Here is a 461,373-nt window from a genome sequence, read left to right as displayed (position 1 = left end):
GCGTCGTCCCGAAACACCTGTCGCGGAGATTTCGGCACGGACAGTGATTGAGCCGCCGAGATTGGCTGTTGAAACGGATTGGCGCGGACTTCGACAACTGGGGGAGTAACCTGCGCCGCGATAAACGGAGCCGGTATCGCGGTCGCACGGCCCAGCATGAATCCGGCCAGGAGCAAAAATACGCCGGAGAGAATCGGAACCTGTCTCATCGGATCTGCCCTCCCTGTCAGAACGTGAACGGTCGCATTGTGGCAGACAGTCTGCCCAAATGTACGGAGGTGTTCAAGAGAAATCGTTGATGGTTGATCGTTGATCGTCGATGGCCGGAGCGAAGAGGAAGAGTTGGACCACAGGCTTCGGCTCGATGGTTGAGAGTCGAGCATCGCCGTGGCACGATGCAGTTTCCTAAAAACCATCAACGATCAACCATCAACCATGCTTCCCGACCATCCCTTTCGTGACTACCGCGGCCGGCGCGTCACCGTGCTGGGGCTCGGTTCGTTTGGCGGCGGCGTGGGGGCAGTGCGGTTTCTGGTCGACCGCGGGGCGCAGGTCACGATTTCCGACGCCCGGCCCGCGGAGCAGCTCGCCGAATCATTGGCCGAACTGGAGGGGCTGCCGGTCGAACGGCATCTGGGGGGAAACGATCCGGCGGATGTCACCGGGGCCGAGTTGGTCGTCGTGAACCCGGCCATCAAGCGGGACCATCCGCTGCTGAAGGCCGCGGCAGCCGCCGGGGTGCCGCTGACCAGCGAGATGAACCTCTTCTGGCAGCACAACCGCGGACGGGTGGCGGCCGTGACGGGCAGCAACGGCAAATCGACCACCACGGCCCTGCTGCACAATATCCTGCGGCAGGGACCGGGGAAGTCCTGGCTGGGAGGGAACATCGGCCGCAGCCTGTTGCCGGACGTCGATCAGATTTCGCCCGACGACTGGGTGGTTCTCGAACTAAGCAGTTTTCAGCTCACCGACCTCGACCGGTTGCAGGTCAGCCCGGAGGTCTCGGTGGTCACGAATTTCAGCCCGAACCACCTCGACTGGCATCCCTCGCTCGACCATTACCGCTGGGCCAAGCAGTCGCTGCTCCGCTGGCAGACTGCGAAATCGACCGCCGTGCTGAACGCTGACGATCCGGATGTCGCCGACTGGCCGTCCCCCGGCCGACGGGCCTGGTTTGGACTGACAGACGCGGGCCGGTCTGGTGCGTTTGCGACGGTCGGCGGCTGCATCGTGCGCGACAATGCGGGCGAAGTGACTTGGCCGTTGGGGGACTGGCTGACACTCCCCGGCCGACACAATTTGGCCAACGCTCTGGGAGCGATCGCCGCGGCGCGGGCCTGCGGAGCGACGCGTGAAATGGTGGAAGCCGGGATCCGCACCTACCAGCCGCTGCCGCATCGGCTGCAGTTCGTCGGCGAAGTCCGCGGGGTGAAGTTCTACAACGATTCGCTGGCGACGACGCCGGAGTCGGCCGAGGTTGCTCTGGAGGCCTTCGACCGGCCGATCGTGCTGCTCGCGGGGGGCTACGACAAACACGTTGACCTGAGCGGGATGGCCCGGGCGATCGCCCGAAAGGCCAAGGCGGTCGTACTGCTGGGGCAGACCGGCCCCCTGATCGGCGAGCTGGTGCGGCAGACGGAGCGAAATCGTTGCCTGGTTTCGCCCTCCCAGCCCGACTTCCCGACGGCGTTCGCCTGGGCCGTCGCAGCGGCCGAATCGGGGGATGTGGTGGTACTGTCGCCGGGCTGCGCCAGCTACGACTGGTTCCGGAACTTTGCCGATCGGGGAAGACGGTTCGAAGAGCTGGTCCGTGGTCAGTTGTCAGTGGTCAGTGGCGAAGAGGGAAAATCGGGAGTCTCCGGCGGAATCCGTGCCCCAACTGCTGGGGACAATTGAGGTTTGGGCGGCTCCGGGAGTAGAATTGGGCCGGGTTCCAAACGCGAGTGGGGCTTTGACGCTGCATTCCCAGGTGCGGTCAAAAACCAAACGTGTTTTGAGTTTGAGATTTCGTGCTTCGAATTTCGAATTTCTTGCCGGCAGCAGAGTTTGCGGCAAGAACAGACGAGATATGACGCAGAACAAAGGCGGCTCTGCCGCCTTGCCACCTGAGACGATTGAAGAAGGACAGACAACCGTGAAAGTGCTGGTGTGCGTGGATCATTCGGACTCGTCCCGCCGGGCCGTGGCGTTCGTCGGCAAGGTCTTTGGCCAGGGCGTGGCGAGCGATCTGAAGATCACTCTGTTTCACGTCGCCGAATTCCTGCCCGAGTTCGTGCTGACGGACCATGCCGAACCGGGTCTGACGCCTCGATCGCTGGCCGCCATGTGGGCCACGCGGGCGAAAGAAGACGGCGAGAAACTGCTGGAAGAACAGCGTGGAACGCTGGCCGCCGCCGGAGTTCCAGCCGGAGCGCTCGAATCCAGACTGATCGCCACCGACTGCCTGCCTGAGGCCCGCAAGGTGGCGGCCGCGCTCACGATTATCGAAGAAATGCAATCCGGCAACTACGATGTCGTCTGCATCGGTCGTCGCGGGGCCAGTCAGATTTCGTCGTCATTCATCGGCGGCGTGGCGGAAAAGATCCTGCGGGAAGCAGCGGGACGGACTGTCTGGGTGGTTGACGAACCGCATGTCTGAACGTTTGATGAATTGAGGGGGAGCTGATCGCCGGGCGATTCCGTCCGGCGACAACTCCGCATCGGTTCTCGTTCAAATGAGGCGGGCTGGAAGGTTGCAAAAGCCGGGAACCCTTCGGATCACAATTTCGTCTCAAATGCGGGGCACATCTGAGTCGAGCGGCCCCGGCGAAGCCAGCCGCTTCCCCTGAGTTTCTCACGGCCGTCTCCCGCAATCCCATCAAGTCATTCGCCGCCCCCCATCCGAATTCTCTCCGAACGGAAGGACTCCAGAGCATGGACTTCGCGATTTGTCCGAGTTGCGGCCAGTCGGTGCTGGACGACGATGCCGAAGACTGTCCGTTCTGCGGTTCTTCGATGAAGGCCAAGCCCGGTCAGGCCAAACCGGCGCCAAAACCCTCGGGCAAGGCGCCCGCTCCCGCCGCCGCACCGGCCGCCGGTAAGCCTGCGTCAGCGAAATCACCAGCCGTACGACCGCCCGGCAAACCGGCCGTGGATGACGATTCGCCGTTCAGCGCCGCCGAAGAAGCCGAACGGCTTGTTCCCGTGGCCCAGGCCAGCCCGACGCCGACGAAGGGAAAATCGCACGAAGTCCGCTGCCCGATGTGCGAAACGGTGGGTTATGTGTCGAAGGGTGCGATCGGCAAACCGGTCAAATGCGCCAATCCCAAGTGCCTGGTTCCCGTCTTCGAGGTGCCGCCGGAGCCGGAAGCTCCTCCACCTCCCCCCCCGCCGAAGCGGAACAACCTGATTCCAATCGCCATTGCCACGGTGCTCGTCGTGGGCGTCCTTGGTGGCGCGGCGTACTTCCTGGCGATGCAGCCATCGACGACCGCTCCCGTTGTGACGCAGATTGATCCGGACATTCTGAAAAGCATGAATGGCGATACGGATCGCCCGAAGAACACCGAAACGCCCAAACCAGCCGTGGAACCGGTGAAGCCCGATCAGTCGGTAGAAACCGTGAAGGTGACGCCGGCCAAGGAGTGGATCGAAAAGGCTCTGCAACAGATGGTCGACTCGTCGACGGCCCTGCGGTCGCAGAATCGGAGTAAGCCATTCTGCAGGCAGCAGGCGGCGATCGGCTACGCGCTTGTGGGTGATATTGCCGCCGCACAGGGCCAGGTCGAACAACTGCTGAAGGTCGGACCGGAAGTCCCTTACTACCGCATTCCCTGCCTGACCGCGATTGCCTGGCAGGAACTGTCAAAGGGAGCGAGCGATGCGGCGGTCAAGTCGGTGGCGACGGCGTTCCAGGACGTCGCGAGACTGCCGAAAGTGGGTCGATCCCAATTGGAGGATGCATCCGGTCTCGCCGCGGTGCTCGTTGCCACCGGGCGGGCGGACGACGCACTGAAGCTGCTCAATCAACGGCAGAAGTCCACGCTGGAAGCGGAAACGGCCGCGGCCCTGCAGATCGTCCGGGCGGCGCGAACCTTCGATCTCGATGAATGGTATGCGAAGCGGCCGCTGTCGACCTGGGTGGCGCCGCAATCGGCGGCGGCAGTCGCCTCGCTGGTGGCTCACGGCAAAGACGACGAAGCCTGGAAGTTCGCCGAGCAGCAAACCAGTGCGGATGCCAGGGCCGATTGCCTTGTGGAGTTGTGCCGTCAACTGGCGCTGCAAGGGCGTTCTCAATCCCCGGAGGGACTGATCAAGAAGCTCGAATCGCACGGTCCCGCGATCACCATCCACGGAATGGCCATGCACGCCCTGGGATTGCGAGTCCGGGCGCCGGATGCGGACATCGCCAGCTTCGTTCAGAAAGCATCCGAGATTGCAGAATCGCTGACGCCTCCTGCCGAACCCAGACTGCCCGACACCAAGGGAGTCATTGACTTGAAGTTGTCTGCTCCAGCTCCTCTCGTTCAATCTGCAGTGGCTCTTGGACAGTTGTGCCAGCTTCAGGCGGCGGCTGGACAGCCAGCACCCGCCGCAGCGACGCTCGAACGTTCTCTACAGTTTGCCCGAGGCATGGCCCCGGCGCTGGACGGCGTCGTCGAACTCGCACGGCAGACGCAGCAGACCAGCGCCGGCATTCTGCAAATCCAGCTCCGCCAGGAGCTGAAGCTCAAGACCGATGACGACGCCCGTCTCACGACGAATGCCTATCGCCGGAATGTCGATCAGCTCGACGCGGCAGCACGGCAATCCACACTGCTCCAGGGAGAGATTCTGAAACGGGCCGTCGGGTGGGGACTGGCCGAACCGGTCTGGGACATCGTCAGCCTGAGGACGACGGACGACGATGTTGCGAATCGAGTGAACTTTATGACGACGGAAGTTCCCGCAGTTCTGATTGAGGCATTTCGCCGCGGAAATCAGTCCGAGAAGCTGAACGCCGTCCTGGCTCTCTGGAAGCAGTTGCAGCAGACCGACGCGCCGCCGCGTCCGGAGCTTGTGCAGTTTGAAGAGCTGCTGGCGGCCGGTGAGGCGACGCGCGGTGCACGGCAGCTCTCGGAACTGGACAGCGTCGACACGCGACGGGACGAGTGGGCGCATGTACTTGCCGCGCAGCAGGTGAAGAGTCATGGCGGGGCGGCGGCCTTCGGATTCATCTCGCAATTGAGCGACATCGTCCTTCGGGAAGAATGTTACGAGCTGGCCGCCAGCCTGGCCGCACTGCGCGGACAGGCGCCGGATGTCTGGAAGCAGGTGCAGGCGGTCAATTCGGCGACTGAAAAGGTGGCGCTTTGCCGCGGCCTGATCGCCGGATTGACGAGCCCTTCCGCAACGCCTTGAGGGGGCTGCGATCCGATTCCGGCCGGCACGCTCATGTCGTCCGACATGGCGGCCCGATTTGCGGAAGACCGCAAATTGCGCCGCCGCTGAGCCCAGCCTTCAGAGCTTACGATGTCCGATGGTTTCGTCGCGAATGATGAGGAAGTCCGCGGGAGTCGTAGCGGTTTGTCGAAGTTTTCGGGGCGTCGTGCCGACTCTGTGTATACATTGGCGGTTCGGATTGCAGTCGGGAAATCCCTCAGTTTGTGACTTCCCCCTGCGGCAGATCGAATTTAAAATCCTGCGCCGTAAGGATTAAGCAGCGCGCCCGCCCGAGGCAGGCGGACGTTGACCGCATAAAGGAGTCGACTGTGATGGTGCGGAAGGCAGGGATGTGGGCGTTGGCTGCGGCGGTTTGGGCCTCTGCGCCACTGCCGATTCAGGCCCAGGATCAAGTCCGGCTCACGATTGTGCAGCCTGGTCACGACGGGTTGGATGCAGATCTGATCGATCTCGTCAAGCAGGCCCTGACGCCGGCACTCCAGAAGCAGGCCGGCACCCTGCAGGACGTCCTGGACGAATTCGAAGTGGGTGTGGATGGCGCCAAGCCAATCGTCGTGGATCTGGTGTTCACGAAAACAGGGATCGAGTATCAGGGAGCGATCCCCTATCTGCCGCCCATCGACAACAAGCGCCAGGGACTTTTTGCGAACCTGTCGGGCTTCGGCTTCAAGATTTCACCCGTTAAGAATGATCCGACACTCCATGAAGTGCGCGATCCGAGCTTGCCGAAGCCCTTCTACCTGCGCGATCTGACCGGGCCGCAATATGCCATCATGGCCAACGATCCGGCCTCCATCCCCAACACGCTGCCGAATCCCCAATCGCGCGTCGCCGCCTGGCTGGGGAACGGCCGGGACATCGTGGTCCATCTGGAACAGAAGCCGGAAGGGGCCGACGCCCGTAAAGCTGCAATGTCCGCCGCTCGCGAGCAGCTCGAATCGGTGCTGAAATTCAATCGCGACGAGTCGAAAGAAGACTTCGCGTTTCGCAAAGCCACGGCGACGCTGAATCTGGCCGAGATGGAGCGGTTCCTGCTCGACGCCCAGAAGTTCACAGCCGCATGGACGACCGACGTCCCGGCCGGCAAAGGGCACGGCGAACTGGAGCTGATTGCTTTTCCCGGGAGCTCGCTGGCGAACAGCATCGAACTCGCCGCCAGCAAGCCGAGCTATTTTGCCAATATCGCACTGAAGCCGGACGCCGTTTTCTACGGTCGCATGAGGTTTCCGCTCGACTCGTTCCGCAAGGAGCAGTTGAAGCTGTATTACCCGACACTGCGGCCTGTCCTGAAGAGTCAAATCGACACGCGAGAGCGACTGACGGCCGACGGCAAGGTCGCGGCCAAGCAGGCGGCGGATCTTTTCGTCGATCTGTTCGAAGCGGGTCTGGCCGACGACGCTGTCGACAGCTTTGTTCAGATCGAAACTGCCAAGAATGGTCATTCAATGATCGGCGGCATCCGGGTGGCGGATGGCGCCAAGGCCCCCGAAATCCTCAAACTGCTCCCGAAAATCCAGAGCGAATGGAAGGTCAAACTTGACGCGGAGAAGCACGGCGAAGTCACGATCCACCAGGTGACGCTGCCCGAGCGGTGGCACGACGAGTTCAAGACCATGTTCGGCGGCGAACCGGTCCTCTACGTCGGAACCTCAAAGGACGCCGTCTGGGGCGCTGCCGGAGACGGATCCCTCGAACTGCTGAAAGCGGCGATTGACGCGGCGGCCAAGCCCGCTCCGGAAAAGGTCGATCCGAAGTTCGTTGAAGCGGGCGGACAGTTCGGCCCCGGCGCTCGGCTGATTGACAAAATGGTGACGAAGCAGCACTCGGACAATCCCACAAAGGATAAAAAGATCCTGGCCCAGCGAAAGGAACGCGAACGGATCATCAAGCTCGCCGTCGACTCCTTTAAGGACGGAACCGATCGCTCGACGATGGAACTCTCCCGCGAAGGCGACACGATCCGCGGCTCCGCAACAATCAATCCGCCGGTCTTCCGATTCCTCGGCAGCGCGATCGCCGACTTCGCCAAGGAAAACCTCAACTGACGCCGGAATGTCCCGGTCACCGTCTCGTGCATGCTGCAGAGAGCCGGCTGAAGTCCCTCAACGGACTTCAGTCGGCTCTTTTTGTTTGGAAGGCGGAAGTTGCCACGCCACCACATTCCACCGGCAGAATGACCAATGCCGGCCGATCCGCCGCGTATTCCCCTCCGGCATCAATCGGCTTATGATACCCCTTCGACCACGGAAGCGAGCGCGGTGTGCGGTGCTGCGCGAACGACGCCGCTCCGGTCGACAGGGACCCACGACCATGGATTTGGCGCGACGAGTCTGGCTGATCCTGCTGCTCGCCAGCGGCAACGGCCTGCTGGCTGCCGACGAAGCAGCGAAGCCACCGGCCCATGCGAAATCGGCCCCGGAGTTTCGTCTGCCGGCTCCCGATGGGGGGACCTTCGAACTCTCGCCACAGTCGACCGCCCCCTTCACGGTCATCTGCTTTCTGGGAACGGAATGTCCGCTCGCGCGGCTCTACGGACCGCGGCTCGCCGAACTCCACAGAGCGTTCGGGCCGCGCGGCGTCCGGTTCGTCGGCATCAACAGCAATTCGCAGGACTCCCCTGACGAAGTCGCCGCCTACGTTCGCGAATATGCAATTCCCTTTCCCGTCGTCAAAGACCCCGGCCAAAAAGTGGCCGACCTGTTCGGCGCCCGTCGATCCCCGGAGGTCTACGTCGTCGACCGGCAATTAACAGTCCGTTACCACGGCCGCGTGGATGACCAGTACCAGCCTGGAGTCGCGCGCAGCCAGCCCGGCCGCGAGGATTTGCGGCTGGCTCTTGAGGATCTGCTGGCGGGGCGCCCGATCCAGGTCGCCAGCACCGACTTCACTGGCTGCCTGATCGGCCGGAGCCGTCAGGCGGTCGCAGGCCAGCACGTCACCTTCTGCAAACAGGTCTCGCGAATCCTGAACCAGCATTGCGTCGAATGTCATCGTCCCGGCGAGATCGGACCGTTTTCGCTGACCCAGTACGACGACGTGACCGGCTGGGGCGAGACGCTGCTCGAAAGCATCGACGCCGGCCGCATGCCCCCCTGGCACGCCAGCCCCGACCACGGACATTTCGCCAACGCCCGGCATATGCCGGAGGCCGACAAGCAAGTTTTGCGCGACTGGGTCGCCGGCGGCATGCCGCTGGGAGACGAATCGGAACTGCCGTCGTCTGCAGAGTCCCTGGCCGGATCTCAGCTTATGCGCACTCCCGATCTCGTTGTCGACATGCGTGACCGGCCGTTTCGAGTTCCGGCAACCGGGACCGTCGAGTACCAGTATTTCGTCGTTGACCCCGGCTTCACCGAGGACCGCTGGATCTCGGCCGCCCAGGTGCTCCCGGGGAACCGGGCCGTCGTCCATCACTGCATCGTCTTCATTCGGCCGCCCGACGGAACAGGGCTCCGCGGCGTGGGCCTCCTGACGGGCTACGTTCCCGGCCAGCGCAATGCGGAATTGAAGCCCGGCCGCGCACGCCGGGTTCCCGCCGGCTCGAAACTTGTCTTTCAGATGCATTATACGCCGAACGGAACCGAACAGTCCGACCTGACTCGGATCGCACTGAATTGGATGCCTGCCAAAGAGGTCACGCATCAGGTCTACTCGCTGGTGGCGATCGAGCAGGAGTTCGAGATCCCCCCGCAGACTGCGGGGTTCCCGGTCCACGCTCGAGTTCGACGTCTTCCTCCCCAGGGCGAACTCCTGGCCATCACGCCTCATATGCACGTACGGGGCCAGTCGTTCCAGGCCTTCAGCCGCCGCAGCGGAAAGGAAGAGGTGCTGCTCGATGTGCCGCGCTATGACTTCAACTGGCAGCACGCCTACCAACTGACCACGCCGCTCGACCTTTCGACGATTGATTCGCTGGAGTTCACGGCAAAGTTTGACAACTCGTCACGCAATCCCGCGAACCCGGATCCCGCGGAGTTCGTGACGTGGGGAGACCAGACCTGGGAAGAGATGGCGCTGGCCTTCTTCGAAGTGAGCGAGCCCTTGTCTCGAGACGGGGTGGGGCAGCCGTCCCCCAGACCGGTCGCTGCAACGGTCGCGAAACCCGCTCCCGAGCAGGACCGGGCTGCGGAGATCAATGCGTTCGCGGCCGATTTTCTCGACCGCTTTGATCGCGATCGAAATGGGATCGTGGAACGGACCGAAACGCCGCTGGTGTTTCGAACCTACGGGTTCCGCGAAATCGATGCGAACGGAGACGGCGGGCTCACGCGAGACGAGGTCGAGGCGGCCGCCCGGCAACGGAAGCCGCGTTAGACGTCTCGGACGTCATTCGCTCCGGCTGAACCCTCCCCGACTCCGATTCCTCCCTTCAGCGTGCGAGGCCCGTGTTGACGATCTCCCGCAAGTTTGGCCGCGCGACCGCCTGGATCGTCGACCATTCCTGGCTCGCCGGGTTGTTCATCGCCGCCATGAGCGGCCTGGCCATCGTCGGATACATCAATCCGCATCTGCTGACCGAGTTGTTCAAACAACCGCCGCTGGCGACGGCGACTCCCGTCGCCGCTCCTCCCCCTGCCGCCACACCCCGACGCCCGCCGGACGTCCAAGCGGTCGACCTGACCCGGGCGCACGCGACGCTGGTCGTTCAGTCGGACGACGTCTTCACACCCGCCGGCGCCAAAGCGCTGCGGCATATGGTCGAGGAGTTGGAAGCTCTCCCCTATGTTTCCGACGTCCTCTGGATCGACCGGGTCCCGTTGCTCAACATCTTCGGTTTGCCGGAACCGGTGCTCCCCAAGTCCACGGCCTCCGACAACCGGTTTGCGGCTGCGAAGGAACGGGCGCTGAAACATCCGCTGATCGCGGGACAACTGATGTCCCGCGACGGTCGCACACTGCTGATGATGGTCAATTTCGACTGGTTGTTCGTCGAACGCGACGAAGACTGCACGGAACGCCTGCGGGAAGTCGCAGTGGCTGCAGCAGCCGAATCCCCGGAAGTCAAGTTTTCGGTGCTCGTGACGGGGCGCGTCCCCATCCATTTGACGATGCTCAAAACTCACGAAGCCAACGAAACCAAGTACCAGGTCATCGGCTATGGAGTCGTGCTCCTGATGGCCGTCGTCCTGTTCCGCGGATTCGGTTCCGTATTGATCGTGGCCCTCGGCCCAGCATTGGGAGTCTTCTGGACGCTCGGAATTCTGAGGTTCTTCGACCTGCAGGACAACCCGTTCAATGACGTCGTGCTGCCGGTGATGCTCAGCCTGGTCGGCCTGACCGACGGCGTCCACCTGATGGTGCAGATTCGCCGGAAGCGAGCCCACGGCATGAACGCGCATGAGGCGACGCGAGCCGCGCTCGAAGAAGTCGGACTGGCCTGCTTCCTGACCTCTCTGACCACGGCCATCGGTTTCTGGTCGCTGACGCTGGCCCGGCACGAAATCGTACAGACGTTCGGCTGGAGCTGCGTCCTGGGAGTGACCCTGACCTTCTTCGCCGTGCTGACCGTGATTCCGCTGGCCTGCATTTCCTGGATCGGTCGCTGGGTCCCTCCCAGCGATGAGGAGGGCTTCATCGAGCGCCATCTCCATCGTGTCAGCGGACTGATTGACGTCGTGTTGAAGCGTCCGAAACTCGTCAGCGGGCTGGGCATTGCCATCACGGCCGTCTGCTTTCTGATTTCCCTCACGTTGCGCCCGGACGAGCGGAGATCCAGCTACCTGCCGGCGGGAAGCGAGTCCGTCAAAGCGATGCAGGTGATGGATCGCGCCCTCGGCGGCCTGGAGTTTTCCGAGGTGAGCGTCCGCTGGACCGACGAAGTGCAGGAAGATTCGCCCGAAGTGCTGGAAGTCATCACGCAAGTCGATGATCTGCTGAAGGCGGAGCCGCTGCTGGGGAGCCCGATCTCAATCCGCAGTCTCGTTGACGCTCTGCCCGGCGACGGACCGCCTGCGGAGCGGATGTCGATGCTGGAGCTGCTCCCCGCACCGCTGAAGCGGGCCTTCTATACGCCGGAGTCGCGCCGGGCGTCCGTCGACTTCCGCGTCCAGGATTTGGGAATTGCGCAGTACGGCGACGTCTTTACGCGCGTCGAAGGGAAACTCGCCGCACTCAGCCGGGCCCATCCGGAATTCACGCTGGTGCTTGACGGCTCCGCGGTCGGGCGCTGGCGCAATCTGTACCAGATCGTCGTCGACCTCGCCTCCAGTCTCGGCAGTGCGGCGATCATCATCTTTGTCGTCCTGGGCCTGGTCTATCGCTCGGTGCGAATCGGGCTGATCGCCGTGATCCCCAATGTCTTTCCGCTGGCGGTGACGGGCGCCTACCTGGTCTTTACCGGTCAGTCGCTGGAAGTTGTCAGCGTGTGCGCGTTTACGGTCTGCCTGGGAATCGCCGTCGACGACACAATCCACTTCCTGACCCGCTACCAGGAGGAAGTCGGCCGGAGCGTGACTCGCGACGATGCCATCCGAAAGGCGTTCACCGGCGTGGGGACGTCGATGATCATGACCACTCTCGTGCTGGTCGTCGGATTCTCAACCGTGATCTTCAGCGACATGCGCGACCAGCGGATTTTTGCCACGATGGGCGTGGTGACGCTGGCGGCGGCCCTGCTCGGCGACCTGATCATTCTGCCCGCAATGCTGTCGTGCTTTGCCAGAGAACAGGTCGGAGGCGCGACGAGCGATCCCGCGAACGAGCCACAAATTTCGTAATGGCGATCTGCGTTCACAGGGGCGCAACCGGGCCGCGCGCCCCTTGAACCCAGCGAACTCAAAGAGTCGGCAGTTCGAAACCCTTTCGCCGCGGGCGATCGAGCAGGGCATTGGCCTGCTCGTCCCCGGCGAACTGTTCGCCGGCCGGATCCCATCGCAGCTCGCGTCCGACGGCGCGCGTAATATTCGCCAGGTGGCAGACCGAGACCGACCGGTGGCCGATTTCCACGTCCGCCACCGGACGATTCCGGCTGCGGATGCAGTCGAGCCAGTCCTGCATATGCCAGCGCGCCTGCCAGAGCGCAAGCTGGTCGCTCCACTTCCGTTCCTCTTCCTGGAGATCGATCTTCTTTTTCAGCTCTTCGGCGATCTCCGGCGGATTCGAGGCAAACTTGTTCCGGTTGATTTCGAGCTTCCCCTTCTCGCACACGAAGATCGCCCCGCCCATCGGACCGCGGCCGGGTTCGATGACGAAATTCACGTTGACGCCATTCGCATAACGCATGGCTACTTGCCCGTTCGGCCCATCCGTCAGCGGACGCATCGAGACCGGCCCGGTTTCGTCGGCCCCCAGCGCCCATTGAATCTGATCGACGCCGTGGGCGCCCCAGTTCGTCATCTCCCCGCCGGCGAAGTCCCGCCAGCGCATCCAGCCCATCCAATCGGGGTGAAACGGTCGCTCGGCGGACTGATTGAGCCACATGTTCCAGTCAAGCCCCTCGGGGACCGCGGCTCCGGGAGGGAACGGAATCGGCGAAGCCTCGGCGCCGCCGTAATTGATCGCTCGGACTTCGAGAATCTTTCCCAGTCCGCCGCTGCGAACCAGTTCGCAGGCCACGCGATTGACCGCCATCGAACGCTGCTGTGAGCCGACCTGCAACACGCGATCGTAGCGACGAACGGCGTTGACCAGCGCCCGACCTTCGTTGATGTAAAGGGTCAGCGGCTTTTCGGCATACACATCCTTGCCAGCCTGACAGGCATGAATACACGGGACGACCCGCTGGAATTCGCCCGTCGCGACGATCACGGCGTCGATATCCGGTCGGTCGAGAAGTTTGCGGTAGTCCTGATAGACCGGCCAGTCCCCCTGGGCCTTGGCCTTGAATGCCTCGGCCCGTGGCAGATTGCAGTCGCTGAGCGCCACAATCTGAGCCGACTCAGGAAGTTGCTGCAGTAACAGGCTCGCGCGTCCGCCGACGCCGATGGCCCCGACTCGAATTCGGTCGTTCGCTCCTGGCCGTCCAGGCGCCGCCAGCACGTGCCTGGGAATCAGCATTGGAGCCGCAGCCGCTCCCGCGGCAATCGCCGCCCCGGTCGACAGAAAATCGCGGCGACTGTGACGACGCGGCAAGTCAGGATGATGCTGGTCCATGAGGGCGGTCTCACTGAGCGGGGGAGTGTCGTGATGACAGACAACGGGGCCTGATCAGTACCGTTGTAGCCGCCCACGACCGCATCTGCCAAGGTTCATCCCCTCGGGCGATTCCGAATCCGGACGGAGACCGCCTGGCCGCGCATGGTTCCCTCGGGGCGTGGCCGACTTCTGCGCGAGACCTCTGCGTTTCCAGCAGCCTCGATCGACTTCGGCAACGCAATTGCGACGCTTCTCGGCGGAGCGCAGTCGCCTCCGTCGGATCGAATCCCTCGCCGAGCCTTTCGGCTCAGTTGCCGGTCCGGCCGATTTCCGTGACGTCTTCGATGACAATTCCTTCACTCGTCCGCGACCAGCGCACGCGCAGCGAAGCGTCGTCGCCGAGGTCAAGGCGACCGGTCTGCGACGCGCCATTCACGACCGCGTCGCCGCGCGCCGTCAGGTTCCGGAGCCCGTCGTTCAATGCCGCCTCGGAGATCGCCCGCTGCGGACGCGACAGCAGCGATTGCAGTCGAGTTGCGGCATTCGGACTGACAAGGATGGATGGCCCCGCGTCGCCAATTGCGATCGACGGCTTCGAACCGGAAACCAGTTCGAGGGGCGTCGCGGACCTCTCACCCACCCAGGCGTCCGGCATCGCGGCGGCGCGGGCGGGAGCTATGGGAGATTCCTCCTGCCGTCCGGCGTCCGCCACATTGCGGGAGAACTCGGCGGATGTGATGCTGTTGTTGACAGCGGGCCGCCGCGAACTTGAGCCGACGTGAATGTTCCAGCTTCGACCGGCGACGACGTCGGAGCGCCAGACGCCCGAAGCGAACAGCAAAATGATGCCGGTCGCAATAATCGCCAGCATCAATGGAAGCGTATTGCGGTGGCCCAGATAGTGATACAGCAGTTGGCGCCGGTGTCGACGGATCAACTGCCGCTTCTGATAAGCAATCTGATCGACTGCGGGTGACCAGTCACGCCGCTGAAGTCCGACGAGAGCGTGCGCGGCTTCCTGCTTCACATAGCAGATGCGGACCGGGACGGTCTCACCGTCCAGTTCCAGTTCTGCGTCGTCCGACTTGAACGACGCCGGCGCCCCTTCGACTTCGACGCCGAATCCTCCCGCCGACACATCCTGCACCCGGACGGTAAACGTCCCCTGCCGGGTCGTCAGGCGGCCCTGCTGCTGCAGAAAGTCGACCGGCATGCGCAGGTTATGCCGACCATCCGCGGCAGGCCCGTCGGTCAATGTCGCCGCCTGCGTCAGGCCGCCGGTCACCATCCCCTGCACTCCCTCGGAATCTCACGCATGAAGCCAAGTCGCAGACAGTCGCCGGGAAACGCAGTGGCATGTAACGCCTCACCCTCCCGGACTCTGCAATTCAACTCTGCGGAATCTTTCGAAGTCGTGGCGACCGAGAATCGGGACCGTCTCCGGAATTCTCCGAGGAAGTCAGGATAAGCCTGCCGTTCCGGTCGTGCCGACGAATCTCCTCCGACCGGCCGTATACGCGTGTCGGGGCTTTGTGACGGTAACCGAGCGAAGCAGTCCCCCGCCCGGGCCTGCCGACCGCAACGACGTGCCCCCATCGCCGCCAGGGTTTCACCGTTTCAACTGGCGATCGAAGAATTCGAACATCGCCCCCTCGGCCCGCTCGGCGTCGGCGCCGCGGAATCCGTGCCCTGCCCCGTCCAGCTTCAGAATCTCGACCTCGACTTCTGCAGCCTTCAACCGGTCGTGAATCCATTCCGCCTGCTCGAATGCCACATACTTGTCTTCCGTGCCATGCAGGAGCAGCGTCGGAGCCGCCTCAGGTGTGACCCAGTAAAGGGGGCTCGCCAGGATATGCCGCCGCCGTTCCTGCGTCGCGTCGCCTCCCAGCCACAGCGGCAGGACTTCCGCGGCGTCGACGCTCTTCCCGTACGACCGAGTCAGATCGCTCGGACCGTAGTAGTTCACCACGCAATTTACGCGGCTCGAGAATTCCGGATTTCCGCCTTCCCCTTCGAACTGCGCAACGCCCCCGGTCACCCCCAGAAACTGTACTAGATGTCCCCCCGCCGAATCTCCGACCACGCCGATCCGTTCGGGATCGATCCGGTACTTGTCGGCGTTGGCGCGGAGCCAGCGGACGGCCGCCTTTACGTCGTAAATCGCGGCCGGGAACTGATATTTGGGGGCCAGCCGATAGGTCACCGTCGCCGCGACATAGCCTCGCTCCGCGAGTTTCCGGCAGCGCTCGTCCCAGCCCTCACGTTTGCCGGCGCGGAAGCCGCCGCCGTGAATGCACAGGATAGCCGGCGCCCGCCCTTCGATTTGCGCCGGACGCGCCAGATTGAGTTGCAGATGCTGACCGTCGGGATTGGCGTATTCGATGTCCTTCTCGAAGATCAGCTCTTCGGCGCCGGAGACCGGCGCCACGATGACCAGAAACAGCAGTGTGAAAAAAGTCCCGAAGCACTTCATGAAAAGATTCCGGTCTGCGAGGGTGGATTTTCTCAGGGAGCTGCTGGCATTATGCCGCCGGGGCGCCGGCAGAGCGACCCGACGACGATCTGTTCCGACCCGGTCTCATGGGGATGCATTGCATGTTCGATCTGCTGATTCGCAATGGTCGCGTCATCGATCCCGCCCAGAATCTCGACGCACGACGCGACGTCGCCGTGCGCGGCGGACGGATTGCAGCCCTGCTCGAACCCGGATCGCCGGCCGAAGCCCCCCATTCGGTCGACGCTGATGGCCGGTTCGTCGTCCCGGGCCTGATGGACTTCCACGTTCACGTATTCCCCGGCGTGAGTCACTTCGGGACGGAAGCCGACCCGATCTGCCTGGCGCGCGGCGTCACCAGCGTCGTCGATTTCGGCACGGCCGGCAGCCTGATTTTTGACGGCTTCCGCCAGTATGTCATCGACAAGGTTCAGACCCGCGTCTTTGCCCTGCTCCACATCGCCGGACAGGGACTCATCAGCAGCCGCCCCCTGCCGACGGGAATCGGCGAGCTTCACGATCTGCGTTATTGCAGCGTCGAGAACGCCGTGCGGATGGTTGACCGGCATCGCGACGTCATCTGCGGCATCAAAATCCGCCTGACGGACAATCTCGCCGAAGAAGGTCGCAACGAGGCCGAGGCGCTGCGACTGGCCCGGGAAGCCGCCGACCAGGTCAGGTTGCCGCTGGTCGTCCACAGCCCGAACTCATCGCTGCCAATCGGGCATATTCTTTCCCAGATGCGGTCCGGGGACGTTTTGACCCATTGCTATCACGGACATCGATGCGGCCTGGCGGATGAGACGTTGCAGGTGCTGCCCGTCGTCCGCGACGCCCTCCAGCGGGGCGTGCTGCTCGACGTCGGCCACGGCATGGGAGCCTTCGACTTCCGCGTCGCACGCAGTCTGCTCGAACAGGGCGTCTTGCCCGAATTCATCAGCAGCGATTTGCATCACTACAACGTCGACGGCCCGGTCTACGACCAGGTGACGACGCTCGACAAATTCCTCCATCTCGGCATGGAACTTCCGGAAGTGATCCGGCGGACAACCGCGACGGTGGCCCGTTTCCTGGGACGTCAGGATGAGCTCGGCACGCTCAAGCCCGGCGCCTTCGCGGATATCACCATCCTCGAACTCCTGGAGGGCGAGTTTCCGCTGACGGACTCAATGGGCCGTACGGAAACCGGACGCCGGCGCCTGGAGCCAACCCATGTCTTCCGGGAGGGCCGACAGTTCGGCATCCTGCCCCGCGCCGGCGGTTCAAACTGAAACTACTTGGCAGCCGCCTTCGCTTCGATCGCCTTCCAGAGGGCGTCCGCGATCGCCTGCATCCCCTTGTCCCCCGGATGCGCCGCCACTCCCGCATGCGCGATCTTCCGTTCCGAGCGGGCGTAGTTGGCTTCGTCCCGGCCGAGCGCTCCGATCTCCACAAACACCCCGCCGACGCTCTCGGACGCCTCCTTGAGCGCCTCGTCTTTCGCAGCATCCGCCCAGAAACTGCTCCGCACGATCACCGTCGGCTGCCGCGCTCCCTTCAGCTTCGACAACAGCCCCGAGACCGCCGTCTTGAACGCGACCTTTTCATCGTCGCTCTTCAACGCCGGAACATTCTCGCCAATCGCCAGCACGATCAGATCGGCCTCGAAGTCGATCGCCGGCTTGATCCCCGCAGCCACGTCGTAGGTCGAATATTGCCGTTCGAAATCGGCGATGTTCCGGACCAGGGACTGCGGCTGCCCGCCGGCGGCCTTCGCCACCCGGCCCAGCAGCAGATGGACAAAGTCCTTGTCCGCAGCACTCGCTGCCATCCCCCAGTTCCCGGTCCAACCGATGTTCTCCGCCGGACCGTGCAGCGTGATGCTGTTCCCAAGGATCAGCACCCGGCCGACCGGCAGCGCGCCGATCTGCAACTTCGGACGCCCGGCAGCGTCCGACTCCGGGGCCTTCGGCTCCGCAGCATGCCCGAAACCCGAAACCAGTGCCGCCGCAACACCTGCCAGCGTGCATGCCGTAAACACAGTGAGAGAAATCCGCATCTGTTCGTCTCGCTTCCACCAGTTGCAATTCGCGACTTCGTACGCAGCGACACTCTATCAGAACACGCCAACGAGGCGCAACGCCGCGACGGCTGCAAAGACCAGCAGAAAGCCATCGAAGATTTTCTGCGGAATGCGAGTCACCAGCCAGCGCCCTGCCAACAGCCCCGCGGCGATGAACGGGACCAGCACGACGTTCAGAGCCAGCGTGTCCGCATGAATCAGCCCCAGCCCCGCGCTGAACGGAACCTTGAAGACATTGATCGCCAGAAAGAACCAGGCGCTCGTCCCGACAAGCTCGAACTTCGGCAGCGCAACCGCCACCAGGTACAGCGCCATGATCGGCCCGGCGGCGTTCGCCAGCATCGTCGTGATACCGGCCACGAGGCCGATCATCCAGACAAACCACGTCTGATGCGGCACATGCTCATACAGGTTCGGCCGCCAGAGCCTGACGAGTTGCAGAACCGTCAGTAGCAGAATCACGATCCCGACCAGCGGCTTGAACTGCGATTCCGAAAGTTGCCCGATCAGCAGCGAACCGGCGACAACCCCTGCCGCGGCGGGAGGCAGCAGGCGGCGGATATAGTCCCAGCGGGCGTGCTGACGGAACGTCGCCACCGCCAGCACATCCCCGACGATCAGCATCGGCAATACGACGCCGGTCGAATCGCGAGCCCCGAACAGAAACGCGAAGATCAGTACGTGCAGCAGGCTGACACCCGACAGCCCGCTCTTGGAAATCCCGATCCCGGCCGCCGCCAGCACGGCCAGACACCATTGCGCGGACGTCAGATCGGGCATCGTAGCAGGACGAACTCGTAGGGAGGCGGCGCAGACGACACGGAATACCGATCAACAGACTTCGACACGTCCCTGGAGTCAACGGCCCCAAGTCCGGGGCTACTGTCGCGCGGCCCGACGACGAATGCCCGGCTGAGCGATGTGCGGCGCCGGCATCCGGTGAATCTCAGGCTCCGGGTCCGGCGTCGGAGTGGGTGTGGTCGGGGGAGGTGACGCCGCAGCGGCGGACAGCGAACGCCGTTCCGGACGGAGGCAGAGCAGCGCCGGCAGCAGCAGCAATTCGCCGAGCAGCGAGGCCAGCATCTGAGTCGTCATCAGCCAGCCGAACCGGGCCGTCGGGCTGAAACTGCTCAGACAAAGAGCCATCATACCGACGCTGCAGATCAGCGTGGAATCGAGCATCGGCTCGCCCGAATGCTGCAACGCTCGACGACACGCCTCAACCGACGAGTGTCCCTGCCGGTACGCCTGCTGGTAGTGCACCAGAAAGTGGAAGGTGCAGTCGACCGAGATCCCCAGCGAAATACTGCCGGTCATCATCATGCCGATATCGACCGGCAGTCCCCAGAAGCCGACGCCGCCGAATACGAGCCAGATCGGCAGAATATTCGGCACCATCGCGATCACCGCCGAGACGAACGATCTGAGAGCCAGAATCATCACCAGGAAGATCGTCAGACACGCGGCCGTAAAGCTCTGCCAGAAGCCGTCAAAAATCTCGAGCTGCGCACTCTTCAGAAGCGGTGTGATCCCCGTCAACGTGACAGGTTCGCCTTCCAGCTCGCTGGTCAACTGTTCCAGCACCGCCACTGCGGAGAGTCCCGGCAGGTTCTGAATCCGGGCGGAGATTCGCCACAGGTTGTGATCGTTGGCGGTCAGGCCGTCGTCCCCGCTGTAGGACTGCGCCGCCGACAGCATTCGCGCCGCCGCGAAGGCCCCCTCCGGGCCGTGCGTCGGAAAAAACGTCGCCGCGGAAAGCGTGTGCCGCACGCCCGGGTGCGCCGCAATGCGTGCCTCAATCCCGCGCACGCGTTCGAGCTGATCGCCGAACGGCAGCTTCCGGCCCTGGAAATCGACGACGATCTCAATCGAATCGACATTGGTCAGGTCGCGTTCGATCGTCCGCAAGTCCGTCAGAATGCGACTGTTTTTCGGCAGGAATTCCACCGGATTGATATCCGACCGGAGCTGAACGATTCCCAGCCCGGTCACCGCCATCACAACCACCGCAGCTCCCAGGATGCGGAGCCGATGCACTCCGATCCAGCTTCCCCAGTCGTAGAAGTTGACGCGGAACTGATTGGATGTGACGGTCGCTTGCGGCCAGACGACCAGCAGCGCCGGAACGATCCCCATGCCGACCACCAGCGCAACCACCGATCCCATCGCCGCGGCGTAACCGAACTGCGCGACCGGAAGGATGTTGCTGACGTTCAGCGAAATCAGCCCCAGCAGCGTCGTCAACGTCGACAGCGCACACGGCCACGCGGATTCGCGCAGCGCCTGCTGCAGCGGGTCCGCAATATTGTCACGGACCGCTTCGCTGTAGTAACTGATGAGGTGGACCGCGATCGAGAGGGTGAAAATCATCACCATCACCGACAACGATCCGAGAATGAAGTTCATCTCGCCGCCGCACCAGGCCAGCACGGTCTGATTGGCAAAGATGCCCCAGACCGTGACCCCCAGGACAGCGAGACTCATTCCGATATGACGCAAGGAGAAGTAGAGCAGTCCCAGGCTGACCGCCAGCGTGATCATGAAGAAGCCCTTGCTCGACTTGCTGCTTCCCAGCCGGTCGAGTTCGGTGACGATCACGGGGGCCCCGGTCAGAGCGACTTCGGCGCCACTGAGCTGGCAGTATTCCAGAATCTCTCGAACGACGGCGACCGTGCCCGCCCGGTCGGCGAGTCCTGCGTCGGAGAGCAGGACCATGACGCCGGAGGTCGCACCGTCGGCCGACTGCAGCAACCCCGTCAATCGCCCCCGGGCTTCCTCGGCGGAAACTGAGAGCTGCTCCATCCGCGCCACCATCCGGTCGGGCGTCCAGACCTGACGCACCTGCGGCGCTCGTTCAAGTCGTCCAGCCAGCGCCTCGAGCTCGACCGGCGTTGCCGACGATTCGGGGACTCCGACGAGAATCACCTCTTCGGCGCCAAAATCGAGCTTGAAGTCCTCGTAAACCTGACGGACCTCCGTGTTCCGCGGCAGCCAGGTTTCAATGTCGTTATTCGACGGAATCTGCTCTGCCTGGTAGGCAAAGAAGGGGAACGACAAGGCCACGCCCCAGAGAATCGCCTTGCTGTACTTGCGGTAGAACTGAGAGATCATAAAGCAGTCGGTCCTTGCGCGGCGTCAGGAGCTGTGCGGGCGAACGGAGCAAAGTTCGGCAAAGGACTCGGAAAAATCGGGATTCGACTGAGATTGACGGCGGCGTCTGCCGACGGCCATCGAGTCGGGCCGCCGTCGAACGCTGTGCCGGCGATCCGCAGTTCGCCGAGAGCGGCGGACACGGATATGCGCAGGGGACAATTCTCAGCCCCATTACTTTCGACGAACGGGCGGCAACACGAATTGTGAATCACGAGAGGAAGTCGTTGCGTCGGGAGACCCGGCGCGGTCATCCCGCGCACGTAGACTTTGCGGGGAAACCCTGACGGCTTAGTCAGGATCGCGATCGGGTAAACGGCGACGGCCTGGAAAATTCTGCCGGCCGCGCAACACCTTCCCGTCCTTAAAACGGAAAGACGAACGGAGCCACCAGAACGGCGATCACCATCATGATCAGATCCAGAGGGATGCCGATCCGCAGATAGTCGCTGAACTTGTAGCCACCCGGACCATAGACCATCAAATTGGTCTGGTATCCAAAGGGTGTGGCAAAGCCGCACGACGCGGATATCATCACCACGATCAGGAACGGCAGCGGGCTGACTCCCACGGCTCCGCCCCAGGTGGCGACCGCCGCGGTCTTGATGGCAATCGGGATCATCAGAGCCGCCGCCGCGTTGTTGGTGACAAGCTCGGTCAGCACCAGCGAGACAAAATAGATGACGGCGAGCTGCACCCAGGCGTTGTTGCCGACGAGGCTCATCAGCCCGTTGGCGATCAGCGTCGCCGCGCCGCTGGCTTCCATGGCGGCGCCGAGCCCAAGGGCGGCGCCGATGACAATCAGCACGGACAAATCGATGCTGGATCGAGCTTCGCCGATCGTGCAGCAGCCGGTCGCGACCATGAAAATCGCCGCGACCATCGCCGCGGTCAGCATGCTCAATCCTCGACGGCTGGTTTGCGCCACTGTTCCAATGGCCGCGGTGACCCGAGGCTCCCCGTCCGCAAATGTCAACTCGCTTGTTCGAATCGGGACTTGCTGCAGTGCCTCGCCCGTCTCGACGTGCTGGCGATCTTTGACCATCTCGACGGAGACCCATGCCCCGCCACGGGTCTTCCACGCAGAGTAGTCCGGCACGACGGGCAGGGAAGCCGCCAAGATCATGGCGAGCATGGTCGCCAGGGCGATCCAGGCCTGGTTGTGGCGGACCGGCGCAGAGTTTTCGACGTGGCTGACCAGAAAGAAGTCCGCGGAGTTCCTCTGATCGCGGGCGAAATCCGCATGCGCCTCCAGCAGCAGGACATCGCCCGGCTGCAGGACGATGTCGCCGATCTTGCCGGGAATTCGAGCCCCGCCGCGAGCCACCGCCAGCACCGCGGCGTTGTACCGGGTGCGAAATCGCCCCTCACGGATGTTCTTCCCCACCAGGGGGCAGCGATTCGAGACGACGGCCTCGATCATCGCCCGCTCGATCACCGGAGTGTCGAGCTTGAAGACCTGATTCGTGGCCGGCAGCAGGCCTCGCGTCTTGCGCAGATCCACCACCGACTCAACCACGCCGACGAACACCAGGCGGTCGTTTGCGTGCAGTCGTTCCCGCGGACTGACCGCCGGCACAACCTCGCCAGCCCGCTCGATCTCCACCAGATACAGACCCGGCAGATGCCGCAGCCCCGCCTGCTCGACGGTCTGACCGACCAGCGGCCCCCCCGGCTGGACCAGCATCTCGACCGTATATTGCCGAGGATCGTCGCTCAGGCTGATTGCCGGCTTGCGATCGGGCAGCAGGGAGCTGCTGAACACCATCAGGAAGATGACGCCGCCGATCGCACAGGGCAGGCCGACCCACGTCAGGTCGAACAGGCCGAACTCTTTCAGTCCGTACGCCGGCAGTTTTCCGTTGACGACCAGATTCGTACTGGTGCCGATCATCGTGCAGACGCCGCCGAACGTCGCCGAATAGGCCATCGGCAGAAACAACTTGGACGGACTGATTCTCGCCCGCTTGCAGATGTCATCGACCACCGGCATGAACATGGCGACGACCGGAGTATTGTTGAGGAAGGCGCTGAGCGTCGTGACCGGCAGTAACAGCCGGGCCTGAGCGGAGCGCAGCGATCTGGGACGTCCCAGCAGCGGGGCGGTAATCAGCGACATGGCGCCGGTCTGGACCAGCCCCGCCACGACCACGAACAACAGCGCAACCGTCAACAGACCCGAATCGCCAAATTGTGTCGCCGCGGTCTTCACATCCAGCAGCCGCGCCGTCCCGGTCAGTTCGCCGACGATCACAATTGCAGCCAGCGCCGCCATGACGATCAGGTCGGCCGACGCCACTTCCAGCGCCAATCCCACCAGCATCAGGCCGACGACGGCCATGACCAGAACGGCTTCCCAACCCATCTTCGTCTCCGGAGCGCGGCCTCGGTCGGCCCGCGTAGTTCGGCGTCTTCCTGCGACCTGTCGCCGCGACTGTTTTTGAGCAAAGAACTTATTCGGACCGCTGGGGGCGATGCATCAGACTGTTCGTGGCCTCAGCCGGAGACTTGTTCTCGAACAGCACTCGGTAGACTTCGCCCGTGATGGGCATATCGATCCCTTCCTGTTCGGCAATGTCGAACACGCTGCGGGCCGTCGCCACCCCTTCAGCCACGGAGTCCATACTCGCGAGGATTTCCTGCAAGGTCTCTCCGTTTCCCAGCCGCTGTCCCACCCGGCGATTCCGTCCGAAGGGACTGACGCACGTGGTGATCAGGTCCCCAAAACCGGCAAGGCCGTGAAACGTCGCGGCGTCCGCTCCGAACCGCATCCCGAACCGGGTCATTTCCACCAGCCCGCGCGTCAGCAACGCCGACTTGGCATTGTCCCCGTAGCCCAGACCGTCCGAAATGCCGGCGGCGATCGCCACCACATTCTTCAGCGCCGCCGCCAGCTCAACCCCCACCAGGTCGAGATTCGTATACACGCGAAACCGGTCGGTCCCGAAGATTTTCTGAACCTGCCGGGCCAGCCCCAGATCGGCGCTGGCCGCAACGACCGTCGTCGGCAACCGTCGGGCAATCTCTTCCGCGTGCGATGGACCGCTCAGCGCAACGACATCCCGGTTGCCGAGGACGCTCGAAATGATTTCACTCGGCCGGAGAAAGGTTCCGTTCTCGATTCCCTTGATCACGCTGATCACCGGTCGGCCCTGCGTCAGCAGAGGACGCAATTCCAGCAACGACGACCGGAGGAACTGCGTCGGCACCGCTGCCAGCAGATACTCCGCCCCGGTCAATGCATGTTCGATATCCGACGTCACCTGCACCCGGTCCGGAATCCGAATCCCAGGCAGCAGCCGCCGGTTCTCCCGGTCCCGCCGGATCTGCTCGGCATGAGCCGGGTTGCGCGCCCAGATCGACACCTCCTGATGGGGATGTTCCGCCAGCACGACGGCGCAGGCGGTCGCCATCGCGCCGCTCCCGAGAATTGTCACCTTGGTGTGCATCGGTGGAGTCCCTGTCGCTCCGTCGTTTAGCGCAAGCTCTTTCCCGAAAAAGAGTTATCCACGAACTCGGATCTTGCGGGAATTCCCCGCCAGAATTTGCCGCAACGGGGAATGTGACCTAGACTTGTCAATATTGCGGACTTCCGCGGAGGTATGGTAATGCAGATGGTCACAGAACAGAACCCTCGCCCCTTTGTCGATCGGCGCAGCGCCGCATCCGGCGCCCGTGACGGCGGCCCCGAACGCCGACAGTTTGTCGCGACGGCCAGCAGCCGGCCGGAAGTCGCCGAGCTCGCCGCCGCAATCGACAAATACAAACTCGATCACCGGCGGCGATTCGTCACCTACGAAGAGCTCTACGACGTGATGGTTTCGCTCGGTTATCACCGATAGCAAACCGTCACCTCCACATTCTGCAGATCCGCCAGCGTCGCGTTCCGTGGCGGGAGCGACTGCATTGAGTTGTTCGGGCCAATGCCTGTCGGCAGGGGCGCATTCCCCCACGGGATTGCGCCCCTGCTGCCATTTTCAGACGTCGCAACGTCAGACGGAAGTCCGGACCCAGCGTCCGGAGCGGTAGCGCCACCAGAGCAGGCCGGCCCGGACGATGTTGTCGACTCCCATGCCGATCCAGGCGCCAAGCAGCCCCCACTGCAGAACGACTCCGAACAGGTAACCCAGCGGCACCCGCAGTCCGATGGTGCCGATCAGCACGCACAGCAGCGGAAACCGCGTATCCCCCGCCCCGCGCAGGCAGCAGGCCAGCACGATCAGAATGGCCGTGGGAACCTGATAGCTGGCCATCAGTCGAAACGCCGGCACCCCCTGCACCGCGACGTTGGGATCCGAATGCATGGCGGCATAAATCTGCGGCGCCCCGAGGCCGAAGATCAGACCGATCACAAACGCGTACGCGACGATCTGCCGAATCGCTACCCGGCCGACCAGTTGCGCCCGCTCCGGCTGCCGCGCCCCCAGCGACTGCCCGACGAGGCTGCTGCAGGCAATTCCCCACGCAAGTGCGGGCAGATACGAGAGCGACTCCACCCGCACTCCGACAATATGAGCCGCAAACGCCGCTCCATCGAAGCCTCCGGGCGAAAGCCGGGCGATGATCATCAGGAACAGGAAATGCCCGGTAAACGTAACAGCCCCTTCCAGACCAGCCGGTCCGCCGATCCGGAGAATCCGGGCCGCCGTGGCGGGAACAATCCGGAACTCGCTGCGGATCAGCGACAGATGCGACCAGCGGGAGCTCAGCGCGGTCGTCATCAGCACAGCGCCGCAGAACTGGGCCGCGACCGTACCGGTCACAATTCCGTAGACGCCCATCGGTCGCAACGGGCCGAATCCATACACGCACCCCGTCGAAACCAGGATGTTGACGACGTTGGTGACTCCCAGCACCAGCAGCGGAGTCCGCATGTCTCCACTCCCGCGCAGCGACGCGGCTCCGATCAGCATCCAGCATGCAAAAAACTGGCCGAACGCGTCGACCCGCAGATAATGCACCGCGATTCGATACGTCTCTCCCTCCATCCCCAGCAGCATCGGCGTCCAGGGGGCGAGCCCCTGCAGCAACGCGAAGACAGCAACCCCCAGACCGATCGCCAGCACTTGCGCGTGTGTGGCGATGCGGCGGGCGTCTTCGTGCTGTCCGGCGCCCCAGCAGCGGGCGACGATCGCCGTCGCCCCGGTCCCGATCAGGCCGAAGATCATCGACGCCAGCCAGCCGACGTAAGCCGCCAGACCGATCGCCGCGGTTGCCTCCTTGCTGATCTGTCCGGAGAGAAAGACGTCGAAGAAGCCGACGCACAGATACAGCATCTGCTCGGCCAGCACCGGCAAAGCCAGACGCAGAATCTCCCGACCGATCGGCCGAACGGACGGCTCGTTCCGGACAATCGCCGGGCTGCTCATCGCACCATCCGCCCCGGACGGCCTGCCTCACAGCTCCCGCGACGCCCTGAGCTCACGAAATCCGGCCGCCTTCCCGCAGCAGATCGATCGCCTGCGAGAAAGCCTCCACCGTGATCTCCACATCCGCCTCGGTATGGGCCGCCGAAGTCATCGCTCCTGAGCCGAACCAGTCGACGCCCCCGACGAACAGCGCCCGCCGCAACGCAAAACCCAACTGGCGGTCGGACTTGCCATCCAGCTTGCGATAGTCGCCGCCGCACGGAATGAAATCGTCCCGATCCGGCCGCGGGCCGTCGTAGCCCATCAGCAGATGGATCATCGAGAATTCGCCGTACGCGATCCAGTCGACCGACTTCTCCGCAAACAGTGCGTTCAGACGACCGCGCAGCACCGCGGCCATCCGATTCGAGTGCCGTCCCGGCTCCCCCGTCGCGACCACGTCCAGAGCCGCGACGCCGGCCGCCGCGGAAAGCGGATTGCCGTTGTACGTGCCAGGGTGCTTCATTTTCTTGCCGAAACGGTTCTCGAACGCCAGCCCTTCCAGCAGATCCGCCCGTCCGACGAGGGCGCCCCCCGGCAGACCGCCCGCCAGAATCTTGGCCAGCGTCGTCATATCCGGGGCGATTCCATAGTGCCCCTGAGATCCGCCCGGATGCACCCGGAATCCGCTGATGACTTCATCGAAGATCAGCGGCACGCCGCGGGCCGCTGTCAGACGGCGCAGCTCCCGCAGGTATTCTCCCTGCACGGGCACCATGCCCCAGTGACCGCCCGTGGCTTCGACAATCACGCAGGCCGGCCGATGCTCATCAAGGGCCTGCTCCAGCGCCGCGAGATCGTTCGGCGGAATCGGAATCGTCTCCGACAACACCCCCTCGGAGACCCCGGGCAGAGACCAGTCCTCCGGGGTATACGGCGCATAGGCGGCCGGCACCAGCGAATCGTGCCAGCCGTGGAAGTGCCCGATAAACTTGACCACCTTCCGCCGACCGGTCGCCAGGCGGGCGATGCGGATCGCCATCAGCGTGGCTTCCGTCCCGCTGTTCGTAAAACGAATCCGCTCCGCGGCGGGAAGCAGCCCCAGCACCCGCTCCGCCCAGTCCATCTCCAGTTCGTGGCAGGCCGAAAAGTGCGTTCCGAGGGCCATCTGCCGCTGCACCGCTTCAACCACCGCCGGGTGACCGTGGCCCAGAATCAGCGACCCGTGGCCCACCCAGTAGTCGACCAGCGAATGCCCCTCGACGGTCGTCTTTCGCGATCCGTGAGCCTCGCGCACGTAGACCGGAAACGGTTCGAGGTAGCGTCCGTCATGGGTCACGCCGCTCGGAAACAGCGACTTGCCCCGCTCGGCGAGCCGGGCCGACTCGGGAAATCGCTCCGCATACAAAGCATCGAGACGGGACACCACAGCCGTCGTCATCTTCGCATTTCCCCATCGGCCGCAAGGCCGCCTACTTCGACCGGGCGACGTTCAAATCGCCATCCAGACTTCGCCACATCGAGTGCACGTGATTGGCGTTGTTCTGCGTGTTGTTGTACTCGATCACAAACGTCGGCCCCTGCACCCGGTAGTGATGCCGCTCGTGCAGATCGGGTTCGCCCCACCACGCGAACTTGATGACATCCATCCCCGCCGCGTTGATCTTTGCCCGTCGCTCGGCCTCGACGTCCCCGGTCAGGTTCTTCAGGTATTCGCCCAGCAGGTCCTGCAGCAGCTTCTGCTGATCGGCCGACATCTCCTGGAACGACAGTCCCACCGCCGGGCCGACGTCCGCCTGTGGAGCGCCGGGTCCGGGAACCTCGTCGGGAGCGGTCTTGCTGATCCAGCAGGCTTTCTGCTGCTCCGGCGTGCAGAGTTTCAGAATCTGGCGCGCAATGTCTTCCTCGGGCCCCAGCACCCGAATCTGCCGCCCCTTCCCCGCTTCAATCGTCCCCGGATTCGCTCCGAAAAACTCCGGCGTGCTGGCGACGACTCGACCGTCTTTGACGCTGAAATTCAGCGAGATGTGGTGTCCTTCCACTCGCCAGCCCCACACCCCTTTGTCCGAGGGGGTTCCGAAAATGCTGAGATAGTATTTCTGAGGATCGCGTCGTTCGCGACGAACCTGACGCTCTCCCCCTTCGAGGAGATACAGCACCTCTTCGAGACTCATGATATTCAGCGTCTGGTCGTAACCGGCCTCCGACAGCCCGGAGTGAATCAGCGCCAGCGCGGCCTTATGAGCCGCCCCTTCCAGCGCCTTCAGCGGCAATCCCTTCCGCTCCCGCGGAATGAAGTGCCAGTTCAGCCGCTCCGCGTCGTCATACGCGAACGACGTCTGAGCCAGTTGCGCCGGAGTCAGGGTCCCCTGGAACGCCTTAGCCGCCTCAGTCATCGCCAGCCCCGTCGCCGGCGCCTGTGGCGCCTGAGCGACCAGCAGCGCCGCCATCGTCACCACCACCAATCCCGCTACCAGCAGTTGTCGCGACGCCATTGTGAGCTCTCTTCCTGTGATTCGCGGCCGTTGAGGATTCGTGGTCGCGTTGACTTAACCGGGAGGCCACCCCAGCGGACGTCCGCCCAGCAGATGCACGTGCAGATGATCGACCGACTGCCCGCCGTCGGGACCGCAGTTGATCACAGTGCGATAACCATTCTCAAGGCCAAGCTGGCTGGCAATCGTGCGGGCCGACAGCAGCAGATGCCCCAGCAGCGACTCGTCCGCCTCCGCAGCTTCCGCCAGACTGGCAATCTCCTGTTTGGGAATCACCAGCACATGCACCGGCGCCTGCGGGTTGACGTCGCGAAACGCCAGGCAGCGGTCGGTTTCGTAGACGATCTGCGCCGGGATCTCGCCGTCGATGATCCGCTTGAAGATAGTCTTGCCCGCCGCCATGCCCGAACTCCTCCGCACGCTGCCGCCTGAGCTGCAGCGCGAAACGTAGCACAACCGGCCGCAGAACTCAAATCTGCTCCGATTGCAGCAACGTCAGGCGACCTTGCTGTAGATCAACCATCCCCCGGCCAGCAGCATTCCGAGCGACGAAATGATCAACAGCACGTCCCACCACCACGGCCCCCGCAGTCGCCGATCAGTCTTCGTGTAGCGGAAATACAGCGCCGCCCCGGCCAGCATCGGCAACATCACCGCCTGCATCACGCCCGACCAGAGTATCAGCTTGACCGGGTTCTCCCCCAGCCCGAGCAGCATCAGCAGACAGACCAGCGGGAAGGCAAAGCTGACCCAGTTGAGCGCCCGACGATGCACATCCTCGCTGTGCCGGTCGATCACGCCCGTCAGCTTCAGCGCGTCGACCACAGTCCGCGCATGCCCCGCATTCGCCACCAGAAACGTCGAATACAGCACCGCGAACGCCCCGCCCAAGAACAGCCACCGTGCATATTCCCCGAAGATCGGCACGTACGCCGTCGCCAGCGTGCTCACCATCCGCATCCCGTCCGGATCGCGCCCCTCGTTGAAGAGCACGGCGACGCCCATCAGAAAGAACGCCAGCGTCGCCACCGTGTAGACGATAAGCGACGCAAAGGCATCCACATGCATCACCCGGATCCAACCCCGCGCCCGCTGCAGCCACGCCTCGCTGCCGTCGTCGCGCCCGGCATAGCGGGCATACCCCTTCTCCAGACACCAGTACGGATACGCAATCAGCTCCGTCGCCCCGACGCCGATGATCCCGAACGTCGCCAGCGCGGTCACCACCGGATCGATCCCCGACTCCCGAGACGGCAGGCTGAACGACAAGCCATGCCAGAAATCCTGCAGCGAGATCGAAAACTCCCGCGTCATCTGCAGCGCAACCACGTTCCCCAGCGTGATGAACGTGAACGCCACCACCAGCACCGTCGAGAGATTCTGGATCAGGTTGTAGCGTCCCCAGTAGAGCATGAACGCCGTCGCGACCGCGATCATCGCGGCGTAAATCCGATCGTCGCTGGTGACCGGATCTTCAATCTTCTCCTGCTTCCGGACACGCTCCAGCAGAACCTCTCCCTCCTCCCCCAGATCCGCGATCGCCTGGCCGACGATCGCGTGACCCCGCTGGATGCGCTTCTGCTCCGCAGGCGACAGCTTCGCCAGTTCCACTCCGCCGTTCTTCGCGTCGTCGTCCCACCGCACGAACCGCTTCAGCTCGCTGTTCGAAGGGGTCCGGATCGCGGCCGCATAGTCCCCCGTGATCGGGTACGAGATCGCCAGCGCCTGCCCCACGCCCCCGGCGATCCCTCCAAGCTGCCCCATGCTGGCGATCATCATCGCCAGCCAGTACCAGACCAGCCAGTTCACGACCAGCCGCGGTCCGGGGACCTGGTCCATCGCCGCCAGCGTCGATTCCCCCTTGCTGATCGTAAACCGACCCAGCTCGATCTGCACAAAGACCTTGATCACGCAGCCGATGATGATCAGCCACAGCAGCGCGATCCCCGCCTGAGCGCCGGTCTTCGTCGTCGCAATCAGCTCGCCGGAACCGACGATGCTCCCCGCAATGATCAGCCCCGGACCGAGATTTCGCAGGACATCCCATGCCCGCCGCGGCGGCAAACGCTGCCCTTCGTCCGGTTCCGGATCCTGGGAAGGCGGCAGCGTGTTGAAATCTTCCTCCGGGCGCAACGTCATGGCGGCCTGTTCCTCAACAGCAGTCAAATCGAGTATTTCGGATGTGTGTATAGCCGCCTGCCCGACCGGTTCGCAACAACGCACTGCGATTTCAACCCTATAAGCCGCAGAATTCCTCCAGCCGCACCGGCTCGGCGCCCCTCTGCCGCGCCATCCTGCCCGCGGCTTGCCCGCGCCCGGTCAAGATCGCCATCCTGAGTGGAACGACGGCCCTCCGCCGGTCACAATTCCGTCCGGTTCTCCCGGCCGCGGATCGCCGCCGGAGCATCTCCTCGAACTCTGGGAATCGCCGTATGTCGCCGGTTGCTCTGACGGTCGCCGAAGCTCTCCCCCTGATCGCATCGGCCGTCGAGTCGGGCCGATTGACAGCGCCGGCTGCCGAAAATCTCCGGATCTGGCTCGCCGAGCCGCAGTATGGCCAGTATCAGCCGCAGCTCCTCCAGCTCGTCGCCGCAGCAGATTTCACGCAACTGGACTCCCTGTTCTGGGAACGCATTCCCTTCGGGACCGGCGGACGTCGCGGCGGCATGAGCGAGTTCGGTTCCGCCACCATCAACGCCCGCACCATCGGCGAGTCAGCCAACGGCCTGGCCGCCTACGTCCAGCAGGTCTGCGGCGCCGACGACCGTAAAGCGGTGATCGCCCACGACACACGCCATCGCTCGCCGGAATTCGCCCGTCTGACTGCCGAAGTTCTCGCCGCCCACGGCTTCCAGGTCTTCTTCTTCGACGGCGCTCGCGCCACCCCGGAACTCTCCTTCGCAGTCCGCAAGCTGCAGTGCGACTGCGGCCTCATGATCTCCGCATCGCACAATCCCCCGTCAGACAACGGGTTTAAAGCTTATTGGTCCAACGGCGGCCAGGTCCTGGCGCCGCATGACAAAGGAATCATCGAGTGCGTCAACGCGACGCGCGAGATCCCGCGCGTCCCCTTTGAGGAGGCCGTGCGCGACGGACGGATCGTGGTCGTCGGCGCAGCGCTCGACGAAGACTACCTCCAGACCGTCGCGGCGCTCAGTCTGACGACCGAGCGGGACGTCACCATCGTCTTCTCCCCGCTGCACGGAGTCGGTTCGACGTCCGCGTACCCAGTTCTCGTTCGAGCCGGCTTCCCGCAGGTCCTCCAGTTCGAACCACACTGGGCTCAGGACGGCGGCTTCCCCAACGTTCCGAAGCACCTCCCCAACCCCGAGCTGACATCGGTTTTTGAACCGATTCTCCCGTTCGCCCGCGAGAATGCCGCCGATGTGATTCTGGCCACCGATCCCGATGCCGACCGCCTGGGGGTCGCCGCCCGGACCCCGACCGGCGAATACCTGCCCCTCACCGGCAATCAGGTCGGCGCCCTGATCATCGACTACCTCTGCCGCAAACGTGCCGCGCAGGGGACGTTGACTCCTTCGCACTACGTCGTCGAGACGCTGGTCACGTCTGGTCTGATCGCCCGGATCGCCGACTCGCGCGGCCTGCGCGTCATTCGCGATCTGCTCGTCGGATTCAAGTACATCGGCGAGACGATTGACCGCGAAGGAGCGGCCGACTTCGTCTTCGGCGCCGAGGAATCGCTGGGCTACCTCGCCGGCGACTACGCCCGCGACAAAGACGCCTCAATTGCCGCTCTCTATGTGGCGGAACTGGCGGCGGAACTGAAGGCCGAGGGCCGTTCGCTGCTGGATCAGCTCGACGCGATCTACATCCGCTACGGCTATTTCCTCGAAACGCAGCGTTCCAAGACCTGCGTCGGCTCGCAGGGAAATGAGCAGATCCGTCGGATCATGCAGGAATTTCGCATTCGACCGCCCGCGGCGCTCGGCGGCCTGACACTGTCCGGCGTCCTCGACTACAAGCAGCACGAGATCCGCTCACTGCCTGCAAATGTCAAAACGCAGGAGCTGCCGGCTCCGTCCGGAGACCTGCTGTTTGTCGAAGCCACCTCGCCCGACGGCACGCTCCGGGTCGCCCTGCGACCTTCCGGCACGGAACCCAAGATCAAGTTTTACTTTTTCGCAGAAATGTCCCCGTCGCTCACCCTCGACGCCGCAAAGTCGCGGGCTCGGGAGCAGCTCGCCGGCATGGCGGATGGGCTCGAGACCTGGATGACCGCGGTCCTGCAGTCCCCGTCACACTGAACTGAAAGTCAACAAACGGAACAGGCCGGTCTCGCAGAGAGACCGGCCTGTTCCGTTTGGGAGAAGACCAGGCATCCGCCCTTATTTCTTGTGGGCCTTGTGGCATTCGCCGCACGACGCCGTCACCCCTTTGAATTCCGCCTGAGCCCCGGCGTAATCCTTGGCCTCGATCTTTGCGAGCACCGCGGCACTGGCTGTTTGCAGATTCTTGCAGGCGCTGGCCCACACGCCGTCCGGACAGCGCCCGTCGTCCATCAGACTATAGCCCGATTCGTTGAGCAGCGCTGCTTTCGTCGCCAGCTCCTCCCAGGCCTTGTCGTCGGACGGAGCGGCTTTGAGCGCTTCTCCGAGCCCCGCGCACTGCGGCTTCACCAGCCCCGCCATCATTTGCTTCGTCGTCAGGGGCCGGGTCTTGCCCTTCTTGACCTGCGCCTGAGTCGCCAGCGACAGACCGACCAGCGCCACAATCATCACCCCTGCGAATCCCAGTTTCTTCATCGTCATCGTCCGCGCATCCTCAATTGACCCCGAAAACGTGGCCGACCGCGTCGACCCGCTCCGGCCCACAATAGCCGGACCGCTGCGGCCCTCAAGCGGATTCCCGCCAAAGTCCGTCTCCATCACGTAAAAACAATTTCCGGATCGCATTGTGGCAGAAAGGCAATTCCATCTCCGTCGCGCCACCGTTGCGACTCCAGAGGATTGAGTATTCCAAAGCGAGCGAATAGCGAGTAGCCAGTAGCCAGTAGCCAGACAGAGGAGTTACTGAGCGTCTTCTTCTGGCTACTCGCTATTCCCTATTCGCGACTCGCTCTCCTCCATTCCGCCCCAGCCAGCGCCGAACCCCCAGCAGGCTCGCCACATTGGCAAAGTGCATGGCCCCCAGCGTCATCAGCACCACGCCCACCTGGAACGCCAGACTCACAAGGGCGGCATCCCAGCTCGCCGGAGGTCGGCGGACGGTCAGAAACATCAGCACCAGTGCCGAATTCGTCAAATAGAAGCCGGTCAGCAGAACATGATTGGTCGCGTCAGCCAGCCAGGTCCGCCCCGCAAAAACCTCGACCAGAAACGGTCGACCGTGACGATGCAGCGTCCGCCCCACGCACACCGTGACTCCCAGGCTGAGCGCCAGATAAACAAGATACGCCCCGACCGCCGGAGTCATGGCCTGCTTCCCTGCGGCGAATCGTCGACCGGACCGTCGAACTGCAGTTCGGAGGGGGAGGCGTGATCCCGAAATGCCTGCCGCCGGGCGGTCAGCTCGCTGACAGAGTGCCGGCGCAGCGGAGGGCGATCGTCGACCGTCGCGTGGTTTCGGACCGCGGCAAAAACCGCCAGGACGGCAAAGTGCATGGCCCCCAGCACCACCAGAATCATCCCCACCTTGCTGCTGAGCAGTTCAATCGACTCCTGCGCATCGACAACTCGCTGCTCCGACCGCATCAGAAAGCTGATGACTCCCAGGTTGACCAGGTAGAAGCCGACGATCAGCAGGTGCGACAGCGCATCGGCCAGGACGGCATCGGGCTCGGCGTCGTTCCCGACCCGCGTCAGAAATGTCACGCCGTTACGCCGCAGGGTACGCGCCACCCAGATGGTGATCGCGACGCACAGCCCCAGATAAATCAGATAGGTCCACGCCATGCCGTTCACGATCAGATCCCGCGTGCCAGTTGAGCTGTTGCCGGTTCCTCTCGATGGGAAACCGGCGGTGGCGCGCGGGATTAACCGGAATTCTGCGAGGCGTCAGTCCGCGACGTTCAGCGGCGCCAGACGACGAGCTGGCCGACCGGCTCCTTCCGACCGCCGCGGCTGACCTTGAGCAGCACGCTCGCGCTGGAACTCGATTGCTCCAGAGCAAACTGCAGATCGGCGACGTTCTTGACCGGCATCTGCCCGATGTTCTCGATCAGGTCGTACAACTTGAGGTCGGACGCCAGCGGGCTGTCCTGATCGATCTTGAGCACCAGCAACCCCTGCGTGTCGCGCTCGAATCCCAGTTGCTCGGCCAGGTCCCCGTCCAGCGGATGAACGGTCAGCCCCATCTGCCGGATCGGGACTCCCATCCCCGGCTCAGAAGGCGCCTCGCTCGTCTGCTGCGGCATCTCTTTCCGGTCGGTCAGTACGATTTTGAGCGTCAGCTTCCGGCCGCCGCGCCAGACCGTCAGTCGAATCTCTTTGCCGATCGCAGTCAGGCTGACCAGGTTAATCAGATGGTTCTCGTCCTGAATCTCGATGCCGTCAAAGGTCAGGATGACATCGTCGAACTGCAAGTTCGTCCGCGATGCCGGCGAATTGGGATAGACCTCGGTGACGCGGGACCCCTGGACGCGATCGAGCCGCAGGCGCGCCGCCGTCTTGCTGTCGAACGCAGGATCGAGCCTGACCCCCAGATAGGCCCGCTGGACGGCGCCATGTTCGAGGAGCTGCTCCATCACGCGCTGCGCGAGATTGCAGGGGATGCTGAAGCCAATCCCCTCGTTCCCGCCGCCGCTGCTAGCGATCGCGGTGTTGATCCCGATCACCCGCCCCTGCAGATCGATCAGCGGTCCCCCGCTGTTGCCCGGATTGATCGCCGCGTCGGTCTGCAGGAAGTCCTGATTCAGAACTTCCGCCGCCCCCAGTCGCAGGCTCCGACGCCCTTTGGCGCTGATGATGCCGAAAGTGACCGATCGGCTCAGCCCGAACGGGCTTCCCAGCGCCAGCACCATATTTCCGATTTCGATCTGGTTGCTGTCGCCCCATTTGGCCGCGACCACGCCGCTGGCGGAGATTTTCATCACGGCCACGTCGGTGGCGGCATCCTGCCAGACCCGATCCGGGTGAATCTCGCGACCGTCGTTGAGAGAAATCGTGATATTCGGGAGTGTTGCGCCGTCGATCACGTGCCGGTTGGTGACGACGTAAAAGCCTTCCGCCTTGGTGCTCGCCAGGATCACGCCGGAGCCGGTCTCTTCGATCTTCCCCCGGGACTGCGACTGGCGTTCGCTCTGGATGTGCACGACGCTGGGCGTCGTCAGGGCGGCAATCTTCGCCAGATGCTGGCTCCCGAGTTGCAGCGGCCCCATCTCACCGGCCAGATCCTGGTAAGCGCGTTCGGCGGCATCCCTGTCGAGGGCGTCGGCCTGCAACCGGCTCTCCCCCCACAGGCACATCAGCCCGGCTCCCAGCAGCGTGCCGGCGGCCAGGGCTCCACTCGCGATCCAGATCAGCGATCGCTGTCTCATGGCAACTCCCTCAAACCCGCTCCGGACGTCCGGGATTCTATCATGTGATGTCTCGTCCAATTTCCTGTCTTCGACGACCGACGCCGACGTGCTCCAGTCGAAGCAGGATTCTGGCGATCGCAGGGAATTCCGGGTCCGATTCGATCCGAACGATATTCCCGAATGCGCCGCCAGAAATAGCGCACCGCGCAAGCAACGAGCGGAATGCCCACCGCTTGAGGTAAGCATCCCGCTCGTCTGCTGAGAACGCAATCCGGAGTTGTCCGTTCCGGTCAGGATTCGATTTCTTCGAACTCCAGCAGTTCCGGTTCTTCGTCCATTCCCCGGCGTTCATACTCCATGGCGCCCGCCCAGTTCTCTTCGACCCCTTCAGCGCCACCGGATTCTTCCGACCGCCGCTGACACTCGACGCAGGTCGTGGCGGACGGCAGAGCCTGCAGCCGCGCTACCGGTATAGGCTTCTGGCAGCGCTGGCAGGTTCCGTAACGGCCTTCACGGATCATTGTGATGGCAAAATCAATCTCTTCCAGCTCGCGACTCTCCAGAGCGGCGAGTTGCGTGTGAAGTTCCGCCCGTTCCACCTGGCTGGCGGTTTCGCCAATATCGTTAATTCCGTCGTCGTCCAGAAACGCCAATCCCATCTCATCCGAGATCTTTTCTCGCAGCGCATTCCGCTGTGCGACAAGACGAGCGTGGAGTCGAACCAGAGCATCTTTTCGCGGCATGATGACACCTCCTGCTTTGCGACTCTCGAGCAGCCCGCATGGGAGCGGCCCCTGTCCCTTGAGAACGCAATTCGCACTACTCAGGATGAATCAATTGCCGAAATCGGGGACAATTCCCATCGACGTCAGTATGTTCACCAAGGGCACCTGCCTGCGTTCCCAGTTTTGGGAGGCTCCACTGACAGATTAATACGCAGATGGGTCTCTGGACGCCGATTAAAAAGGACGTCGCTCACCAGAATTTCGCAAAATCCCGCTGTTACAGGACTTGCGACAATTGGCCGATTGCCCCGTTCCAGTCGCTGCAACATCTGGCCGTCAGATGGCTTAGGCGAAAAGCGGCAAAATCGGCTGACCCGGGCAGACAACCTGCGGCCGCCCCTGCGAGTCGCTCAGCTCCAAGTGCGGCGGCACCCCCAGCAGGTGGTAGACCGTCGCCACCACATCCACCGGCCTGACCGGATGCGTCGCCGGGTAGGCCGCGTATCGATCCGAAGAACCGAACGCCTGTCCCCCCTGAATCCCTCCCCCGGCCAAAACCGTTGTAAAGCATCCGGGCCAGTGATCCCGCCCGTCCGCCCCCGCCCCCGCATCGCTGTTCCGCTGGCCGATTCGAGGCGTCCGTCCAAACTCCCCCGTCCAGACGACGAGCGTTTCGTCAAGCAGCCCACGCTCGTAAAGGTCATCCAGCAATGCAGAAAACGCCTGATCCGCCACCGGCATCAGTCGCTCGCGGAGATCGATGAAGTTTCGGGAGTGCGTGTCCCAATAGACGCTGACGTTCTTGATCCCGTCGTTGGGCCAGAAAACCGTCACTAGAGGGACGCCTCGCTCGATCAGGCGCCGGGCCTGCAGAACCGACTGACCGTGCGGGTTCTGTCCGTAGCGCTCCCGGACCTCGGTCGTTTCCCGCGTCAGATCGAACGCCGCCTGTGATGCCGGGGAGGCCAACAGGTCGAAGGCCCGGTGATAGTGGTCCTCAACCGCCCGCGGCCCCGTCTGCGTCTGCCAGGACGCCCGAGGATTCCGCATCGCTTCGAGCAGGCTCTGCCGCGAATTCAACCGGTCGGTCGAAAGCCCCGGCTGCGGCGCAAAATCGCCGACCCGGTAGTCCGGGAGCGACGGATCGGCGTCGATGGTCAACGGATCGAACGTCGGTCCTAACCAGCCGGCAAATTGCCCATGGCTCTCTTCCACGAACCTGGGCACGTCGTTCGGAAGCTTGGGCCGCATCGAGACGAACGGCGGCAACGGCGGCCGACCGAGGCCCGCTCGCGACACCACCGAACCGATACTCGGCCAGTCTTTACGCAGGTCGCTGACGGGCGGTGGCGGTTGCCCGGTCAGCAGGTAGTGCGTCGCCGTCGTGTGATCGACATTGTCATGCGTCACCGACCGCACGATCGCCAGCTTGTCGGTTCTCCGGGCAAGCAGCGGAAAGTGCTCGCAGATCTGAATGTTCGGCACGACCGTGCTGATCGGAGCAAACGGCCCGCGCACTTCGGCCGGAGCATCCGGTTTGAGATCCCACGTGTCCTGATGAGCCGGTCCGCCCCACATGAACAGCAGAATGCAGGCCTTCGCCTGCCCGTAACGCGGCAGCAGGCTCGCCGATTCGGCCGCCAGGGCTCGGCCGGCCAGCAACTCTGGATACTGCAGACCGAACAGCCCCAGGCTCCCCGCCTGCAATGCGCTGCGCCGCGTCAGGCGGTCCGGACGGAATGGCTTCATGGGGCGACTCAAAAGAAGACTGCGGAGCAGCACCGCGCAGGGCGCTGCTCCGCAGAATCGCATCAGTCATCCGTGATGTCAACGGGATTCCGTATCGTTCGCCCGTCGCGACCAGCCTTCAGATCGGCTGCATATGGCTCTGCAGGACCTCCTTCAGGCGGTTCCGTGCCGTGTGCAGCCGACGCTTGATGGTTCCCACCGGGCTGGAGAACCGATCGCTCATCTCAATCAGCGACTGACCTTCAAAATAGAAGGCCAGCAACGTCGTCCGATCGAGCTCCCGCAGTTCGTTCAGTCCGCTCCAGACCTGCGTCGCATTCTCGTTGCTCAGCACGTTCTCCAGCGGAGTCGTCGCGGCCCCGTTGATTCCTCCCAGGAAGTCCGGATCCTGAGCGATTTCCGGCGGCCGACGAACCGCCCGGTTGATCGCCATCCGGACAGTAATCCGTCGCAACCAGCCGGCGAACCGCTCGGGCTCCCGCAACTGAGGCAGCTTCCGCATCGCCTGGATGAAGACATCCTGCGTCAATTCCGCAGCTTCGGACCGGTTCCGCAACCGGCGGAGGCCGATCGCGAACACGGTGTTCTCGAACTGTCGCGCCAGTTCCCCGAACGCTTCCCGGCTTCCCCCCTGGGCTTCCTGCACCAGAGCGGCAATCTGATTCTGTTCCAAAGGTTCCATAGCGATGCGTATCCCCATGCAATCCCGGCGGCGCAGACGTCCTGGTTGACGCCGACGGTCTGGTCGCCTGTTCAGGCACATCGAATCGCTGACACACCGGCCGCGAACGCCCGAGCATCCCGGAAATCTCCGAGAGGCGGAGGCGTGGCTGAATCGGGACTGGACCGCGACTCGATCGCGGGACCCGAACCAGGCGGCGGGGCGTCATGACGACCCGAACGACGAAAAATTCCGAAGACTCTGCGAACTAGCCGCACATGCTGCGGCTGAGTACCAGTGCTGCCCATGCTGGCGCCGGTAGGCGCTGGCCTACAGGTACCACTGGCACTGTGACGGGCGGGGTGGTGGGTTGGGTCTGCGTACCCTGCCAACCTGACCAGCCCGTACGGAGTCTGCCGCGTTCAAGAGAGGACTCGCGCTGACTGCGCATAGAGTCCGCGGCGTCGGAACATTTCGAACTGACGTCCGAGAAGGATCCCGCACACCGATAGGCATTCGCGGCAAACCCAGCAACCAGACCGGCCTGATGGCCAGCGACGGTGGGAATAACAGCGGAATGAATGCCGTGAGTGTGATTCATCGGGACACCTCCTGCGTATTGGACGCAGTCCTGCGGGGAGAGAGAGAAACCGAGTGGAAGCTCTAAACCTTTCCTGATGCCTTCCAAGGTCGGTAACTTTGGTCACGCTGTTCCACACAACAGGCGGAACATGGTGCAATGACCTGTACCCCTAAGACGACGCACCGGTGGAAAAGGTTCACCCATTTTTTCCGGGAATCCGGATTTTTGAAGCCCGGTTCGCCACCGCCTGCCAGCAAATTCGTAAGAATCCCATGCCGCAATCGGATTAACTGTCTTCCCAGAAGCAACTTACGCCGAAAACAAGACTGTCGGCAAGAAAATCGGAAAAGTCGGCGTAATCGTTAAACTTTACCACGCGGAACGCCGATCTCTGAGAGTGACCAGTCTTTTTTGCGCCTCCACGGACGAGGTGCAATCCGTCGCCCGAAGGGATTCTCATGAACTTCCGCCTGTCGCTGTGCTCAGCCGCCGTGCTTCTGTTCTCTTCAGTGGGCTGCTGCCATCTGCACAGTTGCGTGGACCCCTGCGACCCCTGCTCCCGCCCCCTCGCCGGTTGCGGCCTCTCCAACTGGATGCACGGCGAAATCGACGCCTGGCGATCCCGCAACCAGTGCCGGAACTCCGGCTGGAGCGACGGCGGCTGCGGATGTTCGAGTTGCGGCGGATCTGTTGTCAGCTATGACGGCGTTGGCAACTGCGCTGGCGGCAACTGCGGCACTCCGGCGGCCGGGGGCTGCAGTGGCTGCGCTGGCGGATCAAGCTACCCCGGCGGCGGCAACTACGCTCCCGGATCCGCGCCGACGCCGATTCCCGCCGACACCGCCCCGGCGCCGCCGGTTCCTGTGCCAGCCAGCGAAGCCGCGGCGCGGCAGATGATGATGCAGGGCCGTCAGGTTGTCATGCTGCCGCAGCCAGTGGTCCCAGGACAGTCGGTCCAGGTCTCGTGGGAAGAATTCCAGAAGCTCCCCGGAACAATCGTCTCCGGCCCCGGCGCCGCCGCCCCGGCCCCCGCCATGGTCGCGGCTCCCGGCGCCAGCCCGGCGTCGACTGCCCAGGTTCCGCAAAGCACTGTGCCGCCGCAGAGTTTTGCGGTTCCGGCACCTGCTCAGGGTGCGGCTCCGTCGATGATCGTGCCGGCGGCGGCATCTGCCATGCCGCAGCAGCCGGTGATTTACGCACCGGCCCCGGGCACGGCGGCCCCTGTCGCACGGCCGGTGCAGCAGGCCGCGTGGACTCCGATCAAGCAGTAGTCGTCCGCTGCTTCCGTCGAAAATTCAACAGGTCGGCGCGTTCCAGACGCGCCGACCTGTTTTTGTTTTTTCCCAGATCTCCGGCGGGGCGCGGGGGAACTTCGAGTTCGCGTGCGATGGCCGCCAAACTTGCTTGACCGCTCCGGAAGGCGGGTTCTAGCATGGACGCAAGTCTTTGTCGCAGTTCTTTCTAGCGACGCACCTCCACCATTTCGACGTCTTGCCCCCGAAAGAAAATCAACGTGTCAGACGACGCACAGCCCGGCGGGGTCGATGATCCGCATCCGGCAGACCACCCTCCTGCGGATGCTCCGCCCGACGAAGCCGAATCCGCCGCGTTGCCTGCCGTCGAGTCCGACCTTCCCGAATGGGAGCCGCTGACCCCCGAGCTGGTCGAGGACGAGGCAATCCGGGGCGATTTCGTCCTCCGCTGGACCGTCGTCGGCCTTGCGTTGCTGCTCGGAGTGTCGCAGATCCGAGAAACGCCGGTGCTGGTCCAGATTCGCTCCGGCGAGCAGTTGGCGTCGCAGGGTTTCTGGCCCCCGTCGACCGACTCGCTTTCCTATACGGCGACGGATCGCCCCTGGATGCATCTCTCGTGGTTGTGGGATCTGGCGACGGCGGGCGTCTACGGATTGACGGGCAGCGTCGGGCTGTCCGTTTGGCAGGGATTGCTCGCGGCCACGGCGACTGTTTTACTCGTCCATGCGTGCCGTCCGGATGTTCGAACCTGGTGGGGCTCGATTTGCGCGGTGCTGGCGCTGCTGGCCTGTTACAACCAGTTCACGCTGCAGCCGGAGATCGTCACGCTGCTGGGAACCGCGGCTTTGTGCTGGTGGCTGGTGCGCTGGCAGGAGCGGCCCGAAGACCAGGCGATCTGGCCGATGGTCGGAATTCTCTGGCTGTGGGCGCAGCTCGATGTCCGGGTCTGCCTGGGCTGGGGACTGCTGCTTTCGTTTGGGGCCGGGCTGTGGCTGTCACGGTTGCTGCAGCCCTCCGGCGCTGCGGGGGCAGGGCTGTCGCGATACTGGAAGGGGACCGTCCTCGGAATTCTGATCTCGGCGCTCCACCCGAAACTGTGGTCCGTGTGGACGGCCCCGTGGCGGCTGTATGCGCTGGAATATCCCGGCTGGCGGGCGGTGGCGCCCGGCCGGCTCGGCCCTGACGATCTCTGGGCATTTCCCCTGACCGCCCCGGAATTCTGGCAACAGCTCAACCACTCCACCGTCGCCGCGCTGGCATTGGCGGTGCTGACGGCGGCCTCCATGATTCTGAATCGAGCCCGCCTGCCACTCGCACATGTCGCGGCCTTCGCGTTTGCGAATGCCGTCGCCGTCGCGGCGGCTCACGAGCTGGCGCTGGCCAGTATTGTCAATGCGATGATCTGCACCGTGAACGCTCAGACGTGGTATCTGGTGCGATTCGGCCAGGTCTACTCGATCCGCACGAGCGAGCTGCTGTTTTCGCGTGGCGGACGGGCGGTGACCGTGCTGACACTCTTCGGTCTCGCGTGGCTGACTGTCAGCGGGCGGATCGACGGTCCGGACGGCACGCGGACCGGGGTCGGATTCGCCGCCGAGCTGCAGGATCTGATGGATGGCTACGAGATTGCGGCCGAGTCCGAGTATGACGACCGCCCCTTTCACACACAGTTTCGACAGGGGGATCTGCTGATCTGGGCGGGGCGCAAGTCCTTCATCGACAGCCGCGTGTCGCTCTTTTACGACCCTGCCGACGGGGGGATTCTGAATCTTCACGACCAGACGCGCCGGGCGATCCGCGAACTGGCGAATCCGCAGGCCCGCGAAGCGGCCGAAGCCGTTCGCGAAGTCTTCGAAAAATACCAGATCACGCACGTCATGCCTCGACTGAATCAGCGTCCCGGGGTTTTGCCGGACTACGTTTCGTTCCGGGATCTGCTCAGCTCCAACGGGTGGGAACTGTCGTTCCTGGGCGGCGCCACGGCCGTCTTCCACCGGACTTCCGGCGGGTCCGCCGAGTATCAGGAGTTTCTGGGTGGGCATCGATTCAATCCACGGAAGCAGGCCTTTCAGGACGCGGAGCCGGATCTGGAGGCGATGCCGCGACCGTGGCCCATGGCGCCCAATCGCTATCAGTTGCTGTTTTCGGCGCCGGAATCGCGGTTCCCGGAACCGATGCAGGCGGCGGCCCACTATCTGCAGATGGCGAGCATTCAGCAGATGGCGCTGGAGGTTCGCGTGGGATGCGTGCTGATTGCGATTCGGCGCCTCCAGGAGGGTCTGCAGGCCGCTCCGAATTCCGGGATGGGGTTTCAATTGCTCGGACAGGCCTATCTGACACTGGAGCAGATCGAACGGATGATTCTTGCTCAGTCGAACACGCAACTGGCGCCGACCGGACTCCGGTATTACCAGGCGATCGGGGCGTTGACTCAGGCGTCGGAGTTGCGGCCGGACGAGCCGGGAATTCGATCGGAACTGTTCGAACTCTTTCAACGGGCCGGTCGACTGGACCTGGCGCTCCGCCAGATTCGTGAAGTGCAGCGGTTGACTCCGCTGTCCGAGAACCCCAGCGAAGACGAGCTGGTGCGGCGCGATCAGATCAACGGGCTGGAATCTCAACTGGCGGATGCCGTCCTCCGGCTGGAAGACCGCGCCCGCGAACAGGAGGCGGACACTGCCGACAAACTCCGCGTTGCGTCGTCGTTGGCGGATTCCGGACTGTTTCTCAGCGGTCTGCAGATCCTTGAAGACGATCCTGTTTTACGGAGCCAGAATCCGGCAGCGATGATGCTGTTCGGATCCTGGTTGTATGAAGCGGGCCGGCTGGTGGAAGCCGAGGAGGTGTTTGACGCTCTGGAACAGACTCCCGGGGCCGGGCAGCAGGGGGACTGGCGGATCGCAGCGTCGATGGTGGCGCAGACCCGCGGCGACTACCTGCGCGCCACGCGCTGGATGCAGCAGGAGGTGCTGCAGGGAGACCGGCTCCGGCTGGAGGGAATTTTGGCGACGCTGCCGTTCTCGCAATCGTCGATGGTCTATCTCGGCAAGGATGCATTCCCGCTGATGCAGATTGCGTCGCTGACGGAGGCGTTTCAGCAGTACGCCGCCCTGGCGTCACAGACGACGTTGAACAGCGCTCTGCTCCGTCTCGAGCAGGGGGATGTGGGGGGCGCGAAGGCGGATTTCCGGTCGGTGCTCGACCGGGCGCCCGACTCGCCGGCGCGACCGCTGCTGCGGTTTTACTGGTACTGCCTGACGGATGAGATTCTGGATGTCGAGCCGCCGCACGACTGGATTCCGATCACCCGCGACACGTTCGCGGCTGAATCCGGACCACAGGCGGGGCCGCAGTGACGGTGCGAGGGCTGGTGAGGAACAGGCCAGTTTTGAGTCGGGCAGGTGGCCGGCGGGCGGTTGGGGGCGGGGCTTCGAGTCCGCAGGATTGAAACCCGTTTGCATTCGCTGGGGGCGGTCGCAGTCGCCCGTCCCCAGCCACCCGCCGCACTCGATGAGATACCGCCGGGATCGATCGGGCTTCGGGGAGGGTGGGAAGAGGAGTGGCTGGTGGTGAGTGAGAAGAGGACGCGGAGCGTCCGAAGAGGGCGTTCCCAGGCGGAGCCTGGGAACGAGGGGAAAACAGGGTCGTGAGAAACGTTGGGGCTGCGGGTTGAACCGCGGGGAGTTATTCGATGCGAATTGACAGCCAGCCGGCGTCGGTCTGCACGGCGGCCAGGTCGGGCGGCGTGTCGCCGGGCTTCCAGCCGGCCTGAGGAACCTGCTTCGGGAAGCGGACTTTGGGGAGGCTGGCTTCGATGGCGTTCTGCGTCAGCGACCCCAGCACGGCCGGAAGTTCGGCGCCGTTCTCGGCTTCGACGGTCACTGCGGCGTGCGTCAGTTCGTAGGAGTCGCCGTGCAGGACCAGTCGGAAGGGAATCCGAATGAGGAGCGGGGGGAGCAGCGACTGCCCCGCCGGCTTGAAGGTGGCGCGGATCAGGACGGTCATCTGGTCGTCGCGGGCTTCGAACTCCAGCGGTCGCTTCGCGTCGAATTCGATCATCGTTTCGACCTGGCCGAGAGCTCCTGCGGAGGTTCTCTCGGAGACTTCGCTGCCGGGAACGAGGCGGAGGAGCCGGTCCGCGACGTCTTTGAGCTGGCGATCGGTGGTCTGCAGGCCCCCGAGCCCGGCCCGGCCGCCGATCTGATTCAACAGCGACTCATGGACGCACAGATTCAGACCGGCGTCAGAAATCAGCTCCGCAGGGGGACCGCCGACTTCGTCGGCCGAGGGGGCACCGGGGAAGCGGACGGCCCAGTGAAGAACCGTCTCGCCCGTCACCAGCCGCTGCGATTCCGGCCGGAATGCAGCGGATTCCAGGCGGGTGCGAACCTGCTCGGTGAGGGCCGAGTTGGCGTTGGCGAGCTGCTTGTCGACTTCGCCGTTGAAGCTCGGGTAGACCTTGTCGGCGACCTTCTGGCGGGCGATGGCTTCGGCCGCGGGACGGCGTCGTTCCGCGACGCGCATCGCGATGCTGTCGGCAATCCCGCCGATAAAGCTGCCCGTCAACGCGGTCTGGGCGTTGAGGGTCTGATTGTGGGCCCGAACGGCGACGACCGCCCGGCGGGTTGAGAACTGCTCGCCGTCGAAGAGGACCTCTTTGACGGCGTGGAACTGCTGTTGAACGGCGGTATTGACCATCGCCTGCTCTGTCGTGCCGGTGGTCATGCCGTCGATCTGGCCGTCGAGCACGAATTCGCCACGGGCCTGTTCGCGCGAGGGGCGCAGGTCGATCCGCAACCGGGTTTCGGTGACCTGTTGTCCGGTGACCTGGGCGCCCAGAATGAAGTCCTGAATCTCGCCGGGCTGAACATCGCGCCGGGAGATCAGCCGGTTGATGAACTTCTCCGACATGAGAATCTGCAGCGGATATCCTCGGGAATCGGCAATCAGCTCCGCCGGGGGTTCCGGGAGCGGCGTCGGGCTGGCGGCGTCGAGCGCCGGAAAGGGACCTCCATTGCCCGGCGCAGGGACGCGTTCCAGGCGCGGGCCGCCCTGCGACTGAGCCGTGAATTCGGTGGGGGCGCGAAAGGCGGTCGGCGGCAGATAATAGTAAGGTCGGGGGGGGCCGACCGTGCCGATCGGCAGCGGCGCGCCTTCGGGGAGCGGCTGAACGGGGATGAAGGGAGCGGGACTGAACGGGCCGGGTCCGAAAGCCGGGTCCGTCTCAGGAATGGGCATTGGGGACTGCGAGCCTCTCGGGGGGCGGCGCTGCGCCTCCGCAACGTCACAGGTTGCGAGCCCGAATCCGCACGCCAGAACCGCGGGGCCACAGAGCCAACGGCGTTGAAAGTCGAACATGACTCCGAACCTCCTCAGGAGTCCACCACATCTCGATCACAGTCTGCCGATGTCGGTCTCGGGGCAGATGCCCGATTCCAGGAAACCGGCGAACATTACCACTCAGATTCCCAGCCGCCGCGAAGAGGCCCGATACGACGCGGACGAATTCCTCGATCCTTCGAACTGATTCAGGAGTTCGGCGAAGAGCGCGGGCGGTCAAAAGTACAAACGCCTGCAATCCCCCGAACTCCGACGATCTCCGGCGAACGCTCCTATTGTATGCAGCATTCTGCCACAGTGCACCGAGGATCCGGGCGTTCCCGTGCAAACTTCCGGGGAGCGACCTCCCGCACGGAAGATCCGCAACTTTCAGGCCAATCGTCCGGGTTTAGCGGGTCGCCGATGCGAATCGCCGGTAGGCATGGGCGTAGAGTCCCCCCTGCCGGCACAGACTGGCATGGTTTCCGCGTTCAACGATCCGGCCGTGTTCGAGGACGAGGATCAGATCCGCGCTGCGGATCGTGCTCAGCCGGTGGGCGACGATGAAACTCGTCCGGCCGGCGAGCAGGACGGCCAGGGCCCGCTGCAGGCGCTGTTCGGTGGCGACATCGATGCTGCTCGTCGCTTCGTCCAGGATTAAAACCGCGGGGTCCGCCAGCAGGGCCCGCGCGAAACAGACCATTTGCCGCTGGCCCAGGGAGAGCCGACTGCCCCGCTCTCCCACCGATGTTTCCAGGCCGGCCGGGAGCGCCTCGAGGAGATCGAGGCAATCCAGACGTCGACAGACCTCCCGAACGTCGTCGAGAGTGGCTTCCGGTCGGGCGAAGCGGATGTTCTCGGTGACTGTCCCGTGGAACAGAAAGTTCTGCTGCAGGACGAGTCCGAACTGCCGGTGGAGCGAGTCGCCGCGGAGTTCGAGCAGGTCCATTCCGTCGACAAGAATCTGGCCCGACTGCGGCAGATAGAATTTGGCGAGCAGATTGATGATGGTGGTTTTTCCGCTGCCGGTCTGCCCGACGAGTGCCACGCTCTGCCCCGGCGTGACTGAGAACGAGACATCGTGCAGGACGGGACGGTCGGGGTCGTAGCCGAACGTCACCTGCTGAAACTCCACGGCGCCGCTCAGAGGGGGCGCCGGTCGAGCCGACGGGGCGTCGCTCCAGGCCGGTTCCTGGTCGAGCAGTTTGAAGATTCGTTCGGCCCCGGCCATCGCGGTCAGCGCCTGGTTGTACTGATTGCCGAGGACGGTGACGGGAGCGAAGAAGAGATGGGCCACGAAGAAGAAGGCGACCAGTTCGCCGATCGTCAGCCCGGAATCTGGCTGGAGGACCCGCCAGCCCCCCACCACCAGCAACACGGCCATGAAGATCTGGCTGTTGAGCTCCAGCAGCGGCAGGAACAGGCCCTGCGTGTGCGCCACCTGGCGATTGTAGCGGGAGTGATCGCCGACCAGATCCCCGAACAGGCGGGCGTTGGTATCCTGCCGCACAAAGCCCTGCGTGACGCGGATGCCGAGGACCGATTCCGCCAGCGTCGCCGTGACCCGACTGAAGGAATCCCGCATGGCGCGGAGGGTCCGGCTGAGCCGCCGGTGAAAAATGCGGTTGATCGTCCACAGGACGGGGGCCAGTCCCAGCACGATGAGAAAGAGCTGCCAGTCGTACCAAACCATGCACGCTGCGGCGACCGCCATCTGGCCGACCTGGACCAGGCTGACGAACAGGACTTCCTGCACGCCAACTCGGACGTCTTCGATGTCGGAGATCATCCGGCTGATGATCCGTCCGACGCGCGTCCGTTGGAAATCGGCCAGGGTCATCTTCATCAGGTGCGCGAAGATCGCGTTCCGGAGGTCCCCGACGACACTTTCGCCCAGTTCCAGGGCGAGCCGCTGGCGGAAGTGCATGACGATCTGGGTGAAGACAGCCAGCAGAAAGAAGGCCAGAGCGCCGAGCCAGACGCCTGCAGAGTCGCCCTGCTGCACCGGTCCGTTGATGACTGCCGCGACGACCCACGTCAGGCCCGGCAGTTGCACCGATCGCAGCAGCACGCAGAGGAACAGCCAGTTCCGCTGAGCGGCGTAAGGGGCGGTGTAGCCCAGCACGCGGGCGATCAGCCGGAAGTCGAGCGGCCGCTGGTCCGCTTCGGCTTCATCGCGACTGGAGACGCGCGTCAGCGCCGCCCGGGAGGAGACTGTCGTCATGCGGGTCCTTCCGCGGCACCGCAGGGTTCGTCCTCGACGACCTGCATTCTGGCGAGCCGGGCGTAGGCGCCATCGCGGGCCATGAGCTCGCCGTGCGACCCGAGTTCGACGATCCGGCCCCGCTCGAGGACGAGAATCCGGTCGGCGTGCTTCAGCACGCTGACCCGGCCCGACACCAGGAGAGTCGTCCGTCCGCCGAGCGACGTCTCCAGAGCCTGCTGGATCTCGTGTTCGGTTTCGGCGTCGACGGCGGCCGTGGCGTCGTCGAACAGCAGAATGGGGGGGTCGAGCAGGAGCGCTCGCGCGATGGCCAGACGCTGCCGCTGCCCTCCCGAGAGGTTGGAGCCATGCTCTCCGACGAGACTTTCGTAGTTTTCCGGGAGATCCTGAATGAAATCGTGGGCCGAGGCGAGCCGGGCCGCCCGTTCGATCCGTTCGCGGTCGGAGTCGGGCAGTCCGAAGGCGATGTTTGCAGCGACGGTGTTGCTGAACAGGAAGCTCTCCTGAAAGACGAGGCCAATGTTCCGCCGCAGGTCCTGCAGATCGAGTTCGCGGAGGTCGACGCCGTCGATCAGCACCCGGCCGGCGTCCGGATCGTAGAAGCGGGCGATGAGCGACAGGAGGGTCGTCTTGCCGGCGCCGGTTTCGCCGACAATTCCCAGGCATTCCCCGGCGCGGATCTCGAACGACACATCCAGCAGCACCGGTTCTCCCGGAACGTACGCGAACGAGACGTGTTCGAAGGCAATTTCCCCCTGCGACCGCTCCAGCCGCCGGGCCTGCGGAAGGCTGGCGATCTCGACCGGGGCGTCGAGGACTTCGAAGACCCGCTGAGCGCCGGTCAGGCTCGTCTGCACGCTGTTGGCGATATTGATCATCTGGCCGACCTGAGCGGCGAATTCCTGCAGCAGGTTGGCGAAGACGAACAGCCCGGCGCCGAGCGGAAGTTGTCCTTGAACGACCAACCAGCCGCCGTAGCCGATCAGGACGAGCAGGTTGATCTGCGTCAGGAAGCCCATCAGGGGCTGGTAGACGCTGAGCCGGCGGAAGATGTCGTACTTCTGATCGCGGAGGGCCCGGTTGGCGGCTTCGAAGCGCGCCTGTTCGGCAGGCTCCCGGGCGAAGCCCTTGATGACCTGGATCCCCTGCACGCTCTCGGAGAGGGTCAGAATCAGGTTGTCGCCGAGTTCGCTGCTCCGTCTGTAGAGGGGGCGGACCGTGCGTGCGAACCCGATCGCCCCCCACCAGAGGAGGGGAGAGCAGCAGAGGCAGGCCACGGTCAGCGGGACGTGCACCGACAGCATGTAGGCCAGGTAGACCGCCAGCGAGATGCCGACCGTGAGGGTTTTGATCAGCACGCCGTCTATGAAGCTGCGGACGGCCTGCACGTCGCCGGCGACGCGATTGATGATCGAGCTGCTGTCGCGGTCGTCGAAGAAGCGAAAACTGAGTCGCTGGAGTTTGTCGTACACGTCGGTTCGCAGCCGGACGACGATCCGCTGGGCGAGGTCGGCGGTGGCGACTGCGGCGACGAATTTCAACAGGGCATTGAAACACGCCAGCGCCAGGACGGTGCCGGCGACGACTGAAATTGTGGCGAACGCAGACCACTCGGGCGGAGGCGACCAGCCGAGCGGACCGGTCGGAACGGCGTCGCCGGGGGTGAGCCGGTGCCTCAGGACGTCGATTCCGTAGCCGGTGAGGCTCAGTCCGGCGAGGGCCAGCAGGACCAGCAGGCTCTGCAGGACGATGACGCGGAGGCAGGCGACGCGATAGATCCAGCCCAGGCCGATCATCCGGCGGATGAGTGCCCAGTTCGACGGCAGTTGAGAAGACTCGTCAGCGGCGCTGGGCACGGCGGGGGGACTTCTGGAGCTCGCAGTCTGCAGCCGCCCGACTCCGTCGGGGGCCCGCAACTTGGGGAATTGTAGCTCTAGCGGTCGTTTTCCCCAGTGTCAACCGCTGGAGGGGGCTTCTTGAAGGTTTCACGGAACTGGTGGAGAAGGGAGGATTCGGGGGTTGTTCCGCTGCCTTGCGCGAAGTAGCGTGGATGTTGCTGTCGAGAGGCAATTATGGAGAATTGCTTTGGTGACGAGGCATGTTCGTCGAGAGCCCTGTGAGACCGGGCCGGCTGGAACAGCAAATGTGGCCCCGGATGTCTCCCGGCTTGGCCTGCGGAGGAGCGGACTGTGGCATCTTTTCGGTCGGAATGTGTTGCCGAGATTCTGTGGGAATTGAAAAAGATCGACAAGCTGGCGACGTTTTCGGAAATTGCCGGGCGTGCGGGCTTCAAAGCTGGCGTCGACGGCAAGACTCTGGCGACCTGCATCGAGACCATCAAGAAAGACTGGCCGCACCTGCAATGGTGGCGGGCGGTTCCCGACGACTGCGACTTCAAGCGGGAAAGCGATCACGTCCGCACGCTGGAAGAGGCGGGGATCGAGTTTGCGGCGTCGCGCGGTCGGAAGACTGTGGTGACATTTGCGAATCCGGAGTCGGTGCTTTACACGTGGGAGACGCTTGGCGTCGAAGCGGCGTCCTGAGCGGAAAACCGCCCGCGGCAGGTCATGTGCGGAATAATTCATTGCGGAGTGCGCGTCCCGTGGGACTGTCAGGCTGGTGAGCCACGTCCCACGGGGAGCCGACCGCGACGATGGTTCCGCCGCGACTGCCGGAGCCCGGCCCGAGATCGATGACGGTCTGCGCGCGGCGGATCAGTTCCAGGCTGTGTTCGATCGCGACGACTGAATGTCCCGACTGGACGAGTCGGTTGAGGACGTCGACGAGTCGATCGACGTCGAGGGCGTGCAGGCCGGCGGTGGGTTCGTCGAGGACGAACAGCGTGGTTGCGGCGCTGGCTCGCGTGGCGAGTTCGGTCACGAGTTTGACGCGTTGGGCTTCGCCGCCGGAGAGGGTTGCCGCGGATTGGCCGAGGATCAGATAGCCCAGTCCGAGATTGCAGAACATCTGCAGGGGTCGGGAGAGGCGTTCGAAGCTGGCGAAGAAGTCGGCGGCTTCGCGCATGGTCATTTCGAGCACGTCGGCGACCGATTTGCCTTTGAACAGGACGCTGAGCGTTTGGGGGTGGAATCTTCGGCCGCGACAGGCGGGGCAGGGGGTTGACCAGTCGTGGGCGAGTGCGGCGTCAAGTTCGACGACGCCCTGGCCGCGGCACTCCGGGCAGCGTCCGTCCGGATGCAGGAAGCTGAACCGTTGCGGCCCGAAGCCGCGGAGTCGGGCTTCGCGGGTGCGGCTGTAGAGTCGGCGGATCGGTTCCCAGAGGCCGGCGGCGGTGGCGGGGGTTGATCGGGACGTTCGTCCCAGCGGCGACTGATCGACGCAGATGACGCGTTGTAGGGTTTCCCAGCCCTCGAGTTCGCAGAGTGGCGCTGCGGCGGAGCTGCGTGCGCCTAGTTTCTGCTGGAGGGTTGGGACCAGGAGGTCGCGGATCAGGGTGGATTTTCCTGAACCGCTTGGTCCGGTGGTGCAGACGAGCTGGCCGAGCGGGAGGTCGACATTGACTTGTTGCAGGTTGTGACGGGTGGCGTTGCGGATTTTCAGAGCTGGGCTTGGCGGCCGTGGCTCCGGGGGGGCGAGGTGGAGTTGCTGTCGGCGGGCCAGCGCCTGTCCGGTTGGGGAGGCGGGGTTGGCGGATAGTTCGGCGGGCGTGCCGGCGGCGACGACGTGGCCCCCTTCGCGTCCGGCGCCGGGGCCCAGGTCGATCACGTGATCCGCTGCGGCTGTCAGGGAGAGTACGTGCTCCACCAGGACGACGGTGTTTCCCTGCTCCCGGAGCCGGTTGAGCGATTCCGAGAGGCGATGGAGATCAAGCGGATGCAGGCCGGAGGTTGGTTCGTCGAGGACGTAGCAGACGTCGGCGAGGTCCGTCGCCAGACAGCCGGCGAGGCGGACGCGCTGGAGTTCTCCCCGCGACAGCGTGTCCGCTGCGCGGTGCAGCGTCACGTAGTCGAGTCCCAGATGGATCAGCTCGCCGAGACGTCGCGTGACTTCAGGGAGGAGTTGCGCGGCCGCGGTCGTCCAGCCGGGAGCGTCGATCCCCTCCGGGGCAGATGAGGCCTGCCACGTTGCGAGCAGCTCGTGGGCTTCGGACAGCGGCAGCAGGCACAATTCCGGCAGCGATCGCCCGCCAATCCGCACTGCGGTTCCCAGGACTCCGAGCCGGCCGCCTCGGCAGGTTGGACACAGCGTCGGGAGTTCGCCGTCCTCGGAAGACTGTTCGCCGAGTCCGTGGCAGTCGGGACAGGCTCCGTAGGCCGAGCGGAAGCTGAAGAGCCGCGACTCCAGCGGGGGATAGCTTTGCTCGCAGGTTGCGCAGTGGAGCTGGCTGCTGATCAGGCGGTCTTGCCAGCCGTCGGCGGTTTCGACGCTGACCAGGCAGGTTTGCCGGCCGAGCTGCAGCGCGACGTCGAGCGATTCCTCCAGTCGCGGGCGGAGCCCCTCCTTGAGCATCAGCCGATCGACCACGATTTCGATGTCGTGCGTCCGTTGGGCATCGAGCTCCGGGGGAACAGAAACATCAACGATCTCGCCATCGATTCTTGCCCGCACATAGCCTTCGCGGGCGATGCGCTGCAGCGTTTCCAGATGCGAGCCGCGCTGTTTGCGAGCGATCGGCGCGAGGATGAGCAGCTTCGTGCGGTCGGGGAGCTGCAGCAGCCGCTCGACGATCGCCCCCTGCGACTGCGAAGTCACCGGAGTCTGGCATTTCGGGCAATACAACGTTCCGAACCGGGCGAACAGAATCCGGAGCGGGTCGTAGACATCCAGGACCGTGCCGGCCGTGCTCCGTCGACCGGCCTTGCCGAGGTGCTGTCCGAGCCCCAGGACGGGGGGGAGGCCGTCGATCTGATCGACGTCGGGGGCGGGAAGTTCCTGCAGCAGTCCGCCGGCGCTGCTCGACAGACAGGCCAGATACCGCCGGCGGCCTTCGGCGAGGAGCGTCTCCATGACCAGCGAGCTTTTCCCGCTGCCGCTGACGCCCGAAACGACGATCAGTTTTCCCCGCGGGAGATCGACGTCGATGTTCTGCAGATTGTGCATTCGCGCGCCGCGGATGCGAATGGCGTCGACGAACGGTTCGGGCGAAGTCACAGTGTGTCGGAATCCACGAGGAACGGGCGTCAGTCGGAGGGTGGGGTGAGTCTCGCAGCTTGGCCCGGTTTCAGGCAAGCGAGTCGGGGTCCTGCGGGCGCGCGGCAGAACTCGGCAGAAAACTGGAAGCCGGCCGAATTGCGATTGCCTTAGCGAAAGCTTTCGCTAGACTGAGCGTAGCGAAAACCTTCGCTAGATCGCTGACTACGGATGTGAGGCGTGTCGTCATTACTCCGTGGGGGACACTCCGACATCTTCGAAGACCCTCACCCTGGCCCTCTCCCACTGAAGACAGCGGGAGAGGGGACAAGACTCAAAGGCGGACTGCTTCAGAACTGTTGGCAGTAATTTCGCACGTTTTTCCCGCTGCAGGAGGTCAGGTCATGCGCGAACTCGGGTCGACTCAGCCGACGGCGGTCGAGCTGGAAATCCTGCGAATTCTGTGGGAGCTGGAGCCCTGCCCCGTCCGCGAGATTCACACGCGGCTCGCCGAGGCCAAGGGAACGAACTATTCCACCACCGTCAAGATGCTGTCGGTGATGTTGCAGAAGGGGCTGGTGGCCCGGAACGAAAAAGTCACGCCGCACCTTTACCGGTCGGTGCTGACCCGGCAGAAGGCGGCGAAGACGTTTCTGCGCGAGCTGATCGACAAAGTCTACGACGGCTCGTCGATGAGCCTGGTGCTGCAGGCCCTCGCTGGCGGGAAAGCTTCGAAAGAAGAGATCGCCGAAGTCCGCAAGCTGCTCGATGAGATGGAGGGCCAGGTATGAACCCGCTTCTATCGATTCGAGAACTGGCTTCCGATGTCCTCGTCGAACGTCTCGGCTGGGTGCTGGTTCACTCACTGTGGCAGTTCACGCTGATTGCTTTCGTCGCCGCGATTGTCGTGCGTCTGCTCGGTCGCAGTCGGGCTGCGGCCCGCTATACGGTTCTGGTCGGGGCGATGGCGGCCATCGTCGTCGGCCCGGTGGTCACGTGGTTTTTGCAGCCGGAGGGAGTGGCGATCGCGGAGGTTGCGCCGGACGTGGCCGAAGCTCCAATCGCGACCGACGCTGCTCCTGTGGCAGCTCGGATGAATGCTCTCGGCGGCGAGCCCGCCGACGCTGCACTGGCCGTCAATCTCCCGGCCGAGGAACTTCCTGCGACACCGGCGTCGCGAGCAATTCCTGAAGTCCCGGTTGCGGCTCCGCCCCCGCTGACCTGGGCGGAATCGGTTGAGCTGACGCTCCGGCCGTGGCTGGCGTGGATTGTGGTGGGGTGGAGCCTGGGGGTCGTCCTCTGCTCCCTTCGGCCGCTCATGGGCTGGCATGCGCTGTGTCGATTGCGGCGTGTGGGAGTCTCGCCGGTCGGCGAAGAAATCTCCGCGGCGCTGCGGCGCGTCGCCGGGCAGCTTGGCCTGCGGCGAGTCGTGCAGGTTCTGCAATCGAAGCTGGTGCAGACGCCGGTGCTGGTCGGCTATTTCCGCCCGGCGATTCTGCTGCCGGTCGGGCTGGCGACCGGCCTGCCGATTGCACAACTGGAGGCGATCCTGGCGCATGAGCTGGCGCATGTCCGTCGACACGATTTCGTGGTGAATCTGCTGCAGACGCTGGTGGAGACGCTCTGCTTTTATCATCCCGCGGTCTGGTGGCTGTCGCGGCAGATCCGGGTCGAGCGCGAGCACTGCTGCGACGACCTGGTGGTGGGGCTGCTGGGGAACCGCGTCGAGTACGGCCGGGCGCTGCTGGCGGTGGAAGAACTGCGCGGGACGAGCTCGGTGCTGGCGCTCGGGATGGCGGATGGGGTGCTGTTGTCGCGCGTGCGGCGGTTGTTTGGGGGCGACCGGGCTGCGGCCCGCTTTACGGATCGCTGGCCGGCGGCGCTGGTGAGTCTGGCGGGTGTCGGTTTCGCGCTGGTTCTGGGGCTGGTCTGGCATCGGGCGGCGGTGGATGACGGCGAACGACCATCGACACCAGTGATTGCCATGCTTCCGGGCGACATTACGGTCGAACTGGTGGGCGTCAGCTTTCATCCATCGAAGGACAAGACCTGGTGGAAAGCGGATGGCAGTCCGATCGAGAGGCCACGGGGTCTTCGGAGAGGCGGCGGCGAAATGATCCCTGCCTCGGACCGGTATCGCGGGTTCCTGATCGAGGTTCGTGGACTGACGCCAGAGCAGTCTCTAGCGACTGAGTTTTTGGCATCGGGAGGAGGAGCGACGTTTGATTTTGAGGGGCTGCGACGGCACGAGCATGCCGCAGGGCCTTTCCAGTCACAGACGACGACAGTGAAAGTTCGAGTGGCCACGGACCCATTCGGCCCCACGCTGACGATTGACAAGAACGGGATTCCGGTCGGCGGCGCTGAGATTCCGAACGAATTGAAGGCAATCTATGCCCGGTTCGTACCAAAGCAAGTGGCGACCTTCGGGGGATCAACTGACTTGGTCGTGCAAAACAACGGCGAGAAGGATCAGCAGATCAGCGACGTTGCTCGAGTCGATCTCGTGGCCATTGATCTGGACGGCCAGAGACACCAGCCCAACTCGTACGGAGTCCGCGTCGGGGAGTGGAGGTGGGGATTTACGGGGCTGTTGCCTGATCGGATTGACCATTTTGAATACCGCCTGCAGCCATACCGGCACTTTGTGACGTTCGAGAACATCTCGCTGGAGCCGGGACGGAAGACTGAGGTGAAGGTCTCAGTCGAGTCGTTGCCGGAACCGGTGATCGCCAAACTCCCCGGCGACATTGCCGTCGAACTGGTTGGCGTCAGTTCTCATCCGTCCAAGGACAAACCGTGGTGGAAGCCGGATGGCCGTCCGCTGGAGCCGCGGCCGACGCTGGAGGGTGGCTTTTCAGTCATGTCCGGCAGTCCCGAGCAGCCGCGGTGCCGGGAGTTTCTGATTCACATTCGCGGCCTGCCGCGCGAGCACGCCGTCACCACCGACTACGGCCCTGTGTCGGCCGCGACCGGATCGTCGTATTCGAACGGATTGTGGGTTGGCGAGCATGGGGCCGGTCCGTTCAAGTCCGACACGACCTCCGTCCGCGTGGGCCTGACGACCGAACCGTATGGTCCGACGGTGGAGATCGATATCACCGGAACCCGACAGCCAGCGGAACTTCCCGCCGATCTGCAGCCGTTCTATGACCGGATCGTTCCGTTGCGCGTCGAAGAGGTCGACGGCCAGACCGAGCTGATCCTGGACGGCAAGGCGTCCAACAACCTGTTTAAGGAGGCCGCGTGGGAGTTGCACGCCGTGGATGTCGACGGCGAGAAGCATCGCCGTTCGTCGGAGTCCGTTACCCGGTCCGGAGAGCGGCACTTCACGTTCAGGCTTCCGCGGAACCGGATTGCCCGCTTCGAATCCCGTGTCAAGCCGTATCGGCACTGGGCGACGTTCGAGAATGTTTCGCTGGAGCCGGGGCAAAAGACGGAGGTGAAGGTTTCGACGGAATCGCTGCCGGCGCCGAAGCCGGGGCGCTACTCCGCGACGCTGCCGGACGGGGTGAAGGTGTCGTTCGTGGGAATTACGAAGAACACGGCTCCGGCGAAAGAGGGCTGGAGGCCGGATGGATTGCCCCTCGAGGATGTGCCGGAGTGGCCGACGGGGATGGTCCTGTACAGCCGCGGTCCGGGCAATTCGGTGGACGGGAGGTCAAAACCCGCCGATGTCCCGGTGGATGCGAATGCCCGTGATTTTATGTTTGAGTTTCAAGGATTGAAGACTCTGCCGTCGTTCAGTTACGCGCTTCCCACCAACGGAGCCAGCTATTCGCACGATCCGGTCAGGGAACCGTATCGTGTGCGGATCTCGGGACGACTTCGCGATGAGTCGAAGTTCCCTGGCGCCAAGTTTGATCCGCCGGCGGACGAAGTCCGGGTCGGGTTGACCACGGAACCGTGGGGGAAGTGGCTGCAGGTGAGCCCGACGGGGGAGGTGCTCAATCCTCTGACGCCGGGAGATCTGTATCCGGCGAGCTACGCACGAGTTCAACTGCAGCGCGTAGGACCGAGCGAGAAGGATTCACAAAGACTGGCGTTAGTCCTCAGTCAGCCCGTCCGGCGCGATCGCCTGTATGCGTTCGAGATTCGCGGGATCGACACCGAAGGCGGAGAGCACTGGGTCACGAACTGGATCAGCCAGGGCAGCGTCGACGACAGCCCGGTTGAAACGGAATGGGGTCTGGCCCAACCTCTCCCCGCCGGCAAACAACTCGCCCGCTTCGAATACCGGCTGCGGCCGTATCGGCACTGGGTGACGTTCCAGGGGGTGAGTCTGGAACCCGGGACTGAAAGTGACGTGAAGGTGTCGGTGGAGACAGTCCAGGCAACGGCCGACTTCCCTCGCCCCCGACCGGAAGACGTGCGCGGGCTCGATCTTTCCCGGGCGGCCGTGCGGCACTATTCGGAGGCGACGCGGCTGTCGCCCGAGCAGCAGACGCCCGAGCTGCTGGTTCCCGGCTCGGACCCTGCCGAGCCCTGGCGGCGGCCGAAGAACGTGTTCCTGATGCCCCTGGCTGAGAACATCTGGCTGAAATATCCGGCCGGGAGCGGCCACTTCTACATCAACCACCGGCCCGATGGAACCTGGCAGCACGAGCGGATGTACGGGCCGATCGAGGGGGATCCGTTCGAGCTGTTGAATCTGGAGGAGCTGTTCCGCGAGCAGTTGAAACCGGGAGCGACCGGCGGCGATCCGCGCTACCGGCTGACGTTGATGTTCCGTACGGGCGAACCGGAACTGATCCGCCGGGCGTGGCGATTGATCGAACCGGAACTGATTGTCGAGACCACCGGCCCCGACGCGGGAGATCCCGTCGCCGGGTCGGCGGTCCGGTACACGGAGCAAGATCCACGGCGGTTCGAGCGCATCGAGTCGCTGGGGAGAGTTCGCGAGGCGCTGCGCGATGAGGCCGAAGCGTTTCGCAGGCCCGAATTGACCGATGTCGCCGCCAGGATGCGTGAGATTGTCGCCGCGGCCGAAGCGGCAATTGACGCGACCAACGACGCCGTGGCCGACTCGGCGTACGAGTCGGTTACGTATCTGCAGCCGGGGTTGAAGGCGAAGATTCCCGAGGCCTTGTGGGGTCCGCCGCTCGACGGTCTGCGGCTGGGGCTGGTGCCGAGTGACGGTATTGACTGGAGCAAGTGGCAGCAATTGCCGACCGACAAGCCATTGCCAACGCACATCACGGCGCTGTCGGGGGACGAATTGCAGTATCTGGTGGTGGTGGAGAATGTCAGCGACCGCGAGATCAAGCTCAGCGGATATGTCGTCGGGCAGGAGATGGCCCGCGGCCTGGAAATGCTCGACCAGCATGGACGACCGGTCGACATTGAAAACTTGCACGCTTCGACTCTGCACATTCGCAGCTACTGGCGGCTGAAGCCGGGCGAGCGTCAGCTTCTGACGATGCCCGCGGTGAATCTGACTTCCGCCCCGGTTGACCCGGCGAAACGGCGACTCGGATATTCGGTCAAGGCGGTCCCGGGGCATCACACGATGCGGTGCACAATTCGCTTCGGAAACCTCGACAACGAACGTCATCGCTACGTGCCGGGGAAAAGCGAGTGGATTGGCGAGTTGTCGACGGGGGAGCAGAAAATTACGGTTGTCGAACGGGTGCTCGACGCCGGAGAAAAACCCGCTGCCGATCAAAGCGTTTCGCTGGTCGACGCCGTGCGCGACTTCAATGTGGAAAACAAGCAGCGAGGTCGCGGCCAGGAGCAGCCGCCGCTGACCGAAGAGGAAGTCGTCGCGGCGATTCAGCGGAGCGACTGGAAGCGGGACGCAAAGGACGTCAGCGAGCGGGAGTTCGCGGCCTTCAAGGCCGTCGCGAAGTCTCGCCGGCTGCCTGAGGGGGCGAAACTCGAAGTGCTGACCGGCGTCCAGTCGGACGCTTTCACGACGAGCCGGCTGTGGTCGATCCGGCTGATCATGCCGGCGCTGGAGCGGGCCGGGACGGTCGGTTTTTCGATCCGTCACACGGTGCTCGGCGAGGAAAAGATCGATCCGGAGCAGGTGGCGTGGGGCAAGCCAGATGCCGATGGCTTGTCGCTGGGCCTGTTTCTGTCGCCGCGGAAGGCGCAGTACCAGATTGGCGATCGCGTGCAATTACGGCTGTTCGTCCGGAACGAGGGGCGGAAGGCGATTGACGACCTGACGTTCATGAACATCACGTGGCCGGTGATTGAAGATTTCACGGTGATCGATCAGACGGGAGCCAGGGTTGCCGTGCGGAACGGGCATGAAGAGTGGTCGGGGCCGCAATGGATTGCCGGCGCCATCAAAAGTGGGCTTGAGGCGGGGGAAGCGTACGCGCTGCGCGTGCCGTTTGAGATCGGGATTGGGGGGGAAGTCGACAAACCGGTCGGCCGGATTCTCGATGCGAAACCGGGGCAGACGTTGCGATTGCGAGTTCGCGCGGCGAATGGTTCGGAGCGGATCCGAGCGGCCGATGAGCCAAAGCCGGAATCGGGGGAGGTGACGTTGACGGTGCAGACTCAAACGGCTGCCATCGACGACGCGAAGAATCCGTCAGACCGCCCGGCCGCCCCGCCTCGGGCGACCCTCACCGGTCGGTTTGTCTACGAGGGCGAAGCTCCGCCTCGCAAGGACGCGTGGCCGCAGTTCGCGGAGATCGACGTCACTCAGCGGCAGCCGCTTGGGCCGGATGGTCGGTTTTCCGGCGTCGAAGCGACCTATCGGAACTTTCTGAAGCACAACATCCGGCCGAGCACGCTGGATTCGTCGCTGCTGGTCGACAAATCGGGCGGCGTCGCCAACGTCGTGGTCTGGGTCACGAGCAAAGACGTTCCCTGGACGCCGCCAGCGGATCTGGCGCAGCGGCCGGTGACGATCCGGCTGCAGGACGGCCACTTCTCGCCGCGGATGACTGTCGCGACGGTCGGGCAGCCGGTGGTCGTCGAGAACCTCGATCCGGTGCCGTTCAACTTTCATGCGGAGTTCTCGCGGGCGCTCAACAGCCCGGTGAACATGCTGTTGCCGGCCAAGTCGGACGAGCAACCGCCGCCGATCAGCTTCCGGGCGGCAGAGCCGTACCCGAGTCGTTTTCGCTCGGACCTGGGTCCCTGGGCCGGCGGCTTACTGATGATTCACGGCAATCCGTACGTGGCGGTGAGTCAGGCGGACGGCTCGTTCACGCTGCCGGAGCTGCCGCCGGGCGAATGGGAGTTCCGTGTCTGGCACGAGCGGGCGGGTTACGTGCGGCACTGGCCGCAGGGGCAGTTCAAGCGAGTGATCGCCCCTGGCGGGAATGACCTGGGGACAATCGTGCTCATGCCGGAGGTTTTCGGGGTGAAAGTCGCGGTGACCGGGCCGCCGCCGATCAAGCGAGAACAGATTGGCGAAGTCGGCGGCAAGCCGGTCTTTCGCGATGAAGTCACCGACGCGACGCTGCACAACGTCTTTCTGGGGGCGGCTCTGGAGCGGTATCGCGAGACGCACCAGGCCGAGATTGCGCCGACGGAGGCGGAAATCCAGGTGGCCGGGGAGTACTTCGACCGCAAGCATCGCGAGCGCCTTGAGGCGGCCGGGGGCGAGGCGAAGCTCCGCGAGCAGATGCGGACGATCGAGACGCAGCTTGCGACTCCTGGACTGCCAGAGGAAGACCAGCAAAAGCTGGAAATGGATCACCGCCGCCTGAGAAGCCAGCTCCGGCTCCCTTCCGACGACGGTTTCGCCCGGTTCGCGCTCAACAACTGGAAGTTGCAGAAGCACTTGTACGAGAACTACGGCGAAGGTCGAATTCTTTGGCAGCAGGCAGGCCTGGAAGCGTTTGACGCCATGCGACGCTGGATGGAAGCGCAGGAGAAAGCGGGCGTTTTTAAGATCACGGATGCCGCCTTGCGGGCCAGGCTCTACGAGTACTGGACTCGGGACCACGGCCCGTTTCTAACGGCGGACAAGGAGCGAATCCGGAAGGAGTTTCTGGAACCGGAATGGCTCGCGCCGACACCGGCCAAGGAATCTCCGTCAGCCGACTGAGCGGGAAGGCGCGAGGGGGTGGGTTGCGTCGTCAGGGCGATGAATCGCTGGCCGAAGCGTTGCGAATGCTCCATACTGCGCCGCAATGGTCGGTCTCGTGGCGCGATGCGCTGGGGCGACTCCTGTTTTTCGCTCGCGCTCTGAGGAGTTTTCATGCGTCTCGGAACGGTGTTGACGCCGGTCACCGATGAGAATCTGCAACTGGCGGCGCAATGCGGCGTGACCGATCTGGTCGCGCGGTATACCGATCTGAGGGCGCGCGGGTTGCGGACGATTCAGCGACAGGCCGAGGCGTTTGGACTGACCGTGCCGGTGGTCGAAGGGTACCTGCCGATCGAGCGACTGAAGGTGGGGACCGACGACGGGACCGACCTGGCCGCGATGAAAGACCTTCTCAAGGAGATGGGTGACGCGGGGGTCAACCTGCTCTGCTACAACTTCATGGCGGGGACTGACTGGGTCCGCACGCAGATGGATGCGCCGGAGCGGGGGGGCGCGCGGGTCACGGCCTTCCGGCTGAAGGAGGTCGAGCAGGCGGTCTCACTCAATTCGTCGACGACTGTCACTGCGGCCGGTCGGGTGACGGCGGAGCAGCTCTGGGGGAACCTGGAACGTTTTCTGAACGAGCTGCTGCCAGTGGCGGAGCGGGCGGGGGTGGATCTGGCGATGCATCCCGATGATCCCCCGCTGCCGGAACTGCTGGGTCGGGCGCGGATCATGAACTCGGTCGAGAGTTTCGAGCGGCTGATCGGTCTTGCGCCGAGCCCGCGAAACGGGATCTGTTTCTGTCAGGGCTCGTTTGCGACGATGAACGTCGACATTCCGGCGGCGATCCGGCGCTTGGGGCCGCACATCAAGTACGTTCACTTCCGCGACGTGGCGGGGACGCCCGAAGACTTCCGCGAGACCTTTCACGACAATGGCCCGACCGACATGGCTGCGGCGATGCGGGCGTATCGCGAAATCGGCTTCGCCGGGACGCTGCGGCCCGATCATGTGCCGCAATATGTCGGCGAAGAGGGAGAACCGGGCTACACCATGCTGGGCCGGCTGTTCGCGTGGGGGTATATTCGGGGCCTCATGCAGGCGACCGAGGCCCGTTGAGCCTGGGTAGGTCCGCACTCCCCCTCTGAATGACCTCCAGCGAAGTGACAACCTGATGACGGACTCTTCCGCCGGTGCTCCCGGGGCCGATCACGGCTGCCTTCCTCCGTGGCGCGTCGCCGACCTGCCGGAGCCGCTGCCTCTGACGTTTCGAAACACGCTGAAAACGATCGGCCCGGGGGCGATCCTGTTGGCCGGTTCGATCGGAGGCGGGGAGTGGATTGTGGGACCGCTGATGGCGGTCAATTACGGGCCGGGGATTCTGTGGATTGCGACGATCGCGATCATTCTGCAATCGCTGTTTAATCTCGAAGCGGTGCGGTACACGCTCTACACGGGCGAGCCGATCCTGACCGGCGTCATGCGGCTCAAGCCCGGCCCCGCGCTCTGGGCGCCGTTCTACCTGGCGATCGGGGCGGCCCAGCTTGCAACGCCGGCCATTGCGGCGGGCTGCGCCACGGTGCTGTTCTCGGCCTATGCGCGGCGGATGCCTGCCAATGCCTCCACCGTTCAGGGAGCGCTGGATACGCAGGCGATGAACTGGATCGGCATTGGCGTCATCCTCGTCTGCGTGGCCATTCTGCTCTCGGGCAAGAGCATCGAACGGGTGCTGGAGCGGCTGTCGTGGATGATGATCGGGTTTATCTTTGTCTTCCTGCTGATCGCCAACCTCCTCGTGGTTCCTGCGGAGATCTGGTGGAGCACGATTCGGGGGTTCTTTGAGTTCCGCGCGCTGCCGGCGGGGATGAACATTGTGCTGCTGGGGTTGTTCGCGGCGACGGCGGGGTCGGGCGGGCTGGGGAATCTCGCCATTTCCAACTGGTTTCGCGACAAAGGCTTCGGCATGGGCGCCCTTTCCGGAGGGATCGGCAGCGCCCTGGCGCACGGGCACCAGGAGCTGCAGCCCACAGGCGCCGTCTTTCCGCCCACTCCTGAGAACATGCAACGCTGGCGCATCTGGTGGGCGTATTCGCGGATCGACCAGCAGCTTCTGTGGGGCATTGGTTGCGCGGTCGGCATGTTTCTCAACGTGAACCTGGCCCGGGCCATAGTCGGCAGCAATCAGATTCAGAAGGAGGAACTGGGGGTGTTCCAGGCTCAATACCTGTCCGACCATGTCTGGCAGGGGTTGTGGCTGCTGACGCTGCTGAACGGATTCTGGATTCTGTTCTCGACGCACCTGGGCAACACCGACTGTTTGATTCGCACTTCCGCCGACATTCTGTGGGGGGCATCACCGCGGTTTCAGAGGTGGCCGGCGAGTCGAATTTATGCCGTGCTGCTCCTGCTCGTGACGGCCTGGGCGGTGTTTGCGATCCACCTGGGGAGCGTTCTGCAGCTATTCGCCGTGCTGGGAATCGTTGCCAGTCCGATCATGGCCGTGGCGGCGATCCAGATCCTGCGGGTGAATACCCGCTTCCTGCCTCCCGAATGCCGGCCTGCCTGGTGGCGGCGCTGCGCTTTGGTGCTGGCGGCGATCGGCTACGGCGGCATCAGCCTGGCCCTGATCGCCAACGCGGCGGGGTACAAGTTCTAGAGCGTGCGACATCAGAAATGCTGTCTGGGGACAAACTCCCCGCCAGACATGGCATCTGCTAGAATCTTCGATCTCGCAACTAACGTCTCATCAGAGACTTACACTGTCACGAAACGGGTTTGCCGCGGCCTTGCGGAACCACTCCGCGCGATTTCGGTTCCTGTGCCATACTTCATGTGACCAAATCCGTCACGTGAATTGAGATCTGGAATGACCAGCGACCCCCTCCCTCGCCCTCGGACGCCCGAACTGCCGTCGGCTGAGGAAAACAGCCGGACGTTGATTGCGCCCGGATTGAACACGTCGACGGCTGGGGCAGGGGCGGGGCAGCCGACGTCGGCTTCTGCGCCAGCAACTCTCAAGAGTCGGCTGGGGAGGTACGAGATCCGGCAGTTTCTCGGATCGGGGGGGATGGGGGTCGTCTGCCTCGGACATGACACGGTCATCGAACGCGATGTCGCGATCAAGATCCTGCCCGATGCAATTGCCAATGATCCGGAAATCAAGGCTCGCTTTGTCGCTGAGGCCCGCGCCGCCGGGAAGCTGACGCACCCGCATACGGTCGGCATCTACGAAATCGGCGAGGACGAGGGGACGAACTACCTGGTGATGGAATACGTCGGCGGCGGGAACCTCGCCGACGAGATCTCGAAGCGCGGCGCGCTGCCCGTGCTGGAAGCGACGCAACTGATGGCAGATGCGACGCGCGGAGTGGCGGCGGCTCATGCCGCGGGATTGATTCACCGGGACATCAAGCCGGCCAATCTGCTGCGGTCGACGGACGGCGTGGTCAAAGTGGCCGATTTCGGGTTGGCCAAGGGAGGCGTCCACGACCTGCAGCTCACGCAGGCCGGACGGGTCGTCGGCACTCCCTACTACATGAGTCCTGAGCAGTGCCAGTCACGGCCGGTCGATGCGCGCAGCGACGTCTATTCGCTGGGAGCGACTTACTTCAGCCTGCTGACCGGACAGAGTCCGTATCAGTCGGCGGGGAGTTCGATGCAGGTCATGTACGCGCACTGCCATTCGGCGCCTCCGAATCCGCGGTCGATCAATCCGTCGGTGCCCGACGCATGCGCCGCCATCGTGCAGAAGGCGACGGCGAAGCTGCCCGAAGATCGCTACCAGTCCGCCGATGAGCTTCTGGCCGATCTGGAAGCGGTGATCGCGACCCTGTCGGGAGCCGGGCAGATCTTCCTGCCGAGCGGGGCCGGAAGTCGGCTGGGCCTGCCGGCGACGCCGGTCGCGTCGCCCGCTCGCAGCGTCCCCACCGCCTGGCTGCTCACGGCGTCGGCCTGCGTCGTGCTGCTGGCGGGGGGACTCTGGCTGCACCGCATGCGGGGCGACGGAGCCGCGGCAGGTGTGAATGGAGCTGCAGGCGCAGGCGCCGCGGTCGTTGCTCCGACGGGACTGCCACTGCGAGTCGGGGTGCTGCACTCGCTCAGCGGGACGATGGCGACGAGCGAATCCCCGGTCGTCGACGCCGTGCAACTGGCGATCGGAGAGATCAATGCCGCCGGCGGTCTGCTGGGGCGTCCGGTGGAAGCGGTGGTGGCCGATGGCCAGTCGGACGAAGAAGTCTTCGCCCGCGAGGCCCGCCGGCTGATTGAAAACGAGGGGCTGGGGACGATTTTCGGCTGCTGGACGTCTGCGAGCCGCAAGCGAGTGGTGCCGCTGATCGAAGAAGCCGGTCATCTGCTGATTTATCCGCTGCAGTACGAGGGTCTGGAGGAATCTCCGCAGGTCTTCTACACGGGGGCCGCTCCGAATCAGCAGATCCTCCCCGCAGTGACCTGGGCCGCTCGGGATCTGAAGAAGACGCGGTTCTTTCACGTCGGATCCGACTACGTGTTTCCGCGGGCCGCCGGCGAGATCATCAAGGATCATCTGAAGGGGCTCGGCGGCGAGCTGGTCGGCGAGGCCTGGCTGCCGCTCGGAACGGCAGAGGTTCAGGAGGTCGTGGCACAGATCGTCGCGTCGAAGCCGGACGTACTGCTCAACACGATCAACGGGGACACCAATGTGGCGTTCTTCCGGGCGCTGCGCAAGGCGGGTGTGACGTCGGAGATGATGCCGACAATCTCGTTTAGCGTGGGTGAAGAAGAACTGCGGCACCTGCGCGTCGGGGACATGGTCGGCGATTACGCCGCGTGGGACTATTTTCAGTCGATCGACACGCCAGAGAACGCGGCGTTTCTTGAGGCGTTCCGGGGGCGATTCGGAGCTCAGCGACTGGTGACCGATCCGATGGAAGCTGCGTACATCGGCGTCAAACTCTGGGCGCAGGCGGTCCGGGAGGCGGGCAGCGACGCGCCGAATGAAATTCGCAGGACACTCAAGAATCAGCGGCTGTCGGCGCCGGAGGGGCCGGTTCGCGTCGATCCGGCGACGCAACATCTGATCCGCTCGGCACGGATCGGCCGGATTCAAGCCGACGGCCAGTTCGGGATTGTCTGGACGTCTCCCGAACCAGTGATCCCCCAGCCCTTTCCCGCCACGCGGACGACCGTGGAATGGCGCGGATTCCTCACCGATCTGCAGAACGGCTGGGACGGGAAGTGGAGTGCACCGTCGGAACGCTGAGATGTGATTGCGACCGTCAACGACGGGGCGATTCGGGGGACTTGGGAATGACTCGCTGATCGTTCAGCAGGATGATTTTGGCGCGGTACTTGTCCGCCGGGTCGTCTTCCAACGGTCGTTGGGGTGATGGTTGTCGGGGAACAAGCCCCGGGGCCGGAAGGTATCCACCCGCTGGAAAAACGGCTCCGTCAGCCAGCAGGCGCATCTGGTTTTCGAGTTTCGCCAGACGCTTTTCCAGCGATCGAACCCGCTCTTTCAAGTAGAGATTCTCGGCATTTTCGGCATCAGCCGGATCGGTGCCGAACAGGGGGAGCGCTGTCGTTCCGACGAGCGCAACCACCAGCAGAGCGGCCATGGATGTTCGGCTCGGCAACATCGGTCGATTCCTGTTGGCGATGGATGGCAGACAACCTGTCGCGGGCGACAGCGACAGTGGATCGATGTTTCCCATGCTTGAAATTTTTCGTCAAGGTCAACCCGGGCGCCCCGGCGCGAACCGGGGAACCTTCGTCGGACCAAGGCCGGCTTGTCCGGAGTCATTTTTTGCGATAAGGTCTCCGGCATTCCGGAATTGCGCTGCGGGCACGAGGCTCGGCGTCCGGATGTGGACGATTGCCGAAGGAGACGGCTCGATGCGGACAGGGATGTCGTGGTGCGCCGCCGTATTGATGATCGCGGCGCTGGTCGCTGGACATCGTCAATGGGGACGTTCCGCCTCTGCCGGTCCTCCCGGCGCACTCCCCAAGGGGGAGTTCTCGGTTCCGTTACGAGCGGTTCCCCTTCGCGACCGCGCCCTGAAGGGGATAGCGGCGGACGACGACGTTTCACCGCAGGAGCTGCGGCCGCAGCGTCTAGCCCCCCGATCGAGTCCTGCTGACGAGGCTCAGATTCGCGCAATCATCGAGCAAGAATTGAGCGACGCTCCCCAGGAAGAGCGAGACATCTTCTTCGACCAGCTCAAGGCGCTGCCCGCAGTGATGGTGCGGGATATGCTGAACGTCAGACGCCAGGTCGGATCCGCGCAGGAGAACTCGCCACTGTTCGCGCCTGCGCCCGAACTGGCAATGCCGTCTCCGCTCGCGCCGGGACCGCCGTCCTACCTCACAGAGCCTGCGCCGGTCCGGCCGGGTCGTCAGGTGGCCTCACTCGACAGTTCGGCGGAGACATTGCGAGAAGCGATTCAGTGGCACCGGCACAACTTACTCAACAGTATGACGCCGGGGTTCCGCCGGGTGCGTGTGCTGCTGGTCGATCGGACGAGCTCCGGAGAATCGATCCAGCCGGGAATTGAGCTGGCGCCGCCGGTGCTGGACGTTTCGCCGGGAGACGTCGAAGAAACCGGGCGTCCGCTCGACATCGCTCTGGCGGAATCCGCCTGGCTGGCCGTTCGAATCGATGGAGCGGAGCGATTTACCCGGTGCGGCGCGCTGCTGATCAATGGCGACCGGCGCCTGGCGACGGTGGCTTCTGCGGGGCGAGCCACGCTGCAGCCCGAGATTCTCATCCCCGAAGGAGTCGAGCAGGTGCTGATTGAACCTGACGGCCGGATCAGGGGATCGATGGCCGGCGCCAAACCGCAGGTGCTGGGACGGCTGCCGCTAGTAACATTCGTCGCTCCGGAACTGCTGCAGCCCGTCGGCGGGACGCTCGTGGCGGCAACGGCCCGGTCGGGAACGCCCAGCCCGGCGGCGAGCGCGGATGGCGGAGATTGCGAACTGGTCGTTCCGCTGTGCCTGGAGCTGTCGAATGTCGACGTGGACCTGGAGCGGAATAACATTCGCGTGCTGACGGAGCAACTCGAAGCGCTCGCCGGGCCGACGCATCCGCTGGCGGCCGGCAACTCGAATCGCACTCAACAATAGGGTCTTGGCGCGGGATGGCCAGCCGGCGTTCAATCTGGAAGAAATGATCGCTGCCGTCGCAGCGGTTCGGGACCGAGCCAGGTCGGGCACAGAGCAGAAAACGGAGCAGAACCATGGGGATGATCTCGGAGTTTCGCCAGTTCATTCAACGCGGAAACGTCATGGACATGGCGGTCGGCGTGATCATGGGGGCCGCCTTCGGCAAGATCGTTAACTCGGTTGTCGCCGACGTGATCATGCCGCCGATCGGCTATCTGATTGGCGGCGTCAACTTTCGGGATCTGAAGTACACGTTGCCGAAGATCGGCGTTCCCGTGCCGAACCCGGAGAAACCGGGGGAAATGATGACCGCCACGCTGCCGGAGACGGCCATCACGTACGGCAACTTTCTGCAGACGACATTCGATTTTCTGATCATCGCGTTCTGCATTTTCCTGCTGATCAAAGGGATGAACCGACTGAATGCGAAGAAGGCCGAAGAGCCTCCCAAGCCGGCCGAAATGCCGCCGCAGGAAAAGTTGCTGATGGAAATCCGCGACCTGCTGAAGGCTCAGTCGGAGTGAGAGTTGAGAGTTGAGAGTTGAGAGTCGGAAAGGCTGAGGCGGCCGTTTTCTGGCGATCCGCGATCCGCAACAAGCGATCCGTGGCGTGCACTGGCCGATTGCTGCTCGGGATTCCATTTTCTCGCTTCTTTATCTTGGACTGAGACTCCCGCTGGCGGAGTCGTGGCGTTCCGCGGACGATGACGGGCGGCTTCGTTGAGAAACTGCCGACGGGTCGGACTTCCGGAGAATAATCCGGTTGCCGGCCGCATCGTTCTCGATGTCAGACGCACACCACGGGAGCGAGCCTTGACGGAATCAGACTGCGGTCTGCCGGACGAGCCCGCTGCCGGTGCGCCAGAACGTCTGACCCCACAACGAGTTCGGGAACTGCACGACCTGTGGTCGGGCGAAGTCCGGGCCTTTCTGTGGGGGCTGACCCGCAACGGCGAACAGGCGGAAGAACTGCTGCAGGTGACGTTCGGTCGGCTGGTGGAAGCCGGCCATACCGCACGCGACGAATCGATCCGGGGCTGGCTGTTCCGGGTTGCCTATAACGAGACAATGCTCTGGCGACGGCGGACAGGAGTTCAGGAGCGAGGGCTGCGGAAAGTCGCTCCGGATGCCAAACAACACGAAGACGGGGTCCCTTGGGCCGGTCTGGTGCGATCTGAAGAGGCGGATCGCGTGCGGCAGGCGCTGGCGACCCTGCCGGCGGAACAGCGACGGGTTGTGGAACAGCGGATTTACGAAGAGAAGACGTTTGCCCAGATCGCCGGGGATCTGCAACTCCCGATCGGAACGGTGCTGACGCGAATGCGTCTGGCTCTGAGCAAACTGCAGCAGCGATTGCGGGACGAATAGCGGGGCCGGAGACTGGCCCTGCAGGCGGGAGACCAAGGCGATGACCGATTCCATCGAGGATCTGAACTGGCTGGCTCAGCAGTATGTGCTGGGAGAGCTCGGCGCGGAGGCCGTCGAGGCGTTTGAGGCCCGGTTGGCCGACGACGAAGAGGCAGGGGCGGCGCTGGCGCGGGCGGTGCAGCTTGTCACCGTCCTTCGCACCGGCCGGGCTGTGCGCGTCGAGCGTTCGACTTCCCGCCGAGGCTGGCGACGCCTGGCGTATGGACTGGCGGCCACGGCCGCCGCGGGAGCAGTCGTCTGTCTGGCGCCGCGCACCGCAACGGAATCGCCGGAAGAGATGGCCGCGGTGGCACCGCAGCGGGCTCTGGAACTGGTTTCGCGGTGGCGAGACGCCCGCCCCGAATCCGTATCGGGGAGCGACCGCTGGAACGAAGAGGAACAGGACGTCTGGGATGACGTCCCGAACTGGCTGATGGCGGCGGTGTCGCTGGAGGCTGGCGGCGCGACGGAAGATCCCGTGCAGGAGAACTGATTCGTGCAACGTCTCCTCTGGCTCATTCTGCTGGCGTGTCTGACGGCGGTCCCGCCGGGGCTGACGGCGCAAGAATCGTCCAAGTCTCCGGGCGGCAAATCGCCAGAAAAGAAGTCGCCGGAGAAGGAAAAGGCGAAAAAGGAGACCGCCCGGCGTGAGACGGCGACGACATTGCCGTCCGACCGGGAGCGGGCGGCGCGCAAGTTCGCCGAAGAACACCACCCGGAACTGGCCAAACTGCTGAAACAGCTTCAGGAGAACGCTCCGAGGGAGTATGCCGACGCGGTCGCCGAGCTGGACCGGACGCGGGACCGGCTGGAGAAGAATCGCGAGCGGCAGCCGGAGCGTTACGAAGCGGAACTGAACGAGTGGAAGCTGACCTCGCGAATCCGGCTGACTTTGGCGCGAATGGCGATGAATGACGATCCGCAGCTCGAATCGGAGTTACGTGCGATGGTCCGGGAGCGCCAGGACCTGCGACTGCAACTTCTGAGAACGGAGCGGGATCGAATCGAGAAACGCCTGGACAAGATCCGGAGCCTTCTCGCGGATGCCGAGAAGAACCCCGACGGGGCCGTCGACCGGGAGTTGGCGAGCCTAAAGAAGGGGATCCCGGCCGCGCAGGCGCGGGCCAAGACGAAGCCGAAGGGGAGCAAGGGGGGAGCCAGCTCCGCAGTGGCCAAGCCCGCGGGGGCCGAACCGGAAAAAGGGCGGAAGTGAGAGAATAGACGGGCCGCTCTGCGCGTCGTTCTCTCGTCCCAGGTCTGAATGCAGCAGTCTGAACGCGGTGTGCAAGGATTTGCAGAATATGAACATGCGATGCACTTGGTCGATCGCCTTCCTGATGGCGGCGGCAACGAACCTGCCGGGGGCTGACGAACGGGCGCCGATCGACACGCGGTACGGCGACGACGCGGTGAAGGAGCAGCCCGACTTCCGGCAGCATGTCGTTCCGCTGATGGGGAAACTGGGCTGCAACGGCCGGGCCTGCCACGGGTCGTTCCAGGGACAGGGGGGATTCCGCCTGTCTCTGTTCGGATACGACTTCAAAGCCGACCACGAGAACCTGCTGGCCGGCGATGAGCCGCGGATCAACAAGGCCGAGCCGGTTCAGAGCCTGGTCCTCACCAAGCCGCTGCAGGAAATTCCTCACGAGGGGGGCACCCGGCTCGAAAAGGGGACCTGGCAGTATCGCGTGATGCGGAAGTGGCTGGAGGACGGCGCCGTCGGCGTCACGGACAAGACCGCAGAGTTCGTGAAGCTGGAAGTCACGCCCGGCGAACTGGTGGCGAAACAGCGGGGCGACACCTGGCAGCTCAAGGCGATCGCCGTCTGGTCGGACGGAACGCGGGAAGATGTGACGCCGCTGTGCCGGTTCCAGAGCAACAATGACCAGGTGGCGACGATCGAACAGTCCGGCAAGGTGACTGCGACGGGGCCGGGGGATTCGCATGTCGTCGCCTTCTACGACAATGGGGTCGTGCCGATTCCGGTGATTCATCCGGTGTCCGACAAGATTGGGCCGAATTATCCCAGCGTGCCGACACCGACGAAGATCGACGAGCTGGTCGTCGAGAAGCTGAAGAAGCTGGGGGAAGTCCCGTCGGAACTGAACAGCGACGCCGACTTCCTGCGACGCGTGTCGCTGGACATGACTGGCACGCTGCCGACGGCGGTCGAGACGACGGCGTTTCTGGCGGACGCATCGGCCGACAAGCGAGCCAAGAAGATCGACGAGCTGCTGGAACGTCCCGGCTACGCCGCCTGGTGGGCGACGAAGTTCTGCGACTGGACGGGAAATAACGAGCGTTACAACCAGAACAATGGTCCGGACCGTCGGACGGTTGCGTCGCAGGCCTGGTACGAATGGGTCCGGGTCCGGTTCGAGAAGAACATGCCGTATGACGAGATCGTCGAAGGGATCGTGCTGGCCCGCAGCCGGCTCGACGACGAGTCGTACGAGGACTACTGCAAGCGGATGAGCAGCTATCAGCACAAGGAGGGCGAGGCCTCGTTCGCCGATCAGCCCTATCTGCCGTATTACTGGAGCCGGTCGAATTTCAGGTCCACCGAAGAGCGGGCGTTGGGATTTGCCTATTCGTTCCTGGGGGTGCGGATCCAGTGCGCCCAGTGCCACAAGCATCCGTTCGATCAATGGACCAAGGACGACTTTGACAGGTTCGAAGGATTCTTCGCCCGCGTCACGTACGGTTCCGCACCGGGCACTCGCGATGACGAGCAGAAGATGATGGCTGATCTGGGAGTTGATACGAAGAACCAGAACGCCAATCAGCAGGCCAACGAATTGATCAAGCTCGTCAATCAGGGCAAGACGGTTCCGTACCGGGAGACGTTCATCCCCGCTCCGCAGAATCCGAACCGACGGGCGGACGCGAAGAAGGACAAGAATAAGAAACGGCCGCAACTGGTCGCAGGTCGGACGGCTACGGTCCTGGGGGGCGACGAGATCAAGATTGACGAAATGGAGGATCCCCGGCAAGCGCTGATGGACTGGATGCGGGACGACGCCAACCCCTACTTCGCCCGGGCTATCGTGAACCGGGTCTGGGCCGGGTACTTCAACGTCGGGATCGTCGAACCGCCGGACGATTTGAGCCTGGCCAATCCGCCCAGCAACGAAGCCCTGCTGGATTATCTGGCGGATCAGTTCCAGGCGCACGGCTACGACATGAAGTGGCTGCACCGGGAAATCGCCAACAGCCGGACCTACCAGTTGAGCTGGCAGACGAACGAGACGAATCGGCTCGACGAACGGAACTTCGCCCGGGCGGTTCCCCGGCGGATTCCGGCCGAGGTGACTTACGACGCGATCCGTGTCGCGACGGCCAGCGACGAAGAGGCGGCCAAGTTGCAGTCCAGCGTGAAGGGGCGGGCTGTCGCCGATCCGATCGTTTCGCCGCAGGGCCGTGGCAACGCGAATTACGCCCTGACCGTGTTCGGCCGGTCGATCCGCGAGAGCAACTGCGACTGCGACCGCTCGATGGAGCCCAGCCTGCTGCAGACGGTCTACCTGAAGAACGACCAGGAACTGCTGACGATGATCAGCCGCAAGGGAGGCTGGGTCGATCAGATGGTCCGGGGTTCGTCGGCCGCCGCCGATTTGGAGGAGGAATCCGCCACCGCGCGGCGCAACGCCGAGCGGGTCGTCGATCGGATGGAGAACCGCCTGAAGAAGGCGAAGGCTAACGGGAAGGACGAGCTGGTCAAACAGGCCGAGCAGGAACTGGCGGCCGCGAAGAAGCGGGCGGCGGAGCTGCGGAAAATTGCCGAGAAGGCCGACGACGAGAAGGTGGCCGTCCGCGACGAAGCGCAGATCGCCTCGATCGTGAACCAGGCTTACCTGCGGACGCTGAATCGCCCGCCGGTGGATGACGAAGCCAAGCGGGCGGCGGCGTACTTCCACGAGAACGGCGATCTGGCAGTGGCCACTCGGGATCTGTTGTGGGCGCTGCTCAATACCAAAGAATTCGTGGTCAATCACTGATGACCGGCGAACCTGTCGCTTGCAGCCTGCACGGAACCCGAGACACTCGACTCCAGAAATCATTTTCGACAGACAACAGCGGGCGGGGTCAGCTCCCCGTCGAACTTCAGAAAGGATCCTGACTCATGGCGGTGCACCGGACCTGTGATGGGATGCAGCGGCGGGATTTCCTCCGCGTGGGTGTTCTGGGAACTTCGGCAGTGACGCTGGCCAATTACCTGCAATGGTCGCAGGCGGCGGAAGCGACCGGCGCGAAGGCGAAGTCGGCGATCTTCATCAATCTCGCGGGGGGGCCGACGCACCTCGACACGTTCGACATGAAGCCGAACTCTCCGTCGGAGTATCGGGGCGAATTCAACCCGATCCAGACCAACATCCCTGGAATCGAAATCTCCGAGCACCTGCCCAAGCTTGCCCAGAGCATGGACAAGTTCGTCATCCTGCGCGGCATTACGCATTCGCTGGCGGCTCACGAACTGGGCTCGCAATATGTGAATACCGGTAACCGGCCGATTCCCTCGCTCGAATTCCCCGGCTATGGCGCGGTCATCAGCAAAGAACTGGGCGGGCCGGAAGAGCTGCCGGCCAACGTGGCGATTCCCAATACCGCCCAGAAGACCGGCTACCTGGGGGTTCGTTACGCCGCGCTGAGCACCGGTTCGACGCCGAAGGCGGGCCAGCCCTACAGCGTCCGCGGCGTTTCGCTCGGCGGTGGCCTGACGGTCACGGAAGTTGAACGGCGGCAGAATCTGCTGAGCGATCTGGACCAGACTTTCCGGGCCGTTGAGAAGGACAGCCAGCTTCTGGATGGTCTGGACCGGTTCTCGGAGCAGGCCCATACCATCATCACGTCCCGGCGGGCGCGGGATGCCTTCAACACGGCCCTCGAATCCCCGTCGTTTGCCGAGCAGTTCGGCGACACGCCGTTCGGTCAGAGCTGCCTGCTGGCCAGCCGGCTGGTGGAATCGGGCGTGCGGTTTGTCACGATCCAGAACGGCGGCTGGGATACTCACAACGACGGCTGGACGCGGCTGAAGAACAACCTGCTGCCGCCGCTCGACGCCGGGCTGTCGGCCCTGCTGAACGGCCTGCACCAGAAAGGTCTGCTGGAATCGACCGCCGTCTTCGTAACGGGCGAATTCGGCCGGACGCCGAAGATCAACACGCAGCGGGTCGGACGCGACCACTACGCGCGGGCGATGTTCATGCTGATGGCGGGCGGCGGCGTGAAGCCGGGCCGGGTCATCGGCGCCAGCGACGAGAAGGGGCTTGGGCCGGTCGGCGACGGGCATTCGCCGGATGATGTGGCGGCTTCGTTCTACCACAATCTGGGCATCGATCCGAAGAAGGAATACCAAACGAACATCGGGCGGCCGGTGATGATTGTGCGAGACGGCAACGTGATTCCCGAGCTGTTCGCGTAAGCGCAGATTCAGGGGACATTCGCGCAGACGGGTGACCGGGGCTGGAGCGGCTTCGCGAAGCCCCGGAGATTCACAACTTCTGCGTTTCTCCTTGACTCAGGCAGGGCTGCCTATTGCTGAGGTGAAATGGCTTCGAAGGTATTCAGAGCTTCTTTTTAGCGGTGATCGGACATTTTTCCAGGAGAGACTTCGGATGAGCAAGCTGTTGAGTGGCGTCGTGGCGTTCGGTCTGGTGTGCGCACTGGCCGTTCCGGGTGTGGCCCAGGAGAAGGGCAAAAAGAAGAAGGGCGAACTGCAGGGACCGGCCGCCCAGGCGTTCCAGCTCCCCAAGGAAATCGAACTGACCGCGGAGCAGCAGGAGAAAGTCGCCGCCCTCAAGAAGGAGCTGGGTCCGGGTCTGCAGGCACTGATGAAGAAGCAGAGCGACATCCTGACGGCCGAGCAGAAAGCCGCCCGCAAGGAAGTCGGCGCCAAGAACAAGGCGGACGGCCTTAAGGGCAAAGACGCCAAGGCCGCTGTCGACGCCGCCCTGAAGCTGACCGAAGCTCAGAAGAAGGAATGGGACGCGGCGCAGAAGGAAGTCGCCGCCTACCAGGGCAAGATCAAGGAGAAGCTGCACAGCTTCCTGACTGACGACCAGAAAGCCAAGCTCAAGCCCGCCAAGGGAAAGAAGAAAGCCAAGTAAGACAAACCGTCCAGCAGGTGCGGGCCAGCTCCACTGAGCAGAGAGCCCCGGCGATCCCCAGGATCGCCGGGGCTCTCTTATCATTGGTCTTTGGTGATTTGTTCTTGGCGATTTGTCAGCCGTCGCTGAATTCCCTGCTCGATCCCAGGCTCCGCCTGGGATCGCCTCTTCGCGAGGCTCCGCCTCGCTCTTCTCTCCGGCTTTCCGCTCTCAGTCCACCGCTTTCCACTCCGTCATCCTCTTCGCCGGGCCAGTAATCGTCCCTGAATCACCAGCGCCAGCAGCAGGGCCACGCCGAGCAGGAAGGGTCGGAGCATGTCGAACTGCGTCACCACCGACGACTGCAGCGCCCACTCCTTCCATGCCGGCGAGAGGGGCCAGGACTTCACCAGCCGGACAACGTTGATCAGATTCAGCCCGACCTGCAGCACCATGAAGGTCGCCACGCCGATCAGCGTCCGGCCGATCCCCCCTTCCCCGCCGAACAGGCTCGTCCCTCCGAGGACCACACAGGCGACTGCGTTGAGCAGCAGGTCGGCGTTCTGATCGAGGCTCACGCTGTTGAGCCGGCCGGCATTGAGCATGCCCCCCAGCCCCGCTGTCACCGCTGAGATCGACAGACACGCCACAATGATGCGATTGGTGGGAACACCCGACAGCCGGGCGGCTTCCCGATTCCCTCCCGTCATGTAGACAAACCGGCCGAACCGCAGATGCTGCAGCACGAGGTGCGCAACCAGCAGCACGACCGCGGCCACGGCGGCGCTCTTCGGGCACCGGAAGCCGAGCGGCAACTGCCAGGAGCCGTTCCCCAGTTCCTGCAGCAGCTGCGGCACGGAGAACTTCCGGCTGCCGGTCAGAAAGCGAGACAGTCCCAGCGCGATATTCATCATCGCCAGGGAGATGATAAAACTCGGCAACCCCGAGCTGACCGTGAGCACGCCGGTCAAGGCCCCAAGCGCGAGCACCAGCAGTAGAGGCGGCACGAGAACTCGCAGCAGAGTCCAGAGCGAAACGACCGGCGGAGGCCCGTCAGCCAGCGATTGCGGCCCGGCAGCCCAGGGCTGCTCCCAGAGGACGCCGCACAGGCAGGCCGCCAGCAGGGCCACCATGCCCACGGAAAGATCGATCTCCGCCGCCAGCAGGACGAACGTCAGCCCGGTAGCGACGATCGCCAGCACGGCCCCCTGCTGCAGCATGATCGTCAGCGTGCGCAGCGAAAGAAAATTCTCCGCCACCACGCTGAACAGGACCATCAGCACCGCCAGCGTGATGAAGGGCGCAAAGTCGGCGATGTCATAACGCCGCTGCAAAGGCAGCTCGGGAGTCTTCGCAGAGGCTGTCATGCCGTCCTCGAGAGGCTATGGAAATGTCAATCGGGAAGTTTCATCGCGGAGACGCAGAGGTCGCGGAGAAATGACTCAGAAGACTCAGTAGAGCGAAAAGTGAGTCGTGATGAGTGAGTCGTGCAAAATGGAAGCGATGTCGCTAAACGGTGGATGGCACTCTCCGTGACTTTGCACTCATCACTACTCAATACTCACTTTTCACTTTCCGGAATTCTTTCTCATCTCAGGCCTTTCTCCGCGTCCTCCGCGTCTCCGCGGTGAATCCTCTTCGTCTTGTCTTACGATAACTCCGCCGCATGCAGCAGATCCTGCCGCGTCACTTTGCCCGAATGGAATTCGCGCGTGATCCGGCCGCGCGACATCGTCAGGATCCGGTCTGCGTGGGCCAGCAGCAGTTCGGGTTCGGTCGACGCCAGGATGACCGCCGCCCCACTCCGCTGCTGCTCGGCAGCGAGCTGCATCACTTCGGATTTGGCATGGACGTCCATGCCGCGCGTCGGCTCTTCCAGCAGCAGCACGCGGATCGGCCCCAGCAGCCACTTGGCAAAAACCACCTTCTGCTGATTCCCCCCCGAAAGCAAACCGGCTTTCAGCGCCGGGTTCGGCGGTCGGCAGCCGACCCGCTCCAGCAGCGGCCGGCAGGCGACGTATTCCTGGCGACGGGTGATCCAGCGCCCCAGCGTGCGCGACAGGTGTGCCAGAGTCGCATTGTGAGCCACCGGCGCATGCCGGGCGACCGTTCGGCCCCGATCGGCCGCCACCAGCACCACGCCGGACCGGACCGCCGCCGGAACATCTCCCGTACGGAGTTTCTGGCCGTCGAGCTGAAGCTGCCCCGATTCGGGAGTCACGGCTCCCGCCAGGGCCTGCACCAGTTCCTGATGGCCGGCTCCCACGAAGCCGTAGAGTCCGAGGCATTCGCCGGCTTTCACACTGAGGGACACGTCATCAAACAGGCCTGAGCGTGAGAAGTGCTGCACGTCCAGGCGACTGGCTGCCGCCGACGGGGAGGGCAACGTGGCTTCGACCGTTTCTTCATTCGCGGCGTCCCCCTCTTTGCCAACCATCCGTTCGATGATCGCATGCCGGGTCAGCGCACTGGCCGGCTGCGTATCGACCTGCCGACCGTCGCGCAACGTGGTGACGCGGTCGCAGACGGCGAGGACGTCTTCGAGAAAATGGCTGATAAACACCATCGCCACGCCGCGCTGCCGCAGCCGGTCCATCAGTTCGAACAGCCGGCGGGCTTCCGGCAGGCTGAGCGCGCTGGTCGGCTCATCCAGAATCAGAATCCGCGCGCCGCTGTGAAGGCCGCGGGCAATCTCGACCATCTGGCGGATCACCAGAGGATAGGAATCGAGCCGCCGCCGGACGTCGATTTGAATCTGCAGCTCGGCCAGGCACTCTTCCGCCCGGCGGCGCATCGCAGACCAGTCGACCGTCCCCCAGCGGTTCAGCGGCTGCCGGCCGAGACAGAGATTCTCCGCCACGGAAAGCTGCCCGATACCCGACAGCTCCTGATAGACCATCGCGATGCCGAGCTTCAGCGAATCGCGCGGCGACTCCAGCCGGACTTCGCGGCTGTCGACGCGGATCTGCCCTTCGTAATGCGGCACCGCGCCTGCGAGGACTTTCATCAGCGTGCTCTTGCCGGCGCCGTTACAGCCGACGAGGCCGTGAACTTCGCCCGGACGGACATCCCAGTCGACGTCCTGCAGCGCCGGCACGCCGCTGTAGCGGACGGTGATGGCCTGACAGTCGAGCAGGGGTCGCGCTTCCGCTGACGACGGACTATTTGTCATAGAGGACGGCCCGCAGATGCAGTTTCAAGGCACGCTCGACTTCACTTTTCCCACCGATCGTGTCGTCGTAGAAGATCACCCGATAGGGACGGAGGTCGAACGGCAGTTGATCGACATCGGCCCGACGAGCCAGCAGAATCACGGGTTTATTCAACGCGTGCGCGTAACCGACCTCGTAGAACACATTGGGATTCGGCGAACTGATTTCCGCAACAATGACGTGAGCTTCCTGAATCTGTCGACGGATGTCTTCAAGGATGTTTCCTGGGCCCTGGATTTCATCGACTCGCTTCACGTCGAACTTTTCGGCCTTGGCAACTCGCTGGATCACCTTGTTGTAGAACGTATCGAACGGCTCTTTGAAGGGCATCACCACGAAGACCTGCGGCTGTCTCCTGGAGACCTCGGTGTCCCGGAAGGTCATGGGGGCCGAACCAAACGCGAAGAGCCCGAACCCAGCCCCCTCCAGCGGTTCCGGAAGGATGTACTGGGAAATCACATCAACGCCATTAACGGTGAGAGTCGCCGACTGGCCGGCCAAGCTCAGCGTCATCGTGTAATCTTCGTTCTCTGACAAATTGGCAATCGAACCTTCGGCAGTGACCGATCGCCAGCCAACTCCGGGATCAAAGCTCAGAATTCCATAGCCGCGGTCGAATCCCCCAAGACCGGCTGCATAATAGCGTTCGCCCCGATTCCGAAAGCCGAACAGAATACCCGCCGTCGTGCCGCGGCAACGGCTCAACCGGACGACAGTTCGGATTCGTCCGTCGCGAAATGTCCCTGAGGCCAGTGCGATCCCAAACTCTGCCCCCATTCCCGGTGGTTCAAATGTTGCCTCAGCCGTACTTAACGGACTTTCTCCGTACACGGCTTCGCCCGCATGGAACTTCCACCGGCCGGCGATCGCCGCCCAGCGAGAGACTTTCTGCGGCCTGGCTTCGTCGATCACGGGATTGTTTTTTTCCGAGCTTTGCACTGGCGGCACGCTGCTTCTCCACAAAAGGACACGCCGCAATTCTACACCAGACAGTGAGCGTCCGCCGAGAGGTAATACATCGCGTCGAGCGTCTGCTGGTCGTCGCGGGTGACCAGCGGACCGGGGGTGATGATCACCTCGGGCACGGTCTCGATCGCCTCCTTGTTGCGGACGATGAACTGGCCGACGATCAGGGCCATCTGGTGAATCAGGCAGACCGGATTGACGGCGGTCGAGGCGAGATCGCCCGACTTGATCGCGTCGAGGCCTTCCTTCTGTCCGTCGACGGCGGCCACGACCATGTCTTTGTGGATCGAATTCTTCAGCGACGGAATGCAGCCCAGGGCCATGTCGTCGCTGTGAAAGAAGGCGCCGGCGATCGGCGTCGTCTCCTGCTGCAGCAGCGCTTCGAACGTTTCGCGGGCCTTTTCCTTCTTCCAGTCGCACCAGCGGACGCCGCCGCCGACCACTTCGACCTCGGGGTACTTCGCGACGACATTCCGGAAGCCCTGGTCGCGGTCCTTGGCGCCGCTGTGCGCGCTCAGCCCTCCGATGTGGATCACTTTCCCCTTGCCGCCGATCTTCTGCAGCATGTAGCCGGCGCTCATTTCGGCCATCTTCACGTGGTCGGGCATCACTTCGCACCAGACGCCGACGTCGCGCATCTTGCTCATTTCGACGACGAGCGTATCCATCGAAATGACCGGAATCCCCCGTTCCTTGAGCTGCTTGACCGGCTCGACAAGCGAGTCGATCTGCACCGCCTGGAAGCAGCAGAAATCGAAGTTCTGCCCGGCGATCAGGTCGATCTTGTTCCGCTGCCGTTCGGGGTCGAATTCGCCGTCGACCCATTCGATTTCGACATTGAGCAGCTTGCCCCACAGCTCCGCCGTCCGCTTTCCCTGGGTACACCAGGTACTCTGCAGCCCGGCGTTCGAAAAGCAGGCCCTGAGGGGCTTCTGGCCGCCGCCAGAACCGGTGACGGCTTCCCCAGCAGGCTGACCGGCGCATCCCGCGAGCCCCATGCCGGCCAGGGCGGTCGAACCGAGGGTCAGGCGTTCCAGGAACTCACGACGGGACGGGGCAGGAGTGGACATCACGGAAGCTCATCGAAAGGAGTCGAATCAGAAAGAAGAGATGCGACTATCCTGATGCGTGGTGCGATGTGACGCAAGGGGGCGAGGCGCAACATCGGACGACAGGATCGCCCACGTCGAGAACGACGTTGCTCAATGGCAGATCCGAATGGCGGATCGAAAGTCTTGCACAGATGCAACGTCGATGGCATATTCATCGGAACTGGATATTTGTTTCCATCGGTCGGGAGACTGCCATGAGGTGCGGACTACTGGGGCTGGCGATCGCGGGACTGCTGATGGGTGCGCAACCAGCATCAGCCCAGGTGCGCAAGGGGGGCAAGCCGGCGGTTTCGCCGCTGTTTCTGAACATGCAGGCCACCGGCAAGCCGGCGCTGATCATCGCCGGCAGCGTCGACTGCATCTATTGCCGGGAAATGTCGCAGGAGCTGGCGTCGGATCCGGCGCTCCAGCCGCTGGTGAACCAGATGTTTGTGGTCAAAGTCGACACGGCCTCGCGCGACTGGCCCGACCTGCGACAGACGTTCCAGTTCGAAGAGAGCGGCATCCCCGCGGTGTTTTTCGTCCGCGCCGACGGCAAACTGCTCTACAGCGATGCCGGCAAGCCGCGCGATCTGCAGGGGTTCCTCACGAAGCAGCTCGATCAATCCGGCAAGCTGCTCGACGACAAGACTATGAAGGCTCTCGTCCGGGACGCCAGGCTCGCCGAGCAGGCGCATAAGCGCAAGGACTTCGCAAAGCTGGCGACCCTCGTTCAGGACCATCACGGCACCGGCAGCTATGCGGCCGCCGCGCTGCTGTTCGACCGGCTCGGCGAAGAGTTGGTGGCCGAGGCGACGCGACGGATCGAGGCCGCCGAGAAGCAGCTTTCCGACGGGGACGCCGCGTTCGACGGGGTGCTGGCGTTCCTGGATCTGGAGCGAGAATTCGGGACCTACGAGGCTGCGAAGGCGCCGATTGCGGCAGCTCTGAAGGGGATCGAGGAGCATGCTGACCGAAAACCGCTGCTGGAGCAGGCCAGGCTGGTGGCTCCGGCTCGCGACGCGGAACAGGCGAAGAAGTGGAAGGCGGCCGCGGAAACGTATCAACGGCTCGTGGAAACGGCGCCGGACAGCCCGGCGGGGAAATATGCAGCGGAGCGGCTGAAAGTGGTCGGGCCGCGGGTGAGATAGAGCTGGCCGGCGTTACGCCCTGACCGTCGGCAGGCAGGCGACGACGCGGCTCCTTTCAGACAGCATCGCCCAGCCACACTCGAGTCTCCGAAATCGAACTTTCGCAATTTGTGACCGTGCTTTTCGATCTCTCCAACCAACTCAGTGAGGTGCTGATGAAGCTCAAGGCCATCACTCATCCCGTTGTCGGTCGCCTCGTTCCCGATGAATGGGAAGAATCGCTGTTGTGCTTTCGCGAGATTCCTCCCCTGAAACAATTTGTCGCGGGATTGTCGGCGGACGCGCTGAATCACCTCGACGACAACGAACGCAAACTTGTTGAGAGCTGGAAAGAGGTTCCAGGCAAGCTGGTCAAACATTGCCGCGAAAACCAGATCTTCGATGGCCTGAGAGCACTGGGTGTCTTCGAGGTAGCGTTTGAGAAGATTCGCAACGGGACGCCGTCGGAAGAACAGGTCGCTGCCTATCAGAATTTTCAGGAGCACCAGGTCCGGATCTGCGGCAACGTCGCTGAGGCCCTGTTGCGATACTACCGCGTCGCTCGCACCTCCGATGAGGAGTGGTTTGACGACAACGACTGCCCCGAAGCCGCGAGCGTCGACGAACTGGCGGCACTCGCGGCACTCGACAGTGTGAGTTTTACAAAACATCACTGCGAGGGACTCTCGATACTTTTGCTCAGTTGGCAAGTCGACTGGGACGTCGAGCATGGTCTTTCCATGGCGGTCTGGAAAGATCAGGTCGTCGGCATCGGTATGGAGGATATCTACGATCTGTCGGATCTTGAGCAGGCGGATTTCCTGGTCTGGAACCGCTCCCACATGACGGAGTCCGAGCGAGAGCACCTGGCGCGCGTGTCGGAGTCCATCGGCGAATCCGATGACGATGATGACGAGGACGACGATTGGTAGGAGCTCCGACTTCGCTCCGACTCCGCCGCAAAACGGGACTCTTTGCCTCGCTCTGCTGCGGATTCCACGTCATCAATGGCCGGCCGGACTCCCCCGACCGCATCGCCATCCGTTTCCGCGGCATTCGGAGAGACCGGCCAAGGATCTCCGCCATGCATTCTCGATTCTCGCTATGCTGAGAGGAGCGAAACGGTTTCTCCGTTCCGCTCCTCTCTTCTGAAGGGAATCGCATCATGACCGTCTGTCCCGTCGCTCTCGCCGTCGGTTGCAAGAAATGTCCCATTTTTGCGGTCTGTCCGGTGAAAACGATCATCGGCGACTACAAGCCGCCTGTCTCCGGAACCAGCCCGCCTGGCGCTCATCCGAAACAAGGCGGACGATAGAGTCGGAACCTCGCTCGACACCCGCCCTGAGCCTTGCCTCGTGGACTATTGAGACCGTTTACTTGAAATCTTCAACATCCGCCTCGGAATGTGCGGCCTGATGCGCGCGGCGGTTCGTTTTCGTTATATAGCATATGCGCACTCTATCCGACGGATATCACCATGAATGAGTCCTCGTTGCCACACTTTGAAGAATTGGCACGGAAGCTCTATCACTTCTCAATTGAAGACTATGCGCGAGGCAGCGATGAAATGGAAGAAATCGCTATCGACGCCTGCAGACCGACGATTGCCGCAATTACGCTTGCAGAAGAGTATGCGGCTCTCATTCTAACATCTCGCATGGACACTCATCTGGCGGAAATGCTTCGCAGCCTATGTCGATTCGGAGACGCAGACAAGCTTCTGTTCGACAGTTTTAAGCCGTTGGGTTCGTTCTCAGCAAAGATTAATGCATCGTATGCGTTTGGCCTGATTACTCTCACAATGTTCAAAGCCTTGGACTACGCGAGAGAGATTCGCAATTGCTATGCGCACACCGACGATCCGACAAAAGCGAGAACTGACCCCAAGTATCTTCGTGCTCAACGCCGGCTACTGACGATCGACAAGAAACATACGGCCGAATGTGTGTCTCGAATGCGTGAGTCATACGATCATTCTGTTGACGTCGGTGTGCCTGGCAGACCTCCAACGGATGTAATTGCCGTGATGCACGACATCTGCAACACTCTCCGCCACATAGCAATCATATATCGCGTTCACGCAAAGACGAACGAGCCGCACTTTTCATTCGGGTGCTTTGGTTGGGCAGACATGGAGACGGAGTCGCGCAAAGTGCAGATGGAGCAGATTTCCAAAACACCGGATTCCAACTAGCGACCGAGTTCGACTCGCCGCTTTGAAATTGGCAGAGGACGACTTGAAAATCTGAGAATTCGATCACCGTTGCCGCAAAATCGGGCGAAGTGAGTTTGTCCGTCTTCCGACATTCCGCCTTCGTCATTCGTCTTTTCCGCAACTCACCCCAGCGTCCGCGCCAGCAGACGCACGCCCACGAGGCAGAGCGCCAGGGCCAGCAGCCGGACGATCAGCGAGCCCTGCAGGCGGGCGGAGAGAGCCGCTCCCAGCGGGGCGCCCATCATGACGCCGATCGACAGCGACAGGGTCTGAGCCACCCCGCGCTCAAACTCTCCCAGCACGATGTGCGTCGCCGTCGCGGTCAGCGCCATGAATGTCAGCACGAAGTGCGAGGTCGCCGTGGCGATGTGGGGCGGCATCCGCAATCCGCGGATCAGGAACGGGACGTGGATGATCCCGCCGCCGATGCCGAGCAGGCTGGAGAAGACCGCGATATAGGCGCTCCCCAGCGAACCGACGAGCATCCGCCCGTCCTTCACGGCCGCGGTTTCACCGTCCGGTACGCGGCTCGCGGAACCCACGGGACTGACCATCAGAAAACCGCCGATCCCCACGAGCAGCAGGCCGAACAGCGGGTCAAACAGGCTTCGCGGAATATTGTGCACCAGAAGCGTCCCCAGGACGGCTCCGGGAAGCCCGGCCAGCGTAAAGAGCGTGCCGGCCCGGTAGTCGATCCGGCCCAGCCGCATATAGGCGATGGTCCCGGAGTACGCGTTGAAGAAGACCACCGCCAGGGCGATGGCGGTGATCGTCGCCGGGGACTCGTGCGGCAGAGCGATCAGCAGAATCGGCACCAGCACCGAACCGCCGCCGGCGCCGACCAGCGTGCCATACGCGCCGACGAGCAGTCCCAGCGGAGCCAGTCGTGCAAACTCCTGCAGTTCCGGAGACACGGCAGGATCCTTCAGATCTGGTAGTCGACCGGCCGTCCCGACGGAAGCGATGAATGCGATGCTGCTGATTCGTCGAGCGGCCAGAAACGCTTCATCAGCCAGTACGTTCCCCAGCCCCAGATCCCGGGCAGGATGGCCGCCAGCAGGAACAGCAGAACGGGCGGCATCCGAACGTCCTCCGGTTGAGACCCCTGCGCCGCGACGTCTCTGTCGCGACGCACGTGGGTATGGTAGACGCTGCTTCGGAAGATTCGAAGTCCGAGCCGGCAAAACGCTCCCGTAGCGGCGACATCCGCCGCGCCAGGCAAATCACTCGGTCCCCGATCTCCCTTGCAGTTGATTGCGGCGCAGCGGGACGTCTCAGCAACAGCTACTTGGAGTCTCCGACTTTCAATGCCGCCACGAACTCCGTGTAGGTTTCCGCGCGCAGCACACGTTCCAGGCTGTGGGGGTCGCGGAAGAGGTGGGAGATGCCGGCGGACAGTTCGAGCTGCACGGTGGGATCGCCCGCCGGAGTGACCAGCAGAAACATGACGTGGACGAGCTGACCGTCGGGGGCGTCGAAATCGACGCCGGCCTCCGACAGCCCCACCACCACCACCGGTTCCCGGACGTCCGGGCTGCGGAGGTGCGGCAGTGCGACGCCGTGCCCGATCCCGGTCGCCGCAATCTGCTCGCGCGCCCAGGCGCCGGCTTCGATCTGATCGGCGTCGAGCCCGCTCTGCGCGGCCGCCGCCGCAGCCAGTTCCCGGATGGCCTCCCGTCGGGACTCCGCCGCCAGGTTCCGCAGAAACAGCTTGGGAGACAGGAACGCCAGGGGCCGGTGAACTTGCCGGCGCAGGATCCGGCGGATCAGCGGTCCGCTGGCGGCGCTGGTGACGATGGCCATGACGACGAGCGCCACGAAGAGTCGCTGGCGGATGATGCCGGCCTCCAGCGCCAGCGTTCCCAGAATGATCTCCATCGCGCCGCGGGCATTCATGGCGATGCCGACCGCCCACTGATCACGGAGCGCCATGCCCCCCCAGCGAGCGCCGAGCACGGCCCCCAGCAGCTTGCCCGCACACGCCAGTCCCAGAACCAGCAGCACCAGCGAAGTGTCGAAGTGCGTCACAAAGTTGACACGCAGACCGATGCTGGCGAAGAACACCGGCGCAAAAATGAACGACACGAACTCGTCGATCATCATTCGGGTTCGTTCCTGCAGGTGAGGCGACGAGCCGAGCGCCACGCCGACCAGGAATGACCCGAAAATCGCGTGAATGCCGATGAACTCGGTCAGGGCGGCCCCGAACAGCGCCATGGTGGCGGCGAAGCCGAGCACTCCTCCCGGAAAGTGCGTATACGCCTGCAGAAACGGCAGAACCCGGTGCATCAGCCAGCGGCCGACGGTCAGCATTCCACCGGCGTAGCAGAGCGTACAGACCAGCGTGGCGCCAATGCTCAGCCCGGCCCCGCGGGTCCCCATCATCCCCAGAATCAGCGAGAAGACTGTCCAGCCGATGAGGTCGTTGAAGATCGCCGCACTGACGACGACCATGCCGAGGTCGGTGCGGTAGAGATCCAGGTCCATGAGCGTTTTCGCGATGACGGGGAGCGCCGAAATGGCCATCGCCGTCGCCAGGAACAGGGCGAAAATCGTCGGGTCGGCGTCGGCCTGCCGGCCGAGGGCGACTGGCGCCAGCCAGGCGCCAGCGAGGCCGAAGGCGAAGGGGATGATGGTCCCCAGCAGGCCGACCTTGAGCGCCGCGCGGCCCTGCCGCCAGACAATCGACAGGTCCACCTCCATGCCGGCAACCAGCAGGAACAGCACGATGGCCAGCGAGCCGATCGCATCCAGGACGACGGCGTTCGGTCCCGTCCAAGGAAACAGCCAGCCTTGCCAGTCCGGCAGCAGCGTGCCAAAGACCGTCGGCCCCAGCAGTACGCCGGCCAGGAGCTCGCCGAGAATGGCCGGCTGATGAAACCGCCGGGCGAGTTCGCCGAGGATGCGGGCGACCCCGATCAGCAACCCGAGGGCCAGCAGCATGATCGTCAGTTCGTCCGCCGCCAGCCGCTGCAAGTCCATCCGCCCTCGGTTCCCCGGTCTCTCCCTCACGTCGCGCTGGCGACCGTCGGCCGCCGCGCACAGCGACGTAAGTTAGTAGGAAACCTGGGAAGGAACAACCTCACGAGAGGCGGTGAATCGCAGGAGTTGTCCGACGTCGGAGGTCCGTTTGGCCAGCCACGGAAACTCCGTGGTCTTCCTTTCGACATTCCGCCTTCGTCATTCGACATTTCCAGACCCTACAAGTACCCCTTCAGCATCCCGTTCCAGTACATCGCCGGCAGGAGGTACTTCTTCAGCAGGTACATCGAATGCCGCTCTTTGGACTGGTCGAACGGAAACGTCTCCTGCGGATTGAGCTCGTAGTCGAACTCGGCGAGAACCAGGCTGCCGTAGCCCGTCACCAGCGGGCAGGAAGTGTAGCCTTTGTACGTTGCGCTCAGCGATTTCCCCTGCACCGCGCAGGCGAGATTCTCGACCAGGACCGGCGCCTGCGCCCGGATCGCGGCCCCGGTCTTGGAGGTCGGCAGTCCGGCGGCGTCGCCGAGAGCGAAGATGTTTGCGAAGCGAGGATGCCGCAAAGAGGACCGGTCGGCCTCGACCCAGCCGTCCGGATTGGCCAGCGGGCTCTGGCGGATAAAATCCGGTGCGCTCATGGGGGGCGTCGCGTGGAGCAAGTCGAAATGAACGGATTCCCGTTCGCCGGTCGCTGCGTTCTCAAGAACCGCTTCATGAGCGTCGCCACGAACCTCGACCAGATTCGTCTTGAAACGGGTCTCGATATTCTTGCGGGCGACCACTTTCTCCAGCGTGGCCCGGTACTTCGGCACCGCGAACAGATTTCCGGCTCCCGAAGCGAAAATGATCTTCGCCTGATCACGCACGCCGGTCCTGCGAAAATAGTCTTCCGCCAGATACATGATTTTCTGCGGCGCGCCGCCGCACTTGACGGGCGTGTTGGGCATGGTGAACAGAGCCGTTCCGCCACGGAACTCGCGAATCGCTTTCCAGGTTTCGTCCACAGTGCCGAAACTGTAATTGCTGCCGACTCCGTTTCGGCCGAGCGTTTCGCGGAGCCCCGGGATCTTGTCCCAGTTGAGCTGAATGCCGGCGGCGACGACAAGAAAGTCGTAGCCGACGTGTCGTCCGCCGACCGTCGTCAGCTCGTTGCGGTCCGGATCGAACGACGCGACGGCGTCGCGAAGCCATTGGACACCCTTCGGAATCACCGAGGCCTCGGGACGTTCGCTGACTTCCTTCGGAAACACGCCCGCGCCGACCAGCGTCCAGATCGGCTGGTAGTAGTGCTTGTCGGAGGGCTCGATCACAGTGATGTCAGCTTGCTTCAACTTTCGACGCAAGCGGGCTGCGACGGAAATGCCGCCAGTCCCGCCGCCAACGATCACGATACGGGGATGAGTCATAGCAGTCATAATGAACCTCACTGGATTGCGGCGTTTCACGCAATGGAGATGTCAGCGGCCTCGTTGAGCGTTGAGAAGACGCTGCTGGCATCGTCGCCTTTCTCAACGCTCGACTCTCAACGCTCAACGTTCTTCAGTGAATCGCGACCGGCAGGTGGCCGTCCTGCTGGCGGTTAATGTTGGCGGTCAGTGCGGAGACGGCGATCGGGACGTTCTTGACCACGCCGTCGATGGGGTATCCCTGACGCGCCAGCGCCTGGCCGCACACGAGGACCTCGACGCCATTGGCCTGCAATCGACGGATGAGTTCGAGGCTCGGGTTCTGCTCGACCTTGGTCGCGGCCTGAAACGCCGCGTCATTTAGGACCGTCTTCGCCGCACCGCCGTGCAGGACCGCCGTCAGCTTCAGACCTTCGACGGGAACGCCGGCCCCGGCGGTCAGGTTGAGATACCGGGCCACCGCTTCGAGCCCCTTGTGCGGCTTGTCGACGGGGGATTCCGAGGTAATGTCGAAGACGACTTTCGCGCCGGCCCGCGGCGGCTCGACGGCGCCGGGGATCTGGACGATGCCGCCGTAGTCGGCGATTCGCGGATGGATCATTTCCGGCTTCGGCGCCACGGCAGAGGCCGCAGCAAGCGTCAACAGGCTTCCGAGGAGGCTGGCGATCAGGGTCTTCATTGAACATTGCTCCGTAAGAGGAATCAGGTCCAGAGAGTTTTTGTAATGACGAACATGGCCACAAAGATAATGGCGATGGCGAAGGTCCGTTGCAGTGTCGTCCCGCTGAGTCGCAGAGCGAGCCGCTGACCGGCCAGCAGACCCAGGATGCCGCCTGCAACAAACACTCCGGTGAGCTGCAGGGGGATTTCCCGTCCCCCGAGCAGGTGGAACGAAACGCCCGAGACCCCGATCAGCGTGATGACCATCAAGGACGTGCCGACGGCGCGCTGCATCCCCATTCCGCTGAAGGCGATGAGAGCCGGGACAATCACGAACCCGCCTCCCACGCCGAACATGCCGGAGAGCACGCCGGTCGCCAGCCCCACCACCATCAGCAGCGAAGCGCAGCGGGAAGTCCAGCGGAGTTTGCCTTCCGGGTCCCGGCGACAGGTCGGGCCGTGGTCGTCGTCGCACGGCATGACCAGATTCAGCGTCGGCTGCGGAGACTTGTTCCACATCCGCCACGCCACCACCGCCATCAATCCCGAGAACGACAGCAGCAGGACCGGGTCGGGAATATAGCTGGAAAGCCAGCCGCCCAGCGGGGCGCCCAGCATCCCGGCCGCGGCGAAGATCAGGCCGGTGGGGATCTCGACCAGTCCCTTCCGCCAGCGGGCGAAGAAGCCGATCAGCGACGTCGCGGCGACGGCGGCCAGCGACACTCCGACGGCGTCACGCGGCGCCACGTGCAGCCAATAAACCAGGAGAGGGACGGCGAAGATCGCCCCCCCTCCCCCGGTCAACCCGAGAGAGAAGCCGACAAGCACGCCGGGCAACAATGCGTGCAGCTCCACGGTCGGTTTCCCTTCTCAAGTTCGAACAATTCCACGACTCGCGACGATCGCCGCAGCCTATCCCTGAGAACAGCAGGTGACGGCCGCAGGCTGCCCGACCGTCGTCCAGGCCTTGTATCCGCCGACAAGGTCCAGAATGTTTCTTCGACCAGCCTGCGCGAGCAGGCTGGCGGCGATGGCCGAGCGGTAGCCCCCCTCGCAATGAATTACGACGGTCCGATTGGCGGGGATCTCGTCGAGGCGTTCCCGCAGATGGTTCAGCGGCAGATGGTGGCTGCCGGCGATCTGACCGGCCTCGCGCTCCTTCGCGGTGCGGACGTCGACGATATAGGGGGCGGACTCGGAGTCGAGCTGCTCCTGCAGGGCGGCGGCGGTAATCCGGTCAATGGTCTCCAGCAGATCCGGTCGCGACTCCAGCGACTGCATGCCCCCCGCCAGATACCCGGCGACGTTGTCGAAACCGATCCGTCCCAGCCGCGTGGCCGCTTCGGTCTCGCCCCCCGGTTCGGCGATCAGGACAATGGGGCGATCGTGACCGATGATGGTCCCGCACCACGTCGCGTACTTGCCGCGGAGAGCGATGTTGAGGCTGCCCCGCAGATGAGCGCCTTCGAAGTCGATCGCATCGCGGACATCCAGGAGCTGTGCGCCGTCCTGCTGCATCTGCAGAACATTTGACACCGTCAGCGGCTTGAGAGTCTGCGTCAGCGTGCTGTCGAGACTGGGACGCTCCTGGCGGTTGCGAATGGCGTCGAACACGAAGTATTCCGGTGCTTCGGGCTGCTCCTCGGTGACGATAGTCTTGAATGCTTCGCGAGTCATCGGCTGCAGGGCGTAGTTGAACTTCTTCTGTTCGCCCATCGTCGACACGGTTTCCTGGCTCAGATTCTTGCCGCACATGGAGCCGGCCCCGTGCGCGGGATAGACCAGCGTGTCGTCCGGCAGCGGCAGCAGCTTGTTGTGCAGCGAATCGTAAAGCATGTCGGCCAGCTCGTCGGCGGTGACGCCGATCGAAGCCAGCAGGTCCGGTCGACCCACGTCGCCGATGAACAGCGTGTCGCCGGTCAGCACCGCGTGCGGATGGGTGTCGCTGAGTGCGAGGTCGTAAACCAGGATCGAGATCCCCTCGGGCGTATGCCCGGGGGTCTCCAGAATCTGCAGACGAACCTTGCCGAACTCGATCACGTCGCCATCGTGGGCCGCGGTCACCGGGTACTCGGCCTCGCCCCGGATGCCAAGATGAATCTCCGCCCCGCAGCGATCGCGGAGCTCAATGTGTCCTGCCAGGAAGTCGGCATGGAAGTGTGTCAGAAAGACGTGTCGGATCGACCAGCCGTTCTGCTCGGCATCGGCAATGTATTGTGCGACGTCGCGCTGGGGGTCGACGACGGCGGCGATCTTCGTCTCCTCGTCGGCGATCATATAGGACGCATGCGCCAGGCAGCCGAGATAATACTGTTTCAGAAACATGAGAGGACCTTTCTGAACAACGGACGGACGTTGTGCGCAGCGACGGCAATCCGACGGACTGCGGCCGAAAGAAGTCAGTGGCGATAGGCGGACCGGGGCGATCAGGCGGAAACGCGAGTACCCGCCGGCAGCAACCGGGAGATGCGCGGGCGGAGAACCGACGCCGGCTGAGCCCCGGAAACGCGATCGACCACCTTGCCCCCTTGCACGATCAGCAGTGTCGGAACCGACGAAATCTGAGCCGCCTGTGCAAGCTGCGGCTCCTCGTCGATATTCACCTTCACGAACCGGACGCGCTCGCCGAACTCCGCCGCGAGACCGTCGAGAACAGGTGCGAGCATCCGGCAGGGCGGGCACCAGGTGGCATAGAAGTCGACCACGACGGGGACGGGGGACTCCAGAACGTCGCGAGTGAAGTTTTGCGTGTGCGTGGTGATGACGTGAGACATGGCGACGGCACCTGAAAAAAGGCACTCGAACGTCGGGAATTGTTCCCGGCGAGGTCGGGCGTCAGCAGCAGTCGGAACTGCCGAGGGATAGGCCAACGCACCGACCTCGGGGAACGAGTCTCTGCACCTGATTAACTGGCTTTGTGGAGCACCGGCTTGGAAGGCGACGGCGAGCAAGTTGTTGCGGAGCCGCACTGATTCCAGGGCATTCGGGCAAGAATCATCGCCATCCCGCAGGTATCGGTGATGCCCGCGAAGATCAGGCCGCAGCCGACAAATGCGGACAGGCCGATGAAGTACGGATGGACGAAAAAACCGAGCGCCGACCCGATCACGACCATCGCCCCAGCCACAATCCGGACCTGACGTTCGAGGGAAATCGCCTTCTTACCGCGAACGACGGGCAACCCGGCCGCTTCGCACGCCAGAGTCCCGCCTTCCACGTTGACCACCGAGGGATGCCCTGCCGCCTGCAGCTTGTCGCAAGCCTGCTTGCCTCGGCTGCCGGATCGACAGATCACGTAGAGCGGATTCGCCGATCCCGCTTGATATGACGCCGTCAGACGGGCGACATCGAGCCGTTCCAGGGGTTCGTTGCGGGCGCACTCGACATGGATTTCCCGGAATTCCGCCGGCGTCCGCACGTCGATCAATTCGACCGGCTTCCCGCTGCGGATCTGTTCGAGCAACTGCTGAGGTGTGATCGTCTGTACCATTTCTCAATTCCTCCTGATTTCGAGTGTGCGACCGTTTTGCAGTCAAAAACAAACGACATGTCGCGACTTATCGACTGTTTAATCCAAAAAAATTCTACGGGGCTGAAACGCCGAATCGTTCTTCAATACACGTCAGGAACTTCGCCAGTTGAGGCTCCACAATGCGGTAGTACATGCAGCGGCCTTCGCGTTCGCTGTCCAGAAATCCGCAGCGCTGCATCAACCGCAGATGCTCCGACGCCATATGGCTGGGAATCTCGCACGCGTCCGCCAATTCACCCACCGTGTAGCGGCCGCGCAACAGCATCTGCACCATCCGCAGCCGGTGTGGATGCGCCAACGTCTTCAAGCACTCCGCCGCCTCTCCCAAGGCGTCAAGGCTTGTCAATCCGGTGAGATCAGTCGTCGCAGTCATGTTCGTCTCCACACACGATATTATCGGAAGGTTTCGACATGTCAATCATTAATTTGCCAAGGAACAAGAAAAATCCGATTCCCGTCGTTTGCGTCTCGGTCCTGCAAGTCGCCCCTGCCAGTATGACAGGTCTGATTCGACGCCCGAGAACGCGGACTCTGCGCTCACGCGACATGAAAGCTGTCATCGCACGCAGGAAACCGATGATCTGGCAACGAGTTGCGGCTCGCAAACTCCGCTTGCCGAGAACCGATCCGGACGGTATGTCCTTTGCTCTTCACGATACGTCGCCTGTCTGGAGTTGGTGTGTCGCGACCGGTCGTACCGGGTGAACAACGTCGGAGACGATAGCCCATGGCCATTTTTCGTTGGGGACAGCAGACCTGGGACCCCTTTCGCGACCTCGAACGCGAAGTCGATCAGTTGCTGGCCAGCGTCTCTCTCTCATTCCAAGGGCTGCGGGTGGGGCGGCAATACCCCCCCATCAACGTCTATGAGCTGGAGAACGAGCTCCTGCTGATCGCGGAACTCGCCGGCGCCAAACCCGACGCCCTCGAAGTCACCGTGGCCGAGGGGGTGCTGAATATCCGCGGACGTCACAATGGCCCCGAGGGGGTCGCAGACGACAAATATCGCCGGCAGGAACGCCCGCGCGGCGTCTGGCAACGGTCGCTCCCCTTGCCGGACCGCATCCTTGAAGACCGGATGTCGGCGGAATTCACGAACGGCGTCCTGAAAATCCGGCTGCCACGAGGAGCGGCGACTCAGGCCCGTCAGATCCAGGTGCTCGACGGCAGCACGGAAGAGGCTCCGGCCCCGCCGCCGTCGGAAGCCACGTAAGAATACTCCCGACCTCCGCCGGAACTGAAACCGCCTGTCCCCGGAAGGACGTCCGCATGTCGACGGAATTGACCCGCTCCCCCGAACCTCCCCCGCCCCCCGATGAGACCGGCGTCGACCCGAATGTGGTCTTCACGCCGCCGATCGACATTTTTGAGACCGAAGCGGGGCTGGTGTTGCTCGCCGACCTGCCGGGAGTCACCAGCGAAACGCTCGAACTGCAGGTTCAGGACAATAAGCTCACCCTGTTCGGCCGGGTCAAGTCCCCCGTGCCGCCCGGGGCTCGGGTCATCCACCAGGAATACGGCGTGGGACACTTCCTCCGCTCGTTCATTCTGAGCGACGAAGTCGATCACGAGCGGATTACCGCCAAACTGACAAACGGCGTCCTCGAAGTCTTCCTGCCCCGCGCCCCGAAATCGCAGCCCCGGCGGATTCAGGTCGCCATCGAGTAACGCCTGCAAATCCTGATTTCTGGAGAGTTTGTCATGGCCGAGACATCGCCCGGATCGGGATTGGGGGGCATGCCGCCTGTCGACCGAGTCAAAGACGAAGTCGAACGCTGGTGGCAGACCGCCCGCGCCACTGGCGAACGCGCGATGGAGGTTTTCGGCCTGACGACCGGCCGACATGGCGTGCCGGCCGTGGACATTCTGGAAGGTCCGGACAAGATCGTGATTCTGGTCGACCTTCCCGGCGTCCGGTCGGACGGAGTAAAGCTCTCTTTGACAGGTCATACGTTGCAGATCACCGCAATCCGGGCTCCGGAATCGTTGCCGGAAACTCTCAAAAAGGTTGTTCACGAACGGGTTTCCGGACCGTTCGAGCGGTCAGTCCCGCTGCTGACGGCCGTCGATCCGGACAGCGTGCACGCCACCCTGCACGACGGCGTCCTCAGAGTGGAATTGCAGCCGGTCGCGGCTTCCGCCGGACGGCAGATTCCTGTTCAGGGCGCACCGGGGACTTCAGTCACGTGACGGGCGGATCGGCAGCATCGTTTTTCTGTGCGCCGCAAGGGTTTGGAGAAAAAACCGGGCGGGGATCATCCTTGACCGTGTCTTTTGCGTTCCTTTACAGTGTGCGCGAGTCGGCAGAGACCGCCGGAGGGGTCTCGCGATCTCCGACGGTCGTCGGTGACCGGGCCCGGCCGAGGGAATTCCGGCAGTCTGCAACCGCCTGGAGGCGGAGAGCCGCTGGCGAGGGAACATCACTTGCGCGCAATCATCAGTGACATCCATGCCAATCTGGAGGCGCTGGAAGCCGTACTGGCCGACATCCGCCAGCAGGGGATCTCCGAGATTTACTGTCTCGGGGACATCATCGGCTATGGACCGAATCCTTGCGAGTGCATCGACCTGGTGATGTCGACGGACCTGTGCCTCCTCGGCAACCACGATCAGGCCGCGTTGTTTGACCCCGAGGGCTTCAACGCCAGCGCCGAGCGGGCGGTGTTCTGGACTCGCAAAATGCTGGAAAGCGGCGTCGGCCCCCGGGCCGAAAAACGCTGGGAATTCCTGGGGGAATTGCCGCGGATGCACAAGGAGCCGAACTTCCTGTTCGTACACGGCTCGGCCCGGAATCCGCTGAACGAATACGTGTTTCCGGAGGACATCTATAATCAGCGGAAGATGGAAAAGATTTTCTCGCTGGTCGAAAAGTATTGCTTCCAGGGACATACTCACATCCCCGGGGTGTTTACCGAGGACCTGAATTTCCTCGCCCCGGAAGAAATCGATTTCAAGTACGAACTCGGGGCGCGCAAGGCCCTGGTTAATGTGGGCTCGGTCGGACAGCCCCGCAACGGCGACAACCGGTCGTCGTATGTGGTGCTCGATGGGAACACGGTCAACTTCAAACGGGTCCCCTACGACTTTCAGCAAACCGCCCGCAAGATCTACGACAACCCGGACCTCGATAACTTTCTCGGGGACCGGCTGGTCGACGGGCGATAGCCGCCGGAACTGAGCGGCGCAATTATCGAATTTCTGCGGGCCAGCGGCCTGCCACGGGAGCGGTCTTGACGGACCGGCCAGCATGGAACAGCGACGGATAGTTCTCTTTATCGCCCTCTCGATGGCAATTCTGATCGGCTGGTCCAACGTGATCATGCCGCGGCTGTTCCCGCCGCCCCCCAAAGCGGACAAAGTCGCGGAAGCGGCCGACGAAGCCGCGCAGCAGAATGCCGGACAGGACGAAGTTCCCGCGGATGCGATGACTCCCGCCAATATTGCCGCGGCGGGCGCGGTTGCCGCCGTTGAACCGCCGGCGGCGGTTCCAGCCGGGGAGGCGCCTGTCGCAGCGCCGGTCACGGGAGTCCCGAAGCATCCCTTGGAGACAGTTCAGCTTGGCTCGCTCGATCCGGCGAGCCCCTTCTTTCTGTCCGTCAAGCTGACGACCGAAGGCGCCGCCGTCACCTGGATCGAGCTCAATGACAAGCGCTACCCGGAATTCGGCCGCCGCGGCACGCCGCTGAAGATCCTGGGCGCCGATCCGCTGGCGACCGTCAAGACATTCGGGATGCGAAGCTCGGACGTTGACAAACAGCTCAAGCCGGAATTCCTGGATACGGTCAACTGGGAAATCGTTCCCGACAGCAAAACCGATCACGCAGTCGAATTCCGCATCGTCTCGCCCGACGGCGCGCTCGAATTCACCAAGCGCTATGAGCTGGCGGAGCTGACAGCGGAACAGCTCAAGACGCCGGGCATCCGGGATACGCTGGCCGATGGCTACGACCTCACCCTGACGGTCACCGTCAAGAATCTGTCTCAGGTCGAAAAGACCGTGACTTACGTCCTGCAGGGGCCCGTCGGCATACCGCTGGAGGATCCGACGAATTCGACGAAGTGGCGCGACGTCCGCATGGCGTTTCTGGAGGACGACGGCGCCGCCGATCCCCGGCATATGCGAACCCGGGAAGTCGTTGCCGAGCGGGACAAGGACACGCCGGAAATCTGGCGGCGACCGCTGAAGTACATCGGCGTCGACAACAAGTACTTCGCGGCGCTGATCCAGCCGCTGGGGGACCAGCTTAAGGCGCGGACCGTCGAATCGGCTCAGCCGGTGGTGATTACCGAGCACCGGACCCACAAAGACTACAGCGACGTTTCCGTCGAACTGACATCCCCGGCGCTCAAGCTGCCGCCGGGCGGCTCCATCTCGAACGGCTTCGAGATGTTTGCCGGCCCCAAGAAGAAGGAACTGCTCGCGGCGATGTCCGCCACGAGCATCGTTTTCGACAACGAAGGGTCGGGCTTCTTCCTGTTCCTCTGGAATCTGTTCCAGGTCGAAACGATCGCCGAGTTCATGCTGTGGCTGCTCAAGAGCCTGCACAGCCTGGGTGTCGGCTACGGCATCGCGATCATCATGCTGACCGCAGTCGTCCGGGGCGCCATGTTCCCCCTGTCGAAAAAGCAGGTCGCGAACATGGAGAAAATGAAAAAGCTCCAGCCCGAACTGCAGGCCCTGCAGAAGAAATACGCCCAGCAGCCCGAGCAATTCGTGCAGGCTCAGCGTGAACTGTTCCGCAAGCACCAGTATCACCCGGCCCAGGGGTGCCTGCCGGTCTTCGTCCAGATGCCGATCTTTGTGGGGCTTTACTGGGCCCTGAATACGTCGCTCGATCTGCGGATGGCCAAGTTCCTGTGGATCGACAGCCTGGCGTCGCCCGACGCGCTGTTCAATCTGCCCTTCACAGTCCCGTTCTTTGAATGGACGCAGTTCAATCTGCTCCCGATTCTGACGATCGTGCTGTTCGTGGCCCAGCAGAAGCTGACCATGCCGCCGCCGACGACGGAAGAGCAGGCTATGCAGTACAAGGTCATGAACTTCATGATGATTTTCATGGGCGCCATGTTCTATCGCGTGCCGGCGGGGCTCTGTCTGTACTTCATCGCTTCGAGCCTGTGGGGCATCATCGAGCGCTGGCTCCTGTCCCGGCACAAGGAGACGCCGACCGCGGCAAATGGCGGAACGGAGCTGATCATCCCGGCCAGCGAGTCGGCCAGAATCTCGAAGAACGACGACCAGCCCAAGCCCAAATCCGGCCTGGCGCTCCTCTGGGGCAACCTGCAGGACGCCGCCGACCGCGAGAAAGGCTCCGGCGGCGGCACGCTCCGGAATTCCGCCAAGGAGTCGCCCCGCAAGCCGAAGAAGCGGTGACGAATCGGGGGGCGGGGATCAGGGACCGCAGACGATCGAGACTCGGCTTCACGCAGGTCCCGGGACGTCGGTTGCGCGAAGGATCGCGGCCGCGGACTCGGGCAGAACGGCGTTGACGAAGCAGTCGGTGGCCCATTCGAAGCCGGCGACGCCGGTCAATCGTGGGCAGATCTCAATCCGCCAGCGATCCTGAACGGGATCGCCGATTTGCAGCGGCGCCGTTTGCAGCAGGTAGTTGTAAGGCGGATCCTGCAGAGCGACGTCGAGCTTCCGCAGAACCGTGCGGAGAAGCGCTCCCAACTCGCCAAGTTGCCCGGGCTCAATCTCCCCGTAGTGGCATGCGGGGTGACGCGGCAGAATCCACGTTTCATACGCGAAACGGCTCGCGTACGGACAGAAGACCAGGAAATCGGGCGTCTCCAGAACGACGCGCTCCCCGGACTCAAGTTCCTGCGCAACCATTTGATCGAACAACGGGCGGCCGAGATTTGTCGCATGCTGCAACGCCCGGGCGCGCATGCCGACTACGGCGTCCGGAATTAAGGTCAGCGCCATGAGCTGCGAATGGCTGTGGGGCAACGACGCTCCCGCACCGGCGCCGTGATTCTTGAAGATCACCGCGTACTCCAGACGGCGGTCTTCCTTCAACGCCATCAGCCGATCCCGATAGGCTTTCAGGACTTCGCAAACCTGTTTCGTGCTGAGCCGCGCCAGACTGCTCTCGCTCTGCGGGCACTCAATAATCACGTCGTGAACGCCGACGGCGTCGCATGACTGATATATGCCCTCCTGCTGGAGCGTGTGATTTCCCTGCCTCTGCAGCGCCGGATACTTGTTGGAAACGACGCGAACACTCCATCCGGGGCCGTTCGGAGCCAGGCCGGCGGCGCGATAGGCCAGGACTTCCAGAGTCGTTTCGGTCTCCCGCCCTTCGGCGAACGGATCGACGTCCCCGATCGCCAGCGACTGGCCTGTCCCGACCTGAATCGGGCGTTCCGAGCGCTCGGGGGCCATGATGACCCGGCGACCGGTCAGCGGGTCCTGGCGAAATTCCGGCATGCGGGAGGACTTTTCTACGACGGAACTGCTGAGCTACTCGACTCCGCCGGCCCGCTTCTGGAGCGCCCGATCGTAGGTTCGAACGTACTGAGCGGCGCTGCGGCGCCACGACCAGTCCCGTTCCATCCCCGTGCGGACGAGCTGCGCCCAGGTCCGACGATCCAGCATCAGCCCCATCGCCCGACAGACCTGACGGAATAGCACCTCGCTGTCGGATTCGTAGAACGTGAAGCCGTTGGCGATCCCCTGACCGAGGTTTTCCTCGTTCGCATCGACCACGGAATCCGCCAGCCCGCCGACAGCCCGCACGATGGGAGGCGTGCCGTAAATGAGGCTGTACATCTGGTTGAGACCGCAGGGCTCGAACTGGCTGGGCATCAGGTACAGATCGGCCCCGGCTTCGATCAGGTGCGAGAGCGCTTCGTCGTACCCGATACAGACCGCAATTTTGTCGGGGTAGCTCGCAGCCAGACTCTGCAGTTTCTGTTCGTACGCTTTGTCGCCGGTTCCCAGGAAGACCATTTGCAGATCAAGTTCGGCCAGTCGCGGTGCGCTGGCGACAATCAGATCGAATCCCTTCTGACTGGTGATCCGGGAGATCGAGCCGATCAGCGGAGCCGAGGCCCGCTCCGGCAGGCCGAACTGCCGCTGCAGATGCGCTTTGCAGACCGCCTTGCCTTCAAAGACCGTCTGGAAATCGTAGTTTCGGGGAATCAACGGGTCCGTCGCAGGATTCCAGTCCTCGGTATCGCAGCCATTCAGGATTCCCACCAGATCGTCACGGCGGGACGACAGCACGCCATGCAGCCCGCAACCGAACTCGGAAGTCTGGATCTCCCGGGCATAAGTCGGCGAGACGGTGGTGATCACATCCGAAAACACGATACCAGTCTTCAGCAGATTCAAGTTGCCGAAAAACTCCATCTGCCGCCAGTTGAAATACTTCCAGTCGAGCCCCGTCAGCAGCATGTCCCAGTGCCAGTACTGCCCCTGGAACGCCATGTTGTGAATCGTAAAGACGGCGGCCGCATGGGCGAAACCGGGTTGCGTCTGATACTCCGCCTTCAGCAGCGCCGGCACGAGCCCCGTCTGCCAGTCGTTGGCGTGGAAAATGTCGGCCTGCAGATTGAGGACGCGCGCCGCTTCCAGCACGGCACGGCTGAAGAAGGTGAAGCGTTCGCAGTTGTCGGAGAAATCCTGGCCGCCATCGACATACAATCCCGGCCGGTCGAAATAGCCGGGCTGGTCAATCAGGTAAACCGTCACCGACGAACCGGGAAGACTCGATCGCAGAATTCGCGCCGTCACTGTCCGACCGGCAATCCGGATCGAGACCTCGCCGCCCGTCGGCTCAATCGCAGGTGTACTGCCATTCTTCGCCGCCAGTATTCGCGGATAGTACGGCGTGATCAGGACGACTTCGTGGCCAAGCAGCGCCAGCGCCTTCGGCAGAGCCGAGGCGACATCAGCGAGACCGCCCGTCTTGGAAAACGGAACAGCCTCGGAACTGGCAAGTACAATTCGCATCCGGATCCGACTTTCCCGAGAGTGTCATCACTGTCGACGGACAATTCGAGCAACGCCGATGAGTGGCATCGCGCGCCGGACCGACAGACCGTCCGCTGCAGCATGAGTGACGGTCGTCGGGATGGCAACCCAATTCGCGGGAGTCGACGTGCGGACTCGGGTCGTTCCGTCGGCCTGGAGGAGTTGGTGAATCTTGACGGTCGCGCCCAGACCGCCAGGAAGTCATCGCCGCCGGTTGCAGGATGGATAGAATGCACTGGCAATGCAGGCCGAGAACGACGCACACGCACGGGAGATTGACAATGGCGGAAATGAAGCTTGCGACACTGGGGGGCGGTTGTTTCTGGTGCACGGAAGCCGTGTTCGTGGAGCTGGAGGGCGTTCAAAAGGTGACTTCGGGCTACGCCGGCAGTCCGGTCGAAAACCCGACGTACGAACAGGTCTGCACCGGAAGAACCGGTCACGCCGAAGTCGTGCAGATTGCTTACGATCCCGCAACGATCGGTTACGGAGATCTGCTGGACGTGTTCTTCGCGACCCACGACCCCACCACGCTCAACCGGCAGGGAGCCGACGCCGGGACCCAATACCGGTCGGTGATCTTCACCCACGACGATCTGCAGCGGGAAACCGCTGGAAACAAGATCCGTGCGCTGAACGACCAACAGCTCTTTCCTGCCCCGATCGTCACACAAGTGGAGCCGCTCCCCCGCTTCTGGCCCGCCGAAGACTACCACCAGGGCTACTTTGCCGGCCATGCCTCCCAGCCCTACTGCCAGGCGGTCATCAATCCCAAGCTGACGAAGCTGCGGCAGAAGTTTGCGGCCAGGCTCCGGAAAGGAGCATGACCGCAGGATCGCCACCCGCAGGTCCGGCCCGGCCCGGTCTTGAGCCGATGCCGGAAACGCCCTATACCATCGATCTCGAAATTCGGCGGGAAGGCGGAAAAGGAGTTCCCCGATGAAGCTGCTTGTGGCAAGTCTGTTTTCAGCCGTCCTGGCGAGCTGGCTCACAATCAGTCTGCTGTCGCCCCCGGCGTCGGTTGTCGTTGCTCAGGAGGCAAACACGGGGCGTCCCGGCGAGGAAGCCAGCCCCGCCGAAATCGCAAACCCGCTCGTCGCTCGCGTCTTCAGCCGGGAAGGACTCACACCCGACGAGACCGTGAACGTGGCCGTTTACGATGCGGTCAACCGCAGCGTGGTCAACATTACGTCCAAGGCCGCCAAAGGCGAACGCTTTCTCCTGATGGAGCTGGAAGTCGAAGGCGCAGGCTCCGGCGCCTTGATCGACCGTCAGGGACACATCGTCACCAACAACCACGTCGTCCGCGACTCCAAAGCCATTGGCGTCACGCTCTACAACGGCGAAAGTTACGACGCCACGGTCGTCGGCGCCGATCCGCTCAACGATCTGGCCGTCATCAAGATCGAAGCCCCCGCCGAAGAGCTGTTTCCGTTGACGTTGGGAGATTCCCGGTCGCTCCGAGTCGGGATGCGAGTCTTTGCCATCGGCAATCCCTTCGGGCTGGAGCGGACTCTGACGACCGGCATCATCTCCAGCCTCGACCGGACCCTGAAGATCCGCGAAGGCTGGTCGATCCGGTCGATCATCCAGACCGACGCAGCCATCAATCCCGGCAGTTCCGGCGGCCCCTTGCTCGACGCGCACGGTCGACTGATCGGCATCAACACGGCCATCGCCACCACCACCGGCCAGAGCGCAGGCGTCGGCTTTGCCATTCCCGTCAGCCTGGTCCGACGAGTGATCCCGCAGCTCCTGACCCACGGCCGTGTCATCCGGCCCGACATCGGCATCGTGAAGGTCTATCAGACCGATAAGGGCCTGCTGATCGCAGCCATGCGATCAGGCAGCCCGGCGGAGGCCGCGGGACTCCGCGGACCCACGATCACGCGCGGACGGCGCGGCCCGTTTGTGGTGGAGAAGGTCGATCGCACCGCAGCGGACCTGATCGTGGGTGTCGACGAGGTCAAAATCGCCACCGCAGAGGACTTCCTCAGCTACATCGAGGAGAAACGTCCCGGGGAAAAGGTCACGCTCACGATCATCCGTGAAGGCAAGAAGCAGAAGGTCCCCGTGCAACTCGTGGTGCCGCCGGAACCGCAACCGTAAACGGGGGCTGGCGTCGAGGGGCCGCGTCGATACAGCTCCCCTCCAATCCGCATCGGATGGCCGGGCAGGAGCGTCTTCGCGATGCCCCGTTTTTTCTCGCAAATCACGCCCAGGCCCAAGGCTCCCCTTTGGCACAGCCCCGGGCCACCCGCCGTTGAAATGCAGCTCCCGATTGGGCGCTGAGGCCAACCACCCAACGAAAACGCCCGATCCGGTGTTCCGGATCGGGCGCGAATTCTTATCGCAAACCGCGATCGCTCAGTTCGCAGCGGCCACTTCGGCCAGCTTGACGTTGACGCGGCGGCCTTCCTGGTCGAAGTAGACATTCCCCTCGACGAGCGAGAAGAGCGTATAGTCGCGGCCCATGCCGACGTTCCGTCCCGGATGCCACTTCGTACCGTTCTGCCGGATGATGATATTGCCGGGAATCACCAGCTCGCCGCCGAACTTCTTCACGCCGAGGCGTTTGGCGTTCGAATCGCGACCGTTGCGACTGGAGCCTTGTCCCTTCTTATGAGCCATTTCGCCAAATCCCTTGAATCACCGGCCGAAGTCGTCAGCCAAACGTGAAAAAACGCCCCTGTGCGCGGACCAGCCCCGCGAATGAATCGGATAGTCTAGAGGCCGCCAGGCGCTCTGTCCAGTCCTCCGGACGCGAGATTTTCCGCGGATTCCGTCCCGCTACGCCCGACGCAACCTCAAGGCTCTCAGCAAGTTGCCACAGAGCCCCGGCTGCCGCATTCAGCGGTAAATCCATTTCGAGTCGCCGTCCAGGAGATACTCTTCCTCCTTGCGGTCGAAGCGGTCGCCCGGCCGACGATACTTCTGCACAATCGTCTTCGTCTGCACGATCTTCGTTCCGTCCGGTCCCGGCGCCAGCCGAATGCCGTTGGAAAACCCAGTCAGATAGACCGTATAGAAGTCCGCGTCCGGATCGACTCCCTGAAACATCGCGACCCCGGAAATCCCCTTCTCGGCGGCATCCCGATCTGAGCGGGTCACGATTTCCGGGACGGGCCCCACGACCGACACTGCGCTTTTATACTGCCCCTTTTCACGACGATTGATCGCTTCCAGGGCCTCAGGAACCACCACGTCCGAGTACACCTTCTGCTCAATTCCGTCCGAAGCCACCAGCGTGAACTCCGGAACGAACAGCGGCGAACTGACCGGCGGATCGAACTCGTTGACCAGCGCCTCCTCGGCCCCCCGCTGCGGCAACGGACGGTTGAAGGCCCGGTACGTGATATACAGAACAAACTGCTCCCGCTTCACCCCGGTCGCCGGATCGGTCACCTGCACCGGAATCAGCCCGAGCGGCTTGAAATAGACGTCCATGACCCACAGATCGGCCTGAGCCGACCGCTCCTCTCCCGTCGCCATCGCCTCCACGCGGATCTCATTGGGACGCAGCGTCTGGGCCGAGGCCGTCAGCGATCCAAAGGACATCAGGCCGGCAGTCACCAGAGACGAAGCAAATTTCATCGGAAGCGTCCGTCAAAGTGTCCGGAACCGGTTTCGCGAGCCGCCCCCTGGCGGAAAACTCTTCGCAGCCGGTGCACGTGCGGGAATCGGAAATGTCGAGAATAGGGGAGCCGAAACGGCACGGTCAAGCAGCGCTTCGGCAGACGCAGTCGAAATTCCTCAGCAGAAATCTCCCGCGTCGGTTTGCACGGGCGACCGAACCGTATCGACCGGCTTCAACAATGCATTCGTTCAGTTCAGATCTTGGCCGGTCAGCAGGGTCTCGATCGCATCGGCGCGATGGGCCACCTCCAGCACGCTCCGGCGGATTTCCTCCGGATCGACCGTCGACCAGGGGTAGTTGTTGATCATCACAAACACCGCCTGCCCGTCGATCTCGCGAATCGCCAGCGCTCCGTGCAGAATTTCCGAGTTCAGCCGCAGCGCCGTTTCGTAATAACTCGGCTCCGCCGGGCAGCAGACGCTGGAAATCAGCAGCATTCGTTCCGCCGTCGCATGACCGCTCGGCTCGATGAACGCGATCTGCTTTCGGCCGTTGGCGAAACTGACGTTCAGCCGGTAGCTCTCCCCCTCGCGCCTCCACGTGATCTCCCGGTGCTCCCGGAAGGCCTTGCTGAGCAAAGACTCCAGATCCTCCGCTTCCCCAAGCACCGCCTGCAGCAGGACCGCCGCCCCCAGCGCGCTCGCCGGCCGCCCCTCCGGGGCCTTGGCCATCAGCAGGTGCAGGCACTCGACCATCTCCATCGGGATCCGCTGACCCCGATTGCGCACGCTCGGAATCGGGGCGTCGGTCACCAGCTCGCGGAGCTGCGCAATCGTCGGCGCATCGAACGGCAAACGCCCGGTCAGAAGCTGAAAGTAGCTCACCCCCAGGGCGTAAACGTCGCTGGCCGGCGACGGCGCCGCGCCATGAAACAGCTCGGGAGCCATATACGCCGGCGTCCCCGCAAACTCCACGTGATCCGCCCCCTGCCGGACCACAAAGCGCTTGGCCAGCCCGAAGTCTCCGAGCTTCGGAATCCCGGTATGCGTCAGCAGCACGTTGTCCGGCTTCAGATCGCGATGCACGATCCCGGCAAGGTGCGCAGCCCCCAATCCTTCGGCCACCCGCAACGACAACGTCGTCGCCCGCACCGGCGCCTGAGCCCCTTCTTCCCCGACCATGCTCCCCAGCGAGCGCCCGGGCACGAACTCCATTTCCAGAAAGTAGAACCCCTTCTCCACGCCGATCGCGTGCACCGTCACCACATTCGGATGCACCAGCGACGCCTGATCGCGCCCCTCGTTCAGAAACCGGTCGACGTATCCGGGATCGGTCTCGGCCAGCCGCGGAGGCAGAATCTTGAGCGCGCACGAACGATGCAGATCGAGGTGCCGCGCCAGATAAACCCGTCCCATCGCCCCCGCCCCGAGCAACCCCTCCAGCCGGTAGACGCCGAGCGTCTTGCCGATCAGCGCGTCACATTCGACCGCCGCCGCGGCGCTGGCCCGGCTCGGAGCCGCCGTCGACTCCTCCTCAACCGCCGCCTCCGCGGCTCCGGCCACGCAGGTGCTCGTATGCCCCTGATCCACCGGCGTTTTGCACGTCGGACACAACGTGCCGCCGTTCCGCGGCGAGTAGCTGATGCCGCACTGCGGGCAAAAGACTGCCGCCATCAGTCGAGCATTGCGACCGTTGGACGACATTGGAGACATGCCGGGAACCTGACTGGAACCTGAGTCCGCGATTTGACGGACCGGAGCGGGACACCTAGACTTTTGATCTTACCGAGCCGAGCCGGCGCGTCACAGAGGCTGCCGCGCCGACCCGGGAAAAAATTGGCGACTCTGGCGCCCAACCGCACGGACCAACCGATGACCGACGCCGGAGAGCCCCCCGCCATCCCGACGCCCCCCATCCCGACGCCGATCGAGGAATTCGTCGAGCCGGCCGTTCCCCGTCCCGGCCCGGGGCTCCCCGAAGCCACTGGCTGGATGTTCCTGGTCTTCGGTCTCCACCTCATCGGCGGGATCGCCGCCATTCTCTGGATCGCCTTCGTCGAAGTGACCCAGACCGGTTCCACCGCCACCCTCCGAACGCTCGGCAATCTCAACCCCGCACAATGGCTGATGCTGGCCGCCGGCGAGCAGCTCGTCGTCACCGTCCTCACCCTCGTCCTGGTCGCCATCCGTCTCGGCGGGCGCCTGTCGCAACCTCTGAATCTGTCCCGTCCCACCCTGCCTCACACCGTCGCAGTCATCCTGCTGATGTTCCCGCTCTCCGTCCTCTGCAGCGAGCTCTACCGCATCAACCAGATCGGCTGGAAATGGCTGGGAACCCTGATCCCCGCCCTTCAGGCATTCGACGAGCTCAGCTCCGTGGAGATGGTCGCAAAGCTCGCCCAGGGCGCAGGACTCGAACTGCTGATTCTGGTCCTCGCCGTCGGCCCGGCGATCAACGAGGAACTGATCTTCCGCGGCCTGCTCGGTCGCGGCCTGACGGCCCGCTGGGGCTGGCTGCCGGGCGTGCTGATGTGCTCGGTCATGTTCGGCGTCGTCCACATGCATCCCGCCCACGTGCTGGCGGTGATCCCGCTCGGGATGGCGCTGCACTTTCTCTACATCACGACACGCAGCCTCTGGGCGCCGGTGCTGCTCCACTTTCTGAACAACACCTGGGCGGCCACTGCGTCCAAGCTCGCCGCCGACGGAACCTTCACGCAGGAACAGGTCGACCAGCCCGCCTCGCTGCTAATCCTGCTGCTCGCCTTCCTGACCGCCTGGAGCCTGGGGATGGTCCTGTGGAAGTCCCGCATCCGCTACATCGAGCCGGACGGAACCGACTGGTCGCCGGGCTTTCCGACGGTGGAAGGACCGGAAACCGGAGCCGCCCGCCGACAGATGTCCCAAGTCAGCGTCCGCCGCTTCGTCGTCGCCGGCCTCGTCGCGACGGTCTTCCACGCCGTGCTGTTCGCCACGGACAGCCAGCCGCAGGAGCCGGTGCAGGAACAGCCGGCGGCACGGGCCGAATAGGCCCCGTTGAACGATTCCGCCGAGAAACTCGGCCAAGAACGTCGGGGCCACCGCTTCAGGGGAATTCTCACCCGGTGGGACAGACATTCCTGTCTGTCTCAGAATTCACTCAATGACGTTTCAGGAATGCGACCAAGTCGCTCTTCCAATCGGCGGTCAACGCATCAGGAGGGCCGAGGCTTTCTCCGTCCGGATCCTTCTCCTTTTCCCCCGGAAGCGTGAGAGATGGAAATCGGGATGACAAGACACGGTTAGAACTTTTCCTGGCCGGTTTGAGCGGTTGGGACGCCGTCCTTATCGACCAGGTGCGTGGAATCGTCGTCGATGATGGACGCGATTCGGGAACTCCGGTCGCCGATGCTCCCGGCTCCGTAGGAAAACGTCAACACCCGGCCGTTGGGGTAGGTCAGCGTGGTCGGGCGAATCGTGTTCGTCGAACCGCCGTTGATGCCGTAGCTCGCCGCGGCCACCGTGCGGCCGAGGGCGTCCGCCCACTGCGCCTGGCAGGTCGCCCGCGCCTCGGGGGTGGTCGACGGGTTCCCTAACGCCCCGAGCTGCGCCGCTGGAGTGTTATGGTACCGCTGTCGGCTGGCCGTCTGCAGGACGTTCCGCGCCGCGTCGTAACTCGTCTCGCTCTGTTCCAGGATCACGTTGTCGGTCACGCTCCCGGCGTCGCTGTAGTCGGTCTCCGCCGTGTCGTAGCCGATGTGCTGCGTCGTGGTCCGCCCCAGACTGTCGTAAACGGCCTTCGTGAACAGTTCCGAACCGGCCGGCAGGGACTTGAGCACGTTCCCCGCCCGCAGGTGGCGCGCGATCGTTGCCATCGATGAGCGGACGACGTGCTCGTGGTCATTGAGGAACGACTGCCGCAGTCTCGCTATGCTGATCGGCTCAAATTGAAAGTGCGTCGGAGATGCGGTCGCCACCTGGGCATTTAACTCGGCAGCCAGACGTTTCGCGGCTCCCCGATCCGACCCGATGCGGCGGCGGAGACGCGGCCATCCTCGCGATAGTAGACCCGCCAGGCTCCGTGGTGCTGGTCAGCCGAAACGCGGCCGATGCGCGTTCGCCCGAGCCCGACGGGCTCGCGACTTTCGCTGCGGCCTCTGAACCACTCCCCGGCGCTCCGATTGTGCACAAAACGTGCACCAGGAAGGTCGTTCAGCAGCAAAGAAAAAGCCGCAAGTTGCTTTCAGTCAGCAACTTGCGGCAATCGATCAAAAGCAAAGGCGGAGAGGGCGGGATTCGAACCCGCGGTCAGGTTTCCCCGACGCCGCATTAGCAATGCGGTGCTTTCGGCCACTCAGCCACCTCTCCCCGGCCCGCAGGCCAGCCGCCACTATATCGGCTGACCGCGCGAAAGCAAGCAAACCCGGTCATGCCGCGGTCGTCTTGTCGAGCCAATCGCTGCAACCGGATCTAACCGGCTTTCCGGAGGGAGACACGAGCCGGGAGGTGGCGGTTCACTCGGCTGCTGGAGGGTCTCCTTCCAGATCGACGATGCCGAGCTGTTCCATGCGGCGGTAGAGCCGCGGGCGGTTGATGCCCAGCAGTTCAGCGGCGCGCGACTTGTTCTGCTTCGCGGCTGCCAGCGCCGCCTCAATCTGCTCGCGTTCCACGCGTTCCAGCAGGGCCTCGAGCGGAACCGGTTGAACGCGCGGCGGAGCGACGTGCCTTTGTGCTTCCGTTCCCGTCCGGAAGCGGAATGGAAGCTCCTGCGGCCGGATCAGCGCCCCGGCGGCTGCGGCATGCGCTTCCTCGACGACGGCCCTCAGCTCGCGGACGTTGCCGGGCCAGCTATAGCGCTGCAGTTCACGCCAGGTATCGTCCGAAAATCCGGTCACCTGGCGTGCGCCGTCGCGATTTCGTTCCTCAAGCAGAAACTGAGCGAGCAGCGGAACGTCTTCCAGGCGCTGGCGGAGCGGAGGGAGAGCGATGGTCAGGCTGGTCAGCGCGTAGAACAGATCCGACCGGAACCGGCCCTGTTCGACCAGGCGTTCCAGGGGATTCGTTGTCGAGGCGACGACCCGCAGCTCCGGCGCGGCGGACAGCGTTTCGGCGAGAAACTGCTGAGTCTCGGCGGCAAGCTGCTCGATGTCCCGGAAAAAGAGCGTACCGGGCTGCAGCGTTTCGACCGCGGGCTGCCTGGTGGAAGGCCGGGCCACCTGCTTGACCAGTCGGCGCAGATCGTGGGGCTGCAGGAGGCCGCTGTCGAGGGGCGTGAACGATCGACGCCCCAGGCGGGATCCGTAGTGCAGGACGCGGGCCAGATGCTCGCGGCCGGTGCCGGATTCGCCGACGATCAGCACGGGGGACTCGACGGCGCGCGCCACCTGAAGCTGCTGCAGGACGCGCTGCATGGCAGGCGACTGAATAATGAGCGAATCTTCCGCGAATCGGCGGCGGAGCTCGTGGCGGACGGAAGCCAGTTCCGCATGCAGACGCTGCGACAGGGGGACCTGATGAGGCTGCCCGGGCGACGGGACCGGCTGAATCACCCCCAGCACCGTCCAGGCGGGCGAGTCGCCCCAAGGAAACGGGTAGAAGTGGATCATTCTCGCCGCGGAGGGGCGTGTCTTGTGCGGTACGTAGACCGGTGCGCGGGCGGCCTGGCCGGCCCAGACTTCGGCGGGAGGCGCCAGCGCCGCCAGAACGGCTTCCAGCGAGTGGGACGTTCCTGCGCCGGCGTAGTCGCATGCGCGACCCTGGACGTCGTCAGCGAGCCAGCCAGTGAGATCTTCGCAGCCCTTGTTGAAAAAGACGACGGACCGACGGTCATCGAGGATAAACGCCGGGGCGGTGCTGTCGAGCAGGCGCTGGAGAGGTTTTTGCGATCGACGACCACGCGGCGCCATAGGATACCAGATCCGGGGAATCGGCCGGGACTCGCGAAAGGAGTCTCAGCGAGAGGATTTCTTCGAGGGGGTTTCCGACAGCCGTTCGTAGAACTGGCGGACCAGCCCTTCGTACTTCGGGAGCATGCGCTCGCTGTAGGTGTTGAGCAGTTGCTCCCGAAGGTGCTCGGGCAGGTGCCCCCAGACGTCGGTCTGAAGTTTCTTCCGCTTCAGTTCCGCGGTTTCACGGCGCTGCCGTTCTCGTTCTCGCTCCTCGGAATCTTCGGCCTGGTCGCTGTCCTGCGGCTTGCCCCCCTGAGTGCGTTGTTCCTTCCCGGGAGACGACTCGGACTGCTCCGGCGGCTGCTTCGATTGCGAGGACGGAGATTGTTTCCGGGGCGAATTCTGAGAATCGGGTGGCGGATTCTGCTGCGAATCGGGGGGGGGCGGGTTTCCCCCCTGGTCTGGTGGCGGGGGTTGTTCAAGCTGCTTGATGATTTCATCCAGGAGGGCCACCGCTTCCTGTTGCTCGTCCCGCGTCTCCTGACCGGTTTGCCCGCCTTGAAGACGGTTGCTGGCCGATCGCATTCGCTCCGCAGCCTGTTCCAGGAGCCTGTCGGACGGATTTTCCTGGCCTGGGCCGGTTGTTCCCTGAAGCCGGGATTTCAACCGAGCATCGGTCTGCGTGATCGGCGCCCCACGATTGACGGGTTGCCGCGCATCGGCAGGCTCGTCGGCTGTGAGTCGTGCTCCTCCGCCGATCACGAGTGCGATCGAAAGGCAGGTGAGTCGGAACTGGTTCATTGGACGCCCTTTCCGTCGGCGGGTTCCGTCGGCTGATCGCTCCGCGCCGGCGCGACCTGCATGAGGCGCGACAAAAGATCGACCATCAGGTCCGCCAGTTCCGCCTGCTCGCCCGCGAGGTCGTCCCGTTCGGCAATCAGCTCCGGCGGCAGCGTCCCATCCGGCCCACGACGCTGATCGAGGTCGGCGGTGCGTTCAAGGCACGCTTCCTGGAGGGTCCGCAGCAGCTTGAGCTGCGCCAACTGCGGAAGGCTTTCGCCGGGCGGACCGGCCTGCTGCGGGGAATCGTCGCCGGCCCCGGACTCGCGTCCACCGGCCGGCTCTCCCTCTCCGGGCGTTTTCTGGCTGTCGGCTAGAACCTTCAGCAACTGCTGAAGACGAACCAGGGCCCGCTGCTGCCGGGACTGGGCGCGTTCGCCGACGTCACGCTCGGCCAGACGCTCGGTCGCCTGGTGCTGGAGCTTTGCAGCCGCCCGGAGCGTCAGCGCGAAGACTTCCGCCGCCGAGAGCTGTTCGGTCAGTGTCTCGGTCTCAGCCTGCAGGCGGGCCTGGTTGTCGGTCAGATCTTTGAGCGACCGGAGCTGCCCCCGCGTCCAGTTGCCGCGATTCGAGTGCTCCGTCGCCAGCCGGACGGTCTCGTCCAATGCGGACTGCTGCCGCTTCTGCAGCGACTCCAGCTCGGAAGCGATGGTTTCCAACTGCTCTCGGGCGAGTTGCTCGGCAAGCTGGCGACGGTGTTCGGCGACTTCGCGGCGAGTCTGTTCGATCAGATCGAGCGAACGGTCGACCGACTCCATGGCCTCTTGAGGCTGGAGCGTTTCCAGGCTTTCGGCGGCTTGTTCCACCTGTCGCCGCAGTCGCTCGGCGGTTTCCTCGGGACGCTTGAGCTGCAGGCGTTCGAGCTGGCGTTCCATCCGTTCCGCCTGCCGGGCGATTTCGCGAACTTCCTCGCGGAGCGGATCGAGCTTTTCGGGAGGAGTCTTGTCTTCGATGGACTGCCGCAGCCCCTGCTGCAGTTCGGTCAGGCGCTGCTGCATCTGCTCAAGGTCATGCGCCACTTCCTCCGTTTTTTTGACCATCAATTCGATGTCGTCGGGAGGTTGATCGTTCAGAAGTTTTTCCAGATCCTGCAGGTCGCTGAGCGTCTGCTGCTGTCGCTCGCCGGCGCGGCCAAGCTGGTTCTGGGACAGCGCGGCGGCAGCTTCCCGCATGCGGCCGGCCGTCGCCTGGTCCTGCAGGCCCTGTTCCAGATTCTCGAAAGTCTCGGCGGTCTCCGGCTCGCCGGCGGCCAGTTTCCTGGAGAGCTGCTCCAGGCGTCGCTGGAACTGATCGAGCCGATCCGCGGCACGACGCTGACGATCGGTGAGATCTTTCAGATCGGCCTGGTCCTGCTGCGACAGATCGGCCATCGGGCGAGCGAGGGTGCGTTCGGCAAGCTCGGCAGTCAGTCGCTTCAGGCTCTGTTGATCGGTCTTGATCGCCGACAGTTCGGCGTCGACGTCGCGTCGATCGCGCCATTCACTGAGCTGGCTCTCCAGGGACCGCAGCGACTCCAGCGTGTCCTGCTGTTCGCGACGAGCCCGGTCGAGGGACGTCGTCAGTTCTCGCTTCTGGTCAGCGGAGAGCAGTTCCGCCGATGCCGCTTTCCGACTCTGGGTCAGATCCCGCTCGATGCCGGGGAGCTGCTCGCGGCCGAGCTGATCGAGTCGCAGTTCCAGCTCCTGCAGCCGCCGCCCCGTTTCCGGATCGTCGATCCGATTAGCATTCAGCTCGTCCTGGAGTCGAGCGGCGCGGGCTTGCACTCCATCGCCGGGCTGGCCGAGCTTTGCGGAGACCTGGCGCTGGTCCAGTTCCACGCGCTGGAGCAGATCGCGATCCTGCGGCTCTAGTTTGCCCTCGCTGCCAAGCCGGTGCTGGACGTCACCCAGTTGCGTTTCCGCCCGTTGCTGAACCTGGATCGCTCCCCGCAACTGGTCGAGCAGATCCGACAGTCGCCCGACAATTTCCTGCTGTTTCTGTTCGGTCGACACGACCGTCAACTGCCGCGGGATGCTGCGGCCGAGATGGGGCTCTCCCAGATCGCAACGATCGGTGGCGATGGCCCGGAACTGCAGTCGACCGCCGGGCTGAAGCGACAGGTCCGCGAGCCTCCACAGAAACTCGGGACGAACCTGGTCTTCGCCTGCGGCATCGGAGACGAGCGGAATCTCAACCGGCTCGTCGGCGCCTTCGAGCTGGTAGCTCAAGGCCACGCGCGCCAGGCCCAGGTCGTCCTTGGCCAGAATCCGCAGCGGCAGCTCGGCGTCGGCAGTCGCCTGGACGTCGCCGGGAGGGTCTTCGATGACCACTTCCGGCACCAGGTCCGCGACGCCTCGAGCTTCGTAGCGCTGGCCATCGCGATTGGCGAAACCCTGGCGGTCCTGCAAGGCGAACCAGTAGTGATTCAGCCCCGGCTCGCGGACGACGAATTCGGCGACGAATTCTCGGCCGTCGGTGGAGAGCTTCAGCGTTTCCGGCGGCGAGTCGTTCCAGTGCAGGGCCGCAGACTGCAGCGGCTTATTCACGCGAACGACGGCCCGGACGTGCGAACCGACCAGACCTTCAAAATTGCCGACATCGAGAGGAAGCTGCTCCAGCGTGCGGCCGCTGTAGGCTGGGGGATCGACGGTCACCTGCAACGACTCGATCACGGGTGGCGGAACGACTTCCACGCCGTAAAACGGCATTGTGTCGTCGTCGCCTCCCGTGGCCCGGAACTCAATTCCGGCAGCGGGGACGGTCAAATTGATCGCGGCCACCGCAATCGCCTGATCGGCGGAGTTTCGCAGTGTCAACTTGCGCAGCGGCTCCCGGCGAACGTCCTCGCGATGCGGCTCGCGGATTTCCAGCCAGACGCGATCGGGCAGGCGACCGTTGAGATTCTGCACGTAGAGTTCGACGGGTTCCCCCTGGGCCACGCGCAGCGGATCGAGGGGATCGTATTCGACCAGTTCCAGCGACGGCCGGAGCAGGACCAGATTGTGCGTTCGAGGCCAGGGGTGGCTGGAGAAGGGGAGCAGCAGGCGGGTCATGGCCGTGGCTGCGGCGTGCGGATTGAGGAGCACGACGATCAGCGTCACAGTGCAGACGACGGCGCCGAGCAGCGTCATGCGGCGGACTTCGCGGGTTTCGACCACCTGCGAGAGTTCGATTTCCGGCAGCCGGCTCAGGGCGTCGGCAACGACGGCCTGCTGCAGCCCCGGCGCGCCGGCCGCGCTCGAAAAGCCGTTTTGAACAAACTCCACGGCGCTGACCAGTCGACCGCGCAAAACGGGATAGCGCTGTTCGAGACGGGCCGCCAGTATCGCCCCGGAGAGGGATTCCCGGAGCGGGGCGATCAGGAATCGCCAGAGAATCCAGCCGCAGGCCGCGGCAATGGTCCCGCCGACGAGGACGCGCAGGCCGGGGTCGTCAAAGTGAATCAGCCAGTCGAGAAAGCCGGCCAGGCACAGGCTGCCGAAGAGCACCGAGGCGATACGGGCCAGGCCGCCGATCCAGATCAGCAGCCGGACCCGGGAGCGGAAGTGCGCGAGCTCGTCGAGGATCACGGTGGGATCGGGGGACGTCATGGAACGGACCGGCGTTCGAGGCGCTTTGGGAGGACCGCAGACATCATACCAGCCGCCAGCGTTTGCGCAGCAGCCATTCTGCCGCGAGCAGGGCCACAAACAGCAGCAGGACCTCGGGGCGGTTCCAGAGTGGAATCGGATCCTGCGTCGCCAGGGTGACTGCGGCGCCTTCGGGCAGGTCGTCCGGAAGCCGATCGGCTTCGTCCAGAGGATAGTATCGGCCCTGAGACGTCTGGGCGGCGAGCTGCAGATCGGTTCGATCGAGGCTGCGGCGCTGCAGTTCCAGCAGCGGCGCTTCGACGCGAAAATCCGCGGCAGGGGGCGCCGCTGAAAATGAGGGACGCGCCACCCAGGCGTGATAGGCCCCTTCCGGGAGTTGCGAGACCTGCCCCTCGAACAGCGACGGGGCCTGCGGAACACGCGTCAGCTTGACGGAACGCTGGCCTTCTCCCTGACGCTCGAGCAAGACCGTGACGCCGTCGGCTTCCGCGGGGGCCTGCCGGTCGTCGAGGAACCGGACTCGCAACTGCACGGGTTCTCCCCGCTGGTAGACGAGGCGGTCGATGCTCAGTTCGGCGGCCCGATCCCGACCGATCAGACGCCCCCGGCTGAGGAAGCGAATCGCCTGCACCCAGTAGCGGCCGAAGTAGAGATCGCCCGTGCGGAACCGCCACCGCCACGTTTCATCGGTGGCGTGGAAGAGGACTTTTCCGGCTCCGATGCGCTGCAGCAGGATGGTCGGCAGGCGAATCTCGGATTTCCGGGTCAGCGGATGTTCCGCGAAGACGTTGACGCCCGGTTTGATCGCCGCAATTTCGACCTGCCAGTAAAGGGGCGGCAGGCTGTTCCAGATGGCGAGACTTGCCGGTTCGGATTCGGCAAAACGGAACAGGCTGTTGCCGCGTTGCCCTTCCAGCGTCAGGGCCGGCTGAAATCCGCTCCGAGTCAGCTCCGCGGAAGGATTGGACACGTCGGCCAGATCGAAGGGAAACAGGCTCTCCAGCGGCGTTCCCTGGAATTGCCGAGGATTGTGTCGGGGACCGGCGATCAGAATCAGTCCGCCCCCTTTTTCGCGAACGAACTCCCGCAGGTTTTCCTGCAGCGCGGGGCTGAGCTGCCCGGGGTCGAGATCGCCGAGAATGATCACGTCGTACTGCAGCAGCTCTTCGCGCTGAACCGGCAGGTGCGGCAGCGCCACACGGTCTTCCTGGGGATATTCGAGGTCTGCGTCCTGCAGGACGACGGAGAGCTGAATCGACTTGTCCCGTTCCAGCAGGTGCTTCAGAGCCCGGTATTCGTAGCGGGGGAGGCCATCGGCGAGCAGAACGCGGATTTTTTCTTCGCGGACGCTGACGTGCCGGACTTCGGCGTTGTTGCGATCGTTCGTTTCTCCATTGGCCAGGACGACTTCGAGGATCAGATCTTCCTCGCCGGCTTCCGTGGGGACGTAACTGAGTTCGAACTTGAGAGGCTGGCCATCGGGGCCGGCCTTGATGGTCGTTTTCTGGAGAATCTCGTCCGAGCCTTCGCGACGCAGGCGGACTTCGAGGTCCCGTCCGGCGAAGCCGAACGATTTCAGTTTGGCGGAAATCGGCAGTGGATCGCCGACGAAGGCGACTTCGTCGACGAGGGTGTCGTAGAGCTGCAGATCGCGAACGGGCTCCTCGCTGCCGACGCCGATCAGATACAGCGGCACTCCCTTCCGACGGGCGGTATCGGCGATCCGGGAGAATCTGTCGGCCGCGCCGGCGCTGGAGATGCCGTCGGTCAGGACGATCAGGGCGGCGGGAGGCATCCCGCGCAGTTCGGAAAGAACTTTGCGGACGGCGGGAGCGGGGCGCGTCTGATCGCCCGTGGGGCGCAGCCCCTGCAGTTCCTGCAGGAATTGCGTTTCGTTCTCCCGCTTGACGGTGGCGCCCCCCAGTAACGGCACCGCCGTCTCGGAAAACTGCCAGACGTGAAGTTGATGGGAGGACTGCACCCGGTGGAGCCAGTCGGCATCTTCGCGGGTCAGGAGCTCGATCGCCCGCTGCAGCCGGTGCGGAGCGCCGTCAGCCAGTCCGGCCGGATCGTCACCTTTCGGCACGGCGCCGGTGATCTCGGTCCCCGGCTGATCCTGCAGCGACATGCTGGCGGAGGTGTCGATCAGCAGCGCGATGCCGGGCAGTCCAGTGCGGTGCACCGAGACGCTCAGCTCGGTGAGCAGCAGGACCGCGAACGCGATGACCAGCAGGCGGAGTCCGGTCAGGCTCAATCGCCGACCGCGGGAGAGCGTGGCCGCATCGCGCCGGTAGGACCAGATCACCACAGCCGCACAGGCCAGGCCGACCAGCACGACCAACCAGGCGGGCCAGCTTGCCGGCCAGGGGCGGCGCCAGAGCCAGACCCAGTCCGTTCCCTCGCCGGGAGCGGCAGGCGGAATGCGCAGATACCACTCCAGCAGCGATTTCAAGACGCGGTTCCGACGGTGGCCGTGGTGGTGAGGCGGTCCGCGACCGGATGACCGGCAGGGACAGCTCTTGGATTATAGGGCGGGAAGCGGTTCCTGTCCTCTGCACAGCTTGTGCCGTCGCGGCCGGCCCGTAACACTGACGCGGGACTGCGGATATTCATGCCCCTCCCGAAGCTCATGAAGGACGCTCACAATGCTCGATCTCCGCTGCTGGCGCCTGGCGGCGCTCTGGCTGCTTCCCGCCGGATTCGCCGCCGGTCAGGATCCGACGATCTTTGCCGATCCGCTACCGGGGACTGCCAAGCTCGAACTGACGCGACCGCTGGACGAGGTGATGGTCGACGGAATCGACAAGTACGCTCTCCGCGCCATCGAGCAGGCAGCACAGAACAGAGCAGCGAAGTGGCAGACCGACACCAGCGGCCCGGAAGTCTACAATACGAGCCTGATTCCGTACCGCGAGCGGCTGAAGACCATTCTGGGAGCGGTCGATCCGCTGCTCACGCGGGGCGGCATTGAAGACCTTTCCACGACGCGGCTGTCCGGCGCACCCGCCCCGGGGACTCAGATTCCGGAGGGAGACCACGGGGCCTTCTATTCCATTCACCCGATCCGCTGGCAGGTGCTGGAAGGGGTGACAGGCGAAGGGCTGATGCTGTGGCCGGAAGCGGTCGAGCCGGTCGGGCTCGTCGTCTGCCTCCCGGATGCGCACTGGACCCCGGAGGAATTCTGCGGCGCCGATCCCGACAAGCGGGAATCGACGATTCTGCCGCGGTGGCTGGCCGATCAGGGGCTGGTGGTGATCGTTCCGACGCTGATCAGCCGGGAAGACACTTTCTCCGGCAATCTCGAAATCGCGATGACCAATCAGACGCACCGGGAATGGGTCTATCGGTCGGCGTTCGAAATGGGCCGGCATGTGATCGGCTACGAAGTCCAGAAGGTCCTGGCGGCGGTCGACGATCTGGTCCGGTTCAACGAAGAGCTGCGAATTGATCTGCCGATCGGAGTCGCCGGGGTGGGGGACGGGGCGTTGCTGGCGCTGCATGCCGCAGCGCTCGATCCTCGAATCCAGGCGGCGCTGGTTTGCGGTTACTTTCAGCCGCGGGAAGGGGTCTGGCAGGAGCCGATCGATCGGAATGTGTGGCAGTTGCTCAACGAATTCGGCGACGCCGAGCTGGCGGGAATGGTTGCTCCGCGGTCGCTGACGATCGAAGCCTGCGCCGTCCCCGAGGTTGAGGGCCCGTTGCCGGCCGTGCAGGGGCGTCGTGGTGGGGCTGCGCCGGGAACCATCAAGACCGCCGACCTGGCGGCCGTGCGGAAGGAGTTCGCCCGGGCTGAGCCGGTGTTCCAGAAGCTCAAGGCGGACGGAAAGTTGAAGCTGGTAGTCAGCGGTCCGGATGGACGCGGGCCGGCCGGCAGCCCGGCGGCCCTGAAGGCGTTTCTGGCGGGACTGGAGTTGCAGGCGCACGACGAAGACATGGGAGAACGCCTGAAACTGGACCAGATGCCGAACACGATTGCCCGGCAACAGCGGCAGGTCAAGGAATTGATCGACTTTACGCAGAATCTGCTGGCCCGTTCGGCCCGGTACCGCGACAAGGTCTGGGCCGGGGCGGACCGATCATCGGTGGAGAAGTGGGTTGAGTCGGCGCAGAAGTACCGGGCGATGGTCTGGGACGAGCTGATCGGCCGGCTTCCCGAACCGACGCTGCCGGCCAATCCGCGGACGAGAAAACTCCTCGACGATCCGGCGTATGTCGGCTACGAGGTGGTGCTGGACGTCTACGAGGACGTGATCGCCGGGGGAATTCTGCTGTTGCCGAAGGATCTGAAACCGGGCGAAAAGCGGCCGGTCGTCGTCTGCCAGCACGGCCTGGAGGGGGTGCCGATGGACACGATCGGCGGACCGGAGACGCCCGGATACCCCCCCTACAAGGCCTTCAGCGCCGAACTGGCAAAGCGAGGGTTCATCGTCTACGCCCCCCAGAATCCGTATCGGGGTCACGACCGGTTCCGGACGCTGCAGCGGAAGTCCAACCTGCTCGGGAAATCGCTGTTCAGCTACATCCTGCCGCAGCACCAGGTGACGCTCGACTGGCTGGCGACGCTGCCGAACGTCGATCCGGAGCGGATCGCGTTCTACGGGCTGTCATACGGCGGAAAGACGGCGGTCCGCGTGCCGCCGCTGCTGGAGAAGTACTGCCTCTCGATCTGCTCGGCGGACTATAACGAGTGGGTGCTGAAGAATACGTCGACTTACGACCGTTACAGCTACGTTTTCACGCCCGAATATGAAATCTTCGAGTGGAACATGGGGCACGTCGCGAACTACGCCGAGCTGTCGACGCTGATGACCCCCCGGCCGTTCATGGTCGAACGGGGTCACGACGACGGCGTCGCCCCGGATGAATGGGTGGCGTGGGAATACGCCAAGGTCCGCCGGCATTACGCCAAGCTGGGACTGGCGGACAAGACGGAGATCGAGTTCTTCAATGGCCCGCACACGATCAACGGACAGGGGACGTTCGAGTTCCTGCACCGGCATCTGAAGTGGGCGAAGAAGAGTGAGTAGCGAATAGGGAAAAGCGAGTAGCCAGAGGAATTGCGCCGGCCGGCACAGCCGGCCCTACAAAGAGAGCCCCGGTTCCTTGTGGAACCGGGGCTCTTTCGTCGAATCACTGATATTTCAGCGAGGCTTACAGGCCTGGGGCGACGTGGAGCAGGGCGCCGGCCGGCTTCGGGGTTTCGCCTTCCTTCGGTTCCGGCTGCTTTTCGCCGGTGCCGAAGACGGTGATGAACAAGCCCCCCTCTTTGTCGAAGGAAAGGGCCGTCGGGCGATCCAGGCTGAGGATCTTCTTCGGCTTGCACTCTTCGCCTTCAATCACCATCTCGAACAGGCCCCCCTGAGTGGTGTCGGCCCAGGCGAAATCGACTGCGTAGAGCTTGCCGCTGGGGCTGTAGGCCAGACCGACGATGTCGTGCAGTCCGGTTTTGTAGCTCTTCACGAGCTTGCCTTCCTTGTCGTAGAAGGTCAGCAGGGAGTCGCCCGCCACGTTGACCTCGCCCCCCTGGCCGATGACCAGTTCGCTGCCATCCGGCTTCGTGGTGATCCCTTCCGGCGCGTCGACCTGCGTCGCTTCCTTGGTGGCGATCGTAGGGGTCAGCGGACCCGGCTTGCCGTCGACCAGCGCCGACTTGGCGACCCAGCCCTTAGTGTCGTCGCCATTGCTGGTCACGAAAATCGCGTCGTTGAAGATCGCCGCGGCATAGAAGTTCCCTTCGCCCTTGGGGCTCAGGTCGCCGGGAGCGATCGGGCCGAGCGTGAATTCCGCGTCGGCTTCCTTGCGGGGAGCGGCGGGAGCCTTGTCCTCGACCTTATAGATCCGGACCAGCTCTTCGCCGTCCTTGCGGCTGCCGTCGCAGACGATAATCCGATCGTTGCCCCACATCGTGACGCCCAGCGGCCCGACGTTGTACATCGGCCCCTTGCCGTAGATGTCAGTCGGAAAGCCTTCGACTTCCAGCCAGATCTTCCGGCCGGTCTTGACCGGCGGATAGCGGAAGACGCCCTGGTGCGAAGTGATGAAGACATGGCCGGTGCTGGCCTGGACGGCGACGCCCGAAGGATTGTCGAGGTGGATCACTTCGACGGAGGGCTTGATCTCGCCGGCCGCAGCGGCGGCGGCCGGGGCGTCAGGCTTCTTCTCTTCCGGCTTGGCGGGCTCGGCCGGCTTCTCCTCCGGCTTCTTCTCCTCCGGCTTCTTTTCTTCGGGCTTCTTGTCTTCGGCCTTGGCTTCGGGTTTGGGCTCTTCCTTCTTCTCTTCAGCAGGCTTCTCCTCGGCCTTCTTCTCTTCGGCCTTCGGAGCGTCCTGGGCTCCGACCCAGACCGATCCCGTGCCCAACAGCGAGGCTGCTGTCAGCGTGCTCCAGATCCAGCGCTTCGTCAGCATGTTCGGTGCATCCTCTTGAGACTGCCGCCCCTCCGGACTCGTCGCACAGCGTCCGTCCCGCGGACGAACCGACTGCCTGCGAACCGAGCCAAAGGGCAACCCATGGTGAAGTCGCCGGCGCCCTGCCGGCGTCAATTGACCGGAGCCGATGGTAACCAACCCGTTGCCGGCGTGCAATTTGGGACGCAGGATCGCAGAGTATTCATCGACGGATGCCAGAAACTCCCGATCGAATTCCGCGGCCTGTCGGCCGGAGCCTCAGTCTCTCGCCAATTCCGCGTCTGTCAGAAATCCGTTGCGGTCGACGGACTCCACCAAACTGATGAACGCACGGCCGTTTCACCGCTGAAGTCGAGCTTCGGCAATCTGAATTCCACTCAGGCGTTGACGAAGAATATTCCGAACAACGGATCGAGGCGGGCGTCCGGCCGACGACGGACCTCGCACGCGTCCGCTTGCCGCTCTTCCGGAAACCTGTTACAGGTCAATTGCGCCGAGACCAGCCCCCCTGACATCCTCCTGATGGCGACAACCCGCGCGTCGCCGTCCGCTGCCCGCGGGACACCCGGGCCTTTTTCGCCAGGAAGCTTTGCATGTTGACCGAACGCGCGAGCGGAGTGCTGCTGCACCCGACATCGCTCCCCACGCGGTTTGGAGTGGGGGATCTGGGGCCTGCGGCGGTGGAATGGATCGACTGGCTGGCGGCGGCCGGCCAGTCCTACTGGCAGGTGCTGCCGCTGGTGCCGACTGCGGCGGGGGAGTCCCCGTATCAGTCCCCGTCGGCCTTTGCCGGGAATCCGCTGCTGCTCAGCCCGGAACGACTGTTTGAAGACGGGCTGCTGTCCCGTGACCAGCTCGAGCAGGTCGCGGTTCAGGGAGTTGAGTCGGCACCCCGCGTCGATTTTCTCGCGGTCCGGGAGCGGAAGCATTTTCTTCTCGAAGCGGCCGCCGAAGCCTTCTGGACGCTCGCTCCCGATCACGAATTGCGCCAGAGTTGCGATGCGTTTTCCGCGGACCAGGCCGGGTGGCTGGAACCGCACTGCCAGTTCCTGGCGCTGCGCGAAGCCAACGGCAGCCGGGCCTGGACCGAGTGGACCGAACTCGTCACCCCCGGAATGACGCCGACCGCAGAGGCCGGTGACGCTCTCCGGAACCGGCTGCAGTTCCATCGGTTCTGCCAGTTCGCGTTCTCGCGGCAGTGGGCGGCGTTGCGGGAACAGGCCCGCGCCCGCGGGTTGCGGATCATCGGCGACATTCCCATCTATGTTTCGCACGACAGCGCCGACGTCTGGGCCAATCGCGAGCTGTTTCAGCTCGACGCTTCCGGTCGATCGACGCGCGTCGCCGGCGTTCCCCCAGACTATTTTTCCGAAACGGGTCAGCTCTGGAGCAATCCGCTCTACGACTGGGACGGCGCTCGCGCGGAATGCTTCCGCTGGTGGATTCAGCGCATTAAGGCGTCGCTGGCGCTGGTGGATCTCGTCCGACTGGACCACTTCCGCGGCTTCGAGGCCTACTGGTCGGTCCCCGCCGACGAAAGGACCGCCATCAATGGCGAATGGATCCCCGGGCCGGCAGCGGATCTGTTCGCCGCAATTGCGCTGGCGGTCGCGCCGCACGACGAAGCCGGACAGCCCGATATGCGGTGCGTGCCGCTCATCGCGGAAGACCTGGGGATGATTACCGAACCCGTTCATGCCCTGCGGAAACAGTTCCTGCTTCCCGGCATGAACGTGTTGCAATTTCAGTTGCCCGGTTCGGAAGCGGAGCCGTATGCTCCTGAGAAGCACGAGTTGAACTCCGTAGTTTACACGGGAACGCACGATAACGATGCTTCGCTCGGCTGGTTCCGGTCGGATGTCCTGCCGTTTCCGGAACGGCTCGAACGACTGAAGACTTGGATTCCCTGCGACGAGGCGAACTTCGCCTGGGAGCTCATCGAACTGGCGTGGAGCTCGCCCGCCGCACTGGCCGTCGCGCCGCTGCAGGACGTGCTCGGCCTGGGGTCGGAATCCCGCATGAATACGCCGGGAACGAGCGGAGAAGAGGCCGCCAACTGGTGCTGGAAGTTCCAGCCGGGTGCGCTGACTGCAGAGCTTGCCGCAAGGCTGCGGGATGTGACGGCCCGAAAGCAGCGGTTGGGCTGAGGTCCCATTAGGCCGGACGAGCGGCTCCACCGGCGCCAGCCGGTCGCGTTATCGGATACAGGCAGCAGTCGACGGGGCAGACGTCGTGATTGGGGCCATATTGCCCGATCGCTCGTTTCTCCGTCCGCAGGCCGAGGCGCTCTTCGATCAGCTCGCGGACCATCGCGACGACCCGCGGATGGGTGCCGACGGTCCCGGCCCGGACAAGGTTCATGCCCAGGTCCTGCGCCAGATGAAGAGCCTCGTAATCGAGATCGAACAGCACTTCCATGTGATCGGAGAGGAAACCGATCGGCGACAACACCAGATCCCGGATCCCTTCGGATTTGAGCTGCCGGACGACTTCGAGAATGTCCGGCTCCAGCCAGGGATCCTGCGGGCGGCCGCTCCGGCTCTGGTAAACGAGCTGCGTCAGCTCGGCGGGCCAGCCGAGCTCTTCCGCCACGAGCCGGCAGGTCTCTTCCAGTTGCCGGACGTACTGGCAATTGTCGGACATCGACAGCGGAATGCTATGGGCGGTGAAGATCAGTCTGGCCTGCCCGCGCCGGTCTGCCGGAATCTGATCGCCCGCGGCCTGGATTCGCTCGACGTTGGCGGCGATGAACTCGGGATGGTTGTAGAACATCCGCAGCTTATCGACCTGCGGCGCCTCGGGGCCGACTTCCGCACAGGCGGCGAGGACGTTTTCTCGATACTGGCGGCAGCCGGAATAGGAGCTGTAGGCCGACGTCATGAAAGCCAGCGCCCGCTTCACGCCAGCAGTGGTCATGTCGCGGATGGTGTCGGTCAGCATGGGCCGCCAGTTGCGGTTGCCCCAGTAGATCGGGAGGTTGATCCCGGCACGGTCGAGCTCGCCCCGCAGGGCGCCGATGAATTCCCGGACCTGGGCGTTGATCGGGCTGACGCCGTCGAAATGATAATAGTGCTCGGCGACTTCGAGCATCCGCTCGCGAGGGACCGGTTTCCCGCGGAGGACGTTTTCCAGAAACGGGATAACCTCTTCACGACTTTCCGGACCGCCGAACGAGACCACCAGGATTGCGTCATACGGCAGGGGCACGGTATCGGATCCTCAGCGAGAGACAGGTTGGCGGCGCAGGAACCCCTGATTGTTGCCGAATGGAGCCGCGTGGCAACTGTAGACCGCTGCAAAGTTTCCGGCAAAATGCCGGAAACGCGGGTCGGCAGGACGCGCCTCGACCACGGGTGTTCCATCCAATAGAATTGATGGGTCTGCCGCCGAACGCCCCCGTGGAGTCCCGCCGCCGTGATGTCCCCGCTGTTTCGTCGACTTGTTCTCGCAGCCTGTCTCGGCGGCTGCGGCGTGGTCCTGGCTGAAGACGCCAGGCCCGGCAAAGTAACGCTCGATCCTGAGCACGCGGCCAAGATGGAAGCCGGGCTGAAGGTTTTCGAGGGCTCGGTCCGTCAGTTGCTTGTGACGCGCTGTCTGGACTGCCACGGCGGCAAACAGGAAGAATCTGCTTTTAACCTCGCCACGCGCGAGGGACTGCTCAAAGGGGGCGAGCGCGGCCCCGCGGTGGTGCCGGGACGCGGCGATGGCAGCCTGCTCTACAAGCTGGCGGCGAAGCTGCAGGAGCCGCACATGCCGGAAGACGGCGAGGCGTTTTCGAAGCAGGAACTTGCCGCCCTGCAGAAATGGATCGATCTCGGCGCGCCCTACGACAAACCCCTCGTCGAAGGAAAACTCGCGACCGATGACTGGCGGACGCGGACCGTGGCGCCCGAACTGCGCAACTTCTGGTCGTTCCGACCGTTGCGGCCCGTCGCACCGCCTGACCTGCGGAACGGCATCTGGGGCGACTCGGCGGTGGATCGTTTCATTCTTGCGGCGCAGGAACAGGCCGGGCTGACGCCAAATCCGGAAGCATCGCGAGCCGAACTGGTCCGCCGGCTGTACTTCGACCTCCTCGGACTACCGCCGACTCCGGAGCAGGTCGCGTCGTTCGTGAATGATCCGGCTCCGGACGCCTACGAACAACTCGTTGATCGCCTGCTCGCTGATCCTCACTATGGCGAACGCTGGGGCCGGCGCTGGCTCGATCTGGCGCGGTTCGGCGAGAGCCACGGATTCGAGCACGACTACGACCGGCCGACGGCATTCCATTACCGCGACTTCGTGATCGATGCCTTCAATTCCGGGATGCCGTTCGATCAGTTCGTCCGCTGGCAGATCGCCGGGGACGAATTCGCCCCGCAGGACCGGCTGGCCCAGATGGCGACCGGCTTTCTGGCCGCGGGCGTTCACAGCACGCAAATCACGAAGAACGAAGTCGAAAAACATCGCTACGACGAAATGGACGACATGTTGTCGACCATTGGGACGTCGCTGCTGGGGCTCACCGTCGGCTGCGCCCGCTGTCACGACCACAAGTTCGATCCGATCCCGCAGGCGGACTACTATCGGCTGCTTTCGGCTTTCACCACGACCATCCGGAGCGAGGTCGACCTCGATTTCGATCCGGAATGGTACGGTAAGGCGAAGACGGAATACGACCGCGAGCATGCCCCGCTGACGGTGGCCGTCGAGGCCTATGAACGGGATGTATTGCCCGGCAAGTACTTGGAATGGAAGGCCGCCGGCAGCAATCTCTCGCAACTGGCGGCAGGCTGGTGGGCCCCGAAGATCGAGACGCTGGAATCTGCGGGCAAGGCGAATTTCGAGCCGCAACCGGATGGTTCGTATCTGCTGGCGGGAGCGAATCCGGACCACGACACCTGGACCGTCCGCTTCACGACACATCGGCCGCAACTGCAGGCGATCCGGATTGAGGCCCTGGCGCATTCGTCGCTGAAACGGGGCGGACCGGGGCGGGCTGACAACGGCAACTTCGCGCTGACCAATCTGCAGGTCGCAATCCGCCCGGTCGGCAAGGCCAATGCGCCGACGCAGCCGGTCAAGCTGACCGTTGCTCGGGCGACGTTCGAGCAGAACGGCCTGCCGGTGGCGGCGGCGATCGACGACAACACGGGCTCGGCCTGGGCCGTCGACCCCGAATTCGGGAAGGATCACGCCGGGGTGTTCGTCGCGGCGGAGCCCTTTGGATTCGAGGGAGGAACCGAAGTCACGCTGACGCTGACGTTCCAGAACAACGTGCATCATGCCATCGGCCACCCGCGGTTTTCGTTTTCCGAGCAACCCGACCTGCCAGCGACGACCGGACCGGCCTTCGGCGATCGGCTCTATGACCTGCTGACAAAGCCGATGGACTCGCTGACCGACGCCGAACGGATCGAGGTCCTGGCCTGGTTCCGGACGCTCGATTCAGGCTGGAAGCAACTCGACGACGCCCGGGCCGCCCATGCCGCCACGGAACCCAAACCGCGACTGCAGAAAGTGCTGATTGCTACGGAAGGGCTCCCCGCCGTTAAGCTGCATACGCAGGCCGAACAGGAATTCCTCCCCACGACTCACTTCCTCAAACGGGGCGATCCGAACAACAAGGACGGCGAAGCCCACCTCGGCTTCCTGCAGGTGCTCATGCCAGGGCCGGCCGCCGCCGAGCGCTGGCGCGAAGCCCCTCCCGAAGGCTGGCGGACCAGCTATCAGCGGCGGGCCCTGGCGAACTGGCTGCTCGATCCGCAGGACGGAGCCGGCAATCTGCTGGCCCGGGTCATCGTGAACCGGCTCTGGCAGCACCACCTGGGACGCGGCATCGTGGCGACGCCGAGCGACTTCGGTACGCGCGGCGAACCCCCGACGCATCCGGAGCTCCTCGACTGGCTGGCGGGGGAACTCCTCCGGCACAACTGGGATCTGCGGCCGATTCATCGGGAGATTCTGAACAGCGCCGTCTATCGTCAGACCGGCGTGACCGATGATGCACGACTTGCGAAGGATCGTGAAAACCGCTGGCTGTGGCATCGCCCCCGGCATCGGCTGGAAGCGGAGGTCATTCGCGATGCCACGCTCGCCATCAGCGGCCAGCTCGATGACCGGCTGTACGGACCGGGGACGCTTGATGAAGGGCACCGGCGGCGCAGTATTTACTTCATGATCAAACGGAGTCACCTGATTCCGATGATGACCGTATTCGATGCCCCCGACGGCACCAGCAGCATCGCCGATCGGCCACAGACGACCATCGCCCCGCAGGCCCTGTTGCTGATGAACAACGCCCAGGTCCGCCAGGCAGCCCGGGCGCTGGCAAATCGCGTCGCATCCGAGTCTGACACGGATTCCGCAAGTCTCGTCCGACAAGCATTTCGAGTCGCAGTGCAGCGGGAACCGTCGGCTGGTGAGTCTGCCGATCTTTCGGCGTTCCTGGATCAGCAGTCGGTGTCTCACGGCAACGGGAACCGGGCGGCCGGATTAGACGCGGCCCTGGCGGATCTGTGCCAGGTGCTGTTCTGCCTGAACGAATTTGTATATGTGGATTGAGCTGAAGAAGAGTTTTCACCGCTGAGACGCGGAGGACGCGGAGAAATGAATGAGTTTGGACCGTACTGGTCTTCGTAACATCAGCAAGATTCTCCTGCTCCAATGGTCGCCACGCAGAATGGCGCCCCGGGCAACGAGCGTTTCGGCTGGAGGAATGAGCGTATGAAAACTCCCGGACGCCGCGAGACAATTCGTCGCTGGATTCACGGTGGCGATTTCGTCGTGGGTGTCGACGTCGAAGTCGTTTATCCGACAACGCGTCCGGACGAGCCGTGCTACGAAGCCGAGACAGTGAAGTTCGTCAAAGAAATCTCGGAACACGCCGCGGAACGCGACATCGCCTGGCTCCAGCAGCACGGCGAAGTCTATCAGCGACTTCAGCCCGCTTCCTCACACTGAAATCACTGCAATCCGGGAAATCGTCGTCGAATCAGAAAGCCGAACCATGTCCCATTTCTTCGCCAACCCGCTCGCGCCCTCCCGTCGCGACTTTCTCCGCCGGTCGGGGCAGGGATTTGGATTGCTGGGGCTGTCCGCTCTCCTGCAGCAGGAGGGAATGACGGTCCGGGCGGCGACGCCCGATTCGCTCGATCCCCTCGCGCCGCGGGCCGGGCACTTTTCGACGCCGGCCAAATCGGTGATCTGGCTCTTCATGAACGGCGGCCCCAGCCAGGTCGACACCTGGGACTACAAGCCGGAACTGGAAAAGCGGGACGGCAAGGAACTCGAAGGCTTCGACCCGAATACCGGCTTCTTCAACGGTGCGGTCGGACCGCTGATGAAATCTCCTTATAATTTCGCACGGCATGGCGAGTGCGGGGCCTGGGTTTCAGAGATCTTCCCGAACATGGCCCGCCACGTCGACAAGATGGCGTTTCTCTACTCCTGCTGGACCGACTCGAACAACCATTCCCCGGCCCTGTTCAAGATCAACACCGGCATGGCCCGGCAGGGCTTCCCCTGCGTCGGCTCGTGGCTGACCTATGGACTCGGCAGCGAAAGCCGCAACCTGCCGGCGTTCGTCGCGATGTACGACACGCTCGGACGGGGCGTCCCGAAAGGCCACGCCCAGAACTGGGGCTCCGGGTTCCTGCCGAGCGTCTACCAGGGAACCGCTCTCAAGCCGCAAGGAGATCCGATCGACAACCTTCGCCGGCCCGAGGATCTGACCGGCGACCAGCAGCGGTCCCAGCTCGATCTGCTGGCCTCGCTGAACCGGAAGCACCTGGACCGTCACGGGAGAGAGAGCGAACTGGCGGCCCGCATCGAGAGCTTCGAACTGGCCTATCGCATGCAGATGGCTGCTCCTGAAGTTCTCGATCTGACGCAGGAAACGGACGCCACCCAGAAGCTGTACGGGCTCGATAACCCCAAGTGCGCGCACTTCGCGAAGCAATGCCTGCTGGCCCGTCGGCTCGTCGAGAACGGCGTCCGCTGCGTGCAGATCTACAGCGGCGGAATGGAGAACGAACGGAGCTGGGACGGCCACCAGAACATCGCCGCCAACCACTCGGGCTTCGCGGCAGAAACCGACCAGCCGATCGCCGCGCTCCTGTCCGATCTGGCCGGCCGGGGACTGCTCGACTCGACGCTGGTGATCTGGGGCGGCGAATTCGGCCGGCTGCCGCTGGTCCAGAAGGGGGGCACGGGCCGCGACCACAACCCCCACGCCTTCACCACCTGGATGGCTGGCGGCGGAGTCAAAGGGGGCACCCTGTACGGCGAGACGGACGAGATCGGCCACAAAGCGGTCATCGACCGCGTCTCCGTCAACGACCTGCACGCGACAATCCTGCACCTGATGGGGCTGAACCACGAACAGCTCACTTACCGCTACAACGGCCGGGACTTCCGCCTGACGGACGTGTCGGGGCGCGTGGTCCGGGAGATCCTGAAGGGGTAGCGAGACTAGCGAGTCGCCAGAGGAAGACGGCTGATCGCCGATCGCCGGAATTGGTGGTGGCGATGCCTTCGTTCCCAGGCGCGCGGTAAAAATATTCTGATTCATCCGACGAATGCGTGCTGAGGGTGGCGAAGAAGCGGACATGCGGCTGTCATTGGGGGTTACTTCAAACAGCCTCAAACGACAAGAGTCCGCCGATCCGTTGAACCTCGCTTTCGGGATCTCCGGCGACAGCGTTACGCAGCCCTCGTGGGAGCAGGACGCGATCGTGCTCGACCTGGAACAACCTCGGCAGAAGTTGCGGTGCTCGGCCTGCAGCGTCTCTGCAGAAACGGCATGCTTCGGCTTCGTCTCACGGGTCTCAGTCTCACCGGGCTCAAGAGCCGGAACGGCCCGGACCTCTTCCATCATGGTTGCCGGGACAAGATCCCACGACACAGCAAACTTGAAGACGTACCGGAGCCGGGAAACCTGCTTGTTAATGTGCCAGCGAGCCCATCAGGCTGCGACCATTTCTGACCGGACCAGCCGCAGTTTGACCGGACCGAATTCAGCCGCCGGCGTCTCGCCGAACAGCCGCCGGAGAATCTTCACCACACCTTTGAAGCAAGCCTGTTCCGCGGACGGCTGGCCGTCCGCTGTCTTGTACTTCGGGAGCACCTCTGTGACGAACTTCAGGCAGAGCGTGTTAATCGTCAGCGGGGCCGGTTCCGCTGATGCCGCTGAGACCGGAAGGGCGGACTCCAGGCCAGCGGCCCGGCTGGCGATGATGCCGGAATACCTGGCCTTGGACTCGGGCGTGCCGTAGCGACACTAGGGCGTGTGGACATTCCTCTTTCGGAGATTTCCTGGAATTGCAATGATCTTGCGGCCTGAAACTGGTCATGGAGGACCCCGCAGTGCCGCCGCGACATGCTCTCACGGATGAACAATGGGATCGCATCCGGAATTTGCTTCCTGGAAAGCCGGGCGATCCCGGCCGGTCCGGGGAGGACAATCGGCTGTTCGTGGACGCCGTTTTGTACGTGGCCAAAACGGGAGTGCCCTGGCGCGATCTGCCGGAGCGTTTTGGCAACTGGAACTCCGTCTGGCGGCGGTTTGACCGCTGGTGCGAGAACGGGGTCTGGGAGGCCTTCGTCCGGGAACTCGGCGAACTCGATCTTGAGGAACTGCAACTCGATTCGACATCGATCAAGGTCCATCTGGCCGTCGTTGGCGGCCGACGCGAAGCGGAGGAAAAAAAGAAGACGCGGACCGCCGTCGCGGCGTTGGCCGCTCTCGCGGAGGTCTGAACACCAAAATCCACGCGGCGGTGGAAAAGAACGGACATCTGGCGGCCATGCACCTGAGTCCCGGGCAGGACGGAGACGGCCCTCATGGCCGCGCGCTGCTCAAATCGTTCGAACCCGGACAAATCGAACACGTGATCGCAGATACGGCCTACGACGGAGATGAAACGCGAGACCAGATCCGGAAACTGCAGGCGAAAGCCTGCATCAAGCCCCACAAGAATCGCAAGACCAGGAAGCGCTACGACAAGCAGCGCTACAAACACCGCAACCAGGTGGAACGATTCTTCAACCGCATCAAACAGTTTCGCCGCGTGGCCACACGTTACGAAAAGACCCTCGAAAACTTCGCCGGCTTCGTCTGGCTGGCGGCGCTCATGGTCGATGTCCTATGAATGTCCACACGCCCTAGTCGGATGAGCCGATGCCGCGCGTCACGGGAACTGAGTGTGGCCTCGGTGGTTTTCGCGGCCTGATCTCAGAACGAGCCCACAAAGCCATCCGCATCCCCGCTCGCGCCTCATGCGGCTCCGCAGCACTTTTTGTACTTCTTGCCGCTGCCGCAGGGGCAGGGATCGTTGCGGCCGACGCGGGGTTCGTCGTTGACAATCGTTGTCGGTGAAAACGCGCGATCCCGGTCGTCGACATCGTCCCGGACGTGGGGGGCTGGGACATTTCTTCGGGGAGGAGGTTCCTGAAACCCGGCCCAGTGGCCCAGCTCGTTGACGGTGTCTTCGATGCCCGTCGGATCGCAGCGCTCCAGCGAACGCTGAAAGTGCGCATCCCCCTCTGCGATGTACCGCTCGACAGTCTTTAAGTCGACCATCCCCTGGTCGACGAGCCCTTGCTGAAAGGCGGTCTGGATTTCCTCCCGCGCTTCACGGGGTGCATAATCGATGAGATCGCAAACCATTCCGGTCGTCAGAGTCGTGTCTTGAGTTGCTAATGCGTTGCGAAGATGTCCCCGCAGGCGGTCGACGGCTGCGTCGCGCGTTATCCGCCCGTCGCGGACAAACTTCAGATAGGTATGGGTGGCCTGCCACCGCACATATTCGTTGAGATTCCGATCGGCAATCAGCTCGTCGAGCTCATCGGGGGACTCCGCCAGGAAGACGGCCAGGACTCGACTCAAGGACTCCGTGACGGCGTCGCCGAACAGGTCGAACGCGCCATCGCCGGGCACCGAGATCGCCTTCCGAATGGCTGGCCAGGCTTCTTTGGCCTGAAACTCAGTCAGCAGGAACAGGGCGAAGAAGGAGGAATCGGCGGCGACTTCTTGCCCTGCGGCGATCTTCGTCGCGGCGTCTTCAAGGCTTTGAATCAGGCGCGGAATGAACAGGTCGCGATGAGCCTGAACTGTGCGGAGGGCCTGCACGGGCAGTTTTTTTGTGCGCTGGTCCAACTCCTGCATGATCCGGTCGAGATCGATCTCCGCACTCCCAGCAGCCGCTTGCATCATCCCGCCCCTTGATCGGAATCTGTGACTTTGCCCTCGCACAGCAGTTGGCGGGCTTTACGTACACTTTGGTGCGGGTTCTCCCGCCACCAACTCGACTTGCACTCCGCGAACCAGCACGCAGCGGCGGAGAATATGCACAGTCGCTACGACGACGGTCTGGGGGCTCGCGCTTCGGCCCGCAGTTTCCATTCTCCTGCCTGGCAACTCAGTTTGAACTCTCCGACCAGCCGATGATCATCGCCAAACAACGTCCGCTTGCGGTGAACCATCTCGTCAACGAGTGCTGCGGAAACCGGGTCATTCGCGGTCAGGTTGCCAATACTCTCAATGAATCGTGAGTCGTCAACTGCGTCTTTGTAAACCACGGCATTCCAGACGGTGAACGCGAGTTGAAGCGCGGTTTCCTTCTGGTCGAGGGTCGCCCACGGGCCGAGTGGATCCAGCAGCGGTTCTGCAAAATCCAGGAACGTTTCTGAGATCTTTCGATCCGGAAATGTCAGTTTTTGCTTGGCCTTTGCCACGGCACGTCCGTTCATAATTCAGGGGCTGGTCGCCGGCGGACCTTCACCGGTCGATCTCGATCTGCCAGGCGAGGGCTGCGTGGGGAGTCATTCGGACGTTTCGCTGGGATTGAACGGCTCCGCTTCGTCGAGAACCCGCTGCCAGAGATCCTCGACGCCGAGCGCCGCCAGCCAGTTCTTCAGGTACGCGGCGTCGAGCAGGTCCGCCTGGAGTTCGTACACACGCAACACGTCGTTGAACTGCTTCTCGCTGCCGCCCGACTGCTTGCACCAGTGGAGCTTCATCAGAATCGTGTCTTCAGGCGAACTCACGTCGACGGACTGGTCGCCAAGGTCGATTCGCTGCCGACGGGCAAAGCGAGACTGGTCGAACGGAGAGTCGGTCAGCACCCAGAAGTCGACCTTGTCGCCAGTCGTCACTTCCAGAAGGTTGAACATCCGCTTCGCACGAATGGCCTCTGCGAGGGCGGACTCGCTCAGGTAGAAGCGATCCCCCCGAAAGGCCCGGATCAGCGGCTGGACATCCTTGGCGGTCAGGTTGACCACCAGATCGATGTCGTGCGTGGCCCGCGCCTCGCCCTGCAGACTCGACGCATGAGAACCGCTCAGCATGAATTCAATGCCGAGGCCCTGCAGAGTCTGGATGACATCAGTCAATAGTTCCTGTTGTGACATCGCTCTCGCATCTGCAGATAGACCTTCTCGAACGCGGCATCATCCAGGTCCGGGAATCGGCGACGCAAGCCGATCCGCATCAATTGCAGCGTCCGCTCGTTGAGTTTGAATACCTCCGCGAGCTTCTGCTGCGGAGTCAGGGTCCGGAGGATGCGGAGCGTCCGCTGATGGTTCGGCCGCATCTTCCTGGCCGGGAGCGTCCCGTCAGAAGGCACGTCGGCCTCCGGCGTCTGCGGCATCGATCGATCCGTCACGTCCACCAACTGCTACGCCTTCCCCACAACGGAGGACCGGGATCACGGAGCCCCGATCACATCCCGGAGAGTTCGAGAGGCTCCCTTTCGCAGGTCCGAAAGGGACCAGGCTGTTAACTCCGAGACGGTTGTTAACGCGAGAGTCCGAGAGTTTTTCGGCGGATTTCCGGGGTGCGGAGGGAACCCTCATGGTCCCTTTCGGCTCCTGGCGAATCTCTCCTGAAACCGAGACTTCTCCCGCCGCCAACCGTCGACGCAACGTCTTTGGCCACAACGCTATTTACGACGAACGCCCTCGACCCGAGATCGGGCAGAGGGCGTTAACTCGGGTGTTCCGCGGGTTCGCAGAACGGAAACTAGCTCCCCGATTAGGATTCGAACCTAAAACCTAGCGGTTAACAGCCGCTCGCTCTACCGTTGAGCTATCGGGGAAGGACTCGGGCGTGCCGAGAACGAGGACAAGAAATAGTGGATTCCGGTTCGCGTTGCAAGCCAACGTGAGTCGCAAAAATGGCGGCGTGCGGTTCGACCGGCAGGCTGGGGCGTTCCGATTCGCGGCCCGACGGAACTCTCTGGCTGGGTTGACGTTGGATTCCGACTCCGCTGCCTGGGGAATTCGCTGGCCGGCAGGGAATGGGCGGCGACGGTTGCGTCGCGGCGGCAGACTCGGAACACTCGCGGGGGCGACTGTTGATCTGACGGCGTTCGCCGGGTGAGTATTCGTTCTCGCGGGGGAGTTCTCGGATGGCGATTTTCAGCGTTTCCTTCCGCCTGACGGCGGTGCTGGCCGTGCTGACGACCGCCGTCGCGGCGCCAGCGGCGGAACCGGGTCCGCGGGAACTGGTGACCGGTTCGCGACGAATTCTGTTCCTCGGGGACAGTATTACGGCCGCCGGGCAGTACGTGGCGTTTTTCGATGCGTGGCTGGCGACGCAGGGGCTGCCGGCGCCGCCGGTTGTGATCAATTGCGGTCTGCCGAGCGAGACGGTTTCCGGACTCAGCGAGGAGGGGCATGCCGGGGGGAAGTTTCCGCGGCCGGATCTGGCGGAGCGGCTGACGCGGGTGCTGGAGATTGCGAAGCCGGATCTGGTTTTCGCGTGCTACGGGATCAACTGCGGCATTTATGAGCCGTTCGATGAGAGCCGGTTTGCGCGTTATCAGCAGGGGTATCGCGACCTCAAGGGGGCTATCGAGCAGCGTGGGGCGAAGTTCGTGGTGATTACGCCGCCGTTTTATGACGACCAGCGTGCTCCCAAGGGTTTTCCGTACAACGCCGTGCTGGACCGGTATTCGGACTGGCTGCTGGGTCAGCGGAAGTCTGGCTGGACGGTGATTGATCTGCACGGACCGATGACTGCAGAAGTCGGCCGTCGACGGGCGGATCAGGCAGACTTCACGTTTCAGCCGGACGGCGTGCATCCCAACGAGGCGGGGCACTGGTTTGTCGCCAGTCGGCTGATTGAGTGGTGCGGCGACGAATCGTCCGCTGGGGTCGGCTCGCCGGAAGAGATGCTCAAGGTGCGCGGGGCGCCCGAGTCGCTGCTGCCGCTGGTGCGGCAACGAATGAGCGTGTTGCGGGATGCGTACGTGGGGGCCGCCGGGCACAAGCGGCCGGGGGTGGCCAAGGGGCTGCCGATTCCGGAGGCGGAAGCGCAGGCGGCGGAGCTGTCGGCGAAGATCGGGGCGGAGGCTGCGAAGTCTCGGTGACGGCACGGGTTCCGTCCCCAAGCGATCTGCCGCTCCTGAGGAACACATCGGCATCTGGTACGTAGAAGTACCGTTTCTGTCCCGTGTTCCCCCCTCGCGAGGGCAGAGCGGCTTCCTTCCAAGATCGTTATCTACCGACCCTGCGATACCATTGCGAAAGTCCGTCGCCACAACATATAAGCATACACTGCTGTCTTCTGAAGCGACGACACCTGGGATGGATCGCCTGTCATGGGTCAACCACTGAGCCCGTTCGGCTGCGGAATTCGTGTTTACAGCGACAGTTTGCGAGCTATCGACGCGTCCAGGCAGTCGTGTCTGAACTGGTTCTCGGCGCTCGGAATTCCGGCGGCGGCCGTGGTTGCAACGCTCCTCCCCGGCCAAACTCCCGCTGTGCAATTCCAATTGCGACCCGATTACACGGAGGCATGGCTTCCAAAGTGCGACACGTTGGAGTTGGCGCAGAGACTGGGCCTGGCCAGTCGACACAATCCGGCGGATCTGGAGCAGGAGATTCTGGTTGCCATGCTCGGCAGCCCGATCCCGTTCGAGTTTCCCAGCGGCGAGGAATTCGAGTCGGCGGTCCGCATTCGAAAAAGCATTGCTGAGGCCGCCCGGAAGACCCGGCTGGAATTCCGAACCCACGAAGCGGAGCGCCCGGAAGAATACTGGCGCTACGACGAGGACCGCGGGTTTATCTTGCGCCCCGGACGATCCCTTGTGGACGGGCTGATTCAGGCGACTCAGCCCGAGGCATCGGGTCGGCTGTACTCATTCTCCTGCTGGCGAGCGACCGAATATGTCGCTCTGCTGGGAATTGCCCAGGAGATCATCGACCGCAATCCCGCACTCTACGAGCGATTGAGCTGCCAGGTGGAGACTCGCGCCTTGAAGGCGGCGGCCTTCGAGCGGGCCTGCCTTCGCAAACACGGTTCCTTCGCGCAACCGCTGCCGCCGCGATATTTCGTTCCCGGCGATCGGACCTGGTTCCGCAACCCGGATCGGATCTCGGCAGACGTCACCGGCTACGAGGGGAGTTTTACGTTCTATCTGGGGGCCGGCGAGTTCGCCGACTTCTGGCGTCCGGGATTGACATACACGCTGGCCACGAAGTGCCTGACGATCTACCACTGGCGAAACGGCGTCGTTCGCGATGCGGACGGCGATCTGCAGATCGACGAGGCGATTGTCGAACGGCGCGTGCAGGAGTCACTCGACGATCCGCAAGACACACGGCGGATTCTAGAGGAGATGGTTCGCGTGCAGGATCCGCCGGATGTCTTTGACGGCGGCTGCATCGAGCCCCATCGAGAGACACCGAGGATGGTCTGCACTGGAACCGAGGACCTCCGACTGCCCGATGTCGACGCAGCGCCCCAGCCGGTCCGCCGAACCGACGCGCGACTCCAGTCGCATGCCTGAGTCTTCCGATCAAGGAAGCTCATTGGGACTCTGCACGCCGTGGAATTCTGTGCTGCGAACACACCGCGTCGCAGATGCTACTCATCGACGGCGATCAGCGACGCCAGGACCTTGCGCGTGCCGGTAAATGTCCGCCGGCCGTGCATGGCGACGTAATTGTCGACCAGGGCGACGTCCCCTTTCTGCCAGGGGATGTTGAAGCTCAGTTCTTCCCCCAGCCTTGAGGCAACGTTGACGGCGTCGCGATCGAGGGTCGTGCCGTCGCCGAAGGTGATGGACTTCGACGGATCGTTGCGGTCGTCCTTCCAGCCCTGGAAGGCGGCGATGAGCTGGTTGAAGAAGACTTGCCGACCGTCGAGGAGCTGACGGACGGCGGGAAGGACGGGGGTTGTAGCGCGCAGGCAGCCGTCCGGGAGCCATTCCCACGAGTAGCCAAGAGATTTCAGCCGGGCTTCGGCGGCTTCGCGGGTTTCGGCCTGGAACGTGCTTTGCCAGCTCCGTCCCATGCCCGAGGCGGCGTCGTTTGCGGCGGGCATGACGTTGGTGTAGCGGAGTCCACGGGATTCGCAGTCGGCGGCGAATTGCGGGCATTCGGCTTTCAGCTTGGCGTAGAGGATGTCGGAGCGGCAGATCGGCGTGGCGCCGCCAGTCTCGGCGGGCTGCTCGCAGAAGAAGAACAGGCGACTGGGATAGATCGGCGTCTGGGCCATTTCGTGATGCAGAAAGATCGTGACGTTCGGCGGCGCTTCGTTAGCGGTGAAGACGCGCGGAGTTTTGACGACGCGGACGGCGTTCGACAGGGACTGCTCGTACGGAAAGTTCTTGAGCCCGAACGCGGCGATGAAGCGGTCCAGGTCTTCGGGGATGGCGACCGGGAAGCCGCGAAACAGGATCGCCCCGTGAGCCGAGGCCTGCTGGCAGAGATCGGCTGCGCGGGAGGCGAGCCAGGTGCAGGTGGCGTCGAGCGTGGCGGAACCGGGTTCGCAGGCGAGAACGAGGGGAAAGACGTGGCCGTCGGCAGGTTGCTGCCCGGGGACGGAAATCAGCGAGACCTGGGGGGCGTCCGTCATGGCGAATTCCTTGGAGCGACGGGAAGTCGTGTTTATTCGTAGATCGGGAAGAACGTATTGAAGGCCTGCTCGCAGAAGACGCCGGGGTCGTTGAAACGCCGATGGCGGTCGAGGGCGCTGATGTCCCGATGTTCTTCCGGGGTCAGCGCGAAGTCAAACAGATTCAGGTTCTCGGCGAGACGTTCGGCGCGGGAGGTCATCGGGACGATGGCGGTCCCCCGTTCGATTCCCCAGCGGAGCACGATCTGCGCGGGGGTTCTGCCGTGCCGAATCGCGGCAGCGGTGACGACCGGCTGATTGAGCAGAGACTCGCTCGGCTCCGCCATGCCCAGCGCGAGATAGGAGAGCGCCCCCAGGGGCGAAAAACCGGTGACGGCGATTCCTGCTTCGCGGCAGAAGCGGAGGAGCTTCTCCTGCGTCAGGAACGGGTGAAGCTCGATCTGCAGGACCGACGGCGGGATGCGACACTCGGCAAGGAGCTCGCGAAGCAGGGTGCAGTTGCAGACGCCGATGTTGCGGACCAGGCCGGCGTCGACGAGGTCTTCCATCGCGGCCCAGGTTTCGCGGAAGGGAACCCGGACGGGCTGCATTTTCGGCTCGGCCGCCTCGGGATCGAAGAGCCAGCCCGGCGGGTAGCGGTGTTCGAACGGGACGAACTCCAGCGCGATCGGGAAGTGAATCAGGTAGAGATCCAGCGAATCGAGCCCCAGATCACTCAACGTCCGCTCCAGCGCGGGGCGGACGTGCTCGCGGCGGTGGTAGGTGTTCCAGAGCTTGGACGTGACCCAGAGGTCTTCGCGGCGGCAGAGGCCGGCCTCCAGCGCCTGGCGAATGCCGCGACCGACGGCGGCTTCGTTGCCGTAGTCGCAAGCCGAATCGAGATGGCGATAGCCGGCCCGGATGGCCTCGCAGACGAGGTCCGGGACTTTTTCCTCGGGCATTTTCCAGAGGCCAAGCCCGACGAGAGGCAGCCGGTCGCCGGTGTTGAGAACGAGCTCGCGATCCATGACGATCAGTCCCATTTCAGAAGGGGCGGTCAGGAGAGTCCCGCGAGATAGCCGATGCCGAGAATGCCCAGGACCACGTAGACGCTGTTGCGCAACACCTGCTGGGACACGCGAGTCAGGAGACGGTGCCCCAGGAGGAGTCCGACGAGCATCGGAGCGACCGACCAGACGGCCATTGTACGGACGTCGGCGTCGATCTGAGATGTTCCGGCGAGAAACGACAGGCGAATCAGGCCGGTGGTCAGGAAGATCACGCTGAGAGTGGCGACGATCCGCTCCTTGGACCAGTCGCGGGCGTAGATATACGCCACCAGGGGCGGCCCGCCGATGTTGAACGCGCCGCCGAGGTTGCCTCCGGCGAAACCGATCCAGAAGGCGGAGCCGTCCGGGTAATGCAGGCCGCGATGGCGGACGAGGTAGAAATCAAATACGACCATCACCAGCAGGGCGGCCCCTAGCCAGCGTTTGACGGCGTCAGACGGCAGCGAGGTGAGGAACCAGAAACCCAGCGGAACGCCGGCCCAGGCGCCGAGCATCAGGCTCAGGGCGCCGCGCCACTGGAAATGCCGGAACGTGACGGCGACGTTGAGCACGCAGACGGCGACATTCAGCACGGTGACCGCCGCCTGGGTCTGTTGAACCGGGATGACCAGCGGCAGGAGGCCCATGACGGTGAGGCCGAAGCCGAACCCGCTGACGCCCTGCAGGAAGCCGGCGAGGGTCAGGATCAGGACGACGTAAAGGAGTTCGGTCGAGGACACGCGGGCGGGGCTCTGCAGGCAGGATCTGGAACGACGGGCCGCTCATTCGGGGAGCGGGCGGCCCTTGGTTTCGGGAAGGAACAGCAGCACGACCAGTCCCAGCAGGAACAGGCAGCCGAGAATCGACACGGCGAGTTGCAATGACATACCGGGGAGGGCTTTCAATTCGCCGGAGAGGACCAGGATCGACGCGGCGACGAGGCGGCCGCCGTTGAAGCAGACGCCGGCTCCGGTGGCCCGTAAGTGGTCGGGGAACAGCTCGGGGAAGTAGATCGCGTAGCCGGCGTGAATGCTCAAGGTGCAGAAGCCGAAGATCGGCAGAATCATGAGCTGCTGCGCATAGGTCTGCGGGACGTAGCAGGTGATCGGGACGATGATGAAGGCAGCGATGTGCATCAGGGCGAAGGCGCCGCGGCGTCCCAGGCGTTCGGCGAGGGGGCCGAAGGCAAGGAGCCCCAGACCGCCGCCGAGCGCCTGGACGATGCCGTAGGCGAACTTGGCGGACTGTTGGGCCTCTTCCTTCGACTTGCCGAGGCGGATCAGCAGGTCGGCGGTGAGATCCTGGCCGGCGACGATGACGCCCCAGAAGGTGCCGAGACCGACGGCGGCCAGCAGCAGACCCAGGATGGCGGAGTTTCTCCAGCGGGGCGTGCCAAACAGCTCGCGGAAGCTGCCGCGGGGACGCTGCTCGACGCCGGTCCGCTGCCAGCGTTCGGGTTCGCGGACGCTGGTGCGAACCCACAGCACGAGCAAGGCGGGGATGACGCCGATCACGTAGGCGTAGCGCCACTGCGTGCCGACGAGAATTCCCGCCAGGGCGGCCAGCCAGGTCCCCAGGACGCTGGTCGAGTGAAAGATTCCCGACGCATGGGCTCGGGCTTTGGGAGGAAAAACTTCCGCGACCAGGGCGGCCGCGACGGCCCATTCGCCGCCGACGCCGAGGGCCACGAAGAAGCGGAGGAAGGCGACGTGCCAGAGGTCAGTGGCGAAGAACGTGAGTCCGGAGAAGATGGAGTAGAAGAGGATGGTCAGGGACATGATCGGCTTGCGGCCGAAACGGTCGGCGAGCGAACCGAAGACAACGCCCCCCAGCGTGCCCCCGAGCAGGAAGATCGCCAGGAATCGGTCGCCCCAGAGTCGGACGGCCTGCGACTGGTCTCCCGCGCCGAGCAGGTCGGCGAGGAGCTGGCTGCGGGTGATGTTAAAGAGCTGGCCTTCGAAGGCGTCGAAGGCCCAGCCCGCGGAGGCGATGGCGAGGACCAGCCACTGGTAGCCGGTGACTTCTGCATACCAGGGGCCGTTCGACTCGCTCGGTGCTGCCACGCGTCAATTTCCGCCGAGGGCCACAGGCTGGCCGGTTTTGAGAGATTCTTCCGCCTTGAGGCACATGGCGACGGACCAGAGTCCGTCCGAACCCGAGCAGGGAGGCGGCGCGCCGTCGCGGACAGACTTCACCACCGCAGCAAGCTGGTCAACCAGCTCGTAAACTTCGCCCGAGGGCTTCTCGATGGCGATCTGTTCGATGGTCTCGCCGGTCTGCACTTTGAGCGAAAACGTCGGCTCGAAAGTGCGATCCATGGCCCCGCTCCAGGAGGCCCACAGAGCGCCGCGCGTGCCGGTAATCTTGGCCGTCTGGTGATGTTCCCAGGCGGCGAGCGTCTGGGAGATCACGGCGTAGCGCCCGCCGGGGAAGTTCACGATGGCCGAGAAGTTGTCGTGCAGTTCCGGGTGGTCGGGCTGCTTGCTGTTCGCCCGGGCATAGACGGACTCAGGATCGCCGGCGCCGGCGAAATACCAGCGGGCGAGGTCGAAGAAGTGAATCGGCTCTTCGAGGATCCAGCTACCGACGCGGTGGATGTCGTACCGCCAGCCCCCCGAACCGAGCCGATAGGGCCTGCGCCAGAGTTCGATGAGGGCGTAGAGGGGATCGCCGATCCGGCCTTCGTCGATGAGCGTTCGCACCCGGCCCCAGAGGGAGGACAGTCGCAATTCGTGGCCGACGGCGAGGACGAGCTTTTTCCGAGCCGCCAGGTCGATCAGTTCCTGGCTGTGCGCGATGCTGAGCGTCATCGGCTTTTCGAGCAGCAGACTGCGGCCGGACTCCAGAACGGCTTTTGCGACGGGATAGTGGAGATCCGAGGGAAGGACGACATCCACCAGGTCGACCTGGGCCTGCTGCAGCAGGTCTTCGGGCGAGCGATAGATGGTCGCTGCAGGGTGTTCGGCGTGGGCGGCGGCGGCGTTTTCGTCCGAGCGGGCGGCGATGGCGACCAGCCGGGCGCCGGGGACCGCCGCAATCGCGCGGGCGTGATGCCGCCCCCAGGCGCCGTAGCCGATCAGGCCGACTCGAACATCCGTCATGCGCTCGGGGCTCCCTCATCGAGGCCGGAACAGAAACGAATCCTTCAGCGAGCGCTAACTTTCGCTTCCGGACCGCCGGAGATCCGGTAGAGGTGGGTCGCCGAACGGAGGACCAGGTCGTTGCCAATCAGCGCCGGCGAGGCCATCAACTGGCCTTCGAGCGTATTGACGCTTTCCGAGACGAACTCACGCCCGGTCTTGAAGACGGTCGTGGCCCCTTCGCGGCTGCTGATGTAGATCCGGCCGTTAGCAAACAGGGGCGAAGCGGAATAGTTGCCGCCAATTCGTTCCTGCCAGACTTCCTTGCCGGTGGCGGCTTCGACGCAGGTGGCGATGCCGGCGTCGGAAACGATATAGACCAGGTCGTCGACGACGATCGGCGAGGGCATGGCGGGGACCTGTCGCTTCATCCGCCAGAGGACGTGCGACTCGGTGACGTCCCCCTGCCCGTCGGCGCGAATGGCGACCAGTTCGGGCTTCATGTAACCCGTGCAGATAAAGACGATTCCGTCGCTGTAGACCGGGCGCGAGACGTTGGAGAATCCGGAGCCGTGCCGGACTTTCCAGATCTCGGCTCCGGTCGCCGGGTCGTAGGCGACGACCCACTGGGCGCCGAGTCCGACGAGCTGGTCGCGGTCCCCCACGCGAATCAGGAGGGGGGTGCAGAAGGCTTTGTGAAGATCGCCCTTGTCCCCTTCCATCGGGGGACGCTTCGTGCGCCAGACTTCTTCGCCGGTTCGGATATCCAGACCGACGACCGACTGAGACTCGGTGCCGTCGCACTGCACGATCAGCAGATCGCCCCAGACGACCGGCGATCCGCCGGGACCGACACTGTGTTCTTCCGGCAACCGGGTCTTCCAGAGGACCTTGCCGGTTTCGACGTCGATGGCGGCGGTACCCATCGTGCCGAAGTGGCAGAAGAGCCGGCCGCGGTCGAGGATGGGGGTGGGTGACGCGTAGCTGTTGAGGCTGTGGATGGCTGCGGGGTTGTTGACCGAAAAGAGTTCCTGATCGTGGAGCAGCCTGCCGGTCGCCGCATCGATCTCCTGCCAGTGGAGCGATACAGAACCAACCACATCCATCTGGTTGGCGAGCGGATTGCCCGCCAGCTTTTCCTTGCGGGCCGCTTCCTTCTGCTCTTCCGTCAGCGGATGTTCGATGGCGGCGGTGACCCAGATCCGCTGGCCATCGGTGACGGGGGACGACCAGCCACGACCGGGGAGCGCGGTCTTCCAGGCAATGTTTTGGGCGTCGCCCCAGGCGATGGGAGGCTGGCGCTGGTCGGCCCGGCCGTCGCCGTTGGGCCCCCGGAACTGCGACCAGTCCTCGGCCTGGACGGCCGAGAGTACGAACAGCGAAGCCAGGACCGTCAGACTGCGAACCATCGGACACTCCGCTCAGACCAACACAGGGACCATCGGGCCGACAAGAGCGCCCGAGGAGGCTCCGGTTTACTGCTTTTCGGGGCTCTTCGCCAGCGAAACGCAGACGAGCTCCTTGTCGTTCCGGGCGAAGACGCAGCGGTCGGCGAAGGCGGGGTGGCTCCAGACGACGTTGCGACCGAAGCATTCGGCGGTCGGTTCCAGGATGTGCGCCCGGCTGATTTCGTCGTAGCCGGACTTCGAGAGTCGGGCCATGATCAGGTCGCCGGTTTCGCTGAAGATCAGGTGCCGGTCGCCATTCTTGACGAGAAACGCCGTTCCGTGCCCGCCGCGGCGTTCGCCGGTCGTGGGGGCAAAGGATTCCCAGAGTCGTTCGCCGGTCTTCAGATCGACGCCGCGCAGACCGCCGCTGCGGCAGTCGGCGCCGTAGATGACGCCGTCTTCGATCAGGGGCGTGCTGTTGGCGCAGTAGACGGCGGTCTTGGCAACTCCCCGCCAGACAACTTCCGCGCCGGGCGCGTCAGTTTTGAGTTCCAGCATGGCGGCGGCGTCGCCGATGCCGCTGGCGAACAGAGAATTGCCGGATTTCTGCGGAGCCATGATCGACATGCCGTACTGCGGTTCCAGCGGGACCGACCAGTACGACTCGCCCGTTTCGGGATTGAGGCTGTTGATCGACTGCGGATGCCAGATCAGCAGTTGGCGTTTGCCGGCGGCTTCAATGATGATCGGCGGCGCATAGCCCGGCTCGGTGGCCGACAGCGCTTTCCAGATCTCCTTGCCGGTGTCTTTGTGGAACGCGACCGCCACGCTTCCTTCACCGCCGACCAGGAGAATCAGCCTGTCGCCGTCGACCAGCGGGTGCGAGGCAAATCCCCAGATAGGAGCTTCCGTCTTGTAGGCGGCGGCGAGCTCCTGCGACCAGATTTCTTGGCCCGACTCGGCGTCGAGACAGGTCAGCCGGCCCTCGGCGCCGAGGGTATAGACTTTGCCGCCATGCACGGTCGGCGTGGCGCGCGGACCGGCGGGGTAGGAGATTTTGTAGGGACAGTCATACTCGTACTTCCACAGTTCCTTGCCGGTCGCCGCGTCGAAGCAGAGGACCCGCTCTTTGCCCTTCAATTCGGCCCGCTGACCGGGGTTGTTGAAGGCCTCGCCCGACTCTCGCAGATAGTCCGTCAGATACACTTTTCCCGCAGCCACCGCGGGGCCGGAATATCCTCCCGCGACCGGGACGCGCCACTTCACCACCGGACCATCGGCGGCAAATTCTTGGATCAGACCGGTTTCGTTCCAGACGCCGTTCCGTTGCGGCCCCATCCATTGCGGCCAGTCTTCAGCAGGTGCGGGGGAGGTCAGCCAAGCCGCGCACGTTGCCGCGGCAATCAGGCTCCAGGGATGATCCAGCATAGACAGGTTCCTCAGGACCCAAAGGATGTTCCGGGGTTCAATGCCGGTCATTCTAGGCGAAGCGGTCAAGGCACCCCAGCGCCAGCCGGCGATTCTCAAAGCCAGACCCCGCGGTTGTGGCCGACGGCCACGATTCTAGAATGGAGGCAACATCTTTCCCGGAAAGGGGCTGCGTTGACGATGCGACTGACGGAACTGATGGGCGAATTTGAGGGACTGGACTCGACCGAGCGACTGGAGCTCCTCGTGGAACTGGGCGACGAATTGCCCCCGGTCAGCGAAACTCGCGGCCCGGCCCCCTTTCCCCCCGAGTGCCGGGTGCAAGAATGTCAGACAGCGGTTCATTTGTGGGTTGAAGTTCAGGCCGGTCAAGTCGCGCTGGAAGCCGATGTCCCGCGCAAATCCCCGACCGTGCGCGGCCTCGTAACATTGCTCGTTCTCGGCCTGCAGGGAGCCTCGCCCGCCGAAGTGCTGGCGGTTCCGGAAGATCTGATCGGGCAGCTCGGGCTGGCGGATGCTCTGGGGATGACGCGCAGGCAGGGGGTGCAGGGGATGATTCGGCGGATCAAACAGGCTGTACTGGCTGAGTTGCCTGCAGACAAACCCGTTCCTTAAGTCGCGGACAGCCGCAGATTTTCGCTGGAAGCGCTCTCGCGTTTGCGAGTTTTCCGAGTATCCTAAAGGTCTGCAGAATGTGAAGAGGATGGAAACGCGACCGGTCGTAAGTTTCTAACGTCAAAATTGACAACACGTTAGCGACTGTTGCGGTATCTGTGCTCGATCCCGCCCACCCGGCCTGCCCGACGAGAATCTGACCGTTGAATTCTCCGCCCGGATCGACCGATTCCCGCAGCCGTTGCTGACGGGACGCTGGCGGTCTCCCCGCGGCTGCTAAGGAAGAGTGAAAAATGACGACCCAGACGGCCCCTGTGGAATCGATTCGGCTGCTCCCCTCCACCGATCTGCCGAACTACACCTACGTTCCCGGCACGGAGACGCCGCATCCCTATCGCGATCCTCGCGGCCATAGCTACCAGCGGAAGCATCCGGCTCCGAAGCCGCTGACGCCGGGGACCTGGGCCGAAAACCGCAGCTATCTGCTGGCGCTGGACTATTTCAACCACGGCTACTACTGGGAATCGCACGAGGAGTGGGAGCGTCTCTGGCGTTCTTCCGGTGCGGATTCGCCCGTCGGTCGGTTCCTGAAGGGGCTGGTCAAGCTGTCGGCGGCCGGCGTGAAAGTGCGCGAGCTGAGCATTCACGGCGTGCGCCGGCATGCCGCCTCGGCGGGCGAAGTTTTTGCGGACGTTGCGGCTGAAGTGGGAGACGAGCACTTCTGCGGTCTGCAGTTCACGAAGCTGCAGTTTGCGTCGGACCGGGCGGCCCAGCTCACCTACAAAGAGAAGTGGACTCCGGGCACGCCGTCCCGCGTCTTCCCGTTCGTCATCCTGCCCGAACCGCTGCCGCTGTCCTGAGACCGCTTTCAGACCGTTCAGCCACGAGAATTCGCCGCCCGCGTTTCCGATCGGAGCGCGGGCGGCGGTCTTTCACTGCCCGACTTGCCGAACTGCCGGTAGATCCGGCACAGTCGGCGCGATTCGAAGGCACTGACGACATGCCGGTCGACCGGTCGTCTGCGGGCGATCGCCAGTATTCAGAAATCTCTGAAGACGTTGCCTGAGAAGAAGTTGCGTCGTCAATACGATCTCCGAAAACAGCGTTCGCGCGCCTTCGCTCACGTCGAGAGGCGTTAGAACCCGAATAACAGGAAGGAACGATCCGCGTGGAATCTGAGTTGCGGCTTTGACGGCCGGCTCGGGCGGGACACTTCACCGGATCGATCCTGAAGAGAGCCATGACGCCGGAACGGAATCCGACGAAGTCCCTCGGTCCGTCCGGTGCGATGGGTGGTCACGCACTTTGATGGACGAAGGGCCAGGGCATGTCCCAGCGGATCCGGTTGATCCTCACGCTTCACAATCACCAGCCGATCGGCAATTTCGACGGCGTGTTCGAAGAGGCGTATCGGGACTCCTACGCGCCGTTCCTGGAACTGCTTGAGGAGTTCCCGGAGATCCCGGTCGTCCTACACAATTCCGGCTGCCTGCTGGAATGGCTGGTGGAGGAGCACCCGGAGTACGTCGATCGACTGCGGGCGCTGGTGCAGCGCGGCCAGGTCGAACTGCTGGGCGGTCCGTTTTACGAGCCGATTCTTGCCTGCATTCCCCGGCGGGACCGCGTCGGACAGATCTCCCTCTACCGGCGGTTTCTGGAAAAGACGTTCGGCACGAAGATCCGCGGCATGTGGATGCCCGAGCGGGTCTGGGAACAGGGCTTCACGGCGGACATCGCCGCGGCGGGGATCGAGTACACGCTGCTCGATGATATGCACTTCCGGAACGCGGGACTTTCCGACGAGCAGCTTCACGGCTACCACCTGACCGAGGACGACGGCCAGCTCCTGAAAGTTTTTGCCGGCAGCGAGCGACTGCGGTATCTGATTCCTTACGCCGATCCCGAGAAAGTCATCGCGCATGTGCGCGAGGTGGCGGAGAAGTCGCCGAATGCGGTGCTGGTCTTTGGCGACGACGGCGAGAAGTTCGGCGTCTGGCCGGGTTCGAAGGAGCTGGTTTACGGCAAAGGCTGGCTGCGGCGGTTCTTCCAGATGCTGCGCGAGAATCAGCACTGGCTGAAGATCACGACGCTGGCGGAGACGGTCGACCACGTTTCGCCGGAAGGGCGAATCTACCTGCCCGACTCCAGCTACCGCGAGATGACCGAATGGGCTCTGCCGAGCGAACGGCAGACGCAGTACAAGTCGCTCGTCGAGCGTCAGTCCGACCAGCCGGACTGGCCGCAGCTCAAGCCATTCGTCCGGGCCGGCTTCTGGCGGAACTTCCTGGTGAAGTATCCCGAAGCCAACGAAATGTACTGCCGCATGCTGCAGGTCAGCCAGAGGCTGCAGCAGTTGTCGGCGACGGATGCCGCCGTCAAGCAGGCGGATAAATTGAGCGAGGCGCGCAAGGAGTTGTATCGCGCGCAGTGCAACTGCCCCTACTGGCACGGCGCGTTCGGCGGTCTCTACCTGCCGCACCTGCGGAACGCGATTTATTCCAAGCTGATTGCCGCCGACACGCTCCTCGAAGCGGTGGCCGGGCGGAACGGGAGCTGGGTCTCGGCGGAGGCCGAGGACTTCAACAACGACGCCCGCAAGGAAGTGCTGCTGGCGAGCGACCGGCTGGTGGCGTACCTGGCGCCGAGCAAAGGGGGGCACCTCTACGAGTTCGACGTCCGGAGCATTGGCGTGAACCTGCTGGCGACGCTGAACCGTCGCCCCGAGCCCTATCACGACAAGATTCGCCAGCACGCCGGTAGAGCCGAGACGTCCAGCACCGGCGGAGGCGTCGATCCCAACGGGGGCGTATGCTTCAAGCAGCCCGATCTCGACCAGAAGCTGATCTACGACGCCTGGCCGCGGAAGAGCCTCGTCGATCACTTCCTGCAGCCGGCGTTGCCGGCAGCCGAATTCCGGGCAGGTCGCGGGCGGATTGGCGACTTCACGGAAGGGGTCTATCAGACCGTCCTGAAACGGGCCGCCGACCGCGTCGATGCGAAGCTGTGGCGCGACGGCCGCCTGGGCCCCTACTCCGTTCGCGTGAATAAAACGATTTCGCTCGATCGCGCCGCCTCGACGACGCTGCAGATTCGCTACGAGCTGGAGCGGCTCCCGGCGGGCCTGCCGATTCACTTCGGCGTGGAGTTCAATTTCGCCGCCATGCCGGCAGGAGCGGCCGACCGCTACTTCTACGACGAGCGGGGGCGACACCTGGGGGAACTCGGCCAGCAGCTCGATCTGCCCGTGGCATCGCGGCTCGGGCTGGTCGACGAGTGGCTGGGAATCGATCTGGATCTCGACCTGTCCGAACCGGCGGGAATCTGGACGATGCCGATCCAGACCGTCAGCCAGTCGGAGAGCGGCTTTGAACTCGTCCACCAGAGCTGTTCGGTGACGCCGCACTGGCAGTTTATCGCTCCCGACAACGGTCAGTGGAGCGTGACGATTCAGCTCTCGTGCGACACTTCGGCGGCGCTCGCCCGGAGACTGGCGGACGCGGCCCCCGCAGCGATGTCGCGGCTGGTGCGGGCGAGCGTATAATCCGGACTTTGAAATCAGAGTTCGGCCTGCGCTGACGCCGCACCAGGAGATCGCTTGTGACGCCGGATCAGAATTGGGACTGCCTTTGCGCAGGGATCGTCGTTGCCGACTTCTTTTGCGCCCCGATTGCGCAGTTTCCTCCGCCCGGCGGCCTGATCCTGACGGACGGCCTGCAGATGGCCATCGGCGGCTGTGCCGCGAACGTCGCGGTGGACCTGGCGAAGCTGGGGCGACGGGTCGCCATCTCGGCCTGCGTCGGAGACGACCTGTTCGGGCGCGCGGTCTGCGACATGCTGGCCCGGGAGAGGGTCGACATTTCGAGCATTCAACCGGTTGCCGAAGTCCCGACGAGCGGGACCTTTGTCATCAACGTCCGCGGCGAAGACCGGCGATTCATTCACTGCATCGGTTCCAACGGCGTCTACGACGGCCGCCAGATCACCCGGGATCAACTCGGACGCAGCCGGTCCTTGTATGTCGGCGGATTCGGGCTGCTGGAATCGCTATCGCCTGAGGCCGTCGCCCGGCTGTTTCTCGATGCGCGGGAATTGGGAGTTCCGACGCTGATGGATGTCGTTCTGCCGGCGGGACGCGACTTCGCCAGCTCGATCGCCCCCGTCCTCCCGTTCACGGATGTCTTTTTCCCGAATACCGATGAAGCCGCCGTCCTGCTCGGCGAGACCGATCCTGTCCGGCAGGCCCGCGAGTTTCTCCGACTCGGGGTCCGGACCGTGATCGTGACCTGCGGCGCGGACGGGGCCGTGATCGGAACGCGCGATGCGCTCTGGAAGTGCGGCGTCCATCCGGTCGAAGCGGTCGACGCCACCGGGACCGGGGACGCGTTTGTCGCCGGCTTCATTCACGCCCTGCTCGACCGGAAATCCCTGGAGGAGTGCATTCGCGCCGGGGCCGCCCTGGGAGCAAGCTGCGTCAGATCGATGGGCGCCACCACGGGCGTTTTTTCGGCGGACGAGCTGGCCGGGTATCTGGCGACTCATCCGCTGCCGCTGACCGAAATCTGACGGATCGGCGGCGCGTCAACGACAACAGGCCGGGACGAGTCCCGGCCTGTTGCGCAAGCATCTGCTTGTTGGCTGTCATTCGCGGCGGGCGCGCCCGCCGGCGAACTACTTGCTCTTCTTGGCGGCCGGCTTCGCCTTGGCGGCGGGCTTGGCAGCGGCCGGCTTGGCCTTGGGGGACTTGGCCGGCTTGGCGGCGGCCTTGGCCGCGGGCTTCGCGGCAGGCTTCTTGGCGGGGGCTTCAGTCTTCGGGGTCTTGGCAGCGGCCATGGTAATGGCTCCTGAACGAATCATTCGGGCACCTGATATCCACACCACTGTCTCTTCTCGGCACCCAAAGCAGAGAGACAGCTCAGATTGGCGACACTCCGCGGGGAGTGATCTATCCTCCGTGAAACTTACTGCCACCGACATGCAAGGGATCGTAGGGGCTTCCGAAAAATCGGTCAAGCGGAAAATCAAGCTATCAAACAATTTGTCCGATTTCGTTCGACTGCAACCTTAATCCGCGCCGCGGCGAATCTCGGTCGTAAGTCCACGCGACACCTCATTGCCGACAGTCTGTCTGCGCTCCGACTACGGCGACGACTGCAGCGATTGTGCCTGTGACGCTGAAGAGATCGGCAAGTCAATTCACGAAGTTTCGGGAAAAACGACGGATTGTTCAGTTGACGCGGAAGAAACGGATTTCGCGGGTGGGAGCCCTTGGGCGAACCTCCCAGACATCGACGCCCGCTATTCTGATGACAGCCTTCGGAGCGGAGCTCGGGATCGGAGGACAGGCGCCGCGGAGGTGTCGCGGTTCGTATCCTTGACGTGGCGGGAGAGGGGCGGGACCATCTGTCGGAATGCGCCCGCCGGGAGAAGTTTCCCGTGGTTCCGGGCCGAAATTCATCCGCGATATCGCATCGACGACGCGGGTTTCCCGGGACGGGGCGCCCTGACTGCACCCCACAAAGGTTGAGAGAGATGAGTGCGTATCGACTGTCCGCTGCGGTCCAGACCCTGAAGCCCTCCGCGACGCTGGCCGCCGCCGCGAAGGCCAAGGAGCTGAAATCCAAAGGCGTGACCGTCTACGACTTCACGCTGGGCGAGCCCGACTTCATCACGCCGGCCCATATCCGCCAGGCGGCGGTCGCGGCGATGGAAGCCGGACAAACGCACTACACGCCGTCGGGCGGGATTCCCGAGTTGAAGAAGGCCGTCTGCGGTCTCTACAAGCGCGACTACAGCCTCGATTTCACGCCGGCCCAGGTGCTGATTTCGAATGGGGCGAAACACTCGATCCACAACGTCATCGCCTCCCTGTGCGGTCCGGGCGACGAAGTCATCATCCCAGCCCCGTACTGGGTCAGCTACAGCGCCCTGGTCGAACTGACCGGTGCGACGGCGGTCATCGTCGAGACCACCGAGGCCAGCGGGTTTGTGATGAGCCCCGAGCAGTTCCGGGCGGCGATCACGCCGAAAACCCGGCTCCTGATGCTCAACAACCCCTCCAACCCGACCGGCGCCGCATACACCGCGGCCCAGCTTGAAGCGCTCGCGCGGGTCGCCGTCGAGAACAACGTGCTCGTGTTGTCGGACGAGATCTACGAGAAGCTGGTCTATGCAGGAGCAGAGTTCCGCTCGTTCGCCAGCTTCGGTCCGGACGTTGCCGCGCTGACGATCATTGTCAGCGGCGTCAGCAAAGCCTACGCAATGACCGGCTGGCGGATCGGCTGGACGATCGGCCCGGTGGAAATCATCAAGGCGATGGACAACCTGCAGAGCCAGGAGACTTCCAATCCCTGCAGCATCAGCCAGTACGCTTCGGTCGCGGCCCTCGAAGGTCCGCAGACGAGCGTCGAGGAGATGCGGCAGGAATTCGAACGTCGGCGGAATTACGTGATGGGCCGGATGCGTCCTTGGCGTGAGCGATTCGGCGTGACGTTCGCGGAACCGGGGGGCGCCTTCTACGCGTTCTTCAATGTCTCCAGCGCCTTCGGCAAGCCGCTGCAGGGGGGGAAGGTCGTGACGAACGCGACCGACTTCTGCACGGCCCTGCTGGAAGAGGCCCACGTGGCGCTGGTCACGGGAGACGCGTTCGGCGCCCCCGGCTACGTCCGCCTGTCGTTCGCCACGAGCATGGACGTGCTGAAAGCCGGGCTGGATGGCATTGAAGCATTCCTCGCCGGCTGAGATTCCCGGATTCGCCGAATTTTGCGAAGAAGCCCCCGCTGACGACATCAGCGGGGGCTTCTTCGATTGACTGTGAGACGCGAGCCGAAACTAACGAACTTCAAGCAACTCGACGATGAAGTGGAGAGTGGCTCCGCCCGGAATGTCCGGAGGCATGCCGTTCGGACCGTAGCCCAGGTCGGAGGGGATTTCGAGTTCGATCATGCCCCCCTCGCCAATGAGCTGCAGTCCTTCGGTCCAGCCGGGAATCACACGTCCCAAGGGAAACTCGATCGGCTGGCCCCTTTTATAAGAGCTGTCGAACTCTTTGCCATCGTCCAGCCAGCCCTTGTAGTGAGCGTAGACCGAATTCGCGGCGGTCGGCTTGCGGCCTTCGGACTTCCGGCGAATCCGGTACTTCAGTCCGCTCGCCGTCGCGGTGAACTCCTCAGGAGCATCCGCATCGACGAGGTTCGGGTCCGACTTGGGCGCGGCCGGCCCCGGGGCCGTCGGCACCGGCGGATTCGCGCCGTTCTGCGCCTGAGGTTCCGAACAGCCGGCTGCCAGCAACAGCCCCGCGAGACTCCAGCGACGCCACATCACCATCATTCCTCCCGAAACCAGATCCTGAGTCAGGTCGTGCATCACAGGCACGAAACAATAAGTCACCGACGGCCGACAACGCGCGTCGCCCTTGCCCGCACGGTCCCCGAACTTTACCGTGAGCGGGGCTTCTTGCGAAAGGAACTGGCCGATGCTTCGTCCCCTGCTCTGGAAAACTCCGCTCCTCGCGTCGGGCGCCCTGGCCCTGCTGATTGGCGGCTGCCTGCCGACGCCCGCCGAACCTCCCGCGAACAAAACTGAGGCCACGGCCCCGGCCGAGCCCGCTCAGGAAACGACGCCACTGCCGGCCGACCCCGCCGATGGCGAACCCTTCGATCTCGAAGAGGGCTTTACCCTGCTGACGCGGGACGACTTTGAGGCATTTGGGGCGGAACCCGAAACCTGGTCGGCGACGCCCGAAGGGATCCGCTCCGCCGGCAAACCGCGCGGCTATCTGTACACGAAGCAGCCCTACGGCAACTTCACGCTCCGGCTGCAGTACCGCTTCGATCGGCCGAAGAAGCTGCCCGACGAAGCCAAGTTCAAGGGGAATACCGGCTTCCTGATGTACATCACCGGCGAGCACAAGCTGTGGCCGCTCAGCATGGAAGTTCAGGGGAAGTACGCGCAGATGGCCGCCATCAAGGAGAACGGCGGCGCTGAACCCGCCGTCGTCCAGGATGACGAAGCGGCCCGCCAGTCGGCCCGGCGGACGGTCGGCCACTGGAACACGCTGGAAATCGTTTCCAAAGACGGCGCCCTCGCGGTTTCGCTGAATGGAACCCCGATCAGCAAGTCCGAGCCGAACTTCCTCAGCGAAGGACTGATCGGAATTCAGGCTGAGGACCACCCGTTCGAAGTCCGCCGGATGCGGATTCGTCCGGAGTAGAGCGTCGAGTTCCTTGACCATTGACGAAACGAGCCCGCTCCGGATCGGAACGGGCTCATTCTCCATGGCCGACTGTTGCGATTCAGCGGCTCAGGGCGACCGGGGTCACGCTGTCGGGCACGTTGGCCGCGATCCGGACCGAGCGGACGAACTTGTGGCAGCTCATGCACGACATCGTCACGCGCAGATACGCCAGCGACGCACCGTCCTGATTGTTGTCCTTCGCCATTTTCCCCATCTGCTCGCACGCCTCGCGAAATTCTGCGCTGTGCTGAGCGTAGACTGGCCCCTGAATCACGACCCAGTCCGACGCCTGGCTCATTTCCACGAGCTTGGTCGCCGACTTCTCGACCAGTTCGAGATCTTCCGTGCAGAGGCCGTCCAGGACATCCTGGGAATGCTTGAGCTTCTCGCGCATGAACTGCCGCAGCTTGGCATCGGCGGCGCCGGGGGCGCGGTCCGACTTGGGCTTGCTCTTCAATTCGTCGGCCGCTCCTGAAGCAGCAACGGCAACGGCAAGTCCCAGGACGGCGGCGCCGCTGAGAATCCAGGCCAGACTGTGACGCATCGTGGTATTCCTGAAAGTGAAATCCATCGCGCCCCGGGAAATCCTCGCCCGAGGGCTCAAGCCGAATTGACTTATCGCGACTTTCGGACAAACTACCCTGCCCGCGCGGGTTTTGCCAAGACGTGTTCCAAAGCTGCCCGCCGTCCCCAAGGATCAGCAGATGTCGACAGGTCTCCGGATTGTGATTGTCGGCGGCGTCGCAGGAGGCGCCTCGGCGGCGACTCGGGCTCGTCGGATGAACGAAGACGCGGAAATCACGCTGATCGAAAAGGACGAGCACATCTCCTTCGCGAACTGCGGTCTGCCCTATTATCTGGGGGGCGAGATCGCTCCCCGGGAGAAGCTGCTGGTCGCCACGCCGGAGCTGCTGCAGAAGCGGTTCCGGATCCGCGTCCTCACCAGGACGGAAGTCGTCGGCATCGATCGGGAAGCCCGCGCCGTGGCCATTCACGATCGTCGTACGGATGAGCGGGGGCTATTGCCTTACGACCGGCTGATTCTTGCGCCAGGCGCCGTTCCGATTCGCCCGCCGCTCCCCGGAATCGACGCTCCCAACGTGCTGGCGCTGCGGAATCTGGCGGACACGGATCGAATTCACGCCAAGATCCACGCCGCCGCGGGACGACGAGTCGCGGTCGTCGGGGCGGGCTACATCGGCCTCGAAATGGCCGAACAATTAACGGGTCAGGGCGTCGGCGTCGACCTCATCGAACTGCAGCCGCAGGTGCTGCCGCCGGTCGATCCCGAGATGGCCGAGCCGCTGGCGCAGGCGCTGCGCGACAAGGGCGTCCGCCTGCACCTGGGAACCGGCCTGGAAAGCGTCGAAGTCGACGCCGCTGGCCGTGCCGTCGCGGTGATTTTGTCCAACGGCGAGCGCGTACCGACCGATCTGGTCATCCTGGGGATGGGCGTCCGGCCGCTGGTCGATCTGGCCCGCCGGGCCGAATTGCAACTCGGACCGCAGGGCGGCATTGCCGTCAATCGCTCTTTGCAGACCAGCGATCCCCTGATCTATGCCGTCGGCGACGCCATCGAGTATCCGCAGGGACCGACAGGCGGCCCGCAGCGGATGGCGCTGGCCGGCCCCGCCAACCGGGCCGGGCGACTGGCCGGCGAACATGCCGCGACGGGGAACGCCGCGCCGATGGGCGCAGTCAGCGGCACCGCCATCGTCCGCGTCTTCGACTGGACGGCGGCCGGAACCGGTCTGAGCGTCCGGGCCGCGCACAAACTGGGACTGGCCGCCCGCAGCGTCACGATCGTCGCCAACCATCACGCCGGCTACTTCCCGGGGGCACACCCGCTGACCATCAAGCTGGCGTACGAAGAGCCTACGGGCCGGATCCTCGGCGGGCAGGTGGTCGGCCAGGAGGGGGTCGATAAGCGGATCGACGTCATCGCGACCGTCATCGCTTTTCGCGGGACGGTGCGGAATCTCGCCGATCTCGACCTGTCCTATGCTCCGCCATTCGGTTCGGCCAAAGACCCGTTGCATCTCGCCGCGTTTGCGGCCGTCAATCACCTGAACGGGCTCGAAGATTTCGTCGACGCCGACGCCGACCTCGCGCGGTATCAGGTAGTCGACGTCCGCTCGGCGGCGGAAGTCGCCGCCCGGCCGCTCGCCGGAGCGCCGCAGGCGATCAACATCCCGCTGGATGACCTGCGGGACCGGCTCGGGGAACTCAATGCCGCGGAGCCCACCGTGGTGTCCTGCGCCGTCGGACAGCGGGGACATGCGGCGAGCCGCATTCTCCGACAGAAAGGCTTCCGGCAGGTCTTCAACCTGAGCGGCGGCGCGACGATCCGCCAGCGGGCGATGCAGGCCGCCGGCAAGCTGCCGGGCCGGTAATGACAAACGGCTACGGGGTCGCGAACTTGCCGGCGAGCGCGTCCTGCTCGATCTGCAGGACTTTTCCGAGCCGGCGGACGTGACGTTCTTCGCGAGTAAACTGCGCACCGAGGAAGGCCTGGACGAGCTCGACGGCGACGGCTTCGCCGACGATCCGGGCGCCGATGCAGAGAACGTTCATGTCGTCGTGCTCGACCCCCTGGTGGGCGGAGTAGTAGTCGTGGCAGATGCCGGCGCGGATGCCGGGGATTTTGTTGGCGGCGACGCTGATGCCGACGCCGCTGCCGCAGATCAAAATGCCGCGGTCGGCCCGACCAGCAATAATGACCTCGCCAACTTTGCGGGCGAAGTCGGGGTAGTCGACGGCGCAGTCGGAGTCTGTCCCGCAGTCGACGACGGTATGGCCCGCCGCGACGACGAGGGAAGCGACTCTGTCCTTGAGCGGGAAGCCGCCGTGATCGCAGCCGAGAGCGATGTGCATGGGTGCTGAACCGATTGCGGGTTTAGGAGCCGTCACAATGATCTACTTCGACAACTCGCCGAGAATCCCGTCCAACACGTCATTGGCGCCGGTCGCGCTTGCGCGCGCCTGACGATATAATTCAGCCAGTTTCCGGGCATCAAACGGAACAGAGTCCATTCCCGAGAGATTCGGTATCGAGCTCAGGCGTTCCACAACCTGTCCATTCGGAGTAATCACGATCAATTCGAACCACTCCATTGGTGATCCGGCGTCATCGAATTCCTGGCAGCGTGAAACTTCAACTGAGCCGTGCCCGAGGATCGTGACAAAAGCGTCGCGCCGCGGTGTTTCAGACCAGACGATGTTGCGTTGGGGCGTTCCTCGAACCAGACGTTCCACCAGCGTCTCAAACTTCGAGGAGTCAACCTCTGGTGACAGTTCCGTCATTGGTCATCCTCCAATTCCAACACAACAGTACGACGCGCGGCATCGAGCTCGTTCTGCAGTTCGCGAAGAGAAATTCGCGTCTCGTCCGACGCTCGAATCGGCTGAGCCAACCAAGAGATTATACGGCTGAGGTAGTTCGGCTTGGAGAACTTCAGAGAATCCTGCGACCGAATTCCGACAAGCAGTTTCCGCAATCTGTCGCAGTCCAGGGCTTTGAGGCTCGTACCAGCACGCGCTGTGAGCAATCCATCGATCACCAGATCCGCCAACCCCAATTCCGTCGCAACCCAACGTGCCCGCTGCTTCCGGCGAAATCTCGCAACGGCATCCCGGGCCGTCGAGGCCATCCGCAACGCCCAGATGCTCAACCACAGCGAAGGCATGGCCAGCAGCAGCCCGAGGACACTGGCGACGTTTCCCCAGTTATCATTCAGCCAGTCCAGCACTCTTAAGGCCCCTCAAGACAGGCGCAGGCACCTCCTCGAAGTACAGAAGCGCTGTGAACATTATGGCAGGTCTGTCGACCCCATCAAGTACCGGTCGCATTCGCGGGCAACGCCCCGGCCTTCGTTGATCGCCCAGACGACCAGGCTCTGACCGCGGCGGCAGTCGCCGGCGGCGAAGACGCCCGGAACGTTGGTGACGTACTTGTCGAACGCGGCTTCATAGTTCGATCGGCCGTCGAGCTTGACTCCGAGCTGCTCCGCCACGGGCGACTCCGGTCCGCGGAAGCCGAGGGCGAAGAAGCAGAGCTGGGCGGGCCATTCCTGTTCGGTGCCGGGAATCACTGAGAACGGAGCCCCGCCCTGCACCGGCTTCGACCAGTCGACGCGAACGGTCTTCAGCGCCCGCAGATTCCCCTGGTCATCGCCCAGAAATTCGACCGTCTGGATGGAGTATTCGCGTGGATCGCCGGCAAGCTGCTTGCCCGGCAGGCGGGCATAGTCGTACGTCGCCGCGGCTTCCTGGTGTCCGTAATCCTGCTTGAAGACGCGGGGCCACTGGGGCCAGGGGTTGTTCGTCGCACGCTGGTCGGGCGGCTGGGGGACGACTTCGAAGTTCACCAGGCTGCGGCAGCCGTGACGCAATGAGGTCCCCAGGCAGTCGGTGCCGGTATCGCCGCCGCCGATGACGACGACGTCCTTGTCCTTGGCGCTGATGAAGTGCCCGTTTTTGAGGTGAGAGTCGAGGAGGCTTTTTGTGTTGGCGTGGAGGAACTCCATCGCCATGTGGATCCCCTTCAAGTCGCGGCCGGGGGTCTTCGCGAAGAAGTCGTTCGGCTTTGTCGCGCCCGTGCAGAGGACGACCGCGTCGAAGTCCTGCTGGAGCTGGGCGGCCGAAATGTCCTTCCCGATCTCCTTGCCGGTCACAAAGGCCACGCCTTCCTCGGTCAGCAGGTCGACGCGCCGCTGAATAACCTCCTTGTCGAGCTTCATGTTGGGGATGCCGTACATCAGCAGTCCGCCGACGCGGTCGGCCCGCTCGAAGACGGTGACGCTGTGGCCGACGCTGTTGAGCTGAGCGGCCGCGGCCAGTCCTGCAGGACCGGAGCCGATGACGGCGACTTTCTTGCCCGTCCGGACGGGAGGCGGGGCCGGCGTGACCCAGCCTTCTTCGAAGCCCTTTTCGATGATCGAACATTCGATGTTCTTGATCGTGACCGGCGGCTCGTGAATGCCGAGCACGCAGGAGCCTTCGCACGGAGCGGGGCAGACCCGGCCGGTGAACTCCGGGAAGTTGTTGGTCTTATGCAGCCGGTCGAGGGCCTCGCGCCAGTGCCCGCGGTAGATGAGGTCGTTCCACTCGGGGATCAGGTTGTTGACCGGGCAGCCCGCGGCCATGCCGTTGAGCAGCGTGCCGGTGTGGCAGAACGGCACGCCGCAATCCATGCAACGGGCTCCCTGCTTGCGCAGGTCGGCCTCGTCCATGTGTTCGTGGAACTCGTTCCAGTCGAGGACGCGCAGTTTCGGCAGACGCTCGGTCGGCACCTGACGCTTGAATTCTTTGAAACCGGTTGGCTTGCCCATCGTCTATATCAATCACAAAAGTCGAAGAATTTAACCACGGAGAACACGGAGATCACGGAAGGAAGTCAAAGGCGCTCAATTGACCAATCGCTGAAACTCAAGAGTGGGATGACGTCCGAAATTCACCAGTAAACCCAGTCGAAAACCAGTACTGCGTAGATAGTTCAAAACTTGTGCTCGATGATTGTCGTGCAACTCGCTGGCGGCCTTGATCTCGACGATGATTGCACCAAAACAAACAAAGTCGGGACGATACGTAACCCGCAGAGGACGATCCCGATAACTTAATGTCAATTCAGGCTGTGGAACGAAATCGACACCACGAAGGCCAAATTCGATCTCCAGACACTCCTGGTAGACTGGCTCCAGAAAGCCAGATCCCTGACGACGATGCACTTCGATGCACGCACCAATAATCAGGCTGCTCTGTTGTTCGAACACGAGGGCCATGAATCCCTCCGACTGATGCTCTTTGTTCCGTGCCTTCCGTGACCTCCGTGGTTAAACCTCTTCCCACTCAATTCTGCCCGGCCGCACCGGCCAGCGCGGGGGCCTTGGCGGCCTGTTCCTGCTTCTGCTCTTTCAGTGCCCGCTTGTAGTCGACCGGCATCACCTTTTTGAACTTGCCGAGCGCCGCGTCCCAGTCGTCCAGAATCGCCGCCGCGACGGTTGAGCCTGTGTATTTCTGGTGCTTGGCGATCAGTTCCCGCAGTTCGGCGACGTCCTGCGGTTCTTCCACCTTGTCCAGCTCGACCATCTCCAGATTGCAGTTCTCCAGCAGGTGATCGTGGGGGTCGTAGACATAGGCGATCCCGCCCGACATGCCCGCCGCCAGATTGCGGCCGGTCGGTCCGAGAATGACGGCGCGTCCCCCCGTCATGTATTCGAGCCCGTGGTCGCCCACGCCTTCCACCACGGTGGCGGCGCCGCTGTTCCGGACGCAGAACCGTTCGGCCGCCATGCCGCGGAAGTACGCTTCCCCCGAAGTTGCGCCATACAGCACGACGTTGCCGACGATGATATTTTCTTCGGGAACGAAACTGACATTCTTCGGCGGATAGACGATCACGCGACCGCCGCACAGACCCTTGCCCACAAAGTCGTTGCAGTCCCCTTCGACTTCCAGCGTGATTCCGCGGGTGACCCAGGCGCCCAGGCTCTGACCGGCGGAGCCCTTGCAGCGGATGTGAATCGTGTCTTCGGGCAGGCCGTTCACGCCCCACTTTTTGGAGACTTCGTGGCTGAGCAGCGTCCCCAGGGCGCGGTCGATGTTCTGCACTTCGATGTCCAGCGCGACCGGCTTGCCGTCCTGAATGGCCGGCTGGGCCTCCTTGATCAGGTCGTTGTCGAGCTGGTACTCGATTCCGTGCTGCTGCGCGATCGTGCAATGCGTCTCGACCCCCGGATGCGGCTTGCGAGCCGGGGCGATGACCTTCGACAGGTTGATGTTGCGGATCTTCCAGTGGGTGATCGTCCGATCGACTTCGAGCAGATCGCTCCGGCCGACCATCTCGTCCATCGTGCGGAAACCGAGCTGCGCCATGATCTCGCGAACTTCTTCCGCCATCATGAAGAAGTAATTGATCACGTGCTCGGGCTGGCCGTCGAACTTGGCCCGGAGTTCCGGATCCTGCGTGGCGATTCCCACGGGGCAGGTGTTGAGGTGGCACTTGCGCATCATGATGCAGCCGAGCGTGATCAGCGGGGCGGTCGAGAAGCCGAACTCCTCGGCCCCCAGCAGGCAGCCGATGACCACGTCCCGACCAGTCTTGAGCTGACCGTCAGTCTGCAGCCGCACCCGGCTGCGAAGGTCGTTCATCACCAGCGTCTGGTGCGTCTCGGCGATGCCCAACTCCCACGGCAGCCCGGCATGCTTGATGCTGGTCAGCGGCGAAGCTCCGGTGCCGCCCGAATCGCCCGCGATCAGAATGTTGTCGGCATGCCCCTTGGCGACGCCGGCCGCAATCGTGCCGACGCCCACCTCGGAGACGAGCTTCACGCTGATTCGGGCCTTCGGGTTCGAATTCTTCAGGTCGAAAATGAGCTGCGCGAGATCTTCGATCGAATAGATGTCGTGGTGCGGCGGAGGACTGATCAGGCCCACGCCCGGCGTCGAGTGCCGCGTTGCCGCGATCACCTTGTCGACTTTGTGACCGGGCAGTTCGCCCCCTTCGCCCGGTTTGGCCCCCTGGGAGATCTTGATCTGGAGCTCGTCGGCGTTGGTCAGGTACCAGGCGGTGACGCCGAACCGGCCGGAGGCGACCTGCTTGATCGCCGACCGCTTCAGGTCGCCGTTCGGCATCGGTTCAAACCGCTTGTAGTCTTCGCCCCCTTCGCCGGTGTTGCTCTTGCCGCCCAGGCGATTCATGGCGATCGCCAGCGTTTCGTGGGCCTCGGCGGAGATCGAGCCGTAGCTCATGGCGCCGGTGCAGAATCGCTTGACGATCTCGGACGCCGGCTCGACTTCTTCCAGCGGAATCGGCTTGCCCGCCTTGAAGGTCAGGAGCCCCCGCAGATGGCATTCGCGGGCCGTCTTCTCGTTGATCAGCTTCGCGAATTCGCGATAGGCGTCCTTGTCCCCCTGGCGGGCGGCCTTCTGAATGTGTGCGATCGAGAGCGGATTCCAGGCGTGCTTTTCGCCGGTGGCTCGCCACGCAAAGAGCCCCGTATTCGGCAGGATGCGCAGCCGCTGCTCTTCGCGCGACGGATAGCCCAGCTCGTGCCGGCGGAGGGCTTCTTCGGCCAGGATCTCGAAACTAACTCCCTGAATCCGGCTGGCGGTATCGCGGAAGCAGGCGTCGGTGACTTCTTCGTCGAGCCCCAGGGCTTCGAAGATCTGCGCCCCCTTGTAAGACTGCAGCGTCGAGATGCCCATCTTGGCCATGACCTTCAGGATGCCCTGCTTGGTGGCCTTGCGGTAGGCGGCGGTAATCTGCTCGTGGGTCCATTCCCCTTCCAGCTCGCCGTCGTCATGGAGCTGCCAGAGGGCTTCGAACGCCATGTATGGATTGACGGCATCGGCGCCGTAGCCAGCCAGCAGGCAGAAGTGGTGCACTTCGCGAGCCTCGCCAGTCTCGACGATCAGGCCGATTCGCGTTCGCTCTTCGTGGCGGACCAGGTGGTGATGCACGGCCCCGACCGCCAGCAGCGCGCTGATCGGCGCCCGCTCGGCGTTCATCGCCCGGTCGGACAGAATCACCAGGCTGTAGCCTTCGGCGATCGCCTGCCGGGCTTCGCCCCGGATCCGTTCGAGCGCCACCCGCATCCCTTCGACACCCTCGAATTTCGGCCAGGTGATGTCGATGGTTTTCGACTTCCAGCCCCGATAATCGAGGTGCGTCAGCGAAGCCAGCTCTTCGTTCGTGAGGATCGGGTGCGGCACGGCGAGCCGATGGCACTGCGCCTCGGTCGTCTCGAGCAGATTCCCTTCCGGACCGATGTAGCATTCCAGCGACATGACCACTTCTTCCCGCGTCGAATCGATCGAGGGATTGGTCACCTGGGCGAAGAGCTGCTTGAAATAGTCGTACAGCAGCCGCGGCTGGTCGCTCATGCAGGCCAGAGCCGCATCGTCTCCCATCGAGCCGAGCGGATCCTTCTTCGTCTTGATCATCGGTACGAGCATGTACTGCAGCGTTTCGGTGGTGTATCCGAACGCCTGCATGTGGTGCAGCAGGTTCTCGCCGCTCATCCGCGGCGACGACCCGACGGCGGGCAGTTCGCTGAGCTGCAGCCGCTGCTGTTCCAGCCACTGCTTGTAGGGGCGGCGGTTGGCGATGTCGTGCTTCAGTTCTTCGTCGGGAATCAGCCGGCCCTGGTGGAAATCGACCAGGAACATCTTGCCGGGCTGCAGCCGGCCCTTGAACTTCACGTTCGCCGGGTCGATGTCGAGGACGCCGACTTCGCTCGCCATGACGACCCTGTCGTCGTGAGTGACGTAGTAGCGGCTCGGGCGCAGGCCATTTCGGTCGAGCACGGCGCCGACGTAGTGTCCGTCGGTAAACGAAACCGACGCGGGACCGTCCCAGGGTTCCTGCAGGGCGGAGTGGTACTCGTAGAAGGCCCGCTTATCTTCCGGCATGCTTTCGTGGTTCTGCCACGCTTCCGGAATCATCATCATCACGGCTTCGGGCAGGCTCCGGCCGGCCATCAGGAGCAGTTCGAGGGCGTTATCGAAGTTCCCCGAGTCGGAGCAGTGGGGCTCGACGATCGGGAACAGTTTGCCGAGGTCGTCGCCGAACAGCTCGCTCTTCATCACGCCCTGGCGGGCATACATCCAGTTGCCGTTGCCCCGGACCGTGTTGATTTCGCCGTTATGTGCGATGTACCGCTGCGGGTGCGCACGGTCCCAGCTCGGAAACGTATTGGTCGAGAATCGCGAGTGGACCATCGCCAGGTGGGTCGTGTAGTCCGGCTCGCTCAGATCGCAGAAGAACGGCTGGACCTGCTCGGGAGTCAGCATCCCCTTGTAGATCAGGATGCGGGACGAGAGCGAACAGGCGTAGAACTTCAGCGCCTGCGGCAACTGTCCTTCGCGGATTTCGTGGCTGGCCCGCTTGCGGATGACGAAGAGCTGGCGGTCAAAGGCCTCCTGCTCGATGCCCGCGCTGGCGCCGACGAAAAGCTGAGCGAACGCCGGCATGGCGGCGCGGGCCGACGGACCGATATCCGCGGTGTCCGGGTCGACGGGCACTTCGCGCCAGCCGAGAACCTTTTGCCCCTGCTCTTCGACGATCCGGTTGACGGTCTCCTTGCAGAGGCTCCGCTGCTCGGGATCGGTCGGCAGGAATACCAGGCCGACGCCGTACTGACCGGCGACCGGCAGCTCGATCCCCAGTTGCTGGCGAACCGATTTCTGCAGGAATTCGTGCGGGATGGCGGTCAGCACGCCGGCGCCGTCGCCGGTGTTGGGTTCGCAGCCGCAGGCGCCGCGGTGGGCCATGTGCCGGAGGATTCGGAGTGAATCGTCGAGGATCTGCCGGGAGCGCTGCCCCTTGATGTGGGCCACAAAGCCGACGCCGCAGCTATCGTGCTCGTTCTCCGGCGAATAGAGGCCGTAAGCCCTGGGCAGGCCGTCGGCCTGGAACACTTCGGGATCGCGAATGAGGGGCAGTGGATCGTTCATCGCAAAATTCCACGGTCATCAGGGAAACCCGCCGCGGGGAGCGGACGGGAACCGGCACGCAGGGCCGGAGAATCAATCGAAAAAACTCAGACAGGATCGGGTCACGGCGGACGGACGCGGACTCAAGGTCCGTGGTTCGCCGCGACGGGCGGAGGAACGGCGGACGCCTCAGCGGGCGCCCGCCCGCGTTTACCGCCCGCATCGGCCTGCGGATCGGACAGATAGAACGATTCCGGCGGCTGGTGGAGCAGGTCGAGAAACCGGCTCACCGCCGCGGTCAGCGGCTTGTTCTTCTTGTAGACGATCCCCAGCGGGCGCACCCAGTGGACATCTTCGAGCGGGATTGCCTTCAGGGAGCCGATCTCGACCTCGCGGCGGACCGTCGGCACCGGCAGCAAGGCCACGCCGGACCCGACTTCGACGGCGCGCTTAATGTTCTCGATGTTGTCAAATTCGTGGACGACTTCGACGTTGACCTTGGCCTGCCGCAGCCGCCGGTCGAGCTCCGCCCGGACCTGCAGCTCGGGAGTGTACGACACCATCGGTTCGCCGTCGATTTCCCGAATGAAGATGCTGGTCCGGGAGGCCAGGCGGTGATTGGGGGGAACGACCAGCACGATCGGCTGTTCCTGCCACGGAACGCAGTGCAGTTCGCTGCGCTTCGGGGGAAATGACATCAGGCCCAGATCGGCCGAGTCGTCGAGAATCCGCTCCAGCACCGCCTCCGGGTGCAGATACCGCAATTCCAGCACGGCGTCGGGATAGAGCAGCTCGAACTGCTTGACGTAGCAGTCCATCTGCAGCAGGCCCACCGAATAGATGGCCGCCACCCGCACCGGGCCGACGACTTTGTCCCGCAATTGCAGCACGCGGTCTTCCAGGCGGCGGAACGACTCCAGGAGTTCCCGGGAACCTTCGCAGAAAATCCGCCCCGCGGGCGTCAGTTCCAGCGGACGCTTGGAGCGGTTGATCAGTTCGAGGCCGAGGTGATCTTCCAAGGCTTTGACCGTTTCACTCGCCACGGGCTGGGAAACGGAATGGACCTTCGCAGCCTTGGAGAAACTCCGAAGCTGAGCCACTTCACAGAAGATTTCGAGGTCTCGCAGGTGCATCACAGGAACGCCGACGTATCACAACGGCAAATACTGATCTGATCCGACTATTGCTGCAGCGAATGGCGAATCTTAGGGCTGGTAGATACTCCGGGTCAAGCAATTTCTGAAATTCAAATAACAGGCCCGATCCGGAAACTTGTTTGTGGGACGAGTCCAGCGGCCGTTTCTGCCGCCTGCAATGCCGCCCCCGACTTCTGCGTCGCCGAGAGAAAACTTGAGGACATCTCCCGTTCGGCCGTTTCTGCGGCCTTCGAAGAACGGTACTCTGATGCCGCGTCGATTGGACCTTACAACTTTCGGGAAGTCTCTGTGATGCTCGCGACGAACTGCTGGAAATCGTGTGCGTGGTGCCTGACTCTGTGCCTCGCCGTCGGCTGCGGCGGCGCCAAGGAAGAGAAGAAGGTCGTCGACGGGGGCGCGGCCCCGGCCGGCGAACCCGCGGCGAAATCGGCTCCCGCTCCCGCCGACGACGACCCGGCCGCAGCCGTGATGGCGGCGCTGGAGGGGGTGAAGTCGGGCCGGCTGCAGCAGAGCTACGATTTCTTTCCGCCGTCGTACCAGAAGGACGTCGATTCGCTGGTCAATCAGTTCGCCGGAAAGATGGATCCGGAAATCTGGCAGCAGTCGTTCGCCGTCCTGAACAAGGCGGTCCAGGTCCTGAAGACCAAGAAGGACCTGATTCTGGAAGGCCCGCTCTTCGCGGGTCCCGATGCCGGCCCCCAGGGAGCGATCGCCCGCCAGAACTGGGATGGCGCCGTCGCCTTCCTGGAGACCCTGGTCAGCAGCGACCTGGCTGACCTGGAGAAGCTGAAGGCGCTTGAGAGCCGGATGTTCCTGGAAAAGACCGGCAATCAGCTCCTGACTCAAGCCCTCTCGCTCGGGACCGCCGCCGGGCAGAATCCGCTGGAAACGCTCAAAGACGTGACGGTGACGGTCGTCAGCCGCGACGGCGACAAGGCCGTCGTAAAGATGGCCAGCCCGCAGGCCCCGGAACCTGAGGAAGTCGCGTTCGTCAAAGTGGAAGGCAAGTGGCTGCCGCAATCGCTGGTGGACGGCTGGAAAGAACAGATCGATCAGGCCCGGGCTCAGATCGACCAGATCAAGCCCGAAGACCTCGCCGCCGCCAAACCGCAGGCCCTCGGCCAGCTCAAATCGGTCGACGCCACGCTCGACAAACTGCTGGCGGCCAAGACGGCGGATGAAATCACGGCCGCCGCTGCGCCGCTGGTCTTCCAGGCCATGATGGCGGGCCAGATGTTCAACACCCCGGCGGCGTCTTCGTCTCCCCAACCCGTGACCATCCGCATCGTAGGCGAGCTATCCGATTCTCAGGCCAGCGAGCTGGCCGAGAAGCTGCGCGGGCTGGCCGACGATGCGCTCAACGCGGAAACGACCGTCCTCCCGCCGGAAAACGGCCACACGACGATCGAGCTGTCGGGCGTGAAGAGTGTTTCGGCATTCGCCGAGAAGCTGGAATTCGCCAGCGTCAAGGCGGTCGACAAGACGGAGCGCGTGATCGAGATCGAATTGAAGTAGCGGGCGGGTCGACGCGGCATGGAAACTCCGGGGAGACTGCATGAGCAGTCTCCCCGCTTCGTTTTCCGGTTCCCCGCCCCGCCTGAGAACGGCCCTCGCGGGACACCGCGTCTCTTCCCTGGCATTTGAGGCCACTTTCAATGCGAGGCGGAGCCTGGGCTGCGCGAAATCGTCAATTGTTGGCGGTCCCGGTTGATCCGGCTTTTGTTCCTGGAAGGACGGGGAGGGCCTGGCGGCGCTGGGCTGTCAGCGACTTGCCTAAGTGGTCGTCGATCCACGCGAGCAGGTCGCGATGCCGCACGGCGTTCAGGGCTTCGCAGATCTTTTCCTCGCTGATCCGCACGACCGACGCGGCCATCCCCAGAATCAGTTTCGTAAAGCCGCCGCGGCTGTGCTGGCCCTGCAAACGCTTGCCCTTGCCGATCAGCGATTCCAGCACTTCGCTGCTGGCCGGCAGACTCTGTCCGGGGAGCACGCCGCTCGACTGCTCGCTCACGAACTCCACCAGCCGCGCCGCCGCACGCTCACCGGCAGGCGTTCGGGCCACCGTCTCCAGTTGCCGGCGCAGCGTCTCGCCGGCGGCGGCGTGGTAGCCCGCCACGCGCAGGAACTCCAGCATGTGGTCCTTGACCGCCTGCAAGTCGTTCCAGTCCACGAGCGCCTCCCGGAAGTCGCGGATCCAGCCGAACTTCTCCTCGAGCCGCGTCAGGTCGAGACCCGCGGGACGTTCGGCCGCGGGCGTGTCGATCAGCCGCAGCATGCGGGCGCCCCAGCCGATCAGCGGCCCCAAGTTCAAGTAACGCCCTTTGACTTTCTGCGTGGGGGGAGCAAGGTGTCCGAGTTCCGTCTGCTTCACCCGTGGCTGCGTCTGCCCGCAGTGTTTGACGAACGCGATCCACCGCGGATCGGCGAGCAGTTCGTGCTTGAGCACGATCGCCGTCTTGTGGGCGATGTCGTGCAGCACCTGCGTCGTCGGGTGCTGTTCGCGGAAACGCTGAGCGCCGCCGAGAAGATCCGAACCCTCGTCGCTGAGGATGGCGGCCGGCACGCCGACCAGCCCGGCCGCAGCCGCGAGCTGCCGCTGGACGATCTCGCCGCTGGATTTTTCGACCGGCTGCAGCGCCAGCAGCGTCAGATCCTGGTGCGTCAGCGGCGCCGTCAGCGCTTTCCACGCCGACAATCGCAGCCCCGCGATGACCAGACACTTCCGCGACCCCAGTTGCAGCGTGTGGTCGACGAGGAACACCCAGTCGGCGGCGAATTCCTTGGGCCGCCGCAACTCGTGCAGTCCCAGCCGCAGCAGCCACGCTTCCGCAGTATTGGCCGCAGGAGCCCCCCGGAACTGGGGCAGGCTGTCCCGCAGCAGTTCGACCACCGCCCGGCAGCCGCGAAAGCTGACCGCTCCGGCCAGACAGAACTGCAACGTCAGGCCGATGGCCGCTGCCGAATACGCATGATGGGCCGGTCGGACGGCGTCCGGGAGGGGGCCAGGGGCTGCGTCGGCGACCCGGTCAGCGCCCGGATTTTAAGGCGGCGATCTCACGTTCCAGGTCCGCCGCGCGGCGTTCGGCCGCGGCGGCCCGCGTGCGCCACATCGCGCGGCTCTTCTCGACGGCGCGGGTCTGGTTCTGCAGGAGCTTGCAGGTTCGCTTCCACTGGCCGGACTTCGCCTTCCACCGATTGCGACTCCGCTCGAAGAACCGCACCAACTTGCCCGCCGGCGACGAATACCGGGCGACGGCTGTTTCGCTGGTTTCGCAGGTCATGACGTTCCTCCTTGAACAAAAAGCCCAGTGGAACAAAAACGCGACGATTCGCCGAGGCCAATTGCCCCTGAAAACGACGGATTTCGCGCAGCCCAGGCGGAGCCTTGCGAAGAGCTGGCTCCCAGGCGGAGTCTGGGAACCAGGAAAAAATTGACAGCCCTGAAGAATCAGAGTTGCCGGCCCGCATGATCTACCGTACTATTTCGATAGTACAGCAGTTCGATGCGGAGTCCCGCTATGTTCTTCTACATCGACGCCTCCAACGGCGTCCCCATTTTCGAGCAGATTTCCCGCCAGGTGAAGTATGCCGTCGCCCGCGGCGCCCTCCGGCCGCAGGAAATGGTTCCTTCAGTCCGCGAACTCGCCCAGCGGCTGGCGGTGAATCCCAACACGGTCGCCCGCGCCTATCGCGATCTCCAGGCCGACGACGTCCTGGAGCCCCTGCGCGGCGAAGGGCTCCAGGTGACCCGCAAGGCGGCTGAGCGCTGCCGCCGGGACCGGCAGTCGCTGCTGCGGCAGCGGCTCCACTCGTTTGTCGTGGAAGCCCGCCAAAGCGGCCTGCCCGACGATGAAATTCTCACGCTCTTCCAGGACGAACTCTCCCGTCAGCCACTCGCGGAGTCCCTGCCATGACGCCCGTCTTCGAACTCGACAACGTGACGAAACGCTTCGGCCGGTTCACCGCGCTGGACGGGATTTCGTTTCATGGCGATCCCGGCCGGGTCATCGCGCTGCTGGGAGACAACGGCGCCGGCAAGACGACGTCGCTCAAGATTCTGCTCGGGTTGCTGAATCCCGATCAGGGCCAGGCCCGCGTCTTCGGCCTCGACAGCCGGAAGCAGGGCTGGGAGATCCGCCGGCGCGTCGGCTATATGGCCGACAAGCCCGCCCTGTACGACTGGATGACGGTTGCCGAAATCGGCTGGTTCGCCGCCGGGTTCTATCCGCTCGGTTTCCAGGATCGCTACCGGCAACTGATTCAGAAGTTCGAACTGCCGACGGACCGCAAGCTGAGCAAACTGTCGAAGGGGATGCTGGCCAAGGTGGCCCTGTCCCTGTCGCTGGCCCATGAGCCGCAACTGCTCGTGCTGGACGAGCCGACCTCCGGTCTCGACCCGGTCGTCCGCCGGGAGTTTCTGGAAAGCATGGTCGACGTCGCCGCCACCGGCCGGACCGTGCTGCTGAGCAGTCACCAGATCGGCGAGGTCGAACGGGTCGCCGACGACGTGGTTATTCTCCGCGGCGGGCGCGTGGTGCTCAATGAATCTCTGGAATCGATCAAGAATTCGATCCGCGAGGTGATCCTGACCCGAGTGGAAGCCACTTCCGTCCCGCCGACCGGGGCCGACCTGGGGCAGATCCTTTCCAGCCGGCAGCACGACCGCCAATGGCGGCTGCTGGTCAAAGGGGCCGACGAAGACGCGTTGCAGCTCTGGACGGCGACCGGCGAGTTTCTCGACGTCGATTTCCGCACGCCGTCGCTGGAAGAGATCTGCGTCGGCTATCTGACGTCCCACGCCTCGTCCGGCCACGAGAGCAACGCCGCCGTTTCAGCGCCGGAAGGAGGCTCGCGATGAACGCCACCCTCGTCTGGCAGCGGATACTGTGGAAAGAAACTCGCCACCTTGGCCTGCTGGCGATTGCGATCGTCGCGATCTGCACTGGCATGTCGGTTCTGGCCGGCGCGGCGGCCGCCAATGGCGGCACGACGACGCAGCTCCTCTGGGGTCTGGCGATGTTTGTCCCGGGCTGCTATGGCTTCGGGGCCACCGCCATGCTGCTTTCCGGCGAAAAGGAAATGGGAACCTGGGACTGGCTCCGCAACAGCGGCGTGTCGCAGTCGCAAACGCTGTTGGCGAAAGCCGCGTTCGTCGTCAGTTCAGCGTACGCCGTTCAACTTGTGCTCTTTGCGTTCGCCCTGATCAGCGAGTCGCTCCATCCCTCTCCCCCCTGGATGACCGGCGATGACTACCGGATTCCCATTGGTCTGCTGGTCACTCTGGAGTTTGCCGCCGTCGGCTGGCTGGCGTGCGTCTTGGTAAGCCGGATCATCCCGGCCACGGTCTTGTGGCTGGGGCTGCTCATGCTGGGCACACTGGCGCTCTCGGTCCTGGCCACTCCTGATGGTTCGATCCAGGGGCCTCAACGAATTGTCGTCGCGATTCTGTTGACCTGTCTGCTGGCGCTGGATGTCCTGGTCTCGGTCTGCTGGTGGCGCTGCGAGCATCCGCTGCTGGAACTGCCGGGACGGATTCGGGCGGGGTGGCATCGATTTGCAGTTCGCGTGCTGCCGAGCGCGGCCCGATTCGAAGTCCCGTGGTCGGACTGGTGGCAGAGACTGTTCGGTCGGCGTGTGGCCGTCCTGGCCCGGCCCGAACGATCCGTGTTCGCCGATCAAAGGGCGGGACAGCGACTGAGCTGGAAAACCCGGCGGCAGATGTTGCGCACCCTGGGGCTGGTGGTCGGCGGTCTGGCTGTCTCATTTTTCATTGCGGTCGTCTTCGAAGGCGCCATCGTTGACCGCTTCCGCCGCAACGACAGCTTCAGCGCTCCGTGGGGCATGTGCGTGTTTCCGTTTTTCATCGGGCTGCTGGTTTTTCGCGACGAACAGTTGCAGGCCCGGTTCCGGTTTTACGCGGACCGCGGACTCTCGCCGCGATCGCTCTGGTGGACGGCGCAGCGATACTGGCTGCCCGTCATCGTCCTGGTGAGCCTGCTCATTCCCGTGATGTTTGTGACGAGAGTCCCGCCGAACATTCCCGCCGAATTCCGCTGGCACGTCTACCTCTCACTGTCTGGCATGCTGTGCGTGTCCTACGGCGTCGGCCAGTGGGCCTCGCTCGTCTTCCGCACGACGTTCTTCGCCCTCATTGGGGGAGTCCTGCTGCTGATCCCCTGCCTGGCCTGGTGCGGTCTGTCAATTCCTCTGCAGATCCCCCTTTGGCTGCAGGCGATTCCACTGACGCTCTGGCTGCTGGTCGTCACCTGGTGGCGAATGCCGGCCTGGTGCCTGGAAGACTCGGGGTGGAGGTCGCGCGGTAAACTCGGGCTGGCGATGATCGTTCCGCCCGTGGTGCTGGTTTTCGTCACGTGCGGTTTTCGGGCCGTCGAGTTTGTCACTCCCGGCTACCTGAATCACTCGCCGCAAGTCCTGCTCGCAGCGCCGGATTTCGCGGCCCCGCTGGACGATTTCTCCAGACGACTGGACGACCTCATGGGGGACATCGACGCCGTTTCCCGCAACACCGGCGCGGCGACGATCGAGCAGCAGGACGAATTCGCCTTGCAGAACCAGCACCTGTCGGATCGCTTCCGGCAGGACTTCCTGCCGGCCATTCTCGGCAAGGACTCCTCAAGGTCCGTATCGCGGATCGTTCTGCGGCGACTTCCCGGCTCGCTGCTGCAACTGCTGCAATACGACGTCGACCGCCGGATGCGCAGCGGCGAACAGCCTCACGTTGTATTGCGGGATCGCGTCGATCTCATGGAAGCGATCCGCCGGCTCGCGCTGCTGAGCTGGGGCTCCGCCAATCCTCAACTCTTTCGTTTGCAGTTCGCCTGGCTTCTGCGCGGGCTGCCGGAGAATCTCGATTCTCCGCAGATTTCCGAGGAGCAGGGGCGGGTCGCGCTCGACGCCGCGGCCCGTTCGCTCGCGGAGTATCCCGAGCCGTCGGACGGCGACGCCGACTATTTCCGCCAGCGCCGGGAACTTCGGCATCCCGATCCGGAGCATACGGCCGATCCGATTACCGACTGGATTTCCAGCGTCGCCCGGCGGCTCCCGTCCGAACGAATGCGGGCGGAGTGCTTTCTCTACTGGGAGTACATGGGCAGCAAACTGTACGGTTCCCGGGCCGACGTGCTGCTGGGCAGCTTCCACGCAGCGGCCAAGCGATTCGATTCCGTCTCCTATGACGAACTGCTGAAATACGAGTCGCAGGAGCAATATCGGCGAATATCGGTTCCGGCGCTCTGGAACGTCAATCCGCCATCGACTCATTCGTCGTATATGTCCGTCGAATTCCTCGACGATTCCCGCGGCTGGCTCCTCTCCGCAGGCTCGGTCCTGTTCCGTAAGGCACACGGTCGGCTGCCGGTTGACCTTGCCGAACTGACCCGTTTCTGGAAGCCCGACCCGCGGCTGGAGCTCGAACCGGGGCTCGACCAGCCGTTCGAGTACTTCCGGCAGGGGTTGGGGCTGGGAGAGCCTGCGTGGACCACAGACCTGGATAAGAGTCAGAAACCCTGGGCGCAACAGCCGCTGTGGTACATTGAGACTCGCGATTCGCGGAAGAACGCGGAAGAAGTGGCGCGTCATCCCGAGTGGTACAAGAGCTCCAGCCGCATCTACGGTCAGTTCTTCCCGATCCCGCCACGGATCGAACCAGATGAACCGCCGGCGAACGCGGGACAGGTCGAGAATCCGCCGGCCCCGGGAATGGGATTTCCTGCTGGAATGGTTTTGCCGGTGCAGCCGGAAGAAGTTCGGGGAGGCTCGGCCCCTTAAGGGCCTCGGGCGCGGTCGGATTCCGCAAACGTCTCCGCGGCGTCGAAATTGTTGGTCTCGTTCGCCGACTTCCGAAGCGTCGATCGGCGAATCGTGGATGCTGCGCAGATCGAACGGCCTGCGCCGTTGCAAATGCGTCGGCGGCCCCGAATTCCGGGCCGCCGGTACACTCGTCAACCCCGTTCCCAGGAGATCGAACGTGTCGCGAGATGCTCAGATTCTGACAATCGGGCTCGCATTGTTTGTCGCTGGCGCCATCGTCTTTTCAACCTGCTGGATGGCGCCCCTGCGTCACACAGATGCGTTCATCTATCGCTGCGGCGCATGCCATTCGCGGAACACCAAGGAGCGCCGGCAGTGGGTGTATTGCTGTCAGGAGTGCCGTCGGGTCACGTTCTTCACCGACTGGTTGTTCCAGAATCTGGAGCCCGAATGGCAGCCCCTCGAAGCCGTCAGCGGCCGGATTCCTGCCGTCCTTTCCACCGCTCCAGCGCCCGCTGAAGCTGCTCCGACCAGACCTTGTCCAGTTCTTCCTGCGTCGGCACGACCCCCTGCCTGACGCGGCCGAAGTACCAGCAGCAGGCTTTGCCCAGCGAGAACGTGTAGGCGAACGACATTGCGGCGTTGACTGTCGAGCCGAGGAACGGAATGAACTTCAGCGGCGCCCGGACCGCGAACCGCGCCAGCAGCCGACCGCCGACCGCCCCGGCCATTTTCAGCAGCCACTCCGCTTCCATCTTCTGGCCGTACAACTCCGCCAGCCGGTAGACCATGTGCGACTGCAGGCCCATCACCACGGGGATATCGACCCACGGCAGGGGAGCCGCGGACGCCGTCGCGCAGAGCCCGCTGTAGGACAGGATGATCGGCAGCGCCTGTTTTTCGAGGGCGTTTCGCAGCGGCGCCAGCTCCTCGGTAAGCTGCAGCAGCGTCTGTCGATACGCCGTCGGCAGCAACTCCATCAGCGTCGCATTCAGTCGGTTCGCCCCCAGGTCGATCGGGGAAAACCCTGAATCGGCGGCCGTCAGATCGATCGGTACGATCCGGTCGACCAGTCCCGCGAAGCGCTCCCGCTGCAGTTCCAGGCACCGCCGCAGGTCGTCCGGCAGGCTGTTCGGGATCAGTTCTCCCGACGCAAACGGATCGGGCTGGGGATGCTGCTCGCCGGGATAGGCTTCGTGCAGGCAGGTGAGCGCGAGAATCACGGGCCGGGACGGCTGTGCCGCACGGATCTTCCGGAGAGGGGCGAGCATCTCCGTCAGGGCGTGGTCGACGACGCGGACCGTCACCAGCACCACATGCGCACGGGACTCGAACGCTGCGATATCCTCGGCGGGATCGTAGGCCGCTTCCCCGAGGCCGCGCGTGTCGAGAAACTTGACGATCGGCTGCTCGGCGTCCGGAAAGTCATATTCCTCCGACGTCCGAGTGCAGGGCCGGAAGCCGCTGCCGACTTCCGCCGTGGTCGTCCCGGTGATTTCGCGAATGATCGACGACTTGCCGCTGCCGGTTTTCCCAAACAGCCAGATCACCGGAATCGGAGTGCGGGCCAGCAGCGCCGCCTCCTGACGTTCCAGTTCCTCCTCCGACAGCGGTTTTCGATGCCACCAGTCGCTCAACCGGGACAGCAAGGTGGAATTCCTGGTGCGTTGCCATAGGGCGGGCGCCATCGACGCTCGGCGATCGTAACGGAATTGGCCGCGTCCCGGCTCAGACGAACTCCAGTTCGACGAGCGAAAAATCGTCGACGAATGTCGGCTGTCCCTGCATCCGCTGCAACTCCTCGCAAGTGGCCGCCGTGCGACCGGCCGGGAGCGACTGCATCGACCGCAGCAGATCCCGCAGGCCTTCCAGTTTGACCATCGAGCCGTCCGACTTGAAGATTTCGAAGACGCCGTCGCTGAAGACGTAGAGCCGGGCCCCTGCTGGAACATTGATCGTCTGGTGCGCAGCCTCGCGGTCCTGAATCACTCCCACCATCAGGTCAGGGGTCCCGAGTTCGGCCGGTTTGCCGGCGGTCATGGAATACAGATACGCCGGCGGATGACCCGCCGCGGCGTACTTGAGCGTCCGTGTCGAAACCTCGTAGACGCCGTACCAGATTGTGAAGAACTTGCCGTGGTGTTCATCCATCGGGAACGCCCGGTCGAGCGCAGCCAGGACGCAGCCCGGATCGGCGAAGTCGCAACCGGGGAGCGTCTGCCGCCGGATCGCCGACTGGACGGAACTCGAATGAAGCGCCGCTCCCACGCCGTGGCCGCAGACATCGATCAGATAGATCGCCAGCCGGTCCTCGTCGAGCCAGAAGTCGCCGAACAGATCGCCCCCCAGTTCCGATGAGCTGGCGAACGTCCAGTCGATCCGCACGGGTCCGTCGCTGGTGCGCGCCGGAAGCTGGGAGCAGATGTACTCGCGGGCTTCCTGCAGCTCCCGGTTCAGGCGGTCCTGAGCGGCGACGAGCGCCGTTTTCGTTTCCAGCAGTTCCCGTTGCGTTCCGATCAGATCCACCATGTGAAGTTGCTGTTCGACCAGCCCCGCCAGATAGGTCAGTCCCACTTGATGATGTTCGTCGAACTCGCGCGCCTCGTGATCAACCAGGCAGAGGGTGCCGACCTTATATCCGGTCGGTCCGGAGAGCGGGTGCCCGGCGTAGAACCGGACGCGGGGTCCGCCGGTCACCAGCGGATTGTCGGCAAAGCGGGAATCCAGCAGGGCATCCCGCACAATCAACGGGCCGTCCTGATTGATCGCATGTCCGCAAAACGAGATCGATCGGGGCGTCTCGTCGACATCCAGCCCTTCCTGGGCCTTGAACCACTGCCGCTCGGCGTCGACGAGCGCGATGTAGGCGATCGGCACGCGAAACATGTGACGTGCGAGTCGCACCAGGATGTCGAACCGGTCTTCGCGCGGCGAATCGAGAATCTTCAGCGCCCGCAGTTCGGCCAGGCGTTCGGTTTCGTGAGCGGGAATGGGCGCCGCGAGCATGGTGCGATCCAGTGAGCCTTATTGAAGCACGTCCGAGATGGGGACAGCCTGCGGCGAGAGATCCGAAATTCGAAGCTCGAAATCCGAAACAAGCACCAAATCAGAAGCACGAAACGACTTGCGACACTCGGCCTTCCGCTGACGGCGTTTTCGAATCTCGGATTTGGAATATGTTTCGAATTTCGCGTTTCGGATTTCGTGCTTTTCGCCCCCCGGAGCCGGCCGTTCGGCAAATTCTACACCGCTGAGGGGGATTTCCACGCGGCGCACGGCTAACTGCTGGCGCTGCGGTAGTACCGGAGGGACCAGCGAAAGACGAGCCGGGAGGCGAGGAGCGTGCCGAACGCCGTCAGGAGCGTGAATCCCGCCAGCCAGGACGGATCGAGCACCATGCCGCCGATGACTCGCGCGGGGACGGTGACGACCAGCAGGATCGGCAGCACGTACGAGAACGCAAACCGGATCAGTTCGCCCGACGGCGAGCCGCTGTAGATGCTCCCCGGGTATCTGGCGAAAACCGTCACGTAGAACCAGAAGTCGAGCAGACTCTGGTTGCGACCGAGGAAAATGCTCGAACTCGCCAGCGCAATCATCAGGCTATAGAAGAATGTGACGGCCGCCGCGACCAGCAGCAGGAACATTCCGATCTGCAGCACACCGAGCGGCCGGCCGAGCTGCGTCAGGGAGTATCCGAGCAGCGAACCCGACAGCAGGACCTGCGTCACCATCGCCAGGTCCATTTTTTCGAACGATACGAGGAACTGGGTGTCGATCGGTTTCAGCAGCACGAAGTCCAGATTGCCGGTCCGGATCAGCTCGCTGAACTGGGCGCAGTTCGGCATGAAGAAGGCTTCCACGATCGCGTTGACCAGCATCCCGGTCGCCATGAACGTGAAGTATTCCTCCCGGCTCCAGTCGTTGATGAACTCGACCCGGCGGTAGATCAGATCGAACAGCAGCACCTGCACGGCGAACCAGAAGCCGCGGGTTACCAGCGTAATCACGAAGTTGCTGCGGAACGTCATCTCGCGGACGAGAGCGTTGCTGAAAAACGTGCCGAACACCCGGGCATACTGGCGGAGTTCGCTCATGGGGCGGTGACTTCTTCCCGGATCAGGCCACGTACTCGACGCCTTTGGGGCCGGCTTCCACTTCGCCGATCGACCAGGCTTCGATTCCTGTCGCCGCAAGCTGCTTGCGGATGCTGTCGACGTATTGCGGGCGGACGATCAGGCAGAAGCCGATTCCCATATTGAAGACTTTGTACATCTCGTCCCGATCGATGTCGCCCAGCTCCTGCAGCCAGTGGAAGCAGGGGGGGATCGGCCAGCGCCGCCGGTCGATTTTGACGTGGCAGTTGTCGGGGAGGAACCGGTCGATATTGTCCCGGAGACCGCCCCCCGTGATGTGCGCCAGGCCCGAGACCGCGGTACGCACCCGGTAGCGGGCCAGCACCGGCAGGACGTGCTTCACGTAGATGCGGGTCGGTTCGATCAGCATCTTGCCGACGGTCCGTCCGAGTTCGGGGACTTCCGAATCGACGGTCAGGCCGGCCAGTTCGAAGACGACCTTGCGAATCAGGCTGTATCCGTTGGAGTGAAAGCCGCTGGACGGAAGACCCAGGACCACATCCTTGGGACGCACCGCCTTCCCGTCCACGATCCGGGCTCGTTCGACGACGCCGACGCAGAAGCCCGCCATGTCGAAATCGCCGTCGTGGTAAATGTCCGGCATGATCGCCGTTTCACCGCCGAGGAGCGCGGCTCCCGCCTCGACGCAGCCGGCGCTGACGCCTTCGACGAGCTGAGCGATCAGATCGGGGTTGTCTTTCCCGAGCGCCAGATAATCGAGAAAGAGCAGGGGTTCCGCTCCGAGACACAGACAGTCGTTCACCGACATGCCGACCAGATCGATGCCGACGGTGTTGAACTGGCGGACGCGCTGAGCGACTTTCAGTTTTGTCCCGACACCGTCGGTTCCGGTCACCAGCACGGGATCATCGTACGTCTGCCGCCCCGGGCGGTTGGAGTGATTCAGCCGGAACAGCCCGGCGAAGGCGTCGGACAGCGGCAAGACGCGAGAGGTCAGCGTCCGCTGCATGAGAGCCGGAAGTCGCTGCATGGCTTCTTCGTACAGCTCAAGATCCACGCCGGCGGATTTATAGGTGACCGAGGACATCCGGGGGCCGTTCTTCGGAATGAAAGGAGCGGGTTGGAAAACAGACCGGGCTGACCCGATGATATCGCTCGGCCGGTCGAATTGCATTTCCGGCCGTCTGCTTCCACCTGTGGGACTATGATGACCGAAACCTCACCCGACAAACTGCCGTGGTACGCGCCCGGCTTGGCCTTCGGCTGCACGCAGTGCGGCAACTGCTGCACGGGGGAGCCGGGCGTCGTCTGGGTTTCCGACGAAGAAATCCAGCGCATTGCGGAGTACCGCGGCTGCAGTCTGGGCGAGATGCAGCTCTTCCATACGCGGATCGTGGGGGGGCGCTGGTCGTTGCGGGAGTATGCCAACGGGGACTGCACATTCTTCGACGGGGCGACGCGCGGTTGCACGATCTATCCGGTCCGCCCCACCCAATGCCAGACCTGGCCCTTCTGGGACTGCAATCTGGAGAGCCCGGAGACCTGGGCTCAGGTTCAAGCGCGCTGCCCCGGCGCCGGGAAGGGGGACTTTGTCCCACTGGACGAAGTGCGACGTCGCGCGGCGGAGGTCGAAGTCTGACGTCGTCTGTCCTGGGCCGTCCTTCGCCTCAAAACGTTTTCCCGCCGATGGTTCCGGCTTCAGGGGCGTCAACCTGCGGCGCCGGAGAACGATTCTCGTGCGGAAACGGACGCCGTTCGGGGTGTTTGCGGGAATTCTGCAGATTCTTCCGGCTGTAGTGAAGAAACGATGCGTGCGGGGCCGATAGAGGGAGTACGAGCGGGCTCCGCGCCCGGCGTGAGATGTCCGTTCGAGGTGGCGGGACGCTGGTTCGCTGCCGCAACTATCGCCCGGTTAAGACTTTGAAACACGAGACCGCCTGCCGAGAGCGGATGCTGGCGTTTCTCGGTGGAAATAGAGTGAAACGCCGCAGAATCGGCCTTCGACGGGCGGAACTGCGGATTGACGAAAACAGAGTTGAGGAAAACGGCTTGACGGTAAGTTCTACTTGGGAATACACTTGAGTCTCCTCGTCAGGTTGGAAAGGGCGTTCGGTGCCACCCACCGGCAAAGCTCGGGAGACCCAGTCGTGACCAAGAAAGAGATCGTCAAAGAGATTTCCGAAGAGATTGGTCTGACACAGCTCAAGACCAAGGAGATCGTGCAAAAGACTTTCGACGCCATCGTGAAAACGCTGGTCGAGGATGGTCGCATCGAGCTCCGTAACTTCGGGGTCTTTGAAGTGAAAAAGCGGGCCGCCCGCAAGGCGCGGAATCCCCGCACGGGCGACAAAGTCTTTGTGCCCGAGAAGTTTGTGGTGACGTTCAAACCAGGGAAGGAGATGGAGGAAAAGGTCCGCCAGCTTGAAGAAGCTGCGGCCCGCGCCGCTCTGGGACAGCACCTGCAGGAGCAGGCGGTCCCGGATCCGTCGCCCCCGCCTCTAACGCCAGCGGAAACACACGGATCGACGGACGGGGTGATGAACGGCATGGCGCCGCCTGTGGAGACGCAGGTCGCCGGGGCGCCAATCACTTAGGGAAAACGGTTCAGTTCCGGATTCCCCTTCGCCAACCCCGTCGTCCGATCATGATTGAGTCAGCGAAAGCAGGAGGCAGACGGCCTCCCGCTCTCGGAAACGGACGGCAATCCACTCCTGTTGGAGTGGTCGGCCGGGAAGGTTGATCGCGAGGGACCGCGACATGCCCGCAGGGGCGTGACCACGGAGGGAATTATGCGGAATCGACTGAGCATCGGATTGCTGTTGCTGGCTGCCAGCCTGGTTCAAGTCGGGTGCGTGCTCCCGATTTACTCGTCCTCGCCGGACCGGCGGGCCAAGCAGCTCATCAACGTTTCCGAAAACTATCGGCACATCACCGAGATCTGGGAACGAATCTGGTTCCTCGACAACCCGGATTTCAACACTCCCTACCGCACCCACGGCGGCGTGATCTAGCCCGCCCGTCGGGGACGGCCCCGGTGATCGCTGGGATCGCCGGAGTCGGCCGGTCGTTCGTTGTTCCGCATGGAACGAACGGCTACGATGCGCAGGGGTGGCTCGGCGCCAGCGTCACGTCGTAGAGACGCGACAGGATTTCTGCTCCGGACCCCGATTCCCCGGAGCCAGTGGACCGTGCCGCGCCTTGATGTTTCGCTGAACCGCCTGCACCTGGCCAACCCGATCCTGGTCGCGTCGGGAACATTCGGGTACGCCCGCGAGATGCAGGCGTACGTCGATTATTCCCGCCTCGGCGGCATCATCCCAAAGACGGTGACTCCTCTCCCGCGCGGCGGAAATCCGCCCCCCCGGACTGTCGAGACAACCGCCGGGCTGCTCAACTCCATTGGCCTCGACAACGACGGCCTGGAAGCTTTCATCGCCAAGCACCTCGATCCGTTACGGCAGCTTGGAACCTCGCTGATCGTGAATATCGCGGGGAAGAGCACCGCGGAGTTCGTCGCGATGGCGCAGCGGCTGGATGCCTTCGACGGCATCGCCGCCCTGGAACTCAACATCTCCTGCCCGAACGTCAGCGGCGGAGTGGACTACGGAACTAATCCGAAGCTGACGGCCGAAGTCGTTCGGGAAGTCCGCGGCCACAGCCGACTCCCGATCATCGCCAAGCTCACTCCCAATGTCACCAGCGTGCCGGAGATTGCAATCGCCGCCAGCGAAGCCGGGGCCGACGCGCTGGCTCTCATCAATACTTTCCAGGGCATGGCGGTCGACTGGAAACGTCGCAAACCGATTCTGGGAAATGGGATCGGCGGTCTGAGCGGGCCGGCGATTAAGCCGCTGGCGCTCCGGATCGTCTGGCAGGTTTCCCAGGCGGTGAAGACGCCGCTGATCGGGATCGGCGGCATCCAGTCCATCGACGATGTCCTGGAGTTCCTCGTCTGCGGAGCGACCGCCGTGCAGGTCGGCACCGCCAACTTCTATGATCCTGGCCTGGCGAACCGGCTGGTCGACGAACTTTCCACGGCGCTGGAGAGTCAGGGATTGGAGAGCGTTGGCGATCTGGTCGGAACATTGCAGTATCCGCGTCCCGTCGTCGCGGCGGCGAGTTGTGCGACGCCAGCCGCGTCTCCCGCCGGCCGCTGATCGTCTACTGGCGGAATGTTACGTCTTTGCGGCCGGGATCCTGCCGCCCCGGTTGCCTTGCCTTCGGAGTCGTCATGCGCGTCCTTTCCGGAATCCAGCCCACCGGCCGCTTTCATTGGGGCAACTACTTTGGCGCCATCCGCCAGTACGTCTCCCTGCAGACGAACGAGCAGGCCTTCTATTTCATCGCCGACCTGCACGCGCTGACGACGGTCCGCGACCGCAAGGTGCTGGAGCAGAATATTCTGGACGCCGCACTCGATCTGCTGGCGCTCGGGCTCGATCCCGCGCAGGCCACCCTGTTTCGACAGTCGGATGTTCCCGAGATCACCGAGCTTACCTGGTTGCTGATGACTGTGACGCCGCACAGCCTGCTCGAGAAGTGCCATGCCTACAAAGATAAGGTGGCGAAGGGGCTTCCCGCCGATGCCGGGTTGTTTACCTATCCGGTGCTGATGGCCGCCGACATCCTGCTGTACGACAGCGATGTCGTTCCGGTCGGCGTCGATCAGGTGCAGCACGTCGAGGTGACCCGGGATATCGCTCTGCGGTTCAATCACGCGTACGGCGGAGAGTTTCTGCATCTCCCCGAGGCGCGCGTGCTGGAGTCCGCGGCGAAGGTGCCGGGAACGGACGGCGAGAAAATGTCCAAGAGTTACGGCAATACGATCGAGATCTTCGAACCGGCCAAGGCTCTCCGAAAGAAGATCATGTCGATCAAAACGGATTCCACGCCGCTGGAAGCTCCGAAGAACCCCGAGACCTGTCCCGTTTTTACGCTGTATAAACTGTTCTCCGATGAACCGCAGCAGAATGCTCTGGCCGATCGCTACCGGGCGGGCGGAATGGGCTATGGCGAGGCCAAGCAGGCGTTGTACGATGCGGCGATGACTTATTTCGGGGAGGCCCGGCAGCGCCGCGAACGCCTGGCGGCGGATCCCGAAGGGCTGCAGCAGATTCTGCGAGCCGGGGCCGAAACAGCCCGCCGCAAGGGGCAGGAAGTCCTGCAGCGAGTTCGAGATGCGTGCGGTCTGGGTCAGCGACTGACTGCGACCTGATTTCCATCCGGTCGCAGTCCGACCGTCCAGGCGGGGACTTGCCATGTCGACAGACACGCTTGAATCGCGCGATCAGCCGGCCGCGACTCCCGCGTCGGGGAGGGCATCAACACTCCTCTGGCTCATTGGCGGCGTCCTCGCAGCCGTGCTGCTGGGACTCGCTGCGGGGCACGTTCCGTCGCGGCTGCGGCTGTTCTTCCTCTTCCCTATCATGCACGGCCTGATTCTCGCCAGCCTGCTGCAGGCCTGGCGGGGTCAGGTCTCCGATGCTCCGCCTCCCCGCTGGACGCCGATCTGGCTGGCGGTTCTGGTGGCTGTCAGCGTTGTGATCGGAGCCGTGGAGTCGGCTCGACACTGGCAGAGTGCGGGGGGACGAAAACTGCAGCCTGGAGCCGCGCTAGCTCGGCAGATGGTCGAGCAGATGCCGGCTGGAACAGAACCGTTCGACCCCGATGCCCGTCGAAAGCTGCTCGACGAACTGAGTTCCGCAGGGGACTCCCGGACGTTTGGAAGCTGGCTGGCGGCGCGGGCCGGCGGCATCGTTCGTCCCTGGCCTGAGATTCTGTGGGGGTCGGAGTGCCTGGCCGCGGTGTTGGCGGCGGTGCTGTGGAACCGTCGCGCCGCGTTTCACGCTGCCGCGGCCCCGACGAGGATTTCCGGGCCATGATTGTCGGAATCGGGACCGACATTGTCGAAATCGTGCGGATCGGGCGCATGATCGAGCGCCACGACGAGCATTTTCTCCGGCGCGTCTTCACGGCGGAGGAGATCCGCTACTGCCGGGACCGGCGGGAATACCTGCAGCACTTTGCCGGTCATTGGGCCGCCAAGCAGGCGGGGATGCGGGCGCTGGGAGCCGGCTTCGTCCGGGGGATTTCCTGGCAGGACCTCGAAGTGAACCGCGAGCTGCCGAGTCGCCCGAGCCTGCGACTCGTCGGCGGATTAAGGGATCACGCCGAGCGACTGGGGGTCGATGAAGTCCTGCTGGCGATCTCGCATTGCCGGGCCTATGCAACGGCGACGGCGATCGCAGTCCGTCGGGACTGACCATCTGTGCGGAAACCGGCGGATTTCGCCGACGCTTCGCAGTTCGCCCAGGGGGCAGTCCCTGTCAGAACCGGCACTTTCGATCCCTTCCGCATATTTTGACATTTTGCGGGGGATTCAGCCAAGCCAGTCGACGGCGTCAACCGATACCACTGCTACAACCGGTAGAGTCGGCGTGGACCGATGCGTCCGATCTGGCTCGAACGGTTCAAGGCTGTCTCGATTTTCCGACGCGACACGACCAGGAAGCTGAACATGTCCGGGCGGTGCACACTTGGTTGGATGACGCTGCTAACCCTCCTGGCGCCCTCATTGAGCCACGCTCAAGAAGGGCCTCCTCCCGGGTATTTCTATTCGGCAGCCCCTCAGGCGATTGGAGGGGGCCACCCCGGTTACGGGGCACCGCCGACGGGGCCCGGGCCGGGCGCCCAGAATTACTACGAGGAAATCCCGGGCGACACCGGCTGGCTCTACGACGAGTCGCCGATGGAGCAATTCCTGGTCAATGCGTTCCGGCACTCGTACTTCCGGGCGGAGTACCTGCTGCTCGACATCACCAATCCAGGAAATGTCGTCCTGGCAGAACCGAACGCTCTCGCCGGCCCCGACTCCAGCCTGATTGATCCGACGCAGCCGCAGTTCATCAGCGACTCTGCGACCGGGAACGTGCTGACCGGGCTCCTGCCGATCCTGAACGGCATTCAGATCAACGAAAACAACGGCGTCCGCGGCACGTTCGGATTCGAACTCCGCGACGGGACGATCGAAGCATCGGCCTGGGCGCTGCAGACGAGCTCGTCGGCCTTCGACGGAGCCGAATTCATCAACAACCCGAATTCGTTCTTCGAGCCGGTCATCTATCAGCCCGTCCTTCAGGAAGGCGCTTCTACGGGATTTCCGCTGATTTATGACATTTCCTACCGCGCTCAGCTCAAGACGGGCGTCTGGGGCTCGGAACTCAACTGGCTCTGGAGCGATAAGAACCCGAACGACAATTTTGATATTCGCCCCCTCGTCGGCGTCCGCTACTTCAATTTCAAAGAGACCCTGAAGCAGCGGGGCGACTACACCTACATCGACCAGTTGGCGGGCAGCACCGAGATCCTCGAACGGCAGATCAATGCGGGCACCGACAACTACATGTACGGTCCTCAGTTCGGCCTGCGGGCCGAGCTGACCAGCAAATGGGTCGATTTCGGGGCGACTCCGCGGGTCATGCTGGGGCTGAATTCGTACAAGGCCACACTGAACACGTCGCAGATTCTTTCGCCGACGGAGGAGCCCCTCTTCGTGAAGCAGACGAAGACGACCTTCGGCCCGATGGCCGATCTGCAGGTCTACAGCCGACTGAAACTGCACGAGAACTTCAGCATCCTGGTCTCGTACAATCTGATGTGGGCCGGACTGATCACGCGTCCCTACGACAACATCGTCTACGACACCTCGGTGACCCCGCAGTCGGGGGCCTTCCGACAGGACGTACGGACCACCGACGCGGTTCTGCAGGGGATCTCGATCGGCGGCGAATTGCGGTTCTGATCGCCAGACAACCCGAAGACTCCCGAAGCTCGGCCGACAGCCGGAGGAAACCCAGGTTTCCTCCGGCTGTCGGCGTTTTGCGGATCCGGCGAGCGCTGCCGCATGCGTTCGCGATTGACTCGTCGGGATGTGGGGAGATTTCAGGTCGCCGTTCTGAAATGGCGCCGCGTCGGTGAGATCTGTGCCGGGCCGCGCGATGGCGGACTCTTTGCGGGGCGAGCGCCGCCGCAGGAATGCGTGACCCGTGGGGCAGGCGCTATGGGCGGACTGGGACGCCGCGTCGCAGTGCTGCGGGCCGACGATATCGGGGGCGTCGGCCTCACCTGAGGCTGGAGGATTCTTGGCTGGGCCAGCCAACACGGCCTGCCCGGGCCTGGTTGCGAACCCTGTTCCGTGCGACTCGTGCTGGGATCGTATCGTCGGGCGATTGGTTGGCCCCGTAAACGCCACAAGCCCGGTTGACTGTTCGTCAACCGGGCTTGTGATTACTCATTCAGCAGGGCTGGAGCGGAGCGGAACCCCGATTCAGCCCTCCTCTGGCACAAACTACTTGGCCGGGGCCGGAGCAGCTTCAGCCGGAGGAGCCGGAGCCGGAGCGGCTTCGGCGGCCGGGGCCGGAGCGGCAGCACCAGCCGGAGCGCAGCAGCTCGGAGCAGCCGGCGGCGTGCAGGCAACCGGAGCGCAAGCAGCCGGAGCACAGCAGGTCGGGGCGGCAACCGGAGCACAGGCAACCGGAGCGCAGCAGGTCGGAGCGGCGGCCGGCGCACAGGCAGCCGGAGCACAGCAGCTCGGGGCGGCGGCCGGAGCGCAGCAGCTCGGAGCCGGGGCACAGCAGGTCGGAGCCGAATCGCAGCAGCGATTACGACGGACCTTCTTGCAACGGACCTTCTTGCAACGCGGGGCCTTCTGGCAGCAGGAGGTCGCGGGAGCGCAGCAGCTCGGAGCCGGCGCCGCACAGCCGTGACCATGACCAAAGAACAGGCCCGCCTGAGCCGGAGCGGCTGCAGACAGAACCAACGCGACCGCACAAGCGGCAGCCAGACCGAACAGACGATTCATCCTGATCTCCTCGAACACCGAACCACTGATGTCAACATCTGGAGCCGTTGACGCACGGACTCCCCCCATTTCTTAGCACCGGATCCGCGAGTGGCGGTGTTTGTTCCCCGCGGTTGGTGCATCATGCCAGCAACTCTGGGAAGACCCTTACGGTTCTCCCGATTGTGCAGAAGCAGAATACCAGAGAGGATATACCTGTCAAACCAAAACGGTCAAAAAAAAGCGAATGAGCACTCTGGGTGGTATGTGATGCGAGAATTGCGAGAATCCGTGCCCCCCCAGTTTCCAGAGTTGCTCAAACCCTGACGCTCGAATCCGATTCCGGCGAGAATGAGCCACGGGGGCGCAGACTGCAGGTCTTTCGCGACGAATCGTCCAGATCGTCAGATGCGTCGCTGGCTGACCAGGAGGGGCTGTATGTCGATGTGGACGATTCGCGGGACTCAGATTCCGTTGAGCGATCACCCATTGTTCATGGGCATCGTCAACGCCACACCCGACAGTTTCTCGGACGGCGGCCGGTTCCTGCAGGCGGATGCGGCGGTCGAGCATGCCCTCGGTCTGGTTTCGGAAGGGGCCGCGCTGCTGGATATCGGCGGCGAATCGACGCGCCCCGGTTCCGAGGCGGTTCCTGTCGAACAGGAACTCGAACGGGTCATTCCGGTCATTGCCCGCCTGGCGGAGGCCACGTCGGTACCGATCAGCGTCGACACGTGTAAAGCCGAGGTCGCCCGCCGGGCGCTGCGCGCCGGCGCCCGGATTGTGAACGATATTTCCGGACTGCAGTTCGATCCCGAGATCGTGAACGTCTGCCGGGACTTCGGGGCCGGCGTGGTGTGCATGCACATCCAGGGGACGCCGCGAACGATGCAGGTCGACCCGAAGTACGACGATGTCGTCGAAGAGGTCTACCGATATTTCGCCGAGCGTCTGGATTCCTTGACGCGGGCGGGACTGTCGGCGGAGTCGATCGTGCTCGATCCGGGGATCGGCTTCGGCAAGACGGCCGAGCACAACCTGGAGCTGCTGGCAGGAATTCCCCGCCTGCGGGAACTGGGTCGGCCAGTGCTGATCGGCCATTCCCGAAAGCGGTTCGTCAAACGAGTTCTCGGCCACAACGTCGACGAACGTCTGTTCGGGACGATTGGGATTTCACTGGCGGCGGCTGTGCGGGGAGCGCAGGTTCTGCGAGTTCACGATGTCGCCGCCAGTCGCGACGCCTGGCTGGCGTTCCAAGCGGTGGTGCGCTGGCCGAATGTCACGCTGCCGCCGGAATAGAAACCGGAGGGGGCGGGGTGGCTGGTGTCGGAGTCTGCGACGACCCGGGGTCTGGTGCGGGTCTGAATTCTTCGGGTCGGACCGGGGCTTCGCGAAGACGCTCCAGCCGCCGGCCACCCGAGTGAATTGCGAATCCGGTGGAAAAGCAAAGAGCCCGGGCCGCGCTGCGCAACCCGGACTCGAAGATTCTGACGGCAGTTCCGGACGGGATCACACGGCGACGTCGATTTCGTAGCCCTTGCGCTGCTCGCGGGAGAGCCACTGATTGGCCGACTTGTCGTTGGTGATCAACTGGGCAATGGAATCCCATTCCAGCAGCTTGCCGGTGCGGATCGCGATGTTCGCCAGGTGGCAGGTCGTCATGGCGCGGTGATGGCTCCAGACGTCGGACGCCGGCTTCGAGCGGTCCTTGACGCACTCGAAGAAATTGCCCATGTGGCTGCCGGGGTTCTTGCCCCGCAGAAGCTGATTGACGATGTAGTCCTCGGTGATCGGATTGGTTTCGAGATCCTTGGCCGGCGCCCCCTTCATCGAACCGCGGCTGACGTGGAACCGGCCTTCCGTCCCTTCGAACAGAATGCCGTTGCCGTCGGGCGAGCTGCTGACGATGTGCATCTCGATGTCGCCGGGGCACATCACCGTGACATCGAACTCGACCGCGGCGTTATAGCGATCGCTCTGGACCGGCATGCCATTCTCGAACTCGCACGGATGCTTCGCGGTCCCCTGCACGGACAGCGGTCCCGTCTCGTCGATACCGATCGCCCAGGAGGCGATGTCGACGTGGTGGGCGCCCCAGTCGGTCATTTTGCCGCCGGAGTATTCGTACCACCAGCGGAACTCGTAGTGACAACGGGACGCCGGGTACTTCTTGTTCGAGCTGTTGGCGGTGGTGCTGGAACGATAGGGCACGAGCGGCGCCTGTCCCAGCCACAGTTCCCAGTTCAGTCCCTCGGGGACCGGCGCTTCGTCGATGAGCCCGCTGTCGGTCGATCCGCCGATGTCGCAGACGACCTTCCGGACCTTGCCGATGCGGCCCTGCTTGATCATCGCGACGGCCTTGAGGAACCGCTGGTCCATCTCGGTCCGCTGCTGCGTGCCGACCTGGAAGACCCGGCCGGTCTCCTCCAGAACCTTGATGATCTGCTTGCCTTCGTGGATCGTCAGGGTCAGCGGCTTTTCGCAGTAGACGTCTTTGCCGGCCCGCATGGCGTCGATCGCGATCTTGCTGTGCCAGTGGTCCGGGGTGACGATCGTCACCACGTCGATGTCCTTGCGGTCGAGGATCTTGCGATAGTCCTCATACATCTCGACGTCGCCGGACGTCCCCTTTTTCTCCTGGATCCCCTTCACCTTGTCGCGCCCCTGCTCCATGTGGGACCGGTCGACGTCGCAGACCGCCACACAGTCGGCGAAGTTCAGCGCCGCGGGTCCGACCCCCTGCCAGCGATCTCCGGTGCCGATGCAGCCGAGCACCGGTCGGTCATTGACGCTCTGAAAACCGAGCGCGCGGCTGCTGGCGGACGTCGACCAGCAGGGCATGGCGGCGCCGGCCAGAGCGGCGGTGGTTTTGAGAAAAGTCCGACGATTGCTGCGATGGCTCACGGAAGTGCTCCTCGGAAGAAGTGGCTGGAGAAAGGGGGGCCGGATCAGGCCCCCCTCTGGAACGAAATTCCCTGCGACCGGGACGGCCTAGCCGAGTTTGGCGGCCTGTTCGCGGACGTGCCGCAGGCAGGCTTCCAGGTCGGACATGGGATTCTGCGGGTTCTCTTCGTACTCGATGGCCAGGCAATACTGGTAATCGAGTTTCTTCAGGGCTTTGAGGCAGCCGAGGACGTCGAGGTCCCCTTCGCCGATGATCTTGAACTGCTTTTCCCGCTTGTCCCCTTTGACCAGCGTCTTCACGTCCTTCAGATGGACGCCGAAGACTCGCTTGCCGAGCCGTTCGATCGCGGCGACGGGGCTTTCGTCGCTGCGGAGGTAATGTCCGGTGTCGACGCAGGCGCCGATCTTCGGGTGGCGATCTTTGACGACTTTTTCGACGTCGGAGATCTTGTCGTAGCGATGGCCGGGACCGTGGTTGTGGATGGCGATGGCGACGCCGTATTCGTCGACCAGTTTGTCGAGCAGATCGAAGGTTTCTTTCGACGGCTTGGGATCGGCGCTCAGGGCGGTCAGTCCCATCAGCTTTGCGAATTCGAAGTGCTCGCGAGCCTTCGTTTCGTTCTCGTCGAACCCGAGAACGCCGTAGGACATGACCGTCACGCCGGCCGCGTCGAGCAGCGCCTTGTGCTCCGCCACGGTCTTGGGGACGACCGCCTCGGGGAGATGTCCCGGAAAGGCTTCCCAGTACTTGAGGCCCAGCGTTTTTGTATGTTCCAGAGCGGTTTTCGCGTCAAAGCCGCGGAGCGAATAGCTCTGGAGCCCCATTTTGAAGCCGGCGTACGGGTCGGCCAGGCGCGCGGCCCGGGCCGTGCCCGGAAGGGTTGCGGCGGCGGCGCCGAGGGCCGCCGCTTGCAGAAAACCGCGACGGGACAGGCCCGTGGACGCGAACGGGGTATCGATCTTCACAGTCATGGACCAGACCTCTTTCTCAGCGGCACTTTTCACGGAACGGGATGCCGGGCTTGCCGGCGATTGCGCAGCACGACTCTATTCGGCTCCCTGCCCGCCGTAAAGGGGCTGTCCGCTCCAGCCGAGCTTTCGCCGCAGCGTCGTGTAGTAGCTGTGGTCCTTCAGTCGGGCCAGTTGAAACGTAACAGGCGCCTGGCGAATCTCGACGACGTCGCCCGGCTCCAGGGGGTGCTTGATCTGACCGTCGACGACCAGCATGGTTCCCGGCGGGGCATCGGGGACGGTCAGGCGGTAGACGCTGTCGGCGCGATCGACGACCGGCCGGTTGGTCAGCGTGTGCGGGCAGATGGGAGTGATTACGAATGCGGAGAGATCCTGCCGCAGAATCGGTCCGCCGGCCGCGAGGCTGTGAGCCGTCGAACCGACCGGCGTGCTGACGATCAGGCCGTCGCAACTGTATTGGGTCACCCGTTCGCCGTCGATCTCGAGTTGAATCCGCAGGAGGCAAAGGGCCGCTCCCGCCAGGACGGCGACCTCGTTCAGCCCGAGCCACGTCTCTTCCTGGCCGGCGCGGTTCTGCCAGCGGCAGGAATACATCAGGTGATGGACGACCTGGTATTCGCGGGCCACGAAGCGGGGAAAGCGTTCGCAGAATTCGGTCGGCGACAGATCCGCCAGGAATCCGAGCCGCCCGAGGTTGACCCCCAGCATGGGGCGCTGGTGCTGGCCGAGCTGGCGGCAGGTCCGCAGGATCGTGCCGTCGCCGCCGAGCGCCACGACGAGGTCCAGCGGTTCATCGGGCGACGGATTAAAGTCGTCGGGGGTGGAATAGCTGGGGACGGTCAGGCCGTATTCGCGGAGCAGGAACTCCAGGAGTTCCCGGCGGGCCTCGTCGACACGCGGACTTTCGTCGCGCGAAACCATCGCCAGACGGAGGCCGGACGCAGTAGTCATGAGTTTCCAGGCGGCTCGAAACCGAGGTGCAGGACGACTTGTCCGATCATAGCGGACAACGACCTGCACCGTCGACTACGGGGGAGCTTGCGCCTGCGGCGATCATCCGGGTTCCGGAGCCGCTGGACGATCAGGACGGCGACGTCGCCGCCGGCTCGATCTGGAGACACGACTGGATGACCGCGATCAGCCCTTTGCGATCGATCGGCTTGGTCGTGAACTCGGTGCATCCCGCTGCGAGACACTTCTCGCGATCGCCGTTCATGGTATGAGCCGTCAGCGCGATGACGGGCAACTGGAAGCCCCGTTCCCGCAGCAGAATCGTCGCGGCGTAGCCGTCCATCACCGGCATCTGCATGTCCATCAGGACGACGTCGAACGGTTCGTTCGCCGCCTCGGCGAGCAGGATCCGTTCGACGGCCTGCTGCCCGTTGTCGACGCATTCGATGACGGCGCCGGCCTTCTTGACCATATACTCGACCAGACGCTGATTGGCGGGGACGTCCTCGGCCAGCAGAATCCTGCGCCCGGCCAATGCGGGGGATCCCTGCGTTGTCGCTCGACTGGCTGCCGGCGCGTTGCTGATCGGGCAGACTTGATCGGGATCTGCGGGAATATCGCTGAGGGGGCCGGCGTCGAGGCGCAGCACGAACGTCGACCCCGCTCCGGGAGTTGAGCTGGCGATCCAGACGTCGCCGCCGAGCAGGCGGGCCAGACGACGGCTGATCGCCAGCCCGAGCCCGGTCCCCCCGTACCGACGACTCATGGAACTGTCCGCCTGCGTGAAGGGCTCGAACAGGCGGCTTTGCTGTTCCTCGGTCATGCCGATCCCGGTATCGGCGATTTCAAATTCGAGCTGATCCCGGACGTCGGGAATGCGCCGGACTGTCATCCGGATCGCACCTGAATCCGTGAACTTGATGGAGTTGCCCACGAGATTGACCAGCAATTGCTTGAGCCGGTGAGGGTCGGACTCGATCGTCTCGGGAAGGTGGTCGCCGTATTCGACCGTAATCGGCAGTCGCTTTTCGGCGGCTTTGACCTTCATCAGCAACTGGACTTCGGCAACGACTTTCACCGGAGAGAATCTCGATTTCTCGATATCCAGTCGTCCCGACTCGATTCGCGAGAGATCCAGAATCTCGTTGATGGTATTGATGAGCTGTTCCCCATTTCGCCGAATCGTGTTGATGGCTTCAATGCGGGATTGCGGCGCCCGGTCCATATCGCCTTCTTCGAGCAGCAGATCGGTGAAGCCCAGGATGGCGGTCATCGGCGTCCGGATTTCGTGGCTCATGTTCGCCAGAAAGTCGCTTTTCGCCCGGTTCGCCGCCTCGGCCGCCACCGCCAGCGTCCGCGACCGGTCTTCATTGATCTGCAACTGGGCGGTGCGGCGTTCCACTTCGCGCTCGATCAGCAGATGGGAATTCTCCAGTCTGGCGTGCTGGACCGCCTGAATGGTCATTTCCCGTCGGGACTGCTGACACGCAATCGCCAGGAAGATTGTTTCAAAGATGACCCAGCCAGAGTGCTCGAACGTGCGTACAATCTGCACAGACGCTACGCCATAAACCGACTCCGGGTAGAGCCAGCCGCGCAGACCATGATCGAATGCGGTCACCGCCAACGCCGGAACGAGGACTTTCCAGTCGCGGTAGAGGGAGAGAAACGCGATCGATCCGAAAACGTGAAAGTGGGTCTCAATCCGCCCGCCGGTCAGATGAATCAGCAATGCGGACCACAGCATCTGCGCCACCGCCATCACGTAGCGGGTCTCCGGACGTCCCGGCTGAAACCAGCCCAGGTACGCCGGAAATGCGGAGAGAGCTCCTCCCAGAAAGACCGCAGCATAGACGTTGGCGTGCGTCCGGCTCTGCGTTCCTTCCCAGGTCAGCGGCGACAGCGTCAAGGCGATGACGATTGCAAAGACCCACTGCAGCCCCATCAGGACCACGAACGCACGATCGGTCCGCCGCCAGACCAGGTCGAAGTTCTGATGCAGCAGCTCGCTCGCCCGCCGTTTCACTGAAGGGTCGTTCGAAACCTCGGATACGATATTTTTATGCATGCTTAGCCTTCGCAAGGCTGCGCTGAGGGGCTGTGAAACAGCGGACACCCAAAGGCCCGCCCGTGAGTCGTCGCCGAACGGCCTCGCAAGACCAGTTCCGCAATGGCCGCGCTCCCGGGATTGTCGCCGGCGTGACCCCGGGATTGCGTGATGCCCCCGTCGAACTGTCTCACGCCGTCGGCGTCGTACAGGAGCGTCCGGCCCGAGACGTCTGCCCGGAACCGACGTGCTTCCAGGCCGTCAACATCCGCAATCACCTGCACGCCCGGGATCCGGCGGGCGGCGTTCCATTGATCCGTCTGATGCCAGTTTTCTCCGTGCGACTGCGGCGCCAGAAAGACCGCGAGGACGGACGCCCGATCAGCGATCCGGGTCATCAGCCGGGACAATTCTTCCAGCGTAGCGCGGCTGCAGGGGCAGCGCGGATGAAGAAACACCACCACCATCGGGCGTCCGGGGACGCGTGGCAGTTGAGAGTCGGCGGGCCAACGTACGGCAAATTCGCGGGGCACGGCGGGCGTCGACGTCTCGCGCTCCAGCAGATACCATCCGGCCGACACGCAGCCGCCCCAGATTGCTGCACAGCAGTAGAGGCCGACTATGGCCTTGTGTTCAAGAGCCGCCCGAAGAAACACCGGACTGCGCATCGACGCCCTCGACTGGCGATGAAGAACGGGCAGTCAGAGCGCATGACTGGTCTGTTACCATTCCACCCCGCGAACGGTCCGTCGCCGTCAGAAAACCCACGAGCGTGATGCAGAATTGCGACGCGAGTGGCGTTCCCTCCTGTTGTTCGGGTCATGCCGCATCCGCCGTGCGGATGCCCGCATTTTCCATTCGCGGATTGCCGTCGTGCTATGACGACTTGCTGGATCTCCGGGAAGTCGACTTCGGCGTTTTCCGAGTTTTCGTCTGGTCCGACTTCCGCAGGGCATTCGCCTTCAAAGTCGACTCGTAATACTCGATATAAGTCTTTACGGGAAAGCGGCGAATGACTTCGCCAATCACCTCCAGCGCCAGGTCCTCGACCCTGCGGAACCGGATGCAGCTTTTCCCCATGTCCAGTTTCTTGCCGGTTCTGGCCCAGGCCTCCGTGAACCAGTTTTCCCGCTGGCCGCTGCAGCCGTCATCGGAGTCAGAGACGCACGAGAGATACAGCGACATGTAGTTTTTCTGCGATGCCAGACAAACAAGTCCCAACGGCTGCGTCGGATCGCAGTGATATCCCGCCGGGTAGATCCGGTGCGGAACGTAGTAGCCGATCATCCCGTACAGCATCCCCTCTTCGTAACCGTCGTCGAGGTTCGTCAGGATCACCTTTCGCACCGTGTCCAGGGCGGCGCGGCGGTCGGCGGGGAGCTCCGCCAGGTACTCGGCGACAGTGGCGGCGGAACTTTGCATCGGGTTTCCTCTCAGCAGTTCGCGACAGCGGCGTTGAGCCGATGCCCCGGTGCGGCGCTGTCGACAATGATCGCAGCGATTGCGAAACACCGACCGCCGATGGTCCCGACTCCGCAGGCGAAGGTCAAGACCCGACTGTCGAGGCCGGTCTGCAACGGACTGCAAAGAACTGCGACCACGGCCGCGGCAAAGGCTCCAATGCCCGCCCAAACGACTTCCGAAATCCGACGTTCCTCACGGCGAATCCAGCCCCGCGGGATGAATCCTCAGGAACACGAAGTAGGGATGATCGCCGACGAACAGCCTGGCCCGGTCGCATTCCCAGACCGCCCGGCCGTCGCGCTGGACGACTGCCGTCGTGTTGGTGAATCGCGCGAACCCGATCCGCCAGCGCGGTCCGTCGCCGGACTTCGAGGCCTCCAGCAGCATCAGCACCTCCGGGTCGGTCCCCTGCACATAGGCAAACAGGCCGCCGTCGAGCGCCTCGGAGGCATCCGTGGGATAGCGGTACAACGGCTTGGTCAGGAGCCGCAGGTCGCCGGGCTTCTCGTTCCCGACGTTGGAAGTCAGTCGGGCGGTGTATTGTTCGGCGATGCGGCGCATCTGCACGAGGCGCAAAGAGGCCGTCGCGGCAGGTTCCGGGGCGTCAGGGACGTCGACCCATACGATGCCGGGCCGGTCGGTCTCCCATTGCGGCACCGGCCCCCGCTGGCCGACCCGCGGCGGATGCCGGGACCGCAACGGCCCGGCGGCCAGTGAATGGAGTTCGTTCGAGATCCAGCGGTGTTCGGGGTCTTCAGGGGGGACGACGGACCAGATCGAGCCGATACACAGCGGCCGGCCGTTCCACGTCCAGATATAGGAAGCGCCGTGGTGTTGAAGCCCCCGCTCGGGATTTGTGTACTGCAGAATGGGCGTCGGTTGAAGTTTCAGCGAGTGAAATCCGCCGTCTCCGTCCTGCGCTTCGATCTCATATTCGGCGGCCGCGGCCCCGTAAAACTTAAGCCACGCCTGAAACGCCGCGGCATCCTTTTCGGCCGCCAGCGCGCTGACCAGCAACAGTACGACAGTCACGTGCAGTCTCCTGAAAGGAAGGTCAGGCCGTCACATTACAAGACGGAATGACTTCATGCAATCGGAGTTGAAGCGGAAGAGAGATCAGCGGGACCGCCGACAACCGGGCTCGCAGTCCGCGGGCACCGCTGCAGAAGAGATGGAGCGTCCGACAGCGTCACTGTGGATGCGGCCCCCTGATCGGTAACTGACAGGACGATTCGCTGGAAAAACGGGTTCCCAGGACGAAACGCGGGAACAAAGATCAGTCGTCGGCTCGAATGGCCCACCGCAGCTTCGCCGGCGACGATCGCGGATTCGCCCGCTGCTCCTCGGAGCCGGCACGGACGACATCGCCGGCGATCGACGAAAAGACGCCGCTCTGCAGCCCCGCCTTGAACGCCTGCTTGACCCGCCGGTCTTCTCCGGAATGAAACGTCAGCAGCGCCACGCGCCCGCCGGGCCGCAGACAATACGGCAATGTCCGCAGGAACCCGTCGAGCGAGCCCAGCTCATCGTTGACCGCGATCCGCACCGCCTGGAACACCCTTCGGACGGTCGCTTCCACGTCGTCCGTCGCCAGCCGCCAGCGCGAAATCGCCTGCCGGATCGCGTCGGCAAAATCGGCGGTTGTCGTCAGAGGTCGGTGCTGCTGCCGTTCGATGAGGGCTGCGGCCAACTCCTTCGCTCCGAACTGATCGGCGTTTTCAGTCAACAGCTCGGCCAGTTCGTCCGCATCCAGTTGAGCCAGCAGGTCCGCGGCGGACTTCCCCCGTGAGGGATTCATCCGCATGTCGAGCGGACCAGCGGCCTTAAATGTGAATCCGCGGTCCGGATCGTCGATCTGCATCGACGACAGCCCCAGATCCGCGAGCAGGACGTCGGCGCCATCCGGGGCGACTTCGGCGATCCAGGCCGCCGCGCCCGCAAAATTCATCCGTCGGACCAGCAGCGAGTCGGGGGGAAATCCGAGTCCTCGCAATCGGGCCTCGGTCTTCGGCAGCTCGATCGGATCAGCGTCGATCCCCAGCAGTCGCCCGCCCGGCTGGACAGCCTTCAACAGTTCCTGCGCGTGGCCCCCATAGCCCAGCGTGCAGTCGACCGCCGTCTCGCCCGGCTGCGGTTTCAGCACCTCCAGAATTTCGCGGACCATGATCGGCCGGTGCGATCCCGCAGGAGTCTTTCCCCCCGCCAGTACTCGGGCGACGTCCTCGGCGTACCGCTCCGGTTGCAGTTCCTTGTACTTCTCGCGGAACTGCCGCGGATGCGAGCCACGGTAACGCGGGCGTCGGGGCGGCTTGTCGGGAGCGGGTTCGGTCATCGTCGGGAAATCAGCTCTGCGGGGACTGCGGCTGCGAATCGTCCCCGCAGCTTAGCGGAATCCGAAGTAGAACAGCACGATCCCCAGCCCGATTTCCAGCACCTCGTGCTGTGTTTTCCAAGGTGTATTCACCAGCTCGGGCAGCGCGACGACGACCAGCGCCCCCAGCACCACCACCGCCATGGCGTCTCCCCAGAACGGACTGGGGGGATTGCGCCGCCGGCGATTGATCCAGCCCAGGATGCCCCGCAGGAACGATCCGGTCAGGTAGGCGAAGACCACCCCCAGCACCTTAACGACATCCCGCTCAAACAGCCGGTGTTCACGGTAGAGGTAGATCCCCAGCCCGACGAAGGATGCGATCAGGATCAGGCGGATCGAATAGCGCGGCAGGAACAGCGGATGGCGCTCCCGTCCCAGCACCCCCTCGTCTTCCAGTCGTTCAATCACCGACGTCGGCAGCGCCACAATTCTCCGGGCGGCAAAATACTGCGCCAGCGCAACCAGCAGCACCTGCATCCACAAAAAGTCGATTTCCCGTCCGCGAACCTGGTTGGAAACGATGACCCCCACAATTCCCAGCGTCAGCAGCGCCCGCACGCTCCCGGTCGGCAGCCCCAGGGGAGGCCACGTCCGCGGCGAACCTTCCATCTCGTCCATGGTGCATCTTTCCTGAAGGAATCGTTTTCGACATCTCTTTTACCACGGAAACGGAGTCGCGTGTCTGCCGGCTCACGCCGTCGGGGCGCCGATTGCGGGATTTTCACGGACTTTCCGCCAGCGTTGCAGCCAACCGGCCGACTGCCGACAATGCCATCGCGTTGCCCACGAACCGTCCTGACTTCTCCGAAAGCCGTCCGACCATGCAGGTCGTCATCACCGCCGTCGGTCCCGACAATCGAGGACTGGCCGATCCGATCGTCCACTACGTGGCGACCGCCGGGGCGAACATCTTCGAAATCCAGATGTTCGATCACGATTCGAAGCTGTTTTCCATGTTTCTGCGGATCGACTGGCCCGAGGAAGTTTCCTCCGTCGATACGCTGCGCGACGCGATGCTCGCCATCGGTCTGGAGAAGAACCTTTCGATCCGCACCTGGTCCCGCGACGAACGGACCACGCCGCCGCGCCTGGCGATCTGCACAACCTTTCGCCCGGAAACGTCTCTGGCGCTGCTCCGTTCAATCCGCGACGGTCGCATGCGGGCGACCCCCGCCGTGATGATCGGCAATCGTAACTCCTGCCGGGGAGTCGCCGAGCAGTTCGGCGTCCCCTGGCACAACGTCGGCGACGAACGGGGCGAACCCGACAACGAACTGATGATCCAGCTCTTCGACGAGTACGAAGTCGATTACATCATCCTCGCCCGCTACATGCGCGTCCTTCCCGCCGGCACCTGCTGGCGGTTCGCGGGCCGGATCATCAATCTGCATCACGGGCTGCTCCCTCCGTTCCCCGGTTTCCGCCCGTACGAAGACGCCTTCGAGCATCGGATGCTGACTTACGGCGCGACGGCTCACTTTATTATTCCGGAGCTGGACGCCGGCAATCAGATCATTCACCAGAGCACGTTCACCGTGCTGCCGGGAACTCCGCTGGAAGTCATCAAACGCCGCGGCGAGACTGACAACGAACCCAACTGCCTGGTCGAAGGAGTCCGCCGGGTGATCGACCGTGATGTCGAGCTCCACTTTCATCGCGTCATCCGCCGGACGCCGGAGGCGACATGACCCGCGACAACTCCGACGAACCGGATGACCTGCCCGACCCGCTGGAGCGGAATCTCCTCTGGCGGACGCTGCAGGTCATTCTGCAGAACGTGTTGTGCTTCTGGCTGGGGTATCGCGCCCGCGGGATGGAAAATATTCCCCCGTCCGGCGGCGGGCTGATGGTCGTCAACCACCAGAGTTTCCTCGATCCCGTGCTGGTCGGGCTGCCTCTCCGGCGACCGATCAGCTTCGTGGCCCGCGACAGTTTGTTCAGAGTTCCGGTGCTGGGCTGGGTGCTGAACAACATGTATGCAATTCCGATCAATCGCGAAGCCGCCAGCACCGCCAGTCTGAGGGAGTCGATCCGGCGACTGAAGCAGGGCTTCCTGGTCGGCATTTTTCCCGAGGGAACCCGCACGACCGACGGATGCGTCGGCGAACTGAAACCCGGCTTCCTGGCCTTGATGCGGCGCTCGAAGCAACCGGTCTATCCCATCGGCATCTCCGGCGCATTTGAAGCACTGCCACGCGGCAGTTTCATGCTCTGGCCACGCCGGGTCCGCGTGATCTACGGGGAGCCGATCTCCGCCGAGACGATTGAAAGTTACGGTCGCGACGACGAGGGCCTGCTGACGGTCGTCCGTCTGCGACTGATCGCCTGCCACCGTGCCGCCGAAGACTGGCGGCTGGGACGCGAAGCTGCGGAAGTATGACCCCGTCGCTCACCTTGTCCGGAAATTCGGCTCAGCGAGCGGGCTGAGCAAGCAGGCCGGGGCTTCGCGAAGACGCTCCAGCCGCCGGCCACCCCTTGCGAACTCCGAGGATGGTCCTCACTCCGGCCCTGTTTCACCGCGAACTACGGGCGAGAAGTCGCGAGCCGCTCCTCGTCGTTCCTCGTTGCAATGTTTTCTTCCGTGATTTCCGCGTCCTCCGTGGTTCCCTCTCTCCGTCTTCATTCGAGTCCATTTGTGTCATTCGTGGTAAACTTCTGGCGTTGAACGCCGTCACTCAGACAGGGCAGATCATGTCACAACGCATTCTCAGCATCTCCGGTCTGCGGGGCCTCGTCGGCGACGGCCTCGATCCCGAATACGTCACGCATTTCGCCGCCTCCCTGGGAACGATGTATCAAGGAGGGACGGTGATCCTGTCGCGCGATGGCCGCGGCACCGGTGAAATGCTGCGGCACGCCGTCCTCGCCGGCCTGCTGGGAACGGGCTGTCGCGTGCTGGACCTGGGCATCGCCAGCACGCCGACGTGCGGCGTGATGGTCCAGCACCTCGGCGCCGCCGGCGGACTTCAGCTCACCGCCAGCCACAATCCCATCGAATGGAACGGCCTCAAGCCCTTCTCACCCCTCGGCGGCGTCTTCGACCAGGCGCTGGGGCAGCAGCTCCTCGCTCAACTCGAACAGCCCCCGTCCTACCGCCCGTGGGACGGCCTCGGCTCGGTCGAGCTGTTGCCCCATCCCTCGGCAGTTCATCTCGACAAGGTGCTGCGGCTGGTGGACGGCGAACGCATCCGCCAACGGCGGTTCAAAGTCGTCCTGGACTGCAATCACGGCTCGGGCGCCGTCTTCGGTCCGCGGCTGCTGGAAACGCTCGGCTGCGACGTCGTCGTCATGGGAGGGAGCCCCGACGGTCAATTCGCCCATCCCGCCGAGCCCTTGGCGGACAATCTCTCGACGCTGATGGACGCCGTCCGCCACAACGGCGCCGACGTCGGCTTCGCCCAAGACCCGGACGCCGACCGGCTGGCGATCGTCGACAATACCGGTCGCTACATCGGCGAGGAGCTGACGCTGGCGCTCTGCGTCGACCTGATCCTCGCCCGCACGCCCGGCCCCGTCGTCGTCAACGGCTCCACGAGCCGCGTGACCGCGGATCTTGCCGCCAAATACGGCTGCGCATTTCACCGCTCCCACGTCGGCGAAGCCAACGTCGTCAGCAAGATGCGCGAGGTCGCCGCCGTGATCGGCGGAGAAGGGAACGGCGGCGTCATCGAGCCGCAGGTCGGCTTCGTCCGCGACAGCTTCGTCTCGATGGCCTACGTCCTCGACGGACTCGCCGGCCGGCGGACGGCGCTCTCCGACTGGGTCGACGAACTTCCGCAGTACACGATCATCAAGGATAAGCTCCACTGCCCCCGCGAACGGGTCGCAGCGGCCTGCGCGGCCCTCAAACAGGCCTATGCCGACGCGACGGTTTCCGAAGGCGACGGCCTGCGGCTCGACTGGCCCGATCGGTGGGTGCAGGTCCGCGCGAGCAACACCGAGCCGATCATCCGCGTCATCGCCGAAGCCCCCGACGGGACGCTGGCCCGGAGCCTGTGTGCTGAGGCGGTGGAGCTCGCGAAACGGGCGGTGCGGTAGGGCCGGGCGCGCCCGGCCGTCTTTTGAATTCGAACTGCCGGAAAGAAAGAGAAAGCAGGCTTCAGACCGGGGCTTCGCGAAGACGCTCCAGCCGCCGGCCACCCGAGGCGCAGACCTGCAAATCGGCGCACGCGTTCGCCAGGCCACAATCCGGCTGGCTGGTGGCCTGCCCTGCGTCAGCGCAATCCGCGGCGGAACGCCCCCGGCCGTTCGCCGGTCTGGCGGTGAAAGGCATCGTTGAAATACTTCTCCGACCGAAAGCCGGTCAGCCGGGCGATGTCCCGCAACGACAGCGACCGGTCGGCCAGCAATTCCCGTGCACGCAGAATCTGCAGCCGCAGAATCTCCGCCTTCGGCGTCCGGCCCAGATACTTTTTGAAGGACCGCTCCAGCATGCTGCGGGAGATCGGCAGGTGCTGCAGAATCTCCTCGACCAGCATCCCCTCGCAGGCGTGGGCTCGGACATAGCGAATCGCTTCGGCGATATCGGGCTCGTCGATCGCCAGCGCATCCGACGACCGCCGCGGAATCAGACCCCGCGGCGGAATGACCAGGCGTTCCTGCGGCGGAGGATCCCCCTGCATCCAGCGATCCAGCCGCAACGCCGCTTCGTACCCGACGCGATTTCCGTCCGGGTCGATGCTGCTCAACGGCGGATCGGCCATCTGGCACAGGACCGGATCGTTGTCGACGCCGACCACCGCCACGTCTTCGGGGACGCGGAGCTGCAGCTTCCGGCAGAGCTCCAGCAGCTCGAAGGCCCGATCGTCGAAACACGCCAGAATGCCGACCGGCTTCGGCAGTTCCGCCAGCCACGCCGCCAGTTGAGCATGGTCCTGCTCCCGATCGGTCGTGCGCGGCCGCGGCTCAAAGATCCGGCAGGGACGACCGTGCGACTCCGCGACGGCCAGGAACGCTTCGCCCCGTTCGGCGCTGAACAGCTTCAGCGCCGACGGCACGCCGCAGAACGCGAACTCCTTCAGCCCCTGATCGGCGAGGTGCTCGTACGCCAGCCGCCCGATGGCCGTGTTGTCGACAATGATCAGCGGCAGGCCGTCCACCGACAGGTTGCCGCGCAGGTCGATGACCGGCACCCCGAGCGCCATGACCGCCTTCGCCATCGCGGGATGATCGACCCGGACGAGAATCCCGTCGCCGCGCCATTTCCTCAGCCAGCGGGGCGGCCCCTCTTCCAGCCCCCGCGGCTCGAAGTCGATCGTCCACTGCGCCTGCTGCCGCGCATAGCGTCCGATCCCCTCGATCAGCGCGCGACCGTAGGCTCGCGACGATTCGATCAGCACGGCGACCCGTCGTTTGGCGTCAGCAGGCACGAAGTCCCATCTCCGTCGACGCGGAAGTTTCGGGAATCTCTCCCGAAAAACAGGATACCGTCTCCGAGCGCTCTCCGGGTAGACTAATCGTCGTCCGGGAGGTCTGTCAGCACTTTTCTGTTCGGAGTCGACGGCGTTCATGAAAGTTCCGGCCCTGCTCTGTCGTCGACTTCCGCTTCTTCTCCTTCTCGTCGCCGGACTGCCGCCCGCGTTCGCCGCGGAACCGGCGAACGCCATCGACTACCTGCGCGACGTCAAACCGATCCTTGCCCGCTACTGCTTCGCCTGCCACGGTCCCGACGAGCACGCCCGCGAGGCGAATCTGCGGCTGGACCGGCGCGACGGCCTCCTGGCGCGCATCGACGACCGATCGATCGTCGCTCCCGGACATCCCGAATCCAGCGAGCTGGTCCGCCGGATTCTCAGCACCGCCGATGACGTCCGCATGCCGCCGGCATCGGCCGATAAGTCGCTGTCGCCGGAGCAGCAGCGGGTTCTGGAGCGCTGGGTGGCTGAAGGCGCGAAGTGGCAGGAGCACTGGTCGTTCGTCGCTCCGGTCAAAGCCGTCCCTCCTGTCGTTCGACAGGCGGAGTGGCCCGCCGGGGAAATCGATCGCTTCGTCCTGGCCCGCCTGGAAGCCGAAGGACTTTCCCCCTCGCCCGCTGCCGAAAGACACCTGCTGGCGCGGCGGGTGGCGCTCGACCTGACGGGTCTGCCGCCGTCGCTCGAACGGGTCCGGGCGTTTGTGTCCGACGAGTCCCCGGACGCCTACGAGCGGCTGGTTGACGAATTGCTGGAGTCCCCGGCCTACGGCGAGCGCTGGGCGCGCGTCTGGCTGGATCTGGCCCGCTACGCCGATACCAAGGGCTACGAAAAGGACCGTACGCGGACGATCTGGCGCTACCGGGACTGGGTCATCGAAGCCTTCAATGCCGACATGCCTTACGACCAGTTCACCCGCGAGCAGATCGCCGGCGACCTGCTCCCCGATGCAATGCTGGAGCAGCGGCTGGCGACGGCGTTTCATCGCAACACGCTCTGCAACGACGAAGGGGGAACCGACAACGAAGAGTTCCGGGTCGCCGCGGTGAAGGACCGGCTGGATACGACCTTTCAGGTCTGGATGGGGCTGACGATCGGCTGCGCCAAGTGTCACAGCCACAAGTACGACCCGATCGCCCAGCGCGAGTATTACCAGGCCTACGCTTTTCTCAATCAGACGGAAGACAACGACGAATACGACGACCGTCCCCTCTTGCCGACGCCGACGGTCGAACAACAGCAGAAACAGTCCGAATTGAAAGTCCGAATTGCCGAGCTGACGCGGCAATTTCAGTCTCCGACTGAGGAATTGAAAGCCGCTGCAGCGGCGTGGGAAGAGGAAGTCCGGCGGCGCGCGGGCTGGTCGACCCTCGACTTCATCGAGACACAGGCGGCCAGCGGCGTGAAGCTGGTCCGGCAGGACGATGGCTCGCTGCTGGCGGCGGGCGAGGGACCCGCCACGGAATCGTATACGCTCACCGCGGAGCCGCAGCCGCAGGAACTGACGGCCCTCCGCCTCGAAGTCCGGCCCCATCCTGCGCTGCCTCGCGGCGGCGTCGGCCGCTCCCGAAACGACGGCAACTTCGTGCTGTCCGGTCTGTCGGCCACGCTCCATCACGCGGATGGAACCGCCTCGGAGCTGAAATTCGCCGGCGCCGAGGCGGACTTTGCACAGCAGAATTACCCGGTGGAGCACGTGCTGAAGAATCCCGATCCGAAGAAGCACGGATGGGCGGTCTCGCCGCAGCAGACGCAGGCGCATCGAGCGGTCTTTCGACTGGAGTCGAGAGTCCCCGTCCCGGCCGGCAGTCGACTCGTCATCCGGCTCGACCACAAGTTCGAATTCAGCTATCCCGGTTTCAGCATCGGCCGCTTCCGACTCGGGACGACGTCAGACCCCGCTCCGGGGCTGAACGACGATGTCCCGGAAACGATTCGCACGATCGTCCGTCTCCCCGTCGGCGAGCGTTCGGCGGGGCAGGTCCGGGAGCTGCTCAGCTACTACGCCGGGATTTCGCCAATCACCGCCGACCAGCGGAAGCAGATTGCCGACGCCAAACAGCAACTGGAGGCGATTCCCGTCCCGCAGACGCCGGTCATGAAAGAACTGCCGGAGGACCGACGCCGCACGACGCACCTCCACAACCGCGGCAATTTCCTCGACCCCGGCGACGTCGTCCAGGCCGCCGTTCCCGGCGCATTTCATCCCTGGCCCGCGGAAGCGCCGCTCAACCGGCTCGGTCTGGCGCAATGGCTCACGGACCGGCAGAACCCGTTGACTGCCCGCGTCGCCGTCAACCGCGTCTGGGCGCAACTTTTCGGGACCGGGCTGGTGGAGACTCAGGAAGACTTCGGTTCACAGGGGCTCCCCCCTTCGCATCCGGAGCTGCTCGACTGGTTGGCAGTCGATTTCATGGACCGCGGCTGGTCGTTCAAGAAGCTCTGCAAGACGATTGTGATGTCGAGAACGTATCAGCAGTCGTCGACAGTCTCGGCGGAGCTTCGCGAGCGGGACCGCTTCAACCACCTGCTGGCCCGCGGCCCGCGGTTCCGGCTGGAGGCTGAAATGATCCGCGATACGACGCTGGCGGCGACGGGCCTGCTAAGCTCCAAACGCCTCGGCCCCTCGGTCATGCCTTACCAGCCCGAGGGCATCTGGAAATCGACCTACAGCACCGACAAGTGGGAAACCAGCCCCGGCGAAGACCGCCACCGCCGCGGGCTTTACACCTTTATCAAGCGGACGTCTCCCTATCCCGCGATGACCACGTTCGACGCCCCCAGCCGCGAGCTCTGCACGGTGCGACGGATCAGCACGAATACGCCGCTGCAGGCGCTGGTGACGCTGAACGATCAGGTCTACATCGAAGCGGCGCAGCACCTGGCGCGCCGGATGATCGCCGAGGGGGGCGAGACTCTCGAAACCCGCGTCGCGTTCGCCCTGGAGCGGACGCTGCTCCGCCCGGCTCAGCCCCGCGAGATGCGGGTGCTGGCGGAGCTGTACCAGAAACGGCTGCAGCACTATCGAACCGCTCCGGAGGAAGCCGGAAAGTTCGCCACCGATCCGCTCGGCCCAGCTCCGGCGGGTGCGGACGTCGCCGAACTGGCCGCCCTGACGGCGGTCTGCAACGTGATTCTGAATCTCGACGAGTTTCTGACGCGAAGTTAGTTCGGTTCCTGTTTCAGGGAATGGCGTTTCACGTTCGATAACGGGTGGCCGGGGCTGGACCGAAGGGAAGCCCCGGTCTTGATGCCAGAGGCCGAAAGACCGGGGCATCGCGAAGACGCTCCTGCCCCGGCCACTCGCATGCGACTAAGTCCTCAAGCAACCTCATCCATTTCGGATCACTGCCGCCATGCTGCCGCTGTCTCACGAAATTGCGCGTGCCGCCACCCGCCGGCATTTCTTCCAGAACTGCGGCGTCGGTCTCGGCGCGATGGCCCTGGGGTCGCTGCTGGCCGGCGAGAGGCCGGCGGCTGCGGCAGACGATGCGAATCCGCTGCGGCCGCGACAGCCGCCGCTGCCGGCGCGGGCCAAGCATGTGATCTACCTGCACATGGCCGGCAGCCCGAGTCAGCTCGATCTGTTCGACCACAAGCCCGCCCTGAAGAAGTACGACGGCCAGCCCTGCCCGAAGGAATACCTGGAGGGCAAACGCTTCGCCTTCATCCGCGGCGTGCCGAACATGCTGGCTTCGCCCTTCTCGTTTCAGAAGCACGGGCAGGCGGGGATCGAGCTAAGCGAGTTGTGGAAGCATCTGCCGGAAGTCATCGACGACGTCGCCGTGGTGAAGTCACTCAATACCGAGCAGTTCAATCACGCTCCGGCTCAGCTCCTGCTTCATACGGGGACGTCGCTGCTGGGAGGCGCCTCGATGGGCGCCTGGTCGACGTACGGACTCGGTTCCGAGAACGAGAACCTCCCCGGTTTCGTGGTCCTGACCAGCGGCGGCAAGACTCCCGACGCCGGGAAGAGCGTCTGGGGGAGCGGCTTTCTGCCGTCGGTTTACCAGGGGGTCCAGTGTCGCTCGCCGGGCGATCCCGTGCTATTTCTTTCGAACCCGGCGGGGCTCGATCGAGCTGGCCGGCGGGAAACGCTCGACGCCCTGGCCCAATTGAATCAGTTTCAGGCGGAGTCTTTCGGCGACGCCGAAACCGTCACCCGGATCGCGCAATACGAGCTGGCATTTCGCATGCAGATGGCGGTCCCGGAGGTGATGGATATCTCGCGCGAACCGCAGCATATTCTCGATTTGTATGGCGCGGTGCCGGGCTTTGTTCCGGAGTCGGATGCGGCGGCCGATCCGCGCGTCGCCTACAAGGGGGGCGATGCCGCCTTCGCGAACAATTGCCTGCTGGCTCGTCGACTCGTCGAAGCGGGCGTCCGCTTTGTGCAGCTCTACGACTGGGGCTGGGACCACCACGGCGTCAGCCCCGGCGAAGACATCACCAATACGCTGCCGATCAAGATTCAGCAGATCGACCGCGCGCTGACGGGATTGATCAAGGATCTCAAGCAGCGCGGGCTGCTCGATGAAACCCTCATCGTCTGGGGGGGCGAATTCGGCCGGACGCCGATGGCACAGAACTCCCCCAAACAACCGTTCGTCGGCCGGGACCATCACCCGTATGCCTTCACCATGTTGATGGCGGGGGGAGGAGTCCGTGGCGGACAGACTTATGGTCAGACGGACGACATCGGCTACTACATCACCGAGAACCCGATGACCGTCCGCGACCTGCAGGCGGTCATCCTCGGCCAGCTCGGCCTCGACCCCTGGAAGCTGACGTACCCCTGGCAGGGCCTCGACCAGCGATTGATCGGGGTTGAAGGAATCGCCAAGGCTCCGCCGGAGCTGGTCGGGTAAGGCCGCAGGGTGGGCTGTGCCCACCGATTCCATGATCTTCGCAAGGGAATGGTGGGCACAGCCCGCCCTACAAGTGACGCCACCTTCGACATTTGACATTTCGAGCGAATCGCCGGAGGAAGAATGGCCGGGCGGGCCCGGCCATTCTTTGCCTGGGCACTTTCCGATTCCTTGACGGCCGCGACGCGATTCCCGACCCTACGCCGCATGGACCTCCACCTCGACGATACGATCGCTGCTCTCGCCTCCGCTCCGGGAGGCGCGGCCCGCGGTATTCTCCGCATCAGCGGGGCTGGGACCGCCGCCGCGTTGCGGATGCTCAGCCCCGATTTTGCCGCCTCCCCGCTCGCCAGCGCCCGGCGGGCGGAGAGCGCGCCGCTCGACATTCATGCCCCGTCGATTCGTACGCCGATCCCCGGACGCGTTTACTGGTGGCCCACGAAACGGAGCTACACCGGCGAGCCGCTGGCGGAGCTGCATCTGCCGGGCTCGACGCCCCTCCTTGAAGCGGTTCTCGGGGATCTGCTGCAGAGCTCGACCGGCGTCCGCGGCGCCCGCCCGGGCGAATTCACGCTCCGCGCATTCCTGGCGGGACGCATGGATCTCCTACAGGCCGAGGCGGTCCTCGGCGTGATCGACGCCCACGATCACCGCGAGCTCCAGACCGCCCTCTCCCAGCTCGGCGGAGGACTCTCAGGCCAGCTCGGAAAACTCCGGCACGATCTCATCGAGCTGCTCGCCGATCTCGAAGCCGGCCTGGATTTCATTGAAGAGGACATTGAATTCGTCAGCCGGGCCGAACTGACCGCCCGCGTGGCGGTCGCCCGCCATGTCGTCGAGTCCCTGTGCGAACAGGCGGCCGACCGCCTGCAATCCCGCTGGCGACCGCGGATCGTCCTCGCCGGACTCCCTAACGCCGGCAAGAGCACGCTCTTCAATCACCTCTGCGGGACGGACGCCGCGATCGTCTCGGCGGTGGAGGGGACGACGCGCGACTTCCTCATCCGCCCGGTGTCGTGGCAGGGGCTCGACTTCGACCTGATCGATACCGCCGGCTGGGAAGCGACGCTTGAAGGGATCGCCGCAGCGGCGCAATGGCAGCGGGCCGACCAGACCAATCGGGCCGACCTGCTCCTCTGGTGCACGGCCGCCGACCTCGACAACGACCAGCGCGACGCCGAAGAACAGCTCTGGCTGGCTCTGGCGGATGGGTCGATCCCGGCGATTCGCCTCCTCACCAAGGCCGATCTGGCAAAGTCCCCGCCCGGAGTTCCCGAGGCGCTTCCGGTCAGCATCCACAACGAAGCCGGGCTTGCCGAGCTCGCGGCGAAGATGACGCAGAAGCTGACTTCCTCAGCCGCCCGCGGCCCGCAGTGGCTCGGGATGACCGCCGCCCGCTGTCGCGAAACGCTCTCCGCTACCGCCGCCGCCCTCGCGCGCGCCGAGGATGTCGCGAGCCAGCCGACCGCCGGCGACGAACTGCTCGCCGTCGAGCTCCGCGACGCTCTCGACGGACTCGGCCAGATCCTCGGCGTCGTCTACTCCGACGATCTGCTGGGCCGCATCTTCAGCAAATTCTGCATCGGCAAATAGCCGCCGGCGAAGCTGGCTTGCGCTTCGAATCAGGAAGAAGTTTTACCGCGGAGGCGCGGAGGACGCGGAGACCGAGAAGATCCGGAAAGTGAAAAGTGAGTAGTGATGAATGAGTCGTGCAAAATGAAGGAGTCGCCACCCGGCAGCGGATCACGTTCTCCGTCACTTTACACTCATCACTACTCAATACTCACTTTTCACTCTCCTGATTTCTTCTCCGCGACCTCCGCGGCAAATCCTCCTCTTCCGGAGCATTTCCTCACGTCGCGTTCGAAGCCCGCTCCTGATGCCGGGCCAGCGCCGCACCGATGAAGCCGTGGAACAGCGGGTGGGCCTGCATCGGCTTCGACTTGAACTCGGGATGGAACTGCACGGCGACGAACCACGGGTGAGCCGGGATCTCGACGACTTCCACAAGCTTCCCGTCCGGGCTTTTACCGCTTTGAGCTAGCCCGGCATTGGTGAACTGGTCGCGGTAATCGGGATTGAATTCGTAGCGGTGCCGGTGCCGCTCGGAGACTTCGGGCACGCCGTAGCAGCGGGCCGCGAGCGACCCTTCGGCGAGCACGCAGGGCTGGGCGCCCAGCCGCATCGTCCCCCCCTTGGTGGTCACCGACTTTTGCTCTTCCAGCAGGCAGATCACCGGGTTGCCGGTATCGGCCGCGAACTCCGTGCTGTTGGCGTCCGGCAGCCCGAGCAGGTTGCGGGCGACTTCGATGACGGCGATCTGCATCCCCAGACAGATCCCGAAGTACGGAATCTTCTGGGTCCGGGCGAACTGGCAGGCCCGGATCTTCCCTTCGACGCCGCGCATGCCGAAACCGCCCGGCACCAGAATGCCGTCCACTCCTGCCAGCGCCGTCGCCGGGTCCTGGCGTTCGAGATCTTCCGCTTCGATCCGCTTCACGACCACTCGCGTGGAGTGAGCGATTCCGGCGTGATCGAGCGCCTCGTAGATCGACTTGTAGGCGTCGCGATGTTCGATGTACTTGCCGACGACCGCGACGGTGACTTCGTGCTGCGGATTCTTGATCCGATGCACCAGGTCTTCCCAGTCATCCATGTTCCCCGGACGCGTCTGCAGCCCGAGCCGGTCGACGATGAGCTGATCGAGCCCATGTTCCACCAGTCCGACCGGAACCTCGTAAATCGAGAATTCCTTGTCCATCTCTTCGATGACCGCCTTCTTTTCGACGTTGCAGAACAGCGCGATCTTCTCGGCGTTCTCCCGACCCAGCGGCCGTTCCGTCCGCACAATCAGCACGTCGGGCTGGATGCCGATCTCGCGGAGCTGCTGCACGCTGTGCTGCGTCGGCTTGGTCTTCAGCTCGCGGGCCGCCTTGAGGTAGGGCACCAGCGTCAGATGGACGAACAGACAATTTTCCCGGCCGATATCGAGCGGGATCTGACGAATCGCTTCCAGGAACGGCAGGCCCTCAATGTCGCCGACCGTCCCCCCCAGCTCGGTGATCACCACGTCCACGTCGGGACCGGCGAGCTTCCGCACCGAAGCCTTGATCTCGTCGGTAATGTGGGGCACGACCTGTACAGTCCCCCCCAGATATTTCCCCTGCCGCTCCTTTTCGATGACCTTCAGATAAATTCGGCCCGAGGTGTAGTTGGAATCGCGCGACAGCGGGCTGTTGGTGAAACGCTCGTAGTGGCCGAGGTCCAGGTCCGTCTCGGCCCCGTCGTCGAGCACGTAAACCTCGCCGTGCTGATACGGGCTCATCGTCCCGGGGTCGACGTTGATGTACGGGTCGAGCTTCTGCATCCGAACCCGCAGGCCGCGGCGTTCCAGAATCGCGCCGATCGAGGCCGACGTGAGACCCTTGCCCAGAGAACTCACCACCCCGCCCGTCACGAAAATATGCTTCGTCATGCTCGAACCAGTCCCCCGCTGCCCGTCCGTCGAACGTCGTCCGGCGGCCGGCAGTACATCCGACCACGACTCCCGTTCGCAAACGCACCCTCCGCGCAGACTTCAGACGGATCGGGTGCGTGCGACGAAGCGAGCATAATCGTCCGGCGTATCGATGCCAACCGACCGGTGTTCGACGACCGCCACCTGAATCCGGATGCCTGCCTCCAGAGCCCGCAACTGCTCCAGCTTTTCCCACTGCTCCAGCGGGGAAGAGCGAATTTGCGGCCAGATACTCAGAAACTCGGACCGGTAGGCATAAATTCCCACGTGGAGCAGCCAAGGGGACGCGGCGGCCAGCACTTCCTCCTCGTCACGATCCCGGACGTGCGGGATCGGCGACCGACTGAAGTAAAGCGCCTGACCCAGGTGCCCACAGACGACTTTCACGCAGGACGGCGCGTGCAGTTGTTCGAGCGAGCGAATCGGCGTCGCCAGAGTCGCCATCGGCGCGGCTGAACACGCCTTGAGCGCCCGAACCACCTCATCAATATTGGCGGGGTCCAGCTCCGGCTCGTCCCCCTGGACGTTCACAATCAGCCCGGCGTCCTGACCGCAGCGTGAAATCACTTCGCAGATCCGGTCGGTCCCGCTGGGATGCTCGCCCGTCAGCTCACATCGAGCTCCAAAACCGCGGGCGACCGCGGCGATTTCCTCGCTGTCGGTCGCGATCAGTACGTCGGTCAGTTCGCTCGACTTTCGGGCCGCCTCCCACACATATTGCAGCAGCGGCTTCCCGGTCTCCGTCAGCAGGAGCTTGCGCGGCAGTCGCGTCGACTGCAGCCGGGCGGGAATCACTCCGTAAACGCGCATCGTTCGTCCATCCTGTGGTAAAGACATCGGCCGGGTCCGCACGGATCTCGCGGGCAGAATCGCGGCTTCGCGATGTCACGTCAACTGACTGGAATCCGCCAGCCACGGACCGGCCCTCCCGCGCAAGACAGCGGCAGTAGCGGGGTTTATACGTACACACATGATTGACAACCATGAGAGAACTGGCTTACTCTCGACAACTCCAGAGCGAGATTCGATCTGGAGCAGTTCATTTCGCGGCGATTCAGCCAATCCCGGGCTCAGACCCGTTGTCTTGATTTCCCTTCCCCTGTGCTTTGCCAAAGCTTGGACTTCGGGTTGAGCGAATAGCGAGCAGGGAATAGCGAATAGCCAGAAAAGGCGAATCTAGAGCGACTACCTCCGGCTATTCCCGACTCGCTATTCCCTATTCGCTCTCCAGGAGCACCCGCAAACGTGGCCGTGACAAAACACTAGGGAGATTCCCGGAGCCAGCAGCCTTTGAGCGACGACTCGAATTCCCATGTGTCTCTCGAAGCCGGTACCGCCGGCCTGCTGCAGGCCGTCGCTCGCGGTGCGCCCATTATTTTGTGGTCCGTCGATGCCGAGGGCATCTTCACATTCGCTGAGGGGCGAGCGCTCGACGGGCTCGGACTGAAACCGGGACAGGGTGTTGGCACTTCGATCTTCGAAATGTTTCCCGATCGCCCGGACATTCATGGCCGGATTCGCGCCGCCCTGGCTGGGGAAACCCAGCACACCACCACGCAGATCGGGGAGAACTTCTACGAAACGTGGGAGTTCCCCGGTCGTGATCCTTCGGGAATGATCACCGGCGTACTCGGGGTCTCGACCGACGTCACGGAGCGGGTCCGCGCGGAGCAGGAGCGGGGGCGCTCCCAGGAGTTGTTCCGGACCGTTTTTCTCACGGGCGCCGTCGGCATCCTGATCGTCGAAGAAAGCAACGGATGCGTGATCGACGCCAATCCGGAATGTCTGCGGATTTTCGAACGCCCCCGCGAAGACGTCATCGGACGAACCACGGTCGAACTGGGGCTCTGGCCTGACCCCGAACGCCGGCTGTACTGGAACCGGACGCTGCTCGACCGTGGAAGCACCTACTCCCGCCTGCATCGCATTACGACGGGGAGCGGACGCCAGCGGATCATCCGCTACTGGGGCCGACTGGTGCCGCAGCAGGAGCGGGAATGCATCGTCGCGCTGATGTACGACGCCACCTCGGAATTCCGTCTGAAACGCCGACTGCGCCGCAGCCGCCAGCTCTACCGCACGTTGACCCGCTCCTCCCCGGTTGGCATTTTTAACGCAACGGCCGGTCGCGGCTGGAACTACGTCAACGGTCGCCTGTGCGCGCTCGCCGGCGCCGATTCCGATGCGTTGAAGGGCGAGGGATGGCTCGATCGCGTCTCCGCCGTCGACCGCATTCGCGTTCAAAATCTCTGGCAGAGCTCTCTTCGCACGCACGAACCCTTCCGGGACGAGTTTCGCTTTGTCAAACCCGACGGGGAAGTCGTCTGGGTCTATGCCGAGGCGGAGCCGCAGGACGGGCGGGCCGAAGGACATGTCGTCTGGGTGGGAACCGCCACCGACATTACCCGGCGGATGATCGCCGAACAGCAACTGCGCGAAGCCAACGAAAGCCTCGAACAGCGGATTGCCGAACGCACCCAGGAACTGGTCGAAGCCAATGCGGCCCTGCGGACGGAAGCGGTTCAGCGTCAGGAGACCCTCCGCGCTCTGGAAGAATCCGAGGCCCGCTGGCGTTCTCTGGTGATGCACGCTCCCGATTTTATTCTGCAGGTCGACCGGGAAGGTACGATCGCGTTTGCCAACCGGATGTCCCCAGCCACGACCGCCGAAACCGTCGTCGGAATGTCGATGTTTGACTTCCTGACCCCCGAAGTCGCCGACGAGGTGCGAACGATTCTCGCAGACGTCTTCTCCCACGGAAACGCCCATCACACCACGCTGCCGGTCAATGGCAACCACGGCGTCACGGGCTGGTACTCGACAATGTATTCCCCGGTCCTCGACGGCGACCGCGTCGACAGCGCTCTCGTCTCTTCGCGCGACGTCACCGCCGAGAAGCAGGCCGAAGCCGAACTTTCGCAGGTCCGCTCGCAAGTCGCCCATGCGGCCCGCGTCAGTGCGGCGGGCGAAATGACCGCCGCCATCGCCCACGAATTGAATCAGCCCCTCCTGGCGATCGCCAACTACGCCGCCGGATGCATCAATCGTCTCTCCGGAGAGAACCTGCCCCGCGAGCAACTGTTAGGGCGCCTCGAAGAAATCCGGGCCGCCGCAGTCCGCGGCGGCGAAATCATTCGCCGTTTGCGGGGGTTTGTCGAACGCCGCGACGACGAGTCGAAAGTCTGCGACCTGACTCTGTTGATCCAGGATGCGATTCGGCTGATCCAGCCTCAGGCCAGCCATCGCGCCGTCCGCTGCCGGACGATCATCGAGGCGCCGTTGCCCCCCGTCCGCGTCGACCCGATTCAACTCGTTCAAGTCATCGTCAATCTGGTTCTCAACAGCATCGAAGCCATGGACGAGACCCCGGCCGATCGGCGCGTCGTGCGCGTCTCCGCCGGCAGCGATCGAGATCGCGTCTGGTGTTCCGTTTGCGATTCGGGACGCGGCATTCCGGCAGAGCTTGGCGAGCAGATCTTCGAACCGTTTGTGTCGACGAAAGTTTCGGGGATGGGGATCGGGCTGTCGATCAGCCGTACAATCATCCGAAGTCAGGGCGGCGAACTTTCCGTGCAGTCCAACGGCGCCGAACCGGGCGTCACGTTCACATTCTTTCTTCCGCTGAGCAATGAGGAGCACAACTGATGGACGCGGAATACGAACCCCGGCCGGCGACGGTCTTCGTCGTCGACGACGACACGTCCGTGCGCGACTCTCTGCGCTGGCTCGTCGAATCGGTGGGGCTGAAGGCGGAAACATTCAGCGACGCTCACGATCTTCTGCACAAGTGCAGTCCCGAGCGGCCGGGCTGTTTCGTGCTGGATGTCCGCATGCCCGGCATGAGCGGGCTGGAGCTCCAGGAGCAGCTCGCGTCCCGCGACTTCCGTCAGCCCGTCATCATCATGACAGCCTACGGCGACGTCCCGATGGCGGTCCGGGCCATGAAACGGGGCGCCGTCTACTTCTTCGAAAAGAATTCCAGCAATCAGATCCTGCTCGAACAGATTCAGGCCGCACTGAAAGAAGACGACGACCGTCGACGCGTCGAAGACGCCGGCCGCGTCGTCCGCGAGCGGTACCAGAAGCTCACCGCGCGGGAGATCGAAGTGCTGGATCTGGTAACGGCGGGACTTTCCAGCAAGGAAATCGGAGTGAAACTGGGGGTCAGCTTCAAGACCGTCGAGGCCCACCGCGCCAAGATCATGAAGAAGATGGAGGCTGACAGCGTCCCCCATCTGATCCGCATGTACGTCGCCGCCACCGGAGCCGCCCCGCTGGCGCCGATCGCTGCCAGTCGAAACGGCGAAGCAACCCACGCCTGACCGGCAGGCCCGTCCTTTCTGCCCGCCGACAGAATCTATGCCACGGCTGTGTCGGCTGTGCGATCGCTCCGATTCCCTGTGAAATACATCACGGCCGACGCGGCCGTGACACACGGAATCAACATGTCAACAGCCTGCAGTCCCCGTTTCGCCTCCCCGCGGATTTCTGCGGGACGGGTTGCTCTCACGCGACTCCGCCCGTCAAGATAGTCGACATGGACGACGCCCTTTCCGCGGTGGGAGAAGGCGTCGCCCGACGACCCGCAACGGGAGAAACGACGTGCTGCGCTCAGTCCGCTGTCGACTTGTGCCTGGGCTGGTCATCCTCGGAAGCCTGACCGCGCTCCGCGCAGCCGATCCGGCGCCCCTGCGCCCAACGCAGCGGACTGCCATGGAAGACGTCGACCGACGGACCGACGAACTGCGGCTCGTCAACAAAGCGCTCTGGGAGTTCGCCGAAGTCGGGCTGGAAGAAAAAAAGTCCTCGGCGCTCCTTGTCGAAAAACTGCGGGAAGCGGGCTTCGACGTCCGCGTCGGCGTTGCCGGCATGCCGACCGCCTTTGTCGCCAGCTACGGCTTCGGCAAGCCGGTGATCGGGTTGCTCGCCGAATATGACGCCCTGCCGGATCTCTCGCAAAAGGTCCAACCGACCCAGGAGCCCGTCGAAGAAGGACGTCCGGGCCACGGCTGCGGACACAGCGGCCTCGGCACGGGAGCGCTCGGCGCCGCGCTCGCCATGAAGGCCGCCATGCAGCAGCACAATCTCAAAGGGACTCTCCGCCTGTTCGGCACGCCCGCCGAGGAAACGACGATCGGCAAAGTTTACATGCTGCTCGACGGCGCGTTCGAGGATCTCGACGCCTGTCTCCACTGGCATCCCGCCGCCAAAAACGAAGTCTGGTACGGCAGCACCAAAGCCCTGATCTCCGCCAAATTCACCTTCACCGGCGTCGCGGCTCACGCTTCGGGCAACCCCGAGTCGGGACGCAGCGCCCTCGACGGCGTCGAGCTGATGAATCTCGGCGTCAATTTCATGCGGGAGCACGTCAAGAGCGATGCCCGCATGCACTACGTGATCACCGATGGCGGCGGCGCGCCGAACGTGGTTCCGCCGCACGCCACCGTCTGGTATTACGTCCGCGCCGACGATCATCGCGACGTCGAACGGTACTACGAATGGGTGACCGAGATCGCCCGCGGCGCCGCGATGATGAGTCGCACAAAACTGCAGATCGCCATCGACACCGACTGCCACGAACTGATCCCCAACACCCCCCTCTCCGAAGCCATCCAGAACAATCTCGAACGAGTCCCCCGACCGCAGTTCACGGCGGCGGAACAGGAGTTCGCCCGACGAATTCAGGAGACGCTGGCGCAAAGTCCCGCAGGCTTCAACGTCGGCTTCGACGATCGCGTGCATCCCCTGAACCCCGGAACGGAGCTCGGAAAAGGGTCGACCGATGTCGGCGACATCAGTTGGTTCATCCCCACCGGCGGCCTCAGGGCCGCCTGCTTTGCCGCCGGCAGCCCCGGTCACTGCTGGCAGAATGTCGCCGCCATCGGCAGCACCGCGGGGGACAAGGGAATTCACTACGCCGCCCGCGTGCTGGCCGCCACGGGACTCGATCTGCTCGAAGATCCCGAACTGCTCGCCGCCGCACGCGCCGACTTTCAGCGGCGGATGAAGGATCGAAAATACACCACCCTGATTCCCAAGGGGCAGAAAGTTCCCAGCCGCATTCGCTAAGGGCGATCCCGCGCCCCTCCGGTAACGTCCCTCTGTCTGAGCCCGCCTCCACACACGACTTCCATCCCACGTGCTCAATCCCGAGGTCCGCGTGCTCCGCCCGCTCCCGCAGCCCCCCCCGCCCGAATTCCCGACGGCTCGGTTTGCCGCGTTCCTCGGCGTAACCGCTCTTGCCGCTGGCCTGACCGTCCTGTTCTGGGGCTCGCTCTGGCAGGGAGACGGACTGGTGGGCGGCGACCTGTACTCGTACTACCTGCCGCAGAAGCAGTTCCTGGCCGACGAGCTGCACGCCGGCAGAATCCCCCTCTGGAACAATCTGGTCGGACAGGGATATCCGATCCTGGGAGAAAGCCAGACCGGCCTGCTCTACCCACCGCACCTTGCACTCTATGCCGCCATCCGCGACGTCAATACCGCCTATAACGTCAATCAGATCGGCCACTACGTCCTCGCGTTCGTAGCCGTCTGGGCGCTGGCCCGACGGCTGGGACTGCAGTCCGGTGCCAGCCTGCTGGCGGCGCTCGTTTACACCTACGGCTGGTTTCCGCCCCGGATCTGCCTCGAATGGGCCATCATCGGCGGCGCCTGGCTGCCCGTGGCCCTCTGGTGCTGCGAGTCGGGCCTGCAGACCGGGCGATGGAGATACGTCTGCGGGCTGAGTCTGGCCCTGGGCCTGCAACTGCTGGCCGGGCACTATCAGTTCGCCTTCATGACCCTGCTGCTGGTCGCCGTGTACGTCCCCCTGCGCATCTTCCGCCCGGACTGGACGAGCGCGTCCCGTCCCCCGGAGCAGGAATCGACCGCCCGTCGTTGCTGGAAACTGGCGGCCTGGAGCGCTGCCGTTGTCCTCGGTCTGGCGCTGGCGACCATCCAGCTCCTGCCGGGCTGGGAGCTGCAGGGACTGAGTCAGCGGACCGTGGCCGGGCAGCACTTCGATCCCGCCGAGAACTCGATCCCCCCCCTCTACTGGTCGCAGCTCCTCGGCCCCTGGTGGTACAGCCCGCAAATCGACCTCGATCGGTCCCTGCGGGAGCTGCGCTCGGGCGCGGTCGCCTCGCAAACCAACAAGGTCGAAGCCCACCTCTATGCCGGATTGATTCCCTTCTGGCTGGCAGTCCTGGGTCTGATCCGCCCCGGACTCCGCCGGGAACTCGCCGCACGGGGAGCCCGCTTCTGGGGGCTGGCGGCGCTCATTTCGCTCATTCTGACCAGCGGCTGGTTGATGCCCTGGCTCCAGATGGTTCCCGGCTTCGGCTATTTCCGCGGACCGGCGCGGTATGGGGTGATCACCACCCTGGCGCTGGGGCTGCTGGCGGGCCTGAGCTGGGACGCGGTCACCCGCCGCTGGACGTCGACCTGGCGCGGAGCCGGCATCGCAGTGGTCCTGGGCGTCACGACCTGGGAATTCTGGTCGATCAGCGGCATCGTCACCTATTGCGTCACGGTGCCGGTCCCCCCCATCGAGCATCGCGAGGCCAGCCCGGTGCGCGAGCTGCTCCTCGCGAGTCCCCGGCCGGTCCGCGTCTGGGCGCCCGGTCCGAACCTGGTCACGCTGCTGGGCGTGTCCCAGACGCCGGTCTACCTCGGCCTGGGACCTCGCGAATACTACGATCCGAAATTCACCATGCCGGAGGATTCCTTCGCCGATCAGGGACCAACGCCGTTCGGCGGCCGCCGCCTCAGCCTCGACCGAAAAGAATGGCTGAGACAGAACGGCGTGACCCACGTCCTCTCCTTCGAGCCGTACGCGGAGCAGCCGTCCGGACTCCAACTGGCGTGGACCGGAATGGATTCCCTGCTGAATCCCGCCTGGGCCAGATTCCGTGAGCCGCTCTGGCTCTACGAACTCGTCGATGCGCCGGGCCGTTTTCACTGGGCCGCCTCCGACCACGCCGAGGGCGTCGAACTGACCGAAAACACGGCGGAGCGCATCCGGCTGACCGCCAGGACCGACGGACTCCGGACGCTGGTGTGGGAAGATCTCGGTTATCCGGGTTGGGAAGTTCTGCTTGATGGGAAAGCTGCGGAAGCAGAACTGAAGGAACTCGAACGACGCGTGAAGATTCCCGTCGGCGAGCATGAAGTGGTTTGGTGTTATCGACCTCGAACCGTATATTGTGGCGCGCTCATCAGCGGTCTCGCGATGCTGGTCATTGCCACCGCAGGCCACATCCGCTTCTGGCACGCCGAACTGACGGAACGGATGTTGCAGCGACTGGGGCTGCTGAGTGTTCCGCCCGATTCCGGCGACGCCGGTCGGACGGGACGCCTCCTGTAACTGTTTGCCGGAAATCCCGGACCTGGAGACCGAACCATGAAAGCTGCCTTCGTCCGCAAGACGGGCGCCCCGGACGTCATCGAGTACGGCGATCTCCCGCAGCCCGAGCCCGGCCCGACCCAGGTGCTGATCAAAGTCGGCGCGACCGCGATCAACCCGATCGACACCTACGTCCGCCAGGGAGTCGTGAGCATGATCACGAACTTTCCCTATATCCTCGGCTGCGATCTCGCAGGCGTCGTCGAACAGTGCGGCGCAGCCGTCACGCGGTTCCGCGTCGGCGACCGGGTCTGGGGGAGTAACCAGGGGCTCTTCGGGCGACAGGGAACGTTCTCCGAGTACGCCGCGGTCGACGAAAAATGGCTGTACGACACGCCCGATGGAGAATCGGATGCCGATGCCGCCGCCGGCGCGCTGGTCGGATTGACCGCACACCTCGGCCTGTTTCTCCACGGCAATCTCAAACCGGGCGAAGTCGTCTTCGTCAACGGCGGCTCGGGTGGCGTCGGCTCGGCGGTGATTCAGCTCGCCCATGCGGCCGGAGCGGCGGTCATCGCCACCGCAGGCTCCGACGCCGGTCTGGAAACCTGCCGCAATCTCGGTGCGAACCTGGCCATCAACTACAACGATCCCAACATCGACGACCAGATCCGCGCCTTCGCCATGCCTCACGGCGGCGTGCAGATGTGGTTCGAAACCCAGCGCGAACCCACCTTTGACCGGACCGTCTCGCTGATGGCCCCGCGCGGTCGGATCATCCTGATGGCCGGACGCGCCGCCCGCCCGGAATTCCCGGTCGGCCCCTTCTACGTGAAAGATCTGCGCGTCATTGGCTTCGCCATGTTCAACGCCTCCCCGGAAGAACAGCGGACGTCGGCCGAAGCCCTGAATGCGCTCTACCTGCGCGCCCAGTGGAAACCGCAAATCGGCGCCACGTTCCCGCTTTCCGAGACCGCCGCCGCCCACCGCCTGCAGGAAGACAACTCCCTCCACAAGGCCGGAACCCTGCGCGGCAAGATCGTCGTGATTCCAGGCTGAGCGGGCTCGTTTCAGCCGCGCGCCGATTCAGCAGTGCTCGCGCAGCATGGACGTCAGATAATCCCACACGCCGTCGCTGTCGATCCGGCGGACAACATCGACGTTGGGCTGAGGCTGCAGTCCGCGCCGATCGAAGACCGTCATTCCCCGGGTCAGTCGGCCTTCAAGCTCCACATTGACGTGGGCGGGACTCCGCTCGAACAGCTCGGGACGCGCCACAATCGACAGCGCCGCCAGTTCCTGCAGCGGGGCTGCTTCCAGCCCCAGCAATTGATGATGCGCCCGCAACGTATACGGCAGCAGCGACTGCAGCAGTCGCCCGGTCGGCGTCCGCGGGGAGAACTCCAGCCGGTCCAGCCCGCCGAACCCCAGATGAATCGATCGGGTCGCATCCAAGGGAACGACGGTCTTGCGGACCGGCGCCGTCAGCACCGTCTTGGCCGCTTCGGGATCGAGAAAACAGTTGATCGAAGCGGTTGGCGTGACGTCGCCCGGCGCTTCATAGGTCCCCGTGAGACAGACCAGCCCCCCCAGCTTTCCAAGAAACTCCGGATCCCGTTTGATCGCCAAGGCCACATTCGTCAACGGCCCCAGACAGAGCAGTTGGACTTCGCCCGGATACATTCGCGCGAAATCGCACAGCACCTTGGCCGCCTCGCGCGGATGATGCAGGTCGGCCGCGCATTGCGGCCAGTCGCCGAGCCCATATCTCCCATGCACATCGCAGAACGGGCGCGCCGCACTCGATTCCGCCCAAGGCTCCTCTTCGTGCTCGCCGACCGGCTCCGCCACTCCCAGCCGGGGCCACTTCGGCGGATCGAGCGTCTCCAGCAACGTCTGGAGGTTGCGCCCGGCCTGCAACCCGGTGACGCATCCCCGCACCGCCGTCAGCGCCACGACATCGAGCTCCGGATCCAGCAACGCCAGCAGCACCGCCAGTGCGTCCCCGATTCCCGGATCGGCGTCGATCATCAGCTTCTGAACCACGCGTCGGCCGCCTTGTCTGAGGGGCAGGTGAGATCGCCCGCGCCGGCCCGTGCGGTTGGCGATCAGTCGAGACTCAGTATACTTCGCTTTCCCGATCCCCCCAACGGTCGACTTTGCCGACTCTGGATTTCTTCCCAATCCTTCGTTTTCTTCAGAATGAGCTGCTCATGACGCCCCTGCGCTCCGCGCTCCTGCAGCTTCTGGCCGGTCATCCGGTCGCCGAAGACGCCATGCAGGCCGCCATCGGCTGCCTGATGGACGGACAATCCAACGACGTCGAAATCGCCGCCTTTCTCACCGCCCTCCGCTGCCGCGGCGAGACCGTCGACGAGCTCGTCGGCGCCGCCCGCGCCATGCGAGATCGCTCCACCCGCATCCCCTGCCAGGCCGAAGGACGGCTGGATACCTGCGGAACCGGCGGCGATGACCTGCAGACCTTCAACATCAGCACCGCCGCCGCCATCGTCGCCGCCGCGGCCGGCATCCCCGTCGCCAAGCACGGCAATCGCAGCGTTTCCAGCCTCTCCGGCTCGGCGGACGTCCTGGAAGCCCTCGGAGTCAATCTTGCACTCACGCCGGCGCAAGTCGCCCGGTGCGTGGACGAAATCGGCATCGGCTTCTGCTTCGCCCCCCTGCTCCACGGGGCCATGAAACATGCCGCACCTGTCCGCAAACAGCTCGGATTCCGGACCATTTTCAATTTCCTGGGACCGCTCACCAATCCCGCCGGAGCCGACTTTCAACTGGTCGGAACCGGCTCCGACGAGCGCGCCGCCCAGCTCGCCGACGCCCTCTCGCGGCTCGGCGCCCGGCGCGCACTCGTCGTCTGCGGTAACAACCAGCTCGACGAAATCAGCCTCTGGGGGACCACCCGAGCGTTTCTGGTCGAACGCGGACAGCGACCAGTGGAACTCACCTGGACCCCCGCGGACCTCGGCCTCCCCCCCTGCTCCGTCGCCGAAATTCAGGTCTCATCGCCCGCCGCCAGCGCCAGGATCATCCGCGATCTGCTGGCCGGACAGCCCGGCGCCGCGCGGAATATGGTGCTCGCCAATGCCGGCGCCGCCCTGTGGATCGCGGGCCGCGGATCCGACATTCGCGCCGGAGTCGCCCTGGCCGCCGAAGCCATCGACTCAGGCCGCGCTGCCGCGGTTCTGGGCCGACTGGCGGAGACCAGCCAGAAACTGGCGGAAGCCGGGAACCTGGGCAGCTCCTGAACTGTCCGAAGTACGGGATGTGCTGCGGATTTCCGCAGGCTGACCTGCCTTGCGGATCAGTGGTCGCTTCCTATAATCCAATCAGAGGTTGCGTCAAACTTGAGCAAAATCTGCCAGGTTTTCGCAAGCCTCGCAAACCCTGCAGCCGTTGCGACGGTTTCCAGTCGAGGTGCCCGGTGAGGGAGTGGTTTCGCAACGTCTGGTACGCCATCAGCACGCTTTACAGCGGCATGGCGGTCACGTTCCGGATCTTCCTGGAAACTTACCGTCGCAAGACCTTCACGCAGGTCTACGAGTACCCGGAAGTCCCCGTCCCGGTGAAAGCTCGTTATCGGGGTTTCCACCGATTCGACCTGACGACCTGTATCGGCTGCGACAAGTGTGCCGCCGCCTGCCCGGTCGACTGTATCTACATCGAGAAACAGAAAAGCCCTGTCGGCAAAGGGTTTCGTGTCGACGGGTTCACCATCGACTACTCAAAGTGCATGTTTTGCGCCTTGTGCGTGGACCCCTGCCCGGTCGATTGCATCTTTATGGGGTCCAACCACGACCTGAGCTGCTACAGCCGCGACGGTTGCCTGGTCGACTTTGCAAAACTCCCGCTCGAAGTGGCCTGGGGCCAGGCCACGCTGAACCCGACAGTCGTTTCGGAAGCGAAGGTCCTGGATCAGCCGGTCTGGATTAAGGGCGAAGCCTCTCCCTTTGAAGCGAATCTCGAAGACTCCAGTCGGTCCGAACCCGTATAATCAATCGTGTCCTGATTCGTCTTTCCCTGACGCATACGGAGCAGTGGATGAGTGCCCGAGCCCTGCAGGCCAAACAATTTACCGTGGCGTCAGCCAACCGGACCTTGCCCCTCGTCAGGGCCATCGTCGCGGACATCGTCGAACTTTATAAGGACGTCCGCGATCGCGAACTTCGGCTGCAGGATCTTCGTCGGAACCACAAGCGGCGAAACAAAGAGGCCACCGACATGTACACCGAGGAGGTCGAACAGATTCAGGCCGACCTCGAAAAGGACATGGAACGTCTGAAAGGCTTCGTCGGCGAACTGGAGCAGCTCGGCGTCGAGTTCAAAGACTACGATCAGGGGCTCGTCGACTTCCCGACCACCATCAACGGCCGCGAGGCGTTTCTCTGCTGGAAGCTCGACGAAGCAGCCGTCGAATTCTGGCACACCGTCGACAGCGGCTTCCAGGGGCGCGAACGCCTGCCGGACCTCGACGTTCCTCCCGTCAGTTCGACCAACTAGTCGACCAAACACGCCGGGCGGGGCGCTGGTCCCGCCGTTCCTTCGACGCTCAGTCTGTGCTCCATGACCCAGATCCCCGGCCACTTTTTGATCTTCGCGCTGACCGGGCTGGCCCTGCTGCTGGTGCCGCTGCTGATCGGCGCACTCCTCAGGCCAAAGCTCCCCACCGCCGAAAAAACCTCGATCTACGAATGCGGCGAACCGGCGATCGGCAGCAGCTACATTCAGTTCGACCTGCGGTTCTACGTCGTCGCTCTGCTGTTCATCGTCTTTGACGTCGAAGTCGTCTTCTTCTTCCCGTGGGTCGCGGTCTTCGGCAACACGATGCAGCTCACGGATACGACCCTGTCCGAGGGGCAGCGGATCGCTGCCACGGAGCGACTGCTGAGCCTCCCCGCCGGTCAGCTCGACGCCGCGGCGGCGCTCCCCGCGGACGCCGCTCTCCGGTTCGGCTGGATGGCCTTTGCAGACCTGCTGGTCTTCTTTGCGGTGCTGCTCGTCGGATTCGCCTACGTCTGGAAGCGCGGCGACCTCGACTGGGTCCGGGCGCTCAGCCGACAGGTCGCGGCGGGAGGTTCGCGTCCGTCCGTTCGCCCGACGGCCCTGCACCGGTAGGACGACCATCAGCTACAGGCGACGTCGCGCGGCGGGACCGGACGTTTCCGGGCAGAGGCACAGAACGAATTTGGGAGGGGTGAGGTTTGATCATGGACATCGCGGCGATTCATCAACGGCTGCTCGGCCGCTTCACCGACGGACAGATTCTGAACTGTCAGTCGGAATCGCGCGATCCGTGGATTGAAGTCGCCCCCGCCGCCATCGCGGAAGTCTGCCGGTTTCTCCGCGACGACGCCGAGCTGCAGTTCGATACGCTCAGCAATCTCTGCGGCGTCGACTGGCTCGAAACCGACCGCAAGAAAAAGCAGCTCGCCGATCCCCGGATCGAAGTCGTCTATCACCTCTTCAGCCTGTCGCTCCGCCACCGGCTGGTCGTGAAGGTCAAACTTCCCCGCTGGAAGAACGACGTCGCAGGACAACTCCCGGAAATCACCAGCGTCACCGGCGTCTGGGCCATCGCCGACTGGCACGAGCGCGAAGCCTACGACCTGGTCGGCATCCAATTCACCGGCCACCCCCGCCTCCGGCGAATCCTCTGCGCCGAGGACTGGGAAGGCCACCCGCTCCGCAAAGACTACGATTTCCCGCTCGAATACCACGGGATCCGGGCCAGGTAGGCAGGATCCGAAAAGACGAAGAGTTTTCGCCGCGGAGAAGCGGAGAACGCGGAGGGAGGACGAGAAGAAGTGAGTCGTGAGAAATGAAAAGTGCACAAGGAAGTTGCGATGCGGTTTGGCAGCCCCCCATGTCCGTCGCACTTTGCACTCATCACGACTCAATACTCACTTTTCACTTTCCTCAAAATCTTCACCGCGTCCTCCGTGTCTCCGCGGTAAACCTCTTCCGCATTTCAATTGAGAGGACCGCCCAGTATGAGTCTCGTCGCGGAAGATCCCCGGATTGTCGAGTTCGACGTCCGCACCGATGAGATGCTCGTCAACATGGGGCCGCAGCATCCCAGCACCCACGGCGTGCTCCGGCTGCAGCTCCGCACCGACGGCGAAGTCGTTCACGAGGTCACGCCGCACATCGGCTACCTCCATCGCTGCGCCGAAAAAATCGGCGAGAACCTCGCCCCGGTCCAGTGGATTCCGTATTCCGACCGCATGGACTACCTCGCCGGCATGAACATGAACCTCGGGTTCTCGCTCGCCGTCGAGAAACTGATCGGCATGGAAGTCCCCGAAAAAGCGATGACCCTCCGCGTGATCATCGCCGAACTCGGCCGGATCGCCAGCCACCTGGTCGGCATGGGCGCCTACGGCCTCGACCTGGGAACCTTCAGCCCGTTCCTCTACGCCTTCCGCGAACGGGAGATGATTCTCGACCTGTTCGAAGAAGCCTGCGGCGCCCGACTGACCTACAGCTACCTGACCATCGGCGGCGCCACCCACGACCTGCCGCAGGAGATCACCATCCCCCCCGGCCTGGCGGCAATGACCGAACGCGACCCGACCGAGCAGATGGCCTGGACCGACGCGGTCCGGCTCTTCCTGGAATGGTTCGAGCCGCGGATTCAGGAGTATCACACGCTCCTGACGCGGAACCACATTTTCATTCAGCGGACCGCGGGACTGGGGATTCTCGATCGCGAAATGGCCATCAGCCACAACTGCACCGGCCCGGTCCTGCGCGGCAGCGGCGTCGACTTCGACCTCCGCCGGGACGGAGAACCGATCTACACCCGGATGTACGCCGGCTACGACTGGTCGGTTCCTGTGCCGCCATTTACGGAAGCCCCGCCGGAAGCGGTCGTCGGCGACAACTGGTGCCGGTTCTACGTCCGGATGCTGGAAGTCGTGCAGTCGATCAAACTGGTCCGCCAGGCGCTCGACCGCTATCCCCACGCCGAGGGGACGCATCGCGTCCCGTTCAAGCTGGGAGCGAAGCTGCCGGTCGACGAGTGCTACCTGGAAACGGAATGCCCGCGCGGCCAGCTCGGGATCTACCTCGTCGCCGACGGCGACCCGAACCCGGTCCGCTGCCGCGCGAAAAGCAGCAGCTTCTGCAACCTGTCGGTCATCGAGCCCCTCTGCCGCGGCGTCCTGATCGCCGACATCCCGGCGATTCTGGGCTCGCTGGACGTGATGATGGGTGAGATTGACCGGTAAAGGGGATGCGAAATCCAGTCACTGGGAATGACGGGTACTGCAGCCCGGAAACGTATGCCCGAGAGACTTGTTGCCCCTTGACGACGGACGTATCATGCGACCACTGTCATTGTGGCCATGATGCCATTCACCAGGGTTCCGGAGAACTCTCGTGCGTCATCCCAACAAGCACATCCAGGCGGCCATCCAGTATGCTGAAGAGCATGGATGGAAAGTCAGGAAAGGGGGCGGCCATGCGTTTTGCGTTATCATGTGTGGAGCGGGAATTCGCGGCGCCTGCCGCAAAAGCGTTTGGTCAACTCCACGCGATCCTGAAGGTCACGCCCGTGAAATTCGACATTTTGTGGATCGCTGCACCCATATCGCGGACGACGATTCGGAAACAGAGGAATGAGGGAGGCCGAGATGGCATCGCCGACGTTCGAGTTCACGTTGTGGCTGGCTGACGATCCTCGCGACTTACTCGACTGGTCCAACGCGCTGTATGACGCCGGCGCCGACGATTCCCACCCCGGCGTTTGCAATGGGGAATTGTACGCGACATTCCATCGCAACGCAGCGACGATGGAGGACGCGATCCGCTCGGCCCGGCGGCAACTGGATTCGATTGGCCTGCATGTGACTCGGTGCGAGATTCCCGAAGCTCAGCTTGCAGTGTGGGCGTAGTCAACGTCAGTCAAAGACCGCGGTGCTGAACCTGATCTCCAGTACGAAGCGTAACGCCGAACGTGACAGGCTCGAAGTCTTTCGAGACGATCGGCGCGCGACACGGTCCAGACCGCCGACTTGAGATTCATCCAGCACAGATTCGACGCCGATGCCGTCGCGGCGTTGCCCGAGTAGTCCACAGCCGCCGCTCACTTCCCCCGTCCCAGCACCTCGATCCCATACCCCGGCGCCAGCTCCAGCAGCTTCGCAATCTCCTCCTCCGTCGGCGGAGCGGCCGTCGTCGTCCCCGTCAGAAGCGGCACGCCGATCTGAACAAACATCTCTTCCAGTCCCGCCGGTGCGATCGTGATCAGCATCTTCGCCGGCCGGTCGCTTTCGTTCCGGAAGGAGTGCGGCGTGCCGATCGGCAGGTTGGCGAACGTCCCCGCCGTCGCCACCAGCCGCTGATCCCCGATCTGAAACGTGATCTCCCCTTCCAGCACGAAGAAACCTTCCTCCTCCCGGCTGTGGACGTGGGGCGGCGGGCCGCCGCCCGGCGGAACGATCGACTCAATTTGTGCATACTTCCCGCCCGTTTCCGCCCCGGTGGCCAGGAAACGGCAAACGTCGCCGACCACGGCGATCGTTCGACCTTCGGCATGCGAGCGAACAACAGGAGGCATTGTCTGGCTCCGGAATAAATGCGGCGCGGGCGACGACGCGGTTCGATCGCCAGAATTGATCTGGGGATTTCCGACGGTGTTAATATTCACACATCGGCCGCACGTCAATCGTCGCGGGACTTCTCCCTCCGGGATATAGTGAGCGGGGTTCGCGAGACTGCGTCGAAACGAACTCCCGCTCCTCTCCACAGAGCGGCCGTGTCACATGTCGGATCGGGCCATGCGGGATTCTCGCAAGGCGACGCAGCAAACCCCTCCAGGCTTTTCGAAACGAGAGACGTCCATGAAATCGACAATCCGAAGTCTCATCGGTCCAGCGCTGGCCGGCGCCGTCATCCTCACGTCGCTCACCGGCTGCGGCCGGAAAGACGACCCGATTTCGACGGCCGCCAAGGCGGAAAAAGCGGCCGGCATCGCAGCCCCCGACCTCGCCGAGACGAAGGCCATCGCCGAAGCAGGCTTCATCTACGGCCTGCCCCTCGTCATGAACTACGCGATCATGCACGAATTCTGCGTCGATAAAAACTCCGGACAGTACAAAGGACCGTTCAACCAGATCAAAAACGACGCCCGCGTCTTCACCTACGAAGATACGGCCGTCGTGACGCCCAACAGCGACACCCCCTATTCGATGCTCTGGCTCGACCTGCGCGCCGAACCGATAGTGATCTCCGTTCCGGCCGTCCCGAAAGAGCGCTACTACTCCGTGCAATTGATAGACGGCAATCTCTACAACTACGGCTACATCGGCAGCCGCGCCACGGGGACCGAACCGGGGGACTACCTCGTCGCCGGTCCCGAATGGAAGGGAGAAACGCCCGCGGGAGTCCGGCAGGTCTTTCGCTCCACCACCCCCTTCTCGCTGGTCATCTTCCGGACTCAGCTCTTCCAGGCCGACGACATGCCCAACGTCGTGGAGGTGCAGGCGGGCTACAAGTCGCAGCCCCTCTCCGCCTTTCTGAAACAACCGGCGCCACCCGCCGCGCCGGAAATCGACTTTCTGCCGGCAAGTTCGAAGGGCGTCAAAGACAACTTCTACGACTACCTCGATTTCGCCTTGAAGTTCATCCCCGAGTCGCCGGAAGACAAGGAAATCCGCGCCAGGCTGGCACGCATCGGCGTCGGCCCGGGCAAGACCTTCGACTTCAAAGATCTGACGCCGGAGCACAAAGCGGAAATCCTGCTCGCCATGAAAGAGGGCGAGGAGAAGCTCGAAAAGTACCTCGCCTCCGCGTTGAAGGACATCAACGGCTGGAAGATCTCCTCGCCGTTCGGCGACCGGGAGTTCTACAAGGGGGACTGGCTGCTCCGCGCCGCGGCGGCCAAGGCCGGCATCTACGGCAACGACTCGATCGAGGCCACGTATCCGATGACTCGCGTCGACGCAGACGGCGAGACGCTCGACGGCAGCAAACACAATTACACGATCAAGTTCCCCGCCGGCGACCTTCCGCCGGTCAACGCCTTCTGGTCGGTGACCATGTACGACGGCAAGAGCCAGTTGCTCATCAAGAACCCGATCAACCGCTACCTGATCAATTCGCCGATGCTGCCGGATCTGAAAAAGAACGAGGACGGCTCGTTGACCCTCTACATTCAGAAAGACAGCCCCGGCCCCGAGCGGGAATCCAACTGGCTCCCCGCTCCGAATGGCACGATTTATCTCGTCATGCGCCTCTACTGGCCGAAGACGGAAGCCCCGTCCATTCTTCCCGCCGGCAAAGGAACCTGGAAACCGCCGGGAATCCAGCGGGTGAAGTAGCCGGGAACTGCGAGTGCACTGATCGGCCCGGCGGGAAGCAGACGCTCCCGCCCATTCCGAACCCGCCGAAACCACTCGTACCGATTCTCTGAAGATTGCGGACGGCTGCTCGGCGGGGTCAGTATCATTTATCCGCTACAGGCGTTGCCGTCGCCGCAGTCTTCCCCACTTGCCGGAGCGACAACCGTTTGGCGCGCTGGCTGTCGGAACCAATCGGTAGGATCAGTGATCACTCAATGCGGGTGGAGGAGACCACCCTTTAGTTCCGCGCACGGCCGCGCACATCCGAGCGGGAGCGTGACGTGAAGCAGGTCAAGTACGCGATCATTTGCGCCGTGCTGCTGGGGAGCGGGTGCTGGGTTTCGCAGGGGGCCGCTCAGAACCCGGAAACCGGTTCCGCGGCCGAGCTCGCCGCGATCCGTGCAGGATCTCAGGCGTTTACGGCCGCATTCAACGCGGGCGACGCCAAGGCCGTCGCGGCCCTCTGGACAGCCGATGGCGACTACAATGACGAATCCGGCAAGAAGTTCGCCGGCCGGGCCGAGATCGAACAGAACTACGCTAGATTCTTCGCCGAGAACCCCGGCGCCCGTCTGCGGATCGTCATCGATTCGCTCCGGCTGCTCAGCGATACGGCCGCCATCGAAGACGGTCGAACCATTCTGGAGTCTCCGGCGCAGGGGGCTCCCGCCGCCGGAAAATACACGGCCGTGCATGTCAAGGTCGACGGCAAGTGGCTGATGTCCACTGTCCGCGACAGCCGGATGGAATCCCCCTCGGCCTATCGCAACATCGCCGACCTGGAATGGCTGATCGGAGTCTGGGCCGCCGAAGAGCACGGCCAGAAATCCGAGTCCGTCTGCCGCTGGATCGCCAACAAGAGTTTCGTCGAACGGAAGTACTCCGTCACGCACTCGGACGGCGCCACGCTCTCGGGCCTGCAACTGATCGGCTGGAATCCCCAGGCGGGACACGTTCAATCCTGGAACTTCAGCCCGGACGGCGGAAACGCGATCGGCGTCTGGTCTCCCCTCCCGGACGGCTGGTCCGCCGAAGTCCGCGGGATGACTGGAGAGGGCATCCCCACCGAAGCGGTCGTGCTTCTGCAACGCCTGGATGACAACGCCTACCTCTGGAAGTCGGTCCGTCGATCGGTCGGCGGTCAGCCTTTGCCCGACACCGAAGAAGTCGTCCTCAAGCGCCAGCCCGCAAAGTAGTCCTTCGACGCGAGTTCGTCCCAGTCCCCGAATCGCGACCCGCGCCGCGGAGAATCCAGCATGCACCGAAAACTCCTGGTTGCCACGTTGAGCCTGAGTCTGATCGCCATCCTCGGCCCGACGCTGAGCTGGGGCCGGGGCTTTGGCGGTGGAGGCGGCGGCTTCCGCGGTGGTGGTGGAGGCGGTTTCGGGGGTGGAGGCTTCGGCGGAGGTGGGGGCGGCGGTTTCAGCCGTGGCGGATTTGGCGGTGGAGCTGGTGGCGGCTTCGGCGGTGGAGGCGGATTTGACCGCGGCGGAGCGGGCGGTTTTGGAGGAGGCGGCGCCGGCGGCGGATTCGACCGTGGCGGGAGCTTCGGCGGCGGAGCAGGAGGTTTCGATCGCGGGGGAGCCGGTGGTTTCGGCGGCGGTGGCTTCGGAGGGGCCGGTGCGGGTGGCTTCAACCGTGGCGGCGCCGGCGGTGCGGCGGGCGCTGCAGGCGGGGGATTTGATCGAGGCGCCGCTCAGGGCGGCGCTTTCAATCGCTCCGGCGCTGGCGGTTTTGGAGGCGAAGGACAGCGCAACAACCTGCCCGGGCTGGGTGGCGACGGCTACAATCGTTCGGGCTTTGGGCAAGGGGCGGATGGCGGATTTGGCAATCGCTTTTCCTCACCCGATCGCAGCCAGCTCAACAGCTTTCTGGGACTGCCGTCCGATGAAGGCCTCCACAACCTCGGAGGCAGCCAGCAGTTCGGCGGGAACAATTTCGACGTGAATCACGGCTCGTACGAAGGCCCGCGCGGCGGAACGGCCACCGGGACCACAGTCACCGGGCCGCAGGGGAATACCGTCGGACGCGGTGCTGCGGTCGGTCCCGACGGCGGCGCAGTCGCCGGTCGCGGCTTTGAAGGGGCCGGCGGCGCAGCCGGGTTTCAAGGGGCGGCCGTCGGCCGGAACGGAGGCTTCGCCGCAGGGGGCGCAGTCCGCGGACCCGATGGCGGAGTCGCGGCTCGCGGCATGGCGGTCGGACCGAACGCCGCAGGCTTCGTTCGAGTTTCGCCCTCAGGGCGCTACACCTGCGCAACCGCCGTCCGTGGCAACTTCGACCATTGGGGCGTCTATGGGACCGGTTGGTATACGAACCATCCGGGCGCCTGGTTCGCCGCGGGCTGGGGCGCCAGCGCCATCTGGCAGGCGGCGACCTGGGGCTCGGTGGGCGACTGGATGGGCTACTATCCGCCGGCCCCGATCTACTACGACTATGGCAACAACGTCACCTACCAGGACAACAGCGTCTACGTGAACGGTCAGAACGTCGGCTCGTCCGAAGACTACTATAACCAGGCGGCCAGTCTGGCGGCCGCGGGAACACAGGCCCAGGCGCCGGCCGACGGCCAATGGATGCCGCTGGGAGTCTTCGCCCTGACGAAACCGGATCAGTCCAAATCCGACGTCACCATTCAGCTCGCAGTGAATCCGCAGGGCGTGCTGCGCGGCAACTACACCGACAACGCCACCGGACAGTCGCAGGTCATCCACGGCTCAGTCGATAAGAAATCGCAGCAGGTCGCCTTTACGATGGGAGACGACTCGACGAAAGTCATCGAAACGGGCCTCTACAACCTGACGAAGGACGAGGCGCCGGCTTTGATTCATGACGGCAAAGATCGCACGGAACAATGGCTGCTGGTCCGGTTGAAGCAACCCGACGCCGGAACGACGTCGAACTGAGCGCGTCGCTGCGGCCGACGCAGAACGTCTCCCAACGGTTTCTACCGGCGGCCCGCAACGCAGCGACGACCCGAAAACCGCTCTTCCCCAGTTCCCCGTTCCCCGCTAAAACTCCCGCGCGGTCGGCATGGATTCCGAGGTCGCGACAGTATTCCAGGGGCGAGTGAAATGCAGTGTCCGCGTTGCAAGACGCACGACGTCTACCTGAGCCGCAGTGCCAATTCGAACCTGCTCTCCTTCGTGGTGGCGACCGTCCGCTGCCACCGCTGCTGTTATCTCTTCACCGTTCCACGCTGGTCGGCGGTCGAGAAAACCCCGGACGAATCGGCCGCGCATCAGCAACAGAAACGCCGGGCGGCGTAACGACGAATTGCCGCGATACGGTCCGGGTGGCCGGGGCAGGAGCGTCTTCGCGATGCCCCGGAGTCCATTGCCCTTGAGGCCTCCCATCGGTCCCCTGCGCATCGGCGCAACCAAGAGCGATTGGACAACGAACCCCAGTCGTGTCTTCCTGACTCCGGACCCAGCTACTTTTTCGCTTCGTCCGCGCCGAACCGCACGTCCTGCAGCAGCGAATACAGGACGATGTTCGTGGCAATCCGGACGGCGTCCTCCGGAACATAGCCCGGGCAGCTTGCGCTCGACTGACGTTCGAGCGCGCAACTGATGTCGTACTTGCTGTAGATCACCACGTACCGACCGTCGACTTCGATCCCTTCGAGGAACGGCTCACCTTCGCGGACCTCGCTCAGGAGCGGGCCGTTCGCTTCCCCCGGCTCCGCCCCGCGCCGGCGGACGCGCTTCAGGTCGTGGCCGATGCGATCCGAGAACAGCTCGTGCGAAACCGGAATGCGGTCAAGCCGGCGGTCCGGATAGAGCTGCTCCATCAGTTCGCGGAAGCTCTTGTCGAACGGCCTGGCCCCGCAGCAGGCATCCGCAAACAGGACCCCTCCGCGCGACAGATAGAGCTTGAGCTGCTCGCGCTCGGGTCCGCTCAGGTCGAACCGGCTGCGGCCGTGCATATAGACCAGCGGATACTGAAACAGGTTTTCGTCGGTGAGGACCAGGTTCTGCGGTCGAACGGCGGCGATGCCCCCCGCGGTTTCGTTGAGAGCCGTGAGCAGATTCTTGAGGGCCTGCGGGGCAGTGTCCCAGCCGCCGCTGTGGCGGATCTTGGCGATCTCCAGCAGGCTCCGTTCCACGCGATTGAGGTCCTTGTTGCTGGCGATCTTCGGAGCGTCGAGTTTGGCGGGAGGCTCGCGTCCGGTCGCATAGGCGATCACATTGATGCCGATCTGCGTCGACCGGATGATCCGCGCCTTCAGACGCGGGTTGCGCTTCGGCGGATCGTGACGAGCCCAGTATTCCCACAGACAGCCGAGATCCTCGGGGCAGTAAATCACCGACGTCCGGCAGCCGAAGTCGACCCCCAGCAGTTCGACCCCTTCCGGCTGCAACGGGTACTCGGCCCGATAGACCGGGTGGTCGTGCGGCAGGGGCTTCAGCTCGGATTCGCCCGGCGGCAGAATGCGGGGCAGCAGCTCGCGAAAGCTCTGCTCGAAGCCGGCGCTGCCGCAGGTGGGAGAGACGAACAGAAAACCGCCGTTGAGCAGGTACTCCTGCAGCAGCGCCTCTTCGGCCTCGGTAAACGAGAGGGGCTGCTCGCCGCTGAGGAATAGAACCGGCGCCTGGAGGAGATCGTTCACGCCCCCCCCGTCAACCGCCCTGGCGATGTCGACTTCCTGGGCGGTGAGGAGCTGGGGCCAGCGTTCGAGGCCGCTGATCAATTCCACGAGGTTGCGGACGTCGCGGGGATGGCGGTTCCAGTCGTCCCCGGCGATTTCTTTCTGCTTGATGACGTCCCGCGGCCCGTGCTTGAGCTTGTTGACCAGGACCGGGGCGAGCCCCTTGGAAAGAAACAGGAGCGAGAAACTCGTCGAAACCACCGGGCCTTGCGACTCGTTCCAGGATCCGTCGTTGATCTGCATGACGGTCAGTACCTTGGCCCCCTGGCGGTACCAGTCCTGATCCCCGAAGAACCGGCGGCCGGTCAGCCGCCCGGCCCGTTCCATCCCGTAGAGATAATAAAGGAGCCAGCTCCCGTTCCCCGGATTCTGCGTCACCGAGAAGTGATTCGCCATCCATCGGACCGCCCGGTCGGTGGCCTTGTCGGGTTCGCGCACCTGGCAGCAGGGGGGGAGGCCGTCGGGGCCGATCCCTGCATCGTCCTGCAGCATCTGGCCGATGATTGTGGTCGAAGACAGGCCGGCGACCGTCATGCTCCCGCTGCTCGACTGGCGATCGCCGTAGGCCCAGCCTCCGTCCGGATTCTGCCGGCTCGACCAGTAGCCCATCGCGCGAACCCACGTCTCTCGATCGATGGGAATGCCGGCCTCCGCCGCTTCGCGCAGCCCCAGAATGGCGAACTGGGCGTTGCTGGGGTCCCCCCCGCTCCGCGAAGTATAGCCCCAGCCCCCCGTGTTCGGACCCGCGGTGATCTGGCCCTCTTCCAGACGCTGAGCCAGCCTGGCGATGCGCGGCAGTTCGCTGGGATCTTTGGCGGCGACCAGCGCCATGATCATCAGCGAAATCTCATAGGTCTGTTTCGGTTCATTATCCACCGGAACGCGGCGCAACGCCTGGAGCCCCTTCCGGACCACCGGATGATTGGCCGGCACATCGGCATTGAGCAGCGCCAGGAGGGCGAGCGACGTGATCCCCACAACATGCTGATCCGTCGATCCCCATTCGCCGTCGAGCGTCTGCTGATTGGCAAGAAACTGCACCCCGCGCTGAATGGCGCGATCGACTTCCTGCTTGGAGACGTCCGCGGCCAGCGCAGGGCCGGCCGCCTGAAGCGCCGCCACCCAGACAACGATCAGCGGCAGGCGCCAGCGTGCGAGGATCGTCATCATCAGCTCCACCAGTTTCTGCAGTCGACACCACTGCCAGCCGCGGGCGGTGATTTCCTGCCCGCACAATCATATCTCGGCTGCGACGGCGGGCGAAGGTGAGAAGTCCCATCCAAGGCCTGTTTCCCGAACCGGGTGGCCGGGGCAGGTGCGTCTTCGCGATGCCCCGGTCTTGAGTCGCAATCGAAATCAGCGGCCACGCTTGTGAGGCGCGCGTCCGGTCCCCTCCCCCTCCGTCTGTGGCGGGCGAGGGTTAGGGTGAGGGCCTCTTCGCAGTTTTTCCGGAAGGAAATGCGCCTTCACTCTGGCCCTTTCCCACCTCAGAATGCGGGAAAGGGGACCAGACAAGGACACGCCGTTTCAGAATCGCGACCGGTGATTTATACGCCACCCGTCACCAGCCCCCAGACCGTCTTCAAGAACGGCGGAGCCGCCTGCAGGGTGAAGTAACCGAAGAACGCGCACGACCACACCAGCACCAGGAAGCGGACCGGCCCGATCGACAGGCTCCGTGAGAGGATCTTCGTATTCAAGTAGAGCAGCAGCAGCGAGTAGAGGAACATCACCGCGCCGTTCATCGCCGCGGCGAGCTGCACCTGCAGCAGCGGCTCGCGAGTCACAAACAGCAGGATCAGCGAACCGAGCAGAATCTCGCCCCACAGGAACAGGCTGTAGAGCCGGCTGACCGTCCAGCCGGGATGGTTCAGCAGATAGTTGACTTTGACGATATCCGCGGAAATCCGAGCCGTGCCGTCGAGCACGCCGAGCTCGGTCGTCAGCAGAATGGCCACGCCGGCGATCAGATACGCGTAGCGCAGGAAGACGCCCAGCGGCCGCTGGCCAAGCAGCTCCGCCTGGCCCCAGACGAATTTCATGCCGCTCCCCAGCCCAGTCGCATCGGAACGGAGCACCCCCTGCTCGTCGTACAGCAGCGAATAGGCGATCAGCGCCAGCAGCGACAGGCAGACGACGCACGTCCCGAGAAAACTGATGCCGTGTTCGATGTTCGCCGCCCGCCACCAGCCGCGCCAGCGCTGCATGTTTTCGGGCGTATGGTGAAAGTGGAAGCCGGTCTCCGCCGCCGCCTCTTCCTGTCCCGTGAGCGGGCTGACGATCCGGCCGAGGTACTGGCCCATGCCGTACCCCTTGTCCTTGATATAGCCGCTCTGCCCCAGATTCAGCGTTCCCCCGGCTCCGGCGAAGGCCAGCGCTCCGAGCAACTGCATGGACGTCAGCCCGGTCGCCTGCAGATCCGGAAACGAGCCGACGCTGGCCACCCCCCGACCGAGCGCCACCCAGGCGTCCGGACGGATGACGGCGCAGCCGATGATCGTGGTCAGGATCAGGATCAGGCCGACCAGCCACATCTGCAGTCGTTCGACAGTGTTGTAGACGATCGGACCGGCGGTCAGGATCGCCCCGCAAGCGACCAGGCTGCCGATGCTCAGCAGCCCCGCAGGCGACAGCGACGTCCCGGCGATCAGCGGCTCGGTCCCCCCGTCCGGACCAAGCAACAGCCCCAGAAGCAGTTCTGAAGCGGCCGTGGACCAGCCCGGAAAGGCCCAGGGAACGATGTTGAGAATCAGAAAAATCCACGCCCACTGCCGGCTCAGACGGCTGAAGCCCGTGATGGCGCTTTCGCCGGTGACCAGCGTCCAGCGCTCGATCTCCATGTTCACGAAGAACTGCGTAATAACGCCCAGCAGGCAGGCCCAGAAGAAAACGAAGCCCGAGTGATAGACGATATTCGGCCAGAGAATGTACTCGCCCGATCCCAGCGCCAGGCCCGCCAGGATGATGCTGGGGCCGACCATCCGCCGCCAGGGCAGGGGTTCGGGAAGCTCGCGATAGCGCAACGGGGGCAGATGCCGGTGCGGAATGACATCATCCGGCACCAGCTCTTCGGTGACGCTCATTGTCGGTCGATCCCTGCGGGGCGTTCGTTGAAATCACGAAGCCGGCAGGATAGTCGATCCGCGCAGCAGTGAGAACCGCCGCACGCAAACAGGGGCGGCGGTCGGTGTTCAGGGAATAAGCACGAAGAAGCCACGCGGCGGGAGCGATCGCTGCCTCCCGCCGCGCGGCTTTCCGCATCATCAGGCTTCGTCGAGGAATGAGCGGGCCAGCTCCTCCGCAAAGAAACCCGAGATTACAGCGCGGCCTGGGCGGCCTTCTGCCGACGGCGGAAAGCGCCGAGGGCCAGCGGAACCAGCATCGTGCCGAACATCGCGATGGACGCGGGTTCGGGGGTAACCGCGTCGGTGCGCACCGTCGGAGGTGCTTGCAGGGTCACTGCGGCGTTCAAAGTACCGGTTTGCCCAGCTTGGAGGAAAATCACAGAGACATTGGCCTCTGTTGTTTCTTTTCCCGCCAGCAGTCCAGTTCCACTTGGCGTGAATGCGCCAGTGAATACAAACCCGCGGAAGGCCCCATCGTTAACAGTTTGGATGCCCGATGAGGCTACAAAACTTCCAAAATCAGCGCTCGTAAACTGAAAACCACTGAGATTGGCAACGTCGACAATCACGTTCAGAAACGTCTCGCTAGTAGACGGCGCTAAAGGATCCATCGGGTCAACGTTGTAGACAGCGAAGTCGCCCATACCGTCGACTTCTTTCGAGCTCATGTTAAACTGAAAGCTCTCGAAAGTCGTCAGATTTGCTCCAGTTGGCAGCGGACTTACCGCTCCCGAGTTAAAACCAATCGATCCCATGATCAGAGCCGCCTGAGCGCTGGCGCCGGTCGAAAGAAACGCTGCCGTCGTCAAAGCCATCAAGAACTTCTGCATCCTAATCACTCCATCGCTAAGGAAATGCTATTTGAAACCGATGGCCCGCTACACTTTCTACATCGCTGGCGCAACGCCCCGATGCACTCGAGTTCTGCCTGATGACAACCGATCAGCCTCGCGGATCCCGCGCGACGCTGTCGACACGTGAACGATCCTAGCGACGTTTCCCCGTCTCGCAAGACAGGTTTCGTGAAACTTCTGCATGCTTCTCAGGATTCGCAAACATCGCCCAATTCCCATTCGTTGGTGCGTAGTTCGCAGGCGGAAACTGGGTAGCACAGCGAATTCGGGTCAACCTCGTGCCGTCGCGATTCGTCACTGCAAGAGCTGCGGCAATCTGCCGTGCACGGCTGCGGTCTGGCGGATGACGAGCAGATGACCAAGCGGAAACATGAATCCCCCTTCGCCATCGACCTGTTCCCAGCTTCCCAGCTCGGGGTTATTCTGCAACTGTTGCATCAGCGCAGTCATCGTATTCATCCCATCCAGACGATGACCGACCTGGTAGATTCGGGCAGTCGTCGTCTGGTCCGCCCGTGCCTGCGTCGTAACAAATTCCACTTCCTCAACCGCCCAGCGCGCGAGTCCGTGGGATTTCAACGCTTCATCGAGCATGGAATACCGCGCTCGCTTGTCACCCGGGTGCTTTAACAGCACCTTGTCGAGTTCGATCCCCTCGTCATTCAATGCGTTGACGTCAATCTGCCAGCCCAGTTTTTGCTCGCCGAGAACCTGTTTCAGGAACTCCACCAGCGGTATCTCCCGGGCCGGTGAATCGAGCGGCCCCCGAAGTGCATCTGCAATCCGTAAGCCGACACGATCGGCGGCGGTTGGAATCGGCTTACGTCCGCGCGCATGAACAGCCAGATCAGCGACCAACTGACGGATCTCTGAGTGACCCCGGCTGGACTGTTCGATAACCAGCCCTTGAGGAGTCAGGTCGCCAATGCTTCCTCCGCGACCATCAATTTCCTTCCAGCGCAGACCCGTCACACCCATCAATCCGGACTTGAGGGAATCGACATCCTCGACGAGGGGCCCCCAGCCGATCGTCGGGTAGCGAATCGGATAGAGGCGTTCATCATCTTCTTCCTGCAGGACGACTTTCAGCTCTCCTCTGTCAACGGCAAAGACCAGTGGACTTACGGCCCGCAGTCGATTCAGGGCCGAACCTAGCGTCGTACCCGCGACATGAACCATTACTTTCTTCTGATCACATTCGCGCTCAGTCACTTTTGGAGACAAGGCCAGCGTCAGCTTATGCCGCTCCGCGAGATCTTTCAGCACGTCGCCGATCGTCGCATTGTCGAAATCGAGCGACGTCTTCTGCAGCAGCCGGCGGTCGGTCTGAGCGGAAGCCGGGTGCGCCAGGCCGACAACCATCGCGAGCACTGCGATCGAGAACTTCAACGGGGTTACGAGAAGTCCCATGCCGTCGTCTCCGGTCTCGAAGAACTGAGTTCCGTGGACTGAGATCGAGCGATCATCGTCCTGTGAACTGACCTTGTAGCACGCCCGCGGCCTCTCTGCCATTTCTTAACTTCATTGCGTCCTCGACACCGCGAAGGTCCCGTCGAATACCCCGAAACGCACTGACCGAGCCGAACTCGCCCCAAGCTCAAACCCATTCTTCCCCATCCAGCGCTCGCCGACAGGATATCGTGGCCAGCGGGACCGGGATTACCTTGAAAAACGAGGATTCGGCGACGACCTTCCGATTTCCTCATTGACCCTCCGGTGACACAGCCATATCGTTCATCGACGATCAACGATTCTGGAGTTCCCATGCCTCCCGTAAATTCAACAAAACGCTGTTGCGACGACCAGCCCGCCACGCTGCCCTCCGACGTTTCCGCAGAACGCCTCGCGGCTCTGGCGTGGGCGCTCGCCCATCCCGCACGCGTCCGGATCTTGCGGCTGCTCGTCAGCCGCACGACCTGCGTCTGCGGCGAAATCGTCAGCGAGCTTCCGCTGGCGCAGTCGACCGTGTCGCAGCATCTGAAGATTCTGAAAGAATCCGGGCTCGTGCAGGGCGAAGTCGACGGCCCGAAGGTCTGTTACTGCATCAACCGCGATCAGCTTCACGAATTGAAGGCCCTCGTGGCGGGCCTGTAAGTCCCGATGTCCCGGAGCAATCCCCCCACGCGGATTGCCGATTCTGACCGAGGAAGAAGTGAGCATGAAACACGTCCAGATCTACGACAAGCCGATGTGCTGCTCGACGGGCGTCTGCGGCCCGCAGGTTGACCCCGTCCTCCCCCGCTTTGCGGCAGACCTCGACTGGCTGAAATCACAGGGGCACCAGGTCGAGCGATTCAACCTCGCGCAGCAGCCCGATGCATTCATCGCCAACCCCGACGTCCATCAACTGCTGGCCACCCAGGGAACCGACTGCCTGCCGCTGGTCGTCGTCGACGGCGCCATCGTCAGCCGCAAAGGCTATCCCTCTCGCGAAATGCTCACCATGTGGGCCGGTCCGGCGGGTGCCGCGACGGCCACCTTGCCCGTTGTGAAACCGTCAGGCGGTTGTTGCGGCGGCGCCGCCTGCGGCTGATGGCGGCAGGGTTCTCGTCGGTCTTTGCGAGAGGTCACCATGGAATTCGTCGAACACGCCACGCGGAATCTGTTCTTTACCGGCAAGGGTGGCGTCGGCAAGACGTCGCTGGCCTGCGCGACGGCGGTCCGCCTCGCCGATGCCGGCCAGCGGGTTCTGCTGGTCTCCACCGATCCCGCGTCGAATCTCGACGAAGTCCTCGGGGTCCAGCTCGGTTACCGACCTTCGCCCATTCCCGCAGTCCCGGGTCTGTCGGCGATGAACCTCGATCCCGCCGCGTCGGCGGCCGAGTACCGCGAGCGGATGGTCGGCCCCTATCGCGGGCTCCTCCCCGCCGCGGCCGTCGCCAGCATGGAAGAACAGTTCTCCGGCTCCTGCACGCTGGAGATCGCGGCCTTTGACGAATTCTCCCGGCTGCTGGGCGACGCCTCGGCCACGTCGGAATTCGATCACGTGATCTTCGACACCGCCCCGACCGGCCACACGCTGCGCCTGCTGACCCTGCCCTCCGCCTGGTCGGGCTTCATGGAGACCAACACGACCGGAACCTCCTGCCTGGGGCCGCTCGCCGGCCTGCAGGCGCAACAGAAGCTGTATCAGTCCACCGTCGAGGCGCTGGCCAATGCCGAAGTGACCACGCTGATCCTGGTCACGCGTCCGGAAGCCGCCGCCCTCCGCGAAGCCGCCCGCACGAGCGGCGAACTCGCCGGGCTCGGCGTCCGGAATCAGCACCTCGTCGTCAACGGCGTCTTCCAGGCCACCGACGTCGCTGATCCGCTGGCAGTGGCCATGCAGGCTCGCGGCGAGCAGGCCCTCGTCGAACTGCCGGAGGCCCTTCGCGAACTCCCTGTGACGCAGATTCCCCTCACGTCCGCGGGTTTCGTGGGCATCGAATCGCTCCGCAATCTGGGCAATCTCACCGATCTGCCAGCCCCGCCGCCCGTAGCGGCGGAAGAGGCGCCCGCCGTCTCGGTCGGACTCGGGTCGCTGCTGGAGGATCTGACTGCCGCCGGTCACGGCGTCATTCTGGCGATGGGCAAAGGAGGCGTCGGCAAGACGACCGTGGCGGCGGCAATCGCCGTGGCCCTTGCCGAGCGCGGACTTCGCGTGCATCTTTCGACGACCGATCCCGCAGCGCATCTGTCGGGCGCGATGGCGGGCGAAGAATTGCCGACGCTGACCGTCAGTCGGATCGATCCGCAGGTGGAAACGGCCCGTTATTCCGCCGAGGTTCTGGCCACGGCCGGCGCCGGGCTGGACGACAGCGGGCGGGCGTTGCTGCAGGAAGATCTGCGATCCCCCTGCACCGAAGAAATTGCCGTCTTTCGCGCATTCGCCGAGGCCGTCGACGAAGGTCGCGATCATTTTGTCGTCCTGGATACGGCCCCCACCGGCCACACGATTCTACTGCTCGACGCGGCCCTGGCATATCACCGCGAAGTCACGCGTCAGTCGAGCCAGATGCCCGACGCCGTGGCGCAATTGCTTCCACGCCTGCGCGATCCGGAGTTCACAAAGGTTCTGCTCGTGACGCTTCCCGAAGCGACCCCGGTCCACGAAGCCGCCCAGTTGCAGCAGGATCTCCGCCGGGCGCAGATCGAACCGTGGGCTTGGGTCATCAACCAGAGCCTGACCCCGCTGACCGTGACCGATCCCGTGCTGCAGAGCCGTCGGCAGCACGAGCGAACGTATCTTGACGAAGTCACCGGCAGCCTGTCCTCGCGGACGGTTCTGCTACCGTGGCACGCCACGCCGCCGACCGGGCTGGAAGGGCTGCGGTCGCTGGTGGCGGGATAGTTCCTCACCCCCCTCACCCCGTCACCGGCAGATCCATCAACTGCCGGAACCGCTCCAGCACCCGCTGCTTGAGCGGACCAAACTCGACCCGATCCAGCCGGCCGCTGTCGACCAGCTCAAACGCCTTCGTCCGGGCTTCTTCCAGCAACTCCTGATCGCGGACCAGGTCCGCGACTTTGAGCGGCAATGCTCCGTGTTGACGCGTCCCCAGCACGTCGCCGCCGCCGCGAAGCTCCAGATCGGTCTGCGCAATCTGAAAGCCGTCCGCAGAGGCTTCCAGCGTGGCCAGACGTTTGACGGCGTCGGGCTGATCGACGCTTGAAAACAGGAAGCAATACCCCTGGAACCGGCCCCGGCCGATTCGCCCCCGGAGCTGATGCAACTGCGACAGCCCGAACCGCTCCGCCTGCAGAATGACCATCAGCGTGGCGTTCGGGACGTCGACGCCGACTTCGATCACCGTCGTCGCGACGAGCGCATCCAGCTCGGCGGCGCGGAACCGCTCCATCACATCGGCCCGCTGATCCCGCCCGAGCTGACCGTGCAGCAGCCCGACGCGGAAATCTTTCAATTCGCCCGCCGACAGATTGCGGAAAACCTGCTCGGCCGCCGCCGACAGCGCCGGCGTTTCGTTGTCGAGCTCGGCTTCGACGCGCGGACAGACGACATAGATCTGCCGGCCCTCGGCCAGTTTCCCCCGCAGAAACTCCCAGACTTTGCGCTCCGCTCCCGGTCCCGAAATCCGGCTGGTCACGACCTTCTGGCGCCCGGGCGGCAGTTCGTGGATCGAGGTCAGATCGAGGTCGCCGAACTGCGTCAGGCACAGGCTCCGCGGAATCGGCGTGGCGGTCATCACCAGCACGTGCGGCGTGGTCTCGCCCGACGCGAACTTCGCCCGCTGCATCACGCCAAACTTGTGCTGCTCGTCGATGACGACCAGGCCGAGCTTCGCAAACTCCACGTCCTTCTGAATGATCGCCTGCGTCCCGACCACGAGCTGCACCGCACCGCTGCGGATCCCGGCGAGCGTTTCGCGCCGTTCGGCGGCAGTGAGCTGCCCCGTCAGCAGCCGGCGTTCGACACGGCTCTGCGCCAGCAGCCGTTCGATCGTCTGCCAGTGCTGCTGAGCGAGGACTTCCGTCGGAGCCATCACCACCGCCTGCTGGCCGGCGGCGACGGCCGCCAGCATCGCGTAGACTGCCACCGCAGTCTTCCCCGCGCCGACGTCCGCCTGCAGCAGCCGATGCATGGCCTGTTCGCGTCCCAGGTCGGCGGCGATGTCCCGAATCGCCTGGTCCTGGCCGGCGGTCAGTTGAAACGGAAACAGCCGGCGGATGCGGGCGTCGATCTTCGACGTCACCGGCAACGGCACCGCCTTATTCTCCTTCCGCCAGTAGCGCCGACGGAGGGCGATGCCAAGCTGAAACTCCAGCAGATCCTCGTAAAGCACCCGCCGGAGCCCCGCGCGGTATTCGTCCATCGTGGCCGGCTGATGAAGCTGCCGGACGGCGTCGGCCATCCGCGGCAACTGCAATTCGTCGCGGAGGGCTTCCGGCCACGGATCGGGGAGCAACTCGACGGCGTCTTCGACCGCATGCTGAATCATCCGCCGGAGCTCGTGGAGTTTCAGCCCTTCGGTCAGGCGATAGCGGGGGATCAGGCCGCCATCGGCGGCGGTGTCGTCTTCTTCGAGAAACTGAACTCGGGGATGCGAAAACTCCCAGCGTTTCTGACGGAATTTCGGGGCCGCGGAAAAGAGGACCCGCTGGCCGTCCTGGAACTTCTGCAGCATCCAGGGCTGGTTGAACCAGACGCCGCGGGCGTAGCCGCCATCGCACTGCAGCAGGATGGCGGTCATCGTCTTGCCGGTCGACGTGAGACGGGAATCGCGGTCGACCACAACGCCGCGAACGGTCTGCAACTCCCCTTCGACCAGTTCGAAAATCGGTTTGACGTGCGTCAGGTCGAGGACGTCCCGCGGCAGGTGCAGCAGCAGGTCTTCGACGGTGAAGATCTCCAGCTTCGCCAGCAGCTCAGCGCGCGCCGGCCCGACACCCCGCACAAACTGCACGGACTGTTCAAGCGGCGACAGCGCTGGGGGCGTGACGGACGTCATGGCGGCAGGGAGCATCTCCTGCACAAGTGATGACGAAAGCAGAGGGAGTTTTCAACCGCCGGAACCGAGCCCGACCGAGCGATGATCGAGTTGGACCGAATTGAACGGACTCAACCGGCAGTCTCAGCCGGCTGAGCCGGCCGGCGGGAACCAGAAGGGAATGCCCCACGGGACAAACAGAATCGCCAGCAGAGTTCCGGTTGCTTTGACTGCCGAACTCTCGCCAAATTCGAGACGCGGCAGAACGCCACCCGACCACGAACTCAAAACGTCCCACGGCGTAGTCGAGAAGGCCTTCCCCGTCGCCGGCATGACCAGCACAATGACTGGAAGGACGACGGCGGACAGCAACGCGCCCCCGGCAAATGATCGGGATCGGCGCAGGTACGCGATACTCCATGCGAACCATAAGAGCAGGAAGAGTGCGACGTAATCCATGGAAATGTACTGCGTCTCGAAACCAGCACGTTCCATCCAGCCTGCAAGACTTGCGACGAACTGAAAGCTCTGACTGCAGGTCACGACCACAAGCAGCCAGGCCGCAGTCGTTCGCAGATAGGAATGGCCGTACCAGACTGAGCAGGGAATCCCGATTGCGGACATCACGATCCCTCCAAACAGAGTTCCCCAGATGATGCGACCCGCTTCAAAGGTCAGTCCACGGAACAATTCGGCGTCAAAACTGGCAAACAAGACGAGCCGAAACGTCAAACCGGCCAGCATCGACAGAGCCGAGAGCACAAAAGACATCAGCACGGCGCGCAGCAGTACGCTCTTGCGACCACGGAGAAACCAGGGCTCACGCAGCATCGGCGGCATTCGGACTTCCATTCAGGAGACTGCCGCCAGGATTCTGGCACACCGGCGTCACCGCTGACAGATCAAGTCCCCCTCCCTCGCATTTCCTCCGTGCCCTCAGTGTTCTCCGTGGTTCCAGCTCCCGGTCTTCATTCGCGCCGATTCGTGCCATTCGTGGTTGCTTCTCTTCTCGGACTTTCTCTTCTCCGCGTCCTCCGCGGCTCTGCGGTGAAATCTTCTTCCTCTTCACCCCCGTGGTTCCAACTCCCGGTCTTCATTCGCGTCAATTCGTGCCATTCGTGGTTGCTACTCTTCTCGGCTGTTCAATTCTCCGCGTCCTCCGCGTCCTCCGCGGCTCTGCGGTGAAATCTTCTTCCTCTTCACCTCCGTGGTTCCAACTCCTGGTCTTCATTCGCGTCAATTCGTGCCATTCGTGGTCGCTACTCTTCTCGGCTGTTCAATTCTCCGCGTCCTCCGCGCCTCCGTGGTGAAATCTTCTTCCTCTTCACCTGGCAGTCAGCCCCTTCCCCAACTTCCTTCGTGCCTCCGCGCGATTCCCCCGCTACAATCGGCCGCGTCGTTCGATCCATCTGCCGTTGTTCTGCGGGAGAGTGCCGCCGTGCTGACCGGAATTCGTGTTTGCGTCTGTCTGGCGATTGTGGGGATGGCCTGCGCGGCGAATGCCGCCGAGCGGACCGCATGGACGACCTCCCGCGTCGTCGGAACGCCCGAGCCGCCGCTGCCGTTCAAGACCGAGAGAGTCTACCCGAACATCAGCTTCGACCATCCGGTCCTGATCGCCTACCCGCCGGGCATCGACCGCATGGTCGTCGGAGAGCAGGCCGGTAAGCTCTGGTCGTTTGCGCTGAAGGACGTCGCCACGAAAGAACTGGTGATCGATCTCAAAACGGCCCTGAAACCTCCCGAAGGCCAGACCGTCGACGCCTTCTACGGGCTGGCCTTCGATCCCGCGTTTGCCGAGAACCGGTATGTCTATCTGTGCTACGTCCTCAAGGGTAAAGGGGACGAGGTCCTGCCCGAAGGGTCGCGCGTCTCCCGCTTCCGCATGGCGCAGCTCGATCCCCCGCAGATCGACGCCAGCAGCGAGACCGTGATCATCTCCTTCCTCGCCGGCGGACATAACGGCGGCTGCCTGGAATTCGGCCCCGACAAGTATCTCTATATCACGACGGGGGACGGAGCCGGGCCGAATCCGCCCGACCAGTTGCGGACGGGACAGGACTGCTCGGATCTGCTCTCCTCGATTCTGCGGATTGACGTCCACAAAACGTCTGGAGACAAGCAGTACGCGGTGCCGGCTGACAACCCGTTCGTCGGCCGCGAGAACGTCCGGCCCGAGATCTGGGCGTTCGGTTTCCGCAATCCGTGGAAAATGACCTTCGACCGCAAGACGGGCGAGCTGTGGGTCGCCGATGTCGGCTGGGACCAGTGGGAGATGGTTCATTGGGTCGGCAAGGGAGGCAATTACGGCTGGAGCGCCTTCGAAGGCCGACAGCCGATCCTGCCGGATGCCACAATCGGCCCCTCGCCGGTCGTTCCGCCACTGATCGAACTGCCGCACGCCATCGCCGCGAGCGTGACTGGCGGCTATGTCTATCGGGGGAGTAAGTTCCCGGAACTGCGCGGCGAGTACATCTTCGGCGACTGGGAATCGAAGCTCCTCTGGACCGTCCGCCGGGATTCGCAGGGACTCGGCGTCCTGAAGGACCTGGCCGACACCGGTCTGCAGATCGTGGCCTTCGGCGAAGATCCCGCCGGGGAGCTCGTGCTGGCCGACTACGGCCAGGGAGTGATTCACACGCTGGCGCGGAATGAGAACGCGGGAAAGCCCTCAAACTTTCCGCGGAAGCTGAGCGAAACCGGACTCTTCGCCGACGTTCAGCAGCAGCAACCGGCAGCGGGAGTGCTGGCGTTCGACGTCAACCAGCCGCAGTGGTCGGACTATGCCACTGCCCGGCGCTGGCTGGCGATGCCGGGGACCGACCCGATCGTCTGGCATCCAGGGGATGTCCCCATCCCGAACAGCATGTTCACGCGGCAGCAGGAGTTCCCCGCCGGGACCGTGCTGACGAAGACGCTGACGCTGGAAATGGAAGCCGGGAAGCCGGCGTCGGCCCGCAAGATCGAAACGCAGCTCCTGCACTACGACGGCCGCGACTGGCGCGGGTATTCGTACGCCTGGAACGACGATCAGACGGACGCTGAGCTGGTTCCGGCCGAGGGCCAGGAAAAATCGCTGGTCGTGCGGGACGAGCGCTGGGCGGGCGGGAAGCGAATTCATCAGTGGAGCTTCACCGGCCGCCGGCAGTGCCTGTCGTGCCACACCCCCTGGGCCCAACAGGCCCTGGCATTCAACCCGGCTCAACTCAATCGGACCGTCGAACGCGACGGCCAACCGGTCAATCAGCTCGCATGGCTCGAAGATCACGGCGTCTACTCCCGGATCGACGGCAACAAACAATCTCTGGCGGCGCTCGATGAGGCAGCGCTTGCGAAAGTCCCAAAGCTAGCCCGGCGGGACGATCCGCACGCGACTGACGCCGAACAAGCCCGCAGTTACCTGCACGTGAATTGCAGCCATTGCCACCGGTTCAACGGCGGCGGAGCGGGGAGCTTTGAACTGCTGCTGAAGTTCAAAGACTCTGAAATGCACGCCCTCGACGAGCTGCCGCGGCAGGGGAATTTCGACATTCCCGATGCCCGGATCATCGTGCCAGGCGATCCGGCGAAGAGCCTGCTGTATCTCCGGATGGCCAAGTTCGGCCGGGGTCGAATGCCGCACCTGGCGAGTGAATATGTCGACGAGCAGTCGCTGTCGCACATCGAGAAGTGGATTGCGGGGCTCGGCCAAGCGGACACGAAAGCCAAGCCGCCAGCGGACCCGCTGGCCTCGCTGGAAACGGCGTTGATGACCGCCCGCAAGCTGGGCCGTTCCGAGTTGCCCCCGGCAGAACGGGACACACTGCTGGCGGCGGCAGTGAAGCATTCGTCGCCGGTGATTCAGGACTTGTTCGCCGGCTATCAGCCCCCCGAACGCCGGCGGATCACGCTGGGCAGCGTCATCCGCCCTGAGACAATTCTGCAGCGGACGGGGGATGTCGAACGGGGCGAGAAACTGTTCTGGCTCACCGCCGGCATGCAGTGCCGCAATTGTCACAAAGTCGGCGAACAGGGGGGCTCGACCGGCCCGGAACTGCGGGAGTCGTCCGAGAAGCGGACGCGGGTGGAGATCCTGGAAAACCTGCTTGATCCCTCCAAGGTGATCGACCGCAAGTACGTGACCTACGTCGTGCAGACGGACGACGGCAAGGTCATCACGGGACTTCTGGTCCGCCAGGACGCCAAAGAAGTTGTCCTGCGCGACGCCCAGGGGAAGGACATCGCAATTCCGCGCAACGAGGTGGAAGTCCTGCAGCAGAGCCCGAAATCGCTGATGCCCGAAGGAATGCTCCGCGACCTGACGGCCCAGGAGGCCGCCGATCTGCTGGACTATCTCGTGGCCCTGAAGACACGCACCACGCCGCCGCCCAAGCCCATTGAGACCAGTCGCTAATTCAACCGGGTGGCACGTCCCTGAGTCTTCGAAGGGCGTGTTCTTTGAGATCGCCGAAGGCCATGCCCTTCGCAAAGCCTCAGAACGTGCCACCCAACGCCGTCTCCCACGAGACTTCTTCCTTTCGACATTCCGCTTCCTTTCGACATTCCGCCTTCGACATTCGACATTCGACGCAAGGACCACGCCGCATGCTCCGCCTGCTAAGCTTCACCTGCCTGATCGCCCTCTCCTCCCCGCTGATCGCCGCCGACGTCTCCGATCCGCGTCCGCTGTTCCTTGAAGGCTACGCCGGCGCAGTCAGCTACGCGCCCGGCGAAACAGTCAGCCTGCACGTGTCGACCTCGGCCGCGAAATTTGGCGTTGAAGTGATGCGTCTCGGAGCGAAGGCTGAAGTCGTCCACACGGTCGCCGATGTCGCGGGCCAGGAATCGCCCATCCCCGAGAACGCCTCATCGCACGGCTGCAACTGGCCCGCGCTGGTCTCGTTTCCCATTCCGGACACGTGGCGTTCGGGCTATTACCAGGTGACGCTGAAAGCCGCCGATGGAGGCGGCAAGTTCGTCCAGCGCAACCGTCGGTCGGTCGAGAGCAGTTGCTTCTTCATCGTCCGTCCAAAGGTCCCGGCGCAGCAGACGAAGATCCTGTTTCAGCTCGCGACCAATACCTACAACGCCTACAACAACTGGGGCGGTTTCTCCCTCTACGGCTTCCACGGACGGGCCAACGTGCAGGGGCATCGAGTCTCGTTCCTGCGCCCGCCCGCCAGTCAGTTTGGCAACTGGGAACAACCCTTCGCGGCATGGGCGGAGAGCCGGGGTTACGTGCTCGACTACTGCGCCAACGAGGATCTGGAATTCCATCCCGAATTGCTCAAGGACTACAAGCTGGTGCTGAGCGTCGGCCACGACGAGTATTGGTCGAGCGGCATGCGCGACCGGCTGGAAGCGTTCATTGGGACCGGCGGCAATGTGGCGTTCTTCAGCGGCAACACCTGCTGCTGGCAGGTCCGGCCGGAAGACAACGGAACGGCCCTGGTCTCCTGGAAGCAGCGCTGGGTCATGGATCCCGTGTTCGCCACGGGAGATCAGCGACTCCTCTCGACCGCGTGGAGCCATCACCTGGTGAACCGCCCGGAGAACCAGCTCACGGGGGTCGGTTTCCTGTTTGGCGGCTACCACCGCAGCCACGGTCAATACATGGACGGCAAGGCCGCCTTCCAGGTCCATCACCCCGAGCACTGGCTCTTTGCAGGAACGAACCTGAAGACCGGAGACGAATTCGGAGGTAAAGATACCATCGTCGGTTACGAATGCGACGGTTGTGAGTTTACGCTCAAGGACGGCCTTCCCGTCCCGACTCATCGCGACGGGACACCCGAGGGGTTCGTGATTCTCGGAAGCTGCCCGGCCCGCTGGCATCCGGACGACGCTCTGTGGTACGACAGGTTTCCCAAGGACCGCCAGGGAGCGGCGATTCTCGGGACGTACACGCGCGGCGGCACCGTCGTCACGACGGGGACCACCGACTGGGCGCACGGTTTGCGCGGCAAGGATCCTGCCGTCGAACGGATCACAGCCAATGTTCTCGATCGGCTCGGCGGGCCGGCCTCCGGCCAGTAGGCCAGGACGCAGGCCGCGGAACCCAACAACTGCACGTCCGAACCGATCATTCGCTCTGGGAAACGGTCCGGCCGGGGCGGTCGGCCGGGATGTGCAAGATTTCTCGAAAACCTTTGATAAAGGCATGTTGCGTTCCCGGTGCGGGAAACCTATAACTTCTGGTCCTCCGTGAAACCTCTGGAAAACCGGCCGCGCGGTGGCCATTTTGCCAAGGATGTCCTTTGGACCTGGGCGACCTCGTCAGCGCGATCCGGATCGTCGAGCTTCCGGCCAAAACCCGGCCGACGGCCATTCGTACGCTCGTTCAGGCCGCCAACTGGGAAGACGAAGGGATCGCCCCGGAGAAGGTCCTCGAAGCCATCGAGGAACGCGAGACAGTCGCGCAAACACTTGTGGCAAATGACTTTGCGCTGCCACACGCCTTCATCGACTGGGACGGCGACTTCCGCGTGGTCCTCGGCCGCAGCCGTCAGGGGATCGACTATGGCGTCCCCACTGGTCAGAGCGTCCGGCTGATCGTGCTGCTGGTGCTGGGGCGAAAGCTGCTGCAGACGCACGTGGAAGTGCTGGCAGCGCTGGCCGAGCTGCTGAAGGCCCAGGAATTCCGCCAGCAAATCATCGACGCCAAAGACGCCAAGGCGATCGACGCCCTGCTGCTGAACAAGGCCGGCCTGACCCCCGATCATCGGCCGGCCCGGCAGTCGAGCGTCCCCCGGCTGACGCAGACGATGATCAAGCAGGGCTTCCAGCTCGTCGAGCAGGTCGGGGCGCAGGCGCTGCTGCTCGCGCTCGACAAGCTCGAAAACGTCCCGTGGGACACGCTCGGCAACTGGAAAGGCCGGGTCCTGCTGATCACCACCGAGCACAGCGACGACTTCGAGATCACCCGCGAAGACACGTACGCCTTCGAGGTCCCGCACGCATCACTATCCCGGATGGATCGCGCGAATCTGGGCCTGCTGCTGGCGGCTTCCGCCGGACTGCTGACGGACAAACTCAGCGTCGTCTGCGTGACCGGTCCGGACGGCCGCAAGCTCGACAGCATTACGATCACCAAGCCCGAGACGCACTTCCGGGCGATGCTGTCGGAAAAGAATCGTCGCGGAAACAATATCGTTCGCCCGGCGGTGATCCTGCGAATCCTGTCGCTGGCCGTCGAGCTGGCCTCCGAAGGCCGCGAAGCCCATCCGGTGGGGGCGATGTTTGTGATCGGGGACTCCCGGCAGGTGCTGCGGCACGCCCAGCAGCTTGTCCTGAACCCGTTCCACGGCTATTCCCGCCAGCTCCGCAACGTGCTCGATCCGAGCCTGGCGGAGACGATCAAAGAGTTCGCCCTGATCGACGGCGCCTTCATCATCCAGGGAGACGGAACCGTCCTGTCCGCCGGCACGTACCTGATGCCCAAATCCGCGCCCGGCGGACTGCCGGCGGGACTGGGCGCCCGGCATCAGACGGCGGGGGCGATCACCCACCACACGCAGGCGATGGCGATCACCGTCAGCCAGTCGACCGGGACGGTCACGGTGTTCCGCAACGGCAGCATTGTCTTTACGCTGGAACGGGCTGGTTCGACGCGGTGGTAGCGGGAAGAAGTGGCTGGTGGTTAGTGAAGAGAAGCAGAACTGACTGTGGGATGCGGTCGGCAATTGGTGGTCGAAGAGCCCGCGCATTCGACGTCGAGACTGAAGTTCCGCCTCTTGAGCCCCGCAGGGGCGCCGGGCTGTAGCCACGGGTGAAACGGAGTCCGCCGTAAGGCGGATGGAGTGCGACCCGTGGGACAACGCGACCTCCGCATGCAACCGCCCCGGATCGGGGCGGCGGAACGGAAAACGGAAGTGTCGGGCCGCGCACAACCTCTCTCGCCCCGCACGCGCTCTGAGGGTCGTCTTGCGGCTGGCGGGTTGCATAAGTAACCTGCAATGTATGAATGCACTCCCTCTGACGCGACTGGCGAGTTGTCTGCTGGCGGGCTTCCTCGTGGGCTGGTCGGCCTGCGGAGGATCAGTCCGTGCCGCTGAGCCGCCGGACTTTGCGACCGAGGTCGCCCCGCTCCTGGCGACGCGCTGCTTGACCTGCCATGCCGGCGATGAACCGCAGGGACAGCTCGACCTGTCGACGCTGGCCGCGGCCCGGAAGGGAGGCGAAAGCGGATCGGCCCTGGAGCCCGGTTCGCTGGCGAAGAGCGCTCTCTGGGAGCGGGTTCACGCTGGAGACATGCCTCCCAAATCGCCGCTGCCGGTCGCCGAAAAAGAATTGCTGAAACGCTGGATCGAAGCCGGGGCTGCCTGGTCGATCGACAAGCTCGATCCGCTGGCCTACTCCGGCGAGAACCGGGCCGGTTACGACTGGTGGTCGCTGCAGCCGGTGATGCGACCGGCCATACCGACCATCGACGGCGTCTCCGCGGAACCGATCGACCGGTACATTCGGGCGAAGCTCGCCGAGCACGAACTGGCTCCATCGCAACCCGCGGACCGCGCGACGCTGATCCGGCGGCTGTCGTTCGATCTGCTCGGACTGCCGCCGTCGCCCGACGAGCTTCGAGCGTTTGTTGACGATCCTGCCCCCGATGCGTACGACCGGCTGGTGGATCGCCTGCTCGCGTCGCCCGCCTACGGGGACCGCTGGGCGCGGCACTGGCTGGATGTTGTCCGCTATGGCGAAAGCAACGGCTTCGAACGGGATCTCCCCCGGCCGGATGCCTGGCACTATCGCGACTGGCTGATCGAATCATTCAACGCCAATCTGCCGTACGATGAGTTTGTACGTCGGCAGCTCGCGGCGGATGTCGCGGACTCCGAGAATCCCGACTCGTGGCGGGCCGTCGGATTTCTCGTCGCCGGGCCGCACGACACCGTGCTGCCGGTTGTCGACCGGATGCGGCAGCAGATGCGGCAGGACGAACTGGAGGACCTGGTCGGCACGGTGGGTCAGACGTTTCTCGGGCTGACGGTAAACTGCGCCCGCTGCCACGATCACAAGTTCGATCCGATCTCGCAGCAGGAGTATTACCAGCTTGCCGCGGCGCTGGCGGGAGTCAATCACGGCGAGAAGGACATTCAGCCGCCGGCCGTCCGCCAGCAGCTCGAAGCGTGGCAGCAGGATATTGCGTGGCTCTCTTCGGGGCTGAAGACACAGACGGACGAATTGCGCCGGCTCTGGCAGGAACGCCATCCCGGCCGCGAGGCGGCGGTCATTCCGTCCCCGGTGGCGAGCTGGGATTTCACGGCGGGACTCAGCGAACAGCAGGGAGGGCCGCCAGCACGGCTGCATGGCAAGGCGGAACTGACTCCCGAAGGGGTCGCGCTGTACGGCGGCGAGGACTACGCGTCGACGCCGGCGCTGGGGACAACCCTCGTCGAGAAGACGCTCGAAGCCCGCGTGCGGCTGGCGAACATCGACCAGCGCGGCGGCGGGGTGCTGAGCGTGCAGACGCTCGACGGGAATGTCTTTGACGCGATCGTCTTCGGCGAGCAGGAATCCGGGCGCTGGATGGCGGGCAGCAACGGCTTTGTCCGGACGCAGTCGTTCGGCGGCGTCCGCGACGGCCAGGCCCGCGAGAAGTTCATTCATGTCGCGATGGTCTATGCGGCAGACGGCACCGTCACGTGCTATCGGGACGGGATTCGCTACGGCAACCCGTATCGCAGCAACGGACCGCAGCGCTTCGAAGCCGGCGGCTGGCAGGCTTTGATCGGACTGCGGCATGGTGGTCCGGGAGGCAATCGTCTGCTGGAAGGGACGGTCGCGCTGGCGCGGATCTATAACCGGGCGCTCAGTCCCGAGGAAGTCGCCGACCTGGCCAATGCGGGCGGAACGACGGTCACCGAAGCTGAGCTGCTGCCGCTGCTGAGCGAAAAGGACCAACAGACGCGACGGGAGAATCAGACCCGACTGCGGTCGCTGCGCGAGGAACACGCGGGACTGACGAAATCCGGCATGATCAAGATGTATACGCTGCAGACGGCGCAGCCGGGCGTGATGCACGTGCTGCGACGGGGCGATGTGTCGCTGCCGGGTCCGCAGGTGGTCCCGGCGGGGCTGCAGGCGCTGCGCAACGTCGATCCCAGCTTCGGGCTGCGGCCCGATGCGCTGGAATACCGCCGGCGGCAGGAGCTGGCCCGCTGGATCAGCGATCCCCGCAATCCGCTGACGGCGCGGGTCTTCGTGAACCGGCTGTGGCAATACCACTTCGGAGCAGGGCTGGTCGATACGCCGAACGACTTTGGCTTCAGCGGTTCGCGGCCGACGCATTCGGAGCTGCTCGACTGGCTGGCCGCGGAGCTGGTCGAGTCGGGCTGGGACATCAAGGCCCTGCACCGGCGGATGGTGCTGTCGGACGCTTACCGTCAGGAATCGCGTCCGCGCGCCGATGCCGTGGCGGTCGATGCCGGCAACCGCTGGGTCTGGCGGATGTCGCCCCGGCGGCTGGAGGCGGAAGCGGTGCGGGATGCGATGCTGGTCCTCGCCGGCGAGCTGAACGATACCCTCGGAGGGCCGCCGTTTCTGGATGTGAACTCGTACTTTTTCAAGGGGACGCAGTTCTACGATCCGATTGACGTCGACACGGCCGATGCTCGCCGGCGTTCGGTCTATCGAATGTGGGCTCGCGGCGGTCGCAACCCGCTGCTCGATACGTTTGACTGCCCCGATCCCTCAACGCTCACGCCGCGACGGTCGGTGACCACGACGCCACTGCAGGCCCTTTCGCTGCTCAACAACAGCTTTGTCCGGAGAACGGCGGAACGCTGGGCGTCTCACCTGCAGCAGACCGAACCCGATGCACCGGGGCAGATCGCGCAAGCGTACCAGGCGGCCTATGGACGGAGCCCCGCCGACGACGAAGCGGCCGCCGCACTCGGTTTCGTAGACCAGCAGGGACTGGCCGCATTCTGCCGTGCCGTCTTCAACAGTTCGGAGTTTCTGTATGCGGACTGAGGACGCGGCTTTTTCCCGACGTAGCCTCCTTTCCTGGTCATCGCGGGGCCTTGCCGCGACGGCGCTGGCGGGGCTGCTGACCGACGAACAGCGGGCCGTGGCTGGGACCGATGGGGAAGCGGCCGATCCGCCGCCGCACCTGGCGCCGCGCTGCCGGCGGGTGATTCACATTTACCTGTGCGGCGGGTTGAGCCATCTCGACTCGTTCGACTATAAGCCGGCCCTGGAGAAATACCACGGCAGGGAATTGCCTTCGTCCGAGAAGCCGGAGACGTTCTTCGGCCAGATTGGACTGCTGCGGAAAGCCGACTGGGAATTCCGGCAGCGGGGTGAAAGCGGGTTGTGGGTCTCGGAGCTGTTTCCGCACATCGCCGGCGTCGCCGATGAACTGACGGTGATCCGTTCGATGCTGGCCGATTCGGCGAATCACACGCCGGCCACGTTTCAGGCCAATACCGGTTTCCGGCTGAACGGGTTTCCGGTGGCCGGTTCGTGGATCTCGTACGGTCTGGGCTGCGAAACGGAGAACCTGCCGGCGTTCGTGGTGCTCCCCGATCCGCGCGGGTTCCCGGCGGGGGGGACGATCAACTGGACCAACGGTTTTCTGCCGCCGAAGCATCAGGGGGTGGCGTTCCGCACGAAGGGGACGGCGATCACGGACCTGTTTCCGTCGGGCGAGTTCTCGCCGAGCCAGGAGACGGCGACGCGGGAATTTGTGGATCTGCTGAATCGCCGGCATCTGGAGCAGCATCCCGAGGCGGACCTGGAAGCCCGGCTGCACAGTTACGAGCTGGCGGCCCGGATGCAGCTTTCGATTCCGGAGGTCTCCAACCTGGCGGAGGAGACCGAGGCCACGCAGGCGGCGTACGGTCTGCAGCGCGAAGAGACGGCGGACTTCGGGCGAAGCTGCCTGCTGGCCCGCCGGCTGCTGGAACAGGGAGTGCGGTTCGTGCAGCTCTTTTCGGGGGGCTCGTTCGGCTCGCCGCGGATCAACTGGGACGGTCACGAGAACGTGCGGGAGAACCACGGGCAGGAAGCGCTGCGGATCGATCAGCCGGTGGCGGCGCTGCTGCGCGATCTGCGTCAGCGGGGGATGCTCGACGACACGCTGGTGCTCTTCACGACGGAGTTCGGCCGGACGCCGTTTACGCAGTCGGCGGCGAACACGGTCGGGGCGGGCCGCGATCACAACATGTACGGTTTCTCGGTCTGGGCGGCCGGCGGCGGTTTGAAGCCCGGCATCGCGTACGGAGCGACGGACGACGTCGGCTGGAAGTCGGTGGACAAGGTGGTCCACTGGCACGATTTCCACGCGACGATGCTGCACCTGCTGGGGATCGACCACGAGCGACTGACGTACTATCACAACGGGATTCAGCGACGGCTGACGAACGTGCACGGGCACGTGATCCGGGAGATACTGGGGTAGCGTGGGGTGAGTGCTCAGTGCTGAGTGAAAGAGAAGAGCGGTTGGGCGCGTTTTTTGTAAAGTCGGACCATGCTTCCGCTGAATTCGCCTTTGTTCTGGGTGGTGACGATCGCCGTTGTTCTTGGCATTGCGGTTTATATTGTGATTCAGGCGAAACGAGTTCGGCCGCGTCTGCGAGATTTCTTTGACCTCGTGCGGAACCCGGAGCTGTGGGACGAATTCGAAGCCTCATCCCGTCAGACTGCGCAGATGGTTGCCAAAGCCCAGACCTGGGACGACGAAACCGTCGAGGGCGCAGTCTGCCATTTCCTGTTCGACGTTCCGAGCAGCCGCGACGCATGGACCGAGCGGCAGGCGTTGTGCAGCATTCCGCAGAGGACGACGCCAACTGTTCTCAGATTGCTCAAGGATCACTCGCTGTATCCACGATTCGTCCGTCCGACCGGAAAGTTCATTCTTCCAGAGGCGCCGTTCAACCGGGCCTGCGAGTTGCTGGGCGATTCCCCATCTGCGGAAGTCATTCCAGCCATCGAGCCATTTGCGACGGACCCCGATCACGGGATTCGTCGGGATGCAGCCCGCACTCTCGCGAAGACCGGATCCGCCGCGGCGATCCCTCTGCTGCGCACGTCGCTAAACGATTCCGATGAGCATGTGCGTGGGGCGGTGCTCAATGCCCTCTTCTGGCTGGAGAAGCGCGATGCTGACGGCGAGCATCCTTTCTCCGCTCTGTTCGACGATATCCGCGGGCTGCTGGACGATGGACTCAACGCCCGCGACGCCGCGGGATCGCTCCTACGTTTCGATCGTCGGCGCGCGACCGAACTGTTTCTTGCGCCGGACGTGTTTGCTACAGATTCATCGGTGCTGCCGCCTGCTCTCAGAGCGCTCGTTGACCAGCGGGTCGAAGTCCCCCGCGACCGGCTGCGTTCGCTAATTGACGAACTTCTCGATGGACCGCAGGAATACCCCGGGGCGTGGGTACTCTCGGATGCGCTGACACTTCTCGGCCAGCAACGCCAACTGGAAGACCGAAAACTGCTCGAAGATCTCTGCGAACAGACCGACGAACGCATCGCCGAAGGGGCTGCGCAAGGGCTGCTGGCCTGGGAGCAGGTAGAAGACTATCTGGACCAGATCCGGCTGATGGAAGAGAACTGCGGGTATGCTCGCATGCCACAGTCCTTCCGCTATTGCCTGGCCGTCTTCGAATGCGACGCGGAAATCGCAAATGGAGGGCTGGCGCAGTACTTCGTGAACAGCGCCGGCGATCATTGGCGCGACGCACTGGCCGGACTGGAGGCGATGGGGGCGACGTCACAGCGACGGGCTTTGCAGGGGGCTATCGAACTGTTTGGCAAGGCTGGTCCGTCGACTGACCGGCGACGCCGCCAGTCACAGCTCAGCCAACTCTACCAAAAGAGAAATGATGTGTTTCGCCCCTTGGAAGCGGAGTTTGACAAGGGTCCGATTCCACCGGCGGCGCGGCTGGCCCGATACGTTGCTGCGCATGCGGACGAGTTTCGCCGGATGGGTGAGAGACTGTCGTGAGTGCAGATGAGCTGGCGTTGTGGCGGCGATCAGCAGCGGCCGGGCGCGTCCGGCCCTACGGGCTGACCAGACTTCGCTCAGAAAAACCCGCCTCCGCCCCCTCCACCCATGAAGCCGGCTGGCTGCGGCGTCTGCTGGTCCCGTCGAATCGCCTCGATCTCCTCAGTCGTCAGGCATTCCAGGCTCCGGAGATGTCCATCGACGGCTTCCGCATCGACCGGCACGTACCAGCGGTACGGATCCTGATCGGCGGACGTTGACTGCAGTTCGACGGTTCGACGTGCCTGCGAATCCGGAGCGTCGGCAAACACGATCCCCGCTTCTTCCGATGCGCAGAGTTTGAATTGCCACGTCGATGATCCGGTCTCGTGCGCGTCCAGAAGCAGCAGTTCCGTGGAAATGACTTTGCACGTCACTCCTGCAGGAACGACGCCGTTCCATTCCTGCCGGTCAAGGTTTTCAATCACGACCGGCGAGCCGATGGCCTTCTGCACGATCCGCCACTCCGCCGAATACTCCTCGCCGTCCGCCTGGCCGTAGGGATCGACGGCCCACGTTTTGCCGGCAGGATTGACCAGTATCGACCGTCCCCAGCGCTGCTGTGCCGGAACTTGCCACAGCCTGCCGTCAAGTTCGCGACCGACTTCTTCGAGCCTGAGCGCCAGCCACAATTCGCCCGACGCCTTTGCCAGCGCTGGCAGTTCGTACTTCAGTTGAACCCGGGCTTCCTGCGGTTCGCGAACGACCGGACAGACGAGGGTTTGTTCGAAGTCGCGGCCGGGCTGGAGAACAACGTGGGGCATTAAACTGCGGAATCCGTTCTCCAAGAGAACTTCGATGTCGTAACTGCCGACGTGAAGGAGTCCCGAGTCGACCAGGCCATTCGGTTCGATCGGGAACTTGAGCGAATCCAATGGTTCCGCTCCGCGAGTCCCGAACGGCATACCAAAGATCTTGACCGTTCCGCGAACCGCCGACCCGTCTTCGGCCTTCAACCGCAGCCGCACACGGCGCCAGGTGAGATCGGGGGCCGACTTGAGAGCCTTGAGTTCTTCACCGAGGGTCTGGAGTTTTTCAGCCAGCAGCAGATTGGCCTCGCGCGCACTCTTCGCAGACGCCTGCAGAGCTGCGGAGGTCTGCCAGACCAGTCCGCTGAAGACCGTGAACATCACGGCTGCGAGGCCGAACGCGGCGAGGATCAGGCGTCGGGACATGATCTGTTCCTTGAGGGCGTCGAACCAGAGTTTGCGGACGAGTTTCGCGGGATCGCCGAATCGTTTCAGAACGTCACGCCAGGCCTGTTGCGGATCGGGGGTGTGCCGCTGCTCTTCTTCCCAGGCGGACTGCAGGTAGTCGCGGACTTCGTCGAGGAGGTCCTGCCGGAGAGTGGGCGGTTCGTCGTCGCTGCGACGGGGCAGTCGGGCCAGCAGGGATTCGTCGTCGAGGTGGTCCATGAGCGGAGTCTCCCGGTGCAGGCGGGCGGTTCAGGCTCCGAAGGCGACGCGGGGCTGCAGGCCGAGGACGCCGTTGACGCCGGCCGAGAACTCCTGCCATTCGGTCCGGCGGGCGGCGAGGTTTTTGCGGCCGGCGGGAGTGAGGCGGTAGTATTTCCGGCGGCGGCCCTGATGCTCGCCCCAGGAGGCTTCGAGGAGTTTCTGGCGTTCGAGGCGGTGGAGAGCCGGGTAGAGGCTCCCTTCCTTGAGGTCGAATCTACCGTTCGAATCGGCGAGGACCTTCTGCAGGATCTCATAGCCGTAGGTCGGCTGGCGGGAGACGACTTCGAGCATGAGCATCTCGACGGTGCCGGTGATGAGCTTCGTATCCATGTCGGTCTCCGATACTTGACTGGGCTGGGTATAAGCCTAGGCGAGTCAGGTATGGAGGTCAAGGAGAAAATGTCGAAATGGAGGAGCCAAGTGCTGAGAGCCAAGTGACGGAGAGGGGATGGCGGGAGGTGGAGGCGAATGCAGTGCAAAATGAAAAGTGAAAAATGGAAGAGAGCGCGCGCGGGGGCGCCTGGCGGAACATGGGAGTTCGCTTGCGCTGAAGTGGGATTGCCGGCCTGGGCGGAGCGGGGTTCGGTGCTGGCCGTTCCCCGCTCCACCTTTCGGCTGGCTTCGATCAGGTCGATCCCGTGTGGTCACACGTCGGGAGGACTTGACGCCAAGTGTCCGCGCACACGAGGTGCGCCCCGAGAACCCTCCTTGCGAAGGGCCCGGTGCAGGCCCTGACCCGGCCCGCGCGTCAGGAGAGATCGGCTCGAGCGCCTGCGGTTGCCCGCCGGCGTGCATGCATCTCGTCACTCACCCGACAAGAGGACACGCTGGCACTGGTACGGCGGTCGTGCAAGACCAATCGGCAAAGAATTTTCAAGTTTGCGGATTTTTCGGCGGCTTCGCGGATGGAGAAATTGAAGAGGAAGAGGATTCACCGCGGAGCGGCTGTGTTGTTGGTCAAGGTGGATTTGTGAGATTTACGCATTTTGGAGTCCGTGGTTCCAGGCGGTGTCGGATTTGATCATCGCGTTGAGGATGGTCAGGAGTTTGCGGATGCAGGCGGTGAGGCAGACCTTGCTTGGCTTACCGGCGTCTTTGAGTCTGCGATAGAACGGTCTGATGACGGGGTTGCAGCGTGAGGCGGTGAGTGCCGCCATGTAGAGAGCGGAACGGACGGAGGCTCTGCCGCCGCGGATGGATCTGAGTTTGGAGGACTTGCCGCTGTCGCGGTTGTAGGGGGCGACGCCGACGAGTGCTCCGACCTGCTGGCGGTTGGCGTCGCCGAGTTCGGGGAGTTCTCCGAGGAGCACGGCGGCTGTCCGTTTGGCGATGCCTGGGACGGAGGTCATGAGTTCGACGCGGCGTTTGGCATCGGGGTCGGAGTCGCAGAGATCGTCGATCTGTTTTTCGATGGCAGTGATGCGTATTTTGAGCATGTTTCGGGTTTGCTCGATGTCGTCTTTGACGGCCTTGTCGCGAGCGGCTTCGAAGTGATTGGACTCCTGGACGTGGAGGTCGACGAGCTGCCGTCGGCGAGTGACGAGTGCGTGGAGTTTGAGCTGGAAATCGGAGGGTTTTTCGGTGATCTGGAGTTCGGCGACCTTGGAGTAACGAACGAGGACGCGTGCGTCGATGGCGTCGGTTTTGGCGATCCATCCGGCCCCTGTGGCAAAGGCGCGGACGCGGATGGGGGGCACGACGGCGACGTGATACCCGTGATCGTTGAGACAGAGGAAGGCGTCGAAGTGATAGGTGCCGGTGGCCTCCATGACGACCTGGCAGCGGTCGGGTGGGGGGAGCTGCTTGAGGAGTTTCAGGAAGCCCTTGAGGTCGTTGTCGACGGCCAGGAGGGAAGAGGAGTCGGACATGGCGACATCGAGTCGTGCCTTGGAGACGTCGATGCCGATGTGGATGCGGGGGTCGATGGCGTGTTCCCAATCTCGTAAATGCGAGCTCGGAGAGTTTCGAGAACGCTTCCGGCTCAAACGGCTGTTCGGGCTGGTACGACCATGCCGACGACGATCCAGCTCCGCGGCGGGCTCTGAGGCCCCAGACGCGATCGATCTGTCGCCGGCCGCGGGGGGGGCCGCTTCGTCGCTACGCTCCGAAGCGGCCCCCGCCGCGTGTCCCATGACACCACACGGGGTAGATGGATTCAACATACGAGGCGCGGAGGACGCGGAGAAATGCGGGAGAAGGGACCGGAAAGTGAAACGGGAGAACTTGACCTCGTTCCCAGGCTCTGCCTGGGAACTTCGCCTTTGGACGCTCTGCGTCCTCTTCAGTTTTCGCCTGCAAAGAGGCAAAGAGCGAGGCAGAGCCTGGGCTGCGCGAAATCCGTCGTTTTCAGGGGCAATTGGCCTCGGCGAATCGTCGCGTTTTTGTTCCACTGGGCTTTTTGTTCAAGGAGGAACGTCATGACCTGCGAAACCAGCGAAACAGCCGTCGCCCGGTATTCGTCGCCGGCGGGCAAGTTGGTGCGGTTCTTCGAGCGGAGTCGCAATCGGTGGAAGGCGAAGTCCGGCCAGTGGAAGCGAACCTGCAAGCTCCTGCAGAACCAGACCCGCGCCGTCGAGAAGAGCCGCGCGATGTGGCGCACGCGGGCCGCCGCGGCCGAACGCCGCGCGGCGGACCTGGAACGTGAGATCGCCGCCTTAAAATCCGGGCGCTGACCGGGTCGCCGACGCAGCCCCTGGCCCCCTCCCGGACGCCGTCCGACCGGCCCATCATGCGTATTCGGCAGCGGCCATCGGCCTGACGTTGCAGTTCTGTCTGGCCGGAGCGGTCAGCTTTCGCGGCTGCCGGGCGGTGGTCGAACTGCTGCGGGACAGCCTGCCCCAGTTCCGGGGGGCTCCTGCGGCCAATACTGCGGAAGCGTGGCTGCTGCGGCTGGGACTGCACGAGTTGCGGCGGCCCAAGGAATTCGCCGCCGACTGGGTGTTCCTCGTCGACCACACGCTGCAACTGGGGTCGCGGAAGTGTCTGGTCATCGCGGGGCTGCGATTGTCGGCGTGGAAAGCGCTGACGGCGCCGCTGACGCACCAGGATCTGACGCTGCTGGCGCTGCAGCCGGTCGAAAAATCCAGCGGCGAGATCGTCCAGCGGCAGCTCGCGGCTGCGGCCGGGCTGGTCGGCGTGCCGGCCGCCATCCTCAGCGACGAGGGTTCGGATCTTCTCGGCGGCGCTCAGCGTTTCCGCGAACAGCACCCGACGACGCAGGTGCTGCACGACATCGCCCACAAGACGGCGATCGTGCTCAAGCACGAACTGCTCGCCGATCCGCGGTGGATCGCGTTCGTCAAACACTGCGGGCAGACGCAGCCACGGGTGAAGCAGACGGAACTCGGACACCTTGCTCCCCCCACGCAGAAAGTCAAAGGGCGTTACTTGAACTTGGGGCCGCTGATCGGCTGGGGCGCCCGCATGCTGCGGCTGATCGACACGCCCGCGGCCGAACGTCCCGCGGGTCTCGACCTGACGCGGCTCGAGGAGAAGTTCGGCTGGATCCGCGACTTCCGGGAGGCGCTCGTGGACTGGAACGACTTGCAGGCGGTCAAGGACCACATGCTGGAGTTCCTGCGCGTGGCGGGCTACCACGCCGCCGCCGGCGAGACGCTGCGCCGGCAACTGGAGACGGTGGCCCGAACGCCTGCCGGTGAGCGTGCGGCGGCGCGGCTGGTGGAGTTCGTGAGCGAGCAGTCGAGCGGCGTGCTCCCCGGACAGAGTCTGCCGGCCAGCAGCGAAGTGCTGGAATCGCTGATCGGCAAGGGCAAGCGTTTGCAGGGCCAGCACAGCCGCGGCGGCTTTACGAAACTGATTCTGGGGATGGCCGCGTCGGTCGTGCGGATCAGCGAGGAAAAGATCTGCGAAGCCCTGAACGCCGTGCGGCATCGCGACCTGCTCGCGTGGATCGACGACCACTTAGGCAAGTCGCTGACAGCCCAGCGCCGCCAGGCCCTCCCCGTCCTTCCAGGAACAAAAGCCGGATCAACCGGGACCGCCAACAATTGACGATTTCGCGCAGCCCAGGCAGAGCCTGGGAACCAGTGTGGCTGACTTTCTCTCGCGCTTCTCTGCGTCCAACGCGCCTCAGCGGTAAAACTCTTCTTCCGAGATCTCACCGGGCCGGTTTGCGGTGGATTGTGACGTGACCCAGGGCGGGCCAGAGGGTTCGCTGGGATTCGCCGCCGATCTCGCCGACCGAGACGTCGTACAAATGTCCGATTTTCAGATCGGGGAGCACGAGCCGGACCCGATCGCCGGCTGCGTTGACCGTCGCGGACTGGACCGCCGCCGTGTGCCGGCCGCTGTCGGGCGTGGCGTACGATCCGCCCCAGAGCCGTGTGTAGCCGGCTACTTGGTATGCGGCCACGTCGCCAGCGAGCTTGCGGTCGACCGGCTGATGGAAGACCAGTTCCAGGCCGTCGGGTGTCGTCAGAATATTTTTGAGGCCGTTGGGGAGATCGTCCGCGGGGACGAAGCGGACGATGGAGCCGACGTTGAGGCCTCCCAGCCAGCCGCTGTCGCGGATTTCGCCGACGCAGAACTCGCCCTGCGGTCCGAAGGCGATCGAGAGGGGTCCAGACAGAGTGTCGCTCGAAGTTTCCGGGCCGGGGCGGCTGAAGGGGAAGACGGCTCCCTGGCGTTCGCCGTCGACCAGTTGCGTCGTCAGCCGGATCAGGAGCCGGTTGTTGTATTCGCAGCCGAGGATATCGCCGGCGTAGCGGGGGGCCGCTGCGGGAATTGTGGCGATGCCGTTGACGCTGCGCGTCCAGTCGTGCGGAATCCAGACCGCCGGCGGCTCGGAGGGGGCGCTTTTGTCGGGATCGTGCAAGGCGGGCACGCCGTAGCGCCGGCCCAAGCGGACGGCGTTCAATTCGTTGAAGACGTTCTGCTCTCCCTGCTGGTCGGTGGCGAGGAGTTCGCCGTCAAGCGTGAGAGCGAGGCCGGTGGCGTAGCGGAGGCCGGTGGCGACGGGGGTCATCTGCCCCGAAGGGGTAATCCGCAGAATATTGCCGCGGAACTGCGAGCGGGCGGCGGGGCGGCCCTTCTGCGTATAGTCGCTGCCGAGGGCGACGAGCAGGTCTCCCTGGTCGTCGCGGACGATGCCGCAGGTCCAGTCGTGATAGTTGTCGGTGTAGCCCCAGCCGGTGGCGACGACTTCGCGGAGGTCGGCCCGGCCGTCGCCGTCGGTGTCGCGCAGGCGAAGGAGCTCCGGTTTGTGAGCGACGATGAGATCCGGCCCGTCGGCGATGATGCCGTAGGGGGCGGCGAGTCCTTCTTCGACGAGAATCAGCTTGTCTTCGAGGCCGTCGCCGTCGGTGTCTTCGGCGAGGTAGACGTGCCCTTTGAGTGAAGTGAAGGCGAGCTGGCCCCGAGAGGTCCAGGCGAATGCGGTCGGCATGATGGAGCGAGGGAGGGGCAGACGGATGCCGCGATATCCCGGCACGTCGGTTACCGGTTGCGGTTCCGGAACCAGTTCGGGGAGCGGCGTATAGGGCGCCGACTGGGCGGCCAGCGTGCTCCGATAGTGGACTTCCAGGGGAGTTCCCATGGCGATCAGCGCGCCCGACAGCTCGGTTCCTTTCAGGACTTCCCACCGGGCCGGGGCTGCGGCGTGAATGGAGATCGCGCCGAGGGCCGCCGTGGCGGCGGGCTCCCGGAAGGCGAGTCGCAAACCGGCGGGGGCGTCTTCGAACGCAATGCGGCGCGCCCAGCCGCCGCCGCCGTCTGCGGCCAGGAATGGCAAGGCCCGCCAGCTCTCGGCAATCGTCATTTCCCCAGCGTCCGCAGTCAGCTTCATGCGATAACGCAGCTCGACCGATTTCGAGCCGTGATCCACGCGGTAGTCCAGCAGCCGGATGCTGGCGGGTTCCCCGTTTGCCGGGCCGAGCACCTCGCCGGTCGTTTCGCGCAGCAGGACAAAGTCGCTGCCGCCGGTCCAGCCTTCGGCGACCGGGGCTCCGGCGAGGTCCCAGAACCAGCTTTTGCCTTCCGTCCGCTGGCGGGCGAAGTCCCCGACGGTCCAGCCCCGCAGGGCCAGCCGGTCGAGGTCGAACAGGATCGCATGGCCATTGTCGAAGCCCGCGGCGAAGGCGCGGGGAATAGACGTCTTTAACGCTCCGTTGTTGATAGTCATCACGTCGCGGACAATCCGAGGAGACTCGCCCTTCGCGACGGTCCAGAACTGTTCCAGCACGGCGGGATTGCTGGGAATCGACAGGCCGGGATCGTTGCAGGCCTCCCAGATCGCGGCGAGCTGGGCTTCGATGTCTCCCGCCAGCAGCGTGGCGTGGGGACGTTGATAGGAGGGCATCTCGACGCCGGGGGTCACCCGCAACGGCGAACGCGTCCAGCGGAAGAAGAACTCCGGTCGCATCCGCTGGACGATTTCGAAGAGGTTGGAGCCGCGCGTTCCGCGGGCGACGTTTTTGGGCTCGTAGTCTTTGAGCCGATGGCAGGCGATGCAACTGAAGCCCTTGCCGCCCAGCAGCTCGCGGCCGGCGAGCAGTTGTTCGGCGTTGCGCTTTCCGGTCTCCGCAACGGGATACTTCGGACTGGCTGGCGTGGGGGTGGGAATGCGGTCGTGGCCGATCAGATAGGTCGACAGGGCGGCGAGGTCAGCGGCGGAGTGCTGAAACTTCGGCATGCGCACCTTGAGCCAGTCCATCCGCCGTTTCTGCTCGCCTTTGACGCTGAGAATCAGCGCGGCGTCTTGCATGCGATCGCCCAGGGCGGTCAGCGACGGCGGCACGAGCAACTGGGCGTGGCCGTCGAGTGACTCATCGGTCCGAGCGATGTCGGCGGCGATCGCCGAGAGTCCCTTCTGGCCGTTACGGTCGTGGCAGAGGAGGCAGCCCTTGCTCGTCAGCAGGCGTTCGCCCCGGAGAAACGGCCCCGGTTGCGGCGATTCCATCGTCCATGAGGCGACATAGGCCCGGACGGCCGCTTGATCGACGCCGGCGAACTTCGGTTGGCCGGGCTTGGCAGAATTCGCGGAAGTGCACGCAGAGTCCCAGTTCACGTCCTGTCGACGCAGGCTCGGGGCCGCTGTCGCAGTGACGTTTTCAATTTGATGGCAGCCAGCGCAGCGTCGCGACGCCAGCAACTCACGTCCGCGCTGGACAGCGTCTTTTCCGTCGGGGACGATGTCCTTCCATGCAGAAGTTTTCTGCGGTTCCGGGATCAGCGCGGCGGCGATCTGCTGCCGCTCGGCGTCGCTCAGAGTGAAGACCGGCATGCGATGGGTCGCATTTAACTTGGCGGGATCCTGCAGCCAGGTCAGGAGCCAGGCCCGCGTGCGGCGGTGAGCGATCTCGTCGAGGGCCGGGCCGCCCCACGGGGAGTCCTGCCCAACTTTGTTCCACGTGTGACAGGCCAGGCAGCCCGTGGAGAGGATCAGCGCCTTCCCGGCAGCACGCTGTTTGTCATCAGCTTTCTTCTCGCTGGCCTTCGCCAGTTCCACATTCCGGCTTTGGGCGGCGAGGGCTGCCAGTATGTCCTGAGCTTCCGCTTCGGACAGACCGAAGGCCGGCATCCGGCTCCCCTGCCCCGGCATTTCCTTCCGTGTCAGGTGCTTGACCAGCCAGGCGGGATTCGTCCCGGCCTGGAGTGCGTCGAGCTTCGGTGCGGACAAGACCGGAACATCAGCGCCGCCGTCATGACAGGCCTGGCAGCGGAAGCCTTCAAATTGGTCCCGCCCGCGCGCGACGGCCTTCTGGACGGCGTCGGGAGCGGTGTGGTAGAGGGCATGCGCCGGCAGGGGTTCGAGGGGAAAGTCGTTCGAGGACCAGGCGACCTGGAGCGTCCCCTGCCCGCCGGTCCGTTCGTAATCCACGACGACGGGCCATTCGCCAAAGCGAAACGGCAGCTTCGGTCCGGAGACCCATTGCGGTGTTGCGGATTCCGCCTGCAGGACCACTTCGTCCCGGACGCGGAGGGTCAGTTTCCCTTGCAGCCAGGCATGGAACTGCAGTTCGCCTTCGCTGCGAACCAGAATCTGACCGGCCCAATTCGCACGGAACGGCCCGGCGGGCAGTCTTGCATCTGGCGAGTCCGCTCCCCACGCGAACGCGAGGTCCGGATCGATCCGTCGGATCTGTTTCGAACCGACGGAAAGCTCGGCGATCAGCCCTGGTCGGGAGTCGTCGTCATCGTCGTCTTGCGCCTGGATAGAGACTGCCGGTAACAGGAATACGCACGTCAGGCTCGCCAGGACCCACCAGCAGCGCGGCATCGTTCACCTTTCCGACTTCGTTCGCATGTGTCGTCGTCGATGGGACTGTACCGCGCGGCGCGGATGATCTCCAATGTGCCGACGGGTGGAGAAGATCTCTCAGTAATGACGCAATCCAGGAATGTCGAATGTCGAAGGCGGAATGTCGAAAGGGGAAGTGATCACCCAGGCATGTTCTGTCCTGACGCAATTGATGCTTTACGTTTGACGCTGACGTTGTCTGGTTGAACAATCGGTTGCGACTCCAAATGTACCGCTGCTGAAATCTGCGACGTTGCCGGGAGATCGAGTCCATGTCTGTTTGCCGCTGGCTGAGGCTGTGTGGAGTTGCGGTCGTGGTGACTGCCGGACTGGTGTTGCCGGCCTCTGCCGCCGGGCGGGCGTCGCGCCCCAATATCGTGCTGATCTATGCCGATGATCTCGGATACGGCGATATCGGCTGCCAGGGGGCGACACGGGTCAAGACGCCACACATCGACCGGATTGCGCGCGAGGGGCTCCGCTTCACCGACGGGCATTCTCCGTCGGCGACGTGCACGCCGTCCCGCTATGCGATGCTCACCGGCGAGTACGCCTGGCGGAAGAAGGGGACTGGAGTTCTTCCCGGCGACGCCCGGCTGATCATTGAGCCGGGGCGGCCGACGCTCCCTTCGATCCTGCAGCAGGCCGGCTATCGGACGGGGGTCGTCGGCAAGTGGCACCTGGGACTGGGAACGAGAAACCTCGACTGGAACGGAGACATCCAGCCGGGGCCGCTGGAGATCGGGTTCGACAGGTGCTTCCTGATTCCCGCCACCGGCGACCGGGTGCCGTGCGTCTATGTGGAACAGCGGCGGGTTGTCGGACTCGATCCGGCCGATCCGATTCAGGTGGCGTTTGGCAAGCCCCTCGGTAGTGAACCGACCGGCAAGGCTCATCCTGAGCTGCTCAAGGTTCATCCGAGTCACGGCCACGACATGACCATTGTCAACGGCATCAGCCGGATCGGTTACATGACCGGCGGCAAGGCAGCCCGCTGGGTCGATGAGGACATGGCGGACACGATCACTGCGAAAGCCGTGGAATTCGTCGAGCAGCAGCGGGATCAACCGTTCTTTCTGTTCTTCTCGCTGCACGACATTCATGTGCCCCGCGTGCCGCATCCGCGGTTCGTCGGAAAGACCGACATGGGGCCGCGCGGCGACTGCATCGTGCAGGCGGACTGGTGCGTGGGGGAGATTCTGGCGGCTCTCGACCGGCTGAAACTCGCCGAGAACACGCTGGTGATCTTCAGCAGCGACAACGGACCGGTGGTGGATGACGGGTACAAGGACGACGCCGTACAGAAGCTGGCCGATCACAGGCCGGCCGGTCCGTGGCGGGGTGGGAAGTACAGCGCATTCGAAGGGGGGACGCGGGTGCCGCTGCTGGTCCGCTGGCCGGGTAAGGTCCAGCCGGGGGTTTCAGAGGCCCTCGTCTGCCAGGTCGATTTTCCGGCGTCGCTGGCGGCGCTGACGGGGCAGAGCTGGAACGTGGAAACCGGGCCGGACAGCGTGAACGTGCTGCCGGCGCTGCTGGGAGAATTACCGGCGGGACGCGACCATCTGGTCGAGCATGCTGGTTCGCTGTCGTTGCGAGTCGGAACGTGGAAGTTCATTCCGGCGGGCAAAGGGGCGCGCGTGAGCGCCAACACGAACACCGAGCTTGGGAATGCTCCGGAGCCGCAGCTTTACGATCTGGCGAGCGATCCGGGCGAGACGACCAACGTCGCTGCTCAACATCCGGAACGCGTGGCAGAGATGGGGCGGCGGCTGGAGGGGATTCGGTCGCAGGCGCGCTGAGGTCTTGTCGGGCACTCTACTGCGTGCCGAGTTGCGTGCCCATGTGGCGCGAGGATCATTGCCGGGACCGCATGTCCCACAGCACTACGAAGACGACGCCGAGCGTCGGAAGATTGCGTTCCCAGGCGGAGCCTGGGAACGAGTTGCTTCAACGCTCGACGCTCAACCCTCAACGCCCCAGGAACGGAAAGAGCTGGCGGATTTCGGCGTCGTTGGGCTGGCGGCCGTATTCGCAGATCTCAAAGGCTTCGGCGTACTTGACGGCCTTGCCCTGCTCGTCGCCGTACCACTTGATGAGCGTGTCGCGGAACCGGTTGGCTTCGCCTCCCTGGCGGCCTTCCCAGCGCTGGCGAAGCCAGGCCTTGCGGGCGACGGGGTCGGCGGCCGGGGGAACCTTGGCAACGTACTCTTCGCTGCCGCTGGCGCCCCCTTCGTAGACCTGCGATTCGAGCTCGTGAACGGCTTCGAGCTTCTTGTCGAAGACCGAATCGAGCGACACGGCGATGTCCGCCTTGAAGGGATAGGGCTTCTTGAAGCCGTCGCTGGAGTAAAGAAAAACCGGGTTCTTCTTCAGCACGGGGGTGTCCGGGCAGATGAAGGGGACGGTCACCATGAAGGCGGCGTCCTGAACCAGCACGCCGACGTAACGGTGGTCGGGGTGGTAGTCCCAGGGACGGTGGGCGATGACGATGTCGGCCCGCCAGTTGCGGATGACGCGGGTGATCTTCCGGCGGTTTTCGAGGTTGGGTTCCAGTTCGCCGTCGTGGATATCGAGGACCTCGGACTCGGCGCCGAGGAGTTTGTCGGCCGCTTCCACTTCCGCCCTGCGGCGCTGTGCAAGGGGGCCGCCGGCCATCTGCCAGTGGCCGATGTCGCCGTTCGTGACCGACACCAGCTTCACATGATGCCCGGCCTGCGCCCAGAGGATCGCTGAACCTCCCGCTTTGAATTCGGCGTCGTCGGGGTGCGCACCGAAGATGATGATCCGCAGCTTGCCATCGTCGACGGACTCGTCAGCGGCCAGGCAGGGGACGGTCAGCAGAAGCAGGGCGATCAGGCAGCGAGCGACGGCAGACATTCGAGGTGGCCTCAAAAATGGAAGATTTCGGAGAAGAAATCCGGAGAGTGAAAAGTGAGAATTGAGTAGTGATGAGTGCAAAGTGCACGGAGCACGCGATTCACGGTTCAGCGACATCTCTTCCAGTTTGCACGACTCACTCATCAATACTCACTTTTCACTTTCCGTAATCGACACTGGTGCCCAGGCTCTGCCTGGGAACCGGAGGATTGCGAGGCTCCGCCTCGCTCTTGGCCGTCTTGCTGGTGCGAAGGGAAGAGGACGCAGAGCGTCCCAAGGCGACGTTCCCAGGCGGGAGCCTGGGAACGAGGTCAAAGGGTGAGTCGTGCAAATGCAATGATCAACGATGGGGCGACGCTTGCCCGTTTCCATCACTTTGAACTCATCACTACTCAATACCCACTTTTCACTTTCCCGAGATTTCTCGTCTTATCTCCGCGTCCTCCGCGCCGCCGCGGTGAATCCTCTGTTCATGCCAGCAGCGGCAGCAGCGGGCGGCCGTCGGCGATGGGCATCGGACGCTGAAGCTGGTCGTGAATGATCGTTTCCGGGTCGAGCCCCAGCGCGTGGAAGATCGTGGCCGTGATGTCCCCCGGGGTGGCGGGGTCGGAGTGCGGATAGGCGCCCGACCGGTCCGAGGCTCCGTACTCGCGGCCTCCCTGGATGCCGCCGCCGGCCATCAGAACCGTTCCGCAGGGGGGCCAGTGATCGCGACCGGCGTCGCCGTTGATCTTCGGGGTGCGGCCGAAGTCCCCGGTCCAGTAGACCAGCGTGCTGTCGAGGAGGCCGCGCGATTCCAGATCGGTCAGCAGAGCAGACAGGGCGCTGTCGGTCTCCGGCAGCCGGCTCCCTTTGAGGGTCTTGAAGTTGTCCTTGTGGGTATCCCAGCCGCCGATCCCCGCGGAGTAATACACCGTAACGAACCGCACGCCGGCTTCGACCAGCCGGCGGGCGAGCAGCACGCTCTGGCCGTAACGATGCCGGCCATAACGATTGCGGACGTCGTCGGGCTCTTCGTGGAGGTTGAAGGCCTGTTGCGTGGCGGTCGAAGTGACCAGGTCGATGGCCCGCTGCTGGTAGTCGCTCAGCCCGCGGATTTCCGTGGCGCTGTCGGCGAGCTGGCTCAACTTGCCGAGGGCCGCGAGCGTTTCGCGGCGCTGGTTGAGCCGGCTCAGGTCGAGCCCTTCCGGCAGCTTCAGCTCGTTGACGTTGAAGTTCGCATTGCTGGGATCCTTGAGAATCCAGAGCGGGTCGTGCTTCTTTCCCAAAAATCCGGCGAACTCGCCCGGCGTGCGGAACGGTCCGTCGGCGATCATCGACGGCAGCGAAACCGATGTCGGCGTTCCCGTTGGCGCCGGCTGGAAGTAGTCGACGATCGAACCGGGATGCGGGAAATCATTCGCGGAGGCATTCAGAGTCACGATGTCAATCGGCGACTCGCGGCCGGTCAACGAGACGTACGCCCCCGGGTTGTGCGACGAGCTTTTGTGGTGGACGCTGCGGACGAGCGAATACTTGTCGGCCAGCTTCGCGAGCTGCGGCAGGTGCTCACAGATCCGTCGGCCGGGAACAACGCTCGCCACGGAGTCGAATTCGCCGCGGATCTCGGCAGGAGCATCGGGTTTGGGATCGAACGTGTCGAGGTGGCTGGCTCCGCCGAACTGGAACAGCAGAATCACGCTCTTCGCCGTTCGCGCGCGCGACGGGGCTGCGGATTCCGCCTGCAGCAACTGCGATTGGGACAGGAGCCCGCCGAGGGCTCCGACGCGCAGCAGCGTTCGGCGCGTCCCTTTGAGGGACTCAAACCCCGGGCAGCCGGAGGTGTTCGATCGCGACATTCCCGTCCTCGTCATCCGTTGGAATCGTGCAAACTCAGTCACCTGCTGTCGCATCAACACGGGTGGATGTGTATGATACGTCGACCGGGTGCAGAGTGCTACTCCAGCTTTTCGCCACCCGGAACCGCCAATGATTGTGCTCGCCGAGACTCTGCCCTCCCCACCGACATCCGGGTGGCCCGGGCTGGACCGAAGGGAAGCTCCGGAGTTGTGTTCCGCGGCTTCGCGAAGACGCTCCAGCCCCGGCCACTCGTGCCGGAGTCGACCGATGCTGACGATTGCTGCCCCACTGGTTCTGTTGTCGCTGCTAGGTGCGGACAGTGCTCCGCCCAGTTTGCGCTACGACGTTGAGCCGGTGCTGACCCGGCTCGGGTGTAACTCGGGGACCTGTCATGGCACGCCGACCGGCAAGAACGGGTTCCGGCTCAGCCTGCGGGGCTTCGATGCGGCGCTCGACCTGCAGACGTTGACCCGCGAAAACGCCGGCCGCCGGATCAGTCTGACCGAGCCATCGCAAAGTCTGTTGCTGCTGAAGGCCGTGGCCGCGATTCCTCACGAGGGGGGCCGCCGACTGCATGTCGACAGTCCGGAGTACCGGATCCTGCTGGCGTGGATTGCGGCGGGCTGCCCCGACGATTCCGCGGACCGTCCGTCGCTGGTCGGGCTGGAGATCAGCCCGGACGTCGCGGAGATCGCGGCGCCGCGGACCGACCAGGCGCTTTCCGTCACCGCGACGTTCAGCGACGGCAGCACAACGGACGTCACCGGCCTGACCCGGTTTTCGGTCGGGGAGCACTCGCCAGCCGTGGTGGCCCCGAGCGGAATCGTGACGCGCGAGCAGCCGGGCGAGGTGACCGTCGTCGCCGAGTATGCCAGTCGGTTCGCGTCGTCCAAGCTGCTGTTCCAGGAATCTCGTCCCGAATTTCGCTGGCCCGATCTGCCCGAGCAGAACTTGATTGACCGGCAGATCTTCGCCCGGCTCAAGCGGCTGCAGATCGAGCCGTCGCCCGTCTGCAGCGACGCCGAATTCGTCCGCCGGGTGCATCTCGACGTGATTGGCCGGCTGCCGACGCCCGACGAAGTCCGGCAGTTCCTGGCAAGCGCGGATTCCGACCGCCGGAGCCGGCTGGTCGATCAGCTCCTCGACAGCCCGGAGTACGCGGACTGGTGGGCGATGAAGTGGACCGACCGGCTCGGCGGCAACAACCGGTTTACCGGGAAGTGGGGCGCGCTGAAGTATCACGCGTGGATTCGCTCGGCGATGGCGGAGAACATGCCGGAAGACGAGTTCGTCCGGACGCTGTTGACGGCCAGCGGCGCGAACTACGAGTATCCCCCGGCGAGTTTCTGGCGACGGCTGCGCGTCGGAGGAATTGGCGCCCAGGTCGACCCGCTGCAGGCGACGGAAGAAATCTCGCAGCTCTTTCTCGGCGTCCGGATTCAGTGCGCCCGCTGTCACAATCATCCCGGCGAGCACTGGACGCAGAACGATTTCTACGGGCTGGCCGCGTTCTTCGGCGGCGTCCGCTTCAAGGATGGTCCCTACAACAATCACGCCTACGACAAAGAGAACACGGTCTACGCGCTCGCCGATGCGGCGGTAATCGACCCGCGAACGGGGAAGCCCGCGGCCCCGAAGTTTCTGGGGCAGTCGGAGCCTGCGCAGAACGTGGCGCCCGACCGGCGGCAGTCGCTGGCGCTGTGGCTGACGGCGAAGGAGAATCCGTGGTTCGCCCGCAACAGCGTGAACCGGCTGTGGTTTCACGTGTTCGGACGGGGGCTCGCCGATCCGGTGGATGACGTCCGGCTGTCGAATCCGCCATCCCACCCCGAGGTGCTGGACGAGCTGACCGCAGAGTTTCTGCGCACGAACTTCGACCGGAAAGCCGTACTGCGATTGATCCTGACGTCGACGGTCTATCAGCTCAGCTCGGCAACGACCGCGACCAACGTCGGCGACGACCGGTATGCGTCGCATTATCCCGTGCGACTGCTGCAGGCCGAGCAGTTGCTGGATGCGATTTCGGATGCGACCGGCGTGCCGGAGAATTTTCCGGAGATGCCGCCCGGACTACGGGCCGTGGCGTTGCCGGATGGCGAATACAAGCATCCGTTCCTGGAAGCGTTCGGCCGCCCGGCCCGCGCGCTGGCCTGCGAGTGCGAACGGGACCCGCAGACGAACCTGTCGCAGGCGCTGCAGCTTGTGGGCGGGGCGCTGGTCAACGACAAGGTCCGCAGCGCGAATGGACGGGCGGCGAGGCTCGCGGCCAGCGACCAGTCCGCCGAGGCGATTCTCGCGGAGCTGTTCCTGGCGACGTTCGGCCGGCCGCCAAGCGATGCGGAAGTCAACCTGCTGGCGGGACCGATCGGCGCGGCGGGGACCGAACGGCGCACCGCGGTCGAAGATGTGCTGTGGACGCTGCTGAACCACCGCGAGTTTCTGTTCCAGCATTGAGAACGAAGATTTCACGCGACGACGCAACATCAGAAATGTCGAATGTCGAAGGTGGAATGTCGAAAGACGTCGAGAGTCCAGAGACGAGCGTCAGAATCACCGGCATCGATTCTGAAACAGTGCGTCTCTTCGTCTTGTCCCCTCTCCCGCTGTCTTCAGTGGGAGAGGGCCAGGGTGAGGGTCTTCGAAGAGGTCGGAGTGCCGTCCACGGAGAAAAGAGGCGCGCCTCATAATCCTGACCGGCAATTGAGAGGCGGAGAAGACGAATCATCCGACCCTCTTCTCTGGCGATAAGCGACAAGCGATCCACCGTCCGCTATTCCACGGTCGCGATTTCCCCCAGATTGGCGCTGCCGAGGGACTTCAGAACGGCCAGATCCATGTTCTCGGACAGGAACCGGACGGCGCCGTCCCCGAAGACGAAGTGGCATCCGCCGGTGTGCTCGCTGCCGAAGCTGACGTCGTTGGCATACCACGACGTGAACTTCCGCAAATGCATGTGATACTTGATGTTCTTCGATCCGCCCGTTCCGCAGCCGTTCACTCCGCGAAACCAGCACCGGTAGATATTCGCCTTGTTCCACGAGAGCTCCCCGACCAGCAGAGTCTGTGACATGCCGTCGGTCACCTCGCTGATCCGTCGGGCTTTGTCCAGCGTCAGGATGCCGGTCGTTCCGAAGCCGCCGTGCGTGTTCGGCCCTCCCTTGCAGCGGGCCGCCTCCGGGTAGGTGCCGTCGTTGCCGGGGCCGCCCGGATCGAACGTCGGGACGCCGTTGCCGCTGGGGTCGTCGGTTCCGCCGCGCGTTCCATCGGGATCGTTGCTGGGCCCTCCGGTAACGCCGCCGGGGAAGTTATTCGGACCTGCATAGGAATTCGGCCCCAGGGGTCCCAGAACGCCGTAGTAGTGCGTGGTTTCCGTGGGACGGACGGGATCCACGGTGTTTCCATCGCGCGGATCGGGCCAGCGCTCGCGGGGGCTGAGGGTGACGCTGCCGCTCGGACAGAGAAAGGTTGGAATGCGGACCGTGCAGAACTTGCCGTTGGGGGCCAGAGCGTAGACGGAGCTGACGAACTGGAACTGCTGGTACAGGGGCGCCTGATCCATGTCGGGCAGAATGTAGACGTGCCAGCTCACCTGGCCGTTGTAGTCGGTGACGCCGATCGGAAACGTCGTGTGCCGATCGTGATAGTTGTGGAGCGCCAGGCCGATCTGCTTCAGATGATTCTTGCACTGGGTCCGCCGGGCGGCCTCGCGGGCCTGTTGAACCGCGGGCAGCAGCAGCGCGATCAGGATGGCGATGATCGCAATCACGACCAGCAGCTCGATGAGTGTGAATCCTCGGCGCATGTAAGAGGTCCTTTGCTGGTCGCTGTGACTGCGGGAACGGCCGGCCAGTGGAACGGCGCGAGTCTAACGTTCCGGAAAGCCACGCTCAACCAGCATTCCGCGATGAAAGTCGCGGCTTCGCCGATTTTTCGCATGGCGATCCATCGATATCGCAGCGTGTCGACACGTGGCGATCTTGCCCGGCCGACGAAATGCCGAGCGCGGCCCTCGGCGCGTTGAACCGCGCTGTCCTCCGGTCGGGCTATTGCGGTGCGCCCGTTTCGTCGTCCACAGAGTTTGGCGGTGCGGCGTCGATGTCGCGTTTCGCCCCCTTCAACACGACGTCCGCCACCACCAGCCGGTGGTCGGCGCCGTGGCTCCGGCCGACCTGACAGTCGACGATGCGCCAGTCGCTCGAACACAGAATATGGTCGATGCGGATCCACGGCGTATGGTCGGGCCAGCGTTCCCCTTCGACGCAGGGCGCCGTGTAACCCCAGCCCCAGCCGGCCAGCGTGAAGGCGTTCTGCAGATCGCCCCAGTAACGCCGGAGGATCGGACTGGTCGACGGAGCGTTGAAGTCACCCGCAATGATTCGCGGGCGGCCTTCCACGGCAGCGTCAACAGCCCGGCGGAGCGATCGCATTTCGCGACGACGCTTGTGTTCCCATTCGCTGACCTGCCGGCCCCACTCGCCCGACTGGATGCTTTCCCGCGAGGGATTCGCCAGACCCGGTCGAGGCGTCATCTGATGCACGTCGACCACATGCATCGGTCCGGCAGGCGTCGCGACCTCGGCGACCAGGGCCGCCCGCCGATCGAATTCGTCGAGGTGGATGTCGGCAATGAACTTCACCGGAAATCGGCAGCCGACCCTCAGATTCCCCGCAGCGACGAACTGCCAGCCGGGCAGCGCCTCTTCCAGAGCCGGGAAGGGTCGCGACGCTTCCTGCAGGACGAGCAGATCCGGCTTGAGGTCCAGGATCTCCTTGAGCCGCGCGTCGAAGCCGTCGCCGAAGCCCTGCACGTTGCAGGTGATGACCCGCAGCGGCGGACCGGATTGCGGACTCCGTTCCAGCAGCCGATGGACGGGAACCACGAAGCCCATGATCGGACCGGCGACGACCCCCATCGCAATCAGATGGAGCATGACGGCTTTGCGATCCCACGGCAGCGACAGCAGCCCGAGGATGGCCGGCGGGACGCAGAGGAGCGACAGCGGAGCATAAGTCAGAGCGGCTCCGACCCACCACGTTTCGCCGATGGCCCAGAGAATCGCCCAGACGGCGCACATCAGCCAGAAGTCGAGCCAGCCGAGCGTCCGGAGGATCCGCGAGCCTGTGCGCTTCGGCGCGGCGGGGCGAGGGACTGTGGGTGTCGACCGACGTCGAGTCATACCGGACGGGCATCTCAAAGAGGGAAGACACGCAGTTACGAACGGGCAATCTGCTCCAGCGCACGGTCGGCAGCCTGCAACGTGGCCTGGAGATGCTCTTCGGTCAGGGCGGCGGAGACGAAGTTGGCCTCGTACTGGCTGCAGGCCAGATAGACGCCGCCGTCGAGCATCGCGTGGAAGTAACGGGCGAAGCGCTTCGTATCGCTGTGCTTCGCCACGTCGTAGCTGGTGACGACCTCAGGATTGAAGAACAGCGTGAACATGCTGCCGATCTGGGGAATCGTGTGCGGCAGGCCGTATTTGCCCGCCAGGGCCGACAGGCCGACGCAGAGGCGGGCCGTGAAAGTCTCCAGAGCGGGATAGGGATTCAGCTCCTTCAGCGCGGTCAGCATGGCGATCCCCGCCGCCATGGCGACCGGGTTGCCGGAAAGGGTCCCCGCCTGGTAAACGGGGCCGACCGGCGAGACCGAATTCATGATGTCGGTCCGACCGCCGTACGCGCCGACCGGCATGCCGCCGCCGAGAATTTTTCCCAGCGTGGTCATGTCGGGCCTGATGCCGAAGCGTTCCTGGGCTCCGCCGAACGCCAGGCGGAAGCCGGTCATCACTTCGTCGAAGATCAGGACCGCGCCGTGCTGCCGGCAGACGCGCTGCAGCGTCTGCAGAAACTCCGGCGTGGGAATCACCACGCCCATGTTGCCGACGACCGGTTCCAGAATCACTGCGGCGATTTCGCCGCCGCGACGGCTGAAGGTGTCTTCGAGTTGCTGGCAGTCGTTGTAGGGGAGGGACAGCGTATCCGCCGTGCAGCCCGCGGGGACGCCGGGGCTGGACGGGACGCCGTGCGTCAGGGCCCCGCTGCCGGCCTGCACCAGGAGGCTGTCGACGTGGCCGTGGTAGCAGCCGGCGAATTTGATGATCACGTTACGTCCGGTGAAGCCGCGGGCAACGCGAATAGCGCTCATCGTGGCTTCCGTGCCCGAATTGACCATCCGGACCTTTTCGATGGAAGGGACGGCGGCGATCACCAGCTCGGCCAGAACGGTTTCGCTTTCGCAGGGAGCGCCGTAGCTGGTCCCTTTCTGCAAAGACGCCTGAATCGCGTCCATGATCTGCGGATGGCGGTGGCCGAGGATGTGCGGCCCCCACGAGCCGATATAGTCGAGATAACGATTGCCGTCGATGTCGTAGAGGTACGGCCCGTCCGCCCGATCGATGATCACCGGCGTCCCGCCGACGCCGCCAAAGGCGCGGGCCGGGCTGTTCACGCCGCCGGGGATGACTTTCTGAGCCCGGGCAAAATGGGCTTCGCTCTTCACGTGAGACAGGGGCATGCGACAGAACCTCGGGATGCGGGCGGACTTGTCGTCGGCTCCGGGCCGACCTGCCGACGATAATAGTCGATCCCGGCGCGTGAGGCGACGCCGGCGCGGGTGGCCTGGAAGAGAAGAACTCAGGAATTGAAGCACGTTCGCCGAACCTTCACGGCCTCTGGCTTGTCAAACGCAATTGGCACCCCGTACCCTCAATCATCTTCCGCCGGAATCGGACTCCCGCGGAATCCCTCAGCCCCTGGATGGTGCGGGACTTCGGGATCTTCACGACGGTCCCGGGCCGGGCTTCAGGCGGTTGACGACGAACAAAGGATGGCGACTGTGACCGCCGGATCGGCTGCTCCAATTCGACAGACTGCAACGCCGGGCGGATACGCGGAGCTGCTGGCGATCGCCGTGCCGCTGATGCTCAGCGCAGGCACGCAGTCGCTGATGCACATTGTGGACCGGATCTTCCTGACGGGACTGTCGTCGGCCGCGCTCGCCGCGTCGCTGCCGGCAGGCATCCTGTTCTGGTCCTGTTTGAGCCTGCCGTTCGGGACCGCGTCGTACATCAATGCGTTCGTGGCCCAGTACGAAGGAGCCGGACAGCGGGACCGGGTGATTGCGTCGGTGGCGCAGGGCGTCTGGTTTGCGATTTTCGCGGGCCTGCTGCTGATGGGGTTCGCCCCGTTCTCGCAGGCGATCTTCGCGCTGATCGGGCATGAGGCCCGGATCGCCGCGCTGGAGGCGGAATACTTCTACTGGCTGAGCCTCGGGGCGATCCCGGCGCTGCTGTCGGCGACGCTGTCGAGCTTCTTCAGCGGCCGGGGTCAGACGCGCGTCGTGCTGGCCGTCAACATCGCGTCCGTCGCGGCCAATGTCCTGCTGGACTATGCGATGATTTTCGGGAACTGGGGGCTCCCCGCCTGGGGGATCACCGGGGCGGCGATCGCCACCAATCTCGCGAACTTCCTGGCCTGTGTGGTTTATGCCGGGCTGATGCTCCGGCCGTCGATCGAGCGGCAGTATCACGTGTTGCGGAATCTGAGTCTGGATTTCGACCTGCTGGCGCGGCTGCTGAGGTTCGGGCTCCCCAGCGGTCTGCAGATGTTTGTCGACGTCGCCGGTTTTACAGTCTTCATGCTGATTATCGGACTGATCGGCGAAGCCGAGCTGGCGGCCACGAACATCGCGTTCAATCTGAATACGCTGGCGTTCATTCCGGTGGTCGGAATCGGGATTGCCGTTTCCACGCTGGTCGGCCAACGGATCGGCGAAGGCCGACCGGACCTCGCCGAAGCCAGCACCTGGCGGGCGTTTTCGCTGGGGGGGGCGTATATGGTCGTCTTCGGGGTGATCTATATGGTCCTTCCCGATCTGCTGCTGTGGCCGTATGCCGCCAGCGCCAATCGCGAGAGTTTCGACGGGATTCGGAGCACGGTGATCGTTCTGCTGCGGTTCGTCACGCTCTATTCGTTCTTCGACGCGATGGCGATCATTTTCGGGTCCGCGATCCGCTCCGCCGGCGATACGCGGTTCTCGATGATCGCCACGGGAAGCTGCGCCTGGTTCCTGATGGTCCTGCCGACCTGGCTGGTCTGGAAGTGGTATCGTCCCGATCTGATTCTGAGCTGGGCGTTCTGTTCGGCGTACGTGATTGCACTCGGGTTTATCATGCTCGCCCGCTTCCGTCAGGGACGCTGGAGGAGTATGAAGATCATCGAGCACACCGCCGCGGAACCGGGCTACGAGCCGGCGAATGCGGGGGAGGCGCATGTCATCGGGACCGCGTTTGCCGGAGCGGTCTGCGAGTCTCCGCAGGCCGAGGTCTGATCCCGGCTCGAAAGGGAAGCCGGCGATGTCGCACGATTCGCCGAACCGCGACGCGGACGAACGCGCCGCCGCGATTCGATCGTTGATCAAGGAACTGCGGACCGAAGGGATTCGGTCCGACAGCGTGCTGCAGGCCCTGCAGACCGTCCCCCGCGATCAGTTTGTCCCGCCGGAGTACGTCGCCGCCGCCTGGCGGAACACGGCGCTGCCGATCGGCTCGGGACAGACGATCAGCCAGCCCTACGTCGTAGCCCTGATGACGGAGGCGCTGGAACTGACCGGCGACGAGACTGTTCTGGACGTCGGCACCGGCAGCGGATATCAGGCGGCGGTTCTGGCCGGCCTGTGTCGCCACGTGGTCGGCGTCGAACGCATTCCGGAGCTCGTGACGGGAGCGCGAGAGAAGTTGCACGCCCTGGGGCTGAGCAACGTCGAAGTCCATGAGGGGGACGGCTCGCTGGGCTGGCCCGATCAGGCGCCGTTCAAAGGCATCCTGGTCGCAGCCGCCGGCCCGCGCGTCCCCGAGGCGCTCTTGAAGCAGCTTGCGGACGGCGGACGGCTGGTGATTCCAGTCGGCCCACCGTCGCAGCAGGTGCTGATGCAGTACCGCCGGGAGGGGGAGACGATCCACTCCCGGCAGCTCACAGGTGTGCGGTTTGTGCCGTTGATCGGGGCGGAAGGGTGGGCCGACGGATTCGGCGAGGATTGACTTTCTGCAATTCTATTGCGAAATTGCGATAAGTCTCCAGCGGATCCGGCTTGCATCGCGTAGATTGCGTGAGCCCCGCGGGAGTTGCTTGCGGGACTGGGACGCATCGACGAAGATCCCGGACCACGATTGTTCCGGCTCGAAGCCACGAGGCAGGACTTCTGCATGAGTCTGCAGCTCCGCAATATCCGCAAGACCTACCGCGAGCCCGGCGGCGGCGTCATTACCATCCTCAATATCGCCGAGTTCCAGCTCGCCGTCGGCGAACAGGTGGTCCTGGTGGGGCAAAGCGGCGGCGGTAAAACCACGCTCTTGAACGTGATCGCCGGCATCACCATGCCCGATGCGGGCGAAGTCAAAATCGGCGGCGTGGACATCACCAGGCTGCACGAGTCCGCCCGCGATCGCTTCCGGGCCGAGCGGATCGGCTACGTCTTTCAGACATTCAATCTGCTCCCCGCCTTCACGGCTCTCGAAAACGTGCTGCTGGGGATGAGCTTCGGCGGACGGCCTGTGAATCGCGCCAAAGCGTCGGAGCTGCTCGATCGCGTGGGGCTCGCGCATCGCCTGCACCACAAGCCCGGCCAGCTCTCCGTCGGCGAACAGCAGCGGGTGTCGGTGGCGCGGGCGCTGGTGAATACGCCGCAAATTCTGCTGGCGGACGAGCCGACGGCCAATGTCGATCCCGCTCACCAGCAGTCGGTGCTGGATCTGATCCGCGACACGTGCCGCGAGCACGAAGTCGCCCTGCTGATGGTGACGCACGCCCCCGAAGTGGCCGGGCAGTTCGAACGCGTCGAAAAGCTGTCCGATTTCAACCGGCCCGGGACCTGAGCATGAACCTGCTGACCATCGCCTGGAAGAGCGTCCGCCAGCGGTCGCTCTCTTCGACGCTCACCGCCTTCAGCATCGCCCTGGGCATCATGCTCATGGTGTCGGTGCTCGTCATCTTCGGCGTCGTCGAAAGCACCTTCAGCCAGCGCTCGATCAACTACGACCTGATCGTCGGCCCCAAGGGAAGTCCGCTGCAGCTCGTGCTGAGCACGGTCTATCACGTCAGTCCGCCCATCGAGAACCTCCCCTACAAGTTCTACAAGGATCTGCAGAAGCGGCCGGAAGTGAGCGTGGCGATACCGATTGCGTTCGGCGATGTGACCGAACAGGGGAGTTTTCCCATCGTCGGAACAACCCCTCAATTCTTTGAGCTCGACTACGCCCCCCGACGGCCCTTCCTGGTCAACGGCGACTTCGTGCGCAAGCCGTTCGACGCCGTCATCGGCCAGCGCGTCGCGCGGGAGAACGGGTGGACGCTGGGGACGAAGTTCAAGCTGGTGCATGGCGGCGCGGATACGGGTCACGTGCACGATGAAGAGTTCGAGGTGAAGGGAATTCTGGCGCCGACCGGTACGCCTCACGATAAGACGGTCTACGTGAACCTCGAAGGGTTCTACATGATCGAGGGGCACGACAAGCCGATCGGCGAAGCCATCGAACGGGAGCGGAAGTTCTTCGGCCTGTCCCCGCTCAGCAAGGAGGAGCTCGCCGCCCAGGTCAAGCGGCTCGGCGGACACGATCACGAAGGCCATGACCACGCAGGCCACGACCACCAGCACGCTATTCCCGACGTGCAGAAGGAAGTTACGGCCGTTCTGGTGCAGTGCAAGACGCAGATCGCCGCCAACCTGCTCGCCGGGGAACTGAAGAAAGGCTACCAGGCGATGGGCATCAACCCGATCATGCCGATGCAGCAGCTCTTCAACGACGTCCTGGGTGGCGTCCGGACGCTGCTGATCGTGCTGACGGGGCTGATCGTGATCGTCTCGGGGATCGGCATCTTCGTCAGCATCTACAACTCGATGTCGGCCCGCCAGAAGGAAATCGCCATCATGCGGGCGCTCGGCGCCCGCCGGACGACGGTCTTCGGCATCATCCTGCTGGAGTCGATCCTGCTCTGCGTCGGCGGCGGCCTGTTCGGCCTGCTGCTGGGCCACGGCCTGGTCTTCGCAGCCGCTCCGCTGGTGGAAGCCCGCTCGGGAATCCTGATGGACCCGCTGGCCTTCGATCCCTGGGAACTGGTCCTCTTCCCGGTCCTGCTGGGCGTCGGCTCCTTCGTCGGCTTCCTGCCGGGCATGGCGGCCTACCGGACGGACGTGGCGCAGGCGCTGTCGGGCCAATAGGTCTGCGGGACGGAAAGATTTCACGCAGAGCCGAGGAGCGGAACGCAGAGGTGAGCGGGCGGTCGCTGGAACCGCTCCCGCCATCGTGCGGGATCGACCGACTCAGGTATCGATGGACGGTGCCCAATAGGTGTCGACGGATCGTCGGATGGACGGTGCGTTGAATCCTTCGGGATCCTTTTGCAGACACAACAGAAGAAATTCCCGGATGGCGTCGCGCTGAGCCGGCGACAATAGACTCAACTGCGATCGGCGGTATTCCGACAGAACCCCGAGCTTGAAATCCATTTCTTGTGGCAGCGTGCCCTCGAGATCCACAAGTAGAAACGCCGGCAGATGAAACCGCATTCCCGCCGGATCAAAGAAACTGAGACTGCTGTTGCACCGGTTTAACGTCCCTGCGGGGATTGCGGACCAATCGTTTTTCTCATCTTTGGCCCGGTACTTCGCGAGCGTTTCGCCACATTCGTAGTCGTCCATTCCCTGCGCCTCCAGCAAACCAATGCCGTCGCCCAGCGTGACGCCTTGAAAGGCTTCGCGAATCAGGTCGGCGACGCGGCGTTCTTCGTTGGTCATCGGGAGACTTTCTTGGCACAGGCGGAGCCATGCGGGACCGGCCGCCCCTCAATACCACTTCCGCTTATCCACCAGCGTCGCCGGCGGTTCCCCCCGCACGAACCGTCGGACGTTCTCCAGCAGCGTCTCCAGATGCCGTTCCGCAATCCGCGGCGACGCGGCCGCCACGTGGGGCGTGATGATCACGTTCGACATGCGCCACAGCGGATGCTCGGCAGGCAGCGGCTCAATCTCGCAGACGTCGAGAGCCGCGCCCGCAATCTCGCCGGCCCGTAACGCCTCGGTCAGGTCGGCGAGATCGACAATCGCACCCCGCCCGATATTCACCAGGACCGCGCTCCGCCGCATCTGCTGAAACAGCGGCCGGCGGAACAGCTTGTACGTCTCGGGCGTCTGCGGCGCCGCGATCACCACGTAGTCGCTCTGCGCGAGCAGTTCGGGCAATCGTTCGACCGGCCAGACCTCGTCCAGCACGCCCTCGACCGAACGTCGCTGCGGATCGACGCCCCGCAGCGACATGCCGAAGCACTTCGCCCGCTGGAGAATCTCCGCGCCGATCGCGCCGACGCCGACGACTCCCAGGGTGAGGTCGCTCAGATGCTGATGGGCGGCATCGACCGGCGTGGAGGTGCCTGGGGCGCTGACAAAGTCGGTCACGGCGCTCTGATCGCCCACCGGCGCCCAGGTCTGCTGCCGCAGGTAGACGTGCAGATTTCGCGCAAAGCAGAGGACGAGTCCCATCACGTGGTCCGCGATCACATCGGAAAACAGCCCGCGCATGTTGCTCAACTGGCAGGGATGTTCGACCAGTTCCGGAAACAGATAATGCTCGAGGCTCGCCGTGGGAGACTGCACCCAGCGCAAGTGCTTAGCCGCGCGAAGCAGTTCGGGAGTCAGCTTGCCGAAGAACGCGTCGGCATCGACGATCTCGCACACAGCGGTTGCGGCATCGGCGGCGTTGACGACGGTCATCGGTCCTGCAGCCGTCACGATGCGCGCGAGACGCGAGTCATTCACGGCAGGCGAGATCACCAGCTTCATGGGAGTCCTTCGTCGATTCGAAAACATCATTTTCCGCGGGGGAAACATTCGATGGCGCGATATGCGCCGGGGCAATGGCGCGGGGGAGCTCCATGACCCGCGAAGCTCTTGCGTCTGTCCGCATGCACTTCGCGGCAAGCCGTAGAGCGGTTCGAATTGTCCGGCAAGTTGAGCAGCGATCCGCGGCAAGAATCAAGTCCAATCTTCCGTCCGCGCGCGCTTCGCGCAAACACGATTGCCAATGCGAAATCCGACTTGCTCTTTGCGAAGCCCAGAGGCAGAATGTCGCCCCATGCTGCTTCCCCGAAGCGCATCCCTTCTTGTCGTGCGGGCCGTTAGACGAGGACTCCCGATGCAGGTCATTTCCCGCGGTGTTGACGAGAGCCTGGTAATTGGCGACATGGTAGTGACGGTGCTGGAGGTTCAGCCTACTCACGTGCGCCTCGGAATCAGTGCTCCCGACGCGATCCCGCCCTACTGGGAAGAGACCCTCTACCTCGAAGATTCTATGGAAGCCTGCGAGTCCGAAGTTCTGGCGTATTCCTGAGCTCGCGGGGCGGACGCTGCGAACTCCCCGGCATCTGGTAGAAGTACCAGTCCCTCAAGAGCGCCGGGCGGCGATCGCTGCACCGGTTGAGCCTGAGAGCGAGACTCGCCGACACGACCTGCCATTGCCCTCCTCCGCAATTTCACCGCGCCCCGGCGTGAGCGATGCGCCGGTCGAAGAGACGGGCGACGACCTGTCAATTCGCCCTCGAGCGGTGGGATGTGTCAGGGATTGCGGCAGAACCGCCGAGCATGGATCTGGAGAGTTACCCCGCCCCCGCGGGAGCACTCGTCGGGGAGGAACGCAGGCTCGGCGGAGGACGGGGGGCTGGGGTCGGGCGTCTGCGACCGCCTCCAGCGAATGCAAACGGGCTCAATTCTGGGGGCTCGAAGACTCCACACCAGCCACCCGCCGGCAACGGATTCCTCCAAACACACAATCGACGTGTTCCTCAGGCGCGGCAGCCGGTTGAATCCGTGAGGCGTGCAGGCCAGGAAACGCCGGCCGCTCTGGCGCAGTCCGACATCAATGCGGCCTGCAGCGGGCGGAACGAGACGATCGAAGCAGATCGGCGGTTCAAACGCGGCGACGCCAGCGTTCCTCACCCAGCCTCTGCCCCTCAGAAATCGATCCGGATCGAGTACAGCCGCGAGCGATCGGAGCGAATCCGCAAGTCTTCCAGCAGCACGGCGAGATCGGGCGCCAGCAAACCCCGCCGCGCCGGATTGGCCTCGGTCACGGTCACCGGCTTATCCAGGTCGATCAAGGACTCGTTCAACCACACCGTATTCCACTTCGACGGGCTCTTGACGTGAATCGTGTTCCCGGGCGTGATATTCACCTCCAGCGTCATCACCCCCGGAAACCGAACGCCTGCCGGAAGCGGCAGAATGACGTTCTTCGCCAGCGCCTCCGCCCGAAAATTGAAATACTCGTTGTCCGTCCGCCGCAGACTGGAAATGGTGAACTTCTTCGGCTGCGGCCCCCGCCGCCGGCTCTCCATCCAGTCGAAGATTCGCGGCAGCTCATCGGCGAACAGCTCCAGTCCCCGCCCGATAAACTGCACGTAAACCATGTCGAACAGCGTCCCGTGCAGAAAGCAGCGACTCAGCACCGCCGAGTTCTTCGAGTGAGTGCTCCGGTCGAGCTCGCCCGCAACCACGTACCAGCCGGTATACTGCCCGTTCTCCCGCAGATACGTGGCATACTCGCCGCAATAGCCGCAGATCGGAATCACCCCGGCGAATTCATCCGGATGGGCGAAGCCCAGATCGAACGCCGCGTCCCCGCCCATCCCGTGCCCCGTCAGAAACACCCGATCGGGATCGACCGAAAACCGTCGGCGGGCATCCCGCAGACTCTCCAGCACGACTCGCTGGGCCGGAATGTCGTAGTCGTAACTCGTCCGCTCCTCCCCCAGATAGTCGGGGGCAATGACAATAAATCCCCGTCGCTGCGCCGGCCCCTGCGACCCCGGACTCCCCCCCCACCACTGCAGCGTCTGAGCCAGCGTCCGCCCCTCCGGCCGCAGCACGACCAGCAGCGGATACCGATGGTCCCGCGAATACTCCGGCGGCAGCAGGACCCGGTACCGGATCCCGCGATCCTTGTCCCCCGCCGGAGAAAGCTCCACCAGCGACTGACCCATCTCATCCGCCGGCGGAGCTTCCAGCCACGGCGGCAGCAATGCAATCAGTTGCTGAATCGACGCCGTCCCGATTCCTTCCAGCTTCCGGATTTCTCCCAGCAGATGCTCGTGATCGTGCGGATGAACCGACCGCAGGTACTCCAGCACCAGATGCCGGGCGTCCCACAGCCGCACCGCCTGATTCAGATCCGTGACCGCGTTCGACGGCCCAACCACCCAGCCGGAATAGCCCAGCGCCAGCTTCTCCCGCGGAGTGAGCTGCGGGTCCTTCTCCGCGCGGAGAAACGGGTCGAGCCGGGAGAGCGTCTCCAGCGAAAGCTCCTCGTTCACAACCGAACGCATTCCCTGCAGGCGATCCATCAGCTCGGGCTCGTCGATCCGCGAATGCAGATCCCCCAGCAGCAGCTCCGCCTTTTCGAGCGAGTTGTGAAGGAGCGCGTAGCGCCCCAGAAACTCCTGAACCTCCGCCCGCACTTCCCCCCCGAGCGGCTGCCGCTCCAGCGCCCTGGCCTTCGATTCCGCCAGCTCGTGCTGACCCGCGGCATGCCGACGATTCAATTCGCCCAGCACATTCCGCCCGAAGCTCTGCAGCAGCAGCTCCCGCGCCTCGCCGACCCGTCCGGCCAGTTCGGGGAACTCCCTCCCGATCGCCTCAAACTCCGAGAACGCCTGATCGTACATCTCCGCCTGCGCGAAGAACCGCGCCAGCGCCAACCGGTCTTCGACATCCCCCGGCTTCAGCCGCTGTCGAAGAATCGTCTCAATCTCCTGGGCCGGCAGCGTGCTCGTCGCCACTCCGTAAACCCAGTTGTGAGTCAGCGACGAAATCGTCACGTGGCTCGGCGAAATCTCCGTGATCCCCTGGATCACTACCGTCGCTCGCCCGTTGCCCGGAAACTTGATCGATCGCTGCCCGAACTCGTTGAACGGCTCGAGCTGCGAGAGCCCGGCGACCGAGCCCACGCTGCCGTGCTGCGATGTCCGCTTCTGGTCGATCCGGAATCGCTCTTCGACCGCAGGCAGAAACTGTTTGTCGAAAGACTCCACCTGCCGCTGTGAAACGTAGTACCGCTGCCAGTCGTTCTCGACCATGACAATCGGATAAGCCTGGATATTCTCGTCGTCAGCCGCCCCCTTCCCGGACCCCAGGGACGTCAGCCGCACCACCTTCCCCTGCAGCCGCATCCCGTTCTTGAGCTGGATCTCAGACGCTTCGCAGGACATGCCCCACGCGGCCGCGCCGCAGATGACGCCGAAAATGGTCGAGAGCCGGACCACAGTGTTGCCACCCCCTCCCGCCGCCGCAGGAAATCCCGATCGAGCGATCGTCTCGCCCACCGGCGGTTCCCGCCGGTCCCTCCCCGCCATGATCGCTCACCCAAGTTTTGCAGATCGGCGGCCCCATCGCCAGACTTTCAACATTCCCCCGGAGATTTCCGCCCCGTTCCCCGCAGCGCAAGTCTGCCAGCACGTTGCGCAAGCGCCGGCAGGGGATTCAGGCCTGGTACGACCACCTGATCGGCACGGGCCTGCTGGAAGGGAAGAACAACAAGATCAAACTTCTGCAGCGGCAAGCGTTTGGCGACCGCGACAAGGAGTTCTGCAAACTCACACTCCTCCGCCTGCACCGCAGTCAGAGCGCATTCGCCGGATGAGCCAGTCTTGTCCCCTCTCCCGCTGTCTTCAGTGGGAGAGCGCAGGGTGAGGGTCTTCGAAGTTGTCAGAGAGTTGTCCACGGCGAACGGAGAAAAGTCCGCGCGCCTCACCATCGTGGCCGGCGATTGAACAGCGCGTTGAAGAATTTCAGCAAATCGCCCGGACAGGAATGTCGGGGCCGCCTTCTCGGACGAATTCTCTTCAGGTGGGACAGACATTCCTGTCTGTCTCCAAGTTCTTCAACAGGCTACCTGGCGCGGCTCCGTTCCGTGGGGCCGTTCCAGCCTTCATTCTCCTCCTTCCGCATCCAGCCGCAGCCGCGCCTCTTCAATCTCCGCCCGCTGCGCATCGCTCACCTCCGGGTACTTGACATCCAGCCTGCCGATCTCGCGGGCCAGAATATGAGCGACGGCGGCCCGCGTCACCCATTTATGGTCCGCGGGAATCACGTACCACGGCGCCCATCGCGTGCTCGTCTGCTCCAGCATCTCCTGATACGCCTTCTGGTAGTCGTCCCAGAACGCCCGTTCCTGAAGGTCCGACGGCGAAAACTTCCAGTGCTTGTTCGGCTCGTTCACTCGCTCCAGAAACCGCTTCCGCTGCTCGTCCTTCGACACGTTCAGGAAAAACTTGATGATCCGCGTCCCGTTCCGCGACAGATGATGCTCCATCTGATTGATGTCTTCGTACCGCCCTTTCCAGAACTTCTTCTTCGACGGGTCCGCATCCGGAATCCGCTGCGCCGCCACCAGCTCCGGATGGACGCGCACCACCAGGACCTCTTCATAGTAAGACCGGTTGAAGATCCCGATCCGCCCCCGCTCCGGCAGCGCGCTCATGCAACGCCACAGATACGTGTGATCCAGCTCCATCGCCGACGGATGCTTGAAACTCGTAACGCTCACCCCCTGCGGATTCACCCCCGACATCACGTGCTTGATCGTGCTGTCCTTCCCCGCCGCGTCCATCGCCTGAAAAATCACCAGCACCGACCACGTGTCCGAGGCGTACAGCAGCTCCTGAGCCTCCGCCACCTCGCGAACGCTGGTCTCCAGCAGCTTGGCGGCAATGTCCCGCCGCTGCTCCTCCGGAACGTCTTCATTCCCCTCCCACCCCGGAGAATGGTCGCGCAGCCGAAACTTCTTCTCGGGGACAACGCGAAAGCGGTCGACGAGCCGATCGAGATCATTCATGCGGACCCCCAGATATGGATTTGAAGACGGCAGCAGCCAGACAGGACTCGCCAGCATAAGCGGATCGCCCCCCCGAATGCACGGGCGGACTCGCTCGATTGCCCCGCCGCCTCGCGCCGCGGTACCGTGAACGCCGATTCGGGGCGGGAACGTCGCCGCCCCCGCCCAGCTCCAGTTCCATTCGATTGCCGAGAGGACTCCCGCATGCTGCAACGTCTCAAGACCCGTGGAAAGCTTCTGGCCGCCGGCGCCGCGCTCGTCGCCCTCGGAACTCTGATCGGCCGTGCACAGCAGGACTCTGCCGACAGCCCGTTCGCCACCCCGACGATCGACATCGGCATGTGCGTCAGCGACGCCGAAAAGTCCCTCGCCTTCTACAAAGACGCCCTCGGTTTCCGCGAGGCCCCGTCGTTCGACGTCCCCGCCCAGTTCTCGACTGACACCGGCCTGTCGAACAACCTGCCGCTCCACGTGCACGTGCTGACCCTCGGCGAGGGACCGGGCGCGACGAAGCTCAAGCTGATCCAGACCAGAACCTCGCCCGGCGCCCGCGTCGACCAGAGCTTCATCCACTCGACCTACGGCATCCGCTACCTGACGATCGTCGTCAAAGACGTCAACGCCGCCGTCAAACACGCCGCCGAACACGGCGCCAAGCCGATCGCAAAATGCCCCCAGCCCCTCCCGGCCGGCTTCCCCGAGGGCCTCGCCCTCGCCAACTTCCGCGATCCCGACGGAAACCTGATCGAACTGGTCGGCCCCTGGAAAAAACCGTAAGTCGCAACGTCCCCGCGTCGTTCGCCCGCAATTCAGGCCGTCAAAGCAAAAGTCCCCCGCAGCCATTGGCCGCGGGGGACTCTTTTTTTTGTGAATGCCGCGTTCGTCGAACGCACGACAACTTCGTCGCCAGGACGCCCGCCGTTACGGAACGGCCGCCCCGTTGATGATGATCGTCCCGTTGATCCCCGTCGGCGGGAACCGGTAGGTGTTGAAGAAGTTCGAGTTGTTGAAGTTGATGATGTTGTTCTGAGTGCCGAACAGATTGACCGTCCCGATCACAGACTCGATCACGATGCCCTCTTCGAGAGCGCCGCCGTTCTGCCCGTTCATGTTGATCAGGTTGTTGTTGACTGCCAGCGTCGTGCCGGGCCCCGACGCAAAGATCACGTCGATCGCCGTGTCGCCGTCTCCGTTCATCGTCATCTGATTGTCGTAAATGCTCGCGAACGTGTTCGGAGCGAAGTTGAATTGCATGCCGATGTTGTTCACGACGGTGTTGTTCGTCCCCAGGGACCCGTTCAGGTTGAAGATATTCCCCACTCCCGTATTGGCGTAGCTCCCCACGAGCACGGACGACGGGCCGCTGGTCGCGACGTTCAGGCCAGTGTTGCCGCCCAGCGATCCCCCGAACTGATTCGACAGGATCTGGATGTCGGACGTCGAGTTATTGGATTGAGCCCGGATGTCGAGACCGGTCGACAGTCCCCCCGTCGTATTAAAGATGTTCCGGGTGAACGAAGCCTGGAGCGGCCCGGCCCAGACGAGCTCCACGTCCGTCGACACCGCCTCCGACGACGAAATGGCGTTGCCGTCGACGACGAGCGTCAGCGGCGATGCGTTGTTGTTGCCGCTGATGAAGATCACTTCGTCGGTGTTGTCGCCGGCGCCGTCGACGATCACGTTGTTCGTAATCGCCCAGTTGTATCCCAGAATCTGCGTGGCGTTGATCCGCGTGTAAGTGTCGTCGAGCGTGGAGCTGCTGATCGAACCGGTCAGCCGGATTTCGTTGTTCGGGCCGGCCGTCGATCCGTTGTTGCTGAGCCTCGAGCTGTCGATCGCGACGAGCGGCACATCCGCCACAACGATGCCGTGATCGAGGTTGCCGGTGAAATCGCCGTTGAAGACAAAGAGCGATCGCGTGTCGGCGACGTCGATCCCGGAGTTGAGCGAGAGGCTCGATTCGATGTTGCTGAGGCTGATGTCGCCGGAGTTGCGGACGAAGATGTTGCTGGCGAAGCCGCCGGACATGACGCCGCCGCTCCGCAGCACTCCCGACGCCCCCGTAATCGTAAACGCCGCCGGCATCGAAGTCGGGAACGATCCGTTCGTCGTGACGGTCGGGGTCCCCACGCCGACGTTGTTGATCAGATTGATCGCGCTGGTGTAGCTGAAGACGTCGACGCTGTTCAGAGTCACGTTCATGACGGACTCCTGAATGTTGATCGCCGATTCGGTGTTGGCGTTGGTGGTTGCGGTGAACGCACCCCCGCCGATCGTCAGACCGCCCGTGCCCGTCACCAGGTTCGTGGTGAAGTCCGTCGTCGTGGTTCCGACGTTGAACGCAAGCAGACCGGCGCCGAAGACGGTGTCGACGCTGAGCGAGCTGAAATTGACGCTGGCGGGGTTGTCGAAGATCGTCACGCCCGAAGCGTAAGCGATGTCGGGATTCGGGCCGTTGGGGTCGGGCAGGGTCTGGCTGCTCGATCCGGTGACGTTCGAGATCGAAACCGTCTGGAAGGAGATGTCGCCGGTGTTGTCGTGGATCAGGATCGCCGGTTCGCGAACCAGAGTGTTGGCCGTTCCGTCGATCAGCGTGTTGCCGAGGAACGAAACCAGGGACCGGTTGTTCCGGACCACGATCGCGTCGGTTCCGTAGCCGGTGATGCTCAGCCCGTTGAACTGCACAGTGGCGTCGTCGTCCTCGATCAGCACGCCCGTATCCGCGTTCGTAATCGCGGTGGTTCCGGTGACAATGAAAGACCCCGAGTTGTTACTGGCGAGCAGCGGCGTGCCGATCAGGATGCCTTCGACGGAACTGCCATTGATAGAGATGTCCTCAAATCGGGCGTTTCCAGAGTTATTCTGGTATTCGAGGGCCGGCAGGATCGAGCTGCTGGTCGTCGTTGCGTTGATCGTCAACGTGTCCCGGAACGCGAGGCTGGACGCGTTGTTGAAGTACCCGAATCCGCGTTCGTTGCGGCTCGAAATGTTCACCGGCTGGGCAAACAGCACCGTCGTGCCGACCGGCTTGTCCGTGATGAGGATGGCGCTGCTGTCGCCGGTCCCCGCCGTCGACGAATTGCTCACGTTGACCGTTCCGCCGAACGTCACGTTGCCGGCTCCGCTGAGCACCTCGATCGCGTTTTCCGGAGAACCGGCGATATTCGTGTTGCCGACGATGACCGATCCGCCGGCATTGTCGATCAGGATGCCTTGAACTCCCGACGTGTTGATATCGGCCTGCGTCGTGCCGCCGTCGACCATGACGACGGAACTGGCGAGTCCTGGAGACGTGCCCGAGACCAGCAGGCCGTAGCCGGTGCCGCCGGTCTTATCGATGATGCCCTGTGCACCGGAGCTTGCGTCGTCGACGAACAGAATATTTCCCGAACCGCCCTGAATGTTCAGGGCCGTCTCGGTCGAGTTGAAAATCCGATCGCCGCGCATCTGAATCTGGCCGATGGTGTTTTCCAGATGGATGCCATCCAGAGCGGCGTAGTTCACGTCGGTCTGGCGAATGGTGACGCCGCCGACGGCATCGCCGAAGATGCCGTGACCCGTCGGGCCAAGCAGCGGATCGTTCGGATCGCCGATGATGAACCCGCTGAATTCGGCGTTGTTGGCGAGGGTGACTGCGTCGCCCGGAGAGCTGAGGAACGTGGGTCGGTTCGGCAGATTGGGTTGTGCGCGAGGCAGCTCGATCGAGCCGAGTCCGCTGACGACGACAAAGTGCCGGACGCCGTTGCCTTCGCCGAGAACCCGCACGCCTTCTTCGAGGGTGACGGCGCTGTTGGGGCCGCCGTTGTAGACGCTGTTGGCGTGGACATAGATGATGTCCCCGCCCGCCTGCGCCTGCGCCTCGGCGATCGTCTGGAACGGATCCTCGACCGTGCCGTTTCCTCCGGCCGGGGCGTAGCTGGCCACATGCTCGAAGAAGTAGGGGTTCTGAGTCGTCGGGTTGATCGCGATGATGTTCGTGTCGATGATCGTGTCGCGGGAGACGACCACGTTGTAATTGCGGCGGACGCGCGTCGTCATGCGGTCGAAGGTCGACTTGGGTTCGTCGTCGGGCTGGCGGTATCCGCCGTAGCTCCAGGATGCGCCGAAGATCACGTTCGTGTCGAAGACTTTATCATGGGTGACTTCCAGGGCCAGCGATGCGCTGGGAGTGACGTCTCCCTGCAGGCGTCCTTTCCAGCCCCAGGTACTGATGGTCTCGTCGCTCTCGTAGTGATACCAGCCCGCGAAGAGCCGAACGTCGTGATCGGTCAGGAAATCGCCCAGCAGCGGGACGCCGACTTCCATGTCGACGCCGCGAAGAGCGTTGCCGATGATTCGCTGCTGATCGAAGTAGAGATAGTTCGTGATGAACTTGGCGCTGTTCGGGACCACGGAGATATCGAGCTGCTTGTTCGTGGCGCCGGTGGGAAAGTAGGCGTTGACTCGGGCGTCCCAGAACTTTCCGTAGGTTTCGAGGCCGCCGCCGAACTGACGAAAGAGTCCGCCGCTCGTGTTGTCGTAGTCGAAGAAGCCGTTGACCCCGACGATCCGGTCCCAGGCTGAAATGTAGTGTCGATAGCCGCCGCCGACGTTAGCGCCCCAGTTGTCTTTGGTAGACCGGAATCCGCGCAGGTCGCCGAAGACCATCGCCTCGTCAAACAGGAATCCGTAGGGCATGAATTCCAGGGGGATGAGGGTGTCCTCACGGCCGATCGCCGGCCCGGTTTCGACACCGAGGCGGAAGACCGCTCCATAGGCTTCTCCGCGGCGCCCGGTAAAGCGGTCGCTGAACAGGAAGCCGCCGTCGTCGGTCGTGACGGGCGAGCTGTCCTGGCCGAACGCCGGAACGGCCCAGATCGACGCCAGAATCGCCAAGCCGGCCCAGAGGGCCTGCCGGGCGAGCGTCAGGAACTGGATTTCACGTCTGCAATTCGACGCGTGCATCGATACCACCTCTGCAGGGACGGGCGGCGAGAACTCACGTCCCGGGACCGGACGCGAGGGCTTGACCGAAACTGATTGGCAAATCGGGAAATGAGGCTGGGGTTTTAGTTCCGCCGAATTTGACGATCAATCCGAATTGCCGGCAGATCATCAGCAAATCGGTGGAATCCGGAGGAGATTCGACGAGTCGGAATGGTCATCGGCAGGAGCTGCCGATCCGATGTCGTTCCACGCCATCGCGCCGCCCGGTCCTGCGATGAATTGGTCGTCGATCGCCGTTTTTTCGGCGTTCGGGCGACCCGAAAGTCGGTCCCCGATCCACCGGGAGAGGTGACGCTGGATTTTGAGACGACTACACTTACGACGTCCGCTCCACCGCTCATCAAGGCGCAAAAATGGCGACGGCCGACTTTCGCGATCGACTGCTGAAGTGCCTGGGCGGCGACTGGCCTGCCCCCGTCCCGCTGAATGTTCGGCTTCGTGAAACGCTGCAGCGGGAGGGGGTGCGGATCGAGTCGCTGTTCTACGATGTGTTTCCGGGGGATTCCATTCCGGCGCTGCTGCTGATTCCGGCGGGCGTCGATGCGGCGCGGCCGGCCCCGGCGATCGCCGTCTGGCATCAGCACAACGGGGAATGGCATCTCGGGAAGTCGGAACCTGCCGGGTTGGCGGGCAACCCGATGCACCACACGGGTCTCGCGCTGGCCCGGCAGGGATATGTCGTCCTTTGCCCGGACGCGCTCTGTTTCGAAGAGCGCCAGGATTCCCGGCTCAAGGGGGGAGAGTTCGAGCGTTTCGAGTTTCTGAGATACACTTTGGCCGGCCAGTGCATGGCCTGGCGGAACATTCTGGATATGAAACGGTCGATCGACTTCCTCGCGAGCCGACCGGAAGTCCGGGCCGATCAGATTGGCTGTTACGGTCACTCGATGGGGTCGACTCACACGTGGCTGGCGGGTCCCTGGGAACCGAGGATCAAGTGCCTGGTCGGAAACTGCTGCCTGCCGACATACAAAGGGATTCACCGCGAGAAGCTGCTGCACTGCTTCCCGAATTTCATTCCGGGACTGCAGGCGTTCGGCGATACTCCCGATATCGCGGCCCTGATTGCTCCCCGACCGCTGCTGTTGAACTTCGGCGAGCTGGATCGGGGGAGTCCGATTGAAGACGTTCGCGAGGCGCTGCCGAACATTCAGCGGGCCTACGACAGCATGCACGCCGGCGACAAGTTCTCGGCGTTCATTGAAGCCGGGGCGGGGCATGTCCTGTCGGAGGGGATGTGGGAACGAACCCTTCAGTGGTTCGGTCGCCATCTGCCAATCCCGGCCTGATCGGCGGAGGGTCGATTCCGGGAAAGAGAGTCCACAGGGGGAGTTGCGGGTGCTGATCGATCGAGTGGTAGAAAACGTGTCCCGCCTCGTTGCGGCCCCTTCCGTCAGCATCGACTCCAATCGCGGGGCCGCGATGGTTGCCGCCGACCTGCTGGAGTCCGCAGGCTTTCAGGTGGAGGTTCAGGAGTTCGCCGATCCGTTCGGCGTTCCGAAGTTCAATGTTGCCGGCCGGCGGGGAGCCGGGGTCGGCGGACTGGCTTATTTTGGCCATACGGACGTTGTGCCGGTTTCGTCCTGGTCCTTTGCGGGGAGCGGTCCGTTCGAGCCTGCTGTCCGCGAGGGCCGACTCTACGGTCGCGGCAGTTGCGATATGAAGGGCTCCGTCGGCTGTTTCATTGCGGCGGCGAGTCAGGTCGATGCGGCGAGCTTGCGGGCGCCGGTCTACGTGTTCTGCACCGCGGATGAAGAGGTGGGGTTTCACGGCGCCCGACATCTGGTTCGTCATTCACCGCTGTATCGCGAGGCGGTGGCCGGTCGCGCCGAAGGGCTTATCGGCGAGCCGACCGAGCTGGAAGTCGTGCACGGGCACAAAGGCATTTACGGAATGCGAATTGTGTCCCGCGGCCGAGCGGCCCATTCGAGCACCCGTGGCGGGCTGAACGCCAATCTGGCGATGATTCCGGTGCTTGCGGAAGCGCGGCGGATTCATGATGAAACGCAGACCGATCCGCGCTGGCTGCACCCGGAGTTCGATCCGCCGTGGATCAGTTGGAACATTGGCATCAACGACCACACTCCGGCGGTGAATATCACTCCGCCGCAGAGCGTCTGCACCATCTACTTTCGTCCGATGCCAGGCCAGCCGCCCGGGGAGCTGATCGAACGAATGCAACGCGTCGCGGCGTCGGAAGGGGTGGAATTGACGCTTGAGTGCCAGGGAGATCCGGTTTACACGGATCCCGCCGCGCCGTTCATTCGGCGGCTTCTGGCACTTGCCGGGCGGTCGGCGTCGAAGACTGTGGCTTACGGAACGGACGGGGTTGCATTCACCGAGATGCACTCGCTCGCGGTGTTTGGACCGGGGAGCATTCAGCAGGCTCATACGGACGACGAGTGGATTGCCCTGGAGCAACTCGAACGAGGGGCGGCGATCTACGAGAACCTGATCCGGAGCGTCTGCTGAAGGGCTGAGAACCGTCAGCGAGGCGTCTTTCAGTTTTCCTCGCTGAAGCAGTAGAGGGCTTTGTTCGACCGAAGGTAAATCCGCGAACCGATGACCGCCGGACTGGCATTGAACGGCGTGTTGTCGCCGGCAATCCGGTTCTGGGCAAGAATTTCGAGCTTCTCGTCGGCGGACAGGACGAAGACCCCTTTTTCGCGAGTGACGACGTAAAGGCGTCCGTCGGCGATGAGCGGTGATGCGAAAACGGTGGCGTCCGGAAGTTGGCGCTGTCCCGCGAGCTGGCCGGTCTCGCTCACGAGCGCGGTCACGCGACCGTCCTGTCCCACGAGGAACAGACGCCCGTCATGCCACACCGGGGAGGCGTATTCGGGGCTTTCTTTGCATTTCCAGACGCGATGCGAATAGGTCACGTCCCCTTTGCCCCCCGCCCGGATCGCCAGCACGGTGCCTTCTTTGCCACCCGCAATGTAAATCACGCCGTCCTGGGCAACGGGGCTGGTGTAGACGGTTTCCTTGATTCCGTCGGCCCGCCAGAGTTGCTCGCCGGTCTCGGGATTGAGGCCGACAATTTCATCGGGGCCGCTGAGAACCAGTTCTTCCGTCCCTTCGGCGGTCTGCACCAGCACGGGGGCGGCCGCCGAGGCCTTTGCGACCGGATGCGACCAGACTTCGTTGCCGTCCGAGTCGAGGGCAACGAGTCCTTCGCCTTCGACCGAAGCGTTCAGAATGATCGTCGAACCATAGGAAATTGGCGAAGACCAGCAGCCGAGCTGCGTCAGCTTGTTCCCCAGGGGCTTTGTGCCGATGACGGTTCCATCCGATTCGACGGCGCTCAAACCGACGTGGCCAAAGTAGGCAAAAACGCGCTGGCCGTCGGAAATGGGGGTCGACGAGGTATAGCCATGCTTCGCGATGAATCCGTTGAGCGCTGGAGACTTTTCGTCGGTCCCGACTTCGGTTCGCCAGCGTTCCTCGCCGGTGTCGGCGTCAAGACAGAGGATGTACCGTTCGACGCTGGCGGGGCGGCCCGCCCGCTTCGGGTCGACACCGACGGCAAGGTATTCGGTCAGATACAGGTCGCGTCCCAGAATCACCGGGCTGGAGGCCCCTGCCCCCGCCAGCGGGGCCGCGAAGACGAGATGTTCTTTGGCAGACCACTTCACGGGCGGTTTTGCGGTCCCGGACCGGCCCGTTCCCTCTGGTCCGCGGAACTGCGGCCAGTCTTCGCGGGAGTCCAAGGGTGGCGCGTCCCCCGTCGTAGCGGGAATCGTCGGGGACGGTGTCACCGGCAATTCGGGCGTCACGGGCTTGCGCGACGCGACCGTCGGCGATGCGGTTGACGGAGTGGCCAGTGGCGTTGTCGGACGGGGGCCAGGTGACGGAGAAATGAACGGAGGAACGGCGGTCGGAGGGACCAGGGGCGTTGTCGTCGCAGGGGTGGGAGCGGAATTGGATGCTGCCGCCAATGTTGGAGCGGGCGACGCCTGAGGGGAGTGCGCCATGCCCGGGCTCGCCGTCGAGACGGCCGGAGATACGGGGGCAACGGTCGGCGTTGCGGGGGTGGGAGCAACGACGGGGGCGCCGGCGGACGAGCCGCCCTCCCCGAAGGGATTCTGCTGGGCGGTCGGGAGGGGTTGAGGCCCTCCGCAACCGGCTGCGAACACGATCGTCGCCAGAACGGCCAAGCGGGCGCGATAACGTGCCATGTTTCGGGAGCTTCCACGGGACGGAGAGTAGAGCAAGGTCAACTACTGGCGGGCGACGCAAGAGGTGTTCACAAAATAACAGATGAACAACTCCGGAGCAAGCAAAAGTTCCGAACTCGCCGCTCAGCCCGATTGACCGGTCTGATCGGACGATCTCCTGCAATGCGTCCGTCAGCAGGGAGTCACCTGACGTAGAGGCGTGAATTGGCGGCAGAGTTCCCGTTCAGTTCCTGTTTTCGAAAGTTTTCAACGTACAGTTCAGTCTCGGAGATCTGGAATTTCGAGCGGATATTCCTCGAAAATCGAAAATCCGGAGCAGATCTCAGTTCCGCGAGAAGATTCACTGATGGGGATTTTTTCAGGGAAGGTGGACAAGGTTCGACGATGGCGGAAACCGACTGGGCGCAATTGATCGAGGAGTCGCTGGCCAGCTTCACGCTGGACGTCCTTCCCACGACTCTGCAGCTTCCGGCGTTGCCCCTGGCGGTGACCCGATTCATCGCGGCGTCTCAGCGGCCGGATGTCGATCTGCGGGAACTGGCCGCGATTGTCGAAACCGACACGGGATTGACGGTCGAGCTGCTGCGCAATGTGAATTCGGCGTTTGTCGGATTGAAGCAGAAGGCGAAAACGGCCCGGCAGGCCCTCGCCCTGCTGGGGCTGCGTCAAAGCAAATTGCTGGTGGTGACGGTCGGGGCGCAGGCGGCGATCCGCGCCCGGCAGTCGAAGTTGATCAACCAGACCAGCTTCTGGAACACCAGCCTGCAACGGGCGATCTTTGCGAGGGAAACTGCGAAGATGCTGAAAAGCGACCCGGAGGTAGCGTTCGCCGGCGCTCTGCTGCAGGACTATCTGCTGCCCGTTCTGAGCAACGAATTCTTCGATCAGTACCTGGCGTTTACGACGCAGCGGGACGATCTGCCCGACTGCATTATCGAGTACGAGCAGCAGTCGATCGGCTGCGACCATGCTGTCGTTGCGGCGGCGATGGCGCACCGCTGGAAGCTGCCGGATGAGCTGGTCTGCTGCGTGCTGTTTCATCACCGGGGCCTGCGCGTGCTGGCCGACCCGCGACTCGCTCGGACGTCTGTCGCCGCGGTCGCGCTGTCGGCCCTGTTGCCCGATCAGCTCCGACAAAGCCTGTCGGGGCTGGATCAGCTCGCGCTGCTGGAGACGAAGTGGCCGGCCTTTCGGTTCGAGGAGCTGGTCGAGACCGTCGATGCGCAGCAGGCGGAGATCGGCATGGGGGTCGGGAACGACTATCCCCTCATGCGACGGTGTCGGCAGTTCCTGGAACAGCGTCCGGCCGCCGAGGCGGCGCCGGCCTGACTCCGTTCCAGTCGGCCGTCGCGGAATTCCGAAGGGGATTCGTGATCCGTTCCGACGGTACCCGCGTTTCCCGCGGCGATCTCGCGAAATTTCTCACGATTGGCGTCTGTCCTCAAACGCTGGCGTGGACTGAGCGGGACAGATACAGTGCGGCGGGTCGGGTGTGCGACGAAGCGGCCGGTCCGTGACCAGGAATTCACCCCGAGCGTCCTCGTGAGGAGACGGAAACGTGACGGAGTCCAAGCCCGCCAGCGGCAAAGCCATGAAGCCGGTCTTCCTGATCTCCTACCCGAAGATCGTGCTGCTCTATCCGACGTTCTTGACGGCGATCATCGCGGGGATCGTGATGCTGGTGGTCGGCGAGACCTCGAAGACCGCCGAATGGCTCGGCGTGATCTTCCTGTGGATGTTCGGCGTGAACATCGTGGTCCTGGCGTTCGACTTTCCCCGGACCACGTCGCTGACGCTGTTCTTCCTGATCATGGCCGTGGTTCTGGGATTAATCCTGACAGCGACCTCATTTCCGAGCTTCATGCCTTCGGTCTACGACCTGCTCACCAAGATCCGCCCGCATGCGAATGCGACCTTCTACTTCTGCTTCGCAAGCATTCTGGCGATGATTTATCTGGTCGTCTTCGTCCTGGTCCGGTTCGACTACTGGGAAGTCCGTCCGAACGAATTGCTGCACCACCACGGTTTCATGAGCAATCTCGAACGGTTCAACGCTCCGAACCTGCGGATTACGAAGGAGATCGACGACGTCTTCGAGTACATGCTGTTTCGCAGCGGGCGTCTGATTCTGCAGCCCAGCAGCGAGCCCAGGGCGTTCGTGCTCGACAACGTGATGTTCATCAATCGGCGCGAGGCCGAGATCACGGAAATGCTGGGTTCTCTGCAGGTTCGGATTCGCACGGACGAGGTTCCGCCGTCAACGACTACCGAGCCCCTGTAGCCGGCGAAACGGCTGCAAGTTCCCCGCCCCGGGGACTTTGACGGTTTTTCCGGAATTGTCGCCAGTCGGCAAATTGCTCACGTCGATATACCAGACAGGGCGCGCCCGGCGGAAGCCGGCGCGCACGGGCCACGTTTTTCCGTGACTGTCTGGGGCCAATCCGTGTTAACGCTGCCTGCCGCCCGGCGGTCTGCCGTGGAACGTCTGGTGTTTTCCGGTCTGATTCTCGGCGGCGGCCTGCTGTGGGGGCGAGTCATTGCCGAGACGACCACCGGTTCGGCTGCGCGTTCGGCGACGGCGCGAAGCGATGTGAGCAGCGTTCCGGGAAGGGTTGCGGTCGATATCGACTGGCGGCTGCTGAATCACGATCTCGCGAGCCTCGCGCCGACTGGCGCCGGCGCGGACGTCCCAAGGGCGACTCCGGGAGGCCGCTGATCATGTTTGCGGGGCCGCAGCGTCCGTTTCATTCCGCGATCGGCGCCATGGTACTGGCGATCGGCGTGCCGGTTTTGCTGCTCGCCAGCATGCCGCTGTTCCCGCAAACTGCGCGGACGAGCGATTCTCGGCTGGCGCGGATTCCGCGGTTCCATTCCCGACAATCCAGTCCTCCGCCGCTGCGGGACGTGACGCCGGCAGAACCGGCTGCGGACATCCAGATTGCCGACCGGACCAGCCCGCATCTTTCCGGCAGCGTTGCCCTGTCGGGGGATGCCGCCCCGGCCGCAGAGGTCCCCCGAGCGGCCGGTTCACCGCCGCCTCGCGCCGGAATTCGAATCGCCTCGCGCGATCCGGACTCAGTGGAGTTCGATCCGGCACAAGAAGCGACGCCGGCGGTTCCGGTTCCGGACTGGGTCGCCGACGTCGAGCCGCTGGCGGAATCGCCGGTGGCGAGGCCCGAGTCGGCGGATTCGCGGCCCAGCGTGACGCTGGATGTTCTGCCGTTTGATGTACGGTCCGCCGCAGCGCATTCGTCCCGATCCGACGACGAATGGCGCGATCGGGTCAAGTCGCTGGAAACGCGGCTGGACGCCGTGTTCTCGGATCGGCTGGAGCAGCATTCGCGCCAGTTCGAGGCTGTGACGCGGCGGCTCGAACGCTTTGAAGAGGAACGTCGGCTGCAGGTGCTGGAGAATGGCCTGCAGGAACTGCGGACCGCGGCGGAGCAGAAGACTCCGGTTGTGGAGACGGCGCCCCAGGCCATCCAGCTCGACAAGTCGGCCGCCGAGCCGCCGCTGTTCGATCTGGAGGCCCGGCAAGCGGAGACGGGCGAGGTGTTTCGACAGATCGCGCTGGCGGTCGGGGTGGAGATTGTGGTGAGTCCGGCCGTCCAGGGGCGGGTGTCTGTGATTCTGAAGCAGAAGTCGCTGGAGGAACTGCTCGCGTTGCTGGCGAGTTCGCAGTCGTGCGTTGTGGAGCGGGACGCAGCGATCTGGCGCGTCCTGAGCACGTTGGAAGCGGGGGCGCGGGCCAGTCGTCTGCCGGAGCCGGAGGCTCGCACGTTCGTGCCGCGTCACGTCAGTGCGCGGGAGCTGGCGGAGTTTTTGCGTCCGATGCTGACTCCGGAGGTTGGTCAGATTTCGGCGATGGAGGCCGGTCCGGCGGTGGATGAGACGGCGGAGCCGCACGGGACGCTGCTGGTTCGCGATCGGCCGGAGGTTATGTCCGAGGTCGAGCGGATGCTGCGGCAGTTCGACGTTCCGCTGGTGGAGGTCGACCTGACGGCGCAGGTTTTCAGCGTCGATCTGACCGGGGCGTATGCGAACGGCGTCACGCTGACGGGGCGGGAGCTGGTCAAACGGGTGCCGATTCCCTGTCCGATCTGCGGCGGCAGTCACGAAACGGTCGCGGCGTTGACGACGGTCGAGTCGCCTGCGGGAGAGTTTCTCCAGGCTCCGGGCGGGCTGAAATATGCGTTTGTGAAGGGGGACGGTCGGGCTGTGGTCGCGATGCTGAGTCACATGGCGGCGACGCATCCGATCGGAGTTCCGCGCGTGCGGGTTCGCAATCGGCAGCCGGTGGAGCTGGTGCTGTCGAGCCTGGCGCCGCTGGCGGCAGGGGAAGTCGACGGGACGGAACGGCGCCTGCGCGTCCGCCCGGCCGCGCTGCCGACGGGAGAGTTTCAACTGGTGATCGAGGAACGCCACCCTCATCCGCATTCCGGGACGGCGGTGCTCTCGGCGGATGTGAAGCTGCGCGAGGGGACGACGGTGCTGGTTGGCGGGATCGTCGAATCGGCGGGTTCTTCCAATCGAGAAATCCTGATCCTTTTGACGCCCCGAATTCGGGGAAGCTGGCCTGTGGCCGAGGGGCCGCAGGAATCCTCCGTCAGGAAATAGGCGGACTTCTGGCAATCGCGGTCGGGCCCGGTCGTGCGCCGGGAAAGTTCATCGTCCGGCGGTACGCTCGGTTGTCGGTGGTCGCGGGGCTTGCCACACTACGCGGCTGGCGGGGTTCACCCGGACCGGGTTTTTCGTCAGCCCGGAACTGGCCGCCAGTCGACCGGCGGCAAGAATGGCCCGGTCGGCCTTCGCGTTCCAGGATGACATGTTCATGTCGCTGCCCGGTTTCAGCGTTCGCAATTCGGTGCTCGTCAACTGCCTGATGCTCGTGATCCTCGCGGCAGGGGGCATCTTCGCCATCACGTTGACGCGGGAGTTTTTCCCGGAGAGCCGCCCCGACCGGGTGATGGTCTCGATGATTTACCCCGGCGTGCAGCCGATGGAGATCGAGAAGGCCGTCACGATCAAGGTCGAGGAGGCGCTGCGGGACGTGGACGGCGTGGAGAAGGTCGAGTCGACCATTTCCGAAGGGGTCAGCACGACGATCGTGACCCTGTTTAACAACGTCGAGGACGTGGACGTCGTCGTCCAGGACCTGAAGGCGGAAATCGATGCGATTCCCGATCTGCCGCGCGACGTGGAGAGCACGAGCATCCGTAAGCTGAAGCCGCGGCTGCCGGTGATCGGCGTCGCAGTGTACGGCACCGGCGACGAGGCGGCGCTGAAGCGGGCGGCGCGGGACCTGCGGGACGATCTGCTGCGGATTCCCGGGATCACGGACGTCGACCTCGGCGGAGTGCGCGACGACGAGATCAGCGTCGAGGTGCGGCCCGATCGGCTGTACGAGTTCGACGTGACGTTTGAGGAAGTCGCCGCGGCGATCCGACAGACGAACATCGACGTCTCCGGCGGGACGCTCAAGGGAGAGCGGAGCACGATTACGCTGCGGACGCTCGGCGAGCAATTGCGGGGAGTCGATCTCGAAGAGATTGTGGTGCGGACCAATGCGGACGGTCGGCAGATCCGGGTCCGGGACGTGGCGCTCGTCGCCGACGGGTTCGTCGACGTCGACGTCGAGAGCTGGTTCAACGGCCAGCGCTCGATCAACTGCATGGTGTTCAAGACCGGCGACCAGGACATTCTGCAGATTTCCGAATCGGTCAAGGCGTACGTGGCGGGGAAGCGGAATGAACCTTTCGACCCGGTCGGCTGGAACGCGGCCTGGGAGTCCCCGTGGTACTGGCGTCCGGTCGCCCTGCTGGCGACCGGCACGGTGCGAGCCGTGAATCTCATGGTCGGCAAACCCGACCCGGTGAAGATCTACGAAGTGAGCCGGCAGACGCCGTTTGCCCACGAATTCAAGCTGGGGCTGCATACCGATCTGGCGCGCTTTCTGTCGGGACGCATCGATCTGATGGTCCGGAACGGGACGAGCGGGCTGATTCTGGTGGCCGTTTCGCTGCTGCTGTTTCTGAACTGGCGGGTGGCGTTGTGGACGGCGCTGGGGATTCCGGTGTCGTTTCTCGGCACGTTTGCTGTGATGTGGATGATGGGGGTCTCGATCAACCTGATTTCGCTGTTCGGACTGATCATCGTACTGGGGATCATCGTCGACGACGCGATCGTGATCGGCGAAAACATCTATCGCCATGTGCAGGAGGGGATGCCGCCACGGCAGGCTGCGATTTATGGGGCCGAGGAGGTGATGTGGCCCGTGATCGTGGCGGTCACGACGACGATCGGGGCGTTTTTCCCGCTGATGTTTCTGGGCGGGCAGATGGGGGAGTTCTTCAGCCAGTTGCCGCTGGTGATTATGGCGGCCCTGTCGGTGTCGTTGCTGGAGGCGCTGGTCATTCTGCCGGCGCACCTGATGCACCTGCCTCCCAAGACGCTGCCGGGGGTGGAAACCAGCCGATTGCATGAGACCTCCCGGCAGCGGTTCTTCCGACGGCTGGCGGCCATTGGCGAGCGGTTCTCACACGGTCGAATCGTACGGGCCTACGACGCTTTTCTGCGGCTGGCGTTGCGCTGGCGATACGTCACGGTCGCCGTTGCGCTGTCGACTTTGATCGCGTCGGTGGGCCTGGTGGTGGGGGGCGTCGTGGAGTGGCAGTTCTTCCCCCGCATGGACAGCGAGACGCTGATCGCCGTGCTCGAAATGCCGATCGGCACGCCTGCCGAAGCCACGCGGGAACGACTGCGGGATCTGGATGAGAAAGTCCGGCAGGTGCCGGAGGTCATGAACTGCCAGACGACCGTGGCGGCGGCGATGAGCGTCGGAGCGGCCGGCGCCACAGGAGCTTCGGTCAGCTCTCACCTCGGTCAGTTGATCATTGAATTGCGTTCGGCGGAGGAACGCGAGCATCGCAAGGAGCGATCCAGCGACGAAATCCTGAAAGAGCTCCGGGAGTTTTCGGCGACGCTGCCGGGCACGAACTCCGTGGTGTGGGAAGGACTGTCGGGCGGACCGGGTGGCAAAGACATCGAGATCCGCGTCGCCGGACCCGATTTCGACCTGATCCTGGGCGCCGGCGAAGAGTTGAAGCAGGTGCTGGCGACGTTTGCCGGCGTGGTGGATCTGGACGACGATTTCGACCGCGGGCAGCGCGAGCTGCAACTGGCGCTGCGGGAATCGGCCCGGCCAACAGGGATTAACACCTCGCAACTGGGCGAACACGTCCGGTCGGCGATGTACGGCCGGGAAGCCCGCCGGCTGACGCGAAATCGGGAGGACGTGAAGATCATGGTCCGCTACCCGAAGGACTTCCGCGAGAGCATGTACAACATCGAGTCGATGTGGATTCCGACGGGATTCGGACAGGGAACGCGGGGCTGGGTGCCGTTGCGGGAAGTGGCGGAGGTGACGGAAGCGGAGGGTTTCAGCACGCTGCACCGCAGTCAGCAGCAGCGGTCGGTGAAGGTGCTGGCCGACGTCGCGGAAGGGGCCAGTTCCGACGCGATCGTGGCGCAGATCCGCAAAGCCTTCGCTGAGAAGATTCAACCGAAGTTTCCGGGAACGTCGATCGAGTTTCTGGGGAACGTGGAAGAGCAGGCCAAGTCGCTCGGGTCGCTGTTTATTGCGCTGCCGATCGCCCTGATGATCATTTACATGATGATCGCCGGGCTGTTCCGTTCTTACTATCAGCCGGTTGTCGTGATGCTGGCGATTCCGTTCGCACTGCAGGGGGCGATCATCGGGCACTGGGTGACCGGTTATGCGGCCACGCTGATCAGCGCCATCGGCTTCGTGGCCCTGACCGGGATCGTGGTCAACGACGCCATCGTGCTGGTGGACTACGTCAACGTGCGGATTCGTCAGGGGGTGACGCCGTTCCAGGCGAACCTCGAAGGTTCCCGGACGCGGCTCCGAGCCATTTTTCTGACCAGCGAAACGACGATCGCGGGCCTGCTGCCGATGCTCTTTGAAACCAGCTTCCAGGCCAAGTTCCTGATCCCGATGGCGGTGACGATCTCGTTCGGACTGCTGTTTTCGACGGTCCTGACGCTGCTGATCGTGCCGTCGATCAACATGATTTTCTTCGACGTGCTGGGACTGCTGGGAGTGGCGCCGCTGCCGGACGACGATCTGATCCCGGCCGCGATTCCCGCCGAGGCGTAAGGAGAGCACGAGGATTCCCACGGAGGCGCGGAGGACGCGGAGAAGATGTGGGGAGAAAACTTTCCGCAACGGGGCAACGCGAAAGATGGGATATGTCAGCCACGGCGCCGCATGACGTTGAGCGAGAAATGAAACTGAAGGCAGCGTGTGACGCTGACGCCGATCTCGTGTACTGCATCAAGCGGGACGCCTACTCCGAGTCCGCGACACGCGCGTACGGCACGTGGGATGAGGCCTTCCAGCGCCGGTTCACGCGCGAGCATCTTCCGAGCACCCGTCTGATCGTTGTCGATGACGCCGTCGTGGGCTGGATCGCAGTGAAGCATTTCGAGGGCGAGGATGAGATCATCGATCTGCACGTCCTGCCGACCCATCAGCGTCGCGGGTATGGTCGCGCGGTGCTCCAAGTCGTCATCGACGAAGCGGGATCGCAGGGGAAGGCCGTAAGTCTGCACGTGTTGAAGATCAATCGGTCGCGCCTGCTTTACGAACGACTGGGATTCGCGGCAACCGGCGAGACTTCGACACATGTTGTCATGCGTCGGATGTCAAATCAGGCTGGGTGAGACGGCTTCGGCTTCCGCTACGGATGCCAGATGCGATCCCTCAGGCCGACCCTTTCAACGAAGCGGTCGCGAGAGCAGGCAAGGCCCGGACCGGGGCATCGCGAAGACGCTCCTGCCCCGGCCACCCGACCGGCGGTTTCGACGACCGACGAAGAAGGGCTTCCCCAAATGCACCAAGGGCGTCGATCTTGCGATCGACGCCCCCGATGGCTTGCATGGCATCTGCTGGACCGGAGTCCAAATTCGGCCTACTCGGCGTCGATCGGCAGCGGCACGGACTTCTCGGAACCGTCTTCCGTCCGAACGGGAGCTGAGGCCGGCAGGTCGCTGCCGGTCCGGCTCCCCAGGCGGAAGCTCCGTTCTTCCAGAATCAGGCGGGCCGCGTTGCGGAGGTCCTGGTCGTCGAGACGGTGCAGGTTGCCCAGTTCGACCAGCGGCTGCAGCATCCGCATCGCCTTCGAAACCGTGGTTTCGAGCATGCTGAACTCGACCAGGCTGCGGCGGATCTCGCCGAGCACCTGGATCTGCGTGGCGAACTCGTCCTGGAAGCCGACGAGGACTTCCAGCGATTCAATCGCCGCGACGATCCGTTCCGACTGCCCGCTCAGCTTCGCCTGCATGTCGAGGAGCTGATCCACGCTGGTCTTGGCCTGCGCGATCTGCAGGGACTCGTCATTGAGCGTGTCCTGCAGAGCAATCAGTTCGCCGGCCCGCTGCTGGGCGGCTTCGGTGGAGCCGACGCCGTCGGCCAGGCGCTGTTCGAGACCGATCAGTTGCTCTCCCACCGACTGGGCCACTTCCAGTTGTTCGGCCCCTTCGAGGAGGGTCGACTTCAGGGCGACGAGCCCCTTCAGTCCCAGCCAGGTCTGATCGAGCCCGTCGATCTGGCTGCGCAGATCCTGGCCCATCGCGACGAGCTGCTGCAAGGTCGCCTGCGACTGCTCGACATCGGTGGTCTGCGCCCTGGCCAGCTCCTTGATTTCGACGAGCTGGTTCAGAGCCGAGATCGCCGGTCCATGAGTCGGCTGCTGGTCGACGAGCCGCTGGCCGATCGTCTGCAGTTCCGTCAGGGACTTCTCGGCGGCGGCATTCACCGCCCCCTGCTCGATCAGGCGGCTCTGGAGCCGTTCGATCCCGGCGATGGCGCTGCCCGATTCCTCCAGCCGAGCCGTTTCTTCCAGAACGTCGGTTCGCAGAGCCCGCACCGACTGCAGAGCGGTCCGGGCGTCGACGAGCTGGCTCTTCTGCGACCGCAGGCTCGACAGCAGCGTGTTGGCTTCCCAGACTTCGTCGCCCGTTCCGACGAGGAGCTGCATCCGCGACTCGACCGTCGCCAGGTCCTTCTTCATCTGCTGCAGTTCAAGGCCCAGCGGCCGGGCCACCATGAAGTGCAGTCCCACGAAACCAATCGCCAGACCGGCCACGAGCATGGCCCAGGACAACTTCTGCTGCTCGGCGATCTGAATTTCGATCGCCTTGAGTTTGCTGCCTTCTGTCGTGTACACCTTGTTTCTCCCAAGATAAAGCCGCGTCGAGGGCTAACCCAGTCCCTCGAAGCGATACAACCCGTAGTTCCCGAGAAGTCACTGGATTCGACTTCTGCCGCCCACAATCCACACACCTCCCTGTATCGCCAGTTTGACGGCGGGAGTTTTCGCGGATTGCGAAGTCTGCGGAACAATTCACAATCAGGTAAAGTGATCCGTTGCCGACCGGGCGCAGCCGATACGTTCCGTCCGAAGGTTCATCCGGCGCTGGAAAGTCTCGATCAGGCGTTCAAGTTTTTCACGGTCCGCAACGACAGACCGCAGCACCGTCGCCAGAGAGATGTCATGCAAGACGCTGCAGCGATCCGCATCCGCGATGCGCAATTCGAGGACTGGCCATGCATTGCGGACTTCAATCGCCGGCTGGCCTTTGAGACGGAGTCGCGCGAACTGGAGCGGTCAACGGTCGAGGCCGGAGTTCGCGCCGTGCTGACGAATCCTCAGCGCGGGCGATACTTTGTTGCAGAATGCCGCGGAGCTCCGGTGGGCCAGCTCATGTGCACCCACGAGTGGAGCGACTGGCGGAACGGGGATTTCTGGTGGATCCAGAGCGTCTATGTGGCCGAAGGCTATCGCCGCAGGGGTGTGTTCCGCATGTTGTGGGAGCACGTGCGTGCGGCCGCGGCCTCAGATCCGGAGGTCGTCGGACTGCGACTCTACGCCGAGCAGCACAATGAGACAGCGCTCCAGTCATATGAACGACTGGGGCTGGACCGGACAGGCTATCTGGTCCTTGAGCACATGCTGCGGCCGCGCCTGAAGGGCTGAGCCGCAGAACTGCGCCCTCCAAATGCAAGCAACCTCCGGTGATGGCCGGAGGCTGCCTGCTGATGGCTCGCTTGAAGGGAGAGGCGAGTCAACGGATGGGACTGCTGTGTCGAGAGTTCCAGACCATCGCCGCGGAGGGAGCGGGGACGAACATCGACGTTTTTCGAGGGATCGAAGCGGCGTCATCCGGCCGGGGGACGGGTTTCCCCGAACTCGGTTCGTAGGGCTGTTCGCTGGAGCGACGCGGCGTAATCGTCTGCCATTGGCTCCCCGACGGTTCGGCGGGGAACGCGAAATCGGTCGACAGCGACGCCGACTGCGGCGTCGGGACCGACATGGCAGGCATCATCGGGAGGGCCGTGGTCGAGACCGGAGCGGCATAGGTCGGCGAGATTGCACCGAACTGCGGGTAGGAGGAGATCGCCGTTCCAGGGGGGCAGGGAGATGCGGGGGGGGCGACCCAGGCCGTCGATTGCACGGGGACCATCGCGGTCGAGACCGTCGGCACCCGGCGGGTGACCTGGTAGGGGACGCTGCGGGTCTTGACCTGCTGGGACATCACAGTCTGAGCCACCTGCTTTGTGACAGGTTTCGGGACCCAGACCATCTGATATCCCCCCTCATCGACGGTCACGTTGCGGCAAGTCGTGACGGGAACCTGTTCGACGTACTGCTCATGACGGACGTGCGTCTCGGTGACATCGCGGTAACTGACGACCGGTTGAGGGCAGAGCTGGGTCTGCACGACCGGCTGAGCGCAGACGGGTTGAACCGCAGGACAGCAGCACTTAATGCGGGGGTGCCGACAGCGCCCGCAGCAGTCGGCGGGGTGACCCATGACCTGCGCGGCGACCGGCGAGATTCCCGCCAGCCAGCACGTCGTCAGACCCAGACACATCAGCCCTGCACGCCACATTGTCACGCTCCTTGCGGGAAAGGCTTCCGGCACACTCACAGGCCCTGTGCCGGAACTCCATTCCTTAACTTCCGTTCTCTGAATCGGAGTGGTGAGTCGCATTCGTCCAGAGAATTCCCGTCAGAATCAATTTTTTCGGCAAGATCGGCGGAAACGACGCAGACTGCCGCGCGGTGAGTGGGAACCCCTGTTTTTTGCGGCAGACTCCGGGGTTGGCGGTGACCTGGACGTGGAAAACCTCCGAACTTTCAATTCGGAGTTCATCAGGCATTGATCTTGCGTTCGACAACAGACCGACCTATTTTGATGCGTGCATGAATGGATTTTGTGCATGCGTGCGCGTCAACCGGTCAGGAGGAGTCTGATCTCTGATGCAAATTCTTCGGGCCTGCTATCGATTGTCCCGCCCGTGGGGAATCTGTGCGAGCTTCGCTGTCCCGCTGCTCGGCGTTGTTCTGGCCGGGCTGAATTCCCGGGCAGCGGCGGAAGAGTTACCGAGCCCGTTCTCCGGAATTCGTGGTTCGCTGGTGATCTGCGGCGGGGGCAAGCTGCCCGAGCAGGTTTTTGAAGAGTTCATGGAGCTGGGGGGGGCCTCGCAGGCGCGGATGGTGGTGATTCCCACCGCCAGCGTGGTTGCGGACTCGCCCGAACTCGACTCCCACATGGATGTCTGGCGACAACGTCAGCCGGCGACCTTTTCCGTTCTGCATACTCGTTCTCGCGCAACCGCGGACCTCCCCGAGTTTTCTCAGGCCCTGCTGGAGGCCACCGCCGTCTGGTTCATCGGGGGGGATCAGAATCACCTGACCTCGGCCTACCTCGGCACGCTGGTGGAACAGCGGCTGAAGGAACTGCTCAATCGAGGAGGCGTCATCGGCGGAACCTCGGCCGGAGCAGCGATCATGTCCCCGACGATGATCAGCGGCACGCGCGATCAACTGCGGACCCAGCCTGTGCTCGATGCGGGCTTCGGCTTTCTGCCGGGGTGCGTGGTGGATCAGCACTTCGTCAAGCGAAACCGCGAGCCACGACTCCGGAACGCACTCCTGGCGCGGCCCGGGCATGTGGGGATCGGGATCGACGAGGGGACCGCGCTGGTCGTTTCCGGAAGGTCCGTGCGAATCGTGGGGGATTCCTGCGTCAAGCTGTACCTCCCCGAGACGGGCGGTCGCGCTGAGCTGGTGGAAACCTTGAATCCGGGGGCGACATCCGATCTGGCGGCATTCTGCAGAATCGGCGCAGAACCGCCGCGCGCCGTGGAACTTGCCTCGACGCCCGATCCCAAGGCGAGCGAGCCGATGCTGGCGGACGGCGGAGCAACCGGCGACATGGCGGTCAAGTAGGCCGAGTCGCACGCTCAGGGGAGATGCGATCCAGAGGTGTGGACTGGGAATTTGAGCCAGCCCGCACTCCAACTGCGGACGCAGTACCAAGATCCACTCTATGCCGACGGCGGATGCAGTTCGGGCTTCAGCCAGACCCAGGCCTTGCCCAGCCGGCCGCCGTAGTTGCCGGCGGAGATCTTCACCAGGCCCGGTGTCGTCACTGCCGCGGTAATCGCGGCCTGCGTGGCGCGCGAGACGGTTTCCAGGTCGTGCCCGTTGATGATGATTTCCATGATCGACTGGACGCCCGGGGGAATCTGGGACTCGGCTCCGAGCTTCTCCCGCAGGGTCGGGCAGAAGGGGTGGTTGGTGCTGGCGAACAGGAACTTGTAGGCGCTCCCCGCCTTTGAGCCGCTGGCGGCGATTCCGCCGGGAAACGGCATGATCGTGCCGGGGACCTGATTGACGGCGGCCACGCCCCGTTCGGTCGCCTCCAGAGCGGCGTCGACGGATTCGCCGAAGAACCAGAGATTCCCCCCCATGATGCCGTCTTTGAAACCAAAACGGCGGTCGAGGACGAATTCGCCCCCCATGATGGGAAGAGCCCAGAGTTTTCGACCGAACCGTTCGGTGCGGTACTGGTATCCGTCGCCGAAGAAAGCGATCTTGCGGCCGAGTTTGAAGTACGGGTCGGTGTCGAGCCGATTGAAGCAGGCCGTTGTCGGGCAGGTCAGAATGTTCTGGCTGATGCGCGCCAGGAGTGACCGTTCCAGGGCTTCGACCCGGTCCTTGCGGAAGCGGGGGACATGGAACTGCAGGATGGCACCCGGCCGGCCGTCGGGGGTGGCGCAGGACTCGTCGCCCCCCGGCCCCACAAATCGGTCAACCGCGGCTTCGCAATCGCAGAGGATGCTGCTGCTGGCGTGCCCGGTCGCCGCGTGGCAGGCATGCGCGAGCCACTTGGGATCGCGGGCCGTCACGAGGATCTCGGCGTAGAGGCTGCGAAACGCTTCTGCGTACGTATCCTCAATCTCGGCACGATGTTCGGTCACAGCCGGCTCTTCCTGACAGTGAGGGGAGAATCCAATCCGCGTCCTGGCGGCTACTTGCCGCGTCCCCGCCCGGGATAGGTGGCGGACTCGGTCACGACCTTGTCCATGAAGACGTCGTGTTCCTGCATCGGAATCTCGTCAAACATCTGACAATCGAAACTGAGAGCCACGAGCGGCGTGTCCGGTCGGGCGTCTTCGAGCATCCGGTCGTAGTAGCCCTTGCCGTGTCCGGTCCGGCCGCCGCGCTGATCGAACGCGACACCGGGAACCATGATCAGGTCGACGTCTTTGACGTCGACCCGTTTGGCGGGGAGTTCGCGCAGTTCGAGTTTCGGCTCCAGAATCCGGTACATGCCGGTGGAGAGTTCGTCGAGCGATTCGAGGTGGAACAGTTCGAGTTCGTTCCCCTCAATGCAGTAGGGGACGACGATTTTCTTGCCGCTGGCGAGTGCGTCCTGCAGGCTGTGGCGGGTCCGAACTTCGCTCCGGACATCCAGATAGAAAACGACCGTCTTCGCGGACTGATACTCGGGCAGCGCCATAAATTTTCCGACGATCTGCTTCGACAGCTCGTCTTTGTTTTCGAGGGCATTTCGGGCCGCGTGGGCGGCTTCGCGAATCTGCTGCTTGCGCTGAGCCGGGTCAGTTATGGCGGGAGAGGTCATCAGCAACCGTCCTGATCGGGGAAGGGTTGTCGGGGGAGAAAGCGGCCACATCGTACCGCGCGAGACTGGCGGGGCAACCACGCACGCGCAGATGAGGGCGATGTCACTATGCCGCCGGGGCTGGAAAGCGCCCCATGGCTGACCGGTTGGCAGAATTCAACATGGTGCTGACTCGCCACGCTCAGAACTGAGGATGTTGCGAAACGGCAACATTTTCGAGGCCGCTCCGGGGTCGGCTGGCATGGCCGCAAGTGATTTCGTGATATCGTGTTGCGGCATTATTGGCGTCGGGGCGTCGGCTTTGGCCCGGCCTTTGCGTTTGGGGTGTTCCGTCAGGACGGCACCCGATTCTTCAGGACGCATCCGGTTCCCGAATAAGGCCACGACGGCATGTCAGCACTCCGATATTTCAAGCGGATGAAAATCGAACGCCAGGGCGACGTACTCCTGCTGCACATCGGCGACATGGATATCTGGGACGGCGCCGATCTGGCGTTGCTGCGCGAGGGGCTGACGAAGCTCATCGAGCAGGACAAGGCCCGGGAGATCGTCATCGACATGCGGTACGTCAAATACATCCCGAGCGGTTTCTTCGGGATGCTCTTCGACTGGCAGGAGAAGCGGGACGTCTGGTTCGGACTGACTCCTCCTCAGCCGAACGTGCAGCGGATGCTCTGGTTCCGGCAGTTCTTCGAGAAGACGGACGAAGGCTGGTACGGGTTGCGGAAAGACCCCCTCGACATTCACGACGTCGTTACGATGCCCGAACCTGTCCTCGTCGAAGCCGAAGAGGTCATGTAGTCGCTGAGCTGGCGAACGCCGGATCCTTCCGCAGTTCTAGCTGCTGGAAATCCTGAAATACTGCGAAGCCAGCCAACCAGCGACAATGACCAGTCCGTCGGCCCCGCCGGGCGTACGCTCAGTTACCTGCTCGTAGTGCCTGCGTCTCGCGCAGCGGCTGACGGGAAACTGGCCAGAGGGTTGCGGGAAAGCCTTTCAAAAACTTCGGGAAACCCTCATCACGCGATCGCAAAACCGCAGTTGGGGCCGCGAATCGCCTGATTCGTTGTCAATTTTGCCTGCGGCTTCTCCTCCGGCATGATCCTTGCTTTGGCTGAGAATACCTTCGCTCCGCGGTTGAGATTCCGCGTCGCTTCCGGGTGTTTTCCCTGCCAGGAAAGGATCAGCCGATGTCGGTCGCCGCCACACCCGCCGTCCGTGCTCCCGAGGCTGTGCTCAGCAGTCGAGCGGTCTTTGAATATCTGCTTCTGGGCGATCTGCGGCTGCTGCTCGAAGAGCCGATCGGACCGGAAACCAATCGCTGGCTGCTGGCGACGCTCGACATGATCCTGGCCTCCCGCCCCCGGCCATCGCACACCACCATTGCATCCGCGCTGATGCGGAGTCCCTGGGAAGACGAGTCCGAGCGATTCAGCCAGGAGCGATCGACCCTGTACGAGAAGCTTCAGCGACTTCGCGACCGGATTGCCCACCGCGCCCCTTACGCGCTGCTGGCCAACGAGATTCGTTGCGACCTGACGGATCTCATGGATCGGTAAATCGAATTTTTCTTCGGAAGAGGCCAGTTCCCGGCGAGGAACAGGCCTGCTCCAAGTCTCCTGCGAATGACCTGGCATCTGCGAGCCGGCCCGGAAGACCACTTCCGGGCCGGCTCGCTTTCCTTGGGTCACCTGGCGCGGCCCGCATTCTTCCCGCGTGCCGGGCGCCTGGACCGACGGCGTCAATCGCCGAACTGGCGGCGATCGGCCGAAGCTCCCTTGTTGACCGCGGCCAGATTCCCTAAAATTTTCCAAGATTGAGACTTGCAGCGCTTCCAGGGATTGCGAGGCGCTGTCTTTCACCGGCCCGGACGCGCATGAATCGGATCGCGGTACTTGGAGCGACAGGATCCATCGGCACCAGTTGCCTGGATGTGATCGCGCACCATGCGGATCGGCTGCAGGCCGTGGCGCTCTCCGCCAACGGTCGCTGGCAGGATCTGGCTGTACAGGCGCAGCAGTTCCGGCCGCGGTGGTGCATTATCTCCAATCCCGAACTGGCCGGGGCCGTCGACCGCGGGGCGTTTCCGCGCGAAACCGAGCTGCTCTTCGGGGCGGACGGGCTGGAGTTCGTCGCCAGCCATCCCGATGTCGATTCCGTGGTCTGCGGCATTGTCGGCGCTGCGGGGTTGCGGAGCGCCTGGGCGGCGACCGAGGCCGGGAAGCGGGTGGCGATCGCCAACAAGGAAACCCTGGTCGTCGCGGGGCCGCTGGTGATGAGCCTGGCCGCCCGCACCGGAGCGACGCTGATTCCGGTCGACAGCGAACATAGCGCGGTCTATCAGTCGCTGCTGGCCGGCCGTGGTGAAGACGTCCGACGAGTGATTCTGACCGCCAGCGGCGGTCCGTTCCGCGGCTGGTCGCGGGAGCGACTCAAGGACGTCACCGTTGCACAAGCACTGGCCCATCCGACCTGGACGATGGGCCGGAAGATTACAATCGACTCCGCCACGCTGATGAACAAGGCCCTGGAGCTGATTGAGGCGCGCTGGCTGTTCGGGCTGACGCGAGAACAACTGGCGGTGGTCGTCCATCCGCAGTCGGTGATCCATTCTCTGGTAGAATACGTTGACGGGTCGGTCGTCTGTCAGCTTTCGCCGCCGGATATGAAGCTGCCGATCCAGTATGCGCTCTCCTGGCCGGAACGGTGGGAGGGGGTTTCCCCGCGGATGAACTGGCAGGAGGCGGCGAAGCTGGAGTTTTTTCCGCCGGATACCGACGCTTTTCCCGCGCTGGAGCTGGGATTTGAAGTCGCGGGGCGGGGGGGCACCTGCGGGGCGGTGCTGAATGCGGCCAACGAAGTGGCCGTCGAACGGTTCCTTGCGGGGAGCCTGAGTTTTCTGGACATCCCGGCGGCTTGCCGCCAGATTTTGAACGCACACACTTTTGAACCACAACCCACGCTGACCGATCTGCTGCGGCAGGATGCGTGGGCTCGACAGGAGATGATGCAGTGGAAAGTTTGAGTCCCCTGCTGCTGGCAGCCATGTCGCTCGAATCCCTGATGGGGAACATTCTCAACATCCTGTGGGTCGCCATCGGCCTGGGGATGGTGATCTTCTTCCATGAACTGGGGCACTTCGCGGTCGCCAAATGGTGCAACGTGAATGTCGAGCGTTTCAGCATCGGCTTCGGGCCGGTGCTGTTGAGCTGGAAGTGGGGCGAGACCGAATACGCGCTGTCGCTGATTCCCTTTGGCGGCTACGTCAAGATGCTGGGCCAGGACGACTCCGACCCCTCCCAGCTCACCAGCGAAGAGCTGGCCCAGGATCCGCGGTCCTACATCGCCAAGAACGTCTGGCAGCGGATGGCGATCATCTCCGCCGGCGTCACGATGAACGTCCTGACGGCGATTCTGTTCTTCGGGGCCGCGTACTGGCTGGGAGTCCAATCCTCCCCGCCGATCCTCGGCGACGTCCGGGTCGGCATGCCCGCCTGGCAGGCCGGTCTGGACCGGGGGGACATCATCCAACGGTTCAACGGCGAACGCGTCACCTCGTTTAGCGACATCGCGCTGGGAACGGCGCTCTCGTCGGGAGATGTCAAACTGCAGGGATTGCGTCGCGACGGGAAGACGCCGTTCGATATCGTCGTCCATCCCGATACGTCAGGGCGTCGCCCGCAGATCGGCGTCGATCCGACGATGGATCTGGTGGTCCCCAAGTTCCTCGATCCGAAGGCTCCCGTCGCGCAGCCGGGAACGGCCGCGGCCCGGGCGGAACCTCCGTTCCAGTCGGGCGACCGGCTGGCCGCGGTCGACGGGCATCCCGTCGAGAGTTTTGCGCAGTTTCAGGAGGCGCTGGCGCGGCGGACGAACGAGGACTCCGAGATTCTCGTCAAACGCCCCGTGAAAGAGGGCAGCAAGGAGACCGAAGATGTCACGATCAAGATTGGCACCAACTACTTCCGTCGTCTGGGCCTGAGGTTCGACTGCGGACCGATCGTCGCCATTCGCACCGGTTCGCCGGCCGATCAGGCGGGACTGAAGGTCGGCGACAAACTGGTCAAAGTCGACGGCCGGGATATCGGGAACGACATCGATCCGCTCAAGCTGCCCAATGAATTCGCCGACGGGTCCGACAGGTCGATCGAGGTGGTGGTCAACCGCCAGACGCCTGACGGCCCCCAGAAGCCGCAGACGCTGACGGTCAAGCCCCAGGACAAGCCGGCCTGGACCGAGCCCCCCTACGGACCGGGATCTCCGATCGCCATTCCGGCGCTCGGAATGGCCTTTCATCTGATTCCGGTGGTCGTTTCCGTGGAACCTGACAGCCCGGCGGAGCAGGCCGGGATCAAGCCCGGCACGCGCATCACCAAGTTTGAGTTTCTCTCCACGGAGCCGGCGACCGCAGAGTCCAAGGAGTCCGAGGACCCCAAGACGATTGTCCTGGAAGATCCGAAAGTCGCCGACGCCGCGAACCGGATCGGCTACGCATTCTGGCTGATGCAGTTTCGTCCGCTCCAGCAGGTGAAGCTGACCTTGCGGGAGAAAGACGAAACCAATCCGCGAGAAGTCACGCTGACGCCGACCGAAGACAAGTCGTGGCGATTCCCGCCGATCGGGCTGGCGATGCAGCCGCTGCAGCGAGAAGAAAAGGCCAATGGCCCCCTCGACGCTCTGCAACTGGGGGTGCATCATACGCGGAAGTCGATGCTCAACATCTATCTGACGCTGCAGAACCTCTTTACCGGCCGGCTGTCTCCGAAGGAGCTGCATGGTCCGATCGGCATTGCGGCGGCCGCCTACCAGATCGCCGAACAGGGGATCGCTCCGCTGCTGATGTTCCTCGGCTTCCTGAGCGTCAACCTGGCGGTGCTGAACTTCCTGCCGATTCCCGTGCTGGACGGCGGCCACATGGTCTTCCTGCTGTGGGAGGCGATTTTCCGTCGTCGACCGAGCGAGAAGGTGCTGATCGGGGCGACGTATGCCGGCATGATCATGCTGCTGGGCCTGATGGTCTTCGTGCTGTACCTCGACATCTTCGTGCATCCGATGTCGGCGAACTGAGCGGCAGACAGCGCGGCCTCGACAGATAAGGATCGCCCAGAGTCAGAATTTTCGTACGACGGACACTCGTGTCCGTCGTATTTTTGTTTCCGCCCAGCCGGTGTCAAGAATGAGGTCAACGGACGTGGACGTCCATCGTACGGCTGACACCGTCATCGTGAAATCCGGTGCGACTTCTTCGGCTTCGGCCAGTCCGCTCCCTGATCGATCCAGGCACGGAGCAGGCCGATCTGCGTTCGGGTCAGCCGGTCCCCTTTCGGGGGCATCACGACATCCGGATCGAGGCCGCCGACGTACTTGATCAGCAGGCTGTCGGCGCTCTTGCCTTCGATCCAGGGGGGGCCGCTGTCGCCGCCATTGAGGGCTTCGTCCCGGTTGTCGAGGCGGAGGCCGCTCTCTTTCTTCTGCTCGCCGTGGCAGTCGACGCAGTGCTTCGCGAACAGCGGCTGGATGTCTTTGGAGAATTCGATCTTGCGTTTCGCCGGCGGCGGCAGATCGTCCGCCCGGGCTGAGGCGGCGAACGGAACCGTCAGCGCCAGGGCAAGGCCGAGAAACCTGTGGCAGGGGGTGGTCAGTCGCATAGGGCGCTCCGATCCGGCCGTTTCGAAAACCGCAGTCGACGGGGCACGCTGTTGCACGAAAGTCTGCCGCAGTCCCGCTGCGTGGACACATCCAATCACGACATGCTACAACCCAAAGCGACGCTTCGGGAGGGGATGAGCATGCCACCAGTCAGCAAGATTCGTCGCGAACGAGCACTGCGGGCTGCCGAGGGATATCTGCTGCTCGACATGCCGTCGCATGCCCTGCGAGAGCTCGGCACCATCTCGGACTGGCCCGGGAGCGCGTTCCAGTTCCACAAGGTCCGGGGGGAGGCCCGGCGGGCGCTGCAGGATCATGCCCTGGCGGTGGTCGATCTGGAGCTGGCGCTCAACGGCGAGCCGACCGACCTCGACGTGCTGATGTCGCTGGCGTGGTGCTACAAGCGGACCGAGCGGCTGCCCCAGGCGATCGCCGCGATGCAGCAGGCCTACCGACACCATTCGGAAGAGCCCGTCGTGCTTTACAATCTGTCCTGCTACTACGCGTTGAGCGGCGACAAGGGGCAGGCGCTGTCGTGGCTGGGTCGCGCGTTGCGGATGGAGCCGTCGCTCAAGAAGCTGATTGCGGATGAGACCGACTTCGACCCCATTCGCCAGGATCCGGACTTCATTCACTTCATGGCGCTGGTGCGTGAGAGCCGCTAGGGCCCCGTGGTGCTGTCGCGACTTGGATTCAGGGAATAGCGAGTAGGGAATAGGGAATAGCCAGAAAGTGGCAAGACTTACGCGTCTTCCTCTGGCTACTCGCGATTCCCTATTCCCTGCTCGCTCTCTTGGAGCACCCTGAAAAGTGGTTCTGACGATGGATCAGGCGATCAATCGTCGCGACGGGACTGCGCTCCCATGATGTGAATGACGTAGTAGAGGACCTGCAGAATCGATTGCAGCGTGGCGGCGACGTACGTCCAGGCGGCGGCGTTGAGGACGGAACGGACGACGCGCGAGCCGTGGTCGTCGACGACGCCCATGTCGGTCAGCAGGCGCTTCGCCCGGTTGCTGGCGTCGAATTCGACCGGCAGATTGACGAGCTGGAAGACCGCCACCGCGGAGAACGATACGATCCCCAGTGCCAGCAGGGCTGGCGCCCGCATGATAAAACCGATCACCAGCAGCACCATTCCGGCGCCCGGTCCCCACATGGCCGCCGGGGCGGCGATGCTTCGCAGCGCGAGCGGGCCATAGTGATGGGCGTGCTGGAGGGCGTGTCCGACTTCGTGGGCTGCGATCCCCACGGCCGCCAGCGATCTGGAGTGGTAGACGCCGGAACTGAGCCGGACCACGCGCGCCTGCGGATCGTAATGGTCGCTCAGATGGCCCGGAGTCTCTTCGATCGGCAGGTCGTAGAGTCCGTCTCTGTCGAGAATCATCCGTGCAATCTCGGCGCCTGTGTAGCGGGACGGCTCCTGCATGCCCTGTGCGTAAGCCGAGTGCACGCGCATCTGCGCCCACATCGCCAGCAGAATCGCGGGGCCGAGAATCAGAAAGTACAGGGGATCGAAATAAAACATGGCTGCGGAACCTCCGTTCTGACAAAACGTCTGACGGCTTCCAAAGGATCAATCGCTTTCCGGCGGGGCCAGCTTGCAGACTGACACCGCCAGAACGGCAGTCCGACGTTGTGAGGCAATGAAATGCAATCTTCGTACCGGTTCGCCGACAACGGATGCCCGGCGTCGTAACCGGCATGGCGGAAATGCTTTACTTGCTCGGAATCAACTGTCAGACTGGCGGCCGAATTGTGACCGGTCCCGTCCCTGTGGAGAATCCGGCGATGAGGTTGTGTCGATATCAGACGGGTGATGCTCGCCCTCAGGTCGGGTTCTTCCACGATGACCGACTGGTTCCGCTCAGGGCGGCTGCGGCGCGGTTTGGCCTGACGGCGCGCGACGACGACTCCCTGCTGGACTGCCTGCCGGGTGGGGAGTCGTTCACGGCGACACGGGAGATCTTCGCGGCGCTCGAACGGGACGGCGACGCAGGACGCGAACTCGCACTGCCAACGGCGACGGTCCAGCTCCTCGTCCCGGTGCCGCATCCCCCCAAACTGCTGCTGCTGGCGGGAAACTACGCGAAGCACATCGAAGAGCGCGGCGGGAAGGCCGAGGAACGGGAGCGGACGTTTCCCTATGTCTTCATGAAGCCGCCGAGCACGACGCTGCAGCATCCCGGCGGACCGGTGGTCATTCCGGCCTGTTCGCCGGACTTTCTGGACTGGGAGCTGGAGCTGGGGGTGGTGATCGGCCGGCGGTGCCGGGGCGTCAGCGAAGCGGAGGCGCTGCAGTACGTGGCCGGTTACACGGTGGTGAACGATATTTCGGACCGCCAGTACCGGCCGAATCCCGGCCGGACCAAGCGCGAACGGGACGGATTCTTCGACTGGCAGCATGGGAAATGGCACGACACGTCGTGCCCGCTGGGACCGTGCGTCCTCAGCAGCGATGCCTGTCCCGATCCGCAGACGCTCAAGATGCAGTTGAAGCTCAACGGCCAGGTCGAACAGGATGCGTCGACCGCCGAAATGGTCTTCCCTGTGGCGGCGGTGATCGAGTTCATTTCGCGTTTTGTCACGCTGGAGCCGGGAGACATCATTTCCACAGGCACGCCGGCAGGAGTCGGCAGCTCCAAGAACAAGTATTTGAAGCCCGGCGACCTGCTCGAAGCGACAATCGAACGGATCGGGACGCTGACCAGCCCTGTCATCGCGGAGGCGAAATGACGGCTGCCGTTGGGATCATGCGCGGGATTGTCCTCACGGAGGCCGGGCTGGAGTTTCGCTCCAATCTGCCCGTTCCCACGCCGTTGCCGGGGGAAGTGCTGGTGCGGGTCACGCGGGCGGGACTCTGCGAGACCGACCTGCAACTGGTGCGGGGCTATATGAGGTATCGCGGCATTCTGGGGCACGAGTTTGTGGGGGTGGCGCAGGCGGGCCGTTGGGCTGGGCGGCGGGTCGTGGGCGAGATTAACTGCGCGTGCGACCGGTGCGAGCTGTGCCTGGCCGGACTGCGGACCCACTGTCCGCAGCGAAGTGTGCTGGGGATTCTGGGACACGACGGGGCCTTCGCCGACTTTGTCGCCGTTCCGGAGGTCAATCTGCATCCGGTCGATGATGCTCTGAGCGATGACGAGGCGGTCTTTGTGGAGCCGCTGGCGGCGGCCTTTCAAATCCCGGCGCAAGTCGCAATTTCGTCCGGGCAGCGGATCGTGGTGCTGGGGGATGGCCGCCTGGGAAATCTCTGCGCTCAGGTGCTCGCGCGGATCTGTCCAAATCTGACTGTGGTTGGCAAGCACGCGGCGAAGCTGAAACGGCTGGAGGATCTGGGCCTGCGGACGGTTTTGCTGGGCCAGGTCGAGAGGCTGGAACGGGCCGATCTGGTGGTGGACTGCACCGGGTCGGGAACGGGACTGGAAACGGCGCTGCGGCTGGTTCGCCCGCGAGGAACGGTCGTGCTGAAGACGACTGTGGCCGGCGCGCAGACTTTGAGTCTGGCTCCCGCAGTGATCGATGAAGTCACCATCGTCGGTTCGCGCTGCGGCCCATTCCCGGCGGCGATCGAGGCCCTGGAGCGGCGGGAGATTCAGGTCGCGCCCCTGATCGACGGGCGCTATCGTCTGGAAGACGGTCTGGACGCTTTCGAGCGGGCGGCGACGACTCCAGTGCTGAAGCTGTTGTTTGCAGTGGCAGAATCCGCCGAAACACAGCGGAAAACGGCATGACGCCGGCAAAAAACCCGGCAAACTTGTCTTGGCAGGAATGACACGCCGGGGTATCGTTCCTCTCCCTCGCGACCGGGTTGCGGGGGGCAGGTTGGAATGGGCGTCAGCCACGACGGCGGCCGATTCGACACACCGGCGAACCCCGGTTCTCGGGATTTGCCGGGCTGCTCAAGCAGGGCAAGGAGGCCGCGATGAGCTTGGGACATACACAGCATCAGCAGTGCGACGTCCAGATCCGCTGGATGATCCGGCGGGATATGGCCGAGGTGCTGGACATCGAACGCCAGAGCTTCGAGTTCTCCTGGACCGAGGAGGACTTTCTGACGTGCCTGCGGCAGCGGAACTGCATCGGCATGGTCGCCGAGCGGCAGGAACGCATTGTCGGCTTCATGATCTACGAACTGCTCAAGTCGCAGTTGCACGTGCTCAATTTCGCAGTGGCCCCCTGGTCGCGCCAGCTCGGCGTCGGCAGCCAGATGATGGACAAGCTGATCAACAAGCTGTCCCAGCAGCGACGTCGAGAAATCGCTCTCGAAGTCCGCGAGACCAATCTCGCCGCCCAGCTCTTTTTCCGCTCGCGCGGACTGCACGCCTGCGGCGTGCTCCGCAGCCACTACAACGATACGACGGAAGACGCGTATCAGATGCGGTTCCAGCTTTATCCCGCCGACGATGCGGCGACGCTGTTTGCTCCGCGCAACCGGATCAGCCAGTACCTGCAGGCTGAAGAGCCGGGTTACGACGCGGCATAGCTGCGGTCGCTTTGCAATTCGAAATCAACGAATCCCTCCGGCGGCCTGGGCTGCCGGAGGGATTTTTCGTTGGCTGGAACTGGGCGCGGATCAGAAAACGACACAGCCCGCAGTGGTGACACTGCGGGCTGCGGGTAGCATTTTTGAGAGCGGACAGAGGCGGTCCGCGTGGAATCAGACTTCGAGGAGCAGGCGGACCGGATTCTCGATGCAGTCTTTGATCCGCTTCAGGAAGGTGACGCCCTCGCGGCCGTCGACGATCCGGTGGTCGTAGGTCAGGGCGAGGAACATCATCGGGCGGGCGACAATCTGGCCGTCCTTGACGACAGGGCGTTCCTGAATGGCGTGCATGCCGAGGACGCCGCTCTGCGGCGGATTGACGATGGGAGTCGACAGCATCGAGCCGTAGACGCCGCCGTTGCTGATTGTGAAGGTTCCCCCCGTCAGCTCGGCGGGAGACAGCTTGCCGACCTGCGCCCGCTTGCCGAAGTCGCTGATGGCCAGTTCGATGTCGGCGAAGGTCATCCGCTCGGCGTTGCGGAGGACCGGCACGACGAGTCCCTTGCCGCCGCCGATGGCGATGCCGACGTCGCAATAGTCGTGGTAGACGATCTCGTTCCCCTGGATTTCCGCGTTAATGGCGGGGTACGCCTGCAGGGCCTCGATCGCCGCCTTGACGAAGAACGACATGAAGCCGAGCTTGATGCCGTATTTCTCGGTGAACTGGTCCTGGTACTGCTTTCGCAGCGACATGACGGCGGACATGTCGACTTCGTTAAAGGTCGTCAGCAGCGCCGCATTGTGCTGGGCTTCGACAAGCCGCTGAGCGATGCGTTTGCGGATGGGGCTCATGACCTGACGGCGTTCGGAACGCTCCCCCGCCGACTTCGCCAGAACCGTGGTCGGGGCGGGGCGGGACTCGACCGCCGGAGCAGGGGCCGGCGCCGGGGCGGCGGGCTTCGCGGCCGTCTGGCGCTGGACGTCTTCTTTGAGCAGCCGTCCGCCGGGGCCGGTCGCCTCCACCTGACTGGCTTGCAGCCCGGCTTCATGCAGCGCGCGGGCCGCGGCCGGCATGACGTGCGAGTGAGCTGGTGCCGCAGCCGGCGGCGGAGAGGCCGCGGGGGGAGCCGACGGGGTGCCGTTCGTCGTCGTCGGCACTGCGGACTCGTCGATCAGGGCGATGGTTTCACCGACCGCCGCGACGTCGCCCGGTTGCTTGAGGATCTGGGTGATGACCCCTTTGGCGGTGGCCGGGACGTCGAACGTGGCCTTTTCGCTTTCGATCTCAACGACGTTCTCGTCGAGCGCGACCGCATCTCCGACTTTCTTGCGCCATTCGCCGATAGTCACTTCGGAGATGGAATCACCGACGGGCGGCACCTTGACTTCCACGGACATGAACTCCCTGCCTTCTGTTCTGACTGCGACGAGGCTGCGGTTTCGAAGCGGCGTCCACACGCCTGGGGGCCGCAAACACGGATGAGATCCTTGGAATCGGCCAGCCTCAACGGACCTGGCCGAACGCGCGGGCAATCACCTCGGCCTGTTCGTTGTCGTGACTCTTCTTCGAGCCGGTGGCGGGGCTGGCCGAAGCCGGGCGGCAGACGCCGGTCAGCGGATGCCGACCGTATATCTGATCGCCCCAGTGGCACCGCAGGGTTCGCCAGGCCCCCATGTTTTCTGGCTCTTCCTGAACCCAGTTGACCGGCGTGCCGTTTGGATACTGAGCGAGCAGCAGTTCCAGCTCCCGGTCCGGGACCGGATAGAGCTGCTCGACCCGCAGTATGGCGACATCGTTCCGCTGGAGCTGTTCCCGGCGCTCGGCGAGTTCGTAGTAGATCTTCCCCGAGCAGAGCAGAATCTGACGGACTTCGCTGCCGGGACGATCCTGGAGCTGATCGCCGATGACTCGCTGGAAAGTCCCCCGGCTGAGATCTTCCAGGGAGGACGTCGCCCCCTTGGATCGCAACAGCGACTTGGGAGACATGACGATCAGCGGCTTCCGCCAGCTTTTCAGCACCTGACGACGAAGCAGGTGGAAGATCTGAGCCGGCGTCGTCGGATAACAGATCTGGATGTTATCCTCCGCGGCCAGCATCATGAAGCGTTCGAGGCGGGCGCTGGAGTGCTCCGGTCCCTGCCCCTCGAAACCGTGGGGCAGCAGCATGACCAGGCCGCTGAGGCGGTTCCACTTGTCTTCGGCGCTGACGATGAACTGGTCGATGATGACCTGCGCCACGTTGACGAAGTCGCCGAACTGAGCTTCCCAGACGATGAGACCTTCGGGCCAGTCGAGGCTGTAGCCGTACTCGAAGCCGAGTACGCCGGCTTCGGACAGGCAGCTATTGTGGATTTCAATCGGCGCCTGGTCGGCCGCCATATGGGCCAGCGGCATGTAGGTCTCGCCGGTCTCCATGTCGTGCAGGACCGCGTGGCGGTGGCTGAAGGTTCCGCGCTCGACGTCCTGACCGTGGAGCCGGACCCGGTGGCCTTCGAGCGACAACGTGGCGTACGCCAGCGTCTCGCCCGCGGACCAGTCGAGCCGTTCCCGCCCCTGGGCCATCGCCAGCCGCTTCTGCAGGATCCCCTCCGGCTTCTTGGGATCGCCGCCATTGTGGAGCTTCAAGTTGGGTTTGAAGCCGGCGGGCAGACGCGTGAGCATTTCGAGGATCTCGGCGCTCCGTTCGACCGGTACGCCGGTGTCGACGTCCGCGACTTCGCGTTCGTTCCCGCCGTGATACCCCTGCCAGACCCCGTGCAGCATGTCCCACTTGTGAACGTACTGCGCACTCTTCGCCACTTCGAGTTCGGATTCGAGCTGCTGGCGATGCAGCGAATTCATCCGTTCGGCTTCTTCGCGGGTCACCTCGCCCATCGTCAGCAGATGTTCGAGGTAGCTCTGGCCGACGGGCGGTCGGGCCGCGATCTTCGAGTACATCTGCGGCTGCGTGAACGCGGGCTCGTCCTGTTCGTTATGGCCGCGGCGGCGGTAGCAGTACATGTCGATGACGACGTCGCGGTGGAAGTCGTGGCGGAAGTCCATCGAGAGACGAACGACCTGCGCCACAGCCTCGGGATCTTCGCCGTTCACGTGGAAGATCGGGATCTGCAGCATCTTCGCGACGTCGCTGGCGTAGGGCGTCGATCGCGCCTGCCGGGGAGACGTCGTGAAGCCGACCTGATTGTTGACGATCACGTGCATCGTGCCGCCGATGCGCGTGGCGTCGAGCTGGTTCAGGTTGAGCGTTTCCTGGACGATGCCTTCGCCGGGAAACGCCGCGTCGCCGTGGATCAGGACCAGCAGCACCTTCGAGCGATCCTTGTCGCCGCGGCGATCCTGCTTGGCGCGGACGCGTCCCATCCCGACGGTGTTGACGAATTCCAGGTGGCTGGGATTAAAGCAGAGCGACAGGTGAACCTTCCGGCCGTCCCCGGAGTGCCAGTCGTTGCTGTAGCCCAGATGGTATTTGACGTCGCCGCGGCCGACGTTGAGGTCGGGGTCGAGGTCGGCGAACTCGCGGAAAATCGCCCGCGGGCTCTTGCCCATGATGCTCGCCAGGACGTTCAAACGCCCGCGATGCGCCATGGCGACCACGATCTCCTCGATCCCCTGTTCGGCCGCCTTATAGATGGCCAGTTCGAGCAGCGGAACGAGAGTCTCGGCTCCTTCGAGCGAGAAGCTCTTGGCGCCGAGGAACTTCTTCAGAATGAACTCTTCGAAGACCACCGCGTCGCTGAGCCGCTTCAGGATCCGGAGCTGCTCGTCGCGCGTGAGCTGGCAGCGATTTTCCGTCGCCTCCATCCGGTTCTGAAGCCACTCGCGGACGCGGGTGTCGTCGATGTGCATAAACTGCGCACCGATCGACCGGCAGTAGGTGTTGCGGAGCCACTGCAGAATTTCCCGGAGCGTCCGGAGGTTGGGACCGCCGAGATTCAGCGTGGAAAACGTCCGATCCATGTCGGATTCGGAAAATCCCACGAAGCTGGGCTCCAGCTCGGGGACGGGATCGCGCGGCTGACCGAGCGGATCGAGCTTTGCCGCAAAGTGACCGGTGGCCCGGTAATTCCGGATCAGCTCCTCGACTCGCTCCTGCAGAATCGCGGCGTCGAGCTGCGCCGGCGTAACCAGTCCTTCGCCGATCTGAGGCGGACGAAAAAACTGTTCCGCGGCCTCGTCCGAGTGCCGGCTGGCCTCGGCGACGTGGCGGAAATACTCGCGCCACTCGGGGGAAACGGCATCAGGGGATTTCAGATACTCCTGATACAGGCCCTCAACGTAAGAAAGGTTGGAGCTGTCGACAGCTCCAACCCCGTTGCGTTGTTCAGGCCCGGATTCTTCGCGTGGTGCAGACCGAACGCCGGCCCGCGGAGGTACGAGGACTTCGGACGGACTCATGAGTTTATTTTCTGCGTCAGGCGGGCCAGTTCAGCCGGCTCAATCGAACGACGCTCCCATGCATCGTCATCGAGTCGGAGCGGGCGGAGACGAAACGAATGATCGTCAAATTCATTCGTCTCATTCTACCCGACGATAGCAAAATCCAGGAGTTCGGGAAAATGGAACTTACGACGATTCCCGCGAATTCCCAATTGTGACAGGATTGACAGCCCCGGTCACCGCCGCCGAGCGGCAATCGCTGCCGGTGCGGCAAAGCACTGAATGCAAGACTACTGCCGGACCGGGACGCTCTGACTGGCCATGCGACCGAAGATCATCCGACCGGCGCTGTTCTGCAGCACGCTGGTCACAGTGACATCGATCTCTTTTCCCAGCAGCGCCCCCGCCTGTTCGCAGACGACCATTGTGCCGTCGTCGAGATACCCGACTCCCTGGCCGATCGATTCCCCTTCCCGCATCACGCGAATGCGGAGCTGTTCGCCCGGGATATACCGCGGACGGAGCGCGTTGGCGACATCGTTCAGGTTGATGACTTCCACCCCCTGGACGCTGGCCACCTTGTTGAGGTTGAAGTCGTTGGTGACGACTCGTCCCCCCAGCACTTTCGCCAGAGCCACGATCCGCTGATCGACCGTCAGGCCCGCGGACGTCTCCTGGTCCTTGACCTCATGCATCCGCACGTCGACCTTCGGGTTCTGCTGCAGCTTCGTCAGCACATCCAGGCCGCGCCGACCGCGGGTCCGCCGCAGCTTATCGCTGCTGTCCGCGATGTCCTGAACTTCCTTCAGGACAAAATCGGGAACGATGAGCTGCGTCTCCAGGATGTGCGTATCCATGATGTCCGCAATCCGGCCGTCGATCAGGGAGCTCGAATCGACCACCAGCGGCCGCCCTCCCTTGATTTCGCGAGCAAACTCGACATACGGGATGACGAAGCGGAAATCATCTTTCGTCTGCAACAGCAGCGTGATGCAGATGTAGGGCAGGATAATCAGCGTGGTGCCGACGATCAGGGGCTCGAAGTCGTCCGCAATAATCGGTCGCAGCGCCAGAGTCAGCAGGTAGGCCAGCAGCACCCCGATCAGCAGGCCGAAATAGATCGCCGAGATGAGATCCAGCCGCTTCCGGGGAAAGAGGACGTCGATCAGCGTGGCCGACTGAGTAATCAGCATCATCACGATGAACGCGGGGAACGGATACTCGGCCACGATGGACGGGGGATTGCTCTGTGGCTGCACCATGGCGGCAGCCGCGCCGGCGCAGATGAAGGCGTACAGGATTCGAACGACAATCAACAGCATGGGAGGATTCCCGCTTCAGGCGTGAGGCGATTTCCGAGGACAGAGATTGAGCGCCCTCCTCCTGAAACCACCTTTTCTGGCAAGATCTACGTCAGCAACCCCCGGATTCCCGGAAAAAAATGACCACCGCACCGGAACGACCCTCGGAGTGTCGTCGTGTCGCGACAATTACGCAGCCATCTCTTCCCGCTCGGAAGCGAATTCTTCGTATAGTATGGCTCCGTTTCCGGGATTGCCAGCCTTCGAATTCCGGGACAGCCGCGAATCCTGGCGCCTGTTTCCCCGACGGGGAAGAGTCGGCCCGCCCCCTTCAGTCGACGACGGCGTCGAGCGCCGACAGGCTGACGACTTCTTCGTGCCGGACGTAGACGCGTTGCCGATTGACTCGAACCCCGACACGCCGGCACTCCACGAGATAGTGCTCGCGCGTCGTTTTTGAATCGCGCAGGTCGTGCAGATCCGCGTCCGCGAGAATCAGATAGCGGTGATCGGCCCCCTCCAGCACGCCGACGCAGACGTATGGACTGGCGAGGTCGAGCACCACGTTCCGACCGATGAGTTCGGCGGGAACGCTGTCAGCGGGACTGGTCATCGGCAGAATTCTCCCGGACGGGACTTGTTGTCGGTCCGCCACCACGTCCGACATTTTCCGCGGAACGATGCGTTCCGACAACAGTGTTGCATTCGCTCCCGGAATCTTGTTGACCGCCTGCATCTTGTGACCTAGGGTTCCTTACCCTCGAAAATGCCTCGCTCCCGGCGTCGGAACGCCGCTGATTCCGCGACATTGGACCGGACGTGGAACGTCCTCTCTGTCCGGAATCGGTTCGCTGTCCGACTGGTTCCGTGTTTCCTGCAACGCCCCTCGGACGCGACCGTCCTCTCGGGGCGCCGGGGGAACCGCGCCATCCTCCGTAAGGCGCTGGATGTGCATCTGGCAAGAGAGTCTACGAGACATGAATCAGGGCTCGCTTCTCGTCGTCGACGACGACCGGCCGTTGCTGGAAGCAATGGCCGACTACCTCCGCAGTCTGGGACACCGCACCGAGACCGCCAGCACGGTCCGGGATGCGATGGCCCGGATGAAGGAATATCCGTTTGACGCCGTCATCTGCGACGTCAATCTCCCCGATCAAGACGGCTTCACGCTGCTGGAATGGGGCGTGCAGGCCGTTCCGGAGACCGCCATCATCCTGCTGACGGGCTTCGGCACGATCGAAAGCGCCGTCGAAGCCATCCGGCTGGGGGCCTTCGACTACCTGACCAAGCCCCTCGTCGAGGACGAACTCAACTTCTCGATCCAGCGGGCGCTGGGGCAGCGACAGATCGTTGCGGAGAACAAACAGCTCAAAGCGCAGCTCAACCAGCGATTCGGTCTCGGGAACATCATCGGGCACGATTACCGCATGCTCAAGATGTTCGACCTGATCGAGAGCGTCGCCGACACGCGGACGACCGTGCTGGTGCTGGGCGAAAGCGGCACCGGCAAGACGATGACGGCCCGCGCGATCCACCAGCTCAGCAACCGCCGGGATAAGCCGTTCATCGAAGTCGCCTGCGGGGCGCTCCCCGATTCCCTGCTCGAAAGCGAACTGTTCGGCCACGTCGCGGGCGCCTTCACCAGCGCCAACAGCGACCGCGTCGGCAAGTTCCTGCAGGCCCAGGGGGGGACGATCTTTCTCGACGAAATCGGCACGGCCTCTCCCAGTCTGCAGGTCAAACTGCTGCGGGTCCTCCAGGACCGCGAGTTCGAACCGGTCGGCGGCAACAAGACGCACAAGATCGACGTCCGGATGATCCTGGCCACGAATGCGGACCTCGAAGAGGAAGTCCGCAAGGGCCGGTTCCGCCAGGATCTGTACTACCGGATCAACGTGGTGACGATCACTCAGCCGTCGCTCCGCGAACGACTGGGGGATATCCCGCTGCTCGCCGAGCACTATCTCAAGGAATTCCTCGAACAGACCGGCAAGAAGATCAACGGCTTCAGCGAAGAAGCGATCCACGTCATGCAGCGGTATCGCTGGCCCGGCAACGTGCGAGAACTGGTCAATGTCGTCGAACGGGCGGTCGTGCTGACCAAGAACACGGTGATTCAGGTCCAGGACCTCCCGGACGCGTTGCGGACCGAGGAATTCCACCCGGACTTCGCCGGCCGCCTCGGCAGCGGGGCCTCTTCGCTGAAGGCCGCCCTCGCGTCCCCGGAGAAGCAGCTCATTCTCGACGCCCTGGAAGCCCACGGCTGGAACCGTCAGGAAACCGCCGACTTCCTGGGCATCAACCGCACGACCCTCTACAAGAAGATGAAGAAATATGGCGTCTCCTTCGAGCGCCAATTGATCCCGTAACGGGCCTTGCCCCTGCACCACGACGGGCCGATGCCCCGGGCGGTTTCAATCGTCCCGGGGCATTTTTTTTTGCGCCGCGTCGCAGCTTGAATGTCGAGTTGAGGGAGTAGCGAGTAGGGAGTAGCGAATAGCCAGAGGCAGTTGCTCAGAGATCGCCTTTTTCTGGCGACTCGCTATTCCCTATTCCCTGCTCGCTATTCGCTCCCCTGGAGCACTCTCAGACGAGGGCCGGGTCGCAGACGATGGCGCGATACATCGTCCGGGTCACGCGAAAGCCGACGTCGCGATACAGCTCGACGGCCGGCTCGTTCGCCGCGGTCACTTCCAGCGACACGCGCTTGAGGCCATGCTCCTGAAAACCGAGCAGTGCCCGCTGGACCAGGGAACGTCCAAGCCCCTGGCCGCGGAATTCCGGCAGGACGCCGACGTTCTGCACGGCGCCGGACTGTTCCGAGACCGCCAGGCCCTGGATCGTGCCGCAGTCGACCGGCAGTCCGGCAGCGTCCTCGCTGACGATCAGCCACGTGGCGGATGGCAGAAACGTCGGCTGCAGGGCGATTTCCCGCACCAGCCGCAGGCAGCCGACGAAGTCCCCGAGGCAGGGAAAGACTTCCGAATCGACTTCGTGCTCAAAGGCGTGACACTTCACGCCGGCATGGCGCTCGGCGGTGCTTTCGTTCCACGGGACCCACGCAAAACCTGCCGGCAATACGGGCACCACCAGATCGACCTGTCGCAGGTCGATCTCCATCCGGAACCGCTTGAAGTACCGCAGGGGCATGGTTCTTGGTACGGCCTGCGGCCTTTTGAGAATTGGTGCTTGGAACTTTGATTCTGGGGAATCTGATTCCCGTCCTTCGATCTTTGCCAGTCTAGACGGCAGACGGTGCGTGTCAATTCGTGTTCGTCGGCAATCGGATTCGTCAGTCGCCGACGTCCAACGATTCTCGCGAGGATGAGGCCGGGGCGAGAAGCGACGAGCCAACCTCAGCCGCGACCCAGGTACGCCTGGTCACGTGGCAGGACGATGGCTTCCAGAAAATTGACGTCATCCGGCAAGGTCACCATCGCCAGGGCGGCCCGGGCGATGGTCTCGGCGGACATCATGGGTTCATCGTCTGACTCTTGGCCCGATTCCTGCCGCCGCTCGACCATCACATTTCCCGGATGCAGGCAACTGCAGACCACGCCGAACGGGCGGGCATCGAGTGCGATCGCCTGCGTCAGTCCCCAGACGCCGAACTTGGCGGCAGAGTAAGGGGCGCTTCCTGCGCGCGGCCGCTGGGCGGAAATCGATCCGATATTCAGAATTCGACCTTTCCGGCGGAGCTTCATCCGGCGAAACGCGGCCCGGCTGCAGAGAAACGTCCCGGTCAGGCAGGAGCCGACGACGCGATTCCAGGCCTCCAGCGTCACTTCGTCGAGCGGACCGCCGTCGAAGGCCCCGGCGTTGTTGACCAGGATGTCGATCTGGCCGAACTGGGCGTCGATCTCGTCGAAGAACGCATCGACGTCTTCTTCGACGGAGACATCGGTCGGCCGCGCGAGGACCTCGGCTCCCGTCGCACGGAGCTCTGCGGCCACGGCTCCGAGCTTGTCGGGATTGCGGGCGCAGAGCGCCAGCCGGGCGCCTTCGGCCGCGAATAACGTCGCCAGCGCCTTGCCGATTCCCTGATTGGCTCCGGTAATCGCCACCACCTGACCGGCGAGTTTCGTCATCTGTGACTGTCCCCAATACTCGGATGTCGCGGCGTCATTCTCTGGGGATCAGTCCCAGCCAGTCGCGGTAGAGGAATTCCAGTCGCAATGTGAGCAGGGTGATGCGTCCCATGACCGTGTTGGCAAACGACGCCCCGAACGTGATCATCAGAACCCACACGCCATATCGCGAGGCGACGCCCAGCACCCCTTTGTGCTCGGCGGAGAAGTAGAAGTAGGCCAGGCAGGCCAGCACGCTGACCAGCAGGACGATGTTCCGGATGGAATCCCAGAACTGAAACGCCCGGACCCCTTCGACCTGCAGAAAGACGGCCAGCGGTTCCAGCGTGGCGCGAATCTGGCTGACGAAGTCGGAGTCGAGAAACAGCACCAGCCGCAGGCCCGCGGTAATCCCCACAATGAACGCCAGCGGCCAGCGTGAGAGCCAGGCCATGCCGGGAATCAGCCGGCTGAACAGCAGCAGTCCGAGCAGCATCGGCACCAGGTAGGTAGAGTCGGCCGGCTGATCGGCGGGGATGCCCGGGGCGGCCCAGGCCCGGGCGACGTCCGGCGCCACCTTCACCAGCAGCTTGCCGACAATAACGTCCCAGAACTGCGAAACCGCCCAGTACCCCGCCGACACGCCGACGACGATCGATTCGGCGAACTTGTAGAACGGATTATCGCGATACAAGTACGAGAAGATGCATAGGGTGAAAAACGCCGCGATCCATAGGCCGACCGTTCGGACCGGACTGAAGACGGCCCCTTCCGCGGCAGGGTCGGCATTTCGATACTGGACGATCTCGACAGGCGAACGATCAGGGTCGTCAGCCTTCGGCTCCACCACCAGCACGGTCTTCTCGACGTAGACCTGCCCCCAGGTCTGGTTTCGCACCTGTGCCACGATCGCCCGGCCGGCGAGAAAACCGCCCCCCAGCACCACCATCAACGTCCAGACCCAGACTTTCTGATTCATCGGCCGGTCCTCCGACGATTCCAGAAGTGGAGTACGTTCCCCAGAACGATCAGCCCGATCACCACGCGGTGACCGAAGAGCTGCGGCCCCATCCGGCGAATCCCACGCACGGGGAGGTCTTTCGTTTCGGGGTAGGCCGCCAGCACGGCGGCTTCGTATTCAGCGGCTCCCTTGATCGCCGCCATCAACCCGAACATCTGGTTGGGGAAATAGGGGTAGAGCTGCGGAGCCGCGACCCCGGTGCAGCCGCCGGCAATCGGAATCCGATACGGCGTACCTGCGTACTGGATCCACTCCTTAAGGCCCGGAAATCCCGCGGACAGGGAGACGATCATCGACATATCCTTCGCTCCTTTGACCCCTTCCATGATCGGCAGCGTCCCCAGGGGATTGCCGCGCACGTCGGAGTCGCGGGCGGCGGAAATGTCTGCGGCCAGCAGCTTGGCGGCGATCGCTTCGCCGGGCGCGTAGCCCAGATTGACGTAGTCCTTGCCGTATTCGTACTTCTGGTCCTTGAACTCCTCCTCGACGACCTGCTGGAGCTTCCGGTCCATCAGAGGCGCGCCGGTTGGCCACAGGGTCACGGCATAGACCTTGAGTCGCTTCAAACAGGCGTGCCGCAGCACGGCGGTTGCCATAGGATCGAGTTCGGCCGCTGAGTTCGGGTCGTAATCGAAGGCCAGCAGGATCCGCGAGCCGGGCTCGAGTGCGTCGATCCGGTCGAACATCCGCTGCGTCAGCAGCGTCGGTTTTTCGGGGAAGGTCGCCTGGGTCAAGACGGGGATCGACACCGCCACGAAGATCGCGACGAAGATCCACCTCCGATCGAGCGCGTTCAGCCACTCCAGTACCCGTTGTCCGTTCATGCGTCCCTCCCGCGGGAAGTCTGAGTTCGCCTGAAGTGCATCTCAGTCTCCCGAGCCGAGGTAGGAACGGTCCTGCAGCAGCAGAATCCGGAGCGAAGTCGCCGCCACCCCCAGCGCGATGCCGATCATGATCGCCCGTTGGCCGGCGGTGTTGAACACCGACATGATCGTCATCGTCATGCCGGGGATCGTCAGCCCGGAGAGCCAGTCGGGGAGGAACGAGGTGAGCACGGTGCCGTCATAGGTCCTCCCGAGCAGTACGATAAATGCCGTGACGAGGAGCACAATCGCTTCGGTGTTCTTGGCCCGAAAGGCGCGGAAGGCGGCGGAGGCGACATAGAACGCCAGGAGGGCGAACATGGTGGAGACGAGCGGGCTCATCGCATACTCGTAGATCCACCAGAAGACGCTCCCCTCTTCCATATAGGCCCCCGACCACGGATGGCGGGCCGCATTCTCGGCGGGGGAAACCCCCAGTTTGAGCATTCCGACGACGGAGGTGATCAGAAACGCGGCGATGGTGACGACCGAGTAGCCCCAGCCGGATTCCTGGTCGGACACTTTCTTCAGGTGATGCAGCACGAGGTTCGAGCAGCCATACAGCAGCGAGATGGCCGCGATGACCTGAAACCACTCCTCGGCGGTCTGCTGCCAGGAGCGAAGCGGCGGCGCGAAAAACGCGACGACCATCACCCAGCCCACAATGGCCGCCAGAAGCATCGGTACGAAACGTTTCATAGCCAGCCCCGACTATCCGAGTATGCCGCGTTTGAGGAACTCCACCGCCGCCGTCAGGCCGTCGCCCCCCACCACCGCTTGCGCCGTCACCAGTCCGCTGCCAATCAGCAGCAGCGCTGCCGCGAGAATCTTGCCCAGGTCCTGACCGCGGAGAATCCCTAACTGGTGGGGTTCCCCGGAGAGGTAGGCGGAGGCGGCAAACAGTTCTTCGCCGATCAGCGTGTAGTCGCAGGCCGCCACGAAGAAGGGCATCTGCGAAGCCTCGGCCGTCCCGGCGACCTGGATTGCCCCGATGGAATTCCCGGTTTCCGCCAGAAGCAGGGATTCCGCGAAGAATTTTCCCAGATAGAAGCAGGCCGCCGGCTTCTCCCGCTGCATCCAGCCGCAGACGTAGGCCACGTAGCCGAACTGCTCGTCGGTGACGTAGTAGATGTGATCCTCGGCGTAGGCTTCGGGACGACCCGCCGCCAGGGCCGCCGCCTCGGCGATTTCGCGGGCTGACGTCATGACCAGAGTTCGCGACGTCGGGACTTCCAGTTGCGTGTCGTATTCGGCGGCAGTCCGGGCAACGGTCGACAGGACGGTCAGGCCGGCGACGGTTTCGATTTCGTTGATGTCGACGATGCCGGGCACGAAGAGGACCGGTCGGCCCATTTCCGTCGAGCGACCGACGGCTTCCTCCAGCGCCTGCAGTCCGGCGATCGGCCGGACATAGATCGGCTTGCCCCGCCGGGCCAGTTCCGTGCAGACGACAACCGCTCCGCAGACGAACAGCAGAATACCCAGGAACCCGGTCCGCCCGAAATCGAACCAGTTCACAACAGGTCGCGTCGCGCCGCTGCCGACGACCTCCGCCGAGGCGCTGTTGCCCGGGCCAATCGCCCGGACGGCGTACTGATAGTCCTGCTTCGTCGAGCAATCGGGATCGAGATAAACCGTTTCTCCGAAAGCCGTCAGCGAGCGGCGCTCCTGGAGTTCCCCTTCGGCCCCGTCGGCCGCCGGTTCGGTCCAGCGGCGGATGACTTCGTACTTGAGGACCCGCCGGGGATCGGCGTCGGCCACATCGTCGGGCGAGAGTTGCCAGGTGATTCGCAGTCCGTTGCCGGCATCATTCGGAGCGTCGGCGACGACCACTTCACTCGGCGGCGCCAGCATCTCCTGCGCCTCGGCGGGCAGGCCCCAGGCACAGGCCAGCAGCCCGATCGCCAGACCGATTCCTTTCCCGGCTATGGTCATGGCCTACCCCTCAATCAGTTCGACGTTGGCCCGCGGCACCACCACTTTCGGCCCGGCCTGGAGCTGGACTTCCACGACGCGGGCCTTCGAACCGGACTCCAGCCAGGCCGGCTCGTTCGGCAGTCCGGCGACGGTTCCCAGCGCTCCGAAGCCCGGTTCGCGAATGATCCGGACGGGGACTCCCACTTCCAGCAGTCCTGCGCCGGCGGACTCCGCCGTCAATCGGCCGGTCGCATCATCCAGCGGAATCAGGATTTCCGGCCGCATGACACCCGCGCGGATCTGCGTGGCGCCGTTGACCGCGACGTTGTCGCCGGCGTGACTGCGAAGCAGATCAAAGGTCCGTCGAGCCATCGCGATCTCGCCGAATCCCTCGGTAATGATCAGCGATGTTCCCAGTTTTTCCGTTCCAGTGACCGCGACTCCCAGGTCGTAGCCCAGGATTTCTCGCAAATCCTGGTCGTCCATGCCGCCGGCGATTACGGCGGAGACTCGCAGTTTGATCGCCTTGCGGATGGCGTCACCCGTCATCCGGCGTCCGGCGACGAGGACCTTGCCGGCGTGTTCGGGGCGGATCTGTTCGTCGGTCAAATCGTCTTCCGGGCCGGCTGAGACCGTGACGAGCTCCCCGTAGGCCTCGCCGCCGATGCCGAAAATGCCCTGAATAAATGCCGCGGGAGCCTCGATCACGACCCCTTCGTGCGGCAGCACCTCGACCACCGTCCCGCGCAGATAAGCCAGAACCTCCACGGCGAGCGGCGCACCGCGAAGCAGGACTTGACCGGTGACTTTGGAAATCGATTCGAGCGTCCCGGTCGCCGGAGCCGGGGTCTGAGTCCGGAACAGTCCGAAGATGCCGGGGGACTCTGCGAGCAGGTCGCCTTTTTTGACCTGCTCGCCTTCCTGAAATTTCAGGCAATGAGGGAGTTCCCCGGGTGAGACTCCCAGCAGTCGCGCCAGGTTGACCGGAACGGCGTCGCCGGGCATCAGCGTCCGGGCGACGACGTCCTGCGCTTCGACGCGATCGCCGACGCGAACCAGAACTTCGCCGGCGATCGGCAGCAGCCGGCGGCGACGCCAGACGCCGCCGCGCGACACCATCAATCCCGGAGTGTAAGCCTGCGCCATGCCGTTACTCCTCCGGATACATGCTGATGGCGCTGTTCCACCGGCGGACTTTCCGCCGGGACTCGACGGGATCTGACGGCAATCGGAGCGGCCGGCCCCGTCCGTCGAGGACGATCCCCACTTCGCCGCCGCGAACTTCGCGTTCCAGCGCGACACCCGGTCCCGCACCGACGTTGAAGCGTCGGGCCGGCTCCAGCGTGACTACGGCGGTCCGGTCGGCCGGCAGCGGCAACCGTTTCCAGTCGCCGAAGGCGAGCTCGCCCCGTTCGTCGAGTCCGCCCCCCTGAATGCGGTAACGCAGGCAGACCTCGCCGTCGTGGGCCAGACCCGCCGGGGCAATGCAGGTTCCCAGGTAGACCAGGCAATCTCGCTCGAAGACGTCCATCGCCGCCTGCGGGTGGACCTGCGCCAGCACGCCCAGGTGGGGCATCATGAAGATGCTGTCTTTGGCCAGCCGGGTGATTCCCTCCGGTTCGAAGGCATCGATCAGCATTGCCGCGGTCTGCTCCATCCGGGGCGCATGCGACAGCACGCCGCCCGAGGCCACCAGGAGGTCGAGGGCCATGTTGTCGACGATCGAGCGGTCCCCTGTCTCCTGCGCGAACATGTCTCCGACCGAGCGCTGTTGCTGGACGCCGCGAAGGTCGACCGCGAAGCTCCGATGCTGAATGTAGGACAATCGCAGGGCTTCGCGCGCGACGGCCTGCTCGAACATCAGCGCTTCGAGCGTCTGCGGGATCGTCGTCGGCCGGATCATCTTGTTCTTGACGCGGTTTCGCAGCTCGCGCTCGTTGGTGTCGTACGGCACCCAGCGCAGGATCGACTCCAGCCCCGCTTCGGCACAGACGTTGGAGATGGAATAGCTCATCCCCAGGTTGGCGCTCACGGTGCGATTGAAGACGCTGTGGAAGACGCTGAAGACGTCGGTGGTGGCTCCGCCGATATCGACGCCGACCGCGTTGATCCCCTGCCGTTCGGCGATCGTCCGCAGGATGTCTCCGACCGCGCCGGGGGTCGGCATGATCGGCGTATCCGCCCAGTCCATCAGCTTGTCGTAACCGGGGGCGTGGGCCATCACATGTTCGAGGAACAGATCGTGAATCCGGTCCCGAGCCGGGGCCAGATTCTCCCGCTCCAGAACTGGTCGTACGTTGTCGACGACCGACAATTCGGCGACCTCGCCCAGCACGCGGCGGACGTCGACGGCGGCTTCGCGATTCCCGGCATAGATCACCGGCATCTTGAACTGCCCGCCGAATCGCGGCTGCGGCTTGGCGGGTGCGATCAGCTCGGCCAGTTGCACGACGTGCCGCCGGGTGCCGCCATCGGTCCCGCCGGCGAGCAGGATCATGTCGGGCCGAAGTTCGCGGATGCGCTGGATCTGTTCGAACGGCCGGCGTTTGTCGTTCGACGCGAGCGTCTCCATGACGATCGCTCCCGCCCCGAGGGCCGCCCGCTCGGCGCTGGCGGCGGTCATCTGGCGGACGACGCCCGCGACGAGCATCTGCAGCCCGCCCCCGGCGCTGGAGGTGCTGATATAGATGTCGCAGCCGTCGTTGCCCTGCGACGGGCGGATCAGCAGACCGTTTTCGTCAACCAGCCGTCGCCCGGCGAGTTCCCCGACTTCGGTGGCGGCGTTGATGACGCCCATCGTCACGTCGGCGATGGGCTCTTCGACGGTGGTGGGGGCTTCGCCGCGGAACGTCTGACGGTAAACGCCGTCGACTTTCTCGATCAGAATGGCCTTGGTTGTCGTACTGCCGCAATCGGTGGCGAGGATCACCTGCAGGGAATCGGGATCGATCGGCGGCTTGACCGCTGCGGAGTGCAGTCCGTTTCCCTCGGCCATAAGGCGCTCCCGTCAGGCTCCGTCAACCACCCTGAAACTGCTCGATGTCCGACTTCCTCGGATTCGCGGCTCCCGCATCTGACTGCGGAGAACGACTTTCGGTACGACCCAGAATCTCCAGCCGCCGGGAAAGGTACTCGATTGCCCCGCGATGTTCCAGAAACCGCCCGATTTCGCGAATCTGCGTCTCGGTGAGCATCAGCCCCAGCCACGGCTGCAGGACCGGGAGCGACTGTCCCGCCAGTGAGCCGAGCGGAGCCGAGGATTGCAGCGCTACCTGCAGCGGCAGTTCCATCCCCCGGGCAATCGCCCAGCGACAGACTTTGTCGATCAGTTCGAGCTGAACCGGGGTCGGCTCGCACGGTCCCTGAGGCCCCGTGGCGAAGGCATGCTGCAGCCAGCCCCAGACGCTCCTGGTCACGGCGTTCCCTTTCGAGGCTCAAAACGACCGACGGGATAACCGGTGGCGTAGGAAATCACGAACTCGCCGTTCGCTGTTTGATAACGGACTGCCTCATCCTTCCGTTCGAAATCGGTGGGCGTCATCCGTCGGACGAACGCCTTGCCGTCTGTTCGCAGCACGTCTCCGGCGACCTGCAGCACGATTTCGGTCCGGTTTCCGAGCGGATGACCGGCGCTGGTGAAGACTTTGCCGTCAAGGTCGCCCGGAGTTACGAACCTGGCCTGCACGTCCAGCCGGGCGGCCTGTAGATTGGCAACCAGTTCTTCGGCGTCGGCAAACGGGCACGTCGCGTCCTGCACGCCGTGGACGCAGAAGATCTTCGTCGCGGTCCCGAGCTGACGCATCGCTTCCAGGTGAGCGGGATTTCCGACAAAGCGAAGGGCCTGCTCGTCGGGCGACAAGTAGTTCGGCGCAGCGGGATCGTTGCTGTAACGGGCGTTGAGCGTGCTGCCGCCTGGCAGGTGGAAGGCGATATCGTCGCTGAGCTTTTTCATGCCGCACATGTCGACGATGGCGGTGAATGTTCGCGGGGCGAGCTTGTTCGCCATCAGCGTGACGTTTCCGCCGCCGGAGCCGCCGGTCGAGTAGATCCGCCCGTCGTCGAAGACGATACCTCGGGTCTGCAGCCCGTGCCGGACGATCCAGAGGGCCCGCAGGGCGTCGAGCGCCTGGAGATAGCCGTAATCGTAGGGTTCGGCCGCTTCGATGGCGTCGGCCTTGCCGCTCTGGAGGTAGTTCACGCAGATGGCGACGACGTTCAGCCGATCGGCGAGGGCCTGCGGCGCGGCGGTGCCGACGCAATCCGTGCCTCCCCAGTTGTGCAGCGTCAACATCAGGCCGGTATCGGGTTTGACGCCTGCGAGCATGCCGCCGGGGTAGTGGATCAGGACTCGGACGCTTCGCGGCCCGGGGCGGCGGGGCCATTCCTGCGCGGGGATCTCGACTGCCGCGTTGTTCTGCGGCAGGTCGGGCCAAGGGTCCTGTGCGTGGAGGTTCAGGCCGCAGAGGACCAGCAGCACGGAGAGAGAGATCGCCCAGGGCTTACGCCGCTGGGCGACTTTGATTCGCCCCTGCCGGGGCTCAGGAGCTGTCGCCGGGACGGTCATGGTACGTTCCTGGCTTTGATTCGCATCCATTCGTGCGATTCGTGGTTGTCGCCTGTTGTCCGGCAATGATTGATGATTACAAGACGCCGAAGCGTTCGTAGGCGGCCAGGGCCTTCATGCCGCCGCGAATGGCGTCGCGCGTGACGTTCTCGGCATGGACTTTGTTCCAGGCCCGCCGGATGGCTTCCACTTCCACGGCTTGCGGCACGACGACGACGCCGTCTTCGTCGGCGAAGACCAGATCGCCGGGGCTGAACCGGACGCCTTCGATTTCGACGGGGACGTCGACGTCGATGACCCGCTGGCGATTCTGACTGTCGTAGACGCAGGTTCCGCGGGCAAAGACCGGGAATCCCATCTCTCGAATTTTTGCGACGTCGCGGATGGCGCCGTCGATGATGGCGCCGCCGCAGCCGCTGTTGCCAGCGGCCGTCGAGAGCAGCTCTCCCCAGATCCCCGATCGCATCGAGCCGCCGGCAGCGGCGATCAGGACGTCGTCCGGCTTGCAGGAGTCGACGGCCCGCAGCTCGAGGTCGTAGGGGCGGGGATCTTCATGGGCCATGTCGGCCCAGAGAGTGGTTTTACAGCGACCGACGAGAATCTGGCCGGTCGTGTAGGGTTTGAGAAGAAGACGCGGTGACTGGTGCGGAAAACCGAGAGAATCCAGTGCATCGGACACAACTGCCGCATACAGAGACTCCCGCATCATCGGGAGGGTGATCAGGTCCGGGGCGGTTGCCATTCGAGTTTTCCCGAGTCGGAGTGTTGCGAAGTCCGTTGATGATCTAACATCAAAGCTCGTTGATTTTCCACCAACCGCAGATTTCGACCATCCGGGGAGTCCGCCGTATGTTCCGAGTCGGCATCGTGGCCCTGCTGCAGGAATCGAACACATTCCTCCCCGGCAAGACCACGCTCGAGCATTTCCAGCAGGAGTTACTCGTTCGCGGCAGGGACGTTCGCCAGCACTTTGTCGGAGGGCACCACGAGGTCAGCGGTTTCTTCGCTGAGCTGGAACGCCGGGGAATCGAGGCCGTCCCCATCTTCGCAGCTCGCGCCGTCCCGTTCGGCACGGTCACGCGAGCGACTTACGCCCTGCTGTTGCAGGAACTGCTGCAGGAGCTCGAATCAGCCGGGCGGCTGGACGGCGTCCTGGTCGCTCCGCACGGCGCCACGGTGAGCGAGGATGTCCCCGACGTCGACGGCGACTGGCTCACCGCCGTGCGCCATAAGGTCGGGCCGCAGGTTCCGATCATCGGAACGATGGACCCGCATGTCAATCTTTCGCCGGCGATGGTCGCCGCGACCGACGCGCTGGTTGCGTATCGGACTAATCCCCATATCGACCAGTTCCAACGGGGCGTCGAAGCGGCGGTGCTGATGGCCCGGACGCTGACGGGCGAGATTCAGCCTGTGCAAGCGGCGGCGTTCCCGCCGATGCTGATCAACATCGAACGCCAGTGCACATCGGAATCCCCCTGCCGCGAACTGGTCCAGGAGTTCGAGGCGGTGCGCGGTCAGCGGGGAGTCCTTTCGACCAGCCTTCTGCTGGGCTTTCCCTACGCGGACGTGGCGGAAATGGGCTCCGCCAGTCTGGTCGTGGTCGATCGGGACGTTGCTCAGGCGCAGGCGCTGGCCAACGACCTGGCGAGCCAGATGTGGGATCTGCGGAGCGATCTGCAAGGGCGATTCATTTCCGTTCCAGACGCAGTCGGCCAGGCCGCGGGACTTCCATCGCCGGTCTGTCTGCTGGACATGGGGGATAATGTGGGAGGCGGCTCCCCGGCCGACGGGACCCTGCTGGCCATCGAACTGGAACGTCAGGGGCTGACGCCCTCGTTCGTCTGCATCAACGATCCGGACGCGGTCAGCACGTGCGAGGTGCTCGGTGTTGGAAGCGAGTTTTCGCTGGCGATGGGAGGACGCGTCGATCCGCTGCATGGTCCGCCCTGGACGACGGACGTCACGGTTCTGCAACTCGTCGACGGCCAGTTCGATGAACCGGAGGCCCGGCACGGTGGCCTGACGCACTTTGACATGGGCCGGACCGCGATCGTACGGACCGACAGCGGCCTGATCGTCATGCTGACGTCGCTGCGCACGCCGCCGTTCAGCCTCTGCCAACTGACGGCCTTCGGACTCGATCCGGCCGCATTCCGGGCGATTGTCGCGAAGGGGGTGAACGCGCCGCTGGCAGCGTATCAGCCGGTCTGCCCGTCGATGATCCGGGTCAACACGCCGGGCGTCACAATGGCGGACGTCACCGGGCTCCCCTATCATCATCGCCGCCGCCCGATGTATCCGTTCGAGCCGGAGACGGCCTGGACGCCGTGACCGACTGTCAAAGATCGAAGAGAAGATTTTACCGCAGAGGCACGGAGGACGCGGAGAAAACTAGGGCGTGTGGACATTCCTCTTTCGGAGATTTCCTGGAATTGCAATGATCTTGCGGCTTGAAACTGGTCATGGAGGACCTCGCAGTGCCGCCGCGACATGCTCTCACGGATGAACAATGGGATCGTATCCGGAATTTGCTTCCTGGAAAGCCGGGCGATCCCGGCCGGTCCGGGGAGGACAATCGGCTGTTCGTGGACGCCGTTTTGTACGTGGCCAAAACGGGAGTGCCCTGGCGCGATCTGCCGGAGCGTTTTGGCAACTGGAACTCCGTCTGGCGGCGGTTTGATCGCTGGTGCGAGAACGGGGTCTGGGAGGCCGTCGTCCGGGAGCTCGGCGAACTCGATCTTGAGGAACTGCAACTCGATTCGACATCGATCAAGGTCCATCTGGCCGCCGTTGGCGGCCGACGCGAAGCGGAGGAAAAAAAGAAGACGCGGACCGCCGTCGCGGCGTTGGCCGCTCTCGCGGAGGTCTGAACACCAAAATCCACGCGGCGGTGGAAAAGAACGGACATCTGGCGGCCATGCACCTGAGTCCCGGGCAGGACGGAGACGGCCCTCATGGCCGCGCGCTGCTCGAATCGTTCGAACCCGGACAAATCGAACACGTGATCGCAGATACGGCCTACGACGGAGATGAAACGCGAGACCAGATCCGGAAACTGCAGGCGAAAGCCTGCATCAAGCCCCACAAGAACCGCAAGACCAGGAAGCGCTACGACAAGCAGCGCTACAAACACCGCAACCAGGTGGAACGCTTCTTCAACCGCATCAAACAGTTTCGCCGCGTGGCCACACGTTACGAAAAGACCCTCGAAAACTTCGCCGGCTTCGTCTGGCTGGCGGCGCTCATGGTCGATGTCCTATGAATGTCCACACGCCCTAGGAGCGGACAGGATCGAGAATTGAAGTGCAGGAGGTGCATTAGACCGTGAGAGTTGCATTCGCGGAGCCCTGCCACTGACCACCGGCCACTGCCGACGGACAACTGACAGAACGCCTGATCGCGGACGGAGTTCGACATTCTCGCGTCGCATGCACTGCACAATTCCCCTTGAAGGATGGCCAATGAGTTTCTGGCGCTGGGCTGACGATCTGGATCCGATTCCTGCTGAGGCTCGTCTGACGTTGGGGGAGGGGGATACGCCACTCGTCCGGTCGCGTCGACTGGGGCCGTCGGTCGGCCTGCCGAACCTCTACTTCAAACTGGAATTCACCAATCCGTCGGGCTCGTACAAGGACCGCTTTGCGGTGATGGCGATCGCCGACATGGTGGCCCGCGGCAAGACGACGTGCATCGCCACCTCGAGCGGGAACACCGGGGCCTCTTTGGCGGCTTACTGCGCGCTGGCCGGTCTGAAGTGCGAAATCGCCATCGTCGAGGCGGCTCCGGAAGGGAAGCTCCAGCAGATGCTGGCCTACGGCGCCACGCTTTATAAGGTCCGAGGATTCGGCGTCGACAGCGACGTTTCCGATCGTGTATTCCGTTGCCTGAAGTCGCTGAGCTCCCGCCCCGAAGCGGAGATGCAGATCAGCGCCTTCCACTACTCGCCGGTCGGGATGACCGGCGTTTATACGCTGGCCTACGAGCTCGACGAGCAGGCGCCCGCTCCGTGGGATCACGTGTTCTGCATGGCCGGAGGCGGCGGGCTGACGCTGGCCGTGTCGCGCGGCTTCGCTCACCTGCTGGAGACCGGACGCCTGGCTCGGATGCCGCATGTCGAGTGCGTTCAACCGGCGGGGAATAGCACGATCGCCGGGCCGCTCCGCGAGGGAAAAGACTTTGCGGAGGCGACGCGTTGTACCTCCCGTATCAGCGGGCTCCAGGTCCCCAACGTGATTGACGGGAACGAGGTGATCGCGGCTCTCCGCGTCCACGGCGGGACGGGGCATCTGGTTTCGGACGAGCTGGTCTGGGAGACCCAGAAGCGGCTGGCGCGCGAAGAAGGGATTTTCTCCGAACCGGCTGGAGCGACTGCAGTGGCGGGTTGCCTGCAGGCGGCCAGCCAGGGGCTGCTCGATCCTCAGTCGCACGTGGTCTGCCTGGTCACAGGCTCGGCGTTCAAAGATCCGACCGCCCTTGAGGCGATGACCAGCGATTCGTCGTGCCCGATAATCGAGGTCGCAGAACTCGAACATCGCGTTGCCGAAGCCGGGTAACCGGTTTTGGCGATTCGTTACTCGTCTGCCAGGGGATGCCCTGCAGTCAATTCGCGTGCATCGCTGTTGTTCCGCAATCGGCGGGGCGGGGCGGGATGATCCTCAGCCAGATCCGTCGCCAGGGGATGGGTCCCGGCCCTCAGTCGCGAGACTGAGGGGACGGAGACGCCATCCCCGGACGGACCACCGGAGTTCCGATCGCCCCGGAAGGAGGGACGTCGCGCGAGTTCTCGCGGAGACGTCCCCGGCGGCATTGAGTCGACCTCCGGCGACATCGACTCATAGGCCGCCTGCACAATGCCCGACTGTTCAACAGGCGCTGCCTGCTGAAGAGTCAGGGACTTTTCGAGCAATTGTTCCAGCCGGTCCAGGCGGGCGCTGACCGGATCTGCGGAGGCCGGTTCAGGCGCCCCGCCGGCAAAGGCCATTTCCTGGATGACGCCGTTCTGTTCGTCCCGGATCTTCAGCCTGGAGTCCATCGGAATCGTCGTCTTCCGCAGCATCTTCATCGAGTCGGGCGAGTTCGCCACGATGCCGGAGCTGTCCGACATCCAGACGCTCGATCCCGATTTGGCGGACGTGACGTCGGTGGACTGTTCGATGGTATCCACCACTTTTCGTCCGGGCAGGATGACCGAAGCGGTCTCGGAAAAGATCGGCTGCCCCTGTTTCGGAGTCAGCCGCAGTCGCAGCGTGCAGGAAGTCTGCTGCGACCCCGGGCGAGTGTAGGGGATGAAGACGCTGTAGGCGGCGCCCAGCGACGAATTGGTCAGGTGCATATTCCACGCGCCGCTGTCGAAATCCCAGAGCCGGGGAACCGAGCGTTCTTCCAGTGTTCCCTGATCGTCAAAGACGTAGATCCGTACGTCGCCATCGACAGCCAGGGGCGTCGTATTGACGCCGGACAGGAAGATAATCTGACCGGCAAAGCCCCGGCACGGCAGGCCGTCGGGATCCCGGCCAGTTGAGGGCTGCCACAGGCAGAGGACCTGAACCGCCGGGTTATTGGCCGTTGCACGGGCGATCCGGTCCTTCGACCAGGGGAGTCCGATCGTGGCGCAACCGGACGCCGCCAGCAACAACGGCAGAAGCAGGATGGGGGCAAAGCTGGGCCGGGGAGTCGTCATCAGTCATTCACTTTCGAGTCAGCGCGATTTCCGCGAACCGAAACCCGTGATTCGTGCGGGCGACCTTTCGGCGACCCGGTTATCCCCCCAACGGTTCGTCCGTCACTTCGACTTCTTGGGCGCCGAGAGCCACGGAATTCGAGATCGGGGCGGCGTTGGTGCGGCGGCAGCTCCGCGGCCCTGGGAATTTCCGGTGGAGCTCCGGGCATTGAGCCGTTCCTGCTCCCAGAACTGTTCCTGACCGGAGACGGTCTGGATCGCGGAATCACGGATGGGCTCGCGACGGGCCTCAGGTCCCGGGGCGGGGGGCAGTTCGGCGGGTCCCGGCAGCGACATGGGCGTGCCGTGGATGGCCGGCTCCCATTCAGGAACCGCGCCGGGGGCCGGCGGCGTCGAAGGAATCTCGTACGATTCCGGTCCCGTCGTTGGCGGGGACATCATGTCGAGAGGAATTCCCTCGGCCCCCGGCACCGATCGCAGCGGGCCGTGGACTTCTTCGAGTTCCGACTCGATAAAGTGCATCCGGGCCATTTCGACGTCCTTGATGACCTCGGCTTCGATGTCATCGCGAACCAGTCGCGGCGTCAGGAAGATCAGGAGCTCGGTCCGCTTGGTGGCTCGCGAGTCATAGCGGAAGGCGTAACCGATGATGGGGATATCACCCAGCCAGGGGACTTTTCGCTCGGAGGTTTCGTTTGACGAGGTGATCATGCCGCCGATGACCACGGTCTGCCCGGAGGGGACGCTGACGGTCGTCACCGCCGACCGGATGTCGCGAATTGGCGACTCGATCACGTTGCCGTTGGTCGCGTCGGTGAAGATCGGAACCCCTTGGGCGAGGAACGCGCTCTTTTCCGCATTCACATACATCACGATCTGACCGTCCGGATTGATCCGCGGCGTGACGTTCAGGATGATGCCGGCTTCCTGCTGCGTAATCTGAGGATTGGCGAGACCTTGGGCCGAGATCGTGACGCCGTTGACAATCGGAACGACCTGTCCCTGAATGATCTGAGCCTGCTGGTTATCCAGCGTCCGGATCTGGGGGCGGCTCAAGACCTGGACCCGGCGCGTCGCCGACAGGGCACGCAGCAGGACGCTGACCGCATCGGAGCCCGCCGACAGCACCAGGCCGCCGTATCCGAGATCCCCGTTGGTTCGTCCGAGCGAGAAGCTGCTGAGGGCCTGCGAACCCACGGTCTTCTGATTGTTGGAGTTATTAGTTCCCAGCCCCAGCACGGGATTGGCAAAGTTGAACCCGGGAGAGGCTTCCTGAGAAAGTACCGTCTGCGTCGTCGTTGTGCCGCTACTGGTCTGATTCGTCGTATTCTGAAACAGCGCGTTGGTGATCGTACTGCGGCCGAAGAGGATCGGATCCTGGAAGCCCAGTTCCACGCCGAATTCGTCGTTGTTGTCGAGTTCGACTTCCACCAGCAGGGCCTGGATGACGACCTGCTGCGGGGCGGCGTCGAGCTTCTCCACGATCATCATCACGCTGTCGAAATAGCGGGGAGTCGCACTGATGAGCAGGCTGTTGTTGACGGTCTCGGGGACGACGATCACTTCGCGTTCGAGCTGTTCGACATTGCTGATCAGATTCGGATCGTTCTGACCGAGCTGCTGCTGCGAAGTCAGGAAGTTCTGCAGCGAGGTCGCGATGTTCTGAGCCGGACTGTTCTTCAGCCGGTAGACGGCGTTCTTCCGCGACCGCAGGTCGCTTTCGTCGAGCCGCAGCAGGATGGCTTCCACCACCTGCAGAGCCTCGGCGCCGCCGACGGCGATCACGCTGTTGGTGCGGGTGTCGACGGAGAACTTGAGCGGAATGAGACCGCTGTTGGCGTCATCGGCGCCCGCGATCAGGACGCCGAGTTGGTTGCCGGCGCGCTGCCCCCCCTGGTTGCTCTGGCCCTGCGTCGGAAAGAGCGCCTGGAGTTGCGTCACCATCAGTTGGGCGTCGGCGTTCGCCAGCGTGAAGACCTTGATTTCCGCCACTGCGGACGTCGGCCGGTCCATGGCCCGGATCAGTTCGCCGATCAGTCCCAGGCTCTGTTCCGGCGCCGAAACGAGCAGGCTGTTCATGCGGGCGTCGGGAGTGATGCGAATATCCGCCAGAATTCCCGAGCGAAGTTTTCGCTCGCTGGTGCCGTCGGTCGCCAGAAACTGCAGGACCGCGGACCGGGCGTCCCGGAATTCATCGCTCACCTGTCCGCCGGAAACCCCCTGCAGAGCCCCGCCAGCCTGCCCGCCGGCGTTCGACTGCGGCGGCGCGAGCACGCTTTGAATCGCGGCGTTGAGCACCTGAGCAAGTTCGGTGGCCACGGCGTTTTTCAGCGAGAAGATCTGAATCTGGCTCACGGCCCCCGATTCGCCTTTGTCGAGCTTCTCAACCAGGGCGGTAATCTCATCCAGATCTCGGGGCCGGGCGCGGACGACAATGGAATTGGAACGGGGATCGGCGACGACCAGGGGTTTGGCGTCGAGTCCCTTGCGTTCGTTGTAAAACTCCTTGATCAGCTCCGACACCTTGGTGGCGACCGCCGACTTCAGCCAGAAGACTTGAAACTCGGTCGCCGGATCGACGGGCTGATCCAGTTCCTCGGCGAGATCGAGGATCGAGGGCAAGTCTGCCGCGGGGGCCACAATGAGCACCGCGTTGGGCTTGGAGACCGGAATGACCGCCACCGCCTGGCGGGGTTGAGTCGCCAGACCGGGGAACTTGGCGAGCTGTTCGTAGACCGTCGTCAGCAGCGTCGCGAGAGAGTCGGAATCGACGTTTCGCAGATACATCAGGTGGACTTCGGGAGCCGCCCCTTCGCTGAGTTTTTCCAGCTCGCGAATAACCTGCATCACCTGCTCGACGTCCTTTTCACCGCCGCGCAAAATCAGCACGCCCAGGTCCGGCACCGCTTCGATATTGACTTCGCCTTTCAGGTTGCCGAGGACTTCCTTCTGGATCTTCTCATCCAGCTTCGGGTTGCCGGTCTTTGGCATAGCAGGTCGGGGGGCGTCGTCGGCTTTTGGCTCGGTCGCTTCCGGCGCGGGCTCCTCGCGTTCCTGATCCTGGGCGGCGAAGGCGCGATCGATGCTTTCGTCGTCGTCGAGTTGCGCGAGAGTCGCCCGAGCCGGGGCTTCGCGCCGCGCCCGTCGCAGTTCATTCAATTCGTCGGGAAGTTGCGCGGCGATCTGGCAGACGTACTTGGAGCTGGCGACCAGCCGCGTCGGATGGCCGTCCTTGCCGCCGTCGATCAGCTTCAGCAGCTTGACGACCGCCCGCACATCCTCATCGGCGGCGTCGATCAGGAGCTCGCCGTTCTCTTCATCAATGCTGATCGAAAACTGAATCCGCGGTTCCATGCCGGCGGCGTCATCGCTGGCGACGGCGAAGACGTGGAAAGCTGGCAGTCCGTCGATGCCGCTGTCGTCAAGTTTGGCCCGTGATTTAAAGGCTTTATAGACGGCTCGGGCCAGTTCGGTGGGCGTCTGACGACGGACGCGATAGGCCAGCGTCTGCGAGGACTTGGCCGGCTCTTCTTCAAGCATCGCGGCGGTCACACGCGGCCGGTTCGAGCGGGCCGGTTCGGCGTATTCCTCGTGCTGGACGGTCCGGACGCGCTGACGGGGCGATGCCGTCGCGGATTCGATTTCGGTGGCAGGCGCGGGCTGTCGGCGGAGCGGCTCAAACTTGCGTTGATAGGGAGAGGGGGATTCCAGGGCCTGAGTGGGGGCCGCCGGTGCAAATGGCGGCGGGGCATGCGCCGGGCCGATGACTGCCGGCTGATAGCGCGGCCGGGTCGAGGGAATATCGATCAGGAAGAGGTACTCTCCCTTCTCCAGCAGGCGGAATCCCTTGGGTTCGATTTCGCTGTTGATGATTCGGACGGCTTCGTTGCGGGTGTATTCCCGTCGGTCCAGGCGAGTGAAATTGCCGCTCGGCACTTTTTCCGCAATCAGCTTGGAGCCTGACTGCTGGGCCAGTTCCTGCAACACCTTCTGCCACGAGGCAGCCACGTGATTCAGCTTGACCAGCGATTGCCGGGCTTCTTCGGGGACCGCCGTGGGGACCGGGTCCGCCGCCTGCAGGTTTCCTGCGGGAACCATCGTCAACTGGCTGGCGCAGAGCATGCCGATGACCCAGCGACGGCCGTGATGGACCGACTGCAACCAGAGTCCCCGCAGCGTGTTACGGCGCGATGAGGGTTCTGCAGTCCGTTTGCGGCGAAAGGCTTCCATGCTGATTCCGAGGCTAGAGGCCAGCGGGAGATTTACGAGCGCACTCCGACTCGTACAGAATCTCTAATCCCGCTTATCGGCAGATCCGGAAAACTCACTTCAATCGAAATCCCAAACGCATGTTCCCCATATTCACAGACAGGCAGGCCGAACGAACGGCGGTCGGCGCGGTCGATCGCTTGCCATCACTGTGGTCTCCCGCCGTCAAGAAGTCGCCGCTTGCGAAACTTGCCGCGATCCGACAGGGTAGAACGTGCGTTCCTCAGCGATCCGTCCCCCCTTTCGAAGAACTGTCAGGAGTCACGCATGGGTTCTCTTCAAGTCGTTCCCAGGGCGAATCTTACGAAGCCGTTCGGTTTGCTGGCGTGTCTGCTGACGGTCGCGATTCTGGCGGGCGGCGGGCGGCTCCAGGCCCAGGAATCGGTGCTTGAGAAGTCGCTGGAGATGAAGCTGCCGCTGATGATGGTGAACGCGGCGAGTTTCGACCGTCTCAAGGAGTCCGCCGGAATTGTTCTCCGGCAAGGAGCCCGCGCGGAACTGGAGGAGCAAATCCAGAAATGGATCACCGGAACCCTGCGAGACGTGAACGGCCTTGATCGGACGCGTCCGATGGGTCTGATGTTCTTCATCAAGCCGGGGCTTGCTCCCGGAATGACCACCATTGCCTATCTGCCCGTGGAAGACAAAACGAAGGCGCTGGATACGCTGGCGACGGTGGGCGGGGCCACAGGACAAGTTCGACCTGTCGACGGTCGCTCAGACCGCTACGAGATCGACTACGGATTCGGACCAAGGCCGACCGTGATCCGCATTGAAGGGAAGTACCTGTTCGTTCTCGATCCGACGAGCGAACCCGAGGATCTCGAGCGGGATCTCCCCGATCCGGAAAAGCTCGCGGCCCGGCTGACCGACCGCTACGACGTGGCCTTTTCGATCATGATCCGGAACGTTCCGCCGGCGCTGAAGACGATCTTCCGCGAGTACTTCAAGGCTCAGATTCAGGCCGAGATGCAGCAGAAGGACGACGAACCGGATGCCGCCTACCGCCTGCGTCGAATGAACGGTCAGTCATTTCTCGATTCCGTCGATCGAATCGTGCAGCAGGGGGAAGAAGGGACCATTGGAGGACGCGTCGATCCGGCGACGTCGAAGGCCACGCTGGAGTTTGACATCGCCGGCGCCCCGGACAGCAAACTGGCGAAGTACTTTCAGGACATCAGCGGGAAACGGAGCGCCTTCGCCAATCTGCTGGACAACCCGTCGACTCTGACGCTGGCCGGCTCTTCCATGTTCGATCAGAGGCAGCGCAAGATGCTCCAGGAGTTTTTTGACGCGTCCGAACAGGACCTGGCGACCCGCGCCGCTTCGAATGACCTCGAAAGTCTGCTGGAAGTCACGGGACCACTGTTCAAGGTCTTCCGGGCCGCGGTCGAGAACGGTCACTTCGACGCCATCTTCCAGATGACGGGTGAGGAACCGGAGAAGTACGTCGCCGTTGCGGCGTTCCGTCTTCCCGGCGGCAGCAAGTTCCCCGAGCAAGTCCAGGCGTTCATGGAACGGGCGAAAGAGGCCGGCGCCGACAATCCGAACCTGCAACGGCTGGAGATTGCTGCGGACTCGATCGGCGACGTCCCGGTCCATCGGCTGAAGGTGCCGCTGAATGATCCGAACTTCGCCCGTCTGTGGGGACCGGAACCGCATCTGTATTTCCATGTGACGTCGCAGGCGGCCTGGCTGGCCTTCGGCGGCGACGCGGCTCTGGAATCGCTCCGCCACAGCATCGATCTGGCAAGTCAGCCGGTCGATCCCAAACTCGACCGCCGCAGTCGCGCGCCTTTGCAGTTTGTCACGCATATGTCGCGATGGATTCCGCTGGCGAGCGACGATTCCTCGAATCCGGGGAACCGCCGCGATGTGCTTGACGCCTCCTTTGGTGCCGGCGGGGACGCCATTCGGGCAGACATGCTGCCAACGGACGCCGGGATTCGGCTGACCGTGGAGTTCGAGGAAGGGACGTTGAGCTGGCTTGGCCGAGTCATCGGCATTCGCGTCGACGAACGCGCCGAACGCCAGCGGAATCCGGCGCGGCCGGTCATCCGCCCGCAGGCGCCGGAACAACCCGATTTCTGAAGGTCGTGTGAAGACCTCGTCATCGTTTCAATCAAGCAGCCCTGCGAACTCCGTCGCAGGGCTGCTTTGTTTTTTGATGGGGATGGCGGAGTTGCGAACTCCGGACAAAGTCCGCCAAAAACTCATCGCGACTGCCTCAGAAACTTCATGGTCGCGAGATATCACTTTTCCCAACCGCGGGATTGAGTTCGAGACAGGCGATCCTGCGCGGGTCGGAGGCAAGTTTGAGTCTTCGACTTCGCCTCTGAGACTGCGACGGCGTTGCCGAAACACTTTTTCAAGGCGGTGTAAGTCGTTTCTGATTTGTTGGTTACGCCGAATTGCCGGGGAAACATGGGGGTTCGGCATGCTGAATGCTTCCTGTTTCTCTTAACCTGCTACGAACAGTTTTCAACGCAATGGTCCGTTTGGCAGAAGAATCCGGTTTTTGAGGTCGCTTGCTGAATGCGGACTTTGTGGATCGAAAACGCCGCCAGGGTCAGGAACCGTCGTCATCTTTGTCTTCGCAAGGTCGTGAACCAGAGATCGGCCCCTTGACCAGCCCGCCTGTTTTGCTGCCGAGAGCAACTTCTTATCTCCCACTGTGAAGAGCTGACACGTACGTGACCGGTCTGGAGGAACGTCCTCCGGGGTCGGTGTGCGCTGGCGGTACGTTGCTGCGGATGCATGCCACGTGCCTTCGGCGCTGCGGAATCGGACTGCAAACGAGTCCGCAACTTGCTGTGCAAAGGAAGGTCGTCATGTTGCTGTTCAAGAGAACCGCGAAGGATGCTGGACGCGTCTCGCGGTCTGGATTTCTCGGCATCGAGTGCCTCCGCGAGCTGTGCCTCCTCTGCGGGGGAATCGCAGTCGTCATGGGTCTGATCAATGGGGCCGCGGACACCGGTCGCGATCAGTTGACGACGGCGATGCGGGCCGGCGCGGCGGCGGAGGCGCAGCCGGATCTGCCGATCTACCGCATTGACCTGATGTCGAACCCGAACGTGGTCTGGATCAAGCGCGGGGATGTGGGCATCGAACAGGTGTCGCTCGTCACCGGGCAGGTGCTGGACCGGGTCCCGACGTTCGCCTGCAATGTCGCTGCGTCGGCTCACAGCCGTGACGGGCGAGTCCATGCCTGCGGGACGAATCCCGGCGGACTGACGATCGTTCGCGACGGGATCACGCTGGTGGACGAGCCCGATCCTGCCGTGACCGGTTCGGTGGTCAATCTGACGGTGGCTGCCGACGGCTCGCGGGTCGCCGCTGCCGACGATAAGCAGCGGATTCTCATCTGGAACCTGGCGGCCTCGCCGCCGGACCGACTGGCGATTCGCCTGGAAACGTCTCCGGTGCTGGTGGACTGGTCGGTCGATGGGAAGCGACTGCTCGTCGGCTGCGGAAACGGGGTCGTGAAGATGTTTTCGGCGGACGGCGAACTCGTCTGGTCGCAGAAGCCGGACGATCACCGGACCACCGCAATCGCCTGGTCGCAGGACGGGACTCGAGTTGCCGTCGGTCAGTATGGCGGCAACATCATCGTCCTCGACGCGCGGGACGGCGGGTTGCAGTGGCGGTCGTGGCACGATTCGATCCAGGTCAGCTCCGTGACGTTCGCCCCGGACGGGGAGCGGCTGGCCGCTTCGGGCTTCGATCGCACCGTGGACGTCGTCTCGGCCGCCGACGGGCGGCGCCTGCAGAGGATGCCGGGGCACTACGACATGGTTCGCGCGCTGCAGTTTCTGCCCGACGGGGACCGCATTCTGTCCGGAAGTCTGGACGGTACGCTCCGCATCTGGTCCGCCAGCGCCGGGCGACAACTCCAGAAGATGTAGTGGCCGAGACTGCCTTTTGAAGCGGATTGCAGATACGCGAGGCCGTTCCGAATCGGGACGGCCTCGCGTACTTTCATGGCCGTCGCTTGCTGGTTCACGATGTCGGACTCCGTCTCCGACTGCTTGCACCCGCAGTGCGGAACGCGGATTCGCGGGAAATGCGAACTTGCATCTTGACTCTGCAGACATTCCGACTACATTGTGTGGGTCGGCATCGCGAATCGAACTGATTTCCCTTCGCTTCTTTCCCGTCAGTCTCGCTTGCCGGCGGATTGCGTGTTGCGCGCGGCGCCCCGAATCGCTTTCACGATCCGGGCGTTGCTCTGTTCGCGTCGCACCGCGCATGCCCTTTCATCGCCGCCGAAGACCATCGGTCAGTCACGCGTTTTCAGAGAGGCTGCCGGCAGCGAAGGCGCGCCATTGAGCGCCGTTTCGTCGCCTGAAGTTTCGAAGGAGGATCTGCATGCCGATCTTCAAGCACGCAATTGCCAGAGCCTGCGAAGTATGTCGGGCAGTCGTTTCCGGATTCCGATGTCTGAGGGAGATCTTGTTACTCTGCGGCGGCATCGCGGCAGTCCTGGTGATCGTCGGCTGGTCCGTCGAAGTCGAAGACTGGCAATTAACGACGGCGATGCAGGCCGGGGCGGAGGCGAAAGCCCGTCCGGATCAGCCAATCTACCGGATCGACCTGGCGCCCGATGAGAATGCCGCCTGGATCCGGCGCGGAGACTCAGGCATCGACAAGGTTTCGCTGGCCACCGGCCATGTGCTGGATTCGATTCCGACCGCCGGCCAATATGTTCCCGACGCCGCACACAGCCGTGATGGACGGGTTCATGCCTGGAGCACCGCTCCGAGATTTCTCACCATATCTCGTGACGCCGTCATTCTGGTCGACGAAGCAGAGATCGATACGATCGAGAACGTGTCGTTGACTTCGAATGGATCGCGTGCGGCCGCGATCGATACGTTTGGCAGAATTCTGATCTGGAATCTGACGGAGTCGCCGCCGAGCCGGAATCCCTTGATGCTGGAGGCGATCCCTCAACACGTGGAGTGGTCGCCCGACGGGGAGCGGCTGGTCGCCGGCTGCGGCAACGGACTGGTATCGCTGCTGCGGTCGGATGGCAGGACGGTCTGGGCGCGAAACTATGACCAGCATAGCACTACCGCCCTGGCGTGGTCGCCGGGCGGGGCTTGCGTGGTCGTGGGACAGCAAGGAGGCGATATCATCGCGCTAAACGCGGAAGACGGCGCGCTCCGGTGGCGGTCCCGGCAGGATTCGATTCAGGTGAGCGCGGTAACGTTTTCGCCGGACGGGGAGCGGTTGGCGGTCTCGGGATTCGATCGATCCGTGGTCGTCATCTCGGCGGGCGACGGGCGACGATTGCAGAGGATGCCGGGACATTACGACATGGTGAGCGCTCTGCAGTTTCTCCCCGACGGCGACCAGATCCTGTCGGGGAGTCTGGATGGTACGCTCCGGATCTGGTCCGCCAGCGCCGGGCGTCAGTTGCGAAAGATGTGATTCCTGCTGGCCGGCCCAGTGCGTCGGGTCAGTCGTGGGAGTGTTCGGCTCCCGGGAATGCTCCCGATTTCACTTCCGCGACATAGGCTTCGACGGCCGACGTAGCGACGGCGCGCAGGTCGGCGTATTGCTTCAGGAACTTCGGCCGGAAGCCGTTCGTCAATCCGAGCATGTCGTAGCTGACGAGCACCTGCCCGTCGCAATCGGGGCCGGCGCCGATGCCGATCGTCGGAATGCTCAGCTCGCGGGTCACGCGTGCGGCGATTCCTCGCGGAATCAGTTCCAGCACGATTGAAAAGGCTCCGGCCTCTTCGGCGGCCTTGGCGTCCGCGAGCAGGGCCTCTTCGTCACGCTGGACGCGGGACATTGATCCCAGCTTCCGCACCGATTGAGGCCGCATGCCGATATGACCCATCACGGGGATATCCGCGGCAGCGAGCGCCCGGATGGTCTCCGCCTGCGCGACGCCCCCCTCCAGCTTCACTGCGGCGGCGCCGGTTTCCTTCAGGACTCGACCGGCGCTCGCCACCGCCTGCTGAGGACTGACCTGATACGACATGAACGGCAGGTCGACAATCACCATCGCGTGCTTCGCGGCTCGGACCACGATCTCGCCGTGGTAGATCATCTCGTCGAGCGTCACGGGCAGCGTGGTCGATTTTCCCTGGACGACCATGCCGAGCGTATCTCCGACCAGGATGGCGTCGACGCCGGCGGCGTCGAACATCTCCGCCCACGCCGTTTCGTAGGCAGTCAGGACGGCGAGCTTCCGGCCCTGAGTCTTGGCCGCGACGAACCGGGGGACTGTCATGGGAGACCGACTTCGCACTTCAGACATCATGGTTCCGTTTTGCGACAGCCACGTCGCCAGAGAACTTGCGAACTGACGGCGGGACTCATGTCCGCCGGATTTGAGTGTACCCCGGCGAGACCGACACTCCCACCTTCCGTCCGGAAGCGAATCCTGGACCTCCGCGCAAATTGCGACATTCGATGGCAGGACGGTCAATTCTGCATCAGTTGCTGCAAAAGGCGGCGCAGCAAAATGCATCGCCCGGCAGGAAACGCGTCGACTGACCTTAGAGTTCCCCTGTCACGCCAATTTGGAGGCAGTGATAGTAACCTGTTCTGGGGAAAAGCGTTGCGAATATTTTTCGGAAAAATTTCGACGTGGTGAGTCGAATGGCACGCTGCGTGCAATAGTTATTCTTCCGTCCGGTGGGGCAGGCGTTGGCCCGCACTTGCAACACCGGAAAACCTCGAAGGCGTCCTGAACTGATCCCGGTTCAGGACGCCTTCTTGTTTTGTATCAGCCCAGCTTGACGCGTTTTCCCCGCACTTCTACCGTGCATCGAACGGTTCCGATGCGATTGCCTTTTCGGGCAATCTCGAACCGTCGGGAGCCGCGGAATGGACGGTGCTGAATCCGGTCGGCCGACGCGTGTCCGCTTCGGTGTTGTCGCCGCCGCCTGCGCCATGTCCATCGTCCTCTACCTCGACCGGGTCTGCGTGGGGATCGCCCAGCCGTATATTGCGGAAGACCTGCAGCTCTCGACGGGACAGCTCCAGTGGTTTCTGAGCGCCTTTTTCTGGTCGTACGCGCTCGGACAGGTTCCTGCCGGCTGGTTCAGCGACCGTTACGGCCCCCGGCTGATGCTGACCATCTACATTGTGGCCTGGTCGTTGTTCACCGCGTTTCTGGGCCTTTCCGCGGGCTTCATTTCGCTCGTCGTCCTGCGACTGGGGATGGGGCTGGCTCAAGCGGGTGCGTATCCGACGGCCGCCGTGATCGTGAGTCGCTGGACTCCGATTTCCAGCCGGGCGCGGGCCAGCTCGTTTGTCGCGTTCGGAGGACGGCTGGGGGGGGCGATCGCGCCAGTTCTGACGGCGGCGCTGATCGTCGCCATCCTCCCGCTGGCGATCAGTTCGTACTCGGAAGGTTCGCTCCTGCGGCCCGGCAAGGTGGTTGAGTGGTGCCGCGTTGTCCTGTCGGGCGTTGAGACCGCTGACAGCAAGCCCCCTTCGGAGTCACCGCAGGCGGCAATTTCGCGGCGACTCTGGTCGCTGCTGGATGACTCGGCGCGTCAGCAGATTCGCGTCTCCGCGGCGCTGGAATCCCCGGATGCGGCAAGCCCCGAGCTTCAGCAAACGGTTCGGCAGCTACTCTCGGACCCCGCTTTCTTCGATGACACCTTGTTCCAACAGGTCCGTCTGCAGGGCGAGGCCCGATCACTGGCGAATCGGCTCGGAGCTTCGAGCACGGGACTGTCGCCGGAGGAAACCGTCCGGCTGAATCGGCTGGCCTTTGAGGCGGCGTATCCGGGAGTGGCCTCTCAGGTCTACCGCTTCGGCTGGCGGCCGGTGATGTTGCTCTACGGGGGGATCAGCCTGGCCGTCGCCGGCTGGTTCTGGCTGGCCGTTCGGGATCGCCCGGAGCTTCATCCGCGGTGCAATGCGGCCGAGCGGCATCTGATTCGCCCGGAATCGCTGGCGACGGCATCCACTGCGGCGGCCACCCAGCCGCCGTTTCCCTGGAAGGTCATCGTGCAGAATCTGAGCCTCTGGGGCTCCTGCGGTTCTCAGTTCCTGACCAATGTCGGCTGGTTTTTTCTGGTGTTTTCCCTCCCCGCGTATCTGGCGGAGGTGCACCGGGTTTCGCTGGTCCAGCAGGGCTGGATGACCATGACGCCCGTGGGAGTTGGCATTTTCGGCATGCTGATCGGCGGCTGGTGGACCGATGCGGCGACGCGACGATTCGGCCTCAAATGGGGCCGGCGAGTGCCCTTGCTGATCACACGGGGGACCGCGGCTCTGGGCTATACGATTCCGATGGTACTGGTTGCGCTGGTTTCCCCGGAGACCGGTCCGAAATGGCTTCCGTGGGCCTGCGTCGCCGGGTTTTCTCTGGTGGCGGTATCGACGGACCTGGGGGTCGCCCCGACGTGGGCGTATTGCCAGGATGTCGGCGGCAAGTACACGGGGGCGGTTCTGGGGTGGGGGAATATGTGGGGCAATCTGGGGGCTGCGATGGCGCCGTTGCTTTACGGACTGGTGCTGACGAGCGTCGAAGGGCCTGCCGCCTGGAACGCGCTGTTCGGGCTCTGCATCGGCTCATTCGTCCTGTCGGGCGTGTGCGCTCTGGTGATTGACGCCAGTCGGCCGTTGCCGATCGAGCCGGAAACAGGCGTCGCCTGACTCGGTTGCCGGTCGCTGGTCGGCGCTGCTATCGTTCCTTGGAACCCTCAGCGGAGATGATGTGTCTGACATCAGAGTCCGTTTGTAGATACTTCCTGCCGTGGATCGGAGCGTCAGCGTGACTGAGCGAGTGGTGATTATCGGATCCGGGCCGGCCGGCTGGTCGGCGGCCATTTATGCAGCCCGCGCGAACCTCACGCCGCTCCTGTTCGAAGGAGCGATGACCCAGGAAAACTATCAGAACGGGACTTTGCCGCTGGGGCAGCTCAATCTGACGACGGAAGTCGAGAACTTCGCGGGGTTTCCGGCGGGCAATCTGTCGCAGTTTCTCGATACGGCGATCGCCCCGGATCGCCGGAAGACGATGGCGCCGCATGGCGGGCACGGCGTCAGCGGGCCGGAGCTGATGGAGCTGATGAAGCAGCAGGCTCTCAATTTTGGTACGCGGGTCGAGACCGACGACATCGTCAACGTCGATCTGTCGAAGCGTCCGTTCGTGCTGACGACGCTGTCCGGAACGACGGTCGAGGCCCATTCGATCATCGTCGCCACCGGCGCCCGGGCCAATTATCTGGGACTCGAATCCGAGGACAAGTACAAGAACCAGGGGGTTTCCGCGTGCGCCGTCTGCGATGGCGCACTGCCGCGATTCCGCAATAAGCCGCTAGTTGTGGTGGGCGGCGGCGACAGCGCGATGGAGGAGGCTTCGTACCTGACGAAGTTTGCTTCGACGGTCTACATCATCCACCGCCGCGACGAATTCCGCGCCAGCAAGATCATGGCGACGCGAGTGCTGGAGAATCCGAAGATCAACGTCAAGTGGTTTTCGAAAGTCGAGGAAGTGCTGGGGGACGAGAAGGCCGGGGTGACGGGTGTCCGGATCAGCAACGTGAAGTCCGGGGAGACGGAGGTTCTGGAGGCGGGCGGCATGTTCTGCGCCATCGGGCACACTCCCAACACCGCCTTCTTGAAGGGTCAGGTCCAGACTGACGACAAGGGTTATGTCGTTTACACGGAGCCGTTCCGGACGAACACCAGCGTCGAGGGGGTTTTCGCCGCGGGCGACGTGGCCGACAGTTACTACCGGCAGGCAATCACCTCGGCCGGCACCGGCTGCATGGCGGCTCTCGACGCCGAACGCTGGCTTGCCGCCCAGGGCCACCATTAGACGCCGGCCGCAGATTTGAGTTGTGCTGTCTTTGTCTCCGTGGACGACGCCCCGACATCTTCGAAGACCCTCACTCAGGCCCTCTCCCACTGAAGACAGCGGGAGAGGGGACAAAACTCAAAGACGCACTGTTCCAGAATCGATGCCGCTGATTTTGACGCCGTCCCGGGTAAGTATCCCGGGCTCTGACAGCCACCGGCTTGTCCCGATGCGATGGTGTCGAGCGGACGACTCGTTCGGATTCGTTCCATTCGTAGTTCAACGCACTGGCGGGCAAGCCGCCGGTGGCAAACAGTCCGGTCAGACAGCGACCGGCAAGGAGCTCGTTCGATGCTGACTCAAGCTGGTTGTCTCGCACGTCGTCAACGCCTGTGGCAAGCCCTGCCGGAAACGATGGAGTGGGTGCTCGTCGCCGATCCTCGGCACGTCCATTACTTCTCCAACTTCTGGGTGAATCCGCTCAGTTTTTCGGCGGGCGAACGGGCCTGGCTCGTGCTGGAACGGTCGGGGAAGGCGACGCTGCTGGGCGACAACTTCACCCTCCGCTCGCGCGCCGGCGAACCGGTCGTCGACGACGAAATCATGGTCCGCTGGTACGACCACCAGCACTCTGTCATCAATCGCGATCATGCGCTGCTGCAGGCTGCCGAGCAGTATGCCGAAAAGCTCTTCGGAAGAGCCGGCGCCGTCGAGGCGGAATGGCTGCCGGTCGGCGCTTTCGAACTGCTGGGGCTCGATCACGAGCGGCACTCGGTCCGGCGGGAAGCCGGCGACTCGACGAAACAGCTTCCGGTTGATCTGGGGACGGTGATCCGGCGACTTCGGCGGACGAAGGAAGCCGACGAAATCGCGCTGTTGAAGGAATGCATGCGGGCGGGCGAAGCCGGCCAGGCCCGCGCTCGCGAAATCGTTCGTCCGGGAGTTTCCGAACTCGAAGTCTTCCTGGCGGTCCAGGAAGCGTCCATTCGCGCCGCGGGGCGTGCCGGACTGATCTACGGGGACTTCCGAGCCGCGACTCCGACTCAGCCCAAGGTGGGGGGGCTGCCGACGGATTACAAACTGCAGGCCGGGGATCTGTTTATCCTGGACTACTCCGTGGTTCTCGAAGGCTATCGGAGCGACTTCACCAACACGATCGCCGTTGCAGAACCGACTGCCGAGCAGCAGCACTTATACGACACCGTCATGGCGGCGATGAAGTCGGGGGAAGAGACACTGCGGGCCGGAGCGCGGGCGGCGGATGTGTTCGACGCCACGGAGCGCCCGATTCGCGAGGCGGGACTGGCCGAGCGATTCAAGCACCACGCCGGTCACGGCATCGGCCTCGCGCATCCCGAAGCGCCGATTCTGGTCCCTGAGAGCGAAGATGTGCTCGTCGCCGGCGACGTGGTGACTCTCGAACCAGGGCTGTACGTCCCCGGCATTGGCGGCGTCCGGAACGAGCACAACTATCTGATCACGGTGAACGGCTACGAGCGACTCAGCAATCACGTGATCGCGCTGAAGTAGAGGCCGGGTCGACGAGCGGCAACGTCTTTCGACGCGACAGAAATCGTGCGGCTGCGGACGTCATCGATCGGTGTCAATCGGCGCGATTGTCAAGCGCAAAGAGGGTTGTTTTCGGGAAGCCGCGGAGGTCGTTTTCACGGCGTTTTCTGCCATTGTTTGCCGCGATTGCCAGACTCTATAATTGGTCGCGTCAGTCGCTCGCCACAGTGCCGAAGGAAACGCCGATGCTCGTGAGTTTCGCCCGGCCGGAAGTCGCAGACCTCATGCTGAGGGTCTTTGATCGTCCGCTTCATCCGGAGCTGTTCGAGTGCCACGGCCTGGCGCGTCTGACTCACGAAGAAGGCGTGCTGGAGATTCAGCTCTGCCCCGCCGGCCACCTGCTGACTTTTCGCCGGGGGCGGCAGGTCCTGACGGAAGCGATCAGCGAGCGTCAACAGTCGCTGCCGCAGCAGAAGCGGGTGATGGAGCACCGGCTGCGCGGCTGCCGGACGCAGTCGTTCCCGTGCGCCGGCGTGAAGTACAGCGTGGGCTGCCAGCTTGAGAAGCTGGATGTCGACGTCTTTCAGCGGATGCACGAGGAACTGCTCGAAGACTCGCTGAAGGCGGATCTGGCTCAGATTTACCCGAGCGCCAGCCGGTTTTCCCCGAGCGCCCTGAGCGTGGTGCGGGCGGATATCTGCGACTCCAGCCTGATCGTGCATGCGTTCCATACGTTCCCGGACGACTGCGCCATCGTCAAGACGCAGTCGTTGATCGAGCTGCGGTGAGTTTCGCGGCGGAAGTCGCGGAACGCTGCCGGCGGGTCTGGCCCGAGACCGTCGACCGGGTCATGGGACAGATTCTGCTGCGGCACTTCTTCTGGTACCGCAATCATCCGGCGGCAATCGGAGACACGGCCCGTACATTTCCCGATCTGCTCAGCGGAGATCTGGCTCGCGTCTTTGCGCCGATTCCCGAAGCGCTCGATCTCGCCACTCATCATGCCGCGTTCATTGAACGTCCTTGGGGCGTTGCCGAGGATCTGCGATTCGCCAGCCTGATCGATTCGCCGCATCCTGAGAACAACGTCGTCTGGTGCCGCCGCTGGCGACCGGCACACGAGGACCGCGGCCTGGTGGTCGTCGGCTGCGACGGGATCGTGCAGGTCGGGTGCCGCTGGTTTACCCGTCTGTCGCAGCAACTCACCCCGGCGGGCATCGGCGTGGTCATGATGGACTCCGCCTACAACTTCCGACGCGTCCCGGCCGGCTTTCGTTCGGGGCAACTGATTGTCCACGGCGACCTCGACCATCAACTCAGCGTCGCGCGGCAGAGCGTGCTGGATCTGTGGCAGGTGATCCGCAGTCTCCAGGCCGAAGGCAAACGGGTCGGGCTCGTCGGCTGCAGCTATGGCGGCTGGCTGACGCTGATGGCATCCCTGCTGGCGGCGGATCTCGAATTCGCCATCGCGCTGGCGCCGCCGGTCGACATCGCGGCCCTGCTGGAGTCCCGCAGTCCGTTCGTGCATGCGGTGCAGCGGGGGCTCCAGGCCAGCCCGCACCTGATCGACCGCTGGGAAACGGCGTCCCGCGCCGTACGGCTTCCACTCTGGACGCCGCAGCTTCCGGGCTCCGCGATCACGCTGCATCTGGCGGAGTACGATCGGTTTGTGCCGACCGAATCGATTGCGCGGCTCGCGGAGAGCTGGGGGACTCAGCTCGTCCGGCACCGCGACGCCCACTACCGCATCACGTCGCGAGCCGAAGTCCGCCAGCAGGTTGCGGCGGAAATTCTGCAGAAGTGGCGGCATGTCTGACGTGCGACCACTTTGGTGCGCCTGAAAATTGTGGACTTCCGGCAGCACGTTGCCCAAACGCAACGTAGGGTTCAGCAGACGACGATTTCCGTTCCTGGAGAAGTCGTCGCAGGCAACGGCAGAACTTTCGCCGCGGAGACTGCACCATGCTGGGAACTGTCGCCGACTGGATGAATCCCCGTTTCCCGACGCTTCAGGCGAACGTCACAATCGCCGCCGCCCGGGCCTTCCTGGTCGAGCACGCGGCCCCGGACGCTCTGGTCGTCGATTCCGCAGGCCGGCTGGCCGGTGTGATCACGGACTACGAGATTCTGAAGGCCGAGCTGATCGGCGAGGCCGCGGACACCCCTCTGGAATGTCTGATTTCCCGCGTCGTCTGGACGCTGTCGCCGACGGATGACCTGCACGTCGCAGCCGCGCGGTTTCGCGACGGTCGACACTCGCTGGCAGCCGTGATTGACGGCGACCGGCTGATCGGCGGACTGCGCCGGCAGGATGTGTTGCGAGCCGTGGATCACTACCGCCAGCAACCCGCTCTGCGAGATTGCGTCGAACGGCGTTTCGACACCCCCGCGAATCGATTTGCGGCGCCCGCCGAGCACCACGCCGACTTCGCACCCGCCTGCGACTGATCTGCCGCTAACGGGCGTCATCGAAACGGGTCACGTCGTGGTAACGCCACGTCCCGCCGTTCTGTCGGGCCAGCTTCTGCAGGAAATTTTCCGGCCCGTCGAGCGCAGCGCCCTCGCCAAACTCAATGGAGTGAATTCGGGCGCGGCCCCGATTGAGGTCGGCGACATGCTTGAGATCTTTGGCCGACATCAGCGGCTCACGAGCATCCGTCAACAAGAACAGCACGTCCGGGTTTAACTTGAGGCTCACTTGAATCGCGTTCATACGTTCGGTGCCCAGGTTCGGCTGCAGCGCGCTGATGCTCTGGCGAGCCAGGGTCTTGTAGATGTCCGTGGCGAAGTAGAGAATCGGCTTGTTCTCGCCCTTGAGTCGCAGCGGAACCGCCTGCTCGTTGAAAAAGACGACTTGAAACTGCTGCGCCGAATCGAGCGCCTGCAGGCTGGAGACGAGCGCCGACTTCGCAACCCGCATCGCACCGTGCTCGCTCATGCTTCCCGAGCAGTCGATCACGAAGACGATCCGGGTGCCCTTGTCTTCGACTCCCATGAACGCCGCCCCGGGAGTTCCGGAGGCGATCATCTCCCCGGGAGTGCGCACTCCCCCCGATTTGACGACATCGCGGGCGTCGCTGACCGGGGCTAATGGTGATGCAACGCCGGCCCCGACAAGGGGGCTTGGTGTCGAGCTGGGGAGGGTCTCGGAGGGGACGTTGGGGAGATTGGGGAGTTCGGACGCAACTTTTGCGTGTTGATCGGGTTTCGTCTGCGGTCGAGTTTCCGACGGGTCGCCGGTTGTGCTTTCCCGCGGTTCCTGCTGCGGGGCCTCGACGAACTCGCCCCGCTGTTTGACGACGATTCCGATCTCGCGGGCCGGTTCGTCGCTGAATCCGACGGGGGGGCGCTCCTGGGATTGCAGCCACAGGGCCAGCGCCAGCAGCAACAGCGCATGGACTCCGACGGACAACACCCAGCTCGGGAACATTGTCCAGCGCGGGACCCAGTCCCGAATGCTGGTTGAAGTTGCGGTCCGGGCCGGGCTGGTCAACATGCAAAGGACTCCTGAGGCGATCCCCCCCGAAACTTCGCTCCAGAGGCTTTCTACGCAGGTGCCGGACAGACGTCAACGCGAGTTCTCGGCAGGCGGCGAGGTTCGTCTTCCCGGAAAACACCCTAACAGATACTCTCCGCACGCTTTGCGCAACATTGTTTCACGCGGTCGTCATTCGATCATGCCGCACATCCCGCCAGATCGCGACAGGAATCTCCCGAGCCAGTCGGGCCGCTGGCGGTCCGTCTGGATCCTGGCGCTGGTCACGTCGGCGGGCTGCCAGTCGATGGGTCTGCCGACGGAGTGGGGCGTCGGGCATGCTCCGTCCGCTCTGGAGTCGTCGCCGGAGAATTCGTCGAAACCGGCGGCCGGCGCCGTTGCCAAGGCTGATGGCGAGACCCCGGAACTGGTGGCCCGCTTGCGGCCGATGCTGGCCGACGGCATCTGGTCACTCGATCCCGCCTGGTCGTTGCTCGAAGCGACCACCGATCCGAGCCGCTTCGGTCCCGCGTTCACCCCCGGATTCCGCTGGCGATTCGTTCCCGCGGGACCCGCTGCGGAAGCGGCTCCCGCCTCGCTGATCGCGCAGCAGCGGCCATCCCTGGCGATGCCGGTTCCCACTGAATGGGACTGGCTGTTCCGCGGCGGCAGTCCGCCGACTACGGCGGAGTCGTCTTCAAGTCTGGTGATTCCGGCTCTGCAGCATCTGGCCAAAGAATCGACGGCGGCCGGCATCAATGCCTCCATCCTCCTCTGGAGGAGTTTTCCCGCTCAGGCGATGGACCGGAGCGACGTGCGGGAGCTGCTGGTGCTGACCCCGCCGACCGCGAGCCAGCCCAACCCGGAGTTTCTCAAGTTGCTTCCGCGGCAAGCGGCGCTGGCGGAGGCGTGGAGCAGTTGGCTGGCGACGCGGTCGGGAGATCCCGAGGCTGTCCTGGCTCCGGCAGGTCGCGCCCTGCAGCGTCCGGACCTCTCGGACGATGCTCGAGGGGGACTCTGGCGCGGGGTGGCGCTGCGAATCTCGCCGGCGCAGATTCCGGGGCTTCCCGAGGCTCTGGAAGTGGAAGCGGGCGGGTTCGGCGAAGGGCTGCGGCAGTCGGCTCTGGAAGCCTGCCTGATTCACGCAGCTCGACACTCGGGACTGAAACCAGACTGGCCGCCGCAGCTCTGGCTGACTCGATTCGATCCGGATCCGCGCGTGCGACAGGTCTTCGGTCGCTGGCTGGCGGTCGCGAACCAGTCCGATGCCGTCGCCATACTGGCTTCGCAACGGCTCGACGCCGACGACACCGTTCGTGAAACTGCGATCGCCAGTCTGGGACTGGTGCGGACGGAAGCCGCCCGCCAGGAACTGCATCGGACCGCCAAGAAAGAGAATGAAGCGCTGCGCGCGCGGACCATGCCGGCGCTGGCGACCTGGGAGTTCCGCGATCTGGAGCCGTATTTGCGAGATTCGGCTCCGCGCGTGCGCGCCGCGTGCGTTCGAGAACTGCACCGCTATCCTCAGCTTCCGGCAGTGACGGCGCTCCGCGACGCACTGGAAGACCGCCATCCCGAGGTCCAGTCGGCGGCGCTCGGCAGCATTGCCAGATTGCCCGATACGCTGGCGACGCCCCTGCTGCTGCACGCCCTCCGGGCCAGCCTGCTGACGATTCGCCGCGACGCGGTTCCGCTCCTGCGGACCCGGCTGGGATTCGAGCCGGTCTTCCCCATCGATGGCACGCAGCAGGAACGGGAGCAGGCGCTGGCGGAACTGATCCGGGCGCGCGGCCTCTCGACGGAGTTCTGGACGGCGCTCCCCGGCCTGTCGCAATCCAGCGTCGGCCCCGAACGTCCCGATTCAACGGGGGAGATTCAGGGACTTGTTGAAGAGTACCTGGCCCTGGCGGCGCCGGAAGATGCTGCTCCCGACCTGGTCGATCGGCTGTCCCGCTGCGACGCGGCGTGCGTACCGGTGTTCGAGCAGGCGCTTGCCGGGAGGTCGGGACGGACGGCGGAAACACTCGTGACGGAAATCCTGCCGCGGCTCGATCCGTCCTATGGCGCGCTCCACGATCTCCGGTCTGCGGATGTCGGGACGCGGCGGGCGGCGATGCGAAAACTGCAGCTCGCCGGCGAACGGGGAAGTCTCTCGGAAGCCGTCCTGGCGCGTTTGAAAGAATGCCTGCTGGTCGAACAGGATCGGTACGTCTGGCAGGCGGCGGTGCAGGGAATTCTGCCCGATTCGCGAGAGCCGGCCGCTCAGATCGCGCTGCTGGCGATGCATCATGCCTGGCCCGACATCCGCCAGCTCGGGCTGCAATACATCAGCCGGCGACCGCAGCCGACGTATGGACTCTGGCTGCTGCCGCTCCTCAGCGATCCGCAGGCGGAGATCCGCCTGCAGGCCGTGCGCCTGGCGGGACTTTGCCAGAATCCCATGCTGCTGGACGGACTGCCGGCCGCGGGAGACGCACCGGCGACGCCTGGGCTGCGGAGCCTGATCACGGCGCCGGACGCCGAAATGCAGGAAGCGGTGATTGTCAGCCTGTGCCAGCTCGGTGATGACGCCGGCTGCCAGGAACTGGTCCGTCGCTGTCACGCTCCGGAAACGGAACGTCGGCAGGCGGCGGTCCAGGCCATGGTCCGTACGGGGCGTCCGCAGTTTCTCGATCCGCTGATTCAACTCGCCTGGACCGAGTCGAGTCCTCCGGTCCGCCGCGAAATGCTGGCGGCGCTTTCGACTCTGGCTCCGGCGGACGATCGTCCGCCAGCGATCCGCCCGCTGGACTCGGAGGACCCACGGCCCGAGTCGGCGAGGGTCGAAGAGGAGTTGCGAGCCTGGGCGGAATGGCGGGAACAGCGTCGTGGTGGTGCGAAAACGTCGGCGTTGCGATAAATTGCTGTCTGGCGGCGGATCGTTCCGCATCGCGTCCCGCCAGGAGGGCCAGCGCCGCCCGGTTCACTGACAAGGATGAGACGACTTCATGACTACTGCGAATAACGACTTTCGTCTGGAGTGGCACGGCAACACGGTGGTGATCACCCCGGCGCCGAATGTCGAATCGATGAACTGGGATCTGATCGAGCAGGCGGCGGATATCGTCATGGCTCCGATCAAGGAACAGCAGTCGCCGATGGTCGTCGTCGATCTGAGCGAAGTGAACTACTTCGGGTCGGTCTTCCTGGCGCTGCTGCTCCGTTGCCATACGGCGGTCAAAAACCGGGGGGGAGAGCTGGTGATCTGCGGTGCGAGCAAGATGGCCCGCGAACTGCTCCGGATTACGGCGCTCGATACTCTGTGGGCGATCTACAACAGTCGCGACGAAGCCCTGGCCGCGGTCGATTCCTAGAACGTGGAGCCGTTTGCCGGTCCGGGAGAGTTCCCATGAGTCAGACTGATCCGTTTACTCGTTCCGGCGCGTCGCGCTCGACGTGGATCTGGGTCAGCGTCGTGCTGGTGACGGTGGCGGCCGCCGGTCTGACGGTCGCGGGGCCGCTGTCTCCGTTCCGAAAGCGCGCCGGAGACGTGCAGAGCGTTGAGATCGTGCAGGCGTTTCCTCACGATCCGGCCGCCTTCACGCAGGGGCTGTTCTGGTCCGGCGGGGCCCTTTACGAAGGGACCGGACAGTACGGCAAGTCGTCGCTCCGCCGGGTCGATCTGCAGTCCGGACGAGTCGAGCTGGCGGTTCCGACCGATCCGAAAGTCTTTGGCGAAGGAATTGCGGAACTGGACGGTCGGATCTACCAGCTCACGTGGGAAAACCACTTCGGGCTGATCTACGATCGCCAGACGTTTCAGATTGTCGGTTCCTTCCGCTACGCGGGGGAAGGCTGGGGGCTGACCACCGACGGAGAGCAGCTCATCATGAGCGACGGCTCCAGCACGTTGCGTTTTCTGGACCCCAGGACGTTCGCGGTCGCGAAGCGCGTGATCGTACGCGGGCCGGGGGGGACGGTCGACAAGCTCAACGAACTCGAATTCGTCAACGGCGAGATTTACGCCAACGTCTGGTATTCCGACCGGATCGCCCGGATTTCCCCCAAAGACGGGCGCCTGCTGGGCTGGATCGACTGCAGCCAGGTCTATCCGGCGAGCCGTCGCGGGCGCGAGGATGTCCTGAACGGGATCGCCTGGGATCCCGAACAGGAACGGCTCTTCATCACGGGGAAGAACTGGCCGAAGCTTTACGAGATCAAAGTCGTTCCGCCGCAGTAGCGCTGTCTCTGCGCGCGAGTCGTCAGTCACCTCGGGGGGCGGTGCCGAGCCTCCCTCATCTCACGAAAGTCTGCCGCCTCCATGAATCTCGTCGAAGCGATCCGCAGCCGCCGCACGGTCGGCAGTTTTCGTCCCGATGCGCCGGCTCGCGAGATCGTGCTGCGGGCGATCGAGCTGGCCTGCTGGGCGCCGAATCATAAGAAGACCGAACCGTGGCGGTTCTGCCTGATCGGCCCGGAGACATCGGCCCGGATCGTCGAGCTGAATGCATCGATCGTGGCGGCCGCCAGCGGCCCCGAAGCAGCAGAGACCAAACGTCGACAGTGGAGCGCCGTGCCGGGCTGGCTGGCGGTCACCTGCCTCAAGAGCGACGACGCGTTCCTGCAGGAAGAGGACTATGCCGCGGTCTGCTGCGCGATTCAGAATCTGAGTCTCGCTCTCTGGGACGAGGGGATCGGAACAAAGTGGTCGACCGGGGCTGTAACGCGGCATCCGGAGTATCTGCCGCTGCTGGGAATCGCCCCGGACCGTGAGCGAACCGTCGGATTGCTCTGGTATGGCTACCCTGCGGTTGTCCCGCATCAGACGCGCCGTCCGGTGACCGAGGTCTTGCGCGAACTGCCGTAGAGAGGTTCGAATACACAGGCTGTCATGAGCGAACCCGTCCCGCCCCCCTGCTTTCAGAACTGCGTCCCGCCCGGCGACGAGCGGGAGCGGCTGGTGTGCGGGGATTGCGGCTGGATTCATTACGTCAACCCGAAGGTCATTGTCGGGGCGGTTGTGACGAGCGGGGGAAAGTTCCTGCTCTGCCGACGGGCCATCGAACCGCGGGCCGGTTTCTGGACGATGCCCGCGGGCTTCATGGAAGAAGGCGAATCCGCCGAGCATGGCGCCGCTCGTGAAGTCTGGGAAGAAGCGACCGCCCGCGTCCGGTTGGATGCGCTGCTGGCGGTCTACTCGATTCCGGTCATCAGCCAGGTGCAGCTCATCTACCGGGGCGAATTGACTTTGCCTGGCTTCGCCCCGGGTCTGGAGAGTCTGGAAACCCGGCTGTTCGGCTGGGACGAGATCCCCTGGAATGAGCTGGCCTTCCCTTCAGTCACCTGGGCGCTGCAGCACTTTCACGCCGTCCGGGATCAGACCGCGTTCGCCCCGTTTACAGCCCCGGTCCTGTTTGAGTCCCGTCCGGGGCGGTAGTTCGTACGACTCTTCAGAGAGATTCTGGAATCCATGACGGCACCGTCTCCCGCACGTATCGGCATTGTGACTGTTTCCGACCGCGCCAGCCGGGGCGAGTACGAAGACCGGGGCGGCCCCGCGATCCACGCGTATCTGGCAGAGGTCCTGACCAGCCCCTGGGAGGCGGTCTCGCGCGTCATTCCGGACGAGCAGGCGACGATTGAGGCCACGCTGATTGAACTTTGCGACCACGCGGGTTGCAGCCTGGTGATCACGACCGGCGGCACCGGCCCGGCCCGGCGCGATGTGACGCCCGAAGCCACGGAAGCGGTCGCGGAAAAGTTAATGCCCGGTTTCGGCGAACTGATGCGGCAAGTCTCGCTGCAGAAAGTGCCGACCGCCATTTTGTCGCGGCAGACGGCGGTCATTCGCGGCCGGACGCTGATCGTCAATCTGCCGGGGCAGCCGAAGGCGATCCGCGAGTGTCTCGACGCAGTCTTCCCGGCGATTCCGTACTGCCTCGACCTGATCGAGGCGGCCTATCTCACGACCGATGAGTCGAAGATCGTGGCGTTCCGGCCGAAGAAGTAGTGCCGGCTGCGCCGGCCGTGTTTGACCATGTCTGGCACAGATCGGCAGGCGGGAGCCCAATCTCGTTCGGCACGGTGCTTGCATAATCTATGGCGGCTGGGGGAAGGCGGCGAGGAGTTCTTCGTCGTCGGCCCAGCCGGTCATGTAGAGACAGACCATTTCATACGCTCGACGCGACAGGTTGCCTCCCGTCGCCAGGGCCAGGAGCAGCCCGGCGAGCAGCGAACAGTAGAGCTGGATCTCCACGCCCCGCGTCTTCGCCGAGAGCAGTTGCTGGCAGCCCAGCACCTGCTTCAGAAACCGGAAGAACAGCTCGATCTGCCACCGGCATTCATAGATTAGCACCACCTGTTCGGCCGGGAGATCCAGCAGCGTCGTGGCCAGGATCAGGCCTTCCCGCCCGGTCTGGTCGCTGCGAAGCCGCCCCTGCCTTGCCGAACTTGGTCGACCGGGCACTGGCTCGACGGTGATCCGCCGCACGACGTGATTGGTTCTTGCGGGACTGGCTCCGCTGCCGCCGCCCAGCGCGATCAGTTCATCCGCCACGACCCCCGCGGCGCGATCGGCTTCGGTGAGCGCGGGGAGTTGAACCGCATGACCGTTCGCGTCGTTGACCGGTCCCTCGACCACGCGACCGTCCCCGCGATTGAGCCGGCAGACGTAGTCGCAGCGGGCTTCGACCAGTTCGTTGAACACCACGGCCGAGCGATAGCCCCGGTCCAGAATATAAAGGTCTCCCGGCGCACCGGCGGGTTGCGGTTCGCGGGCCTGGATCTGCTGGAGCGTGACGGCGCGCTCGGAGTGCGGCCCTTTGGCCGGCTCCTCGGTGAGGGTCGAGGCCACGACCCTCTGGTCGTGAATGCGAAGCTGGGTGTGCAGCCGCCACTGGCCTTGAGAACCGCGTCCCAGCCGGGCGGCGATCTGCGGCAAGGCCGACAGCACGGTCCCGTCGACGGCGACGAGACGTTCGACGATCGGGTTGGGAAGGCGTCCCAGCCGACCGCTGCGGCTCACGCGGAACTGATGCCGGGCGAACTGGCGGCGGAGTTCGTGAACGAGTCCTTCCAGGAGCGAGGGATCGAAGACGGACGAGGCCTCGGAGAAGGCCCCGGCCGAGACCTTTTGCCCGCCGGCGAGCTGTTGGACCTTTTTCAGTCCCGAGGCTGCGACGAGCGCCCGGGCGGACTTGAGAACGGGGTTGAAGAAGCCGATCAGGAGGAGCGCGGCATACTGGCTGTAGAACAGCTGCCGGTTGCGAGCGGTGTCGCGTTCTGTCCCGCAGGGAGCCAATCGTTGCAGCAGCGGAAAGATGCGCCGCAGCAGGACGGTCCCGGCCAAAGGACCAATCAGCTCCCGCCGCTCCTCCTCCGTCAGCCCCTTCTCCGCCATCGCCACTCCCTCCGCAGGGAGAAAGACTACAATCTCAATCGGCCTGCGCAAAAAGCGTGCCGAACGAGATTGGGCGGGAGCCTGCCCTACCAGATTGATCACGGCCGCAAGATGCGTGGATCGATCTGGAATTCGTCGTCCAGTTCGCAGGCGACCCGGGCAAAATCCGGGTGCCGGGGATTCAGCAGAAGATTCCACTCCTGCGGGACGATTGCACTGCGAACCTTCAAAGCCGCGCTCCGCCGCTCCCGCACCCACTGATCTCCGAACTGCTGCAATTCCGTGACTCGGCCCGGCGTCCGCCAGGTTGCAGCTACGTCGGCGGGTTCGCAGACTTCGATCAGGCTGCTGGAAACCTCGACCCGGCAAAGCTGGTATGCGGCCCGCAGATCTGAAGGTCCGATGTGAGCAAGGATTTCCAGCATCGCGAGTGCAACGCTGTCGGACGCATAAACGACCGGCTTTCCGGGAGTGTTCCAGCGCCCGCCGTACAATTCGGCGCCGTCGCCGCTGAACGCGGTCTGACGGTATCGATCCTTCACGATTCGCCAGCCACGAATCGTCGTCACGTATAGACTCCGTGCTCCAGCCGTCCGATGACCAGTCCCACCTCATGGCTTCCCGCCTCGGTGCGGGCCATTTCCAGCGGGCTCACGAAGCCCAGCGCGCGGACCGGCTGTGAAAACCAGCGAGCGGCGGCTTCCCGGTCTCCTTCGAAGAGGACCACGGCCTGTTCGAAGAGCCGGGCCAGTCTGGCGAGGCGATCCGACTCCTGCAGGGCGAGCAGGCCGGCGGACCTGCGCCTGACCAACGTGCGCTGGGGGAGCATCAGGACGGCCAGCACCTGGCTGGCCGCCAGTCCCGATTCCGCCAGAAACTGATCAAACCAGTCGACCGGAAAACCGGCCTGAATCTGCGAAATTTGTCGCGCGGCGTCAGCGCGCAGGAACTCGGGAAGCGAAGCCAGTCGTCCGGTCCGGCCTGGCGACCGCCGGGTTCTGCTCGTGCCGCTCATCGCCATCCCCCAGTGCGACGTTGTGCCACATGGCTCAATTCTAGACGCCATGTGGCGGCAAAGCCAGATCTTTCCGCGCAGGAACGAATTCAGTCCCCCGCCTTCAGCAGCTTCGCCACCTCGACCGCGAAGTACGTCAGCACGCCGTCCGCGCCGGCCCGCTTGAACGCGAGCAGGCTTTCCAGCATGACTTTCTTCCGGTCGATCCAGCCGTTCTGCGCGGCGGCGGCGATCATCGCGTACTCGCCGCTGACCTGGTACGCGAACGTCGGCAGGCCGAAGGCCTCCTTGACCCGATAGACGATGTCGAGGTACGGCAGCCCCGGTTTGACCATCACCATGTCCGCCCCCTCGGCGATATCGAGCGCCACTTCGCGCAGCGACTCGTCGCCGTTCGCCGGATCCATCTGGTAAGTCCGCTTGTCGCCAGTTCCCAGATTGGCGGCCGAGCCGACCGCGTCGCGGAACGGACCGTAGTAGGCCGAGGCGTATTTGGCGGCATAAGAGAGGATCTGCACGTGCGCGAAACCAGCGCCATCCAGAGCCTGGCGAATGGCCCCGATCCGACCGTCCATCATGTCCGACGGGGCGATGACGTCGCACCCGGCCTGCGCCTGGACGATCGCCTGTTGTTGCAGGACCGCCACGGTCTCGTCATTGATGACTTGACCATCCCGCACCAGACCGTCCTGGCCGTGCGTTGTGTAGGGATCGAGCGCGACGTCGCAGATGACCCCGATTTCAACCTTCGCATCACGAACCGCACGCACGGCCCGGCACATCAGGTTGTCCGGGTTCAGAGCCTCATGGCCATCCTCGGATTTTCGGGCCGGATCGGTGACCGGGAAAATCGCGACCGCGGGAATGCCGAGTTCGGCAGCTTCCGCCACGGCGGCCGCAAACAAATCGACCGACAGCCGTTCGACGCCGGGCATCGAGCCGATTGAAGTCCGGACGCCCTGGCCTTCCTGGACGAAGACCGGCCAGATGAGATCGTTAACCGACAACTGATGCTCGCGGACCAGCCGTCGCGACCAGTCCGACTGCCGCAGCCTTCGCAGGCGGGTGGTCGGATACTGCCCCGGATTTGATGGCACGCGAAAGCCGGACATGCGACACCTGTTTCAGACGCGGGAAAACTTCACCAGTCTGGAACGGTATCGCATTGTGCAGTGCGACTCAAACGAAGAAGCCCACGCGGGCCAACGACGTGGGCTTCTCGTCCGACAGCAGACTGTCGACAGGTCTCAGGCGGCGACGCGCTGCGGCATCTGCAGGATGGCGGGTTCAGCTCCGCGGCAGGCGGCGACGAATTCCGTAAAGATCTGCATGTCGAGCGCGCTGGCCGTGTCGTCTTCCGGGTGCCATTGCACTCCGAGGCAGAACCAGTCGTCGCTCGCCGATTCGTAGCACTCGACGACGCCGTCCGGAGAGGCTGCCGACATGCGGAAGCAGGAAGCCAGTTGATTGATGGCCATATGGTGGTCGCTGTTGACCCGAATTTCGCCGGGCCCGTAAATGTCCCAGCAGCGGGTTCCTTCCACGATTTCAATAATGTGGCGGTTCGGCTTGTCGACCGGGTCGCGGTGGTGCAACGCCTTCTGAACATCCTCAGGAATGTGCTGGAAGAGCGAACCGCCGCAGATCACATTCAGCGTCTGCATGCCGGCGCCGATGGCCACGATCGGCAGCCGCATTTCGACGGCCAGCTTGCAGAGCCGCCGGTCAAAATCTTCTCGCCGGGCAGGCATCGGTCGCGTCTGCGGGTGGGGTTCCAGCCCCAGGCGGACCGGATCGAGGTCTTGCGTGCAGCCTGCCAGGACCAGGCCGTCCAGCTCGCTGAGGAGCTGCTTCAGGTCGGCGTCGCTGGCATAGGGAGGCAGCAGGACAGGGAGCCCGCCGGCAGCGGTGACTGAATCAAAGTACCCCGAATTGAACCAGCTCAGCGCCGTTGCGTCGCGGCGGGCGGCCCGAAAATCCCCGTTCATACCAATCAGCGGCTTGTTCTGCATCGAAATCCCTTCCTGAAGACTGTGGCACTTCCGTGTGCGAACTCGAACATCACCGACCGGACTCCTGGAATGGCGCCAGGCACGAACAGCCCCCCTGGCAGAGATTCCCGGCTTGCCGACTTCGTCCTGAAGTCAGCCTCAGATCATCACGCGGGGTACAGCAGAAACCCCGCGGGACGACATCCATGTCGAACTCCTCACCCGCATCCATACAGGCGGCGGGACCGCCCACACCAGCGGTCCCACGTTTCCTTACAATCTCCTTTGCCAGTCTGCTCAGCAGTCGGGCGAAGTGATAAGGTATGCGGACTGTAGGGATCGTTTCACGCGTTGTCCAGCAATTCCCCCATTTTGCGAGGGAGTTCTCTCTGGACCACATCAGCTTGTGGTCGTCACGGACGTCAATCACAAAGACCGGCCGAATCCGCCCGTTCGTTTCCCGCTTCCGAACGTGCTAACCTCTGTCTGACCAACAGACTCCGACGAAATTTCTCCGAGGAATCCCGTCCGCTATGACCGCCCCAGCTTCAATCATCAGGACGATTTCCAGCGAAGACGCGATGCGCCAACTGGGCGAAGGCCTCGCGGCGCATCTTTCGGCAGGACAAGTTCTTGCGCTCTCCGGAGAGCTGGGCGCCGGCAAAACTCGATTGACTCAAGGGCTGGCCTGCGGCCTGGGGATTCCGGTCGACGAAGTGACCAGCCCGACCTTCACGCTGATTCAGGAATATTCCGGTCGGCTGACCGTCCGGCACTGCGATGTCTACCGCCTCCGGCACCCCGGCGAGTTTGCCGATCTCGGTCTCGACGAGCTGTTCGCCCGCGACGGCGTCGCAATCATCGAATGGGCGGATCGCGTGGCGGACGAACTTCCGCGCGACCGGCTCGACATCCGCATCGAAGTCACGGGTGAACTCGAACGACAAGTGGTGCTGACGGCTCGTGGCAAAGCGTCGCAACGACTGCTCGACGCGGCCTTCCCCCCAGAGCGGCTGACGGACTAAGCGTCCGGCTCATCGGGCTCGAAATTCAGCACGCGCACCCGCTCCGCCGCGCTGAAAGTCGCTTCGGTCAGCCGCGGCACCCAGACTCCGGTGCAGCCCAGGAGTTGCAGGGCGCCGCAGGCCATCATCACGACAATCCAGGTCGTCAGGAGCGCGATCCGCTCCACGACGGGGAGCAGCAGCGACTTCGCTGTGACCGGAGCAATCAGCGTGGAGATCCACGCCGCAAACACGGCGATCAGCAGCAGACCCACCATGCCGCTCTGCGGGACGAGAATTCGACGCAACCGCATCCAGTCGACGGCGAACAACCAGAATGCCGCCCACGCCCCGAGCGGGACCCATGGCCGGATCAGCAGCAGAAACGCCGCCGCCAGGTCTCCGCCAGCGGCCAGAAACGTCGACAGACTCTCAACCACCCCCGACATGGGCTCATCCGATACTGAGGAAAAAGATTGCGATCTCTCCGTCCGAACACATCCTGCCGAGGGGTGTTCACCAGCGGCAGTGCTACCAGAAACGGGGCCTGCGAGCCAGTTCGGGCCGCAGAGATTGTCCTGCTCGCGCGCTTCCAGAATCGGGTGCCGACGTTCACGGGAATCCGCAATCGCCGCGGCCGATGGTTGGTGAGGGATCGGCAGCCCGTTATGATGTCTTCACACGCTGGGACTTTCCGCGAGCCGAGACCGCGCCCAGACACTCTTTGGCGGATGCCCGAATGGCTGACCTGTTTCACGAGTGCGGAGTTGCCGCGGTCTACCACTTGCCGGGCAAGCCGCCCAGCCGGTTGCTGCCGGCGAACAAGGGGCCGGACCAGGCGTCGCGACTGATTCCCAGACTGCTGCTGGAGATTCAGAACCGGGGGCAGCTCGCCGCGGGGATGACCTCCTACAATCCCGTCCGCAATCAGCTCATCGACACCCACAAGGATGTCGGTTCCGTGACCGAGGTGTTTCACCTCAATCGGCAGGCCGAATACGAAAAGCTGATGTCCGACTATTCGGGCCATGCGGCGATCGGTCACGTCCGCTATGCGACCTGCGGCAAAGACGACCGCAGCTACGCTCAGCCGTTCGAGCGGCATCACATCGAAAAGTCCAAGTGGTTCGGCTTTGCCTTCAACGGGCAGCTCGCCAATTACATGGAACTGCGGGAGGAGATTCTCTCGAAGAATAATTTCCATCTGGCTCGCGAGACCGACACTGAAATCCTGATGCACCTGATCTGCCAGCAGCTTTCCGGCACCCGCACGCCGACGCTGCTGGAACTGCTCGCCGGGCTCAGCGATCGACTGGACGGCGCCTACAACGTCGTGTTTCTGGACGCCCTGGGGCGGATGCTCGTCGCCCGCGATCCGCTCGGTATCCGACCGCTCTGTTTCGCAACCGACGGCTCGCTGTTTGTCGCGGCGAGCGAGAGCGTGGCCCTGGCCAACATCGGATTCCGCGACTCAGACATTCACAGCCTGCCGCCCGGTCACGCAATCCTGATCGAAGACGGCGAAGTACAGATCCGCCAGTTTGCGGAGTCGCCGCGACACGCCCACTGCTTCTTCGAATGGATTTACTTCGCCAACGTCGCCAGTTCCCTCGACGACCGCAGCGTTTACATGACCCGCAAACGGCTGGGCGAAGAGCTGGCGGCGCAGGAGCTGATCACAATCGACAAGTCGGACACGGTGGTCGTCCCGGTTCCGGATACCGCCAAAGCCGCGGCGGATGCGATGGCCTTTGCGCTGGGCATTCCGTCCGTCGAAGGTCTGATCCGCAACCGGTATCTCGGACGGACGTTTATCGAAGGGGCCAACCGGGCCGACAAAGTGCGGATGAAGTTCACGCCCCTGCCGGAGGTGATGGAGGGGAAACGCGTGATTCTGGTGGAGGACAGCATCGTCCGTTCGACCACGCTCAAGAGCCTGGTTTCGCAGGTCCGCGAACGCGGTCGGGCGAAGGAGATCCACGTCCGCGTGGCCTGCCCGCCGATCATTTCGCCCTGCTTCTACGGCATCGACATGTCGACGGTCGAAGAGCTGTTCGCTCCGAAATTCCTGGAGAACGGCGAGCTGACGCTGGAGTCCGAAGCTCAGATGGCCCGCGCCCTTGGTGCGGACTCGCTCCGCTATCTGCGCCGTGATTCCATTCCTCGCAGCATCGGCATGGCGGGGGAATCGCTCTGCCAGGCCTGCATCGACGGACACTACCCTACCGCGTGCGGCCGCCGGCTCTATCAGCTTGCCGTTGACGATGTGGCCGGCACCGTCGGCGACTCGCCGAACGGCAGGATTTTCGACCGCAATGCCCTGGGCGTGCGGACCTGAACCGTTCCGAGAAGTCTGCGCAAGTCTGTCATTTCGCCCCCCGAGGAGTCGTCGGGCATGTTGACCGAGCACGAGATCGAGATCCGCGTCCGTTACTGCGAAACCGACGCGATGGGTTTTCTGCACCACGGCAACCACGTCAACTTCTACGAGATGGGACGGACCGAACTTCTGCGGGCTCAAGGGGGAAACTACCGCGAGATCGAGGAGTCCGGGCTGTTTCTGGTCGTCGTGAAGCTCGTCTGCAACTACCACTCTCCGGCCCGATACGACGACCTCCTCCGCGTAGTCACGCGCGTTGAGAAGGTTTCCGCCGCCAAGATCGAGCATTCGTACCGCATGTTCCGCGGCGACACCCTGATCGCCTCCGCCACCAGCATCCTGGCCTGCGTCGATCGCGAAGGGCGCGTCCAGCGGATTCCCGAATCGCTCGGCGATCGGACTCCTTGATCCGGGGGGGGATTCCGATTTCCGCTTCTCCAGGCGGCAACTCCCTTTGGTCTGCGCCCGCGGCTACAATGCCGGGCACGCTTTTCCCGTCTCTTCAACGATCACCTGAGAGGATTCCTGAATGTCCGGTCTCGATCGTCGTCGTTTCCTCCAGACGGCCGCACTGGCTGCCGCCGCTGCCGTTGTTCCCGCCGGGCGCCTGTTCGCCCAGCAGAAGCCGCCGCTCTACCAGATTTCGCTCGCTCAGTGGTCGCTGCACCGGACCTTCTTTGACAAGAAGGCCGACCCGATGGACTTCGCGAAGATCACGAAGGAGCAGTTTGGCATTGATGCGGTCGAGTACGTGAACCAGTTCTACAAGGACAAGAAGCACGACGACGCGACGCTGAAGGAGCTGAAGCAGCGGGCCGACGACGCCGGCGTCAAGAGTCTGCTGATCATGTGCGACGGCGAAGGCCAGCTCGGCGACGCCGACGAGAAGAAGCGGTACCAGGCCGTGGAAAACCACTACCGCTGGGTCGAGTGGGCCAAGTACCTCGGCTGCCATTCGATCCGCGTGAACGCGGCCAGCAGCGGGTCCTACTACGAGCAGATTCAGCGGGCGGCCGACGGATTGCGGAAGCTGGCCGAGTTCGGCGCGACCCACGGCATTGGCGTGATCGTCGAGAACCACGGCGGCCTTTCGTCCAACGGCTCGTGGCTCGCCTCGGTGATGCGCACGGTCGACAACCCGAATTGCGGAACGCTGCCCGACTTCGGCAACTTCCGCGTGGCGGGACCCAAGATTCAGTACGACCGATACCAGGGAGTCGCCGATCTGATGCCGTTCGCCAAGGGGGTCAGCGCCAAGTCGCACGACTTCGACGATCAGGGGAATGAAACGAGCACCGACTACCGCAAGATAATGGAGATCGTCCTCTCGTTCGGTTACCGCGGCTATGTCGGCATCGAGTACGAGGGAAGCACGCTCCCCGAAGCGGAAGGGATCCAGCTCACGAAAAAACTGCTGGAAACCGTCCGCACCGAATTGTCCTGAGGTCTCTCCTCACTCGCCACCAACCACTCATCACCAGCCACTCTCTTCAGGAATTTCTCCGTGATGCAACGTTTCTTCCTGACCGCCGCCATCCTGTGTCTCGCGACGGCGAGCCGGGCTGCTGATCCCGACACTTCGGCCCTGCCACTCCAAGTCGTTCCTGCATTTCCCAGCCTGGAGTTCACCGGCTGGGAGTTCGAGCAGAACGGCAAGATCGCCCCGATCCGCCCGATCCTGCTCACGCATGCGGGCGACGGTTCGAACCGGTTGTTCGTCCCGACCGAACAGGGGACGATTCACGTCTTCGACAATTCTCCCTCCGCAAAGTCCACCCGGATCTTCATGGATCTCTCTTCCAAGGTGTCCTATAAGGACAACGAGAACGAAGAGGGCTTTCTGGGAATGGCCTTCCACCCCAAATTCAAGGAGAACGGCTACTTCTTCGTGTACTACACGACAAAGGACGCTCCGCATACGTCGGTAATCTCGCGGTTCACGGCGAATGCCGACCGGACGCAGGCCGATCCGAAGTCGGAAGTCGAGATCATGCGGATTCCGCAGCCGTTCTGGAATCACAACGGCGGGACGCTCTGCTTCGGACCGGACGGCTACCTCTACATCGGCCTGGGCGATGGCGGCGCCGGCAACGATCCGTTGAACAACGGGCAGAACCTGCAGACCTGGCTCGGTTCGATCCTGCGGATCGACATCGACAAAAAGGACGGCAGCAAGAACTACGCCATTCCCGCAGATAACCCGTTTATCGGCCGCGTGGCGAACAAGGCGTTGATCGCCCTGCCGGAGATCTGGGCTTACGGGCTCCGCAACGTCTGGCGGATGTCATTCGACCGCGAGACGGGCGACTTCTGGGTGGCCGACGTCGGTCAGAATCTCTGGGAAGAGATTAACATCGTCACAAAGGCCGGGAACTACGGCTGGAATCTCCGCGAGGGACTCCACCCATTCGCTCCGAACGGCGAAGGGGAGCATCCGACGCTTATCGACCCGATCTGGGAATACCACCACGATATCGGCAAGTCGATCACCGGCGGCCACGTCTACCGCGGCAAGGCTCTGCCCGAGCTGACCGGCCACTACCTGTACGCCGACTATGTCTCGGGACTGATCTGGGCGCTCAAGTACGATAAGGCCGCGAAGAATGTCGTGGCCAACCGGACGATTCCCATCACCGAAAAGCTGCCGATCGTCAGCTTCGGCGAGGACGAAGCGGGGGAAGTTTACTTCACTGCGGTCAGTCCGAAGGGGAACGGGATCTACAAGTTCCAGAAGGCGAAGAAGTAGATTGCGGTCGGCCGGCTGATCCTCCGGCTCGATAATTTCCGCCAACGAGCGGCCCGGTCGAAGCGCATTTCGGCCGGGCCGCTGTTCGTTTCGGCCAAATCTGCCGCACTTGCGGTTTCTGCCGAAAAACTGCACCCTCGCTGTGAGACGCTGCCGGCGTTCCGTCTTGTGAGGAACCGCCCGCCGGACTATCAACCCCGCATCCCTGTTTCTCCCATGACATTTCGTGAAACATTGGTCGGCCTGCCGATCGGCAGGACGGGTCGCGCCAGTCTGGTCGGCCTGGCCCTGTTCCTGGCGGGCGGTTTTGCGGCGGCTGCCTGGCTGCAGCCGGATCCTCGCGGATACGGCACGCATCGCCAGTTCGGTCTCCCGGGCTGCTCGGCTCAGGTTCTGTTCGGCATCCGCTGTCCCGGCTGCGGGATGACCACCTGTTTCTCGAATTTCGTGCGGGGCGACTGGGCTGCCGCCGCCCGCGCCAATCCTGCCGGATTGCTGCTGGCGACGGCCTGTGCCGGATTGATTCCGTGGGCGCTGGGAAGTGCGTGGTTCTGTCGGCTGCTGTGGGTTTCGGACCCGCTGCCGGTGACCGCCAGCTTTCTCGGTCTCTTCGGAATCGCGTCGCTGATCGTCTGGTGGATGCGGTTGTAGCTCCTTGCTGCAGTCCGGCGTCCGCCGCGCTGCAAAGGAGTGCGTCGGATGCCGCCCGAAGACCTGTCACTACGGATGGGACGCCGCCGATTCGTGGCTGCGGCCTCGGCTGCTCTGTCGAGCCTGATCCTGCTCCCCGGCTGTTCATTCGGGGTCATGTTCAACCGGATGATCCTCGGCGACCCGAAAGTGCCTGCCGAGTTTCGTAACATGACCAAGATCGACCTGACCAAAGGCGAACACACGGTCATGGTCATCTGTTCGACGCCGGCCGCGGTCGACGACGACTTGTCCACTCTCAAACTCGACCTGATCGACGGCATCACCCGACGCATGAAGCTCAACGGTGTGGAGGTCATCGACCCCGACCACGTTGCGACCTGGCTGGACGACCACGGCGGATTTCGCGACCCCTCCGAGCTCGCCGAAGACTTCGACGTCCATTTCATCGCCTGGATCGACGTCCAACAGTTTTCATTTCGCGAGGACAACAGCCCGAAACTTCTCCGCGGGCGGTGCGCCGGTTTCGTCCGGGTCTACCGCGTCGATCCTTCCGGCGACAACGGCTTCAAATTCACATCCAACGTCTACGAGTCCGAGTTCAGCTCGACGTATCCGCGGCTGCAGCCCCTTTCGGAAACGGGCCGATCGGGCGTCCTGTTCCGGAAAGAGTACGTGGGGCGCGTCTGCGACCACCTTGCCGAGAAATTCTACGATCATCGTCCGGGCGGCGACTTCTGAGCGGCCATGCCATCCGCTGCGTCAATTCCGCACGAACGCTCGACGAGAGGACCATTCGACATGCTGACCGCCAAGCAGACCCCCGTGAAGGCCCGCGGCCTCTGGATGCTCGTATTCGCCGCCGGGGCCTGCCTGGCGAACTGCGGCTGCAGTTATCTCCTGTTCGCGGGCCTGCTGCTCGGCGGGCCGCCGACGATCGAGCCGGCGTTCGAAAAGGAGACGAAGGAGTCCTTGACCGACAAGGGAGTCACGGTCGCCGTCGTCTGCTTCGCCCCGGACGAAGTCCGCTACAGCTTCGAGGACGTCGACCGGGAGCTTGCCAAGCACGTGGCGTTCCGGCTGCACCAGCACAAGATCAAGGTGATCGCCCCCGACCGCGTCAAGCAATGGCTCGACGAGAACCGCGACTGGGACTACCCGGAAGAGATCGGCGCCGCCTTCAAATGCACCCACGTCGTCTACATCGATCTCAACAAATTCACGCTGTTCGAAGAAGGAAGCACGACTCTCTATCGCGGCGCCGCCGAGGCGATCGTCAGCGTGATCAAGATGGACGACGACGGCGAAGGGGAAAAGATCTTCTCGCTCGAGTCGATCTCCAAGTTCCCGAAGCTGCGTCCCAAAGCCGCCGCAGAGCAGTCCTACAACAGCTTCAAAGTCGAGTACCTGAGCCGCCTCAGCGACGAGATCGGCCGGATGTTCTACGAGTACTACATCGCCGACGAAATGATGGATCAGGGCTAGGCGAGCAGGCGAAGAGCCTGTTCGAAAATCCGAAATCCGAAACTCGAAATCCGAAGCAACCCCAGGAATTCCAGGCCGCCTGAGTGTCGCGGATGCGGGCCACCGCCGATCGCGAGCGTCTCCGAACGATTTCGGTTTTCGTGCATCGAGTTTCGGGCATTCCTCAAAGCTGATGCCTGGCCTTGATATCCAGGTACCGGCTGATCAGCCGCGATGAAAGTTGCTCCGGCTGCGTGTTGACGACCAGCAGCCCGCTCTGCTGCAGCCGGGCGATCTGCGCCTGCTGGGCCGCAATCATCTCGGTCGCGGCCGCGACCTGGAATGCTTCGAGGTCGGTTTCCGGAACCATTTCCGCTCTTTCCCGCAACGGCACGTTCTCCAGGAAAGCTCCCAGGACCAGGTGCGGCGAACGCAATCTCCGCAGTTGCCCCGCGATCGTTTCGAAGTGCAATTCATCGAGCGCATGAGTCAGGACGATCACCAGCGACCGCTTGCGATACCGCCGGCGCAGCTCTTCCGTCAGCAGTTCGTAATCCGTCGCTTCATAGGTCGCCCGCAGGTCGTAAACCTGCCGGATCAGCGACTCGATGGCTCCCATCCCCCGCAATGGCCGGACCCAGCGCTGAATCTGATTCGCCCCGGCCAGGAGGCCGACGGTATCCCCCTGCCGCAGCGCCACATACGACAGCAGAATTGCCGCGTTCAGCGCCCGGTCGAAGTGCGTGACGCCGTCCTGGGAGTTGCACATCGACCGGCCGGAATCCAGAACCAGCAGCAGATTCTGATTGCGCTCGACGACGTACTCCCGGCTGATCAGACTCTGATGCCGGGCCGTCGCCTTCCAGTCGATGCCCCGATATTCGTCCTCGCGGCGATATTCCCGCAGCCGGTCAAACTCCGAGCCGCGTCCGCGGAGACGCGACAGCCGGACGCCGGCTTCCGCCAGCCGGTTCTGCCGGGCCAGCAGTTCAACCTGCCGCACCGCCTGAATATCCGGGTAGATCCGGACGGCTTTCGGAATCTCTCGCACGTCCGACAGCAGCCACAGTCCCCAGCGGCTGACGGCCCGCAGGTGCAGCGGGCCGAAGGCGTTGTCGCCCCGATGAAACGGCTCGATCCAGTAGGTCCGTGCGGCTCTGACTCCCGGCGGCAACTCGACGACAAACGGCAGCTCGAACATCGCGCAAGGCTGCGGCGGTTCGTCGTGGAGCACAAGCATCAGCGGACGTCTGGCGCGGCTCCGCAGCCAGACGGTGACTGGATTGCGGGCGCCGACGCTGAGAACATCCCGCACCTCGCGAGCGACTTCCACCTGGGCCAGCGGCGGAGTCAGCAACAGGTCCAGCAGGGCCGCGACGGCGAGTCCGACCGTCAGGACCACTCCCAGCAGCCCCAGCGCCGGCAGCCAGACGCTCCCCAGGAGCGGCACGCCGCAGACCGCCGTCAGGCCCAGCAGCCGCAGGCGGGGCGTCATGGCTGGGGAGCCTCGACGCTGTCGAGCACCTCGCGAATGACTTCATCGACCGCAGTCCCCTCGATCTCGGCCTCCGGTTTCAGTCGCAATCGATGTCGCAGGACCCACGGCGCAAGCTGTTTGACATCGTCGGGCACCACGAAGTTCCGGCCATAACATGCCGCCAGGGCTCGCGCCCCCAGCAGCAGATTCACGCTGGCCCGCGGACTGGCCCCGACCTCCACCGAATGCCAGTTCCGCGTCTGAATCACGATGTCGGTGATGTACTTGAGAATGGATTCTTCCGCGATGACTTCGCGGATCTTCTGCTGAATCTGGACCACCTGCTCGCCGGTCAATACCGACTGCACGTCGAACTGATCGAGCTGCCGGTTATCTTTACCCGCCGCGTACTGGCGGAGAATCTCCAGTTCCTGAGTCGGCGCCGGATAGTCCACGATCAGCTTGAACATGAACCGGTCGAGCTGCGCTTCGGGAAGCGGATAGGTCCCTTCCTGCTCCAGCGGGTTCTGGGTGGCGATCGTGATAAACGGACGCGTCAGCCGGAAGGTTTCCCCGTCGACGGTCACCTGCCGCTCCTGCATCGCTTCCAGCAGCGCGGACTGAGTCTTCGCAGGAGCGCGGTTGACTTCGTCGGCGAGCAGCAGATTGGTAAACAGCGGCCCCGGGCTGAATGTAAACTTTCGCTCGTTCATGTCGTAGACCGAGTGCCCGGTAATGTCCGACGGCATCAGGTCCGGCGTGAACTGAATCCGCTTGAACTTGCAGGAGAGCACTCGACTGAGCGTCGTCACCAGCAGGGTTTTTCCCAGACCGGGGACGCCTTCGATCAGGACGTTTCCTTCGCTCAGCAGCGCAACCAGCGTCCCCTCGACCAGCTCCTGCTGCCCCACCAGAACCTTGCCGATCTCGGTGAGGCAACGCTCAAAGGCCGCGGCGATGTCCGGAAACTCCATGAGCCTCAGCACCTCTCTCGCACGGGGAGGCGCAGACGGCGGTGACCGCCACGCCGAAATGTCCGGACCATGATGGCGAGGTCGCGCCCGGCGGCCCCCTCTCGATGATCGAAGCGGACGCCACTATGACGGTGCGTTCAGGCCGCCTGCAAGCGATCCGGCACGAAAGACGGAGAGCCGGCAGAATTCCTCTGCCGGCTCTCTGAAAACTCTGTCAAAACTTCGGCGGCGCAAAATGTTACGGCCGGGCCGAAGTCGACGGAATATCGCCGTTAGTTCTCGGCCGGAGCAGCAGCCCCGGCGGCGGCCAGCTTATTGCAGGCCTTCGTCAGCCGGGACTTGTCACGGGCGGCCTTGTTCTTATGGATCAGCCCCTTGTCAGCCGCGCGATCAATCCGCTTGATGGCCGCCTGAAGCGCGTCCTTCGACTGGACGGTGTCGCCCGCACCCACGGCGACGCGAACCTTCTTCACGATCGTCCGCAATGCGGAACGCTCGGAGCGGTTCCTCAAACGACGGACTTCCTTCTTCCGCAGAGAACGCTTTGCACTTTCGGTGTTCGGCATGTCTACCAGACCAACTTCAAGCGGGACAACAACTTACACAAGCTCTCGCCCCTGCGGGGCGGGCGAAACGATTTCTCCGAAGCGGGGAAGTATACCCCCGCTGCGACGAAACTGCCAGTCAGAATTTCACACGATTTACGTCGACGACCGAGACGGACAAACTCGACATTATCTATTGGGATATGAGGAGTTACGCAGCCGGCTAGACCAGATCCGAAAGCTCATCCCCTTCGGTCCGCCCCTGCAGCTTTTCCATCCGCTCGCGGGCGTCTTTGTAGTCGTAGTCGATGCTGATGACTTCGGTATAGGCGTCGACGGCGGCATCATTGTCGCCGGCGGCTTCGCGCAGGCGCCCGATGAGATAGTAGCAGTCCGTAAACGGCTCCGCTTGTTCCACTCGGTTGAGTTTGATGACGGCCTGCTCAAGCTGCTTGAGGGCCAGTCCGTTCTGCCCCTGGGCCAGGAAGCACTTGCCCAGGTTCAGTTTGACGGAACCTTCGATGCGGGGGTCGCCGGAGGCCTGCTGCAGCAACTTCGTCGCCAGCGGATACTGCTTCGCCTGCATCAGGCGTTCGGCCTGCTCGAACTTCAGCCGCATGTCGGCCGGGTAGCGTTCGATGCGTTTCTGGAAAATGCGGATCGAGCGTTCGAGCAGATCCTTCTTCATCTGCAGATATTGAGACTTCGCCTCTTCGCCACCTTTGGGAACGGTCTGACGCATCCGCTCCAGATCGCGCTGGGCCATTTCCAGTTCGATGTCTTCGGCGCGCTCCAGAATATTGGCGTCGCCGCCGCTGACGTCGGCCCCCAGCTTCATCTGTTCGAGGGCCTCCTCCAGCCGGCTTTCGCGCCGGTAGAGGTCGGCGAGGCGGATGTAGTTGTCCTTGTTCTTGGGATCCTTGCGAATCGCGCGCTGGTAGTCGGCTTCCTCGGAGTCGCCCGGGCCGATCAGTTCTTTGCCGGCGCCCCCGCCCGTGACGCTTTCCTCGTAGCCGACGATCGGCTCCTGCTTGACCTCGCGCGTGCTCTGGGCCTCTTCGAAGCGGCCCTTGTAGATCGTCTTATTCGTGTGGAGCCGGCTGATCCAACTGCGCCATTCGCCGTTCTGCGCATCGAGGCGGAAGAGCCGTTCGACAATCTTGATGGCGTCGTCGTAGAGATGACGGGTTTCCATCACCTCGGCCCAGGACTTCAGAAAGTCTTTGTTCTCCGGGGCATTCTCGGCCGCCTTCTGGAAACCATAGGCGGCGACTTCTTCGTAACCGCGCTGACGGGCGGCTTCGCCGACGTCGGCGTTGAGCTGGGCGTCCCAGGGATTGATCGCCAGACCCTCTTCGGCGGCCTTGTCGAGATCGTCCCAGTTCTGCTGCGACCGGGCCTTCTTGACCTTGCTTTTGGCACTGTTCATCGACAGGAACGAGGTTGCGCCGGCGCCCTTCTTGTTGTTGTTGTATTTCCGCTCTTCGGCCCCGCGCAGCGTCTGGCGATACACGACGTTGTCGGGGACGAGCGTGACCGCCTGCCCGAACATCTGGGCGGCGAAGTCCCAGCTCTCCTTGGAGAGCGCATCGGCGCCCCGCTTATAGCACTCCGCGGCAATTTTTCGCTTGCGATCGTCGATTTCTGCCATGGGGATTCTTGCCAGAGTCGGTCTGAAACAGGTTCCTGGATGCGCCACGAGCGCGGCGTCTCTGCCAGTCTACCAGAATTCGGACGCCTCTCCACCCGCCCGGAACTCAAAAGAAAAACCGCCGCCGACTGCGGGGAATTCCCGTCAGTTGGCGGCGGTCGAGGATTCGAACCGTCGGGAGGCGGACTCCTTACCGGTTGGCGTCCGAGTAGAACTTGGTCTGCTCTTCGCGGATCAGAGGCTCCTGAATCGAGTTGCTCGTGAGCCGGGCTCGCAGCTTGTGGTTGCCTTCGGCCGAGGCCTTCACATGAATCCGATAAATCGCCTGCGTGCCGGCGTTGAGTTCGCCGAGGGCTTTGAAGACCAGCAGCCGACCTTCAACAGCCCCTTCGGTCGCTCCCTTGGCGGTGATCAGCTCGACTGCGGGAGGCAGTTCGCAGGCCAGAGCGACGTTGGCGGCGGCCTTGGAGCCGTCGTTCTTGACGCGGATTTCGTAGGCCGTTTCGGTTCCGACTTCCACCGGGTCGTCGAGTTCGACGATTTCCATCGTCAGGGCCGAGGCTCCGTCGATTTCGGTCTCCATCCTGGCCGCGACCTGGACTCCGGCGTCCGAAGTCACGTTGACGGACTGGGTGAAGGCGCCGAGATCGGCGGCCATCAGTTCGCAGCTCACTTCGGCGGTCTGCCCCGGCTCCAGCCGACCCACGAACCACTGAATGTTCTTCTGAGCCGCATCGTACTTGCCGCCCCGATCGGCCGAGATGAAGCGGAAGCCCGAGGCCACCGACTGCGTCACCCGCACGTTGTTATTGGGGACGGTGCCGTCGTTCTTGACGGTCAGCGAGTACTTCGCACTGCGGCCCTTGTAACGCAGCCCAGGGCCATCCACCGCCACCGTCAGGCTGGGCGCGATCACGTTGACGACGGATTCGGCTTCGGCCGCAAGGTCGCCGGCCGACGAAGCCGACACTTTGACGCTGAACTTGCCCCCTTTGACTGCGGTCAACGGGAGACGGACGGTCCGGGTTTCTCCGGGAGCGAGCGAGCCGACGGCCATCTCGAGCTTTTCGCTGCGAGGGTATTCGAGGCCTTCGTCGAGCTGGGCCAGGATTTTGACGTCCTGGGCCACGCCGGTGCCGGGATTGGAAACCATGACGAGCTGGGAGACGGGATCGCCGATCATGACTTCGGCCGGTCCCTTGAGGGCGACCTTCAGCATCGGTTCTTCGACGCGGAACACCGCCGCGGCGGTTCCGGTGAATCGGACCTGCGCGGTTGTGCCCAGATCGCCGCGACGGCCGGGGATCATCTTGATTTCGATGACTTTTTCGGCGCCGGGCGCGAGGAGCGGGAAGCTCCAGGTGAGTCGATGGGTTGCGGAGGCGGGTTTGGGTTCGACGGCGGTCAACCGGATCGTCGGGGGAAACAGGGCGTCGACTTCGACCTGGCTGGCGGGAATCGCGCCGCTGTTTTTGACAACGAGCTGCACGGAGCATTCCTGCCCGACGTTGATGTCGGACTTCTTGACCCACTCGACCGTCACCTGCGGCGTCTGGGGGCCGGTTTCCACCGTTCCGCCCGGCGTGCGAACATTGACCGAATTTTCAGCGCCGCGGGCTTCCGCCCGGACGTGCTGGATATAGTTTCCTTCGGAACGGAACGGATCTTTTTCAAAATCCGCATTCGTTACCGGAGCATTGTCCTTTTCGTCGGCTGCAGCCTGCCGAACCGGGGTCTCGACGGGCTTCTTGCCCACCGGGATCCGATTGCTGGCCGTCGACGAGGGACGGGTTGCCCCGGTGGCCAGCTTGCTCAGATCGGGCTCGGCGAAGAGGTCGTCGAAGTAGTTCTTCCCCTGCGCATCCGACTTGGGAGCCGAGGCCGGCCGGCGGCTGTACCGCGTCGGCACACCTTCGGAACTGGCGGCCGGGTCGGCGGCAGAGACGACGCCGACCTGCATGGCCAGGGCGCCAGTCACGGCGAGAATCCAGGTCCCGCGAGGCATTTTCGGCTCCTTCCGAATTCCTTCGGTCGCAGGGTGGCGGGGCATCCGGACCACCTGCACGAACATGACGATGATGTCGAACTTGCCCCATCCTGAGGGCTCATCCTTCGTCATCGACGCGTCTGCGTATTCCGGTTCAATCGAATTGGCAGGATATGCCGCTTTTTCCGCAAGTTTCGAACATGCCGGCCAGAACCGGAGCAGCAGTTCAGGTCTGTCGGCGGCTACCAGGCCCCGGACGGACTGCGGCGAGAAGCATCGGTCGAAGAAAATGCACTGACTTTCAATTCGCGGTCGTTGAATTTCCGCTGCAGCACGACCACCAGGCGCGTTGTGCCGGGCAAGCCATATGCCCACGACTCCGTGATTCCCTGACCGGTCGCGATGCGGCTGCGGGAGGTCGGCTCTCCGAGCATCTGCCGCAGATGTTGGGCGCTCAAGCCGACCTGCAGCGAGTCCGGCCCCGCCGGGGCGGGCGCTTCGGGAGCGATCGGTCGATCTGGCAGAGTCGAGGCGCGCTGCCATCGCCCCCCCCGGTGCGCATATCCCATTGACTGCAAACGGGTTGCAGCCTCCGTGACTTCCGGATTCTGATCCGCGGCCTCGATCAGCAGCGCAACCGCTCCCGGTTCGTCTTTGAGCAGCGCAAGCCGTTCGTTTGCGAGTGTGACCAGCCCGCGCGAGCCCTCTTCTCGCCACCGCGGTTCGCGGGCTTTCAGCCAGGTGACAATGGCTTGCCGGGCCTCGTCGGGTTTCTTGCGCCCGGCGAGTTCTTCTGCGAGGCCGACCAGTTCGGGGCGAGTCAGCCCCGAGGCCCGCTCGACGCGGTACTTCAGATACTGGTCGTCGTATTTGAGGGCCAAGTCCGCTTCCTCCGGGACGATCCGCTTGAGTCGCTCGGAGATCTCTCGTCCATTCCGACCGTCGGCCTCGGCATCGAGGGTGATCCGGGCCGTCTGGATGCGTCCCCACAGCAGTCGCTGCAGAATTGGCTGTTCGGCGGGCGTGGATCGCCGCCAGGCTTCCAGCGGATCTTTGGCAAACCGAGCGGCCAGATCTGCGGGAATGGTGGCAAGCGGCGTCTGAGCGCCGGGCAGCCGGCGGGCCAGGTCGGCCGCTACGGTCGACAATTCCTGAGCATTGGGGGGGACTCGCCCGAGCGCGGACCGGCTCTCAATCAATCCTCCTTCAAATGTCAGCCGGTCTCCGAGTTCGGCGATTCCGTAGTCGACGGCCTTCGTCGCCAGCGCATACCGTCCTGCAACATCATCGGGGGGAAGTCCGTGGGCTTCCGTCTCGACGCCCTTGCGATAAATCGCCATCGCCTGCTTCTTCAGTTCGCGATCTTCGTAGAACGTGGCGCGTCCGGTCGCCCAGTCTGCCAGCGCGTAGTAGTCTTCGGATTTTGCCGGATTGATCCGGGAATCGCGGCTTTGAAATTCGTCGTGATCCGACGGGATGCCCTGCAGATCGTCGACGTAAAAACCGATTTTGTCGTCCACTTTGCGCAGCCGACCGCGCATTTCGACGCGTCGGGAGGATGTCACGCGCCCCGCGTGGTTTTCTCCCAGATGAAACACGACGTCGCACCGCTGCAGCCGGAGTTGCTGCTTGTTAAACGCGAGGACTCGACCTTCGACCTTGATGGACGTGTCGAGAAACTTCTCCCACTCCTTCCTCCGTCCTAGGAACTCCTCGGTCGACCAGGGGGATTCCGCGGCGGCCGGACTGGCACACAGCAAGATCAGCAGCAGACCGAGTCTCCAGCTCCGTGCATTCATTTCCCGGCCTCCTCCCAGCGACTTTGCGCTGCGATCAGCTCGCGCACGACCGGCTCCTCTTCGGGGGAAATCTCAAACACCACGGCCCGGTAAGTCTCGTAGTCCGTCCACAGAAAAACGGACTGGGGGATGAATTCCAGGCGGCCGGCGGCGGCCTCCGGGGACGGAGGCCGAAACTGCGCCACTTGCGCTCCGACAATGACGCGCGTCGGCCGTTCGTCCGCCGCTCCGCGACGGAATGTCTCGGGCAATGGAAGATCGACGTCGACCAGTGTTTCGCCGGTCGGAAGCATTACGTCGGCAACAGGCTCCTGCGTCTCGGCGTCGTATGTCACCGGGACGTCGAGCACCAGCCAGGCTCCCTTGATCCGGTTCGCGGCCGCCCTGGCCGTGCTGGACTTTCCATCCGCCGGGACCGCCAGGCACTCCTGGAGCCAATCGGTCAGGATCAGGTAGGGCATGGCGTTCGCCGCCCGGGCTTCGCGCCACCGGTGGCGAACGGCATCCGCATCGGCGTCGTGTTTTCCCAGAATGTCGACGGCGGATTTCGCGCGCCCGAGTTCCTGGGCCGCTTTAACGAAGTTTCGCTCGCCAAATGCGACGAGCCCCTGTTCCAGGGCGACCGGCAAGGTGCTGCGGGCGTGCTCCACGCGCCAGCGCCAGCCGAGTCCGAGGCCGGTCGACAGCACCAGCAGCCCGATGCCGGCGGCGATCATCCGGAACGGCGTCAGATTTCTACGACGCGGCTGTTCCAGGCCGGCCTTCGACGGCTTCTCCGGCTGAGGCTCCTGTTTCTTGCGACGCGGACGGACTCCCCCTTCGATGTCCGGCGCCGATTTCTTCCGGCGAGTCGGTGGGAGCGGAGTCTCCCCGAACTCATTCGCGTCGGTATCGGCGGAAGTCCGCCGAGCCGATTCCGGCTCGGGTTCCTCGGAGGATGTCCGTTCGACCGGCTTACGGGCCGGGGCCGGTCGCGGGTAGACGTTCATCGGCAGGACGAAGACCACGCGGTTGCAGGCTTCGCAGGGAAACTGCTGAAACCGCGACTCGCGCAGGCCGGCGACTCGCGCCCCGCATTCGCAGACGAACTGATACGGCTCTCGATCCGAACCGCCCCTGGCAGTCGAACGCTGAAACAGCCCGGAAGCCTTGTTGAGCCAGCTCGCCATCGAATCCCCGGTCTCCGGGATGCACGCCGCCTGAACACGGATGCAACGATCGTTGCCGCCCCGGCAGATCGTCGGGGCCAGGTTCAGTCTATGGCGCGTGCGGTCCGGGAATCCAGCGGAAACGAAGATCGGTGGTCAGGAGGCGATGGCGCAAATGTCGAATGACAAAGACGCGATGTCGGAAACGAGACAGGCTCCCTTCGGCCGCATTGCGATCTTGAAGCGATCTTGCGGCGGGCGGGAGCCTGCACTGCCTGCATGGCGACTCCGTCAGACGTCCAGATCTTTGACGTCGAGCGCGTGTTTCTCGATAAACTCCCGGCGGGGTTCGACCTGGTCGCCCATCAGGACGCGGAACATTTCGTCGGCCGCCGAGGCGTCTTCCATCGTCACCTGCAGCAGGGTCCGCTGCTGGGGGTGCATGCTGGTGTCCCACAGTTCCTCGGCGTCCATTTCGCCGAGACCTTTGAAGCGGGTGACTTTCATGCCCCGTTCGCCGAGGGCGCGGAGCTGAATCAGCAGCTCGCGGAAGCTGGTGAGCTTGACCGTGTGGTCCTCCTGAACGATGCGGAACGGATAGACCGTTTCGCCGTCTTTGGCGCCGGGCGGGTAGAGATCGGCCAGTCCGATGCCGTAGCCCTTCAGATCGCGCAGGACGTCGTTGATCGAGCGGATTTCGTAGAGATCGACCACCTGCAGCAGGCTCTCGGCGGGGGTTGCGACTTCGGCCCCCTCGACGGGGGGCTGCGCGGCCGCGTTGGCGGCTGCGACGTCGAGTTCGTGTCCGCGGCGGGCTTCTTCGGCCTGGATGAACTGCTCGACTTCGCTTTTGGTGAAGAACCAGTGCTCAGCCCGGCCCAGGAAGACGCGGTACTGCGGAAGCTGGGTGCTCCCCTCGGGAATCCGGGCGGACATGTGCCGGAGGGTGATGCCGCGCCGTTCGAGGACTTCCATCGGCTCTTCCAGCCGGGTCATCAGCTTGACGATGGTCCGGAGAACGTCACCGGTGAGCTCGTCGCCATCCTGGCAGATAACGGTGCTGCCGTTGAGTCCGAGTTCGATCAGTTCCGCCATCATGCTTTCGTGCGTCTGCACGTAACGGGTCTTGCTGCGCTGGACCACTTTGTAGAGGGGGGGCTGGGCGATGTAGACGCAGCCGTGCTCGACCAGGGCCCGCATGTGGCGGAAGAGGAACGTCAGCAGCAGGGTGCGGATGTGGCTGCCGTCGATGTCGGCGTCGGTCATCAGGATGATCTTGCCGTACCGCCGCTTGGTGATGTCTTCGAGTTCGGCCATCGGGGGGATGCCGATAGCTTTGAAGATGTTGGAGATTTCGGCGTTGTCGAGAATCTTGACGAGCTGAGCCTTTTCGACGTTCAGAATCTTGCCGCGGAGGGGCAGAATCGCCTGCGTGTTCGAATCCCGGCCGCTGTCGGCGGAGCCGCCGGCCGAATCGCCTTCCACCAGAAAGACTTCGGTGATGTCGAGTTCCCGGCTGCGGCAGTCGCGGAGTTTTTCGGGGAGTCCGCCGGAGGTCAGCGCTCCCTTGCGGCGGACCATTTCGCGGGACTTGCGGGCGGCTTCGCGGGCCTCGGCGGCCATTGCGCCCTTCTGGCAGATCTTCTTGGCGATGGCGGGCTTCTCTTCGAAGAACTTGTTCAGCGCTTCGCCCGCGACGCTGTTGACGATCCCTTCGACTTCGCTGTTGCCGAGCTTGAACTTGGTCTGGCCTTCGAACTGCGGGTCGGGAACGCGGACGGTGATCACGGCGACGAGCCCTTCGCGGAAGTCGTCGCCGCCGGGGGCGATGTTCTCGTCGAAGATCTTTTCCCGTTTGCCGTAGGCGTTGACGGTCCGCGTCAGGGCAGCGCGGAACCCCGACAGGTGCGTGCCGCCGCCGGCGTTGTTGACGTTGTTGGCGAACGAGCGGACGTTCTCCGAAAAACCGTCGTTGTGCTGGACAGCGATGTCGACGAAGACCCCCTCCAGCTCGCCCGTGATGCGGATGATCGGTTCGTAGAGTGCGGACTCAGTCCGGTTGAGGTACTTGACGAACTCGACGATCCCGTCGGGATAGTAGAAATCGTCCTTCTGGCCGCTGCGTTCGTCTTCGATGGCGATGCGGACGCCTGCACTCAGGAAGGCGAGTTCCTGGGCGCGTTTGGCCAGCGTCTCGTAGACGTATTTCGTGTCGGAGAAGATCTCCGGGTCGGCCTTGAAGGTGATTTTCGTACCGGTGGCGTCGCTCTTGCCGAGCTTTTTCAGGTCCGAGACGACCTTGCCGCGCACGAAGTCCATGCTCCAGACGTGGCCTTCGCGGCGGACTTCGGCTTCGAGCCATTCGGCGAGGGCGTTGACCGCCTTGATGCCGACGCCGTGCAGGCCGCCGGTGCCGAGCTTGTAGCCCCCTTCGCGGTCGAATTTTCCGCCGGCGTGAATATTGGTGAAGACCACTTCCAGGGCAGACTTGTTGCCCTTGTCGGGCATGACGCCGACAGGGATGCCGCGACCGTCGTCCTGGACGGTGACGCTGCCGTCGGCGTGGATCTTGACCGAGATCTGTTTAGCGTAGCCGGCGACGCATTCGTCGATCGAGTTATCGATCAGTTCGTAGACGAGGTGGTGCAGCCCGAGCGTCCCGGTATCGCCGATGTACATGGCGGGACGATGGCGGATGCCGTCGATCCCTTCGAGGACGCGGAGATCCTTTTCGCTGTAATCGCTGCCGGGGACAACGGGTTCACTGCCGGGAGTTTCGGTCGTCTCTGACAAAATCGAGGCTCCTGTCACAAAGGTCCGCGGAGGGTTCTCGCGGAGATTCAATCAGGCGGTCGCGTCGCCGGTTCCCTGGATCAGCGACCAGCCAACTGGAATTTCAAACTGCGAATCTGCAGCCGCGGATACTGAGCCTGGAGCTTTCCGGCCAGATCGGCGGCATGAAAGGAAGCGAGCTGGCTGAGAAGGGCAGCGCTGCCGACGGACACGTGCAGCACCCCTTTCTGAATTTTGAGCGGCTTCGCCAGGGAAGCCCATTCCGGTTCCGCCACGGCTTCCCAGGCCCGTTGCAGGTCGTCGTGCCCCTGCTTGCGGGCGAATCCGCGAAGGGCAATCAGCTCCGCCAGCGCCATCGACAGCGGTTGCGGATCCCGCGATCCGCCCGCGGACACAGAACCGGCCTGAGCCATCACTAGTCTCGCGAAAGGGGCATGATGACGTAGGAGTAGCCGTCGTCGGTCGCGAGGACCGCGGCACTCTCGTGATCGATGAGCTGAAACTTGACCGACGTCCCGCCGTCGAGGACGCGAAGAAAGTCCGAGATATACCGGGGATCGAACGTGATGGTCAGGTCGGCGTCGTCGTAGGAAATCGGCAGTTCGATCTTGGACTGGCCGACGTCGGCCGCCTGGCTGCTGAGTCGGAGAACGCCTTTCGAGAAGGTGAAATCGACCCCCCGGCTTTCTTCGTTGGTCACGATCTGCGACTGGCGGACTGCGGAGTAGAAGGGGGAGGCGACCAGTTCGACGGTGGAGTTGAAGGTGGTCGGGAGCACCTTGCGATAGTCCGGGAAGCGTCCCTGGACGAGCTGGCTGGAGATGACCGTCCCGCCGCAGCGGAAGGCGATGTCGTTCGGGTGGACCGCGATCTGCACGTCCTGCTCGGCGTCTCCGAGGCAGCGTTCGACGAGCGTCATGGCCTTGGAGGGGACGACCGGGGCCGTTGCGGCGACCTGCGGCGAACCGTTCGCAGAGCAGACGCCGTGCATCAGGGCCAGCCGGCGACTGTCGGTGGCTGCGAGGGTGATTCGTTCGGAGGAGAGTTCCATCAGCACGCCGCCGAGTGCGTAGCGGGTGCTTTCGACGTCGGTGGCAAAAATGGTCCTGCGGATCATCTGCCGCAGAATCGCGGCGGGAACGACGAAGAAATCTTCGTCTTCAAAACCCGCCACGGGCGGAAAGTCGGCGGGATCTTCGGCGGAAAGGCGGAACTCGCTGTACCCGCAGCGAATCCAGACGGCGTCGCCGGTGATTTCCAGACGGACGGTGTCGTCGCTCAGTTCGCGGAGGATGGACAGGACGCGGGCGGTGGGCAGGAGAGTTTCGCCGAGCGATTCGGTTTCGACGCCTGCCACTTCAACGCGCATGCTGATTTCGGAGTCGGTGCCGACGAGCATCGCCTGTCCGCGACCGACCTGCAGCTTGACGTTTTTGAGAATGTCTTTCGTGGTCCGACTGGGGACCACGCCGCTGACCGCCTGAAACGCCGACGTCAACGATCCACGCTGGCATTGTAACTGCATGGCTGGTCGGTACTTTCGCTTCCAGAAAGGAGTCCGCGCGCCGGTATCAGACCCCCCTGACTCCGTCGGGTTCGCGGAAGGCGGCAGTATAACGGATTTTGGGCGTCCGGGTCACTCTACGACCACTCTTTTCCGCAGAGTTTGCCGGACCCGGAAACTGTTCAGAAATCGAAACGCCGGGCCAGCTTGTGGCGCGGCGGGTGTTCGGGTCGAAGGCGGGCGTGTTCAGGTACTGCTGGGGGTCCGCCAGTTGCGGGAGTCGCGGAGGAGGAGGTCGTCGGCCGAACGGGGACCCCACGAGCCGGCGCGGTAGGGTTCGGGGACCGTCTGGTGGCGGCTCCAGTACTCGAGGACGGGGGTCACAAATTGCCAGGCGGCTTCGAGCTCGTCGGTGCGGAGGAAGAGGGTGGAGTCGCCGCGGAGCACGTCGAGCAGGAGTCGTTCGTAGGCTTCGGGCAGGGCCTGCTTGAAGGTTGCGTCGTAGTTGAAGTCCATCGTGACGGGATGGATCTGGTAGTTCATGCCGGGTCGCTTGGTCGAGAACGACAGCTTGATGGATTCGCTGGGCTGGATGCGGAATACGAGCCGGTTGGGTCGGGCGCCGACCAGATCGCAGATGTCCCCCTCGCATTCGACGGTGCTGAAGAGGTTCAGCGGCGGCAGCTTGAACTGGATGGCGATCTCGGAAACGCGGGACGGCATCCGCTTGCCGGTGCGGAGATAGAACGGCACGCCGGCCCAGCGCCAGTTGTCGACCTGGACTTTCATGGCCACGTAGGTTTCGGTGCGGCTGTCGGGGGGGATGCGTTCTTCGGACAGGTAGCTGGCGGCGGGCTTTCCGTCGACGACTCCCGCGGAGTATTGGCCGGGGATGACCCAGGACGCGACGTCGCCGCGGTTTCCGCCGGACAGGGCTTTGAGGACCTTCAGCTTTTCGTCGTGGAGATCTCGCGCGCCGAAGAGCGCCGGGGGTTCCATGGCGATCAGGCAAAGGAGCTGCAGGACGTGATTCTGCAGCACGTCGCGCAGGGCGCCGGAGTGGTCGTAGTAACCGCCCCGCCCCCGCTCCATCCCCTGGGACTCGGCGACGGTGATCTGCACGTGATCGATGTGATTGCGGTTGAAGAGGGGCTCGAAGATCGAGTTTCCGAACCGGAACAGCAGGATGTTCTGAACCGTTTCTTTGCCGAGGTAATGGTCGATGCGGTAGATCTGATCTTCGCGCAGGAAGCGGCGGAGCTGGGTGCTCAGTTCCTGCGCGGAGGCCAGGTCGTGGCCGAAGGGCTTCTCGAAGACCACGCGGAGCCAGTCGGCCGATTCACGGCCGGGGACCAGCCCCGACTGGCTCAGACCTTCCACGGCGGACAGAAACAGATCCGGGGCCGTGGCGAGGTAGACGACCCGTTTCCCCTGCGTACCGGCGGCCTGCTCGATCGGGACCAGGCCATTGACCAGCGGCGCGTAGTCGGAGGGGTTGGCAATGTCGAGCTGCAGATAGTGGAGGCGGCTGGCGAACTGCGACCAGCGCTCCGGCGAGATCTGCCCGGCCCGGACGTTGCCGTTCACGTCGGCGAAGATCTCGTTGCGAAATTCTTCGTCGGACTTCGGTCGGCGGGCCACGCCGATAATGGGCGACGCATCCGACAGATAGCCTTCGTACCACAGGTCGAACAGGGCGGGCATGAGCTTGCGGGCGGTCAGATCTCCGGAGGCTCCGAAGATCATGATCGTGGCGTCCCCGGCAGGAACGTGTCCTGTCGCGGCCTGCGGAATCGCCTGGGGCGCGGTCACAACGCTGGGTTGATCGGAGCTCATGACAGTTTCCTTCGTGTCGGACCGCGGCGTCTGCTTCGAGCGCCGGCAACGAGTCACCTGCGAGCGGTCAGCAGGCTCGATAGGTTTTCCGGGTTCAATTCTCGCAGGCTTCTGACGGCCAGGGTCGCTCCAGCGGCGTCCGCCGGAGTATGCCCCGTACTGATGACGCCGACGCAGGCCATCTCCGCTCGACGAGCGGCTTCAATTCCGGGCGGGGAGTCTTCGATGACGATACAGCGGTCCGGCGACAGCGTCATCCGCTCCGCGGCCTTGAGAAAGACTTCGGGATCGGGTTTGCCGCGGGTCACGTCATGGCCGGTGACCCATGCGGCGAGATGCGTTCCGACGGCGAGCCGATCGATGGCCAGTTCGACGTTCTCGCGTGGTCCGGACGAGCCGATGGCGATGCGGCACCCCGCGGCGGCGAGGTTTTCGATCAGCTCTGCGGCGCCGTCCATCGCGGGGAATTCGCGTTCCACAAGCTCGCGATACAGCACTTCTTTGCGGTGCACGAGCCGGTCGACATGATCGAGGGGCCAATCCGTCCGCCCCCATTCCTCATGAATGATCTCGCGTCCCGTCCGTCCGAAGGTGCGGTGAAAGGCCTCTACGGAATAGACGACGCCGACCTCATTGGCCAGCGACTGCCAGCTCTCGAAATGGGCCTGGAAGGAATCGACGAGGACGCCATCCATGTCGAAGATGACGCCCCACGGCTCCGCCATGTTGATCCTGCTTTCGTCGCGAAGTCGGCGGACTGGTTGTCCGAGGATTTCCAGAAATCGGAAACTGGCGAAATGGTAGCGGATTTCGCGGCGATGGGCGAGTGGATCGGCCAACGGCAGATCCGAAACAGGACAACGGCTCAAGCACGCAGAACGGCTCTCGCAAGTGCATTTCACAAAAGCACTTATGAGAGCCGTTCGACGGGAGCGGAGAGGGCGGGGCGATGGCAATTGACGTTTTTGTTGCTGGGGTGAGGAGCTGGGAAGTTGATCTGCGACGAATTCTCGGCACTTCGGCGGATGGGAAATGACCGTACGCTTAAATTGAGCCGCGCAGCGAAGCGGCGTTGGCTTGAATGAATTGTCAGGCCTGCTTGAGACAGACCTTTCGGCTGATTGCACGGACACCTCGCTGCGTGTTGGGCAAATCGCCTTCCCTTCAGCCGGCCAGGCAGGCGGCCGCCGTGCCGGGGAGGACGAAACCGCCAGCATGATCCGCTCGGTCGGCATGGCTCCGCAGGAGCCGATAGAGCGCGGTCCAAACCGCCGCGAATGCCGCCCAGGCCGCCAAGGTCTGCTCGCGTGGGTCGACCGCCACCTGGACAAGTCGCTGACCGCCCAGCGCCGCCAGGCCCTCCCCGTCCTTCCAGGAACAAAAGCCGGATCAACCGGGACCGCCAACAATTGACGATTTCGCGCAGCCCAGGCGGAGCCCAATCTCGTTCGGCACGGTGCTTGCATAATCTATGGCGGCTGGGGGAAGGCGGCGAGGAGTTCTTCGTCGTCGGCCCAGCCGGTCATGTAGAGACAGACCATTTCATACGCTCGACGCGACAGGTTGCCTCCCGTCGCCAGGGCCAGGAGCAGCCCGGCGAGCAGCGAACAGTAGAGCTGGATCTCCACGCCCCGCGTCTTCGCCGAGAGCAGTTGCTGGCAGCCCAGCACCTGCTTCAGAAACCGGAAGAACAGCTCGATCTGCCACCGGCATTCATAGATTAGCACCACCTGTTCGGCCGGGAGATCCAGCAGCGTCGTGGCCAGGATCAGGCCTTCCCGCCCGGTCTGGTCGCTGCGAAGCCGCCCCTGCCTTGCCGAACTCGGTCGACCGGGCACTGGCTCGACGGTGATCCGCCGCACGACGTGATTGGTTCTTGCGGGACTGGCTCCGCTGCCGCCGCCCAGCGCGATCAGTTCATCCGCCACGACCCCCGCGGCGCGATCGGCTTCGGTGAGCGCGGGGAGTTGAACCGCATGACCGTTCGCGTCGTTGACCGGTCCCTCGACCACGCGACCGTCCCCGCGATTGAGCCGGCAGACGTAGTCGCAGCGGGCTTCGACCAGTTCGTTGAACACCACGGCCGAGCGATAGCCCCGGTCCAGAATATAAAGGTCTCCCGGCGCACCGGCGGGTTGCGGTTCGCGGGCCTGGATCTGCTGGAGCGTGACGGCGCGCTCGGAGTGCGGCCCTTTGGCCGGCTCCTCGGTGAGGGTCGAGGCCACGACCCCCTGGTCGTGAATGCGAAGCTGGGTGTGCAGCCGCCACTGGCCTTGAGAACCGCGTCCCAGCCGGGCGGCGATCTGCGGCAAGGCCGACAGCACGGTCCCGTCGACGGCGACGAGACGTTCGACGATCGGGTTGGGAAGGCGTCCCAGCCGACCGCTGCGGCTCACGCGGAACTGATGCCGGGCGAACTGGCGGCGGAGTTCGTGAACGAGTCCTTCCAGGAGCGAGGGATCGAAGACGGACGAGGCCTCGGAGAAGGCCCCGGCCGAGACCTTTTGCCCGCCGGCGAGCTGTTGGACCTTTTTCAGTCCCGAGGCTGCGACGAGCGCCCGGGCGGACTTGAGAACGGGGTTGAAGAAGCCGATCAGGAGGAGCGCGGCATACTGGCTGTAGAACAGCTGCCGGTTGCGAGCGGTGTCGCGTTCTGTCCCGCAGGGAGCCAATCGTTGCAGCAGCGGAAAGATGCGCCGCAGCAGGACGGTCCCGGCCAAAGGACCAATCAGCTCCCGCCGCTCCTCCTCCGTCAGCCCCTTCTCCGCCATCGCCACTCCCTCCGCAGGGAGAAAGACTACAATCTCAATCGGCCTGCGCAAAAAGCGTGCCGAACGAGATTGGGCGGAGCCTGGCATTTGAATCAGCGGCACGATTCTGCTTGACTGGTCTCTCAGGAGGCTGAAAATCGGCTGCAAGTCATTATTCTTGATCGCGTTTGCGACGCCTTTCCGTGCCCTTCCGCTCTCCGTTTTGAGCTTTCCGCATCCCTTGAACTTCGCTTCATAAACCGCCATACTTCGTCCGACTTGCCGTGGAGCGAGCTGGGGAGTGGTGTCGGCGGACGGACCGCGGACCTCTTCAGCGGGACCTGCGGCTGCCTCCTGCGTTTCCTGACCGGGTGCGCCTGGCCTGGGAAACGGGGCTGTCTCAACGCGGGACAGTTCGCCCCCGAGGTGGAGAAACATGGGTACGTACACCAAGACCGAGATCAAAAAGCTTCGCAAGAAGCGCGCCCGTCTGAAGAAGAAGCTGCGTTGCCGCTTCTGTCCGAATGGCTGCGACAAGTCCCCCCGTCCCGTCTTCGTGGACTACAAGGACTTGAAGACCCTCCGCACGATGATCGACCGCGAAGGAAACATGCTTTCCCGCCGGAAGACTGGAAGCTGCGCCAAGTACCAGCGCGCGGTCCGCGAGGCGATCCTGCGGGCCCGCTTCGTCGGCCTGCTGCCGTACGTCGCCGAGGATTAAGCGGACGCGGCTTTCGCCGACCGCCGAAGACAAACGAGCCCCGCGGAACTTTCAGCAGTTCCGCGGGGCTTTGTCGTTATCCGGCCGGAGTGAAGCATGAAATTCGAAACTCGAAATCCGAAACTAACTCGAAACGGTCAAAATTCAGAATGTGCGTCGCAAGAGCCCGTTCTGTCCGCTTCGAGCTTTCTTCCTTTGTTTCGGATCTCGTGCTTTGAATTCCGAATTTCCGGCATCACGCGGGCGTGTGCCGGAACTTGCGCGGCCGGCCGAACGGCAGCCACTCGATGACGTACAGATCGCCGTGCGAATCGACCGTCAGGGCGTGGGGCGTGGCGAACCGATCCGGATGCTCCTGAATCTTCGCTTTGTCGATGCCGGCGCCGTCGCCGAGCTGGGCGACGAAGTGGTCCTGGGCGTCGAGAATGCTGACCCGCGAGCCCAGTTCCGGGACATAGATCAAGCCGTCGTACTGGTAGAAGCAGCATGGCAGCCGCAGCCCTTCGATTGTCCGCTGGTAGTCCAGGTCGAGCGAGTAGACTTCGATCCGGCCGTTGGCGCGGTCGGCGATCAGGACTTCCGGTTCGCCTTTGATCGTGCTGATCCAGACGCCGTGACAGGTGTTGAACTTGCCGTGTTCCTTGCCGCGTCCGCCCATCGTGCGGATCAGCTTGAAGTTCTTGTCGAATCGGTGGACGAGCTGGCTGCCGTAGCCATCGACGACATAAATGTCCCCGTTGGGAGCCACGGCGACGTCGGTCGGATTGGTGAAGTTGAACTTCTGGGACGTGTCCGACTCGCTGGCGACGTTCCCCAGCGTATAGAGCACCTTCCCCTTGAGATCGGTCTTGTAGACGCGGGCGCCGATCTTCGGGCCATCCTTGCCGCCGGCAATGTTCTCGGTCCAGTAAAGGAACTCGCCTTCCGGTTCCTTGCTCCAGTACAGCCCGTGGGCGGTGGCGACGACCTGCTGGGGATCGTCGAAGCCGACGCCTGCGGCGAACTCCTTGCTCCAGGTTTCCAGCAGCTTGCCATCCCGGTCGAAGATCGCCACGCAGGGGCTGGCCGAGCGGGAGGTGACGTAGATCCGGTCCTGGGAATCGACGACCAGGGCGCAACCGAGGCCGTACTTCATCCCTTCCGGCAGCGTGCCCCAGGCAGGATCGAGCGTGTAGCGGTGCTTCCCTTCGCCGATGACGACGGGCTTGGCGTCGCTCTCGGCCCCCAGCAGCGAGCTCGTTGAAGAGACTCCGCCGAAGGCCGCCGCACCGACGGCCGCAGCCTTCAGGAAGTCGCGGCGGGTCTGGCGGATGGGGAACAGGTACTGGTCAGACATGAGGGCGGACTCCCGGGAACAGAATGGATGGCGAAGATTTCGCTCTATCCTGTCGGCGTGTGAGCCGGAATGCCAGAGGTTGTTCGACAATCACTCTTGTGGCCGTGTGCGGCCTCCGAAGCTGACGACGAGTGCGTTGTCGACAACTTTACCGGTGACGGTTGCATGACCGACAACGAGCGTCAATGGCAAATATTGACAGGAATCAATGGTCGCGATACGGTGGTGTACATCGACTATCTTCGAGCGGGAGGGCCGGTTGTTGAGCTCCACACTGAATTTGTCTCTGACCGACGAACTGCGAGCGTTCATCGACCAGCAATCCGGGGAAGGCACGCTGTATGCGACACCGAGCGAGTTCGTGCGCGACGTGCTCCGCGACAAGAAGGAACGTCTTGAAGCGGCCGGGATTCGGGATGCAATTCTTGAGGGATACCAGGACGCGATTGCCGGTCGGACCGTTCCCTATCGGGGAAATCTTCGCCAGCTCCTGAAGAAGAAAGCCGCCGATTGAATCCGCGTAAGAAGACCGTCGTGAATGCGTCCGTCGAACTCACGGAGCGGACGCTGGTCGACCTCCGCGAAATCGAGCGATATTCGGTCGAGAAATGGGGGCGGACGACGGCAAATCAGTACCTCGACGACATTGCGGCGGCCTTCGACCGCTTCATCGAGAACCCGGAGATCCTATCGCTCGAACCGGATTTCGCTCCCGGCCTCTATTTCTACCGCGTCAGGAAGCACGTTCTGGTCTGCGACTACCATGAGCGGAAAGTCGTGGTCCTGACCATTTTCCACACCAGCATGGACCTCCCCGCACGGCTGGCGGAACTTGAGCCTCGCCTGATTGTTGAGGCACAGATCCTTCGCAGCAAGTTAAATCGCTGACCGGGGACTCTGACCTTCGAGTTGCAATTCTGCTTCGAATCACGACGGGGTCGCCGCTGATTCTGCGAGAAGCCGCCGATCAGCCCGTCCCATGATCGCGAGTTCAACTGACCATCGGACGAGTTCACTGTAACTGATAGCCGCTGCGTTGATGGAAGCCGCTGATTCGGTAGAGCACGCGCTCCCGAAACCAGAACTTGTCGTCCAGGAGTTTCGACGGGGGAATCTCCTCCAGTTGCTCGGTCTGCTCCTGTTCGTCTCCGGACCAGCAGCCGTAGAGTTCAACGATGCGGACTCCGCGGTCGAGCAAACCCATCACGAGATCGAACAGTTCCCGATGGTTGCTCGGATGGTCGTCTGGTGGTTCACGGTCGCCCGAATCAACCAGGAATTGTTCCGGCCACTCGCCGTCCTGAAACGAAACGCTGCGAAATCCGCAGCCGCAACCCAGGCTTGATCCCACGTAGACGACTTCTGGTTGTGTGAAGTGGGAATTGACGGTCTCGGTTTCTGGAGTGAGAACCTCGACGTAAACTCGACGATCCTGCGCCTCCCAATGACTCAGCGGAGGCCTGCTTTCGGCACCGAGATAGAGTACGAAGCACATGTGGGGACTGCTCCGCGCGAGGGCCTTCGGGACAGACGGTCGATCGCGAAATTGACACGCTCCTGTCGGACACGCCCCTCATTCGCCGGTTCACTGCACCTCAGCCCGTCCCCAGCCCTCTGTCGTACGCATCGAGATCGCGCAGATACACTGCCAGCGTCGACTGCAGCGTTTCCCGGCCGATCGTCCAGCGCGGGTTTTCGTCCGTGTAGCGGTGGCAGTGGTCGACCAGCAGCCGGTGCAGGAACTTGAAGAGGTGGCGCGGCACCCGCAACCGGCCCAGCGTGCCGATCAGTTCGACTTCGCTGACGCTCTCTTCGAACCAGCCCTTGAGGGACTCCGCCGAGCTCCGTTCGCGGGAACTGGCTCGGATGCGGTCGTTGGCCAGGTCGTAGAGCGATTCGCCGGTCCATTCGAGCGAGCGGATCAGGTTCTGCTTGTCGAGCCGGGAGCGCTCGTAGAACTCCTTGTCCTCGCGGTCGAGGTACAGGCTGACTTCCGACGGGAGCAGCAGCTTGAAGCCCAGACCGGCGTGCTTGAGGAACTTGTTGTCAAACATCGGCCAGAGGAGCTCCCGCATCCGCTCCGGGTTGCCGTTGACCAGGTGCGGCTCGTCAACCCGGTCGACCACGATCGTGATCGTCGGGAAGCCCAGCGTCCGGAGGATGCTCTGCAGCTTGCCGATCAGCTCGTAGCGGTCGTCGCTCCGGTCCCGGCTGGGGAACGGCTGGCTGATCAGATCGCGGCCGTCGAAGGACGACAGCATTCCGCGGAGCGCATTCAGCGGCCGGTCGAGGACGCGGACGGCCCGCGCGACCCACCACGCCTTCCAGGTCAGATGCAGTTGCTTCCAGAGCCACGGCCCCCAGGCGACGAGCAGGATCAGCCAGGGCCAGAGCCGGCCGAACTGATTCAGGCTCCCGGCCTGAGCCATGATCCCAAACAGAATCGGCGTGACGACGGCCCCCACGGCCAGCTCCCACCAGCTTCGCAGATTGGCGTAGCGCAGCTTCCGGCGCAGCCGGTCCCAGCGCTGCTGCGGCGCCAGGCCCAGACTCCGGTCGTAGAAGGCCGTCAGCATGAGGAAGTCGCGCTTCTGGGAGTGCGTCAGCGCGGCGAGTTTCTCGGCATGAATTTCGAAGGGGCCGACATCGGAAGTCTGCTCGTCGAGGAGGTCGTCGCCGAGCTGGGTGATCGCCAGCGACAGGATGGCGTCCATGTGGTCCCACAGCCGCCAGCGGGCCAGCGTGCGGTGGGGGCTGCGGTTGATGACCGACATCCGCTGGTGGAACGCGTCGAGGAACGGGTTGAAGTCATCGTATTCGATGACGTAGACCCGCTGCTCCGCGTGGTCGCGATTGTGGCTGGCGATGCGATCAATCATCTGCAGGCGGAGGGCGGTCTTGCCGCTCCCTTTTTCGCCGAAGACGACCGAGGTGGCGGGGTCGCCTGGCTCTCCGCAGATTTTATCCCACGCGGGGTGAAACGTTTCACGGGCGCAGAACTGCTTGAAGAGGGGATCGGTCTGGGCGTCTTCCTGGTTAAACGGGTTCTGGCTGAGCCCGTGGTGGTCCAGAAACTGAGTCACCTTCATCGTGAACAAGTCCCTTTGTGGACGGAGCACCTCCGTGACGAGGGCAGGCCGGACAGCAGTGACGGCCTCAACTCACTCTAGACCCGAAGATCTAGAGCGTCCACCTCGGCGGAACGCATTGAATTTGACTGTTGGAAAGACTGACGAATCCTTGAGACTTACGTCGAAAAGGGTTGTCGACTCAAGAGACTGGGAAAGCTGTGCCGATGGTGACGATTGTCCGGCCAGTGTTGAGCGTTGCCAGTCATCTGGCGCTTCCGTGCGGTGATTTCCGTTGCGAGTCGAGATTGGTTCTAACTGCATGACTTGTAGGTGGTTACTGAGATTTGTGCCGATTCGGTTCGCATGCTTCGTCGGACTCTCGCTGGCGGTCGCCGGGTGGTTCGCGTCACAGTGCACCGCTCAGGAATTCTCCGAAGCCACCCAGGAATCAGAGTTTGCTGATACGACGGTTCCTCCGGAGCCGGGCGCCGCCGATCCCTGGCTGGAAATCGGCGCGCTTCGTAATCGCCTGGATCAATTGGAATCAGCGAACGCCACTCGCAAGGCGGCCGATGCGACCAAGAAGGCGGTTGACGCGAAGAAGCCGACCGTGAAATGGTCGGGCGAGCTTCAAGCCGACCAGTATTGGTTCAACCAGGATGAGGCCAACAAAGCGCAGTTCGGCGACGTCGAGAATGGATCCGACTTTCGACGGGCGCGAATCGCCATGTTCGGGGACTACGGTCCGTCGGAATACCGCCTGGAAATGGACTTCGCACAGTCAGGGCGACCGACGTTCCTCGACGTCTGGGCCGGTTTCAAAGACATTCCGGGCTTGGGGCGAATCCGGGTGGGTCACTTCTTCGAACCCTTCAGTCTGGAACGGCTGACGTCGAACCGGTTCCAGACGTATATGGAACGGTCCCAAGTCGATCAGGCCTTTGCTCCGGCCAGAAATCTTGGCGTCGGCGCGACAAACACCGTCGGCGAGGAAGAAGTTGGCACATGGGCCATTGGATTGTTTAACAACAACAGCAATGCCTACGGAGATGCGACCGGCGATCGGTTTGCCGGGGTCGTCACTGGCCGCGTCACCTGGTTGCCGTGGTTCAACGATCGCGGCGACGAATTCCTCCATCTCGGCTTCGCGTCGAGCTACCGTCACACCGGCACCGGATTTGTTCAGTTCCAGGCAGAATCCGAGGCGCGGCTGGGGGCGAACACTCCCAACGTGCCGTTTTTCATCAACACCGGAAAAATCGCCGCCCGGACCTATCAGTTGTTTGGTTGGGAAGCTGCCCTGGTGAAAGGGCCGTTCTCGCTGCAGAGTGAAGTGACGCTGACGCCGGTCGAGTCAACATATGACGGCGGCCTGCTCTTCTACGGCTGGTATGTTGACGCCAGCTATTTTCTGACCGGCGAGCATCGCGTTTATCGGAAAGAGTTCGGCGTTTTCGACCGGGTTGAACCTGCACGGCCGTTCCTGAAATTTGCCGACACAGACGGCGTCGAGTTTGGTCCCGGGGCCTGGCAAGTCGCAACGCGATTGTCGCAGGTCGACTTGAATTCCGGGGCCATTCAGGGGGGAAGACAAACCGATCTGACCGTCGGTCTGAACTGGTATCTCGATCCCTACACCCGCGTGTACTTCAACTACGTCCACGCGATGATCGACCAGCCCGTAGATGGCTCCAGCACCTGCGACAGTCTGGCTATGCGCTTCAGCTTCGACTTCTGATCTCGCACTCCGGAGGCAGAGTGCCCGCTCGATTCTCCCCTCCATCTCCGCCGAACGCGGCGCCCATTCTCAACCCATCTCTGAGTCAGCGTACGCCGCCCACGGCGCGCAGATTGGACTTAGGGGAGAAAGTTGTCATCATGTTCCCGCCGCGGGGCGCGGCGCGACGTTTGCCGGGGGTCTTGACGTTGCCGGCGGACTGGAGTGTGCCTGACGGGAGTCATCTGCAGATCCTGGAGTCATCACAGTGCCCGACGTGTTCCGCCTGCCCGAATTGTCGCTCGTCCTGGCAGACGCCGCCGGCCCGGCGCTCAATATTCCGAACAGCCTGCGCTGGCTGCTGGCTGCGGTCCTGGGCGGCTATCTGCTGCTGATGCTGGGGATCAGCATCTATGCCAAAGGCAAAGTGGAAACTGAAGAAGACTTTCTGGTCGCCGGCCGGCGGCTGGGGGTCTTTCTGGCCTGGGGTTCGCTGATCGCCACCTGGTTCGGCGCCGCCACCATGAGCGGTTCCGCCGGGGCGGCCCGGGAGGAAGGGCTGCGGGGGGTGATCCTCGATCCTTTCGCCTGCTCGGCGACTCTGATCCTGGCGGGCCTGTTTTTCGCGGGTCCGCTGTGGCGAATGAAGCTGCTCACGGTCGGGGACTTTTATCGTCAGACTTACGGGCAGGCGACGGAAGTCCTGTGTTCGATCCTGATCATCCCGGCTTACTTCGGCTGGGTCGCCGCCCAATTCAAAGCGCTCGGCATCGTGCAGGAGGTCTATTTCGGGATTCCGCTGGAGTGGGGAATCGTCGTCGGCTTCCTGATCACGCTGGTCTATACCTCGGTGGGGGGGATGTGGTCGGTGACGCTGACCGACACGCTGCAGATCGTCATCGCGTTCGCGGGACTGATTTGCCTGGGCTATGTCACGTTCTCGGCGTTTGGCGAGGGTTCCGCGGTGGGGGGCGTCAATAAGATGGTGACGGAGCTGCCCCCTGACTTTCTGACGCTGCTGCCCATCATGACCACTGCGGGTGTGCTGGGCTGGACGGGGACGTTCTGCTCCGGGTTCTTTGGCTGTATTCCGGGGCAGGACCTGCTGCAACGGGTCTTCTCGGCCAACAGCGCCCGAACCGCCAGCCTGGCCTGTCTGATCTCCGGCGTGACCTACCTGATGTTCGGTCTGATTCCCGTCAGCATGGGGCTGCTCTCCTCGCTCACCGATCCGATTCTGCCGACCGAAGGGCGCGACCAGGTGCTGCAGTTCATGGCGAGCAAGTATCTCTCGCCGGCCATGGCCGTCATTTTCGTGGTTTCGTTCGTGTCGATCGTGATGTCCACGGCCTGCAGCGCGGTCCTTGCGCCGGCGACAGTCCTGGGCCACAACGTCCTCAGCCGGTTCGCGGCATTTCGCGGTCACGGCCTCCTGATCGAACGCTCGTGCGTGCTGCTCGTGTCGCTGGGGGGCCTGGTGCTGGCCTTCTACGGCAATTCGATCATGGACCTGCTCGACCTGAATCTGTCGCTGCTTCTCTCGGCACTGTTCGTCCCGCTGGTGATGGGCTTGTATGGTAGTCCGCGGTCGCACTGGTCCGGCATCCTGCCGATGGTCTGCGGGTTGTCCGCGTTTTTGGGACGCTATTTCTGGGAAGCGGCGATCTGGCCGATGCCGGAGGGAATTGCAGAGTCGCCGGCCTATCACGACTGGCTTTCCGCAGCCGTCGGCGCTGTGTCGGGCAGCGTGCTGCTGGCACATATCGCCTGGGTGTGCGCCGTAATTCCGGCGGATCTTTACGGACTGGGGTGCAGCGTTCTGGGCTACTTCATGGGCCAGTGGATTGGATGGGCCAACCCGCCGCTCAACGACACGATCCGGCAGCGGGCCTTCGATCGCCGCCGCGATTTCGGCGCAAGCGCCACAACATAGAGTCGATGCTCGGGAGGCTATGGCACGGCCTTGAGGGCCTCCGGATCGGTTGCAAAGTTGATCGACTCAAATCCCGCCGCCTTGCAGGCATCGTAGACGCGGATCATGTCCCCCATCGGGACTTCCGGGCCGATGTCCAGATTCACCGGGAGTTCCTTCGCGGTTTCGGCCAGTGCGCGGAGGACATCCTGGAGGGGGCCGAATTCCGGATAGTCCGATCCTTCCAGCACGCTGACGGTGGCGTCGCCCCGTCGCTCCAGTTTCAGCCAGACTTCGCCAAGCGGTTTCTCCGCGGGCGGGCTGGCGGCGGCCTCCACGGCCCCGGGCGCCAGATCGGTCTCCAGCAGCAGATCCCTCACGGTTCCCGTGCTTGCACAGATAAAGAAAATCAGCAACTGAAACACGATGTCGATCATCGGCGTCATCGTGATATTGGCGTCGAAGCCGCCCCGGTCGCGGGAAGTGGGAATCCGCATGGTATCAGTTCCCTCCCGCCGCGGAGACGACTGCATAGCGGACCCGCGTCACCCCCTGCCGGGCCGCCGCCAGCAGCAGCGGCTCCACGAACCGGTAGGGCGTCTCCTTGTCGGCCCGGATCCGCAGCTCGCATTGCTCTGAGCCGTGTTCGGTCATCATCAGCGAGATTTCGCGATTCGCATCCGAGAGCGAGATCTCCACGCCGGCCAGCGAGAGCGTGCCGTCGGGGCGGACCGTGACGATCAACCGGCTGGCGACGTCGTCTTCGCTTTCTGCGAGCGTCGCCCCGGGCAGATTCACCGGATCGGACGGCTCGTTCGTGATGTAGTACGTGGCGACCAGGAAGAAGATATTGAGCAGGAACACCACGTCGATCAACGGCGTAATATTGAACGTCAGTCCGCGTCCGACGGGACGGCTGGGAACTCTCATCCCTGCGGTCCTCGACGGGGCGGCTGTCCGGTTTGCGGGGCCGCCGGTCGGCCAGGCGCCGCGGCCTGCGCCCGCCGGGCCTTTCGCCGGGCGGCGAGGCCGCGCTTGTAGTCGGCGAAGACGTGCTCGGCGAGGAGCGAGGTCTGCGCCACCAGTTCGTCGATCCGGTTCCGGAAATAGGCGTACGCCGCCGTGGCGGGGATGGCGACGATCAGCCCGAACAGCGTGGTGACGAGGGCCTTGTAGACCCCCGGGGCCAGTTCGGAGACCTGGGGATTGGCCTTCTTTTCGAATTCCATGAACGCGAGGATCATGCCCCAGACGGTTCCCATCAGCCCGAGCATCGGGGCGATCGTCCCGATAATGGACAGATACTCGACCTTCCGCTGCAGCCGGGACGACTGCTGCACGGCGGCGTCTTCCATCGCCTTTTCCGCGGCGGCATAGCCGATGCCGATTTCCGCCAGTCCCGCGGCCAGCAGATAGCCGAGAAAGCTGGGACGCGACCGACAGAGTTCTTCCGCCTGCTTGAACTGTCCCGCCATGATCAGCCGATGGGACTCTTCGGCCAGGCCGCGGGGCATCAACGTGCCGCGACGGATGCTGAGCATGTGCTCGAACATGAGGGCGACCATCGCCAGGCTGAGACCGACGATGATGTACCCGATCGTGCCGCCGTCGATGAAGAACTGCTGGATGCTGAGCTGCGACAACGGGTCTGGAGCAGGAGCCGGATCCTCCCCGCGGGCCAGGCTGGCCCAGGTGAGCACCAGCAGGGCGGAAAGCAACATATACGCAGGGATTTGCCGGGCGGTCATCCATACTCTCCGGAGTCGCCGTGGGCGACTTCCCCCGGCCGTCCCTCGTTTGTAGCGAATTCCGTGAAACGCGAGAACGGGAATCTCGACCGCGGCCGACCGGTTTCAGTTCCGGCCGCGTGCAGGTGAACCCGAACTTGGCATGCGGTAGAGTACCGGTTCCCGAATGACCCGCGAAGCGGTCCGCTCATCCTTCGTCTGCCCCCGCGAATCTGTTCGTACTCGTTCCGGACGGCTCTGCATGGCTTCCAAGTCCCGTCGCACCAGTCTGCCAAATTCGACCGCTTCCGGCGCCAGGACTGAGATTGCCGCGTCTCTCCCGCCACTTGACCCTGGCGCCGAACGCATCGTGTTCGGACTGTTTCTGGTGTGGGTCTTCCTCCTCTGCGTCTTTCCCTTGAGCGACACCGACTTCTGGTGGCACCTGAAAACGGGGGAATTGATCTGGTCCCGCGGGGAAGTCCCCCACACCGACTGGTACTTGTTCACCGATTACGACAAACCCTGGATCGACCTGCACTGGGGCTTTCAGGTCCTGATCGCCGGCATCTACGCGCTCGGAGGCGCCGATGCGATTATTCTGACCAAGGCCACATGCCTGACTGCTGCAGTGGCCATCGCCTGGCGGGCTGCCGGCAACGGCCTCCCGGCTTCGATCAAGGCTTTGCTGTGGTTGTCGCCGATCATCTCCATCAGCGGCCGCGGCTACGAGCGTCCTGAAGTCCTGACGCAGCTCTTCCTCGCGATCTGGCTCTGGATCGTCAGTCAGGTCGAACGCCGGCCGCGACTGATGTGGTGGCTGCCGGTTCTACAGCTCATCTGGATCAACTGCCATGCCCTGTTCATCCTGGGACTGGTAGTCGGCAGCTGCTACCTCGTCGACTACCTCCTGCGATCCTGGATGGGAGGCCGACTGGGACTGGCCGAAGCGCCTGCCGTCCCCGGGATTCGTCCGCTGCTCTGGTGCATCCTGGCGGGGCTTCTCGTGTCGTTCCTCAATCCGTATTTCGAGGAAGGCGCGCTGTTTCCGCTGGTCCTCTACCGTAAATTCTCGATCGAGCAGGCTTTCTACGCCGTTCGCATCGGGGAATTTCAGCGGCCGATCGAGTTCGTCCGCCGGCACGGTCTGACCAACATTTACGCCATCGCCCAACTCGCGATCTTCGCAGTGGGGGCAGCCAGTTTTGTGTATCTCCTGATCTGGCGGCGGCGCTGGAGTCCCTATCGTCTGCTCCTCTTCGCCGGGTTCGCGAATCTGGCCTGGGAAGCCACGCGCAACGCCAACATTTTCGCCCTGGTGGGGGGAGTCGTTCTATGCGCCAACGTGCAGGACTGCTGGCCGCCGTTATTTCTGACTTCGCGCCGCGGCCAGCGAATTGCCGCCGGGACGGCAACCGCGGCCATGATTCTCGGAATTGCCCTGGTCGTCTCCGGCGTCTGGGGGCGCACGGTGGGCGAAGGCCGCGTGTTCGGGATGGGAGAACGCCCGAACTGGTACGCGCATGCCGCGGCGAAGTTCGCCGGCAATCCGGAGTTTCCTCCGCGCGCCTTTGTCGCTCACATGGGGCAGGCCTCGCTCTACACGTATTACAACGGCCCGGATCACAAGGTCTTCATGGACCCCCGCCTGGAAGTCAATTCGCAAAACACGTTTCGACGCTTTGAGGACATCCTGGGCCGCATGGCCGTCGCCGACCGCGGGTGGGAAGTCAGCCTGCGCGACGATCAGGGGCGGTTGCCAGTCGTGATTCTCGACAGCCGCTATTCGCGTGCCGCGATCAATGGCCTGCTCAATACGCCCACGTGGCGCATGGTCTTCGCCGACCCTGCCGCCGCGGTGTTCATCGAGACCACCCTCGCCGACCGCCTGAACTTGCCCCCAGCCGACCCCGCGCCGCTGATGGATCCGGACATGGCCGCCAGTCCGCCCCGGTAATGCACCAACCCGCCGGCTCGGGCGACTTTCGCGGAACGATGCTATCGATTATCTTTGATGCGTCCTCCTGCCCCTCCATTCCTCGGGAGCCACGCATGCCGACTCGCCGCCAGTTCCTCGAAACCAGCCTGTCCGCCGCCGCGGCCAGTCTGCTCCTGCCGGATTTCAGCTTCAGTGCGGACGCTCCAGCTCTCAAACTGGCGACATTCAAGTTTGATGTCAGTCCGCCGATGGGGCATCCCCTCTGCGGCGGCTGGATCAACCCGGTGGACGGGATGGACGATCCCGAGGAAGCGATTGGCGTGGTGATCGCCGGGGCCGGTGCGCCGATTGTGATCTGCGCCGTCGACTGGACCGGCATTCTCAACGAAGCCCATCTGCAGTGGCGGGCCCGGCTGGCGCAGGCCGCGGGGACGACGCCGGACCGCGTGGCCGTGCAGTGCGTCCATCAGCACAACGCTCCGTTCGTCTGCCTGGAGACGGAACGGATCCTGATGGCCGAGGGGGATCTGCCGCACAACGTCTTCGTCGACTTCTTCGAGCAGTGTCTTGACCGCGGGGCCGCAGCGGTGTCTGCGGCGATGAAGAATCTGCGTCCGATCAGCCACATCGCCACCGGCCAGGCCAAAGTGGAAAAGGTTGCCGGGAATCGCCGGTTCGTGGGGCCGAACGGAAAAATCGTCGATTGGCGCGGCAGTTCGAGCAAGAACCCCAAACACTGGGAACTCCCCGAGGGGCTGATCGATCCCTGGCTCAAGACCGTTGCCTTTTACGACGGCCCGGCAAAGCTCGCCGCGTTCCATTACTACGCCTGCCATCCGATGAGCTACTACGGCGACGGCAAAGTCTGCAGCGAATTCGTCGGCCTCGCCCGCAAACGACGTCAGGCGGAAGAACCGGGCTGCGCACACATCTACTTCACCGGTTGTTCGGGCAACATCGCCGCCGGCAAGTACAACAACGGCACGCCGGAAGCCCGCGTGGAGATGACCGACCGCATGTACGCGGCGATGGTCGCCAGCGAAAAGTCGCTGCAGCCTCAGAAGATCGCCCGGGCCGCCTGGCAGACTCGTGACATCCTGCTGCAACCGCGGGCGACATTCAACGAGACGGACTTGATGACGCAGGTCCGGAAGAAGGACAACGCGGTCGCCAACCGGATTCGCCCGGCGATGATGCTGAGCTGGCTCCGGCGTTGTGAACGGAAAGAGTCGATCGTCCTCAGCGCACTGCACGTCAACCAGACGACGCTGCTGCATCTCCCCGCCGAGAGCTTTATCGAGTATCAGCTCGGCGCCCAGGCCGCCGCCCCGGATCGTTTCGTCGCCACGGCCGCGTATGGCGACGGCGGTCCCTGGTACATTCCGGTCGCTGAAGCCTATCCGCAGGGAGGCTACGAAGTCAGCGTCGCCTTCACCGAACCGTCCTCAGAAGAGATCCTCCGCGGCGGCAGCAAAGCCCTCGTGACCGGCTGAGGCTCCGTCCTGAATGAAGCAGGAGGAAGATCTCTCGCACAGGCGCAGAGTTGGCAGAGGCCGCAGAGAGTTTCAAAAGCCGAAGATTTCATGCAAAGGCGCAACGAGGAACGCAATGACGCCATGAAGAGGAATGTCGAATGTCGAAGGCGGAATGTCGAAAGGAATGCGGCACGCTTCGAATGCTGACTGCGGTCCCAACTGACAACTGACAACTGACAACTGACAAAGAGCAAATCACCAACAACTACTTCCCAAAGCAATACAGAAACTCCTGCCGCTTGTCACCGATCCGCTGCGCCACCCGCAGGAAGATCTGTCCGCCGCAGATGGCCGGACTGGGGAAGGCATCGTTGCCGACCTGGTTTTCCTCGACCAGGTCGAACTTCTCCGGATTCGGCTTGAAGACGTAGAGCGTGCCGCGCTCGTTGGCCTGGTAGACGTTTCCTCCCGCCAGGACCGGCGAGGCGCTGACCGGGCCGGTCAGCCGGTGTTTCCACATCTCTTTTCCGTCGCTGCCGCGCCAGCAGAACATCACTCCGCCGTCGGTCAATGCGTAGAGGTGACCGTCAAACGCCAGCATCGACTGCTCGTAGCACTTCTGATTGTTCCTCCAGAGGACCTTGCTGCCGTCCGCCTTGACGGCCAGGGTTTCCGCCTTCGGGTATCCGCCGCTGGCAAAGACGATGTCGCCGTCCCAGACCATCGTGCCGCACGTCGCGTGCGTCGTCCCTGCGACCTTCCAGAGGGGCTTGCCGTCGGCAGGATTGAAGGCCGCAACCAGTTCGTGGCCGCTGATCAGGAGCTGTTCTTTCCCGCCGGCGGACGTCACCACGGGCGTCGAGAACGAAATGCTGTTCCGCCGGGGAGTCTCCCAGACCTGTTTGCCGGTCGCCCGATCGAGAGCGATCAGGAAGCTCGGCCCGTCGTATTCCGCGGCGATGACCACAGTGTCCTTGTAGATCAGCGGCGACGGTGCATAGCCGTATTCGAACATCGTCGGCCGGAACCGGCAGACGTCCTCCTTCCAGACGACGTTGCCCTCCAGATCCAACGCCACTTCCAGCACTGCATCGTGCGCGTAGAAGCTGGCAAACAGGCGGTCGCCGTCGCAGGCGAGAGTCGCCGAGGCCTCCGTGTTCTTGGCATGGTTCTTCGCGGGGAAGTTCCCTTGATTAACGTCGGTCTTCCAGAGCGACTTCCCCGTGTCCCGGTCGAACGCGAGCACCGAGTGGATCTGCAGTTTTTCGTCGGCGGTCGTCAGGAACACCCGGTCTCCGACGACGATCGGCGACGAATGCCCCCGTCCCGGCACCGGTACCTTCCAGACTACGTTGTCGGTCTCGCTCAGCTTCGTCGGCACCGGCGTCGCGCTGGCAATCCCGTTCCGCGACGGCCCCCGCCACCACGGCCAGTCGGTCGCGGCGTTCAACTTCGGGAAATCGGCCAGTTCCGTGGACGCGTCTTGAGCCGCGATCGGAGCTGCCGCTCCGGCCAGAATGATCGCCGCACACAGACACCAGCAGGAGAAAGCAAATCGCTTCACGGCCTGAACCTTCGAAACGAGGAACAAACGGATTTCCTTGAGCCGCCGGATTCTACGCGATTTGCGAAAAGAAAGCCGCGAGGGATTTCACAGTTCCGCGGGGATGCTTGTCCCGGTGCACCTGGCTGACAAGACTGCCCGCCGACCGCTAAATTGAGCGAACAATCCGGAATTGCTGACTGTCACTGCAAGAAACTCCCCCATGCCCGCTCCGCCCCTGATTCGTTCCGTGCCGCTCGCGATTGGCCTGGGCGTCGTCGTCGGAGGAATCCTCGGGGGTGTCGCCGGCTTTCAATGGGGGTGGCGCTGGGGGTTGGCAGGCATCGCGGGGGGCGTCGTTTTCGGGGGAATTTCCAGCCTCGACCTGCTGATCGCTGGACCGGGACGTTCGATCGGTTCCCGGTCGCCCGGGGCCGGGCCGTTCCGCTCGATGGCCGGTTTCGGACTGGCGACGCTGGGCTCTCTGGCCGCCAGTGTCTTCTTCATCGGTCACCTGGCCTGCGACTGCACCCGCCGGCCGACGGGCGAAATCGATTGTGTCCGTTTGTCGTACGCGTGGTTTGATCGGCAGGTCTTTGCGACGCACACGTATCCCGATGTCCGCGAAGTTCTCCAGGTTCGTGATTCGATGGTAAAGATCACCACGGGCCAGGAAATCGATTCGGGATTCCTGGAAGGGTTCGATCCGACAACCGCCGCCCGGATTGAGGCCTTTCTCTCGTCCGATGAGTCCGCGCTGCACCTGGAATCGTACGACCTGTGGTATCCGCCCTGGATCTTTGCCGCGATTTCGTGCGCGACTGCGTGGCTGACGGTCCGCTGCTTCCGCTGGGGCCGTATCGAGCTGCTGAAGCAGCTCAACGGTCCGGAACGAGTCTCGGCAACCGGGTGGTGAAGGAGACGCTTGATGCGGCCGAAATTCACCGCGTTGACTCGCCCCGAGCTCTGGGTTTTGGCCCTATTGCTCGGAGTGTTGGGGTTCGTTGTTGGACGCTGCACTGCTCCGGCCCCGTTTGAAGACTGTGCAGCCCAGGCAGCCCGCCGTGTTGACCGACATTGCCAACCGTGTCTCGAAACGGACGTGAGAGACTTCACGTCGCTGGTGTCGATCGAAGAACTGGACCAGGCGATCTCCGTGCGATCGGACGAGGAGCGGGAAACCTGGTACACCGTCAGTCGAGGGGCGCGTGTGCGAGTGACGGGAATTGCCGAACCGCGCCGCCGGAAGGAATCGCCCGCGATTGTACTCACCGACGGCCACCGGTTGACGGTCCTCTCTCACTCTGCCGGCGACGAGCCGTTTGAGTGGAGCAACGATGTCGCAGGAGAACGCGTCACTGTTGAAGGGTGCATTCGTCGAATCTGGTATCCGTCAGTCGAACAGCGTCGCGATCGACGTGCGAAGTTAAGCTGGCATCGTCAGCAAATGAACAATGTGATGGAGGCTGTCCCCATCGGCTACGTGTATGCCATCACCGTCGCCCGGTATGAACGCGTGGAATAAATTCCCGCCTGCTACTCCGCCACCGGCAGCCGCGGCCCGTCCAGCCGTCGCGTGTAGCGCTCGCGCAGCTCGAAGAACCGCCCGTCCGCCGCCTGCTGGGCCGCCATCGTCGCCGCTCCGACCCGGATCGCCTGCCGCAGGCCGTCCTCCACCCCCAGCCCCAGAGATTGGATTGACTTGAGAGCCGTCTGCAATTGCGGATCGGCCTCGATCTGCGTTTCCTGGTCCGGCCGGGCCTGTCGCCCATCTGCCTGCTCCACGGCTGCCCACACGGGCTGCCAGTCGTCTGCACCGAGCCGAGCCACGAAACGCGTTTCGACCCGCACCTGACTCGTCTCGGCGTTGAGCTGCAGTCGGGTCACGCGAAAGCCACGGGCGCCCGCCTTTTCCGCCGCCGCGATCGCCGGCTTGAGCAGCTCGCGGTCGTCGACCGGCTTCCCGGCGGGTTTCGCGTTCCCCAGGAGATCGTCCAGGACCGAGCCCACCTGCTCCTGCAGCAGCCTCGGCAATACCGTCGCCAGATCGACCGGCTGATCGGCCCCCGTCTGAACGATGGTCGAACCCATCCCCTGGAAGTCCAGCGGCCGGCCGAGTGCGTACTCCACCAGCGCCAGCCGGGCCGCCCATTCTCGCTCGCTCTGCGGCTGAGCGGGGAGTCGGCCGGAAAGATCGGGCAACGGCCCCTCCAGCGGCACTCCCTCCTTCACCAGGATCTGCTTCAGCGAATTCGCGTCGCGGGTCTCAACATCGGGGATCTCCTCCTGCCATGCCAGGAGCGCCAGCCGCCGCCGTTCGGGAGTGGCCAACGTCACTTTTCCCACAGACGCCGCCGGCAGGTCGAGAACCAGAAACAACGTCTCCGGAGGCTCGTCCTTTGCCAGCAACTCCTCCAGCCGGTCGAGCTCCGATCTGTAAAGAAACGCCAGCCGGGACTGGTCCGGCGCAGTCTCCAGCAGAGATGTCAGCCGGTCCCGCGTTTGAGTCCAGGCCTCGCGCTGCGACTGCGCATCGGCCGATGCCTTCTCTTCGTAGTCACTCGGATTGGCCTGCTTCAGCCATGCCCGGGAGACAGCAACCGAGAGGTCTCCTTTGGGCGATCGGTACAGTACTGCCCCCCGCAAGGACCGGCCGGCCTTGAGCGTAACGACATCGACCGCCAGTTGATCACGAGGAACGGACTTCGACTGAGCCAGGATTGGCGTCACGACCAGACAGGTCGCCAGCAGGGCTCCGATCAATCGCCCGGAAGTCATGAGATCGCCTCGACAGTGTGTGGAACGTGAAGCGCAGTCGATTGTCACACGGACCGGCGGGCTCGTCGAGGCGGATCCCGAATCTATCGGGGACGCGGCTGCGGCAGAACGACTTCGGGCCGAGGTGGTAAGAGCGTCTCCCCAATGGCGCCTCCCGTCGCGTCGTGAAGCTCCATCGGGTCATCGGCGCCGAAGTCGCCGTCGGCCAGGGCCGCCGCGAACGCGTCGCCAAAGGCCGCCGCAATCCGCCGCTGGGTTCGATGAATCTCGTCAGGCGACAAGTCCGAAAAACGATCGCAGGCCGACAGTTTCATGATCCACCGCCTTCCTCCCTGGAAAGCGACATCGCATCCGATCGCAGCACGCCAGAGCTGCCGCCGTAGCCGTTCCCGGAGATTGATCGCCTATCATGCAACATACCCTGCCTGCGTTGACTGTCCAACGTTTTTCGGGTGGAGGCACATGGGATCTCTTGAGATCTGCTTGCCGGCGACTCACTCGAACACTTTCGCCGTGAACGCTGCCGCCTCCCCGCAATCTGTTCCATCGAGAGCGGCTCCGCACTTCCGCCACTTGAACATCCACACCTGCCCCGCTAGCTTCACCGTCGGCATTGGCAGTTAGCGGATCGCATCTGCAGGGAACGGACAGAATGAGAGATCTCTTGCTTGGGGCATGCATCGTGGCCGTCGTCAACCTGTGCCCGCCGGCGAGTGTCATTGCCGGCTTGCCGCGCAGCACCCCCGAGGCCCAGGGAGTCTCATCGGCGGCAATCCAGGAGTTCATCGACGCCGCCGATCAGCAGCTCGACGCTCTGCACAGTTTCATGCTGGTCCGGCACGGTCACGTCGTCGCCGAGGGCTGGTGGGCACCTTACCATCCGGACGCGAACCACTCACTGTATTCGCTCAGCAAGAGTTTTACTTCGACCGCCGTGGGGTTGGCCATCGCTGAAGGGAAACTCAGCCTGAATGACGAGGTCCTCCAGGCCTTTCCGGACGACGCCCCGGCCGATGCGGGTAACAACCTCAAAGCCATGCGTTTGCGCGATCTGCTGCGGATGAGCACTGGACAGCAGACCGAGCCTCCCCGGCCTCTCGATCAGCCCTGGACGAAGGCATTTCTCGCGCATCCCGCACCGTTCAAGCCGGGCACGCATTTCCTGTACAACACGTCTGCGACGTACATGGCCTCGGCCATGGTGCAGAAGGCGACTGGCGAGACGGTCCTCGAATATCTGCGACCCCGATTGTTCGAACCGCTTGGAATCCGCAATCCCACCTGGGAACTGAGTCCGCAGGGAATTTCGACGGGGGGCTACGGCCTGAGCATCCGGACGGAGGATATCGCCAGTTTCGGCCAGTTGTACCTGCAGAAAGGCCGCTGGCAGGGGAAACAGCTCGTCCCGGAAGCGTGGATCGAGGCCGCAACTCAACTGCAGACTTCCAACGGCAGCAATCCCCACAGCGACTGGGATCAGGGCTACGGCTACCAGTTCTGGCGCTGCCGCCACGGCGCTTATCGGGGCGACGGGGCGTTCGGGCAATACTGCATTGTCCTTCCGGATCAGGACGCCGTGATTGCGATCACCAGCGGCGTGAAGGATATGCAGGCGGTGCTGAATCTCGTCTGGGACAAACTCCTGCCTGCCTTTCGCCCCGAATCGCTTACCCAGAATCCCGAAGACCGCGCCCGACTCGAACGGCGGCTGAAATCCCTGGCGCTGCCGACGCCGCAGGGGACCGGCGCGCCGGCCGAGGTTTTGGGCAAGACTTTTGTGTTTCCGACAAACGACCGCCAGCTCGAATCGATAACGCTGCAGCGCTCAGAGGGCGACCAGACTCTGGGCACGCTGGTCCTGCGGATCGACGGAGCCGAACAGCGCATCACTCTGTGCCGCGATCGCTGGCAGAACGGCATGGCGGCCTGGACCGGATTGCCCGAACAACCGGTCTCGGCCAGCGGCACCTGGACCGCGGACAATCAGCTCACCGCCAAGCTCTGCTTCTACGAAACACCGTTTGTGGTCACGTTTCGTCTGACCTTCTCCGCCAATGAAGTCCAGCTTGCGTCGGAGGCGAACGTCGGCTTCGGGGCGACGACTGAAGCCGTTCTCACCGGCCAGGCGCAGTGACGGCGCTCTCAGGGATCTTTCGATGAAGCTGGCTGCAACGTTCCTAGCCGCGCTACTGCTCATGCCGTCAGCCAGCCTTCTGGCCGATGTGGCAATTCCCACCGTGAGCTTGCAGCCCAGTGTGATTCCGTCTCCGGTCAAGAGTCTCTCGGCGGGAACGGTCGAAATTCGTGGCACTGTCGCAGATCCCGGCGAGAGGCCGGTCCGGGTGCGGGTCAGTACCTCGTTTGGCGACAGCTTTGACATTTCCGTGGCGGCGCAGAGCGGACGTTTTTCGTGTCAGTTTCCTCAGGACTTTCCGGGGGCGCGGCCGCTTGCGCCGATGCTGCTTTACGTCGACGCGACCGACGCGGCCAATTTCGAAGCCGACGGCACTCTGGAGCATCAGGCGGAGGTTCTGCTGATCGTAACGGGCGATACCCGTGGGGAGATTCCTGATCTGCCGCTGGCATTCACCGACGACTTCGTCGATGCCGCCGGTCGCAAGGACGCCGAGTCGGCCCAATGGCCTGTTTACCGGCCCCTTGTGAATCTCTACCTGCGGAGCCGGGGTCCGCGACTGGCTGGATTTGGTCGAGTCGATTTTGATCTTGCCCGGCCGGTCGACTGGGACTGGTTCAAGAACACCGGGACTCTCTACGACTTCGCGCATCGCGATCGGGACTGGTCGCAGCCGCTGGGGCATCGGGTCGCCGCCGGCTTCTGGCAGGCGGTCTGGAACACGTGGTTCAACGCCAGCAACGACCACCCCTGGGATGGCAACCTCGCGAACCGGGATCCCCGGAACTTCCGTCCCTACACGTTCACCAACGATCTTGCGGACATTCTCGTGCTCTACCAGATGCGACGCGGTCTGCGGCGCGCCGTCGCCGATCGCCGCGACGAACTGAGCCGCGAGGCGCTGGCCAATCTGCTCGCTCTCCAGCACCGCAGTTCGAAGAACTTCGCGCTGCGCGAGAAATCGGGCAGACAGGAACGCTACACCGCCGGCGCATTTCACTACGGCATGTTTACGACGGGCGAATGGCTGACCGAAGGGACCGGCTGGTTCGCGAATCCGGAGTTTGGCGATCACCGTCAGGGGGGCGTCTTCAATGGCCGGGCCGTGTGGGGGCTGGGGGAATCGCTCAAAGCCGAACCAGATGGAAAGCTCGCGCCGCAGACGCGCCAGGCCATTGCGCTGGCTTTGCAGTTCTGCCTGCACGATGCAGTCCAGCAGGGCTACGCACGGGAGGTCAAACCGGGGCTCGTTTTCTGGCGCGACGCCGGCGAGCACGGCTACCTGCTGCTCGGCATGCTGGCCGCGTGCGAAGTCGCACCCGATCTGCCGGTGTCGCTCGCAAACGGGAAGTCGCCCAGAACTCTTCGCGATGCCTGCGGCGACGCGCTGGACGCCTGCGTGGCCGCCGTCCAGCCGTCAGGCGTCTGGACTCCTTATCCGGATCAGGATGCGATGGCGATCGCCGCACTTGCCACCGGGGCTCGCGTTCTGCCGCAGCATCCACATCGCGAGGCGTGGCTCAAAGTTGCCAGATTCGCCGCCGACGACTGGATGGCGGCCAAGGCCGATTCCGCAGAACGCGCTCTGCCGACACCCCACTTCGGCTTTCGCAAGGGGCGGGGGATGACGCACTTCATGGGAGACGACCATCGCGTGCGCTTCACGTTTTACGTTGACGGCCACTGGCTGCATGCGCTGGCCAAGCTGCACAACGCGACCGGCGATGCCTGCTACCGCCACCGCTGTCACGAGCTGTTGAGTTACCTCTGCGGCGCCAATCCCTTCCACGCACGGCTCTTCAACGAGCTCGGGGCCGTCTACAACTTCGTGACCGACAACGACGGCAACGGCATCGAAGACCGTCTGCAGCACGACCTGTATCCGGAGTCGACGGCGTTCGTGCAGATCGGCCTCCTGCACCTGCTTTCGCCGTGAACCGAAGCACGTTTGGCCTGCGCCGGCGTCCGATCAAGCGAACGATACCGGCTGCCCCGTCGACTCAAGGACCGACATCCAGAGATCTCCGTTTGGATCCACGGTATTCCGCTCCTGGATCGCGAGTGGAATCGGCACGTGAACGAATCGGCCGTGCCAGCGCCCCACGACCATTTCAGTCCAGCCGCTCATCGTCGCATGCACGGCGATATGCGCCAGTCGCAGGCAATAGACGCTGTCGAACGGATTCGCGGGAACGCTGCGGATCAGGTCGCTGGGATCGATGTATTTCAGGTTCAGGTCGATCCCCGTCGCGGCGAAATGCTCGCAGATTCTCTGCCTGAGCAGCAGCCCGATGTCCCCCAGTCGTGCATTCCCGGAGGCGTCGGTCGTTCTCGGGCATTGTTCCAGCAGCGACTGTCCGGCCCCTTCCGCCACGACGACCACGGCATGGCCCCGTCGCTTGAGCCGATCTTCGATCGCGGCCAGCAGACCCTGCGGCCCATCGAGCCGGAAGGACACCTCGGGGATCAGCACGAAATTCGCGTCGCTCTTCGCCAGCGAGGCGTAGCACGCAATAAACCCCGAATGCCGTCCCATGACCTTGACCAGGCCGACGCCGTTCGGCGACGAATCCGCTTCCGCATGGGCGGCCCGGATGGCCTCGGTCGCCATCGAAAAGGCGGTCTGAAATCCGAAGCTCTGGTCGATATACATGATGTCGTTGTCGATCGTCTTTGGAATGCCGACAACGGCGATCTTCAAGCCGCGGGAAGCGATTTCCTGGCTGATCGACAGGGCGCCGCGCAGCGTTCCGTCGCCCCCGATCACGAACAACTGGCTGATTCCCAGTTGTTCGAGGCAGTCGACGATTTCGACGGAATCCTGCTGACCGCGGGAGGTTCCGAGCAGGGTCCCGCCGTCTTCGTGAATATGGCTCACCAGGTCGGGAGTCAGCTCCATCACCGGGTGACCGTGGCGGGCGATGAACCCCTGGTAGCCGTTGCGAAAACCGAAGATCCGTTTGACGCCGTAGCGGAAGCTCAGCTCCAGAACCAGCGCCCGGATCACGTCGTTGAAGCCCGGGCAGAGACCGCCGCAGGTGACGATCCCCGCCCGCGTCTTCGAGGGATCGAAGTCGATCTTCTTGCGCGGCCCGGCCGGTTCGAATCCCGGCAGTTCGCTGGCGGTCACACCTCGCGTAATGGCGGCGGAGGCAATGTCGTCGAACAGGACGCGGTCGGTTTCGTCGACGTTGTGGATCGACTGCTTCCGCACGGCGAGCAACGGAGCCATCGGGGAATCGACCCGACGGGGGCCGAGCGCTTTGACGAGAAAGTCACAGGCTTCGACCATGTTGAATGCTCTCAAGGGGCTGGGCGTCCCGAGAGGTTCGCAAACTGCATGCCGAGCGATCTCGGCGGCCGAGGCGCAGGCTCGGGGCGCTGTCCGCCGCCAGTATTGCGGGCGATGTGCGCGGGGTTGGTGCAGCAAGTGGCCCGGCTGCGCCGTTGTGGAATCTCTCCCCTTGTCCGCCGCCGGCCATCGGCAGCGACCTGACGGGGCTTCGCCTGTCGGGAGGGTCAGCGAATGGCAGACAGCACGTCGCGCTGGACGTGCAACTGGCGTTCTAGGCGGTCGCGCTGCAATAATCGCCGCGGATCGATCACTCCTGACTTTTCTGGGAACCACCGATGCGCACTTGGAAATCTCATTTCGTTGTCGGCGCCGCCGTGCTGATGTTGCTGGCGGTTGCCGTCCCCGCGACGGCGGAGGACGCCGCGTGGATTCCGCTGTTCGACGGCAAGTCGCTCGACGGGTGGGAGAAGGTTGGCCAGGAGGCGAGCCTGTGGGAGGTTCAGGACGGCGCGATCTGCGGGTCGGGACCGGCGTCGATGCTCGTCTGCACGAAGGGGCCGTACAAGAATTTCCGCTACCGGGCCGAGATCAAGATCAACGACGGCGGCAACTCGGGGCTCTACTTTCGGACGACGGCGAAACCGGGCTTCACCGACGGCTATGAAGCCCAGATCGACAGCACGCACCGGGATCCGATTCGGACGGGATCGATCTACGGGCTGTGTCATGTCTACAAGGAGCTCGTGAAGCCCGATACCTGGTTCACGTACGAACTGGAAGTGCGCGACGACGTCTGGCGCGGGCGCAAGATGACGCGGATCAAGGTGATTGTCGACGGCAACGAGCTGTACGAGTACCTCGACTTCGCGTTGACGTTCAAGCAGGGGCACTTCGCCTTCCAGCAGCACGATCCCGGCAGCCGGGTTAACATCCGCAAGGTCGAAGTGATGCCGCTGGCCGATTGAGTGCGGGCAAAGCCGGAACCTGGAAGGCGGATGGCCTTCAGGGGTCGAACCGCTGCTGGTGACGCGCGGCTTCGACCGGCTTCCCGGTCGCCGTGTAATGCTGGATCAGAAAGCGTCGGACGTTGACCAGTCCCGGGTTGATGGCGACGGCCATTTCCAGAGCGGGAATGCCGTCTCCCCCCGTATGATTCCGGCAGTCCGCCAGCATCAGCCAGTCCCGCGGGTGACGGCGGAGCTGCGTCAGTTCCTCCGCAAATGGCAGGGCGGCTCGGTCGTCGCGACGCTGCATGGCAGCTTCGGCCAACAGAAACAGCACGTTGCAGCGATCTTTGCCGGAAAGTTCCGGATCGCTCAACGCCGCGCGGGCAAACGGCTCGACCGGGGCCGACTGCAATTCGAACGCCAGCCGGGCGAGAGCCGTTTCCACGGCGGAATCGGCCGGACCATTGGCGCGGACCGTCCGCAGAATGCGCCATGCCCGCTCGCGGAAGGCGTTGGCGACGTCGGGAGCTTCCTGGCGCGACCCCGCTTCCACGTACGCCAGGCCCAGAGATCGCTGCTGGTCCGCCTCGGAAATCCCCGTCGTTGCGTGGAACGGTCGCAACTCGGCGAGCCCCTGTGGAACCTGCCGGGGATCGGTCGGTCGACGGTCCCCGGCGCGATGTATGCCGATTCGATGGTGCGTGAACGCGAGGTGGGGCACCTCTGTGGGGGCCTTCGGCATATGGCACTGCACGCAGTCGTTCGACGGGCTGGCGACTTCTCGCTCCCGGAGATCGACATGACAGTCGCCGGCGTCGTGGCATTTCGCGCAATGCTGATTCTGAATCTGGGTCGCAGTGGAGGAATCCGGCTCAACGTGAGGGTCATGACAGGTGTGACACGACAGCTCCGGCGACTCCTGGTAGCAGCGGCTCAGATGGAGTTGTTCGACGTGACCGACGACCGTCAGCGAGAGGTCCGGCGTCTGCAGGACGTAATCTTCACGGAAGGCCTGCAGCGGCAGGCCGGGTCGGAAGTCCGACAGCTTCTTCCCGCGTGCAATGACCGAGGCCTGGCTGCGCAGATGACATTGCTGGCAGATGGCTTCGGCGAGGTCTCGCGACAGGTGAGCGGGATTGACGATCGTCGGGTCCATCGTCGCGGTAAGCTCCGCAATTTTTGCGGCCTCGGACTGGCGATGGCGGGCCGCGTGAAGTTCTCCGGGGCCATGACAGCGTTCGCAGCCGATCGTGTCTTCCAGGATCTGCATCCGGTGCAGACTGCGGTCGACCGCGACGGCTCGACCCGCGTGGCAGTCGAGGCAGCCTTCGCCGATCTCCCGTTGAAACCCGAAATGCTCGGGCAGGTCGTAGCCGGGGGACATGCCCCAGGATTTCGTTGACGCATACCACGTGATGGGCGATTCCACGAGGAATCCGTCCACTTCGGCGGCGTAGGTCAGCGCATGCCGGCCGGAGCCGACGGCCCAGGTCACCGGAAACTCCGCCAGGACGATTTCCTCAGGACTATCGGTCAACTTCAGTTCGCGATGCCACAGCTTTCCATCCCGTCGCAGCACCTGGTAGCGCCGCCGGGAGGCAGCATGGTCGAACATACCGTCCGGGGGAGCACTGTCCGGATCGACGGGACTCATAGACCGCCCCATGCCAGTGGCATGATAGGAATCCGCATGTCCCTCATGGCACTTGCGGCAGGCTTCGCTGCCGAGATAGGCGACGCCTGGCCGCACGTTTTCGAACGGGCTCTCAAACGTAGCAAGGAGATCTCGGCTGGCGACTGCGGGTCGAGTTGGCGCCGGAGCAGGAGTGGAACGCGAGCAGCCGAAAACCAGAAGGCTCAGGCCGCACAGCAGTAACCCCGCGGGAGATTTCCAGGTGACTGCTGCCGTCAGAGTCGCTCTCCTGTGCTGCATCGACAATCTCTGGTCAAATCTGTAAACGGGAAAGTCACTACTGCCGTATTGCGGTGTGGGCGGCAACTCGAAGCTGCCGAGCTCGCGTCGAACCTACAATAGCGACTTCTGCGCCGACTGACGTATGAGTTCTTCTTCAGTCAAGCTCCGTGGAGAGCGGACGAAACGTTTTGGTTGTGTAGCAGCCGAACCTGGCGATCGTCACTTTGGATGGCTGTTCGAAAGAAAAGACGCCCGGGCACTTCTGTCCGGGCGTCGAAAAAGCGGCCGGCATCGGTCGACTACGACCGATGAGCCAGCCGATTCCGCCGTTCCATGATCCGGCCGAGAACCTGAGACGCGCGGTCAGCGGCGGACGACAGGACCGCCATCACGTTATCGCCCCGTTCTTCGATCACCACGCCCCGGCGAACCGGGCCGCTCATCAGGAGTTGGACTTTTTTATCGACTCCGCCTCGCGGTCCGTTCAAGTCCTCGATCGTGACTTCGACGCGTTCGAGCTGATCGCCGAACCGATCCAGCGCGAAGTCCAACTTGCGCTGCACGGCAGCCCGCATCGAATCCGTCAGCACCACGCCTCGCGACAGTACGTTGAGGAGCATTCTCGTTCCCTTTCCAACTGTGTCAAATCGCAGACTTCAAAGGGCCTGCATCAATTCTAACGCTGGTCAGGCGGTTGTGGTTCACGAACTTTCTGAAATGAGAAGTTCTTGCGGCAACTGAAGTTGCGACGCAATCGAACGGGAGGACTGCACGAGCGACCACACGCGATGACGGCGCAGTCTGAGGGTTCACTCGCCGATCGACGGCTCTGTCTGGTCAGATCCGGGCACGCCCGTGCGCGAGTGGAGGATTCGACGGGCTTGTTCCAGTCCGCCGAGGCTTTCGCCTTCGCGGACTGCGCCCCATCGGCTGGCCTGCCAGACCGTTCCGGCCTCCACGTCCAGGGCCGTCAGCCAACCGTAGTTGTGGCAACTCGTATCAATGCAAAGCACATGTCCGAGATCCAGAATCTCTCCGTCGCGCTGCTCAGTGTGTCCGATGACCGCTGTTTTTCCCGAACAGTGCGGCTCGGGATAAGGTTCCTCAAACAAGGACCAGCGCAGCACGTGCTCCGGCTGGTCTGCGAGCGCCACATCCGCCAGGTAGTTGGCGTGCAGGAAAATGTGGGTCGGAGTTTCATAGAACGGGCGGCACCGTCGGATGAATTCCAGATGCTCGTCAGGAATGACGTCGATGTCTCCGCAGAAACGATATGAGTTCAACGTCGGGATGCCGCCGCACATCAGCCACGTCTGCTTCAGTCGCTCGCTGGTCAGGGCTGCGAGCAGCATTTCCTCGTGGTTCCCCAGAATCGCGACGAAACGGCACTCCTGCTCCAGAGCAATCAGCCGCCGCACGACGTCGGAAGTCTCGCGCCCGGAATCAATGAAATCCCCGAGGGAGATGATCAGATCGTTGGAGGTCGGTCGGATTTCCTTCAACAGGGCGTCGAGAGCATGGACGCAGCCGTGAATATCGCCAAGGACGATGGTCCGGCCTGCACTGCGTTCGAAATCCGCGGCGGCGCGCGTCATGGTGTTTGGGGACTCAGATGGAGGTGACGAAAGTTCATCTGCGCGAGGAGGCGCCAGGGCGTCGCGTCGATCGTCCCCGTTCCACGACAGCCGTGCGAAACGAGGCGCCGCAGGAGGATATTGCAATGCGCGAGCGTCAGGCGCGCCGACGGCCTTGGACGCAAACACAGGAACGCAGGTTGGAGTTGGAAGCGTCGCTGAATCGGTGAGAGGGGATTGATCGGGAGCGCTGCAGCATTGCCTCGCGAACTCGTTCAGTCAAGGACGGGCCGCGTCTCCCGAATCTGAGGCAAACGAGATGCGCGCGACGTCGGCCGAGTCATGAAACTCGTGCCGATCACGACGGAGATTGACATTTCGCACGGAATCTTCTGCTGTGCGACCGCTGACTGCGCTGACGTTCGTTCAGACGGCCGCCATGCGTCCCTTCCAGTCGAAGGCCAGATCGAGTGCAGGGGCGGAGTGCGTCAGGCCGCCGATGCTGATCCGCTCGACACCTGTCCGCGCAATTTCGGCGACGGTCTCCAGCGTGATTCCCCCGGAGGCCTCCAAGAGGACGCCGGGCGCCTGAGCGTCCCGCAGTTTGACGGCAGCACGGAGTTGAGCCGGACTCATGTTATCGAGCAGCACGATTTCGGGCCGGCCGCACAGAACATCGGCGAGCTGATCCAGAGTATCGACTTCGATTTCGATGCCAATCCCCGTCGGAGATCGCCGACGAGCCGTCTCGACCGCCTCGGCAATGGTGCGGCCCTCGGTCCAGGCGGCGAGGTGGTTGTCCTTGATCAGCACGCCGTCGTACAGCCCCATCCGGTGGTTCGTGCCGCCGCCGCAGCGGACGGCGTATTTCTGCAGCGCCCGCCAGCCGGGCAGCGTTTTGCGTGTGTCGAGAATCTGTGCTCGCGTTCCTGCGGCCGCATCGACGAACGTTCTTGTCAGCGAGGCGATCCCGCTCAGGTGCGTCAGAAAATTGAGCATGGTCCGCTCGCCGGTCAGCAGCGAGGACAGGCGACCGGAGACGGTTGCCACGATCGAACCCGGTTGCAGAATATTGCCGTCCTGACATTCCGCCGCCCAGGTGACGCCGGGATCAAGCATCGCGAACACCATCCGGCCGAGCGGTTCGCCGGCCAGCACGCCGTGTCGCCGGGCGACGACCTGCACCGCGGCTCGCTCGTCGGGTTCGATCAGCGCGCTGCAGGTCAGGTCCTGTCCACCGTTGAGGTCCTCAACCAGCGCCAGTTCAATCAGAACCTGCGCTGCGTCAATTTCCGCCTGTCCCCAAAGCTGCATCACGTCGTCAGTCTCCCGGCAGTTGCCCGCAAAAAAAACACCGTCCTGAGGCGGATTTCCGACCTATTCTATCCTTGGAAAAGTCTGACGTCGCGGTCTGAGCCCGCGATCGCGGACTTGCGTAGTCCGGGAAAACCTTAATGAACTGCTCCAATTGCGGTGCTCCGCTGGAATGGTCGGCCGAACGGTCGGGCTATTTCTGTGCGCATTGTCGCACGTCGGCTCCGACGGCCGAGTTCGATCTGATCGACGTTTCCTCTGAGCCAGGGGAATGGACCTGCCCCCGTTGTCGCGAGGGGCTGCGGGGCGGTTCGGTGGGAAGCGTCCCGATCGAACTCTGCGGTCTCTGCTCCGGATTGCTCATTGCGCAGGAGGATTTCTTTCCGGTTCTGCAGCAATTGCGTCAGAAGTCGAACGATCCAGCCGAACCTCCAGCGCCACTTGATCCCTCGGAATTGCATCGCACGTGTCAATGTCCCGGCTGCGATCGTCCGATGGAAACGCATCCGTACGGCGGCGGTGGAAACGCCGTCATCGATACCTGCATCGAGTGCGGCTGGATCTGGCTGGATGGCGGCGAACTGCGGCGACTCGGAAACTTTCGTCCGCGGTCGTCGGTGCGCTATTGATGACGGATTCGGGAGGTCTTGTCCTCTCTGGCGAACCCGCAGTGGCTCGGCTATGTTCAAGGAGAGCGAACCTGGACTCGGCCAGTCGGCCGGTGACATCACGGAGGAGCCCCCATGCGCATCGGCGTTCCGAAAGAGATCAAGCCCGACGAATACCGCGTCGCCCTGCTGCCGATCGGCGCTGAGGAACTGACGCGGGCCGGTCACACGGTGCTGGTTGAAGCGGGCGCGGGCCTGGGAAGCGGGCTGCCGGACGACGCCTACGCGGAAGCCGGGGCCACGATCGTTCCGGCGGCGGAAGAAATCTGGTCGGCGGCGGACCTGGTGATCAAGGTCAAAGAACCCCAGCAGGCCGAGTGGCTGCTGATGCGATCCGGCCAGATCGTCTTTACCTATTTCCACTTCGCCGCCAGCGAGGAACTGACCCGCAATGTCCTGGCGACGGGGATCTCCGCCGTGGCGTACGAGACGCTGCGGGGCGCCAAGGGCGACCTGCCGTGCCTGACGCCGATGAGCGAAATTGCCGGGCGAATGAGCATTCAGGAGGGGGCGAAGTATCTCGAACGGCCGCAGCTCGGCCGGGGGATTCTGCTGGCCGGGGTTCCGGGGGTGGCGCCGGCGCATATCACCATCCTCGGCGGCGGCGTCGTGGGGAAGAATGCGGCCCGGATCGCCGCCGGATTCCAGGCAGACGTCGTCATTCTCGACGTCAACGTCGACCGGCTGCGTTACCTCGAAGACATCATGCCGCCGAACGTGAATACGATTTTCAGCGACCGGCACAATATCCGTGAGCAGCTCCGACTGGCGGATCTAGTGATCGGCGCCGTGCTGGTCGAAGGTGCGCGAGCGCCGCGTCTCGTGTCGCGCGAAGACTTGAAGCTGATGAAACCCGGTGCGGTGATCATCGACGTCGCCGTCGACCAGGGAGGCTGCATCGAAACGACCCGGCCGACGACTCACTCGTCTCCGACGTATGTGATCGACGGCATCGTGCACTACTGCGTGACGAATATGCCGGGCGCCGTCGGCCGAACGAGCACGTACGCCTTGTGCAACGTCACGCTCCCTTACGCGCTGCGACTGGCCGGCCAGGGGCTTGCGGCGGTCTGCGCCGCCGATCCCGGCTTCGCCCATGCCGTCAATATGCACGGGGGACGGGTGACGAATCGGGCTGTGGCCGAGACGTTCAAGCTGCCGCTGGCTGAGCTGCGGGAGGCGTTGAGCGTCGAGCGTTGAGAACGTCGCCGGATGTCGCACAACGCTCGCGATCAGCGAGGCTGGTGGCCGGGACAGGAGCGACTTCGCGATGCGCCGGAATTTTGCTGCTCGTATCGTGACTGGAGCATCCCTTCGGTTCAGCTCCAGCCACCCGACGCCGTTTGGAAATGACTTCCGGGCACACGCCGCGCAGCGTTCAGGCCTCGTCGATATTGCGAACTTCGTCCTCGGGGATGTCGGCGTCGATTTCGTCCGCTTCCGAACCGTCCGGCAGGTCGCTAACGAGATCCTCGGCCGGCAACTCGTCGCCGTGATCGGTGTCGAGTCCCAGATCGGCGGCCGTTTCGGCCTGCGGGCCGGTGGCGGTCCGGCTCTCGCGCTTCGAGAACGGAATCAGCTTATCCAGGATGCCGTTGACGAACGCTCCCGACTGCGGCCCGCCGAAGCTCTTGGCCAGCTCCAGCGCCTCATCGATGACGACGCGCGGCGGCGTGTCGGTGTGCAGCAGCTCAAAACCGCCCAGTCGGAGCACGTTGCGGTCGGTCGGCGCCATCCGGCTGAGCGACCAGTTGGAGGCCGCCTCTTCGATCCGCTTGTCGAGCGCCAGCCGGAACTCCATAACCCCCGCAAAGAGGCTCCAGGCGAACCGACTCAGGTGCTCGTCGCGGAGATCGTCCTGGATCATCTGACGAATGGTGTCAATGCCGACCTCGGGATTGAGATCCTTCTGGTAGAGCATCTGCAAAACGATTTCGCGGGCCTTGTGGCGGCGGGACGACATAGGAGGGCAACACATTCTCAAGGAACAAACGCCGGGACACCCTTCCCGGACGACAACATTCTAGCATCGATCCGCCGAAGTCGACTGCGAAACAGATGCGTCATTCTCCATCGGCGGATCGGCGCAGCGGCAACATCCCGCCGTACGACATCCGGCTCAGATTCCCGCCGCCGCCAGCGCTCGGAGCACGTTGACGGTTTCGATCGCCGCCAGCGTCGCTTCGACGCCTTTATTGCCGGCTTTCCCGCCGGCGCGATCGAGCGCCTGATCCATCGACTGGCAGGTCAGCACGCCAAAGGCGACGGGAACGCCAGTTTCCAGTGCGGTCTGCTGCAGCCCCGCCGCCACCTGGTGATTGATGTACTCGTGGTGCGTCGTTTCCCCCTGGATCACGGCTCCCAGACAGATCACCGCCGTGAATTTTCCCGACTGGGCCAGCCGCTGAGCGACGATCGGCAGCTCGAACGAGCCTGGCGCCCGCACGACAGTGATGCGATCGTCCGCCAGGCCGTGCCGGCGGGCCGTGTCGACCGCCCCGGCGAGCAGTCGCTCGGTCACCAGTTCGTTGAACCGCGAGACCACAATGGCGAACTGGTCGTCGCCGGTCAGCAGGTTGCCTTCAAATGTCTGCACTGTCCGCTCCGAAGACTGCTCAGTCGTTGCTTCACTCAGGAATTTCGTCGGTATCAGCCGAGATTCATGCTCATCAGGAATTCGTCGTTGGTCTTGGTCCGCCGCATCCGGTTCGTCAGCAGCTCCATCGCCTCGACCGGGTTCATATCGTTCAGCACCCGGCGGAGGACCCAGACCTTGCGCAGCTCGTCTTCGGACATCAGCAGCTCTTCGCGGCGGGTGCCCGACCGGTTGACGTCGATCGCCGGCCAGATCCGTTTTTCGACCATCCGGCGGTCGAGATGCAGCTCGGTATTGCCGGTTCCCTTGAACTCTTCGAAAATCACGTCGTCCATCTTGCTGCCGGTGTCGACGAGGGCCGTCGCCACGATCGTCAGGCTGCCCCCTTCTTCCACGTTCCGGGCGGCACCGAAGAACCGCTTGGGGTGCTGCAGCGCGTTGGCGTCGACGCCGCCGGTCAGAATTTTGCCCGAGTGAGGGACTTCCGCATTCCAGGCGCGGGCCAGGCGGGTGATCGAATCGAGGAAGATCACCACGTGCTGGCCGTATTCGACCATCCGCTTGGCCTTCTCGATCACCATTTCCGAAACTTGAATATGGCGGCTCGGCGGCTCGTCGAACGTGCTGGAGATCACCTCGCACATCCGGCCCTTCACCTGCCGCTCCATGTCCGTGACCTCTTCCGGGCGCTCGTCAATCAGCAGGACGATCACATAGACGTCGGGCTCGTTGGCCAGCACGGCCTTCGCCAGCCGCTGCAGCAGAATCGTCTTGCCGGCCTTGGGGGGGGAGACGATCAGACCGCGCTGGCCCATGCCGATCGGCGCGATCATGTCGACGACCCGCGTGCTCAGGTCGGCCCCGTCGGTCGACAGTCGCAATCGGCGCTCCGGGTGCAACGGCGTCAGGTCGTCGAACGAAACTTTCTCGGTCAGCAGATTCGGATCCTGGCCGCTGATGGCCTCCACTCGCAGCAGAGCGAAGTAACGCTCGTTTTCTTTCGGCGGGCGGATCTGCCCGGCGACGGTCGCTCCCGTCCGCAGCCCAAATCGTCGGATCTGGCTGGGAGAAACGTAGATGTCGTCGGGGCACGGGAGGTAGTGATAGTCGGGGCTGCGGAGGAAGCCGAAGCCGTCCGGCAGGATCTCCAGCGTTCCTTCGCCGAACATCAGCCCGTTCATCTTGGTCCGTTCTTTCAGGATCTTGAAAATCAGATCCTGTTTCTTCAGACCGGTGTAGTCGGTGACCCCTTCCTTGCGGGCCAGGACGATGAGATCTTTCATCGTCAGCCGTTGCAGCTCGGCGATATGGATATCGGTGTCGCCCCGCTTGATCTCCTCGTACCGCTCGTCCGCGGGAAAATTCACCGCGTCGTCGTCTTCGTCCTCATCAGGATCGGGCAGCTCCGAGGTGTTGACCGCGGGAGGGGGGGGCGGGTCGAGCAACTCGTCGGCGTCCCAGCCGCCGGGAGCGGCGGGTTGAGACCCCAGTGAGGCTTGCGATCCCATGGGAGACGAAGGATTCAGGCGGGAGGTGATGGAAGGGCGAGGTTTCATAATGGGAAAAACTCTCGGAGTCAGGCGGAGATGCTGAACCGGCGGGGCTGTGGGGAACCGTTCCTTGGCACGGCAACCGCCGGGATTCATGCAGAGCAGAATTGGGAATGGAGCTTCAGGCAGGATTCCGACAGTAACAGATTCTCGTCATCGCGTCGTGTCCGACGGCCGGCGTTGCCGCTCCGTCAGACTCAAAGTCTCGTCCGCTTGCAGGATGCCTCGCCCCGGCTTGAACGCCAGGCATCGACGGACCACCGCTGCAAGCTGCTCTCCGGCGACGGCCAGCTCGCCGGAGTTATCGATAATCACATCAGCCAGCCGGCGTTTCTCGGCCAGCGGCCACTGGCACCGTTCGCGCCGATCCAGTTCGTCCTCTGACCATCCGCGATGCTCCAGCACTCGGGCCAGCCGGACCGCTCGGGGACAGTCAATCAATACCACCCAGCGACACAGATCTCTCCAGCCGGCTTCCAGCAGGATCGCGGCATCCAGCAGGACGACTCCGCTGCCGGGATGTCCCTCCGTCGTATAAACTCCGGTCTGAATCCGTCGTCGGATTTCCGGGTGCACAATTCGTTCCAATTGTCGGCGGGCGGCCAGGAACTGGGGAGCATCGCCGAAGACCTTTCGGGCGAGCGTCTTGCGATCAATCTCTCCCTCGACGTCAAAAATCTCCTCGCCGAACCGCTGGCGTAACTGCTGCTTGATTTCCGTTGATAACAAGACCTCATGCCCGATGGAGTCGGCATCGAGCACCGCCACAGGGAACCGCTGGGCGACCCATCGCACCACCGAGCTCTTCCCGCTGCCGATACCGCCGACCACGCCGATGACGACGCCGTCCGGACAAGTCACAATCGCCAACGATTGCGGAACTCCACTCACCAGAAACCACCAAGCTGTACGGCATTGCCGAGCTGCAAGAAAAACGGTCTGCGGGAAATCAGGATTCGGGAGGGGTGTCCGAGGGAGCTTTTTTCCGACATGGCTGTCGGTTGCCGGCGTCCGGACGCATGGAGGATTCTGGATGGGTGAAATCAGGTGTGCAGAACTATGTTTTGCGTCCCGCCTCCAATTGTCAACACCAAACACCGACGTGTCTCTTTTTTCAGCGAATTGCGTGCGAGGGTCGGACGGTTTCGCAACACTCGCCCCCCCACTCACAATTGACGCGATGCCACGTCCCCGCCACAGTGGACAACATCAGGAACTCGCCTCGGGAGTCTGCAGGATGCTTAGACATATGTCGCTCCGTGGATTTGTTTGTTTCGGCCTCCTGCTTGTCGGGCTGACTGCGTCGGCCCCCGCTGGCGATTTTCCGCCGGAGCTGACTCACTGGCAGCCGCGACCCGGGAATCCGATTTTCACCGCCAGCGGTCCCGGACACTGGGATGTCAAGATCCGGGAGCGGGGCTGGATCCTCCGCGACGGCGACCGCTGGCAGCTCTGGTACACCGGCTACGACGGGACGCGCGAAGGAGTCAAGTCACTCGGATACGCGACTTCGAACGACGGTCTTCATTGGACCAGGTCGGGAGACGCTCCCGTCTACCAGGAGGCCTGGGTCGAAGACATGTGCGTCCTCCGGGTTGACGGCGTCTACCATATGTTCGCTGAGGGTTTTCAGGATCAGGCCCAGCGATTGACCTCTCCCGATGGCGTCCACTGGACTCGTGCTGGAACGCTCGACGTTCGCCTTACGGACGGCTCCCCCATTCCGGAGGGACCCTACGGGACGCCCACCGTCTGGCACGAAAACGGCGTCTGGAATCTGTTCTACGAACGCCGCGATGCCGGGATCTGGCTGGCCCGCTCGCGAGATCTGAAAGTCTGGACCAACCTTCAGGACGAACCGGTCATGAGCCCCGGCCCGGACGAATTCGACCAAGACCTGATCGCGATGAATCAGGTTCTGAAGTACAAGGGCCGGTATTACGCCGTGATTCACGGAGCCAGGAAGCCCCCCCAGCCCGGTCAGCCAAGCCTGTGGGCGACGGGCCTGGCGGGCTCCGACGACCTCGTCCGCTGGGAAAAATACGCCGCCAATCCGCTGCGCCCGATCTCCGAGAACAGATCCAGCGGTCTGCTGATTCCGGTCGGTGACGGTTTCCGGCTCTATACGATGCATAATCAGGTCGATGTCTTCGATCCGGCGCCGACGTCGAAGTAGCGACTGACCGGCTCTCGCTGCATTGGTCAACGGGCGGCCAGGGCCGGAGCGTCGTTGCGAAGCCCCGGATTCTGATCACCGCGACTCACATTTCAAGGTCCCCCGCCCATGTCGCCGCAGATCCCGACCACGCCCAATTCCGTCGCCCGGCAGACGCTTCCGCCGGACGAACCGCGTCCTGCTTCGAACGGATCCGCGACGCTGCGGCTGGAGCTGGCGGTTCACGATCCGGAAACCGTCGCGGAACTGGAAGCCTTCGCCGCCGGTCGAGATCGCGAGGATTTCGCCCTCAAGGCACTCCGGATCGGCGTCCTGGCTCTGCGACAGGCCCGCGGCCAACTCGACGGTGAAACGGTCCGCCGGGAAGGGGACCGCCTGCTCGGTCTGCTGCAGGTCCGACTGGAAGACCATACGAAGGTCGTCCACGATCGCGTATCGCATACCCTTAAAGACTACTTCGATCCGCAGAGCGGCCGGTTTCAGGATCGCGTCGAGAGACTTGTTAAGAAAGACGGCGAACTCGAACAGGTGTTGCGCAGGCAACTGGGGCAGGACGACTCGGAGCTGTCCCGGACGCTGTCGCGGCACTTCGGTGACGACAGCGAGCTGCTGAAATGGCTCAATCCCGATCAGTCCCAGGGGCTGCTCGGCGCACTGCGCGGCGTCCTCGACGAGCAGCTCCTCAGTCAGCGCGACCACGTGCTGAAGCAGTTTTCGCTCGACAATAAAGAGGGGGCCCTCTTCCGGTTCATCGCCGAACTGACCGAACGCCAGGGAAACCTGACCGAGGATCTGCAGACTCGAATTGACGAAGTCGTCAAGCAGTTTTCGCTCGACGAGGAAAACTCGGCCCTCAGCCGGCTCGTCGCCAACGTCGAGCGGGCTCAGCGGACGATTACCAATGAATTCTCGCTGGACCAGGACACTTCCGCGCTGTCCCGTCTGAAGAAGATGCTGGAAAACACGAACGCCACGATCGAGAGCCACCTGTCGCTCGACGAGGAAACGTCTGCGCTCGCCCGCCTCAAACGGGAACTGCTGGCCCTGATGGAAGGGCAGCGGAAGACCAACCAGGTCTTCCAGGAAGAAATCAAACTCTCCCTTCAGGAAATGATTGTCCGCAAGAAGGAAGCGGGGAAATCCACCCGCCACGGGCTGGAATTCGAAGAAGAAGTCATCCAGCTCCTGGTGCTGGAATCGCAAAAAACGGGAGATCTCGCCGAGGCGACCGGCAGTTCGACCGGGCGGATCAAGAACTGCAAAGTCGGCGACGCCGTGATCACGCTGGGACCGGACACGGTCGCTCCGGGGGGCCGGATCGTCATGGAAGCCAAGGAGAAAGCTGGCTATCAGCTCACCGAAGCCGTCGAGGAGTTGGCGAAGGCGCGGGACAACCGCGACGCGCAGGTCGGCCTGTTCGTATTCTCCCGCCGAACAGCTCCTGCCGGGCTGGAACCACTCTTCCGCCGGGGCATGGATGTCTTCGTGATCTGGGATCTCGACGATGAGTCCAGCGACCTCTACTTGCGGACCGGGCTGACGCTGGCCCGCGCCCTGGTTGTCCAGCAGCAGAAGCAGAACGAGGCCCAGACCGCCGATGTGGTCGCTATGGAAATCGCCATTCTGGATATCGAGAAGCAGATCAATTCTCTCGACGAAATGATCGGCTGGACGAAGACGATTGAAGGCCACAGCGGGAAGATTCTCAACAAGCTGGACAGCGTCCGCAAAGCGATTGAGAAGCAGGTCGCGACGCTCAAGGAGAAAACCGCCGAGCTGAAGGGAGCGTAACTCCCTCCCTCGCAACGACTCCCGGCGAATCTATTCCCCGTCGGACGGCCTCCCGGCGACCGCCGGGTCGCAGTTGCGGGATTGCGGTAAATCCAGCTAAACTGCCGCCGCCTGAATCCTTTGCAGCTTTTCGGGGGTTTGCCCCGACGGCCCGCGGCTGGCGACCGCCCGGCCGGACCTACGAGGAACGGAAATGCCTCCCCAGACCATTTACAGCTTCGACGTGCTCGATTTCGACAAGCCGCTCTATCCGATCGAGGAGATCCGCAAGGTCAATCCTCAGCGGTTCGAGATGGAGCAGCTCACAGCCATCCTCTACGTCGATCGCGAAAACCACGGCATCGTCGGCTATAAAGACGTCACCGACAAGGAGTTCTGGATTCGCGGCCATATGCCCGACTTCCCGCTCATGCCGGGTGTCGTGCTCTGCGAATGCGCCGCTCAGCTCGCCGGCTTCTACGCCCGCAAGTTCGACCTGCTCGAAGGCGATTTTCTCGGCTTCGGCGGCATGGACGACGTCCGCTTCCGCAACCCGGTCTTTCCGGGGGATCGTCTGGTGATCATGGCCCAGCTCACCCGTCTCCGCGCCGGACGCCGGGCCGAGTTTAATTTCCAGGGCTTCGTCGGCGAAAAAATGGTCTTCAGCGGATGCATGATCGGCGTCCCGATCCACCGGGAACGCGCCCGCGAAGAGGGGATTGACTGACGGGGGTCAGTCGTCAGTGGCAAGTGCCCTCCTGGATGATCGCCGCGACGCCCTCGTTCAGCCTGTAGCTGCAACACCTCAATTGCTTCAGAATACGTTTCCATGCCCACGGACCACGGACGACTGACGACTGACAAACTCCGCGATCTCTTTCCGTTCTTTCGGACCGTTGACGATGTCACGGAGATCGTCAACTGGGCCAAGTTCTTCGGCAACGACAATCCCGTCGAACTCGACATCGGCTGCGGGCGGGGATTGTTCCTGTTCAACACCAGCGTCGCCCATCCCGAGACCAACTACCTGGGCCTGGAGGTCGATTTCACCGAAGGCCGCCGGACGGCGCGTCGGCTGCTGAAACGGGATCTGCCCAACTCTCGCGTCATCGGCGGCGACGCCCGCGATTTTTTGCGGATGCGAGTTGCGCCCCATTCGGTCGATGCGGCCCACGTCTACTTCCCCGATCCGTGGTGGAAGAAGAAACACCGGCGCCGCCGGCTGTTCAATGAGGAGTTCGCCGACCTGCTGTCTGTCGTCGTCAAGCCGGACGGTTTCGTCCATTCCTGGACCGACGTCGGCGAATACTTTGACGTCATCGCGGGCCTGATGAACCATCATCCCCAGTTCGTGACGCTCGAACCTCCCGACTGGCACGAGCCCGAGCACGACATGGACTATCTGACCAGCTTCCACCGCCGGCGGCTGCTGGACGGTGCGACGATCTACCGCGGGCTGTGGCAGCGGAAGCCGCTGACGGATCTCTGAATCGCGGCCGGCGCACCGCGGTATTTTCCCCGACAGAATGAGGAACGACCGATGGGTGTGCAGAGCGTGACTCCGGTCCTCAACGTCTCCAGCATTGGCGACAGCTTCGCTTGGTTTGAAACGCTCGGTTGGAACCGCGGCTTCAGTTGGAATCAGGGAGGCATGATCGGCAGCGGCGCGCACGCCCTCGCCGCCAACGAAAACGGCCCGGCCAGCTTCGGCAGCGTCTGCTCATATCACGCCACGATCTTTCTCTGCCACGGCGGCCAGGGGTCGCGGGGAACGATCCTCCCCCGCTTTCCCGGCGACGACATGACTGACGGCGTCTGGATGAGCTGGTGGATGGAATCCCCGGCGGATCTCGACGCCCTGCATCAGACCGCCGTCGAGCACGGGATGACCGTGAGCTGTCCCCCCGCGGACAAACCGTGGGGCGTCCGAGAATTTCATCTTCGCCATCCCGACGGGCACATGTTCCGCGTCAGCGCCGGACTCGGTGGAGAAGCGTAAACGGCCGAGCCCGATTCGTGTGGTACGCTTGTGGAGCCGCTCGCGGCGAGTGATCGAGCTTTCCCGACAAAGGAACCACTCATGACCACCGACTACGACCGGATTTCGCAGGAATACAAACAGGCCAAGCAGGCGCCGTGGCGGATTCACGTCGAGCAGTTCACGCTGTTCGAACTGATCGGCGACGTCAGAGGCAAGTCGGTCCTCGATCTCGCCTGCGGCGAGGGCTTTCTCTCGCGAGAACTGAAGGCCCGCGACGCGCGACGGGTGGTCGGCGTCGACATTTCACAGGCGATGATCGATCTGGCGCGAAGTCAGGAACAGTCCGCGGGCCAGGGGATCGAGTACCTCGTTTCGGATGTCAAAGACCTGGTGCTTGAAGAACAGTTCGACCTGGTCGTCGCGGGCTGGTTGCTCAACTATGCGCGGACGCCTGACGAGCTGCTGGAAATGTGCCAGTCGATTGCGCGTCACCTCAAGCCCGGCGGTCGGTTCTGCACGATCAACAACGACTTCGAGAACCCGCCGAGCGACGTCGAGAAAACGCGTCCGCATGGCTTCGTCCGCACGGCCCCGGAGCCGATCGCCGAAGGGGACACGATCACCTGGACCATCTTCCTCCCCGACCGGTCCTTCACGATTGATAACTACTATTTGAGCCGCCCGACGCACGAGAAAGCATTTTCCGCCGCCGGCCTGAAGGAACTGAAATTCCATCCGCCGCGGCTGAGTCCTTCCGCCGGTGAAGCTGGCGATGAGACGTTCTGGGCCGCCTTTCTGGACCACGCACCGGCGGCGTTTCTGGACGCCACTCGCTGAGCCGGACTTCTGGAGGGGATGCAGAGGACGCGGAGAATACGCCGCAGAAGATTGAGGAAAGTGAAAAGTAAGTTTTGAGTAGTGATGAGTGCAAAGTGACAGAGAAGCTGATCTGCAGCCGGGCGGCGACTCCTTCATTTTGCACGACTCACTCATCACGACTCAATTTTCACTTTCCGGACTCTTCTCCCGCATTTCTCCGCGGTAAGGCCTTTTCCTCGGCTTCTCACGCAATCAGCTCCTGCACCACCCGGCACGGCTCCACGCCGGTCAGCTTCTGGTCCAGCCCCTGGTAGCGGTACGTGAACCGCTCGTGATCGAAGCCCAGCAAGTGCAGCACGGTGGCGTGGAAATCGTGGATATGCACCGGGTCCTTCACGATGTTGTAGCTGAAATCGTCCGTCTCGCCGTAGATCGTCCCTCCCTTCACGCCCCCGCCAGCCATCCACATCGTGAAGCACCGCGGGTGGTGATCCCGACCGTAATTTTCGCGCGACACGCCCCCCTGCGAATAAATCGTCCGGCCGAACTCGCCGCCCCAGATGATCAGCGTGTCATCGAGCATCCCCCGCTGTTTCAGGTCGGTAATCAGCCCGTAACAGGCCTGATCGACGTCCGCTGTCTGGTCTTTCATCCGGCCGACAAGGTTGCCGTGGTGGTCCCAGTTGTTGTGATAGACCTGCACGAACCGCACGCCCCGCTCCACCATCCGGCGGGCCAGCAGAGCCGTGTTCGCGAACGTCCCCGGCTTCTTCGCGTCTTCGCCGTAGAGGTTGAACGTCGTCTCGGTCTCCTGGCTCATGTCCGTCAGCTCGGGGACGCTTGACTGCATCCGGTACGCCAGTTCGTACTGCTGAATCCGCGTCAGCGTCTCGGGGTCCCCCAGCCGCTGATATTCCAGCTCGTTGAGCGATTTGAGGCCGTCCAGCGTCCGCCGCCGGACGTCCGACGACACGCCGGCGGGGTTATTGATGTAGAGAATTGGATCCCCCGCCGAGCGGAACGACACCCCCGCGTGCTCGCCCGACAGATATCCCGACGACCACAACCGGGCCGAAATCGCCTGCACCTGTTCCTGATTTCGGGGCTTGGCAACCAGCACGACGAACGTCGGCAGATCCTCGTTCAGCGACCCCAGCCCATACGACGTCCACGAGCCCAGGCAGGGCCGGCCGGTGATCTGGTTGCCGGTCTGCATATAGCTGATCGCCGGCTCGTGATTGATGGCCTCGGTGTGCATGCTGCGGATGAACGCCATGTCGTCGACGACTTTCGACGTCCACGGCAGCATCTCCGTGACCCACATGCCGCACTCGCCCTGTTGTGCGAACTTGTACTTCGACGGTGCGATCGGAAACCGCGTCTGGCCGGACGTCATCGTCGTCAGCCGCTGGCCCATCCGGACCGAGTCCGGCAGATCCTTGTCGAACCACTCCTGCATCACCGGCTTATAGTCGTACAGATCCATCTGCGACGGCCCGCCGACCATGTGCAGATAGATGACGTGCTTGGCCCGGGCGGGAATATGCGTTCGCGGCGCCTGACCGGCGCCGGCTTCGCCCCGAGCAGCCTGCCCCATCAGAGTCGCCAGCGCTGCCCCGCCGAGCAGGTGGCCTCCCTGCTGACAGAACAACCGCCGGGACATCTGCGTGCGAAGATCATCGAAGTTGAGCATCATCAATCCCTCAGTGGGGGGAACTTTTCATTCAGGTGGCACAGACATTCCTGTCTGTGCTCTTCGATGGGGCTTCAAGCCCCGAAGTCGCTACTTGTTGAGCACTTCATCCAGATTCAACAATTCATTCGTCAACATCGTCCAACCCGCCAGCACGCCCGGATCCAGCGTCTCGTCCGCCTTCGCATCCCCGACCGCCAGCAACTGCTTCGCCTCTTCGGGATGCGCGGAATAGTACGCCAGCAGATCCCCCAGCGACTGCCGCACCACCGGCCGCTCTTCCGCCCGCAGCGGACGCGCCAGCAGCCGCTCCGCCAGCGTGTCCAGCTTCGCATCCTCCGTGGCCCCGCCCTCCTTCAGCGTCTTCTGAGCGAGAATCCGGGCCGCCTCCACGAACTGCGGATCGTTCAGCGTCACCAGCGCCTGCAGCGGCGTATTCGTCCGCTCGCGCCGCACCGTACAGACTTCTCGCGCCGTCGCATTGAAAATGTCCATCGAAGCGGGCGGCGCCGCCCGCTTCACGAACGTGTACAGGCTCCGCCGATAAAGCCCCTCTCCCGTATCCCGCCGGTAATCCCGCGTATTGCTCCCCAGCATCGCCACTGCTTCCCACACGCCATCCGGCTGATACGGCCGCACGCTCGGCCCCCCCAGCTTCTGCACCAGCAGCCCGCTCGCCGCCAGGGCATAGTCGCGAACCATCTCTGCATCCATCCGGAACCGCGGCCCCCGGCTCAGCAGTCGGTTCGAAGGATCCTGCTGCAGCTTATCGGGTGTGACTGCGGCAGATTGCCGATACGCCGCCGAGGTCACCATCAGCCGGAACAACTGCTTGACGTCCCACCCCTTCTCGCGGAACTCGATCGCCAGCCAGTCCAGCAGCTCCGGATCCGACGGAAGTTCGCCCGCTACTCCGAAGTCCCCCGTCGTCCGCACCAGACCGGTTCCAAACACCTCCTGCCAGAACCGATTGACCGTCACCCGCGACGTCAGCGGATGCTCCGGCAGCAGCAGCCACTTCGCAAACCCCAGCCGATTCCGCGGCAGTTCCGCCGGAAACGCCGGCAGCATCTTCGGCGTCCCGGGACTGACTTCGTCCCGCCGCTTGTCGTACTCGCCGCGGAACAGCACATACGCCTTCGCCGGCTCGTTCTTTTCCTGCATCACGTGCGTAATCGTGCCACGGGCTTTGATATCCGCCTGCTCCCGTTCCAGCGTCCGCAGACTCGCCGTCGCCGCCTGGAACGGTCCGTCCTTCGCGGCCAGCCACCAGTCATACAGCTCGTTCTTCTCGGCATCGCTCCGCTGATCGGCAACCTTTGCAACCAGCGCCGCCAGCCGGCTGGACTTCGCCAGCGCACTGACTTCCGCGGCCGGCAACGCGCGACCATAAATCCGCACGTCGTTCAGCGTTGCCCCGGTCAGCGGACTGCCCGTGTTGCGTTGAGCCACTTTCAGCGGCACGGTCGTCCGCGTCGTGTTCTGCAGCTTGTCGGCCTGCACGTTCGTCGGTTCTTCGACGCCGTTGATGTAGACTTTGATCCCCGCCGCCTTCTGCGATCCGTCGTACGTCACGAACACGTGAGTCCATTCGTTCGCCGTGACCTGCTTCTTCGAGACCACTTTCAGCGCATCGTCCTGCCAGCGATGAATCAGGTGCATTCCGACCCGCCGCCCCTCGATCCACAGATCCCAGCCGCGGTAGTCGTGCTGGTCGTCCATCCGGGCGACGATCGCCCCCGCCCCGTCATTCGCCGGCAGCTTGACCCAGGCCCCCACGGCAAACGGCTGATTGAGATCGAAATCCCCGGCCTCAGGAATCTCCGCCACGCCGCCGTTCGCGAGGTACAGCGCCTGGGCCGACGTCTGACCCGGCTGCCATTCCACGGCTTTCGTCAGCTTCGCCGATCTGGCCGTCCCGTTAAGCGTGTACTTCAACGTCTCCCCAGGACCGTCGTCCGCAGGGATCTGCAGTTGCAGACCTTCCGTCGGCAGCGTGCCGGCGAATTCCTCCGGTTTCGCAGTCGCCAGCCACGCATCGAACTCACCCCGCGCCCCCTGCTTCCGCTGGTCGACGGCCTGCCGCGCCGCGGCCAGTTCGCCGTCGAGCTGTCCCCAGCGGATACGATCTTCCGGCTTCGGCACGACGACGATCGGCGGCGTGTCCTTCACGTTGCCGTCCATCGCGGCCTGCGTCGTATTATTAAAAAACGCCGCCAGTTCGTAGACTTCCCGCTGCGTCAGCGGGTCGAACTTGTGATCGTGACACATCGCGCAGTTCGCCGAGAGCCCCAGCCAGACCGCCGCGGTCGTCTCCGTCCGGTCCCGCGTGTAGCTCACCAGATACTCTTCGGGAATCGTCCCCCCTTCGCTGGTAGTAATGTTGCAGCGATTGAAGCCCGTCGCGATCTGCTGATCGAGCGTGCGGTTCGGCAGCAGATCCCCCGCGAGCTGCTCGATCGTGAACTGGTCGTAGGGCTGGTTCCGGTTGAACGCCGCAATCACCCAGTCCCGGTAAGCCCACATCTCGCGATAATTGTCGAAGTGAATGCCGTGCGAATCGCCGTAGCGGGCATAGTCCATCCAGTACCGCCCCCGGTGCTCGCCCCACTGCTCGCTCTCCAGCAGACGATCGACCAGCCGTTCGTAGGCGTCCGGTCGCGAATCCGCGACGAATTCCTCCACCAGCTTCGGCGCCGGCGGCAGTCCGGTCAGATCCAGGCTCGCCCGACGGGCCAGCGTCCGCCGATCGGCCTCGGGTGCCGGGCTCAGCCCGACCAGCTCCAGCTTCGCCAGCACGAACCGGTCGATCGGATTGCGCACCCAGTTTTCCTGCTTGACGGCCGGCAGCGCCGGCCGGACCGGCGCAATCAGCGACCAGTGCGGCTCGTATTCGGCCCCTTCCGCAATCCATCGCTTCAGTGTCTCCTTGTCCGCCGCCGACAGAACTTTCTTCGTCGCAGGGGGCGGCATCACCTCGTCCGGATCGTTCGAGACGATCCGATTCAGAAGTTCGCTTTCCGCCGGTTTCCCCGGCACAAACGCCGACTTCGCTATCGCCGCGTCCCGCTGGTCGAGCCGCAGATCGGCCTTCCGCGCCGCGGAATCCGGACCGTGACACGCGAAACAGTACTCCGCCAGAATCGGCCGGACGTCCCGGTTGTATTTCAACGGAGCCTCTACGGCGTACAGTTCGCCCGCCAGCAGGCTCAAACACGTCAGACCGCAGATTCGAATCCAGACCGTCATGGCAGCGAGCTCCTGGTGCGCCGGCGAACCGTCGTCGGCCCCTCCGGGGAAAGGTCACGGGCCGCCGGCAGTTCCGGCAAAGCCCGACTCCAGTATTTCATTCCCGATCGAATATGGTCGGACATCGCCCGCGCGGCCTCCCGCGCATCTCCCTCCAAGAGCGCCTCGGCAATCGCCAGGTGCTCCCGGGCTTCGACGCTCACTCGACGATAGTCGTCGCGAGCCGAGACATGCCGATACGACAGGTCTCGAAACGCCCGGAACAGCAGCGCCAGCCGGGCCAGCTCCTGAGCCAGAAACAGATTGCCGCACGACGACCGGATCACATCATGCAGCCGGGTATCCAGATCCCGCCCCCGCGCCATCAGCCGCGCCGCCCCCCGGGCGGGGGCGTCGAGCAGTTTCCGAAACCCGGTCGCCAGCTCCGACAGTTCCTTCAGGTCAATCCGCCCGCAGGCGCTGCGGACGGCTTCGCATTCCAGCGCCCGCCGGACCTGGCAGACGTCGCGCACATCGCGAGGGCCAACCGATCGTACCGTTGCGCCGCGATTGGGAACCACGTCGACCAGCCCCATCGCCGAGACCTGGATCAGCGCCTCGCGGATCGGCGTGTGACTGACCCCATACCGCTCGGCCAGTTCCTGCGTCACCAAGTGCTGTCCCGCCTGCAATCGGCCGTCAAAAATGTCGGCCAGCAGCGCCTCCGCGATCGCTTCGCGTCGGCGACCATGATCGGCGGCAGCAGTCGGCGTCGCAGCAGGCACGCTGAATTCTCCGGCAGGAATCTCCGATCCGTATTCTGATCCATCCCCCCCGCCCGATGCAACCCTTTCTATAGACACCGCGTACTATTCTATAGAATTCAGTCCGTCGCTCTTGAATCCAACAGCCCTTCCACGAGGATGTCGGTGCGCCAACACGTGTCTGCATCTCCCTCTGCGAAGCCCGAAACACGATTCCCGAAGCCCGCCCCCTTTTGCATTGCCCCTCCCATTCGGTTACGTTGATCAGCTCGGGAGGTCCACGTCCCGTTTCTCGCGGACCTCAGTTCGGGAACTCATCCCAGTCCTTTCAGTTCACCCGGAGTCCACAACGTGAGTGAATCCCAACCCGCCGGCCTGTCACGCCGCGATCTTCTCAAGAATACCGGCCGCGCCGCTGCGGCCACCGCCTTCGTCGGGTCGGCCATGTCCCACGTCTACGCCGGCTCGGACGACACCATCCAGATCGCCCTCGTCGGCTGCGGCGGCCGCGGCACCGGCGCCCTCGGCAACGCCCTCTCGCGGGAGAAAGGTCCCGTCAAGCTTGTCGCCATGGCCGACGTCTTCGAAGACAAGCTCAAGAACAGCTACGAAAGCATCAACACCCAGTACGAGAAAAAGATCGACGTCCCCGCCGATCGCAAGTTCATCGGCTTCGACGGCTACAAGCAGGCCATGGACGCCCTCAAGCCCGGCGATATCGTCGTCCTGACGACCCCCGTCGCCTTCCGCTGGGTCCACTTCACCTACGCCATCCAGAAGGGCCTCAACGTCTTCATGGAGAAGCCGATCACCGTCGACGGCCCCAGCACCCGCAAGATGCTGGCCCTCGGCGAAGAGTCGGTCAAGAAGAACCTCAAGGTCGGCGTCGGCCTGATGTGCCGCCACTGCCATGCCCGCGGCGAACTGTTTAACCGTATCCAGGACGGCGAGATCGGCGAGCTGGAAATGCTCCGCGCCTATCGCATGGCCGGCCCGACCGGTTCCGCGTTTGTCAACAAGAAGCCGGAAGGAATTTCCGAGCTGATGTACCAGATCCGCAACTTCCACGGCTTCCTGTGGGCCAGCGGCGGCGGATTCAGCGATTTCCTCATCCACAACATCGACGAGTGCTGCTGGATGAAGGACGCCTGGCCCGTCGAAGCCAAGGCCTCTGGCGGACGTCACTACCGCGGCGACTACGTCGATCAGAACTTCGACAACTATGAAGTCGAATACACCTTCAACGACGGCGCCAAGCTGTTTCTCAACGGCCGGACCATGCCCGGCTGCTACAACGAGTTCGCCAGCTACGCCCACGGCAGCAAGGGCTCGGCGATCATCTCGACCTCCGGTCACGCGCCGTCACGGGCCCGGATGTACAATTCACAGCGGATTGGCAACAAAGACGATCTGATCTGGGCCGCCAAGCAGCCCGAGCCGAATCCCTACGACGTCGAATGGGACGACCTGCTCGACGCCATCCGGAACGACAAGCCTTATAACGAGGTCAAGCGCGGCGCCGAAGCCAGCCTCGTCACCGCCATGGGCCGCATGGCCGCCCACACCGGCCGGATCGTGACCTATGACGAGATGCTCAACAGCGAAAACGACTTCGCTCCCAACGTCGATCAACTGACCCTCGACGGCCCCTCCCCCCTCATGGCGGACGCCGAGGGGAAATACCCGGTCCCGATGCCGGGCATCAAAACCGATACCGAGTACTAATCGACTCGTCGGTCAATGTGTCGTATGAAACAGCAGCCCGGTCGCCTCATGGCAACCGGGCTGTTCTGTTTTGTCAGCAACTGAGAACAGCGAGTCTCGGGCAAAGGGCCGCATTTCCTTCCGACTCTCAACTCTCCGCTCTCAACTCTCGACTCCCCCGCTATTCCTTCACTCGCTTCCACACATGGACCCAGTTGCCGCTGTCGGGAGCGGTCGCGAACTTTGTCGGCCGGGCCTTGCCGGGCGGAGCAAACGCGACGCGGAATTCATCTCCTTTCAGTTCGTAGATTCCCAGACAGGTCTTGCCCTTATTGGGGCCGCTGGCGTCCTTGATATCGATCGTCTTGATCTTGGCCGTCGAGTCCAGGGTCTGCGTTCCGGTGATGGCTTCGCCGCCGTCGAGCGTAAAGTGGTACTCGTCTCCCTTGATGACCAGTTTCGCGTTCTTGATTTCCTTCTCCGTGAGCGGCTTGCCCTGGGCCTCCCCGGAGCTGAGTTTCCAGGCCCCCTGTACCGAGTCTTCGCCCTGGACCGCGCCGACGCACATCACCAGACTCATCGCCAGGCCAATTGCAATTCCAAGTCGCATTATCGCTCCCCCCAGAAATCGACGCCGATTCTCAACGAATCCCGCAAATGCGAGAGCGACCCGCAGGTGACGCACCGGGGGCCTTTCAGAACGGCCGCTCACTCATTTTCGCTCTCAGCGATAAAGCCTAGTTCGCATTTACGCGTCAGGCGGTTCGCCTTTTTCGGCATTTCACCCGCGACGGTCGGACATCCGCTCGGGTGCTGCGAGGTTCGATCAGACCGCAGGCGCCGCGCAGGTCCGCGGCGGTTGCGGACATCCGGGCTTGCAGCACGGCGAGTGCGCCCGCCATCATCCACTATAGAAGACTTGCTCTCACGCTCGGGCTGTGGCGATATGACGACCCGATTTGAAGGAGTTCTCCGATGCCCTGCCTGAAATGGTTTCTCTGGCTGATGATGACATGCGGCAATTCGGCCGCCTGGGCCACCGAGCCGCTGCCCTGGATTCGCGTGTCGAACGACGGCAAAGGCTTCGTCGAGGTCGAGACCGGCAAGCCGTTTGTGCCGTGGGGTGTCAATTACGACCACGACGAGACCGGCCGGCTGCTGGAAGGCTACTGGGACGCGGAGTGGGACGCGGTCGAAGGAGATTTCGCGGAGATTCGTGAGCTTGGCGCGAACGCGGTGCGGATTCATCTGCAGTTCGGTAAGTTCATGGAGGCGATCGACCGCCCCAACGAGGCGGCGCTGCGGCAGCTCGACCGGCTGGTGAAGCTGGCGGAGGAGAACCGGCTGTATCTCGATCTCACCGGACTGGCCTGTTATCACAAGCAGGATGTGCCGGCGTGGTATGACGAGCTCGACGAGGCTCAGCGCTGGGCGGCGCAGGCGACTTTCTGGCGGGCGGTCGCCGGGCGGGTGAAGGAGAGTCCGGCGATCTTCTGCCTGGACCTGATGAACGAGCCGGTCGTCCCCGGCGGCAAACGGGCTGATAAGGACTGGCTGGGGCCGGCGTTTGCCGGGAAGCATTTCGTGCAGGTGATCACGCTGGACCAGGCGGGGCGGCCGCGGCCGGCGATTGCAAAGTTGTGGATCGACCGCCTGGTGGTCGCCATTCGAGAGGTCAACGACCGCCATCTGATCACGGTGGGGCTGGTGGACTGGAGTCTTGACCGGCCGGGGCTGACGTCGGGGTTTGTGCCTTCGAAGGTGAGCGACAAGCTCGACTTCCTGTGTGTCCATCTTTATGCCGAGAAGGGCAAAGTCGACGAGGCGCTGAAGACGCTGGAAGGCTTTCAGATCGGCAAGCCGGTGGTGATCGAGGAGATGTTTCCGCTGAAGTGTTCGCCGCGGGAGCTCGATGAGTTTGTCGAGCGATCGCGGCCGCTGGCGGCGGGCTGGTTCAGTTTCTACTGGGGGAAGGAACCGGCGCGGCTGAAAGGATCGGACCAGTTTGTCGACGCCTTGCTGCTGCAGTGGCTGGACGTGTTTCAGCAGCGGGGGGCGAAGCTTCGCGGGATGCCGTGATTGCGCGACGCTGGCCGGCGGAGCTAGCCCTAGGGTTTGCGCGGTGTGATGCGGCAGTCGGGGGTGACGCGGTCGCTGGGGTGCAGGACGAGCTGATCGCCTGGTTCGAGGCCTTCCAGAATCTGCGTTTCGGCGTCGTTGGAGATGCCGACTTCGACTGGCTGGAGGCGAGCGTGACTGTCCTGAACGCGATAGACGGTCCACTGGTCGCCGGTACGGAAGACGGTGCCGGCGGGGACTTTGATCACGTCCGTTTCTTCACGGGTGACGATGGAGGCTTCGACGCGAAAGCCGTCGCCCAGCGAGCCCCGTTCGGCGGCGGGGGTGACGATATCCGCGATGATCCAGACCCGCTGTTCTTCGATGCCGAGGGCCGAGATCTTCGTGAAAGCGGAGGGCTCCACGATCCTGACGCGGGCTTCGAGCGGATGGTCGCCTCCCCAGTGATTGAGCAGGACGCGGGCCCCGGGTCGGATCTTCACGGCGTCGACGGAAAGGACGTCGATTTCGACCTCCAGGTCGGCGGGATCGCCCAGCTCGATGAGCCTGGCGCCGGCCTCGACGACCTTCGAGCTCTCTTCGAACACGCGGAACACGCTCCCGGTGATCGGGGCGCGGATTTCCTGGCGATACAGCACGGCCGGTGCGCCGTCGCGCGGCGTGAAGCGGGTGAGCGCCGCCTGGGCTTGCGCCAGTTCGAACTCGGCGATCTTCAGACCGAACTGCGCCGCCCGCTCGTCGTGCGTGGCGAGCTGATACTTGAGTCGCAGTTCGTCGAGTTCTTCGCGGGTGATCGCTCCGGACGCAGCCAACTGCTCGGCCCGCGCGTAGGTCGATCGCGCCACTTCGGCGGCGTCCTGCGCCCGTTCAATCGTCGTGGCGGCCTGGTCGCGGTGAGCCTCGGCCGCCTTCAACCGGGCTTCCGTTTCAGCCCGGGCGCGGTCGTCGAGCAAAGTTGCATCGCTGGCCTCAATGGTCGCGACGATGGTCTCGTCGGCGACAACCGGATCGCCGCTCTTCAGCGTCACTCGCTGCAGCCGTCCCGCCAGGGGGGACGCGACGACGTAGCGTTCGCGGACGCGGGTCCGGCCATCTTCGTCAACCGTCACGATCAACGGGCCGCGAGTCACTTCGACCAGATCGACTTCCACCGGCAGCGGGCGCAGCAGCCAGGCCAGACCGGCGAGAACCGCCAGGACGCCGACGACTCCGAGAATCCTGCTCCGCAAAGACCTCGACATGCCGCCTTACTCCCGACTCTTGAGGACCGACACCATGTCGAGCTGGTCGACACGGCGGACCACTACCAGACTGGAAACGAAGGCGGCAATCAAGGTCACCGTCGCCGCAAAGCCGTAAGTCGACTCGTTGATGATCAGCGGAATCCGGAAGAGCTGCGTGTCGTACGACGAATTGATGACGAAGGCCGCCAGCCCGTAACCCAGCAGCAGTCCCAGCGGGATCGCAACCGCGATCTGAAGTCCCAGCTCGATCAGCAGCACGGAGCTGACTTCCCGGCGGGTGAACCCCAGAACCCGCAAAGTCGCCAGATCGCGGCTCCGCTCCGCCAGCGCGATCCGGGCGCTGTTGTAGACAACCCCGAATGCAATAATGCACGCGAAGGCCACGTTGAAGGCCCGCATGGTCAGCAGGTTTGCGGCAATCGTCTCCCGTAGCGACCGGAGGGCCGCGTCCTTGAGCGTGGCACCCACCAGCCGCGGCGTCTCTTTGAGTTTCTGATACAAAGCGGATGTCCGCGCCGGGTCGGCGGAGACGAAGGCCCCGCTGACGGCATCTCCCTCCTGCATCAGTCGCTGCACGACGTCGAGCGGAGCGTACGCCGATTCTCCCTGAAAGTCGGAGACCAGCGTGGCCACCCGCATGAGGACATGCGGACGGCGGCCCTCGAGCACTTCGACCTGGACGTAGTCTCCGGCCCCAAGTCCCAGCTTGCGGCCGAGGCTGATCGACAGGATCAGCCCGTCCAGCGGAAGCGGGATGGCGCGCCGCTGCACATCGACGATGCGGAACAACTCCGCGTCGCGCGTGAGGCCCATCAGGCCGACCCGCCGAGACTGGCTGCCGGACCGGAGACGGATCGGCACCGATCGAAAGGGCTCGACCCGGCGGACACCGGGAAGGTGGGCGATCTCGGCGGTCACGCGGCCATTGGTCGGTTCGGTCAGGACCAACGTCAGGTCCTGCCGCTGGGCGATCTGAAATTCGGTTTCGATCACGTGATCGAGGGCGTCCGCCATGAAGCTGCCCAAAATCAGAATTGCGACGGCGAGCGACAGACCCAGGCAGGTCAACGCCGCACGGAGCGGTCGTCGCGTGAGCTGTCGCTGAACCATGCGCGTCACGGTCGACAGGCGGCGCGCCAGGCCGGACCGTTCGAACCAGCCGGCGCGATACATCGGGGGCGGCTCGGGACGCATCGCTTCGGCGGGAGGCAGGCGGACTGCACGGATCACGGCCCCCAGCGTCGCCAGGCAGGCGGCTCCCAGGCTGACGAGAATGGCGCCGACGACGACCCGTCCGTCGAGCACGAAGTAGAAGACCGGAAAGTGAAAGAATCGCGTATACATGCTGGCGACGCCGCGCCCCAGCCAGATGCCGACACCGATCCCCACGGCGGTTCCGACAAGCGTGACGAACAGCACGAGCTGCAGGTAATGCAGGCCGATTTCCGAGCGACGGTATCCGAACGCCTTGAGCATGGCGATCTGCTCGCGCTGCGTGCCGACAACGCGTGAGACGACGACCTGCAGCAGGAAACCGGCGACCAGCAGAAAGATCGTCGGCACGACCCGGGCCATGCCGCGCAGTTCATTCATCTCGTTGGAGATAAACCGGTGCGAGACCTGGTCCTCGCGACCGTAGGCGCCGACGCCGCCGTAGGGATCGGTCAGCAGATCGACGCGCCGGAGGACTTCCGCTTCGACGGAGCCGGGACGCAGCGACAGGACGGCGTCATTGAAAGCGCCTTCCATATCGAAGACGTTTTCGAGGGTCGAACGGCACATCCAGAAGATGCCGAACCGGCGGTCGTCGGGGAGAATGTCGCCTTCGCGGATCTGGTAGATGAATTCGGGCGAGAGGGCCACGCCGACGATCTTGAGGTCCTGTCGTCGGCCGTTGAGGATCGCCCGCACCTTGTCGCCGGGGTGGAGCTGGTGCGCCTTCGCGAAGCCGTCGCTGACCAGGGCCTCCCCCTCGACGCGCGGCTGCGGCCAGCGACCGCTCTGCAGATAGAGCCCGTTGAGCACCGGCTGGCCGTGGTCCGGCAGCGAGACCAGTCGCCCGGTGGCGGGTTCGGGCAGATCGGGAACGTCGAGTGTGACGAACTGCACGATGCGGGTCTGGGCATGGCGTACGCCGGGGATCTCGGCGAGCCGCTGCGCCAGCGACTCCGGCGCTCGTTTGACCCGCACGAAGACGTCGGAGAAGCGATAGCGTTCGTAATAGGCCGCGCGAGTGGATTCCAGTGTCGACAGCGTGCTGAGGGACATCACGAACGTCGCCACGCCGCAGGCGACGACGAGCGAAATCGCGACGGCGGGGCCGCGGAGCTGCCAGAGGTCGCGGAGGAGTTTGCGATGCAGGGCGGTCATCGGATCACCACACGAGCTCGCCGGCCCGTTTCCGCGACGTGTTGCGCTGCTCGGAGACGATCCGGCCATCCATCATGGAAATCACGCGATCGGCCATGTCGGCGATCACGGCATTGTGAGTAATCACTGCCGTCGTGGTTCCCAGCTCACGATTGACCCGATCGATCGCCTCCAGCACGGCGGCCCCGGTTTTGACGTCGAGCGCCCCGGTCGGCTCGTCGCAGAGGAGAACGTCGGGACGCTTGGCGATGGCCCGCGCGATGGCGACGCGCTGCTGTTCTCCCCCCGAGAGCTGGGCGGGAAAGTGATCGAGCCGGGCCGAGAGCCCGACGAGCGACAGGGCTTCGGCGGACTCCAGCGGCGTGGCGGCGAGATCGGTCACCAGGTCGACGTTCTCGCGGGCGGTCAGGCTGGGCATCAGGTTGTAGAACTGAAAGACGAAGCCGACGTGATCGCGGCGGTACTGCGTCAACCCCGCTTCATCGGCGGCCACCAGGTTGTGATCGCGGAATCGGACTTCTCCCGACGTGGGAACGTCGAGCCCGCCGAGGATGTTGAGCAGCGTCGATTTGCCGCTGCCCGACGGTCCCAGAAAAACGACGAACTCGCCGGGATAGAGGTCGAGATCGACGCCTCGGAGTGCGACGACTTCGACCTCGCCGACGCGGTAGACCTTGGTGAGGCCTCGCGCGCGAAAGACCGGCGGCAGATCGTAAGGAGAATGATTCTGGACGACCATGTCAGTCGCGGAAGTGCCTGACATGGTGAGATCCTTCTCGGAGGAGGATGAGCAGCCTCGATCCATCATCAAGAAAAGGCCACTGGCGGGCAAGCCGCCAGTGGCACACGGATGCATGACGTTCGAGAGGCCGGGGCTGGACTGCAGGGAAGCCCCGGTTCGCGGATTCCGGGGCTTCGCGAAGACGCTCCAGCCCCGGCCACCCGGCTCTCGACGGTGCGGCCGGCACAGACGGCCCTACGGTTGCTTCAGCTCGGCGGCCATTTCTACGAGCTGGTCCAGCAGTTTTTCGGAGGCGGTAACTTCCAGGCGATTGGTGCCCATCCAGGTTTCGTAGCCTCCGAGCTTGTGCTGGCGGGGGGGGGGCAGGTAGCCGTAGTAGCCGTGATTGAGCGAGATCATGAACGCCGGCTTGATGGGGCAGCGGTCTTTGAATTCCAGGCCGATCTCGCAGAAGATTTCGCAGGGCATGCTCCCCACGCAGACGTCGCCCAGCTTCAGGATCTGAATCGGAATCGGCGACGTCGCGGGATTCTCGGCCATCTTGAGCGTCCGCTCGGCGTAAATCACCGGTAGATTGGCTTTGCCGGGAGTGGACTTGTCTTCGGCGATCAGCTTCTTTGCGGCCGCGAGTTCGGCTTCGGTCGGACGCCGCATGCCGATCTCCGGTTCCCGATAGCGGGCGCCGAGCGTGACGTCCCCCTTCCAGGTGAGACCGGTCATGGCGGCTGCGACTT

363 protein-coding genes, 2 tRNA genes and 1 pseudogene (1 of these 366 running past the window's edge) are annotated in these 461,373 nt (G+C 63.8%); 180 read left to right on the top strand and 186 right to left on the bottom strand.

Annotation, left to right across the window (positions count from 1 at the left end; genetic code table 11):
* The first annotated feature begins 387 nt into the window (after window positions 1-387).
* The 6 genes from murD to SH412_RS07920 all read left to right on the top strand — a co-directional run bounded on the left by murD (window position 388) and on the right by SH412_RS07920 (window position 12,140).
* Entirely contained in the window at window positions 388-1,899 is a 1,512-nt protein-coding gene (murD, locus tag SH412_RS07945) for a UDP-N-acetylmuramoyl-L-alanine--D-glutamate ligase (protein ID WP_336522976.1), read from the top strand.
* 172 nt (window positions 1,900-2,071) lie between these two features.
* A complete protein-coding gene (locus SH412_RS07940; RefSeq protein ID WP_336522975.1) occupies window positions 2,072-2,641 on the top strand; it encodes a universal stress protein in 570 nt (189 codons plus the stop codon).
* Window positions 2,642-2,916: 275 nt separating this feature from the next.
* Window positions 2,917-5,382, top strand: coding sequence for a hypothetical protein (locus SH412_RS07935; RefSeq protein ID WP_336522974.1), 2,466 nt, complete (start codon window positions 2,917-2,919; stop codon window positions 5,380-5,382).
* A gap of 353 nt (window positions 5,383-5,735) precedes the next feature.
* Entirely contained in the window at window positions 5,736-7,469 is a 1,734-nt protein-coding gene (locus SH412_RS07930; RefSeq protein ID WP_336522973.1) for a hypothetical protein, read from the top strand.
* Window positions 7,470-7,734: 265 nt separating this feature from the next.
* Window positions 7,735-9,738 (top strand): redoxin domain-containing protein, encoded by a 2,004-nt coding sequence (locus SH412_RS07925; RefSeq protein ID WP_336522972.1) that lies wholly within the window; start codon window positions 7,735-7,737, stop codon window positions 9,736-9,738.
* Between the two features lie 71 nt (window positions 9,739-9,809).
* Window positions 9,810-12,140, top strand: coding sequence for an efflux RND transporter permease subunit (locus SH412_RS07920; protein WP_336522971.1), 2,331 nt, complete (start codon window positions 9,810-9,812; stop codon window positions 12,138-12,140).
* Between the two features lie 58 nt (window positions 12,141-12,198).
* On the opposite strand, the gene SH412_RS07915 is transcribed toward SH412_RS07920, so the two are convergent.
* The 3 genes from SH412_RS07915 to SH412_RS07905 form a co-directional block, all read right to left on the bottom strand.
* Window positions 12,199-13,515, bottom strand: coding sequence for a Gfo/Idh/MocA family protein (locus SH412_RS07915; RefSeq protein WP_336522970.1), 1,317 nt, complete (start codon window positions 13,513-13,515; stop codon window positions 12,199-12,201).
* 289 nt (window positions 13,516-13,804) lie between these two features.
* Window positions 13,805-14,785 carry a PilZ domain-containing protein gene (locus SH412_RS07910; RefSeq protein ID WP_336522969.1) on the bottom strand — a complete coding sequence of 327 codons (981 nt, stop codon included), beginning with the start codon at window positions 14,783-14,785 and terminating at the stop codon, window positions 13,805-13,807.
* Between the two features lie 321 nt (window positions 14,786-15,106).
* Window positions 15,107-15,970, bottom strand: coding sequence for an alpha/beta hydrolase (locus SH412_RS07905; protein ID WP_336522968.1), 864 nt, complete (start codon window positions 15,968-15,970; stop codon window positions 15,107-15,109).
* Between the two features lie 122 nt (window positions 15,971-16,092).
* On the opposite strand from SH412_RS07905, the gene SH412_RS07900 reads away from it, so the two are divergent.
* Window positions 16,093-17,262, top strand: coding sequence for an amidohydrolase/deacetylase family metallohydrolase (locus SH412_RS07900; RefSeq protein WP_336522967.1), 1,170 nt, complete (start codon window positions 16,093-16,095; stop codon window positions 17,260-17,262).
* Between the two features lie 2 nt (window positions 17,263-17,264).
* Here the strand turns inward: SH412_RS07900 and SH412_RS07895 are convergent, their stop codons facing one another.
* The 5 genes from SH412_RS07895 to SH412_RS07875 all read right to left on the bottom strand — a co-directional run bounded on the left by SH412_RS07895 (window position 17,265) and on the right by SH412_RS07875 (window position 24,652).
* Window positions 17,265-18,029, bottom strand: coding sequence for an SGNH/GDSL hydrolase family protein (locus tag SH412_RS07895; protein WP_336522966.1), 765 nt, complete (start codon window positions 18,027-18,029; stop codon window positions 17,265-17,267).
* A gap of 57 nt (window positions 18,030-18,086) precedes the next feature.
* Window positions 18,087-18,833, bottom strand: a complete 747-nt coding sequence (locus SH412_RS07890; protein WP_336522965.1) for a sulfite exporter TauE/SafE family protein — start codon at window positions 18,831-18,833, stop codon at window positions 18,087-18,089.
* Window positions 18,834-18,932: 99 nt separating this feature from the next.
* On the bottom strand, window positions 18,933-21,164 hold the full coding sequence (locus SH412_RS07885; RefSeq protein WP_336522964.1) for an efflux RND transporter permease subunit: 2,232 nt from the start codon (window positions 21,162-21,164) through the stop codon (window positions 18,933-18,935).
* A 403-nt stretch (window positions 21,165-21,567) separates the two neighbouring features.
* Window positions 21,568-23,568 carry an SLC13 family permease gene (locus tag SH412_RS07880; protein ID WP_336522963.1) on the bottom strand — a complete coding sequence of 667 codons (2,001 nt, stop codon included), beginning with the start codon at window positions 23,566-23,568 and terminating at the stop codon, window positions 21,568-21,570.
* Window positions 23,569-23,656: 88 nt separating this feature from the next.
* Window positions 23,657-24,652: an NAD(P)H-dependent glycerol-3-phosphate dehydrogenase gene (locus tag SH412_RS07875; protein WP_336522962.1), complete on the bottom strand. Its 996-nt coding sequence runs from the start codon at window positions 24,650-24,652 to the stop codon at window positions 23,657-23,659.
* A 159-nt stretch (window positions 24,653-24,811) separates the two neighbouring features.
* Between SH412_RS07875 and SH412_RS07870 the strand changes: the two genes are divergently transcribed.
* Window positions 24,812-25,045 carry a hypothetical protein gene (locus SH412_RS07870; RefSeq protein ID WP_336522961.1) on the top strand — a complete coding sequence of 78 codons (234 nt, stop codon included), beginning with the start codon at window positions 24,812-24,814 and terminating at the stop codon, window positions 25,043-25,045.
* A gap of 150 nt (window positions 25,046-25,195) precedes the next feature.
* Here SH412_RS07870 and SH412_RS07865 read toward each other — a convergent pair whose 3' ends face one another.
* The 5 genes from SH412_RS07865 to SH412_RS07845 form a co-directional block, all read right to left on the bottom strand.
* On the bottom strand, window positions 25,196-26,572 hold the full coding sequence (locus SH412_RS07865) for an MATE family efflux transporter (RefSeq protein ID WP_336522960.1): 1,377 nt from the start codon (window positions 26,570-26,572) through the stop codon (window positions 25,196-25,198).
* Between the two features lie 52 nt (window positions 26,573-26,624).
* Window positions 26,625-27,992: an aspartate aminotransferase family protein gene (locus SH412_RS07860; protein ID WP_336522959.1), complete on the bottom strand. Its 1,368-nt coding sequence runs from the start codon at window positions 27,990-27,992 to the stop codon at window positions 26,625-26,627.
* Window positions 27,993-28,023: 31 nt separating this feature from the next.
* Window positions 28,024-29,046, bottom strand: a complete 1,023-nt coding sequence (locus tag SH412_RS07855) for a DUF3500 domain-containing protein (RefSeq protein WP_336522958.1) — start codon at window positions 29,044-29,046, stop codon at window positions 28,024-28,026.
* A 54-nt stretch (window positions 29,047-29,100) separates the two neighbouring features.
* Window positions 29,101-29,448: a histidine triad nucleotide-binding protein gene (locus tag SH412_RS07850; RefSeq protein ID WP_336522957.1), complete on the bottom strand. Its 348-nt coding sequence runs from the start codon at window positions 29,446-29,448 to the stop codon at window positions 29,101-29,103.
* 93 nt (window positions 29,449-29,541) lie between these two features.
* A complete protein-coding gene (locus tag SH412_RS07845) occupies window positions 29,542-31,185 on the bottom strand; it encodes an Nramp family divalent metal transporter (RefSeq protein ID WP_336522956.1) in 1,644 nt (547 codons plus the stop codon).
* Between the two features lie 293 nt (window positions 31,186-31,478).
* Between SH412_RS07845 and SH412_RS07840 the strand changes: the two genes are divergently transcribed.
* Window positions 31,479-33,314 carry a phospho-sugar mutase gene (locus tag SH412_RS07840; protein ID WP_336522955.1) on the top strand — a complete coding sequence of 612 codons (1,836 nt, stop codon included), beginning with the start codon at window positions 31,479-31,481 and terminating at the stop codon, window positions 33,312-33,314.
* A gap of 81 nt (window positions 33,315-33,395) precedes the next feature.
* Here SH412_RS07840 and SH412_RS07835 read toward each other — a convergent pair whose 3' ends face one another.
* From SH412_RS07835 to SH412_RS07805, 7 genes are all read right to left on the bottom strand, one after another.
* Window positions 33,396-33,818, bottom strand: a complete 423-nt coding sequence (locus tag SH412_RS07835; protein ID WP_336522954.1) for a hypothetical protein — start codon at window positions 33,816-33,818, stop codon at window positions 33,396-33,398.
* A 286-nt stretch (window positions 33,819-34,104) separates the two neighbouring features.
* Window positions 34,105-34,482 (bottom strand): hypothetical protein, encoded by a 378-nt coding sequence (locus SH412_RS07830; RefSeq protein WP_336522953.1) that lies wholly within the window; start codon window positions 34,480-34,482, stop codon window positions 34,105-34,107.
* Window positions 34,479-34,970, bottom strand: a complete 492-nt coding sequence (locus SH412_RS07825; protein ID WP_336522952.1) for a hypothetical protein — start codon at window positions 34,968-34,970, stop codon at window positions 34,479-34,481. Before SH412_RS07825 ends, SH412_RS07830 begins: the two co-directional genes overlap by 4 nt.
* 107 nt (window positions 34,971-35,077) lie before the next feature.
* Window positions 35,078-36,544: a trypsin-like peptidase domain-containing protein gene (locus tag SH412_RS07820; protein ID WP_336522951.1), complete on the bottom strand. Its 1,467-nt coding sequence runs from the start codon at window positions 36,542-36,544 to the stop codon at window positions 35,078-35,080.
* Between the two features lie 272 nt (window positions 36,545-36,816).
* Window positions 36,817-37,269, bottom strand: a complete 453-nt coding sequence (locus SH412_RS07815; protein WP_336522950.1) for a TraR/DksA family transcriptional regulator — start codon at window positions 37,267-37,269, stop codon at window positions 36,817-36,819.
* Between the two features lie 327 nt (window positions 37,270-37,596).
* On the bottom strand, window positions 37,597-39,000 hold the full coding sequence (locus tag SH412_RS07810; RefSeq protein ID WP_336522949.1) for a DUF1501 domain-containing protein: 1,404 nt from the start codon (window positions 38,998-39,000) through the stop codon (window positions 37,597-37,599).
* Between the two features lie 118 nt (window positions 39,001-39,118).
* Window positions 39,119-39,682 (bottom strand): RNA polymerase sigma factor, encoded by a 564-nt coding sequence (locus SH412_RS07805; RefSeq protein WP_336522948.1) that lies wholly within the window; start codon window positions 39,680-39,682, stop codon window positions 39,119-39,121.
* 1,020 nt (window positions 39,683-40,702) lie between these two features.
* Here SH412_RS07805 and SH412_RS07800 point away from each other — a divergent pair.
* Both SH412_RS07800 and SH412_RS07795 read left to right on the top strand, forming a co-directional pair.
* Entirely contained in the window at window positions 40,703-41,515 is an 813-nt protein-coding gene (locus SH412_RS07800) for a hypothetical protein (protein ID WP_336522947.1), read from the top strand.
* A 242-nt stretch (window positions 41,516-41,757) separates the two neighbouring features.
* Window positions 41,758-44,853, top strand: a complete 3,096-nt coding sequence (locus SH412_RS07795) for a tetratricopeptide repeat protein (protein ID WP_336522946.1) — start codon at window positions 41,758-41,760, stop codon at window positions 44,851-44,853.
* 328 nt (window positions 44,854-45,181) lie between these two features.
* Here the strand turns inward: SH412_RS07795 and SH412_RS07790 are convergent, their stop codons facing one another.
* From SH412_RS07790 to SH412_RS07780, 3 genes are all read right to left on the bottom strand, one after another.
* Window positions 45,182-46,735, bottom strand: coding sequence for a hypothetical protein (locus SH412_RS07790; protein WP_336522945.1), 1,554 nt, complete (start codon window positions 46,733-46,735; stop codon window positions 45,182-45,184).
* Between the two features lie 490 nt (window positions 46,736-47,225).
* A complete protein-coding gene (locus SH412_RS07785) occupies window positions 47,226-49,040 on the bottom strand; it encodes an ABC transporter ATP-binding protein (protein ID WP_336522944.1) in 1,815 nt (604 codons plus the stop codon).
* Entirely contained in the window at window positions 49,037-50,896 is a 1,860-nt protein-coding gene (locus SH412_RS07780; protein ID WP_336522943.1) for an ABC transporter ATP-binding protein, read from the bottom strand. The genes SH412_RS07785 and SH412_RS07780 overlap by 4 nt, the downstream gene beginning before the upstream one ends.
* 333 nt (window positions 50,897-51,229) lie before the next feature.
* Here SH412_RS07780 and SH412_RS07775 point away from each other — a divergent pair, with 333 nt between their 5' ends.
* Window positions 51,230-51,583 (top strand): hypothetical protein, encoded by a 354-nt coding sequence (locus tag SH412_RS07775; protein ID WP_336522942.1) that lies wholly within the window; start codon window positions 51,230-51,232, stop codon window positions 51,581-51,583.
* A gap of 22 nt (window positions 51,584-51,605) precedes the next feature.
* On the opposite strand, the gene SH412_RS07770 is transcribed toward SH412_RS07775, so the two are convergent.
* Window positions 51,606-54,152: an excinuclease ABC subunit UvrA gene (locus tag SH412_RS07770; protein WP_336522941.1), complete on the bottom strand. Its 2,547-nt coding sequence runs from the start codon at window positions 54,150-54,152 to the stop codon at window positions 51,606-51,608.
* Between the two features lie 383 nt (window positions 54,153-54,535).
* On the opposite strand from SH412_RS07770, the gene SH412_RS07765 reads away from it, so the two are divergent.
* The 5 genes from SH412_RS07765 to SH412_RS07745 all read left to right on the top strand — a co-directional run bounded on the left by SH412_RS07765 (window position 54,536) and on the right by SH412_RS07745 (window position 67,369).
* Window positions 54,536-54,922 carry a BlaI/MecI/CopY family transcriptional regulator gene (locus tag SH412_RS07765; protein ID WP_336522940.1) on the top strand — a complete coding sequence of 129 codons (387 nt, stop codon included), beginning with the start codon at window positions 54,536-54,538 and terminating at the stop codon, window positions 54,920-54,922.
* Window positions 54,919-62,145, top strand: a complete 7,227-nt coding sequence (locus tag SH412_RS07760) for a M56 family metallopeptidase (RefSeq protein WP_336522939.1) — start codon at window positions 54,919-54,921, stop codon at window positions 62,143-62,145. The genes SH412_RS07765 and SH412_RS07760 overlap by 4 nt, the downstream gene beginning before the upstream one ends.
* Before the next feature lie 153 nt (window positions 62,146-62,298).
* Entirely contained in the window at window positions 62,299-63,249 is a 951-nt protein-coding gene (locus SH412_RS07755; RefSeq protein WP_336522938.1) for a mannonate dehydratase, read from the top strand.
* A 55-nt stretch (window positions 63,250-63,304) separates the two neighbouring features.
* Entirely contained in the window at window positions 63,305-64,786 is a 1,482-nt protein-coding gene (locus SH412_RS07750) for an Nramp family divalent metal transporter (RefSeq protein ID WP_336522937.1), read from the top strand.
* Window positions 64,787-64,996: 210 nt separating this feature from the next.
* Window positions 64,997-67,369 (top strand): transporter substrate-binding protein, encoded by a 2,373-nt coding sequence (locus SH412_RS07745; protein ID WP_336522936.1) that lies wholly within the window; start codon window positions 64,997-64,999, stop codon window positions 67,367-67,369.
* Window positions 67,370-67,385: 16 nt separating this feature from the next.
* Here the strand turns inward: SH412_RS07745 and SH412_RS07740 are convergent, their stop codons facing one another.
* Window positions 67,386-67,745 (bottom strand): hypothetical protein, encoded by a 360-nt coding sequence (locus tag SH412_RS07740; protein ID WP_336522935.1) that lies wholly within the window; start codon window positions 67,743-67,745, stop codon window positions 67,386-67,388.
* Between the two features lie 256 nt (window positions 67,746-68,001).
* On the opposite strand from SH412_RS07740, the gene SH412_RS07735 reads away from it, so the two are divergent.
* The 8 genes from SH412_RS07735 to SH412_RS07700 all read left to right on the top strand — a co-directional run bounded on the left by SH412_RS07735 (window position 68,002) and on the right by SH412_RS07700 (window position 76,783).
* A complete protein-coding gene (locus SH412_RS07735) occupies window positions 68,002-69,231 on the top strand; it encodes a flagellar hook-basal body protein (RefSeq protein ID WP_336522934.1) in 1,230 nt (409 codons plus the stop codon).
* A gap of 113 nt (window positions 69,232-69,344) precedes the next feature.
* Window positions 69,345-69,794 (top strand): large-conductance mechanosensitive channel protein MscL, encoded by a 450-nt coding sequence (gene mscL, locus SH412_RS07730; protein WP_336522933.1) that lies wholly within the window; start codon window positions 69,345-69,347, stop codon window positions 69,792-69,794.
* A gap of 288 nt (window positions 69,795-70,082) precedes the next feature.
* Window positions 70,083-70,637 (top strand): RNA polymerase sigma factor, encoded by a 555-nt coding sequence (locus tag SH412_RS07725; protein WP_336522932.1) that lies wholly within the window; start codon window positions 70,083-70,085, stop codon window positions 70,635-70,637.
* A 40-nt stretch (window positions 70,638-70,677) separates the two neighbouring features.
* A complete protein-coding gene (locus SH412_RS07720; RefSeq protein ID WP_336522931.1) occupies window positions 70,678-71,169 on the top strand; it encodes a hypothetical protein in 492 nt (163 codons plus the stop codon).
* A 3-nt stretch (window positions 71,170-71,172) separates the two neighbouring features.
* Window positions 71,173-71,889, top strand: coding sequence for a hypothetical protein (locus SH412_RS07715; protein WP_336522930.1), 717 nt, complete (start codon window positions 71,173-71,175; stop codon window positions 71,887-71,889).
* Between the two features lie 94 nt (window positions 71,890-71,983).
* A complete protein-coding gene (locus SH412_RS07710; RefSeq protein ID WP_336522929.1) occupies window positions 71,984-74,674 on the top strand; it encodes a DUF1549 domain-containing protein in 2,691 nt (896 codons plus the stop codon).
* A 125-nt stretch (window positions 74,675-74,799) separates the two neighbouring features.
* Window positions 74,800-76,098 carry a DUF1501 domain-containing protein gene (locus tag SH412_RS07705; RefSeq protein ID WP_336522928.1) on the top strand — a complete coding sequence of 433 codons (1,299 nt, stop codon included), beginning with the start codon at window positions 74,800-74,802 and terminating at the stop codon, window positions 76,096-76,098.
* A 193-nt stretch (window positions 76,099-76,291) separates the two neighbouring features.
* Window positions 76,292-76,783, top strand: coding sequence for a hypothetical protein (locus tag SH412_RS07700; RefSeq protein WP_336522927.1), 492 nt, complete (start codon window positions 76,292-76,294; stop codon window positions 76,781-76,783).
* A 233-nt stretch (window positions 76,784-77,016) separates the two neighbouring features.
* On the opposite strand, the gene SH412_RS07695 is transcribed toward SH412_RS07700, so the two are convergent.
* The 4 genes from SH412_RS07695 to SH412_RS07680 all read right to left on the bottom strand — a co-directional run bounded on the left by SH412_RS07695 (window position 77,017) and on the right by SH412_RS07680 (window position 82,010).
* Window positions 77,017-78,129: an ABC transporter permease gene (locus SH412_RS07695; RefSeq protein WP_336522926.1), complete on the bottom strand. Its 1,113-nt coding sequence runs from the start codon at window positions 78,127-78,129 to the stop codon at window positions 77,017-77,019.
* A gap of 281 nt (window positions 78,130-78,410) precedes the next feature.
* Window positions 78,411-79,934, bottom strand: a complete 1,524-nt coding sequence (locus SH412_RS07690) for a sugar ABC transporter ATP-binding protein (protein WP_336522925.1) — start codon at window positions 79,932-79,934, stop codon at window positions 78,411-78,413.
* The gene (locus tag SH412_RS07685) at window positions 79,924-80,487 is read right to left on the bottom strand and encodes a TIR domain-containing protein (protein ID WP_336522924.1); all 564 of its coding nucleotides are present in this window, start codon (window positions 80,485-80,487) and stop codon (window positions 79,924-79,926) included. Before SH412_RS07685 ends, SH412_RS07690 begins: the two co-directional genes overlap by 11 nt.
* Before the next feature lie 467 nt (window positions 80,488-80,954).
* Window positions 80,955-82,010, bottom strand: coding sequence for a sugar ABC transporter substrate-binding protein (locus SH412_RS07680; RefSeq protein ID WP_336522923.1), 1,056 nt, complete (start codon window positions 82,008-82,010; stop codon window positions 80,955-80,957).
* A gap of 236 nt (window positions 82,011-82,246) precedes the next feature.
* Here SH412_RS07680 and SH412_RS07675 point away from each other — a divergent pair, with 236 nt between their 5' ends.
* The 4 genes from SH412_RS07675 to SH412_RS07660 all read left to right on the top strand — a co-directional run bounded on the left by SH412_RS07675 (window position 82,247) and on the right by SH412_RS07660 (window position 85,355).
* Entirely contained in the window at window positions 82,247-83,182 is a 936-nt protein-coding gene (locus tag SH412_RS07675) for a thioredoxin family protein (protein ID WP_336522922.1), read from the top strand.
* A gap of 155 nt (window positions 83,183-83,337) precedes the next feature.
* Window positions 83,338-84,093: a DUF6985 domain-containing protein gene (locus SH412_RS07670; RefSeq protein ID WP_336522921.1), complete on the top strand. Its 756-nt coding sequence runs from the start codon at window positions 83,338-83,340 to the stop codon at window positions 84,091-84,093.
* Between the two features lie 233 nt (window positions 84,094-84,326).
* Window positions 84,327-84,476, top strand: a complete 150-nt coding sequence (locus SH412_RS07665) for a hypothetical protein (RefSeq protein ID WP_336522920.1) — start codon at window positions 84,327-84,329, stop codon at window positions 84,474-84,476.
* A gap of 162 nt (window positions 84,477-84,638) precedes the next feature.
* The gene (locus SH412_RS07660) at window positions 84,639-85,355 is read left to right on the top strand and encodes a hypothetical protein (protein WP_336522919.1); all 717 of its coding nucleotides are present in this window, start codon (window positions 84,639-84,641) and stop codon (window positions 85,353-85,355) included.
* Window positions 85,356-85,498: 143 nt separating this feature from the next.
* Here SH412_RS07660 and SH412_RS07655 read toward each other — a convergent pair whose 3' ends face one another.
* From SH412_RS07655 to SH412_RS07610, 10 genes are all read right to left on the bottom strand, one after another.
* A complete protein-coding gene (locus tag SH412_RS07655) occupies window positions 85,499-86,290 on the bottom strand; it encodes a sulfite exporter TauE/SafE family protein (protein WP_336522918.1) in 792 nt (263 codons plus the stop codon).
* A gap of 11 nt (window positions 86,291-86,301) precedes the next feature.
* Complete coding sequence (locus SH412_RS07650; RefSeq protein ID WP_336522917.1) at window positions 86,302-86,457, bottom strand: hypothetical protein; 156 nt, start codon at window positions 86,455-86,457, stop codon at window positions 86,302-86,304.
* A 203-nt stretch (window positions 86,458-86,660) separates the two neighbouring features.
* Window positions 86,661-88,358, bottom strand: coding sequence for a cation:proton antiporter domain-containing protein (locus tag SH412_RS07645; protein ID WP_336522916.1), 1,698 nt, complete (start codon window positions 88,356-88,358; stop codon window positions 86,661-86,663).
* 218 nt (window positions 88,359-88,576) lie between these two features.
* Window positions 88,577-89,770: an NAD(P)/FAD-dependent oxidoreductase gene (locus SH412_RS07640; protein WP_336522915.1), complete on the bottom strand. Its 1,194-nt coding sequence runs from the start codon at window positions 89,768-89,770 to the stop codon at window positions 88,577-88,579.
* A 124-nt stretch (window positions 89,771-89,894) separates the two neighbouring features.
* Entirely contained in the window at window positions 89,895-90,440 is a 546-nt protein-coding gene (locus SH412_RS07635) for a DsrE family protein (RefSeq protein WP_336522914.1), read from the bottom strand.
* A 23-nt stretch (window positions 90,441-90,463) separates the two neighbouring features.
* On the bottom strand, window positions 90,464-91,276 hold the full coding sequence (locus tag SH412_RS07630; protein ID WP_336522913.1) for a sulfite exporter TauE/SafE family protein: 813 nt from the start codon (window positions 91,274-91,276) through the stop codon (window positions 90,464-90,466).
* A gap of 57 nt (window positions 91,277-91,333) precedes the next feature.
* The gene (locus SH412_RS07625) at window positions 91,334-92,746 is read right to left on the bottom strand and encodes an MBL fold metallo-hydrolase (RefSeq protein ID WP_336522912.1); all 1,413 of its coding nucleotides are present in this window, start codon (window positions 92,744-92,746) and stop codon (window positions 91,334-91,336) included.
* A 101-nt stretch (window positions 92,747-92,847) separates the two neighbouring features.
* Window positions 92,848-93,195, bottom strand: a complete 348-nt coding sequence (trxA, locus tag SH412_RS07620) for a thioredoxin (RefSeq protein ID WP_336522911.1) — start codon at window positions 93,193-93,195, stop codon at window positions 92,848-92,850.
* Window positions 93,196-93,326: 131 nt separating this feature from the next.
* Window positions 93,327-93,911, bottom strand: a complete 585-nt coding sequence (locus SH412_RS07615; protein WP_336522910.1) for a rhodanese-like domain-containing protein — start codon at window positions 93,909-93,911, stop codon at window positions 93,327-93,329.
* 94 nt (window positions 93,912-94,005) lie between these two features.
* Window positions 94,006-94,326, bottom strand: coding sequence for an ArsR/SmtB family transcription factor (locus tag SH412_RS07610; protein WP_336522909.1), 321 nt, complete (start codon window positions 94,324-94,326; stop codon window positions 94,006-94,008).
* 354 nt (window positions 94,327-94,680) lie between these two features.
* On the opposite strand from SH412_RS07610, the gene SH412_RS07605 reads away from it, so the two are divergent.
* The 5 genes from SH412_RS07605 to SH412_RS07585 all read left to right on the top strand — a co-directional run bounded on the left by SH412_RS07605 (window position 94,681) and on the right by SH412_RS07585 (window position 99,327).
* Window positions 94,681-95,166, top strand: coding sequence for an Hsp20/alpha crystallin family protein (locus tag SH412_RS07605; protein WP_336522908.1), 486 nt, complete (start codon window positions 94,681-94,683; stop codon window positions 95,164-95,166).
* A gap of 56 nt (window positions 95,167-95,222) precedes the next feature.
* The gene (locus SH412_RS07600) at window positions 95,223-95,621 is read left to right on the top strand and encodes an Hsp20/alpha crystallin family protein (protein ID WP_336522907.1); all 399 of its coding nucleotides are present in this window, start codon (window positions 95,223-95,225) and stop codon (window positions 95,619-95,621) included.
* A gap of 33 nt (window positions 95,622-95,654) precedes the next feature.
* The gene (locus SH412_RS07595) at window positions 95,655-96,143 is read left to right on the top strand and encodes an Hsp20/alpha crystallin family protein (RefSeq protein WP_336522906.1); all 489 of its coding nucleotides are present in this window, start codon (window positions 95,655-95,657) and stop codon (window positions 96,141-96,143) included.
* Between the two features lie 234 nt (window positions 96,144-96,377).
* Window positions 96,378-97,118, top strand: coding sequence for a metallophosphoesterase family protein (locus SH412_RS07590; RefSeq protein ID WP_336522905.1), 741 nt, complete (start codon window positions 96,378-96,380; stop codon window positions 97,116-97,118).
* A gap of 82 nt (window positions 97,119-97,200) precedes the next feature.
* On the top strand, window positions 97,201-99,327 hold the full coding sequence (locus tag SH412_RS07585) for a YidC/Oxa1 family insertase periplasmic-domain containing protein (protein ID WP_336522904.1): 2,127 nt from the start codon (window positions 97,201-97,203) through the stop codon (window positions 99,325-99,327).
* 48 nt (window positions 99,328-99,375) lie between these two features.
* Here the strand turns inward: SH412_RS07585 and SH412_RS07580 are convergent, their stop codons facing one another.
* Both SH412_RS07580 and glgA read right to left on the bottom strand, forming a co-directional pair.
* Complete coding sequence (locus SH412_RS07580; RefSeq protein WP_336522903.1) at window positions 99,376-100,386, bottom strand: galactose-1-phosphate uridylyltransferase; 1,011 nt, start codon at window positions 100,384-100,386, stop codon at window positions 99,376-99,378.
* 33 nt (window positions 100,387-100,419) lie between these two features.
* The gene (gene glgA / locus SH412_RS07575) at window positions 100,420-101,913 is read right to left on the bottom strand and encodes a glycogen synthase GlgA (RefSeq protein WP_336522902.1); all 1,494 of its coding nucleotides are present in this window, start codon (window positions 101,911-101,913) and stop codon (window positions 100,420-100,422) included.
* A gap of 296 nt (window positions 101,914-102,209) precedes the next feature.
* Between glgA and msrA the strand changes: the two genes are divergently transcribed.
* Complete coding sequence (msrA, locus tag SH412_RS07570; protein ID WP_419555791.1) at window positions 102,210-102,761, top strand: peptide-methionine (S)-S-oxide reductase MsrA; 552 nt, start codon at window positions 102,210-102,212, stop codon at window positions 102,759-102,761.
* Between the two features lie 112 nt (window positions 102,762-102,873).
* Complete coding sequence (locus SH412_RS07565; protein ID WP_336522900.1) at window positions 102,874-104,043, top strand: S1C family serine protease; 1,170 nt, start codon at window positions 102,874-102,876, stop codon at window positions 104,041-104,043.
* Between the two features lie 258 nt (window positions 104,044-104,301).
* On the opposite strand, the gene rpmA is transcribed toward SH412_RS07565, so the two are convergent.
* From rpmA to SH412_RS07550, 3 genes are all read right to left on the bottom strand, one after another.
* Window positions 104,302-104,565, bottom strand: coding sequence for a 50S ribosomal protein L27 (gene rpmA / locus SH412_RS07560; RefSeq protein WP_336522899.1), 264 nt, complete (start codon window positions 104,563-104,565; stop codon window positions 104,302-104,304).
* Between the two features lie 219 nt (window positions 104,566-104,784).
* Complete coding sequence (locus SH412_RS07555; protein WP_336522898.1) at window positions 104,785-105,528, bottom strand: hypothetical protein; 744 nt, start codon at window positions 105,526-105,528, stop codon at window positions 104,785-104,787.
* A 231-nt stretch (window positions 105,529-105,759) separates the two neighbouring features.
* Window positions 105,760-107,223 carry a serine/threonine-protein kinase gene (locus SH412_RS07550; protein ID WP_336522897.1) on the bottom strand — a complete coding sequence of 488 codons (1,464 nt, stop codon included), beginning with the start codon at window positions 107,221-107,223 and terminating at the stop codon, window positions 105,760-105,762.
* Between the two features lie 159 nt (window positions 107,224-107,382).
* Between SH412_RS07550 and SH412_RS07545 the strand changes: the two genes are divergently transcribed.
* Window positions 107,383-108,540, top strand: coding sequence for a CPBP family intramembrane glutamic endopeptidase (locus SH412_RS07545; RefSeq protein ID WP_336522896.1), 1,158 nt, complete (start codon window positions 107,383-107,385; stop codon window positions 108,538-108,540).
* A gap of 251 nt (window positions 108,541-108,791) precedes the next feature.
* Here SH412_RS07545 and SH412_RS07540 read toward each other — a convergent pair whose 3' ends face one another.
* From SH412_RS07540 to SH412_RS07515, 6 genes are all read right to left on the bottom strand, one after another.
* The gene (locus tag SH412_RS07540) at window positions 108,792-109,466 is read right to left on the bottom strand and encodes a hypothetical protein (RefSeq protein WP_336522895.1); all 675 of its coding nucleotides are present in this window, start codon (window positions 109,464-109,466) and stop codon (window positions 108,792-108,794) included.
* Window positions 109,467-109,770: 304 nt separating this feature from the next.
* Window positions 109,771-109,857, bottom strand: a tRNA-Ser gene (locus SH412_RS07535).
* Between the two features lie 146 nt (window positions 109,858-110,003).
* Entirely contained in the window at window positions 110,004-111,395 is a 1,392-nt protein-coding gene (locus SH412_RS07530; RefSeq protein ID WP_336522894.1) for an AAA-type ATPase lid domain-containing protein, read from the bottom strand.
* A gap of 45 nt (window positions 111,396-111,440) precedes the next feature.
* Entirely contained in the window at window positions 111,441-112,178 is a 738-nt protein-coding gene (locus tag SH412_RS07525) for a prolipoprotein diacylglyceryl transferase (protein WP_336522893.1), read from the bottom strand.
* Window positions 112,175-115,786 carry a hypothetical protein gene (locus SH412_RS07520; RefSeq protein ID WP_336522892.1) on the bottom strand — a complete coding sequence of 1,204 codons (3,612 nt, stop codon included), beginning with the start codon at window positions 115,784-115,786 and terminating at the stop codon, window positions 112,175-112,177. The genes SH412_RS07525 and SH412_RS07520 overlap by 4 nt, the downstream gene beginning before the upstream one ends.
* Window positions 115,787-115,829: 43 nt before the next feature.
* Window positions 115,830-118,238 carry a VWA domain-containing protein gene (locus SH412_RS07515; protein WP_336522891.1) on the bottom strand — a complete coding sequence of 803 codons (2,409 nt, stop codon included), beginning with the start codon at window positions 118,236-118,238 and terminating at the stop codon, window positions 115,830-115,832.
* A gap of 193 nt (window positions 118,239-118,431) precedes the next feature.
* Here SH412_RS07515 and SH412_RS07510 point away from each other — a divergent pair, with 193 nt between their 5' ends.
* A complete protein-coding gene (locus tag SH412_RS07510) occupies window positions 118,432-120,813 on the top strand; it encodes an alpha/beta hydrolase family protein (protein ID WP_336522890.1) in 2,382 nt (793 codons plus the stop codon).
* A gap of 124 nt (window positions 120,814-120,937) precedes the next feature.
* Here the strand turns inward: SH412_RS07510 and SH412_RS07505 are convergent, their stop codons facing one another.
* Window positions 120,938-122,191, bottom strand: coding sequence for an NHL repeat-containing protein (locus tag SH412_RS07505; protein WP_336522889.1), 1,254 nt, complete (start codon window positions 122,189-122,191; stop codon window positions 120,938-120,940).
* Window positions 122,192-122,769: 578 nt separating this feature from the next.
* On the opposite strand from SH412_RS07505, the pseudogene malQ reads away from it, so the two are divergent.
* Window positions 122,770-124,338: pseudogene (malQ, locus tag SH412_RS07500) on the top strand (4-alpha-glucanotransferase); the annotation flags it as partial.
* 7 nt (window positions 124,339-124,345) lie between these two features.
* Here the strand turns inward: malQ and SH412_RS07495 are convergent.
* On the bottom strand, window positions 124,346-125,398 hold the full coding sequence (locus SH412_RS07495) for a ferrochelatase (RefSeq protein WP_336522888.1): 1,053 nt from the start codon (window positions 125,396-125,398) through the stop codon (window positions 124,346-124,348).
* Between the two features lie 210 nt (window positions 125,399-125,608).
* On the opposite strand from SH412_RS07495, the gene SH412_RS07490 reads away from it, so the two are divergent.
* The 3 genes from SH412_RS07490 (at window position 125,609) to SH412_RS07480 (ending at window position 130,640) form a co-directional block, all read left to right on the top strand.
* Window positions 125,609-128,737, top strand: coding sequence for a PSD1 and planctomycete cytochrome C domain-containing protein (locus SH412_RS07490; RefSeq protein ID WP_336524156.1), 3,129 nt, complete (start codon window positions 125,609-125,611; stop codon window positions 128,735-128,737).
* Window positions 128,738-128,899: 162 nt separating this feature from the next.
* Complete coding sequence (locus tag SH412_RS07485) at window positions 128,900-129,136, top strand: hypothetical protein (RefSeq protein WP_336522887.1); 237 nt, start codon at window positions 128,900-128,902, stop codon at window positions 129,134-129,136.
* A gap of 46 nt (window positions 129,137-129,182) precedes the next feature.
* Window positions 129,183-130,640, top strand: a complete 1,458-nt coding sequence (locus SH412_RS07480; protein ID WP_336522886.1) for a DUF1501 domain-containing protein — start codon at window positions 129,183-129,185, stop codon at window positions 130,638-130,640.
* Between the two features lie 498 nt (window positions 130,641-131,138).
* On the opposite strand, the gene SH412_RS07475 is transcribed toward SH412_RS07480, so the two are convergent.
* The gene (locus SH412_RS07475; RefSeq protein ID WP_336522885.1) at window positions 131,139-131,300 is read right to left on the bottom strand and encodes a hypothetical protein; all 162 of its coding nucleotides are present in this window, start codon (window positions 131,298-131,300) and stop codon (window positions 131,139-131,141) included.
* A gap of 224 nt (window positions 131,301-131,524) precedes the next feature.
* On the opposite strand from SH412_RS07475, the gene SH412_RS07470 reads away from it, so the two are divergent.
* Window positions 131,525-131,932, top strand: coding sequence for an IS5 family transposase (locus SH412_RS07470; protein WP_336522884.1), 408 nt, complete (start codon window positions 131,525-131,527; stop codon window positions 131,930-131,932).
* Entirely contained in the window at window positions 131,827-132,324 is a 498-nt protein-coding gene (locus tag SH412_RS07465; protein WP_336524155.1) for an IS5 family transposase, read from the top strand. Before SH412_RS07470 ends, SH412_RS07465 begins: the two co-directional genes overlap by 106 nt.
* A gap of 125 nt (window positions 132,325-132,449) precedes the next feature.
* Here SH412_RS07465 and SH412_RS07460 read toward each other — a convergent pair whose 3' ends face one another.
* The 5 genes from SH412_RS07460 to SH412_RS07440 all read right to left on the bottom strand — a co-directional run bounded on the left by SH412_RS07460 (window position 132,450) and on the right by SH412_RS07440 (window position 135,270).
* Entirely contained in the window at window positions 132,450-133,385 is a 936-nt protein-coding gene (locus SH412_RS07460) for a DUF1186 domain-containing protein (protein WP_336522883.1), read from the bottom strand.
* A 146-nt stretch (window positions 133,386-133,531) separates the two neighbouring features.
* Window positions 133,532-133,909 carry a hypothetical protein gene (locus tag SH412_RS07455; protein WP_336522882.1) on the bottom strand — a complete coding sequence of 126 codons (378 nt, stop codon included), beginning with the start codon at window positions 133,907-133,909 and terminating at the stop codon, window positions 133,532-133,534.
* Window positions 133,910-133,996: 87 nt separating this feature from the next.
* Window positions 133,997-134,566: a hypothetical protein gene (locus tag SH412_RS07450; RefSeq protein ID WP_336522881.1), complete on the bottom strand. Its 570-nt coding sequence runs from the start codon at window positions 134,564-134,566 to the stop codon at window positions 133,997-133,999.
* Complete coding sequence (locus SH412_RS07445) at window positions 134,563-134,823, bottom strand: hypothetical protein (RefSeq protein ID WP_336522880.1); 261 nt, start codon at window positions 134,821-134,823, stop codon at window positions 134,563-134,565. The genes SH412_RS07450 and SH412_RS07445 overlap by 4 nt, the downstream gene beginning before the upstream one ends.
* A gap of 375 nt (window positions 134,824-135,198) precedes the next feature.
* Window positions 135,199-135,270 (bottom strand) — tRNA-Asn (locus SH412_RS07440).
* Between the two features lie 312 nt (window positions 135,271-135,582).
* Here SH412_RS07440 and SH412_RS07435 point away from each other — a divergent pair.
* Window positions 135,583-136,545 carry an SGNH/GDSL hydrolase family protein gene (locus tag SH412_RS07435; protein WP_336522879.1) on the top strand — a complete coding sequence of 321 codons (963 nt, stop codon included), beginning with the start codon at window positions 135,583-135,585 and terminating at the stop codon, window positions 136,543-136,545.
* 231 nt (window positions 136,546-136,776) lie between these two features.
* The gene (locus tag SH412_RS07430; protein ID WP_336522878.1) at window positions 136,777-137,967 is read left to right on the top strand and encodes a hypothetical protein; all 1,191 of its coding nucleotides are present in this window, start codon (window positions 136,777-136,779) and stop codon (window positions 137,965-137,967) included.
* A gap of 77 nt (window positions 137,968-138,044) precedes the next feature.
* Here SH412_RS07430 and SH412_RS07425 read toward each other — a convergent pair whose 3' ends face one another.
* The 7 genes from SH412_RS07425 to SH412_RS07395 form a co-directional block, all read right to left on the bottom strand.
* Window positions 138,045-139,037, bottom strand: a complete 993-nt coding sequence (locus SH412_RS07425) for a TauD/TfdA family dioxygenase (RefSeq protein WP_336522877.1) — start codon at window positions 139,035-139,037, stop codon at window positions 138,045-138,047.
* A 32-nt stretch (window positions 139,038-139,069) separates the two neighbouring features.
* Window positions 139,070-140,044, bottom strand: coding sequence for an aldo/keto reductase (locus tag SH412_RS07420; protein WP_336522876.1), 975 nt, complete (start codon window positions 140,042-140,044; stop codon window positions 139,070-139,072).
* Window positions 140,045-140,073: 29 nt separating this feature from the next.
* Window positions 140,074-140,805 (bottom strand): sulfite exporter TauE/SafE family protein, encoded by a 732-nt coding sequence (locus tag SH412_RS07415; RefSeq protein ID WP_336522875.1) that lies wholly within the window; start codon window positions 140,803-140,805, stop codon window positions 140,074-140,076.
* A 42-nt stretch (window positions 140,806-140,847) separates the two neighbouring features.
* Window positions 140,848-142,128 carry an MFS transporter gene (locus SH412_RS07410; RefSeq protein ID WP_336522874.1) on the bottom strand — a complete coding sequence of 427 codons (1,281 nt, stop codon included), beginning with the start codon at window positions 142,126-142,128 and terminating at the stop codon, window positions 140,848-140,850.
* Window positions 142,129-142,131: 3 nt separating this feature from the next.
* Window positions 142,132-143,166 (bottom strand): Gfo/Idh/MocA family protein, encoded by a 1,035-nt coding sequence (locus SH412_RS07405; RefSeq protein WP_336522873.1) that lies wholly within the window; start codon window positions 143,164-143,166, stop codon window positions 142,132-142,134.
* 44 nt (window positions 143,167-143,210) lie between these two features.
* Window positions 143,211-144,554, bottom strand: coding sequence for an outer membrane protein assembly factor BamB family protein (locus SH412_RS07400; protein ID WP_336522872.1), 1,344 nt, complete (start codon window positions 144,552-144,554; stop codon window positions 143,211-143,213).
* Window positions 144,555-144,620: 66 nt separating this feature from the next.
* Window positions 144,621-145,961, bottom strand: coding sequence for a PQQ-binding-like beta-propeller repeat protein (locus SH412_RS07395; protein WP_336522871.1), 1,341 nt, complete (start codon window positions 145,959-145,961; stop codon window positions 144,621-144,623).
* Window positions 145,962-146,141: 180 nt separating this feature from the next.
* Between SH412_RS07395 and SH412_RS07390 the strand changes: the two genes are divergently transcribed.
* The 4 genes from SH412_RS07390 (at window position 146,142) to SH412_RS07375 (ending at window position 151,139) form a co-directional block, all read left to right on the top strand.
* A complete protein-coding gene (locus SH412_RS07390; protein WP_336524154.1) occupies window positions 146,142-146,576 on the top strand; it encodes a SufE family protein in 435 nt (144 codons plus the stop codon).
* A 293-nt stretch (window positions 146,577-146,869) separates the two neighbouring features.
* Window positions 146,870-147,436: a DUF309 domain-containing protein gene (locus tag SH412_RS07385; protein ID WP_336522870.1), complete on the top strand. Its 567-nt coding sequence runs from the start codon at window positions 146,870-146,872 to the stop codon at window positions 147,434-147,436.
* Between the two features lie 467 nt (window positions 147,437-147,903).
* The gene (locus SH412_RS07380) at window positions 147,904-150,117 is read left to right on the top strand and encodes an alpha-amylase/4-alpha-glucanotransferase domain-containing protein (RefSeq protein WP_336522869.1); all 2,214 of its coding nucleotides are present in this window, start codon (window positions 147,904-147,906) and stop codon (window positions 150,115-150,117) included.
* A 56-nt stretch (window positions 150,118-150,173) separates the two neighbouring features.
* A complete protein-coding gene (locus tag SH412_RS07375; protein WP_336522868.1) occupies window positions 150,174-151,139 on the top strand; it encodes a carbohydrate kinase family protein in 966 nt (321 codons plus the stop codon).
* A 105-nt stretch (window positions 151,140-151,244) separates the two neighbouring features.
* Here the strand turns inward: SH412_RS07375 and SH412_RS07370 are convergent, their stop codons facing one another.
* Window positions 151,245-151,430 (bottom strand): hypothetical protein, encoded by a 186-nt coding sequence (locus tag SH412_RS07370; protein WP_336522867.1) that lies wholly within the window; start codon window positions 151,428-151,430, stop codon window positions 151,245-151,247.
* Window positions 151,431-152,105: 675 nt separating this feature from the next.
* On the opposite strand from SH412_RS07370, the gene SH412_RS07365 reads away from it, so the two are divergent.
* A complete protein-coding gene (locus SH412_RS07365) occupies window positions 152,106-153,314 on the top strand; it encodes a pyridoxal phosphate-dependent aminotransferase (protein WP_336522866.1) in 1,209 nt (402 codons plus the stop codon).
* A 90-nt stretch (window positions 153,315-153,404) separates the two neighbouring features.
* On the opposite strand, the gene SH412_RS07360 is transcribed toward SH412_RS07365, so the two are convergent.
* Complete coding sequence (locus SH412_RS07360) at window positions 153,405-153,893, bottom strand: FKBP-type peptidyl-prolyl cis-trans isomerase (RefSeq protein ID WP_336522865.1); 489 nt, start codon at window positions 153,891-153,893, stop codon at window positions 153,405-153,407.
* A 154-nt stretch (window positions 153,894-154,047) separates the two neighbouring features.
* On the opposite strand from SH412_RS07360, the gene SH412_RS07355 reads away from it, so the two are divergent.
* Window positions 154,048-154,785 carry a 3-keto-disaccharide hydrolase gene (locus SH412_RS07355; protein WP_336522864.1) on the top strand — a complete coding sequence of 246 codons (738 nt, stop codon included), beginning with the start codon at window positions 154,048-154,050 and terminating at the stop codon, window positions 154,783-154,785.
* 82 nt (window positions 154,786-154,867) lie between these two features.
* Here SH412_RS07355 and SH412_RS07350 read toward each other — a convergent pair whose 3' ends face one another.
* A complete protein-coding gene (locus SH412_RS07350) occupies window positions 154,868-155,353 on the bottom strand; it encodes a hypothetical protein (RefSeq protein ID WP_336522863.1) in 486 nt (161 codons plus the stop codon).
* A gap of 160 nt (window positions 155,354-155,513) precedes the next feature.
* Between SH412_RS07350 and SH412_RS07345 the strand changes: the two genes are divergently transcribed.
* A complete protein-coding gene (locus SH412_RS07345; RefSeq protein ID WP_336522862.1) occupies window positions 155,514-157,202 on the top strand; it encodes an FAD-dependent oxidoreductase in 1,689 nt (562 codons plus the stop codon).
* A gap of 10 nt (window positions 157,203-157,212) precedes the next feature.
* Here the strand turns inward: SH412_RS07345 and rpiB are convergent, their stop codons facing one another.
* The 7 genes from rpiB to SH412_RS07310 form a co-directional block, all read right to left on the bottom strand.
* Window positions 157,213-157,683 (bottom strand): ribose 5-phosphate isomerase B, encoded by a 471-nt coding sequence (gene rpiB, locus SH412_RS07340; RefSeq protein WP_336522861.1) that lies wholly within the window; start codon window positions 157,681-157,683, stop codon window positions 157,213-157,215.
* 42 nt (window positions 157,684-157,725) lie between these two features.
* Window positions 157,726-158,112 carry a hypothetical protein gene (locus SH412_RS07335; protein ID WP_336522860.1) on the bottom strand — a complete coding sequence of 129 codons (387 nt, stop codon included), beginning with the start codon at window positions 158,110-158,112 and terminating at the stop codon, window positions 157,726-157,728.
* A complete protein-coding gene (locus SH412_RS07330) occupies window positions 158,109-158,558 on the bottom strand; it encodes a hypothetical protein (RefSeq protein WP_336522859.1) in 450 nt (149 codons plus the stop codon). Before SH412_RS07330 ends, SH412_RS07335 begins: the two co-directional genes overlap by 4 nt.
* Before the next feature lie 60 nt (window positions 158,559-158,618).
* Complete coding sequence (locus SH412_RS07325; RefSeq protein WP_336522858.1) at window positions 158,619-160,139, bottom strand: glutamate synthase subunit beta; 1,521 nt, start codon at window positions 160,137-160,139, stop codon at window positions 158,619-158,621.
* Between the two features lie 75 nt (window positions 160,140-160,214).
* Window positions 160,215-160,589: a GxxExxY protein gene (locus tag SH412_RS07320; protein ID WP_336522857.1), complete on the bottom strand. Its 375-nt coding sequence runs from the start codon at window positions 160,587-160,589 to the stop codon at window positions 160,215-160,217.
* Window positions 160,590-160,656: 67 nt separating this feature from the next.
* Window positions 160,657-165,264 (bottom strand): glutamate synthase large subunit, encoded by a 4,608-nt coding sequence (gene gltB, locus SH412_RS07315; protein WP_336522856.1) that lies wholly within the window; start codon window positions 165,262-165,264, stop codon window positions 160,657-160,659.
* A 122-nt stretch (window positions 165,265-165,386) separates the two neighbouring features.
* Window positions 165,387-166,376, bottom strand: a complete 990-nt coding sequence (locus tag SH412_RS07310) for a LysR family transcriptional regulator (protein WP_336522855.1) — start codon at window positions 166,374-166,376, stop codon at window positions 165,387-165,389.
* A 315-nt stretch (window positions 166,377-166,691) separates the two neighbouring features.
* Between SH412_RS07310 and SH412_RS07305 the strand changes: the two genes are divergently transcribed.
* Entirely contained in the window at window positions 166,692-167,915 is a 1,224-nt protein-coding gene (locus SH412_RS07305; protein ID WP_336522854.1) for a hypothetical protein, read from the top strand.
* A 172-nt stretch (window positions 167,916-168,087) separates the two neighbouring features.
* Here SH412_RS07305 and SH412_RS07300 read toward each other — a convergent pair whose 3' ends face one another.
* Window positions 168,088-169,338 carry a hypothetical protein gene (locus tag SH412_RS07300; RefSeq protein ID WP_336518718.1) on the bottom strand — a complete coding sequence of 417 codons (1,251 nt, stop codon included), beginning with the start codon at window positions 169,336-169,338 and terminating at the stop codon, window positions 168,088-168,090.
* Window positions 169,339-169,426: 88 nt separating this feature from the next.
* On the bottom strand, window positions 169,427-169,681 hold the full coding sequence (locus SH412_RS07295) for a hypothetical protein (RefSeq protein ID WP_336518717.1): 255 nt from the start codon (window positions 169,679-169,681) through the stop codon (window positions 169,427-169,429).
* A gap of 237 nt (window positions 169,682-169,918) precedes the next feature.
* Here SH412_RS07295 and SH412_RS07290 point away from each other — a divergent pair, with 237 nt between their 5' ends.
* The 3 genes from SH412_RS07290 to SH412_RS07280 are packed head-to-tail and all read left to right on the top strand — an operon-like array spanning window position 169,919 to window position 174,188.
* A complete protein-coding gene (locus SH412_RS07290) occupies window positions 169,919-170,314 on the top strand; it encodes a GntR family transcriptional regulator (RefSeq protein WP_336522853.1) in 396 nt (131 codons plus the stop codon).
* Window positions 170,311-171,258: an ABC transporter ATP-binding protein gene (locus SH412_RS07285; RefSeq protein ID WP_336522852.1), complete on the top strand. Its 948-nt coding sequence runs from the start codon at window positions 170,311-170,313 to the stop codon at window positions 171,256-171,258. Before SH412_RS07290 ends, SH412_RS07285 begins: the two co-directional genes overlap by 4 nt.
* Entirely contained in the window at window positions 171,255-174,188 is a 2,934-nt protein-coding gene (locus SH412_RS07280) for an ABC-2 transporter permease (protein ID WP_336522851.1), read from the top strand. The genes SH412_RS07285 and SH412_RS07280 overlap by 4 nt, the downstream gene beginning before the upstream one ends.
* Before the next feature lie 452 nt (window positions 174,189-174,640).
* Here SH412_RS07280 and SH412_RS07275 read toward each other — a convergent pair whose 3' ends face one another.
* From SH412_RS07275 to purM, 4 genes are all read right to left on the bottom strand, one after another.
* On the bottom strand, window positions 174,641-175,819 hold the full coding sequence (locus tag SH412_RS07275; RefSeq protein WP_336522850.1) for a YcjF family protein: 1,179 nt from the start codon (window positions 175,817-175,819) through the stop codon (window positions 174,641-174,643).
* A 79-nt stretch (window positions 175,820-175,898) separates the two neighbouring features.
* Entirely contained in the window at window positions 175,899-177,176 is a 1,278-nt protein-coding gene (locus tag SH412_RS07270; RefSeq protein WP_336522849.1) for a PP2C family protein-serine/threonine phosphatase, read from the bottom strand.
* 272 nt (window positions 177,177-177,448) lie between these two features.
* Window positions 177,449-178,267: an ABC transporter permease gene (locus tag SH412_RS07265; protein ID WP_336522848.1), complete on the bottom strand. Its 819-nt coding sequence runs from the start codon at window positions 178,265-178,267 to the stop codon at window positions 177,449-177,451.
* 22 nt (window positions 178,268-178,289) lie between these two features.
* Window positions 178,290-179,354 (bottom strand): phosphoribosylformylglycinamidine cyclo-ligase, encoded by a 1,065-nt coding sequence (purM, locus tag SH412_RS07260; RefSeq protein WP_336522847.1) that lies wholly within the window; start codon window positions 179,352-179,354, stop codon window positions 178,290-178,292.
* A 120-nt stretch (window positions 179,355-179,474) separates the two neighbouring features.
* Between purM and SH412_RS07255 the strand changes: the two genes are divergently transcribed.
* The 11 genes from SH412_RS07255 (at window position 179,475) to folP (ending at window position 188,405) form a co-directional block, all read left to right on the top strand.
* Entirely contained in the window at window positions 179,475-179,906 is a 432-nt protein-coding gene (locus SH412_RS07255; RefSeq protein WP_336522846.1) for a YkgJ family cysteine cluster protein, read from the top strand.
* Window positions 179,907-180,414: 508 nt separating this feature from the next.
* Complete coding sequence (locus SH412_RS07250; RefSeq protein WP_336522845.1) at window positions 180,415-180,861, top strand: HU family DNA-binding protein; 447 nt, start codon at window positions 180,415-180,417, stop codon at window positions 180,859-180,861.
* A 195-nt stretch (window positions 180,862-181,056) separates the two neighbouring features.
* Entirely contained in the window at window positions 181,057-181,278 is a 222-nt protein-coding gene (locus SH412_RS07245; RefSeq protein WP_336522844.1) for a hypothetical protein, read from the top strand.
* Between the two features lie 177 nt (window positions 181,279-181,455).
* Window positions 181,456-182,424 (top strand): dihydroorotate dehydrogenase, encoded by a 969-nt coding sequence (locus tag SH412_RS07240; protein ID WP_336522843.1) that lies wholly within the window; start codon window positions 181,456-181,458, stop codon window positions 182,422-182,424.
* Window positions 182,425-182,498: 74 nt separating this feature from the next.
* Complete coding sequence (gene trpS, locus SH412_RS07235; RefSeq protein WP_336522842.1) at window positions 182,499-183,482, top strand: tryptophan--tRNA ligase; 984 nt, start codon at window positions 182,499-182,501, stop codon at window positions 183,480-183,482.
* Between the two features lie 43 nt (window positions 183,483-183,525).
* Window positions 183,526-184,149: a hypothetical protein gene (locus SH412_RS07230; protein ID WP_336522841.1), complete on the top strand. Its 624-nt coding sequence runs from the start codon at window positions 183,526-183,528 to the stop codon at window positions 184,147-184,149.
* Window positions 184,146-184,529 (top strand): holo-ACP synthase, encoded by a 384-nt coding sequence (gene acpS, locus SH412_RS07225; protein ID WP_336522840.1) that lies wholly within the window; start codon window positions 184,146-184,148, stop codon window positions 184,527-184,529. Before SH412_RS07230 ends, acpS begins: the two co-directional genes overlap by 4 nt.
* 255 nt (window positions 184,530-184,784) lie before the next feature.
* Window positions 184,785-186,068: a BBP7 family outer membrane beta-barrel protein gene (locus SH412_RS07220; protein WP_336522839.1), complete on the top strand. Its 1,284-nt coding sequence runs from the start codon at window positions 184,785-184,787 to the stop codon at window positions 186,066-186,068.
* A gap of 102 nt (window positions 186,069-186,170) precedes the next feature.
* Window positions 186,171-186,395, top strand: a complete 225-nt coding sequence (locus SH412_RS07215; protein WP_336522838.1) for a hypothetical protein — start codon at window positions 186,171-186,173, stop codon at window positions 186,393-186,395.
* Between the two features lie 337 nt (window positions 186,396-186,732).
* Window positions 186,733-187,032, top strand: coding sequence for a hypothetical protein (locus SH412_RS07210; protein WP_336522837.1), 300 nt, complete (start codon window positions 186,733-186,735; stop codon window positions 187,030-187,032).
* A 512-nt stretch (window positions 187,033-187,544) separates the two neighbouring features.
* Complete coding sequence (folP, locus tag SH412_RS07205; RefSeq protein ID WP_336522836.1) at window positions 187,545-188,405, top strand: dihydropteroate synthase; 861 nt, start codon at window positions 187,545-187,547, stop codon at window positions 188,403-188,405.
* Window positions 188,406-188,615: 210 nt separating this feature from the next.
* Here folP and SH412_RS07200 read toward each other — a convergent pair whose 3' ends face one another.
* From SH412_RS07200 to SH412_RS07160, 9 genes are all read right to left on the bottom strand, one after another.
* The gene (locus SH412_RS07200; RefSeq protein ID WP_336522835.1) at window positions 188,616-190,010 is read right to left on the bottom strand and encodes a Gfo/Idh/MocA family oxidoreductase; all 1,395 of its coding nucleotides are present in this window, start codon (window positions 190,008-190,010) and stop codon (window positions 188,616-188,618) included.
* A gap of 87 nt (window positions 190,011-190,097) precedes the next feature.
* Entirely contained in the window at window positions 190,098-190,982 is an 885-nt protein-coding gene (locus SH412_RS07195) for a sugar phosphate isomerase/epimerase family protein (RefSeq protein WP_336522834.1), read from the bottom strand.
* A gap of 75 nt (window positions 190,983-191,057) precedes the next feature.
* Window positions 191,058-191,933 carry an NAD(+)/NADH kinase gene (locus SH412_RS07190; RefSeq protein WP_336522833.1) on the bottom strand — a complete coding sequence of 292 codons (876 nt, stop codon included), beginning with the start codon at window positions 191,931-191,933 and terminating at the stop codon, window positions 191,058-191,060.
* Window positions 191,934-192,063: 130 nt separating this feature from the next.
* A complete protein-coding gene (locus SH412_RS07185; RefSeq protein ID WP_336522832.1) occupies window positions 192,064-194,001 on the bottom strand; it encodes an ATP-binding protein in 1,938 nt (645 codons plus the stop codon).
* Window positions 194,002-194,003: 2 nt separating this feature from the next.
* Window positions 194,004-194,561, bottom strand: coding sequence for a thioredoxin domain-containing protein (locus SH412_RS07180; RefSeq protein ID WP_336522831.1), 558 nt, complete (start codon window positions 194,559-194,561; stop codon window positions 194,004-194,006).
* 295 nt (window positions 194,562-194,856) lie between these two features.
* A complete protein-coding gene (locus tag SH412_RS07175; protein WP_336522830.1) occupies window positions 194,857-195,402 on the bottom strand; it encodes a DUF1801 domain-containing protein in 546 nt (181 codons plus the stop codon).
* A gap of 234 nt (window positions 195,403-195,636) precedes the next feature.
* Window positions 195,637-196,476 carry a hypothetical protein gene (locus tag SH412_RS07170; protein ID WP_336522829.1) on the bottom strand — a complete coding sequence of 280 codons (840 nt, stop codon included), beginning with the start codon at window positions 196,474-196,476 and terminating at the stop codon, window positions 195,637-195,639.
* A 244-nt stretch (window positions 196,477-196,720) separates the two neighbouring features.
* Window positions 196,721-197,776, bottom strand: a complete 1,056-nt coding sequence (rsmH, locus tag SH412_RS07165) for a 16S rRNA (cytosine(1402)-N(4))-methyltransferase RsmH (RefSeq protein WP_336522828.1) — start codon at window positions 197,774-197,776, stop codon at window positions 196,721-196,723.
* 51 nt (window positions 197,777-197,827) lie between these two features.
* Window positions 197,828-198,436 (bottom strand): hypothetical protein, encoded by a 609-nt coding sequence (locus SH412_RS07160; protein WP_336522827.1) that lies wholly within the window; start codon window positions 198,434-198,436, stop codon window positions 197,828-197,830.
* 203 nt (window positions 198,437-198,639) lie between these two features.
* On the opposite strand from SH412_RS07160, the gene SH412_RS07155 reads away from it, so the two are divergent.
* The 3 genes from SH412_RS07155 to glmM all read left to right on the top strand — a co-directional run bounded on the left by SH412_RS07155 (window position 198,640) and on the right by glmM (window position 201,856).
* Window positions 198,640-199,506, top strand: a complete 867-nt coding sequence (locus SH412_RS07155) for a formyltetrahydrofolate deformylase (protein ID WP_336522826.1) — start codon at window positions 198,640-198,642, stop codon at window positions 199,504-199,506.
* Window positions 199,503-200,198, top strand: a complete 696-nt coding sequence (locus tag SH412_RS07150) for a lysophospholipid acyltransferase family protein (protein ID WP_336522825.1) — start codon at window positions 199,503-199,505, stop codon at window positions 200,196-200,198. Before SH412_RS07155 ends, SH412_RS07150 begins: the two co-directional genes overlap by 4 nt.
* A 311-nt stretch (window positions 200,199-200,509) precedes the next feature.
* On the top strand, window positions 200,510-201,856 hold the full coding sequence (glmM, locus tag SH412_RS07145; protein ID WP_336522824.1) for a phosphoglucosamine mutase: 1,347 nt from the start codon (window positions 200,510-200,512) through the stop codon (window positions 201,854-201,856).
* 176 nt (window positions 201,857-202,032) lie between these two features.
* On the opposite strand, the gene SH412_RS07140 is transcribed toward glmM, so the two are convergent.
* Window positions 202,033-203,187 (bottom strand): XylR family transcriptional regulator, encoded by a 1,155-nt coding sequence (locus SH412_RS07140; RefSeq protein WP_336522823.1) that lies wholly within the window; start codon window positions 203,185-203,187, stop codon window positions 202,033-202,035.
* Between the two features lie 139 nt (window positions 203,188-203,326).
* Between SH412_RS07140 and SH412_RS07135 the strand changes: the two genes are divergently transcribed.
* The 3 genes from SH412_RS07135 (at window position 203,327) to SH412_RS07125 (ending at window position 209,690) form a co-directional block, all read left to right on the top strand.
* Window positions 203,327-206,398, top strand: coding sequence for a PSD1 and planctomycete cytochrome C domain-containing protein (locus SH412_RS07135; protein ID WP_336522822.1), 3,072 nt, complete (start codon window positions 203,327-203,329; stop codon window positions 206,396-206,398).
* 187 nt (window positions 206,399-206,585) lie between these two features.
* Window positions 206,586-208,097 carry a DUF1501 domain-containing protein gene (locus tag SH412_RS07130; RefSeq protein ID WP_336522821.1) on the top strand — a complete coding sequence of 504 codons (1,512 nt, stop codon included), beginning with the start codon at window positions 206,586-206,588 and terminating at the stop codon, window positions 208,095-208,097.
* Between the two features lie 207 nt (window positions 208,098-208,304).
* Window positions 208,305-209,690: a tRNA modification GTPase gene (locus tag SH412_RS07125; protein ID WP_336522820.1), complete on the top strand. Its 1,386-nt coding sequence runs from the start codon at window positions 208,305-208,307 to the stop codon at window positions 209,688-209,690.
* Between the two features lie 259 nt (window positions 209,691-209,949).
* On the opposite strand, the gene SH412_RS07120 is transcribed toward SH412_RS07125, so the two are convergent.
* Entirely contained in the window at window positions 209,950-211,572 is a 1,623-nt protein-coding gene (locus SH412_RS07120; RefSeq protein ID WP_336522819.1) for a CTP synthase, read from the bottom strand.
* Between the two features lie 102 nt (window positions 211,573-211,674).
* A complete protein-coding gene (kdsB, locus tag SH412_RS07115) occupies window positions 211,675-212,424 on the bottom strand; it encodes a 3-deoxy-manno-octulosonate cytidylyltransferase (protein ID WP_336522818.1) in 750 nt (249 codons plus the stop codon).
* Between the two features lie 480 nt (window positions 212,425-212,904).
* Here kdsB and SH412_RS07110 point away from each other — a divergent pair, with 480 nt between their 5' ends.
* From SH412_RS07110 to SH412_RS07090, 5 genes are all read left to right on the top strand, one after another.
* Window positions 212,905-215,259 carry a PAS domain S-box protein gene (locus tag SH412_RS07110; RefSeq protein ID WP_336522817.1) on the top strand — a complete coding sequence of 785 codons (2,355 nt, stop codon included), beginning with the start codon at window positions 212,905-212,907 and terminating at the stop codon, window positions 215,257-215,259.
* Entirely contained in the window at window positions 215,259-215,936 is a 678-nt protein-coding gene (locus SH412_RS07105; protein ID WP_336522816.1) for a response regulator transcription factor, read from the top strand. The genes SH412_RS07110 and SH412_RS07105 overlap by 1 nt, the downstream gene beginning before the upstream one ends.
* A 280-nt stretch (window positions 215,937-216,216) precedes the next feature.
* Window positions 216,217-217,683 carry an amidohydrolase gene (locus tag SH412_RS07100; RefSeq protein WP_336522815.1) on the top strand — a complete coding sequence of 489 codons (1,467 nt, stop codon included), beginning with the start codon at window positions 216,217-216,219 and terminating at the stop codon, window positions 217,681-217,683.
* Between the two features lie 91 nt (window positions 217,684-217,774).
* The gene (locus tag SH412_RS07095; protein WP_336522814.1) at window positions 217,775-219,961 is read left to right on the top strand and encodes a hypothetical protein; all 2,187 of its coding nucleotides are present in this window, start codon (window positions 217,775-217,777) and stop codon (window positions 219,959-219,961) included.
* A 36-nt stretch (window positions 219,962-219,997) separates the two neighbouring features.
* The gene (locus SH412_RS07090) at window positions 219,998-220,999 is read left to right on the top strand and encodes an NADPH:quinone reductase (protein ID WP_336522813.1); all 1,002 of its coding nucleotides are present in this window, start codon (window positions 219,998-220,000) and stop codon (window positions 220,997-220,999) included.
* Window positions 221,000-221,026: 27 nt separating this feature from the next.
* Here SH412_RS07090 and SH412_RS07085 read toward each other — a convergent pair whose 3' ends face one another.
* The gene (locus SH412_RS07085) at window positions 221,027-221,986 is read right to left on the bottom strand and encodes a nucleoside hydrolase (protein ID WP_336522812.1); all 960 of its coding nucleotides are present in this window, start codon (window positions 221,984-221,986) and stop codon (window positions 221,027-221,029) included.
* A gap of 167 nt (window positions 221,987-222,153) precedes the next feature.
* Here SH412_RS07085 and trpD point away from each other — a divergent pair, with 167 nt between their 5' ends.
* From trpD to SH412_RS07045, 8 genes are all read left to right on the top strand, one after another.
* On the top strand, window positions 222,154-223,203 hold the full coding sequence (trpD, locus tag SH412_RS07080; RefSeq protein WP_336522811.1) for an anthranilate phosphoribosyltransferase: 1,050 nt from the start codon (window positions 222,154-222,156) through the stop codon (window positions 223,201-223,203).
* Window positions 223,204-223,379: 176 nt separating this feature from the next.
* The gene (locus SH412_RS07075) at window positions 223,380-223,949 is read left to right on the top strand and encodes a 4Fe-4S binding protein (protein ID WP_336522810.1); all 570 of its coding nucleotides are present in this window, start codon (window positions 223,380-223,382) and stop codon (window positions 223,947-223,949) included.
* 47 nt (window positions 223,950-223,996) lie between these two features.
* The gene (locus SH412_RS07070; RefSeq protein WP_336522809.1) at window positions 223,997-224,455 is read left to right on the top strand and encodes a DUF2203 domain-containing protein; all 459 of its coding nucleotides are present in this window, start codon (window positions 223,997-223,999) and stop codon (window positions 224,453-224,455) included.
* Between the two features lie 63 nt (window positions 224,456-224,518).
* Entirely contained in the window at window positions 224,519-225,070 is a 552-nt protein-coding gene (locus SH412_RS07065; protein WP_336522808.1) for an NADH-quinone oxidoreductase subunit A, read from the top strand.
* 92 nt (window positions 225,071-225,162) lie between these two features.
* Window positions 225,163-225,690, top strand: a complete 528-nt coding sequence (locus SH412_RS07060; protein ID WP_336524153.1) for an NADH-quinone oxidoreductase subunit C — start codon at window positions 225,163-225,165, stop codon at window positions 225,688-225,690.
* Between the two features lie 255 nt (window positions 225,691-225,945).
* Window positions 225,946-227,184: an NADH-quinone oxidoreductase subunit D gene (locus SH412_RS07055; protein ID WP_336522807.1), complete on the top strand. Its 1,239-nt coding sequence runs from the start codon at window positions 225,946-225,948 to the stop codon at window positions 227,182-227,184.
* Window positions 227,185-227,335: 151 nt separating this feature from the next.
* Complete coding sequence (locus tag SH412_RS07050; RefSeq protein WP_336522806.1) at window positions 227,336-227,578, top strand: hypothetical protein; 243 nt, start codon at window positions 227,336-227,338, stop codon at window positions 227,576-227,578.
* An 11-nt stretch (window positions 227,579-227,589) separates the two neighbouring features.
* On the top strand, window positions 227,590-227,850 hold the full coding sequence (locus SH412_RS07045) for a hypothetical protein (RefSeq protein ID WP_336522805.1): 261 nt from the start codon (window positions 227,590-227,592) through the stop codon (window positions 227,848-227,850).
* Window positions 227,851-228,041: 191 nt separating this feature from the next.
* Here SH412_RS07045 and SH412_RS07040 read toward each other — a convergent pair whose 3' ends face one another.
* Window positions 228,042-228,515 carry a cupin domain-containing protein gene (locus SH412_RS07040; protein ID WP_336522804.1) on the bottom strand — a complete coding sequence of 158 codons (474 nt, stop codon included), beginning with the start codon at window positions 228,513-228,515 and terminating at the stop codon, window positions 228,042-228,044.
* 283 nt (window positions 228,516-228,798) lie between these two features.
* On the opposite strand from SH412_RS07040, the gene SH412_RS07035 reads away from it, so the two are divergent.
* From SH412_RS07035 to SH412_RS07020, 4 genes are all read left to right on the top strand, one after another.
* On the top strand, window positions 228,799-230,277 hold the full coding sequence (locus SH412_RS07035; RefSeq protein ID WP_336522803.1) for a DUF1254 domain-containing protein: 1,479 nt from the start codon (window positions 228,799-228,801) through the stop codon (window positions 230,275-230,277).
* A 302-nt stretch (window positions 230,278-230,579) separates the two neighbouring features.
* Complete coding sequence (locus tag SH412_RS07030; protein ID WP_336522802.1) at window positions 230,580-231,494, top strand: YybH family protein; 915 nt, start codon at window positions 230,580-230,582, stop codon at window positions 231,492-231,494.
* Between the two features lie 60 nt (window positions 231,495-231,554).
* Window positions 231,555-233,201, top strand: coding sequence for a hypothetical protein (locus SH412_RS07025; RefSeq protein WP_336522801.1), 1,647 nt, complete (start codon window positions 231,555-231,557; stop codon window positions 233,199-233,201).
* Window positions 233,202-233,369: 168 nt separating this feature from the next.
* On the top strand, window positions 233,370-233,564 hold the full coding sequence (locus tag SH412_RS07020; protein WP_336522800.1) for a hypothetical protein: 195 nt from the start codon (window positions 233,370-233,372) through the stop codon (window positions 233,562-233,564).
* Window positions 233,565-233,728: 164 nt separating this feature from the next.
* On the opposite strand, the gene SH412_RS07015 is transcribed toward SH412_RS07020, so the two are convergent.
* The 4 genes from SH412_RS07015 to SH412_RS07000 form a co-directional block, all read right to left on the bottom strand.
* Entirely contained in the window at window positions 233,729-236,182 is a 2,454-nt protein-coding gene (locus tag SH412_RS07015) for a DUF4159 domain-containing protein (protein ID WP_336522799.1), read from the bottom strand.
* A gap of 311 nt (window positions 236,183-236,493) precedes the next feature.
* Window positions 236,494-238,029: an Nramp family divalent metal transporter gene (locus SH412_RS07010; RefSeq protein WP_336522798.1), complete on the bottom strand. Its 1,536-nt coding sequence runs from the start codon at window positions 238,027-238,029 to the stop codon at window positions 236,494-236,496.
* A 233-nt stretch (window positions 238,030-238,262) separates the two neighbouring features.
* A complete protein-coding gene (locus tag SH412_RS07005) occupies window positions 238,263-238,901 on the bottom strand; it encodes a PEP-CTERM sorting domain-containing protein (protein WP_336522797.1) in 639 nt (212 codons plus the stop codon).
* Window positions 238,902-239,219: 318 nt separating this feature from the next.
* Entirely contained in the window at window positions 239,220-240,314 is a 1,095-nt protein-coding gene (locus SH412_RS07000; RefSeq protein WP_336522796.1) for a hypothetical protein, read from the bottom strand.
* A 375-nt stretch (window positions 240,315-240,689) separates the two neighbouring features.
* Here SH412_RS07000 and SH412_RS06995 point away from each other — a divergent pair, with 375 nt between their 5' ends.
* From SH412_RS06995 to arsA, 3 genes are all read left to right on the top strand, one after another.
* Window positions 240,690-241,019 carry an ArsR/SmtB family transcription factor gene (locus SH412_RS06995; protein ID WP_336522795.1) on the top strand — a complete coding sequence of 110 codons (330 nt, stop codon included), beginning with the start codon at window positions 240,690-240,692 and terminating at the stop codon, window positions 241,017-241,019.
* Between the two features lie 64 nt (window positions 241,020-241,083).
* Window positions 241,084-241,458: an arsenite efflux transporter metallochaperone ArsD gene (gene arsD / locus SH412_RS06990; RefSeq protein WP_336522794.1), complete on the top strand. Its 375-nt coding sequence runs from the start codon at window positions 241,084-241,086 to the stop codon at window positions 241,456-241,458.
* Between the two features lie 39 nt (window positions 241,459-241,497).
* Entirely contained in the window at window positions 241,498-243,255 is a 1,758-nt protein-coding gene (gene arsA, locus SH412_RS06985) for an arsenical pump-driving ATPase (protein ID WP_336522793.1), read from the top strand.
* A gap of 13 nt (window positions 243,256-243,268) precedes the next feature.
* Here arsA and recG read toward each other — a convergent pair whose 3' ends face one another.
* Together recG and SH412_RS06975 are read right to left on the bottom strand one after the other, a co-directional pair.
* On the bottom strand, window positions 243,269-245,386 hold the full coding sequence (recG, locus tag SH412_RS06980; protein WP_336522792.1) for an ATP-dependent DNA helicase RecG: 2,118 nt from the start codon (window positions 245,384-245,386) through the stop codon (window positions 243,269-243,271).
* A 108-nt stretch (window positions 245,387-245,494) separates the two neighbouring features.
* A complete protein-coding gene (locus SH412_RS06975) occupies window positions 245,495-246,190 on the bottom strand; it encodes a hypothetical protein (protein ID WP_336522791.1) in 696 nt (231 codons plus the stop codon).
* Between the two features lie 598 nt (window positions 246,191-246,788).
* On the opposite strand from SH412_RS06975, the gene SH412_RS06970 reads away from it, so the two are divergent.
* From SH412_RS06970 to SH412_RS06945, 6 genes are all read left to right on the top strand, one after another.
* Window positions 246,789-249,743 (top strand): PQQ-dependent sugar dehydrogenase, encoded by a 2,955-nt coding sequence (locus SH412_RS06970; RefSeq protein WP_336522790.1) that lies wholly within the window; start codon window positions 246,789-246,791, stop codon window positions 249,741-249,743.
* Between the two features lie 191 nt (window positions 249,744-249,934).
* Complete coding sequence (locus SH412_RS06965; protein WP_336522789.1) at window positions 249,935-251,365, top strand: N,N-dimethylformamidase beta subunit family domain-containing protein; 1,431 nt, start codon at window positions 249,935-249,937, stop codon at window positions 251,363-251,365.
* A 221-nt stretch (window positions 251,366-251,586) separates the two neighbouring features.
* Window positions 251,587-252,948, top strand: a complete 1,362-nt coding sequence (locus SH412_RS06960; protein ID WP_336522788.1) for a diadenylate cyclase — start codon at window positions 251,587-251,589, stop codon at window positions 252,946-252,948.
* Between the two features lie 340 nt (window positions 252,949-253,288).
* Window positions 253,289-256,303, top strand: a complete 3,015-nt coding sequence (locus tag SH412_RS06955) for a DUF1553 domain-containing protein (RefSeq protein WP_336522787.1) — start codon at window positions 253,289-253,291, stop codon at window positions 256,301-256,303.
* Window positions 256,293-257,732: a DUF1501 domain-containing protein gene (locus SH412_RS06950; RefSeq protein ID WP_336522786.1), complete on the top strand. Its 1,440-nt coding sequence runs from the start codon at window positions 256,293-256,295 to the stop codon at window positions 257,730-257,732. The genes SH412_RS06955 and SH412_RS06950 overlap by 11 nt, the downstream gene beginning before the upstream one ends.
* Window positions 257,733-257,801: 69 nt before the next feature.
* A complete protein-coding gene (locus SH412_RS06945) occupies window positions 257,802-259,283 on the top strand; it encodes a DMP19 family protein (RefSeq protein ID WP_336522785.1) in 1,482 nt (493 codons plus the stop codon).
* Window positions 259,284-259,360: 77 nt separating this feature from the next.
* Here SH412_RS06945 and SH412_RS06940 read toward each other — a convergent pair whose 3' ends face one another.
* From SH412_RS06940 to SH412_RS06930, 3 genes are all read right to left on the bottom strand, one after another.
* Complete coding sequence (locus SH412_RS06940; RefSeq protein WP_336522784.1) at window positions 259,361-260,737, bottom strand: hypothetical protein; 1,377 nt, start codon at window positions 260,735-260,737, stop codon at window positions 259,361-259,363.
* 30 nt (window positions 260,738-260,767) lie between these two features.
* Window positions 260,768-261,109, bottom strand: a complete 342-nt coding sequence (locus tag SH412_RS06935) for a PadR family transcriptional regulator (RefSeq protein WP_336522783.1) — start codon at window positions 261,107-261,109, stop codon at window positions 260,768-260,770.
* A 647-nt stretch (window positions 261,110-261,756) separates the two neighbouring features.
* Window positions 261,757-262,911 carry an IS110 family RNA-guided transposase gene (locus tag SH412_RS06930; protein WP_336519127.1) on the bottom strand — a complete coding sequence of 385 codons (1,155 nt, stop codon included), beginning with the start codon at window positions 262,909-262,911 and terminating at the stop codon, window positions 261,757-261,759.
* A gap of 285 nt (window positions 262,912-263,196) precedes the next feature.
* Between SH412_RS06930 and SH412_RS06925 the strand changes: the two genes are divergently transcribed.
* Window positions 263,197-263,451 (top strand): hypothetical protein, encoded by a 255-nt coding sequence (locus SH412_RS06925; protein WP_336518717.1) that lies wholly within the window; start codon window positions 263,197-263,199, stop codon window positions 263,449-263,451.
* 88 nt (window positions 263,452-263,539) lie between these two features.
* Window positions 263,540-264,790 carry a hypothetical protein gene (locus tag SH412_RS06920; RefSeq protein WP_336518718.1) on the top strand — a complete coding sequence of 417 codons (1,251 nt, stop codon included), beginning with the start codon at window positions 263,540-263,542 and terminating at the stop codon, window positions 264,788-264,790.
* A gap of 106 nt (window positions 264,791-264,896) precedes the next feature.
* On the opposite strand, the gene SH412_RS06915 is transcribed toward SH412_RS06920, so the two are convergent.
* Window positions 264,897-269,015, bottom strand: a complete 4,119-nt coding sequence (locus SH412_RS06915) for a c-type cytochrome (protein ID WP_336522782.1) — start codon at window positions 269,013-269,015, stop codon at window positions 264,897-264,899.
* Between the two features lie 293 nt (window positions 269,016-269,308).
* On the opposite strand from SH412_RS06915, the gene SH412_RS06910 reads away from it, so the two are divergent.
* Window positions 269,309-270,835: a sulfatase family protein gene (locus tag SH412_RS06910; protein ID WP_336522781.1), complete on the top strand. Its 1,527-nt coding sequence runs from the start codon at window positions 269,309-269,311 to the stop codon at window positions 270,833-270,835.
* A gap of 169 nt (window positions 270,836-271,004) precedes the next feature.
* On the opposite strand, the gene SH412_RS06905 is transcribed toward SH412_RS06910, so the two are convergent.
* Together SH412_RS06905 and SH412_RS06900 are read right to left on the bottom strand one after the other, a co-directional pair.
* A complete protein-coding gene (locus SH412_RS06905) occupies window positions 271,005-271,913 on the bottom strand; it encodes a PIG-L deacetylase family protein (RefSeq protein WP_336522780.1) in 909 nt (302 codons plus the stop codon).
* 470 nt (window positions 271,914-272,383) lie between these two features.
* Window positions 272,384-273,751, bottom strand: coding sequence for a DUF1501 domain-containing protein (locus SH412_RS06900; RefSeq protein ID WP_336522779.1), 1,368 nt, complete (start codon window positions 273,749-273,751; stop codon window positions 272,384-272,386).
* 268 nt (window positions 273,752-274,019) lie between these two features.
* On the opposite strand from SH412_RS06900, the gene SH412_RS06895 reads away from it, so the two are divergent.
* On the top strand, window positions 274,020-276,206 hold the full coding sequence (locus tag SH412_RS06895) for a DUF1549 and DUF1553 domain-containing protein (protein WP_336522778.1): 2,187 nt from the start codon (window positions 274,020-274,022) through the stop codon (window positions 276,204-276,206).
* A gap of 316 nt (window positions 276,207-276,522) precedes the next feature.
* Here the strand turns inward: SH412_RS06895 and SH412_RS06890 are convergent, their stop codons facing one another.
* From SH412_RS06890 to hemL, 3 genes are all read right to left on the bottom strand, one after another.
* The gene (locus SH412_RS06890) at window positions 276,523-277,554 is read right to left on the bottom strand and encodes a DUF1559 domain-containing protein (protein WP_336522777.1); all 1,032 of its coding nucleotides are present in this window, start codon (window positions 277,552-277,554) and stop codon (window positions 276,523-276,525) included.
* Between the two features lie 241 nt (window positions 277,555-277,795).
* The gene (locus SH412_RS06885; RefSeq protein ID WP_336522776.1) at window positions 277,796-278,929 is read right to left on the bottom strand and encodes an endonuclease/exonuclease/phosphatase family protein; all 1,134 of its coding nucleotides are present in this window, start codon (window positions 278,927-278,929) and stop codon (window positions 277,796-277,798) included.
* A gap of 35 nt (window positions 278,930-278,964) precedes the next feature.
* Complete coding sequence (hemL, locus tag SH412_RS06880; protein WP_336522775.1) at window positions 278,965-280,263, bottom strand: glutamate-1-semialdehyde 2,1-aminomutase; 1,299 nt, start codon at window positions 280,261-280,263, stop codon at window positions 278,965-278,967.
* A gap of 312 nt (window positions 280,264-280,575) precedes the next feature.
* Between hemL and SH412_RS06875 the strand changes: the two genes are divergently transcribed.
* The 4 genes from SH412_RS06875 (at window position 280,576) to SH412_RS06860 (ending at window position 284,964) form a co-directional block, all read left to right on the top strand.
* Window positions 280,576-282,078, top strand: a complete 1,503-nt coding sequence (locus tag SH412_RS06875; protein WP_336522774.1) for an MATE family efflux transporter — start codon at window positions 280,576-280,578, stop codon at window positions 282,076-282,078.
* A gap of 25 nt (window positions 282,079-282,103) precedes the next feature.
* Window positions 282,104-282,787 (top strand): protein-L-isoaspartate(D-aspartate) O-methyltransferase, encoded by a 684-nt coding sequence (locus SH412_RS06870; RefSeq protein ID WP_336522773.1) that lies wholly within the window; start codon window positions 282,104-282,106, stop codon window positions 282,785-282,787.
* A 165-nt stretch (window positions 282,788-282,952) separates the two neighbouring features.
* Window positions 282,953-283,621, top strand: a complete 669-nt coding sequence (locus tag SH412_RS06865) for an ABC transporter ATP-binding protein (protein ID WP_336522772.1) — start codon at window positions 282,953-282,955, stop codon at window positions 283,619-283,621.
* Between the two features lie 2 nt (window positions 283,622-283,623).
* Entirely contained in the window at window positions 283,624-284,964 is a 1,341-nt protein-coding gene (locus SH412_RS06860; RefSeq protein WP_336522771.1) for an ABC transporter permease, read from the top strand.
* A gap of 102 nt (window positions 284,965-285,066) precedes the next feature.
* Here the strand turns inward: SH412_RS06860 and SH412_RS06855 are convergent, their stop codons facing one another.
* The gene (locus tag SH412_RS06855; RefSeq protein ID WP_336522770.1) at window positions 285,067-285,540 is read right to left on the bottom strand and encodes a DUF6714 family protein; all 474 of its coding nucleotides are present in this window, start codon (window positions 285,538-285,540) and stop codon (window positions 285,067-285,069) included.
* Between the two features lie 48 nt (window positions 285,541-285,588).
* Window positions 285,589-286,581 carry a D-2-hydroxyacid dehydrogenase gene (locus tag SH412_RS06850; protein WP_336522769.1) on the bottom strand — a complete coding sequence of 331 codons (993 nt, stop codon included), beginning with the start codon at window positions 286,579-286,581 and terminating at the stop codon, window positions 285,589-285,591.
* Between the two features lie 292 nt (window positions 286,582-286,873).
* On the opposite strand from SH412_RS06850, the gene SH412_RS06845 reads away from it, so the two are divergent.
* A complete protein-coding gene (locus tag SH412_RS06845) occupies window positions 286,874-287,128 on the top strand; it encodes a carbon storage regulator (protein WP_336522768.1) in 255 nt (84 codons plus the stop codon).
* A 619-nt stretch (window positions 287,129-287,747) separates the two neighbouring features.
* Here SH412_RS06845 and SH412_RS06840 read toward each other — a convergent pair.
* The gene (locus tag SH412_RS06840; RefSeq protein WP_336522767.1) at window positions 287,748-290,114 is read right to left on the bottom strand and encodes a carboxylesterase family protein; all 2,367 of its coding nucleotides are present in this window, start codon (window positions 290,112-290,114) and stop codon (window positions 287,748-287,750) included.
* 47 nt (window positions 290,115-290,161) lie between these two features.
* Here SH412_RS06840 and SH412_RS06835 point away from each other — a divergent pair, with 47 nt between their 5' ends.
* Entirely contained in the window at window positions 290,162-290,431 is a 270-nt protein-coding gene (locus tag SH412_RS06835) for a transposase (RefSeq protein WP_336522766.1), read from the top strand.
* Window positions 290,432-290,719: 288 nt separating this feature from the next.
* Here SH412_RS06835 and SH412_RS06830 read toward each other — a convergent pair whose 3' ends face one another.
* Window positions 290,720-291,625 (bottom strand): polyphosphate kinase 2 family protein, encoded by a 906-nt coding sequence (locus SH412_RS06830; RefSeq protein ID WP_336522765.1) that lies wholly within the window; start codon window positions 291,623-291,625, stop codon window positions 290,720-290,722.
* Window positions 291,626-291,829: 204 nt separating this feature from the next.
* Between SH412_RS06830 and SH412_RS06825 the strand changes: the two genes are divergently transcribed.
* Entirely contained in the window at window positions 291,830-292,402 is a 573-nt protein-coding gene (locus SH412_RS06825; protein ID WP_336522764.1) for a VOC family protein, read from the top strand.
* A 144-nt stretch (window positions 292,403-292,546) separates the two neighbouring features.
* On the opposite strand, the gene SH412_RS06820 is transcribed toward SH412_RS06825, so the two are convergent.
* The gene (locus SH412_RS06820; RefSeq protein WP_336522763.1) at window positions 292,547-296,569 is read right to left on the bottom strand and encodes an inverse autotransporter beta domain-containing protein; all 4,023 of its coding nucleotides are present in this window, start codon (window positions 296,567-296,569) and stop codon (window positions 292,547-292,549) included.
* A 395-nt stretch (window positions 296,570-296,964) separates the two neighbouring features.
* Here SH412_RS06820 and SH412_RS06815 point away from each other — a divergent pair, with 395 nt between their 5' ends.
* Window positions 296,965-297,900 carry a dienelactone hydrolase family protein gene (locus SH412_RS06815; RefSeq protein ID WP_336522762.1) on the top strand — a complete coding sequence of 312 codons (936 nt, stop codon included), beginning with the start codon at window positions 296,965-296,967 and terminating at the stop codon, window positions 297,898-297,900.
* A gap of 49 nt (window positions 297,901-297,949) precedes the next feature.
* Complete coding sequence (locus tag SH412_RS06810; RefSeq protein WP_336522761.1) at window positions 297,950-299,083, top strand: M20 family metallopeptidase; 1,134 nt, start codon at window positions 297,950-297,952, stop codon at window positions 299,081-299,083.
* Between the two features lie 29 nt (window positions 299,084-299,112).
* On the opposite strand, the gene SH412_RS06805 is transcribed toward SH412_RS06810, so the two are convergent.
* Window positions 299,113-300,246, bottom strand: coding sequence for a PQQ-binding-like beta-propeller repeat protein (locus SH412_RS06805; protein WP_336522760.1), 1,134 nt, complete (start codon window positions 300,244-300,246; stop codon window positions 299,113-299,115).
* 927 nt (window positions 300,247-301,173) lie between these two features.
* Between SH412_RS06805 and SH412_RS06800 the strand changes: the two genes are divergently transcribed.
* From SH412_RS06800 to SH412_RS06775, 6 genes are all read left to right on the top strand, one after another.
* Window positions 301,174-302,118: an HDOD domain-containing protein gene (locus SH412_RS06800; protein ID WP_336522759.1), complete on the top strand. Its 945-nt coding sequence runs from the start codon at window positions 301,174-301,176 to the stop codon at window positions 302,116-302,118.
* A gap of 229 nt (window positions 302,119-302,347) precedes the next feature.
* A complete protein-coding gene (locus SH412_RS06795) occupies window positions 302,348-303,070 on the top strand; it encodes a hypothetical protein (protein ID WP_336522758.1) in 723 nt (240 codons plus the stop codon).
* 162 nt (window positions 303,071-303,232) lie between these two features.
* Window positions 303,233-303,505, top strand: a complete 273-nt coding sequence (locus SH412_RS06790; protein ID WP_336522757.1) for a hypothetical protein — start codon at window positions 303,233-303,235, stop codon at window positions 303,503-303,505.
* 2 nt (window positions 303,506-303,507) lie between these two features.
* Window positions 303,508-305,406 carry a secretin N-terminal domain-containing protein gene (locus tag SH412_RS06785; RefSeq protein WP_336522756.1) on the top strand — a complete coding sequence of 633 codons (1,899 nt, stop codon included), beginning with the start codon at window positions 303,508-303,510 and terminating at the stop codon, window positions 305,404-305,406.
* 214 nt (window positions 305,407-305,620) lie between these two features.
* Window positions 305,621-308,968 (top strand): efflux RND transporter permease subunit, encoded by a 3,348-nt coding sequence (locus tag SH412_RS06780; protein WP_336522755.1) that lies wholly within the window; start codon window positions 305,621-305,623, stop codon window positions 308,966-308,968.
* Between the two features lie 128 nt (window positions 308,969-309,096).
* Complete coding sequence (locus SH412_RS06775) at window positions 309,097-309,534, top strand: GNAT family N-acetyltransferase (protein WP_336522754.1); 438 nt, start codon at window positions 309,097-309,099, stop codon at window positions 309,532-309,534.
* A 248-nt stretch (window positions 309,535-309,782) separates the two neighbouring features.
* On the opposite strand, the gene SH412_RS06770 is transcribed toward SH412_RS06775, so the two are convergent.
* The gene (locus SH412_RS06770) at window positions 309,783-311,039 is read right to left on the bottom strand and encodes a coiled-coil domain-containing protein (RefSeq protein ID WP_336522753.1); all 1,257 of its coding nucleotides are present in this window, start codon (window positions 311,037-311,039) and stop codon (window positions 309,783-309,785) included.
* A 327-nt stretch (window positions 311,040-311,366) separates the two neighbouring features.
* On the opposite strand from SH412_RS06770, the gene SH412_RS06765 reads away from it, so the two are divergent.
* A complete protein-coding gene (locus SH412_RS06765; protein WP_336522752.1) occupies window positions 311,367-311,849 on the top strand; it encodes a GNAT family N-acetyltransferase in 483 nt (160 codons plus the stop codon).
* Window positions 311,850-311,937: 88 nt separating this feature from the next.
* Here SH412_RS06765 and SH412_RS06760 read toward each other — a convergent pair whose 3' ends face one another.
* Complete coding sequence (locus SH412_RS06760; protein ID WP_336522751.1) at window positions 311,938-312,765, bottom strand: hypothetical protein; 828 nt, start codon at window positions 312,763-312,765, stop codon at window positions 311,938-311,940.
* Between the two features lie 371 nt (window positions 312,766-313,136).
* Here SH412_RS06760 and SH412_RS06755 point away from each other — a divergent pair, with 371 nt between their 5' ends.
* Window positions 313,137-314,108, top strand: coding sequence for a cyanophycinase (locus SH412_RS06755; RefSeq protein WP_336522750.1), 972 nt, complete (start codon window positions 313,137-313,139; stop codon window positions 314,106-314,108).
* Between the two features lie 98 nt (window positions 314,109-314,206).
* On the opposite strand, the gene fhcD is transcribed toward SH412_RS06755, so the two are convergent.
* The gene (gene fhcD / locus SH412_RS06750; protein ID WP_336522749.1) at window positions 314,207-315,142 is read right to left on the bottom strand and encodes a formylmethanofuran--tetrahydromethanopterin N-formyltransferase; all 936 of its coding nucleotides are present in this window, start codon (window positions 315,140-315,142) and stop codon (window positions 314,207-314,209) included.
* A gap of 50 nt (window positions 315,143-315,192) precedes the next feature.
* Window positions 315,193-315,807 (bottom strand): 5-formyltetrahydrofolate cyclo-ligase, encoded by a 615-nt coding sequence (locus SH412_RS06745; protein ID WP_336522748.1) that lies wholly within the window; start codon window positions 315,805-315,807, stop codon window positions 315,193-315,195.
* Between the two features lie 390 nt (window positions 315,808-316,197).
* Here SH412_RS06745 and SH412_RS06740 point away from each other — a divergent pair, with 390 nt between their 5' ends.
* From SH412_RS06740 to rseP, 4 genes are all read left to right on the top strand, one after another.
* A complete protein-coding gene (locus SH412_RS06740; RefSeq protein ID WP_336522747.1) occupies window positions 316,198-316,608 on the top strand; it encodes an STAS domain-containing protein in 411 nt (136 codons plus the stop codon).
* A 389-nt stretch (window positions 316,609-316,997) separates the two neighbouring features.
* A complete protein-coding gene (locus SH412_RS06735) occupies window positions 316,998-317,366 on the top strand; it encodes a hypothetical protein (RefSeq protein WP_336522746.1) in 369 nt (122 codons plus the stop codon).
* A 317-nt stretch (window positions 317,367-317,683) separates the two neighbouring features.
* A complete protein-coding gene (gene dxr / locus SH412_RS06730; RefSeq protein WP_336522745.1) occupies window positions 317,684-318,832 on the top strand; it encodes a 1-deoxy-D-xylulose-5-phosphate reductoisomerase in 1,149 nt (382 codons plus the stop codon).
* Entirely contained in the window at window positions 318,820-320,874 is a 2,055-nt protein-coding gene (gene rseP, locus SH412_RS06725) for an RIP metalloprotease RseP (protein ID WP_336522744.1), read from the top strand. The genes dxr and rseP overlap by 13 nt, the downstream gene beginning before the upstream one ends.
* Before the next feature lie 152 nt (window positions 320,875-321,026).
* On the opposite strand, the gene SH412_RS06720 is transcribed toward rseP, so the two are convergent.
* A complete protein-coding gene (locus tag SH412_RS06720) occupies window positions 321,027-321,455 on the bottom strand; it encodes a c-type cytochrome domain-containing protein (protein WP_336522743.1) in 429 nt (142 codons plus the stop codon).
* A gap of 141 nt (window positions 321,456-321,596) precedes the next feature.
* Here SH412_RS06720 and SH412_RS06715 point away from each other — a divergent pair, with 141 nt between their 5' ends.
* Window positions 321,597-322,121, top strand: coding sequence for a tetratricopeptide repeat protein (locus SH412_RS06715; RefSeq protein WP_336522742.1), 525 nt, complete (start codon window positions 321,597-321,599; stop codon window positions 322,119-322,121).
* 170 nt (window positions 322,122-322,291) lie between these two features.
* On the opposite strand, the gene SH412_RS06710 is transcribed toward SH412_RS06715, so the two are convergent.
* Window positions 322,292-322,984 carry a zinc metallopeptidase gene (locus SH412_RS06710; RefSeq protein ID WP_336522741.1) on the bottom strand — a complete coding sequence of 231 codons (693 nt, stop codon included), beginning with the start codon at window positions 322,982-322,984 and terminating at the stop codon, window positions 322,292-322,294.
* A 263-nt stretch (window positions 322,985-323,247) separates the two neighbouring features.
* Here SH412_RS06710 and SH412_RS06705 point away from each other — a divergent pair, with 263 nt between their 5' ends.
* The 3 genes from SH412_RS06705 to rimI all read left to right on the top strand — a co-directional run bounded on the left by SH412_RS06705 (window position 323,248) and on the right by rimI (window position 325,942).
* Entirely contained in the window at window positions 323,248-324,192 is a 945-nt protein-coding gene (locus tag SH412_RS06705; protein WP_336522740.1) for a fumarylacetoacetate hydrolase family protein, read from the top strand.
* Window positions 324,189-325,190 (top strand): MDR/zinc-dependent alcohol dehydrogenase-like family protein, encoded by a 1,002-nt coding sequence (locus tag SH412_RS06700; RefSeq protein WP_336522739.1) that lies wholly within the window; start codon window positions 324,189-324,191, stop codon window positions 325,188-325,190. The genes SH412_RS06705 and SH412_RS06700 overlap by 4 nt, the downstream gene beginning before the upstream one ends.
* Window positions 325,191-325,381: 191 nt before the next feature.
* Window positions 325,382-325,942: a ribosomal protein S18-alanine N-acetyltransferase gene (gene rimI / locus SH412_RS06695; RefSeq protein WP_336522738.1), complete on the top strand. Its 561-nt coding sequence runs from the start codon at window positions 325,382-325,384 to the stop codon at window positions 325,940-325,942.
* A gap of 174 nt (window positions 325,943-326,116) precedes the next feature.
* Here rimI and odhB read toward each other — a convergent pair whose 3' ends face one another.
* The 4 genes from odhB to SH412_RS06675 form a co-directional block, all read right to left on the bottom strand.
* Window positions 326,117-327,340 carry a 2-oxoglutarate dehydrogenase complex dihydrolipoyllysine-residue succinyltransferase gene (gene odhB, locus SH412_RS06690; protein ID WP_336522737.1) on the bottom strand — a complete coding sequence of 408 codons (1,224 nt, stop codon included), beginning with the start codon at window positions 327,338-327,340 and terminating at the stop codon, window positions 326,117-326,119.
* Between the two features lie 106 nt (window positions 327,341-327,446).
* On the bottom strand, window positions 327,447-330,338 hold the full coding sequence (locus SH412_RS06685; protein WP_336522736.1) for a 2-oxoglutarate dehydrogenase E1 component: 2,892 nt from the start codon (window positions 330,336-330,338) through the stop codon (window positions 327,447-327,449).
* Between the two features lie 272 nt (window positions 330,339-330,610).
* Window positions 330,611-331,642, bottom strand: a complete 1,032-nt coding sequence (locus tag SH412_RS06680) for a PIN/TRAM domain-containing protein (RefSeq protein WP_336522735.1) — start codon at window positions 331,640-331,642, stop codon at window positions 330,611-330,613.
* 310 nt (window positions 331,643-331,952) lie between these two features.
* Window positions 331,953-332,234, bottom strand: a complete 282-nt coding sequence (locus tag SH412_RS06675) for a hypothetical protein (RefSeq protein WP_336522734.1) — start codon at window positions 332,232-332,234, stop codon at window positions 331,953-331,955.
* A 364-nt stretch (window positions 332,235-332,598) separates the two neighbouring features.
* Between SH412_RS06675 and SH412_RS06670 the strand changes: the two genes are divergently transcribed.
* Window positions 332,599-333,990, top strand: a complete 1,392-nt coding sequence (locus SH412_RS06670) for a sigma-54-dependent transcriptional regulator (RefSeq protein ID WP_336522733.1) — start codon at window positions 332,599-332,601, stop codon at window positions 333,988-333,990.
* A 217-nt stretch (window positions 333,991-334,207) separates the two neighbouring features.
* Here the strand turns inward: SH412_RS06670 and SH412_RS06665 are convergent, their stop codons facing one another.
* From SH412_RS06665 to SH412_RS06615, 11 genes are all read right to left on the bottom strand, one after another.
* Window positions 334,208-334,771, bottom strand: a complete 564-nt coding sequence (locus SH412_RS06665; protein ID WP_336522732.1) for a GNAT family N-acetyltransferase — start codon at window positions 334,769-334,771, stop codon at window positions 334,208-334,210.
* Window positions 334,772-334,977: 206 nt separating this feature from the next.
* The gene (locus SH412_RS06660; protein ID WP_336522731.1) at window positions 334,978-335,709 is read right to left on the bottom strand and encodes an SDR family oxidoreductase; all 732 of its coding nucleotides are present in this window, start codon (window positions 335,707-335,709) and stop codon (window positions 334,978-334,980) included.
* 34 nt (window positions 335,710-335,743) lie between these two features.
* A complete protein-coding gene (locus SH412_RS06655) occupies window positions 335,744-336,667 on the bottom strand; it encodes a hypothetical protein (protein ID WP_336522730.1) in 924 nt (307 codons plus the stop codon).
* A complete protein-coding gene (locus tag SH412_RS06650) occupies window positions 336,664-337,533 on the bottom strand; it encodes a hypothetical protein (RefSeq protein ID WP_336522729.1) in 870 nt (289 codons plus the stop codon). Before SH412_RS06650 ends, SH412_RS06655 begins: the two co-directional genes overlap by 4 nt.
* Before the next feature lie 42 nt (window positions 337,534-337,575).
* Window positions 337,576-338,271, bottom strand: a complete 696-nt coding sequence (locus tag SH412_RS06645; protein ID WP_336522728.1) for a hypothetical protein — start codon at window positions 338,269-338,271, stop codon at window positions 337,576-337,578.
* A 12-nt stretch (window positions 338,272-338,283) separates the two neighbouring features.
* Window positions 338,284-339,507 carry a DUF6754 domain-containing protein gene (locus SH412_RS06640; protein WP_336522727.1) on the bottom strand — a complete coding sequence of 408 codons (1,224 nt, stop codon included), beginning with the start codon at window positions 339,505-339,507 and terminating at the stop codon, window positions 338,284-338,286.
* A 3-nt stretch (window positions 339,508-339,510) separates the two neighbouring features.
* Complete coding sequence (locus SH412_RS06635; protein ID WP_336522726.1) at window positions 339,511-340,635, bottom strand: hypothetical protein; 1,125 nt, start codon at window positions 340,633-340,635, stop codon at window positions 339,511-339,513.
* Window positions 340,636-340,639: 4 nt separating this feature from the next.
* Entirely contained in the window at window positions 340,640-342,484 is a 1,845-nt protein-coding gene (locus SH412_RS06630) for a glutamate mutase L (RefSeq protein WP_336522725.1), read from the bottom strand.
* Between the two features lie 22 nt (window positions 342,485-342,506).
* Window positions 342,507-342,905 carry a hypothetical protein gene (locus tag SH412_RS06625; RefSeq protein WP_336522724.1) on the bottom strand — a complete coding sequence of 133 codons (399 nt, stop codon included), beginning with the start codon at window positions 342,903-342,905 and terminating at the stop codon, window positions 342,507-342,509.
* Window positions 342,902-344,053, bottom strand: a complete 1,152-nt coding sequence (locus SH412_RS06620; protein WP_336522723.1) for an alpha/beta hydrolase family protein — start codon at window positions 344,051-344,053, stop codon at window positions 342,902-342,904. Before SH412_RS06620 ends, SH412_RS06625 begins: the two co-directional genes overlap by 4 nt.
* A gap of 76 nt (window positions 344,054-344,129) precedes the next feature.
* Window positions 344,130-344,795 (bottom strand): RraA family protein, encoded by a 666-nt coding sequence (locus SH412_RS06615; RefSeq protein ID WP_336522722.1) that lies wholly within the window; start codon window positions 344,793-344,795, stop codon window positions 344,130-344,132.
* Between the two features lie 107 nt (window positions 344,796-344,902).
* Here SH412_RS06615 and SH412_RS06610 point away from each other — a divergent pair, with 107 nt between their 5' ends.
* The 4 genes from SH412_RS06610 (at window position 344,903) to SH412_RS06595 (ending at window position 348,609) form a co-directional block, all read left to right on the top strand.
* Entirely contained in the window at window positions 344,903-346,387 is a 1,485-nt protein-coding gene (locus SH412_RS06610; protein WP_336522721.1) for a M81 family metallopeptidase, read from the top strand.
* Window positions 346,388-346,518: 131 nt separating this feature from the next.
* Entirely contained in the window at window positions 346,519-346,926 is a 408-nt protein-coding gene (locus SH412_RS06605) for an IS5 family transposase (protein ID WP_336518887.1), read from the top strand.
* Window positions 346,821-347,318: an IS5 family transposase gene (locus SH412_RS06600; RefSeq protein WP_336524152.1), complete on the top strand. Its 498-nt coding sequence runs from the start codon at window positions 346,821-346,823 to the stop codon at window positions 347,316-347,318. Before SH412_RS06605 ends, SH412_RS06600 begins: the two co-directional genes overlap by 106 nt.
* A gap of 199 nt (window positions 347,319-347,517) precedes the next feature.
* Window positions 347,518-348,609 (top strand): pyridoxal-phosphate dependent enzyme, encoded by a 1,092-nt coding sequence (locus tag SH412_RS06595; protein WP_336522720.1) that lies wholly within the window; start codon window positions 347,518-347,520, stop codon window positions 348,607-348,609.
* 17 nt (window positions 348,610-348,626) lie between these two features.
* Here the strand turns inward: SH412_RS06595 and SH412_RS06590 are convergent, their stop codons facing one another.
* Complete coding sequence (locus SH412_RS06590) at window positions 348,627-349,736, bottom strand: hypothetical protein (RefSeq protein ID WP_336522719.1); 1,110 nt, start codon at window positions 349,734-349,736, stop codon at window positions 348,627-348,629.
* Between the two features lie 102 nt (window positions 349,737-349,838).
* Window positions 349,839-353,966, bottom strand: a complete 4,128-nt coding sequence (locus SH412_RS06585) for a secretin N-terminal domain-containing protein (RefSeq protein WP_336522718.1) — start codon at window positions 353,964-353,966, stop codon at window positions 349,839-349,841.
* 306 nt (window positions 353,967-354,272) lie between these two features.
* Between SH412_RS06585 and SH412_RS06580 the strand changes: the two genes are divergently transcribed.
* From SH412_RS06580 to SH412_RS06570, 3 genes are all read left to right on the top strand, one after another.
* The gene (locus SH412_RS06580; RefSeq protein WP_336522717.1) at window positions 354,273-356,096 is read left to right on the top strand and encodes a hypothetical protein; all 1,824 of its coding nucleotides are present in this window, start codon (window positions 354,273-354,275) and stop codon (window positions 356,094-356,096) included.
* A gap of 740 nt (window positions 356,097-356,836) precedes the next feature.
* Window positions 356,837-357,910, top strand: a complete 1,074-nt coding sequence (locus SH412_RS06575; RefSeq protein ID WP_336522716.1) for a WD40 repeat domain-containing protein — start codon at window positions 356,837-356,839, stop codon at window positions 357,908-357,910.
* 547 nt (window positions 357,911-358,457) lie between these two features.
* Window positions 358,458-359,438 carry a WD40 repeat domain-containing protein gene (locus tag SH412_RS06570; RefSeq protein WP_336522715.1) on the top strand — a complete coding sequence of 327 codons (981 nt, stop codon included), beginning with the start codon at window positions 358,458-358,460 and terminating at the stop codon, window positions 359,436-359,438.
* Between the two features lie 28 nt (window positions 359,439-359,466).
* Here SH412_RS06570 and panB read toward each other — a convergent pair whose 3' ends face one another.
* Window positions 359,467-360,249 carry a 3-methyl-2-oxobutanoate hydroxymethyltransferase gene (gene panB, locus SH412_RS06565; RefSeq protein ID WP_336522714.1) on the bottom strand — a complete coding sequence of 261 codons (783 nt, stop codon included), beginning with the start codon at window positions 360,247-360,249 and terminating at the stop codon, window positions 359,467-359,469.
* A 599-nt stretch (window positions 360,250-360,848) separates the two neighbouring features.
* On the opposite strand from panB, the gene SH412_RS06560 reads away from it, so the two are divergent.
* The 6 genes from SH412_RS06560 (at window position 360,849) to SH412_RS06535 (ending at window position 367,737) form a co-directional block, all read left to right on the top strand.
* A complete protein-coding gene (locus SH412_RS06560; protein WP_336522713.1) occupies window positions 360,849-362,633 on the top strand; it encodes an MFS transporter in 1,785 nt (594 codons plus the stop codon).
* 118 nt (window positions 362,634-362,751) lie between these two features.
* Window positions 362,752-363,801: an NAD(P)/FAD-dependent oxidoreductase gene (locus tag SH412_RS06555; protein WP_336522712.1), complete on the top strand. Its 1,050-nt coding sequence runs from the start codon at window positions 362,752-362,754 to the stop codon at window positions 363,799-363,801.
* Between the two features lie 330 nt (window positions 363,802-364,131).
* Window positions 364,132-365,310: a M24 family metallopeptidase gene (locus SH412_RS06550; protein ID WP_336522711.1), complete on the top strand. Its 1,179-nt coding sequence runs from the start codon at window positions 364,132-364,134 to the stop codon at window positions 365,308-365,310.
* Window positions 365,311-365,534: 224 nt separating this feature from the next.
* On the top strand, window positions 365,535-366,077 hold the full coding sequence (locus tag SH412_RS06545; RefSeq protein WP_336522710.1) for a DUF2617 family protein: 543 nt from the start codon (window positions 365,535-365,537) through the stop codon (window positions 366,075-366,077).
* The gene (locus tag SH412_RS06540) at window positions 366,074-367,105 is read left to right on the top strand and encodes an alpha/beta hydrolase family protein (protein ID WP_336522709.1); all 1,032 of its coding nucleotides are present in this window, start codon (window positions 366,074-366,076) and stop codon (window positions 367,103-367,105) included. The genes SH412_RS06545 and SH412_RS06540 overlap by 4 nt, the downstream gene beginning before the upstream one ends.
* 146 nt (window positions 367,106-367,251) lie before the next feature.
* Window positions 367,252-367,737, top strand: coding sequence for a CBS domain-containing protein (locus SH412_RS06535; RefSeq protein WP_336522708.1), 486 nt, complete (start codon window positions 367,252-367,254; stop codon window positions 367,735-367,737).
* Window positions 367,738-367,744: 7 nt separating this feature from the next.
* Here the strand turns inward: SH412_RS06535 and SH412_RS06530 are convergent, their stop codons facing one another.
* The gene (locus tag SH412_RS06530; protein WP_336522707.1) at window positions 367,745-368,785 is read right to left on the bottom strand and encodes a vWA domain-containing protein; all 1,041 of its coding nucleotides are present in this window, start codon (window positions 368,783-368,785) and stop codon (window positions 367,745-367,747) included.
* Between the two features lie 181 nt (window positions 368,786-368,966).
* Here SH412_RS06530 and SH412_RS06525 point away from each other — a divergent pair, with 181 nt between their 5' ends.
* From SH412_RS06525 to mog, 6 genes are all read left to right on the top strand, one after another.
* Window positions 368,967-371,663 (top strand): HEAT repeat domain-containing protein, encoded by a 2,697-nt coding sequence (locus SH412_RS06525; protein ID WP_336522706.1) that lies wholly within the window; start codon window positions 368,967-368,969, stop codon window positions 371,661-371,663.
* An 88-nt stretch (window positions 371,664-371,751) separates the two neighbouring features.
* The gene (locus SH412_RS06520; protein ID WP_336522705.1) at window positions 371,752-372,117 is read left to right on the top strand and encodes an STAS domain-containing protein; all 366 of its coding nucleotides are present in this window, start codon (window positions 371,752-371,754) and stop codon (window positions 372,115-372,117) included.
* A 35-nt stretch (window positions 372,118-372,152) separates the two neighbouring features.
* Window positions 372,153-372,983 carry a glutaminyl-peptide cyclotransferase gene (locus tag SH412_RS06515; protein WP_336522704.1) on the top strand — a complete coding sequence of 277 codons (831 nt, stop codon included), beginning with the start codon at window positions 372,153-372,155 and terminating at the stop codon, window positions 372,981-372,983.
* Window positions 372,984-373,064: 81 nt separating this feature from the next.
* Window positions 373,065-373,610: a nitroreductase family protein gene (locus tag SH412_RS06510; RefSeq protein WP_336522703.1), complete on the top strand. Its 546-nt coding sequence runs from the start codon at window positions 373,065-373,067 to the stop codon at window positions 373,608-373,610.
* Between the two features lie 24 nt (window positions 373,611-373,634).
* On the top strand, window positions 373,635-374,180 hold the full coding sequence (locus tag SH412_RS06505; protein ID WP_336522702.1) for an NUDIX hydrolase: 546 nt from the start codon (window positions 373,635-373,637) through the stop codon (window positions 374,178-374,180).
* A 33-nt stretch (window positions 374,181-374,213) separates the two neighbouring features.
* Window positions 374,214-374,753, top strand: a complete 540-nt coding sequence (gene mog, locus SH412_RS06500; protein WP_336522701.1) for a molybdopterin adenylyltransferase — start codon at window positions 374,214-374,216, stop codon at window positions 374,751-374,753.
* Window positions 374,754-374,840: 87 nt separating this feature from the next.
* Here mog and SH412_RS06495 read toward each other — a convergent pair whose 3' ends face one another.
* The 5 genes from SH412_RS06495 to SH412_RS06475 form a co-directional block, all read right to left on the bottom strand.
* A complete protein-coding gene (locus SH412_RS06495; protein ID WP_419555790.1) occupies window positions 374,841-376,142 on the bottom strand; it encodes an IS4 family transposase in 1,302 nt (433 codons plus the stop codon).
* 98 nt (window positions 376,143-376,240) lie between these two features.
* The gene (locus SH412_RS06490) at window positions 376,241-376,711 is read right to left on the bottom strand and encodes an RES family NAD+ phosphorylase (RefSeq protein WP_336522700.1); all 471 of its coding nucleotides are present in this window, start codon (window positions 376,709-376,711) and stop codon (window positions 376,241-376,243) included.
* Complete coding sequence (gene parS / locus SH412_RS06485) at window positions 376,708-377,157, bottom strand: type II RES/Xre toxin-antitoxin system antitoxin (protein ID WP_336522699.1); 450 nt, start codon at window positions 377,155-377,157, stop codon at window positions 376,708-376,710. Before parS ends, SH412_RS06490 begins: the two co-directional genes overlap by 4 nt.
* A gap of 89 nt (window positions 377,158-377,246) precedes the next feature.
* Entirely contained in the window at window positions 377,247-378,269 is a 1,023-nt protein-coding gene (gene hemB / locus SH412_RS06480; RefSeq protein ID WP_336522698.1) for a porphobilinogen synthase, read from the bottom strand.
* Window positions 378,270-378,404: 135 nt separating this feature from the next.
* On the bottom strand, window positions 378,405-379,169 hold the full coding sequence (locus tag SH412_RS06475; RefSeq protein WP_336522697.1) for a gamma-glutamyl-gamma-aminobutyrate hydrolase family protein: 765 nt from the start codon (window positions 379,167-379,169) through the stop codon (window positions 378,405-378,407).
* 512 nt (window positions 379,170-379,681) lie between these two features.
* On the opposite strand from SH412_RS06475, the gene tsaE reads away from it, so the two are divergent.
* Complete coding sequence (gene tsaE / locus SH412_RS06470) at window positions 379,682-380,173, top strand: tRNA (adenosine(37)-N6)-threonylcarbamoyltransferase complex ATPase subunit type 1 TsaE (protein ID WP_336522696.1); 492 nt, start codon at window positions 379,682-379,684, stop codon at window positions 380,171-380,173.
* Here tsaE and SH412_RS06465 read toward each other — a convergent pair.
* On the bottom strand, window positions 380,170-380,601 hold the full coding sequence (locus tag SH412_RS06465; protein ID WP_336522695.1) for a hypothetical protein: 432 nt from the start codon (window positions 380,599-380,601) through the stop codon (window positions 380,170-380,172). The two genes, tsaE and SH412_RS06465, sit on opposite strands and share 4 nt — an antisense overlap.
* Window positions 380,602-380,891: 290 nt before the next feature.
* Here SH412_RS06465 and SH412_RS06460 point away from each other — a divergent pair, with 290 nt between their 5' ends.
* The 7 genes from SH412_RS06460 (at window position 380,892) to SH412_RS06430 (ending at window position 387,414) form a co-directional block, all read left to right on the top strand.
* Window positions 380,892-382,490, top strand: coding sequence for an amidophosphoribosyltransferase (locus tag SH412_RS06460; protein WP_336522694.1), 1,599 nt, complete (start codon window positions 380,892-380,894; stop codon window positions 382,488-382,490).
* A gap of 57 nt (window positions 382,491-382,547) precedes the next feature.
* Window positions 382,548-382,940: an acyl-CoA thioesterase gene (locus SH412_RS06455; RefSeq protein ID WP_336522693.1), complete on the top strand. Its 393-nt coding sequence runs from the start codon at window positions 382,548-382,550 to the stop codon at window positions 382,938-382,940.
* A gap of 121 nt (window positions 382,941-383,061) precedes the next feature.
* The gene (locus tag SH412_RS06450) at window positions 383,062-383,976 is read left to right on the top strand and encodes a sugar phosphate isomerase/epimerase family protein (protein ID WP_336522692.1); all 915 of its coding nucleotides are present in this window, start codon (window positions 383,062-383,064) and stop codon (window positions 383,974-383,976) included.
* Between the two features lie 63 nt (window positions 383,977-384,039).
* Window positions 384,040-385,278, top strand: coding sequence for a PQQ-dependent sugar dehydrogenase (locus tag SH412_RS06445; protein WP_336522691.1), 1,239 nt, complete (start codon window positions 384,040-384,042; stop codon window positions 385,276-385,278).
* Window positions 385,279-385,494: 216 nt separating this feature from the next.
* On the top strand, window positions 385,495-385,929 hold the full coding sequence (locus tag SH412_RS06440; protein ID WP_336522690.1) for a DUF2752 domain-containing protein: 435 nt from the start codon (window positions 385,495-385,497) through the stop codon (window positions 385,927-385,929).
* Window positions 385,930-385,977: 48 nt separating this feature from the next.
* Window positions 385,978-386,670 carry a hypothetical protein gene (locus tag SH412_RS06435; RefSeq protein WP_336522689.1) on the top strand — a complete coding sequence of 231 codons (693 nt, stop codon included), beginning with the start codon at window positions 385,978-385,980 and terminating at the stop codon, window positions 386,668-386,670.
* Window positions 386,671-386,730: 60 nt separating this feature from the next.
* Window positions 386,731-387,414 (top strand): hypothetical protein, encoded by a 684-nt coding sequence (locus SH412_RS06430; protein ID WP_336522688.1) that lies wholly within the window; start codon window positions 386,731-386,733, stop codon window positions 387,412-387,414.
* Window positions 387,415-387,577: 163 nt separating this feature from the next.
* Here the strand turns inward: SH412_RS06430 and SH412_RS06425 are convergent, their stop codons facing one another.
* The 12 genes from SH412_RS06425 to SH412_RS06370 form a co-directional block, all read right to left on the bottom strand.
* The gene (locus tag SH412_RS06425; protein ID WP_336522687.1) at window positions 387,578-388,888 is read right to left on the bottom strand and encodes a DUF58 domain-containing protein; all 1,311 of its coding nucleotides are present in this window, start codon (window positions 388,886-388,888) and stop codon (window positions 387,578-387,580) included.
* Window positions 388,885-389,844: an AAA family ATPase gene (locus SH412_RS06420; protein WP_336522686.1), complete on the bottom strand. Its 960-nt coding sequence runs from the start codon at window positions 389,842-389,844 to the stop codon at window positions 388,885-388,887. Before SH412_RS06420 ends, SH412_RS06425 begins: the two co-directional genes overlap by 4 nt.
* A gap of 272 nt (window positions 389,845-390,116) precedes the next feature.
* Window positions 390,117-390,410 (bottom strand): 30S ribosomal protein S20, encoded by a 294-nt coding sequence (gene rpsT / locus SH412_RS06415; RefSeq protein WP_336522685.1) that lies wholly within the window; start codon window positions 390,408-390,410, stop codon window positions 390,117-390,119.
* Between the two features lie 202 nt (window positions 390,411-390,612).
* The gene (locus tag SH412_RS06410; RefSeq protein WP_336522684.1) at window positions 390,613-392,040 is read right to left on the bottom strand and encodes a tetratricopeptide repeat protein; all 1,428 of its coding nucleotides are present in this window, start codon (window positions 392,038-392,040) and stop codon (window positions 390,613-390,615) included.
* A gap of 190 nt (window positions 392,041-392,230) precedes the next feature.
* A complete protein-coding gene (locus SH412_RS06405; RefSeq protein ID WP_336522683.1) occupies window positions 392,231-394,159 on the bottom strand; it encodes a hypothetical protein in 1,929 nt (642 codons plus the stop codon).
* A gap of 110 nt (window positions 394,160-394,269) precedes the next feature.
* The gene (locus SH412_RS06400; protein WP_336522682.1) at window positions 394,270-395,826 is read right to left on the bottom strand and encodes a hypothetical protein; all 1,557 of its coding nucleotides are present in this window, start codon (window positions 395,824-395,826) and stop codon (window positions 394,270-394,272) included.
* Complete coding sequence (locus SH412_RS06395) at window positions 395,823-396,995, bottom strand: hypothetical protein (protein WP_336522681.1); 1,173 nt, start codon at window positions 396,993-396,995, stop codon at window positions 395,823-395,825. The genes SH412_RS06400 and SH412_RS06395 overlap by 4 nt, the downstream gene beginning before the upstream one ends.
* Window positions 396,996-397,265: 270 nt before the next feature.
* Entirely contained in the window at window positions 397,266-399,767 is a 2,502-nt protein-coding gene (locus SH412_RS06390) for a DNA gyrase subunit B (RefSeq protein ID WP_336522680.1), read from the bottom strand.
* 80 nt (window positions 399,768-399,847) lie between these two features.
* The gene (locus SH412_RS06385; RefSeq protein ID WP_336522679.1) at window positions 399,848-400,180 is read right to left on the bottom strand and encodes a DUF721 domain-containing protein; all 333 of its coding nucleotides are present in this window, start codon (window positions 400,178-400,180) and stop codon (window positions 399,848-399,850) included.
* A gap of 2 nt (window positions 400,181-400,182) precedes the next feature.
* Window positions 400,183-401,292 (bottom strand): DNA polymerase III subunit beta, encoded by a 1,110-nt coding sequence (dnaN, locus tag SH412_RS06380; RefSeq protein WP_336522678.1) that lies wholly within the window; start codon window positions 401,290-401,292, stop codon window positions 400,183-400,185.
* 225 nt (window positions 401,293-401,517) lie between these two features.
* On the bottom strand, window positions 401,518-403,107 hold the full coding sequence (gene zwf, locus SH412_RS06375; RefSeq protein WP_336522677.1) for a glucose-6-phosphate dehydrogenase: 1,590 nt from the start codon (window positions 403,105-403,107) through the stop codon (window positions 401,518-401,520).
* 53 nt (window positions 403,108-403,160) lie between these two features.
* Entirely contained in the window at window positions 403,161-403,946 is a 786-nt protein-coding gene (locus SH412_RS06370; protein ID WP_336522676.1) for an HAD family hydrolase, read from the bottom strand.
* Window positions 403,947-404,322: 376 nt separating this feature from the next.
* Between SH412_RS06370 and SH412_RS06365 the strand changes: the two genes are divergently transcribed.
* Complete coding sequence (locus tag SH412_RS06365; protein ID WP_336522675.1) at window positions 404,323-404,520, top strand: hypothetical protein; 198 nt, start codon at window positions 404,323-404,325, stop codon at window positions 404,518-404,520.
* A gap of 56 nt (window positions 404,521-404,576) precedes the next feature.
* Here SH412_RS06365 and SH412_RS06360 read toward each other — a convergent pair whose 3' ends face one another.
* Window positions 404,577-405,878, bottom strand: a complete 1,302-nt coding sequence (locus SH412_RS06360; RefSeq protein ID WP_419555789.1) for an IS4 family transposase — start codon at window positions 405,876-405,878, stop codon at window positions 404,577-404,579.
* Between the two features lie 415 nt (window positions 405,879-406,293).
* Between SH412_RS06360 and rpsR the strand changes: the two genes are divergently transcribed.
* Window positions 406,294-406,578 carry a 30S ribosomal protein S18 gene (rpsR, locus tag SH412_RS06355; protein ID WP_336522673.1) on the top strand — a complete coding sequence of 95 codons (285 nt, stop codon included), beginning with the start codon at window positions 406,294-406,296 and terminating at the stop codon, window positions 406,576-406,578.
* 235 nt (window positions 406,579-406,813) lie between these two features.
* On the opposite strand, the gene SH412_RS06350 is transcribed toward rpsR, so the two are convergent.
* Window positions 406,814-407,914 carry a twin-arginine translocation signal domain-containing protein gene (locus SH412_RS06350; protein ID WP_336522672.1) on the bottom strand — a complete coding sequence of 367 codons (1,101 nt, stop codon included), beginning with the start codon at window positions 407,912-407,914 and terminating at the stop codon, window positions 406,814-406,816.
* 262 nt (window positions 407,915-408,176) lie between these two features.
* Here SH412_RS06350 and SH412_RS06345 point away from each other — a divergent pair, with 262 nt between their 5' ends.
* Both SH412_RS06345 and SH412_RS06340 read left to right on the top strand, forming a co-directional pair.
* The gene (locus SH412_RS06345) at window positions 408,177-408,428 is read left to right on the top strand and encodes a ribbon-helix-helix domain-containing protein (RefSeq protein ID WP_336522671.1); all 252 of its coding nucleotides are present in this window, start codon (window positions 408,177-408,179) and stop codon (window positions 408,426-408,428) included.
* 20 nt (window positions 408,429-408,448) lie between these two features.
* Window positions 408,449-408,802: a type II toxin-antitoxin system RelE/ParE family toxin gene (locus tag SH412_RS06340; protein WP_336522670.1), complete on the top strand. Its 354-nt coding sequence runs from the start codon at window positions 408,449-408,451 to the stop codon at window positions 408,800-408,802.
* Between the two features lie 124 nt (window positions 408,803-408,926).
* On the opposite strand, the gene SH412_RS06335 is transcribed toward SH412_RS06340, so the two are convergent.
* Window positions 408,927-409,265, bottom strand: coding sequence for a hypothetical protein (locus tag SH412_RS06335; RefSeq protein WP_336522669.1), 339 nt, complete (start codon window positions 409,263-409,265; stop codon window positions 408,927-408,929).
* A gap of 244 nt (window positions 409,266-409,509) precedes the next feature.
* Complete coding sequence (locus SH412_RS06330; RefSeq protein WP_336522668.1) at window positions 409,510-411,003, bottom strand: hypothetical protein; 1,494 nt, start codon at window positions 411,001-411,003, stop codon at window positions 409,510-409,512.
* Between the two features lie 328 nt (window positions 411,004-411,331).
* On the opposite strand from SH412_RS06330, the gene SH412_RS06325 reads away from it, so the two are divergent.
* Both SH412_RS06325 and SH412_RS06320 read left to right on the top strand, forming a co-directional pair.
* Complete coding sequence (locus SH412_RS06325; RefSeq protein WP_336522667.1) at window positions 411,332-412,723, top strand: OprO/OprP family phosphate-selective porin; 1,392 nt, start codon at window positions 411,332-411,334, stop codon at window positions 412,721-412,723.
* Between the two features lie 247 nt (window positions 412,724-412,970).
* Window positions 412,971-414,635, top strand: a complete 1,665-nt coding sequence (locus SH412_RS06320) for a high affinity choline transporter 1 (protein ID WP_336522666.1) — start codon at window positions 412,971-412,973, stop codon at window positions 414,633-414,635.
* A 17-nt stretch (window positions 414,636-414,652) separates the two neighbouring features.
* Here SH412_RS06320 and SH412_RS06315 read toward each other — a convergent pair whose 3' ends face one another.
* Genes SH412_RS06315 through SH412_RS06305 form a run of 3 tightly spaced genes read right to left on the bottom strand, consistent with a single transcriptional unit; the run spans window position 414,653 to window position 416,362 of the window.
* Window positions 414,653-415,111 carry an ExbD/TolR family protein gene (locus SH412_RS06315; RefSeq protein WP_336522665.1) on the bottom strand — a complete coding sequence of 153 codons (459 nt, stop codon included), beginning with the start codon at window positions 415,109-415,111 and terminating at the stop codon, window positions 414,653-414,655.
* Window positions 415,112-415,115: 4 nt separating this feature from the next.
* Window positions 415,116-415,544, bottom strand: coding sequence for an ExbD/TolR family protein (locus tag SH412_RS06310; RefSeq protein ID WP_336522664.1), 429 nt, complete (start codon window positions 415,542-415,544; stop codon window positions 415,116-415,118).
* Entirely contained in the window at window positions 415,541-416,362 is an 822-nt protein-coding gene (locus tag SH412_RS06305) for a MotA/TolQ/ExbB proton channel family protein (RefSeq protein ID WP_336522663.1), read from the bottom strand. The genes SH412_RS06310 and SH412_RS06305 overlap by 4 nt, the downstream gene beginning before the upstream one ends.
* Window positions 416,363-416,711: 349 nt before the next feature.
* On the opposite strand from SH412_RS06305, the gene SH412_RS06300 reads away from it, so the two are divergent.
* Both SH412_RS06300 and SH412_RS06295 read left to right on the top strand, forming a co-directional pair.
* A complete protein-coding gene (locus tag SH412_RS06300; protein ID WP_336522662.1) occupies window positions 416,712-418,298 on the top strand; it encodes a hypothetical protein in 1,587 nt (528 codons plus the stop codon).
* A 95-nt stretch (window positions 418,299-418,393) separates the two neighbouring features.
* Window positions 418,394-419,773, top strand: coding sequence for a hypothetical protein (locus SH412_RS06295; RefSeq protein ID WP_336522661.1), 1,380 nt, complete (start codon window positions 418,394-418,396; stop codon window positions 419,771-419,773).
* Between the two features lie 247 nt (window positions 419,774-420,020).
* On the opposite strand, the gene SH412_RS06290 is transcribed toward SH412_RS06295, so the two are convergent.
* On the bottom strand, window positions 420,021-421,319 hold the full coding sequence (locus SH412_RS06290; protein ID WP_336522660.1) for an outer membrane protein assembly factor BamB family protein: 1,299 nt from the start codon (window positions 421,317-421,319) through the stop codon (window positions 420,021-420,023).
* A 202-nt stretch (window positions 421,320-421,521) separates the two neighbouring features.
* Between SH412_RS06290 and SH412_RS06285 the strand changes: the two genes are divergently transcribed.
* Window positions 421,522-422,214: a hypothetical protein gene (locus tag SH412_RS06285; RefSeq protein WP_336522659.1), complete on the top strand. Its 693-nt coding sequence runs from the start codon at window positions 421,522-421,524 to the stop codon at window positions 422,212-422,214.
* Between the two features lie 186 nt (window positions 422,215-422,400).
* The gene (locus tag SH412_RS06280; RefSeq protein WP_336522658.1) at window positions 422,401-422,823 is read left to right on the top strand and encodes a hypothetical protein; all 423 of its coding nucleotides are present in this window, start codon (window positions 422,401-422,403) and stop codon (window positions 422,821-422,823) included.
* A gap of 11 nt (window positions 422,824-422,834) precedes the next feature.
* Here SH412_RS06280 and SH412_RS06275 read toward each other — a convergent pair whose 3' ends face one another.
* Together SH412_RS06275 and SH412_RS06270 are read right to left on the bottom strand one after the other, a co-directional pair.
* Window positions 422,835-424,076, bottom strand: coding sequence for a hypothetical protein (locus SH412_RS06275; protein ID WP_336522657.1), 1,242 nt, complete (start codon window positions 424,074-424,076; stop codon window positions 422,835-422,837).
* An 83-nt stretch (window positions 424,077-424,159) separates the two neighbouring features.
* A complete protein-coding gene (locus SH412_RS06270) occupies window positions 424,160-424,390 on the bottom strand; it encodes a hypothetical protein (RefSeq protein WP_336522656.1) in 231 nt (76 codons plus the stop codon).
* Between the two features lie 338 nt (window positions 424,391-424,728).
* Between SH412_RS06270 and SH412_RS06265 the strand changes: the two genes are divergently transcribed.
* Together SH412_RS06265 and SH412_RS06260 are read left to right on the top strand one after the other, a co-directional pair.
* On the top strand, window positions 424,729-426,210 hold the full coding sequence (locus SH412_RS06265) for a serine hydrolase domain-containing protein (RefSeq protein ID WP_336522655.1): 1,482 nt from the start codon (window positions 424,729-424,731) through the stop codon (window positions 426,208-426,210).
* 22 nt (window positions 426,211-426,232) lie between these two features.
* Window positions 426,233-428,146, top strand: coding sequence for a hypothetical protein (locus SH412_RS06260; protein WP_336522654.1), 1,914 nt, complete (start codon window positions 426,233-426,235; stop codon window positions 428,144-428,146).
* A gap of 33 nt (window positions 428,147-428,179) precedes the next feature.
* On the opposite strand, the gene SH412_RS06255 is transcribed toward SH412_RS06260, so the two are convergent.
* Entirely contained in the window at window positions 428,180-429,502 is a 1,323-nt protein-coding gene (locus SH412_RS06255; protein WP_336522653.1) for an ATP-dependent 6-phosphofructokinase, read from the bottom strand.
* A 338-nt stretch (window positions 429,503-429,840) separates the two neighbouring features.
* On the opposite strand from SH412_RS06255, the gene SH412_RS06250 reads away from it, so the two are divergent.
* A complete protein-coding gene (locus SH412_RS06250) occupies window positions 429,841-430,470 on the top strand; it encodes a 3-keto-disaccharide hydrolase (RefSeq protein WP_336522652.1) in 630 nt (209 codons plus the stop codon).
* A 37-nt stretch (window positions 430,471-430,507) separates the two neighbouring features.
* On the opposite strand, the gene SH412_RS06245 is transcribed toward SH412_RS06250, so the two are convergent.
* The 4 genes from SH412_RS06245 to nadC all read right to left on the bottom strand — a co-directional run bounded on the left by SH412_RS06245 (window position 430,508) and on the right by nadC (window position 435,255).
* Window positions 430,508-432,106: a hypothetical protein gene (locus SH412_RS06245; protein WP_336522651.1), complete on the bottom strand. Its 1,599-nt coding sequence runs from the start codon at window positions 432,104-432,106 to the stop codon at window positions 430,508-430,510.
* 560 nt (window positions 432,107-432,666) lie between these two features.
* Window positions 432,667-432,987 (bottom strand): HPF/RaiA family ribosome-associated protein, encoded by a 321-nt coding sequence (locus SH412_RS06240; RefSeq protein ID WP_336522650.1) that lies wholly within the window; start codon window positions 432,985-432,987, stop codon window positions 432,667-432,669.
* A 189-nt stretch (window positions 432,988-433,176) separates the two neighbouring features.
* Window positions 433,177-433,962, bottom strand: coding sequence for a metallophosphoesterase (locus tag SH412_RS06235; RefSeq protein WP_336522649.1), 786 nt, complete (start codon window positions 433,960-433,962; stop codon window positions 433,177-433,179).
* Between the two features lie 405 nt (window positions 433,963-434,367).
* Complete coding sequence (nadC, locus tag SH412_RS06230; protein WP_336524151.1) at window positions 434,368-435,255, bottom strand: carboxylating nicotinate-nucleotide diphosphorylase; 888 nt, start codon at window positions 435,253-435,255, stop codon at window positions 434,368-434,370.
* A 140-nt stretch (window positions 435,256-435,395) separates the two neighbouring features.
* Between nadC and SH412_RS06225 the strand changes: the two genes are divergently transcribed.
* Together SH412_RS06225 and ald are read left to right on the top strand one after the other, a co-directional pair.
* Entirely contained in the window at window positions 435,396-435,884 is a 489-nt protein-coding gene (locus tag SH412_RS06225) for a zf-TFIIB domain-containing protein (RefSeq protein WP_336522648.1), read from the top strand.
* A 114-nt stretch (window positions 435,885-435,998) separates the two neighbouring features.
* Window positions 435,999-437,123: an alanine dehydrogenase gene (gene ald / locus SH412_RS06220; protein ID WP_336522647.1), complete on the top strand. Its 1,125-nt coding sequence runs from the start codon at window positions 435,999-436,001 to the stop codon at window positions 437,121-437,123.
* A gap of 178 nt (window positions 437,124-437,301) precedes the next feature.
* Here the strand turns inward: ald and nusB are convergent, their stop codons facing one another.
* The 4 genes from nusB to coaE all read right to left on the bottom strand — a co-directional run bounded on the left by nusB (window position 437,302) and on the right by coaE (window position 440,930).
* On the bottom strand, window positions 437,302-437,886 hold the full coding sequence (gene nusB / locus SH412_RS06215) for a transcription antitermination factor NusB (protein ID WP_336522646.1): 585 nt from the start codon (window positions 437,884-437,886) through the stop codon (window positions 437,302-437,304).
* A gap of 156 nt (window positions 437,887-438,042) precedes the next feature.
* Window positions 438,043-438,519, bottom strand: a complete 477-nt coding sequence (gene ribH / locus SH412_RS06210) for a 6,7-dimethyl-8-ribityllumazine synthase (protein ID WP_336522645.1) — start codon at window positions 438,517-438,519, stop codon at window positions 438,043-438,045.
* Between the two features lie 53 nt (window positions 438,520-438,572).
* Window positions 438,573-440,027 (bottom strand): transcription termination factor Rho, encoded by a 1,455-nt coding sequence (rho, locus tag SH412_RS06205; protein WP_419555773.1) that lies wholly within the window; start codon window positions 440,025-440,027, stop codon window positions 438,573-438,575.
* A gap of 195 nt (window positions 440,028-440,222) precedes the next feature.
* On the bottom strand, window positions 440,223-440,930 hold the full coding sequence (coaE, locus tag SH412_RS06200; RefSeq protein ID WP_336524149.1) for a dephospho-CoA kinase: 708 nt from the start codon (window positions 440,928-440,930) through the stop codon (window positions 440,223-440,225).
* A gap of 388 nt (window positions 440,931-441,318) precedes the next feature.
* On the opposite strand from coaE, the gene SH412_RS06195 reads away from it, so the two are divergent.
* The 6 genes from SH412_RS06195 to SH412_RS06170 all read left to right on the top strand — a co-directional run bounded on the left by SH412_RS06195 (window position 441,319) and on the right by SH412_RS06170 (window position 446,833).
* Complete coding sequence (locus tag SH412_RS06195) at window positions 441,319-442,245, top strand: glycoside hydrolase family protein (protein WP_336522644.1); 927 nt, start codon at window positions 441,319-441,321, stop codon at window positions 442,243-442,245.
* Between the two features lie 108 nt (window positions 442,246-442,353).
* Window positions 442,354-444,036 carry a hypothetical protein gene (locus SH412_RS06190; RefSeq protein WP_336522643.1) on the top strand — a complete coding sequence of 561 codons (1,683 nt, stop codon included), beginning with the start codon at window positions 442,354-442,356 and terminating at the stop codon, window positions 444,034-444,036.
* A gap of 193 nt (window positions 444,037-444,229) precedes the next feature.
* Window positions 444,230-444,742, top strand: coding sequence for a 3-hydroxyacyl-ACP dehydratase FabZ family protein (locus SH412_RS06185; protein ID WP_336522642.1), 513 nt, complete (start codon window positions 444,230-444,232; stop codon window positions 444,740-444,742).
* A gap of 102 nt (window positions 444,743-444,844) precedes the next feature.
* On the top strand, window positions 444,845-445,504 hold the full coding sequence (trmB, locus tag SH412_RS06180; protein WP_336522641.1) for a tRNA (guanosine(46)-N7)-methyltransferase TrmB: 660 nt from the start codon (window positions 444,845-444,847) through the stop codon (window positions 445,502-445,504).
* A gap of 51 nt (window positions 445,505-445,555) precedes the next feature.
* The gene (locus SH412_RS06175; RefSeq protein WP_336522640.1) at window positions 445,556-446,014 is read left to right on the top strand and encodes a VOC family protein; all 459 of its coding nucleotides are present in this window, start codon (window positions 445,556-445,558) and stop codon (window positions 446,012-446,014) included.
* A gap of 81 nt (window positions 446,015-446,095) precedes the next feature.
* Entirely contained in the window at window positions 446,096-446,833 is a 738-nt protein-coding gene (locus tag SH412_RS06170) for a class I SAM-dependent methyltransferase (protein ID WP_336522639.1), read from the top strand.
* Between the two features lie 226 nt (window positions 446,834-447,059).
* On the opposite strand, the gene SH412_RS06165 is transcribed toward SH412_RS06170, so the two are convergent.
* From SH412_RS06165 to SH412_RS06155, 3 genes are all read right to left on the bottom strand, one after another.
* A complete protein-coding gene (locus SH412_RS06165; protein ID WP_336522638.1) occupies window positions 447,060-448,508 on the bottom strand; it encodes a DUF1501 domain-containing protein in 1,449 nt (482 codons plus the stop codon).
* Window positions 448,509-448,598: 90 nt separating this feature from the next.
* Window positions 448,599-451,757: a DUF1553 domain-containing protein gene (locus SH412_RS06160; RefSeq protein WP_336522637.1), complete on the bottom strand. Its 3,159-nt coding sequence runs from the start codon at window positions 451,755-451,757 to the stop codon at window positions 448,599-448,601.
* A complete protein-coding gene (locus SH412_RS06155) occupies window positions 451,754-452,521 on the bottom strand; it encodes a GntR family transcriptional regulator (protein WP_336522636.1) in 768 nt (255 codons plus the stop codon). The genes SH412_RS06160 and SH412_RS06155 overlap by 4 nt, the downstream gene beginning before the upstream one ends.
* A 330-nt stretch (window positions 452,522-452,851) precedes the next feature.
* Here SH412_RS06155 and SH412_RS06150 point away from each other — a divergent pair, with 330 nt between their 5' ends.
* The gene (locus SH412_RS06150; protein WP_336522635.1) at window positions 452,852-454,225 is read left to right on the top strand and encodes a gfo/Idh/MocA family oxidoreductase; all 1,374 of its coding nucleotides are present in this window, start codon (window positions 452,852-452,854) and stop codon (window positions 454,223-454,225) included.
* A 160-nt stretch (window positions 454,226-454,385) separates the two neighbouring features.
* On the opposite strand, the gene SH412_RS06145 is transcribed toward SH412_RS06150, so the two are convergent.
* Complete coding sequence (locus SH412_RS06145) at window positions 454,386-454,814, bottom strand: TIGR03067 domain-containing protein (RefSeq protein ID WP_336522634.1); 429 nt, start codon at window positions 454,812-454,814, stop codon at window positions 454,386-454,388.
* A gap of 365 nt (window positions 454,815-455,179) precedes the next feature.
* Here SH412_RS06145 and SH412_RS06140 point away from each other — a divergent pair, with 365 nt between their 5' ends.
* On the top strand, window positions 455,180-456,283 hold the full coding sequence (locus SH412_RS06140; protein WP_336522633.1) for a cellulase family glycosylhydrolase: 1,104 nt from the start codon (window positions 455,180-455,182) through the stop codon (window positions 456,281-456,283).
* Between the two features lie 29 nt (window positions 456,284-456,312).
* Here SH412_RS06140 and SH412_RS06135 read toward each other — a convergent pair whose 3' ends face one another.
* From SH412_RS06135 to SH412_RS06120, 4 genes are all read right to left on the bottom strand, one after another.
* Entirely contained in the window at window positions 456,313-457,524 is a 1,212-nt protein-coding gene (locus tag SH412_RS06135) for an efflux RND transporter periplasmic adaptor subunit (RefSeq protein ID WP_336522632.1), read from the bottom strand.
* 6 nt (window positions 457,525-457,530) lie between these two features.
* Window positions 457,531-459,897, bottom strand: a complete 2,367-nt coding sequence (locus SH412_RS06130) for an ABC transporter permease (protein WP_336522631.1) — start codon at window positions 459,895-459,897, stop codon at window positions 457,531-457,533.
* Window positions 459,898-459,901: 4 nt separating this feature from the next.
* Window positions 459,902-460,660: an ABC transporter ATP-binding protein gene (locus SH412_RS06125; RefSeq protein ID WP_336522630.1), complete on the bottom strand. Its 759-nt coding sequence runs from the start codon at window positions 460,658-460,660 to the stop codon at window positions 459,902-459,904.
* A gap of 213 nt (window positions 460,661-460,873) precedes the next feature.
* On the bottom strand, window positions 460,874-461,373 hold the 3' end of the coding sequence (locus SH412_RS06120; protein WP_336522629.1) for a neutral/alkaline non-lysosomal ceramidase N-terminal domain-containing protein. Its footprint extends 940 nt past the window's final position; only the last 500 of its 1,440 coding nucleotides appear in the window; its start codon lies off the right edge, out of view; its stop codon occupies window positions 460,874-460,876.

The sequence above is a fragment of the Planctellipticum variicoloris genome (genome assembly GCF_030622045.1).
In the GTDB taxonomy this organism is placed as follows: domain Bacteria; phylum Planctomycetota; class Planctomycetia; order Planctomycetales; family Planctomycetaceae; genus Planctellipticum; species Planctellipticum variicoloris.
This window is presented reverse-complemented; position numbering and strand designations above follow the sequence as displayed.

What these genes read in the sequence shown, in the direction of transcription:
- gltB (WP_336522856.1), bottom strand. Translation starts at nt 165,264, where the DNA reads ATGAACGATCCACTGCCCCTCATTCGCGATCCCGAAGTGTTCCAGGCC.
- SH412_RS07480 (WP_336522886.1), top strand. Translation starts at nt 129,183, where the DNA reads ATGTCCCATTTCTTCGCCAACCCGCTCGCGCCCTCCCGTCGCGACTTT.
- SH412_RS07245 (WP_336522844.1), top strand. Translation starts at nt 181,057, where the DNA reads ATGCGGAATCGACTGAGCATCGGATTGCTGTTGCTGGCTGCCAGCCTG.
- SH412_RS07745 (WP_336522936.1), top strand. Translation starts at nt 64,997, where the DNA reads ATGACCAGCGACCCCCTCCCTCGCCCTCGGACGCCCGAACTGCCGTCG.
- SH412_RS06250 (WP_336522652.1), top strand. Translation starts at nt 429,841, where the DNA reads ATGCGCACTTGGAAATCTCATTTCGTTGTCGGCGCCGCCGTGCTGATG.
- SH412_RS07850 (WP_336522957.1), bottom strand. Translation starts at nt 29,448, where the DNA reads ATGGCGGCGGGCAAGACTATCTTCAAGCGGATCATCGACGGCGAGATC.
- SH412_RS07840 (WP_336522955.1), top strand. Translation starts at nt 31,479, where the DNA reads ATGTCGCCGGTTGCTCTGACGGTCGCCGAAGCTCTCCCCCTGATCGCA.
- panB (WP_336522714.1), bottom strand. Translation starts at nt 360,249, where the DNA reads ATGACAGTCCCCCGGTTCGTCGCGGCCAAGACTCAGGGCCGGAAGCTC.
- SH412_RS07605 (WP_336522908.1), top strand. Translation starts at nt 94,681, where the DNA reads ATGGCCATTTTTCGTTGGGGACAGCAGACCTGGGACCCCTTTCGCGAC.
- trmB (WP_336522641.1), top strand. Translation starts at nt 444,845, where the DNA reads ATGCCCACGGACCACGGACGACTGACGACTGACAAACTCCGCGATCTC.
- SH412_RS07395 (WP_336522871.1), bottom strand. Translation starts at nt 145,961, where the DNA reads ATGCTGGATCATCCCTGGAGCCTGATTGCCGCGGCAACGTGCGCGGCT.
- SH412_RS06285 (WP_336522659.1), top strand. Translation starts at nt 421,522, where the DNA reads ATGCCCGCTCCGCCCCTGATTCGTTCCGTGCCGCTCGCGATTGGCCTG.
- SH412_RS07555 (WP_336522898.1), bottom strand. Translation starts at nt 105,528, where the DNA reads ATGAAATTTGCTTCGTCTCTGGTGACTGCCGGCCTGATGTCCTTTGGA.
- SH412_RS06595 (WP_336522720.1), top strand. Translation starts at nt 347,518, where the DNA reads ATGAGTTTCTGGCGCTGGGCTGACGATCTGGATCCGATTCCTGCTGAG.
- SH412_RS06505 (WP_336522702.1), top strand. Translation starts at nt 373,635, where the DNA reads ATGAGCGAACCCGTCCCGCCCCCCTGCTTTCAGAACTGCGTCCCGCCC.
- SH412_RS06435 (WP_336522689.1), top strand. Translation starts at nt 385,978, where the DNA reads ATGCCGCCCGAAGACCTGTCACTACGGATGGGACGCCGCCGATTCGTG.
- SH412_RS07490 (WP_336524156.1), top strand. Translation starts at nt 125,609, where the DNA reads ATGTCCCCGCTGTTTCGTCGACTTGTTCTCGCAGCCTGTCTCGGCGGC.
- SH412_RS07305 (WP_336522854.1), top strand. Translation starts at nt 166,692, where the DNA reads ATGCTCGCGACGAACTGCTGGAAATCGTGTGCGTGGTGCCTGACTCTG.
- SH412_RS06140 (WP_336522633.1), top strand. Translation starts at nt 455,180, where the DNA reads ATGCCCTGCCTGAAATGGTTTCTCTGGCTGATGATGACATGCGGCAAT.
- SH412_RS07460 (WP_336522883.1), bottom strand. Translation starts at nt 133,385, where the DNA reads ATGCAAGCGGCTGCTGGGAGTGCGGAGATCGATCTCGACCGGATCATG.
- SH412_RS07265 (WP_336522848.1), bottom strand. Translation starts at nt 178,267, where the DNA reads ATGAGCGAACTCCGCCAGTATGCCCGGGTGTTCGGCACGTTTTTCAGC.
- SH412_RS06530 (WP_336522707.1), bottom strand. Translation starts at nt 368,785, where the DNA reads ATGTTGACCAGCCCGGCCCGGACCGCAACTTCAACCAGCATTCGGGAC.
- SH412_RS06685 (WP_336522736.1), bottom strand. Translation starts at nt 330,338, where the DNA reads ATGAGTCCGTCCGAAGTCCTCGTACCTCCGCGGGCCGGCGTTCGGTCT.
- SH412_RS06465 (WP_336522695.1), bottom strand. Translation starts at nt 380,601, where the DNA reads ATGTCGGGGGTGGTTGAGAGTCTGTCGACGTTTCTGGCCGCTGGCGGA.
- rpmA (WP_336522899.1), bottom strand. Translation starts at nt 104,565, where the DNA reads ATGGCTCATAAGAAGGGACAAGGCTCCAGTCGCAACGGTCGCGATTCG.
- nadC (WP_336524151.1), bottom strand. Translation starts at nt 435,255, where the DNA reads ATGCAGCTTTGGGGACAGGCGGAAATTGACGCAGCGCAGGTTCTGATT.
- SH412_RS06525 (WP_336522706.1), top strand. Translation starts at nt 368,967, where the DNA reads ATGCCGCACATCCCGCCAGATCGCGACAGGAATCTCCCGAGCCAGTCG.
- SH412_RS06350 (WP_336522672.1), bottom strand. Translation starts at nt 407,914, where the DNA reads ATGTCTGACCAGTACCTGTTCCCCATCCGCCAGACCCGCCGCGACTTC.
- SH412_RS06655 (WP_336522730.1), bottom strand. Translation starts at nt 336,667, where the DNA reads ATGAATCAGAAAGTCTGGGTCTGGACGTTGATGGTGGTGCTGGGGGGC.
- SH412_RS06185 (WP_336522642.1), top strand. Translation starts at nt 444,230, where the DNA reads ATGCCTCCCCAGACCATTTACAGCTTCGACGTGCTCGATTTCGACAAG.
- SH412_RS07710 (WP_336522929.1), top strand. Translation starts at nt 71,984, where the DNA reads ATGCGATGCACTTGGTCGATCGCCTTCCTGATGGCGGCGGCAACGAAC.
- SH412_RS06170 (WP_336522639.1), top strand. Translation starts at nt 446,096, where the DNA reads ATGACCACCGACTACGACCGGATTTCGCAGGAATACAAACAGGCCAAG.
- SH412_RS06425 (WP_336522687.1), bottom strand. Translation starts at nt 388,888, where the DNA reads ATGACGCCCCGCCTGCGGCTGCTGGGCCTGACGGCGGTCTGCGGCGTG.
- SH412_RS06890 (WP_336522777.1), bottom strand. Translation starts at nt 277,554, where the DNA reads ATGCGCCGAGGATTCACACTCATCGAGCTGCTGGTCGTGATTGCGATC.
- SH412_RS06865 (WP_336522772.1), top strand. Translation starts at nt 282,953, where the DNA reads ATGAGTCTGCAGCTCCGCAATATCCGCAAGACCTACCGCGAGCCCGGC.
- SH412_RS06950 (WP_336522786.1), top strand. Translation starts at nt 256,293, where the DNA reads ATGCGGACTGAGGACGCGGCTTTTTCCCGACGTAGCCTCCTTTCCTGG.
- SH412_RS06585 (WP_336522718.1), bottom strand. Translation starts at nt 353,966, where the DNA reads ATGGAAGCCTTTCGCCGCAAACGGACTGCAGAACCCTCATCGCGCCGT.
- dxr (WP_336522745.1), top strand. Translation starts at nt 317,684, where the DNA reads ATGAATCGGATCGCGGTACTTGGAGCGACAGGATCCATCGGCACCAGT.
- nusB (WP_336522646.1), bottom strand. Translation starts at nt 437,886, where the DNA reads ATGTCGTCCCGCCGCCACAAGGCCCGCGAAATCGTTTTGCAGATGCTC.
- SH412_RS07600 (WP_336522907.1), top strand. Translation starts at nt 95,223, where the DNA reads ATGTCGACGGAATTGACCCGCTCCCCCGAACCTCCCCCGCCCCCCGAT.
- SH412_RS07830 (WP_336522953.1), bottom strand. Translation starts at nt 34,482, where the DNA reads ATGACTCCGGCGGTCGGGGCGTATCTTGTTTATCTGGCGCTCAGCCTG.
- SH412_RS07285 (WP_336522852.1), top strand. Translation starts at nt 170,311, where the DNA reads ATGACGCCCGTCTTCGAACTCGACAACGTGACGAAACGCTTCGGCCGG.
- rsmH (WP_336522828.1), bottom strand. Translation starts at nt 197,776, where the DNA reads ATGACCGAACCCGCTCCCGACAAGCCGCCCCGACGCCCGCGTTACCGT.
- SH412_RS06915 (WP_336522782.1), bottom strand. Translation starts at nt 269,015, where the DNA reads ATGCCGCGCTGCTGGTGGGTCCTGGCGAGCCTGACGTGCGTATTCCTG.
- SH412_RS07320 (WP_336522857.1), bottom strand. Translation starts at nt 160,589, where the DNA reads ATGGCCCTCGTGTTCGAACAACAGAGCAGCCTGATTATTGGTGCGTGC.
- SH412_RS06635 (WP_336522726.1), bottom strand. Translation starts at nt 340,635, where the DNA reads ATGGCGCAGGCTTACACTCCGGGATTGATGGTGTCGCGCGGCGGCGTC.
- SH412_RS07870 (WP_336522961.1), top strand. Translation starts at nt 24,812, where the DNA reads ATGCAGATGGTCACAGAACAGAACCCTCGCCCCTTTGTCGATCGGCGC.
- SH412_RS07800 (WP_336522947.1), top strand. Translation starts at nt 40,703, where the DNA reads ATGAACTTCCGCCTGTCGCTGTGCTCAGCCGCCGTGCTTCTGTTCTCT.
- SH412_RS06315 (WP_336522665.1), bottom strand. Translation starts at nt 415,111, where the DNA reads ATGCGGATTCCCACTTCCCGCGACCGGGGCGGCTTCGACGCCAATATC.
- SH412_RS07520 (WP_336522892.1), bottom strand. Translation starts at nt 115,786, where the DNA reads ATGACGTCCCCCGATCCCACCGTGATCCTCGACGAGCTCGCGCACTTC.
- SH412_RS07020 (WP_336522800.1), top strand. Translation starts at nt 233,370, where the DNA reads ATGCAGTGTCCGCGTTGCAAGACGCACGACGTCTACCTGAGCCGCAGT.
- SH412_RS06965 (WP_336522789.1), top strand. Translation starts at nt 249,935, where the DNA reads ATGCTCCGCCTGCTAAGCTTCACCTGCCTGATCGCCCTCTCCTCCCCG.
- SH412_RS07940 (WP_336522975.1), top strand. Translation starts at nt 2,072, where the DNA reads ATGACGCAGAACAAAGGCGGCTCTGCCGCCTTGCCACCTGAGACGATT.
- SH412_RS07035 (WP_336522803.1), top strand. Translation starts at nt 228,799, where the DNA reads ATGAAATCGACAATCCGAAGTCTCATCGGTCCAGCGCTGGCCGGCGCC.
- SH412_RS07545 (WP_336522896.1), top strand. Translation starts at nt 107,383, where the DNA reads ATGACCGACGCCGGAGAGCCCCCCGCCATCCCGACGCCCCCCATCCCG.
- SH412_RS06260 (WP_336522654.1), top strand. Translation starts at nt 426,233, where the DNA reads ATGAAGCTGGCTGCAACGTTCCTAGCCGCGCTACTGCTCATGCCGTCA.
- SH412_RS06535 (WP_336522708.1), top strand. Translation starts at nt 367,252, where the DNA reads ATGCTGGGAACTGTCGCCGACTGGATGAATCCCCGTTTCCCGACGCTT.
- SH412_RS06610 (WP_336522721.1), top strand. Translation starts at nt 344,903, where the DNA reads ATGTTCCGAGTCGGCATCGTGGCCCTGCTGCAGGAATCGAACACATTC.
- SH412_RS06445 (WP_336522691.1), top strand. Translation starts at nt 384,040, where the DNA reads ATGCAACGTTTCTTCCTGACCGCCGCCATCCTGTGTCTCGCGACGGCG.
- SH412_RS06670 (WP_336522733.1), top strand. Translation starts at nt 332,599, where the DNA reads ATGAATCAGGGCTCGCTTCTCGTCGTCGACGACGACCGGCCGTTGCTG.
- SH412_RS07130 (WP_336522821.1), top strand. Translation starts at nt 206,586, where the DNA reads ATGCTGCCGCTGTCTCACGAAATTGCGCGTGCCGCCACCCGCCGGCAT.
- SH412_RS07195 (WP_336522834.1), bottom strand. Translation starts at nt 190,982, where the DNA reads ATGACTGTGAAGATCGATACCCCGTTCGCGTCCACGGGCCTGTCCCGT.
- SH412_RS06460 (WP_336522694.1), top strand. Translation starts at nt 380,892, where the DNA reads ATGGCTGACCTGTTTCACGAGTGCGGAGTTGCCGCGGTCTACCACTTG.
- SH412_RS06850 (WP_336522769.1), bottom strand. Translation starts at nt 286,581, where the DNA reads ATGAAGCTGGTGATCTCGCCTGCCGTGAATGACTCGCGTCTCGCGCGC.
- SH412_RS06945 (WP_336522785.1), top strand. Translation starts at nt 257,802, where the DNA reads ATGCTTCCGCTGAATTCGCCTTTGTTCTGGGTGGTGACGATCGCCGTT.
- SH412_RS06305 (WP_336522663.1), bottom strand. Translation starts at nt 416,362, where the DNA reads ATGACCGCCCGGCAAATCCCTGCGTATATGTTGCTTTCCGCCCTGCTG.
- hemB (WP_336522698.1), bottom strand. Translation starts at nt 378,269, where the DNA reads ATGTCCGGCTTTCGCGTGCCATCAAATCCGGGGCAGTATCCGACCACC.
- SH412_RS06175 (WP_336522640.1), top strand. Translation starts at nt 445,556, where the DNA reads ATGGGTGTGCAGAGCGTGACTCCGGTCCTCAACGTCTCCAGCATTGGC.
- SH412_RS06630 (WP_336522725.1), bottom strand. Translation starts at nt 342,484, where the DNA reads ATGGCCGAGGGAAACGGACTGCACTCCGCAGCGGTCAAGCCGCCGATC.
- SH412_RS07695 (WP_336522926.1), bottom strand. Translation starts at nt 78,129, where the DNA reads ATGACAGCCTCTGCGAAGACTCCCGAGCTGCCTTTGCAGCGGCGTTAT.
- SH412_RS06975 (WP_336522791.1), bottom strand. Translation starts at nt 246,190, where the DNA reads ATGCCGCCGATGCTGCGTGAGCCCTGGTTTCTCCGTGGTCGCAAGAGC.
- SH412_RS07805 (WP_336522948.1), bottom strand. Translation starts at nt 39,682, where the DNA reads ATGGAACCTTTGGAACAGAATCAGATTGCCGCTCTGGTGCAGGAAGCC.
- SH412_RS06255 (WP_336522653.1), bottom strand. Translation starts at nt 429,502, where the DNA reads ATGGTCGAAGCCTGTGACTTTCTCGTCAAAGCGCTCGGCCCCCGTCGG.
- SH412_RS06475 (WP_336522697.1), bottom strand. Translation starts at nt 379,169, where the DNA reads ATGCAGAACAAGCCGCTGATTGGTATGAACGGGGATTTTCGGGCCGCC.
- SH412_RS06515 (WP_336522704.1), top strand. Translation starts at nt 372,153, where the DNA reads ATGAGTCAGACTGATCCGTTTACTCGTTCCGGCGCGTCGCGCTCGACG.
- SH412_RS06310 (WP_336522664.1), bottom strand. Translation starts at nt 415,544, where the DNA reads ATGAGAGTTCCCAGCCGTCCCGTCGGACGCGGACTGACGTTCAATATT.
- SH412_RS07070 (WP_336522809.1), top strand. Translation starts at nt 223,997, where the DNA reads ATGAGTGCCCGAGCCCTGCAGGCCAAACAATTTACCGTGGCGTCAGCC.
- ald (WP_336522647.1), top strand. Translation starts at nt 435,999, where the DNA reads ATGCGCATCGGCGTTCCGAAAGAGATCAAGCCCGACGAATACCGCGTC.
- SH412_RS07510 (WP_336522890.1), top strand. Translation starts at nt 118,432, where the DNA reads ATGCTCGATCTCCGCTGCTGGCGCCTGGCGGCGCTCTGGCTGCTTCCC.
- arsD (WP_336522794.1), top strand. Translation starts at nt 241,084, where the DNA reads ATGAAACACGTCCAGATCTACGACAAGCCGATGTGCTGCTCGACGGGC.
- SH412_RS07345 (WP_336522862.1), top strand. Translation starts at nt 155,514, where the DNA reads ATGTCGACAGGTCTCCGGATTGTGATTGTCGGCGGCGTCGCAGGAGGC.
- SH412_RS06820 (WP_336522763.1), bottom strand. Translation starts at nt 296,569, where the DNA reads ATGCACGCGTCGAATTGCAGACGTGAAATCCAGTTCCTGACGCTCGCC.
- SH412_RS07875 (WP_336522962.1), bottom strand. Translation starts at nt 24,652, where the DNA reads ATGCACACCAAGGTGACAATTCTCGGGAGCGGCGCGATGGCGACCGCC.
- SH412_RS07815 (WP_336522950.1), bottom strand. Translation starts at nt 37,269, where the DNA reads ATGCCGCGAAAAGATGCTCTGGTTCGACTCCACGCTCGTCTTGTCGCA.
- tsaE (WP_336522696.1), top strand. Translation starts at nt 379,682, where the DNA reads ATGACCGCCCCAGCTTCAATCATCAGGACGATTTCCAGCGAAGACGCG.
- SH412_RS06675 (WP_336522734.1), bottom strand. Translation starts at nt 332,234, where the DNA reads ATGACCAGTCCCGCTGACAGCGTTCCCGCCGAACTCATCGGTCGGAAC.
- SH412_RS07935 (WP_336522974.1), top strand. Translation starts at nt 2,917, where the DNA reads ATGGACTTCGCGATTTGTCCGAGTTGCGGCCAGTCGGTGCTGGACGAC.
- SH412_RS07740 (WP_336522935.1), bottom strand. Translation starts at nt 67,745, where the DNA reads ATGTTGCCGAGCCGAACATCCATGGCCGCTCTGCTGGTGGTTGCGCTC.
- SH412_RS07060 (WP_336524153.1), top strand. Translation starts at nt 225,163, where the DNA reads ATGGACATCGCGGCGATTCATCAACGGCTGCTCGGCCGCTTCACCGAC.
- SH412_RS07400 (WP_336522872.1), bottom strand. Translation starts at nt 144,554, where the DNA reads ATGGTTCGCAGTCTGACGGTCCTGGCTTCGCTGTTCGTACTCTCGGCC.
- SH412_RS06650 (WP_336522729.1), bottom strand. Translation starts at nt 337,533, where the DNA reads ATGAACGGACAACGGGTACTGGAGTGGCTGAACGCGCTCGATCGGAGG.
- rpsR (WP_336522673.1), top strand. Translation starts at nt 406,294, where the DNA reads ATGGGTACGTACACCAAGACCGAGATCAAAAAGCTTCGCAAGAAGCGC.
- SH412_RS07365 (WP_336522866.1), top strand. Translation starts at nt 152,106, where the DNA reads ATGAGTGCGTATCGACTGTCCGCTGCGGTCCAGACCCTGAAGCCCTCC.
- SH412_RS06590 (WP_336522719.1), bottom strand. Translation starts at nt 349,736, where the DNA reads ATGACGACTCCCCGGCCCAGCTTTGCCCCCATCCTGCTTCTGCCGTTG.
- SH412_RS07160 (WP_336522827.1), bottom strand. Translation starts at nt 198,436, where the DNA reads ATGGACGAGATGGAAGGTTCGCCGCGGACGTGGCCTCCCCTGGGGCTG.
- SH412_RS07900 (WP_336522967.1), top strand. Translation starts at nt 16,093, where the DNA reads ATGTTCGATCTGCTGATTCGCAATGGTCGCGTCATCGATCCCGCCCAG.
- SH412_RS06870 (WP_336522773.1), top strand. Translation starts at nt 282,104, where the DNA reads ATGTCGCACGATTCGCCGAACCGCGACGCGGACGAACGCGCCGCCGCG.
- SH412_RS06360 (WP_419555789.1), bottom strand. Translation starts at nt 405,878, where the DNA reads ATGGCGGAGAAGGGGCTGACGGAGGAGGAGCGGCGGGAGCTGATTGGT.
- SH412_RS07705 (WP_336522928.1), top strand. Translation starts at nt 74,800, where the DNA reads ATGGCGGTGCACCGGACCTGTGATGGGATGCAGCGGCGGGATTTCCTC.
- SH412_RS07810 (WP_336522949.1), bottom strand. Translation starts at nt 39,000, where the DNA reads ATGAAGCCATTCCGTCCGGACCGCCTGACGCGGCGCAGCGCATTGCAG.
- SH412_RS07585 (WP_336522904.1), top strand. Translation starts at nt 97,201, where the DNA reads ATGGAACAGCGACGGATAGTTCTCTTTATCGCCCTCTCGATGGCAATT.
- SH412_RS06145 (WP_336522634.1), bottom strand. Translation starts at nt 454,814, where the DNA reads ATGCGACTTGGAATTGCAATTGGCCTGGCGATGAGTCTGGTGATGTGC.
- SH412_RS07230 (WP_336522841.1), top strand. Translation starts at nt 183,526, where the DNA reads ATGTCGACAGACACGCTTGAATCGCGCGATCAGCCGGCCGCGACTCCC.
- SH412_RS07360 (WP_336522865.1), bottom strand. Translation starts at nt 153,893, where the DNA reads ATGTGGCGTCGCTGGAGTCTCGCGGGGCTGTTGCTGGCAGCCGGCTGT.
- SH412_RS06935 (WP_336522783.1), bottom strand. Translation starts at nt 261,109, where the DNA reads ATGGATACGAAGCTCATCACCGGCACCGTCGAGATGCTCATGCTCGAA.
- SH412_RS06855 (WP_336522770.1), bottom strand. Translation starts at nt 285,540, where the DNA reads ATGACCAACGAAGAACGCCGCGTCGCCGACCTGATTCGCGAAGCCTTT.
- SH412_RS07215 (WP_336522838.1), top strand. Translation starts at nt 186,171, where the DNA reads ATGCGTTCGCGATTGACTCGTCGGGATGTGGGGAGATTTCAGGTCGCC.
- SH412_RS07435 (WP_336522879.1), top strand. Translation starts at nt 135,583, where the DNA reads ATGGCGATTTTCAGCGTTTCCTTCCGCCTGACGGCGGTGCTGGCCGTG.
- SH412_RS06235 (WP_336522649.1), bottom strand. Translation starts at nt 433,962, where the DNA reads ATGACGCGCGCCGCCGCGGATTTCGAACGCAGTGCAGGCCGGACCATC.
- SH412_RS06640 (WP_336522727.1), bottom strand. Translation starts at nt 339,507, where the DNA reads ATGACCATAGCCGGGAAAGGAATCGGTCTGGCGATCGGGCTGCTGGCC.
- SH412_RS07895 (WP_336522966.1), bottom strand. Translation starts at nt 18,029, where the DNA reads ATGCGGATTTCTCTCACTGTGTTTACGGCATGCACGCTGGCAGGTGTT.
- SH412_RS07915 (WP_336522970.1), bottom strand. Translation starts at nt 13,515, where the DNA reads ATGGACCAGCATCATCCTGACTTGCCGCGTCGTCACAGTCGCCGCGAT.
- SH412_RS06760 (WP_336522751.1), bottom strand. Translation starts at nt 312,765, where the DNA reads ATGTGGCGTGCAGGGCTGATGTGTCTGGGTCTGACGACGTGCTGGCTG.
- SH412_RS07860 (WP_336522959.1), bottom strand. Translation starts at nt 27,992, where the DNA reads ATGACGACGGCTGTGGTGTCCCGTCTCGATGCTTTGTATGCGGAGCGA.
- SH412_RS07720 (WP_336522931.1), top strand. Translation starts at nt 70,678, where the DNA reads ATGACCGATTCCATCGAGGATCTGAACTGGCTGGCTCAGCAGTATGTG.
- SH412_RS06240 (WP_336522650.1), bottom strand. Translation starts at nt 432,987, where the DNA reads ATGCTCCTCAACGTACTGTCGCGAGGCGTGGTGCTGACGGATTCGATG.
- SH412_RS07845 (WP_336522956.1), bottom strand. Translation starts at nt 31,185, where the DNA reads ATGACGTTGCGCCCGGAGGAAGATTTCAACACGCTGCCGCCTTCCCAG.
- kdsB (WP_336522818.1), bottom strand. Translation starts at nt 212,424, where the DNA reads ATGCGCGTTTACGGAGTGATTCCCGCCCGGCTGCAGTCGACGCGACTG.
- SH412_RS07485 (WP_336522887.1), top strand. Translation starts at nt 128,900, where the DNA reads ATGAAAACTCCCGGACGCCGCGAGACAATTCGTCGCTGGATTCACGGT.
- SH412_RS07220 (WP_336522839.1), top strand. Translation starts at nt 184,785, where the DNA reads ATGTCCGGGCGGTGCACACTTGGTTGGATGACGCTGCTAACCCTCCTG.
- SH412_RS07550 (WP_336522897.1), bottom strand. Translation starts at nt 107,223, where the DNA reads ATGTCTCCAATGTCGTCCAACGGTCGCAATGCTCGACTGATGGCGGCA.
- SH412_RS06405 (WP_336522683.1), bottom strand. Translation starts at nt 394,159, where the DNA reads ATGACGAAGGATGAGCCCTCAGGATGGGGCAAGTTCGACATCATCGTC.
- SH412_RS06925 (WP_336518717.1), top strand. Translation starts at nt 263,197, where the DNA reads ATGACCTGCGAAACCAGCGAAACAGCCGTCGCCCGGTATTCGTCGCCG.
- SH412_RS06605 (WP_336518887.1), top strand. Translation starts at nt 346,519, where the DNA reads ATGGAGGACCTCGCAGTGCCGCCGCGACATGCTCTCACGGATGAACAA.
- SH412_RS07610 (WP_336522909.1), bottom strand. Translation starts at nt 94,326, where the DNA reads ATGACTGCGACGACTGATCTCACCGGATTGACAAGCCTTGACGCCTTG.
- SH412_RS07855 (WP_336522958.1), bottom strand. Translation starts at nt 29,046, where the DNA reads ATGGCGTCGCGACAACTGCTGGTAGCGGGATTGGTGGTGGTGACGATG.
- SH412_RS07790 (WP_336522945.1), bottom strand. Translation starts at nt 46,735, where the DNA reads ATGCCCATTCCTGAGACGGACCCGGCTTTCGGACCCGGCCCGTTCAGT.
- SH412_RS07785 (WP_336522944.1), bottom strand. Translation starts at nt 49,040, where the DNA reads ATGACGACAGTCTCCTCCCGGGCGGCGCTGACGCGCGTCTCCAGTCGC.
- SH412_RS06815 (WP_336522762.1), top strand. Translation starts at nt 296,965, where the DNA reads ATGGCGACGGCCGACTTTCGCGATCGACTGCTGAAGTGCCTGGGCGGC.
- SH412_RS07755 (WP_336522938.1), top strand. Translation starts at nt 62,299, where the DNA reads ATGCGTCTCGGAACGGTGTTGACGCCGGTCACCGATGAGAATCTGCAA.
- SH412_RS07175 (WP_336522830.1), bottom strand. Translation starts at nt 195,402, where the DNA reads ATGCAAAGTTCCGCCGCCACTGTCGCCGAGTACCTGGCGGAGCTCCCC.
- trpS (WP_336522842.1), top strand. Translation starts at nt 182,499, where the DNA reads ATGCGCGTCCTTTCCGGAATCCAGCCCACCGGCCGCTTTCATTGGGGC.
- SH412_RS07675 (WP_336522922.1), top strand. Translation starts at nt 82,247, where the DNA reads ATGAGGTGCGGACTACTGGGGCTGGCGATCGCGGGACTGCTGATGGGT.
- SH412_RS07420 (WP_336522876.1), bottom strand. Translation starts at nt 140,044, where the DNA reads ATGGATCGCGAGCTCGTTCTCAACACCGGCGACCGGCTGCCTCTCGTC.
- SH412_RS06130 (WP_336522631.1), bottom strand. Translation starts at nt 459,897, where the DNA reads ATGACCGCCCTGCATCGCAAACTCCTCCGCGACCTCTGGCAGCTCCGC.
- SH412_RS06550 (WP_336522711.1), top strand. Translation starts at nt 364,132, where the DNA reads ATGCTGACTCAAGCTGGTTGTCTCGCACGTCGTCAACGCCTGTGGCAA.
- arsA (WP_336522793.1), top strand. Translation starts at nt 241,498, where the DNA reads ATGGAATTCGTCGAACACGCCACGCGGAATCTGTTCTTTACCGGCAAG.
- SH412_RS06995 (WP_336522795.1), top strand. Translation starts at nt 240,690, where the DNA reads ATGCCTCCCGTAAATTCAACAAAACGCTGTTGCGACGACCAGCCCGCC.
- SH412_RS07820 (WP_336522951.1), bottom strand. Translation starts at nt 36,544, where the DNA reads ATGAGACAGCGATCGCTGATCTGGATCGCGAGTGGAGCCCTGGCCGCC.
- SH412_RS06680 (WP_336522735.1), bottom strand. Translation starts at nt 331,642, where the DNA reads ATGCTGTTGATTGTCGTTCGAATCCTGTACGCCTTCATCTGCGCCGGC.
- SH412_RS07425 (WP_336522877.1), bottom strand. Translation starts at nt 139,037, where the DNA reads ATGACGGACGCCCCCCAGGTCTCGCTGATTTCCGTCCCCGGGCAGCAA.
- SH412_RS06740 (WP_336522747.1), top strand. Translation starts at nt 316,198, where the DNA reads ATGTCAGCACTCCGATATTTCAAGCGGATGAAAATCGAACGCCAGGGC.
- SH412_RS07295 (WP_336518717.1), bottom strand. Translation starts at nt 169,681, where the DNA reads ATGACCTGCGAAACCAGCGAAACAGCCGTCGCCCGGTATTCGTCGCCG.
- SH412_RS06930 (WP_336519127.1), bottom strand. Translation starts at nt 262,911, where the DNA reads ATGGGACACGCGGCGGGGGCCGCTTCGGAGCGTAGCGACGAAGCGGCC.
- SH412_RS07310 (WP_336522855.1), bottom strand. Translation starts at nt 166,376, where the DNA reads ATGCACCTGCGAGACCTCGAAATCTTCTGTGAAGTGGCTCAGCTTCGG.
- SH412_RS07760 (WP_336522939.1), top strand. Translation starts at nt 54,919, where the DNA reads ATGAACCCGCTTCTATCGATTCGAGAACTGGCTTCCGATGTCCTCGTC.
- SH412_RS06700 (WP_336522739.1), top strand. Translation starts at nt 324,189, where the DNA reads ATGACGGCTGCCGTTGGGATCATGCGCGGGATTGTCCTCACGGAGGCC.
- SH412_RS07055 (WP_336522807.1), top strand. Translation starts at nt 225,946, where the DNA reads ATGAGTCTCGTCGCGGAAGATCCCCGGATTGTCGAGTTCGACGTCCGC.
- SH412_RS07670 (WP_336522921.1), top strand. Translation starts at nt 83,338, where the DNA reads ATGAAGCTCAAGGCCATCACTCATCCCGTTGTCGGTCGCCTCGTTCCC.
- SH412_RS06745 (WP_336522748.1), bottom strand. Translation starts at nt 315,807, where the DNA reads ATGACCTCTCCCGCCATAACTGACCCGGCTCAGCGCAAGCAGCAGATT.
- SH412_RS07505 (WP_336522889.1), bottom strand. Translation starts at nt 122,191, where the DNA reads ATGCTGACGAAGCGCTGGATCTGGAGCACGCTGACAGCAGCCTCGCTG.
- SH412_RS07135 (WP_336522822.1), top strand. Translation starts at nt 203,327, where the DNA reads ATGAAAGTTCCGGCCCTGCTCTGTCGTCGACTTCCGCTTCTTCTCCTT.
- SH412_RS07750 (WP_336522937.1), top strand. Translation starts at nt 63,305, where the DNA reads ATGACGGACTCTTCCGCCGGTGCTCCCGGGGCCGATCACGGCTGCCTT.
- SH412_RS07885 (WP_336522964.1), bottom strand. Translation starts at nt 21,164, where the DNA reads ATGATCTCTCAGTTCTACCGCAAGTACAGCAAGGCGATTCTCTGGGGC.
- SH412_RS06900 (WP_336522779.1), bottom strand. Translation starts at nt 273,751, where the DNA reads ATGTCGCGATCGAACACCTCCGGCTGCCCGGGGTTTGAGTCCCTCAAA.
- SH412_RS07125 (WP_336522820.1), top strand. Translation starts at nt 208,305, where the DNA reads ATGGACCTCCACCTCGACGATACGATCGCTGCTCTCGCCTCCGCTCCG.
- SH412_RS07765 (WP_336522940.1), top strand. Translation starts at nt 54,536, where the DNA reads ATGCGCGAACTCGGGTCGACTCAGCCGACGGCGGTCGAGCTGGAAATC.
- SH412_RS07025 (WP_336522801.1), top strand. Translation starts at nt 231,555, where the DNA reads ATGCACCGAAAACTCCTGGTTGCCACGTTGAGCCTGAGTCTGATCGCC.
- SH412_RS07700 (WP_336522927.1), top strand. Translation starts at nt 76,292, where the DNA reads ATGAGCAAGCTGTTGAGTGGCGTCGTGGCGTTCGGTCTGGTGTGCGCA.
- SH412_RS06495 (WP_419555790.1), bottom strand. Translation starts at nt 376,142, where the DNA reads ATGGCGGAGAAGGGGCTGACGGAGGAGGAGCGGCGGGAGCTGATTGGT.
- SH412_RS06160 (WP_336522637.1), bottom strand. Translation starts at nt 451,757, where the DNA reads ATGACGGTCTGGATTCGAATCTGCGGTCTGACGTGTTTGAGCCTGCTG.
- SH412_RS07005 (WP_336522797.1), bottom strand. Translation starts at nt 238,901, where the DNA reads ATGCAGAAGTTCTTGATGGCTTTGACGACGGCAGCGTTTCTTTCGACC.
- SH412_RS06860 (WP_336522771.1), top strand. Translation starts at nt 283,624, where the DNA reads ATGAACCTGCTGACCATCGCCTGGAAGAGCGTCCGCCAGCGGTCGCTC.
- SH412_RS06420 (WP_336522686.1), bottom strand. Translation starts at nt 389,844, where the DNA reads ATGGAGTTTCCGGACATCGCCGCGGCCTTTGAGCGTTGCCTCACCGAG.
- SH412_RS06710 (WP_336522741.1), bottom strand. Translation starts at nt 322,984, where the DNA reads ATGTTTTATTTCGATCCCCTGTACTTTCTGATTCTCGGCCCCGCGATT.
- SH412_RS06765 (WP_336522752.1), top strand. Translation starts at nt 311,367, where the DNA reads ATGCAAGACGCTGCAGCGATCCGCATCCGCGATGCGCAATTCGAGGAC.
- SH412_RS07930 (WP_336522973.1), top strand. Translation starts at nt 5,736, where the DNA reads ATGGTGCGGAAGGCAGGGATGTGGGCGTTGGCTGCGGCGGTTTGGGCC.
- SH412_RS07385 (WP_336522870.1), top strand. Translation starts at nt 146,870, where the DNA reads ATGACGACCCAGACGGCCCCTGTGGAATCGATTCGGCTGCTCCCCTCC.
- SH412_RS06735 (WP_336522746.1), top strand. Translation starts at nt 316,998, where the DNA reads ATGTCGGTCGCCGCCACACCCGCCGTCCGTGCTCCCGAGGCTGTGCTC.
- SH412_RS07650 (WP_336522917.1), bottom strand. Translation starts at nt 86,457, where the DNA reads ATGCCGCCCGTTCTGCTGTTCCTGCTGGCGGCCATCCTGCCCGGGATC.
- parS (WP_336522699.1), bottom strand. Translation starts at nt 377,157, where the DNA reads ATGAGCGGCACGAGCAGAACCCGGCGGTCGCCAGGCCGGACCGGACGA.
- SH412_RS07625 (WP_336522912.1), bottom strand. Translation starts at nt 92,746, where the DNA reads ATGTTTCTGAAACAGTATTATCTCGGCTGCCTGGCGCATGCGTCCTAT.
- SH412_RS07865 (WP_336522960.1), bottom strand. Translation starts at nt 26,572, where the DNA reads ATGAGCAGCCCGGCGATTGTCCGGAACGAGCCGTCCGTTCGGCCGATC.
- SH412_RS06705 (WP_336522740.1), top strand. Translation starts at nt 323,248, where the DNA reads ATGAGGTTGTGTCGATATCAGACGGGTGATGCTCGCCCTCAGGTCGGG.
- SH412_RS07905 (WP_336522968.1), bottom strand. Translation starts at nt 15,970, where the DNA reads ATGAAGTGCTTCGGGACTTTTTTCACACTGCTGTTTCTGGTCATCGTG.
- SH412_RS07380 (WP_336522869.1), top strand. Translation starts at nt 147,904, where the DNA reads ATGTCCCAGCGGATCCGGTTGATCCTCACGCTTCACAATCACCAGCCG.
- SH412_RS06660 (WP_336522731.1), bottom strand. Translation starts at nt 335,709, where the DNA reads ATGACGAAACTCGCCGGTCAGGTGGTGGCGATTACCGGAGCCAATCAG.
- SH412_RS07280 (WP_336522851.1), top strand. Translation starts at nt 171,255, where the DNA reads ATGAACGCCACCCTCGTCTGGCAGCGGATACTGTGGAAAGAAACTCGC.
- SH412_RS06450 (WP_336522692.1), top strand. Translation starts at nt 383,062, where the DNA reads ATGTCCGGTCTCGATCGTCGTCGTTTCCTCCAGACGGCCGCACTGGCT.
- SH412_RS06245 (WP_336522651.1), bottom strand. Translation starts at nt 432,106, where the DNA reads ATGAGTCCCGTCGATCCGGACAGTGCTCCCCCGGACGGTATGTTCGAC.
- SH412_RS06165 (WP_336522638.1), bottom strand. Translation starts at nt 448,508, where the DNA reads ATGCTCAACTTCGATGATCTTCGCACGCAGATGTCCCGGCGGTTGTTC.
- SH412_RS06895 (WP_336522778.1), top strand. Translation starts at nt 274,020, where the DNA reads ATGCTGACGATTGCTGCCCCACTGGTTCTGTTGTCGCTGCTAGGTGCG.
- SH412_RS06645 (WP_336522728.1), bottom strand. Translation starts at nt 338,271, where the DNA reads ATGAAACGTTTCGTACCGATGCTTCTGGCGGCCATTGTGGGCTGGGTG.
- SH412_RS06720 (WP_336522743.1), bottom strand. Translation starts at nt 321,455, where the DNA reads ATGCGACTGACCACCCCCTGCCACAGGTTTCTCGGCCTTGCCCTGGCG.
- acpS (WP_336522840.1), top strand. Translation starts at nt 184,146, where the DNA reads ATGATTGTCGGAATCGGGACCGACATTGTCGAAATCGTGCGGATCGGG.
- SH412_RS07045 (WP_336522805.1), top strand. Translation starts at nt 227,590, where the DNA reads ATGGCATCGCCGACGTTCGAGTTCACGTTGTGGCTGGCTGACGATCCT.
- SH412_RS07735 (WP_336522934.1), top strand. Translation starts at nt 68,002, where the DNA reads ATGCGGACAGGGATGTCGTGGTGCGCCGCCGTATTGATGATCGCGGCG.
- SH412_RS07645 (WP_336522916.1), bottom strand. Translation starts at nt 88,358, where the DNA reads ATGGACTTGCAGCGGCTGGCGGCGGACGAACTGACGATCATGCTGCTG.
- SH412_RS06830 (WP_336522765.1), bottom strand. Translation starts at nt 291,625, where the DNA reads ATGAATGATCTCGATCGGCTCGTCGACCGCTTTCGCGTTGTCCCCGAG.
- odhB (WP_336522737.1), bottom strand. Translation starts at nt 327,340, where the DNA reads ATGTCCGTGGAAGTCAAGGTGCCGCCCGTCGGTGATTCCATCTCCGAA.
- mog (WP_336522701.1), top strand. Translation starts at nt 374,214, where the DNA reads ATGACGGCACCGTCTCCCGCACGTATCGGCATTGTGACTGTTTCCGAC.
- SH412_RS07690 (WP_336522925.1), bottom strand. Translation starts at nt 79,934, where the DNA reads ATGACAAATAGTCCGTCGTCAGCGGAAGCGCGACCCCTGCTCGACTGT.
- SH412_RS06225 (WP_336522648.1), top strand. Translation starts at nt 435,396, where the DNA reads ATGAACTGCTCCAATTGCGGTGCTCCGCTGGAATGGTCGGCCGAACGG.
- SH412_RS06910 (WP_336522781.1), top strand. Translation starts at nt 269,309, where the DNA reads ATGTCTGTTTGCCGCTGGCTGAGGCTGTGTGGAGTTGCGGTCGTGGTG.
- SH412_RS06455 (WP_336522693.1), top strand. Translation starts at nt 382,548, where the DNA reads ATGTTGACCGAGCACGAGATCGAGATCCGCGTCCGTTACTGCGAAACC.
- SH412_RS06885 (WP_336522776.1), bottom strand. Translation starts at nt 278,929, where the DNA reads ATGACTCGACGTCGGTCGACACCCACAGTCCCTCGCCCCGCCGCGCCG.
- purM (WP_336522847.1), bottom strand. Translation starts at nt 179,354, where the DNA reads ATGTCCTCGGTCACCTATAAATCCGCCGGCGTGGATCTTGAGCTGTAC.
- SH412_RS06125 (WP_336522630.1), bottom strand. Translation starts at nt 460,660, where the DNA reads ATGTCAGGCACTTCCGCGACTGACATGGTCGTCCAGAATCATTCTCCT.
- SH412_RS07105 (WP_336522816.1), top strand. Translation starts at nt 215,259, where the DNA reads ATGGACGCGGAATACGAACCCCGGCCGGCGACGGTCTTCGTCGTCGAC.
- SH412_RS07880 (WP_336522963.1), bottom strand. Translation starts at nt 23,568, where the DNA reads ATGGGTTGGGAAGCCGTTCTGGTCATGGCCGTCGTCGGCCTGATGCTG.
- SH412_RS06755 (WP_336522750.1), top strand. Translation starts at nt 313,137, where the DNA reads ATGCAAATTCTTCGGGCCTGCTATCGATTGTCCCGCCCGTGGGGAATC.
- SH412_RS07040 (WP_336522804.1), bottom strand. Translation starts at nt 228,515, where the DNA reads ATGCCTCCTGTTGTTCGCTCGCATGCCGAAGGTCGAACGATCGCCGTG.
- SH412_RS06195 (WP_336522644.1), top strand. Translation starts at nt 441,319, where the DNA reads ATGTCGCTCCGTGGATTTGTTTGTTTCGGCCTCCTGCTTGTCGGGCTG.
- SH412_RS07680 (WP_336522923.1), bottom strand. Translation starts at nt 82,010, where the DNA reads ATGTCCACTCCTGCCCCGTCCCGTCGTGAGTTCCTGGAACGCCTGACC.
- SH412_RS07910 (WP_336522969.1), bottom strand. Translation starts at nt 14,785, where the DNA reads ATGGTGACCGGCGGCCTGACGCAGGCGGCGACATTGACCGACGGGCCT.
- SH412_RS07685 (WP_336522924.1), bottom strand. Translation starts at nt 80,487, where the DNA reads ATGACGCTGAGCTTGGCCGGCCAGTCGGCGACTCTCACCGTTAATGGC.
- SH412_RS07325 (WP_336522858.1), bottom strand. Translation starts at nt 160,139, where the DNA reads ATGGGCAAGCCAACCGGTTTCAAAGAATTCAAGCGTCAGGTGCCGACC.
- folP (WP_336522836.1), top strand. Translation starts at nt 187,545, where the DNA reads ATGTCGATGTGGACGATTCGCGGGACTCAGATTCCGTTGAGCGATCAC.
- SH412_RS06825 (WP_336522764.1), top strand. Translation starts at nt 291,830, where the DNA reads ATGCTGCAACGTCTCAAGACCCGTGGAAAGCTTCTGGCCGCCGGCGCC.
- SH412_RS06430 (WP_336522688.1), top strand. Translation starts at nt 386,731, where the DNA reads ATGCTGACCGCCAAGCAGACCCCCGTGAAGGCCCGCGGCCTCTGGATG.
- SH412_RS07355 (WP_336522864.1), top strand. Translation starts at nt 154,048, where the DNA reads ATGCTTCGTCCCCTGCTCTGGAAAACTCCGCTCCTCGCGTCGGGCGCC.
- SH412_RS06665 (WP_336522732.1), bottom strand. Translation starts at nt 334,771, where the DNA reads ATGCCCCTGCGGTACTTCAAGCGGTTCCGGATGGAGATCGACCTGCGA.
- SH412_RS06395 (WP_336522681.1), bottom strand. Translation starts at nt 396,995, where the DNA reads ATGGCGAGCTGGCTCAACAAGGCTTCCGGGCTGTTTCAGCGTTCGACT.
- SH412_RS07255 (WP_336522846.1), top strand. Translation starts at nt 179,475, where the DNA reads ATGACCGAAACCTCACCCGACAAACTGCCGTGGTACGCGCCCGGCTTG.
- SH412_RS06275 (WP_336522657.1), bottom strand. Translation starts at nt 424,076, where the DNA reads ATGACTTCCGGGCGATTGATCGGAGCCCTGCTGGCGACCTGTCTGGTC.
- SH412_RS07615 (WP_336522910.1), bottom strand. Translation starts at nt 93,911, where the DNA reads ATGGTACAGACGATCACACCTCAGCAGTTGCTCGAACAGATCCGCAGC.
- SH412_RS06875 (WP_336522774.1), top strand. Translation starts at nt 280,576, where the DNA reads ATGGCGACTGTGACCGCCGGATCGGCTGCTCCAATTCGACAGACTGCA.
- SH412_RS06510 (WP_336522703.1), top strand. Translation starts at nt 373,065, where the DNA reads ATGAATCTCGTCGAAGCGATCCGCAGCCGCCGCACGGTCGGCAGTTTT.
- SH412_RS06400 (WP_336522682.1), bottom strand. Translation starts at nt 395,826, where the DNA reads ATGAATGCACGGAGCTGGAGACTCGGTCTGCTGCTGATCTTGCTGTGT.
- SH412_RS06940 (WP_336522784.1), bottom strand. Translation starts at nt 260,737, where the DNA reads ATGGACCACCTCGACGACGAATCCCTGCTGGCCCGACTGCCCCGTCGC.
- trxA (WP_336522911.1), bottom strand. Translation starts at nt 93,195, where the DNA reads ATGTCTCACGTCATCACCACGCACACGCAAAACTTCACTCGCGACGTT.
- SH412_RS07370 (WP_336522867.1), bottom strand. Translation starts at nt 151,430, where the DNA reads ATGATTCGTTCAGGAGCCATTACCATGGCCGCTGCCAAGACCCCGAAG.
- SH412_RS07335 (WP_336522860.1), bottom strand. Translation starts at nt 158,112, where the DNA reads ATGACGGAACTGTCACCAGAGGTTGACTCCTCGAAGTTTGAGACGCTG.
- SH412_RS06190 (WP_336522643.1), top strand. Translation starts at nt 442,354, where the DNA reads ATGTCGCCGCAGATCCCGACCACGCCCAATTCCGTCGCCCGGCAGACG.
- SH412_RS07835 (WP_336522954.1), bottom strand. Translation starts at nt 33,818, where the DNA reads ATGACGATGAAGAAACTGGGATTCGCAGGGGTGATGATTGTGGCGCTG.
- SH412_RS07640 (WP_336522915.1), bottom strand. Translation starts at nt 89,770, where the DNA reads ATGACTGCTATGACTCATCCCCGTATCGTGATCGTTGGCGGCGGGACT.
- SH412_RS06905 (WP_336522780.1), bottom strand. Translation starts at nt 271,913, where the DNA reads ATGTCTGCCGTCGCTCGCTGCCTGATCGCCCTGCTTCTGCTGACCGTC.
- hemL (WP_336522775.1), bottom strand. Translation starts at nt 280,263, where the DNA reads ATGCCCCTGTCTCACGTGAAGAGCGAAGCCCATTTTGCCCGGGCTCAG.
- SH412_RS07185 (WP_336522832.1), bottom strand. Translation starts at nt 194,001, where the DNA reads ATGCATAAAAATATCGTATCCGAGGTTTCGAACGACCCTTCAGTGAAA.
- rpiB (WP_336522861.1), bottom strand. Translation starts at nt 157,683, where the DNA reads ATGCACATCGCTCTCGGCTGCGATCACGGCGGCTTCCCGCTCAAGGAC.
- SH412_RS07580 (WP_336522903.1), bottom strand. Translation starts at nt 100,386, where the DNA reads ATGCCGGAATTTCGCCAGGACCCGCTGACCGGTCGCCGGGTCATCATG.
- SH412_RS06800 (WP_336522759.1), top strand. Translation starts at nt 301,174, where the DNA reads ATGGCGGAAACCGACTGGGCGCAATTGATCGAGGAGTCGCTGGCCAGC.
- SH412_RS07010 (WP_336522798.1), bottom strand. Translation starts at nt 238,029, where the DNA reads ATGAGCGTCACCGAAGAGCTGGTGCCGGATGATGTCATTCCGCACCGG.
- SH412_RS06545 (WP_336522710.1), top strand. Translation starts at nt 365,535, where the DNA reads ATGCTCGTGAGTTTCGCCCGGCCGGAAGTCGCAGACCTCATGCTGAGG.
- SH412_RS06575 (WP_336522716.1), top strand. Translation starts at nt 356,837, where the DNA reads ATGTTGCTGTTCAAGAGAACCGCGAAGGATGCTGGACGCGTCTCGCGG.
- SH412_RS07565 (WP_336522900.1), top strand. Translation starts at nt 102,874, where the DNA reads ATGAAGCTGCTTGTGGCAAGTCTGTTTTCAGCCGTCCTGGCGAGCTGG.
- SH412_RS07090 (WP_336522813.1), top strand. Translation starts at nt 219,998, where the DNA reads ATGAAAGCTGCCTTCGTCCGCAAGACGGGCGCCCCGGACGTCATCGAG.
- SH412_RS07155 (WP_336522826.1), top strand. Translation starts at nt 198,640, where the DNA reads ATGCAGGTCGTCATCACCGCCGTCGGTCCCGACAATCGAGGACTGGCC.
- SH412_RS06520 (WP_336522705.1), top strand. Translation starts at nt 371,752, where the DNA reads ATGACTACTGCGAATAACGACTTTCGTCTGGAGTGGCACGGCAACACG.
- SH412_RS07190 (WP_336522833.1), bottom strand. Translation starts at nt 191,933, where the DNA reads ATGACTACTGCGTCCGGCCTCCGTCTGGCGATGGTTTCGCGCGACGAA.
- SH412_RS07430 (WP_336522878.1), top strand. Translation starts at nt 136,777, where the DNA reads ATGGGTCAACCACTGAGCCCGTTCGGCTGCGGAATTCGTGTTTACAGC.
- SH412_RS06785 (WP_336522756.1), top strand. Translation starts at nt 303,508, where the DNA reads ATGTTTGCGGGGCCGCAGCGTCCGTTTCATTCCGCGATCGGCGCCATG.
- rho (WP_419555773.1), bottom strand. Translation starts at nt 440,027, where the DNA reads ATGGGATCGCAAGCCTCACTGGGGTCTCAACCCGCCGCTCCCGGCGGC.
- SH412_RS06385 (WP_336522679.1), bottom strand. Translation starts at nt 400,180, where the DNA reads ATGGCTCAGGCCGGTTCTGTGTCCGCGGGCGGATCGCGGGATCCGCAA.
- SH412_RS07890 (WP_336522965.1), bottom strand. Translation starts at nt 18,833, where the DNA reads ATGCCCGATCTGACGTCCGCGCAATGGTGTCTGGCCGTGCTGGCGGCG.
- SH412_RS06845 (WP_336522768.1), top strand. Translation starts at nt 286,874, where the DNA reads ATGCTGCTTCCCCGAAGCGCATCCCTTCTTGTCGTGCGGGCCGTTAGA.
- SH412_RS06135 (WP_336522632.1), bottom strand. Translation starts at nt 457,524, where the DNA reads ATGTCGAGGTCTTTGCGGAGCAGGATTCTCGGAGTCGTCGGCGTCCTG.
- SH412_RS06560 (WP_336522713.1), top strand. Translation starts at nt 360,849, where the DNA reads ATGGACGGTGCTGAATCCGGTCGGCCGACGCGTGTCCGCTTCGGTGTT.
- SH412_RS06330 (WP_336522668.1), bottom strand. Translation starts at nt 411,003, where the DNA reads ATGAAGGTGACTCAGTTTCTGGACCACCACGGGCTCAGCCAGAACCCG.
- SH412_RS07290 (WP_336522853.1), top strand. Translation starts at nt 169,919, where the DNA reads ATGTTCTTCTACATCGACGCCTCCAACGGCGTCCCCATTTTCGAGCAG.
- zwf (WP_336522677.1), bottom strand. Translation starts at nt 403,107, where the DNA reads ATGAGCTCCGATCAACCCAGCGTTGTGACCGCGCCCCAGGCGATTCCG.
- SH412_RS06410 (WP_336522684.1), bottom strand. Translation starts at nt 392,040, where the DNA reads ATGGCAGAAATCGACGATCGCAAGCGAAAAATTGCCGCGGAGTGCTAT.
- SH412_RS07065 (WP_336522808.1), top strand. Translation starts at nt 224,519, where the DNA reads ATGACCCAGATCCCCGGCCACTTTTTGATCTTCGCGCTGACCGGGCTG.
- SH412_RS06270 (WP_336522656.1), bottom strand. Translation starts at nt 424,390, where the DNA reads ATGAAACTGTCGGCCTGCGATCGTTTTTCGGACTTGTCGCCTGACGAG.
- SH412_RS06365 (WP_336522675.1), top strand. Translation starts at nt 404,323, where the DNA reads ATGATCCGCTCGGTCGGCATGGCTCCGCAGGAGCCGATAGAGCGCGGT.
- SH412_RS07925 (WP_336522972.1), top strand. Translation starts at nt 7,735, where the DNA reads ATGGATTTGGCGCGACGAGTCTGGCTGATCCTGCTGCTCGCCAGCGGC.
- rpsT (WP_336522685.1), bottom strand. Translation starts at nt 390,410, where the DNA reads ATGCCGAACACCGAAAGTGCAAAGCGTTCTCTGCGGAAGAAGGAAGTC.
- SH412_RS07470 (WP_336522884.1), top strand. Translation starts at nt 131,525, where the DNA reads ATGGAGGACCCCGCAGTGCCGCCGCGACATGCTCTCACGGATGAACAA.
- mscL (WP_336522933.1), top strand. Translation starts at nt 69,345, where the DNA reads ATGGGGATGATCTCGGAGTTTCGCCAGTTCATTCAACGCGGAAACGTC.
- SH412_RS06955 (WP_336522787.1), top strand. Translation starts at nt 253,289, where the DNA reads ATGAATGCACTCCCTCTGACGCGACTGGCGAGTTGTCTGCTGGCGGGC.
- SH412_RS07595 (WP_336522906.1), top strand. Translation starts at nt 95,655, where the DNA reads ATGGCCGAGACATCGCCCGGATCGGGATTGGGGGGCATGCCGCCTGTC.
- SH412_RS06715 (WP_336522742.1), top strand. Translation starts at nt 321,597, where the DNA reads ATGCCACCAGTCAGCAAGATTCGTCGCGAACGAGCACTGCGGGCTGCC.
- recG (WP_336522792.1), bottom strand. Translation starts at nt 245,386, where the DNA reads ATGCTCCCTGCCGCCATGACGTCCGTCACGCCCCCAGCGCTGTCGCCG.
- trpD (WP_336522811.1), top strand. Translation starts at nt 222,154, where the DNA reads ATGACGCCCCTGCGCTCCGCGCTCCTGCAGCTTCTGGCCGGTCATCCG.
- SH412_RS07530 (WP_336522894.1), bottom strand. Translation starts at nt 111,395, where the DNA reads ATGGCGCCGCGTGGTCGTCGATCGCAAAAACCTCTCCAGCGCCTGCTC.
- SH412_RS07390 (WP_336524154.1), top strand. Translation starts at nt 146,142, where the DNA reads ATGCGACTGACGGAACTGATGGGCGAATTTGAGGGACTGGACTCGACC.
- SH412_RS06295 (WP_336522661.1), top strand. Translation starts at nt 418,394, where the DNA reads ATGCCGACTCGCCGCCAGTTCCTCGAAACCAGCCTGTCCGCCGCCGCG.
- SH412_RS06615 (WP_336522722.1), bottom strand. Translation starts at nt 344,795, where the DNA reads ATGGCAACCGCCCCGGACCTGATCACCCTCCCGATGATGCGGGAGTCT.
- SH412_RS07525 (WP_336522893.1), bottom strand. Translation starts at nt 112,178, where the DNA reads ATGAACCAGTTCCGACTCACCTGCCTTTCGATCGCACTCGTGATCGGC.
- SH412_RS07660 (WP_336522919.1), top strand. Translation starts at nt 84,639, where the DNA reads ATGAATGAGTCCTCGTTGCCACACTTTGAAGAATTGGCACGGAAGCTC.
- SH412_RS07120 (WP_336522819.1), bottom strand. Translation starts at nt 211,572, where the DNA reads ATGACGAAGCATATTTTCGTGACGGGCGGGGTGGTGAGTTCTCTGGGC.
- SH412_RS07665 (WP_336522920.1), top strand. Translation starts at nt 84,327, where the DNA reads ATGACCGTCTGTCCCGTCGCTCTCGCCGTCGGTTGCAAGAAATGTCCC.
- SH412_RS07445 (WP_336522880.1), bottom strand. Translation starts at nt 134,823, where the DNA reads ATGCCGCAGACGCCGGAGGCCGACGTGCCTTCTGACGGGACGCTCCCG.
- glmM (WP_336522824.1), top strand. Translation starts at nt 200,510, where the DNA reads ATGTCACAACGCATTCTCAGCATCTCCGGTCTGCGGGGCCTCGTCGGC.
- SH412_RS06620 (WP_336522723.1), bottom strand. Translation starts at nt 344,053, where the DNA reads ATGACCGTCCCGGCGACAGCTCCTGAGCCCCGGCAGGGGCGAATCAAA.
- glgA (WP_336522902.1), bottom strand. Translation starts at nt 101,913, where the DNA reads ATGCGAATTGTACTTGCCAGTTCCGAGGCTGTTCCGTTTTCCAAGACG.
- SH412_RS07405 (WP_336522873.1), bottom strand. Translation starts at nt 143,166, where the DNA reads ATGACGGATGTTCGAGTCGGCCTGATCGGCTACGGCGCCTGGGGGCGG.
- SH412_RS07350 (WP_336522863.1), bottom strand. Translation starts at nt 155,353, where the DNA reads ATGCGTCACAGTCTGGCCTGGATTCTCAGCGGCGCCGCCGTCCTGGGA.
- SH412_RS07150 (WP_336522825.1), top strand. Translation starts at nt 199,503, where the DNA reads ATGACCCGCGACAACTCCGACGAACCGGATGACCTGCCCGACCCGCTG.
- SH412_RS06440 (WP_336522690.1), top strand. Translation starts at nt 385,495, where the DNA reads ATGACATTTCGTGAAACATTGGTCGGCCTGCCGATCGGCAGGACGGGT.
- SH412_RS07270 (WP_336522849.1), bottom strand. Translation starts at nt 177,176, where the DNA reads ATGCTCGCGGCGCCCATTCCCGCTCACGAAACCGAACGCCTGGCCGAA.
- SH412_RS06265 (WP_336522655.1), top strand. Translation starts at nt 424,729, where the DNA reads ATGAGAGATCTCTTGCTTGGGGCATGCATCGTGGCCGTCGTCAACCTG.
- SH412_RS06580 (WP_336522717.1), top strand. Translation starts at nt 354,273, where the DNA reads ATGGGTTCTCTTCAAGTCGTTCCCAGGGCGAATCTTACGAAGCCGTTC.
- SH412_RS06775 (WP_336522754.1), top strand. Translation starts at nt 309,097, where the DNA reads ATGAAACTGAAGGCAGCGTGTGACGCTGACGCCGATCTCGTGTACTGC.
- rimI (WP_336522738.1), top strand. Translation starts at nt 325,382, where the DNA reads ATGAGCTTGGGACATACACAGCATCAGCAGTGCGACGTCCAGATCCGC.
- dnaN (WP_336522678.1), bottom strand. Translation starts at nt 401,292, where the DNA reads ATGCAGTTACAATGCCAGCGTGGATCGTTGACGTCGGCGTTTCAGGCG.
- SH412_RS06780 (WP_336522755.1), top strand. Translation starts at nt 305,621, where the DNA reads ATGTCGCTGCCCGGTTTCAGCGTTCGCAATTCGGTGCTCGTCAACTGC.
- SH412_RS07635 (WP_336522914.1), bottom strand. Translation starts at nt 90,440, where the DNA reads ATGAAGACCCTGATCGCCAGCCTCCTCGGAAGCCTGTTGACGCTTGCT.